Raw genomic sequence first — 445606 nt, 5'->3', positions numbered from 1 at the left:
AGGAGGAAGATCGTTTTATACTGCTTTAGGTCATAAACCTGAATCTTATAAAGACAAAAACTTTTTGAATCACATTTTTGGTGCAATATATTGGGCAGCTCAATAGAATTTAATTTTACTTTTTATAGTATTAAAGTAAAAATTACATCAACAATTTATAAACAAAATTATTAAATTTTAACCGATAAATAAAATTAGCTATTTGCAGAAATGAAACAATATTCTTTCAAACACGCACTTCGCTTATAATAACGTTATGAGAAATGCTATTGACGCTATAGTTGAGAGGAATATGGTGATAAAAACGAAACTTTAGTACTTTTAAAATAGGGATATTTTTCATAAAAATTGGTCGAATTGGTTTTCATGTGAAAATTGAAATTATATGATTTGAAGTTTACGATAAAAACACAAAAGTCGTTTACATCGGTTTTTAGCTGTTAAATTGCGTTATCTGAATAATCTTTTTTTAATACGAAAAAAATAAAATAAACTATTAATAATGTGTCACTAAAAATAAATATATGAAATGTAAAATAATATTATTAGCTATAAGTTTAATTTGTTTTGTTTCGGTAGATGCGCAAAACATTGTTTATGTATATGGAGATGTTGCTGCTGATGGTACAATACCATCCGGAAGTAAAAAACCATTTCACCAAATGCGTTTGAATGATGAAGGTGATTTAGGGATGAGTGGTTTTAAAAAAGCATTGGAAGCTGTTGGGTTTACTGTAAGCGAAGTTTACGATCAAGAAATTGTAATTAATGCCGAATTTCTAAAGTCGATTGATGTTTTAATTTTAGGCTCAAATCAGCGAGTTTTTATCGAAGCAGAAGCTAAATCCTTAAAGCGTTGGGTGAAAAAAGGTGGCGGAGTAATTGCTTGGTCGGATAGTGGATTTGGTGGAGAGTATAGCATTGTAGGTGTGGATAATGAAGTGGGGAGAATTTCTGATAATGTTTTAATGGAGCAATTCGGTATGTATTTTTTGACTGACAATGGTGCTGGAAACTATTTGGTGAATGAGTATACACAAGATCATTTTATTAATAAAAACAATAAACATAAAGGCGTTGCTTTTAGGGGAGAAGGAGTAAGTTTTGTTCGTGTTTCTAAACCGGCAGTAATTTTAGCTAAAGCGCAAGAAGGCGGATTAGTTGGTAGGTTAGTTGTAAATTCAAATGATGGTAAATTTAATGAAAATACCGATGTATCTTTAGCAATAGCTGAAATAGGTAAAGGTAGAGTAGTAGGTGTTTTTGATCGTAATTTGTTTTGGAATGCCGGGGCAGGTACCCGTTTAAGTCATTCCGATAATAGGGTATTTGCACAACGTATTGCACTTTGGGCAGCAGGTGTTGAGGATGAGCAACGCTTTGCAAATGACACCAATGCTTTAGTTTCTGCAATAAATACACCTCCAACTATTACTATTGATTATACGTACTCAAAAACTGATAACAGTCTTGCAATTACGGCTGTGATTACTGACGAGGATAAAGATGCCATTAGCCCGGAAATAGTATGGAAGCAAGTAGAAGGTCCTGCCGATTGTGAATTCGAAAATAATAATCCAAATACTACAACACCACGTATTTTTATTCCCAAAGCAGGTAAATATGTTTTTAAAGCAAGTGTTTTAGATGGTGAGTTTGAAATTAATAAATTATTAAACTATGTAATGGAGTAAATTTATTAAAAACATCATTTTGTTTATAGTATCATAAACCTCATGTAATGCTCAAAACAAAAAGAGTAATCAAATTTGTTTTATACTGCTTTAGGTCATAAACTAGAATCGTTTAAAGACAAAAATTTTTTGAATCACATTTTTGGTGCAATATATTGGACGCTTAACAAATAAACCACTGATGATTTCTAATATTCAAATAAAAAAGAAACTATGCTAGTAAAGAGAACATTAAGAGGAATGCTAATTTATATTTCGCTTTCCGTACTACTCATTTTAGGGGTAGGTTGTAAGGCTAAAGCTGAGATTAAATTTCCTGTAAAAGTGGGGGTGAAGCCAGAAAGCATTACAAAAGGATTTAAAGGCAATTATTTTGTTACCGTAATGAACGGTAAAGAAAATGAAGATGGTGAATTGGTTGAAATATCAACGAAGGGTGTAAACGTTTTTTCAAAAGGTTTTAATGAACCTAAAGGAATTGTTTTTATAAAGGAACATTTATATTTTTCAGACATTAATTGTATTTGGAAAGTTGATAAGGATGGAAATAAAAGTGTATTCGTTAAAAAAGAGGATTTTCCGAAAGAAGTGTTGTATTTAAATGATGTTACAGTGGATGGTGAGGGAATTGGATTCTATGTTGCAGATATGGGAGCAACAAATTATATGCGCGATGAAAATAATAATCTTTGGCCTTTAGAAAGTGATGAAGCTAAGTTAGTCCCACAATTGGGACGTATTTATCATGTTAATTTAAAAGGTGAAGTAAGTATCGTTCAAGATGATTCCCCACTCATGTTAAACCCAAATGGTGTGGGTGTAGATAATAACAATAATATTATGGTAAGTGCCTTTTTTCTAGGTAATTTTTTAGTGACTAAAGAAGGTGAATTAACGCCATTAAAAGGACAATATAGGGGAGGTGATGGTGTTGAACAAGATAGTAAGGGAAATTATTATATTAGTAGTTGGACTCAAGGTAAAGTATGGAAAATTGATGGAAAGACCGAAGAACCAACTGTATTAATAGAAGGTTTGAAATCTGCTGCGGATTTTTATTTGGAAGAAAAGAAGCATAGATTATTAGTTCCAGATATGTTAGCGGGTATGATTTATGCCGTGGATATTAAAAAGTATTTAATTAATTTTTTAATTACAAAAAAAAGGAGTCAATAACAAGTGTTATAACTCCTTTTTTCAAAACTAAACTCAAACTTAATTAATCCAAATAAGGTTTTAGAGGAACAATAGTTCCATCTTCATTATATGTTATTTCCGCTAATTTAACAGATCGTAAATGGGTGACTCCTTTAGATAAGGAAGAGTCATGATAAAATAAATACCATTTATTATCCACTTCACAAATAGAGTGGTGGCTTGTCCATCCAATTACAGGTTCTAATATTTGTCCTTTGTAAGTAAAAGGTCCGTATGGGTTATCGCCAATAGCATAGCATATAAAATGTGTATCACCAGTAGAATAAGAGAAATAATATTTTCCATTATATTTATGTAACCAAGCTGCCTCAAAGAAACGACGTTCATTGTCTCCAGCTAATAATAAATTACCGTTTTCATCTAGAATTTCAATTGTTCTTGGTTTTTCCGCAAACTCAAATAAATCATCTGTCATTTTAGCTACAAATGGTAATAAAGCAGGTTCATTATTTTCTGGTAAAAATGCTGTTGGACTATCTGGTTGTTCCGCATTAAATTCACCAGTTCTCCAGCGTTGTATTTGGCCACCCCAAAGGCCACCAAAATACAGGTAGTAGCTACCGTCATCATCTTTAAAAACGGCAGGGTCAATAGAAAAGCTGCCTTTTATGGCTTCGGGTTGTGCCTTAAAAGGGCCTATAGGTGAAATGCTTGTAGCTACTCCAATTCTAAAAATTCCATCATGTGCTTTTGCAGGAAAGAATAAATAATAGGTTCCATCTTTTTCATTAGCATCTGGTGCCCACATTTGTTCTTTTGCCCATGGCACATCATCAACATGCAAGGCTACTCCATTATCTACTGCTTCACTATCGATGGAATCCATAGAGATTACATGATAGTCTTCCATTGCAAAATGACTTCCTAAATCGTCAAAAGCTTCTCCAGCATCAACATCATGAGAAGGGTAAATGTATATTTTTCCATTAAAAACATGTGCAGAGGGATCTGCTGTGTAAATGTGTGATATTAATGGTTGTGAAATAGCGCGCTTATTTAGGTCATCAAAATTGATGTTTTCGATACTTTCTTCCGGCATAATTTTATGTTTTTTTAGTTTTAACTTGTTCTTCGTTCTTTTAATTCAGCTTCAATTTGTACTTCCATTTTCTTATTTATTTCATAGAAGAAAAGTAAACCTACTCCTAATAAAAACGGAATTGCTGGAAATATACTTACGAGCATTTTAGTTCCAGCAATAGCACTTGCTGTTTGCTCTGGAAGACTAGCGTTATAGCCGTAACTTGCTAAAATGGAAGCTACTAGTGCTGAGCCTATACTTAAACCACCTTTTAAACCCACCATCATTGCAGAGAAAATAATGGCTGTTGCTCTACGATTAGTTTTCCATTCTGAATAATCTGCAACATCGGCAATCATAGCCCAAAGTAATGGGATTGTGATTCCATAGAAAAAACCATGTAAAATTTGTGATACAAACATTAATTCTACAGATGTTGGAGAGAAGAAATAAAAGAAGATTATAAACAACGTTGAAATAAATAAAAACGTCATAAAAACATCCCTTTTTCCATATTTGTCTGCTAATTTTTTTGATAACCCAATACCAACTATCATAAAAATAATACCACCAGCATTGAATAATCCAAACCCAGCAGATACTGGGTCTTCTCCAAAGAAGTTAATACCAATACTTGATAAAAAGTCTAAAATTGGACTTATAAAACTGGTTAATCTCTCTGCATCTACATAGTTTTTAAAATAATACACATAAGAACCACCCTTCATAGCTAGTGTAACAAAAATTAACATTGTAACAGTTAAAGTAATTACCCAAGGTTTATTCTTAAATAAATCTGATAGATCTTCTTTTATGCTCGATTTTTGTTCTGGTTTAGGAACAATACGTTCACGTGTGGTAAAAAAAGTAATTAGTAACATAATAGTTCCTATTATGGCAAGCCATGTCATTACTATTTCTATTCCAACTGCCTTATCTCCTCCTCCTGCAGATTCAATAATTGGTAGCATAAATACTTGTACAAAGAATTGTGCGAACATTACAGCAACAAAACGGTAAGCAGAAATGCTATTTCGCTCTCCCATATTACCAGTAATTACACCACTTAAAGCCGAATATGGCAAGTTATTTGCTGCATAAAGCAAAAGTAATAATGTGTAAGTGACAACCGCATAAATAACTTTTCCTTTATACTCGAAATCTGGTGTGCTAAAGGCTAAAAGAGCAACGACACCAAGTGGTACTGCTGTCCATAAAATCCATGGTCTAAACTTTCCCCATTTAGAATTTGTTCTATCTGCAATAGCACCAATAATTGGATTAAATCCGAATGCTGCTACCAGTCCAACAGTTAACATAATAGCAGAAGCATGGTTTGCTTCAAGACCGTAAATATCAGTATAGAAAAATGCTAAATAGGTGACTAATGTTTGAAATACTAAATTGGCAGCTAGGTCACCTAAAGCATATCCAACTTTTTCTTTTACCGATAATTTTTGTGTATTAGTACTCATAATTTATTATGATAATTTAAATGAATGGTTAGTGGCTGTTTTTTAATGCTATTACACTATCATATGCAGTTTTAGGTTGAAAGTCGCGGTCGAATAAAAGCGGGTGGTTTGTACGCCCATTAATAGGCCAATAATTTAACCACGACTGTCCGTCATTTACACCCCAAAATGTTACTCTGTCAATTTTGTCCTTATGTTTTAAGAAAAGACTAAATATATCTTTATAGTGGTTTGCTAGTTGTATTTGTGCTGAGTCTGGTAATTTATCGGGGTACGGATTCATTGTTGGATCTCCTTCATATTGCTCATAACTTTGTTCAACGGCAGCACCATTTAAATCCCAAGGGTTTGGAAGAACGGTAACGTCTAATTCGGTAAAACTTACTTTAACTCCAAGATTGGAATAGGCAATAATGCTATTTTCAATATCTTCTATAGATGGTCCTTCTAAACTCCAATGCGCTTGCATGCCTACACCATCTATTTTAATGCCTTTCGCTTGAAGCGATTTTACAAGTTGCACAACCCCCGCTCGTTTTTCCGGTTTCCATAAGTTATAATCATTATATACTAATTTAGCATAAGGATCAGCTTTTGCTGCAAGTTTAAATGCATAAGCAATATATTTTTCTCCCATCACATTTAGGAATATAGACTCTCTTAAGCTACCATCTTCATTTAGTGCTTCATTTACAACATCCCAAGTATGTATTTGTCCTTTGTACCTTCCCACTATGGTATTAATATGGTGCTCGACTTGTTTTGCCATTGTGGTACTATCTGTAATATCTTGCATCCAAGGCGCTAACTGACTGTGCCATACAAGTGTGTGGCCAACTATATGCATGTTGTTTTTTTTACCAAGAGCTACATATTTATCGGCTATATCAAAATAAAATGAATCTTTTGCAGGATGAATTTGCTCCCATTTCATATCATTTTCAGGGGTAATAGTATTAAATTCTTTTACTAGAAGTTTTATACTGGCACTATCAATTTCAAGTATTTGATTTTTATTAATTGCTGCACCAATGTAGAAGTCGTTTAGGAAAGCACCTTTTAATGAGCGTGTTTCTTTTATAATCTGGATTGATTTTTCTGTTTTTTTACAACTTATTATTGTTGAAATAACTATGATTATAAAAAAAAGTATCTGATTTTTTTTTACCATTATTTTGCGTTTTATAGAATGAAAAGTTTTGAATTTGATAATTAATTTTTTTTCAAAAATCATCTTATAAAATTATTTTAAAAGTTATACTATCAATGAAACTAATTAAACCAATATTATAAAATTTGTTGCGTTCATGAGTTATTACGGGTAATAATGGAGGCTATTTCGGCTATTGGAACCATATTGCCATAAATTCGAGTGAATATTGAATCATTAATTTAAAAACTTAAGGTCGTGAATAGTTCCCTTTTAAATTAAAACATAAATGATCCGAAAAGTAAAGAAAGTGTTACCGTTCAGGATGAAAAAATTATTTGAGAGCGAAACGTATGTTGGGACTAGATGGTGAAAAAGTGCATAAAAGCATCATTAAAACCATGTGAGAAACTGAAGCATTGACAATGGTTGGAAAACACAAAAACTGTGATGCGACAGAAAAAATAAGCAGATTGGTATTATGGAATGCACTCAGTTGGCTAAAGAAGGAACACTAAGGTAAGCTTTTGGATATGACAAATATAAAAAAGATGGTACTGCTGGATTCCTAAAACGTCTTATGGAATTGACAAAAGATGACATGGCAATCATCATCAATAATGTAGGATTTGATTCCTTTAAATCATCTTTGACAACATTTAGCGAAGCCATGGCATTAAGAGGTCTAGCTGAAAGTTTCGGTAGCATTCCAATCGAGGATTTCGAAAAGGAACAAAAGGCCATTGCCGATAAAAGAATAAGCCGACGGAAAGAACGGGTTACGAAACTCAAGAATTCTGTTAAATCATAAATCAAAGCCACTAATTATCTCTTAGATGATTAGTGGTTTTTTTTTCTTCCAAAGCCATTGCAGCACATTCCCCTGCATGCCGCGAAAAGCTCTATTTCGGGAAAAGCGCTTCATTAAAAAAGGTCTTGGACATAATCCACACTTTTGACTTTCCATTCCGTTAACCCTTTCCGCTTCTCTGGAAAGGAACACTTCATTTAGAGTAAAAAGTGTAAATCAAGTCCGCTTAATAGGATAAAATGTATTTACATTTTGTTCAACTTCCTATGCTTTTGTATTTCACAAAGAATTTAGATCCACATCCCAAGCCAACACCGCTATACCTTTTTTTGACAGCAAAATAACAACATTCAGCTTTGAACGACAGCATAACCAGGCTCATGCTTCGCACTTTTTATATGTCTTAACAAAGCTGAATATTGAATGGCACAAAGCAACAAAAAGAAGGTAACAGTGACGGCTCTGTGGGAAGTAAATCTAAAACAAATCTTATGAAATCATACAAAATCAATAAAAAGGAAGCGGAACAAAAGTTAAAAAAACAAAAAAAGGAAAACGCTCTGGATATAATAAGTAAATCAATTTTAAAGCCATTCTGAAGGGTTCAGTTTGGTAAATATTAATCTTTAATTTTCTTTAATTATGAGTACTCTAAAAAACAAAGTACAGTTAATTGGCAACGTAGGGAACGAGCCAGAAATCACAAATCTTGAAAGCGGAAAGAAAGCTGCAAAATTTTCAATCGCAACGAATGAGTTTTATAAAAACTCAAATGGAGAGAAAGAACAGAACACCCAATGGCACAATGTCGTGGCATGGGGCAAGATTGCCGAAATCGTTGAAAAATACGTAGGCAAAGGAAAAGAAGTTGCCTTAGAGGGCAAATTGACATCACGCTCTTATGAAACTAAAGAAGGGGAAAAAAGATATGTTACCGAAGTGGTAGCGAATGAAATCCTGCTTTTGGGAATTAAAGGCGATAACGCTACGGAATAACTAAAAATAAAACAGAGCGTTCTAGTGGAAAAGATGCGCTCTCTTTTTCATTATTAACTTCTAAAATGAAAATAACAATGAACACACAAGTTAACAAAATAAAAGCGGAACTGCAACAATTTATAGGTTCAGAAACCTTTTATAAAATTCCTTTAATAGGAACTAAATTTACAGATGGTATTAAATATTTGGCAGATACTGCTGAGTGTTTTTGGTTAGTAACCGATGCTTCAGTAATAGCAAAAAGTTTAATGAATAAAAGCTATTTTGTAACAGTCGATTTTAAACGACTTTCTGAAAAAGAAAGAGCCGAAAAGCAATGTGAAGCCATCATTAATTACAGCGATGGAAATGACAACATTTTTGAAACACATAGATATCATGTAACCGATTTTCCTTTGGATGAATTGCGATTATTTTTTGTAGATAATACGCTGATGCTCCCAAGTGAATACTAATTTTTTTGGTCATGGTATATCTCAATTACACGAACCTCGATGACGAAACCCAAGAACGTTTGGTTTCGGTTTCCAAAAAAGATGTAGAACATAAATTTGGAAATGAATTGAAACGATACGCCAAAGAACATCATTTAGAATATTATACGCTTTTGGAAGAAGAAGCCATAAGAAACCTCTATTCTTACGAATATGTTTTTAATATTTAAAAGCTAATTATTAACCCAGGACCTTTAAGTTTTTAAAGGTCCTTTTTTTTGTTCTGTTATTTTGAATTTTGCAACAAAAAGGGTGGTTTACTAAGGATACTTTTAAACTTTAAATTATACACTCTTAAAAAATCGAATTTCAATTCGTATTACAGAATAAGCCATTACATTTTTGGATGTCATGGTATTTTTTTTGTCCCGATAAATCGGGACGAAAAGGAATAGCATGGACGGGACGGATGATGAGAACCATTAAAAGCGGATAATTTGAACCAGATCATTTACGGCTTTAAACTAATGCAATACAATGAGTTATTGATAATTTATCTATGCTGACTTTTTTCCGCCGAGGGTGATATTGTCTTGCCGTTTTTTGCAATTGGTGAAACTACGAAATTTTAACCTCTCATAAAACCTATAGGTTTTTAAAAAAATAGTATCTTAGCAGAGCCAAAGCGCATAAAAACCGTATACGGTTTGTGTTTTTAAAATTTAAAATAAAATATTAACAATCTGTTTAAAATATTAACAATTTGTTGTTCAGTGTTTTGAAAAACGGTAAATAGATAAAAATCTAATTATTCGGGCTCATAACCCGAAGTTTTTTTTCAACTTTGGGTTTCTTTTCCAATTAATCAAGTTCAATCTTTAAGATTTACCTACTAAATCGAACAAATAACGAACTAATTCAACCTTTTTAAATCATAAATCTTATTTATAAGCTTTTTAATAGTATCAAGATGGCGTATAGAGTGGACATCTCCCATACCGTCCCATACCATTTACTATGATGGAGATTACATTGCACAGTTTGGGCAGCAGTTTCATTTTCTTGGAGGAACCGTTCCCTTACCTTGTAAACTTTGGATACAGTGGGTTCAAATTCGTCTAATATGAGATGATTTATTGATAATAATTTCAATATCTTCCTTCAAAAAGTTCGAATTCTGTCCTCTTGAGGTCACAAAAAATAAATTTTATTTAATGTAAAAAACCATGGTTTTTAAAACTATGGTTTTTTTATTGCTTCTTTCAACCTGATTTAAATTTTATCGTTCAAATTCACTTTACATATCTGGTTTTATAAAAATCAATTTTACTTTTAATATTTTAAACTCAGGTTTCGTATTTTTAAAAGCTAATATGTAATTAATTTTCAAAATAGAAGTTTCTACCCCATGATAAATCTACTAGTTGTTGAAGATTTTACTCTATTCAGTAAAATCATGATTGGAGTTTTACTCGCTATACTAATATGGATCATTTTGAATAATACATTTAGGATGATAGAAATGGGCTATGTTCTAAAACAAAAAAAACCCTTATACAATCATTTTTATTTCCGATTAAAGCGTTTAAATCAAAACCAAAAAAATGTTTTGCAGCAACAGTTTTCATTTTATAAAAAACTTAATAATATAGAAAAAAAACATTTTAATCATCGCGTGGCATCATTCATTACAGATAAAGATTTTATTGGAAGAGATGGGTTAATAGTTAATGATGATATTAAAGTTTTAATTTCCGCTACGGCTGTCATGCTAACGTTTGGGTTTCGTGATTTTTACATAGGGATAATCTCTAAAATAGTTATATATCCTAAGGCGTTTTATTCCAATACAAACCAAACTTATCATAAAGGAGAATTTAATCCAAAACTTGAAACTTTAGTGCTGTCGTGGGAAGATTTCGTAAAAGGATTTAGTAACAATACAGATAATATTAATTTAGGAATACACGAATTTACGCATGCCATACACATTAATAGTATGAAAGAACATGATGTAAGCTCGACTATTTTTAGCGATTCTTTTAAAGAATTATCCGATATGCTTGCTGAAAGTGAAGCATTAAGAAACAAGTTAATGGCATCAAACTATTTTAGAAAGTACGCTTTTACTAATCAGTTTGAATTTTTAGCAGTAATTATTGAGAATTTTATTGAAACTCCTCAAACTTTTAAAACGGAATTTCCTAATGTTTATAGTAAGGTAAAGCAAATGCTGAATTTTAACATAGCAGGTTATTAAATACCTTACATGATTTTTATCATGATTTTTTGTTGTATGATTTTCTAACTTTAGAGGAAGTAAATCTAAATTGAAAAGTATGATACGTAAAGCGCCAATTTCGATGATAATGACAACGCCTGTTATTACATTAAAAAAGAAGGATAGTCTTGAAACAGCTGAAAAACTTTTTAAAAAGTATAACATACGGCATATACCTGTGGTTTCTGAAGATGCCATTGTGGGCATGTTGAGTTATACCGATTTACTTCGCTTAAGTTTTGCAGATGTTACAGATAATATGGAATCTGATGCTGATGCTGATGCCATGGTTTATAATATGTTCACTATTAAGCAAGTAATGAAAAAGAATATTGTTACAGTAGCATCTTCAACTTCAATAAAAAAAGTAGCCGAAATTTTAGCAAGCAAAGAATTTCACGCTTTACCTGTAGTAGATAATAACAAGCTAGTTGGCATTGTAACCACTACCGATTTAATAAAGTATTTACTAAAACAATTTTAAAATCTTAAACCATAAAGACATGATACAAAATGAACCAGTTTCAGAAATAATGGTTAAAAACATTATAGCATTAAATAGAGAAGATGACTTAGAAAGCGCTGAAAAGCTTTTTAATAAGTATAAAATTAAGCACATTCCGGTTGTAAGTGCAGATGTGGTGATTGGCATGTTGAGTTATTCCGATTTTTTAAAAACTAGCATCCCAGAAACCGCAGAAGATCCTCACAATATAAATTCAGTGGTGTATAACGCTTTTTCCATAGAGCAGGTAATGAGCAAAAATATAGTTTGTATAAACAGTAAGACTTCAATAAGAGAAGCTGCAACTATTTTAGCTAAAAGAGAGTTTCATGCACTTCCTGTTGTAGATGATGGTGTTTTAACAGGCATTGTAACTACCAGAGATTTATTAAATTATTATATAAAGCAATACTAAGAATTAGCGACAGCTTTTAATTCTTTAATAGTGTCAATAGGGGTGTCGCTTTTAAAAACGAAACTTCCAGCGACCAATACATCGGCACCTGCATCGGCAAGTGCCTTTGCGTTAGCAGTTGTAACTCCTCCATCAATTTCAATAGTGGTTGAAGCACCTTTACGTGTAATTAATTCTTTAAGTTGTTTTACTTTATCATAAGTATTTTCAATAAAACTTTGGCCGCCAAAACCAGGGTTTACACTCATGATAAGTACTAAATCGATGTCGCAAATGGTGTCTTCCAAAAGGCTTACACTCGTATGCGGATTTAATGAAACTCCTGCTTTCATACCTTCTGCTTTTATAGCTTGAAGCGTTCTATGTAAGTGAGGACAAGCTTCATAATGCACCGTTAAAATATTACTGCCTAAATCGGCAAATGTTTTAATGTATCGGTCGGGGTCCACAATCATTAAATGCACATCAACTATTTTTTTTGTATGCTTGGTAATGGCTTGTAGTACAGGCATTCCAAATGAGATATTCGGTACAAAAACGCCATCCATAATATCTATATGAAACCAATCGGCCTCACTTTGGTTGATCATTTCTATGTCACGTTGTAAGTTTGCGAAATCTGCAGCAAGTAATGAAGGTGCAATTAGCTTAGAGCTCATTTTTAGAGAATTAATTTTGTGCAAAAATAAAGGTTTTGATTCTAGGATTGTTTGTTCTTAACAATAAAATTTTCAACTAGCGATATCACTTTGTTGGCGCATTCACATTCGGCATTTTTTAACCAATTTAAGTACTCAAAAAGATTATTCAGTTCTTTTTTATCGTTAATAGTTGTGAATCCAAAATTGTAATCTTCAAAAATACGTTGTTCAATGGGAGAATCAATGATGTTGAAAATGTTTTTATGTCTAGCATCGATACTAATTTTTTTAAAGGTTTCATCAACAATTTTTTCTTCACCTTCCAGAACTTGTAAAAAACTCCTGTCAATATAAATTAATATACCTGTAATATTGTTTTTTGAATTGTTGGTTCTAGCTTTTAAATATAAATCTTCAAGAATTTTGATGGACTTATCATGTACAGAATCACTGATATAGCAAATAGTTTTAAGCATGTGGTGGTTAATTTGTTTAGGTCAATGCGTACAAGTTATGAAAAAAATGTAAGAAGCACTGTCTTGATAAGTTAATTAAAGGTTTTTGAATAAAAAAGTAAACCCTCGGTAATCAGCCGAGGGTTCTTTCATCAATCAAAAAACGAACAGTTATGTGTAACTGTTTGTTGCTTTAATTTAGTCGTAATTATATGAAATTACTAACCTAAATATGTTTTTAATATTTTACTTCTAGAAGTATGTTTTAATCGTCTAATTGCTTTTTCTTTAATTTGGCGTACACGTTCACGAGTTAAATCAAACGTTTCACCAATTTCTTCTAAAGTCATTGGGTGTTGGTTCCCTAAACCAAAGTATAGACGGATAACATCAGCTTCACGAGGTGTTAACGTTTCTAAAGCACGCTCAATTTCAGTTCTTAAAGATTCGTGTAATAATTCTCTATCTGGATTTGGAGATTCGCCACTATTTAATACATCGTATAAGTTAGAATCTTCACCTTCAACTAAAGGAGCATCCATACTTACGTGGCGACCAGAATTTTTCATTGACTCCTTAACATCGTTAATAGTCATGTCCAATTCTTTTGCAATTTCTTCTGCAGAAGGTGGACGCTCATGACTTTGCTCTAAAAAGGCAAATGTTTTATTAATTTTGTTAATAGAACCAATTTTGTTTAAAGGTAAACGTACAATACGAGATTGTTCAGCCAAAGCTTGAAGAATCGATTGACGAATCCACCAAACGGCGTAAGATATAAATTTAAAACCACGAGTTTCATCAAAACGTTGTGCGGCTTTAATTAAACCTAAATTACCTTCATTAATTAAATCGGGTAATGTTAAGCCTTGATTTTGGTATTGCTTAGCTACCGATACAACGAAACGTAAATTAGCTTTAGTCAACTTTTCTAAAGCGGCTTGATCGCCAGCTTTAATACGTTGTGCTAATTCTACTTCTTCGTCTGCGGTAATTAAGTCAACTTTTCCAATTTCTTGAAGATATTTGTCTAACGAAGCGGTTTCCCTGTTAGTAACCTGCTTCGTGATTTTAAGTTGTCTCATCTATAAGTGCTCCTGTAAGTTTATAATGAATATTATTATTCAGTGGTTATACGTAACTATATCAAAAAATGTTACAAAAAAATGCAATTTATTTTTGCATTCCCTTTTTAAGACCCAAAAATCTTAAAAAGGTCACGCTATCCGTTATATCTTTTTTTTGTGCCTCAAAAAAGGATGCCACTTCTATCGTTAATGCAGTGTAGTACTAAAAAATTAGTTTCAAATTCTAATGGGTGTTTTGTTGGTAAGATTGGTGTCGTTCAACATCTCTTGGGTAAAAGCATAATGTCCGCGAGTGGTTATAAGCTTAAATCTAGATGATTTTAAATTACTTAAAGTATTTAAAAACAGCCATTTAGACTTTAGTAATTTTGGTTTTTCAGATTTTAAACTAATATCGAAATAATGTTTTCTGCCTTCTTTTTCTGCAACAATATCTGGGGTAATAGTAATGTCACTTCCTGCTTTGGAGTATGATTTTGGGGTTTCATAACCTTCCATGTCTGCTTTAATGTTTTCAAAACCTCTATTTTCTAAATAGGTAATGGAGTTCTCTAAAATGTCTGAATATTTTGCTTTGTCTTCGTATATCATAACTCGTAATATAATGAAAATGAGGAGGAAAACAAATTTTTAACAGGATTTAACGTTTTATAAAATATATATAAAGTTGGTTTATTTGAATAAAAGTAGTTGAATTTGATAGTTAATTGGAGACATAATACGTAATTTTCCAATGTAGATTTATTCACAATATATTAGTTCTTCATAATGCTGACCAAAAAAAGTGCTTTTTTTAGCCTATCGTGAGGAACTAAACTGTATTTAAGTTGTTGAAAATAAACAAACAGATTACTTTCTGTGTTAGTACGACCATTTATTTTAAGGATAGAACTGACTTTGGCTATGTGTGCGTTAGCGATAGAAACGGTTAGCTTTTGGCGAGTATGCGCAGCGAGCCAAAACTAGTAGTGTATAGCGCGACCTTTATCCTGAACTTTTTTTCAGGATAAAGGGAACGCCCAAATAATAATCTTGTATTATGAATGATGCGATTACTAAAGGAAGCATCAAAAAAGTAAATCTAGAAATAATGAATTAGTTTATAGCAAAAGGTGCGCTAAGTTTAAATGTGGGTATGGTTACTTTAAAGTTTTTTGTTGTGGTAAAGTTTACCATGCTGTAAAACCCTTGCATAGCACCAAATGGCGAGGTTAACAAACATCCTGATGTGTAGGTGTGCGATTCGCCGGGTTTTAAAACGGGCTTTTTGCCTATAACGCCTTCGCCAGAAACGGTTTCAACATTGTTTAATGCGTCTAAAATTTCCCAATGGCGTGCGTTAAGCTGCACGGAGTCTTTGCTTTGGTTTTCAATCGTTACGGTATAGCCAAAGGCATACTGTATTTTATAGTTTTTATAAAATGAGCCTTCGTAGGTGGTTTCTACGGAAATTTTTATCCCTTGTGTAACTTGTTGAACCATTTTAACTTTGGGGTGTTTTAGGTTTATGATGCTAAAATACTAAATTTTAAGTGTTAATGGTCGCATTTTAACATGTTTGGCTTAAAAATTAGTAAAAAGACGTGTTTAATTTGAGATATTGACCGAACTGCCTTCGCCTAAACCTATAATTTTATCGTAGCGTGCCCCTAAATCTCTGTAATATACTATCACTTTGTAATTATTTTCGGTTTGGTAGAAATTACCACTTATGGCGCCTTCATCCAAACTTCCGTTTTTGTTTACTATCACAAATTTATAGTTGTAAAATCCTTGTTTTAAAAGGATGGCATTTCTTAAAACATTATTACGCTCATCGTACACCAATTTGGTACTTTCGTCAATAACGTAATTGTTAAAGTTTCCGTACACATGTATGTTTTTGTTTATAAGAGCTTCGGTTGGTTGTAGTGAAAAATGTATCCAAACATAATCGGCTTCAATGCTAGGGTCTTCAGCATCTAAAACGGTAATAACATAATTTCCATTAATATCTGGGTTGTAAGTGTAGGGCTTGGTGGCACGTTCTACGTTAGTAAATAAATAGTTATGATATAGTTCTTGTAAATCGATGGCTCGAATACCGGTGTTGGCAGCACGAACATCTTTATTTTCAAAAAATAAATATTCGTTACCGCCCCAGAAACTGGTTTCGTTATCGTATCTATAAATTAATTGATTGCCTAAAGTGTATTGAGGCTTAAGGTTATAAAGTGCAGTATTTAGGTTGTTATTTTGAACAATTACCGTTTTTACCGTTTGTGTTGGGTTATTTATTTGGGTGTTGTTGGATGTGATAATGATTTCAACACGTTGTTTTTCTTCAATAAATTGAATATCGCGTGCTCGTTTTATGCTTACCCCAACAGTGGTTTGATCTTCATAAATCATGAATTTTCTTGAAAAAACAAGTTCGTCATAATTATTGAAAACGCTTAATAAATAATTCCCCGAAACTTTTAAGCGTTTTGTTTGCTCATTAGGAACTGTAAGTTTGTAATGCGAAAATATTTGATGGGTGTTGAATGAATTTTCATAATTTCGGATGCGTTGGTTGTCAAAACCATCCATATATTCCGATTTTACTAAAATGGAAGGTGTCCAATCGTAATTGTAATGGTCTATTTTATAATAGTAATCATCTTCATTTCCGTTAAGAGCATCAAATTCTAAAACCACGTATTCGCCCAATTTTAAAATAGGCAACTGGGTTTCTGCCGTGTTTCCTTTAAAATTGATGGTTTTTATAAAACTTGGAGGATCAACTTCTTTAACTTGACTAAAACACAATAATGGAATAATTAAAAAAAGAAAGGAATATTTATACTTTATTGAAGGCATTTTAGCGATAGTTTTTTGTAAATATAAGCAAATTTTATGCCCAACTAGTATATTCTGATTGTTGAATAAAATTTCTAAGTATTTATTATGAAAACTGTATTTTTAATTTGTATTTTTGCACCTATTTTTAGACAAATAATTTCAATTCAAAAAATATGTCAAACGACATTCGCATTAAAAAAGGTCTAGACATTAAACTTAAAGGTGAAGCTGAAAAAACCTTGGAAAAGGCTGTTTTAAGCAACTTTTATACTTTAAGGCCTCAAGATTTTCACGGCGTTACACCTAAATTAATTTCTAAAGTTGGAGCTAAAGTAAAAGCGGGAACACCTGTTTTTTTCGATAAATCTAACGAAAGCGTTAAGTTCGTTTCTCCAGTTTCTGGTGAAATTGTAGAAATTGCTCGTGGTGAAAAGCGCAAAATTCTATCTATTAATATTCAAGCAGACAAAGAGCAAACATACCAAGATAACGGTGTGTTTAATATAGATGCAGCTAAACCAAACGAGGTAAAATCGCATTTGTTAGCTTCTGGTTGTTGGCCTTTTGTAAAGCAACGACCGTATGATGTGATTGCAAACCCAGATAAATCGCCTAAGGCTATTTTTATTTCTGGTTATGCAAGTGCTCCTTTGGCGGCCGATTTGGATTTTACCCTTAAAGGTAAAGAAGCTGAATTGCAAGCAGCTGTAACGGCACTTGGGAAACTTACCGAAGGGAAAGTACATGTGTCGGTAGGGGCAAGTTCAGCATCGCCATTAGCGGGTTTGTCAGGTATTACGCTTCATAAAGTATCGGGCCCACATCCTTCAGGAAATGTGGGGACTTTAATTAACAGGGTAGATCCTGTAAATAAAGGTGAAGTTGTTTGGACGGTTGCCGCACAAGATTTAGTTATTATTGGCGAATTGCTTTTAACAGGCAAATTTAATGCAGAGCGTATCGTCGCTTTAGCAGGTTCTCAAATAGAAAAACCAAGATATTTTATAACTAAAATAGGTGCAGAGGTTTCAACTATGATAAGTGATAAAGGAGCTTCTAAAAGAATCCATGATCGAATTATTTCTGGAAATGTACTTAGCGGAAAAGAAATTAAACTAGACGGAAATTTAGATTATTACAGTAATGTGATTACGGTAATTCCAGAAGGTGATGATTATGAGTTTTTCGGTTGGACAAAACCTGTGTTTAATAAAATATCGACATCAAGAGCGTTAACATTTTCTTGGTTAACACCTAATAAAAAATACGATTTGAACACCAATACCAATGGTGAGCACCGTGCATTTGTTGTTACCGGTGGTTACGAAGAGGTATTTCCTTTAGATATTTATCCATTGCAAATACTAAAAGCTTGTATGTATCAAGATTTAGATGAAATGGAATCTTTAGGAATGTATGAAGTTGCGCCAGAAGATTTTGCGTTAACAGAATTTGTATGTGTGTCTAAACAACCACATCAAGCGATTATTAGAAAAGGATTAGATGTAATGCTTAAAGAAATAGGGTAATGAATTTAAAAACACGATTACATATTTTAAAAAGAAAGTTAAGGGGGTCTAAAATGGCTCCGGCGTTTGGTGCGCTTCATACTTTCTTATTCTTGCCAGATGAGACCACACATAATGGAACTCATATAAAAGTTGCCGACGATTTAAAACGTACCATGAACACGGTTATTCTGGCCATGATACCATGTTTAATTTTCGGAATGTTTAACGCAGGTTACCAACACAATTTAGCTGTAGGTGATATTCAAGCGGTTACTTCAGGTTTTTTTAGTGCTGAATTTTGGACTTTAGATAACTTCTTTATTGGCTTCTGGAAAATAATTCCATTAGTTATTGTTTCTTATGGTGTTGGTTTAGGAATTGAATTCTTATTCGCTATCATTAAGAAACACGAAGTTGAAGAAGGTTACCTGGTAACTGGTATGTTAGTGCCACTTATTGTGCCTGTTGATATTCCACTTTGGATGTTGGCAGTCGCTGTAATATTTGGTGTGGTTATAGGTAAAGAAGTTTTTGGCGGAACTGGAATGAATATTTTAAATCCGGCACTTACTATTAGAGCCTTTTTATTCTTTGCATATCCAACATGGATGTCTGGAGATAAAGTATGGGTTGAAGGTGCTGTTGAAAGAACAAGGGAAATTGCTGCGGGGGCAAACTTAGATGCTATTTCTGGTGAAACTATCTTAGGTAGTTTGGCGCAAGGGAAAGAGGTTGCTTTTTCAACTTGGGATATGTTCTTAGGCTTTATTCCTGGGTCTGTAGGTGAAACGTCTGCACTTTTAATTTTATTAGGAGGTTTATTTTTAATATTTACAAAAATAGGAAGCTGGAGAATCATGTTATCATCTGCTGTGGGAGCTATAGTCATGGGACTTATCTTCAATCAAATCGTTGATGCAGGTGTTATAACAGAATCAAGCAAGTTTTACGGATTAATGAGCACTCCATTTTGGGAACATCTAATTATTGGTGGTTTTGCTTTTGGTACCGTATTTATGGCTACCGATCCTGTTACAGCGTCTCAAACCAATAAAGGAAAATGGATTTACGGATTTTTAGTTGGATTTATTTCAATCTTAATTCGTGTGTTTAACCCAGCGTATCCAGAAGGAGTGATGTTAGCTATCTTGTTAATGAATGTTTTTGCACCAACAATCGATCATTATGTGGTTCAAGGCAATGTGAAGAAAAGAATGAAACGTTTAAAAGTAAAAACGGCTTAACGATGGAAAATAGAACAGATAAAAATTCATATACAATTCTATTTGCAATAGCAATGGTAGTAATTGTAGGGGCTTTATTAGCATTTACAGCTTCTTCATTGAAACCGAAAATTACAGAAAACCAACGTATAGAAAAACAACAAAATATTCTATATGCTATGGGTGTAAATAATAATGATGAAAGTAGTGCATCGTTTGTATCTACACAAGAGGCTGCAGATTTGTTTTCAAAATACATTAAAAAACAATTAGTTATTGAGGGTGCAAACGTAACCGAAAATAGTGAAGCGTATTTAATAGATGTTAAAAAGGAACAAGCAAAAGTAAAATCTGGTGGCGTTAGAAGGTTACCTTTATTTATTGGTGAAAAAGATGGAAAGACCTTTTATGTAGCACCAATTTATGGTAAAGGACTTTGGGATGCTATATGGGGCTATATCTCTTTAGATGAAAATATGGTAATTCAAGGTGCCTATTTCGATCATAAAGGTGAAACGCCAGGTTTGGGAGCTAATATTAAAGAGCGTTTCTTTATGGACGATTTTATTGGTGAACACGTGTTGAATGAAGCAGGTAATTTTGCAGGTGTAACGGTTGCGAAAGGTAATGCCGATCCAAAAAATGAAAATAAAACAGATAATGAGGTAGATGCAATTGCAGGAGCAACCATTACAGGTGATGGAGTTACAGCAATGATAAAAAGCGACTTAAAGCTTTACAAACCTTATTTTGATAATTTAAAAAATAATTAATTTATGGCACTTTTATCAAAAAAAGACTCGAAATTAATCACCGATCCGTTAGCAGATAACAACCCAATTACTATTCAGGTTTTAGGTATTTGTTCTGCATTGGCTATTACGGCGCAACTAAAAGCATCTATTGTAATGGCAGTTTCAGTAATGGCGGTATTAGCAATAGGAAATGTGGTTATTTCATTATTGAGAAATATCATTCCTTCAAAAATTAGAATTATTGTTCAATTAGTAGTGGTTGCTGCATTAGTAATTATTGTTGACCAAGTACTAAAAGCTTACTCGTATGAGTTAAGTAAAACATTATCGGTTTTCGTAGGTTTAATTATTACCAACTGTATTATCATGGGGCGTTTTGAAGCTTTTGCATTGGCAAATGGGCCTTGGCGTTCATTTTTAGATGGTATTGGTAATGCTGCTGGTTACGGTTTAATTCTTATAATCGTTGGTTTCTTTAGAGAATTATTAGGGTCTGGTACCTTATTAGGTTTTAAAGTTTTAGGCGATCCAATCGAAAAAACAGGCTTGTACGCCATCGGATATGAAAACAATGGATTTATGTTATTGTCACCTATGGCATTAATAGTTGTTGGAATCATTATATGGGTACAACGTTCAAGAAATAAAGCATTAATAGAAGACTAATCAGTATACAGTTAACAGTCGCGGTAAACATTAATCACTGTAAACTGAGACTGAGACTGAAAACTTAAAATAATATGGAACATTTAGAATTATTTTTAAAATCAATTTTTATAGATAACATGGTGTTTGCCACGTTCCTTGGGATGTGTTCTTACCTAGCAGTATCTAAAAAAGTAAATACAGCAGTTGGTCTTGGTGCTGCGGTTATTTTTGTATTGGCAATTACAGTCCCTTTAAACTGGTTATTGGATCAATATTTATTACAACCAGGAGCATTAGCTTGGTTAGGTGCCGATTATGCAGATTACGATTTAAGCTTCCTATCATTCATCATGTTTATTGCTACCATTGCAACTATGGTACAATTGGTAGAGATTGTGGTTGAGAAGTTTTCTCCATCATTATATAACTCACTTGGTATCTTCTTACCACTTATTGCAGTAAACTGTGCTATTTTAGGAGGATCATTATTTATGCAATCGCGTGAAATTCCAACTTTAGGTTTAGCTACCGTATATGGAGTTGGTTCTGGAATTGGATGGTTTTTAGCAATTCTAGCTATTGCAGCCATACGTGAGAAAATTAGATATTCCAACGTGCCACCAGCATTAAGAGGTTTAGGTATTACATTCATCATTACTGGTTTAATGGCTATAGGTTTTATGAGTTTCGGAGGCATGTTAACAGGAGGTGATGAACCCGAAGTTGCAAAAGGAACCGTAGTTCAAGAAGGAGATAAAGAAATTTCTCAATTGGATAAGAAATCTGAAGATACAAAGATGATGGTTGGTAACAATAATCAAAATATTACTAATCTAAATAAATCTAAATAGCAGAACGAGATGATTTTATTAGTCGCAGGTACATTAGGAACAGTAATAGCAACAGTAGCAGCTTTTTTAATTATTACTTTATTGTTGGTAGCATTACTATTGTTTGTAAAACAAAAATTATCACCATCAGGTCCCGTAACAATTACCATTAATGGTGAAAAGAAAATAGAAGTTGCTTCAGGCGGTAGTTTACTATCAACTTTAGGAAATCAAAAAATATTCTTACCATCAGCTTGTGGTGGTGGTGGAACTTGTATTCAATGTGAATGCCATGTGTTATCTGGTGGAGGTGAAGCGTTGCCAACCGAAACACCACATTTTACACGTAAAGAGTTGCAACATGGTGCACGTTTGGCGTGTCAGGTTAAAGTGAAACAAGACATGAACATCACCATTCCAGAAGAAGTTTTTGGTATTAAAAAATGGGAAGCAGTTGTGGTTCGTAACTATAACGTAGCATCGTTTATTAAGGAATTTGTTGTTGAAATTCCAGAAGATATGGGTTACAAAGCTGGTGGATATATTCAAATTGAAATTCCCCCATGTGAAGTGAAATATTCAGATATGGATATTACAGCGCATCCAGAAGAACATGAAACACCCGATAAGTTTAAAGCTGAATGGGATAAGTTTGGTTTGTGGAGCTTAACTATGAAAAATAGTGAAACTGTTGAGCGTGCGTATTCTATGGCTTCGTATCCTGCTGAAGGACGCGAAATTATGTTAAACGTTCGCATTGCAACACCACCATGGGATAGAAATAAAAATGGTTGGATGGATGTAAATCCAGGTGTTGCATCATCATACATTTTCAATCAGAAAAAAGGAGATAAAGTAACTATTTCTGGACCTTACGGTGAATTCTTCATTAATGAATCTGAAGCTGAAATGCTTTATGTTGGTGGTGGAGCAGGTATGGCGCCCATGCGTTCTCACTTATATCACCTTTTCAGAACCTTAAAAACGGGTAGAAAAGTAACTTACTGGTACGGTGGTCGTTCAAAACGTGAGTTATTCTATTTAGATCATTTCCATAAATTAGAGAAAGATTTTCCAAACTTTAAGTTTTATCTAGCATTATCAGAACCTTTACCAGAAGATAACTGGAAAGTTAAAGCTGATATTGATGCACCTGGTGATGGCTTTGTTGGATTTATCCATAATTGTGTGATCGATAATTATTTAAGTAAGCATGAAACCCCAGAAGATATAGAATTGTATTTCTGTGGGCCACCATTAATGAACAAAGCAGTTCAAAAAATGGGTGAAGATTTTGGTTTACCCGATGAGAATATTAGATTTGATGACTTTGGTGGATAGAATCCATGAAAAAAGATTCTGTTAATCAGAAAAATTAAAAGATAAATTTTAAAACCAGTACTAAAAGTGCTGGTTTTTTTATGCAATTTGAAACCTAGGTTTTTCATTTTTAAATTCAAAAAGCTTAGTATAATCCATAAAATTAGGAATGCCATCTAACGAACATAAAAGAGTCACTACGGCGGTAAGTCCCTTAAACAAAACATCTTTGTCGGTTGGGTTTTTAGGTTTTTTGTTTTTATGATGAAACGGTAATTGGTAACCACACGCTCTTAAAAAAGTAGCTTCTATATGTAATAATTCCAAAGGTGTATAGCCATTAAACTTACGACCAAAGGATTGATGCACATTTCCAAGATAATTTAACTCTAAAGCACCGTGTTGGTCTGATAGATGCTTCCAGCTATCAGAATTATCCAGTATGTTCCCAACGGCACATTGCTTACAACATTCTGGGTGCAGTTCGTTGTTATAAAATGCATTATACAGTTTTTGAACTGCTTGTTCTAAACGGATTGAAGTTTTCATTTCTCAGAAATTTTTATTTCTAAGTTATTAAAAATTCTGCAGTTTTCCTATTAATGTTAGAAAACCAATCCGATAACAAACTGAAACATAAGAATTAATAACCCTGCGGAAATTAAATTAATTACAATACCAACACGTGCCATTTGACTCACTTTTACATATCCACTAGCAAAAACAATAGCATTTGGGGGTGTAGCCATGGGTAGCATAAAAGCGCAACTACTCGCAATGGTTACAGGTATTAAAAGATGTAGTATGGGGACGTTTAAACCTAAGGCTATACCAGCAACAACAGGCGCTAATACAGCGGTTAAGGCAACATTGCTCATTAGCTCTGTCATAAAAAGCATGAGTACGATAAGTAAGGCTGCTGTTATTAAAATACTAATGTTACTTTGAGATATTTGTTTTGCGATAATATCAACAATACCACTAGCCGACATGCCATTTGCCAAAGCTAAACCACCACCAAATAGAATTAAAATACCCCAAGCTAGTTTTTGGGTGTCATTCCATTGTAAGATGAAATCTCCCTTTTTTAAGTTAAAAGGAACAGCAAATAAAGTTATTGCCCCAAAAATACTAATCATCGTATCTGATAAATCTAAATTTGGGATTAACGAATTAATAAGACTTCTAAAAATCCAAAGAAAAACAACAACGCTAAACACTATTAAAACTTGCTTCTCTTTGGGTGATATTTTTCCTAATTTTTCAAGTTCAGAATCTATAACTTCTTTTGAAGCATTAAACTTTAAATCACTATTTGGAAAAAACCCTTTTACCAAAATGAAATAAATAATGGTTATTAATAAAATAGAAAATGGTAAACCAATAAGCATCCATTTAAAAAACGAAATTTCAATGTTATATTCGTTTTCTAACAATCCAATTAAAATGGAGTTAGGTGGTGTGCCTATTACGGTGGCAATACCACCAGCATTGGCAGCAAATGCAATGCCAAGCATAACACTTATCGCAAAATTTTGGTCGCTTTTTGTATAGCCATCTGCATCATCAATAAGTAATTGTATAACTGACATCGCAATTGGCAGCATGAAAACAGTACACGCCGTGTTGCTTATCCACATACTCATAAAACCAGTTGCAATCATAAAACCAAGCACGACTTTATTTGGTGTAGTTCCTGTTTTTTTAATAATACTTAATGCTATCCGTTTGTGTAGATTCACTTTTTCTAGCGCTAAAGCCAGAACAAAACCACCAAAAAATAGAAATACGATGGGACTGCCGTAATTAGCACCAACCGCTTCAATGGGCATCACTTTAAATAGAGGAAATAATATTAAAGGAAGTAGTGCTGTAACCGAAATGGAAACAGCTTCGGTAATCCACCAAAAAACCATCCATAATGCGGTAGCAATAACCGTATCGGCATTTTTAGATATAATTTCAAAAGGTAATAATAGGAATATAATGAATAATATAGGGCCCAAAAAAAGCCCTATTATTTTCGAGGTTGGTTGTTTGGTCATTTAAGTCTTATGGTTGTTTAGATTTTTTAAAGTTACACAAATTTAGTTTCAGAAATTAATTCTTTAAAAATTGCTCGCTTTTAATTTTTTTTGATACAATATGACACTCTATGTCAATGTGCCAAATGTTTCAATATCACTGCACTTGTTGCAACAAACGATTTAGAATTTTATAAATTGGTTTTAATAAATTTTATTTTGAAGAAAAACGATTACTACATTAGTATAGTAAAAAGTTTGATTTTAATTGGGCAGTTCTAAAATAATCTCTTTAGAAATGTTGGTGTTGCTTAATGTTAGATATTTTTTAGCAAGATTGATATCGCCCTCTTTTAAGTATGCTAATCCTAGATAATAATAGGCATCGTATATAAACGAAAAACCTGAATGACTGGTTTCAATGGTTTTTTGTAATAAAGGAATGGCTTTATCTACATTTTTGTTTGCCATATATGCTATGCCTAGAAAATAATTCAACGTATCGTTATCAGGTTTTTTATTGCTCAAAACTTGCCATTTTTCTATGGCTAAATCGTATTTTTTCTGTTTGTAATACACCATAGCATCGTAAAAATCAAGGTTTTCTGTGTCACTCATGGTAGCTGTTAAACCTGGGTATGGTTTAAAATAATTGGCATAAATTTTTTGATTTGGCGAACTGCTAAAAAACCATATACTGCCAATAGCTACAATAATAGCTGCCATAGCTGCAATTTTACTAATAAATAAATAACGCGCTTTTTTTAAAGCGGCTTTAGGTATTTCAGACTTGATAATCTCATCATGAAACGTGTTTAATTCTTCTTTTAATGATTGATTTTTAACACCTTGAATTATTATTCTGTAATCTTTAACTTGGGATTTGAATTCGGCATCAATTTTAAGATAATCTTTAAAATCCTTTAATTCACTAGGTTCCATAGTGCCGTTAATATAGCGTTCTATGGCTTCAAATATTTCTTGCGATATGTTGCTATTATCTTTCAATATTTAGGGTTTTTTAATGCTAAAAACGTTATCAACTAATTTTTTCATACAATGGAATTTTTTATTACGAACAGAAGTTTCATCTAAAATTAATTCTGTAGCAATATCTTGCAACAATTTCTTGTCAAAATAAAATGTTGTTAATAGTTGTTTGCATGGTTGTCCTAAATTTTTGAAAGCTTCCATAGCTTTGCTTATTTTTTTATCTTCTAATTCGATAACAGTTTTATCTCCTTCATTTTTAATAGATAGTGTGTGCTCAGATTTAAGTACTTTTGTTTTTTTATACTGATTAGAGCGTACAGTGTCCATCCATTTGTTTTTTGCTATGGTATACAGGTAATCGCTTAAAGTGGAGTTGTTGGCTGGGGTAAAAGCATCATTTCTTATATTATTCCAAACTGTAATAAATGCTTCTTGATATATATGTTTTGCATCGCTTAAATTACCACTGTTTTTTAGAATCAACACTTCAATTTTTTTATAATTGGATATGTAAAACTCTTTTAATGCAATAGTATCATTGCCCTTAAAAGCATCGATCATTTTAATTTGATGTTCAAGTTTGTTTGCTTGTCCCATAACTATGGCAATTAATGGTGAAGATACAATTATTTAAAACGAGTTCAAATACTATGCTATTAAATGATTTATTATTCGTTTATCTACTTTTTTGTTTATTTAACATCGTTATTGTTTTAAAATGTCATCATCAATCAGAACATTTATTTTATTTTTGTAATATGAGTAAAGCACTTACAGAACAAGAATTACACAATTTAGCAATGAACCATGTTGGGAAAGATCTAGAACAGCGTGGTTTTGAGTTTATTGCTGTAAATAGTAAATTGAAAAAACATCCTCAATTTGTGTGTATTGATAAAAACAAGCAATATTATTTTGTAATTGTTAGAGTCGTTATATTACCCGATAACCCTAATAATTATGATGTTATTTGGATGGAATCTTTTAAAAAACATGCTAGGGAAAAGGACGCCAAAGTACTTTATGCAGGTGTTGGTATAGGTAATGTTGTTGGCGAGAAAGAGCCGATTTATTTAAATCAGGATTATTTGTTGGAATACAATGGCATACAAGTTTTAGAAACTAATTTAAATTAGTAACAAAAGCATGAAAATTAAATATACTTTACTCTTGGTTTTTATGGCGTTTTCTTGCAAAGAAGAAACCGTAAACACCAGACTTTCAGGTCCTGTTTTTGGCACCAGTTATTCAATAATTTATAATTCTGAAATTAATTATCAAACTCAAATTGATAGTTTGTTTTATGTTATTAATAATTCGATGTCCACCTATCAAGCTGATTCAGATATTTCTAAGTTAAATAGAAATGAAGATGGTTTAGTTGATGCACATTTTATAAAAGTATTTGAAACTTCAAAAGATATTTATAACCTAACCGAAGGTGTTTTCGACCCCACTATTGGCGCCGTTGTAAATGCATGGGATTTTGGTCCAGAAGAAAAAATAGTGAATCTGGATAGTTTAAAAATTGATAGTTTAATGCTGTCCGTTGGCTTAAATAAAGTAAAACGAATTGATAATAAAATCATAAAACCAAAAGCCACTTTTATAGATTTTAATGCTATTGCAAAAGGCTACGGTGTGGATGTTATTGGCGAGTTTTTAGAAAGCAAAAATATTAAAAACTATTTAGTTGAAATTGGTGGTGAAATAAGAGCAAGAGGAAAAAACACAGAAAAACAATCTCCTTGGAAAATTGGCATTGAGATGCCACATTTTGATGGTGAACAATCCATTTTAGAAGCAATTGAAGTACATGATGAAGCCATGGCAACTTCGGGTACTTACAGAAAGTTTAAAGTAGATACTAACGGAAATCGTTACGCACATATAATAGATACAAAAACGGGCTATCCAAGTAAAACAAATTTATTAAGTATCTCTGTTATCGCTAAAGATTGTATGACAGCTGATGCTTATGCAACTGCATTTAAAGCAATGGGTATTGAAAAAGTGAAAGCTTTTTTAAAAAAACATCCAGAACTTAAAGTTTTTTTTGTTTTTGAGAATGACAATAAGGAATTGGAAACCATGTCGTTAAATAATTTTCCAAAACCAGAATAATTTTTTTTAAAATATACATGTGACTATTTAGAAAATGGTGTGTCCTATAGATGCTATTAATCAATAAAAAAGTTGGGGAGATTTTATATCAACTCAGCTTTTTTTGTTTGCAATTATTTGTAAACCACAGGGATAATTTCGCCTGTAGCTAAACAGAATTTTTTTATCGCTTCCGCGGAAAGAGTAGAGTTGTAATCAACTTCTTCAACTTTAAAACCAATACTTCTTAATTTATCAAAATAATCACGACCATATACACGCACATGATCGTATTGTCCAAATATTTTAGCACGTTCTTTTTTATCCGTTATGGTGTTATCTTCAAAAGTAGTAGCTCTTGTTAGATCTTGCGGAATTTGAAAAACACCCATACCACCAGGTTTCATGACTCTGTATAATTCTTGCATAGCCTTCGTGTCATCAGGAATATGCTCTAAAACATGATTGCAAAGAATAACATCATACGTATTATCTGGAAAAGGAAGGTTGCAAATGTCCGCTTTAACATCAGCAATAGGAGAAAGTAAATCGGTTGTAGTGTAATCTAGGTTTTTTAAGCTTTTAAAACGTTTTAAAAAGCATTGTTCGGGAGCAAAATGTAATACTTTTAAATTTTCAGAAAAAAACTTTGTTTCATTTTTTAAATATAACCAAAGCAATCTGTGGCGTTCTAAACTTAAAGTAGAAGGTGATAACACATTGTTGCGTTGTTTGCCATATCCGTAAGGTAAAAAGGTTTTAAAACTTTTTCCGTCTATAGGGTCCGTAAAAGTATTTCCTCTTAAAATAAAAGCTAAAACAGGACGAATAACATAACTTAACCTAATTAGTAAAGGTCTTGGTATTGTATTTAAAATTATTTTGAAAAGTTTTTTCAAGTTGTTTCACAGAGTTTTACAGAAAATTCGTAGAGATTCACTGAGGATTATTAATAAAACGTTTGATGCCGTTTTTTAAAAGTTTAGTATGAAAATTTAGAAGGAGACCTAAAGGATAATTTCCTAATTTCATATATGTTAATATTTGAGCTGTATGTACGTCTGTAAACTTTTCAACTGTTTTCAATTCAGCAACGATTTTATTCTCAACAAGGCGGTCTATTCTATAGCCATGGTCCAATGTTATATCTTTATAAACTATGGGCTGTGTTGTTTCTTTTATAACAGAATATCCCATCGCTTTTAATTCATAAAACAAACATTCCTGATAGGCAGATTCAAGCAAACCCGGTCCAAGCGCTTTATAAACTTCAATTGCAGCACCAATAATGTTTTCAGTAATTTTGTTGTAAATCATATGGTGTTGAAGCTTAGTTCTCCGTGTGTCTCAGTGCCGTCTTTGTGAATCTTAGTTTAATAACTTTAAAGCACTAAAGCTTTTTGTCTAAATTCATCTTCTTCATTAGAAGTAATTCCCAATGCGTCGTAAATATATGCAAACGTTGAAAGTAACTCAGGTTTACCATCTACTATGGCGACATCGTGTTCAAAATGGGCACTGGGCTTATTATCCAAAGTAGTTATAGTCCAACCATCGTTATGTTGTTTTATGCGGTGTGTTCCCATATTAATCATAGGCTCAATGGCAACAACCATACCTTCTACGAATTTTTTTCCTCTACCTCGTTTACCATAGTTAGGCATTTCTGGGTCTTCGTGCATTTTTTTACCTAAACCATGACCTACTAATTCACGAACTACACCATAGCCATGGTCTTCACAGTATTTTTGAATAGCAAAACCAACATCGCCAACACGATTATTTATTTTAAATTCCCGAATACCAACGTATAATGATTCTTTTGTAACTTGAAGCAGTTTTTCTGTTTCGGCATCAATCGTTCCAACAGCAAAGGTATAGGCATGATCGCCATAAAAACCATTTTTAAAAGCACCACAATCTATAGAAATAATATCGCCTTCTACCAAAGGCGTACTATTTGGAATACCGTGAACTACTTGTGTGTTCGGGCTCATACACAAGGTATTAGGAAAATCATATAATCCTAAAAACCCTGGAATAGCTCCGTGGTCTCTTATACATGTTTCGGCTATTTTATCTAATTCTAAGGTGGTTACACCTGGTTTTAAGGCTTTGGCTATTTCACCTAAAGTTTTAGATACTATCAAAGCACTTTCGCGCATTAATTCAATTTCTTCTTTTGTTTTCACTACAATCATACTTAAAAAATAATGGCAAAGATACTTAAAATGCGAGTAATAGCTTTTTCAAATTAGTTACTTGAAGAAATCAAAAAAGCTTTTCTTTTCTGGTATTGGTGGATTGGTGTTGGTTAACATTTGATAAATTTCGCCCCAACCTATAAAGCCACCAATATTTCTATCATCAATAAACAAATCGGCATGAATTTTTCTGCTCATATCGTTATTGAATTTTTCTTCAGCAAAACTTTTGTTAACAGCATAAAAATGTACGCCGTTTTCTTCACAAAAACGAACGGCATCGTCTAGTTTTGAACCATGTCTATAAGTCCACAAAATGAGACGATGCCCTCTTTCTTGAAGTTTTTTTAAGGTTTCAAAGGCAAATATCATTGGTTTGCCAATTTGAGGATAAGCGTCTTCAACAATAGTACCATCAAAATCGACAGCTATAATTAAGTTTTCGGTAAATTTCATTTAAATTATGATAAATTTGGTTCAATGCAAAAGTACAATAATTTATTTTCTGAAAACTTATTATACTAAAGCATGTCGTGTCATTGCTTTTGGTTGTTCAACACCAATTAGCTTTAAAATAGTAGGTGCAACATCGCCTAAAACGCCATCTTTAATAGATTTTAAATCTTTATCAATTAAAATTACTGGAACGGGGTTTGTAGTATGGGCTGTATTTGGAGATCCATCTGGGTTAATCATGGTTTCGCAATTACCGTGATCTGCAATAAGTATGGTTGTATAGTTGTTTTCAAGAGCCGTTGTTACGACATCTTTTACGCAAACATCTACCGCTTCACATGCTTTAATAGCAGCTGCCATCACGCCTGTATGTCCAACCATATCACCATTGGCAAAATTTAAGCATACAAAATCAACTTCACCTTTTTTCAATTCAGGAATTAAAGCATCACGTAACTCGAAAGCACTCATTTCGGGTTGTAAATCGTAGGTAGCTACTTTGGGGGAGTTGCGCAAAATACGCGTTTCACCTTTAAAAGGTTCCTCACGTCCACCCGAGAAAAAGAACGTAACGTGTGGGTATTTTTCTGTTTCAGCTATACGTATTTGTTTTTTGTTATTTTTTTCTAAAACTTCACCTAAAGTTTCGGTTAAGTTGTCTTTATTAAAAATAACGTTAACGTTTTTATAAGTATCATCGTAGTTTGTAAGTGTTACATAATACAAATTCAATTTGTGCATGTTTTGCTCATGAAAATCGGTTTGAGATAATGCTTCGGTTAATTCACGTCCACGATCTGTTCTAAAATTGAAGAAAATAACCACATCATCTTCTTTTATTTTGGCAACAGGATTACCAGCATTATCGGTCATTATGATAGGTTTGATAAACTCATCTGTAATATCGTTATCATAATTTTGTTGCATTGTTTTCGTAACATTTGTAGATTTTTCGCCTACACTATTTACCATACCATCATAAGCCAATTTAACACGTTCCCAACGTTTATCTCTGTCCATGGCGTAATAACGACCAGTTACGGTGGCTAGTTTGGTATTTGTATTTTCAATGTGCTCTTCTAATGAAGTTAAAAAGCCAAATCCAGCTTTTGGATCTACATCACGTCCATCGGTAAAGGCATGAACAAAGGTGTTTTTTAATCCAAAATCATTGGCAGCATCAATTAAGCCAAATAAATGTTTGATGTGTGAATGCACGCCACCATCACTTAATAATCCTAAAAAATGAACATCTTTGTTGTTGGTTTTTGCATACTTAAAGGCATCAACCAATACTTTTTCGGTATTTAAAGTTTTGTTTTCAACAGCTAAATTAACTTTAACTAAATCTTGGTAAACAATTCTACCAGCACCTAAATTCATGTGGCCAACTTCGCTGTTTCCCATTTGCCCTTCAGGTAAACCTACATGTAAACCATCGGTCCTTAAAGTAGCAAAAGGGTATTTTTTATATAAAGAATCTATGAAAGGTGTGTTTGCATTATCGATTGCGGAAACTTTTGGATCTGGAGAATTTCCCCATCCGTCAAGTATCATTAGGATGACTTTTTTATTCATTATTTTAAACATTTTTGTATACTTCAAAGATACTGAAGTTTGAAAGAATACGATTGAAAAATGGGCTTAAAAACTTATGTATATATCTATTTTTATAAGAAACTTAAAAATCATGGATTCCTTTAAAAATATGTGAATCAAATGTTCGAAATCTTTTATAAAACCTCTTAATGTGTAACAAATTGGGTTTGTTGTCGTCTATATAGTATATCAAAAAACGAATCATTAATCAAATCAAAAATCTTTCATCATGAAAAAAACAATCATTTTTTCTGCAATCGCATTATGTTTCTCAATAGGAACGACTCATGCAAAATCATCTAGTTTTAACGTTGGTAATCACAGCTCCGTAAAAATTTTAAACGTAAATTCATTTTGTGTTTCAATTGCTAAAGGCGATATAGAAACCGTAAAAAAACTAATATCAAGGGGAGAGGATGTCAACAAAAAATCTGACGGGATGACACCCGTTATGTATGCTGCCAAGTATAATAGAACAGAAATTTTAGAACTTTTAATAGAAAAAGGTGCCAATTTAAAAGCCAAATCTGATAAAAAAATGACAGCAGCCGATTATGCCAAATTACATGGCGCTACAGATGCTCATGCTATTATTGAGCAAGCTTTATTAAAAAAATAATTAATATCTATATAATTATTTTGAGCTAGTCACTCCTAAAAACCCTGAATTTCAGGGTTTTTTTTTATAAAATTTTATTCATGATGTAATGCAAACCAATATCTTTTATCAAAAAAGGTTCACCTATAATATGATAACCTGTTTTTTTATAAAATTCTATAGCTTTTTCTCGGGCATTGCACCAAATAGTTTGAATGTTTCGTTTTTTTAGTAGGTTTTCACCATAAGTTAAAATCAATTGACCTAAACCAAGACCTTGGTATTCATTTAAAACCGCCATCCCTCTAAGTTGGTATTGAAATGTTTCTGTAATTAAAGGTTGATTGTTTTTGAAAAAAGAGCAAACGCCTACCAATTTGTTTTCGGAATAAATGCCTAAATGGAACGTCGTGTTTAAATCGTCACCATCAAAAATGCACGATTCTATAGGTTTTCCACTTCTTAAAACGGGCTGCCTTACTAAGTAGGTTTCTGTGGATGTTATTTGGTTTATAGTGTAATTCAAAATCTTGTTTGTTGAAGAATGAATTCAAACTTAAACAAAAATATTTTTTGAGGAATCGAACATGTTAAATTTTTTATCTTCACATAAAAAAAGCAATGGATTTTGTGTTTAAAATAATTGAAAAGGATAAGATACATACTGTCATTCCTTTAGTCGAAAAATTGAATGGTTATAAAATTTCTACAGCTATTTTAGAACAGCGTTTTAAAGAGATGGCAACTCAAAATTATGAATGTGCGGGTGTTTATAACGATGATGCGTTAATTGGTGTTTGCGGTTTATGGTTTTGTACAAGGCATTATTCGGGTAAAAGTGCAGAGGTAGACCATGTTTATATTGATGAAGATTACAGAGGAAAAGGTTTAGGTAAGTCATTTTTTGCCTGGATCTATAATTATGTAAAGCTAAAAGATTGTGAATCAATTGAATTAAATACCTATGTTAGCAACTATGCATCGCACAAGTTTTACTACAATGAAGACTTTAAAATTTTGGGTTATCATTTTTTAAAAAAGTTGTGATTTTTATTGTTGGATAATAAACCATTTTTATATATTTGCCCTCGGTAATGCGAGAGTAGCTCAGTTGGTAGAGCGTCAGCCTTCCAAGCTGAATGTCGCCGGTTCGAACCCGGTCTCTCGCTCTAAAAGCTTCATAGGAATATGAGGCTTTTTTTATTTTAAATGGTTTAGTTCTGTGCCTGTTTCAACTTCGTATGGTGTTTTGTTATATTCAAAAACACGAGCTGTTAAACTTCCTTTTAATACGATGGAATCGCCATTTACTTGCAGCCAACTACCTTCGCGCAAACCAATAACTGGAGGTGTATTGTAATGGTGAAATTCGTTAATTCTGGTTTCTCGGGTTTCGCCCATGTGAGTGCTATTGCTATCGGGGTCCAAATAATGCGGATTTATATTGAAGGGAACAAATGCCAAGGCATTAAAACTTTGCGGATACACAATGGGCATATCGTTAGTGGTTTTTATGGTAAGGCCACAAATGTTGCTACCGGCACTGGTACCAAAATAGGATGTGCCATTTTTTATAGCGGTTTGTAGGGGTTTAATAATGTTGGTTTTATAAAGTTGATAGGTTAAAACAAAGGTGTTGCCACCTCCAACAAAAATCCCTTGCGCATTTTTTATGGCTTCTGCTGGGTTTTCAAATTCATGAATTCCTTTTACTATTTTGTTAATTTTCGCGAAGGCTTCGGCAGCTTTTTTTGTGTAATCATTGTATGAAATGCCACTTGGTCTTGCATAGGGAATGAATAGGATGCTATCTGTATTTTTAAAAAAAATGGCTAATTCATCTAAAATATATTCTAAATAACCACTTCCGTGGATGGTTGAGGTGCTGGCAATAATTAAATTTTTCATGGCGACTTATTTAATAGGTAAAACTAATTAATTATAAGTTCAAATAAAATATTCTATGAATTTTCAATTAAAATTGCTGTTAAAGTGTTATTTTTAAGATATGAGACAGGTATATGTCCATTAAATAAAAATTAACACATGAAAAGAATACTACTACTGGTTTTTTGTTTACTAAGTTTTACGGGTTTTTCCCAAGATTTCAAACGTTTTGAGGTTAACGGCAAAATTATAGTCGAAAGTAATGATGTTTATGGTATAACTATTTTCAATGTGTCTTCCAATAAAGGAACTATAACAGATGAAAATGGTGAGTTTGTTATAGCTGTAAGGTTAAACGATGTTATTGAAGTGAGTGCTTTACAGTTCCAAAACCTGAAATTTGATGTGAATGAAGCTATTGTAGCTTCCAAACAAATGAAGATTTTTTTAATAGAAGAAATTAATAGGTTAGATGAAATTATAATATTGCCAAGTAAACTGTCTGGAAACTTGGATGCCGATTTGATAGCGACCAAGCAATTTACTCCGAAATTAGATGCTTTGTATTTTGGAATTAAACATCAAGATGAATTTGAATTTGAAAAAGATTATAAAACAAAAACAGAAAATATAGCCATAGCAAGACAACATGTTACAATGATAAATGGGCTTAACGTTGTAAATGTAGTCGATCAATTATTGTTGCCATTATTTAGGTCTAAAGCTTCAGACAAAAAAGAAAAAGGCATTCCAGAAGTACCTGTGCAAGCCATTAAATATTATTTTGGCTCGGAATTTCTAGTGGATAATTTTGATATTCCTGAACACCGCGTAGAAGAATTTATTAATTTTGTTCAAGCTGAAGATTTTGATTATTCATTTCTTAACTACGGAAATGAGATGCAATTTTTGGAGTTTCTTCATAACAAAAGTGTCGAATTTTTAAAAAAGAAACCATAATCCATTCTACTTATTGTTTTTTAACAAAAGTTTAAACTCATTTTTAATTTTATTTAAGAATTGATAATCGTTCTTTATAGCGCCAAACCAAAAATATGTCAATTTTTAAAGGAAGTATTGTAGTTGCCTTTATTTGCTTTTGCCAATCGATGCTTTCTCAAACAGTAGAAATTTCAGGAAAAGTAGATAGTAAAGCAGATATAGAGAATATTCATGTTATTAATAAAACCGCTCAAGTTTTTACTATTACAAATAGTAATGGAGAATTTAAAATTAAGGTAAGTTTACATGATTCGCTAAGTTTTTCATCTGTACAGCATCAGCCAAAAACGGTTGTTGTAGATAAAAATATGATATTATTTAAAGCTGTTAGAATTACTTTGAATGAAAAAATAAACGAGTTGGATGAGGTTGTAGTAGGGAAGGTGCTTACGGGAAATTTGCTTTCGGATATTAGAAATATTAAAGGTGATGCCCCCATTAATTTTTACGATGTTGGTATATCAGGTTATACAGGAAAACCCGCAACACAAAGTGAACGCCGCCTAAGTGAAGCATCAAGTTTTAGTCCTCAAACTGGAGGTTCGTTAGGTGGTGTTGGAGGCTCTGTGTCTCCAATTGCCATTATAAATGCTATTTCAGGGCGCACAAAAATGCTAAGAGCTAGAGTGAGATTGGAAGAATCAGAGACACTCATGCAAAGTATTAAAGGCCGTTTGGCAAAAGACTTTTTTGCTTCAAACCCTATGGAAGAAGACTTGAGAATGGATTTCTTTTATTTCTGTGCCGACGATGAAAACTTTATAAAGTACTGTGAAAATCAAACCGATTTTAAAATATTAACTTTTTTAAGAATGAAGTACAAGCAATATTTAGAAAATATTGAAACAGAAAAAAAATAATTTAGTTTTTTTGCTTTTTCGGCTTCATTTAAACTTCAACTAAAGAACCGTTAGTTTTTTAACGAAATGATGCTGAAAATTAAATATTTATTAATGTTTGTATGTATAGCTCTCTATCAATCGGTGAACTCTCAGTCATTCGAAATATTAGGAAAAGTAGAAACCAATACAGATTTAGAAAACATACATGTAATAAATAAAACAGCCCAAATATTTACTATCACAAACAGAAATGGGGAATTTAAAATTGTAGCAAAGTTGAACGATACAATTATGTTTTCATCTCTACAAAACAAACCTAAAACAGTTGTTATCACTAAAAACATATTATTGTTTAAGGCATTAAGAGTTACTTTAGAAGAACAAATTAATGAATTAGATGAAGTGACTATTGGTAAAATATTGACTGGAAATTTGCTTTCAGATATACAGAACGTTGAAGGCGATGTGCCCATTAATTTTTATGATGTTGGTATTCCGGGTTACACAGGAAAGCCCGCAACGCAAAATGAAAGACGTTTTAATGAAGCAATAACAGGACCTGGTGGTCAAAAACTGAAATGGTATTCGCCTTTAACAGGTAGCATACCTTTAAATCCAATAATGAATGCTATTTCAGGTAGAACAAAAGAATTAAAAAATCAAATTAAATTAGAGGAAAAAGAAGAATTAATGCAAAGTATAAAAGGGCGTTTGGCAAAAGACTTTTTTGCTTCAAACCCCATGGAAGAAGACTTAAAAATGGATTTCTTTTATTTCTGTGCCGACGATGAAAACTTTATAAAGTATTGTGAAAATCAAAGCGATTTTAAAATATTAATCTTCTTAAGGCAAAAACACAAACAGTATATGGAGAATTTGAACCCCAATAAACCTTAACTTTTTTGGAATACTTTTTGAACCAACGATTCAAAAATAATTACTTTAGCAAAAATAACTACTTATATGATTTACTTAAAACGTTTATTGATACTCTTGGTATTGCCTCTTTTTGCATTTACAGCTATCCATAAATATTATATAAGTGTTACTCAAATAGACTATGTGCCAAATAAGCAATCGGTACAGATAATTACTAGAATTTTTACTGATGATTTTGAAAAATTACTAAGAGAACGTTATGATGAAACCATAACCTTGGCAGGTAAAAATGAACCAAGTACAATCAATTTATATATAGAACGTTATTTAAGTGAAAAAATAAAGATAAAGATTAATAATAAAGAAATGAATGTCTCTTTTATAGGTAAAGAGTATGATGCAGATTTGGTTAAATGTTATTTGGAAATTGAAGGTGTAAAAAAAATTGAATCCTTCGAAATTAGTAACGAAGTCCTATTCGATTTGTTTAGCGACCAACAAAACATCATAAAAACTAAAATAAATTCACAACAAAAAAGTGTTATTCTTATCCCTCAGAATAGTAGCGCCTTGTTAAAATTCAACTAAAAAAAGTTAATTGTTTTATTATTCTTTGTGTTTTAATGTTTTTAGTAAAAATAAAATAATTATTATTGCAAAAAGCTGTTGTTTTTTTAATATTTAAAAATTTATAATGATAAAATTCAAGTATTATTTTTTGTCAATATTTTTTATATCGACATCGTTATTTTCTCAAAATCAAGAAAAACAAGAACGTAAACCAGGACATACAAATACCAATAAATTTAGGCAGTTGTATGATGAGTTTTCAACACCAAACATGTACAGAGCCGCTTCAGGAGCGCCTGGTTCAGCCTATTATCAGCAGCAAGCAGATTATAAAATGGATATTGTTTTAGATGATAAAAACACAAAATTATCTGGTTTTGAAACGATTACCTATTCCAATAATTCACCTGACGATTTAAAATATTTATGGGTGCAATTAGATCAAAACAGACGTGCCAAAGATTCTAAAAGTCCTTTAATAGAAGTTTCAAATCTGACTCAAGTTCAAAGACCAGATGAATTTGTAAAAGAGTATTTAACCGATCCGTTTGATGGTGGTTTTAATATTGAAGAAGTAAAAGATGCTAGTGGTAATGCGCTTAAGTATATGATTAATAGTACCATGATGCGTGTTGAATTACCAAAAATATTGAAAGCAGGAGAAAAAGTGGTGTTTTCAATTAAATGGTGGTACAATGTTAATGACCATGTTACTGATAGAGCACGTTCTGGATACGAATTTTTTGAAAAAGATGGCAACAGGGCTTATGTAATTGCACAATTTTTTCCAAGAATGGCGGTGTATAATGATGTAGAAGGCTGGCAAAACTCACAATTTTGGGGGCGCGATGAGTTTGCGTTGCCGTTTGGTAATTACGAAGTGAATATTACAGTACCTGCAGACCATATTTTGGATGGAACCGGAGAGTTAATGAATAAGAAAGATGTATTTTCTAAAACCATGATGAACCGTTATGAACAAGCACAAAAATCATACAATAAGCCCATTTTAATTGTAACACAAGCTGAAGCTGAAGCTGCCGAAAAGAGCCTCTCAGATAAAACCAAAACATGGAAACTAAAAGCAGAAAACGTGCGCGATTTTGCGTTTGCAACCTCAAGAAAATTTATTTGGGACATGATGGCTGTTAAAATTGGAGGTAAAGATATCATGGCGGTTTCTATGTATCCAAAAGAAGGAAATCCGCTTTGGGAAGATTGGTCTACTAGAGTTGTCGCCAGTACATTGGAATCGTATTCAAAAATGACTTTCGATTATCCTTACCATAAAGCTATTTCCGTACACGCAAAAAATCAAGGGATGGAATATCCCATGATTTGTTGGAATTATGGTCGCCCAGATGAAACTGGTAAATACAGCGATCGTGTAAAATATGGTATGATGGGTGTTATTATTCACGAAGTAGGGCATAACTTTTTCCCTATGATTGTAAATAGCGATGAACGCCAATGGACATGGATGGACGAAGGTTTAAACACTTTTGTGCAATATGTAGCGGAACAAGATTTCGGAAAAAAGTATCCAAATGCACTTTCACCAGAAGATAAAACATTTCCTTCCGATCGGGGTCCTGCACGCATGATAGTGCCATATATGGGAGGCGACCAAGATTTTATTGCACCTATTATGAGTAAAGGTCTTAATGTGTATCAATTTGGGAACAATGCCTATGGCAAACCAGCCACTGCATTAAATATTCTAAGAGAAACTGTAATGGGGCATGAATTGTTCGACTATGCATTTAAAGAATATTCGCATCGCTGGATGTTTAAACACCCAACACCAGAAGATTTTTTTAGAACCATGGAAGATGCCTCGGCAATAGATTTAGATTGGTTTTGGAGAGGTTGGTTCTATACTACCGATTGGGTGGATATAGGTATTAAAGAAGTCAAAAAATACTATGTATCATCAGAACCTAATAACTACATAAAAGATTATTTGGCAAAGAATAATAGAACTGTAAGGGACTTGGTGCCCTTAGTATATATGGTTGAAGAAGGCAGTGACGAATTTAAAGCAGAACTTAAAAAAGGAACCCTTTTAGATAACTCCAAACCGCTAAAAGAATATTTAATGGATAGTTTTACCGAAACCGAACGTAAAAATATCAAAACACCAAAATATTTTTACAATATCACTTTTAACAAACCAGGTGGTCTTGTAATGCCTATTATAGTGAAGTATATTTATGCCGACGGAACTTCAAAAATGGAAACTTACCCGGCGGAAATATGGCGCTTAAATGACAATGAAGTAACCAAGGCCATCGCTTCAGAGAAAGAAATAACTGGTATTGAAATAGATCCTGATCTTGAAACTGCCGATATTGATATTTCTAATAATTCTTGGCCAAAAACTGAAGTTTCATCTGATTTTGATAAGTTTAAAGAAAAAGTTAAAGGATAAATGATCTTGAAAAAGCCAACTCATTTTAAGTTGGCTTTTTTATTTTTTTTAACGCAACAATTTTAAAAGTAATCAAACAACTTACTATATTTGTATTGTGATACTACAAACTACATTTTTATTCATCAGTGGTGCCGAGATAGCCTTTATACTATTTATCGTGGTCATGGTTTTTGGTGCCGATAAAGTGCCTGAAATTGCTCGTAATTTAGGCAAAGGCATGCGCACGCTTAAAGATGCTACCAATGATATTAAGCACGAAATAACTAAAAGTGCCGATAAAAATGGTATTGATACTAGCATTGTCTCCGATGTTAAAAAACAATTAGACAGCGTAAAAGACGATTTAGGAGATTTCACAGGGTCTGTAAGACGAAAACTTTAATAGATATTTCTGCATTTTTAGTTGGTAGTTTAACCGATTTTTTTACATCTTCATCTTGATTATCGAAAAATAAAAGACTTACAACGTTTTTATTTATTTACATCTTTTCTTTGTTTTAAGTTTGATCTCCCTCCCAAACCTAAATCATTTAAAAGATGAAAAATAACCTACTAGCCGGTTTTTTCTTTATTTTTATTTTTGCTTCATCATATGGACTAAGCGAAAGAAAGTTAATAACTTATATTGACAGTATAAATTCGCTGGCATCAAATCATTTTAAAAATAATGATATTACAAAATCATTTAATTACCTTCTTGAAAATGTAAAGTTATCAGATTCTATTCACGATGACTATGGTAATGCGCAGGCCAATTCGTTGTTAGGTAACATATATAGCCATATGGGGCTTTCTAAGGAAGCGGAAAAGTGCTATTTAATAATGCTGAAAAAAGCAATTAAAATAAGTGACAACTATTTAATAGCCAGTGCGTACTTAAGTTTAGGAGATATTTATAGAGACAAAAAAACGTTCGATCAATTATTATTATACTACAATAACGCCCTAACGTATGCTTTAAATAGTAATGTTACAGATGAGTATAATGTAGACAAAAAACAGAATATTTTGTTTGACGTACGGTTAAAGCTTAGTCAGATTTATATAAATCATAATCAAGCAGATGAAGCGTACATGAATTTGCTGGAAGCTGAAAAAAACTTATTAAACAACTCCTATTCTAAGGCTTGTTTAAGTTATACCTATGGCTTGTATTACAGTAAATATCAATCGTTTAATTTAGCTAACAAAAAATTCACACAAGCTTTAAATCACTTAGATAAGAAAAGCAACGATACCAAAATCCATTTACTGTTTAGTGAAATATATAAAGAATTATCAATTTCTCTTTCCAACTTGGATAAAAATGATGAAGCTTATCAAGCTTTGTTAAAGCATAATAGTTATAAAGAAAAACTTATTAAAGATGAAAAAGCAAAGACGGAAAAAAATGCTAAATCTAAATTTTTTATAGCTGAATATAAAAATATAGCACAAACTGCTAATCAGGAAAGGATTCTTCAACAAAAAGTTTCAAATAAAATTAAAATTGTTAGTATAATTATAAGTGTGGCTACCATTATATTGCTTGTTTTGGTTTTTATATTAGTAAAGAATTACCGGTCTAAACAACGTTTGAGTTTGATTTTAAAAGAGCGCAACGATTTGTTGGAAATCGCAAAAAATCAGGCAGAGAAATCATCGAAATTAAAAACTGATTTCGTCTCAAACGTAACGCATGAGTTAAGAACACCACTTTACGGCGTTGTGGGTTTAACATCCCTTATGCTTGAGAATAATAACCTAGGTGAAAAGGATTTAAAGATGTTAGAGTCTTTAAAATATTCTGGAGATTATTTGTTAAATCTCGTTAATGATATTTTACAAATGGGTAAAATTGAATCACAAAGTGTCGATTTAAAAAATATTTCGGTAAATTTAAAAGAAATGGTAAATGGAATCATTGGTTCTTTTGAATACCGTTTGAAAGAAAGCAATAATGAGGCTCATATACTAATAGATAATGGTATTCCTGAAGTATTATTATTTGATAGTGTTAGGTTATCTCAAATTCTAATGAACCTTGTTGGAAATAGTATAAAATTTACAAACAATGGAAAAATTTGGTTACGTGTTATTCTAAACGATATTAATGATAACAATGTAACTGTACGTTTTGAAGTTGAAGATACTGGTACAGGAATTCCTGATAACCAACAAGAAAGTATATTCGATAATTTCTCTCAAGTTGTTGAAAATCAAAACATGAATTATCAAGGAACAGGTTTAGGACTTTCAATAGTTAAAAGCTTACTGGGGTTATTCAACAGTAAAATTGAGCTAAGAAGTCAAATAGGTAAAGGCTCTACATTTAGCTTTAATGTGACTTTAGATATTGACAAAGACACAGAAGTTAAGCCAGTAACAAAGAAAGTAGGAAAGATTGTTCCTTTAAATACTGGTTACAAAATACTTGTAGTAGAGGATAATAAAATTAATCAAATTGTAACTAAAAGTTTGTTGAAAAAAGCAAATTTTGAATGTGATGTTGTAGAAAATGGTCTTGAATGTATTGAAGCTGTTAGTAAAAATTCTTACGATTTAATATTAATGGACATAAATATGCCTGTAATGGATGGTAATGAAGCGACCAAACAAATTCGAAAAACTAATGTAGAAATTCCAATTATAGCATTAACGGCAGCTGATATAGATGAGGTGAAAAAGAATTTACATGTAATTGGTTATGACGGAATTATTACAAAACCATTTGATAATTTTGAATTTTTTCAGGTTATTAATGCCCACATTCAAGGAAATAAAACCAAGTTTAAACCAAGCGGAAATCTTGTTAGGGTTTCTTAATTAAACAATGTGTTTTCTGCTAATAGTCAATCCGTCTCTAATAGGTAGCAAAACGGTTTCAATTCTCGGGTCCTCTTTTAAAAGCTTGTTATAATCTAAAACCGCTTTGGTAGATGCATCCTTCGGGTCTAAAGGCTCGACGACTTTACCATGCCAAAGCACATTATCCGATAAAATAATACCACCAGGGTTTAGTTTATCTATAATTAAATGAAAGTAATTAACGTAGTTAGGCTTATCGGCATCAATAAAAATTAAATCAAAGGTTTTGTTAAGCTTCGGAATAATTTCTAAAGCATCACCCAAATGCTGAAAAATTTGATGTCCGTATTCCGATTTATCAAAATATTTTCTTTGAAACTCTTCCAATTCTTCATTAATATCAATGGTGTGTATTTCACCATCCTTATGTAAACCTTCTGCTAAACACAAAGTAGCATAACCAGTAAAGGTTCCAAGTTCCAAAATCGTTTTAGGATGCTTTAATTTAGAAATCATACTCAACACACGGCCTTGGTAAGGGCCACTAAGCATAATAGGTTGCAGTATTTTTTGGTAGGTTTCACGTGTTAATTGCTGTAGTAATTCTGGTTCTGCTTCAGAATGTGCTACTACATAATCGTCTAATTCTTCGGGTAAAAAGTGCATTAAGATAAAATTCTATTAATTAATTTTAGCTTCGCTGTTTCATCATCACCACAAAGCCATTGTATCACGTTGTCTTGCCAAATGGCATCACGTTCTACTTCGGTAATAAGGTTTTGTTCCATCGCCAAATCTAGTATTTTTCCGGGATATGACGATTGTTTGGTGCTTTCCATTTCCCCTAAAGGATATGGGTCGTCCAATCCCATCAATACTTGTTTGGAACCGTGATTTTTAATTAATAATTGTAAACCTCCAGTATCGTGTACCAAGGTATCAAAGAAAATGTTTTTATGCCCAACTGCTTTTCTGGGGTGGTGTTTGCCTTCAAATAAATCGGGTCTGCCATCAAACCCTTGTATGCGTCGGCCTAAATTAATCTGCGCCAACTGTCCACCATGAGCAAAACAAGTTCGCATGTTAGGGTACTTTTCTTGATAGCCATTCAAGGTTAAAAAATGATAGGCATCTGCACATTGCGCCAACATCCAAATTAAGTGAAAGCGCCACGATGTGTTTTCTAATTTTATAAATTTTTCGCCATCGTATGGGTGAATTTCAACGGCCAAATTGTATTTGTTTGCCAATTCAAAAATAGGCTCGTTTTCTTCATCAAAAATACAGCGCCACGTTCCAATGGTGTCCATGTAATGTGTTGGTAAACAAAGTAATTGCATGCCATGGGTTTCAACACAGCGCTCCATTTCCCAACAAGCTCCTTTTACAAAACCCGGATGAACCACAAAACCACAGGTAAATTTACTTGGGTTTTCGTGTTGTATACGGGCATTAAAATCATTTTGAAAACGTAATGCCTGCTTCATTTCTTCCACACGCAAGCCATTACCATAAAGTTGCGATAGGTTTAAAACTACAGCATGATCAATATGATAACGCGCCATCCATTCCAGTTTTTCATCTAAAAAAAAACTAGAGTCGGTTACAGGTCTGCTCCAATCTTTTTGAAGCATAAATTTTCGGTCCTTATCAACCCAAAAGATGCCTTTTTCTTGCATAAAATCGGGTATTTCCTCAGGATAAGGAAGCAAGTGGGAATGCCCATTAATACGAAGTTTACGTGTCATAAAGCAGCTTTAAACTTTTTTTGGTGGCTCCATAACGTATGTGCATTTTGTACACGTACGTTTTTCTTCATCACCGTAAAATTTATCAAAAATTTTAGGCATATCCGTTTCAATATTTTCCAATTTAAACTTCTTTCTATATAGTAAATGGTTGCATTTTTCGCAATACCATTCCAGTGCATCTTTCATTTTTTTAGAACGTGGGTATTCAATAACCAAACCAACCGTGTTTGCAACACGTTGAGGAGAATGCGGAACTTTTGCGGGTAATAAATAAATGTCACCTTCTTTTATGTGGATATCTTTAGGCGTATTGCCATCCATAATTTTTAGTGTCATATCGCCTTCAATTTGATAGAAAAATTCTGGAGTTTCATTATAATGATAATCTTTTCTGTTATTAGGGCCACCAACCACCATCACAATAATTTCGGCATCTTCCCAAACCACCTTGTTACCAACGGGTGGCTTTAATAAATGACGATTTTCTTCAATCCAAGCTTTAAAATTTAAAGGCGAAACTAATTTACTCATATAAAAAGCCCCTCTTAATCTCCCCAAAGGGGAGAAACTCAAACGGGGGATTGTGAGTTTTTGTTAAACAGAATTCAAAATAAGTCTAAATTTACTAATATAAAATGAAAATGAACCAATTAAACTTACGGTTCAGTTCCCTCTCCTTTGGAGAGGGTTAGGGAGGGGCTTTACAAACTTTTTGTGCGTCCACCATCAACAGGAAGGTTAATTCCGTTAATATAACCCGCACAATCACTAGCTAAAAATAGTATAGCGTTGGCAGTTTCTTCGGGTTGCGCAAAACGTTTCGCAGGACTGTAGTTTTTCATTATTTCAGTCATCTCTTCAACAGATGTGTTTTCCGCGGAAGCTTTAATTTTAATAATTTCAGTTAAGCGTTCGGTATCTGTAAAACCGGGTAAAACGTTGTTTACGGTAATGCCAAAAGCTCCAACTTCTACAGAGAGTGTTTTACTCCAATTGCCAACCGCACCTCGAATGGTGTTGCTTACACCAAGCCCTGGGATAGGTTCTTTTACCGATGTGGAAATGATATTGATAATTCTGCCAAAACCAGTTTCTTTCATAAAAGGTATAGTCGCTTGTGCTAATATATGGTTACATTTTACATGCATGGTAAAGGCATTTTCAAATTCATCTAAACTAGCGTTTACAATATCGCCACTTCTGGGACCGCCTGTGTTATTTATAAGAATATGAAAACCGTGGTTTTCATCAATAAATTTGATTATTTTTTCTCGTAAATCTCGTGGATTTGTAAAATCGGCAACAATATAACCGTGGTTTTCGCTATTTGTTAATTCAGCTATAACTTGTTTCAGTTTATCTCGGTTTCTGGCAACTAATGTTACGTTTACACCTTCATTAGCTAATGCTATGGCGGTTGCTTTTCCAATGCCTTGTGTACTTCCACACACTAAAGCATTTTTGTTTTTTAAGTTAAGGTTCATACTATATTAATTAATCTTTTATCCATCCTCTATTAAATGTATTTACTCGAATTCTATCCTCTTTTAAAGTAGTAGAATATACAATTCCAGGAATTAGTAAGAGTCCTGCAGCTCCTAAACTTGCATATATGCCACCGTATTTAAGAATGAGAATAGGGAGGTAGTATATTAAAATTGGAGTGCCAATTAAAAATAATAATCCTGCCATCAAAACTGCAAGCTTCGATTCTTTTGCAAATAGGTCATTTACCTTAAAACTATTTTTAATACTACAATTATCGCAAACTAAATTTTTTGTTTTTCCTTCATACATTGCATATTCAACTCTGGTCTTATAATTAGAGCTGAAGCTTGTTTCATGTTTACATTTTGGGCATTTAGCAAAAAGCTTCATAGTTTTATTTCAACATAGAAAGATTATCCTCTTTAAGAATCACTTCTGTTTCATTTTTCACTTTTTCTAAAATTAGTTTTAATTCGTCTTTTTTCATATCTGAAGAAATTGAAATAGTACCATCTGATAGCATATGCAAAATAGCTCTGTCTTGTGCACGTCCGCGTAGCATAGCTTCTCTGTAGCCAATGTGTTCATTAAAAGTTACTAGTGAATATTTAGAGGAATATGCCTCAGGAAAATGTTTTTCTAACTCCATTTCCAAAGTGCGTTTTTCTCTGAAAATAGTTTGATTTACATGCCCTTTCATTTCATAAAAATTATCGATTGCCAAATCTGCAATCGCATCCGTATCTTTTTTTCTAGAAGCTTCATAGGTTTTAAAGACAGTTTCCCAATCGCCATCGAAAGTATCTAAAACTTTGTCAAATTCTACCACATCTTCAAAAGCAGCATTCATACCTTGGCCATAAAACGGCACAATGGCATGGGCGGCATCACCCATTAAAAGGGTGTTTCCTTTGTAATGCCAAGGCGAACATTTTACAGTGCCCAATGATGATGTCGGGTTTTTAAAAAAATCATCTACCAAATTTGGCATTAATTCTAATGCGTCTTTAAAGTAGGTGGTAAAGAACTCTATAACACGTTCTTTTTTAGTTAGGTTATTGAAATTATAGGTGCCTTCATCATAGCTTAAAAATAATGTTACGGTGAAACTGCCATCTAAATTTGGAAGTGCAATTAGCATAAAAGCATCGCGACCCCAAATGTGCAAAGCGTTTTTATAGGCTTTATAATCGCCTGTTTCAGTAGGTAAAATACTTAATTCTTTATAACCATGGTTTAGATACTGTTGTGAAAAATTAAACAAGAATTTTTTGCCCATGTAGTAACTTTGCCTCATTACAGAACCCGCACCATCTGTAGCGATAATAACATTGGCTTCTTTAATAATTTCACTTTTACTTTCAAAATCTTGAAACAGTGCCATTGTTTTTTCAAAATCGACCAATTTGCATTTTCTATTGAAAAAGATGTTGACGTTTTCGTGTTTTTCAGCTTCATCCAATAATAAAGCATTGAGCTTTCCTCGCGAAATGGAGTTGATGTACTCGTGCTCCCTACCGCTGTAAGGCGAAAAAATGGTGTTGCCATCTATATCGTGAAGCATTCTGCCATTCATGGGGATACACAATGCTTTAACTTTATCTTCAATTCCAACCATTTTCATGGCTTTGTTACCACGATTTGAGAATGCCAAATTTATAGAACGCCCGGAGTCTAAATTTTCTTTTCGTAAATCGGGTCTTTGTTCGTAAACCGATACTTTATATCCGCGTTGCGCTAAACGTAAGGCTAAGAGTGAACCGCAAGGTCCAGCGCCTATTATGAGTATGTTTTGTTGTTTAATCATTTTAAAATAGTTTTCAATTGTTCCACTAAGTAATAAACGTCTTGAAATGAATTATATAGAGGGGTAGGTGCACAGCGTATAACATTGGGTTCGCGCCAATCTGAAATTACGCCAGCTTCTGTTAATTTATTATGTAATGATTTATCAGCATTTTTTACTTGTATGGAAAGTTGGCAACCACGCTCATCGGGATTACTAGGTGTTATAATTTTGAAGGTTTCGCTTCCTAATTGTTTTAGCAGAAATTCGAAATAACCTGTTAAACGTTTTGATTTTTTAATAAGTTTATCCATACCAACTTCATTAAAAATTTCTAGCGATGCTTTAATAGCAGCCATTGCTAATATAGGAGGATTGCTTAATTGCCAACCTTCTGCACCTGGGAGTTGGTCGAATTCATCACGCATTTTAAAACGTGTTTCTTTGTTATGGCTCCACCAACCGGCAAACCGGTTTAGGTTTTTGTTATAAGCATGACGCTCGTGTACAAAGCAACCAGCAATACTTCCTGGGCCCGAGTTGAGGTATTTGTATGTACACCATGCAGCAAAATCGGCTCCAGAATCGTGTAAATTGAGTGCGACGTTTCCTGCGCCATGAGCACAATCAAAACCTACCATACAACCATATTTGTGTCCAAGTTCAGTAATGCGTTTTAAGTCGAAAAACTGCCCTGTGTAATAATTTACAGCACCAATTAGTATTAAGGCAATGTCTTCACCTTGTTTTTCTAAAATTGATTCTAAGTCTTCATAATTAAGTAATTCTTCATTTTCACGAGCTTTCCAAAGAACCAATCCATCTTCAGCATTAAAGCTATGGTGTTGCAATTGCGATTCAACTGCATATTTATCAGAAGGAAACGCATCGGCTTCAATTAAAATTTTATATCGTTTTTTAGTTGGTTGATAAAAAGACACCATCATAAAATGAAGGTTGGCCGTTAAGGTGTTCATAACAACCACTTCAATAGGTTTTGCACCTACTAGTTTTGCCATTTGTTCTCCTAAAACTTCATGATAATTTAACCATGGGTTTTTAGCGTGAAAATGCCCTTCTACACCTAAAGTTGCCCAGTCTTCAAGTTCTTGGTTTACATAGGCTTTTGTTTGTTTGGGCTGCAAACCGAGTGAGTTACCCGTCATGTAAATACATTCACTCCCATTGTTGTGTTTTGGGATGTGAAATTGATTTCTGTATAAATATAACTCGTCTTTCTGGTCTTGTTCTAAAGCAAAAGCGAGACTTGATTTATAATTTGACAATGTGAATTCTTTTTTCAGTTTTTGATAAAAATAATAATTCTAAAGTTAAAAATTAATATTGATAAATAACTTAATAAAACTATAAGTTTATGCAGAAAAAAAAGAGCTCCAATTTATAAATTGAAGCTCTTTAAATATATATAGACGCTTAATGCGGAATATTTTACTGTATATTATAAATACGTTTTGTAAATAAATTTAGATTTTTAATTAGTGATTTTTTTTAATTAACTCAGGAAACTTAGCTTTAAAACGATTCAACCGTGGAATGGATACGTTTTGAATATAACTGTTGTTAGGATGAAGACGTTCGTAGTTTTGATGATAATCTTCTGCAATCCAAAATTTTTGAAACGGATATACTTCAGCAGCTATGTTTGTATTTAGTTTTTTTGCAAGTGCTTCTTTCTTTTTAAGAATGATTTGTTTTTGTTCTTGATTTTGATAGAAAATGATAGAACGGTATTGAGAACCTCTGTCGTTCCCTTGTCCGTTTACCTGTGTAGGATCTTGCGAGCCAAAATACACATCAACCAAAGTTTCAAAACTAACAACATTAGGGTCGTAAATAACTTCAACAGCTTCGGCGTGTCCTGTTCTACCTGTATTGCTAGCTTCATACGTTGGGTTTTTAGTGTGCCCACCAGAATATCCACTAATTACTTCATCTACACCGTTTATGCTTTCATAAATGGCTTCTACGCACCAAAAGCAACCGCTAGCAAAATAAGCTTTCGCTTTTCCGTTTTTTAAAGGAACTTCAATGGGTTTTGCATTAATTACGGCTTCTTGATTTTTGTTAGTTTGTGCATTATTTTGGCAACTAAATAATAGGATTGCAAATAAGGTAAAAACGATATTTTTCATAGTGCAAGTTTTTCTTTTTTCTATTAGACGAATTAAAGCTTAAGACCTTAAAATAAAATAAAAAAAGTTTTAAAATAAAAAAAGCCTTCACGTTTGTGAAGGCTTTAAATTATATGATTAGAAATTTCTTAGCTTAATTTAGCAAATAATTTTTCCATTTTTTCTTTTTGTTCTTCAGCTAATTGCGCATCTACTAAAATACGACCACTATGCTCATCTGTAATTACTTTTTTGCGAGCTGCAATTTCAACTTGAATTTGCGGTGGAATAGTAAAGAAAGATCCTCCAGATGCACCTCTTTCAATTGGCACAACAGCTAAACCGTTTTTTACGTTTTTGCGAATTCTGTTATATGCAGAAACCAAACGCTCTTCAATTTGCTCTTGGTAATCTTTGGATTTTTGAATTAAAGCAAGCTCTTCTTTTTCAGTTTCAGCTAAAATAGCATCCAATTCACCTTTTTTGTGCTTTAAATGATTTTCACGCTCTTTTAAACGATCTTTAGTTTCAGAAATAACAACTTTTTTCTGTTCTATTTGAGCTTTGAATTCTTTAATATGTTTTTCGGCTAATTCAATTTCTAATTCTTGAAATTCAACTTCCTTAGTTAACGAATTAAATTCTCTGTTATTTCTAACATTTTTTTGCTGCTCGCTATATTTTTTAATTAAAGATTTAGATTCTTCAATTTGATTCTTTTTAGAAACGATATCATTGTCTACTACTTCCAAACTTGAAACTAATTTTTCTAATCTGATGTTTAGTCCAGCAACTTCATCTTCTAAATCGCGTACTTCTAATGGAAGTTCTCCACGAACATTTCTTATTTCGTCTATACGAGAATCTATAAGTTGTAAATCGTATAACGCTCTTAAACGTTCTTCAACAGTTAATTCTTTAGTTTTAGCCATACTTTAAAAATACTTAACAGGATTTGTATTTGTGTTTGATAAAATGATTGCAAAATTAGTGATTTTTTTTGTAAGATATGCTACTAAAAGATTTTTTGTGTATTGCTCACTTTCATAATGTCCAACATCGGCTAAAAGAATACTGTTTTCTGCCGTAAAAAAGTCGTGATATTTTAAATCGGCAGTTATAAAAGCATCAGCACCAGCACTTTTAGCAGCTTCAATGGCGAAACTTCCTGAACCACCTAAAACGGCAATTTTTTTAATTTTTTTGTTTATTAATGAAGAATGCCTGATGCATTTGGTATTCATTTTGGTTTTTATGTAGTTTAAAAAATCCAATTCGCTCATAGATTCTTCTAGTTCACCAACCATACCCATACCAATTTGTTGGTTTTTATTTTCTAAAGTGGTTATTTCATATGCTACTTCTTCATACGAATGTGATTCGAATAAGGTTTGAATAATTTGAGATTCTAAATGCTTAGGAAATGTGATGCTTATTTTTGTTTCGGCTTCTGTGTGTATCGCGCCTTTTTTGCCTTTGGTAGGGTTGCTTGTTTCGTTTCCGTTATAAGTTCCATAGCCTTCAACATTAAAACTACAATTGGAATAATTGCCAATGGTACCTGCGCCAGAACCAAATAAAGCCGTTCTGAGTTGTTCTGCTTCGTCTTTAGGCACGTACGTAGTTAGTTTTTTTATAGTTTCGCTTTGTGGTATAAGAATATGTTTGTTTTTTAATTCTAAGGTATTGCAAATCATGTCATTTACACCTTGCATGGCATTATCTAATGCGGTGTGCATGCTATAAATGGCAATATCATGTTTTATGGCTTTCATCACCACACGTTCTACATAGTTTTTGCCAGTCAATTTTTTTAAACCTTTAAATATAATAGGGTGGAAGCTTACAATTAAGTTGCATTTTTCCTTAATAGCTTCATCTACAACCGCTTCTAATGTGTCTAAAGTGACTAGAATACCTGTTATTTTTGCTTGTTTGTTTCCAACTAAAAGCCCAACATTATCAAAATCTTCAGCGTAAGCTAGAGGTGCTAATTCTTCTAAATGGTTAATAACGTCTTGAACTATCATGAATAAATTTGTTTGTATCAAAGATAAAATATTATTTTCGCTAAGATGAATCAAGATGACTAAAAAAACAGTCATAAAGAATATCAAATGAAATTACTTAGAAACATATCATTTCCCTTTGTACCTGTGTATTATGCAGTAACTAGCCTGCGAAATAAATTGTACGATTTGGATATAAAAAAATCGACTTCCTATGATTTTCCTGTGATATGTGTTGGAAACTTAAGCGTTGGTGGTACAGGAAAAACACCCATGATTGAGTATTTAATTAATTTGTTAAAGGATGATTATCAAGTAGCTACCTTAAGCAGAGGATACAAACGGAAAACAAAAGGATTTCACTTAGCTGATGAATTTTCTACATCGGAAACTTTAGGAGACGAACCGTTTCAATTTTATAATAAATTTAAAAAGAATGTGCTTGTCGCGGTTGATGCTGATAGAACGAATGGTATTGAACAATTAAGGCAACTTGATAGCGTGCCTAATATTGTTTTATTAGATGATGCCTTTCAACATAGAAAAGTAAAAGCAGGAATGAATATTTTGCTTACTACTTTTAATAATCCGTATTTTTTCGATTATGTATTGCCTACAGGGAATTTGCGAGAACCAAGAAGCGGTGCAAAACGCGCAAACATAATTGTGGTTACCAAATGCCCAAAAAATTTAAGTGATGATGGGAAGAAACGATATATAGAGCAAATTTCACCAAAAAAGTATCAGCACGTTTTTTTTAGTTCTATAAGTTATTCAAATGAAATTTTTTCCGCAGCACATAAAATAAGTTTAGATGCAATAGGAAACTTTACATTGGTAACGGGTATTGCAAATGCAAATCCGTTGGTTGATTTTTTAACTGAAAAAGGTTTGAAATTTGAGCATTTAAATTTTAAAGACCATTACGAGTTTTCTCAAAAAGATATTTCAACTTTTAAAAAAAAGGAACTTATATTAACTACCGAAAAAGATTTTATGCGCCTTAAGCAATACGAATCTTTAAAATCGAAACTGTTTTATATACCAATTACGCTTAAGTTAGATGATAACCTTAGGTTTGATAAATTAATTAAAGACTTTGTAAGTTTTTAAGCTGGTGCTGAGGTGCTGTTTTTTGCCGCCAATGCATTGTAAAGTTTTTTCTCGAATTCTTCTTGTTTAAATGGTTTCGGAATAATATCGGTAAAACCAGCTTCTTCAAACTCATGCATTTTATCTTCAATAGTAACCGCTGTTAGGGCGAAAATAATTTGCTCTTTATCAAACGATCTCACAATTTTAGTGGCTTCAATTCCACTAATTCCTGGCATATGAATATCCATTAGCACAATATCGTACTTATTTGCTTTTATCATATCAACGGCATCTTCACCGTTATCAACAATATCACATTTAAGATCCATTTTAGTTAAAATCTTTTTGGTAATCATCTGGTTGATTTTATTGTCTTCAACAACCAAAATTTTAACATTTTTTAAATCTAAATCGCTAGAGTTGCCACTAAAATATGCGGTTTTAACTTCTTTTGCTTCTTCAATAGGAGTGTATTCTAAAGGGATTTCAAAATAAAATGTGGTGCCTTTATCAAGTACACTTTTTACGTAAATTTTTCCTTTTAAAATATCTATTAAACCTTTTACAATGGAAAGCCCTAAACCGGTACCACCATATTTTCGGTTAATTTGAATAGAACCTTGAGAAAAACTTTCAAACATATTATCTTGTTTTTCTTGGCTTATACCTATACCATTATCTTCAACTTCAAAACGTAAGGTGTAAATTTTGCCTTGTTCTTCAATTTTATAAATTCGAATCCAAATATCCCCATCTTTAGTGAATTTGATGGAGTTACCTATTAAATTGATAAGAATTTGAGAAATTTTTAATTGATCTGCAATAAAGTTTTCTGGTAAATTCTTATCAAAATCTAAATGAAGTTTCACATTATTATCTTGTGCCGAATTATTTAAGGCTAAAATAATATTGCTTATTTTCTTTTTTAAGTTGAATGGTTCAGGTTCTATATCTACTTTATTGGCTTCAATTTTATTAATTTGAAGAATATCGTTAATAAAGGTCAATAAATAATCGCCCGAAAATTTTAAGGATTTTAAATGTTGAACCTGTTCTGGTTTTGGATTTTCTTCCAACAACATATTACTTAATCCTGTTACAGCATACAGCGGTGTTCTTAGCTCGTGTGTAACGGTAGATAGGAAGTTTGCTTTGGTTTTTGAGGCTAATTCTGCTTTTTCTTTTGCTATAATAAGTTCTCCATTTTTTTTATGAAGCATGTTGTTTGTTTTTAGCCTGATGTTATTGTTTTTATAAAGCGATAAGGTTAATAAAGACAAAATAGTGATTAATGCAACGCTTAAAATAGAAATTAAGGTGCTTAAACTATTATCGTCTTCGGCCTTCTCTAATTTCTGAAACATTTCAGTGTTTTTCTGATTTGCTTCATTTAAAAGATACTGTGTTTCTTGATCTTTTGAAGAATTGGTGCGTTTTAAATTTGTTAGAGAATCTGTAAGCTGAACATAGGCGTTTAAATAATCTCTTGAAGATTTATAGTCTTCTATATTATTGTAAATTTCACTTAATGCTAAATAACCATCATTTAGAATGTTTGAGAGCTTATTGTTTTTTGCCAGTTCAACGCCTTCTAAAGCATAGGTTAACGCTTTATCGTTGTTGCTTAATTTTGAGTGTACTAAGCCATGGGCTATTAATGCGTCGCTTTGTGTTTCTAGCAAATCGTCGTTTTTAGCCAATGCTATAGCTTGTTCTATAATATCTCTGGATTTTTTATAGTTTTTTAATTTAAAGTACGTTTTGCCTTCGCATAAAAGTACATCTGCCAATTCTTTATCTAAAGATTCTTCTTCAAATTTTGATTTTGCAGAACGGTAATAATCTAATGCTTGGTTGTAATTTTTTTTAGCAACATATACATCACCAAATATTTTGTATGAAGTTCCTATGTTTTCGTTATCGTTTATAACGCGTTGTATTTCTATGGCATTAGTAAGAGATTTTATAGCCTTATCGGTGTCATCTATTGAAAGTTGAAGTCTGCCTTTAATGGCATATATAATACCGATACTTTTCTTGTTGTTTGATTGTTCGGCTAAACTTAAAGCTTCGTCGAGATTTTTTTGTGCCTTATAATAATTGAAATTATCTAACTCGATTTGTGATTGAGCAATGTGATAATTAATGCTGTTTTGTAGCAATTCCGGATCATTATCAATATTTTTTTGTGATGATGCGGTTATGCTTAAAAGCATCAATGCAATAAATATATACTTTTTTATTAAATACATTTAAATAAATATTACGAGCAAATATAATTATTTTATCGATAAAATACTCTTTTTACCTGATAAATTGCATATTAAATCAATTAATCTTTTAGAATAACCAGTTTCATTATCATACCAACCAATTATTTTTACCATATTTCCTATAACAGAAGTCATATCAGAATCGAAAATACAAGAATGAGTGTTTCCAACGATATCAATAGAAACGATAGGATCTTCGGTATATTCAATAATTTTACTGTAATGATTTTTAGCAGCTTCTTTAAAGGCATTATTTATTTCTTCAATTGAAACAGTTTTTTTTACATTAAAAGTGATATCGGTTAAAGATCCATTTATAACAGGCACTCTTATACCACAACCACCAATTACATTTGAAAGTTCTGGAAAAATTTTTGTTAACGCTTTTGCTGCTCCAGTTGTAGTTGGGACTATCGATTGACTTGCTGCACGCGACCTACGTAAATCTCTATGTGGTTGGTCGTGTAAACTTTGGTCTGTAGTGTAGGAGTGCACGGTTGTAATGTAGGCTTGGTTAATGCCACAAAGCTTATTTATAACATCAATCATGGGTGCTGCATTGTTGGTAGTGCATGATGCGTTGGAAATAATGGTTTCCGTTCCATCTATACTAGCGTCATTAACACCCATTACAATGGTTTTTATGTCGTCTTCAAGTGGAGGAACACTTAAAATAACACATTTAGCACCATTATCTATATGATATTGTAAATCTGATTTGGTTTTGAATTTTCCTGTAGCTTCAATTACAAAATCAACCTGAAAAGGATTCCAGTTTATATCTTTTGGATGTTTATGATTTAGCAGCTCCACTTTTTTGCCATTAACAATAATGGTGTTGGCATCATAAGACACAATTCCATTGAAACCTCCATGAACACTATCGTATTTAAGCAAATGGCTTAGCGTTTTGGCATCGGCTAAATCATTAATGGCAACCACTTGAATGTTTTTGTAGTCTTGAAGCAGTCTAAAAACACGTCTGCCAATTCTACCAAATCCATTGATAGCTATATTAATCATAACTAAGTAATGTGTTTTTGGGCTTTGTAAGAAGAACGTACCAAGGCGCTACTTTCTACATGGCGAAAACCTAATTCTAAACCAATTTCTTCATATTCTTTAAATTGATCTGGAGTAACAAATTGTTTAACAGGTAGATGTTTTTTGCTCGGTTGTAAATACTGCCCAATAGTTACTACGTCTACATCATTAGCTTTTAAATCGTGAAGGGTTTGAATAACTTCTTCTCGAGTTTCACCCAAACCAAGCATAATCCCCGATTTTGTTCGGCGTTGTCCTTGTTGTTTTAAATATTTTAAAACCCCTAAACTACGATCGTATTGTGCTTGAATACGCACTTCACGCGTTAAGCGCCTAACGGTTTCAATATTATGGGATACCACTTCTGGAGCGACACCAATAATTCTATCAATATGTTGCTCTACACCTTGAAAGTCTGGAATTAACGTTTCTAAAGTTGTTTCAGGATTCATGCGTCTTACTGCTTTTACAGTTTCAGCCCACATAATACTTCCCATATCTTTCAAATCATCTCTATCAACACTGGTTAATACGGCATGTTTTATATTCATTAGTTTTATGGAACGGGCTACTTTTTCAGGTTCATCCCAATCTACACTTTCTGGTCTACCGGTCTTTACACCACAAAATCCACAAGAGCGGGTACAAATATTGCCTAAAATCATAAACGTTGCAGTACCTTCACCCCAACATTCTCCCATATTTGGGCAGCTTCCAGAGGTACAAATAGTGTTTAATTTATATTTATCAACTAAGCCTCTTAATTCAGTATAATTTTTTCCTGTTGGAAGTTTAACACGAAGCCATTTTGGTTTTGCAATGTGTTCTTCTGGTAATATATTTGAAACAGTTTCTGAGTCCATCTTTTTAAAATAAAGCACAAAGATACAAAGTATTTTTTTTAAAAGCGTCTTATAAAGAGATGAGATACCATACACTAAACCCTATTAAAAAAACAATGCTTAACAGACTTAAAAGATGTAATTTTTTTGAAGGTTGCCATTCTTTTGGCGTGTGCTTGCTAGAAATTAAAGTGTAATTTATAATGGCGTAAAACGGAGCAGTAATGAATGATAAAATGGTAGCTATTTTGATTAATAAACCCATTTCGGAAGCTAAAAAAAGGAAAATAAATACTGTGCCTAGGGTTAATAAAGAAATCCAAAAGGTATAATTGAATTTTGACGACTTTTTAAACAGCAATGAAGTTGTTTTAGCCATAGCTCTTGGCGAAGCATCTAAAGTTGTTAATGTAGTACTAAACATGGTTGTAAAAGCGGCTACACCAATAATGATATAAGCCCAATTGCCAAGGTTTTTGGTGTACATATTAATTAACTGCCCCGAAAACACACTTGCAGAATTGCTAAATATTTCGCCACTGTTAAACATGACTAAGGTACCTAGTAGCAAAAATCCAATGCCTATGATTATGGTGCTTAAATAGCCAATGTTAAAATCGAATAAAGCAGATTGAGGCGTGTATTCTTTAGTTTCTTTATTTTTTTCAATAGTCCAAAGCGATTGCCAAACGGAAACATCTAAAGGAGCAGGCATCCAACCCATAAAGGCTATTAAAAACCCTATTTCTAAACTGTTGCTTGGTAATATTTGATTGAAATAAAGAGGTTCGCTGCTATTTGTTAATGCAATAATTACCGCCACTACCGTGCTTATGGTTAATGTAATTACTATTATTTTCATCAACCTATCTAAAAGCTTATATTTTCCAAAGATTAATATGAATAAACAAACAATTAGTATCAGGATGGTATAAATTTCTGTACTATTTAAAATTTTATTTCCAAAGTTAAAACTGCCAAAATCGCCAAATAGAGTACAAGCTAAACCTGCCGTTACAATGGTTACTGCGGTTTGAATGGTGAACATGGTAGCTAAATTCAATACATAATAAATTGCTAGCACCCCTTTGCCTAATTTTTTATAACCATCTAATAAGCTTTCGCCTGTTGCGGTTGCGTATCTGGGGCCAAATTGAAAAAATGGATATTTAAACAAATTCACTAAAAGCAATGCCCAGAGTAGACCCAAACCAAAATCGGCACCAGCACGTGTAGATTGTACCAAATGCGAAACGCCAATTGCTGCACCAGCAAACAATAATCCGGGACCTAGGTTTTTTAGTTTAGTAAACATTATTTTTCCTGAATAATTTCGGCAAGTAGTTTTTTTGCTCGCAATAACTTCACTTTTACGTTGTTTATTGGTTCTTTAAGCTGAACAGAGATTTCCTTATAGCTCAATTCTTGAAAATAACGTAGATTGATTATTTCCTGATAGTGCGGTTTTAGTTTTTTTATATCGCGCAGTAATTTTGCTAAATGTTGTTCGGTAATTAGTTCATCTTCAGGTGAAGGAGATTCGTCTAAAATTTGATATACCGATTTATCATCATTTGAAATAACTTGGGAAATGGAGTTTTTTGCCTTCCGAAGTAAATCAATATGGATGTTTTTTGAAATGGTAATCAACCAGGTTTTGAATTTGTAATTCTCATCAAAAGTTTCAATTCTGTCAAAAGCTCTGGAAAATGTTTGGATGGTTATATCTTCAGCATCATTTTCGTTTTCAATACGTTTTAATTGAAAACCATAAACGTCATCCCAATACCTGTCTAATAGAAAATTAAACGCTTTTTGGTCGTTTTCCTTGGCACGTTTAATAGCTTCATTTATTTCCAATGATTGGGTTTTGAGATAAGATTATTTATAAAGATAGTTAATTGTGTAATAATTAAAAAAACTTCAAAGAACGGAAGTGCTAAAACAAGGTCATTTTCGTTCAATTTTTTTGCCGAGGCTCCAAAAACAGTATAATAAAGTATAAGTCTCACAACGAATAATGCAGCAACAATTTGCCATTTAAATGTTGCTATAAGAAGGATTGTGGCAAATATCCAAAATAATAATTGTGTTGAATAAAGTAATGCTAATAAAAATTTATGGCTTGACTTGTAATGTTTTGCTGTTGATATATGGCGTCTTTTTTGTTTTATCCAATCATTAAAAGTGGTTTTTGGTTTAGATTGCGTAAAGCTGTTTTCTGAAACACAAATTGCTGTATTGCTTTTGGATGCGACTTGGTTTACAAATAAATCATCGTCACCAGAACGTACTTTTATATGGTTTATAAACCCATTAGCTTTAAAAAAAGCATCTTTAGTATAGGCCAGATTTCTACCAACACCCATATATGGTATTCCTACTTTTGCAAACGAAAAATATTGAACAGCAGTAACCAAAGTTTCAAAACGGATGAGTTTGTTTAAAAACGATTTTTTGATTTTTGAATAACCTCCATAACCCAAAACGATGCTTTTTTCACTATTGAAGCAGGCACTCATTTCTTGTATCCAGTATTCTGAAAGCGGTTTACAATCGGCATCCGTAAACAACAGATAATCATGTTTTGATGCCTTAATACCAAGCGTTAAAGCATATTTTTTGTTGCCCCAAAAAGCTTCAATATTTTTAACATCAACAATTTTAATGTTGCTATGTTGTGCCGCAAAGATTTCAATTACCTCAAGTGTATCATCGGTTGAAGCGTCGTTAATTAAAACAACTTCAAAATTAGGGTACTTTTGATTTAAAATAGATGGTAAGAAGTTTTTTAGGTTTTCGGCTTCGTTTTTAGCACAAATAATAACTGAAATTTCCAAGTTTTTGGTAACAGTTTTTTGTGGTTTTAAAAACGCAAATTTTCCGAAGAAACCAATAAAATATATAACTTGAATAACCACTACAACTATAAAGCTGTAGAACACAAAATCAAGTAAACTCATAAAAAACTATTTGTGTTGAGGTTCGTTGCAAGTTTCAAATTGGTCTGGAGTTTTTCCACAAAAGCCACAACTTTCCCCCGTTTTGTTAAGAGCTGGATTTTGGCTTGCACAAGTACCAGAAAATTTTCCGTCTTTTTTAGCCCAAATTTTTATGGCAATTCCCGCAAATCCTAATCCTAATAATGCAATTGTTATTATAAGAAGTTTCATGTTCTATTTTAAATTATTTTTTGCAAATATACAGGATTTAACTAATAATTTCTACAAGTTTATTGATGGATATACATGATGTGACCAAATTGTTTTTTTGTGTCTAATTAACTGTAAACATGTATATTTAAATAACTAACCTTTTAAAATTTTAATTTATGAAAAAATTATTTGCAGAATTTTTTGGAACATTTTGGCTTGTTTTTGGTGGTTGCGGAAGTGCCATTTTTGCAGCAGCTTTCCCCGAATTGGGTATTGGTTTTATGGGTGTTGCACTGGCATTCGGTCTTACTGTTTTAACCATGGCTTATGCGGTTGGGCATATTTCGGGAGCGCATTTTAATCCAGCGGTAACTTTAGGGTTATGGGCTGGTGGTAAGTTTGAAGCTAAAAATATACTTGGTTACATTGTAGCTCAAGTTGTAGGAGGCATTGCAGCAGCTGGAGTATTGTACCTTATTGTTACTGGTAAATCGGATTATGTTGATATTGGCGGTTTTGCCGCAAATGGTTATGGCGAGTTATCTCCTGGCGGCTATAGTATGGTGTCCGTTTTAATTACCGAATTTGTACTTACTATGTTTTTTCTATTAATTATTTTAGGTAGCACCTATCCAAAAGCGCCTGCTGGTTTTGCAGGAATAGCAATAGGTTTAGCATTAACTTTAATTCATTTAATAAGTATCCCAATATCTAATACCTCTGTTAATCCTGCGCGCTCTACAAGTCAGGCATTATTTGCTGGTGGCGAATTTACAAGCCAGCTTTGGTTGTTTTGGGCAGCTCCTATTGCAGGTGCCATTGTAGCTGGATTTATTCATAAAGCATTATTTGATAAAGAGTAATTAACTAGTTTATAACCATTAAAAAAGCCTCATTTGTATTTTCAAATGAGGCTTTTTCCTTGAGGGATTTTAGCTATTAATCAGTTTACTGTAAATCAATTTCGGCGACCATGTTATCTAAAGATGCTCTGGTATTTCCGCCTTTTGGTTCAATGGTAATGTTTAGTGCTAATGCGTTTTCTGTATATGGTATGACTCTTAATTGTCTATCGGCTTCATTTAAAATACCTAAGCTTACCATTTTACCTTGTAATTCTGCCCAAATTTGGTAGCATTGTTCCTCGGGTAATTCAGGTAAAGACACTACATCAATCATTGATGTTTTTTCTTTAGGATTAATGTAAGCAACTGTTTTTAAATTTATAGCACGGTTATTACCTTGCATGATGTATTTGTAGGTGTTAGGGTCGTTAAGCTCCATAAATTGGTTCATAACATTATCCAACTTTTTATTATTCGCTTCAATATCACTACGCAAGTCAAAAATTTCATCAACCACTACTTGGTTTTCTTCATTTAATCTTTGGTTTTGTTGATAGAACAAATAAGATGTACCAGCGAACATAAAGGCTACAATACTAGCCGCAATACTAATCTTGTACCAAGATTTGTATTTTTTTGTGGTATTTAATTGTACAACGGGTGCTTCATCAAGTGCATCTAAAATGTTATTTAAGACGCTTGTAGGAGCTTCAACAGCATTGCTTTTAGCAACTATTTCTAAGTTGTATTGTAATGTGTTGTAGAAATTCTGTACTTCTGGATATTTTGAAATATAAGATTCAACCATGTCTGTTTCCGCAGTCGTGGTATCACCTAATAGATATTTTTCTAGTAGGCCAGAATTTAAAAAAGTAGTTATTTTCGCATTCATGACATTTTTAATTAGGGATTATAAATTTTTTTCAATTCACGCAATCCAATTTTTAATCTCGATTTTATAGTGCCCAGCGGTATATCGAGTTCTTCGCTGGCTTCTTGTTGGGTCATGCCTTCAAAAAAGAGTGCATTTATTACTATTTGATATTTTTCGTCCAAACTACTCAGGTGTTTTTGCATGTCCATAACATCCTGATTTAATTCGTCCGCTGATATTTTATATACGGTAGAATTTTCTATTTGGATTTCCTTTCCATCTTTATTTTTTTGAGATCTAACTTTGTCTATGGCAGTATTATAGGCAATTCTGTAAAGCCAAGTAAATAATTTTGCTTTGCTAGAATCGTATTTTTTAGCGTAGCGCCAAATTTTTATAAAGCTTTCTTGAAGCACATCTTGTGCCGTGTCATCGTCTGTTATAATTTTTTTTATAACACCATAAAGGGCATCGGAATAGTTGTCATACAATAAGGTGATGGCTTTTTTATCGCCACGTTCCAATAGGGTAACTATTTCTTTTTCTATGGATGAAATCAAGTTGAATAGGTTTAAAAGTTGAAAAACAAACTATTATAGAACTTCAAAGTTAGAAATTTCTTTGGTATTATAAGATGTTTACTTCGGCTTCTATTGAAATTTCGAATAAACGCTTAATAGTGCTTTGTATTAATTCTGAAAGTTTTAAGATGTCTGAACCCTTGGCATTCCCATAATTTACAAGTACCAAGGCTTGATTTTTATGAATGCCATAATCACCAAAACGTTTCCCTTTAAAACCTGCCTTTTCAATAAGCCAACCAGCAGGAATTTTTACTTCATCATTAGAAACAGGGTAACTTGGCATATCTTCAAAATTTTGAAGTAGTTTGTTATAAAGCTGAGTTGAAACTACAGGGTTTTTAAAAAAACTACCACTATTTCCAATATCTTTTGGGTTTGGTAATTTGCTTTCGCGAATGTAAATAACAGCTTTTGAAATATCTTGAATAGTTGGGTTTTCAATTTGCATAGCTTCAAGTTGTGAAGCAATAGTGCCGTAATTAACGTGCAGTTGGTGGTTGCGTTTTGTGAGTTTGAAAGTAACGCTTGTAACTATAAATTGCCCTTTTATTTCTTGTTTAAAAATGGAGTTTCTATAATCAAAACGGCATTCTTGTTTGTTGAAGGTTTTTATTGAAGATGTTTCAATAGACATAGCTTCACACGAATGAAAAATATCCTTGAGTTCCACGCCATAAGCACCAATATTTTGAATAGGTGCCGTACCAACATTGCCAGGAATTAAGGATAGGTTTTCAATGCCCCCAAAATCATTATTAATACAATAAATAACAAACTCGTGCCAATTTTCACCAGCAGATGCTCTTACGTAAACAAAATCATCATCTTCAGAAACTTTTTCAACACCTTTTAAGTTTATGTGAATTACAAGTCCGTCATAATCTTTAGTAAGCAACATATTGCTACCGCCACCTAAAATAAGTTTGTTAGGGTAGTTTTTTAATGCTAAAACCTCTTTTAATTCATCAATAGATGAAACGCTTATAAAATGGGTTGCTGTAGCATCAATACCAAAAGTATTGAAAGGTTTTAAAGATATGTTTTGTTCAATTTTCACGGTGTTTTTTGTTTTGGAACGTGTTTTTACGTTAGAGATTGAATTGGAAATCTTTTTTTGCTAACTCAAAAAAGGACTGCAACCTTACGACTTCGCTTGAGATAAACTCCAAGTCCGACACTTTAGGGTAACGCCCAAATTTTAATATTATTGAAATGCGATTAACAACTTTTGAATTATCAATTTTTTAGTTTTGTTAATTGTTAATTGTTAATTGTTAATTGTTAATTGTTAATTGTTTAGTCTTTATAAACTTTAAGCGCTTCTTTTAAAATATTTACGGCTTTAATTAAACTTTCTTTTTTAAGTACGTAAGCAATACGGATTTGGTTTAAACCCAAACCTGGCGTGGAATAAAACCCACCTGCAGGAGCAACCATAACGGTTTCGCCATTAACGTCAAATTCTTCCAGAAGCCACTGTGCAAAATGATCGGAATTTTTCACAGGTAATTCTACTACACAATAAAAAGCACCTTTAGGATTGCTTACTTTTATACCTTCAATTTTGTTAAGTTCGCTTATTAAAGTATCTCTTCGTCCAATATATTCCGCAATTACTTCATCAAAATAGCTTCTAGGTGTATCTAGGGCTGCTTCACTTGCAATTTGAGCGTATGTTGGCGGACTTAAGCGCGCTTGTGCAAATTTGATTACGGTTTGTATAACGCTTTTGTTTTTTGAAACCAAACAGCCAACGCGTGCTCCACACATGCTGTATCGTTTGGAAACAGAATCAATCATAATGGCATGATCTTCAATTTCCTTTTCTTGCATGATGGAGTAGTGGGTTTCACCATCGTACACAAACTCGCGGTAAACTTCATCTGCAATTAAAAATAAATCATGCTTTTTAACAATTGCTGTTAATTTTTGAATTTCTTCTTTCGAATATAAATTTCCTGTAGGATTCCCAGGGTTGCAAATTAAAATAGCTTTCGTTTTTGGTGTAATCAATTTTTCAAATGCCTCAATTGAAGGTAAGGCGAAGTTATCTTCAATTTTAGAAACAATTGGTACCACTTTTACACCTGAAGCTGTTGAAAAAGCAATATAATTAGCGTAAAATGGTTCGGAAATAATTACTTCATCATCAGGATCCATGATGCTGCCAAAAACAAAAAGTAAGGCTTCACTAGCCCCTGTAGTTACTACAATATCTTTAGAATCTACGTCAATGTCATGTATCTTAAAATAGTTGGCAAGTTTTTTTCTATAAGCCCCTGAACCTTCAGATTTTGAATATGATAAAATTTCCACATCATTTTCCCTAACGGCTTTTAAAGCAGCTTCAGGTGTTTTAATATCAGGTTGACCTATATTTAAATAGTATATAAATTTTCCATCTTTAGCAGCTTGTTCTGCATAAGGAACTAGTTTTCTAATAGGAGATTCAGGCATTAAAAGCCCTTTTGTAGAGATAGTTGGCATTTATTTAAAATAATTTATAGGGCGCAAAGTTGAGAAAATTATCTTTAAGTTTATTAAAATACATACTAAATTAAGATTGGTGTTATAAAGATTTGTAAATTATATGCATGTAAAGCATAGTTAGTTACCATGAAAACGTTTGTGTTATTTATGATTATGGTTTCTTCATTTTGTAATCTTGGGTTTTCTCAGGACAGTTTTACTATACAAAATAAACACAAATCGGATAAAATTAAGTTTCAGCTTGTAAATAATTTGATTATTATTCCTGTGGAAATTAATGGAGTTACCTTGTCGTTTTTATTGGATACAGGTGTTAGCAAACCTATTATATTCAACTTTTTAAATGTTTCCGATACTTTGAAAATTAAAAACACAGAGTCATTTTTTTTAAGAGGATTGGGAGAAGGCGAATCGATTGAAGCATTAAAATCTAGTAACAATCTACTTAAAATCGGTGATGCTATTAAGCTAAACCAAGAGCTTTATGCCATTTACGAAGCTAATTTAAATTTAGCACCAAAATTAGGGTTTCCAGTTCATGGTATTATTGGAAACGATATTTTTAAGGATTTAGTTGTTGAAATAAATTATGTAAAGAAATATTTAAAATTAACAGAACCTGAGGCATATCGTTATAAAAAGTGTAGAACCTGTGAAATATTTAATCTTGAGTTTCATAGTGGTAAACCATATATTAATGCAGATGTAACTATTAAAGACAAACAAGTACCAGTTAAACTACTTATAGATTCTGGAGGTAGCGATGTGTTGTGGTTGTTTGAAAACGATTCATTGGGTATTACATCAGGCACCAAGTTTTTTAATGATTTTTTAGGGCATGGTTTAAGTGGTAGTATTTATGGTAAACGTTCTAAAATTGAAGCGCTTCATTTAAAAAGTTTTGTTTTGAAAAATGCCAATGTAGCATATCCAGATAGTACTTCTGTTTTGTATGCAAAAATGGTTAAGGACCGAAATGGTAGTTTGGCAGGCAATGTTTTAAAACGATTCAATTGGATTTTCGATTATAAAAATGCCTTAGTAACACTTAAAAAGAATACTTATTTTAAAGAGCCCTTTAGTTATAATAAAAGTGGAATAGAACTAGCTCACTATGGTTTTAGGTTTGTTAAGGAAGTTGATGATAGAATTTTAAAAGAAAAAGCAGGCATATTAAAAAATGATGATGCTATAAATAGCATAAGGGTTGTTACTGATGAGCATTATAAAATATCGTTAAAACCAGCATACATTATTGTAGAATTACGTAAAAATTCACCCGCAGAAAGGGCAGGCTTACTTATTGATGACGTTATCATTAGTATAAATAATAAACCGTCGTATCAATTTTCATTACAACAAATTACACACGAGTTTTATGAAGAAGTTGGTAAGCGAATTCGTTTAAAAGTAGATAGAGATGGAAAAGTGTTGACCTTTAGTTTTAATTTAGAAAACCCATATTAAACAAAAAATCCCTAAGCAAAGGCTTAAGGATTTTGTTGTAATTATATATAGTTCTTATTGTTGAACAATACTTTTATTGGTTTTTTCAAGTACACTAGCACTTTTAGAGTCTACAACATCACCTTTAATTTTTAAGGCAACAGTTGGCGTTTCAGCGTTTGATATAACCGTAATTGTTTTTCTAATTGGGTTTACTCTGTTGGTATCATATTTAACCTCAATTTCGCCAGTTTTTCCAGGTAAAATAGGGCCGTCTGGTTTTTTAGGAATGGTACATCCACAGCTAGAAGTTACATTCGATATAATTAATGGAGCGTTCCCTGTGTTTGTAAATTCAAAAACACGTACACCGTTAGAACCTTTTTCAATAGTTCCATAATCAACGGTATCTGTTTTAAACTCTATTTTAGCTACCTTATCTTGTGCGTTAACGGCTAAACTTACTAATCCGATAAATAAAATTGTAAATAATTTTTTCATTGTTAATGTATTTGTTTTGTTGTTTTTATTTCTTTATGTGTTAATGGTCCAGACATTTAAGTCTTTTTTAATGATTTTCAGCATTAAATCTCGGTTCGAAAATACTTATTTTTCCTTTAAACAGCAAAAATAATAGATGAAATGCATGTTTAAAGTCCTTTTCATAGGCTAAATGTACATATTCCTTTTATATTATAATTCTTAAATTTTGTTAAAATAACTCATAAATGCTTTTATCAATCTGTTATTATACCTTTCACAGAAAAAGAAATATAAGTACTTTTGCCAATTATTATTCAAAAACTATTCCAAAGTATGCAAATGCCTTCAAAATACGATGCTAGTCAGGTAGAAACCAAGTGGTACAATTACTGGATGAAACACAATTATTTTCATTCAACACCAGATGAAAGAGAGCCTTATACCATTGTAATTCCGCCACCAAACGTTACAGGTGTATTACACATGGGGCATATGTTGAATAATACCATTCAAGATGTATTGATACGTCGTGCACGTTTGCAGGGTAAAAATGCCTGTTGGGTACCTGGTACCGACCATGCGTCTATTGCTACTGAAGCTAAAGTGGTTGCAAAACTGAAGGAACAAGGCATTGATAAAAATAATTTAACACGCGAAGAGTTTTTAAAACATGCTTGGGAATGGACCCACGAATACGGTGGCGTTATATTGGAACAACTTAAAAAATTAGGCTGTTCTTGCGATTGGGATAGAACCAAATTCACCATGGATGATGATATGAGTGAAGCAGTGATTAAAGTGTTTGTCGATTTACATAACAAAGGACTTATTTATCGCGGCTACCGAATGGTTAATTGGGATCCAGAAGCTAAAACTACACTGTCTGATGAAGAAGTGATTTATGAAGAAAAACAAGGCAACCTATATTATTTGAAATATAAAATCCTTAATGAGGATGGTTCCCCTCTTTTGGAGGGGCTAGGGGAGGCTTTAACCATCGCCACCACGCGTCCTGAAACCATTTTTGGTGATACCGCTATTTGTATCAACCCAAATGATGAACGTTTTGCAGACTTACGTGGAAAAAAAGCCATTGTACCTATTTGCAACCGTGTGATTCCTATTATCGAAGACGAGTATGTAGATATGGAATTCGGTACAGGTTGCCTGAAGGTAACGCCTGCACACGATGAGAACGATAAGGTTTTAGGTGATAAGCATAAACTTGAAGTGATTGATATTTTTAATGAAGACGCCAGCTTAAACAGCTTCGGGTTGCATTATCAAGGGAAAGACCGATTTGTAGTTCGTAAAGAAATTACTCAAGAATTAGAAGAAAAAGGCTTTTTAGTAAAAACGGAAACACATATTAATAAAGTAGGAACGTCTGAAAGAACCAAAGCGGTTATCGAACCACGACTTTCAGATCAATGGTTCTTAAAAATGCAAGATTTAGTAAAACCAGCTATTGAAGCGGTTTTAGGCGATGACCCTGAGATTAAATTATTTCCTAAAAAGTTTGAAAACACCTATCGCCATTGGATGGAAAACATCCGCGATTGGAATATTTCACGTCAATTATTATGGGGGCAACAAATTCCTGCTTACTATTATGGAGATGGAAAAGAAGATTTTGTTGTTGCTGAAACCGTTGAAGAAGCTCTAGAATTAGCAAAACAAAAAACTAATAACCAACAACTAAAAACCAGTGACTTGCGTCAAGATACTGATGCCTTAGATACCTGGTTCAGCTCTTGGTTATGGCCAATGAGTGTGTTTGATGGCATCAGAAACCCAGAAAATGCCGATATAAAATATTATTACCCAACCAACGATTTAGTGACTGGTCCAGACATTCTATTCTTTTGGGTAGCCCGTATGATCATTGCAGGTTACGAATATAAAGGTGAAAAACCATTCAATAACGTGTATTTAACCGGTTTGGTTCGTGATAAGCAACGCCGAAAAATGAGTAAATCCTTAGGGAATTCACCGGATGCTTTAAAATTAATTGAAGAATACAGTGCCGATGGCGTTCGCGTGGGCTTACTTTTAAGTAGCGCTGCAGGAAACGATTTAATGTTTGATGAAGCCCTTTGCCAACAAGGAAAAGGTTTTGGAAACAAAATTTGGAATGCCTATCGTTTGGTTGATGGTTGGGAAATTAGCGACACTATTCAGCAACCAAATTCTAGTAAAACGGCCATTGCTTGGTACGAATCGAAATTCCAAAAAGCTTTAATCGACATTGAAGATCATTTTAGTAAATACCGCTTAAGCGATGCTTTAATGGCTATTTATAAACTTATTTACGACGATTTTTGTGGTTGGTTACTAGAAATGGTAAAACCTGCTTACCAACAACCTATCGATGCGGTTACCTATAAATCCATCATTGCCATTTTTGAAGAAAATTTAAAAATAGTACATCCGTTTATGCCATTTTTAACGGAGGATATTTGGCATTATATAGCTGAAAGAACTTCAGAAGAAGCGTTAATTGTTTCTAAATGGCCAGAAGCAAAATCTGTAAATGAGACTTTGATTACGGATTTTGAATTTGCTTCGGAAGTTATTTCTGGGATTAGAAATATCAGAAAAGAAAAAAATATGGCGTTTAAAGATGCCATTGGTTTTTCGGTTATTAATAATGAAAAATCAAGCACAGCGTTTGATGATATTATTTCTAAATTAGGAAATCTGGAAGCTGTAAATTATGTAAATGAAACGGTTGAAGGTGCTTTAACTTTTCGAGTAAAATCCAACGAGTATTTTATTCCTATGGAAGGCAGTATTGATGTTGATGCTGAAATTAAAAAACTAACGGAAGAGTTAAATTATACCGAAGGCTTTTTGAAATCGGTGCAAAAGAAACTGTCAAACGAGCGTTTTGTTGCTGGTGCTCCCGAACAAGTTATCACTATCGAACGTAACAAAGAGGCGGATGCTTTAGCTAAAATTGAGACTTTGAAGGCTAGTTTAGCTAGTTTGGGTTAGGAGGTTTTTGGGGTGGTTGGTTTAATGCAAAGGTTTTCGTAAAGTAGGACTAGGACTTTTTTGTTTAGTTTTTATTAAACAAAAGAATATAGTAAATCAATTAGCTGTTTGAAAGTGGGAAGGTGTTCTGTTTCATCTACTCTTTTTTCAAGCTGTTGGAAATAAGATTTTTCCATTACAATTGTTGGTTTAGATTTTCTATAAATTAAATTATGCTCTTTTAAAATTTCTTTAAAGTAAGAATAATGAAAATGAGCTTTGTTTCTGTACATTTCCATTTTATCCATTAGTTCGGGGTCTTCTTCCGTTATATTGTAATGTTCTATAAAATCTCTTAATTTTAAGCCCACAGGTACTTTTTTTACTATTTTTCGGTTTCCTAAAAACCAAGTCTCGATGCATATGTTCTGAACAACAAAATGTATTTCACAGTTGTTATTTAAATGAACTCCAGAATGATTAATATGATTTTTGATTTCATCTATTCTAGCATCAACTCCAATTTCCTCTCCGTCCAGGCAAACTATTAGTTTGTCATAAATAGGATTATCATTAATATTTTTTATTGCATTTATTGTATGATTGTATATAGAAGGAATTCCTCCACCAGAAAAGATATAATAACAATCTTGAGTAGCTTGATTTTCAAAATCTACTTCTGAATAATTAGGAAGTACATAATTAATCCATTTAGGATATAGTAAAACTTCTGTTTTCTCACCTTCTAGTATAAAGTACAAATTCATTTATGAGATGCCTTGCTTGTAAAAAGGGTGGTTTATTAAACTCATAAATCTATCGTGATGAGAATTACCCATATCAAATTCTTTAGCATCAAAAGTTTTAATTGTTCCACCTTTTCTTGTGACAATTTTCCAATAATCAAATGGAATTTTATTAATAATGTATGGGTGATGGCTTGTTGCAATAAATTGAACATTGTTATCATCATAAATTAAATCTTCTGTTAGAACATCAATACAGTTGAGACCAAGACTATTTTCAAATTCATCAATTAAAATAACTGTTCCTTCATTCCAGAGGTACATTTCGGCAATATGAAGAAGAGTTCTCAACATACCTGAAGACATACGATTATGAGGAATCCATTTTTTAACACCAATTTCTTTAATCTGTATAATCGTAGCTTCAAAAATAAAATTAGATAATTCGTTATCTTTTATTGGTTCCACTTTTACGTCTTCTACTTGAGGAAAAACATCAATAAAACGAGATTTGATCTCTTGAAATACTGGTTCTTTCATCTCATATATTAAAGACAATTTGTCAAAAGTTTCTAATTCGCTTTCTTTTATTTGCTGAAAAGTTTTGTATTTGTTTTTTAATTTCTCAATACTTAATCTACTAAACCGAATGCCTTCTTTTTCTGTATGGTCTCTGTATATGATTAATTTAAAACTTTCGTGAAGGTCTGAAATTAGTTCTTCTTCTTTTAAAATGTTTATAGCACTTTCTGTGGAAATCAATTTTGGCATTTCATTGCCACTAAAAATAAATCTATCTAGATTTCTTTCAATTATTTTTTCTGAATTTAATAATATTTCTTCAAATACTATTTTTGGTTTTATTTCATCTTTACTAGAGTCAAAAAAATCTGGTATTAGTTCCTCTTTAGATTTAAGGTTTTCAAATTCTCCTTTCCAATAATAAATGTTACCTTTTAATGTTTCAAACTCAACTTCCCATTTAACACCATTTTCATTGCTTCCTGTAGCAATTTTTTTTAGGGCGTAGATTGAGCGTAATATTTGAGTTTTACCTACTCCAGAGACACCAACAAGAAGAGTTAAGTCGAAAAAGTTAATTTTTTCGAATCCCCATTCTTGTTCATTATTAATATATTTGATTGACTTAAGTTTCATAACTCTAATTCTATTGAGAGAACAAATTTAACATTAATATTTCATTAATTTGTTTATGTGGTTTTCAAATTGTAATAACAAATTGATATAAAATCATTTTGATGCTTTATCTTTAAAAATAATCGAATTTACTTGAAATTTATTACAAAGTCAAGTTTTACAAAACATTAAAAATAACTATATAAAATTCCCATAATAGTTTTATCCAGCTCACTCAATATTTTAAATGTAGATTTAAAGTAATTGAGTAATAAAAAAATAAAACTATTCCTGATTATAAGGTGCTATTGCCGTTATCCAACCTTCTATAGGTGTTGGATGGGTTGAGATAAATAAACCATTTCTTATATTGTTATGGTTAATTTCATTTAAAACAGAGGTTGTAATTATTTCATTGTTATAAATGGTCATACAGTAAGTTCCTGAAGTTTCTATAGCTGGAATAATAGTTTCTTTATTTGTAGATAAATTCAATTTTACAACAGGCCCACTTTCCGAGTAGCGCAAGTAGAATAAATTGTCGTTATATATGGCTAAATCTGGAATATTATACGATGAATTTACAGTTGGTATTTCTTCAAGAAGCGTCCCGTTTTTTTCTATTTTATTTATAATGTTGTAGTTCGAATAATATATATAACCATCTAACAAAGCAATGCCTTCGGTTTCAATATTTTTTATTTCAGAAATAATTGCCCCTGTTTCAGGATTTAGTTGGTAGATAGATTCATTGGCTCCGTTACCACCAACCCATAAAGATTCGCCATCGAAGGCTAGGGCATGGGGAGATCTTAAATTTTCAGGTAAACTTAGTTCTAATTCTATGGTTGAGGTTGTTTCGTTGTATAGATAAATGCCAGGACTTGCATAATTTTTATGTGTTAATATCCACCATTTATATTCAACTTCAATAGGTTCTGTAGCGATAAAATCTTCAGTTAAATCTCTGTTACAAGAAAATACTATAATTGAAACTATGAATAAGGTGAAAATTGTTTTTAATGATTTCATGAAATTATTTATTATCTATTTTCTTTTTAACTGAATTTGTAAACGTTGATTTGAAACCTATATTTTAACCTGTTGGGTGTAATTATTCTAAAAAGTCAATTTTGTATTTTATAAAGTCTTCGACAGGCTCAGACTTACATTTAGGTTTTAATTGGCTTATTAGTTTCAAATAAAAAACTGAATTTCTTCACCCAACGGTTATATTTTAATAACTTTATGTACTTCTTTTTTGCTACCTGCTAGAATTTGAAAAAAGTAAACACCATCACTATAAGGCCCTAAATTAATAGTTGCTTTGCCATTAATTATTTCGTCCGTTCTATCTATTAATAAAATGCCAGAAGCATTATAAAATTTATAAGAAACACTTTCAGCAATGTTTATTCCAGATATGTAAACGGTATCATGACACGGGTTTGGATATACTAACCAATTTTTGTTATCACTTGAAACGTTGTTAGTTAAGGCTGTACAACCTGTTGATACATCGTAAGATCCTTTTATAAGATTCTCAACCTTTAAATTGTTAAAGCTTTCATTTAAGGTATGATTAAAAAACGTGGAATCAATAATAGCATTATCGGCGCCAAGAAAATTTTGCAATAAGGTTGCAAATGTTTGTCTGTAATCGTACTGAACGGTTTTTAACTGGTAATTATTGGTACTAACAGCTTCTTTTAAATCTGGATTTGTACCCGAAACACCACCAGAAACGGGCTTACCAAATACAAACATAGGTGCTATTTCACCATGATCTGTACCTAAATTACCGTTTTCGGCTGCTTTTCTTCCAAATTCTGAAAAAGTAACCCCCACCACATCATCGGACAAATTTTGATTATTTAAGTCATTAATAAAAGCTTCGATACTTCCAGACAAATTTGATAATAACGTATGATGTGTTCCTAAAATATCGCCAGCAGTTTCCACTTGTTTGTTATGTGTATCAAAACCAGAAATACGTACCATGTAAACTTTGGTGCCTAAATCGCCGCTTATTAATCGCGCGACTGTTTTTAACTGATTTGATAAATCGCTGTCTGGGTAAGTTATACTGTTTTTCCCTGAGTTAAAGGCGTTAGAAATAGATTGTGCATAGGTATTTGTTATGGCATCTGTATTAGTTAAAAATCGTAACTGATCACCATAATCGGAGTCTGGAATGTTTAATGGAGGCAAACCTCCCAATCCATTTATAACCGAATAATATCCAGCAGGGTCTTGTCCTGAAATATTTATAGCTAACCCATGTGCTTCTTCGGCATGAAAGCCTAATGATGTGTTATTGGAACCAATTTCAACTGCTAATGGGTAGGTTTCAACAATTAAATCTTCATAAAACAATTCCATAAAACGTCCCATCCAGCCGGTATCGTCGCCATTTAAAAGGCTATTTCCGTCATTTCCTGTTAAATATATATCGGCCGATTTAAAATGACTTTTATTTTGTGAAGGATACCCAACCGATTGAAGAATGCGTAGCCAACCTTTATCATATAAAGATTTTAAACCAGTAAGCGCTGGGTTTAAACCAATTTGTTGGTTGTCTGGCAATGTAGTATCTAAATTTATATATTTATTAGCTCCAGAAATAGGCACTTTTATTGTAGGTCTTAAATTACTGTACATATCGTATTGATCCAATGGAATGATGGTGTTTAAGCCATCATTAGCCCCCGATAAATTGATAATAACTAGTTTTCTGTTTGAAATATCTGGACATTCCACAAAAGTCATAAACGATTTTAGTGCCGCTTGCAGCTGAAAAGGAGTTAATCCAATAGCGGTAGCTGATGCTGAAAGTTTTATAAAATTTCTTCTTTTCATAAATTACATTAATTGAAATTCCGGTGCATTAATCATGGCAGTAATTAAGGCGTCTAAACGTGTTTTTACAGTAATAGCATCATTGGAGCTTATGTATTGATTCCATGCATTGGTCCAATAATAATCAGGGAAACCTTCATCAACTATAATGGTTTTAAAGTAATTTGTCCTATCAGAATCTATAGCTTCAGGATATAATAAATCTGCAATTTCAGAAATGAGCAAATTGGGGTCTGATGCATTCGGAATTTTGTTTTTCACAAATAAAACGGTATCCAATGAGGTGTAGATACTACCAGAACCTATGGTGTTTTTACCTTCAATGAGGCTTTCGATAAGTCTATATCTGCCAATAATAGTATTTGAAGAAAACCAATGCCTATCATAATCGGGCACTTGGTAATAAGCGGGGTAGCCAGCTACGAGGTCTGGGTTGAAAAAATCCATGCCAGCAGCATTTAAATAACTATTATGAATAAATTTATAGAAAAAATTATTGTAATAATTTAAAGGATCTGTAGTTGGGTTTGGTATGGTTACGCTGAACATGGAGCATAACTCGGATATTAACTGTAGCGGACTTTTAATAATACTGCCTATTATTTCATCGGTAGCATCCGTATCATCGGCATCATAAAAATGTTCGCTAGAAAGAAGCTTTGTCACTACGGGTAAAATTTCATAATCGCTATCAATTAATAATTGTGCTAATGGTGTAATAATATCGGTTTCCACTTCTTCGGTCCAATGGCTTTTTACAAAATAGCGGTAAAGTTTTCTACAATAAGCTTTAGCGGTTTCTGGTTGTGCAAATACCATTTCAACAAAATCGCTTAATTCGTCAAATATTCCAGATTCTGTACTTCTTCCAGTTATTGTTTGATTATTAAAAGCGGCAGTAAATGTTTTGTCTTTAGTGTCGTGCTGATCGATATTTATATAACCCATTGGCAAATTAGTGTCTGGATCTATATCGCTTCTGTCTGCTCTACTTTTAAATCCTGAAAGCACTTTTGCAGCTTGTTGAATATCTATTTCGGTATAATTTGTGTAGTTACCTTCGCCTATTTGTGCGCCTGCTAAAATGGTAAAAAGCTCTAAATATTCTCTGGCATAATTTTCATTCGGATTGTTTTTGTTGTTTTGTGAATTGTCTAAATAATTCAGCATACCATTATCTAAAGTTATTTTTTTTGCAAAGGTTTTAATGTTTCCTAAAGCATAAAATTCCAATAAACGGATGTGGTCATAAATATAGGTAGCGCTTCCAACTCCCGTATCTTTCCCAACAACAAAACAGGTATGTAAAAAAAATGATAATTTGTGTTTTAAGCCTACATCATTCATGGCATTATACCACCACCAACCCGTAGCAATGGCTCTTTTTCTGCCTTGTCCTTCAAATGAATTTGGAAGCTGTAATGAGGATGTCCAAAAACCATCTGGAGCACCTACGGGTAGTGGATCATAAGGCTCTGATAACGTGTTCGATGAAACCGTTGTTAAACTAGAAACAGCATTGGTAGCAGACATCCCTACAAAACTATCCAGTTGCTCTTTGGTATAATTAAAAGTAGCACGTCTAAGAAGGTGTTTTGCTTTTCTTAAATCTAGATTAGTACCAAGCGGATTAAGTGATGCCATATATTAATTTTTTTTTGAAATTAGAAAAAAAACTAATTAGTACTATAAAAAGCGGATTTTTTCGTTGAAAGTTGCTTTCTTTATAAGAATCATCTTATTTTTAGAATGAATGTGTAGTCTAAAAAAACAAGTTTAAATTTGGTAATTGGTTGATTGTTAACTTTTAAAGGCTGGTTTTGTTGCTGTTACACAGGAATAAATTTTAACTAATGAACCAAACAAAGTAGCAGTTACTTTGGTTAAAATTGAAATTTTGAAGGTTAATTGGGGTAGGAGGTTTATTGGGAATTTAGTTTATGTAAAGTTGCGTGTTTATGTGCAAAGATTTTCTGAAGAAAAATCTGAAGCTAATAAACACGCAACTAACCATAATTAAGCACAAAATAGCCATTTTTTATATACTTTATTTTGCGTTCGTGCTTATTTAAAATCCTTCTTTTTGTAATTCGGATATTTCTTTTTTATTAAAATGCTCCAAAATTAAGCTCATTTTTTGTTTATCTCTTTTTCTTACATAAACCCAACCGTATAATTTACCCATATTTTTCCTAGTGTCAATCCACTTTCCCTCCGGATTTATTTTTTCATTATACCGGAATTCTTTCCATTGATGAATTTTATCAAGTACAGTCTCAGGTTTTGTCCATTTCCTAATTTCTCCAAATTTCTTTTTCCAAACCTTGTTTAGTTTATTGATTGTTTGTTCTTTTAGGTCTTCTTTTTTTGGTAAAACATAATGATTAAACCTGGTAATGTAGCGTTGCTTATTGGGCTTTTTGTCGGTTGAAAGTTGCAAGATGTATCTTTCCAAATAATGTTCAGGCTCATTGCTGTGCATTTTAAAATTGACTCCTAAGCTTTCAATTTTTTTTATTAATTCAGTATTTTTTCTTGATTTAGCAGATACTAAAAAAGTTCCTAAACTTCTATTTTTATATTTAAATCGATGGTTTACTTGAATTTTAACACCTTCTTTTATGGCACTTTCTAATAAGGCCAACCATGCATTCTCTCTTTGTTTTAGTTTAGTTTCCATTTTTTAAAGATAAAATTTTTTTTTAAAATCAAAAATCGATTTTTAAAGCGTTTTCGTTTTGATACACAATAAATTGACTTGAAATTGTTTAAATTTTTTGAATCTAATTTTAAGCGAAGTTAGTTTAAGTTTTCAATAAAGTCAAATTCCCATCAGAAATCTATTTCTTCTTAAGAATAACAGCAATAGTTTTACCCAATTCATCCAATTTTTTTAAAGGCTCTAATAAAGAAGATTATTAAATTCAACCATATTTTTAGTGTTTGTTTCCATAAATGGGCAAACCAAAATAAAGCTGTTAGAGGTTAAATAGCGGCTTAATAAATGGAAATGTTTCTTATTTTTTTTTGGTAAATAGGTTTATCTTTCCTAGTTAAAATAAAAGTATTGTATATTTTACAATTGTCTCTTTAGTTAATCAATATGTTTGTAGTTTCTAAACCTTAAGGAATATATTCACCAACCAATCTTACCATTAAATCATTCAATTTTTCAACTTCAAAATTTCCAATAGTTGCTTCCAGATGGTCGTTTCCAATTCCGCTATCATCGGTTATAAAAACATAGGTTCCATTGGTTAATATGGCAAAAGAACGCATTAAATATTCCGTTGCTTTATCTATACCAGAAGCAGTAATTGGTATTATCTTAATCCCTTTTTCAGCAGCTTTAATTAAATTTAATTCCAAACTTGAAATAACTTCTTGTGTGTAGTGTGGAGGGGCATCTAATAATAGAAACATGATGCGAGCAGAAGCATTATCGTTCCACGAATTTTGCGAAATGGCAACATCTAGTGCAGAATGTACAGCCTCAGGGAAATCGCCACCACCATTGGCAGACTGGTTTGATATAAATGAAATTAGACTTGTTTCATCTGTTGAGAAATTTAAATCACGTGTTACATAATCATCTCCCTTATCTCTATAAAATACCGATCCAAAACGCATTTCCAATAAAGGATTGTTTTGTTTTATCCGTTTAATGACATTGTTTAATTCAACTTTTAAATAATTAATTTCATCACCCATGGAACCAGTTGCGTCAACTGCGAAATAGATATCCATTATTTTTTTATTGTCAATAGTTTTGTTTATGGTCACATTGTTGATGCCCTCTGCATACGCTTTTACATCTGCAACTATCACTATGGTATCTTCAAATTTAATGAGGGCAGTTAATCCGTCCAAATCTAAATCAGACCATAAAGTGGCTCTCCCTTTACTATCAGTTTTGGTTTTCCAAACTTCTACTTTTTTCGAAATAAGAGTGATTTCAGCATTTGCAACAAATGATTGATTTTTATCTGAAACTACAAAACTATATCTTTTTATTTCTTTAAGGTTCCATTTATTTACATCCTCATAATACTCCTGATTGCTTAATAAGTTATTCCAGAAATCCCAGTTATTAAGGTCGCTCCATTCGCCGGCAGTTAAAACTCCTGGTTCCAATTGTCCATTTGGATTTCCATCTCCCCAATCACCGGTTGTTGGATCTCCACTGGCTAAACCTGAAAATGAAGCTTCAGAAAACATTGCATCTAAACTTCTGTTCATTTCATCTGACTCAGGTTCTGTTACCTTCTCAAACAAACTTGTTTTACCAGTTGCTGTTTTATTTTCAATTGTATAATCATCTTTTGAACAACTCCATATAAATACTACAATTGATATTAAAGCGAGTCTTATTGATCCGTTTATTGGTATCATAATAACGTGTTTTTATTCTAGATGGATTAAAAGTAAAAAGGTTGCGTGCAAAAATATTTTTTTGCTTCTCTAGCAAGATTAATGTTATAACTCAAAAAATTAGTTTAGAACTAATAGTTTGAAAATCTAACTGTAACCTTGAACGAATTTAGTTGAAATCTATAACAAAGTCAAATTTCACCAAGAATAAAAATTTTATTTCTTTCTAAAAACCCCTGCAATAGTTTTACCCAATTCATCCAATTTTTCTAAAGGCTCTAATAGAGATGGGTTATTAAATTCTAACATACTTTTAGTATTGGTTTCCATAAATGGGCAAACTAAAATAAAGCTGTTGGATGTTAAATAGCGGTTTAAATAAATGGAGATGTTCTTTATGTTTTTTTGGTAAGAAGGTTCGTCTTTTCGGGTTAAAATGAATATTAAATTATCATCAATCCTAATGTTGCTAGATAAAGCTTTAGTGTTTTTCCAGCTATTAAAGGTTATAAAATCGGCATCAATAGGATGTTCCGCATGAACATTCTCAATCACCTTTATTGTTTGCTCTGTGCCATAAAAAAGGAGTTTTGCGCCGGTATTGTAGGCAATGTTCCAAACTTTTAAAAGCCAAAACGGAAATCCTATTTCATTTTCAACATTATTTGGCATAATGATAATATGTCTTTTTATAGTTGAAATTGGTTGTAAAGATTTGTAAATAAAACTGGTGGCGTTACATTTTGATAAGATCCCATCGGTTAAATTTCCCAAAAAAGATTCAGAAATTTGTGATTTAATGTGCAATCCTAAAATTAAATCGGTAGCTTTTTGCTCTTTAGCTACGTTTAAAATACCATTCATAATATTTAAATCGTAACGTAATAACTTGTTCAAATGGTTGTCGGTTGCCGATGCTATGTGTAGGGCTTTGTCCAATATTTTAATAGCACGTGTTTCAATATTTGCATCCATGCTGTTGTTTTTAAGAACATGTAAAGCAAAAAGGGAATTTTTATTTTCTTTAGACTTTAAAATGGTGCTTAAATTAATTAATTCTTCAACCGTTTCCACATTATTAACGGCAATTACTATTTTTTCTTCATGAACATAATCATCTTTATCTTTGGCAGTCGATTGAAATAAAGATAAATTTCTCGCGCCTTTTTGAACCACAAAGGTTGAAATGGTGCAGGTTATTAAAATCATGATAATCGTACCATTTAAAATACTTTCGCCTAAAAGTCTAATAGGTTCTCCTGTAGCCGTTTCACCAATAATAATATTATAACCAACTGTTACGGTGGCCAATGTTACAGCCGCATGCGCAATACTTAAACCGAAAATAAGATGGCGTTCATCGGCTGAAAATTTAAAGGTTTTTTGGGTGCTCCAAGCGGCAATAAATTTTGCCAAGGTAACTGCAACAGACATGGCAACCGCTACTAAAATAGTTTCCATATCGGTAAAAAAAGCTCTAAAATCAAGCAGCATACCAACACCAATAAGGAAAAACGGAATAAAAATAGCATTTCCAACAAACTCAATACGGTTCATTAATGGTGACGACGAAGGAATTAATCTATTAAGGGCAAATCCCGAAAGTAAAGCGCCAATAATGGCTTCAATACCTGCAATTTCAGCTAAAAAAGCACCTAAAAACAGCATCACTAAAACAAAAATATATTGTGAAATAGCGTCTTGATAGCGTTTTAAAAACCATCGGCCTACAATGGGAAAAACATGTAATACAATAAACCCAAAAACAATCACTGAAATAAAAAGCTGCATCCAAAATTCAAAATTCGTGGTGCCTTTTGTCATGCCAACAATAATGGCTAGTACTAGAAGTGCCAGCGTATCGGTTATCATGGTGCCCCCAACCACAATATTTACAGCTCGGTTTTTAGCAACCCCAAATTTGCCTAAAATAGGATAGGCAATAAGGGTGTGCGATGCAAACATACTAGCAAGAAGTACCGATGTGAGTATTGAAAATTTTAAAACATACACCCCAACCAAAATTCCAAAAACCATGGGAATTGAAAAGGTATACAATCCAAACAACAAACTTTTAAATCTGTTTTTTTTGAAATCGTTTAGGTCTATTTCTAAACCAGCAAGAAACATAATATATAGCAAACCTGCCGTACCAGATAAAATAATACTACTATCGCGCAGCAGTAAATTAAATCCGTTAGGGCCAATAACAGCACCCGCAAGAATAAGTCCTAGAATATGAGGAATTCTTAATTTATTTAGAAGAATAGGAGCTAAAAGAATAATAATTAAAATAATTAGAAACTTTAATACCGGATTGGTAAACGGTAAGGAGGTGTCTAAAACGTTTATTAGTAACATAGCCCATATATTTTCTTAGCCAAATATATGAAATGGTTTGTTCCGTTTGTTAGAATTAAAATTTTGTATCTTTTGTTTTTAGGGCGCTACCCAAGGGTCGGGCTATACACTGCAAGTCCTCGCGAATCCCGATAGCTATCGGGATCGCTGTGGGCTTTCCGTTACTATCCCTAGCGCAAAACCACAACAAGCAATAAAGTGTATTAACATTAAAAAGAGATGTCTTTTTTATAAAAATCAAGGTTAATAATACGCTCCAAATCATTAACTTTGCACTTTTAAAACCAAAACTGAACTATGTTCAATAATTTAAGCGATAAATTAGATAAGGCGTTACACGTACTAAAAGGTCATGGAAGCATCACTGAAGTAAACGTAGCCGAAACTTTAAAAGAAGTACGTCGCGCATTACTCGATGCCGATGTTAACTTTAAAATAGCAAAAGACTTTACCGTAAGAGTAAAAGATAAAGCCATTGGTCAAAACGTATTAACAACGTTACAACCAGGGCAATTAATGGTTAAAATCGTAAAAGACGAGTTAACCGAACTTATGGGTGGTGATGCCGCAGGTATCAACCTATCTGGTGCACCTAGCGTTATTTTAATGTCTGGTTTACAAGGGTCTGGTAAAACAACCTTTTCTGGTAAACTGGCTAATTATCTTAAAACAAAAAAATCTAAAAAACCTTTATTAGTTGCCTGCGATGTTTACAGACCAGCAGCGATAGACCAACTTCATATTGTGGGCGGCCAAATAGGAGTAGAGGTTTTTAGTGATAGAGGAAACACCGATCCCGTAGCTATTTCAAAAGCAGGTATTGCACATGCAAAAGCAAACGGATATAACGTAGTTATCATAGATACCGCAGGTCGTTTAGCTGTCGATGAGGTGATGATGACCGAAATATCGAACATCCATAAAGCCATTCAACCACAAGAAACCTTGTTTGTGGTCGATTCTATGACGGGGCAAGATGCGGTAAACACAGCAAAAGCGTTTAACGATGTCTTAAATTTTGATGGGGTTATCCTTACCAAATTAGATGGTGATACACGCGGTGGAGCAGCAATTTCTATTAAATCGGTAGTCAATAAACCAATTAAATTTATTGGTACTGGCGAGAAAATGGAAGCGATTGATGTGTTCTATCCAGCACGTATGGCAGACCGTATTTTGGGAATGGGCGACGTGGTTTCGTTAGTAGAACGTGCCCAAGAACAATTTGATGAAGAGGAAGCACGTAAACTTCAAAAGAAAATTGCCAAAAACCAATTTGGGTTCGACGATTTCTTAAAACAGATTCAGCAGATTAAAAAAATGGGAAACATGAAAGACCTTATGGGTATGATTCCTGGCGCTGGAAAAATGTTAAAAGATGTTGATATTGATGACGATGCTTTTAAAGGTATTGAAGCCATTATTCATTCTATGACACCAAAAGAAAGAACAAATCCAAGCATTATAAACGCAAGTAGAAAACAACGTATAGGGAATGGTTCTGGAACATCTGTACAACAAGTAAATCAGCTTTTAAAGCAATTCGACCAAATGAGCAAAATGATGAAAATGATGCAAGGTGGCGGCGGTAAAAAGATGATGCAGATGATGAAAGGGATGAAATAATTTAGTTTTCAGTCTCAGTATTCAGTCACAGTTTTCAGTGGTAAATATTAAATTTTATGGATTTCAAAAAACTATTAGCTTATCAAAAATCTTTTGAACTGGCTATGATGATTTTTGAAATTTCTAAATCCTTCCCAAAGGAAGAATTATATTCTTTAACAGATCAAATAAGAAGAAGTTCTAGATCGGTTTCCGCAAATATAGCCGAAGCATATAGGAAAAGAATATACCCAAAACATTATGTGAGTAAGCTAACAGATGCTGATGGCGAAAATTCAGAAACAAGTACATGGTTAGATTTTGCCTTAGCATGTAATTATTTAGATAAAGAAAAACATTTGGAGTTAACCGAACTAGGTATTGAAGTTGGTAAACTTGTATATTATATGATTAATAATCCAAACAAATTCGGAGTTAACACAGGAAATGAGTAAGTAAACTGTGACTTCGACGGGAAACTAATATAGTCAAAAGTAAGCATCTCGAGTAAAAAACTGTGACTGCGACTGTGACTGAAAACTTAAGATTATGGTAATTTTAGACGGTAAAAAAGTTAGTAACGATATTAAAGACGAAATAGCTGAACATGTAAAAGCTATGGTTTCTAGCGGAGAAAAAGTGCCACATTTGGCGGCAATTCTTGTTGGAACCGATGGTGCAAGTATGACTTATGTAAACGCAAAAGTAAAAGCTTGTGAAAAGATAGGTTTTAACTCGACTTTAATAGATTTACCCGATTATACATCAGAAGAAGAATTATTAGCTAAAATTAATGAACTAAACACTAACGATGATATTGACGGATTTATAGTTCAGTTACCATTACCAAAACATATAGACGAACAAAAGGTTTTAATGGCGGTGCATCCTGATAAAGATGTAGATGGATTTCATCCTGTAAATGTGGGTAAAATGGCTTTAGATTTGCCAACTTTTTTACCAGCAACACCTTACGGAATTTTAGAATTGTTAGAGCGCTACCAAGTGGAAACTTCGGGTAAAAATGTGGTGGTTATGGGTAGAAGCCATATTGTTGGTCGCCCCATGAGTATTTTAATGAGTCAGAAACGTAAAGCTGGTGATGCCACAGTAACTGTTGTTCACAGTCGTTCTAAAAATTTAGCTGAAATTACTAAAGCTGCAGATATTATTGTGGCTGCCATTGGTATTTCGGAGTTTTTAACAGGCGATATGGTTAAAGAAGATGTTGTTATTATTGATGTTGGAATTACCCGTGTTCCCGATGCAACCAAAGCAAGTGGCTACCGACTTGCCGGTGATGTCGATTTTGAAAGCGTTAGTAAAAAAGCGAGTTATATAACCCCAGTTCCTGGTGGTGTGGGCCCCATGACGATTGCCATGTTGCTTAAAAACACGTTGCTGGCTAGAGAACGACGTAGTAATTAAGTTTACTTGCGTCTGTTGGTTCTTGGCGCCTTTGCTTTATACTCTTTAGTAGAATTATCAAGAAGTTTATTTAATTCCTTAAATTCTTCTTTGGTAAGTTCTCGATATTCCCCAAGTGGCATATCCAGTTTTATATTCATAATCCGAACACGTTGTAGCGTTTGTACCTCATAATTTAGGTATTCGCACATACGGCGTATTTGTCTGTTTAACCCTTGGGTTAAAATGATTTTGAATTCAAAGGTGCCTAGTTTTTCAACTTCACATTTTTTTGTGGTTTTTTTTAATTCTTCTAAAGGAATACCACTGCGCATGCGTTCAATAAAAGTTTGGGAAATAGGTTTATCAACCGTAACAATATATTCTTTTTCGTGATTATTACTAGCACGAAGAATTTTGTTTACAATATCACCATCATCGGTTAAAAGAATTAAACCTTCACTGGGTTTATCCAATCTTCCAATAGGAAAAATGCGTTTTGGGTAATTAATAAAATCAATGATATTGTCTTTTTCAACACTCGTATCTGTTGTACAAACGATACCAATTGGTTTGTTAAACGCCAAATAAACAAAAGCTTCATTGGTATTGATAATATCTTTTCCATCAACCTGAACCACATCAGTTGGTGCTATTTTAGTACCCATTTCTGGGATAACGCCGTTAATGGTTACTCTACCAGCTTCAATAAGCTTATCGGCTTCTCTACGCGAGCAGTAACCAACTTCACTTAAAAATTTATTGATGCGTTTTAATTCTACTTCCATTTGAATAAAAAATCAAAAACCATTTATAATCCATCAAGAATTATATTAATAATGGTTTAGTTGTTAAAAACCCATTTTGGACTTCATGGTTCAAAAGTACAACAAATTAAGCGTTTAAAAACTCTAAAATATGATTGTAAACTTGTTCGTTTTTTAATCCATGTCCAAAGCCAACCGTTCTAATAAGTTTAGAATCCTTATAGTGTTTAGAAATATCTAAAGCATCTCTATACGATATAATTCTATCTTTTTTGTCATGAATGATAAGCCCTTTTGCTTGAATACCTTTTAGAAAATTTTTAGCAGAAAAATAATCGGGTTCATGGTCAAAATGGTTTAAATAGTATGTATTCATGGCATCTGTAACTCTTTTGTTGTAACCCATCATCAAAATATAATTATTAATGATGCCCGTAAAGTTTGAAGGCGCACCCAATGACACCAATTTTTTAATAGATGAATGATACTTATGTAATGAAATAGCTGAAGCTGTAGCACCAACCGAGTGCCCTACAATACTATCAATTTTATAATGAGATGTCACAGCATTTATACATTCAGAATATAAAAAAACATTAAATATTTTATTGCCAGATTTCCCATGTGCAGGTGCATCTATGGCAATGATGTTGTAATTTTGAGCTTGCAATAATTCGATGAGGTCTTTCCATCTAAACGCGTTACTTTCCCAACCATGTATTAATAAAACAGTTTCTTTAGAGCCTTTCCAATGATAAGTTGCAATGGGAATATTTTTATAAAAAACACTTTCTTGAGTAGCTGTATTTAAAAAGGGAGATTCTACTTCTGTGATTTTTCCTTTTTTTGGTTTTGAAAATAAATAGACGGCTATCTGCGCTGAATAAGTAGGAGAAACGTAGCTAATGAGGTTAATAAAACCTCCAATTGTTTTAATAAGGTATTTGTTCATTTATTCTTCACGGTTAACTGAATCCATAGAAAAAGCAGGTTTGCAAATAGCAATGTATTCGCAAACTTCAGTAAACGGATTGGAGTATTGAACGCGTGTGTTTTTGTTAATTTTAATGGATTGACCAGCTTCTAAAACTATGATTTCCCCTTCAATAATAAATTGTTTTTTACCACTAATTATAAATGTGTACTCATCAAATTCTGGGGTTTGAAAAGGTTCGCTCCAACCGGCAGGCGCTTTCATGTGGGCAATACTAATATCTGAATTGTTATTGGTGGGAATTCCAAAATGCTCTTTTATTACCTTTCCATCAGTTGTTGGAACTACAAACGGGTTGTTTTGAATAATATAATTTTTCATTATTTATTTTAAATTCTTCATTATTAATGATCCTTCATAGGTTTCTTCTTGATCATACCTCCTTTTAAATCTTTAACAATACCCATAATGATGAAGGCATTTTTGTCAATTTTATCAATTTCGGTTTGCAGTTTGGCAAGTTCTAAACGGGTTACAATGGTGTAAATAATATCTTTATCGTAGCTTTCTCCACTTTTTCCATAACCACCTTTTCCTGCATAAATGGTGCATGCTCTACGTAATTCTTTAGTCAACATGAGTCTTAATGCTTCATGCTTTGTGGAAATTATGGTAACACCTACGTATTCTTCAACACCATCCACCACAAAATCGACCGTTTTTGCAGCGGCTAAATAAGTTAAAATGGCATAAAGTGCTGTTTCAATAGAAAGAATATAAGCACCAACCGAAAATATTAAAATATTTATTAATAAAAGGACATCGCCAATGGTAAGTGATAATTTTCTGCTTAAAAATATAGCCAAAACTTCGGTACCATCAATAACGCTGCCACCTCGCATGGACATACCAATACCTAAACCTAAAAAGAAACCACCAAAAACAGAAATGAGTAATTTGTCTTCGGTAATGGTTGGGTACTCTACAAAATGCACTACAAAAGCTAAAAACGCAATGGCAGCCATACTTCGTAAAGCGAACTTCAAGCTGAAGGTTCTAGATGCTAAAATTAAAAAAGGTAGGTTTACAAGAATTAAAAAGTAACTTAAGTCCCAGGAGGTTACGTTTTGAAGTAGTAGTGATATACCTGTAGCACCACCATCAATAAAACGGTTGGGTAGTAAAAAGCCTTTTAAGCCAAATCCAGCTGAAAATACGCCTATTATTATTAGCGTATATTCCTTGATAGCATGCGAAATCTCAACCTGAAATTTCCTAACTAATGGAACGATTTGCTTTTTGCTTACAGGTTTGTTTCTTTGTTTCGATTGAAGTCGCTTTCTAGCAATATCAACTAACAATTTAGATATGATTGGGTTCATTGATTACTTCAGCTTTTTTTAAATAATTCCCCCAAGACTTATTTGGTTATCCTTTTTTTTTGGATTTTGGAATTTTGTTTTTGTAATTTCAAACTTCGTGGGCTTTCCGCGAGTTTGTTTTATTTCTTCATAACTTTAGTTAAAATACCAAAAACACTCCTTATAAAAGTAGCGCTTGTAAGTACTTTTACTATCGGGTTCATAGCGGTGCTTTTTCTGCTAGAAGAAGTTGAGGAACGTTGTTTTGATTCTGCTTTTTTAAGCGCTTCTTGTTCTTGTTTTGCTTTTTCTTTAGCTTCGTCTGCTTCCGCTTGTTCTATTTTTTTGTTTAGAAGTTCATAAGCACTTTCTCTATCAATCGTTTCATTATATTTCTTAACTAATTTCGATTTTGAGTTCAACGTTTTCAATTCTTCATCAGTTAAAATATCCATCCGGCTCATGGGTGCACGCATCATGGTGGCGGCAAGTGGGGTAGGACGCCCTTTTTCGTCAAGAGCCGATACCAAAGCTTCACCGGTACCTAACGATGTTAATACTTCGGTGGTATCGTAATACTCAGAGTCTGGATAATTTTGTGCGGTTAATTTAATCGCTTTTCTATCTTTAGCTGTAAAAGCACGTAAGGCATGCTGAATTTTTAAACCTAACTGACTTAAAACGGCTTCAGGCACATCGGTTGGGTTTTGAGTAACGAAATACAAACCAACACCTTTACTTCGTATTAATTTAACGATGCTTTCAATTTGATTAAGTAATGCTTTTGAGGCTTCATCAAAAATTAAATGCGCTTCATCAATAAAAATAACCAATTCTGGTCTGTCGCTATCGCCTTGTTCAGGGAATGTGGAGTATATTTCTGCCAATAAACTCAACATGAAGGTTGAGAATAATTTGGGTCTGTCTTGAATATCGGTAAGCCTAAGGATGTTTATATAACCTTTTCCGCTATTATCAACACGTAACAAATCATCAACATCAAAAGAGGTTTCGCCAAAAAATAAGTCGGCACCTTGTTGTTCCAATTCTACTACTTTTCTTAAAATAGCACCTGTTGATGCGGTTGAAATACGTCCGTATGCATCATCAAATTCTTCTTTGCCTTCTTGGGTGGCGTACTGAAGTATTTTTTTAAAATCTTTTAAATCGAGAATTGGAAGTTTATTATCATCACAATATTGAAAAATAACAGCTACAACACCCGATTGCGCATCCGATAAATCTAAAATACGAGATAATAAAACGGGACCAAATTCGCTAACGGTGGCTCTTAGCCGAACACCATCTTGTTCAGAAAGTGTTAGTACTTCTACAGGGAAACTTTTAGCTTCAAAAGGAATACCAATTTGCGCATGGCGTTCATCAATTTTTGGATGCCCAGGGCTTGGTTGTGCAATGCCACTTAAATCGCCTTTTATATCCATAAGCAATACAGGGATGCCTTTATCGCTTAAATTTTCGGCTAAAACTTGTAGTGATTTTGTTTTTCCTGTACCCGTAGCACCTGCTATTAAACCATGACGATTCATCGTTTTTAAAGGGATGTTTACTAATGCATTGGTTATTGTTTCACCATTTAACATAGCAGCACCCACCGAGATAAAGTCGCCTTTACAAACATTACCTTCTGTGATGTAATTAAAAAAAGTTTCCTTAGTATTCATTTACTGTAATTTTGCATAAAAATAGGTATTTATATATAAAATTAAATAAACATGTCTTATAAAACTTCTAACAAATACCAAGCAAACTGCTATCTTTGCAAACGATTATGAATAAAGACATACAAAGTTTAGTAGATAAAGGAGACATGTTACCTTTAATGGAAGAGTTTTATACCATTCAAGGAGAAGGTTTCCATAAGGGAACAGCAGCTTATTTTGTTAGAATTGGCGGTTGTGATGTGGGTTGCCACTGGTGCGATGTGAAGGAAAGTTGGAACGCCAATTTACATCCACCAACAGATATTTCAAAAATTGTTGAAAACGCTAAAAAGTATAGTAAAACCATAGTAATTACGGGTGGCGAACCATTAACATGGAATATGACGCCTTTAACAACTAAGCTTAAAGCGGAAGGTTTGCAAATTCATATTGAAACTTCAGGCGCTTATAAGTTAACAGGTATCTGGGATTGGATTTGCCTATCGCCTAAAAAAATGAAACTGCCTACTAAGGAAGTTTATGAAAAAGCACACGAACTAAAAGTGATTGTTTACAATAAAGACGATTTTCGCTTTGCGGAAGAACAATCTGCCAAAGTAAATAAAGATTGTATTTTGTATTTACAACCCGAATGGAGCAAGCGTGATAAAGTAATTCCTGAAATTGTGGACTATGTGATGGCAAACCCGCAATGGAAAGTATCTCTACAAACCCATAAATATTTAAATATTCCTTAAATTAGTGCGTTATTAAAAACGTATTATGGAAAAGTTATTACGAATTATAGGAGCTGCTTGGGGTGCAAAAAAAATAGGTGGCGGTAAATGCGGTTGTTTTGGAACCATCTTTGTTTTCCTAATTTTATATTGGCTTCTGGGTTACGTATTTAAAGTTTTATAGAATAAAAAAAGGAGCCTGTCTGAAAAGTGTAATTCTGTGTCATATTGAGCCTGTCGAAATATTTTAACTTACAGATAATCAATATCAGTTTCGACAAGCTCAACCTGACAAAGTAAATACAATACTCTTTTCAGACAGCCTCCTTTATATTTTGCCTAAAACTTAAAGCTTTAAATAGTAAAAGGAACAGCAACTCTTACGGTGTCCCATCCTAAATACATGGTGCCATCATCTGCAAAAGCAATAGAGAAAGCTTCTAAAGAATCACCTGAACTTACTGGAGCTGAAATTCTAATAACATCGTTAGTTTCTTTATAAGAATAAGCACCCCAAACATTAATATCTTTGTTCAAAATAATAGTCCATTCTTTTTCACCAGGAATTGTAAACAACGAATATTCACCAGCTTTAACTGCTTTTTCACCAATTTTCATGTCTTTATATAAAGTAATATTGGCGGCTTCATTAGCTCCCGTACGCCATACTTTACCATTGGGCACTAAAGTGCTTAGCTCTCTTTCTTTAAGTTGAGGTCTGCTGTAAACTACTTTTACTAATTTACTAGTTTCTTTGCTGCTACTTGGGTAAGCGGTTACATCCAACGGACTTTTGTCTAAAGAACTAAATTTTTGCGCTTCCATGTTAACAGATAAAAGCATCATAAAAAGGCAAGCAATGCTTGTAATTAAAGTTGATTTTTTCATATTTATTTTTTGAGATTAGTAAAGTTTTAAAGATAGCCCTTAATAATCTTAAATTTTTTATAAAAGTCTGTGGCAGATGTTAAAGTTTGAAAACGTATTTTTAAATATTGATTTCGCCTTTTAAGCACAGCGCATCAAGAATGTCATTTTTCTCATGTGTCGATTTTTCTTTTTTAAGAAGTATGTCAATCGTTTTTGATAGTAATTTTGAATACGTTTTTGATTTTGAATGTTTAGACATTCGAGACAAGGTTGAAACCAAACGCGATAAATCGGTACCATAAATATCTGTATATGGCCATTCTTTTCCATCAATTATAGGAGTGATATAGCTTATTGCAAGTGCTAAACTCTTTTTGTTTTTTGATTTAAAATTCCACATATCCATATCTATTTTATCGCCTACCATAGCAATACTACTTAAAGCCTCTAAATTATAGCAGCTATAAAAAAAAGATCTGGTACGTTCTAATTCATGAGTTTGTTTCCCTTCAAAATCTAATTGTTGGTCTAAACTTTCTTGAGCTAAACTCACTGTTTCTTTGGCTAAAGTTTCATTGCCTAAATAGTAAGCTAAAGAAGCGACTTGAAATTTATACCATGATGCATGGTTGTTTTTTTGATTGTTTTCAGTATTACCTAATTCACTTTCGGTTAGCCAAGTTAAATATTCAGAAAGCCATTGGTTTATGTTTTCAGTATCGTTTTTGGTCCAATATGAAGAATTTGAAATTATAATTAAAGCATCTGGTACTACGGAAGCTATGGATTTTCCATCTAAAATACCAGATGATCTGCCTTTTGAATTACCAGGAACACTTTGTGCATATTCCAAATGCGGATTCATACGTGTTTCCTCATCTAAAAACCATGTTTTTAGCATGCTTGCAGCTTTTTCGGCATAACGCGTATCGTTTGAAAAATAATAGGCAAGGCATAAGTTTTCAACACCACTAGTTAAGGTTCCTAAGCGTTTTCTGTCAACGGCATTTGTTTGCGTATCAGGGTTGGTTTCTCCATCTTTTCGACTCCAAGGCAATCCGTTAGGCGATTCTGGATCTGGCCACCAATAGCGACTGATACTTAAATAATCGTGTTTATTTCCTGTAGGTGGCATGATGGTTTTATCCATAACGGTCGGGTTTTCTATGGAAAGTAATTTGTTTGCTTTTGAGATAAGCGCTTTATACGCTGAAAGTGTTCGTTCTGAAGCCGTACCATCTTGAATTTTTTGTTTTACTTGGTATAATACAAGCGTATCCATTTGCAATAAAGAAACCGAAAATCCTTTGAAGCTTAACAAAATAAAAAATATGAAAATGTATGGAATTTGTTTATTGGTCACCATGTTTTGTTTTTTAATGAATGCGTATTAAAAAGGTGTTTTAAAATCTAAATTAATCGATTTTGAACTGTTATGTTCAAATAAGTGTCTCATTCGTTTTCCATATAATTTTTTACCCACTCTATTAAAGTTGTTCCGTGAATGTTTTTAGCTAAAACCATTCCATTAGCATCCAAAATAAAGTTGGCGGGTATGGTTTGCACACGAATTTGTTTCATTATAGGGGTGTCGTCTCCCAATAAATCGGATGCTTGAAACCAAAGTCCTGCGCCGTCTTTTTCCACGGCGGTTTTCCAAGCAGTTTCATCACTTTCTAAACCATAAGCCATTATTTGCAAACCTTGGTTATGGTATGCATTCCAAATAGGTACTAAAACATCACGGTTTTCCTTTCTGCAAGGTGCGCACCACGATGCCCACAAGTCTATAATGGTAAGTTTTTTACCTAATGCATTGTTAATAAAAATGGTGTCTTTTGTAATTAAAGGTAACTCCAAATTAGGAAATGTGTCACCGACTAAAACTGGTAAATTTGAAGGTTCACTTTGTTTGCAAAGCTGTTGTACCCATAGGTGTTCTGGTTGGGCTTCGGTCCATTTTGTACATTGTCTCACTAAAAATTCTGGCACACGCTCGTAATAATTTGAAGGACTTACCCATCGTAATGCTACTAAAGCAGGGTGGAAGTGTTGCGCGTTATCTGCAAAGTTTATTAACGCTGTTTGGTATTGTAAAATAGCATGTTCCTTTGCCATCAATTGTTCGCCAATTTCTACGTGCCATTCTTTGCCTTCCAGATAAGTTTGGTAGGCATTCTGGTTGATATCTCTCAAATTTAATAAAGATTTGTTTTCTTCGGAAGGGTTTTTAATTGAGAAAGTTTTTTGAAAGGCATTCGAATTACCAGTAATTTCAATGGATTCACCAAATTGCCATACTATTGGCATATAATTAGACTTGGAGGTATCATCATTTTCTAAGAAATTAGGAAATTTCCCTGATTCTTGAATGGCTAATTCAAACAAAACAGGTTCTTTAGTTATTGGTAAATTTTGAAACTTAAAGCTACCATCTGGTTTTATTTCGGCAGAATCTATAACCGTTCCTAAATACGATGCAGCCACTTCACTTAAGTTTTCAGGTTGAATAAGATACATTTTAAAACCTCCCTTTTCTACACCTTCCAGTTTACCAAAAATATCTGCTGAAGGTTGGCAGGCCATTAAATTTAAAACTAATAAGAAAAGACTCGTAATTTTTATAAGGATGGTTTTCATTTTTGGTAACGTATTAAATAGCTAATTTAATAAATACAATTTTAAAAATGAAGGTCTATTACCTGAGTTCGATTAATAATAATAGAGTTTTTGTGAAAAGTGTTTTTGAATTTGCTTTGTCTGGTTGAGCTTGTCGAAATTGATATTGATTGTCAGTGAGTTAAGATATTTCGATAAGCTCAATATGATACAAAATCACACTTTTAAGATAGCCTCACTTTTTTTTTCTGCGTAAATCTGTGAAATCAGTGGGAAATTAACATTGCTTGTTTAAAAAGTATATCCCGCAAATTTCACAGATATACGCAGATTTTTTAATGTCCCATACGGTATGGAATATTGGCTTTAAAGTTCTTATTCATTTTTTCGCTTCAAAACGCGACCTCTTGGTTCATCACCTTCATGAAGTACAATATCGGAATGTAAAAACTGCGCAGCATCTGCCGAATCTTTCACTTTGGTGGCACTGCGGTTTATCATTTCTGTTTCAAACTTGGTTAATACTGTGTTTCTTATACCAGTTTCTTTCCATTTTGAAAAAGAACCACAACTTTTTGATAGCATGCGCGCCAAAGTTAAGGCATCCAACAAAGCTTGGTTGGCTCCTTGACCTTTAAACGGACTCATAGGATGTGCCGCATCGCCAATTAAAGTCATGGGCCCTGCATTTTCTAATAATTCTGGTTTGAGTAATTCACGGTCGTACACCGGATAACCAGAAATTTGCGCTTCCAAAGTTGCTTCTAAAATTTGCGGAATGGGAGCATGCCATGGTGTTCTTTTAATAGCTTCCTCTTTTAATGCTTTAGCACCTAACAAACTCAGCGCTTTAGCATCCTCTTCTGGCATAGGGAAACTCAATTGCCACATCACAGAATCATTAGTAAAAGGCATGATGTAAATACGTTCATTACCGTTGGCGGTTTGAAATACGGTTGCCGAATCCAGTAAATCACTATCAATACCTTCAAGGTTTTTCAACGGACAAATACCTAAAATTACGATACAATCTAAGTAACGCAAAGGTGTTTTTTGTTCTCCAATTAAAAATTTACGCACCGAACTTCTAATGCCATCTGCACCAATCACCAAATCTGCTTGGGTGGTTTTTATGGTACCGTCAACTTCAAAACGGAGTTCAACGCTTTTGTCTTCACACACTTTAAAATCCATCAATTGATGATTCCATTGTACTGCAGCATCGCCACCAAGTTTCTCAAGTAGTGCTGATCGTAACGATTGCCTTGCGATATGGATATTAGTACGTTTTGCTGAAGTTTTCTCCTCCTTCTGCATCCATTTTCGCATGCCCCATTCACCAATCACATTGCCGTCGGTGGTATATACCACATGTCGTGTTGAAACCACACCTTCTTCCAACGAGAAAATGCCAAAACCTTCAATGGCTTTACTGGCCTGCTGTAATGTGAGTCCGTAACCCTGAGATCGCGCATCAAAACCACTATCACGCTCATAAAGTGTAAATGGAATACCGCGGTGCAAACACGCCACAGCCAAAGCAACGCCACCAATACCGCCACCAACAATAGCTACATTTGGATAGTTTTCGGTGTCGGGAATTGGAGAAGATACAGCAGAAACCAAGCCAGAACCCGAACAGTTTGAGCAGGTGTCCAAGTGCCCTTTTGGTTTAATTGGTGCTATGCCTTTTCCATTTGTACTTTCAAAATGCACCAATGCTTTTTGGTAGTTAAGGCGCACTTTTTTGCGAAGTCGTCGCCTTGTTTTGCCTCGTCCATGGCATTCCTTGCAAATTGTCCAGTTCGTTTTTTCGTTATGTAACATTTACAATTATTTATTATTCTGTAAAATTTTTAAAAGTGCATTAGGGTCTTGTCTGTTGTCCCAAAACGAAGTAATTATTATTTGATCATCTGTAACTTTGTAATACATGCTGAAGTGACCCATTGAAGCAACTCTTGTGTTTTTAAAATCAGACAATTTGTAAATAAATGGTTTATCAGCTATTTGTTTGGTTTTATTAGAAACCAATTGTACTAGTTTTTTTGAATAAGAATTAGATTTATTTCTTTTTACCCAAAATTCTAATATTCCAACGAATTGAATATCCGCCGTTTTGTCCATATTACACTGCGTTTAGCCATTCTAGATTTCGCTTATCCATGGCTTCTTGAGAAATAAGTTTTCCGTTTTTTATGTCGGCATCACTCATTTTTAGCATTGTTTTCTGGTCTTCTGTTAACTTGATGGTTTCCAATTCAGAAGTTTTTGATGCAATTAAAGTATCTAGTGCCATCAAGATATCTTTGTTTTTAATAGATTGTATTTTATCTATCAATCCATTCCTTATTTTGTCAACTGTTGCCATTTATTTTTTTTTACTAAATTAAATATCCAATATTTTATTGAGTTTTCCTAATGTTGTTAGTTGTTTTAAATAGATGGTTTTTTATAATTTTCATAACTCAAAGTTTGTAAGGATATGAAGTATAAAGTTTTTGTATTTATAAAATCACATCTTGTTTTATTTAGCTAATGCTTTTATTATGCGTTCTTCATTTATTACTATATCTCTGAAAAGAACATGTGGGAATTCTTTATATTTAGATGTTTTAAATGCTTCGAAAATTTTAGTTAAAGTTGAAGCTGTTATAAGTGATAGATTCATTTCAGTGTCCATTTCACAATCATAAACAAAATCATCACTAAATTCAGGAGCAATAAGTAATATTTTAACGATTCTCAAATTATTTTTAATAGCTAAATTTTGATATGATTTTAATTGCCTTGAAACAGTGCTAAATTTATTATAACCTTTTTCTTTAATTGTTTTACATTCTACAATAATAATTTCCTCATTACCTAGGTTAAGTAGAATATCCATCATATCCTTTTGAGTGTTAAGTTGGTTTTTGAATTTGTCATCAACATTAAAACCTAAAGATTTAAAAATTATTTTAGTTAATTCTTCAAACTTTAACCCAAGTTCACTTTCTTTAACTGAGATACCATTTTCTTTTAATAAGTTTAAATTACGGTATCCCACATTTGCATAGTTTTCTAGATACAAATTTTCGACATCTTTGAAATGTTCAAGAATATTCAATATATCATCTCCTCTTTGTTTAATTCCATTATCTTTTATGAATTTTGATAAATCAGGTTTAATAATTAAATCTAATATGTCTCTAGGTTTTATATTATAATCGAGCAGAAAATCTGCATTTAAGACATATTCTTCTTGTAATTCAAATTGTTCCTTCAATTCTTTGTTTAGCTTAGGTAAAGATTTATTTAATTCAGTAAGCATTTTGTCAAAACCATCAATAGATATTCCAACTTTTTCATCTTTCTCAACACTATCAAAATGATCAATTAGGCTGTTAATTTTATCTTCTAATGTGTTACCTTTTAAATTGGTTAAATTAAGTCCCTTTTCACAAAGTTCATTAAGTGTTTTTTTCTTTTCGGTTAGGGTAAGATCTTGCTTATGGATTTCAGTTGTAAGTAAATCTGTAAATGAAATACCATCTTTAATTATTTCTTCTATCTTTTGTGATACTGTCAATTTTCGGTCAATATTATGATCTTTAGCGATTTGATTAATTACAGGCTCTCTTAATAATTTTAATGTTCTTCTGTAAAATTTTTCAGCAACTTCTTTTTTTCTAACTTTTCTTAGCAAACTTACCATTTCATCTGCTATAAAAATCGTATTTTCTTTCTTTGAAAAGAAAACAACTCCAAGATTTTTCAAATTATTGATTACATCTTGAATGTCTGCTTTTTTAATTGGCAATATTGAATAATTAATTAGCTTAACATCTTCTTGTGATAATCCAAGTTGTTTTGATAAAGTTAATATAATTGAAAGTTCATCTGAAGTAATTTTTGTTTCTCTGTTATTCGCAACATCATTATTATAAGCGGTCGAAAGACAAGCTTTGTATATACGATAATCTCTTTTTCTTGATTCACTTAATTCTGATTTTTCATTTTCTAACTCAGCGTTAAGAATTTTAATTTTAACTTTTAAATTTTTGATTTCAGTTTCATACAATCTTGAAAACCAATCTTGTTTCATTATACAATTTCCGTCCCTAATAATTATATCAATAAGAATGTCCAATTGAGAATTAGCCTCTTGAAACTCACAAAGTAGATGTTCGGTAAATTCATTAGAAATTAAACTAAAAATGTTCGATACGTTAAGATTATCAACAGATTTAAGTCCTTTATCCGAAGAACTTAAAATTTTCTCAATTTCCTTTGCGTTTTTAGGGTTTTTAGAAATAATATTATCAATAATTTTTATGAAAGAGTTTTTCTCTAATGAACCAAGTTTATCTAATATCTTTTCTAGTTTCATGTTTTTTTCTTTTAAGTTAGTTTTTGATTCAGCTTGTTGAAAATTTATTATATAGTAATTTATTTAATCGAACTTCGTAAATGTAATCAATTTCTCCTACAGTAAACAAAAAAATCCCGATAGAAAAACTATCAGGATTTTTAAAATTTATTTTATGATTTGAGTGATTATTCTGGTTTATCCATCGAGGCTTCACGTGGTAATGGTGCATCATCTGGGGCTTCTCCTAAATATTTGTCAAGGTTGAATAGCGATTCATCACTTGCTTTAGGTCCACCAGCAATTTTTAATTTATCCAATAAATCCATCACCAATTTTTCTTCTTCAATTTGTTCTTTAACAAACCACTGAGCGAAATTATAGGTTGCCCAATCTTTTTCATCATGTGCCAAATTTACAATATCGTAAATAGCCGTGGTATTATCCACTTCATGCTTGAACGTGTTTTCAAAACAAGTTTGCAGGTCGGCTGGGTTTTTTGGTGGGGCTTTAATGGCCGTTACTTTTACCTCGCCACCACGACCCATAATATATTGCATGATTTTCATCATATGGTTCCGTTCTTCTCCAGAATGTCTGAAAAAATAATTTGCAATACCTCCGTACCCTTGGCTATCTGCCCAACACCCATAAGATAAATATATTTGTGCTGCTTCTGCTTCTTTAGTAACTTGAGAATTTAAAATATCTTCTATTTTTTTTGATAATCTGTTCGTGTCCATGTCTAATATATTTTCAATAAAATTAAATATTATTAATGTGGACAATTGCTTTAAAAGCATAAAAGATTAACTCAAATACGTTTCATATGTTGTTTTGTTGATTATATCAGTATTCAACAGTATGAGAGTATTTAGAGCTTTTAATATTTTTAAATTTTAATTCTATCTGGCCATATATTTGGCAACTCACCACTAAACCCCATTTCAGGAAGTTTATTTATCTGTTCCATTTCTGCAATATTCAATTCAAAATCGAATAGTTGGATGTTTTCTGCCATGCGTTCGGGTGACGTCGATTTTGGAATTATCACCACATCGTGTTGTATTATCCATCTCAAGCAAATTTGAGAAACTGATTTATTATGTTTTTTTGCAATAGCCTCTAGTACGCCATTTCCAAATACTTTACCTCGTGCTAAGGGCGACCAAGACTCCACTACAATGTTTTGTTTTTTGCAGTAGGCTACTAAATCTTTTTGCCAATAGCCTGGGTGAAATTCTATTTGATTAATTGCAGGAAGTACTTGAGCGGTTTCAAATAATGCTTCTAAATGTTCTTGAAAAAAATTACTAACACCAATCGATTTTATTTTACCCTCAGCTTGTAATTGTTCCATGGCACGCCACGAATCTGCATTTGTTTGTTGCCAATTATCGTAATTTTTAGCATTCGCTGGCCAATGTATTAAGTATAAATCAATGTAATCCAGATTCAGTCTTTTCAATGATTTTTCAAATTCTTTCTTGGTAGATTCATAACCTAAACTCTCACGCCATAATTTAGTAGTAACATATACATCTTCTCTGGAAACACCACTCGCTTTAATACCTTTTCCAACCGCGTCTTCGTTTCCATAAGCAGCAGCTGTATCTATTAATGAATAGCCTTGGGCAATGGCACTTTTTACTGATTCTATACCTTCTTGTTCGGTAGATTTGTAAGTTCCAAAACCAACAATTGGGATCTTTTGTCCATCATTTAAGATTAATTTTTTCATGTTTTTGTTCAATTATTTTTTAATCAAATGCTTAAAGAAGTTTGGTCTTTTAAATGGTTAGTAGCCGTTATAAAACTTAAAGTTAACTATTTTTTATTAATCTATAATTAGCTTGAATAAGCTTTGAGTTAGTATGTGATTTGTTTTTAAGGAGCTTAAATAATCATGCTATTAAGATGTATGAAAAGAAATCTGTAATACATTAAAAAATCCCGATTGAAAACTATCAGGATTTTAATTTATATAGGCATGTTGTTTAATCTAAAATTATTTTTATTTCCTCATAACCCGCACATTCATTTCTTCCACTTTTTTATCGGAAAGTAGGGAAGGAGCTCCAAATAGTAGATCTTCACTAGTTCCTGTTTTTGGGAATGCCATCACTTCACGTATGGATGCTTTTTTCTCTAAAATCATCATCAAACGGTCTACACCCCAAGCAATACCACCGTGTGGCGGCGCGCCATAATGGAACGCTTTGTACATGGTGCCAACGCTTTTAAGCATTTCTTCTTTGTTGTAACCCATGTTTTTGTAGGTTGCTTCCAAAATTTCTGGCTTGTGTGCACGTACAGAACCACCACCAATTTCGTAACCGTTCAAAATTAAATCGTATTGTTGCGCAATGATGCTGCCAATTTCTTCTTCCTTGCCATTCATATGTTTGTCTAAATCGACAACCGCAGGCATTGAGAATGGGTTGTGGGTAAACGTCCAGCGACCTTCATCTGTTTTTTCAAACATTGGGAAATCAACCACCCATGCAGGGCGTAATTCCTTCGCATTAATTAAATGCAACATTTTACCTAATTCTTGACGTACGGCATCCAAGGCTTTGTTGGCAGTGGCATAATCGGCAGCCGAGAAAAACACGATATCACCCACTTGCGCGTTGGTTGTTTCAATAATTCCTGCAGCAATATCTTCACCTAAAAATTTAATGATAGGCGATTGTAAATCGTTCTCGTTTACAATAATATAAGCCAAACCACCCAAACCATGCTGTTGTGCAATGCTGGTTAGTTTTTCAATTTGCCCTTTCGAGATACGTTTATTACCTTGTTCTTCCGCAGACACTTTAATACATTTTACAATACCACCATCTTCAATAGGTTTACTAAAAACTTGGAATGTGGTATCTTTTACAATGTGGGTGATGTCTTGAAGTTTTAAACCGAAACGTAAATCGGGTCTATCACAACCATAAAACTCCATGGCTTCTTGGTAGGTAATGACCTCAAAAGGGCGTAAAATCCATTTATTACCATATATTTTGTTCACCACCTCGTTAAACATGTTGGTGTTTAAATCGATGATTTGTTGCATACTCGCATAGGCAACCTCAATATCTAATTGTGTAAATTCTGGTTGACGGTCGCCACGAGAATCTTCGTCTCTAAAACAACGTGCAATTTGGAAATACTTTTCGTAACCACTTACCATCAACATTTGTTTGAATTGCTGAGGTGCTTGTGGTAAGGTATAAAACGCACCAGGTTGTTTGCGTGTTGGTACAATGAATTCGCGTGCGCCTTCATCGGTACCTGCGCTTAAAATAGGTGTTTCAATTTCTAGGAAATTTTGGTCGTCTAAAATATCACGTAATAACTTGATAACCTTGTGGCGATTCACAATCACACGGCGCACATCGTCATTTCTGTGGTCTAAATATTTATATTGAAAACGGATGTTTTCATTCGTTTTTGTAGCACGTTTTATTTCAAAAGGCAGCGTTCTTGATAGGTTTAAAATATCTAAATCGGTTGCCTCTAATTCAATTTTTCCAGTTCGTAAAGCGGTGTTGTAATCGTCTTCTTTACGTTGTACAATAGTTCCCGTAACGGTAATAACCGACTCTGGTTTTAGTTTTACCAGTTCGTCTAAATTAGGGAAGGATTCTCTACTTAAACGCACTTGGAATACTTCGGCACTGGAATCGCGTAAATCGATAAATATCAATTCCCCATGGTCACGCACACTCGAAACCCAACCTGCAAAGGTTACTTTTTCTGAAATACTTACATCGGAAATATCCGTTATTAAATGGGTTCTGTATTCCTCTTTGATGATGATGGGAATTTGAGGTAGAGCTTCTTCCTCCTTGGTTTCTGGTTTTTGGTTTTTAGTTTTTGGTGATTCATTAGAGGTTAAAGCACTTTCAACTGTTGAATTTGAACTTTGCAACTGATTTAAAATTCCTTCACGAATCACTTTTCCTGAAGCACCTTTTCCAATAATGGCAATAATTTTTCCGACTAAAATACCTGCTTTTCCTTGGTTTCCAGCTTTAATTTCATTGGCAATAGCTTCATTTTCTGCAATCACTTTTGAAATCGCTTCTTGTATTTTTTCTTCGGAAATGGTATTCTCTTCAAAATAGGTAATGTAATCAAAAGTTCGGTCTTTTAAATACCTTGTAATGGCATTTTGAACCAATACCGATGTGATTTTTTCATCTTTAAAAAGTTGAAAAATTTCAATCAGGTGTTCAATTCTGTGAATGTCTCCATACTCATCGGCACCGATATTATTTACTAATGTTTTCGCAACGAATGATGGATCTTTAAGTACATTATTAATGGCAACAAAAGTTTCAGAACGTAACGAATCTGCCGTAAAAAACTTAGCATCTTGCGGCAATACACCACCATTAATTAAAATAGATTCTACAGCAAAAGGCAATGAACTTACATCTACTTTAATAGATTCCACCACATTTTTAATATTTACAAAAGGTAAATCGGGCTCTGAAATAAAACGATAATCGGCTTCAAATTCCTTTTTACGCATGGTTTTGGTTTGCTTTAAATCGGCATCCCATAAAACCGTGGTTTGGTCGGGTCTAAACTCTTTATGTTCTATATAATAGTTGAGTTGTTTTTCAACTTCTTCCTTTAACGCATCGACCATAAACTTAAACGAATTCAAGTTTTTAATCTCGGTACGTGGGTTTAAATCGTAACTTCTTTTTTTACGAAGCGATACCGAAACATCGGATTTAAACTCACCTTTTTCAAGATTTGCTTCAGATATTTTTAAATTCTGAACAATACGCTGAATGTATTGCGCATACGTGGAAGCATCTTCAATATGGCGAATACAAGGTTCGGTAACAATTTCAATTAACGGCACACCCGCTTTATTGAAATCGACTAACGAAACTGTTTTTTCGTGCATTAATTTAGCCGCATCTTCCTCAATGTGAACTTGCGTTAAATTAACCGTAAATTGCGATCCATCATTACGGAAACAAGATACTTGTCCATCTGGAATTACGGGGTTATGAAACTGCGTAATTTGGATGTTCTTTGGATTGTCAGGATATTCGTAATGCTTTCTGTCCCAGGAAATGACTTCATTTTGAAATGATGAATTTACCGCTTTTCCAAAATAAATAGCCTTGGTAATTGCTTCTTTGTTAATAGCAGGAAGTACGCCCATTTGACCTGTACAAACCGAACAGATGTTTTGGTTTGGCGTGTCTATTTCCTGGTTTGGGCACGAACAAAATAACTTGGTTTTTGTGTTTAATCGAACATGCGTTTCAAGTCCGATAACTAACTCTAAATCGTGCGTTTTTAACGCTGCATCTAATTGTTCTAAATCCATTATAATGTGTCTTTTAAGAAGTTAGCAAACTTCAAAACAAGTTCGTCGTTATTTTTTGCGGCTGTAATTTGTAAGCCAGTTTCTGTGCCTTGTGGTACGGTTAACGTTGGTAGCTGCCCTAAGCTAAAACCAACGGTGTATGCATCGCTTAAATACATGGCGTGCGGATCTTTTAAACTATCGCCAATTTTTGGAGGGGAATTCGGTGTTACGGGTGATAAAATGATATCGACTTCATTAAAATCGTTTTCAAAATTTACTGAAATAGCATCACGAAGTGCTAAACCTTTTAAATATATTTCATCTGAAAACCCTTGAGATAATACTTGGTTTCCACCCACAATACGTCGTTTTGTTTCTTCGGAAAAATTCTCAGAACGTGTCACAGCGTATGATTCTTTTAGGTTTTTATCGTCTATTCTGTTACCGTAGTTACTACCATCTAAACGTGATAGGTTAGAGGCAGTTTCTGCCATTGCTAAGGTATAATAGGTTGAAACTAGGATATCAGACTTAAAGAAATCCAATTCTTTTACTTCAATGCCTTTTGCTTTTATTTTTTCAATGGATGCTAAAAAATCAGATTTTATTTTAGGATCAATCGCATCACTTTCAATGAAATTTTTAAAATATCCAATGGTTTTAATGCCTTCTGAATTCGTAATAGAAGTTTCGTCAATTTCCGCGGAAGCGTACGTGGTTTGGTCTTTAGAATCCTTGCCACTCATTATATTCAACACGATACGAATATCTTCCACCGATTTGGCGATAGGACCCACACAGTCAGTTGATGAAGCATACGCCATCAATCCGTAGCGTGAAATACGCCCGTAAGTTGGTTTTAAACCATAGACATGGTTGTAGCCAGCAGGTTGACGGACAGATCCTCCTGTATCACCACCAATAGAAAATACGGTGTAATCTTTCGCCACATTTACGGCAGAACCACCACTTGAACCACCACTTACTAAATGGGGGTTAATCGCGTTTTTTACAGCGCCAAAAATGGTATTTTCACTAGAAGACCCATGACCAAAACTATCGCAATTTTCTTTTACTAATGGAATAGCACCCGCATCCAATAATTTTTGAATAGCTGTTGCGGTGTATGCCGATTTGTAATTTTTAAGTAAATCGGAGCTGGCTGTTGTGTAAGTGCCTTGAACCATGTACACATCTTTAATACCAAATGGAATACCTTCCAACAAACCAATACTTTCGCCGTTTGCGATTTTTGCATCAACTTTTGAGGCTAGTTCAAGTGCCAAAGTATCTAATAAAGAATTTACAGTGTTGTTGGTATTGGCTTTTAAAGCATCTAATTTTTCTTGAACTAAAGCTGTGCAAGAAATTTCTTTATTCACCAGTTGTTGGTGAAGTTGTTTTATTTGAGAGTCCATAATTATTCTTCTATAACTTTAGAAACTACCAAATACCCATTCTTTGATTTTGGAAAATTTTCGATAATGATTTGTTTTTCCATAGCAGAACTTTCAATCACTACATCGTCTCTTAAATCGTTTAGCGACACGCCATTATTATGATTATTATTAAAAGAGTTATTATTTGTAGGTTGTGCATTTTTGATCACATCAAATAATTTGTTCACCGCCTCACTGGGTTGTGCTCCTTTAATACTCGACAAGATGTCGACTGTCATAATTTTACTCATCTCTTACATTTTAAATTAAAAAAAGCCTTCCCGTTTTAGGAAGGCTTTATATATTTTTAAACAACAACCTTCCTGTCCTAAAAATTAGGATTATTGAAATTATTATTGTTATTATTTATCATTGCTAAATATTCTGCCTCAAATATATGTAGAATATATGTGCAAATCACTATTTTATGTAAGATGCTTTTTTATTTTATCAAATTGTTAAAAAACTTAAAGTTTAATTAGCGGTTTTTTAAATTATCTGTTTAATCGATGCTGTAACCTTTACCAAACTGGCAACTTAAAATAAAACCATGTGTATTTCCTAAAGGCGAATTATTCATTGCTACATTATAGTTGTATATAAATCGAAGGTTATTTAATAGGTAAATACCTGCTAATAGATTCACCGAAGAACTTGTTCTGTAGCCTGCGCCAACTTCAAATTTATTTCTGAAACTTACGGCAATATTCATATCGACTTGCAGAGGTGCACCATTTTCATGTTTAATAAGGACGTTAGGTTTAATCGTTAAATTTTCAAATCTGTTATTGAAAAAACGATAGCCAAAATAGCCATAAACGGGGTTTTCTAAATGTAAATTATCGTCGGTTGCCAACGCATCTCCTAATACATTGGGAGCCGAAACACCTGCGTAGAAGGATGCATGATTGAATAAGAAACCAAGCCCAATAGTTGGAATGGTGGCATTAATGTTTTCGGCAAATTTAGGGTCATCAACAATACCTAATTCTAATAAATTATCTTGAAATTGTTGAATGCCAGCGGTAATTCCGAAGGAAATAACGCCTGGGCTATATATCTGCCAATTTGGTCTGTGGTTTTCAAAATCAAAAAATATTTTATAGGAATAAGCTGCAAATGCAGATGTTGAAGTTGTGACACCAATTTCATCTCGGATGATACCGGCTCCAACACCCATTTTTCCTCGGTTTAATTGCCCATGCCCACTAAAGGAGAAGCTTTTTGGGCTGCCTTCAAAAGAGTTAAAATGACCCGAATTTGCTATGGATATTTCGGTATTTTCGGTTAAGCCAGCATATGCCGCATTTAGGATGAACGGATTGTAATTATACTCTGAAAATGCAGGTGTTTGTTGTGCTTGTGTTTTAATTACAATTAGAACAAAAATGAGCGTTAAACAAACTAATATGGTACGTGAATTATTTTCTTTCATCATTTTAACGCTTTATGACTACGAAGCCTTTTGTTTTTTTAAGAATTGTTTCTCCTTCTATCTGAATATCGAAAAAGTAAGTACCGCTAGGCAATGTGCCTGCACCCAATTTGGTCATTTGGTTTGCTTCCCCGCGGAACACATTGTCATTGTTATTATAGTCGGCAATTTTGAATACCATATCGCCCCATCTGTTGTAAATGATTACCGTGTTTTTAGGATAATATTGGATGTTGTCTATGTGCCAATATTCATTAATGCCGTCGCCGTTAGGAGAGAAACCGTATTTGGTATCGTCTTCTGGGACCAAGGTTGTAAACGATTGTTGCTCACACTGTACCGCATTTCCTTTGCTGTTGTAAGGCGTGATTAACACGAAAATTTCCGTTCCAAAAGGGAATTCTATATCATGGTTGTAGTTTGAGTCTGATCCCATATTCTGATTGTCCAAAATATCAGTTCCGCCCAGAGTGGTTCCAATGGATAAGAGATAGCCATCTGTTTTTTCTACCGCTTCCCAAGAGATGCTACTATCTAAAGATACCTCTGTTTCACCGTTGGTTGGATTTATTAGTATGGTGCAATCGGGAATAACGACCTCGGTCTCAAAACTTTCTGAAGCACATCCAATCGCATCACCAGAGGTGTTGTAAGGTGTGATGCTTACATAAATTAAGGTTTCCGAAGGAAGGTTTCCGGTAAATGTGAAATTGGTTGCCGATAGCATGTCTTGGTTATTCACAATGTCTGTTCCACTAGGAGATGTTCCAACGGCAATACGATACCCATCGGCATCTGCTGAAGGATTCCATGTAATACTACTGGTTACGGGCACGTTGGTTGTCCCGTTTGAAGGTGTTAACAAGGAAGTACAAGATGGTAGTGTACGTATGGTGAAGTTCTCTGGAGTACACCCAATAGCATCTCCTACTTCATTGTACGGCACAATAGTAATAGTAACGACATCGCCTTGGTCAAAATTGTTTGGGAAGGTGTAGGTAGTACCGGTTACTTGTAAATCTGTTACATCGTTCGTGGTAGTGTTGCTTCCTCTTATGGTTAGTTTGTAGCCGTTAGTGTCAGGAGTTTCATTCCATGTTATTTGGTTTGCAGCTACAATAACATCTCCATTTACTGGTGAAGTTAAATTTGTACATACTGGCACCGATTTTATTGTAAAACTTTCTGAAGTACACCCTATGGCATTGCCTACTTCATTATATGGTACGATAGTAATGTTTACGGTCTCTCCTTGTTCAAAATTACTTGGAAAGCTGTAGGTGTTTCCAGAAGTCACGTTGAAATTGGTCAGGTTATTGGCTGTACTATTACTTGCAGATACGCTCAATCTGTATCCGTTGGCATTTAAAATGGATGTCCATTCAATATTCGTATTAATGGCGACACCAACAGAGCCATTTGTTGGCAACGTTAAGTTTGTACAGGTAGGAATTGATTTGATGGTGAAACTTTCAGAAGTACAGCCAACCGCATCACCTACCGAATTATACGGAACGATGGTTATGGTTACGGTTTCTCCTTGTTCAAAGTTGTTCGGAAAATTATAAGTATTTCCAGAAGTTACATTGAAATTGGTTAAGTTATTGGACGTACTGTTGCTTGCTAAAACGGTTAGTCTGTACCCTGTGGTATTGGCAGTAGCCGTCCATTCAATATCCGTTGTTGTGGTAACATCAATAGAGCCATTAACAGGAGTTACTAAATTTGTGCAATTTGGAAGCGGTTGTATGGTAAAACTTTCCGAAGTACAACCAACCGCATCACCTATGGCGTTGTATGGAGTTATGGTAACGGTTACTGTTTCTCCTGGTTCAAAATTATTCGTAAAATTATAAGTTGTTCCTGAGGTAACGTTGAAATTGGTTAAATTATTGGCGGTACTACTACTAGCATTAACCGTTAGTTTATATCCATTGGCACCAGTGCTAGCTGTCCATTCCAAATTGGTGTTTAGCGGAAGGTTTGCAGCGCCGTTTAAAGGGCTGATAAGCGACGTGCAGATTGGTACTGGTGGTGGTGTTATGGTAAATTGCTCTGTTGGGCATCCTGTTGCGCTTCCAAACGCATTAAAAGGAACAATGGAAACAAAAATAGTTGCGCCTTCTGGTAAATTTGTTGGTGGGTTATAAGTCGTTAAATTTCCAACATTGGTGGTAGGTAAAATATCAGATGCACCTGCACTTGTTCCAATAGTTAAGTTATATCCTGTAGTATTACTGGCGGCATTCCAACTAATGTTAGTGTCTGCGGCAACACCTATGGCATTGTTTAAAGGAGCGCTTAAATTTGTACACGCTGGTGGATCGCTTAGTGTACCAGCTCCTGTTCTAAAACTTTCTTCAGTACAACCTACAGCATCACCAACTTCATTATAAGGGATTATGGTTACGTAGTAAGTGCGATTAGGGAATAAATCATCAGGGATATTATAGGTTAAGGTATTTAAAACATCTATATTATTAACGGTTTCAATACCACCTTGAGTTGTACCTACAACCACAATATAGCCAGTTGCCCCAGAAACGGCATTCCAACTTAAATCGGTATCGACAACAACATTTGTTGAACCATTTACAGGGCTTGTAAGACTGGTGCAATTTGGGGCAACGGGAATGATTTCAGTAGTAAAACGTTCTTCGGGACATCCTGTTGCATTACCTTCATCGTTATAAGGAATGACGGTGATAAATAATTCGGTATTCTCAGGTAAATCTGATGTTAAATCGTAAGTTGTAACATTTCCTACGTTTTCGCTATCTAGTATTTGATTGCCTCCTGTTGAGGTGCCTATAGTTAAACGATAACCATCTGCATTTGAAATGGGTTGCCATGATAAATCAGTATTTATTGGTACGTTAATGGTGCCATTTAAGGGGTCTGTTAATGTTGTACAATCAGGTACTGTTGCTGGACTTGACGATATTGTAAAGCTTTCTTGTGTACATGGGCCAACCGCGTCTCCTTCATCATTAAAAGGGATGATGGTAACAAGTACTGTTTCACCACCCGCAAAATTTGATGCAAACTCATAAGAAGTATCGGTTACGGTAATATTATTTACAATCACTACATTTCCTGGATTTGAAATTACTGTAAGTTTATAGCCTCTAGCAAATAAGGCAGGTTCCCAGTTTAAATTGGTGTTTACAGGAACGTTTGTTGCGTTGTTTAAAGGTGAAGTTAATTGAGTGCATTCAGGTTTTGGGCAATTCAAAACATCATCAGAAATGGTCCAGCCAAAGTTTGTAATCATCGATTGGCGTTCTTCTAAAGCATCGCAATAAGGTAAACCTTGAGCACCAAGTGTTACGCCTGGTGTAAGTGTTTGTTCGGACCATGCGATAAGTGTGTTGTCATAATTTTCTCGGGTTAGTGCCGTTTTATCTAGCATATCACGCATATCGGTAACACCACTAATATCCCAATCGCCAAGGTATTGGTTATATGCTGTAGCCCCATCAAACATTAAGCGCATGGTAACTGCACCTATGTCCCAACGGTCTAAAGTTTGATTAAAAGAGGTTGCGTTTCTAAGCATACTATTCATGTTTGTAACACCGCTAACACGCCAGTTATTTACTGTTTGGTTAAAATTGGTAGCGCCAGAAAACATGTTTTCCATAGTAAGAATCTTTCTTACGTTCCAGCTATCGATAGCGCTATTAAATGCTATAGCACCTTGAAACATACCTTTAGTGGTAGTAACTGAAGCAACATTCCAAGAATTCATGGTTTCATTATAAGCACGAGCATCTTTAAACATCTCTTCCATGGTAGTAACAAAAGATGTATTCCAAGAATCAATATTTTGATTAAATACATATGCACCGCTGAACATTTCCTTCATGGTTAATACTTCACCTGTATTCCAATTATTTAAGGGTTCATTAAAAAGCACCGCTTCTTTAAACATTTCCTCCACAGTCGTTACAACACCAACATTCCAATCATTAATATTTTGATTGAAAACCGCTGCTCCTTCAAATAAAGACCTCATTAAAGTTACCGAACTCACATCCCAATTGCTTAAAGGTTGATTAAAAACAATGGCATCCTCAAACATGGAAGTCATATTTGCCACAGCACTTACATTCCAAGTATTTAAAGGCTGATTAAAGACTGAGGCTCTTTGAAACATACTGGTCATATTTACAACCGAGTCTACATTCCAATTATCTAGCGGTTGATTATAAGCCGTAGCATAATAAAACATTCTTTGCATGTCAATAACGTTGGTAACACTCCAAGTATTGATATTTTGGTTAAAGGAAGTTGCAGCAGAAAACATGCTTGCCATGGTAGCTACTGAAGTGACATTCCAGTTATTTAAAGGTTGATTAAAAGCAGTTGCAGAAGAAAACATCGAAGCCATGGTAGTTACTTTGCCAACATTCCATGAATTTAAGGGTTGGTTAAAAACAGTGGCACCATTAAACATGCCTGACATATTTAATACGTTGAGCACATTCCAACTATTTATGTTTTGATTAAAAGCCTTTGCGTAATTGAACATCTCTTCCATATCTAGTACATTTTGCACCTGCCAGTTATTCAATGGTTGGTTAAAAGCATCAGTATATGAAAACATCTCCGACATATCGGTAGCACTAGTAACATTCCAACTGTTTAAGGGTTGGTTAAATACGGTTGCTTGTCTGAACATTCTAGCCAAATCGATAACGCTAGAAACATCCCAAGTGTTTATATTTTGATTGAATTCACTTGCGCCAGAAAACATGAAATTCATATTCGTTACATTGCTAACATCCCAGTTATTAAGCGGTTGGTTGAATATAGATGCCACTCCAAACATTCCATACATGTTGGTTATATTGCTAACATTCCAGTTGTTGATATTTCCATTGAATTTTTTGCAAACAATGAACATGCTGCTCATATCTGTAACGTTGGTTAAATTAGGAATATCGGTTGCATTGTATTCCATGTTTTCACAACCAGCAAAGGCGTTATTCATGCTTTTCCAATCGTGTGTTCCCCATTGGTCTATGCTTAATAATTTATAAGCATCACCACTAGATTGGTTGTGCCTTGGGCTGGGAAATGTTCCAATAATACTAACAGTATAGGTGCCTGGTGTTAAATAAGTGTGCGTAATATTACTTGTTACGTTATTATCATATTGTCCATCTCCCCAATCAATATTATAATTATAAGTTAAGCCAGATTGTGTTTGAATTAAAAGTTGATTTATAGGGGTTGTGGTAGTTCCTTCTTGTAAAGTAGTGTCGTAAGTAAGTTTAAAGGCATCAGGACTGTTTACCCAACTCTCTACAACTGTAAAGCTAATTTCTTGACATCCTGTAGCAGGACCATCGTTATTATAAGGTACTATTGTAACATAAACGGTGTCTCCAGGTGTAAATTCGTTAGTAAAATTGACGCCCACTACGTTTCCAACATCTTCATTGTCATATATTAACTGGTTGGTTGCGCCATTTTCCCTTCTTATAGTAATTCTATACCCAGTAGCATTAGGAGCAGGATCCCATCGAATATCGCTATTTGCAGGGGTAGCGGTATCACTGGCGTGGGGCATGGTTATTTCTGTACATAACACATAAGTACAGTTTACGCTATCTCCTGTAATAGTCCAACCATCATCTGTAATTAAACTTTGTCTTTGGTTAAGGGCATCGCAATATTGCAAATTTGCTGCGCCTAAAGTAACATTTGCTTTTACGGTTTGAGCAGACCAAGCAATTAAAGTGGCGTCATAGTTTGCTTGCGACATACCACTGTTGGATAGCATATTAGTCATACCAGTAACTGCAGAAATATTCCAACTCCCTAAACTTTGATCAAAAGATGTGGAGCCACTAAATGCACTAGACATATTAGTTACTTTGCTCACTATCCAATTATCTAACGGTTGATTAAAATTTGTTGCGCTAGCAAACATGGAGGAAATATTGGTTGCGTTGGCTAAATTCCAAGTGTTTAAAGGTTGATTAAAAATATCATTAAGTTGAAACATGCCTTGAAAGTTGGTAACATTACCAACGCTCCAAGTGCCCAAAGGTTGGTTAAAAACATCTGCATTTTTGAACATCAAGGACATGTTTGTAACTTTGCTTACATCCCAATTATTAAGTGGTTGGCTGAATGATGTTGCACTTTGGAACATTTCACTCATATTAGTTACATTGCTTACTATCCAATTGTTTAAAGGCTGATTGAAAGCCATGTTTTGGCTTTCGCCATTGAACATGGCGGCCATATTTTCAACACTGCTAACATTCCAAATTTCTATCGGTTGGTTAAAGGTGTGTGCTCCTTCAAACATGTGGCTCATATCAGTAACATTACTAACGTTCCAGTTATTTAGCGGTTGGTTAAAAGAAGCACAACGTCTGAACATATATGCCATGTCTGTTACGTTGCTTACATCCCAATTATTTATGTTTTGATTAAATGGCATATCTAAAAAGCCATAAAACATTTCCCTCATGGTTGTTACTTTACTAACATTCCAGTTGTTTAAAGGGTGGTTAAATTCCCTGCATCTATAAAACATTTTAGACATATCAGTAACGTTATCTACTTTCCAATTATTCAGCGGAAAAGTAAAACTTAAAGCTGTTTCAAAAGTGCCTGCCATATTTGTAACTTGGCTCACATCCCAATTGTCAATATTTTGATCAAATTGTGTTGCACCGCTAAATAGTTGATTCATGTTTTCAACAGAAGATGTATTCCAATTATCTAACGGTTCGTTATAATAATAACAATTTCTAAAGGTTCTGGCCATAGATGTTACAGAAATGGTATTCCAATTATCTAACGGTCTATTAAATATGCTACACCCATCAAATGTTCCTGCTAAATTATTGATGCCACTTACATCCCAATTATTAACAATACCATTAAAACTGGTACAGCTTTTAAACATATTTTCAAGACTTGTAACTTGTGAAAGATCTGGAGCAGCAATGGCATCAAAATTTAAATTTTCGCAGCCATAAAACGCATTTTCCATGCTTTGCCATGTAATGGTTCCCCAACTTGAAATTTCAATAATTTTATTTCTATCCCCAGTATTATTAAAATAAATGGCAGGGAATGCTCCGGTGAGACTAATTGTGTAAGTACCAGGAGAAGCATATGTATGGGTAATGTTTCCTGTAACATTGCTGTCGGTATTCGTATCTCCCCAATCAACAGAATAGTTATAAGTATAAGCTGAGTTGGTTGGAATCGTAATTTCATTAGCTGCTGAAGACCCTGTGGATATATTCGTAGTATTCCAGGTTGCCGTAAATGCTTGTCCAAAAAATGTATAGCTAAAGCATATAAAAATAAGAGTAAGTGTATTTTTTATCATGGAATTTAGGGTAAGTTTTAATTAAATTTTCAATAAACGGTGTTAAATTTCATTCATTCACTAAATTCGTTTTGGGCGAATATAGGTTGTAAAAATATAAATATTTCGATGAAATACATTAATATTCGATGAAATACATTAAATTTAATTTGTAAACATACAAAAGTTAAAGTTTAAAAAAAAGGTTGACCTATATTTTACTATTGGAATTTACAGCAAGGTTAATAAATTTCATTGATGCTTTTGAATATTCAACAGGATAGACATTGAAACATTATTAGTTTGGGTCTATAAAAAAAAACTATGGACTTATTCAAGTCCATAGTTTTTTTTCGTCTTAACTACCTTATTTTTTATGGAAATAGGGTTTTAAGGTTATGTAATATTCCGTGTTCAGTAAAATTACCTTACAATAATAGCCATATCTACTCGACGTGCATGTGCTTCAGATGAGGAGCTGTCTTCCCCCTTAAAAGAAGTGATTACACGATCTGGATCAATACCGTTATTAATGAATGCTTGAGCCACAGATTCTGATCTACGCATTGAAAGTTGTTTATTATGTGTAGAATTGCCTAATGGACTTGCCCAACCTTCCAGCAAAATTTTTGCTTCAGGATATTTTACCAAAATTTGGGTTAAATCTTGTATGTGTTTAAAATAGGTTGCATTTAATGTTGAGGAATTGTTTCCGAAATAAACTTGTTGTTTAAAATAGGATCTGTTTTCTGGCGAAACTTCCTTTTTAGCTACGCTATCTGTTTTCATCATTTTAGACTCTAAACTATCTAAATGTTTCCTTAGTCCATTAAGCCTCAGGTTTACATTATTTAAGCTATCGGCCAACGAAGTATCATTTTTAATGGGTTTTCTGGCATCTAAACTTTTTAACGAATCAATTTTACGCTGTAACTCTTGTATTTTATTTTTATTTGAAGGAATAATGGTTGTAGTACTTCTGTCTTTATTAGGATAAATACTGGAAGGACTTGAGTTACTACTTGGCATAATTATAGTTGAATTGTCTCTAGTTCCCATAGAGGGCGCTTGGTTATTTGAACTTAAATTGTCAATCCTTTGGTTCAAGTAACGCAATTCTCTTAAAATTTGATCATTTGACATATTGCCATAGCCCATTTCTGTTTTAGGCTGTTGGTTGTACTTCAACCTCAGTTCAGCCAAATCTTGTTTCTTCATCCTCTGTTCTCTTTCATTTAGCTGTGAACGTCTAGCATCGGCTACCGTTTTCAAAAAAGAGTTTAGTTCTGATTTTGTCATTACAATAGTACTTTTTTCAGAAGTTTTTTCACTTTGAGCAAAAAGACCAACGGGCAATAATGCACATAAAGAAAATACTATTGTAAATTTATATATTCTATTTAGGTATAACATCTTATTAAAATTGAAATTTGTAACCCACTGAAATTCTGTGAATATCTACAAAGTTGTGGGCAGTGTAATCTGCAAATATTTTGCCTCCTAATAGGTTAAAAGAAGTACCTAGCACCAAATTGGGGCTAAAAGTGCTTTCTCCAACGGCGTCATTATATCCAACACCTAACCCTGCATAAGGTTGTAAAATAATGCCTGCATCAACATCAAAAGGTATTACTACGTTTGCATTGATTCCAAATCCGGAATTTTTTCCTGTTGCAACATACAAATCGGGCATGAATTTAAACGGTGAATTGGTGAATGCATAATTACCTCTTATTCCCAAAATCATAGACGTATCATCAGCTATCACCGCTCCTGTAAAAATCGACATCCCTTCATTTATCACCCAACCAGTGGCTACGCCTGTGTTTTCTGGTTCCGATTGTATCGTGGTATTTCCATCTGCATCGGTCATTACTTTTGTATTGGATGACTGACCCATCTGAGGTGCTGGTGCCACATTGTTTTGTTGGCCTCCTGGAGTAATTACCACTGTTTTATCTTGATTGTTTTTAACAGTACCTAAAGTGTTAATTCTTTCTGTATTGTTATCAATTTTCATTTCCAACTGGTTTAATTTATTTAAAATTTGTTGGGAAGCATCTTCTTGACGCGCAGGGGAAAGATTTTCTCTATATGTTCCAGTATTTATTTCTAACAACAATCTTTCCAAGCGATCAATTCTATCTTCAGTTGTTTGTGGTTTTTTAGCTTCTTCATCCACACCTTGAATAACTTTTTCAATCAGCTCTTCAAGTTCCTGAGGTGTCATTTCAACTCTAGATTCTTTAACGTTTTCCTTAGTATTTGCTTTTGTTTCTTGACTAGAATCGTTTATATCACGTTCTATATTTTTTTTCTCTTCTATAATTTCAACTGCTTTTTTGGTGTCGTTATTTTTATAGGCATCAGCTAATTCAGACTCCAAGCTATCAATTCTATTTTCATAAATTTGAGTTCTTTCGTCTACTCTTCTGTCAATTCTTCGTTGTAGAATTTCATCTGTATTGTCAGCTTTTTTACCTAATTGCAAACGAACACCCACTGTGAACATGGTGTGTTGCCTAAGTTCGTCTGGATCAATGGTGTTTTCTAAATCTTCACTGGCTCTTTCTGAAGTAAACATCATATTAGCATCACCAAAAATTTCTAAATTTCTACTAATAGGTACGTTTAAACCTAATCCGCCTTTAGCAAAATAACCTGAGTTTCCACCTGTTAGTCCATCTTTACCAACATAAGAGTCTTGTACATTTAAATAACCACCACCTAAGGTAATGTAGGGAACTAAACCGCGCGAAACGTTTAGGTTGGCAATAAAATCACCTCCATACATAGCCATATCTTCCCAGTCGGTCGATATTTTTTCGTTTTTGGTTGCTTGATAGTAATAACCTCGCACCCCAACATATTGATTTAAATCAAAACCAATTCTACCACCAAGAAAATAAGCGTCTGCTAAATTGGTATCATTATCAAAATTAATGAAAGACCCTGCTGGTTCTATAATTAACTTTAAGCCACTTGAACCGCCTGAGAACTTGTTGTAATAAGCTCTATCCAAGTCACTGAAACTTTCAGGTTCACGACCACCTAAATAAAACTGTAAACCTGCCAATACGGACCAGTTGTACATACGGGAGTTATTGCTGTCTCCAATAAAATCCTCAATTTCACTTTGATCTTGACCATCTTGATATAATACAGACGCAGGATTCATATTAAAAACAGTGTTTTTAGCTTCTAAATTTAGAAACAATCTTTTACCGAGTTTAACCTGAGTACCAAGACCTAAATTGGCATAAATTTGTTTTGATTCCTGTTCATTTTGAGGAGCATCTATTGCTGCAATATCAACAGTTAAAGTTTGCACACCTGCTCCTAAAGTTAAGTAAGGAACAAAAGTACCGCGTGTTGGTATATTGGCTTTAAACTCACCACCAATACGTTCAATATCTACATTTCTATTATTAAAATTATCAATAAAATCGTCTGAAAAAGCACCTATGTCACTCACCGTATTTTTGAGGTCGTTAGATTTTTCATAAATTCCTCTAAGTTCAATGGCTTCACCAAAACCAAAACCAACTCTACCACCTAGCATTACACCATCTTCAATGGCAGTATTATCGTCAAACCAAGTATAGGTAGCTGTAGGTTGTAATGTTACCGTTATGTCTTTCATTTGCGCATTCATATTGACCCCGACAAAAACCAAAGCGCACATAGTAAATAATTTTTTCATGTTATTCTTTTTTTTTAATTCTAAACAATGATAGCCATAGTATACACATTGGGTTGACTATAATGATTAAAATATTAGCTTTAAAAAAAATATTATAAACGTTATAAGCCTGTTTTTTTTACTATGGACGATTATATTTTAAGAGTGAAAAAGGGTTTCACAGCGTAAGAAAATGTTGTAAAATTAATTTTAATTAAAAATTGACGACCCTTAAATGTGCGATTTAAGCACTTTAAGTTTAAATGGATTTATCAAAACAATAAAAAAGTCGAGAAATTAATTTTAAGACTATTTTAAAGCGATTTAAGCCACTTTTGAGTAATTAACAAATGTTGATAATTATGCATTTCAATCGATAAAAAGCTTTTTAAAGCTATCATTATTTCGTATATTTGTTTGTATTCAGAAGGATGCGTAAAGGCATCTTTTTTTATGCGGTAAACAATAGAAATAAATAATATTAAATTATAATATGAGCGAACCAAAAGAAGAATTTAATAAGCATAATTATTCAGCAGATAGCATCCAAGCTTTAGAAGGCATGGAGCATGTGCGCATGCGTCCATCGATGTATATTGGAGATGTTGGCACACGAGGGTTGCACCATTTAGTATATGAAGTTGTAGATAACTCGATTGATGAGGCTTTGGCTGGGCATTGTAATAATATTACTGTAATTATCAATGAGGATAATTCCATTACCACCGAAGATGATGGTCGTGGTATTCCAGTAGATTTGCATAAAAAAGAAGGCGTTTCTGCACTTGAAGTTGTCATGACTAAAATTGGAGCAGGAGGTAAGTTCGATAAAGATTCTTATAAGGTATCTGGTGGTTTGCACGGTGTGGGTGTAAGTTGTGTGAATGCTTTATCAGAACATTTGCGTGCTACCGTTTATAGAGATGGTAAAGTTTACGAACAAGAATACGAGCGTGGTAAAGCCATGTATCCAGTTAAACAAATTGGCGAAACCGATAAGCGAGGTACCACGGTTACATTTAAACCGGATGCTACTATCTTTACTCAAACGCTTGAATATAGCTACGATACTCTGGCAAGCAGATTACGTGAGTTGGCCTATTTAAATAAAGGAATTACCATTCATTTAGTTGATAAAAGAGCTAAAAAAGAGGATGGTAGTTTTGAAGGTGAAACATTTCATTCTGAAGAAGGTTTAAAAGAATTTATCAAGTTTTTAGATGGAAACCGCGAGCCTTTAATGAAGGATGTTATTGCGTTTGAAGGTGAAAAAAACGGCGTGCCTGTTGAGGTTGCTATGGTTTATAATACCTCGTATGCTGAAAACTTACATTCCTATGTAAATAACATCAATACACACGAAGGTGGTACACATTTATCAGGTTTCCGTAGAGGATTAACAATGACTTTAAAAAAGTATGCCGATGAATCTGGTTTACTAAAAAATTTAAAATTCGAAATTGCTGGTGATGATTTCCGCGAAGGATTAACAGCCATCATTTCGGTGAAAGTTCAAGAACCACAGTTTGAAGGACAAACCAAAACAAAATTAGGTAATAGAGAAGTTTCAGCTTCTGTAAGTCAAGCAGTTTCTGAAATGTTAACTGATTATTTAGAAGAACACCCAGATGATGCTAAAATTATTGTTCAAAAAGTAATACTAGCAGCTCAAGCAAGACACGCAGCTCAAAAAGCACGTGACATGGTACAGCGTAAAAGTGTGATGAGTCTTGGTGGTTTGCCAGGGAAATTAAGTGATTGTTCAGAGCAAGATCCTACAAAATGTGAAGTGTTTCTTGTAGAGGGAGATTCGGCAGGTGGAACAGCAAAACAAGGTCGCGACAGAAATTTTCAAGCCATTTTACCATTAAGAGGTAAAATTTTGAATGTTGAAAAAGCAATGACCCATAAGGTTTTTGAAAACGAAGAGATAAAAAATATTTTTACTGCTTTAGGGGTTACTATTGGAACTGAAGAAGATAGTAAAGCCTTAAACCTATCAAAATTACGTTACCATAAAGTGGTGATTATGTGTGATGCCGATATTGATGGTAGTCATATCGCTACTTTAATATTAACTTTCTTCTTTAGATATATGAAGGAACTAATAGAAAACGGACATATTTATATTGCAACACCACCATTATACCTTGTTAAAAAGGGACAAAAGAAAGAATATGCTTGGAGTGATGCCGAGCGTGATAGACTTGCCGAAGAGTTTGGAGGCAGTGTAAGTATTCAACGTTATAAAGGTCTTGGAGAAATGAACGCAGAACAACTTTGGGACACGACTATGAATCCTGAGTTTAGAACCATGCGTTTAGTTCAAATTGATAATGGTATAGAAGCCGATAGAATTTTCTCGATGTTAATGGGTGATGAAGTGCCACCTCGTAGAGAGTTTATTGAGAAAAATGCTGTTTATGCTAAAATTGATGCATAATTAAAATCATAATTTTTATTTAAAATAACCTTGATATTCTGTATCAAGGTTATTTTTTTGGGCTAAAACACCGATTAAGTGTTAAAAAATATCGACAAAATTATTTATCGTATGATTTTTTGTATATATTTGCTAAGCCAAATCTAAAAAAAATGAAAAAGATATACCTATTCGTATTACTGTGTATGGCAACAATGATCTCAAAATCTCAAAATGATTTAGATGCTTTACTTGCCGCAGGTGTAGATGATGCGCAGCGTTTTGCCAATGATTATTTAGCACCAGGAACTAACGGCCTCATGTATAGTATGAATGCCAATTGGTTTAATACCGCAGATGCAAAACCTTTAGGAGGGTTTGAAATTTCAATTATAGCAAATGCCGCAGTAATTAAAGATGATAATAAAATGTTCTTAATTAATACTGCCGATTATCAAAATGTAAAATTTGAAAACGAAACAGGTACTAGTGCTAAAATGGTGGCAAGTGTTCTTGGTGATAACGATCCGTCAATTTTTGTAGATGTTGAGTATGAAGATCCGTTAGGCATTACTAGAACCACAACCATTGAGTTGCCTACGGGTATAGGCTCAGAAAACATAAATCTTTTGCCAACGGCATATATTCAAGGCGCATTAGGTTTTAGCAAAGGAATTGAGTTAAAAGCGCGTTTTGTGCCAAAAGTCTCAACAGATGATGGTGATTTAAGTATGTATGGTGCAGGATTACAGTTTGAAATGACGAAATGGTTGCCTGCGGATAAAGTATTGCCAGTAGCAATTTCAGGTTTGGTAGCGTATACACATTTAAGTGGGAATTACGATTTATCTACGGCTTCTATTTTGGATGGAGAAAATCAGCGCTTAGAGAATAATACTAATACATGGTTGTTTCAATTGATAGCTTCTACCAAGCTTCCTGTTATAAATTTTTATGGCGGAGTTGGATATATTAAAGGAAAATCAGAATCCGATTTATTAGGAACTTATAGAGGAACAAGCGGTATTTTTTATGAAGAAGTTACCGATCCGTTTTCAGTATCAAGTGAAGTTTCTGGTGTTAGAGGAACCATCGGAACAAAATTAAAGTTAGGATTTTTTAGATTAAATGCTGAATATCATGTAGCTGAATTTGATGCCTTCTCAGTCGGTTTGAATTTCGGATTTAGGTAAGCGAGTTCATTTTAAAAAGAAATAAAAATTTTCATATATAAAAATTGTTTTAGTTTTAGTTAGTCTAGTTAAAAAAGTGTGAGATTTAATCTTGCACTTTTTTTATTTACTGTATTTTAATTCGTAATTTAGCGTAATCAAAATATACTAAAAAGAGAACTTTTTTTATGATGGTATTATTTAACCGTTATAATACAAAGCATTCGCTAAATAAAGAATATTATTCAACCAAAAAATTATTAAAAAACTAAAAAATGAAAGTAACAGTAGTAGGTGCAGGAGCAGTAGGCGCAAGTTGTGCAGAATATATTGCCATTAAAGATTTCGCTTCAGAAGTTGTATTATTAGACATTAAAGAAGGCTATGCAGAAGGTAAAGCTATGGATTTAATGCAAACAGCTTCATTAAATGGTTTTGATACTAAAATAACAGGTATCACAAACGATTACAGCAAAACAGCGAATAGCGATGTTTGTGTAATAACTTCAGGAATTCCACGTAAACCAGGAATGACACGCGAAGAATTAATTGGTATTAATGCAGGAATTGTGAAAACTGTTTCTTCAAACTTAATTGAATTTTCTCCAGAAACAATCATCATTGTAGTAAGTAACCCAATGGATACGATGGCTTATTTAGTGCATAAATCAACATCATTACCTAAAAACAAAATTATAGGTATGGGTGGTGCTTTAGATTCTGCTCGTTTTAAATACAGATTAGCAGAAGCTTTACAAGGCCCAATTAGCGATGTAGACGGGATGGTAATTGGTGGTCATAGCGATACAGGAATGATTCCTTTAACACGTTTAGCAACAAGAAACGGCGTGCCAGTTTCAGAATTTTTAAGTGCAGAAAGATTAAATGAAGTTTTAGAAGCAACTAAAGTTGGTGGAGCTACACTTACTAAATTATTAGGTACTTCTGCTTGGTATGCGCCAGGAGCTGCAGTGTCGGCTATGGTTCAAGCGATTGCTTGCGATACTAAAAAAGTATTCCCTTGTTCAGCTTTATTAGAAGGTGAATATGGTTTTAATGATATCTGCCTTGGTGTACCGGTTGTTTTAGGTAAAAACGGTATTGAAGAAATTGTAAAAATCACTTTAAATGATGCTGAAAAAGCAACCATGCAAGAAAGCGCTAAAGGTGTTAAAGCCGTTAACGATTTATTGTAATATATAAAGTACCAAAGGTGTACTAAAGTTATGAGTGCCTAAAGTTGTATGAAAAGTACAATTTTAGGCACTTTTTAACTTTAAATACTTTAGGTATTTATCACTTTAAAATCATATATTTGGCGCATGAAAGCAAAATGGTACATTAGTACATTCATTTTTATTTTCACCTTACTAGGTGTTGTTAACCACAATCAAATTCCAGAGCCGAATCAGGAAATTGTATTGCAGTTTACGCATCTTAAAGTGTCTGCCAACGAAGCTGAAAACGCCATTGCAATAGTAAAAAAACAATTGCAAGCTATTGGTGTTGATAATATTCAAGTTGAAGAACAAGCAACAGGTGGTTTAAAAATCACTTATTATAGTGATAAAGACGCAGCAAGTGTAAAAAAAATACTTTCAGATGCTCATGTTTTAGCTTTAGATAATGCATCTTCAAGTTCAAATGAAAAACCTTCAAAATCACCTTCAAATAAAAAAACATCTACTTATAACTTAGATGTTTTTGAAATTAATAAGCAAGATGCAGGAACCGGTTTTGGTGGTACTTGTGCTTTAGAACTAAAATCTGACTATAACCGATTTTTTATTCCTATTGCATCAGTTCCAAACAATGAACTGGTTGTAAAAGATATTGAACAACTTGAAAAAGAAGCGTATAAATTCCATAAAAACAGTGCGCTTGCTATAGATAATACATCTCATAAAATACCCGAAGTTAGGGCAGGACCTAACTGTTAAGGAGTTTTCTTTCCAAAAAAACAAGGTCTCACAGGTTTTGAAAGCTTTGAGGTCTCAAAAAAATATAGTTTTAAAGCTATAACCATTCATATTTATAATCATAAAAAATAATTGTCAAATCGTCGGTAAATTCTATATTTGCCCGTTTAAAAAATTTGACTAAAATAATTTAATAATGCAAAACAAAGGACTTGTAAAGATATTTGCTATTTTGTTTGGTTTGGTAAGTATATACCAATTATCATTCACATTTAAAGCAAATCAAATAGAAAAAGCTGCCGAAGAAGTAGCTATTAACAAAATTCCAGAATCAGATCCAGATTATCGTGCAAAACGTAGCGCTGAAGAAGCAAACTACTTGCAATCTGTAGCTACCGATACGGTTTTTAACATTGGTATTGCAAAATTCACATATAATGATGTGAAAGAAAAAGCAATGAATTTAGGTCTTGACTTAAAAGGTGGTATCAACGTTATTCTTCAGGTTTCTGTAAAAGACATCTTAAAAGGATTGGCTAATAATACTAAAAACCCGGTGTTTAATAAAGCATTGAATGATGCTGAAACCCTTCAAAAAAATAGTCAAAACACGTATTTAGAAGATTTTTTCATCGCCTTTGATAAAATTAAAGGTGACACAAAATTAGCCTCTCCAGATATATTCTACACCAAAGCTTTAGATGGTGAAATTGAAGGTAATATGACTGATGATGAGGTTAAATCAATCATCAGAACTAAAATTGATGAGTCAATCGTTTCGGCTTTCGAAGTATTACGTAAACGTATTGATGAGTTTGGTGTAACATCTCCAAACATTCAGCGTTTAGGAACTTCTGGTCGTATTTTAGTAGAATTACCAGGTGTTAAAGATGTAGAGCGTGCTACAAGTTTATTACAAAGTACAGCGCAGTTAGAATTTTGGGATGCTTATAAAGGCGAACAATTTTTTAATTTTTTAGCACAAGCTAACGAGGTTTTAAAAGAAACTGCTGAAGTTAAAAAAGATACACTTCAAGCTGAAAATCAAGATGAAGAAAACGCAACCGATTCAACTATTGATGATTTGTTAGGTGAAGCTGCAACCGATTCTACTGCTGTTCAAACGGTAAACCCAATTTTCGATTTAATTCGCGGACAAGGTTACCAAGGAGGTCCAGTAATCGCACAATTCGAAATTAAAGATAAAGCAAAAGTACTTGAATATTTAAATGCACCAAAAGTAAGAGCATTGCTTCCTGCTGAGATGCGTTATGCGAAATTTGCCTTTGGTAAACCAGAAAAAGACAGTGAAATAGTAGATTTATATGCTTTAGTTGGAAACAGAGATAATATTCCACAATTAAGTGGTGCTGTTGTAACCGATGCTCGTAATGATTTTGGACAAACCAACAAACCAACCGTTTCTATGCAAATGAATGCAAAAGGTGCTAAGATTTGGGAGGAAATGACTGGAAAAGCATATACCCAAGGAAGCCAAATTGCTATTGTTTTAGATAACGTTGTATATTCTGCTCCAGGTGTAACTACAGGTGCTATTTCAGGTGGAAATTCTGAAATTTCTGGAAATTTCACATTAAACGAAGCAGTCGATTTAGCTAACGTTCTACGTGCAGGTAAATTACCAGCTTCTGCAGATATTATTCAAAGTGAAGTTGTTGGGCCATCATTAGGTCAAGAAGCTATTGATAGTGGTACCATGTCTTTCATGATTGCTTTAGCATTAGTTTTAGTATGGATGGTTCTTTACTACGGTAAAGCTGGGGGATTTGCAGATGTTGCCATGGCATTGAACATCTTATTAATTTTTGGTATTTTATCGGGCTTAGGCGCTGTATTAACATTACCTGGTATTGCGGGTATCGTATTAACAATAGGTATGTCGGTTGATGCGAACGTAATTATTTTCGAACGTATTCGTGAAGAAATAGCAAAAGGTAAGGGACAAAAAGAAGCCATTCAAGATGGTTTTAGTAACGCCTTATCATCTATTTTAGATGCCAATATTACTACAGGTTTAACCGCTTTAATATTATTTGTTTTCGGTACAGGACCTATTAAAGGATTTGCAACTACCTTATTAATTGGTATTGGTACATCTTTATTTACGGCTATTTTTATCACTAGATTGTTAGTAGATTGGTATGTAAACAGAGGTGGGAAATTAGAGTTCTCTACAGCACTTACTAAAAACTTGTTCAGAAATTTAAGTATTGAATTCTTAAAGAAACGCAAAGTTGCTTATATAGTTTCTGGTGCCTTTATTTTGGTAAGTTTAGGGTCTTTATTTACGAATAGTTTAGATCAAGGTGTTGATTTTGTTGGAGGTAGAACCTACCAAGTGCGTTTTCCGCAAGATGTTAGTGCTTCAGAAATCACCGCTACTTTAGTAGGTGCTTTTGGTAGTGCAGATGCTAAAACGTTCGGTGATGCTAATCAGTTAAAAATCACCACTAAATACAAAGTAAACGAATCTGGTACTGAAGTTGATGAAGCTATTAGAGAAACACTTTATAAAACATTACAACCACATTTAGGAAATATTTCTTATTATGATTTTGTTCAAGAATCAGATGGAAAATCTGTTGGTTTAATGAAATATTATAAAGTAAGTCCAACCATTGCCGATGATATTAAACAAGCATCATTCTGGTCTATTTTAGGGTCGTTAATTGTCGTGTTCCTTTATATCTTATTCCGTTTCAAAAAATGGCAATACTCTTTGGGTGCTGTTGGAGCAGTATTCCACGATGTATTAATCGTATTGGGTGTATTCTCATTAACATATAAGTTTATGCCATTTAGCATGGAAATAGATCAAGCCTTTATTGCAGCTATTTTAACGGTAATAGGTTACTCGTTAAACGATACCGTAATTGTTTTCGATAGAATTAGAGAGTATGTAAACGAGCACACAACTTGGAGTTTTGATAAAGTGGTCGATGTATCTCTAAGCAGCACCTTAGGTAGAACCTTAAATACATCCTCAACCACATTGGTAGTATTACTAGCAATTTTCATTTTTGGAGGCGAATCTATTAGAGGTTTCATGTTTGCATTAATAGTTGGTATCGTAGTGGGTACTTACTCATCATTATTTATTGCAACACCTTTAATGTACGATAGCATTAAAAAAGGTGAAGACAAAAAGAAATTACAAGAATAACTAAATAATTTTTTTCTAAAAAAGCCTATTAGCAGTTTGTTAATAGGCTTTTTTGTTTTCAAAACAATCCATAAAAATTTTTTGGGCGTTACCTTTATCCTGAAACAAGTTCAGGAACCAGGTCGGGCTTTTCGCTATATCTTTTGTTTTTTGTCATTCCTGCGAAAGCAGGAATCCACTATCAAAGCAAGAGTTTATTTCAAAGGTAATTTCACCTCATTAAAAACAAAAGGATGCCGCTGCAATCCCTAACGCAAATCACAATTAACAATTAACAATTGATAATTAACAATTAAAAATCCAATATTGTCATAATGAAAGGTATCTTTCATGTAAATGATGACCCACTTAATTCCAAAATGTCAGTCTGAACTTGTCCAAGACCCAAAAAACATCTCGACAAGCTCAATGTGACACAGAACAAGGATTTAACTTTAGATTTAACAAGTTAAAAAATAAAATAACCACCAAATTACTTTTAAACGTATATACAACAAACAACTAATTTATATACATTTGATATAGATTTTAATGTTTCAAATCAATCATATAAACCCTATTTATTATCTGTGAAAACACAACAACCCAATTGCAAAAAATTTCTTTTTGTATCGCGCTGGGGCGAAACTTTAGATGTTATAAACACCATCAAACAAGAAGGTCACGACGTTAAAATGTTTATAGAAGACAAAGCCTCCAAAGAAATTGGTTATGGTTTTGTTAGCAAAGTAACCCAATGGGAAAAGCATATAGATTGGGCAGATATTATTGTTTTCGACTATACCGGTTATGGCAAAATAGCAAGCGAATTAAGAGCTGCCGGAAAATTAGTGATTGGTGGTACCGAATACACCGATAATTTAGAATTAGATAGAAATTTTGGACAAGCAGAATTGCAAAAGCATAAAATTAAAGTCATTCCCTCTAAAGAATTTACATCGTTTGGCGATGCTATAAAGTATATTGAAACGTATCCAAATACCTATGTGGTGAAACCATGTGGTGAAACCCAAGAACTTAAACAACTCTTATTTGTAGGGAGCGATGATGAAGGTTTAGATGCCATTCGAGTTTTAAAAGCCTATGAAAAATCTTGGGGAAATGACTTTGGAAATTTTCAATTACAACGAAAAGTAAAAGGTGTTGAAGTATCTATTGCTGCTTTTTTTAATGGCAACGAATTTATTTATCCCATCAACATCACCTTCGAACATAAAAAATTATTCCCAAAGGAATTAGGTGTTTCAACTGGTGAAATGGGTACCAGCATGTTCTGGACCAAAGATTCACCCATTTTTGAAGCGACCTTACTAAAATTTCAAAACACACTGGCAAAACACAATTTTATAGGACACATCGATATTAATTGTATCGTAAATGGTCATGGTATTTATCCCTTGGAGTTTACTTCACGATTTGGGTATCCTCAAATTCACATTCAACGGGCGGGCATTAATGAACCTATGGGCGAATTCTTCCTAAAATTAGCACAGAAAAAGCAATTCAAAATCAATGTAAAAAAAGGGTTTCAAGTAGGTGCTTTTATAGTCGTGCCACCATTTCCTTATGAAGACAAAAAAACATTCAACCTCTTTTCAAAAGATGCTGTGGTGGTATTCAAAAAGAACGGAAAAGAAGGGGTTCATCCTATGCATTTAAAAAAGGTGAATGATGAATGGTTAATTACGGGTAATACGGGTATTGCTGTTTTGGTTACAGGTATTGGAAATACCATGAAAGATGCCCAAAAAATGATGTATAATAGAATCAGCAATGTCATCATTAATAACGGCTATTATAGAACTGATATTGGTGACCGCTGGACGGAAGATTCCGATAAACTTTGGTCATGGGGCTTGCTATAACCTAAGTTTTAAACCAAAATTTTAGCCTATTTATAGTACAAATGTCAGTCTGAGACTGTCGAAGACTTTTTTTATAAACACTTCCATAGCCTCAATTTAGTATCAAATACCGATTTTGTTAAATGGAATGTATAATTTTATTAATTCTAAATGAATTTCGAACGCTTTACAGAAGTTTCAGGATTTTTTAAAATTTTGCCCGAAGATTGGCAAGAAGGCATTATACCTTTCTGGGAAACCTACAAAGCATCAACTAATTGCTATGTACTATCAGAAAATAATCAAATAATTGCTGGTGGTTTGGTATTCTCAATAGTTCCTCCTGATATGATTTATGCTAAAGATGAAGCAAATTCATGGCTTGAAAAAGGATATCTTTATGTAGGTTTTATATATGTTTTAGAAGAAAAAAGAGGCCATAATTTAGGCTCTATGTGGCTAAATGAACTAAAAAAAATGCATCCTGCACAAAACTATTGGCTAACTATTGAAGATTTAGAATTAGATAAGTTTTATGTTAAAAATGACTTTAAAATGGTGGAATCTTTATATAATAATGGGGTGGAAGAAGGGCTTTATGTTTATATGTGCAGTAGGTGTTAGAGTAGATATTTATTCTTTGTTTATTTCAACATATAAATCCCTAAAGAAATCTATAGGGATTTTCTTTTTTAATTTTATGTAGGAAAAATTAAGTATATTTACTTAATAATGGCAATAAGTAAGTTTGACGTTTCAACTTATTTAAAGGTATGGGTAATAAGAATTATTATAGAACACGTTAGAAAAAATAAAACGCTATGAATTCAAAACTGTTAGTTAAAATCAGCAACGCTATTGGGATTATTTCAATAATACTTCTGATTTATTGGGTGTTTATTTTCATCTCAATTCAGGTTTTTGGCTTGAAAGTTTTTAAAGAGAATTTAACGGAGACTTTTTATTTCAGTATTTTAGGAATCTTAGCATTAATGACTGGTGCTTTGATCATTAATATAATGTTCAATCTTACCAGAATAGCCCAAAAACATAATAACGACATCCCAAATGAAAAGAAAACATCGAAAAAAATTGTTTTGAGTTTTATTTTGAGCTTTCCAATAATTTTTGGGCTTTTATTTGGCGGAGACTTTTTAACTTCAAAGAAAAAGGAAACGCTTTTAATTAATTCTGCAAAATCAATCGTTCAAGACAATTATGAAAAAGCTAATAAAATTGTAAATTACTCATTTGATAAAAAATGGATTGCTGAAACCCAAGATATTTTAGATATTTTAACAAAAACTGATGAAAATTTCCCAGAAATTCAAGTCATAGAACAAGATACAATTGATAAAACCCCCATATTATTAGGGTTTAGAAATTATTATAGCCATGTTAATGACACCATTCTTCCATCTAAAAAAGATTATATTTTAAAAACAACTCATGAAGAAAGAGACTATTTAAATAAGGTGTTCAAAGAATTAAAAACCGAAATTAAATTTAGTGCCAATGATGGGAATTATGATCTTTACTATCCGTATAAAAAAAATGGTAGAATTGTTGTTTTCTACTTCTCAGATTATCAAAGATATGGGAAGTTTGGAAGTTAGTTCCTTTTGTTAATCCGCCATAATTAATGTTTACATTTTGAACTAAACACAATATAAAAACAATCAAAACACTATTTTTCTATTTTTACAAATCATATTTAAATTGTCTTAATGAATTTGAAAAAGATGAAAACTAATTTTCCAATTTTAGAATCAGAAAGAACCATTTTAAGACAATTTGTCGCATCCGATTTACAAAATGTTTTTCAAGGACTTTCTCATCCTGAGGTTATTAAATATTATGGTGTTAGTTTCAAAAGTTTAGAAGAAACCAAAGAACAAATGACATGGTTTTCTAATCTTGAAAAAAATGAAAATGGAATTTGGTGGGCTGTGTGCTCTAAAACTAGCAGAAAGTTTCTTGGTGCCGCAGGTTTAAACGATGTAAGTAAAGAAGATAAAAAGGCCGAAATAGGTTTTTGGTTATTACCAGAGTATTGGGGAAACGGCTTTATAACAGAAATAGTGCCACTTCTATTTAACTACGCATTTAATTGTATTGGTTTGAATAGAATTGAGGCGTTTGTAGAAACTGAAAACACAAATTGTAAAAAGGTGCTAGAGAAATTAAATTTCAATTTAGAAAGCTCATTGAAAGATTGTGAAATTAAAAATGATAAACTTATCAATTTGGATATTTATTCAAAATTGAATACTCAATAATAAAAACATAATTAATTTATCTTATTCCCATATTAACAAATACTTGCTATGATAGTTTCAAATAATACTTAGTAGTTGTAAATTTGAAATTATAAAAAATGAGATAATGAAATTACTATTGTCACCTGCAAAGTCGCTAGATTTTGAAACGAAGCTACCAACCACACAACATACAGAACCTCGGTTTTTAATCGAATCTGAAAGACTAAATAAATTACTTAAAAAAAAATCGGCAAAGGGTTTATCCCAACTCATGAGTATTTCTGATGCCTTGGGACGATTAAATTACGAACGCAATCAAGAATGGCACTTACCTTTTTCAGTTGATAATGCAAGACCTGCCATGTATGCGTTTAGTGGCGACGTTTACCGTGGTTTTGATGCGTACAGCCTTCCAACAGAAAAAATAGAAACTGCTCAAAACACCGTACGTATTCTTTCTGGGTTATACGGATTGTTGAAACCATTAGATTTAATTCAACCGTATCGTTTAGAAATGGGGACAAAATTTCCTGTTGGAAAAAACAAAAATCTGTATGCATTCTGGCAAAAAACCATTACTAAAGCGTTAAATAACGAGTTAGAAGATGGTGAGTTGTTACTTAACTTAGCCAGTAACGAATACTTTAAAGCTGTAGATGTTAAAGCTTTAAAAACGCCCATAATCACGGCTAATTTCAAAGATTTTAAAAATGGCGAATATAAAATTATTTCGTTTTACGCCAAGGAAGCTAGGGGTTTGATGGCTCGCTACATTGTAGATACCAATGCAAAAACGGCAGATGATATTAAGGGTTTTAATTATGAAGGTTATAATTTTAGTGAGCCTATGTCTACCGAAACCGAATTGATTTTTATCAGGTAACTTATGCCATACTATTTAATTCTTATTCTTCAAGCTTACTGTATTTACCATGCTTATAAACACGGAAACGCTTATTATTGGTATTTCTTAATCCTATTTATACCTGTTTTAGGCTGTATTATTTACTTAATAACGCAGGTTTACAATAAACGTGATGCAGAAAAAATTCAGGAGGATATTGTATCTGTTATCAATCCTACTAAAAAGATTAAGGATTTAGAGAAACGACTTCAATTTTCTGAAACCTATCAGAATAGAGTTAATTTAGCCGATGCTTTATTGGATTTAAAAGATTACAAAAATGCTATTCCGCATTATTTGGAAGCCCTTAAAGATGGATCTCAAAGCGATTTTTATGTTACTGAAAAACTGGTAGCAGCAAATTATGGAATGGAAGATTATAATAAGGTGATTTTTTATGCTGAAAAAATTCAAGATCAAGATGAGTTTAAAAAATCGAGAGCACAGTTTTTATACGGATTGGCTTTAGAAAAGTTAGGTGATTTTGAAGCTGCTGAACTAAATTTGAGAAAAATAGATATCCGTTATTCTTTTTATAATGAGCGTTTAGTTCTCGCTAAATTTTTAATTAGCAGAGATAAAACAGCAGACGCAAAAGAAATATTAGAGGAAATTAAAATTGAGTCCCAGAATATGACGAGCCCAAATAAACGCCTATATAGAACCACCATTCATGAGGTTGAAAAACTTATAGTGGAACTTAAATAAAAGCTATTGTTTTACAATAGCTTTTTTGTCAACACTAATTTTGGTTTCAATAGAAGGTTTCTTTTTTATTCTAGGGCGTCTAGCACCAAAAGTCCCTCTATTTATTTTACCTCGTTTTGTTTTTTTATCTCCTTTTCCCATAATTTCAACTATTTTTTAATAAGTTTAAATTACAAAATTTCATTTTAAAAACAAAGAAAAGCTGTTTAAACATAGTCATCCATATCAACCGTTCATTCATCCAGATACTACTAAATTAATTGTGGGTACACTGCCACCTCCACGTTTTTCAACAGGTGAACTTTTGGAAAAGGACGTCGATTTTTGCTACGGAAGTTATTACAATTCATTATGGTTGTATATTGATAAAATTCATAATCTTAATTTGAAATATGATAATTCCCAAGAAGCGATTGATGAACGCAAAACCTTTTTAATAGCTCATAAAATTGGTGTTTGCGATATTGTTGAAAGTTGCGAGCGTGATAAAATTGATGCTTCCGATTTGGGTATGAAAAACATAGAACTTAGAGATTTAATAGGTTATTTAAAAACGTTTCCAAATATAAACACCTTGTTGTTTACTGGTGGAAATAGTAAAAATGGTCCTGAATATTTCTTTAGAAAACATCTTAAAGATTTTGGCTTAACATTAGAAGTGGTTTCATCGGAAGTACCTAGAATACATCAATTTCAATTACCTGCTATTGCGAGTGTAACGAAGCAATCTGCTCAATCAACCCGAATCATAAAAACCGTTTCGTTAACTTCGGGTTCTGGTGCAGCAAATATTTCAATAAGTAAATTGCCTTTATATAAACATTTAAAAGCTAAAAACCCTGAATTTAATACCTTCGATTTTCGGGTGATGCAGTATAAAGAATTTTTTTAATTCAATGTTTAATGAGGGTTATATATCAAAAATGAAATTTTTTAAGCACTCATAGTTTGAAAATTGGTTTTATATTTGAAATTAGAAAAATAGTCAACTCATGAATATATTTAAAATTACGTGCTTTGTTTTTAGTTTAGCCACACTAATTAGTAGCTGTAAATCGGGTGTTAAGACTGAAAATGAACAAAACGTTGATGTACTTTTGAAACAGCGTTACAAGAAACTGTTAGAATACCCCATTGATTCTTTATCGTTTCCTCGCAGTATGACGCCGTCATCAGGTCATATCAATAAAGTACCTTCAAAAGATTGGACCAGTGGTTTTTTTGTTGGAAACCTTTGGCAGTTGTACCAACTTACAGGGGAAGTAGCCTATAAAGAACGTGCTGGAAAGTGGAACCCTTTTATAGAAAAAGAAAAATTCAATAACCGCACGCACGATATGGGTTTTAAAGTATTTTGTAGTTATGGAAAAGGTTTGGAAGTTGAAGATAATGAGGACTATAAAAATATTATTGTTGAAAGTGCACAAACATTAAGCACCCGATTCAATAAAAATGTAGGAGCCATACGTTCGTGGGATTTTAATAGCGATGTATGGGAGTTTCCAGTAATTATAGACAATATGTTAAATCTGGAATTATTGTTCGAGGCAACAAAATATTCAAAGGATAGTACGTATCATAACATAGCGATACAACATGCCAACACAACTTTAAAAAATCATTTTAGGGATGATAATAGCACCTTTCACGTTGTTGTTTACGATACGATTACAGGGTTCGTGAAAGATAAAGTAACGCATCAGGGTTTTAATGATGCTTCTTCATGGGCAAGAGGCCAGGGATGGGCCATTTATGGTTACACCATGGCTTACCGTTATGCAAAAGACAAAGCCTATTTGAATCAAGCTGAAGCTACAGCAAATTTCTTTATCAATAATAAAAATTTACCCGAAGATGGCATTCCGTATTGGGATTTTAACGACCCGAGTATTCCAAATGCTCCACGCGATGTGTCTGCAGCAACGGTTGTGGCTTCCGCATTAATAGAATTGTATGGTTATACTAAAAATGAAAGCTATTTAAATTATTCTAAAAAGGTGTTGAACTCATTAAATTCAACAGCATATATTTTAAATTCAGAAATAAACGGACCTTTTATTTTAAATCATAGTACAGGAAACTGGCCTAAGAATGATGAAATTGATGAACCCATTGTATATGCAGATTATTATTATTTAGAAGCTACTTTACGAATGAAAGCTCTTTAAATAGGGGGTAGGTTTAGCTTATAATATAAAATTTTAATATTTATGGAGTGTAATTTATGCTATCGCCAACAGCAAGCGACCATGCATCAGCTAAACCCGCATTTACTTCCAATACATATTTTGCAGGTACGTTTGAAGGTAAGGACGTTTCATCCATAGGTTTTGCATTTTTTTGAAAGCTCACTATCTTTTTTCCTTCATTTAAATAAATGATATCTAATGGTATTTTGGTGTTTTTCATATAAAAATAACGCTCGGTAACATCGTCAAAAACAAACAACATACCTTGATTTTCTTTCATAGAATCTCGATACATCAAACCCGTTTGTATATCAAAATCGGTATCTGCTATTTCAATATCTAAATTTATTTCAGTAGAATCTGCCAATTTAAAAATAGTGAGCGCACCTTCTTTTTTAAATGAAATGTCGGTTTGCGAGATTGTTTTTTTGTCCTCTTTACAAGCAAAAACACTTAAAACTAGAATAGATATTAATATGATGTGCTTTAAAAACATGTTATTTAGTGGCGGTTTTCGGTTTATAAATAAACATAAAATACAAACCAATGAATATAAAAGGAATACTTAACCATTGCCCTGTGTTTAAACCAAACCAATTAATGTATTCTTCACCTTGCGGTTCTTTTACAAATTCTACAAAGAAACGCACCGTCCATAATAGAATTAAAAACAAGCCAAAAAGAAATCCGTCTTGGTCTCTTTTAGTTGTTTTAGAATAAAAATACCATAAAATTAAAAATACAAAAATATAACAGAACGATTCGTATAATTGTGCTGGGTGGCGGTAAGGAACGGCATTTAATAATTCTGCAAATTGCGGATTATCTGTGACTGCGTTATATGCTTTTTGAACATCATTAATACCCGTTAATTGCATAATTTGATGCTTGTAATATTCATCTTGAATAAAACGGACACCAAAAGATGAATCGGTAATTTTTCCTATAATTTCAGAATTAATAAAGTTTCCAATTCTAATAAAAACAGCACCCGAAGCTACTGAAATAACTACACGATCTAAAATCCAAAGTAAAGATTTGTAATTGTATTTTTTTCTATATAAATACATGCCAATAATAATACCTATAGCGGCACCATGACTTGCAAGACCTTGAAAACCAGTAAATTCAAATCCGCCTTTAAATTTAAATGGCAGAAAAATGCTGAAAAAATCTTCAGAAATTAATTCCGATTGATAAAATAAAACATGCCCCAAACGCGCACCAATCATAGTTGCTAGAACGGTGTATATAAATAAAGGGTCTAAATACTCTAATGATACTTTTTCCTTAGTAAAAATACGCTTCATGATGTACCATCCTAAAACAAAGGCAACGACCCACATAAGGCTGTAGAAGTGTAATTTAAAATTTCCAATAATGTCGATACCTGTTAGGGGGTTCCAATCAAATTTTAATAGGTACATAGGGTTAAGTTTTCAGTATTTTAATGATTTACTTTCAGTTTTTTTAAAATTATTTTTGAAGTTCTAAAACTTCGACTTCAAAAATTAAATTCGTTTTTGGTGGTATTCCTCTATTTCCTGTTTCACCATAGCCTAAATGATAGGGGATGAATAAGGTTGCTTTATCGCCAATACGTAGTTGTTGCAAGCCTTCTTTAAACCCAGCAATCATTTGAGCGTTTGGGCTTAAATCGGCAACAATGGGTTGGTATTGGTTTGCTTCTTTTCTGTATTCATTAACGATGCCATAGGTTTCAGCGACATCTAATTTGTTTGAATCTAGAATTTTTCCGTCTTCAAAAAACAGACTGTAGTTGGTTAAAACTTTGCTGCTTTCTTTTAAATTTTCACCTGTGCCTTTTTCTGTTATGGTGTACTCTAAACCAGAAGCTAACTTGGTAGCTTGTTCTTTTTGTTTAATGAATTTATCTTTGGTGGCTTTTAAAAGTGCTTCGGCTTTAGCTATTTTTTCTTTTTCAAGTTTTTCAGCTTTGGCAAAATGGTCAATAAAAATTTTAGGAGCATCAAAATCTTTAGCGGCTTTTCCTTTTCTAATAATATTCAATTCTTTAATAACCACATCTTCAAGTGGTTTATTACCCGAGTCGGTTTTTACATTCGAAATACTATCTTGGATATCCAACCCTAAAACCAGTTCACCAAAAACGGAATGTTTATTATCTAAATTTGGTTTAGGAACTTCGGTGATAAAAAATTGACTACCATTTGTTTTCGGACCCGAATTTGCCATGGATAAAATACCGGGTTTATCGTGTTTTAAATCGGGGCTAAATTCATCTAAAAACTTATAACCAGGGTTGCCAGTGCCATTACCTAATGGATCGCCACCTTGAATCATGAATTTATCAATCACGCGATGAAAAATGGTGCCATTATAGAATTTTTTTCCTTTATAAACACTATCTACCATGGTGTTGGTGCCTTCTGCAAGCGACACAAAATTGGCGACGGTAATGGGTGTTTTATCGAACGTTAATTTGGCTAACATGGTACCTTCCGTGGTTACAAATTCTGCATACATGCCATCTTCTAGGTCTGGATATTGTGCTTTGCAAGATGTAACTACTATTAATATGACAATTAATAATGTTTTGATAGGGTGTTTGAATGAAGCCATTACTACTTTGTTTGATTTTGGGTAATTGAGTTTACGGTAACTTCACAAATTAAAGGCGTGTTACTACCTATTTTATGCTCATCACCATAATAGCCGTATGCTTTTTGGGAAGGGAACAAAAAAGTGGCCGTTTCGCCTGTTTTTAAAAGCTTTAAACCTTCACGAAGTCCGGTGAATAACTCTTCTCTATCCATGGCGTAATTTTGGGTTTTAAGCGTTTCTTTGGAATAGATTAATTTACCATTCAATGCTTTTACATTATAATTGAAGTTTACAATGTCTCCAAATTTAGGGGTGTCTAAAGAATCAACTTCAATTTTTGTATTGTAGTAATACCAAAAACCACTTTCAGATGCTATAAAATTGGTAGAATCCTTGTCTTGCTTCATGATTTTCTCGATTTGATATTGTTCATGAGCATATAATTTTTTATTTCGCTCAACAGAAGCGTTAATAAAAGAACCAGAACTCACTGAAACCGGACGTCTGGCTTCAGGTTGTTTGCAGCTTATTACAGCTAGAAAAATTAAGATAAGTAGAACTAATTTATTCATTGTTTAGGGCTTTATTATAACTAGGCAATATACTAATAAATTTTTCAACCGTATCTTTTAGTGATAAATAGCTTTTTCCACCTGCCGCATTTATGTGTCCGCCACCTTCGAAATGAGATCGAGACATGTCGTTTACAGAAAAATTGCCTTTAGATCGCAATGAAATTTTTATAATTCCTTCCTGTTTATCTTCAATAAAAATGGCTGCTAAAACAATGTTTTCTAATGATAAACCATAATTTACAATACCTTCCGTGTCGCCTTTTTTGTAATCGTATCGGTTTAATTCCTCTTGCGAAAGAGTTATATATGCGGTTCTAGATTCAGGAATCACTTTTAAATTGGTTAAAGCACAGCCCAATAATTGTAAACTTTTGTAACTATTGGCATCGTAAATATTGTTGTGGATATGCGAATTATCAGCCCCATTTTCTATAAGATGCGCAATAATTTGATGTGTTTTACTACTGGTTGAAGAAAACCTGAACGAACCAGTATCGGTCATAATACCTACATATAAGCAGGTCGCTATGTTCGTATCTATAATGTCCAAATCTCCCATCATGTTAATAAAATGATATACCATTTCGCAAGTAGAACTCATGCTTACATCACTAAATACATATTCAGCATAATCGTCTGGAGCTTGGTGATGGTCAATCATTATTTTAATGGCTTTACTGGTGGCAAGAACAGTTTCCATGTTTCCTGCTCTGTGCAACGCATTAAAATCGAGTGTAAAAATAACATCAGCATCATTAATTAGGTTATCGCAAATTTTTGTTTGAGAATCGTGTTTTAAAATGCTTTTTTCACCTGGAATCCATTTTAAAAAATTAGGATAATCGTTAGGTGTAATAACTTGTACCTGATGATTGTTTTTAATAAGATAATGATACAACCCTAAAGTAGAACCAATTGCGTCACCATCGGGATTTTTATGAGGTACAATTACTATCTTTTTTGGGGTGGATAATAACAGTTTTATATTCGATATATCTTGAGTATTCATAGGGGGCTAAGATACAATTTAATAATATAAGCTTTAATAACCGTCGTATTACTTTTGCATAATATTAACCAAAAACTTAAAAATGAGTAGCTAAAAAATGATTACAGCAATAGAATTTTATAAGCTTTGTGTTTATTTACTTTCTGTCTTATTTATAATAAACCTTCCAAAATAAATATAAAATTGTACTTTTGATCAAAATTTAATAAAACAAAATGGCCACAAACAGAACATTTACAATGCTTAAGCCAGATGCAGTAGAAAAAGGGCATATTGGCGCAATACTAGAAAAAATTTCAGCTTCAGGATTCAGAATTGTTGCAATGAAATTAACACAAATGACAACTAAAGATGCTCAAGCTTTTTATGCAATACATAGTGAACGTCCATTTTTTGCAGACTTAGTTGAATACATGACACGTGGCCCCATAGTAGCTGCCGTTTTAGAAAAAGATAATGCCGTTGAAGATTTTAGAACTTTAATTGGCGCTACAAATCCTGCAGATGCAGCTGAAGGCACCATTAGAAAGATGTTTGCGGAATCTATAAGCGAAAATGCAGTACACGGAAGTGATAGTGATGAGAATGCCGCTATTGAAAGTGCTTTTCATTTTTCAGGTAGAGAGATGTTTTAAATAAAAAAAATATATTATAAATGAAAAATCCCGCAATTGCGGGATTTTTTGTGTCTTAAAAAAATTAAAAAGTATGTATTAAATTACTTTTACATTAACTGCGTTTAATCCTTTTTTACCTTCTTTTAGTTCAAATTCAACTTCGTCGCCCTCACGAACTTCGTCAATTAAACCTGAAATGTGAACAAAATGTTCTTTTTTTGAACCTTCTTCAACTATAAAACCAAATCCTTTGGCATCATTGAAAAATTTCACTGTTCCTTTACTCATACTTTAAATTATTAAATTAATACTATAAATGTAATACAAAAAAATATGAAAAAAAAAATGTTTTTTTCAGAAAGTATATAAAAACAAGAAAGTCTATCAAATTGATTGATAGACTTTTAATTGTAATTGTTAAAGTATGTGTATTAGATTACTTTTACGTTTACGGCGTTTAAACCTTTTTTACCTTCTTGTAAATCGAATTCAACGGCATCACCTTCACGAATTTCATCGATAAGTCCTGAAATGTGTACGAAATGTTCTTTGTTGTTGTCATCTTCAGTGATGAATCCAAAACCTTTAGAATCATTGAAGAATTTTACGGTACCTTTACTCATGTTATAAATATTAAATATTAATTATTGTTTCAAAAGTACCGCTAAATATCTTAGCATATCATGTATTTTGCAGTTAATTTGATTTTTAAGATTAAATTCAACAAAAAAGCCTATCAAAATGATTGATAGGCTTTTAATGTAATTGTTAAAGTATATGTATTAGATTACTTTTACGTTTACGGCGTTTAATCCTTTTCTACCTTCTTGTAGATCGAATTCAACTGCATCACCTTCACGAATTTCATCGATAAGTCCTGAAATGTGTACGAAATGTTCTTTGTTGTTGTCATCTTCAGTGATGAATCCAAAACCTTTAGAATCATTGAAGAATTTTACGGTACCTTTACTCATTGTAATTTATTTATAAAAATTTAAGAAACAAAGGTAGTATAATTTTTCACACATCAATGCTTTTTGTTGTTTTTTTTATTTTAAATGGGTTTGTGTAATTATCTTAGAATCAATTTTTTAATAATTTCTTTGCCTAATTCTTCATTAAGCATCTTAATTATTTTTTCTTTTCCGTAACTTAATTCTTCTCTCAAAACACTCGAATTAAGTTGAATATAAAGCGTGTCGCGTTCTAAATTTACAGCGGTGGTGTAGTTGTTAACACCGTTACCCATTAGGTTTGCCCAAGCATCGGCAACATTTACCTTGTTTAAGCCTTTTTCTAATTTGTTGGTCTCTACAAATTCTTTAAGAGCGTCCGATATACTTATGTTTTCGTTATTGCGTTTTGCCATTTTTCAGGTTTTAGGTGTTAGGTGTTTGTCTCGCCGTCATAACTTAAAAATCTCATAACTTTGATGAACCTGTTTTACTGCGTTTTCAGTACGTTCTGCATGGGTGTCGCTTATAAAAAGTTGCCCAAAATCTTCATTATCGACTAATTTAATTATTTGTGCGACTCTGTTTTCATCTAATTTATCAAAAATATCGTCCAGTAATAGAATGGGATTTACATGGCTTTGCGCTTTAATAAAATCGAATTGAGCCAATTTTAAAGCGATTAAAAACGATTTTTGTTGCCCTTGACTTCCAAATTTTTTAATAGGATGATTTTCAATATTAAAATGCAAATCATCTTTATGAATGCCAACGCTTGTGTATTGCAGCGCTTTGTCTTTATTAATGTTTTTTTGAAGTAGGGTATTTAAGTTGTCTTCAAATAAATCGCTGTGGTAATTTAATTCAACTGCTTCATTCCCATTGCTTATGGCTTGATAACGCGCTTTAAAAATAGGGATGAATGTTTGTAGAAAAGCGTCACGTTTTTCAAAAATAACAGCTCCAAAATCGTTTAGTTGGGTGTTGTAAACATCTAAAGTGTCTTTATTAAACGTGTGGTTTAATGCAAAATATTTTAACAGTGCGTTACGCTGTGCTAAAATTTTATTATAACTGATAAGGTTTGTTAAATAGCTTTTATCACTCTGTGAAATAACACTATCAATGAATTTTCGGCGGGTATCGCTGCCTTCAATAATTAAATCCCTATCGGCAGGAGAGATAATAACTAAAGGTAAAAAGCCGATGTGCTCGCTAAACTTTTCATAAGCTTTACCGTTGCGTTTAATCACTTTTGTTTGTCCGCGTTTTAAACTTACAACTACTTTTTCGGTTTTATTTTCTTTTTCATAATCGCCATTAATCACAAAAAAGTCTTCATCATGCTTAATATTTTGAGAAGCAACGGGGTTAAAATAGCTTTTTCCAAAAGATAAATGATAAATAGCATCCAATACATTTGTTTTTCCAATACCGTTATTGCCAACAATACAATTTATTTTATCGTTGAAAGTGAACGTTTTACTATCGAAATTCTTATAATTAAGTAATGAAAGTGATTTTAAAATCATAAAAAAGCGTACTTAAAAGCTATAAAGAATGGTAACTCTTTAAAAGGATGTGCAAATTATTGAAAAATATCAAATAAATACCCTTTTAGTTATGAAGAAAAATTATATTTTTGCGGCGCATTAATTTTAGACCACATACATGGCAACTTATAATAAAAGAGGATACAAACCAAAAACAAAAGAAGAGAAGGTAGAAGAAGTAGAACAACATTCTACTACGGCGGAAGTTTTTAACTCACTTGATGAAACTGCATCAAAAACTGAAGACTTCGTAGCTAAGAACCAAAAATACATTTTTATTATTATTGGTGTTGTGGCTGCTGTTGTTTTAGGGTATTTAGGTTACAACGAGTTTGTAGCGAAGCCAAAACAAGTAAACGCTATGAACGATATGTTTCAAGCTCAAAAATATTTTAACGATGCCGTAAACGGTACTGCTAAAGATTCACTTTATACGTTAGCTTTAAAAGGTGGCGAAGGTAAATTTGGTATGTTGGATATTATTAAGGAGCACAGTGGAACACCATCTGCGAACCTAGCTAATTACTATGCAGGTACCGCTTACTTACATTTAAAAGATTACAAAAAAGCGATTGAGCATTTAAGTGATTTTAAAAGTGATGATGAAATATTAGCACCCATAGCTAAAGGTAATATTGGTGATGCGTTTGCACAATTAAATCAATCTGAAGACGCTTTAGATTATTATGAGCAAGCAGCAGAATTGCGCAACAACGAATATACTACGCCTATGTATTTATATAAAGCGGGTATTACGGCGTTAGATTTAGGTAAAGCCGATAAAGCACTTACTTATTTTAATAGAATTAAAGAAGAATATCCAAACGCATCTGAAGCTGGAACCATAGACGTATTTATTGGTAAAGCTCAGGTATTGGCAAACAAATAGTATGGCTACGGCAAACAAAAATTTATCCGATTACGCTAAGGCAACAATCCCAAATGCGAGCAAGTTTCGGTTTGGGATTGTTGTTTCAGAATGGAACGATACCATTACTGAAGGCTTATATAAAGGTGCCTATGATGCACTTATAGAAAATGGTGTGTTGCCAAGTAATATCATCCGTTGGGATGTTCCAGGTAGCTTTGAGCTTATATACGGAAGTAAAAAAATGCAAGAGCAGATGGTAAATGCTGTTATTGCTATTGGTTGCGTTATTCAAGGAGAAACCAAACATTTCGATTTTGTATGTGAAGGCGTTACACAAGGTATTAAAGACTTGAATGTGCTACATGAAACACCTGTAATTTTCTGTTTGCTTACCGATAATACCATGCAACAATCTATAGATCGCTCTGGTGGTAAACACGGTAATAAAGGAACAGAAGCTGCCATTGCCGCTATTAAAATGGCGGAACTACGAAAAAATAGTTAGTTAAATTACTAAGTAAATCCAGTTTTTAATTATCAATTGCCAATTATCAATTGTCAATTCGTTTTGTTAACATTTTTTAGCAATTCAATTTCCCGTTTCTGCCTATTTTTAAGTATTTTTGATGGGTAAGAACGTATGCATTTTGTTGAAACAACGCAAAAATAAATCCTTTAATTATCAATCCGGTTCTTTAAAAGAAAAGGAATTAGATAATACCTTAGAAAATTCTAAGAATAAAGACTTTGTTTCTCAATGGAAACGTAATAGCGAAAGAAGCCGAAAAGTAAAAGGTGCTATGCCAATACGAACACTCATTATAGTTTTGGTATTATTATTGATTTGCATGTATTTATTAGAAAAGAAATTCATGTAACCAAAAACTTAGAAATTATGGCCATTTTAAAGCAACGCAAAAACAAAAAATTTAGTTATACACCACGTTATTTTGACGATAAAGGTGAAGGTAACCCCTTTGAAATTAAACATAAATTTGACGAATATAGAAAAACCGTTGGAGGCAATACGGGCTTAAAAACTAAGATTGTAAATGCCTTAGGTGAGTTAAAAAGTAACCCAGATAAAAAAGCTGATAGACGTATTTTAATCATTATTGCAATATTAGTTTTTATATTTTTAGCAATTATCGAATTCGATTTATCTATATTCTTTTCTAAATAATTTATGGCAGACATTATACAGCTATTACCAGATCATGTAGCAAACCAAATTGCCGCTGGAGAAGTTGTACAACGTCCTGCCTCCGTGGTTAAGGAATTATTAGAAAATGCGATTGATGCCAATGCATCTGTTATAAAACTCATTATAAAAGACGCGGGTAAAACACTCGTTCAAGTGATTGATAACGGAAAAGGCATGAGTACCACCGATGCTCGATTGAGTTTCGAGCGTCATGCCACTTCTAAAATTCGGACTGCAGACGATTTATTTCATTTAAACACTAAAGGATTTCGTGGTGAAGCCTTAGCTAGTATCGCGGCCATTGCGCATGTGGAGTTAAAAACAAAGCAAGAAAACGATGAAGTTGGCAATAGTATTGTAATAGAAGGCAGTACCATCGTATCTCAAGAGGTTGTGGTAACACCAAAAGGGACGTCAATTTCAGTAAAAAACTTATTTTTTAATATTCCTGCGCGTCGTAATTTTTTAAAATCCAATACCGTAGAACTGCGTCATGTTTTTGATGAATTTCATCGCGTAGCGTTGGCGCATCCTTCTATAAGTTTTGCTATGTATAATAATGGAAGTGAAGCATTTAATCTTCCTATTAGTAATTATAGACAGCGTATTGTTAATATCTTCGGAAACAAAACAAACGAAAAATTAGTACCTGTTGAAGAAGATACTGAAGTTTTGAAAATTTCAGGATTTGTTGGGAAACCAGAGTACGCTAAAAAAACCAGAGGCGAACAATATTTTTTTGTGAACGATCGGTTTATAAAAAGTCCGTATTTAAATCATGCCATTTCTTCAGCGTTTGAAGGTTTGCTTAAAAGCGGAAATCACCCTAGTTATTTTTTAAATTTAACGGTAAATCCAGAAACGATAGACATCAACATTCATCCTACAAAAACGGAAATTAAGTTTGATGATGAACATACGCTTTATGCGTTATTACGTTCGGCAGTAAAGCATAGTTTAGGGCAGTTTAATATTGCTCCCGTACTTGATTTTGAGCGTGATGCTAATTTAGATACACCATATCATTTCAATAATAAAGAAACAAGTACACCGGTTATAGAAGTAGATAGAAGTTTTAATCCGTTTAAAGAAAGTTATGCTTCAGGAAAGCAAACAACGTCTGTTAAAAAGCAAACATCCAATAATTGGGATAGTTTATATGTAGGTTTAGAATCGAAAGGAACTAAAACCGAAAACGATTTCAGTGAAGTTCATTTTGAAAGTGAAGAAACTACGATATCTGCTTTTGCTGATGTTAATAAAATTGAACAAACAAAAACAACGTATCAACTTCATAATAAGTATATTGTAAGTACCATAAAATCGGGTATGTTGGTTATCGATCAGCATCGGGCGCATCAACGTATTTTGTATGAAGATTTTCTTAAGAATTTAACCATTAAGGAAGGGGTGAGTCAACAATTGTTATTTCCTTTGGAACTCCATTTTTCTTCACAGGAAATTCAAATCATTAGTCAATTGCAAGAAGATTTAGAGCATACAGGTTTTGTGTTTTCAAACGTTAGTGATGAAACTATTGAAATTACAGGTGTACCTGTTTCAGTTCCAGAAAGTGAAGTATCTATTATTTTAGAACAATTAATTAGTGATGTTGAAAATGAAGTACCAGACACTCATTTTAGTGCTACCGATTTACTGGCAAAGTCGATGGCAAAAAGTTTAGCCATTAAAAAAGGGCAATCACTCTTAAAAGATGAGCAAGAGCATTTAGTAAATAAGCTATTTGCATGTAAAGAGCCTAATGTGTCACCAACCAATCGAACTACATTCATTATTATGAGTGTTGACGAATTAGATAAAAAATTTATATAACAAAGACAAGAAAATAATTACTGTCACCTTGAGCGCAGTCGAAAGGTTTTATAATTACTTTTTTTATTTTATAAGAACTATTAAAACTATGATGCGAATTTCTGAAACCGTAAAGCATTTAATAATCATTAATGTGATTATGTTTATTGGAACCTTGTTTGTCGCCAATGGTGCTTTTTATGAGTGGTTTGCTATGTATTTTCCAAAAAACGACTTGTTTAAGCCATGGCAAATTATTACACATATGTTCATGCATGGGGGAGGCGATTTAAATAATTTAAGCATTACGCATTTGCTGTTTAACATGTTTGCGTTGTGGATGTTTGGCTCACCAGTAGAGCAGGTTTTAGGTTCAAAACGATTTTTGTTTATTTATTTTTCAGCAGGGTTGGGAGCTGTTGCATTGCAATTAGGGTATTATTATTTTCAGTATTTGCCAAATTATAATTCTTTAATAGCTTCGGGTTTAAGCTCAGACCAAATTCATTATATGCTTACTTCTACTAAAGTTTTAGAAGGTGTAACGCAAGCACAATTTTTAGAATTGCAAGATATATTTCAAGTTTACAATGCTTCTATGGTAGGAGCTTCAGGCTGTATTATGGGTATTTTGGCTGCATTTGGTATGATGAATCCCAATGCAGAATTGATGCTTATATTTTTACCTATTCCTATAAAAGCTAAATATTTTATTCCAGGAATCATTATTTTAGATTTAATTTCGGGTGTTACCGGTCAATCCTTTTTTAGCCCGAGTAATACCGCTTACATGGCGCACGTTGGTGGAGCACTTACAGGCTTTTTCATCATGTGGTATTGGAAAAAAAATCAGTTTAACAATAAGCGTTGGTATTAATGAGCTTAACAAACGACATAAAATATAAACTAGCACATCTTAATGTTTTAGAAAAAATAATAGCTGTTAATTTAGTTATATATATTCTAACCTTGTTTTTAAGTTTAAATTGGTTTGAGTTACCTAGTAATTTAAGTCGTTTTATAACAAAACCCTGGGCAATAATTACCTATGCTTTTGTGCATTATGACTTTTTGCATATACTTTTTAATATGCTTTGGTTGTATGTTATTGGGCGTATGTTTTTAAATTTATTTAGTGCTAAAATGGCTTTGAATATATACTTTCTTGGGGCGATGTCTGGCGGATTGTTGTTTATGTTGTGCTACACCTTATTCCCAAGTGTATTTGGATTAAATTCTAATTTAGTTGGAGCATCAGCAGCCGTAAGAGCTTTGTTAATTTTTCTTTGTGCTTATATGCCCAACCAAGAGGTCCGGTTTTTTATGTTTAATATAAAACTTTGGTATATTGGTTTAGCCATTGTTGTTATGGATACTTTTGGTGTTTTTGCAGGTATTAGTAATCCTGAATTAGGAAATGCAGGCGGAAATTTAGCACACTTAGGTGGCGCATTATTAGGCTATTTTTACGCAAAACAACTATTAAAAGGTGATGATATTGGCAAAGGCTTTGAACGTTTTATGGATTTATTTGCCAATATGTTTAAGTCATCAAAAAAAGGACCATTAAAAACCGTTCATAAAAATAAAAATAAAGTTGGTGGCTATACTAAAGCCGATTTCAACGAGTTTAATAATCAAAAGAAAATTGATGTTATTTTAGATAAAATAAGTAAAAGTGGTTATGATAGTTTAACGGCCGAAGAAAAGGAGTTTTTATTTAGGGCAGGGAAGTAGTATGGTATGTGCATGTTGAAAATTATATTACTTTAAAGAATGAATAATAGCGAACTGCATGTGTCCATTAAAAATAATAAGTATTAACTCATGAAAAATTTAGGCACTATAAATAAGCTTATTTACAGCATCAATATGTTGTTTGCTTTTGTTTTATTATTGGCTTTCGTGTTGCCTTTTTTGCCGCCTAAAACATTTTCTGTGTTATCAGTGCTTAATTTAGGCGTGCCTTTTTTAATTTTAAGTAACGTATTGTTTTTTTTATATTGGTTGTTTAGAGTAAAAAAACAACTATTGCTTTCTTTGGTAGTGTTGGTAATTGGCCAATTGGCATTTGGTTCATTATATAAGTTTTCATCTTCTAAAAAAATTGAAGACCCCAACAATTTTAAGGTGATGAACTATAATGTTAGGCTGTTTAATTTGTTTGAATGGATTCCAGAAAAAGATATTGATACCCAAATTATCGAATTTGTAAAAAAAGAAGCTCCAGCTATTTTATGTATTCAAGATTATCATCCTCGAAAAAATAACGATTTAGCTTTTTTTAAATATAAATACGAATATCTTTCAGGAAAAAAAATAAAACACGGTCAAGCCATTTTTTCTCAGTTTCCTATTATAAATTCGGGTTCTGTGGAATTTCCAAATACTTCTAACAATGCTATTTTTGCTGATGTAGTTAACGGAAAAGATACTATTAGAATTTACAATGTACATTTACAATCACTACGCATTAATACACAAATTGATAGCTTAAAAAAAGAAAATTCCGAGCGACTTTTTAATCGCATTGGCTCTACTTTTAAAATGCAACAATCGCAAACCGAATTACTTTTAAATCACAAAAATCAATCTCAATATAAAGCCATTATTTGTGGTGATTTTAATAACACTGCTTTTTCATATGTATATAGAAAAATTAAAGGCGACTTAAACGATACCTTTTTAAAAGCAGGTAACGGGTTTGGGCGCACCTATGATTTTAAATTCTTTCCCGTTCGTATTGATTATATTTTTGCCGATAAAGCTTTTTCTGTAAATGGTTTTAAAGCGTATAATCAGCATTATTCCGATCATTATCCTATTTCAACTACTTTAAGTTTGGATAAGGAATAAGTTTTCAGTCACAGTCGCAGTCTCAGTTTTTATTCAGAATTCAAAAATCGTTGCTCGTTAACCTATTTAATTCAAAACTTTGCAACTTTGAAGCTTTGAAGCTTTGAAACTCAGAAACTTTAAAACTACATCAACGAGCAATCAACAACATCTGAAAAAATATGTATTACCAAGCCTAGACCTATTAACCTGGTTGTCTTCGGAATTAAAAGTAACACATAAACTCCCATAGCATAGTATGTATGAAGTGGATGGAAATTGATGCTGCATCTGTTCGGATCGAAAATAGGAGTTGCTAACAAGTGGTCTAAATCAATCAACATACCTAAAATCATGATGAAGTAGGCATATTTCCAATTCGATTTATAAAAAACCAATGCCACCGCTAGCGGAAGTAAAAAATGGCAACCATAATGTGCAATAGTTTGTAGCATTATTGAGGCGTTAAAGTTTGATTTTCTAAATAATTTAAGGCATTAGGACCTTCATTAAATAATAAATCCAATATACTCAAATTTGGTATAAAACCATGTTTGTCACTAAACACCTGTGTATAACTATCAAATGGTTGTATTTGTTCTTTTTTTGCTTGTACCAAATATCTGTAATCAGAAATATTTTCTACATTTTTCTCATACACTTCGGTTTTTGAAGTCTTTAAATCTAACTGTAAGCAATCAAAAATGACCTCAAAACATTTCAAATTATAATCTAAAATATAATCTGCTTTTATTTTGAATAGAGGTTGTAATTCATCTTCATAAAATTCAAAAAAAGGTGATGTACTATAAGCTGAAAGCAGTGACTTCCAATGATTACTTTGCCAGTTTTCTTCATTAAAAATTTTAACATCCCGATATTTTTGTCTGTTTTTTTGAGTATGAACAACAGGTATATTTAAAGCAAGTTTACCGTTTGCTCCATAAATATAGGTACGGTTCCTGTAGGTTTGTTTTAGAAAATTATCATCTACTTCAAACATCACTTTTTCTGCATTTGCTATCGCAACAAAATGCGCAATGTTTGGGAAGTATGTGGGGTGTAATAAAATGTTCATTTGTTGATGCGTTTATTTGTTTATTTGATAGTTTCTTAACGCATTCAACTTATTAGTTATACTTTCAATTTGTTCTCTTAAAGCAGTATATTCCTTTAAATCAATAAAATCTAGTTCATAAGAAATTATAATTTGATTTAAAACTTCAACAGCAGAACTGAAAGCCATTATTGTGAAATGAGCTTTGTCTTTATTGGTTTTTCTGGCAGATCCTTCAACTATATTTGAACAAATAGAAATAACAGCTTTTCTTAATTGGGAAGTTAATCCAAATTTTTCGTCAGGTGAAAATTTACTAGTAAGAGTGTAAATATCTTTTGAAAGCTTCTTTGCTTCAATCCAAACTTCTAATTTTTCAAAACTATAAGTGTACATTTTCAATCGTCATTTTAACAAATCACCAAATCACCAAAAAACAAATCAACTATTTTTCTTTCTTGCTCTCCATTTGTTAAAACCAATCCATCCAAATAATATCACAAGAAAAGGAATAAGATATGATGTTGCTTTGCCTTCACCACTAACCGTTGTAAAGAAACGATCCCATCGTGGTTTTTTGCCATCCCAACTCATCCAAATGAATACAGGTTTTCCAACAACGTGGTCGAAAGGTACAAAGCCCCAAGAACGAGCATCTATGGAATTGTGACGGTTATCGCCCATCATCCAATAATAATTTTGTTTAAAAGTATAGGTGGTTGCTACTTTTCCATTAATCAAAATTTGGTTACCATTTACTTGTAGCGTGTTGCCTTCATATTCGGTAATAACACGTTTGTAAAGAGGTAAAACTTTTAAATTAATATCGATAGTCTTGCCTTTTTCAGGAATATATAACGGACCGAAAAAGTCTATATTCCAATCATAATTAGGGTCGTGAGGGAAAATATTAGCATCTCTTACACCTTTTTCTTGGATGTTTGGAGTAATGCTTAAAACGTTAGGGTTATCTTTAAAATTAGCCAAAGCTTCATCTGAAATCGCTGAAAAATAATAAGTGTTTTGGTCGTTTATAATACCAAAACCATCAGTAATGTCATAACGTTCCTTTAAGAAAAGCGGATTAAATTGTGAGGTTTTAGGCTGCACAAAGTAACTAAATTGTAAATGCGCTCTATCGGGTAATTCGTTTTTCTTTCCGTTGATGTAAACAAAACCATTACGAACTTCTAAAGAATCGCCTGCAATTCCAACACAACGTTTTACTAAATTGGTTTTTTTATCAATGGGCTTGTAATAGTTTCTATCGGGATGAAAATCGTTCATATCCAACAACGTATCTGCTGGTTGATTGAAAACTACAATATCGTTTCTTTCAATTTTTTCAAACCCAGGAATTCTAAGGTATGGTAGCTGTAGTTTGTTTTTCCATGAGTTGCTTCCTTTATGGTCATCAAATAAGTATGATTTTTTATGCAATAAAGGAATGGTATCGTGTACCATAGGTGCTCCAACAGTCGTCATAGGAACTCTGGCTCCATAATGAAATTTACTTACGAATAGAAAGTCGCCTACTAATAATGATTTTTCTAAAGAAGATGACGGAATAGTAAACGGTTGAATAAAATACGTATGAACAATAGTAGCCGCAACTATAGCAAATAAAATGGAGCTTGTCCAATCGCCGCTGGCCGATTTAGGATGTAAACTTCTGTTTTCAATGTATTTAACGTCAGTAATATAATTTAAATAGAAGTTGTAAAATCCTAAAGTTACAACGGCTAAAAACGTGTCTAAACTTGAATTTTTACCAAAACTTCTAGCGGTTTCTACCCAAACAACAGCTAACATTATTAGATTAACAATAGGTAAAAACAAAAGAATTATCCACCACCAAGGGCGATTAATTATTTTCATTAAAACAACGCCGTTATACACAGGCACAAAAGCTTCCCAAGCTTGTCTTCCTGCTTTAATGTATAATTTCCAAGTACCTAAACCGTGTATTACTTGAATAATCAAGATGAAAACAAACCATTGCATCAATGTCATAATCGTATTTTTTTATTTTTAGTAGCTAAACTTACTTAAGTTGTTACTTGTTTTATTAGTATTAACCAATATTTAACACATCGTTCATGGTAAAAACGCCTGTTTTTCCTGCAATCCATTCGGCAGCAATAACAGCGCCTAAAGCGAAACCTTGTCTGGTGTGTGCAACATGTTCTATGGTAATCGTATCCACTTCACTTTCATAATTTACGGTGTGCGTACCCGGAACATCTTCAATACGTTTTGCTATAATAGGAATTGTTTTTTCGGCAGATTCATCCAATTTCCAAGCTTCAAAATTGGCATTGTTTGCAATAATATCATTCGCTAAGGAAATAGCAGTTCCGCTAGGGGCATCTAATTTTTGAGTATGATGGATTTCTTCCATAGACACGTTGTACTGATTAAGAGTACTCATCATTTTAGCCAATGTTTTATTCAGCTCAAAAAAGATGTTAACGCCTAAACTATAGTTTGAAGCATAAATAAAAGCGCCTTTCTTTTCTTTACATAAAGCTACTGCCTCATCATACCTGTCTAACCAACCGGTAGTGCCCGAAATAACAGGAACACTGTTGTTTATACAGTTTGAAATATTATTAAATGCCACAGTTGGAATGCTAAAATCGATGGCAACATCGGCTTTTTTAATATCGTAATCTTTATCATCTTTATCTACGGTTAAAACCACAGTATGCCCGCGTTTAATAGCAATTTGTTCAATGGTTTTTCCCATTTTTCCGTATCCAAGTAAAGCGATGTTCATTTATATATAGTTTTAATTTGCCAAATGCCCATTAAGGGCTAAAATTTAAAATTTAAAGTTAATCCAAGATTGCTTGTAGCATCCATTTCATTGATTCTAAAATGTGGTGCCAAAGATAAGTTTTCATCTACATTAAATTGCATCAAATGTGCGTCAACATTGGCGTCAATAATATTTAAGGCGTAAATACCAATAGTTACTAAAAGTGAGATTTCTTTGTTTTTTCGGTAGAATTCTTGTCCGCGTTCTAAACCATCTGTGGAAACTCGTGGTGTATCTAATAGTTCACCATTAGTATCATAGTAAAATTCATCTGTTGTTAAGCCAGCCAATCTACTTTTATAGGCGTCTCGGTAACGGTTATATTCTTTATTGTTTGTTGTGTAGAAATAAATACCAGTTGCGAGTCCACCATAAACAATGGGGATTTTCCAGTATTTTTTATTGTAAGCTTGTCCCAAACCTGGTAAAACCGCCGAATAAAAAGCAGCTTTTGCAGGAGCTAGTGGGTTATATGAGCTTTTTATTTCTATAATGGAATCGACAGAAATAGCCTCAGGTATCTCTTTTTTTTTATTGTTTTTTTCTTGTGCTGTTACAAAGCAGCAAAATAATAGTGAAAATAGAGTAGCTATAAAAAGTTTATTTGGCACCTTCAACTAATTTTTTAATACGGTTAAAATCTTCTTCAGAATGAAATGGAATCGTGATTTTTCCTTTTCCATTCTTAGAAACCTTAACGTCTATTTTATGTCCAAAGTATTCCGAAAAAGCTTTAATGCCCTCTTTTATGTGGTTTGGAGCTGTTCCAACCTCTTCTTTTTTAGGTGCTACTTTTACTTCTTGTGTAGTATTGTAATTACGAACCAAGTTTTCTGTGTCTCTAACCGATAGTTCGTTTGAAAGTACTTTTTCGTAAATATCTAATTGTATAGTTGAGTCTTCAACTGTAATTAGTGCACGACCATGTCCCATAGAAATAAAACCATCACGCATGCCGGTTTGAATAATAGGGTCTAGTTTCAATAAACGCAAATAGTTGGTGATGGTTGAGCGCTTTTTACCAACACGCTCGCTCATTTGTTCTTGAGTTAGGTTGATTTCGTCAATTAAACGTTGGTAGGATAAAGCAATTTCAATAGGATCTAAATCTTGACGTTGAATATTTTCAACCAAGGCCATTTCCAACGATTCTTGGTCGTTAGCAATACGAATGTATGCAGGAATGGTTTCTAGCCCAATTAATTTTGAAGCTCTAAAACGACGCTCACCAGAAACTAATTGGTATTGGTTAAAGCCTAATTTTCTAACGGTTATAGGCTGAATAATGCCTAATTCTTTTATAGATGATGCTAATTCCCGTAGTGACTCTTCGCTAAAATTAGTACGCGGTTGAAACGGGTTTACTTCAATAAAATCAATATCTAATTCAATAATATTCCCAACAACTTTGTCGGCATTTTTATCTTGTACCGACTGAATATCGTTACTTGGATCCTTTAAAAGTGCCGATAAACCTCTTCCTAAAGCTTGTTTCTTTATTGCCTTAGCCATAATTAAGCGTTTTTATTGATAATTTCTTTTGCTAAACTTAAGTAATTGCTAGCGCCTTTACTAGCTGCATCGTAATTGATGATGCTTTCTCCAAAACTTGGAGCTTCACTTAATTTTACATTACGTTGTATAATAGTTTGAAAAACCATGTCGTTAAAGTGTTTTTGAACTTCTTCAACTACCTGATTTGACAGTCTTAAACGTGAATCGTACATAGTTAGCAATAAACCTTCTATGTCCAACTCCGGATTGTGTATTTTTTGAACACTTTTTATGGTGTTTAAAAGTTTTCCTAAACCTTCAAGTGCAAAATATTCACACTGAATGGGGATTATTACAGCATCTGCAGCTGTTAAAGCATTAAGGGTTAACAATCCTAAAGACGGTGCACAATCAATTAAAATATAATCGTAATCGCCCTTTATTTCTTGTAGTGCTTTTTTCAGCATATACTCTCTAGCCTCTTTATCGACAAGTTCTATTTCGATAGCAACTAGGTCTATATGAGCAGGAATAAGATCTAAATTGGGCGTTTCTGTCTTTATAATAGCATCTTTTGCAGAACTGGAATGTTCTAAAAGTTGGTAGGTGCCAATTTCTATAGAGTCTACGTCAATTCCTATTCCGGAAGTTGCATTTGCTTGAGGGTCAGCATCGATAAGTAATACTTTTTTTTCTAGAACACCTAATGAAGCGGCTAGATTTATGGATGTAGTTGTTTTTCCAACGCCTCCCTTTTGATTTGCAATTGCAATGATTTTACCCATTAAATGATTTGGTTTTGTGAACGGTAAAAATACAATTATTTACGAGGAATAAAAACCATAAATGCAAACAGTCGATTAAAAGAATAATAGAAAAATAAATTATGTAATAATTGTAATAAATTTAACATGATTTTAGCTTCAAAAAAATTACATTTACAAAACTCAAAACAATATTTATGAAAAAAATCAATCAAAAAATTAAACCACTCATGTTTTTTGTACTGTTTGTGGCATCATTATTTTTAGAAGCGCAAATTAAAAAAACAGCAAGTGTTGAAGGTATTACAGAGTATATGCTTGAAAATGGCATGAAAGTTTTATTGTTTCCAGATAATTCATCGCAAACAATAACGGTAAACATTACCTATTTAGTAGGTTCCAGACACGAAGGTTATGGCGAAAAAGGAATGGCACATTTATTAGAACACATGGTGTTTAAAGGCACTCCAAACCATCCAGACATCCCTAAAGAATTAACAGCAAGAGGAGCAAGACCTAATGGAACTACTTGGTATGATAGAACCAATTATTTTGAAACTTTTAACGCTAACGATGAAAATTTAGATTGGGCTTTAGATTTGGAAGCCGATAGAATGGTGAATTCATTTATTGCAAAAAAGGACTTAGATTCTGAATTCTCCGTAGTTAGAAATGAGTTTGAAAGTGGCGAGAATTCTCCATCAAGGGTTTTAATGCAAAAAGTAATTAGTGGTGCTTATTTATGGCATAATTATGGGCAATCGACCATAGGGAATCGCTCGGATATTGAGCGGGTACCTATTGACAATTTGAAAGCATTTTATAAAAAATATTACCGACCAGATAATGCCGTATTAATGGTGACGGGTAAGTTTGAAAATGATAAAACTCTGGCTTTAATTGAAAAGAAATTTTCAGGAATAAAAAATCCAGATATACCATTATTAGACGTACCAACTATAGAACCAGCACAAGATGGTGAAAACCGAGTAACAGTAAGTCGGGTAGGCGATTTGCAAATAGTATCTGCTCTTTACCATATAGCAGCGGGATCTCATGAGGATTATGCAGCTATGGCTGTTGCCGAAGATATTTTAACCGATCAACCTTCAGGTAGACTTTATAAAGCTTTAATTGATGGTAAAAAAGCATCATCCATTTGGTCTTTCTCACCATTTACTAAAGAACCTTCATTTTTATATATCAATGTTGATGTGCCTTCAGATAAATCATTAACCGAAGCGGAAACAACGTTAACCTCCTTATTGGATGGTTTAAAAGATAATCCTGTAACAGAAGAAGAAGTAAATAGAGCGAAAGCTAATTTGTTAAAACAATACGACCAAATAAGTAGAAATTCAGCTTATTTAGGTACTTATATGAGTGAATTTATAGGTGCTGGCGATTGGAGATTATCGTTCATTCAGCGCGATAGAGTTGAAAATATGACTGCTGAAAAAGTAAATGCAGCCATTCAGCGTTATTTGATAAGTACTAACAGAACCATTGGTAATTTTGTTCCAACCAAACAACCAGTTCGGGTAGAAATTGAACATACCGAAGGTATTGAAACTCTGGTAGCTAGTTATAAAGGAAAAGAAGGGTTGGGTGAAGGAGAAGCGTTCGATGTATCTTATGATAATATTCAAAACCGATTAGATTCTGGTACCTTGCCAAAAACACCTATTGAATACGGTTTTATTAAAAAAGATAACCGTGGTAAAACCGTAACGCTATCATTCACATTTAGAACCGGAAATGTAAACGATTTTATGAACAAAGGTAAAATTGCAAGTTACACCTCAAGAATGTTAAATAAGGGTACAAAAAACAATTCCAGACAAGATATTGAAGATAAGTTGAGTGCCATAAAATCGTCTGTTTATTTTAGTGGTTCAAACGGTCGTGTTACGGCAAATATTAATACCACAGAAGAGCACCTTATGGAAACTCTCGCTTTAATGACCGATATGTTGAAAAACCCAAAATTTAATACCGATGAACTTGAAAAACTTAAAACTCAAGAATTGGCAGGTATTGAACAAAACAAAACGGAGCCACAGTTTTTAGCCAGTAAAAAATTATCATTGTTAAATCAGAAATATAAAAAAGGGCATCCGCTTTATGCTACAACAATTGAAGAAGATATTGAAGAGATTAAAGCAATTTCGGTTGAAGCTTTGCAAGATTACTATAATACGTTTTACGGCCTTTCAAATAGTGCCACTTTAGTTGCCATTGGAAATGTTAATGAGCAAACTTTGAAAGATTACTTCGAAACCGAATATGCTAATTTTAAATCGAAAAAAGCATACGCTCCTATTGCGGATAAGTTTTCTCAAAATACTGCAGCAAACGAAAACATAAAAACACCAGATAAGAAAAATGCTATTAGCATAGGTGTTTTGCCATTTGAAAGTAGTCAAGCAGAAGAAGATTATGCAGCTTTACAAATAGCAGGCGAAATTTTTGGAGGTGGTGTTTTAAACTCTAGAATTACGACACGTTTACGTCAACAAGACGGTGTAAGTTATGGTGCTGGTGGTCGAGTGAGTGTTGATGCTAATACTAATGATAAAAACTCATCCATGTTAGTTTACGCTATTTATGCTCCTGAAAATGCAGCAAAGGTACAAACAGGTTTTAAGGAAGAAATTGAGCGTTTTATTAAAGATGGTATTACTGAAGAAGAATTGAAAGTAGCCGTAACTAGTTGGGTGCAAGGTGAAAATGTATCTAGAGCAAAAGATAATGAACTGTCGTCTATGATAAACAATAATTTGTATTATGATAGAGATATGACATTTTATAAAGATATTGAAGATAAAATTACATCATTAACAGTGGCCGATGTAAATAAAGTAATTAAAAAATATTTTAAGACTTTTGATAAATGGACCGTTGTGAATGCAGGCGATTTTGTTGAACATCCTATTACAAATGAAGAAAAGAAGGTAGACTAATTTTCTTAATAGTAATTGTTAAAAACGCCAATTTGTTAAAATACAAATTGGCGTTTCAATTTTATTCTATTAAAATTTCTAAAATCTCAATAGCAGTATCACTAATTTTAGTGTCTGGGTCAAAGATACAAGTAGTTCCAACGTTTAGTAAAAAAGGATAATCTTGCTTTGGTATGACGCCACAAACAATAACCATAATATAATCGCAACCATACTTTTTAAGTTCTTCAATAATTTGTGGTACAAGGGTTTTATAATCAATAATTTGAACTGAAATTCCTAAAACATGTACATCATTTTCAATAGCTTGTTTTGCTACTTCTTTTGCTGTTTGAAAAAGTGAACCAATATCAACATCAAACCCCACATCGGCAAAACCTGTAGCTAAAATTTTAGTTCCATGATCATGACTAGCTTTTCCCATTTCAGCAATCATAATACGAGGCCTTCTACCTTCTTGTTCAGCAAAAATATCTGCTAATTCTTGAGCCTTCTTAAGTGAGGCATCATCTTTTATTTCTTTATTATACACCTAAAAATTATTTTATTTCAGCTTTATAACTTCCAAAAACAGTCTCAAGGGTATCACTAATTTCTTCAAGTGTTGCACGTTGGCGAGCTGCTTCCATAGCAAAAACTAGTAAATTTTTACTCCCATCTTGTTGAGAACCACTTAATTCCTTTGCTTTATGCTTATCGGAGCCAGAATTATTCAAATTTAAAGAAAATTTTGCTGCTTCTTTTAATTTTAATAACGCATCTTTTACTTTTTCAGAATTTCTTTCAGCTTTAATTTTATTTAAACGCTCCATTTGTTGTTTCCGAACCGTTTCATTATCAACCCCAAGGGTTGTAATAGTGTCTTCTTTTTTAAGATTGAATTTATTAACACCTACAATAATATCTTGATAGGAGTCGATGCGTGCTTGTTTTTTTGTAGCGGCTTGTTCAATATGCTTTTGTGGAATGCCAGCTTCAATAGCTTTGGTCATGCCTCCAAAAGTTTCAATTTCTTCAATTAATATCCATGCTTTTTGGGCAATGTCATGGGTTAGTTTTTCTACATAAAAGCTTCCCGCCCAAGGATCTACTGTTTTTGTTATTTGTGTTTCTTCTTGTAAAAAAAGCTGTGTATTTAGAGCCATTCGAGTAGAAAAATCGGTTGGTAAGGCCATGGCTTCATCTAAGGTATTGGTGTGTAAACTTTGCGTTCCACCAAAAACTGCAGATGAAGCTTCAACAGTAGTTCGTGCCATATTGTTGAAAGGATCTTGCTTTTTTAAACTCGATCCAGAGGTTTGACAATGTGTTCTTAAAATAAGAGATTTTTCATTTTTAGGATGGAACTGTTTAACTAATTTTGCCCATAACATACGTGCTGCTCGCATTTTGGCAATTTCCATAAAATGATTCATACCAATAGCCCAAAAGAATGAAAGGCGAGGAGCCAAGGAGTCAATATCCATACCTGCTTTCAAACCTTTTCTTATGCATTCCAATCCATGAGCCAAGGTGTAAGCCAGTTCCATATCGCATGTAGCACCAGCCTCTTGCATATGATATCCTGAAATACTGATGCTGCTAAATTTTGGCATGTGTTTACTTGTATACTCAAAAATTTCCGTAATAATTTTCATTGATGCTTTTGGAGGGTAGATGTAGTTATTTTTAACCATAAATTCCTTTAAAACATCATTTTGAATAGTGCCCGAAAGCTGTTCTAATTTTACATCTTGCTCTTCTGCTGCAACCATATAAAATGCCATAATTGGTAAAATGTTATCATTCAAGGTTATAGAGATACTCATTTTATCCATTGGAATTTGATCGAAAAGTAATTTCATGTCCTCTACCGAATCCATGGAGCCATGAACTTTTTCAATATCTCCTATATCAACTTTATGGTCACTATCATAACTTCGGTATGTGGCTACATCGAAGGCAACGAAAAGTTCTTTTTGTCCAACTTCTAAATGACGTTTGTAAGAAGCATTGCTTTCATCTACTGTATAAAAACCTTCATATTGTTTGATGTTCCAAGGTTTTTGAACATACATGGTGCTGTAAGATCCGCGAAGGTTTGGCGCGATACCGGCTGCAAAATGGAGGTGTTCTAAGTGTTCAATATCTTCTTTTGAATAGGTTGATTTTATAGCAATACCTTCTGAAGTTGTAAACGTTTCGGATAACTCTGTTTTCTGGCTTTCGACTTCCGTCTTTAAAACAATATGTTGAAGATTTTTTCTACTCATTTCAATCTTCATTTTTTAATCTGGTTTGTTCTATAGTTTCTGCTAAGCGTTTTTCAATAATGGGTTCAATTAACGTTTTTCTTTGATGTGTTTTCACGAACGGATAAAGTTCCAGTTCGTTTTTCATAACATCTTTAGAGTTTGTGTGTTTATTAGTGCCTACTAAAACAATTTCAGCATCATTAAATTGTTGCTGTTCTTTTGCGGCACTTTCTTTAATTTTTCGTTGAATAGTGCCTTCTTTGAGTTGTGCTAAAAAACCACCATTTTTTTCTATGTCTTTGAAAAGAATTAAGGATTTTTCAGCAAGTTGATGGGTTAATGATTCTATATAATAAGCACCGTCTGATGGGTTATTTACCTTGTCAAAATAGCTTTCATGTTTCAAAATTAAAAGCTGATTTCTAGCCATTCGTTCACTAAACGCATTGATTTTTTTGTAAAAGGCATCAAAAGGTAAATTGCAAATAGTGTTGGCGCCACCAAGTATAGCACTCATACATTCGGTGGTGGTTCGTAACAAATTAGTATTGTAATCGTATAGCGTTTTATTGCGTTTTGTTGGTGTTACACTAATGTGGCATTGCGTGTTTATTTGGTATTCTGAAGCTAAAGTGTTCCAGAGTATTCTTAGTGCACGTAGTTTTGCTATTTCAAAAAAATAATTGGAACCCACAGCTATTTCAAAATTTATTTGAAAGGTTTGTTTAGTTTCTGAATTAAAATCGCCATCAATAGCATTTAAATATTCGTTGGCATGGGCTAGGGTATAAGCCAATTGTTGTACCATAGTTGCCCCAGCATTTTGGTATAATACACCATTAATATTAAAAGAATTTGTTTGTTTAATGATGGTTTTAAATTTGGAAAAATCATCATTCATATTAAGAAACCAATTTCCAGAATATGCTAAATTTCCAATAATATCTGTTTGAACATAAATTTGCGCTTTCGCGGAAATACTAAGTGCTTTTTCAATAAAAGATTCTGAAAGAAATTGGAGTTCTAATAAAATAGGAATATAGAAAAGATCTTCTAATAAATTTTGAATAGAAATATCTTCGTTTGGAATAATGAATTTAATGCTTTCTGCACCGCGTTCAATAGCTTTTAATGCTTTTTTGCTTGATTTTTCAACGTCAGCAACGAAAATAGTTTGACAAATTCGCCATTGGGTTGCTTTGGTGTTTGAAACTTCAGGTAGCGTTTTTATATCTTCAGCATTATAAAATGGTTTTACCGAAATATCTTCGTTGCTTTTCCAAATAAGTGTTTCATTATAATCTGCACCTTGTAAATCAAATTGGATTTTTTGTTTCCATTGTCTTGCTGAAACTGCATTGAATTCATCAAATAAACCATCACTCATCTTTTTTGGTTTTTAGGCTATCTTCATATTCAATAATATAAATTTCTTCATTGTCACGCTTCATATAGTATTCTTCACGAGCAAATTTTTCTAAACCATCTTTAGTATTTAAGGCTTTAATGGCTTTGTTATCTTTTTCTATTTCTTTTTTATAGTATTCTTTTTCACTTTCCAAAGCATCAATATCTGTATTTAATTCATGATGGATTAACCATGAATTGGCATCAAAAAAGAGCATCCAAACTAAAAATACCGCCAAAATAAGTATGAATATATTTTTAAACGGTTTAAATATTTTATGTTTAAAAAAGGTCATGGTTTTAGCTTGTTATTAATAATGGTACGAACAATATCTACCGCTACGATGTTGTGTTTGTTGTTTGGTATTATGATGTCTGCGTACTCTTTCATAGGTTCTATAAACTGAATATGCATGGGTTTTAGTGTGTTTTGGTAACGCGATAATACTTCATCTAAATCTCTGCCACGTTCGGAGATATCGCGTTTCAGTCGGCGTATCAATCGTTCGTCAGTATCGGCATGTACAAAAATTTTAATGTCGAACATGTCCCGCAATTCAGGATGTGTTAAAATTAAAATACCTTCCACAATCATCACCTTTCTGGGGTGTGTTAAAATAGTGTCGCCTGTTCTATTATGTTTAACGAACGAATAGACTGGTTGGTGTATGGGAATTCCTTTTTTTAATTCTTTAAGATGATTTTCTAAAAGTTCAAAATCGATGGATCTTGGATGGTCGAAATTGATGTTGATGCGTTCATCGTAGCTTAAATGTGAGGTGTCGTTATAATAAGAATCTTGAGAAATTACACCAACTTCACCTTCTGGAAGTTCGTTAAGTATTTGATTTACAACGGTTGTTTTGCCGCAACCCGTTCCGCCAGCAATTCCTATAATAAGCATGTGTAATGTTGTTTAATTAACCCGTTACAAAGTTAGTTAAATGAAAATCAATTACTGTGTCTTATTTTATTTTTTGATTTTTGAAACCTCTGCTTCAGTAACTATTTTGTCGTTTTTATTGCCCCAACTGTTAGTAATATAGTTCATGACGTCAGCAATTTCATCGTCGCTTAAACCCAAAGGCGCCATAACGTTGTTATACTTTATGCCATTTACTGTGATTTCACCTTGCAAACCAAACTTAATGGCTCTAATGCTAGCCTCTCTGTTTTTAAGTAGGTAATCTGATTTTGCTAAAGGAGGAAATACATTTTTAACACCTTCACCCAAAGGTAAATGGCAAGTCATACAAAAATCGGTATAAATATCTTTACCACGGTCCATACTTTCCTTTAAGGCACTGGTTTGAGAATTGCTTGTAAATATGAATGAAAGTGAAATGAGAATACCTAATAAATATGATTTCATGTTGTAATAATTTCTATTTTTTTGGAACGATTTTAACAATGCCTTTACCTTCTATAGCTACATAAATAAACCCATCTGGAGCTTCAATTACATCTCTAACACGACCCATTTTATCCAATAATTTTTCACGTTTAACTACTTTTCCGTTGTTTAAAACTAGGCGTTCCAAATATTCAAACTTGAGCGACCCCACTAGTAAATTACCTTTCCAATCGGGGTATTTGTTTGATGTTACAAAAGCCATTCCGCTAGGTGCAATAGAGGGTACCCAATAAAAAATGGGTTGTTCCATACCATCTTTTTCGGTAATATCTGTAAACGGTGTGCCACTATAATTGATGCCATACGATATCACTGGCCATCCATAGTTTTTCCCTTTTTGTATGATGTTTATTTCGTCACCTCCTTTTGGTCCATGTTCGTGTTCCCAAATGTCGCCTGTCTCTGGATTTTTTATTAAGCCTTGCGGATTTCTATTGCCATAACAATAAATGGCTTTTTTTGCATTAGGCACATCCACAAATGGGTTGTCTGAAGGAATGCGTCCATCGTCATGAAGTCTGTAAATTTTACCACAATCTAGAGTGATATCTTGCGGATTTACATCACGTTCACCACGTTCGCCAATAGAGAAATACAAATACCCATCGTAATCAAAAGCTATTCTAGATCCAAAATGTTGCCCTTTTTTAGTGTTTGGTTCAGCTTTGTAAAGTACTTCTTTCTCAACTAACGTATTGTTGTTTAATTTGGCTCGCATAATGGCTGTATTGCCACCATCACCTTCACCTTCCGCGGAAGCGTAAGAGAGATAAATCCAGCCGTTTGTTTCGTATTTTGGGTGTAATTTAATGTCCATAAAACCACCTTGACCACGCACATAAATTTCAGGAACACCTTCAATTAAAGTTTTTTCGTCATTTTTAAAATGAATGAGTTCTCCTGATTTTTCTGTGATTAGCATGCTGCCATCTGGTAAAAAAGCAATGCCCCAAGGGATATTTATGTCTGAAACCACTAATTCGGTAGTATAGTTTACAGTTTTTGGATCTTCAGCTTTTACCGAAGATTCAGTTTGTTGTGCACACGAGTAAAATGAGACTAGAAGTATTGCCAGTAAAAGATGTATCTGTTTCATGTTTTATTGTTTTTTTGTTATAAATTTAGCTAAAATAGGTAACTTATGTTTATTCCGGTATAATAATTAACAGGATTTCCTGGATAATAATATCTGGGGGCGCTACCACCAAAACCTATTGCATTAATTAGTATTTGCGATGCATAATGTTTATCTAACATATTATTTATACCAAAGTAAGCGTTCAATTTAAGGTTTTTATTGATGTGGTGTTTGTAGCCTAATTTGAAGTTTGTTAAACTGTAGCTGTCAGTAAAAAGTGTATTGCTATCTGTCATAGGTATACGTCCAAGGTATTGGTAATTAATGGTTACAAAAAAACCTAATTCAGTATCAAAGTCTATACCAGTATTAAGTAAGTTTGATGGTACGCCCGTTAATTTGTTTCCTGAGAAATTGTTGCCATCATCAATAAATTCTTTAAATTTAAAATCGTTAAGCGTATATGAAACATAATGGTTTATAGAGGTGTTTTTCGATTGCAGCCATTGATATTTCAATACCATTTCCAATCCATTATGCAGGGTTCTACCGGCATTTACGCCAATAAATTGGTCGTTGCCTGTACGTCTAGGTACTAAAAGATCTCGAACATCTAATCTATATAAAGCTAAATTACATTGTAAGCGGTTGTTAAAGAATGCCGAGCGTGTTCCTACTTCAAAATTCCATGCTGTTTCAGGTTTTATGTTAGTATTAATCAAACCCTCGGGCAACAAAGTTTCAGCAGTTGTTGGCGGTGAAAATCCATGACTTACATTGGAATAAATATTTATGTTTTGAGAGAAAACATGTGAAATTCCAAACTTAGGCGACAGCATACCTTTAAAATTATAAGAACCTGATTGGTCTGGATTTTCATCTATTACAAATCGATCTATTAAATTATAAGATGTTTTGTTGAAATTCAATCCAACGGAAAATGTGGTTTTTTCTGAAAGATTATAATTGGTTTCAAAAAAGAGGTTGTAATAGGTGCGTTTTTCTTTGAAATCTGAAAACTTATCACCTTCCACACTACCAGTTCCTTCGGGATGATTTTGGTATAGATTTTCATAATTTCTTGATTTATAAATGTCTTTAAACAACTCACCACCAAGGGTCCAATTTAATTTTTTTGAAGTGCCTAAAACACGACTTCGAATACCAATGGCCGATGTGTTTTCAGTTAAAATATCAAAAGGTCTAGGTTCATAAGCTTCTTTAAATGAAGAAAAAACACTGGTTATTTGTTTTGTGTTGCTGTTGTATTGATGGTTCCAAGAAAGCCCAAGAATACCACGTTTCGAATCTTCATACCCTTTAGATTGTGCCCAAGTAAATGCTGCTGTTTTAGGATTGTTTAAATAATCATTCTCATTAATAGAGCTTGGAATAAACCCTTTTAAATCTGTATAGCTGCCTAAAAGCGTAATATCATCTTTATTACTTAAAAAATGGTTGGTGTTTATGGTAAATGTTTGCCTGTCGTAGTTGTTGTTGTCTCTATATCCGTCGCTGTGCGTATTACTGTAAACAGCACGAAAACTGTGTTTTTTATTACCATGATTTACGTTTAAAATGCTTTTCATGAGTCCGAATGATCCAAAAGATATATCACTTTGCGCCGTCGTTTGGTTTAGATAAGCATTTTGGGGAATTAAATGAATGGTGCCACCAAGTCCTGCACCATAAATACTAGAGCCAGCACCTTTTATAATTTCGAAACGCGAAATAGAACCTAATTCAAAATCTTCAATAGTTGTTTCTCCGTTTCCAGACGTCAAAGGTATATCTTGAAAATAGGCTCTAATTTTTGAAGTTCCGTAAAGATTTCTCGATCCAATACCTCGAATAGAAATTTTATTGGTGTTTAAAGAACCCGATTGCATAAAAACACCTGGAACTCTATTTAAAACATCAAGAACGTTTGTAGTGTTGCCGCGTTGAATGTCTTTAGAAGTTATAATGTTTATGGTTGTGTTTGCTTTTTGTAGCTTTTGAGGAATATGATTGGCATTTACTATAACTTCATTTAAGTTTGAGGGGTTTAGTTCTAATTGGATAATAATATATTCAGGTTTTGAAATCTCAATTTGTTTTTCGTGATATCCAGCTTTTGAAAAATTGTACATTCCTTTACTTGGTAATTCAAATTGACCCAGATTGTTTGAATTATATACACTATTATTTTGAGCGTTTTTAATTGTTACATTGGTTAATGGTGTCCCATTTTCACTATCAATAATTTTACCTTTAAAAACTTGTTGTGAGTGAGCGAAGTATAAACTGAAAAAAAAGACACTTGCGAAAAATAAGTTTTTCAAAATGAAAAATTGTTTTGATTAATAAATGGTTCTTATAAGATGTTTTCGTGTTTGAAAAGCTTAAATATATATTTTTTAAAATTAAATTAAATATTTGGTTCCTATATTATATAAAAAAGTATATTTGCATCCCGTTAGAGAAAATCTAATTCGGGGTGTAGCCTCTCGACAAGATCAAGATAAACTACACTACGAATTTTAAATTTTTCGGGGTGTAGCGTAGCCCGGTTATCGCGCCTGCTTTGGGAGCAGGAGGTCGGAGGTTCGAATCCTCTCACCCCGACGAAATAGGGTATCAATCTATAGCAAAAACCTGTTAATCATTTGATTTACAGGTTTTTATTTTTTTTTTTTTATGAATATCATAGAAAGTGATATGTTTAGATTAAAAAATGCAATAAATTGAAATTCAATTAAAACAATTAGGGAGCTATGTAATTCCTAGATTTCTTATTATTCAAAATTGTAGGGCTCAAAAATTATATCTTGTATTTATTTTAAGAATATACAGCTTATTGTGAACATATTATGATGGGTTTAAAGGCGAAAACTAAAAATCATGTCTTAGTTTTTATTTACTCAGCATTTAAATTTTCCAAAAATAGCGTTAGGCTTTCAGAAGCTTTTAGATTAAGTTTTTTTCGAATTCTATATCTTGCCGTTTCAACTCCTCTTGATGAAATATTTAGTATATGTGAAATTTCCTTGTTTGATAAATTCGTTTTAATTAATGCGCACAGTCTTAATTCGCGTTGTGAGAACGAGGGGTCAATACGTTTTAAATCCCTAAAAAAATTGGTGTTTACTCTTTCAAAATTTACATCAAATATTTCTAAGTACTTTTCTCCTATTTTATTTTGGTTCAGTTTTTTAAAAATCTGTACTATTTTGTTTTTCGATTCGCTGCTCTTAACAAGTTCTTTTAATTGTTTTAAATCGTTGTTTAATTCTTGAAAGGCTTCTTTTCTCTTGCTTAACAAAAGTGTGTAATTAGCGAGTTCTTTGCTTTTATCAATTAAATCCATTTCTAAATGGGTGTTGTCCTCTTTTATTTTTTCTTGCTCGATTGATAGTTTAAGTTGCTCTAATTCCAGTCTAACAAGTTTTTGGTCCTTTAAAGTTTCTAATTTAGTTTTCCTTTTTTCAGTTTGAATTTTTTTCAAAAGGAGCCTGTAAGCCAAATATGTTAAAATTAAAAAAGCGATGCTATATAAAAAATAGGCAATACTTGTTTGGTACCATAAAGGAAGTATTGTAAAGGCATATGTAGCTTCATTCCCTTCAACTCCAGTATGGCTCTTGCTTTTTACTTTGAAGGTGTAGTTTCCGTATGGTAATTTTGCATACTCTTTAAATGGAAGTGAGGACCATTCGGACCATTCAAAGTCTGACCCTTCAAGAAAATAACTATACTCTAAATCGGCATATGGTGCAATTTCAGGAGCGCTGAATTCAAATCTCAATATATCAGAAGCATTCGGAAATTCAATGGTTTTCTTATTAATAATTGGGGCATAATTTTTAGCTTGATTTTTTACATAGCTTATGTTAGTAAATACCGTATGCGCTTTTTTGGTATTATTGGTATTAATATTATATAAAAAAAGTCCTTTATTGGAACCTAAAAAAACATAATCTTCATAAGGTAAAACACTTTCCATGCCTTTGTTAAACATGCCTTTAAGGTTTAAAAAAGGTGCTTTAATTAATTGTTTTTTTGGATCACTATTTAAAAAATAGCCTGCTTCGTCATCTTGCACAAACCATGTTTTGTCTTTGGTATATAAAAGCTTGCGTGTGTTTTTTGACGTATCTAAAATTTTGTTTAATAAAGGATAAGGTACAAAGGTTTTTGTTTTCTTATTATAGGTGAAAATGCCATTATTTGTAGTGAAAACAATTTGCCCATTATAATTAACCACATTAATGCTAAAGGGTGATTTAAAGCCGTTTGAAGTGGTAAATTGCTCAACAGATTCTACTCTTGTATAATCTGGATTGACTACTATTTTATAAACGCCTTTATAGCCATGGCATACCCAAAAGGTATTGGGGTCTTCGGCCGGAAGAATATCTCGGGTAGATTCATCAAATCCCTTTAATTGATGCTTTAAAACCCATTTAGATTGTACTTTTTCCAACAAAAACAAGCCGTTGTAATTAGATGCTAAAAACAGGTTTTTTTTGTCTTTTAAGGGTGTTATTTTCCAAAACCCGGTTGTGTTCCCTATTTGCTCGGGAATATTGTTGTTTAAAACAAACAGCCCATCATTATGGCCAATTAAAATATCGCCATTCAGCTTTGTTAAAGTCCATGCTTGCCCTGGCAAATCTTCTATTTTATTAACTTTGAAATCTAAATCGTCAAAATTATTTATATAATAAACACCTTCGTTGGTTGCTAAATAAATGGTTTTGTTTTCAATTAAGATATCATAAACAGAAGCATGGTCAAAAATGTTGGCATATTGTGAGTTAAAATCCAGACAAGCAATACCGTTGTTGTGAAGTACCCAAATATTATTCGATTTTAATTTATAAAAATTAAGAATTGCCGTATTTTTAACTTTAGAAAAAGTGATGTTTGTTCTATTAATACTACCGTCCTTTTTTAATTCAATTATTTTCGAACTTAAGGTGCCTAAAAGGAATGTGGAATCGTTTTTTTGGACACCACAATTAATGGGGTCAATATGTCCTTTCTCAAAAAGCTTGATTTTTTTAACAATCGTTTTTGAAGTTAAGTTGGCCAAAAAAATATTTCCTTCTTGGGTAACAAAAAATGCCTCCTGATTGTTTACAGGAAAAGAAGCCGTTATGACGCCATTTTCAATACTATTTGAATTAAAAAGATATGTTAACTTATCGGCTTCCTCATTTAATGCGTAAATTCCGTTTGTTGCATCTTGAACAATTAAAATGTCATTAACAATTCCAGAATATACAAATGCTTGGTTTGCTTTAATATGGGTTGCAGATTTCCCCATAATAACAATTAATTCTTTAAACGACCTATAAACCACTTTACCGTGAAAATCGTGTATTTTCCAATTGTTTTCTAGGTTGGAATTATTTAAAAGCAGTTCATCAATCAACGAATGGTAATAATAGTTTCCAAAATCATCTTTTTTTAAATTTCCAATTTCGTTGTAACCGCCAACCCAAATAACACCTCCATCATCAATCATCAAACTTCTAACCGATGAATGATTAGGAAGTGGAATGGTTTTCCAGTATTCGCCATCATAGGTTAAAATGCCATCATTGTTTCCAAAAATCAAAATACCATCTCTGTCTTCGCACATAGCCCAGAACTGGGAATCGGATTTAAAATCATTCTTATCAAAGCTAATAGATTCTGTAACAGATGATTTTACTTGTTTTAAAAAAGAAGATGAAACTTGAGCCTGAAAATAAAAAGGGACTAAAAACCATAAAATTAAACGCCATTTATAAGCCATAAAAAACCGAATGCTATTTATTGAAAATAATTTTAAAGTTAATATATTTTTTTTATTTAAAGCACTATTAATTAAGCAATAAAAGCTAAATGAAGTATTGTTGAAGTAATGATTGTTTTTTTAGATGTAATTAAAGCGTATGCATCATTTAAAGCTTATAAATGATAAAAATATAAATTTGCTCTAATCATTTTACAAATTAAACAATTAAACTACTAATTATTATGAAATTTAAATTATTCACTAAGAATTTAAGATTGGTTTACTTTCTTTTATTGTTCTTTAGTTTTTTAACAGTTTCTGCGCAGAACAAAAAAACCGTGTCGGGTACTGTTATATCTTCTGAAGATAATTTTGCATTACCAGGAGCTTCCATAATTGAAAAAGGGACAAATAATGGAACATCTACAGATTTTGATGGAAATTTTTCATTAAATGTATCTGGAAACGCTACCACATTAATTGTTTCTTATATTGGGTTTGTTTCTCAAGAAGTCACTATCACAAACAGTTCTCTCTCCATTATAATGCAGGCAGATAATGCTAAGTTAGATGAAATTGTGGTAGTTGGGTATGGTACTCAAAAAAAGAGTGTTGTAACAGGCGCCATTTCTAGTGTGAAAGCTAAAGATATTGAGAACATTCCCAATGGAAGAATTGAACAGGCTTTACAAGGTAAGGTTTCTGGTTTAACAATTGCAGCAAATGCAGGACAACCTGGTTCTGCTTCCACCATTAGAATACGTGGTATAACTACTTTTACCGAAGCTGGAAATGATCCACTTTGGGTAGTTGATGGTGTTATTGTGGATAATGGCGGTATTGGTTATGTTAATCAATCGGATATAGAATCGATGGAGGTTTTAAAAGATGCGGCATCGCTTGCTATTTATGGGGCTAGAGCTGCTGGTGGTGTAATTTTAGTAACTACCAAAAAAGGGAAATCTGGAAAAATTAGCGTAAATTATAATGGTTTTGCTGGTGTATCGAGTCCTGCCAGAAAATTAAATTTGTTAAACGCAACACAATATGCTGTATTAATGAACGAACAGTCTGTAAACGGTGGCGGTGAAGTTTTATATGCTAATCCAACTTCTTATGGAAAAGGAACAGATTGGCAAGATGCTATTTTCACAAATAGTGCACAACGTTATTCACATGAATTAAGTTTAGCTGGAGGAAACGATGTTTCTAGTTTTTATGCATCGGTTGGTATACAGGATCAAGAAGGTATTGTAACACCAGAAATTTCTAGTTTCAATAAAAAAAGCATGCGTTTAAATTCAACCCACAAACTTTCTCAGTTTATCACTGTGGGGCAAACATTGGGATACTCGCATCAAAAAACATTGGATATTGGAAACACCAACGCAGAACAAGGAGGTCCGTTAAGTTCAGCTTTACATTTAGATCCCATAACACCGTTAGTAGAAACAGATGCAGCAAGGGCAAGTGGAATACCATATGCAGGGAATGATGTTATTACTGATGCTAATGGAAATCCTTATGGAATTTCAACTTTAGTGCAAAACAACATGACTAATCCTTTAGCTTACGTTAAAACAAGATTAGGAAATCACAATTGGTCTGATGATTTTGTGGGGAATGCCAATATAGAAATTACACCTATTGAAGGGTTAACTATAAAATCAACCTTGGGCGCAAAATTAGCCTATTGGGGTTTTGAAGGTTTTACGCCTGTTTATTATCTTAATGGTGATAACGTAAATGATGAAAATACACTTACCAGAACTACAAATAAAAGTTTTGGTTGGAACCTTGAAAACACTGTTTCTTACACCACACAAATTAAAGACCATAATCTTACTGTTTTAATAGGGCAAGGTTCATATGTTGATAATGATGCAAGTGGCTCAACCGTTACTTACAGAGGTCTTCCAACATCGGATTATAGATTGGCTTCATTCGGGTATGAGGTTGCAGAAAGTGATAAATTTGGTTCTGCATATACTAGTGATTTGCATAAATTAACATCCTTGTTTTCAAGATTGAACTATAACTATAAAGAAAAATATTTAGTTACTGGTGTTATTAGACGAGATGGTTCTTCAAGATTTGGAACAAATCATAAATTTGGTGTTTTCCCATCTTTTTCAGCTGGTTGGGTACTTTCTAAAGAAGATTTTTGGAAAGATGATTCTTTTGTAAACACTATAAAAATTAGAGGCGGTTATGGTGTTACAGGAAATGATGCTATAGGTGATTTTGGTTATTTGGCATTAGTTTCTGGAGGCAGAAATTATCCTTTGGGTACAGATGGAACAGTTCAAATTGGTACAAGTCCTGATGCGCCTTCAAATCCAGATTTAAAATGGGAAGAGACCATACAAACAAATATAGGTATAGATGCAAGGTTTTTTAACACTTTAAATGTGACAGCCGAGGTTTACAAAAAGAAAACCACAGGAATTTTGCAGAATGTTGAAATATCAGGTTTTGTTGGGGCATCGGGCTCTCCACTTGGCAACATAGCCGATATGGAAAACCGAGGAATTGAACTAGAGTTAGGTTATACCGAATCATTTAATAAACTTAATGTAAGCATTAGTGGAAACATTTCGTATTTAGAAAACGAAGTTACTTATTTAGGACAAGGAAAAACCTATATAACTGGAGGCGTAGGGTTCCAATCTATGGGAACATTAACTAGAACTGAAGTTGGAATGGCCAGAAACACATTTTATGGGTTTAAAACAGCCGGTATATTCCAAAATCAATCTGAAATAGAATCATATACAAACAGTACAGGGATTATCATTCAGCCAAATGCTAAACCAGGTGATTTTAGATGGGTTGATACAGATGGTAACGGAACCATTAACGATCTTGATAAACAATATTTGGGAAGCCCTATTCCAAAATATACATTCGGATTTAATTTTAATCTTGATTATGAAGGATTTGATTTAGGTATGTCTTTTCAAGGATCTGCAGGAAATAAAATTTTTCAAGGTTTAAGAAGAATAGACCTAGGTGCTAATCCTAATTACCAAACAAAAGCCTTAGCACGTTGGACAGGAGAGGGTACTTCAAACAGCTATCCTAGATTAACCACTGCCGATACTAATCTAAACTTTACCAGATTTTCAGATTTTTACTTAGAAGATGGTGACTATTTACGTCTTAAACTAGTTCAATTTGGATATACTTTACCAAAAGATGTTGTAAACAAAATTGGCGCTCAAAAATTGAGACTTTATGTAACAGGCGAAAATTTGTTAACCTTTACTAAATATACTGGTTTCGATCCAGAAATTGGTGGTAGTACTTTTGGTATAGATAGAGGTTATTACCCACAAGCCCAATCTGTTATGTTGGGAGCTAATATTCAATTTTAATAATAAATAATTATGAAAACAAAAAATATAAAGTATTTATCTATTGCTGTAGCAATACTAATTACAACGGCATCTTGTTCCGAAGATTTTGTAGAAGTTACACCGAAGGGTACCGATTTAGAATCTACATACTATCAAAATGCAGAAGAAGCATATTCAGCGCTTATAGCTGTTTACGACATTATGAGTTTCAATTCATCTAGTTGGGATAATATGATATCCTTCATGAATGCAGGTTCTGATGATAACTATGGTGCTTCTGTTCCTGGCGATGCGATTTCTCTTTTTTCGTTTAACCAATTAACGCCTACAAATATGCCGGAAGGTTTTTGGAGCAATCATTATCAAGGTATTTTTAGAGCCAATACCTTGTTGGAAAAGCTACCAAACATCTCTATGGATGAAGATTTGAAATTAAGATTTGCTGCAGAATGTAAAGCAATGAGAGCCTATTATCATTTTAATTTGGTAAGAATGTTTGGAAACATTCCGCTTATGAATCATACAATTACAGCTATTGATGCACAAACGTATCCGCAATCTACATCACAAGAAGTATATGCTCAAATAGAGCAAGATTTACTGGATGCCATTACAGATTTACCAGCATCAATTAATGTTACTACAGAAGGAGGACGCTGGACAAAAGGAGCAGCCCAAGCTATGCTAGGAAAAGTTTATCTTTATGATAATAAAAACACTGAAGCAGCAGCACAATTAGCCGAAGTTAACGGTACTCCAGGAGGCACCAGTCAATATGGTTATAAATTATTAGATAACTTCAAAGATCTTTGGGTACATGCAAACAAATTCAATTCTGAATCTATTCTTGAAGATGTACACACCGATACAGGTAGAGCAGATTGGTCTGGACTTGGTTTTGGGACCGAAGGGAATATTTTAAACATTATGGTAGGTATAAGAGATTATACTAGAACAGCGGGTTCTACAGCACCCGATTATTTCCCAGGTTGGGGAGTTAATACCGTTACTCAAAATTTGTATGATGTCATGAAAGGTGATCCCCGTTTTGATGCTACAATTATTGATGTAAAAGCTTTAATTGCTGATGGTCAAGTAGTAGGCTACTCATCTGTTAACGAAGCATCAACAAATACAGGATATTTTATGGCGAAATTTGTTCCTTTAAAATCGGATGCAACGACACTTGGAGGTGACCAAACGTTAAATTTTTATCAAGATACTTACATTATAAGATTAGCCGATACTTATTTGTTAGAAGCAGAAGCTTTAGGAGGCACTGGTGCCAGAGCACAAGCACTACTTGATGCCGTAAGAGCTAGAGTAGGATTACCTTCAACTCCTGTTTCTTTAGACGCTATTGCTTTAGAAAGAAGAAAAGAATTAGCATGCGAAGGGCATCGTTGGTTCGATCTTGTAAGAACAGGTAAAGCAGCTACCGCATTAGCATCTAGAGGGTTTGTTGCTGGAAAAAATGAAGTATTGCCAATTCCAGTAAAAGAATTAGAAAATACCATACTTGTTCAAAACCCTGGTTATTAATATTAAAGATATATAAAATGAAAAATTTAAAATTAACAACTGCAATAATTTTTTCTGTTGCACTCGCATTAAGTGTATTTACTTCGTGCCAACCCGATGATGTTAATACTGGAAACGGAATTGTAGGTACAGATTTAGATCCTAGTTTTACAATTACTCCTGTTGAAAACGTAACAAATAGATATACATTAGAAGCTAAAACAATAACCGATGTAACCTCAGATTGGTGGGATATTGGCGATGGGTCGGATGTCTATCATGGTTATACTAAAGAACAAATCTTTTTACCAGATGCAGGTACTTACACCATTACCCATTTTACAGTTAGTAAAGGTGGTATTAAGACTTCTTCTTCTCAAGATTTAATAGTTGAAGTGTCAGATCCCGTGGCGGGTAATCTTGTAAAAGGTGGTAAGTTTTCAAATAGCGATGATTATTCTCAATGGACAAAACTAGAACTTAGCGCTGATGCTGATTGGGTGTTTAATATAGGTAGTGCAACAGTTCATTCCAATGGAGGATGGGCACAAGAAGGCATCTATCAAGCTATGGAAGTAGTAGCTAATAAAACATATTCATTAGATATGTTAGTTAAATCTACAGGGTCATTCACAGACACATGGTTTGAGGTGTATGTAGGTACAACCGTGCCTGTTATTGGTAAAGATTATGGCGATAACAGAATTATGGGTTTAAGTACTTGGGACGGATGTGGAACAGCTCCATTTTCAGGAAAATTATCGCAAGTAGGATGTATAAAGAATTCAAAAACAAATACAATAAACAATACGGTTACGTTTGATACTTCTGGAACCGTTTACTTGGTTATTAGAAGTGGTGGTAATGGGTTTGATCCAGCAGGTATTACTATAAGTAACGTAGAACTGAGAGGAACAAATTAAAATAAATTTGTTTTATTAATTTAACCCGTTGGGGTATTTTTTTTAAATCCAATTTTATACTTAATTGTCACATTGAGCTTGTCGAAATGTAAATTTTATAAAGTCTTCGACAAGCTCAGACTGACACTTAGAGTTTAATTGGCTGTAAAATTGGAAGTAGAAAAAATATTCCAATTAATTTTCATTAATTACATACAACGGGTTAACTTAATTATTAAGTAGCTAAATAGAATTATATGTTATGCTACAGTATAAAATTGTTTCACAAACATGGTTGACTTTAATAAATTTAAAATAATGAAATCCTTATTAATTATAGCGTTTATAATATCTCTAGCTAATTGTAGTCAAACATCTAGTGATGACAAAGAGGAGGTCGTTGTTATCCCTCCAACAATAGAAAATGAGGTAGATTTTTGGCTAACTAAAGGCGATCAATCCATCAAAATACAAAAACAAAACAGCATTCTTAGTTTCAATAGTGCTTATAATAGTTATGCAAATATTGAGGTTTATGATTCACAAACTTATCAAACCATTGATGGTTTTGGCTTTACGCTTACAGGCGGAAGCGCACAGGTAATCAACTCTCTAAATGCCACTAAAAAACAAGAATTATTACAAATTCTTTTTGGTTCAAATAGCAATTCCATTTCCATAAGTTATTTAAGAGTTAGCATTGGCGCATCAGATTTAGATGAAGCACCATTTTCTTATAACGATTTACCTGTTGGTGATACCGATTTAAGCTTAACAAAATTCAGTTTAGAGCCAGATAAACAGCATCTTATTCCGCTTTTAAAAGACATATTAAGCATAAATCCAAACATTAAAATTTTAGGAAGTCCATGGTCGCCTCCTGTTTGGATGAAAGATAACAATAGTACCATTGGTGGCAGTTTACAACCAAAATATTATTCGGTATATGCTAATTATTTGGTGAAATATATTCAAAAAATGAAAGAAGAAGGCATCACCATTGATGCCATAACACCTCAAAACGAACCTTTACATCCAGAAAATAATCCTAGTTTATTGATGACTGCCTTAGAACAAGCTGATTTCATTAAGAATCATCTTGGACCTGCTTTCCAAACGGCTAAAATCACTACAAAAATCATTATTTACGACCATAATTGTGATAAGCCAGAATACCCAATTTCTATTTTAAATGATGCCGATGCAAAACCATTTATCTCAGGTTCTGCATTTCATTTATACAACGGAAGCATTACGGCCTTGTCAACAGTTCACAACGCACATCCAGATAAAGACGTGTATTTTACAGAACAATACACCCCAATTGATGGCGATTTTTATGGCGATTTAAACTGGCATTTAAAAAATGTTATAATTGGCTCTATGAGAAACTGGAGCAAAACGGCTCTTGAATGGAATTTAGCTAATGATGCTACTTTTGGTCCACATACAGATGGCGGATGCACAACTTGTAAAGGTGCGCTTACCGTAAATAGCAACGGCACTTACACTTTTAATGTCTCTTATTATATAATTGGTCATGCTTCCAAATTTATACCAACAGGTTCCACAAGAATTGCTAGTAATATAAGCGGAAATTTAAATAATGTGGCATTTAAAACCCCTGAAGGAAAAAAAGTTCTAATTGTTCAAAATGACGGAAGCACTTCCGAAATTTTCAATATTAAATACAACGGCAAATGGATTACAACTTCATTAAACCCTGGTTCTGTTGGAACATACATTTGGTAAAATTTTAAAAATGAAAAAAATGAAAAAACTTTTTGCATTAGTATTAATTGTAACCGTGTTTGCTTGTGAACAAAAAAAACAAGACAAACATGAAAATCAAGAAAAACCAATCGAAATAACAGAGACACCGTTTAGTCTAAAAGATAAAAAAATTAGTATTTACACCACTGCTCACAATAATGATTTAAAACTATCCTTAAATACAGAAACAATAATTTTTGAAGATTTTAAGCAACCCTTGGAAACTGATGTAGCCATTAATGTTGATGCCAGTAAACATTATCAAACTTTTTTAGGGATTGGTGCAGCATTAACAGATGCTTCAGCAGAAACCTTTTACAAGCTACCAAAAGATAAGCAAGACCAATTTATGGAAGCTTATTTTAATGTTGAAAAAGGCATTGGATATTCTTTAGGTAGAACACATATTCACAGCTGCGATTTTTCTAGCGGAAGTTATACTTATATTGAAGAAGGCGATGCCGAATTAAAAACATTCAGTATTGAACACGATAAAACCTTCCGTATTCCTTTTACAAAAAAAGCGATTGAGGCAGCAGGAGGGAAACTAACCATGTATGCAAGTCCTTGGAGTCCACCAGCTTTCATGAAAACCAATAATAATATGCTTCAAGGCGGAAAACTAAAAACAGGGTTCTACCAACCATGGGCAAATTACTATTCAAAATTTATAAAAGCTTATGAAAAAGAAGGTATTCCTATTTGGGGGTTAACCATACAAAATGAACCGATGGCAGTACAACGTTGGGAATCGTGTATTTATTCTGCTGAAGACGAACGCGATTTTTTAAAAAACAATTTAGGGCCAACGTTAGAAAAAGATGGATTAGGAGATAAAAAAATTATTGTTTGGGACCATAATCGGGATTTGCTTTTTCAAAGAGCTGATGTTATTTTAAACGACCCTGAAGCGACAAAATATGTTTGGGGAACAGGATTTCATTGGTATGAAGATTGGAAAGACGGCACACCCATGTTTGATGCCGTAAAACGTGTACATGAAGCGTTTCCAGATAAAAATTTGATTTTTACTGAAGGTTGTAATGAAAAATATGACCTTGCACGCATAGTAAACGAAGATCCAAAATTAGCAGAACGCTACGGAAAATCGATGATAAACGATTTTAACAATGGCACCGTTGCCTGGACAGATTGGAACATTCTTTTAGATGAAACAGGGGGCCCAAACCACGTTGGTAACTTTTGTTTTTCTCCAGTTCATGGCAATACGCAAACGGGGGAACTAACATTTACTAATTCCTATTATTATATTGGTCATTTTTCAAAATTTATTCGTCCAGAAGCCAAAAGAGTAAGCAGTGCATCAAGTTCAAATAACCTATTAACTACGGCGTTCCAAAATCAAGATGGAAGCCTTGTTATCATTGTTATGAATGTAAGCAACGAGCCGGTTGGTTATAGTTTGAATATGGAATTAAAAAAGGCTCAATTAAACATATTACCACATGCTATACAAAGCATCGTTTTAAAATAACCTGGAATAAAAAATAAAAGTTTAGTTTGTTTTAGTTTTTTAGCAAGGTGCATGCTGCTGTTTTCTATTGCATAAAGAAAGCAGCAGTATCATCTTTTATTTCCAACCAAACTTATAATATCTACAAAAAATCATTTAAAATTCTCTTAAAAAAATGAAAGTTTTTCCAATATTCATGCTGTTAATTATCGGCAGCATTGCTAATTCTCAAGTTTCCTTGGCTAAAGTTTTTGGAGACAATATGGTATTACAACGCCACAAAGATATTCCTGTTTGGGGTTCTGCTTCTGCTAATGAGTTAATTGAAGTTCAATTCAATCAACAAAAACTGCAAACCAAAACCGATACAAACGGCAAATGGATGGTTTATTTAAAACCAGAAAATGCAGGAGGTCCATTTGAATTGGTTGTTAAAGGAGAAAACACATTAATTGTAAAAAATATTTTAGTTGGTGAGGTTTGGTTGTGTAGCGGTCAATCTAATATGGAATGGACGGTTGGTCAATCTGATAATGCTAAAAATGAAATTGAAAAAGCTTCAAATTACCCAAATATTAGGCATATTAAAATTCCGAAAGAAATAAGTCCGCTACCAAATGCAGACATTAAAAGTGCTAATTGGGATGTTTGTAATACTTCAACAGCAGGAAATTTTACAGGTGTTGGTTACTTTTTTGCAAAACAGTTAAGCGACTCTTTACAAATTCCAATTGGGCTTATTAATGCCTCATGGGGAGGTTCTGTAGCAGAAACTTGGATAAGTCGTGAAGGTTTTGAAAACAGTGAAGACTTTAAAGATTTAATTGCAACCATGCCAGTAACGAATATAGATTCTCTACTGAATTTAAAAAATGAAACTTCGCGAAAACGGATTGAAGCTTTACAAAATTCAAAATTATCAGAAGCAAATATTGAAACTTATAAAGATTTGAATCTGGACGATAGTAATTGGTTAAACATGAATGAACCCGAAGCATGGGAAACACAAGAATTAGGCGAGTTTGATGGCGTTGTTTGGTTAAGAAAGCATGTTACTTTGTTGGAAGAGGATATTAAAACCGACATTATTTTAGAAATTCCTGCCATTGACGATGAAGATATTACTTATGTAAACGGCGTAAAAGTTGGTGAAACCACAGGTTGGGACTTAAGCAGAACCTATAAAATTAATGCAGATATACTAAAAGTTGGAGATAACGTTATTTCCGTTAGGGTTGTTGATACTGGCGGCGGCGGTGGAATTTGTGGTGACGCATCAAAACTAAAATTAATAATTGGCGAAAAAACGATACCTTTAAGTGGCCATTGGAAATACCAAGTAGAATCTATATACGATGGTGTTAATTTTAATGATTATCCATCGTTATGCTACAATGCCATGATACATCCATTAATTCCGTTCGCTTTTAAAGGTGTTATTTGGTATCAAGGAGAATCGAACATTGATAGAGCATTTCAATACAGAAAAACATTTCCTATACTAATAAACGATTGGCGTGAAAAATGGAATATGGGAACGTTCCCGTTTTATTTTGTGCAATTGGCAACTTTTAATTCGGAAGGAAACAGTAATAATGGTTGCACTTGGGCAGAACTTCGTGAAGCGCAAACCTTAACTTTAAAATTACCCAATACGGGTATGGTTGTGACAACCGATGTTGGTGCTCCAAACGATATTCATCCCACAAACAAAAAAACAGTAGGGAAACGTTTGGCGGCCATAGCATTGAACAACGATTACGGAATACCAATGATTAAAAGTGGTCCTAAATATAAATCGATGGAAATTGATAAAAATAAAATTAGTATCTCGTTTGAAGATATAGGTAGCGGATTATATGTTTCAACCACTAATGACAATGTCATTGGATTCGAAATAGCAGGAACAGATCAAATATTTCAACCCGCAAAAGTATATATAAAAGATAATCATGTTGTTGTTTTTAGTAAAAAAGTAAAAAAACCAATAGCTGTTCGGTATAATTGGGTAGGCGATGCTTCAAAAAGCAATTTATTTAATAAGGAAGGTTTCCCAGCAGTTCCGTTTAGAACCGATAGTTGGAAAACCATTACAGTAGATTCAACTTATAAATTTTAGCTAAAAATTATGCTGTAGTATGTTTTATGGCAACTGAATATGTAATAGGATTTAACAAAATAGAGTTCAAAATATTAAAAAATTAAAAGATGGTTCAACAGCTTATAAAATATACATTCGCAGTATTTTTATTAACCATATCGAATGTATTGATAGCACAGGATGGCGTATTGTATTCAAAAGAATATTTTATTCAACAATCGGATACATTGCCATATCGTTTAATGATGCCTAAGAATTTCGATAAAACAAAGCAATATCCAGTGGTGTTATTTCTTCATGGATCTGGCCAAAGAGGAAATGATAACGAGGTGCAATTATTAAACGGCGGTAACTTATTTACTTCAGAAAAAAATAGAGATGATTTTCAGGCTATCGTTATTTTTCCACAATGTTCAGAAGATAGTTATTGGTCCAATGCTATAATAGATCGGTCAACTTTGCCTTTAAAAATGGAGTTTCCTTTAGATGCTAAACCAACTAAAGCACTAAGCTTATTGATGCAATTAATGGACGATGTAAGCACCAAAACCTATGTAGATAAACATAGAATTTATGTAGGCGGTCTATCTATGGGAGGTATGGGGACTTTTGAAATTGTTTACAGAAACCCTGAATTATTTGCTGCGGCATTTTCTATTTGTGGTGCTGGAAACCCTGAGACCGCAAAAGTATATGCTAAAACGACTCCTTTTTGGGTTTTTCATGGGGCTAATGACGATGTTGTAAATCCTTTGGAATCAATCAAAATGGTGAGTGGTATTTTAGAATACGGTGGCAAACCTAATTTCACATTATATGCCAAAGACAATCATAATAGTTGGGATTCCGCTTTTTCTGAAACGGAACTATTGCCTTGGTTGTTTTCTAATGTAAAAGATTGAAATCAAGAAATAAAATTGATTTCAAATTAAAACTTATTTACACTTTTTTTGATGGAAATTACCTATTTACACCAAACAGTTGTAAACCCTAATCAATTTTACGTTTTTGAAACCAAATACCTTCTAAGCTTAAGTTTATGGATAGTAAATGATAATTTTCCTTTATCAATCCGTTGGTAATTTGTCCTTTACTTCCGTAGGTGTACCCAATATTTATCATGGAATTTGTGTAAGGATCTAAAGGGATTCCAATTCCTAAATTCAAGGTACTATTTTTTATACGTTGATTGTTTACTTCTAAATTACCATCATTAATACTAAAACCAGCACGGTATTCTAGATTGTTAAAAAATTTAGATACTTTCTTTTCGGCGGCATATTGTAAACCCATAGCAAATAAATTTTGGTTTACATACGTACCTAATTGGTCTGTTTGGTTGGTGTCGTCCCAAAAGCTTTTTTTGTAATCTACATTTAATGAAAAATCTTTTTTAAAGGTGGTGCTTAATCCAAATCCTAGTTCTAAGGGTAAATTAAAATCATCAATAGAACTTTCCGAGTTTTCGGTTAAATCGGTTGTAGAATCTGTGGTATTTAATGTTATGGTACTCGATTTAGTTCCGTTTAAACTTGTTGGTAATTCTACGGTACCTCCAATGGATAAATTTTTAAGGGCATCATATTGAAAACCAGCACCTACACGAACTCCAGAATAGTAATTCTCATCTTCAATAATAAAGGTGTTACTTGGTAAATAATCGGTTTCGGTTTGGGTTATTTTACCAAATAGAGCAGAACCCGTAATACCCAATCTAAATTTATTGGTTAAGGCATAGCCGTAATTAAGTTTTAAATTGTTGATGCCGCCATTTCCTTCTATATCGGTAACAAAAATACTGCTGCTAGTACCTTCAATGTTGGTTTCAATATCCGAAATACTGTAACCCACACTTGTTAATGGGATAAGCGTAATACCAAATCCAGACCGTTTTGTTAAAGGAAATGCGAGTGCAATGTTAGAAAAATTGGCTGTTATGTTCGAGTTTTGTCTGCTACCATCTTCCAAAAAATTTGTTTGTGCTTTAAATCCGAAATCATATAGAAACGAGTTTAATAATACATTTCCAAATGATGCAGGATTTGAATTATTAATAAAAGAGTTTGATGGCATAGCAATTCCTAATCCACCTAAACCATTTACTTTTCCAGTAGATGTTTCATTAGTTAAACCCAAACCGTATAATGAATATGGAGAGCTAGATAAAGCATTGGATTGTGCTCTAGTAAGCGTCGTAAATACTAACAGAAATAAGCTTAGTATTATATATTTATTTATCATAAATAGCGTAAATTAATTCGATTTTGGTTTTTAAATTGTTTGAAGTAGCTTCATTATTAAATATATATCGGTTTACAGATTGATTAAAATCTTTAGGATATATGGCTAAATAATACTTCTCTCCATTTAAATCATTTAGTTTCAGATTTAGAAAATATTTAATAGGAATGGTGTAGGTTGTAACGTTAAATTCGGCGTCTTCATTTGTAATGGAAGCTAATACGGTATTCCCTTGTGTATCTGTTAAAGCACTTACTATATCTGAGTTTTTATCTATAATATAGACGTTCATAGAGTCTTCTGTATAGAGGTTGTCTGTATTAGAATTTTGTTTTAGTGATATTGATAAGCTGGCATCAATTATAATTCCTGTTCCAGCGATATCATATAACGATTCTACATTAGGAATGTCTATTCTAGTAGCGATTCCTGTTCCAGATTGCATAAAACTATTGTTACCTGTTTCCGTGCTTGATATAGAGGTTTCTTGTTCTGTTAGAGTTTCAAAAACAGTACCTTGTACATCGCTTGAAATGTTATGAAAGCTATTGGTTTCACTAAAAGGCATATCCAAAGTAAGCGAAGTTTCGGTTGATAGTTCTTCATCAATAGTATAATAAACTCTAATAAAGCTGCTTTTTAAAAACCCTAATATAGCGGTGTTATTGGCATCGGGTTCTATAAGTAAACCTCTATATGTTTTTAAGAATTCATCTGTATTATTAATTTTATTATCTCTTATATTTTCAAAAAGCGTTTTTCCGAAGGTATTATTCAGTGTAACGTGTAACGAATCGTCTTTAATAGGTTTTGCGTAAAAACTTTTAGTGGCAATGGGAGCACTATTTGCTGAAATTTCAGTCGTATTGTAGTAGCTATCTGCATCTTCATCGGGCTCAACATCGTTTAATAATTCATATACATTTATTTTTTGAACCGGAATGGTGTCATTATAAAAATAAGTATCGTAATTTAAAATTAGAGCAACCGAATCATAAACGGCACTACTGCTTAAAGTGTAGGTAGAGTTTGTAATTTGTGCGTAGGTTTTGCTAGTAGTTAAACCAAAAACAGGATCGGTATAGGCACCAACTAACAATCTGCTAGTTGATGAAACCGCAATAGAATCAAACTTAAAGGTACTCGTGTTAACGGTTAGTGTATCAATATAAAAAACTTGGGTATCTAGGTTTATCCAATCTTCTCCTACTGGGAAACTGTCCTCATCTTTTGTACAAGATGTTAATAATGCACCAATAAGTATAATGGTATATAATGGCGCCAAAATGGCTTGCTTCAGGGTCATAAATTAAATAATTTCGGCGAACTTAATTAAACGGCCTTTTCAATTAAAATTAGTTATACCAATACAGGGTTTTAATATGCCAATAGGCTAATAATTACTACCAAATTTATTTAGAGGCGTTGGTCTTTAAAAAAGCAGTGTTTGTATAGACTAATAGCCAGAACAGCTATAATCTTTTGGTTTGTTGAATGTAAAAAATAGATTTGCCAAAAATTTGAGAAGAATAAAACAAATAAAAGATGAAAAATAGTAAAACACTTTTAATATTAATAATTTCCATGGCGTCCCTTACTTTTACAGGATGTTCAAGTGATGATGATACAGACAGAGGTAACTGGCAAGAACGCTCGGTTTTTGATGGTACTCCAAGAAGTAACTCCATTAGTTTTACTATTGGAAATTTTGGTTATATGGGAACCGGTTATGATGGCGATGATTATTTAAATGATTTTTGGCAATATAACATAGAAGGAAATTATTGGGTTCAAAAAGCAGATTTTGAGGGAGTTGCTAGAAGTTCAGCATCTGGTTTTGCTATAGATGAAAAAGGCTATGTTGGTGTAGGTTTTGATGGGGATGATGAGTTGGGCGATTTTTGGGAATATAACCCAACTACAAACGAATGGACTCAAAAAGCTGATTTTGGCGGTGGAGTAAGACGTGCTGCAGTAGAATTTGGAATAAATGGTAAAGGTTATATTGGAACTGGAAATGATGGGGATAATGATAAAAAAGATTTTTGGAAATACGATCCAATTGCCGATTCATGGTCGGAGCTTGTAGGTTTTGGAGGTGAAAAAAGAATAGATGCAACTACCTTCACTATTAACGATAAAGTGTACTTAGGAACAGGAGTAAACAACGGATTGTACAAAGTTGATTTTTGGGAATTCGACCCTACTACCGAAGTTTGGACTCGTAAAAACGATTTAGATGAAGATGATGATTATTCGGTTGTACGATCTAATGCAGTAGGATTAACTATAGGTGGTTTAGGTTACATCGCAACAGGTTATTATGGAGGTGCCGTAGGTTCCATTTGGGAATACGATCCAACGCTTGATGAATGGGAGGAAATATCTGATTTAGAGGCTACTGTGCGTCAGGATGCTGTTGCTTTTTCTAATGGCAGTAGAGGTTTTGTGTTAATGGGTAGAACAGGAAGTTTGTATTTAGATGATATTTATGAGTTATTCCCGTTAGATGATTATGATGACGAAGATTAATTTTATTGAATTAACCAATAGGGTCTAATTCAATAATTTTAAAAATGAAATTAAGATGTCATCCAATTAATTCCAAAATATTACGAGCTTGTCGAAGATCTAACAATGTTGTACTTTAACAAGCTCAGTATAATATAAAATTTGGATTTGTCAATTTAATACATTCATTGCACCCATCGGGTTAAATTATTTGATTAGTAGTAATTTTTTAAATCCAAAGCACAAGCTCTTAAGAAATTTGAAAGGAGTGCTTTGGATTTTTTTTATTTTTAATTATGGATAAGAAGTCAAAATTTGTGATAGCGCTATTATTAATTTTAAGCGCCATTTTAGTTTTTGTAATTATAAGCAAAACAAAAACAGATACTTTTGAAACAGAGGTTTATAAAACAGAAACAGGCTATGGTTATAGTATTAGTTTCCGCAATACATTGTTAATTAAACAAGATTATATACCAGCCATACAAAATAATGTGTCTTTTTACACCGAGGAAGATGCTCAAAAGGTCGCCAATTTGGTTAAGGAAAAATTGGGTAAGAAAATGAATCCGAAAATTTCACTTTTAGAGTTAAAACAGCTTGGTATTACATTAAATGGTATAAATTAGTAGTATGGAAAATGTAGGTGTTCAAAATAACCGTAAACGGAAACAAATACTTTTACACGTTTCAATTTGGGCTGTATTTATCTGTTTTAATTTATTGCAACCTAGGATGCAAACAGAAGCAATGCTAAGTCGCATTGCACTAATTTTTGTAGGGAACATGGCACTTTTCTATATTAATTATTCATACTTAGTTACTCATTTTCTACTTAAAAACAAAACAAGCCTTTATGCCATATTGGTATTTGTGTTACTGGTATTATCAACGTTAATTTTTAATGAATTTACACCAGAATTCAAACCGGGACCAGAATTTAAACCGCCTTTCCCAGACAATAAACCTAACTCTTTTTTTCATTTAAAGTTAATTGGCCCATTTATATTTAACGTGTTATTAGTGGCTACAGGAACTGCTTTTAGAGTTTATACAGAGTGGAACAGAAATGAACGCAAGAAAAAAGAAATTGAAGTACAAAAATCATCTACCGAACTTCACTTTTTAAAACATCAATTAAGTCCGCATTTTTTATTTAATTCATTAAACAGTATTTATTCGCTTACTACAAAAAAATCCAACGATGCTCCAGAGGCCGTTATAACCTTATCGGAATTAATGCGTTACATGTTGTATGAAACAAATAGTGAATTTGTGCCATTAGCCAAGGAACTGGATTATATTCAAAATTATTTGAAGTTACAGCGGTTGCGAATTGCCAATAATACAGATGTTACATTAAACATACATGGTAGCATTTCAAATCAAAAAATAAGACCTTTATTGTTCATTTCCTTTATTGAAAATGCGTTTAAGTACGGAACAGATTTTAAAGGACATACCGAAGTTAAAATTGAAATTAATGTTAATGGAGATGATTTGCACTTTAAATGCATTAACATTATAGGTAATAGAAAAACCGATAAAGATAGTTCGGGCATTGGTTTACAAAACACTAAAGAACGTTTGGAACTTTTGTATTCTAATAAACATATTCTTACCGTAGAGGAAAAAGAAGGTAGATTTATTGTAAATTTAGAGCTTAAATTAAGTTGATGCCTTATTTTATTTAACAATAAAATCAATAAAAGCAACCAGATGAAATGTGTAATAATTGATGATGAACCATTAGCGATAGATGTTATCGAGTCTTATATAAATCAAATTGGTGGACTTGAAATTGTTGTGAAATGCACTAACCCTTTAGAAGCTATTACGTTATTAAATAAGCACAAAGTAGATCTTATTTTTTTAGATATTGAAATGCCAAACCTTACCGGAATTGATTTGGTAAAAGCATTGGATAACATGCCGCAATTCATTTTTACAACGGCCTATCCGCAATACGCTTTGGATGGTTTCAACCTAAATGCCACCGATTATTTAGTAAAACCCATACCGTTTCATAGGTTTTTAAAAGCCGTAACGCGTGCCAAGGAAAAGTATGAGTTGGAAAACAAAAACGGATTAAAAACGGAAACAACTATAGAAATCCCTCAAACAAATACACAGGACAATTTTATTTTTGTAAAATCGGAATACGAAAACATTAAAATAAACATTGATACTATAAAATACATTCAAGGTTTAAAAGATTATATAAAGATTTATACTTCCGAAGCTGATAAAGCCGTTTTAACCCTTTCAAGTTTTAAGGATATATTAGTCAAACTACCAGCAACTCGTTTTATACGAGTTCATAGATCGTTCGTCGTCAATACAGATTTTATCAAAGCCTTACAAAAAACCAAAATTATTGTTGATGGTATTCAAATACCCATTGGCGATACGTACAAAGATGATGTTATAAAACGTTTTGGGGTTTAATTTGTATCTTCTACATAATAATCAATAATACTTAAGTTTATCAAAAATTCTCATCGATAAAACAACGCTTTCTGTATAGCCAATACCCCCGATTATCTATTACATTTTAATAAGCTAGTATATAGTTTCATATTTGAAGTATAAATTAAAAAACCTCAAAAATGATATTGTATGTCTTTATAGTAAGTTTATTATTAGTACTCTTTTCTTTTGAGCAAGTTGCTTCAATAAATCCAAAATTAAAAATACAGTATTTAGATGACCACTTCGAATGTACACTGAAAATTAAATCTAATAACTAAAAAATCAACAAAATGCCAATAAAAAGTATAAACGGTTGTATAGGTTGCGAAGAGTGCATAAAAAGCTGTCCAACCGATGTTATCAGGTTAAATCCTGATTCAAAAAAAGCAGAGATCTTATATCCTGAAGACTGCCAAATATGCCATTTGTGCAGAATGTATTGTCCTGTTGATGCCATTGTAATTACTCCAGATAAATCGATTCCTGTAATTGTTTCCTGGGGTTAAAAAAAAGTATTATGAAGACACAAAGCTATATACTAAGATTCTCTGTTCTTATAATCACATTTATAGGAATGCCTTTATTTTTATACTTCTCAGGAAATTTTCAGAAGCGAACTACCTTGATGGAAACCATTTCGATTGTAACTATTTTAGGATTTTCTTTACTGCTATCGCAATTTTTCACATCACGATTGAATTATAAATTGATGAAGAAAATACGAATGGTTAATGTGGTAGCTATTCATAGATTTATTGGATACTTATTCATTTCAATTTTAATATTCCATCCATTTTTTATAATTATTCCGAAGTTTTTTGATAATGGTGTAACACCTTCTGATGCTTTTTTAAGATTAATAACAACGTTTAGCAGCACAGGAATCATTCTCGGTTTAATTGCCTATGCAAGTATGCTTATTTTAATGATTACAGCTTTTTTTAGATTTAAACTTCATTTACATTATAAAACCTGGAGAAATCTTCATGGTTATTTAACACTCTTTTTTGTAATCGCGGCTACATGGCATGTGGTAGACATGGGCAGACATAGTAATATGTCATTTTCAATTTACTACATATTAATGGTTGCCATCGGGATGTTCTATTTAATAAGAACTAATTTATTTAAAACTGCAAAAAAATGAAAACAGAAACTAATAATTTGTCAAGACGAAAATTCATAGCCTTAGCGGGTGGCGGTGTAGGTTTTGCGGCCATTGCTGGGTTGGGAATGAATATAGATTGGGCTTTAAATAACCCTGAAATTGATGCAGACACCATTCTTAAAAACACTATAAACACAGATGTTTTAGTTGTTGGCGGTGGAATGGCAGGTTTATTTGCTGCAGTAAAAGCGCATGATGCCGGGGCTAAAGTGATGTTGGTTTCTAAAGGCCGATTGGGAGCTTCGGGGCAAACGCCATTTGCGAAAGGAATTTTTGCTTATGATAAAGAAAAGGAAAAATTAAGTATTGATGAATTTGTGGCAAAGGTATCACGTTCTGCACTTGGCACTAATAATCAGACTTACACCAGACAATTGGCAGAACATTCTTTGGCACGTGTAAACGAATTGAAAGAGTGGGGCTTTTTTGAGTCTTCCTTGTATAATAAAAGTTTTAGTAAACCGATAGAAGAACGAAATATTCCTATGCACGAACGCGTAACCATAACCCATTTAATAAAAGAAGATGACCGAGTGGTAGGTGCGGCTGGTTTTAGTATCGACGAACAAAAAGTACTGTTTTACCAAGCTAAAAGTGTTATTTTATGCACAGGAGCAGGTGGTTTTAAACCCAATGGATTCCCTATCTGCGATCTAACCCATGATGGTACTGTAATGGCTTATAATATTGGCGCTAAAGTAACAGGGAAGGAATGGAATGATGGGCATCCAGCAAGAGGTGAAAACCCTGCAGCTTGCTACGATGGTTGGGGAGATATGTTCGAGCAAAAACCAAGTACAACAAGCATTGAAGTTCGCCACGATTTAGGTGTAGACATGAATTACATGGCATATATGAGTGGAGGTGTTGCTCAAATGGGTCGACCAGGCATGGGTAAACAAGAAAACAGTGTTAGCGGTGGACCCTATAGACCAGAAGAATTTTCTAGTGAAAAAGGACAGGGTGGACCATCTAAAGACGGAGAAAAGGACGGTAAAAGGCCTCCAAGAAAAGATGGAGAAGATAGACCGCCAAGAAAAGAAGGTGAAGATGGGCCTCCAGGAAAAGAAGGTAAAGGTGGACCTCCGGGAATGGGTGGAGGTGTAGTTGGGGGTTCTTCGGCTGGAATGTCTATTCACAAAGCTGAAGGTCTGGTTCCTATAAACGACACATGCGAATCTACTATTCCGGGATTATATGCCGCTGGTGATGCCTTGGGATCTTATATGGCGGGAGGTATTTACACACAAATTGGTTCGTCTTTGTCGGGTTCTGCGGTACAAGGTGCTATTGCTGGCGAAACGGCGGCCAAATACAGTAAAAATATAAAAGCACATAGCATTTCTGCATCAAAATTAAACGCTATTGAAGAAGACATATTAGCACCTTTAAAAAAGGAAGCAGGATACAGTCCTGCCTGGGTTACACAAACCTTGCAAAGCATCATGATTCCTAATTTCATTATTTACATTAAAAAGGAAAACTTAATGAAAGCTGCTTTGGCTTATGTTGAAGAATTAAGAGACCATCATGTGCCACATTTAAGAGCTTCTAATTTGCACGAATTACGTTTGGCACACGAAACCAAAAACATGGTAATAAGTGCCGAAATGAAATTAAGGGCCTCATTAATGCGAAAGGAAAGCAGATGTAGCCATTACAGATTGGATTACCCAGAATTGGATAACGAAAACTGGCAAGCATGGATTAATATTTTTAAAGCTGAAGATGGCACGATGCAATTAGAAAAACAACCTTTTAATACATGGGCAACTGTTGAAACAAATTCGAAAGTTGAATTTAACAGCTAGTTTAAAGCGTACCAAAATTTAATGTTAAAACACAAAAGATATTTAAATCATAAAAAAACAAAAGCTATGAATAAAAACAAATTAAAATTAGGAATTGCAATGTTAGGCATTGTCTTATTGGCATCTTGTAAATCTTCTGAAGGAGAAAACAAAAAAGGAGGACAACCAAGTATTGAAAAATTATTATCAGAAATGGATGCTAATAAAGATGGAAAATTATCAAAAACTGAAGTCAGTGGGCCGTTGAAAACCGATTTTTCTAAAATAGATACTGATAAAGACGGGTTTTTATCGGAAGCTGAATTAAAAAACGCTCCAAAACCAGAAAGACAAGGTGGCCAAGGTGGACCACCAGACAGAAATTAAGAATCGAAAAAAGTTTAATATTAATTTTAAGGAACATAACATCAGCAAAGCGATAAGCCTTTTGGTGTTATTCTTTAGCAAAAACCAATAAATACATGAAATAAAATCATTTTAGAATTATTTGAGATGTGAAATTAAATATTAATTCACATCATCGTTTGGTTAGTTAGTTTAAAAAGCTTTGCAAGAAATTGCGAAGCTTTTTTATTCCATATTCAATTAGAAGAACTTAGAGTGCGGAGAAAGAAAGCAGAAAACTTTAAGTCATTATTGGTAATATTTTAAAAAAACTCATCGATAAAACAACGCTTTCTGTATAGCCAATGCCCTCAAACATATATTACAGTTTTATTAAATAGTATATAGTGTCACCTTTGAAGTGTTAAATTAAAACACTCAAAAAATGAAATTATATATTATTATAGCAAGCTTAATATTTGTGCAATTTACATTTGCGCAAGAAGCTTCAAATAATTCAAAACCAAAAATATGGTCTTTAGATGATTGTATTGCATATGCCTTAGAAAACAATATTACGGTTAAAGATGCTTCTTTAAATACAAGCATTTCAGAAGTAGATTATAGCAAAGCAAAATCATCTCGACTACCAGATTTGTTTGGTTCTGCATCCCAAAATTTTTCTAGCGGAAATACCATAGATCCTATTACGAGCGATTATGTAACCGACCAAATCAATAGTACCAATGTAGGTATTAATAGTAGCATGACGTTGTTCCAAGGAAATCAAATAAACAATCAAATCAAACAGAATAAATTACTATTAGAGCAAAGTGTTTTTCAAGAAGAAGTTGAAAAAAATAGCATTGTTTTAAGCCTACTTGAAACCTATTTACAAACCCTATACAGTAAAGAAAGTATCAGTATTGCCGAAAACAATTTAGCGGCTTCAGAAAAGGAAGTTTTACGTGCCAAAGCCCGTTTAGATGCGGGATCAATCGCCTTAAATGATTATACCGAAGCACAAAGTCAGGCAGCAACCAACAAATACAATGTTATTGCCGCAAAAAACGACTATCAACAATACATAATTGAGCTTAAACAATTATTAGAATTATCACCTTTAGAAGATTTAGAAATTGAAACCATAAATGAAAATAGGGATTTAATTAATCTGGAACTTGATAAAATAGCGATTTACAGCAAAGCCCTAAACTTTATGCCAGAAATGAGTGTGAGTATGCTAAACATTGCTGCCAACGAAAAACAGCTGGATATTGCCAAAGGCGGCTATTTACCAACACTTTCGTTAACAGGAAGTGTGGGATCTGGTTATACAAGCATTAATGATAATACGTTTTCAGACCAGTTTGATGTTAATTTTAATCAGAGAATAGGTTTATCATTAAGCATTCCCATTTTCAACAGAAATCAAACAAAAGCAGCCGTAAAAACAGCCACTATTAATATTGAAAAAGCGCAAATTCAAAAGCAAAGCACAGAAAAAGAATTGTATAAAAAAGTAGAAACTGCGTATCAAAATGCGCTATCGGCTCAAGAACAAGTTATTGCTTCCGAAGCCTCAAAAAATGCGGCAGAACAATCTTATAAACTTGCGCAAAAGAAGTATGAATTGGGTGATTTAAGTACCACCGATTTAGTAATTAGTCAAAACACATTTACAAATGCGCAACAAAATTATTTACAAGCAAAATACTTAAATATTTTATACCATCAATTATTACAATTTTACCAAGGAAACGATATCAAACTTTAATCAAACAATAACATGAAAAATAAAAAAACAATCATTATAAGTAGCGTTGTAGTAGTGCTACTTGCTATTATAGCTTTCACGTTTATGAAAGGAGACGATGCTATTATTATAGAAGCAAAAACTGTTTCAGCTAAAAAAGCAAATGTAACCACTATGGTTACAGCCACAGGAACTATTGAACCCATAAACCAAGTAGATGTTGGTACGCAAGTATCTGGCGTGGTTGAAAAAATTTACGTGGATTATAACAGTGTTGTAAAAGCAGGACAGCTTATTGCGGAATTAGATAAAACAAATTTAAAAGCATCTTTAACACAAGCTCAGGCTTCTTATGAAAATGCTGTGAGTCAAAGAAATTACACAAAAATTATTTACGACAGACAAAAAACACTATTTGATAATCAAGTAATTAGTAAGTCTGATTTTGATGAAGCCGTATACAATTATGAAACTGCAAAAGGTACTGTAACACAACGTTTATCAGATTTACAATCAGCCAAAACCAATTTAGGGTATGCAAATATTTATTCACCTATAGATGGTGTTGTATTATCAAGAGATATAGATGAAGGACAAACTGTTGCAGCAAGTTATAGCACGCCAACCTTATTTACAATTGCTCAAGATTTAAAAGAAATGCAGGTAGAAGCAGATGTAGATGAAGCTGATATAGGGCAGGTTAAAGAAGGACAACGCGTAGAATTTACCGTAGATGCTTATCTTGGTGAAACCTTTAAAGGTGTTGTTACCCAAGTGCGTTTAGATCCAACAGTAACATCAAATGTTGTTACTTATACGGTAGTAATTAAAGCTGAAAATGAAGATTTAAAACTAAAACCAGGTTTAACGGCCACCATTTCCATTTATACTTTAGAATTAAAAGATGTTTTAACTGCGGAAGCTAAAGCTATCAATTTTAAACCTGAAGCAGAAACATTAGCGACTTATAACACACATCATAATTTAACTCAAAATACGAGCAGCCAATCCACTACCGAAACAACGCTTTGGATACTTGGAAACGATAAAAGCATTACTCCAAAAACAGTCACCTTAGGTGCAAGTGATGGTGTTAATGTTCAATTATTGAGTGGTGTATCCGCGGGCGAAAAACTAGTATATAGTTTAAAAGGTGTTTCTAGATCTGAAGCAACTCCAGGAGGCACAAACGAAAGTCCTTTTATGCCAAAACCACCAGGATCAGACAAAAAAAAGTAAAAAGTTATGAGTAAAGAAATTATTAAAATAGAAGACTTAAAACGTGATTTTATTATGGGAACCGAAACGGTTCATGCGTTAAGAGGCATTTCGTTTTCTATTAAAGAAGGTGAATTTGTTACCATAATGGGTTCTAGTGGGTCTGGTAAAAGTACGTTGTTAAATATTTTGGGTTGTTTAGATCAACCAACTGATGGTACGTACGAAATTGACAGCCTTAAAGTAAAAGACTTGAGCAGAAATGAATTGGCAACCATAAGAAACGAAAAAATTGGGTTCATTTTTCAATCGTATAATTTATTGGCTAGAACTTCGGCTTTGGAAAACGTAGAATTACCCTTGTTATATAACAGCAAAGTTTCAACGGAAGAACGTAAAGAACGCGCCATTAAAGCATTAGAAATGGTTGGTTTAGCCGATAGAATGGACCACACACCATCACAATTATCTGGAGGGCAACAACAGCGTGTCGCCATTGCAAGATCGTTGGTTAACAACCCGGTTATGATACTTGCTGATGAAGCTACTGGAAATTTAGACACCAGAACATCGTACGAAATCATGTCTTTGTTTCAAGACCTAAACAAAAAAGGTATTACCATCACTTTTGTAACGCACGAGCCAGATATTGCGGCATTTAGTAATCGAACGATTGTTTTAAAAGATGGAAATATTATGCAAGATTATAAAAATAATAAGATACTATCTGCAGCAGATGAATTAGCCAAATTACCTAAACAAGACGATTAATTATGAGACTACTAAATTTATTAAAAATCGCATTTAAAGCAATCATTCTTAATAAAACAAGAACATTGCTTACCATGTTGGGAATAATTATTGGAGTAGCTTCAGTAATAGCAATGTTAGCAATTGGTGAAGGTTCAAAAGAAAGTATACGAACAACTATTTCTGCAATGGGTTCAAACATGATTACTATTAGACCTGGTGCTGATGATAGAGGTCCAGCTAGGGGAAGTGGAGGTGATGTGCAAACATTGACGCTTAATGATTATTATGTTATAAAAGAAAAATCTGAATTATTGAGCTACATAACACCTGTTGTAAACGGTGGCGGACAAGTTATCAATGGTTCCAACAACTGGCCAAGTACTATTTATGGCGTAAATCCAGACTACCTTAATATTAAAGTTGTTGGCTTACAAAGTGGAAGTATGTTTACAGATGCCGAAGTACACTCAGCTTCAAAAGTGGTGTTAATTGGTCAAACAGTTGTAGACAATGTGTTTCCTGATGGTCAGGATCCTGTAGGACAAATGATTCGATTTAATAATATTCCGTTTAAAGTAATTGGAGTTTTAGAAGAAAAAGGTGAAAATACTTTTGGTCAAGATCAGGATGATGTGGTTATTGCACCTTTTACAACAGTTCAAAAACGTATTTTAGCTATCGATTATTTAAATCAAATAATGGCTTCTGCTGTGAGTGAAGATGATGCCCCAGAAGCAGTAACACAAGTAACTGAAATTTTACGCGCACAGCACAAATTATTGGATAATGTGGATGATGATTTTACGGTGCGTTCTATGGAAGAATTAATTTCAACCTTTAGTTCTACCAGCGAAATGTTAACCATTCTATTAGTTGCTGTAGCCAGTATTTCCCTATTAATTGGTGGAATTGGTATTATGAATATTATGTATGTTTCAGTAAAAGAACGTACTAAAGAAATTGGTTTAAGAATGGCTGTAGGAGGAAAGGGTTCGGATATTTTAATGCAGTTTTTAATAGAAGCTATTTTAATAAGCATCACAGGTGGACTCTTAGGTGTAATACTAGGACTTGCATCAACAGTTTTTATTGAAAAATTCTTAAATTGGCCAACAAGTGTTGCGTTGTATTCTATATTAATTTCTTTTGCGGTTTGTGCAATTACAGGTATCTTTTTTGGATGGTATCCTGCAAAAAAAGCAGCTGCCTTAGATCCTATTACAGCATTGCGTTACGAATAATAAATTGATGAATAAAAACAAAAACATAACAGGACTTTCGCATTTACTCGTATGGTTTGTGCTTTTTAGTATGCCATTCGTTTTGTCTTACGGGCAGGAAGATATTAATAGGATATTTGCTCATTTCTGGATTCCCGTAGTGTTTTATGCCATCATATTTTATCTTAATTATTTCAAGTTTATAGATAGGTTTCTATTCACTAAAAAAACACTGCTGTTTATAGTAATTAATTTGGGCTTGATAGCATTCTTTCTAATTTTAAAGGAATATATTGAAAACACCTTTTTTCAAGAATTAGTAAGAAAGCGTCCTGTTACTGGTACTAACGCAGGACCTCCGGTTCAATTGTTTGTTTATGTACAAGCGCTATCGTATATAGCTCCCGTGCTTTTTGCAATAGCCATAAAATCAACACAACGTTGGGTGCAAACTGAGGCAGAACGTAAAGAAGCTGCTAATTTTAAATTACAATCAGAGCTGCAACATTTACATTACCAATTGCAACCGCACTTCTTTTTTAATTCGCTTAATAATATTTATTCGTTGGTCGATATTTCACCAGAACAAGCAAAAACATCCATACACAGCTTAAGCAAATTAATGCGTTATATGCTTTATGAAACCAATTTGGAGTTGGTGCTGCTTTCTAAAGAAATCGATTTTATGAAAAAATACATCGATTTAATGAAGTTGCGTGTTTCAGACAAAACAACCGTTACTTACAACTTCCCTTCAAATGAAACAGGAATTAAAATAGCACCTTTACTTTTTATTTCATTAATTGAAAATGCCTTTAAACATGGTGTTTCTGCAATTAAGGAAAGCCATATTAATATTACCATGGTATGCAATGAAAAAACCGTATTGTTCACTATTGAAAATGATAATTTCCCTAAACAGTCGGATGATAAAAGCGGATCTGGTATTGGCTTACAAAATTTAGAAAAACGTTTACAATTGCTTTATCCAAATAAGCACGATTTTAAATCAATTGTAAAAGACGATCGGTTTTTAGTACATTTAGAAATAGAAACAGCATAAATTATGAGTAATTTAAAAATAAACTGTGTTATTGTAGACGATGAGCCCATGGCGCTTAATTTAGTAGAAAGTTATGTTGAAAAAACACCTTTTTTAGTACTGAAAAAGAAATGCCATAGTGCCATTGAAGCGATGGAATTTATAAAAAATGAACCTGTAGATTTACTGTTTCTAGATATACAAATGCCCGATTTAACAGGTATCGAATTTTCTAAAATGCTACCAAAAGAAACTCGCGTAATTTTCACTACGGCATTCGATCAATATGCTTTAGAAGGCTTTAAAGTTGAAGCGCTAGATTATTTGTTGAAACCTTTTGATTATGCTGAATTTTTAGCGGCTGCCAACAAAGCCAGAACTTGGTTTGAGTTGTTAAAAGGAAACAAGCCAACCATCATTTCAGAGGAAAAAGAATTTCTTTTTGTAAAATCCGAATACAAGCAACTACGTATTAAACTAGAAGATGTGCTTTATTTTGAAGGCCTTAAAGATTATATTAAAATATGGTTGAAAGACAATCCAAAACCTATATTAACTCTCATGAGTTTAAAATCTTTAGAAGAAGAATTGCCGGAAACAAAATTTATGCGTGTGCATCGTTCTTTTATTGTCGCGCTTAAAAATGTTGAAGTTGTTGAGCGTAGTCAAATTATTATCAACAAGCAGCGTATCACGGTTTCAGAACAATATAAAAGCAAATTTTTAGAGTATATAAATTCCAATTCTTTAAACCTGTAATTCCTAAACATTTTCATTTAGCATATTAATCTACAGCCTGTCTGTATAGGGTTGTTACACATTAAATTTATCCTCCACTTTAAAATTTATTTATGAGATTGTTCCGTAGAATGAGACAAAATTTGATAGTCTCGCACAAATTCAAAACCTATATAATATATGCTTTAGGTGAAATAGTGCTGATTGTAATTAGTATTTCCATTGCATATAAATTAAATAATTTGAATGATATTCGCAAAAACAATCTGATAGAGCAAAAAATATATAATAATTTAAACGAAGAGTTAAATACGAATTTAACTTTATTATGTTCTTTAATTGACGATTATCCACGAACCATAACTTATCTGGAAAACACCTTGAATTATGTTGGCAAAAATCCGCGTGAAATAACCCAAGGAGCAAGGGACACAATTATTAAGATAAATAACAAAGAGATGAGTTTATTAGATGGCTCTATAAATTCGATTGTTAATACCACAAAATTCGAATTTATTGAAAGTACAGAATTAAAAGATTTGATAATTATGTATCCCAACAGGATTCAGGAATTTAGAGACCAAGACCAAAAAATCAGAACTATAATTACCAATCGGTTAAAACCTGTTTTAGAAAGTTATATTTCCTTAGCAGACATGCTTCCTGATAAAGATTTAAAATATAAACGCATTAAAGCATTTGGAAATAAATCGGACTATGCCGGTTTGCTCGCTAATAAGGAATATCAAAATATTATTGTAGATCGATTATTGCAAACTCAATTACAGCTAGATAATGCCAAAAAGTTACGTGGTAAAACAAAAATATTAATCACTAAGCTAAAACAAGAATTAAATTAGTGTTTTGAAGTATTTAGGTTTCTATTTAGTACCCTTATGCTATTGCCTTAAAAGTATAGGAAAGGAAACTGGTTTTTTTAGTAAAACATCATTTTTTGACCAATAAGAACCTTGTTTTTACTACTATTTATTCATCTAAAACGTGTATTTTTGATGGTAATACATACAAATTAAATTATGAGCATTTTAGTAGCCACAAATTTTTCAAATCTATCATACAACGCCGTATTATATTCTGCATCATTAGCCAAAGAACTTAAAACAAAGCTAATTCTTTTTAATGCCTTTCAAGTACCCGATCATGCTTCAACCGCAAGGTTATCAGGAACATTTGTAGAAGGTTTAATAAAAAAAAATAGAAGTCGATTAAAAGAAATGGCTTTAGATTTAATAAAGAAGTTTGATATTCAAGTGGAGTACAAATGTAAATATGTGAGTTTAGATCAGGAAGTAGACCGTTTAATGAAAGCATTTAATTGTCGTTTTTTAGTTATAGGAATGTCATCAAAATCCATAGAACAAAATTTATTAGGGAATCCTGCTACAACCCTAATAAGTATGAAGCGTTTTCCTGTTTTGGCGGTTCCTATAGAGGCTAAATTTACTGGAATTAAAAATATTCTATTTGCTTGCGACTTGTTACAAGACATCCCATTAAAAACATTGGCGAAATTGCGAGACCTAGCAATTCGGCTAAAATCTGAAGTTACCGTTTTTTATGTTGAACAAAAAATAACTGAGTTGAAAACCTTAACGCAAGATGAGATTAACAATGAATTGGAAGATGTTACCATTTTATATAAAAATGTAAAATCAAATACGGTAATTGAAGCCATTGAAAAAGAAATTACAAAATCCAATTCTGATTTATTAGTAATGATTCCAAAAAAATATGGTTTTTGGGAGTCTATAATCCATAAAAGCAAAACTAGGGTTATGGCTTCCGGTTTAAACATTCCATTATTTTCAATTCCTATTGAATAGTATTTAAGGGCTAATATTAATCTTTTAATAGTTTATTAGAAATCCTTTTTTTTTGTTTTTGACCAATTGAACATCTCTTGGTCAATAAACCTATTTTAGTTATTGGTGTCTAAGCGATCTATAAACTAAGCTTAAACATAAAAAACCAATAGCATTTATTTATTCACTTTTTGTATATACACTGTTGTCTGTAAAAGGTTTGGAATATTTAAAAAATATGTTTGACACTACTTATTAGGTATTATTACCGAATTGTTTGTTATTCCTCTTTTATTCAATTTATAAGTATTCTGGTCTTCTTGTATCTATAAATTCATTCTATCCATAGATACATTATAGGCACTGGTCTATTCTTCTTTTTTTATACATACAATAGAAATATCTTTAAACTATTCAAATAAAATCAAGTCAAAGTATTGAAAAAGTTGAATATAAAATCTTATTAATCATGAAAACATTTATTAAATTATACGCAGTACCAGTGCTATTTCTAATAGCTTGTGTTACACAAATTTCGGCACAAACACGTCGTAGTACAACTAGTACCCCAAGAACAACAACGGTTACAAAAACTACTACTATCAGGCGAGTGCCCAGTACAAAGGTTACTTATAAAACACCTCAAAAAAAGGTGGTTGCAGTAAGAGCATTACCCAACAGAACGGTTGTAAAGCAAAATGGACAAGATTATTACTATGCCAATAATAAGTTTTACACACAATCTAGAGGTCGATATATTGTTATTGCTCCAAAAGTTGGATTTAGAATAAACACTTTACCTCCTAATTTTGTAAGAGTTAGACATAATAATTACAATTATTTTAATGCTCAAGGCATCTTTTATGTTCAAATTAATAATGCTTATGAAGTTGTAGATCCAGAAATGGGAACCATCGTATACGAACTTCCAGCAGATTATGAAAAAGTAGTTATTGATGGGCAAACATATTACGAATATGCAAACGTATTATATGAAAAAATACAAGTAAATGGTACCAGGGCTTACGAGGTGGTTGGTATAATAGATATGGAATAAAAATAGTTTGATTAGTTTATTGTTTAGTTAAGGAAAAGGAGGTTTTAAAAAAAAACCTCCTTTTCTATTTGGTATTAAAGATGAGATAGATGGAAAATGGTCTTAGGAAATATAATATATAAACTTAATCTCAATAAAAATGCAAGACAGCAATACCATTTAGCAAAAGAAAAACTTGAAAAATTAGAAGCATTAATTAAGGTTTAGATGGTCTAAAATGTTAAATTTGGAAACCGCAAATTAAAGTGTTTTATAAAAACCTGATTCTAATAAATAAAAATTTAAATTAACCACATAACTAAACTAACTACGAATATGACAACACATTTTGAATTCTGGGATTATTTTATTTTCATCGCTTACGCCGTTTTAATATTAGGGGTCGGGTTATGGGTTTCCAGAGATAAAGACGGACATCAAAAAAACGCTGAGGATTATTTTTTGGCGAGTAAATCATTGCCATGGTGGGCCATTGGGGCATCGTTAATTGCAGCGAACATTTCTGCAGAACAATTCATTGGTATGTCCGGTTCAGGATTTGCATTAGGGCTTGCTATAGCATCCTATGAATGGATGGCTGCCATCACTTTAATTATAGTAGGTAAATACTTTTTGCCCATTTTCATTGAAAAAGGACTTTACACTATACCGGAGTTTGTTGAAAAGCGGTTTTCTACCAATCTAAAAACAATATTGGCAGTATTCTGGATTGCCTTATATGTGTTTGTAAACCTCGCATCGGTACTTTACTTAGGTAGTTTGGCTTTGGAGACCATTATGGGGATTCCTATGATTTATGGTGTTATAGGGTTGGCATTATTTGCCGCGGCCTATTCGTTATATGGCGGACTTTCGGCAGTAGCCTGGACCGATGTCATACAGGTTATATTTTTGGTGTTAGGAGGATTGGTAACAACCTACATCGCATTAAACACCGTTTCAGGTGGTGAAGGCGTTATCTCAGGTATTAAAACGGTTTATGAAGCTACCCCAGAACGCTTTGCTATGATTTTTGATGAAACCAACGCATACTATGATAAGTTGCCCGGTATCGGTGTTTTAGTTGGCGGTATGTGGGTTGCCAATTTATATTATTGGGGTTTCAATCAATACATCATTCAAAGAACCTTAGCTGCAAAATCATTAAAGGAATCACAAAAAGGGATTTTACTTGCGGCATTTTTAAAGTTAATTATCCCAGTAATTGTAGTAGTGCCTGGAATTGCTGCCTATGTTATGATCAATGATCCAGAGATTATGGCACGGTTAGGAGATTCAGCATTACATAATTTACCTTCATTGGAACAGGCCGATAAAGCCTACCCATGGTTATTACAATTTTTGCCAACGGGCATGAAAGGGGTCGCATTTGCAGCCTTGGCAGCAGCCATCGTTTCTTCACTGGCATCTATGTTAAATTCAACATCCACTATTTTTACCATGGATATTTACAAACAATATATAAACCCAAACGCCAGTGATAAGGCAACCGTTAATGTAGGTAGGTTATCTGCAGCAGTGGCATTAGTAATTGGAGGTATCATGGCACCTTTATTAGGAGGCATTGACCAAGCGTTTCAGTTTATACAAGAGTACACGGGTATTGTGAGTCCAGGTATATTAGCCGTGTTTATATTAGGATTGTTCTGGAAGAAAACAACCAACAAAGCCGCTATTGTAGGAGCTTTGGTGTCCATTCCAATAGCCTTGTATTTTAAAGTAGCACCAAACGGATGGTCTACAGCATCCATATTTGTAGATGTCCCGTTTATGGACCAAATGGGTTATACATTATTATTAACAATGGGTGTAATTGCACTTGTTAGTTATATGCAACATAAAGGTGCAGATGATGAAAAAGGGATTATAATAACTAAAGAATCGTTTAAAACGAGTCCATTGTTCAATATTGGTGCATTTGCTGTGTTGCTTATAGTAGCTGCTCTTTATGCTTCTTTTTGGAATTAAATCGAAAAAAATATCTTGTATATTATTTTGAGATTGGTACTATAATATCTTCTTTTAAACCATAACGACACAAGAACCTGTCAATTCATTTTGAAAACCTGTTAATTGTTTGATTAACAGGTTTTTTTGGTTTTTAAAAGTTTTAAACAGGTAAAAATATTTTCAAAAGAGCTTAACTTATCCGATAGCTTAACTTGTAATAGGTCGTAATTCATCTGTTTTTTATCAAATCGTCAAATTTTTAGGGTTGTATTTAATTTTTTTGCTTTTTATACGGGATTTAACATAAAAATAACATATATTTGGCAGACCAGTTTGGTAAACCAGTTTAGGAAACCAGATTGGTTTACCACAAGTAATAATTAAAAAGTACATTAATTAACTAAAATGAATGACAAATGAATTTAAAAACTAAACTAATTTTAATTGGAATATTGTTTTACAATATTTCATTATTTGCACAGGATAAGTACTTGTTGTCAGGTATTGTATCGGACCAAAATAATGTTCCTATTCCGGGTGTGAATGTAATTGTAGCAAATACTTCTAGAGGAGCTGCTACAGATTTTGATGGAAACTATGAGTTAGAAGTCAAAGCTGGTGAAAAAATTAAATTTTCTTTCTTGGGATATATTTCCCAAACAGTCACTGTTACAGGTCAAAAGAAAATAAATATTTCGTTAGCTGAAGATGCAAGTCAACTTGACGAGGTTGTTGTGGTAGGTTATGGAGCTCGTAAAAAGAGTGATATTACAGGAGCTGTATCTTCGGTAAAATCTGAAGAGTTAGCTGCTTTTCCATTGGGAGATGCAACTCAAGCACTTCAAGGACGTGCAGCTGGTGTGGTGGTACAATCTAATAATGGTGGTGAGCCTGGAGCTCCTATTAGTATAAAAATTAGAGGTAATACATCTATTAATGCAAGTAGTGATCCACTTATTGTAGTAGATGGTTTTGTGGGTGCAAGTATGCCACAAGCAAATGATATCGAATCTATGGAGGTGTTAAAAGATGCATCTGCAACTGCTATATATGGTTCTAGAGGTTCAAATGGTGTTGTTATGGTAACTACCAAAAAAGGTAAAAGTGGTAAATTATCTGTTGAGTTAAATACTAGTTATTCTGTTCAAAATACTGCAAATAAATTAGATTTATTAAATGCAGATGAATTTGCAAATTATCAACAAACTATAGCAGGAAATCCTGGTTATGTTCAAGGCTCAGGAGATACAGATTGGCAAGACTTATTGTATAGAACAGGAAGTACTGCAAATCATCAATTTTCTTTTTCTGGAGGAAGTGATAACATAAATTTTTATGCTTCTGCTAATTATTTTAAACAAGATGGTATCATTATAAATTCTGATTTTGAAAAACTAACGTTCTTGTCAAATATTGATGCGCAAGTAACAGATAAGTTAAAATTAGGGATGAATCTTTTTGGAAGTATAGGTGCAAAAAATGGAGTGTCTACACAATCAAGTGGAGATTCAGCAAATGGTGGTGGTGATGATGTAATTTCATTAATGTTTAGGTTTACGCCTGATAGAGGAATAAAAGATCCATTAACTGGAAAAAATACAACAAATTCAATAGGAGAAAATGTTGATAATCCATATGCTGTTGCTACTGAACGTGTAAATGAAACTAAAACAGACAATTATAGAACAAACTTGTATGCAAATTATGATATTTTAGAAAATCTTGCTTTTAAAACTACATTTGGTTTTAGTTCTGTTAATGAAACAATTGGTACTTATGTTCCATCAACATTACTTGCTAATGATGGAGGTAAAGGAGGAACTGCTGAAATTAATAATAGAAGATCTACAACGTTATTAAGTGAAAATTACTTGACGTATAATGCAGAAATTGGAAAAGGTGCTTTAACATTGTTAGCAGGGTATTCATACCAAAAAAATAAAACATTTAGATTTGGAGCAGGAGCTCAAGACTTTATTGATGATGATTTTTCTTTCTATAACTTATCGGGTAGTAATGTTACTTTAATTCCTACTTCATCTTTAACAGAACAAGAGATTCAATCTCAATTCGGAAGAATGAATTACGATTATGATGATAAATATTTATTAACAGCTACCGTAAGAAGAGATGGGTCATCTAACTTTGCTAAAAATGAAAAATACGCTATTTTTCCTTCTGGTGCTATAGGTTGGAAAATATCAAATGAAAACTTTTTAAAAGGTAATGACAAAATTTCAAATTTGAAATTAAGAGCCAGTTATGGTCTAACAGGAAACCAAGCAATTTCAGCTTATCAGTCATTAGCTAGTTTTGATAATATTAGTGGTATGTACGGAGGCGATATAGTAAGTGCTGTTGTGCCAAATCAAGCTGCTAATGCAGATTTAAAATGGGAAACCTCTTATCAAACTAATATAGGTTTAGATTTAGGTATGTTGAATAATAAAATTTCTCTTTCTTTAGATTATTATAATATTGATACGAAAGACCTTATAATAGCAGATACAAGCCAACCAGTATATTTAGGTTTTCTTACAGCAGCTAGTTTAAGAAATGTTGGTGAGGTTAATAATAAAGGATTTGAAATTAATTTAAATACTAAAAATATATATAATGAAAATTTCAGTTGGACAACAGATTTTAACTGGGCTACCAATAAAAATGAAATAATTACCTTACTTAACGGTAAAGATATATTATTAGATGCATCCCCTAGTTATTTTAGTAGACAGGATACACATATTTTAAGAGAAGGAGAAGCTGCAGGTGTCTTTTATGGTTTTGAGTCTCGTGGCGTTTGGCAAGGCAGTACTTTACCAGTAGGTACAGCTACTTTAGCAGGAGCTGTAGCTGGAGATCCATTGTATACAGATGTAGATGAAAGTGGTGTAATTACTTCAGATGATAGAAAAATACTAGGAGATCCTAATCCAGATTATACTTTTGGTATAACTAATAGTTTTACATACAAAAACTTTGATTTGAGTATCTTTTTTCAAGGTTCTCAAGGTGGTGAGATTTTTAATCTAACAAATGTACAGTTGTATAATGGTGATTCAAACGCTTCTAAAGATGTTTTAAACGCATGGACACCAACAAATACAAGCTCAAACATTCCTCGTATTGCAAATAGAAGAGATTTGTCGTCTCGTTTTATCGAAGATGGTAGTTATATTAGATTAAAAAATATAGCGTTAGGGTATAATTTACCTGAAGCTATTACAGAAAAGTTCGGTATGAGCAGCGTTAGAATAACAGTTAGTGCACAGAATTTATTAACGTTTACAAATTACTCTGGTTTAGATCCTGAAGTTAATTACTTTGCAGATAGTTCGAGTAGTTCAACGGGTAATACAACTCAAGGCTTCGATTTTGGAAATTATCCAACAATTAGAGCGGTTAATTTTAGCCTTAATTTAAAATTTTAAAAAAAAACAGATTATGAAAAAATATAAATATTTATTTTTATTGATAGGAGGATTATCAATATTTGGATGTTCAGATTTAGAAGAAGAACCCGTAGGGATATTGGCTCCTGAATCTTATTTCACTTCTTTAGATAAAGTACAGATAGCAGTACAGGGTGCGTTTGCTTATATGCATAACAGATATTTTTTAACAAGAGAAACGGGTATGACACTTATGTTACGTAGTGACATGGTAGAAATTTCAGACCCCAATACTTCGCTTGATAGAAGAGATCATAACTCACTAACTGATGCAGCAACTAATGACCAAACATACCAAGGTTGGAAAATAATGTATCAAATTATAGCCTCTGCAAATCAGGCTATTGCTGGAGCAGATCAGTTAAATGAGGAAGCTGCTGTTAAAAACCCAATTATAGCACAAGCGTATTTTGCAAGAGCATTTACATATTTTCATTTGGTTCAACAATTTGGAGCTATTCCTTATTTTGATGCACCAATAGATAATGTACAAGAAGCAAGTAACGTTAGCAAGACTCCAGTTGCCGATGTATATGCAAACATTATTGCAGATTTAAAATTTGCCAAAGAGTGGTTGCCAAATACACAAACAAATAAGTCTATTCCTGCTAAGTCAGCGGCGAGTGCTTTTTTAGCATCAACATATTTAACAATGGGAGATTATCCAAATGCGTATGCAGAAGCTAAAGACTTTATTGGTAAAAAAGGAGATTATGACATTGATTTAGAACCAGATTTTCAAAATTTATTTAATGCTGATATAGTAACTAAGGAACCCATATTTATATTAGATTATACTGGGGATAGTTCTCTAGGAAATTATAGTACTGATTATCTAGTGCCACTTACAGGTATAAGAAAAGACCTTCAATTTGGTAGTACTCAAGAAGGTTGGGCTGTAATGGTGCCAGCGCTTAAAGTATATACGGATTGGGATCCTTTAGATTATAGAAGAGCAGTTAGTTTTAATGCTACCGCAAAGTTTGGCTCTGTTACAGCTCCTGATACACCTTATACTGGTTTTTTTGCTGCTGATAGTAGAAATAAAAATCAACCATATATTGCAAAATACACACGTTTCAGGGGAGCAACACCAGGTGCAGAAGGTAGAGCATCTAGTACTAAATACGCAATGATACGTTATGCTGAGGTATTATTAATTGCTGCAGAAGCATTGAATGAAGTAACTCCTGGAACTACAGAAGCAGATGGTTATGTAAATCAAGTAAGAAAAAGAGCTAGAGATGGAGCAGTTGGAAGTGTGCCAAGTCTTGTACCTGCAAACGTTTCTGGCTTAAGCCAGACAGATTTTAGAACCATGATTTTAGAAGAACGTAGATTGGAACTCGCTTTTGAGCAAAAAAGATGGTACGATATTGTTAGAAGAAAATTGGGGACAACAGTATTTAGTGCTTCTGGATTAGAAGGAGCTAAAACTTTTACCGATGCAAACTACTTAATCGCAATACCTGCAAATGAGGTAATTAACAATCCTAAATTAGGGTTGTAAAAGTCTAATTATTAATTTTTAAAGTGTTTTAAAAATATAGTTTTCTTCGGGTTTACTTAATTCTCTTATCTAGTAAACCCGAAGCTAAAACTACTAAGTATCCAATATAGTATATAAAAATTATATTCACATTATTTCGATATGTAGATATCAAACGTTTGAGTTAGTTTAGTTTGTTTAAAAATTACTGGTCTAAATCTTTAGGTCAGTAATTTTTTTTGTTTTAAATCAATCATAATATTTTTACTTAATAAAAATATTATGATTGATTTTTTTTTATACTTAGTATGCTTGCAGGCTATACGCTTCACTTAGCACATATGTTGTTTATTGGTACATAATAACAAGCATGTAACAATAATGCTATAAACTAGTAATATTAGCACTAGTTTATTGGGTTATTGTCTTGTAAATTTGAAATACAATTAAATTTATATTCAAAATGATTAGAAAAAAGCATTTTTTGATTGTTATGGTATGTTGTCTTTTGAGTTTTTTAAACGAGGCACAAGAAAACCATAACGCTACTTTGCAGAACATCCATTCGCAACAAAAACAAAGTTTAGATGGTGTTTGGCAAATTATTATAGATCCCTTAGAAAATGGCTACTACAACCACCGATGGATGCCAAGAGACGATGGCTTTTTCTCTAACAAGAAAATGGAAAAACCATCCGATTTGATAGAATATGATTTCGATACAGATTACCAATTAACAGTTCCTGGCGATTGGAATTCGCAAATGGAAAAATTATATTATTACGAGGGCACCATATGGTACAAACGTTCTTTTGATTTTGTGCCAGAAACCAACAAAAACACATTTCTTTATTTCGAAGCGGTAAATTATGAAGCCATAGTATATTTAAATGGTGAAAAATTGGGCGAACATATTGGTGGTTTTACACCTTTTCAGTTTGATGTTACCGGTAAGTTAAAAGAAAAAGATAATTTTTTAATAGTTAAAGTCGATAACAAAAGAAAAAGAGAAGCTATACCAACTATAAATACCGATTGGTGGAACTATGGCGGAATTACCCGTTCAGTTCATTTGGTTTCAACGCCAAAAGAGTACATTCAAGATTATGCCATTGGTTTATCTAAAGATGATGCCAAGTATATTGAAGGTTGGGTAAAAGTAGCTAACGCAAAGCAAGAGGCTATTGTTAATATAAATATCGATGCGCTAAAGGTTAAAGTAAAAGCTAAAATAAATAACGGTCTTGCAGTTTTTAAAACAAAAGCAAATCCAGAACTTTGGGAGCCTAAAAACCCAAAATTATATCCTGTAAATATTGTTTTTGATAAGCATGTTGTTAAAGATGATATAGGGTTTAGAACCATTAAAACTAATGGTAGTAAAATACTTTTAAATGATAAACCTATATTTTTAAAAGGGATTAGCATTCATGAAGAAGCACCGTTCAATTCGGGGCGTGTTACTACAAAAGAAGAATGTTTGGTTTTACTTAATTGGGCAAAGGAATTAGGTTGTAATTTCATTCGTTTAGCACATTATCCACATAGCGAAATTATGGTGAAAGAAGCTGAAAAAATGGGATTTTTAATCTGGTCTGAAATACCTGTGTATTGGACGGTCTTGTTTGAGAACCCAGATACTTATGCCAATGCAGAAAACCAATTAACAGAAATGATATCACGCGATAAAAATCGTGCAGGAATCATCCTTTGGTCTGTTGCAAATGAAACACCAGAAAGCGCCTCTAGAAATGAGTTTTTAAGTAAATTGACTAAAAAAGTAAGAGCTTTAGATAATACACGCTTAGTAACAGCAGCTTTAGATACCCAAAAAGGAAAAGCAAACCAACGTGTTATTGAAGATGGTTTAGCTGAAAATGTGGATGTTATTGGTGTGAATAGCTATTGCGGATGGTATGGTGGTTCGCCAGAATCTTGTGCAGGTTGGGAATGGGCTAGTAAATATAATAAACCTATGATTATGAGTGAAGTAGGCGCTGGGGCATTACAGGGTTTACACGGCGACGAGAATGAAAGATGGACCGAAGAATACCAAGATGATGTTTATAAGAACAACATTGAAATGATGAAAAATATAGAGTTTCTTGCAGGATTGTCACCATGGATTTTGATTGATTTTAAATCGCATAGAAGACATTTAAGACGTATTCAAAATGATTTTAATAGAAAAGGACTTATCTCAGAGAAAGGCATTCCTAAAAAAGCATTTTACACCTTACAAAAGTATTACCATGAGAACTAATTAAGTTTCTTTTAAAAGAGGCTGTATGAAAAGTGCTTTTTTACGTCATTGCGAGGAACGAAGCAATCTTTAAGTTGTTGAAAACCGACAAACAGATTACTTCACTACGTTCGTAATGACGACTTATTTTGAGTTTTCATACAGCTTCTTTCTGTTTTTTGGAAATTAATTGCTTTCAGTTTGATTCTTCTTTTTCTGAATCGCTAAAATTATCTTTAATAAATTCTGAAGGTGTTTTTCCATATTGTTTTTTAAACGATTTTGAAAAATAATTATGGGAGTTGAAACCAACGGCGTAACCAATTTCATTAACCATGTAATTACCTTGTTTCATGAGTTCTACAGCATGTTTTAAACGAATGCTTCTTATGAATTCTGTGGCAGATTGATCGGTTAACGATGTTAGTTTTCTATGTAAATGTGTCCTACTTAAATGCAGTTTTTCGGCTAAATCTTCAACTGAAAAGTCTGCATTGCTCATGTTTTTTTCAACAGCATTAATGGCATTCACAAGGAATTTTTTATCTAAATCCAATACGTCAATATTACTTTCCCAAACCTCTTGTTTTAAAGAAAATAAGGAGCGAAGTGCTTTGCGAGAGTTTAATAAATTATGAATTTGAGCCACTAAAACGGCTTCGTCAAAAGGTTTTGATACATAGGCATCTGCACCAGAATTTATGCCTGTTATTCTATCTTTAACCGTGTCTAGGGCTGTTAGTAAAATAACGGGTGTATGGCTAATTCTTATATCGTTTTTAATTTTAGCACACAATTCTATACCATCCATTTCAGGCATCATAATATCCGATATTATTAAATCTGGATACAACGAGTTCGTTTGTTGGTAAGCTTCTTTACCATTTTTTGCTGTTGCTATTCTAAAATGGTTTTGTAAGTTGCTCGATAAAAACTCCAACAATTCAGGGTTGTCTTCAACAACAAGTACCAATGCTTCTTGGTTTTTTGAAGCTTCTTCAGAAGAAGTATTCGTTTTAATATTATTGGACGTTTCAAAAGAAACAGTTCCAGCTTCTATATCCTGAAAACTATTAGAACTTTCGCTTAATGTACCCGTTTGATGCTTTGGTATGCATATACAAAAAACAGAGCCTTTTCCTTCTAAAGAGCTCACAATTAATTGCCCATGATGCATGGCTATATAATTTGTAGATAGTGAAAGCCCAATACCTGTACCTCGGTTATAATTGTTTTCAATTTGAAAAAACCGCTCAAATATTTGAGGAAGTACCTTCTCAGAAATTCCATACCCAGAATCGTTAATGCTTATGGAAACAAAATTTTCATCAATAGGTTCTCCAACGGTGTAAACATTGCAATTAGGGTTAAAATTGGGTTTTTCGTTGTTTTTTATGGTTAGAGTTATAGTACCATTATCTGCCGAATATTTAAAAGCGTTTGAAAGCATGTTTACCAAAACTTTATCTAATTTATCGGTGTCAAAATCCATTTTTAAAACGGGAAGGTCTGATGTAAATTGAAAGTGAAAACCTCGTTGGTTAGCGTGCTCTTCAAAACAATTAAATACATTTTTACAGAAAGAAATAACATCTGCTTTTATAGGAACTAGTTTTAATTTACCAGAATCGGCTCTTCTAAAATCTAGAAATTGATTAATAAGTCGTAACAGCCTATCTGTATTGTTTTTAATTAGTAGTAGTTGTTTGCTAGTAGCTTCGGTATCTAAAGGTGTTTTTAATAAACGGTTTACGGGGCCCTGAATTAAGGTTAAAGGCGTTCTAAACTCATGGGAAATATTGGTGAAAAATTGAAGCTTCATTTGGTGTAATTGTTCTTCGTTTTCTCGATGGATTTTTTCCATCTTAATTTCAGATTTAAGTTTTTGACGGTTTATAACCTGTTTTCTGAAAAAATATACAGATGCAATAAAAATTAGGGCATAAGCTAGGTAGGCATACCACCTTTGCCAAACAGGAGGAATTATATCTATAATTATTTTTGTAGAGGTTTCGTTCCATACGCCATCGTTATTTGCTGTTTTAACTTCAAATATGTAGTTGTTAGGAGGGATATTTGTAAAATTTGCTTTCCCATTAAAATCGGTGTCAATCCATTGGTCGCTAAAACCCAAAAGCCTGTATTTAAATACGTTTTTTTTAGGATTTATATAATTGTTAGATGTAAACTGAAACCCTATAAAGTTTTGGGTATGGTGCAACTTTATTGGCTCGTTTTTATTAAAACTAAGTTCTTTATTGTTTACGTAAATTTTAGTTATTGTTGCTTTTGGAGGGATGGGGTTTTTTATAATTCTTGAAGGAGAAAAACGAATTAGCCCGTTAGAGCCTCCAAAAAATAAATCACCATTAGTAGATTTTAATGCAGATATGGGGTAAAACAGGTCGTTTTGTAAACTGTTGTTTGTAATATACGATTGTGCAACATTGGTTTGTTTATTGAATTTACATAAACCGTTTTCGGTTGTTAGCCATAGGTTTTTATTGCTGTCTTCCAATATTGAAAATACTTCGTTGCCCGATAAACCATCTTTTATGGTGAAATTTTCAAAAACCTCAGTCTTAGGATTAAATTTATATAAACCCGTACCATTGGTACCTAGCCATAAAAAGCCTGCGTTATCTTCATGAATGCAATAAATATTATTATTAGAAATCCCTTCGGAATTGTTTTTATTATGGAAATAATGAATAAATTCTGAAGTGTCTTTTTTTAATTGATTAAGCCCATTTTCAGTAGCAAACCAAATATTTTCGTGCTTATCTTCAATAATATGGTGTACGTAATTGTTAGATAAAGAGTTAATATTTAAAGGGGTATTTTGGAAACGGGTTGTTTTTTTAGATTTAAAATGATAAAAGAAAACACCCAAAGGATAATCGCTAACCCAAATACCTGCGTCTGTTGGTAAAATATCCAAGGCTTGAAAACCCGTTTCAAAAGGAACATTTAAACGATCAAAACCAGTTTCACCTTTTTTTTGAAATAATATACCGTAGCCATAGGTACCAACCCACAATGTTTCGTTTTTATCGTAGGCCAACGATTTTACACTCTCAATGAGTTTCCCATTGTAGTTAATTGGTTTTGTAGTAAATATGTTGGTTTTAGGATTAAAACTATTCAACCCGCCATCATCAAGTCCTATTAAAATAGAGTCACTATGGGGTATTTTGGTAAAACTACTAACAATATTTGCGTTTAGGGTTCTTTTGGTTGTGGATTGATTATAGCGGATGAATGAATTATTGTAGTCACTATGAAAAGCTAAACCGCCCATCCATGAACCTATCCATATGTTTTTATGGGAATCTTTGTATAATGACCAAATAGAATGGTTGGGTAATTCGGAATATTTTTGTTGATCAATAATGTGGCTTACCTTAAAATTATCAATTAAAGCGATGCCTTTATAAGTGGCTGCCCAAATTCTACCTTTTTCATCTTTTAAAAGACTTCTAACTTGGTTGCTGGGTATTTTTAAATGTTCAGCTGTGTTTTCAGAATTAAAATGATGTAATATTTCGCCATTTAGCATGTTTATACATAGTAAACCTCTTGTTTCGTAACCAATCCAAATAAGGTTTTTATCAATCAAAACAGATCTAGCAAGATTTCTAAGTCCTTTTGTTAAAAACTGAAAAGTGTTAGAGCCTTTTGGTAAATAGTAAATATCGCCATCATTATAAAACACCCAAATGGTACCTTTATCGTCTATGGTAAGACAGCTAACTCTTGCTGTTTTATTATCAATAACTTTATAAAAAGCTCTGTTTTTTTCAGGACTTAAAATGCCAAAACCATTTTCATCTGAAAACCAAAAAGCATTTTTTTGATCTTGGAATAGTGATGTAATGTTCTTACCAATAAAATTATCAAATTGGTCTTTAATGGTATATCTTTTAAAATTATCAGAGTCTGAATTATAACTACAAAGTCCGTTTTCTGTGGCTACCCACATACGTCCCTTATTATCTTTATAAAGCTTGTTTATTCTATTGGTTGAAAGAGTAGAAGCATTATTTTGTAAATGGCTATACCTTTTAATTTTAATGGAATTATAAGAAAAAATGCCGTTGTTGGTACTAAACCAAATAAACCCCCGGTCGTCTTCCATTATAGAGGTTACCTGCGAATAGGCCACACCACCATCTGGCGTTACTTTATTTATAGATATATAAGGGTCGTTACTGCCATTTGTTAGAAATGATAATAAATTGAATTGTATGGCGTAAAAATAACACTTAGTCATCCGGCTTTTTTTGTCGAACTAAAAATACAAATAATATAAAACAGACTCGTATAAGTTTTTAGCAATAATTAGCACACATGTTGTTTTTTGGAACATACGTTTTAAAATGAAACATGATTGGTAGTAATTGGGAACAATGGATGGAAAAATAACAAAAACCATCTATTAAATTTGTTTAACGAAATTTTAACAAAGTGAGATAACCATCACTCCTTTTTCTTTTTTGTATGGATGTCTTAATCAAAAAAAATAAATTGAACAGATGAAGCAAATTACTATTTTAATACTATTTGTTGTTTTAGCGGTTGGTTGTAAAACACCTCAAAATAAAAGTGAGAAAGACGCTAATTTACTTAAGAATATATCCCAACAACTGGCGTATTTTCCTGTTTTAAAGGATACCGCCAATATAAAATCAAATGCTTCTGTATTTCCTAGAACATTAACACCTTCAGGTGAGTTGGAACTCGTTAGCAAAAGAGATTGGACTAGTGGTTTTTATCCTGGAGTTTTGTGGTATATGTATAGTTTAACAGGTGAAAAACAATGGAAAGATAAAGCTGAAATCTATACCGATTTATTGAAAAGCGAACAGTTTAACGATTCAAATCACGATTTAGGTTTTAAAATGATGCCCAGTTTTGGTTTGGGTTATGAATTGACCAAAAATGAATCTTATAAAAAAGTATTGATTCAATCTGCAAGAACGCTTATTACAAGATTTAACGAAAAAGTCGGCTGTATTAGATCTTGGGACCACAATAGAGATAAATGGGAATTTCCTGTTATTATTGATAATTTGATGAATCTGGAATTACTATTCTGGGCATCAAAAGAAACAGGGGACCCTGTATTTTATAATATTGCCGTTACCCATGCAAAAACAACCATGAAAAATCATTTCAGAAGTGATTATAGTTCGTACCATGTGGTTGGTTACAATGCAGAAACCGGTGAGGTCATTTCAAAAAACACACATCAAGGGTATGCTGATGAATCTTCATGGGCACGTGGACAAGCTTGGGCGCTTTATGGTTATACCATGATATATAGAGAAACTAAAGACCCTATATTTTTAAAGCAAGCAGAAAATGTTGCCAATTATATTTTAAATATTGCAAAATTTCCTGAAGATCATGTGCCTGTATGGGATTTCGATTTAACAGATGTAAAAACAGAACCTCGTGATGCTTCCGCGGCAGCCGTCATGGCATCGGCTTTTTTAGAGTTAAGTACGTTTACTGAACAACATAAAAGCACATATGTAGAAGAAGCAAATAAGATGATTACTTCACTTTCTACAAATAAATATTTTAGTGAATTAGGTGCCAATAAAGGATTTCTTTTAATGCATTCAACTGGTTCAAAACCTAAGGATTCTGAAATAGATGTGCCATTAATTTATGCCGATTATTATTATTTGGAAGCATTATCAAGAGAAATTAACAATCAAAAACAACCAAACTAAATTTAAATTTTATGATGAAAAAACAATTATTTTTTAAACTAACATGTTTGTTCTTTATTTTGCTATCCTTCAGTGGGTATGCTCAAAATAAAAACATTACAGGAAATGTTAAAGGAGAAGATGGTATGCCACTTCCAGGTGTTTCCATACTAGTTAAAGGAACAACTACGGGAACTATGACCGATTTTGACGGTAATTTCGCCTTAAAAGCAAGTCCGCAATCGGTACTTGTAATTAGTTATGTAGGGATGGAAACGCAAGAAGTTTTAGTAGGTGCTAAAACGAATCTAAACTTAGTTATGAAATCTTCACAAATTGGATTAGATGAGGTTATTGTAGTTGGTTATGGTACACAAAAAAAGAGTGACGTAACAGGTTCTGTAGTATCTGTAAGTCCAGAAACTTTAGAAGCCAGACCACGCGTTAGTGTTGAGCAAATGCTGCAAGGTACTATGGCAGGTATGAATATTACCGTGAATGCTTCAAACGCAGAAGGTTCGTCCAATACCATGCTTATTCGTGGACAAAATTCAATTACTGCTAAAAACTCCCCTTTAATTATATTAGATGGTATCCCTTATGCAGGAAATTTATCAGAAATAAACCCAAAAGATATTGGTTCTATTGAAGTTTTAAAGGATGCTTCAGCAGCGGCTATTTATGGCTCAAGAGGTTCCAACGGGGTTATTCTTATCACATCAAAAAAGGGTAAAGATGGTAGTATGACTGTCAATTATTCTGCAACTTCGGCATTCAATGCCCCTATTAATATACCAAGTTTAATGAGTGGTAAAACATTTTATGACACCAAAATAGAAAGAGGGTTATCAACTTCACAGGTTGAAGATGAAGGATATGATTCAGGAAGAAATACAAATTGGGTTGACTTAGCTACCAGAACAGGGGTTACTTTACAACATGATTTATCTTTCTCTGGAGGTTCAGAAAAAACCAGATATTATGTATCTTTAGGTTATTTGAATTCTGAAGGAACTGCCATTGGAAACGATTTTAAACGATATACTTTAAGAATAAATTTAGATCATAAACTATTACCTTGGATGACATTTAACACGAGCACACAATATGGATATTATGACAGAAGTGGTGTAGGATCCAGCTTCTCGGATGCTTTTTCTATGACGCCATTAGGTGTGCCATTTAACGAAGATGGAAGTCAAACTTTAGAAACTTGGGATGATGGGGTTTATGTAACCAATCCGTTAGCGCCACTTTTATATGATAATTGCGATAAAACAAGACGTTTCACATCTAATAACAGTATGTTGATTGATGTTCCTTTTATAAAAGGTTTATCATATAAGTTAAATACAGGCTACGATTACCGCTCTAGATTAGCGCAAACCTATAGAGGTAGAAATACTAGAACAGGTTTAGGTGTTGGAGGATCCTCAGACTCAGATAATAGATATAATGAAGATTGGCTAGTTGAGAATATTATCAGTTACAAAAACACCTTTGGTAAGCATTCCATCTTTTTAACAGGATTGTATAGTGCACAGAGTGAATGGGCAGAAAATCATGATGTCCATGCAGAGGGGTTTCCGAACGATGTGATGTCGTTTTACCAAGCAAATAAAGCGAGCCTTATAGAACCTGATGACACCTTTATTAAGTCTACGCATCTTTCTCAAATGCTTAGAGCCAACTATGCGTTCGATTCTAGATATTTATTAACATTAACAGCACGTCGCGATGGGTATTCAGCATTTGGAACGGATAGCAAATTTGGTGTTTTTCCGTCAGCAGCAGTAGGTTGGAATATTTCCAATGAGAAATTTTTAGAAAATTCTAATACCATAAATAACTTAAAGTTAAGATTGTCTTATGGTGAGGTTGGTAATGAATCAGTTGATCCATATTCTACACTCCCAACACTAGCTTCTGCTGATTATGTAGATGCAAACGATGGTACTTTGTTTGGTTTCTATCCAAGCAAGCTGGGAGACCCTACTTTGGGTTGGGAAACTACAACATCTTTTAATGCAGGTCTTGATTTTGGACTTTTTAAAAACCGTATAAAAGGATTGATAGACGTATATAAATCAAAAACTACCGATCTTTTATTAAATAAAACCATAACTCCCATAAACGGAGTGCCCAATATCACCCAAAATATAGGCGAAACATCCAATTCAGGTATTGAGTTTCAAATATCTAGTGTAAATATCAACAAAAACGATTTTAAATGGTCAACCGATTTTAATATCGCACATTATAATACCAAAATTGTAAATGTAGGATTAACAGATGCTGATGGAAACTATATAGATGATGTTGGTAGTAAATGGTTTATAGGCCAACCAATAAGCGTTAATTTTGATTATGTGTTTGATGGTATTTATCAACAAGATGAGACAGGTACGCCACAAGGTGATGTAGATGCAGGAGATATTCGTTATTTAGATGCAGATGAAAGCGGAACTATTGATCCAGGTGACAAACAAATTATTGGACGTAAAATTCCTGATTTTGTTGCTGGATTAACCAACACATTTGAATACAAAAACTGGTCACTTAGTTTCTTTTTGAATATGGTTTCAGGTATTACCCAATCCAATGCATTATTAGCGACACAAGATATAGATATGAGACAGAACAGATACAATGTTACGTTCTGGACACCAGATAACCAAAGCAACTCGTATCCTAGAAATGATAGAACGGCAAGTGTAAATCCACGTGCTATGCAGTTTTACAGAAGCACAGATTTTATAAGATTACAAGATGTAACACTTAACTATAGATTTCCTTCAGAAGCGTTAAAGAAACTAAAAATAAATAGTTTGGAGCTTTTTACGAACATAAAAAACTTATATACAAGTACAGACTGGATAGGCTTAGACCCAGAGTTTTCAAATACGGATGGTCAGCAAACGGCGGCTCCACAAACAACTACTATATTACTGGGTTTAAAAATTAGAATATAATTTAAATTTTAAAAAATAACAATATGAAAAAAATACTGATATTATTATTGACTATTGGTTTCGTTTTTATGAGTTCTTGTAATGAAGATACTTTTTTAAAGGAAGAACCTAAGGATAATATTTTTGCCGAAAACCTTTTCCTTAACTATGATGGTTTTGTAAACGGTTTAAATGCCATGTATGCATTAGTACGTGAGGATAGGGAAGGACAGAGTAATACAACGCGTGCTTCATTATGGCAAATGGGTACAGATAATGTGTTTGTAAATGGTGGTGCAGCTGCATTCGATCCTTTTAATGATTATAATGATTTGAATTCTGAAAACGCTTTGGTTTCGGCAAACTTTAACTGGTTGTACCGAATCGTTAACTCGGCAAATTTAATTATTAATCGTGCTGAAAACACACCTGTTGATTGGATGGGTACAAATGATGCTGCCGATTTAGTAAACCAAAACAAAGTAATTGCACAAGCAAGGTTGTTTCGTGCCTGGGCTTACAGACATTTACGTTATGGATGGGGAGCGGTTCCTTTAAGTCTTCAAGAAATTGAAGGAAGTACTTATCGTAGTGATTGGGAACGAAACTCTATTGCAGAAATTAATGCTCAAATGGTGATAGATTTGAAATTTGCAACAGAAAATCTAGAAATGAGAGAAGATGTAGGTTTAGTTAATGCCGCTGTAGCAGGTACTATGTTAGCTGAAGTGTATTTAGATATGGGTGAAAATGAAAAAGCAGAAATTGAAGCGCTTAAAGTAATTAATAGTCCAGAATACCAATTAATGACAACTAGATTTGGTGTTGATGCTTCAGAACCAGGAACGGCTTTCACAGACTTATTTATTAACCCAATGCCTAAAAATGATAATAGAGAAGTATTATGGGTGTTAAACAATGCTTATTCCGATGTGGTTGGAAATTCTTATCTAAATATGAAAAGTATTTGGAATAGTTATTATTCAAAAGACTCTAAACTTAAAAAGTACGATTTAAATACGCTTTATACCTATAATGGCGGAAAAGGAACTGGCAGACTTTCTGTAACAGATTCAGCTTTTGGCTGGTATGGTTCTACTGATGACAGATATTCTGAATATGCCGTTAAAAAGTATTATATTTTTCCAACTGATGATTCAGCAACCTCTTTTAATATTATAGGAACTACTAAAATGGTTTATAGTAAACCAGATGATTTAGAAGATAATTTTCTTTGGCCATGGGTAAGAAAATGGGAATACAACGATCCTTTGTTTGAAAACGCTTCTAAGAATGGTCAATACGATGATCAAATGTTTATGCGTTTAGCTGAAACTTATTTACTTGCAGCCGAAGCTTTAATGAAAAACAACAAGCCAGATTTAGCAGCAAGCTATTTAACAACTTTAAGAGCTAGGTCAAATGCATCAGCAGTAACAGCATCAGAGGTAACTATGGATTTTATTCTTGAAGAACGTTCTAGAGAGTTGGTTACAGAAGAATATAGAAAACACACACTAGTTCGTACAGGTACATTTTATGAAAGAACGGTTCAATACAACCCTCGCTTAGATGAAACTAAGGTTTTCGAATACAACGAATATTTCCCCATTCCTCAAGACATCATAGATGCTAATACAGGGGCGGTTATGCCACAAAATGATGGCTATAACTAAAATTTTCAATTTTAATATACCTACTTCTTGTTTTATGGAAGTAGGTATATTTTTGATTATAAACATCTCTACTCAAATAAAAAATATAATATGAGAAATCATTCTTTTTATCAATTAATAATAGTAACCAGTTTTAGTTTGATGGGGTTAGTGGCTATTGCTCAAAAAACAGCTTCTAAAAATACAAACCCTAATATTATACTCATTATGGCCGATGATCTTGGGTATGGAGATGTGGGTTTCAATGGTAATAAAAAAGTAATAACACCAAATTTAGATTTAATGGCAAAATCTGGTGTCAAGTTTAATAATTTTTATGCTGCGGCACCACTTTGTTCGCCAACGCGCGCTAGTGTTTTAACTGGTAGAAGTCCGTTTCGTCAAGGTATTTTTGCAGCACATACAGGAGCTATGCGTCCTGCTGAAAAAACAATTGCTGAGGTTTTAAAAAAAGAAGGTTACAAAACAGGTTTTTTTGGAAAATGGCATTTAGGTTGGGTGGAGCCTGATGAGGTAGAATCTAGAGGCATGTACTCACCACCATGGCACCATGGTTATGATGAAACTTTTGCAACAAAAAGTGCGGTGCCAACATGGAACCCAACAAAAACACCAGAAGGATGGACCAGTTGGGGAGCGGAAGAAGATGGCTCTTGGGGTGGTTCTATTTATGTGCAAAATGGACAACCTGTTACCGAAAATTTAGAAGGTGATGACAGCCGTATTATCATAGATAGAGCCATTCCTTTTATAGAACAATCAATTTCAAAAGATAAACCATTTTTTGCAACAATTTGGTTTCATACACCACACGAACCCGTAGTTGCTGGTCCAGAATATTTAGCTAAGTATCCAGATTTGCCATTGGCACAACAGCACTATTATGGTGCTATTACTGCTATGGACGATCAAATAGGACGTTTAAGAGCGTTCTTAAAAGATAAAAATATTGAAGATAATACCATTATTTTCTTTTGTAGTGATAATGGTCCGGCAGATCCTCTTGCCAAAAAAGGTATTGCTTCGGCAGGTCCTTTCTCAGGTCATAAACACCAAATGTGGGAAGGTGGTTTGCGCGTGCCTGCTCTAGCTCTATGGCCTAAGCATATAAAAGAAGGAATTGTTTCAGATTATCAAGCCAATACAAGTGATTATTTTCCAACCATACTTGAAATTTTAAATGTTCAAAAAGATAAAAAAATCCCTTTAGATGGTGTTAGTTTTAATCCCATTTTAAATGGTGAATCTAATGTTAGGGAAATACCTTTTGCAGCGGGATATCAAAGGTTATTTAATGATATTGAACTTTATGCTTATATAGATGGTGCCTATAAAATTTGTATTCCAGACAAAGGTGATGAGATGATGCTTTTCGATATAAAAAACGATCCTGCCGAAAAAAATAATTTAGCATTGGAAAAACCAGAATTATTAAAGAAAATGATGCTAGAACTTGAAAAAGTTAAAGAATCATGGAAGCAGAGCAGAGAAGGAAAAGACTATCAATGGTAAACCTATCACGTTATAAATAATCTTTTTTGATAATAATTTAAACGAATGAAAAGTAACATACTTTTATCCTTCTTCATTGTAACTCTTTGTCATTTTTGTTATGCACAAGAGAAACCGAATGTATTATTCATATCGGTTGATGACCTGAATGATTTTCCATCCTATGCAAATCGATATGAAGGAGCAATTACTCCAAATCTTGACAAGTTAGCCAATCAAGGTACGGTGTTTAATAATGCTTATTGTCAATATTCGGTATGCGGTCCCTCGAGAGCAAGTGTGATGTCTGGATTTTATCCTCATAATTTATCAGGAAGTTTAAACGAAGATGATGTTGTTCAAGAATCAACAAAAGCACTCGGCTCTGAACTTATGCATACTTGGTTTCGCAATAACGGATACGAAACGCTAGCAGTAGGCAAAATTTTGCATGGTCATTTACCTGAAGGGACGTTGGACGAAACTGGTGGGCGAGGATCTTTCAGTTCTGGACTTGGAAAGTTGCAGAGAAATTGGCACCAAAACGGAACTATGACGGATTGGGCTAAAGACCCTGAAACGGATGAACAAATGCCCGATCACCAGGCAGCTAATTGGGCTGCTGATCAGCTTAGTAAAAAACATGATAAGCCATTTTTTCTAATGGTTGGCTTTTTGCGTCCTCACAACCCTTGGTATGTTCCTAAAAAATGGTGGGATATGTACGACCGAGAAAAGATAAAACTACCTGAGTATAAAAAAGATGATCTTGAAGACATCCCAAAGCTAGGTCTTAAAAATATCAAGAATCAAATGCCAAGAACAGAATGGGCCATTGAAACAGACCAGTGGAGAGATATTGTTCATTCCTATTTGGCCTCAATCACTTTTGTGGATCACCAAATCGGAAAAGTTATTAAGGCTCTTGAAGAAAGCGAATACAGCAAAAACACAATAATTGTTTTATGGTCAGACCATGGCTACCAAATGGGTGAAAAAAACACCTTTCAAAAAGCAACGTTATGGGAGCGATCTACGCACGTGCCACTATTGTTTGCTGGTCCTGAAGTGCCTAAGGGCAAAAGTAGTGACCGGGTTGTGAGTTTACTTGATATTTATCCAACATTATTGGAAATGAGTGGGTTACCTAAAAATTCAAAAAATGAGGGTAGAAGTCTCGTTCCGTTAATAAAGAATCCATCAACAGCATGGTCATATCCATCTGTTACTGGTTACAATAAAGATTGCTATGCCATTCAAAATGAGCGCTATCGCTATATACGGTATGCTGATGGGGGCGAAGAATTGTATGACCATCAGAACGACCCAAATGAATGGACAAACCTAGCAGGAAACCTTAATATGAACAAAATAAAAGCCGATTTAGCCAAGTATATACCGAACAAATCTCAAGATAATTAGATTTAAGCTGAATTTCCTTTGTGAAATAATATAATTAAAATTGAAAACACAATAATACAAAAGACACTATGATTTTTTTTAAAACTAAAAACCTTATTATATTTTTCTTTTTGATTTTTGCTGTGAATTCAAGTAATGCAACTACAAAACCACCGGCACCCGACCTTGTCGTCTTATTTATTATTGAAGGCTTATCAACCGAGGCTCCGGTAAAAATTGATATGCCAAATTTCAATGCTCTGAAAGCAGAGGGAAGTTATTATAAAGAAATGCACTTAACTTTAGCGGGTCACCCTGAAAAGAGCAGTACCTACCCTTGGTCTTGTTCCATGCCCAATCCTATGTTGATGACAGGGACCCCTTTCACTGGAAAGGATGGTGTTCGAAAATCAATGATACAGCATTCCTTTAAAGATAATGAGACCGCTTTTATTGTTAATGCCCGTGCCTATGAAGACGTGAGCGAAGATTTTGGGACCTATATGGCAAGTTCCTTCAATCCCGACTCTTTGGTTATAAATTTAAGCATGGAGTTTATGAAAGTGTCCGAGCCTAAGTTTATGCGTGTTCATCTCCAACGTCCTGGAATCGAAGGGCTTAAAATATCAAAAAACTGGACTGAGAATGAACCTTATCATCGTAATATTTGGCATAAGCAGTCCCCTTATCGAACAGCCATTACAGAGGCAGATCGTCAATTGGGCCGATTCGTAGAATATCTTAAGGAGAATAACAAATGGGAAAATACGGTGCTTATAATTTGTAGTGACAACGGGCAAGCCAATGAAGGTTGGCACGAACCTTACAGTCCGCCCTCGAATGTAACGCCGCTTTTGATAGTGGGGCCTGATGTTAGAAAGGGTGCGACTTTTGAGTATTGTGAGATTATTGATATCGCTCCAACCATTACCTACCTAAGTAAAAAAAAGACGCCGGCACTATCTATCGGCCGTGTTTTGTCGGAGGCGTTTGTGAGCAATCCTGCAACGCCTCCAACGGTTCCTCAAAATATTAAACGACTCAACAAAGTATTGATTGAAGCTCATAACTGGCCTCAGGATAAGAAAAAAAAGCTAACCAAAAAAGGATTTAAAACAATTGATGATTTGGGGTTATGGCATACCACTTCGTCTGGAGATAACTTTGGTAGTTTCGTTGTTCAACAGGAAAAAATCCTTGAGAGTGTTCGCTGAAAAAAAACCGTAAGCAACTCTAGGGGCAATTAAACATTGGTTAAAAGACATCGGAGCGCTATGGATTACGAAATACGTTATCTCTGCCAATTGCATGGGTAAATAAAAAAAATGACAATTATAGCAATGCGAATTTCAAACTCTGAGACAAACAATGTGCAAAAAATAAGCATATCTGATATTAATTTGAAATGAATCACGATTCAATTAACCTTTTATCAGAATAAGAAATTAAATATTAGTAAATAATTTATGAAAAATACAATATACATTTTTTTGATAATGATTCTATTTGAATGGAATTATGCGACTGTATTTGCTCAAAACAACACAAAACCAGACCATATTTTAGTAGATGCTAGAGTAAAGGTGTATAATGAGGATGGCACGAGAAGCTATAAAGACTATAAGCCTTTTAAAACGCGTACTTTAGCGTTATTACCAGATTTTGAAAGTAAAAACACGCAATTAAGTAAGTATGGTGGCGATATAAACCAACCAACTAATTTTGCTACGGGCTTTTATCATGTGAAAAAAATTGGTGATCGTTGGTGGGGCATAGACCCATTAGGCTACAAATATTTCAACATCGCTTTAAATGGTGTTACCGAAGGAAAATCAAAAAGAACGAAGGAGGCATTCATTCAAAAATTTGGAAATAAAACAAATTGGATTAATGAAACTGTTGAAATGTTACAGGAAAATGGGTTTAATTGTACAGGTTCGTGGAGTGACGTAGAGGCGATTGTAGAAGCCAATAAAACACTGGAAAAACCAATAGCGTACACCATTATTTGGAATTTTATGAGCAGTTATGGTAGAAAACGTGGAGGTACCTATCAACAATCTGGACATATTGGATATCCAAATGATGCTATTTTTGTTTTTGATCCAGATTTTGAAACTTTTTGCGATGAACACGCTAAACAACTAGTCACCTATAAAGATGATCCTAATTTATTCGGGCATTTTTCAGATAACGAAATGCCTTTTAAATTTGAAGCTTTAGATAATTATTTAAGTTTGAAAAAAGCTGATTACGGATATATTGCTGCCAACAAATGGTTGTTAGATAACGGAATAACTAAAGAACAAATAACCGATAAACACCGCGAATTATTTATGGCGTTTGCTGCCGAGAAATATTTTTCCATTGTTTCTAAAGCTATAAAGAAATACGACCCCAACCACATGTATATTGGATCTCGTTTTTATGCAGCTGAAAAAAATTATGAACAGTTTATGAAAGCAGCTGGAAAGCATCTGGATGTTATTTCTAATAATTATTACAATTATTGGACACCCGATGCAGAACAAATGGCAAATTGGTCAAAATGGTCGGGCAAACCTTTTATTGTAACGGAGTACTACGTTAAAGGCGAAGATTCCGGAATGGGTAATACTAGTGGTGCGGGTTGGATAGTTAGAACACAAAAAGACCGTGGTTTGTTTTATCAAAACTACAATCTCGCTTTGTTAGAATCTAAAAACTGCGTAGGTTGGCATTATTTTAAATACCAAGACAACGACCCTACCGCAAAAGGTGTGGATCCTTCAAACATTGATGCTAATAAAGGTATAGTTAGTAACCAATATAAGGTTTGGAAACCCTTGATGGAAAAAATGAATGAAATAAACACAAATATATATAACCTAATAGCATATTTTGATACTCATGAAAATTAGAACCACATATTTAAAATCACTTTACAAATTCAGTTGTTTCTTTATCTTAATTGCTGCTACGGCATGTGTGTCTACTTCCAAAATGTTGGTGGACGATAATTATTCTTTTGAACGTTCAGAAAACAACCCTATGATTTATCCAGATATGGAAGGTTTAGAGGGTGTTTTAGGAAAAAACATAAATGGGCCTTCTGTAATTAAAGTCCCAAATTGGGTTGAAAATCCGTTAGGGAAATACTATATGTATTTTGCAGATCATCATGGTAAATATCTTCGATTGGCTTATGCAAATGCGCCTATGGGGCCGTGGACAGTTTACAAACCAGGCGTACTTCATATAGATAATACAGCAGCCAAAGGACATATTGCATCACCAGACGTAATTATTGATGAAGCATCCAAAACCATAAGAATGTATTTTCATGGTTATAATCAAGACAAATCAGGACAAAAAACCTTTGTAAGTACCTCTAAAGATGGGGTGAATTTCACAGCTTCCGAAACCATATTAGGACCTTCCTATTTTCGTGTTTTTAAATACAAAGGAGATTATTATGCCCTAGTTACAGGAACATTTTACCGTTCTAAAGATGGTTTAACTCCATTTGAAAAGGGCGTTAATATATTGCCAAAAGCAAGACATACGGCAGTCACTTTAAGTGGTGATAAACTTATTGTGTTTTATTCCCAAAAAGGCGATGCTCCCGAACGGATTCTTAAGTGTGAAGTCAATCTTTCAGATGGGATTTGGAAAAACTGGAAAGCAAGTGCGCAAGAGGAAGTTTTAAAACCCGAAATGGATTATGAAGGTGTAAAATTGCCTATTCAAGAATCCGTAAGCGGATTTTCAAAAGTACCCGTACACGAATTAAGAGATCCCGCTATTTTTATTGATAAAAATGATGTATATCTCTACTATTCCATATCTGGTGAGTTTGGAATTGCAGTGGCAAAACTCAAAAAATCAATCTAAATAAAAATCATAGTTAATAACTAGATTATGAAACAAATTATCATAGTTTTTATAAGTATATTTTTTTTAACAAATTGTTCATCATCTAAAAAAAATAAAACTATTGAAAAACCAAATGTCCTTTTCATTTCAGTAGATGATTTAAACGATTGGGAAGGCGCTTTGTTGGCAAATCCGCAGGTTAAAACACCTAATATGGATAAGCTTTTTGGTCAAGGTGTTTTGTTTACCAATGCACATTGTTCGCAAGCTGTTTGTACGGCTTCCAGAAATTCACTGCTTAGTGGTATGCATCCAACAACATCTGGTTGGTACAGTTCTACTCAAAACATGCGAAAAAATTATGACACGGTAATGGCGAATCATAAAATGCTTCCGGAACACTTTAAGAACAATGGCTATAATACTTATGCTGCTGGAAAAGTATTTCATGATGGAGAATCTGATTATCCTGATAAAACCGATAATTTTTGGACAGCATATGCACCACATTTTTGGAATGGTATGGAAAAGCATATTAAAGAAAACGGATTTGGTTATAGAGGCAATATGTTTTATCCATTTCCTAAAGGTGGTGGACAATTAGTTCAGCTTTACGGTGAAGATAATATCAATGAAAACTATAAAGACACCAACCGATTTTACTCTTTATGTGGTGGTCCTTTAGAAAAAGAAGATATTCCAAAAGAAGGTATGTACGATGAGCAAATTGCTAATTGGGCTATTAATAAATTAAATGAATCTCAAGAAAAACCGTTCTTTTTGGCGGTTGGATTTATTCGTCCTCATGTACCTTATACAGCGCCTAAAAAGTATTTCGATTTATATCCTATTGAAGATATAATCGTACCAGAAGTGCCTGAAAACGAAATGGAAGATATTCCTATGATGGGAAAAGCCATCGCTTACGGCTACACACCTAAAGGTGGTTGGGGCGATGTATCTGCTAAAAAAGAAATCTTGCCAGAACTGGTGCAATCATATTTAGCGTGTGTCTCTTTTGTAGATGACCAAATAGGAAAGGTTATTGATGCTTTAGAAAAAAGTCCGCATGCCAAAAACACCATTATTGTTTTATGGTCAGACCATGGGCAACATTTAGGAGAAAAACGTCATTTTAGGAAACAAGCGCTTTGGGAAGAAGCAACTAGAGTTCCTTTATTTTTTAAGGTACCAAACAATAAAAGTAACGGACAAAAAAGTAGCCAAGTAGTTAGTTTGTTAGATATTTACCCAACGTTAACCGAACTTTGTAACCTTCCTAAATTACCAAAACTAGAAGGCGTGAGTTTGGTACCACTTATTAATTCACCAGAAAAAAAGGAAGATAGAGCTGTTTTAACCACTTGGTATTATAAGAACCATGCGGTTAGAAGTAACGATTGGAGGTATATTCATTATCGAGATGGTGGTGAAGAGCTTTATAATCATAAAACAGATCCAGGCGAACATATAAACTTAGCCAATAATCCTGATTATGCAGAAATTATTGAAGTACATAAAAAATGGTTACCAAAATACGATGCCATACCAGCGGGTTCAAAAACATGGAAAGGCGATAGTTTAGATAAATTAATCCAGGAATGGGTTGAAAAGGATTCAATTCCTTTATGGTTAAAATAAAATATTAAAAAAAGACTTCATAAATAGTAATAAAAACATGAAAATAACCAGTGGTCATTCCAAATTAGTTTTAGTAATAATATTTTGTATTGCATTAATGCCACTACAAGGTTTATCTGGAAATATTATAGATACTACAGATTACTCATACTGGCGAAAACTAGCAAATACATCAAAGATGTTTGGAGCTATGAAAACTAGTGCCATGACTGTTGCAAATCAAGGCGATGGTGAAACCAGAGATGTTATGGGATCCAATGCACTTGCCTATATTCTCGACCCTTCAAATAAAAGCAAATACATCAACGCTATTAAAAATAAATTCGAGACTAGAATCCGAACTATGAAGATAGGAAATGGTGCTGCAACTTCATCTGTACCTTCCCATGAGTTATTTTATGCGATTTTGGCACTTGATGTAATTAGGTATGATTTGGATGCTGCTGCCCTTTCAAAATATGAAGGTTGGCTCGAAGAAAAAATCATGACATTAGTAATCGGTAAGTGGGATCCCCACGCTTGGGCCATGAGAATGTTGTATTACAAATATCTTGGAGATGATGCCAAATTTAAAGAAGCAAAGAAAGAGTTTGATATAGGATTATCAGAGCATTATATGCCTAATGATGGGGTTTCCCCCGCTGGAAACGGATACTGTGTGCAACGGTGGAATTCCATTGAACGTGCAGCCAAAAACACCACGATAAACATCATGGAATATATGGGTTACAACGATTATTACAGTAACCCGGGAATCGTTGGACTTAAAGAGTTCATGTATGGATATGCCACAGCGCCCTTCGGTAGAATTTTGTTGTATGGAGATTCACGAAATACGGACGATCAAAAGGCATGGGATATTGAAGATGGGCATATTATTTTGTCTCCTCACATTGTCTCGGCTGCTCGTTTTTCACCAGAAGCTTACAAATACGCTATGTGGACATTACGTGAAGGCGCAGGTGTTTCTGAAGGCATAGTGAAAGGACATTTATCCAATTACATCATTATGGCTGGATCAGCTAAAAAAAATAATCCCATAGATTTTAATACGGACGATGCTGTTTTGGCTCCAAGCCGTTTATTTGAAAATTATGCGGCTTTAAAATCTAGAGAACAGTCTACCAATGCGCTTTATATGAGTATGCTCAACCTGAAAGGAAATACAGAATACCATACACATTATGAAGCGAATGCTTTAGCTATGGCTGGTTACGGTGAAATTTTACTGCGTAATGCTGGTTACGATGGACCCAATGCAGATGCGACTATTAACGGAGTCACTGCCACTTTTGATTTTATGCATTCAAATTCAGAATCTGCTAATACTTTGATGATAGGTGGAAAAAGACATACATCAAAAGAAGCTGAAGGTATTGTTGAAGGACTTCTAGGTGAACATGTTGAATATTTTAGAGGTTCCAGTTCTAAAGCCATTGCGGGAACCCATTTCAGAGATGTTGTTTTTATGCAACCATCAAACGGCGTTAACGGCTATTATGTGGTCATGGATCATGTAACTACCAATAATGCTGGCGATAATGTAAATGTCGTATGGCACCCAAATGCATCAATTTTAAACACCATTAAGAACGAAACACAATACTTTTCTGAAATAAAAATAGAAAAAGGAAACACAGGGCCTCGTGTGTATTCTGAAAACAAAGCCACATTAACTACTTTTTTAGGTACGCCTCCAGCTTCCGTAGAAATAAAGAAAACCGCAAATCAATCCAGAGCAGGATATGGGTATGCTGCCGATTATATGTATGCTAACTATAATACAACCAATCAGCAAGCTAATATTCTTACCGTTTTGTTTCCCGGAGATAATAACCATAAAACAGGAAATTTAACCAGAATTGAAGCGGGCGATTATACAGGGAGTGAAATTACTCAAGGTGAAATAGTAGATGTTGCGTTTATCTCAAATGGAAATTCTATTGGTGAATACGGTTTAGAGACTTTTCAAGGAGAAAATATCCTATATAGAAAATCTTCTGATAAATTTATATCCTATTTTGTAAAAGGTACATCATTTAAAACAAGCAAGGACTTTCAAACAGGTTTTAAATCGGATACTCCTGTTGCACTTTATATGAATATTAATAAAACTAAAGGGCAGATTGTTTCTCCTGGCACAGAAGTGACCTTTTACGCTCCTAGTATTTCTTCAGTAAAAATAGAAGGAAGCAATCTTCCCATTATTGATTCAGGAACAAATTGGGTGAGCGTTAACATTCCAGAAGGGACGTATGAAATTGAACTGATGAATAATTGAAAAGAGAGAGAAGTTATAACTAGAATTCGATAATTAATATGAATGAGTTACAAGAATTTCAGAAGTTAGTCATAGCCAATGCTAGTCATATAAAAGGGTTGAAGGTTGGGGATAAAGCACCAGATTTTGTTTTACTCAATGCTTTTGAAAAGCCAATTTCTCTTGCCGAGTGTTTGAAATCTGGTCCTGTTATTTTGAAATTTTACAGAGGTGAATGGTGTCCTATTTGTAATCTAGACCTAAAAGAGATTCAAAAGTATCTGAGTCAATTTGAAAAATTTAATGCCAAAGTACTGGCAATAAGCCCTCAGAAACCCAATGATTCACTCACCCTTATCCAAAAAAACGAGCTTGGATTTGAAGTGCTAAGTGATGAAAATCAGAACGTTATTTGTAGTTATAATCTCCAATTTGATCCCGGTGAAGATTATCACCAGAGAAGAGATCTTTCGGTTTTAAATGGTGATGGTTCTATAACACTTCCTGTGCCTGCAACCTTTATTATAAATACTGATTTTAGCATAATTGGGAGTCATATTGATTCAAATTATACAGAGCGAATGGATCCAAAAGAAATTTTAAAAATTTTAGAAAGTAATACTTAAATGAAGTTGTAATCATAGGTTATACGAATAGAATTCAATAATTATTTAATAATGATAAAAAAAATATTAATAGTATTTTGTGTTGTCCTTTTTTATCAATGCAAATCAAGTCATATTGCTGAGGTTAAATCAGAACCCATGGATCTCTATTTATGCATTGGTCAGTCCAATATGGCTGGACGTGCGGCTATTGAACCCATAGACCAGGATACGCTAAGCAATGTTTATCTGTTTACAGGTAATGAAAACATGCCATGGGAAAAGGCAGCTAACCCGTTCAATAAGTATTCTACAGTTAGAAAAGAAATGCGCATGCAACGATTGAGCCCTAGTTATGGTTTTGCAAAAGCAATGCATGAAGCTATGCCCAATAAGAGAATCGGTTTAATAATAAATGCAAAAGGAGGTACCTCTATAGAAGAATGGAAACCGGGCGATACGTTGTATAATGAAGCTATAAGTCAAACTAAAAAAGCATTAAAAACAGGCGGGACTTTAAAAGGCATAATTTGGCATCAAGGAGAATCCAACACCTCTAGGTATAAAAAATACATGGGTCAATTAACAGACTTGATTGAAGCATTAAGAACAGATTTAAACATGCCTAATATACCATTTGTTGCAGGTCAATTATCAACAGATAAACCACAAAGAAATAATTTCAACCAAATGATTTTAGAGTTGCCAGCCAAAGTAGAAAACACAGGAGTTGTTACTACCGAAAACACATCGACAATAGACAGCACACATTTTGATAGCGCCAGTCAACGCCTTTTAGGAAAACGCTATGCCGAAGCCATGATAAAGCTCTTAAAAAATTAATTATAAATAACCAATAAAATGAAACATTTACTTACCTGTTTTTTATTCCTTTTGTGCATGATTACTTATGCGCAAACTACTTATTTTGTTGATGATGTAACAGGTAAGGACAGCAATAATGGCAAAGCCAAAACAACGCCATTTAAAAGTTTATCAAGCGTTAACCAGTTGCACCTCAAACCAGGAGATTCCGTGCTTTTCAAAAGAAACGGAAATTGGCAAGGAAATTTAATACCACAAGGTTCAGGAAAAAAAGGACAACGTATTGTTATTGGCGCTTATGGAAAAGGGGATGCTCCTAAAATAGATGCACAGGGTAGAAAACAGGAATTGGATAGTTTGTCGGCAACCATTAGATTATATAATCAAGAATTTTGGGAAATTCGTGATATTGAAGTCCAAAATTTTGAAAAAGGAAATCCACAAAGACCAGTAAAAAAAGCAGGAATTTTGGTTTTAGCAAAGGATATTGGAACACTTAATGACTTTAAATTCGAAAACCTAAAAATAAGTAACGTAAACGGTTCTTTAAGAACAAGGGAAAACGGAGGGCTGTTTTTAAATATTATTGCAGATACCATTCCAGAAAAAAGAGTACCAACAAACTTTGACGGTGTCTACATAAATAACTGTTATTTTCTTAATGTAGACAGAGGTGGTTTTTTAAATCAATCGGTTTGGAAAACCCGCGATTTAATATCAAAATTTGGCGAGATATCTAAGGATGGAAAAGTAAACAATTGGTTTCCTAGCAAAAATATCCTTATTCAGAATTGTAAGTTTGAAGAAATTGGCGGAAACGGATTGGTGACTCGTGTTTGCGACGTTCCTATAGTGCAAAACAACCTGTTTGTACGATGCAGTACCAAAACAACTGGAAATGCTTCATACCCTTATAATTGCGACAATGCGCTTTGGCAATATAACGAAGCGTGCTATACGGTGTATAATGAAGGCGATATAGATGCCAGTGGTTTTGATAGTGATTATTTATGCAAAAACACCATAATTCAATATAACTACAGCCATCATAACGATTGGGGCGGATTATTGGTTTGCTCGTGGGGAAAACTTAAAAATGCCTTTAATGATGGTACCGTCATTAGAAACAATATTTTTCAAGATGAAAAGCACCATATGATTCGTTTTTCGGGTAATATTACAAATACTGAAATTTCAAACAACCTATTTGTTACAACTGCCGAAGTTACAGATGTGATGCTTTGGTATAAACATTGGGGCGGTATTTGGCCTACCACCACCACGTTAAAAAACAATATTTTTTATAATTCAGGAACTCAGAAATTTTTGAATTTAGGGGAAACGGCTTCTAATTCAATTTTAGATAACACATTGGAAGGGACTCCTTTCTCAGACTTTTCAAATTTTAAATCTTCTGAAAATAAGAAAGCATTAGATGTGAAAATTCAAAATATAAGAAGTATAGGTAATCGACAAGATTTTTCTGTTTCAAAAGCCAAAGAAGTAACTGATATGATGTGGGATTCTAAATAAGAATTATACAAATCAAAAAATTTAAAAAATAATCCTGAAGAATTACAAACTTAATCCATTAAAACCACACCTTAATAATTATTAAAATGAAACGTTTTACAGTTTGTTTTTTGTTGATTTTTGGCATCATATTAAATGCCCAAACCACCTACTATGTTGATGATTTAATTGGAAATGACATTAATAACGGAACAAAGAAAGAAACCCCGTTTAGAAGCATAGATAAAATAAATCAATTAGCTCTAAAACCAACTGATTCTGTGCTTTTTAGAAGAGGTGGTCAATGGATGGGGAACCTCATTCTAAACGGAAGTGGTTTTAAAAATAAACGCATTGTAATAGCTGCTTATGGAAGTGGAACAGCGCCCGTTTTGGATGCCAAAGGGCAAATTGCAAAAGGAGAAAATGCGTCGTATACAATTCGTCTTTTTAATCAAGAAAATATTGAAATACGAGATTTAAAAATTAAAAATTGCAATCCTTTTGAAGAACCTCGGAAATTAGATTTAAAAGAGAATACAGCCTATGTGAATTCACCTAAAATGGGTATTTATATTGAAGGGAAAGATTGTGGCACACTTCACGATATTCACTTAATCAATTTAGAGATTTGCGATATTAGTGGCGATATGAGTACTAAAAATAACGGCGGTGTTTTTGCGGAAATTTCATGGAGTGAAGACGAAGCAAAACGTGTAAAGTCCAATTTTGATGGTTTTTATACCGAAGGTTGTTACATTCATGATATCGATAGAACAGGTTGGTCCAATATATCGGTTTGGGACAGAAGGTCGTTAAAAAGCAAGTGGGGCGATACTTTGGCAAATGGAAAAATCCATAATTGGTACCCAAGTGAGCATGTTATTCAAAGAAATAATAAATATGAAAGAGCAGGGGCAAACGCGCTTATTGTGCGTGTCGCCAAAGCACCTTTGGTGGAACATTGTGTATTTAAATATAATGGATTAAAAGGCAGTGGTAATGCGTCATTTCCTTTTAGTTGCGACGATGCCCTTTTTCAATATAACGAAGCTTCGTATACATTTTATAACACAGAAGCTACGAGTTGGGATGGAAAAAAAGATGTAGATGCTGGCGGTTTTGATAGCGATTGGAATTGTAAAAACACCATCATTCAGTACAATTATAGTCATCACAATGGGCACGGTGGTATTCTTATTTGTTGCGATGGCGCGAGTAAAACCAGTTTTAACGATGGTACGATAGTGCGTTATAATATTTTTGAAGATAATGCGCATCATATTATTAGAAACTCAGGAAATGTGACCAACACAAAAATCTATAATAATGTGTTTTATTCAGGTATTGAAAACGATTTGGTTCAGCTTCTTTATCATAAAAGTTGGAATGGATATCCAGATAAAACCACGTATTCAAACAATATATTTTATTCCTTAGGAAAAGGAAATGAGTTTGAATTCACTAAAAGCACCAATAACAAATTTGAAGCTAATACATTTTATGGAAACATAAAAAACGAACCTGAAGATTTATCTAAAAGTAAAACCAATCCATTATTTAAAAGCGCATCGAGTTCACAAACAAATTGGAAGTCGTATTTGCGATTTATGCTTCAAAATAATTCTCCAGAAATAGATAAAGGCATCCAGATAGAAGGACATCCTATGAAAGATTTCTCAGGAAACCCTATACAAGGAAATCCAGATAGAGGGGCTTTTGAATATAGTAAGTATTAAATTTATTAAAATATATCGTTAGAAAAGGATAATTAATATACTACAACTTTTTCACATTTGAAGAATCCCTAACGATTAATTCGGCATCAAGAATTTTTTTATTTAATGTTTGCTTTATTTCGGGGTTATTTACACGTTCTAAAAAAGTTAATGCTGCCAATTTTCCAATTTCTGTACTGTGTTGGCTAATACTTGTAATAGTAGGGGTTACCATGGCCGTAAATGGTTCATTGCCAAACCCAATTAAGGCAATATCATTAGGGATATTTATGTTATTTTCATTAAGTATCTGTAAGGCACCTAATGCGGCATAATCTCCAGCAACATAAACCGCATCGGGTCTGTTTTTTAAGTTGAGTAGTTGCATCATTTTATCTCTACCATCTTCTAAGGTAAGACTGCTTTCAATTAGTAACGATTCATCTAGAGGTAAATCATATTTTTTTAAAGCATCAACATATCCTTTAATACGGTTATTAAAAATTCGTGTCCGTCTATAACCTCCAATATGAGCAATGCGTTTACAGCCTTGTTCTACTAAATGTTCAACAATCATCTGGCTACTTTCGTAATCGTTTATACCAATATAATCCACATTTAAATCATTCTCACCACGGTCAAATAAAATTAAAGGAATACCTTTCGATTTTACTTTTTCATAATAATCTAAGCTTATGGTTTCGTTTGCCATAGAAGCAATAATGCCATCAACCTGTGTAAATAATAAGGTGTCAATATTGCTACATTCTTTTTTATACGACTCGTTGGATTGGGTAATAATAATATTGTATCCTTCCTTATTTAAAACTTCTTCTATATTTTGAATCACAGAAGAGAAGAAGTTACTATTTGTTCTAGGAACAATAACGCCAACCAAGTTGCTTTTTCCTCTACGAAGCGCACTTGCTAAGTGGTTGGGTTGATAATTTAACTCTTTGGCCACTTTTTTTACAGCTTCTTTTGTTTTTGTACTTATTCTAGAATCATCGTGAAGCGCCTTGGAAACAGCTGCTGGAGAGATATTTAAAACGCTAGCAATGTCTTTTATCGTAGTTTTTTTTTTGTTTATCATTTTTTTATATACTTTTGCTTAAACGTTTAAGCAAATATAGTATTTCAGTTTTTATAATCAAAGCAGATCTATTTTTATATGTTTTTCTTATATTTACTTGAAAGCGATTGCTTAAACGTTTAAGCAGAAAATAATTTAACTAAATCAATAAAATTTAACAAAATGAGTAGAGTAGTAACATTTGGTGAGATCATGCTAAGATTAGCACCACAAGGATTTTTAAGATTTTCTCAAGCAGACAATTTTGATGTTGTTTATGGTGGTGGAGAGTCTAACGTAGCAGTATCGTTAGCAAATTATGGTATTTCTGTAGATTTTGTAACACGTTTACCTAAAAATGATATAGGTGAATGTGCTATGATGGAAATGCGTAAACGTGGCGTTAATGTAGATAAAATTGTTTGGGGTGGAGAGCGTTTAGGTATCTACTTTTTAGAAACAGGAGCTGTATCTAGAGGAAGTAAAGTAGTTTATGATAGAGCTCATTCTTCTATGTCTACTATCCAATCGGGTATGATTAACTGGGAAGAAGTATTTAAAGGCGTAGAATGGTTCCATTGGACTGGTATTACTCCTGCAATCTCTCAAAGTTCTGCCGATGTTTGTTTAGAAGCTGTAAAAGCTGCTAGCAAATTAGGTGTTACTATTTCAACCGATTTAAATTACCGAGCTAAGCTTTGGAAATATTGCGACGCTGCAAAAAGAGAAGAAATCATGACTGAATTAACATCTTATTGTGATGTTGTTTTAGGAAATGAGGAAGATGCTGAAATGCATTTTGGTATTAAACCAGCAGGTGCAGCTGTACAAACTCATGGTCATGATGTGAAAGCTGAAGCATTCTTATCTGTTTGCCAACAAATGATGAAAAAATTCCCAAAAGCTAAAAAAGTAATTACGACGTTAAGAGGTTCTATTTCTGCATCTCATAACACATGGGCAGGTGTTTTATATGATGGTAAGAAAATGTTGGAAACACGTCAATACCAAATTACAGATATCGTTGATAGAGTAGGTGGTGGTGATTCTTTTATGGGAGGTTTAATTTACGGTTTATTAACTTACCCAGATAACGACCAAAACGCATTAGATTTCGCCGTTGCAGCATCTTGTTTAAAACATACTATTAAAGGTGATGCTAACTTAGTAACTGTTGATGAAGTTACCAAACTTATGGGTGGTGATGCTTCTGGTAGAGTAGCTAGATAATTATATATATTAATTTAACCTACAAGGTTTTTTGAAAATCTTGTAGGTTAAATATTAAACTATGTTTAACATCAAAACATAGTTTAAATGGCATTTAAAAGTTTCAACTAAACTAAAAATCTTCAATATTAAACATGGAAAAATCGATTGCAATTATTTGTGGTGGTGGTCCAGCTCCAGGAATAAATACCGTTATTAGCACTCTAGCAAAAACTTTTTTAAAAGATGGCTACAACGTTATAGGTGTTCATCATGGTTATAAAGGATTACTTTCTGATGACCCTTCGTTAGTAATGTTTGATTTTCATCACGCAGATCGCATATTTAGTCGTGGAGGCTCTACATTAATAATGAGTAGGTTTAAACCAAAAGATAGCGATTTTAAAGCAGATTTTTTTAAGAAACATAATGTTAAACTTTTGGTAACTATTGGTGGCGATGATACCGCTTCAACCGCAAATAGATTAACCAAATTCGTTAACAGTCAGAATTTAGATGTCGCCCACGTTCATGTTCCTAAAACCATAGATAACGATTTACCATTACCAGATAGAAACCCTACCTTTGGTTTTCATACAGCAAAAGATGAAGGAGTTCGTATTGGAAATACGGTGTATGAAGATGCTAGAACAAGTGAGAACTGGTTTGTAGTGGCTGCTATGGGGCGCTCTGCAGGGCATTTAGCGTTTGGAATTGCATCGGCTTGTCATTATCAAATGATGATTATTCCAGAAATGTTCAATAAAACAAAGATTACTTTCGAGAAAATCATTAATATGATTATATCATCCATTGTAAAATGTAAAATTCAAGGGATTGATTATGGCGTTGCTCTGGTAAGTGAAGGCGTTTTTCATTTTATGGAACAAGATGAAATTATTAATTCTGGCATCAACTTTACCTATGATGATCATGGACATCCAGAATTGGGCAATGTAAGTAAATCACATATATTCAACTATTTATTACAAGTTAAGTTGAAAGAACTAGGTCTAGATATTAAATCAAGACCCGTTGAACTTGGTTACGAACTTAGGTGTTGTAACCCTATTGCATTCGATTTAACCTTGTGTACTCTGCTTGGTATTGGCGTTAAAAAACTTTTTGATGAAGGCATCTCTGGTTGCATTGTAAGTGCAAATTCTAAAGGAGATATTACACCTTTATATTTAAAGGATTTTGAAGATAATAACGGTAAAATTCCACCTAGATTAGTAGATATAAATTCAGATATGGCACAATTGTTCATAAATAACCTGTTCTATATAAAAGAAAAGGATTATGAAGAAGCAAAACAATATTTACCAAATCCAGAGGCATACGATTTCAAAAAAATATTAAACTGGAACTGAAATAAATTCCAAAAAATAAAATTTCAAAGTCCAAATGCCGTTGTGTTTGGAGAGTAAAAATAAATAATAAAAATAATAAAATGGCACAATTTTCAAGATTAGAAGTAGCTCAAGCCATGAAAGATACAGGGATGATTCCTTTATTTTTTCACAGTGATATTGAGTTAAGTAAAAAAGTATTAAAAGCTTGCTACGATGGTGGCGCACGCTTAATGGAGTTTACAGCTCGTGGCGATTTCGCTCACGAAGTTTTTGGCGAATTAACTAAATACGCTGTTAAAGAATTACCAGGAATGATAATGGGTGTTGGTTCTGTTACTGATGGTGCAGCAGCATCATTGTATATGGCTTTAGGAGCTAACTTTATTGTAACGCCTGTATTAAGAGAAGATATCGCTATTGCATGTAACCGTAAAAAAGTATTATGGTCTCCAGGCTGTGGAACCTTAACTGAAATAGCTAGAGCTGAAGAATTAGGCTGTGAAATCGTGAAATTATTCCCTGGTGATATTTACGGACCTCAATTTGTTAAAGGAATTAAAGGTCCACAACCATGGACAAGCATTATGCCAACAGGTGGTGTGGCTCCAACTGAAGAAAACCTAAAAGGATGGTTTGATGCAGGTGTAACTTGCGTTGGTATGGGATCGCAATTAATTTCTAAAGACATTATTGCTAATAAGGATTATGCAAAACTAGAACAAGACGTTAAAAACGCCATGGCTCTTGTAAAAGCTGTTAGAAAATAATTTTAATTTTTATCTATAAAAGATGCCGAACCATTTTGTTTGGCATCTTTTTTTTATTTCCTATGTAGTTTTCTTATTTCTAGTAATTCTAATGTTACTAGGTATAATCTATCTAAAATCATCTTCACTTTTACTACATACGTCATTATGTGCTTTTAAAATTTGTAATAGCAATTAAAAGCTATAAATCTCTTAATGATTTTAATAGGGTTTCTGTAACAAAAAATATATTATAAATTCCTTTTCAGAATTTTTTGGAGGCATGTTTTATTATTTTTAGTTGAAAAATCTTATTTTTTATAAAAAAAATGATTTTTTTTAATTAAAAATTTAATTTTTTATAAATTTTTTTTCACCTCTATTTTTGCATTTTTCGAAAACGTTGTAGAGAGCATTTTTATGCTCGAAAATTCATTTTAATAATCTTCAGATTTGATTTCCATAAGGCTTGTGCCTATACTTTTTCAAAAAAAACAATTAATTGAAGAAAACTTAAATAAATCAATAAAAAACATACGTATATTGACTATAATGAATAAAAATATATGTATAAATGATTAAAATGTAATAATAATGCAAAAATAAAATTATTCATCATATAAAGCTTCAGTAAGAGATATGACATTTGTCATATTTATTAGTACCTTATTGAAATAAATTTGAATAGTTATTTAGTGCTGAAAAAGCTAAATATTCTTACAAAAAAATAACACTTATTTAATATGAAAGTAAAAGATAAAATTGCCTTGTTAAAATCCAAAAGAGAACAAGTTGCCAAAATGGGTGGAGATGCTAGAATTGAAAAGCAACATGAAAAAGGAAAATTGACCGCAAGAGAACGTATAAACCTTTTATTTGACGAAGGTTCTTTTTATGAAATCGATTCTTTAGTAAAACATAGATCAACAAATTTCGGAATGGAACAGGTTGAAATTCAATCTGATGGAGTAATTGTTGGACATGGAATGATAAATGGAAGAGTTGTTTTCGCTTTTTCTCAAGATTTTACTTCAGGTGGTGGTGCTTTAGGAGAAATGCACGCTACTAAAATTTGTAAAGTGATGGATTTGGCAATGAAAGCAGGAGCTCCAATTGTTGGATTAAATGATTCTGGTGGAGCAAGAGTTGAAGAAGGTGTAGATGCTTTAAAAGGATATGGAGATGTTTTCTTTAGAAACTCTAGAGCTTCGGGGGTTATTCCTCAAATTTCAGCTATCATGGGACCTTGTGCTGGTGGAGCTGTTTATTCACCTGCCATGACCGATTTTATCTTTATGGTGAAAAAAACTAGTAATATGTTTATTACTAGCCCTTATGTAATTAAAACAGTTACAGGTGAAGAAACCACTTTTGAAGAATTAGGAGGTGCTATGGTTCACAACACAAAAAGTGGAAATGCTCATTTTGCTTGTGAAAACGATACCGATTGTATTGAACAAATAAGAGAGTTAATAGATTTTCTACCTAATAATAATATGGAATTAACACCAGCATTAGATATGGAAGATGATCCTTTAAGATCTTGCGACATATTAGATACTATTATTCCAGACGATTCAAAAGAAGCTTATGATATGAAAAATATCATAGAAGAAGTTCTTGATGGTGGGTATTTTTATGAAGTTCATGAACATTTCGCTGAAAACTGTATTGTAGGTTTTGGTAGATTAAATAACCGTTCAGTAGGTATCATCGCAAATCAACCTATGTTTTTAGCAGGTTGTTTGGATATCGATGCATCAGATAAAATTAGTAGATTTATTCGTACCTGTGATGCTTTTAATATACCTATTATAACATTTGTAGATGTACCAGGATATTTACCAGGGGTTCAACAAGAATGGAATGGTATTATTAGACATGGTGCTAAATTACTTTGGAGTTATTCTGAAGCTACTGTGCCTAAATTTACAGTAGTTGTACGTAAAGATTATGGTGGTGCTTATGTAGCAATGAGTTCAAAACATTTAGGAGCAGATATGGTATTTGCATGGCCAACTGCAGAAATTGCGGTTATGGGAGCAAAAGGAGCTGTAGAAGTAATTTCAACATACAAAAAAGAAATTGCAACAGCAGAAGATAAAGCAGCTAAAAGAGAAGAGAAAATTAATGAATATGAAACTGCTTTTGGAGTGCCTTATTTAGCAGCTGAAAGAGGTTACATTGATGAAGTTATTTTACCAAGTGAAACTAGAGAACGATTAATAATGGCTTTAGATGCTTTAAGGTCTAAAGTAGAGTTAGTACCAGCAAAAAAACACGGAAATATCCCTCAATAAAAATATATTATTATGACATTACACGAAAAAAAGAGAAAAGCAGCAGTAATAGCAGCAACAATTTATCTTAACATGGAAGAAAAAAAAGATAAAATAGTATCTCAATATGGTTGGAGCAAAATGGGAATGATAAGAAGAATGAACGACAGAAAATTGCTATTTAGCAATGGTAGAACGATAGGCGGTAGAATTATCTAATTTTAAAATTACAACACAATGATATTTGATAAACACGGGGCATTACAAATGACCAAAATGGATTACAGCGCCGACAGGCCAAAAGCAGAAAATCCAATAAAAATACAAGATTTAAGTTTTAGAGACGGGCATCAGTCTTTATTTGCAACCAGAGGAAGAACTGAAGATATGATTCCTTTTGCAGAACAAATGGACGAAGTTGGTTTTCACGCCATAGAAACGTGGGGTGGAGCAACGTTTGATACCATGCACAGATATTTAGGTGAAGATCCATGGGAACGTTTAAGAACACTTAAAAAATACATGCCTAAAACACCATTTTTCATGTTGTTAAGAGGTCAAAATGTGGTTGGATATAGAAACTATGCCGATGATGTTGTTGATAGCTTTGTGCAACGTGCTTGCGATAACGGGATGGATATTTTCAGATGTTTTGATGCATTAAATGATTATAGAAATTTTGAAACTGCAGCTAAAGTTGTAAAACGTAACGGTAAACATTTCCAAGGAACTATTTGTTATACACTTACAGAACCAAGATTAGGTGGTGACGTTTATAACATCGATTATTACTTAAACAAAGCGAAAGAATTAATGCAATTTGGAGTCGATTCAATCTGTATTAAAGATATGGCTGGTTTAATTGCTCCTTATGATATTTATAACTTAGTAGTTGAACTAAAAAAAATAACTGATATTCCAATAAACTTGCATACGCATTTCACATCAGGAATGGGTGATTTAGCCATTTTTAAAGCTATTGAAGCAGGCGTTGATATTGTTGATACATGTATGGCTCCATACGCTTACAGAACGTCTCATGCAGCGATAGAGCCTTTAGTGATTTCATTGTTAGGAACCAATAGAGATACTGGTCTAGATATTAAAAAACTGACTGATATTAGTGCTCAAATGGAAAAAGTGATTCCTAAATACAAGCACCTAGATAATAGTCCTAAATATTCTATAATTGATACGAATGTAATTTTACACCAAACACCAGGAGGTATGTTATCTAACTTGGTGAATCAATTAAAATCAATGGATGCGTTAGATAGATTAGACGATGTATTTAGAATGCTACCTAAAGTTAGAAAAGATTTAGGTCAAATTCCATTGGTAACACCTACAAGTCAAATTGTTGGAGTTCAAACAGTAAATAATGTATTGTTTGATTCTTATGAAGGCGAGTATTCTCGTATTACACAAGAAGTAAAAGATTTATGTTATGGTTTATATGGTAAAACAACATTACCAATTAACCCAGAACTTAGAAAGAAAGCTTTAAAAGATTACCCAAGAGGCGAGCAACATATTGAAGTAAGACCAGGAAGTATTTTAGAACCAGAAATGGCAGAAGTAAAAGAAACTTTTAAAGACTTAGCGAAAGATATTGATGATGAAGTATTATTAGCTTTATACCCAGTAACTGGTAAAAAATTCTTGAAAATCAAATATGGTATTGACGAGATGCCAGAGGATATGAAAGCTAAAACATTGGAAGATGTTAAGAAAGAAGAAGAATTAATAGCAAAAGCTTTATCTGGCGAATTGAAAGCAGGTGGTGGCAATTCTAGCGACATTATGTGCGATATGGAAGTACTTGTTGATGGAGAGTCTTTTACGGTTTCAATTCCAAAAACAAAATCTACAACAAGATCTGTATGGAAAAAGAAAGAAGCAAAAGAAGAAGTTGTTACCGAAGGAGCTATTATCGCACCAATACCAGGTATGATTGTAGAGTTCAATAAAAAGAATGGTGATGTTGTAAAAGCAGGTGAAATAGTAGTTGTTTTAGAAGCAATGAAAATGATGAACAATTTTAGTGCTAATAAAGATGGTGTAATCTCAGGAATTAAATTCGAATCTGGAGATACAGTAGCTAAAGGAGATATCCTATTTACAATAGATTAAAAAATTAAATAAAATAATATAATTAATAGCCTAAGAATTTTTCTTGGGCTATTTTTTTTAAGGGTTTTAATTAATTCTTAAATAATTAGTATTTCAAATTTTTTGTGTAAAAGAAGGATTTCATTTCAAATTAATCACAATCGAGTATTTTATTTCTGATAATAAATAATTATAAAATTATAATATCTTTTGATGATTTTAAGGTTAGTTTTGATACAAAAATTCTACTTTTGTTAGTATTAAAATAAGTTAAGTTATGTCTGAAACTATTGAAAAAATAAAATGTTTAATTATTGGCTCTGGACCTGCGGGTTACACAGCGGCAATTTATGCAGCTAGAGCTAATATGAAACCCGTATTATATCAAGGAGCACAACCAGGAGGTCAATTAACAACCACAAACGAGGTTGAAAATTTTCCAGGGTATCCAGAGGGTGTAACAGGGCCACAAATGATGATGGAATTGCAAAAGCAAGCAGAGCGTTTTGAAACCGATGTGCGCGATGGCTGGATAACTAAAGTAGATTTTTCAGGCGCTATACATAAGGTATGGGTTAACGATGTAAAAGAAATTCATTGTGATACCGTTATTATTTCAACAGGAGCATCTGCTAAATATTTAGGTTTAGATTCTGAACAAAAATATCTGAAATTAGGTGGTGGTGTTTCTGCTTGTGCTGTTTGTGATGGCTTCTTTTATAGAAACCAAGAAGTTGTTATAGTAGGTGCTGGAGATTCTGCTTGTGAAGAAGCTCATTATCTTTCTAAATTATGTAAAAAAGTAACCATGTTAGTAAGACGTGATGAGTTTAGAGCGTCTAAAATTATGGCTGATAGAGTTAAAAACACACCAAATATCGAAATATTATTCAATACAGAAACCGATGAGGTTTTAGGAGACGGACAAGTAGTTACTGGAGTTCGGGTATTTAATAATCAAACTGATGAAAAACATGAGATTCCAGTAACAGGATTTTTTGTAGCTATTGGCCATAAACCAAATACAGATGTTTTTAAAGGTTTTTTAAATTTAGATGAAACAGGTTACATCATAAATATACCAGGAACTTCGAAAACGAATATAGAAGGTGTATTTGTTTCTGGTGATGCGGCAGATCATGTTTACAGACAAGCTATTACTGCAGCAGGAACAGGATGTATGGCAGCCTTAGATGCAGAACGTTATTTAGCAGCTAATGATGCTACTTTTGAAGTATCTACATCTACTTATAATTAGTAATCTTTAAATTAAAATATTAGCCGAAGTAATTTCTTCGGCTTTTTTTATGAATTGATTTTTTAAATTTGGCAAAATGTGTTTTCTTTGAAAACTATTTTAAACGGGATGTGGCGCAGTCCGGTAGCGTACACGGCTGGGGGCCGTGTGGTCGCAGGTTCAAATCCTGTCATCCCGACAAAATAGTATATCAAATCATATCAAAAACCTGTTAATCGTATGATTTACAGGTTTTTGCATTTTTAACGATTTCAAAATAAAACAAAAAATTATGTTAAAAAAGTCAACAATTCGGATAACAAAATTAATTCTCGAAATGTGTTGACCGAATTGTTAAAATCCATCGGTTGTTCGGAATAATAAATGTATCTTTAAAGTGATTTGGCTTTCGTCTGGTAATAAAAAGTATTAACTAAAAGACGAAATCATGAAAACAACAAGTACTTTAGGTATTCTGTTCTGGGCAGATTTAGCAAGAGTAAAAGACAGTCAAGCTTCCATTTATGCAAGGATAACAGTAAAGGGCAAGCGAGCAACACTGAGTTTAAAACGTAAAGTTCGCGTATCGGATTGGGATACTCATAGGGGTAGGGCACGTGGAACAAACCAAAGCATCCGGACACTTAACAATTATCTAGAACAAGTTAACAGTGACCTTTTCCAATGCTACCAAGACTTGAAGACAGAGCGTAAGCTAATAACCTCAAATGCCATCAAGGCAAGATACCTAGGAGATGATGAGCAGAATCATTCCATTAAAGATATCATCAACTACCATTATGAGGACATGGAGGGCAAACTTAAGTGGGGCACTCAAAAAAACTATTATACTACTGAAAAGTATATATCAAAGTTTCTATTGAAGCGTTACAAGACAGCTGATATGTATTTGAGGGAACTCGATTATAATTTTATACTCAAGTTCGAAAAATATCTAAGGGGATATGTTCCAACGGATCACCAAAGGAAAATGGGTAACAATACGGTGATGAAACATATAGAGCGCTTTCGGAAACTTATAAATCTAGCGCTTAAATTGGGGTGGATGGAAAAAGACCCATTTATAAACTTTAAGTCCCATATTATAAAAAACGAAAGAGGATTTTTGAGTTCAGATGAATTAAATGCGATAGAGGAGAAACAGTTTACGATAGAGCGGTTGCAACTGGTAAGGGATCTGTTTGTATTCAGTTGTTATACTAGTTTAAGCTATATCGATGTAATAAACTTAACAGAAGACAATATCAATATTGGGATTGACGGCGAATTGTGGATTCACTATAGAAGAGAAAAAACGACCAAGCTCATTAGAATCCCTTTATTGCCGAAAGCTTTACAAATTATGGAGATATATAAAAATAACCATAAATCCAAATCTAGAGGAAGTTTGTTCCCTAAAATATCAAATCAGAAATTGAATTCTTATTTAAAGGAAATTGCAGATGTATGCGGCATCAAAAAAAATCTGACCTTTCACATAGCCAGACATACATTTGCCACTACGGTCACACTGAGTAATGGTATTCCCATAGAAACGGTTTCAAAATTGTTGGGTCACTCTAAAATATCCACAACCCAAATCTATGCTAAGGTCCTAGAGCGAAAGGTCAGTGATGATATGAAAAAGCTAAGAGATCAATTTTTGAGCATGAAAAAGGTGTCGGAGAGAACGACCAGAAAATGAACTTTCTAGTGTTTATAAGCCATCCGAAAGGCACCATTTTTAATGGTCACCGAATTTGTCCCGATTTAACAAACTTTAACATTTTGTTTTTATTATTAAGGCCAAAGGCAAACAAAACTATTCAAAGTTAATTTTGCAATTCGCGATTTACAAATTGTAAATAAAATTGGAATTGTATATGTTCATATTTTAATTGTGTTCAAGAATAATGAACTTATATAAATCAATGAACATTATTATTGTTTAATTTTGGTCTTATTGTGGTATTGATAAAAAACTGACGTTTCATGTTGCCCGCCATACTTTTGCCACCACGATTACTCTTTTAAACAATGTGCCACTGGTAACGGTATCGAATCTTTTGAGCCATAAAAAGATTTCACAACCCAGAAGTATGCCCGGGTTATTGAAACAAAGGTAAGTAGGGATATGTCGAAAATCGCCCAAGCTTTAAGGATAATAAAGCGCTCTTCTTTAGTCTTAATAGTTTTTTGTATTAGATTTTTTTTGTGTGTGAGGCAATATGAAAATGAATTACTAAAATAAAGACCCCTTCTTCATGAAAAAGAGATAAGAAAGCACGAACTCACCATGTCCAGTAGTGAGATAATGAAGTTGTATATTTGCACATGCATAAGTTATGGTTCCAGCTGGAGGCGCTATGTTAAATGAAGCATTTATTGAACCTATTACGAATTTTGAATAGAGAAATTTCGGATAGATTATATATGATTACAAATCATCTTATTTTAACTTGAATGTTTCAATTCTGTTATCTTCCATTCAAGGTAAAATGGCTTAACTTAATCTACAATTACTCAATTAAAAACCATAATCAGTATATTTTTTGATTATAATGGTAAAATTTAATTAGCAAGGGGTAAATATTGGTATTTTCATTTCCTCTATAACAATTAATTTTACCAAATACTATAAATGTGTTTAATTAAATCCAAAGTCAATAAGGAAATTAAATCATTATATATCTGATTTTTTAACTAAACTAAAATAAATCAAATGAAATTGAGAAAAGAATTGATAGCTAGAAACTTTTTGAGTAAATGGTTGCTCATCTTGATTTTAGTTTTACATGGAGGCATGTTTGCCCAAACTAAAAACGTAATAGTACAAGGAACAATTGTTGGACAAGATGGAATGCCTATTCCTGGTGTGACAGTTTTGGTGCTAGGAACTTCAAAAGGAGCTGTGAGTGATTTTGATGGAAATTATTCCATTGAGACTAAAGTTAACAGTGAATTAGCTTTTAGTTATGTTGGTTTTCAAAAACAAGTTATAAAGGTAACTGGACCTAAATTAAATGTTTTGATGAAAGAGGATATTTCAGAGCTAGACGAAGTGGTAGTTATTGGTTATGGTACGCAAAAGAAAAAAGAAATTACAGGCTCGGTAGGCCAAGTAAAAGCAGAAGAACTTGAGAATGTAATAACAAGTGATATTGGTGCTGCATTACAGGGTCAAATAGCTGGTGTGAGCGTAACAGCTAATAGTGGTGAGCCAGGAGAAGGTTCTGCAATTACTATTAGAGGGATATCATCGCTAACAGGTTCAAATTCACCTTTATGGGTTGTAGATGGCGTTCCGCAATCTGGAGATCCTGGATTGAATCCTAATGAAATTGAAACCATGGATATTTTAAAAGATGCTGCTTCAGCTTCTATATATGGTACAAGAGCTGCAGGTGGTGTTATTTTAGTAACAACGAAAAGAGGAAAAGTTGGAAATACTAAAGTAGGGTTAGAGGTTACTAATGGTTTGCAAATAATTACACGCCAAACACCTCTCATGAATACCAATCAGCAAATATTTTTTGATTTGAATGATCCAACGAGAACAACTTCTGCTGCAAGTTCAGACAGATATAGTTTGCTTAATGATAATGATTTAAGAGATTTTACTGAAAATGATTTTTCTACTATAAATAGATACAATTTTGATATTTCCGGTGGTAGTGAAGATATAAAATATAGTGTTGTAATGGGACTTTTTAATCAAGAGGGTACCGTTATAAATTCTAAATTAAAGCGATACAACCTAAGAGCCAACGTTAATTTAACTAAAGGGAAATTTACTATAGATAATGGATTTGGTTTTACTGTTGATGAAAGAGAACGTCCAAATTTCAACTTACTTATTTTTGGACAACGTGCGTTACCTTACCTAGATCAAGTAGATGGCAACACAACATCTTTCACTAGTGAAAATGATGATACTGGAGCAAGTTCTGCTTATGGGCAAATATTAGAAGCAATAACTAGAGATAGACAAGTTGGTCGTGATAGATTTGAAGCAAGTACTAATATTAAATATCAATTAAATGATCATTTTCAATTAACAACGTTAATTAGTGGTGTTATAGAGAATGAACAAGAAAAACAAGTACAACCGCCTTTCGCGTTATTTGATAATAACGGTAATAATTTACGTACAGCTTCTGATAGTTTTATATATGAAGGAAGATCTCGTAATGTATTAATCAATTGGAATGGTGGTATAAATTACGATCAACAATTTAACAAACATAAAATAAATGCATTAGCAATTATTAATGTTGAACAAGATTTTTTCTCATCTATTGGGGCTGTAAAAAGAGGATTGTTATTTTCTGATCCTTATGTTAACTTATCTACTGCAACTATTGGAGAAGAATTAGGGTCCGATGTCACTTTAAATTTTACAGGGCCGTCTACAGTAGAGCCAGATTATAAAACGAAACGAGTAGGTACCGTAGGTCGTGTTCTTTATGATTATGATGGAAAATATCAATTAAGCGCAAGCGCAAGGATGGATGCTTCCAATCAATTTTCAAAAGATAATTTATATGCATTTTTCCCTTCTGCATCACTAGGTTGGACAATTTCTGATGAAAATTTCTGGAAAGGCTTTAAAAAAACGGTAAATAATTTAAAATTTAGAGCTAGTTATGGTACTACAGGTAACGACCGTTTTACCCCTAACTCCATATATAGTCCTGTAGCGGTAGGCTACAATGCAAACTTTCAAAGTGAGAGTGGTACGGATCAAGAAAATTCTGGAATTATTCAACAACAGTTCGGTAATCCTGATTTAAAATGGGAGGTTACTAAACAGGCTAATTTTGGTATTGATGTAAGTTTTATGAAAAGTATGTTAGTTTTCACTGCGGATTATTATACTACTAAAAAAGAGGATCTATTAACTCAAGTTCAAATAAACTCGAGTTTTGGTGCTTCGGTACAAGCAGACCGTGATTTAACAGGTAGCCGATTTGCCGTTTTCAATGTTGGAGACATGACCAATAAAGGTTTTGAAGCTACATTAAGATATAGACCAAAAGTAGGTAATGTTAGATTTAACATTTTAGGGACATTCACTACAAACAAAAACGTAGTGACGAACCTTCAATCTGAAAGCGGATTACAAATGTTTACTACCACACCAGTATTTGGCGACAATTTAGCAAGAGCAATTGGTTTACAGGAAGGAAGAGAAGCAGGTTCTTTCCTAGTATTCAAAACTGATGGTATTTTTAAAGATGCTACAGAATTAGCAGCATACAATGCTAAATATGGTGAAACCAGACAACTTGGTGATTTAAAATATGTTGACTCTAACAATAATGGTACCTTAAGAGATGAAGGAGATAGAGTTTACAGCGGTAGCGGACTTGCAGATTATGAAATGGGTCTTAATATTCAAGCCACTTATAAAAATTGGTTTTTCCTTACTAATTGGTTTGCTTCTGTAGGTAATGAAGTATATAATGCTACAAGAGCTAGTGCCATGAAAGCGGGTCGTCATAGAGATCTAATTTATCAATACATTCCAGGAGTCAATGAAGATACAGATATTCCAACTTTTAGAAGCACATCTAGGGCATCTGGAGATAACAATTATAATGGAAGCTCCGATTTCTTCATTGAAGATGGATCGTTTGTTCGCTTAAGAAATGTAGTTGTGGGTTACACCTTACCTAAAGAGGTTTCAGATAAATTAGGACTTACAAGGTTTAATATTTATGCCAATGCACAAAACGTTCTTACAATTACAAATTATACAGGTCTAGATCCAGAAGTTGGTGGTAATAATATCCAATTTAAAGGAATAGATAATGGCATCATTCCAACTACAGCAAGTTATAATTTAGGTTTAAGATTAAATTTTTAAGAAAATGAAAAATATAAAATTAGTTTACGTAATACTTTTAGTTCTTTTAGGCTTTTCATGTGAAACTTACCTAGAAGAACCGAACCCCAACGCTCCAGAACTTCTCGAGTCTGTAAATAATTTAGATGATACAAATAGAGTTCTTAATGGTGTTTATAACTCATTATTCAACCACTACGTGTTGAGTATTGAAGAAGATAACTTTAGAACCGATATTGGTGCTGCCAAAAACAGATTAACGCCAAGTATTGGTCAAGCAGAACATTTAGATTATTACTATCAAACTGTTACGCCATCCACTAGACGAATAGAGCAACGTTGGGGCGCATTATATCGTGGGATTTTCACAGCAAATCAAGCTTTGGCAGCCTTAGATAAAATTGAGCTTACATTATCCACAGCCAATCAAGTAAAAGCTTGGAATGAACAACGTGCACAAGCACTTTTCTTCAGGGGGTTGTATCACTTTTATGCACATTCAGTTTTTAACAAAGGAGCTGTAATCATAAGAGACAAATATGAATCTAATTTAGAGTTTAGACATAAAGATGTTTCAACTTCAGCTGAAGTTATCGCATTTTTCAGAAAAGATTTGGAAGACGCTTTACCTTACTTACCAATGCCTTCTGAAGTTACCGAGTTAGGTAGAGTAACCAAAGGAGCTGCTAAAATGATTTTGGCTAATTCATATTTATATGAAGCCACTGAAGGCGGACAAAGAGATATGGTTCTTATAGATAAAGCTATTACGCTATATGAAGAATTAAGAGACAATTACGGTTATAACCTTGAAACTCAAATAGACAATAAAACTTTAGGTGTTTCAAAAATGTTTACAACATTAGGAGATTTTAATAAGGAATCTATTTTCGAAATTCCTTACACAAATACATTTGGTGAGGAACTTGATGTTTTTAACGAAGCAAGCCCAAGTAATCGATTGGCTTGGAGAGCTTCTCATTTTAAGTTTGGCGGACAAAGTTTTATGCAACCAGCAGCTTGGTTAATTATGGCTTATGAAAAGGATCCACTGGATACTAGTAAATCTGTAAATACTATTACTACTGGAGACGGAAATTTAAATACACGCCGTGAATCGTTAAGATCATCAAATATGTTGTTTTTAAATAATGATTTAGACACGCCAATATATTCATTTCCTAATGTTTTAAACTCCCTTCCAGCTGCTGCGGGATCATGGGCAGGTTTACGTAATAATACCGGTGATTTTGTAGCCTTTAAAAAATATACAAATCATGATTTAGGTTTGGCAAGTGAAATAGCTACTCCAGGCGGCGTACAGCAATCGGGTAAAAATGTAGTAATTAATCGCTTATCGGAGGTATTATTAAATTTAGCTGAGTGCTATATCTATAAAGGAAAACTTCAGGAGTCAATAAATGAAATTAATAAAATTCGAGATAGATGGGCTTTAATGCCATTAGATTTAAGCAGTCAAATGGATAATACAGGAGTGGCTTATGATGAAACTACCCTAATGAAAAGACTTATGTATTTTGAAAAACCTTTAGAACTTTCTTTAGAAGGTCATGCCATACGTGTTATAGATTTAAGAAGATGGAACATAGCTCCACAACGCTTTACAGACCTAAGCGCTACATATTATAAAGGTGTAGATTTTCCAAGAACTGGCAGACGACCTATTACACAAGCATTAGCAAGAGGAACAAACACCAATGTAAGTGGGGGATTTATTAGTGATATAATGACAGTAGATGCATCAACCGTTCCAGCGGATGCTAGTACCCAACAAGCTCAAAAAATATTTCAAGAATTTGTAGGAGTTTCTGGGAATTATAACAAAAATGCTGGGTATTTACCAATACCAAACGAAGAAGATATTAATAATAACGGATACGAAAATTAAGAAATTATGAAAAAATATAATCTAATTTTATTATTATTTGTAGCGCTAGTAGGTTGTACTATTGACGACTATAACCAGCCTTCAGATTTTAGTAAGCCGCAAGTTTTTACAACAGGTATTTATAACATTAGTGCAAGTACTATAGCGAATAGCATTCCTATTTCTATTGATGATTTTAGTTCACTAACGGATGTTTCACAAGGTGTTGTTTCAAGATATTGGGTCATTGAAAATGGTACTCGTTTTTTAAACTCAGAATTTACAAGAAAAGATAGTCTTGATTTAGCACGATTTATTGATCCTGAATTAGGTAATATCCATTGGAAAGATGTTGTACATGTATTATTTCAAGAAGAAGGAGAAACAACGGTAACTTTAAAAAACAAGTTTAATAAAGCCGTAAGTTTATATGGGAATGATGCTGTACAAACTACCGATGGCTTATGGGAATTAACTACGGTTTTTAAATATGATGTATATGCCAAATTAAATGCAGAAGCTTCTGTTAAAAATTTGGAAGATGGTAAAGAGGTGATTCTTGCAGCTAATCAAAACCCAAGTATAGATAATACTAGTGGTTTTACTACTATTACTATCGAAGCTGGTTCAAAATTAACCTTTAAAGATTTAACAACAATAGGAAGACCAAGTGATAGAATTTGGGATTTTAAAGGAGGTCAGCCAGCAACCAGTACAGAAATTGAACAAGTAGTAACTTATAATAGAGTTGGGGAATATACGGCGATTTTAACTGTTTCCAGAGCTAAAAAAGGAAACAAAACGCTTAGATATTCTGAACAAACCAAAGCGATTCCAGTAATTGTTAAAGTTATTCCATCTACAAAACCGTTTACGATAAACGGTAATGCATTTGCAGTTGCAGACACAGACAATATCCCTGGTACTAAAAATATCGCGTTTAGGGTTAATGGAATATTAGAGTCGTTTACAGGATTGACAAATAATTTTTCAGTTAATGTTGTAAATGGATCTTTCAATCAAAATTTTACTGTGACTTCAGCTAAAGTAAGCAGTACAGATGAAACAATGATTGAATTAGAGCTAGCGCAACCTATATTAAATTCAGACACCGTTAAGCTTTCTTACAATGGCACAGCTATTAAAGCTATTGATGATAGGCAGTTATTGCCATTCACCAACGCAACAGTTTCTCCTTTGCTTATTAATTATTTAGCAAATGCTTTTAACCCTAGTTTTGAAGAGGCTTCTCAATCAAGTACAACAGGAGCTCAAAGTTATACACATTTTGTGGTAGGTAATAATTTAAGTCAAATCACCAATGCCGATGGATCTTTATATGCAGCAAGAAGTACTGAAAAGGCTAGCGACGGTAGTGCTTCAATGAAATACAATCTTGTTTTACCTTTAATAACTACGCAAGGATATTTCGGATTAATAAATAATACAGTATCAAATTCTAACATACCTACAGGAGATTATAAACTTACATTTGATGTGTTTATAGAAAGTGGAAATTTTATGGGCATATTTAATGCAATTCAAGGTGCGTCGTCATCACCATCTGGGGTGGGTATTCCATTTAATACACCAGCTACGGGCGAATGGTTTACTCTAGAGCGTACTTTTTCTGTAAATGGAACGCTAGGGGGGAATGTCGTTTTTAATGTGAGAAATGCCGACAATAGTGGTGTTACAGGAACACAAGTGTTTTATATTGATAATTTAAAAGTATTAAAAGTAGAAACTAGATAAAAAATTTCATTACAGGAATTTATAATTTAGTATTGATTTAAGGAACTTATTTGATACTTTAGGTTAAAATCTAATGAGTCAGATAATTATTAAATTAAAGAGTTAAGAAAAAGGTAATTTACATAATAATGTGATTATCTTTTTTTTGTATTAACCGAGAGTTTTTGTTTTTTACTCTGTTTAAGTTATAGAAGTGTTTAAATTATATTGATACTATTGAGGGAAATATTTAATGTAAATACGATGCACTCGATTGGAATCAAGTAGTTAATAATCAAAAGTGTAAAGTACAAATCAAAGTTAGAAATCAGAATTTATAACTTTCATTTAAGAATTATTTATAATGTATCCTTTAATTTCTTTGGCAATAAAATACGCAGAGTCATTTAATTTAGGTTTAAAACAATTTGAAATCAATCTCATAATTTTAAGTGATATCCAGGTAAACCCGAAAATTACTATTGGGATGAAATAAGTAATGATATCAGTTGATTTATTGACTGCGATAATTATGAGTATAACACACAAAAAAATAAGTAATAATTCATTAAAAATAGTAGGATAATACGTATGACTATCAGATATAGTTAACTTTACAATAGTAGTATTAGAGTCTGTTATAATGTTTCCTTTGACGGTTATATTTTTTTACATTGTAATTTGTAGATCCTTGAAAATTGTCATTAATTATGGAGCCTACAAATTTCCCTTTTAAAAGATGATTTTTTTATCAAAAAAGGGTATCTATTATTTTTAGAACGATTACTATATCAGTATGAGTTTCTCTGTAATAGTGTTCCGTTTTTTCAATCATTTTATATTCGGTCGGTGTTTGTACCAATGTTGAGTAACTTCAAAATTAAAAAAATAAAACAAAGTGTTGCCATATATTTAAATGCTTTTCAAAAGATTAATGGCAAAAAAAACTTCCAAAGTGTAAACTAAGGAAGCTTTTAAATAAACAATTTTAAGATTTTAATTACTCTTTTATGAATTTTTTGGTTGAAACTCCACTAGCAGAAGTTAATTTTAAAATATAAAGTGATTTGCTTAATGACGATACATTAATTTGCTCACTAACAATTTTAAAAGAAAGCACATTTTTACCTAATAAATCGTACACTTCCACTTTTTGTAAAGGTTCTTTGGTATTAATGTGTAGTACATCTTGTACTGGATTTGGATATGTTGAAAACTCAAAAGCTGTTTTGCTATTGGAAGATAATGTTGTTGAAGTTGAAAGAAGTATATTGTCCACTTTAATAGTTCCCTGATCAGTTAAAGCAGTACCATCCGCTTTTCTGAATACAATTTGCCAATTAGTTAAATTACCTGTCCAAGAAGCATTAGTTATCTCAAAATTATATACACTATATACGCCATCTGCATCAGTTGATATAGCTTCATCTATCGCATTAAACCAAGCGCCGTCGTTACCTCTAATTCTAAACAAACCAATTTGACTTGAATTATTACTTATTCTTAATTGAATAAACTTGTACGCTGAACTAATACCTCCCGGTGGAGCATACATTACCACGTTTGCTGTTGAACCAGTGTTATTAGACCAAGTTACTGTTAATTCTCCATTAGGTGAATTGCCAAATACAGAAGCAAATGCTCCAGTACCTCCTTGTGAAGTCCAGCCTTCCCAAGTTGTACCATCAAAGGCATAAACGATATCAGCTTGAGCATTCATTTGATAAATTCCTAAGGCACTTATAAAAGTGATTAGAAATAAATTGTTAAGTAATTTTTTTTTCATAATTTTTAAAAGTTTAGATTAATTGTTTGTTGCAATTTACGGGTTATTAGGCGTTTAGAATTAGTAGATATTACCCCGCTCTTAATAAAAATTACCTCGTTTTCAAATTATTTACTTATTTACGCTTCATGAGTTCTAATTTTACGGTTTACTTATGTGTAATACAAGGGGGTAATTTTGATTAGATAGTTGCAGTTGTTTGCTAATAATAGTAATAAAACAGGATAATTAGTTAAAATACAGTTATTAAATTGTTGTGTCTCTGTTTTTTTTTATCTTAGTCTTTCCTAAGAATATATGGGCGAACAGCTATATTTTTAAATTCCAACATACCAGACGATGAAACTAGTTTTAAAAGATTCAAATACATATATTAATAAACGTTTAACTGCAGATGAACGTGACGAACCTTGTTTGGATGTAGCATGGCATTATCACCCACAATTTGAGTTATTATATATATCTAAAAGTACAGGTATACGTTTTGTAGGTGATAGTGTAGCGCCTTTTTACCCAGGTGAGTTAGTCTTGGTTGGTGGTTATTTACCACATCTTTGGAGAAACGACCCAGAATATTATGAAGACAACAAAGGCTTAAGGGTTAAAACGATTGTTATAAAGTTTTTAAAAAACTTTATAGGTGAAGATACTTTTAAAAATCCTGAATTTTCAGAAATTAATGAGCTTCTGGATATATCAAAATTTGGTGTATCGTTTGGAAGAAGTGTTAGCAAAAAACTTCATAATGAATTAATGGAAATTCCATATTTATCATCTACTCAGCAGTCAATAAAAGTTTTGGATATATTATATAGATTGTCAAAAGTCGAAGATAAAACCCTATTGTCATCTTCTGATATGCGTCAATATTCTTTAGAAAATCCAGATCGCTTGGACAGTGTAATTCGATATATTTCTGATAATTATTCACAAGATATTTCTTTAACTGAAATTGCAGATATTGCTTGCATGACCACTAATTCCTTTTGTCGATTTTTTAAGAAAATGACAAATAAATCCTTTACTGAATTCTTAAATGAAGTACGTATTAGAAATGCCTCTCGTTTACTTGTTCAAGAAGATTTACCAATTTCAGAAATCTGTTATTCAGTAGGCTATAAGTCGATACCTAATTTCAATAAGCAGTTTAAAGAAATTATGTCTAGTACGCCTAAGGAATATAGATATTCCCTGTAATTTTTTTGTAAACCACTTTTTTGGGGTAAAAATGTGTACTTAATGGGTAACTTTTAATACACCTATTATATTGTTTTCTCATTCCTTTGTATGAATAAAAACGATTTACTTTATTTTAAGTAAGTAAATCATATATCATATAATTTCTTATTTATCATGAAAACAATAAAATTTATAATTCTGCTTGTTTTAATAGTTCAATTCAATGTCAACGCACAAAAAAAACCAAATATCATTTTATTATTTTCGGATGATGCTGGTTACGCCGATTTTGGTTTTCAAGGGAGCAAAGATTTAAAAACGCCTAATCTTGATAAGCTTGCAAAAAGCGGTATGATATTTAGGCAAGGTTATGTTACAGATGCCGTTTGCGGTCCTTCACGAGCAGGTCTTTTAACCGGTAAGTACCAACAAAGGTTTGGTTATGAAGAAATAAATGTGGTTGGTTTTATGAGCAAAAATTCTGGCTTAAAAGGTGAAGACATGGGGTTGCCATTAGACCAAGTTACCATGGCAGATTATTTAAAAAAACAGGGCTATAAAACAGCTTTATATGGGAAATGGCATCAAGGTGATGCCGATCGTTATCACCCAATGAAACGTGGATTTGATGAGTTTTATGGATTTAGAGGAGGAGACCGCAGTTATTATGCCTATAAAGATCAATTAGCTGAAGACCATAAAGATAAGCGAATGGAAAATGGGTTCGGAAATTTCGAAGAACCAGACGGATATGCAACGGATATTTTTGCAGACAAAGCAATCGATTTTATCGAAAGAAATAAAGATAATCCTTTTTTTATCATGCTATCCTTTAATGCGGTGCACACGCCATTAGAATCAAAACAAGACGATTTAGATAAATTTCCTAATCTTATAGGAAACAGAAAAGAATTAGCAGCTATGACTTTGGCATTAGACAGAGCTTGTGGGAATGTTATTAAAAAACTAAAAGATTTAGGTTTAGATGAAAACACCATCATTGTTTTTACCAATGATAATGGAGGACCTTCCGATAAAAATGGGTCAATCAATACACCGCTTAGTGGAACAAAATCAAACTATTTAGAAGGTGGAATTCGGGTGCCTTTTGTAATGAGTTGGCCGAAACATATCAAGAAAAATTCAACCTATAATTACCCAATTAGCACCTTCGATTTATTACCTACTTTTTATGCTGCTGCAGGTGGTAATACCAAAGAATTAAAGGATATTGATGGTGTGAATTTAATACCTTTTATTCAAGGTAAAAATACAGAAAGACCACATCAAACCTTATTTTGGAAAAAGGAAACCAGAGTAGCTTATAGAGATGGCGATTTAAAGTTAATTCGTTTTCCAGACAGACCCGCCATGCTTTTTGATATTTCTAAAGATATTGCTGAAGAACATAATCTTGCCAATAAATACCCAGACATCGTAAAAAAAATGTACAAAGAAATTTTTGCTTGGGAACTTACTTTAGAAAGACCGCTTTGGTTGCTAAAGCGAGAGTATGAAAAATACGATATAGACCGTATGGATCATTATTGGAAATTGAAATCTGAGTAATTATTCCAGTTTTTAAAAAACTAAGTATGGTCATACATTACCTTAAAAAGGTAAAATAATGTATGAAGTGGGTAAGTTTTGCTTAATTACAACAGTGAATGTGCTGTTATTTTGTAAAGAGAAATATCTCAAAAATCTTGAGAATAGTATTTATAAAATTTTAAATATTCAAAATGTATCCAATAGCACAACAGGCGATGTCGCCAGAAATTATCAAAAAAATAGACGAAGTAGGCATAATTGCTGTACTTGTTATTGATGAATTAAAACATGCAGTTCCTTTAGCAAAAGCTCTTTTAGAAGGAGGTATTGATGCTATTGAATTAACCCTGCGTACACCGGTAGCACTAGATGCTGCGCGTTTAATTAAGAAGGAAGTGCCCGAAATTTGTCTAGGTTTTGGAACCGTATTAACTATAGAACAAGTAAAAGCGGTTGTAGATGCCGGGGCAGATTTTGCCGTAGCACCAGGATGCAATCCTAAAATTATAGCAGAGGCAAGAAAACAAGGTTTGTCTTTTGCCCCCGGAATAATGACGCCAACAGATATTGAAATGGCACTTGAAGAGGGTTGTAGAGTTCTTAAATATTTTCCTGCTGAGTCTTCAGGAGGAATGGATCACTTAACAAATATGGTGGCACCTTATCAATATTTAAATCCGAAGTTTATTCCTCTTGGTGGGTGTAATTTAGAAAATGCAGGTTCGTATTTAGAATCGTCATTAATCACAGCAATCGGTGGATCTTGGGTTGCAAAGCGTCCGTTAATACAATCAGAAAATTGGGCTGAAATCACTAAAAATGCCACCGAAATCAGAACATTAATTAAAAAAATTAAAGCTAACAAATAGTTTAGAATATTATGAATATAGTTGTAACATTTGGAGAAATAATGGGCAGAATAGCTGCTCCTGAAAATTTAAGATTAAGACAAACTCGTCAATTTGATATGACGTATGCTGGTGCAGAAGCTAGTGTTGCCGCATCAATTTGTAATTTTGGTGGTGTAGCACGTTATGTTACAGCGCTTCCAAAACACGCTTTGGCTGATGCTACCGTTGATTCTGTACGTGCAGTGGGTGTAGATACTCAGTATGTTTTACGCACAAACAAAGGACGTTTAGGATTATACTTTTTAGAAACAGGGGCTAATCAACGCCCTAGTAATGTAATTTATGATAGAGCAGATTCTGCAATCGCTATTACACCTCCGGATGCTTATGATTGGAAGGCTATTTTTAAAGGCGCCAGTTGGTTGCATTTAAGTGGCATTACACCTGCACTTTCAAAAAATGCGGCAGAAGCAACTTTAGTAGCTGCAAAAAACGCAAAAGCTGCGGGCGCTTCGGTGTCAATAGATTTAAATTTTAGAGGTAAACTTTGGGATTGGGATGCTTCAAAATCTGCTCGTGAATTAGCGCAAGAAACCATGCGTAAAATTTTACCTTTCGTAGACGTTGTGATTGGAAATGAGGAGGACTGTCATGATGTTTTAGGTATTAAAGCGGGTGATACCGATGTACATGCAGGAAAACTAGATACGTCTCGTTATCCGGATGTAGCGCGTCAGGTTTCAAAACAATTTCCAAATGTTAGTAAAGTGGCTATCACATTGCGTGAAAGCTATTCGGCTTCACATAATAATTGGGGTGCCATGTTATATGATGTCGCTTCAGATAAGGCCTTTTTTGCACCGCTAGATGCAGAAGGAAATTACCAGTCATATGAAATTAAAAATATAGTGGATAGAGTAGGTGGCGGAGATTCCTTTGCAGGGGGTTTAATATTTGCGTTGACAACTGCAGATTTAAAAGAACCTCAAACAGCAGTTAAATATGCGGTGGCAGCATCGTGTTTAAAACATTCCATAAAAGGAGATTTTAACTTTTCTACACGTTCAGAAGTTGAAGCCCTTATGGGTGGTTCTGGTTCTGGTAGAGTTGTGAGATAATTCGATTATTTTTAAATAATTTATATGAAAAATATATCTGCATTATTAATGATGATGGTTATTTGCTTTTTGACTCTAAATTGTAAAAGTCAATCAGTTTCTGTGAAATCAGAAGTAAATCCTTCAGTAGTTTATCCGTTTTCAGATCCAAGTAATTCAGGTAATTGGGCTCTAAATGAAGTGGTGAGCGATGAATTTGAAGCAGCTACCATAGATGAAGACAAATGGTATATCGTTGGAAAATTTGAAAATGGGAAACCAGTTTATAAAGATCCAGATTACCCAAATAAAAACGTTTGGAAAGGACGTGCACCATCGCAATTTTCTGGAAGAAATTACAGATTAGAAGGTGGAAAGTTAATTCTTGAAACCCGTTGGGAACCCAATTTTCCATTTGCAGATGATAATAAACAAGCCTGGGGAAAGGATAATAAAATTGAAAAATTCGAAAATCTTACCACAGCATGTTTTATTGGTCGTAGAGAATTCAAGTACGGCTATATGGAAATAAAAAGTAAAGCTGCTGATGCCGAAATTACTAGTGCGTTTTGGGCAACAGGTAGTCAAACTGAGTTAGATATTTTTGAACAATTTGGTGATCACCGTCAAAAAGGAAAAGAATGGATGGATAGAGAACTTTGGTGGTCTATTCACGATTGGAGTAAAGAAGGCAAAGGTAAATCTGTTTATACCGAACATTTAGATTATGGCTTTAGAGTAGCCGATGATTTTCATGTGTATGGCATAGAATGGGATGAAAACGGTTTGAAGCAGTATGTAGATGGTAAATTATTTACTCAAGTAACTAAAGAACAAGTGGATGCTTATGCTAAAGAACATGAATTACCTAATGGATGGGTAATGACGGGGCCTATTCATTTGTGGTTAGATCAGGAAACGTTTCCTTGGCATGGCGTTCCAGATAGTAAAGAAGATTTAGAATTAAATAGTCCAGAAGGAAAAAAAGATGACGGCGTAGTCGATTTTGAAATTGAATATGTACGTGTTTGGCAAAAAAAAATAAAATAACTTTAACTAAATAAAACAATTATTATGAAACAAATTATTTTAGTATTAATATTAACAATGGCAGTTAGCACAACATTTGGACAAGACAAATGGCAACAAAAGAAGATAGATTATTTTGTTGAAGCTGCGACAAAAGAATTTAAATTAGACAATAAACAAAAAAAAGAACTTTTAGTGTTGCGTACAGATTATTTTAACGACTACATGGTTATCATAAAAAATGGTAAAGAAGGAGAAATAACTGAAGAAGAGCAAAAGACTCAACTTAATGAACATAACCAAAATTTTAATATTAAGTTAAAAGAAATTACGGGTTCAAATAATATTCAACCATTTTTAGTTAGAATGCGAGATGAATTGAAAAATGTAAAATAAAAGTAGAGTTGTATATTTTATACTTTAAAAAATCTTCAAGGGTAATCTCTTGAAGATTTTTTTTTAAAATAGAATCACATATTATTTATCATAAAACCAAAAATAAGGTAATTTCTTTATGATGTTGGGTAATTTCAGATAGGTTTTTAGCGAATTTTTGAATTAATTTTGAACCAAACTACTTCCAGTATCTTAAAATTTTAAGAAGCTATACTTAATAAAACAAATAAAATATGATATAAAATCAAACGTAAAATCAACTAAACAAAATTCATTTTATAAAAAAAATCGGCAAATGCTAGAACATTCACCGATTAGATAAAATGATTCAAACTTTATTAAACCATTAAACTCAAAACAAAAATATGAAAAATCACCTTAATTTAGAGGGAAACACCCTTTATTCATTAAAGTTTGATTTAAAGTTGAGACTTACAATTTGTTTAATTGTATGTTCACTTTTTCAAATGCAAGCAAATACCTTTTCTAAAACAGAAAAAAAAGAAATAGAATCGACACAAAAAATCACAATTTCAGGAACAGTTTCAGATGCTGGTGGACCTTTACCAGGAGTAAATATTGTAGTAAAAGGCACTACTAATGGAACACAAACCGACTTTGATGGAGCCTATAGTATAACAGTTGATAATAATCAAGCTATATTGGTGTTTTCGTACATTGGTTATAGCACCAAAGAAGTAGTTATAGGTAATAACAAAAGTATTAATGTAGTTTTAGATCAGGATACAGCAAAACTCGATGAAGTAGTGGTTGTTGGATATACCACCAGAAAACGAGGGGATATCACTGGTTCTATTAGTACCATAAATGCTGAGGAGATCCAAAATACAGGTAATAAGGATGTTGCCAAGTCTTTATCAGGTAAAGTTTCTGGTTTAATTGTTGTAGATAGAGGAGGATATCCTGGTTCTACGGATTCTAATGATTTAACACTTTTAATCAGAGGTAAATCTACTTTAAATAACAATTCACCTTTAATATTAATTGATGGAGTTCCTAATGGTTCATTTTCACAATTGGCACCACAAGATATTGAATCTTTATCTGTTTTGAAAGATGGTGCTGCTGCTATTTACGGGACTAGAGCTGCAAATGGAGTGATTTTGATAACCACAAAAAGAGGTAAGTCTGGTAAACCAAAATTTAATTTTTCCACGTCTTATACGGTTTCTAAGTTCTCTGCTTTTCCAGATCAAATGAACTCGGAACAGTTTGCGATTTATGAAAATGAAATAGCGGCAAGAAAAAATGTTGCGTTACCGTTTTCACAAGCTGATATAACACAATATGCGGATGGCAGCGACCCACTTAATTTTCCTAATACGAATTGGGCAGATTTAACATTTGCTAAATCTTCACCAGAAACAAGACATTCCTTATCTATTTTAGGAGGTAATGAAAATGTGAATTATTTTGTTAGTGGTGATGCTCTTAAGCAACAGGGTATTTATAAATCAGGTGATTTAAATTTTGACCAATATCAACTGCGTTCAAATATAGATATTAAACTTTTTGAAGATTTTAAATTGGGAGTGGATGTATCTGGTAGAGTAGGAGAATCCAATGAGCCTGGTGTTGATAGAGCAAACATTTACAAACATATTTATACAAACCGACCTACTGATATTGGGGTTTATCCTAATGGCTTACCAGGTTTTGGAGGTGAAAACGGACAGAATCCTGTAATCATGACGAGTAACGCGTCTGGTTTTGTAAATAGAATAACTAACAACCTGAACTCTAGAATTTCTTATGAATGGAAAATGGATAAATTTGTTGAAGGTTTAAGTTTAAGAGGCTTTGCCAGTTTAGGTCAAACTAGTTATGAGCAAAAGGATTGGGATAAACCTTGGACGTATTACCAACTTGTTAATGGTGAATATGTACCATCTCAAGGGTTTCAAGTTAGTTCAAATAGAGTATTAAATGAAACGTTCAATAGAAGCAATACATCATTATTAAACTCAACGCTTCATTATTCAACATTGATTGGAGATGACCATAGTTTAAGTGCTTTTGTAGGGTATGAACAATCTGAAACAAAGAACCGTTCATTTTTTGCGCAAAGAACTGGCTTTACCTTTGATACAATTACGGAGCTAGATCTTGGTAGTAGCACGCTTCAAACCAACGGAGGTACTTCACAAATCTTTGCATTTGTAAGTTATTTCGGATCTATGTCATATGACTTTCAGAAAAAATATTTTATTGATTTAACATTACGTCGTGATGGTTCAAGTAGGTTTGCTCCAGGCTATAAATTTGGAACATTTCCAGGTGTAGCTGTATCATGGGCAATTGATAAAGAATCTTTTATGGAAAATGTTAATTGGGTCAATTCCTTAAAGATTAGAGCGTCTTGGTCTATAATGGGTAATGATAGAGTAGATCAATTTCAATATTTAAATAGATATGACTTTGGATATCCTTCAAATAACCAAGGTAATGGGTGGTATCAACCAAATGGCTATGTATTTGGAACGCCTGGAGTACAAGTAGGTGGTTTTGGAAGAGCCAACGTGCCCAATGGAGATATTACTTGGGAAACAGCTGATATAAAGAATTTAGGGTTGAGTTATTCGTTTTTTGATAGCAGATTATCTGGAGATTTTAATTATTTCTATCAAAAAAGAACAGATATCTTGGTTCAAGACAGTTCAATTCCAGATATTACAGGTTTAACATTGCCGAACCTACCAGATGAAAATTTAGGAGAGGTTAACAATTCTGGTTGGGAACTAGAATTGGCTTGGAAAGACGAAATAGGAAAAGTTGGCTATAATGTTGGTTTTAATTTTACTAAAACGAAAAACGAAGTAGTGAATTTAGGTGAATCTGCCAATGTACCTGATTATAGAAAGAGAGAAGGAAGATCTATTGATTCGTATATTGTTTATCCTACAGCGGGGATTTTTAGAGACCAGGCTCAGGTGGATGCTACTGCTGTTAAAAAACCTGGTACGGTAGAAGGAGAACCTATTTACCTTGATACAAATGGTGATAATAAAATTGACGCTGAAGATAGAATACGAGTAAATTCTTCTGCCATCCCAGAAATTCAATATGGTATTTATGGAGGTTTAACCTTTAGTAATTGGAATTTTAATTTTCTGTTACAAGGACAGGCAGAAGCAGAAGTGTTAGTTTTCTTTGATCAATCAGGAGCAAAACCAGATTTTGTATTTAATGATAGATGGACACCAAATAACCGTGATGCATCATATCCACGTGCTTTTGGACAAGGAGATTCTTATAGTGCTTTGCAAAGTACGGGTCCTAATCAAGTTAATAGTGGTTTTGAAGGTGCTGATTTTTACTTAAAGGATGCCTCTTTTTTAAGACTGAAAGAAATTGAATTAGGCTACACGCTTAAAAAAGACATAACAAAATTTGCCGATATGAAAATTTTTGTACGAGGGTTTAATCTTCTAACAATGTTTTCTGATATATATGATTTGGGTCTAGATCCAGAAGCAACGGGTTACAATAACTTTAGAAACAGTACGTATCCATCTTTAAAGAGTGTTACGGTAGGTCTAAACATAAATTTCTAATGGGTTATGAAAAAGTATAATTTAATAAGAAAAAAAATGAAGAATATAAAAATAATATCAATCGGTTTTCTAACGGCTTTTTTTATAATGTTTAGTTGTGAGGAAATATTAGATGTTGAACCAAAAGATTCGGTTACTCCTGTTGCTATATACCAGGATATTGATCAAGTAGAGAAATTGATAGTAACCATGTACAATAGTACAGAAGGTTGGGCAATTAGAAGAAATGAATTTTGGGGTCAAAGAATTAACCTTGAAGGAGCTTCATTCGAAGCTAAATTTAATTTTCAGGACAGAAATGATATTTATAATTTAAGATCTGGTGGTTGGTCAACCTCAAACGTTGGGTTGGCTTTTGAAGTGAAATGGCAAAATTACTGGTCTTATGTGCAATCAAGCAATGAATTCTTGAGTAACATTGAAGGAAGTCCTGCCAAAGCAGCAAATCCAGCGAAAGCAGATCTTTTAATTGCTGAAGCAAGGTTTTTGAGAGCCAATTTATATGCTAAATTGATTAAATATTTCGGGGGAGTACCAATAATTACAGAACCAAATCAACTAACTGGTGATTTTAGTTTTACTAGAAACAGTTATGAAGATTGTGTTAAGTTTATTGTAGCTGAATTAGACGCTGTGGCTCCTATTTTGCCACCAACGCGTCCAGCAGCAGAATTTGGAAGAGCCACAAAATTAGCAGCAATGGCTGTTAAATCACGAACACTGTTATATGCTGCTAGTAAAGTACATGATCCTGCTTCATTGCCGCAAACTCAGAATACTGAATTGTATTCATATCCAGTTGCTACCAAATGGGCAGATGCTGAGAAAGCAGCAAAAGATATTATAGACATTGTTGGTGATAATGCATTACCTCAAGTAGCTGATGCAACAGCGTATCAAAAATTGTTTTTGTCGCCAAACAGCGAAATACTTTTTGCAAGACCGTATGCTGATGGATTGTATGAAGTTGGTACAGGTGGGTTTAATGCAGCAAACTCTTTGCCTGATTTAGCACAATCACCTAGTGGTTATGGTGGATGGGGTTTATGTTCGCCTACCCATAATTTTGCTTTAGAGTTTAATTTTGCCGACGGAACAGCAACTGGGGGTGTAACTCCAGCAAGTCCAAATACAAATAGAGAAATGAGGTATTATGCAAACCTTAATTATCAAGGGGCGATGTTTAGAGGTCGACCTGTTGATTATGCACTGGCCGAAACTCCAAGTGTAACAACACCAGACGGTTTAGATTCTCCTAAAGGTTTAGGGAATGTACAGCATTCATCTAAAACAGGCTATAATATTAGAAAGTTTCAAGATGAAACATTAGCAAAAACAAACGGAATTTCTCCTAATCGTCCTTATATTCTATATCGAATAGCTGAAGTCTATTTAAATTATGCTGAAGCTTTGGCTGAACAAAACAAAGATGCATTAGCATTAACATATCTTAATATTGTATCTACAAGAGCAAAACAACCAACTATTATTGGGCTTACCGGACCAGCTCTAAAGGCAGCTATAAAAAGAGAAAGACGTGTTGAGCTTTGTTTTGAAGGACATAGTTTCTTTGATGAACGACGTTGGATGAATGAAGACAAGCTTGGTTTTGATATTAAAGGGTTAACTTGGACTAAATCAACAGCAGGACCTGTTACTTTTGTAGAATATACAGTTGTTAATAGACCTTGGGATAAAAAGATGTACTATTTACCAATTCCTGCATCAGAGGTTGAGATATCTCCTACATTAAAACAAAACGATTTCTATTAAATAGTTTAGATTTTTTTACTGGTTTAGCTGAGTATTTATAAAAAAACCGAGAATATAATTCTCGGTTTTTTTAGTTATTTCGATGAAATGTTATTTTATGCAATTAGGTAATATTGATTATTTCAAGGGTAATATAACGCGGTGTTAAATTATAGATATCGTTTATTTTAGTACATTGAAAATAGTAAGATAATTTCAATTTATAAATTCATGTTTTTATTGTTTAACAAACATTAAAAAATATTTTTCTTTAATAATAAAACATATTATATGGTAATTGAAAAAATAGAGGCATTTGTATTAAAAGATAAGCTATCTAATAGCTTTTTCTTTTCGCAATGGGAGTATGCAGAAAGATGCATTTGTGTGGTAAAAGTAACGGCTTCAGACGGAACTTATGGATGGGGAGAAGGTTATGGGCCAGCAACATTAGTAGAAGCGGGAATTAAATTGCTAGAACCTATTGTTATAGGTGAAGACCCGTTACAAAACGAGGTTATCTGGAATAAAATGTATCGCAAAACTTTAGATTTTGCACGAAGAGGCGTGTTAATGGCTTCTATTAGTGCTATTGATATTGCTATCTGGGATTTAAAAGGTAAAATACTTGGATTGCCAATTTCAATTTTGTTGGGAGGAGCTCACAGAACAAAAATAAGACCTTATGCAACAGGTATGTATTTTACAGACCCTAAAAATCCTACGAGAGATTTTGAAAAGGAAGCAAAACTTTATATCTCGCAAGGTTTTAAAGCTATGAAAATGAAAGTTGGTTTAGGTATTAAAGCCGATGTGGAGAACGTAAAAATGATGCGAGAAATAATTGGTCCAGATATTCAGTTAATGGTAGATTCTAATCATGCGTATACGTTAAGAGAAGCAACTGAACTCGCCAGAAAAATTGAAAAATACGATATTGGTTGGTTTGAAGAGCCTTTATCTCCAGAGTTTTACGATCAGCACTATGAATTAAGACAAAAAACATCCATTCCAATTGCTGGTGGTGAATGCGAATATTTACGATTTGGTTTTCAACAATTAATCAAAAGTAAATCAGTAGATATTATTCAACCAGATATATGCGCAGCTGGAGGTTTAACAGAAGCAAAAAGAATTGCTGCTTTAGCAAGTACAAACGGTATTGATATAATACCACATACTTGGGGAACTTCAATAGGGCTTCATGTGGCACTTCATTTTATTTCAAATATTGAGTCTATACCAGGAAGAATGCACCAACCAGAATTTTTAATCGAATTTGATCAAACCGAAAATGGTTTAAGAGATAATTTATCTTTTCCTAAAATAGAGATGAAAGATGGGATGATTGAAGTTCCAAAAAGACCAGGTCTTGGAATTGATATCGATGAAGACGTATTAGAAAGATATGCAGTATGTAAAACAACATTTAAAAAATAGTAAAGTATAATAAAAGAATTGTAATTATGAAGACAGAAAAATTTGGATATAAAAAATTATATATCAATGGTGAACTGATTGATTCAGTAAGTGGAGAAAAAGATGATGTAATCTGTCCAGCGACTGGTGAGGTAATTGCTCAAGTAGCTAAAGCCGGAAAAGCAGATGCTTTAAAGGCCCTAGATGCGGCCCAAAAAGGATTTAAATATTGGTCAAAATTATCTTTAGCAGAACGAACCGAATGGATGCTTAAATTACGCACTGCGGTTTTAAACAAAGAGCACGAACTAAAAACAGCGATGGTTCATGAAATGGGAAAAACTTATGCAGGTGCTAGTGAGGATATTGAAGCGGTTGTGAATGCTTTAGAGTGGTATCCTGGTGCTATGAAAAACATGCGAGAAGAGCAAATTCCGGATTATGAAAATACGCACACACATAGAATGATTTCTAAACCTGCAGGGGTCGTAGTGGCGTATTTGGCTTGGAATTTCCCATTACTAAACGTAGGATTTAAATTAGGTCCCGCATTAGCCTCTGGATGTTCAATTATTATAAAACCTTCTGGATATTCACCCTTATCAACTTACATGATGGGTGAAATTTTAAATGATATTAATTTTCCAGCAGGTGTTATAAATATTTTAGCGGGACCTAGTGATGAGGTAGCCACAACGCTTACTACTAGTCAAATACCAGCAGTTTTAACTATGATAGGTTCAACTACAACAGGAAAAAAAGTAATTGCTGATAGTACAACTTCTATTAAAAAATTAGGCATGGAGTTAGGCGGAAATGCTCCGTTTATTGTGTTTGAAGATGCCGATTTTGATACCGCATTAAACTTAGCAGTTGGTTTAAAATTTGGTAATTCTGGTCAGATATGTGTAGCAGCCAACAGAATTTTTGTTCATAAAAATATTTACGATAAGTTCTTAAAGGCTTATGTAAAAAAAGTATCGGAATTGAAGATTGGATTTGGAACAAAAGAAAACCCAGATGTATTTATGGGGCCAGTGGTAAGTCGTAAAGACAGAGACCGCATGTTCGATTTAGTTAAAGATGCTGTTAGCAAAGGAGCTAAATTGGAATATGGTGGAAAAATCCCTGAAGGTTTTCCAGAAAACGGATTTTGGATAGAGCCAACAATTGTATCTGGAATAACACCTGAAATGGATTTGTTTAAAAAAGAAACCTTTGGACCAGTAGCAGGCATTATGAGTTTTGAAACTGATGATGAGGTTTTAGAGTTAGCGAATGATACTGAGTTTGGTTTAGCATCCTATATCTTCACGAATAACCATAAAAGAATTGAAAGATTTACAGAAGAGTTAGAGTTTGGAGAAATTCAAATAAATGGGGTTAAATATTCTATTTATTTACCGCATGGTGGCATCAAAAATAGTGGTATAGGGCATGATTGTTCTCATTTAGCCTTACACGATTATTTAGTTAAAAAACGAGTTTCAACAGCTATTTAATCAGGGTGAAATCATTTACAATGAAAAAGCAATTTTTATTTATTTCGTTAGCACTAATATGTAATTTATACATTCAAGGTCAAGAATTTATTTCTTTACCAAAAAACATTATGCCCGAAAATAGAATAGCTTTTTCGCTTTATACTGTTCATGAAAATATATTAAAACTTAACGTTCAGTTTTATCCAATAATCAATTTCGAACCGTTTGAAGCAACATTAGAAATTGAAGAAAATGGCAAATGGGTTAAAAGAGCTGATGCACCTATTATATATCCTGGCTATACATCACTTTTTAGAATTGAAAATTGGGATGATACCGAAGAAGCAAAATATCGAGTAGTTCATAATGACAAAGCTTTTTATGAGGGAATAATTCGTAAAAATCCTATTAAGAATGACACTTTTACTTTAGCAGCATTAACCTGTAATTCTGTTTATCCGCAACATGGCGGCGATATATCTAGAGATGATATTGTAAATAATTTAAAAAAATTACAACCTGATTTAATTTTCTTCTCAGGCGATCAAGTTTATGACCATAGTCAACATTACTTATATTGGTTAAAGTTCGGAACAGACTTTGGAGAATTATTAAGAAATACACCAACCATTTGTATTGTTGATGATCATGATGTTGGACAAGGAAATATTTGGGGTGATGGAGGTACAATATCTCCAACTTTAAGTGGTATATCAGGTGGGTATTATAGACCTGCTGAATATGTAAAAGAAGTAGAAAGAGCACAAACTAGTCATTTGCCAGATGCGTATGATCCAACTCCAATTGAACAAGGCATTGGGGTTTATTATACTGATTTAAAATGGGGAGGATTAAGTTTTGCTATTTTAGAAGACAGAAAATTTAAGTCGGGGTTATTAGATTTACCTAAATACGCCCCAGACATTTTTCCTGATGGCACAAGAGACGCCATTTTTGACCCTAATATCGACACCAGAAAATTAGATATTCCGGGAACGAAATTATTAGGTGATCGTCAATTAAAGTTTTTAGAAGATTGGACAACCGATTGGGAAAATGCTGAAATGAAAACAGTATTAACTCAAACGGTTTTCGCTATGGTGAATAACTATACTGGTAAACACGATCGTGAAATTATTGCAGATTTTGACACGAATGGTTGGCCACAAACAGGAAGAAATAAAGCACTGGCGGTAATAAGAAAAAGTTTTTCACCAATGATTGGGGGAGACCAACATTTAGCCACTTTTGTGAAGCATGGTATTGACGATTGGGGAGATGCAGGTTATTCTTTTGTTACGCCTGCGATTGCAAATTATTGGATGCGTTGGTGGGACCCTAAAGTTCCTGGAAAAAATAAAGCTAAAAATGCACCCTATTATACAGGTGACTTTTTAGATGGATTTCAAAATAAAATAACTGTAGAAGCTGTAGGGAATCCATCGGAAGAACAAAAACAAGAAGGTGGCAAATTATCTACGAGAGTAGCAGGATTTGGCGTTATAAAATATAATAAACCCAACAGAACCATCACTTTTGAATGTTGGCCAAGAAATGTTGATATTATGGATCCTAACCAAAAACAATATGTTGGTTGGCCAATAATAATTTCACAAATGGATAATTTTAATCCTAAAATTTCTTTTGAATTACCAACCTTGAAATTGTCTAAAGAAAATCAAGTAGTTACAGTAAAAAAGAATTCTACTAAAGAAGTCGTATCTTCTATTAGAACAATAGGAAAAACCTATCAACCAAAAGTATTAGAATTAGGCTCTTATGTAATAGAAATTGGTGAAGGCAATACGCCTGTAACCTTTTTTGAAGTTCCTTCGGCAAAAAAGAACCCCAAAGTTTTAAATGTTACGTTATAACTCTCCCTGTTTAATTAAATAATAGAAGTAAAAATGAATAATAATAAACAAATACAAATCTCAATATTGATAACAGTTGTTCTGATTTGTTTTACCATATCTTTTGGGAATGCACAGACAACAAAGACTAACAATTCCAAAGATTATTTTACCGAGGTTACTAAGGAGTTTCCAAGACAAGAGGTGAATTTAAGAAAATGGGATGCTCCTGTAGTTGCTGATTTAGATAAAGATGGCTATCAAGATTTATTGATAAACGACCACGGTTTTGGTATTCAAGTGTGTTGGAATAACAATGGTAAATTCGAAAAGCCTTATGATCTTGTCATGGGAGATTTACATGGTATTTCTATTGGTGATATTGATTTTGATGGAAATTTGGAGGTCATAATGTCTCGTGGTGGAGGTTCGGGTAGCAATGCCAGAAACTCAAAAACCTTTAGAGTTACTAAAAGTAGAGAGTTCATTGCTTTACCTGATTTTAATGTGCCATTAGAGTTAATGAGAGGCAGAACATTGCAGTTTTTTGATGGCGATAACGATGGCGATTTAGATTTGTTGAATTTTGCTTTTCCAGGGGCCGAAAAGAATGGCGAAAGTGAAAATTATGTGTATACAAACAATGGCAATGGAGAGCTTGTCCTTCATTCTACACTACCTGCAGTAAAGGCTGATGGTCAAAAAACATTGGTTACTGATTTTAATAACGACGCTGTTTTCGATTTGGTAATGTACGGAAATGGAAATGTTAAAGCATATAAAGGCAATGGCGATTTAACCTTTACCGACGTTTCAAAAGAAGTACTTCCTTATGACATTAAAGATGTAACAGGAATCGCGGAAATTGATTTTGATAACGATGGCGATTTAGACTTATATTTTACAAGAGGCAATGGTTTTGAAATTGGAGAAACCTTTTTTGATAACGAAACAAAGACTTTTGGATTTTTTACAAAACGTGGCGAATTTAATTTTGAAATACCCGTTGGAGATATTTTAAAATTAGAAAATATGCAATCGCAATGGCCAAATGCTGATACTTATTATATAGGTGAAGCATCCTATGATTATACTTTTGAAGGCGAAACACATACCGGGAAAGATATTAAATTGGTGAATAGTAATGCTCTTGGATTTCCTGATAAAACTAATTTTAAAGATAAAACAGGTTGGTACATTGGTTATGTAGGTAATAAAAACTGGAGAATCGCTGGTTATCTTTGGGCACCAGCAACAGGTATTGTTCATGGTGTAGAAGCGTATCCAAAACAGAATTATCCAGAAGAATTAAGCGATATTTTATTAGAAAATAAAGGGCAAAAATTCGTTGATGTCACTAAAGAACAACATGTTTTTGAAACATCAAATAATGAAGGGGTAACGATTGCAGATTTTGACAACAATGGTTTTCAAGATATTCTCATTGTAAAAAGAGGTGATTTAATTCATACTAATGAATCCATAATTTTTCTAAATAAAGGAAAATCAGGATTCGAAAAACTAATCAATCATCAAATTATTTCTAAAGAATTAGGCGCCATAGGAATGGCTGTAGAAACCATCGATTATAATCAAGATGGAAAAATGGATGTGGTTGTAGGTAATGAAAGAGGGCTGTGGCACTTGTTTAAAAATGAATTGGTAGAAGTTGGAAATAGTAATTTTATAACGATAGAAGTTGGAAATTCTATTTCAGGAAAAGCAACCGCTTTAGGAGCTATAGTTGAAGTAAAATCGTGTAATAACAAGCAAATTCAAAGAGTAGGTTCAACAGGGGCACAATATTCTCAAGGGCTTAACAATTTTATGAATTTCGGATTAGGAAGATGTAAGGAAGCTGTAAAAGTAAAAGTAACCTATACTAATGGTGAAACCCTAGAAAAAAATATCACCACTTTGAACACTAAAATTTTAATAGGAAATAAGAACTAATTTTTATCAACTAACAAACCAACTAAATAATTCAATTAATATGAGCAATTTTAAAAAAAACGCCTATAAATACTCTACCATTGTAGCAATGGGTGGTTTTGTCTTTGGGCTTGATGCTGCTTTAATTTCTGGAGCATTCAAATTCATTACAGCAGAGTTCAATTTAAATGAGTGGCAAGTTGGTGCTCTAGGCTTTGGACCAGGAATAGGTGTTTTGATTGCTTTACCATTAGCAGCTTGGTCGAGTAACAAATACGGACGAAAAGCAACTTTGAAAGTAATTGCTGCTTTGTACTTAATATCCGCGTTGGGCTCTGCTTTTGCACCTTCTTTTGTTACATTATTTGCAGCACGTCTTCTTGGAGGTTTAGCATTTAGTTCGATTACTTTAGCAGCTATGTATATTGGAGAAATAGCACCTGCTGAGTATCGAGGAAAGTTAGTGTCAATGACACAAATTAACATAGTTATTGGTCTTACAGCAGCATATTTTATTAATTATTGGATACTTCAAAATGCTAATTCTGATGAGGAATGGGTAACTGCTATTGGATTAAAGCAATATACTTGGAGGTGGATGTTAGGTATTGAAATTGTGCCAGCTTTAATTTGGTTTGGATTACTCTATCTTGTGCCTCGTAGTCCAGCTTGGTTAATATATAAAGGTAAATATGAAGATGCTAAACGTACATTGTCAAAAGTTGTTCCTGAAAATGAAATTGATGCACATGTTGCAGAAATGAAACTAAGTGTTGAAGAAAGTAATCAAGATAGATCGGTAGGAAGTCAGATGAAAGAAATCTTTAGTAAAAAGATGACTATCGTTACAATCGTAGCATTTACAATGGCTATAGTGCAACAATCTACAGGTATCAACGCTGTTTTAACCTATGCACCAACAGTAATGGAGCAGTTAGGTTTAGGAGAGCAAGCAGCATTTCAACAAGCCATCTGGATAGGATTAACAAGTATCCTTTTTACTGTATTATCATTAGTGTTAATAGACAAGTTAGGAAGACGCCCCATGATGATTTCTGGATTAATTTGGGTGATTTTAAGTCTTGGTATTTGTGCCTACGGATTTGGTTCTGCAAAATATGAAGTAACTGAAGAAGCTATTGCGGAAATGCAAGACATCCCAGATGTAAATAAATTATCTGCATTAGTTGGTGTGTCATTCGCTACTGATATAGAGTTTAAAGAAGCCGTAAAAGGAGTTATGGGAGATATTTCTGCCAGAGACAATTCTAGTGTTTTTCTTCAAAAATCGGCTGTACTTAATGCCACTTTAATTCTTATTGGTATTTTAAGCTTTATCGCAGCATTTCATTTTTCGGTTGGACCAATTATGTGGGTATTACTTTCGGAAATTTTCCCTATTTCAGTTAGAGGGATTGCCATTCCATTTTTTGCATTGCTTTCTAGTACTATAAGTGCTTTAACACAGTTCTTATTTCCTTGGCAACTGGCAACCATGGGTGCAAGTACTATATTTTTATTTTATGGTGGAATCGTTTTTATAGGTTTAATAATTCTTTTTAAATACCTACCGGAAACTAAAAATTTAACGATAGAAGAGATTCAATTAAAATTAAAAACAAAATAACTGATTATAATGACAAATCTATTAAAACACGTTCCAAATTTCATTCTCCTATTAGCATTAATAGTAGTTTTTGGTTGTAATGCCCAAAAAAAAATTAAGACTGATAAATCGGTTCAAACTATTAAAAGCACTTTAAATCCGTTTTCAGACCAAGAAAACAAAGAAGGCTGGGTTTTAAATGACGAAATTAGTGATGAATTTGAAGGTACTTCAATAGATACCACAAAATGGTTTGTTGAAGGTCAAAATGGCGATTATTACATTTGGAAAGGGCGTGCACCTTCACAATTCGTGCCGCATAATGTACGTGTTGAAGATGGGAAATTAAAATTGAGAACGGCATGGGAGCCTGATTATCCATTTTTTCAAGAAACATATACCGATGGAAACATGGGAACTGCCAAATATGGTGAATATGAAGGAAAACCGATTCCTGTAACAACCGCTGGTGTTATTTCTAAAAAACGTTTTTTAAACGGGTATATGGAAGTAAAATCTAAAGTAGGAAATGCTGCTATTACAGGTGCATTTTGGGCTATTGGTTATGAACAAGAATTGGATGTGTATGAATTAATGGGTAACCCCAAAAAACCGGGAAACATTAAGGCAAATTCTTATTTAGCTACGGCTCACGATTGGAGTCCACCAGCTAAAAGACCAACAAATGTATTTCAACATACTGAAGATTTACCTTATAGAACTGCTGATGAATTTCATGTTTATGGTGCAGAATGGGGCGAAGATTTCTTAAAATTATTTATCGATGATAAATTAGTTCACCACTTTACTCAAAACGATGTGGGATTAGACTGGGTACTTAATAACCCCATGGAGGTTTGGTTGGATTCTGAAATTTTCTTTTGGTTAGGGCTGCCTCATAAAGAAGAATTACCAGTCGACTTTGAAATTGAATACATGAGAGTTTGGCAAAAACCTTCAGATAATTTACTAGCAAAAGACCGTGCTTTTTACGGTTTTGAAGGTCCAATCTTATTTGAAGATGTCCCAAGACCATTAACCATGGTTCCTGAAGATTCTAATGCTAATGCGTATCAAAAATTTTGGTTAATTGATGAAGGGTCTTCTAAATATTTTTCAATAGTAGAAGGTCAATATGCAAGTGGCGTGGAGAGTCTTCAATTTGCAGGATACGGTAAAGGCGAAAATTTTGAAGTTGAAAAAGCTTCTGTTTTAACACCTGAAGGTGCCATAAATATAGGAACTGGTGATTACACTTTTTCTATGAAAGTATGGTTGGATCAAGGTAGGATTTCGGAAAAAATATATGTTTCCTTTGAAAATCCTAAGCTAGAAATTGTTTTTAAAGATTTATCTAAATTAGCTAGACGTCAATGGGTAACTCTTGAGGCCAACATTTCAAAAACTGCAGCTTCAGCAAAAAACGATCAACTTAAAATAGAAATTAGAAAAGAAGATTTACCGAAAGATAAAGCTCCGAAAATTTTTATTGATGATATCGCAATAAAAAAAGCAAAAAAATAAATTAAAATAAGATTACACTATAACCATACTATTATGAGCACAAGTTCAAACAAACATAGCAACGCCATAACAAACAATTTTGAGAGTCCGTTTGTAAAGTTAAAAAGCATCAATTTTGGAGACTGTAAATGGAATTCAGGATTTTGGGCTGAAAAAGTAAAAATTGCAGAAGATAAAATGCTTCCTTATATGGGCGATTTATTATGTGGAGACATCGGTCATGGCTTAAACAACTTTAAAATTGCGGCGGGAGAAAAGAAAGGTGTTCATAAAGGATTTTATTGGCATGATGGCGATTTCTATAAATTTATGGAAGCCAAAATGTACGTGTACGGTCTTACTAAAAACGAATCTATATTAAAAGAATTAGATGAATATATTGGTGTTATTGGACGCGCTCAAGAAGAAGATGGTTACATTCATACACATGTTCAAATTACAGAAGGTGTAGACCGTTTTGAAAATAGAAAATACCATGAAATGTACAATTTTGGGCATTTATTTATCGCAGGATCTGTTCATTATAGAATTACTGGTCAACGTAATTTTTTAGACATTGCTGTAAAAATGGCCGATTTGTTATGTGCTTATTTTATGCCTGACACAAAACATTATCAGCGCTTTGGATTTAACCAAACTCAAATTATGGGATTGGTAGAATTGTATAGAACTACAAAAGATAAAAAATATTTAAAACTTGCGGAAAAGTTCATCAACAGAAGAGGAACTTATGAAATTAAGCATGATTCTACAACACTTGGTTATCCAATTGGTGATATGGTTCAAGAAAGAACACCTTTTAGAGAATCTAAAGAAGCCGTTGGTCATGCCGTTTTAGCTTTGTATTATTATGCAGGAGCTGCCGATGTGTATGCCGAAACTGGTGAAAAAGCATTACTTGATGCTTTAGACGCCTTATGGGAAAATGTTACAGGTAAGAAAATGTATGTAACTGGTGCGGTAGGTCAAGCCCATTACGGCGCTTCTACCAATTTAGATATGATTGAAGAAGGTTTTATAGACGCCTATATGATGCCAAATATGACTGCTTATAACGAAACCTGCGCAAACTTATGTAACGCCATGTTTAGCAGTAGAATGATGGCTATTAAAGACGAATCCAGATATGCAGATATTATTGAATTGGTGTTGTATAACAGTGGTTTATCAGGTATAAGTATTGAAGGGAAAGACTATTTCTATTCAAATCCATTAAGAATGGTAAATAATTCTAGAAATTATGATTCACATGCCGATGTTACTGAAAGTCCAGTAAGACAACCTTATTTAGAGTGTTTTTGCTGTCCGCCAAACTTAGTTAGAACTGTTTGTAAAAGCTCAGGATGGGCTTATAATCTATCTGAAAACGGAGTTGCCGTCGTATTATTTGGCTCAAATAATTTAGATACCACCATGTTGGATGGTTCTGTGTTGAAATTATCACAAGACACCGAATATCCTTGGAAAGGCTTGGTTAAAATAACGGTGGATGCATGTAAAAATTCTGCATTTGACATTAAAGTTAGAATTCCAAAATGGGCAGTAGGAAGTACGTTAAAGGTAAATGGCGAAGCTACCGGAGTTGAAGTGATACCAGGGACTTTTGCACATATCAATAGAATTTGGAAAGCCGGTGATACGATTGTTTTAGATATGCCTATGGAAGCCACATTAATTGAAGGTCATAACAGAATTGAAGAAGTACGCAATCAAGTAGCGGTTAAAAGAGGCCCTATTGTATATTGTATTGAAACACCAGATTTACCAAAAGATACAGGGATTTTAGATATTTATTTAAATGGAAACGTACTATTAGAAGCTGTACATAAACCAGATTTTTTAGGTGGTGTTACCGTCGTAAATGCAGAGCTTTTACTAAGGCAAGGTAAAACAGATGAGATGTATCAAGCGGTTTCAAAACCAATTTTTAAATCTCATAAAACACAGTTAGTTCCTTATTTCGCGTGGAGTAATAGAGGCCAAGCTGAAATGACGGTTTTTATGCCGGTAGTTTGGAATATTTAGAACATAAAAAGACTGTACATTTTAAAACCAAAAATATGCTGCCTTTAAAAGCTTTCAAATGTGATTTTTCAATATGTCTATAATGCTGAATAGATTTATAATGTTAATAATAAACAAAAGGAGATGGGTTTATTTGATAATAAAAAATATGTTGTAGGACCGTTTATGAAAGTAAGCGATCCTGCTTTAGTGGAAGTAGCTGCATTTGCGGGCTTCGATTTTGTAATTATTGATTTAGAGCATGGTCCAAATTCTATCCAAACTATTCAAAACCATGTTAGGGCAGCACAAGCCAAAAATATTGTTCCGGTAGTTAGAGTCCCGGAAATCAATGAAAACATGATTTCAAAAGCATTGGATATTGGAGCTGCGTATGTTCAAGTGCCTCAAATAGAAACTGCTTCAGACGCAAAACGTGTGGTTAAAGCTGCAAAGTTCTTTCCAGAAGGTTCTAGGGGTGTTTGTAGATATGTTAGAGCCGCAGATTATGCTTCCATGCCTAAGGAGAATTATTTCGGTGACGCAAACAAAAACACGGGCGTTATTATCCACATTGAGGGAAATATAGCCTTTAATAACATCGATGAAATCCTAAAAGTGGAAGGTGTCGATGTTATTTTCATTGGCCCATACGATATGTCTCAGTCTTGCGGTGTACCCGGGCAAGTAAATCATCCAATCGTAATTTCGCAAATGAAAGAGATTGTAGAAAAGGCATCTCGGTTAGGAAAAGTAGTAGGTACATTTGTAGAAAGTCCAGAATCTGCCAAACAGTGGATAGATCTTGGTGTTAAATATATTTCTTACGCGGTGGATGTCGGTATTTTTTATGATGCCTGTAAAGGTATTGTAGAAAAGGTGAACGCACAATCTCTAGACTGTTTAGCGGTTTAAATTTATTTTTTTATAATTCAAGTATTAAGCATGTGAAATCAATTAGAATTGTAATTAGATAAATTTTAATTGGTATTTGGTAAGTTTTGTTCATATTTAAATTCATAATAATGGTATGACCAATAATTTTGATATTATAATAACGAACTTAAACGGTCAAGTATTTTAAAATCAGAGCGATGTATAGCAAATTAATCCAAAATTGTTTGCTTTAGATTTAAGTCCAGATTTATCCAACAGAATTTACACCGTTACCATTCAAGATGGAAATAAATTATTCAGCAGAAAATTTTTAGTAAATAAATAGAGAATATGCTTGTTCGTTTAAAATATAAAGTGTTATTAATAATAATCACAGTTTTATTTGTGGGTTTTGGCAATGCACAAACACAAGAAAAATTGGCGCAAGCTAAAATCAAAACCTTAAATACACTAATTTCAAAAGTAGAGAAACAAGGTAAAGATGTTTTAAAAGAGAAAATGACGGTTCGCACAGCCGAAGTTTTTTTAGAGTTCGCAAATTGGGATGAGAAAAACGTTTCAATGAATACCGAGTTATTTAAACTAGTTAGTAATTATAAAGATAAAGCTACTGAAACGGCAACCGAACTCCCGAATTTTGAGCGGACTGATGTCATTAAAATGTTAGATGAAGCCATTGAATACATCACACTTTTAAAAGACGGAAAAGTAAATAGAAAAGAAATTCCGAATGTTGATTGGAAAAAAGTGAATGTAGAGAAAGCACAAATTACATTTAACAACCGTCCTGTATTTTTAGCAGATTATACTTGGAAACCTGAAACAAAAAAATTAGAAGAGTTTTATGGAAGTTTAGACGGTTTTTATATTTCTCCCGCACAAATAATAAATGCATCAGGAGAAGTAAACGAAAATATTCTGAGTAATTTAAATAGCAAACCAAGTGTAACCCCTGGTTTTGTTTTTATCAATAATAAAGGGGTTCCAAAATGGGCAACAACCAAATATGGCGACGGTTTTACCAAGTTTCAAGGGCCTCCTTTTTTTGATTATGATATTGATAATCCGGGAGCCAAAGAAATGATGTCTTTTTTAATAAAAGAAACCGTTCCGAAAATGGCCGGAAATAAATACACGGATTTGGGTTATATGCTTTGTAATGAACCGCGTTGGATTAATTATAAAAATGGCAATAAAAAAGTTTGGTATAATAGTGAAGTGAGTAGTTATACTATAGAAAAATTTAAAGCTTGGTTAAAAGAAAAACACAGTTCCATAGCCAATTTAAATAAAATTTGGAAAACAAATTATACATCGTTTAATGAAGTAACTATTGAAAATCCAATAGATGTAGCTCTTCAAGGAACGCCGCAATGGTATGATTGGAGTACGTTTAACGACGCGCGTGTATTGGAATGGTTTACTTGGATGAAAAGTGAAATTAGAAAATATGATCCGAGTGCAAAATCGCAATTAAAAATTATGCCTTCCTTTTTTACCGACAACGACCCATGCACTGGAATTGATTTAGAAGCGCTCGCAGAGTTAAGTGAAATAAATGGAAACGACATTGCTGCACATTATAATTACACACGTAACGGAAAAATGGGGTGGGAAGATGACTATATTTTTGGTTGGAGAGAATTGTTTTTGGGCTACGATTTCTTGAAATCTGTACAGCCAAATCAAATAAATTTTAATTCAGAAAGCCATTTATTAAGTACTAGTCATACACGAGACTTGTATATGAATCCAAAATATGCTCGCGCCGTTTATTGGGCAGCAACTATTTTGGGTATGAATGCTTCACAAACTTGGTATTGGCCACGAAAAGCTGATGGCTCCTTAAAAGAAAACTTTAGTGATAATGCTTACGGTGGGTCAAACAATCAGCAACCCCGTGTTACGAATGAACTGCACGCTACTATCATGGATTTAAATTCATATAGCGAAGAAATAGCAGCGATGCAAAATCAACGCAAACCGATTCGAATTTTTTATTCAAAAACGTCTGCATATAATAAAGGCGAGTACATGGACGATTTATTTGAGCTCTATGAGTCATTAAATTTTGAAGGCATTCCGTTGGGCTTTGCAACAAAAAATATTATAGCTAAGCAAGACCCATCAAACTGGGATGTTGTGCTGGTTCAAAAAACAGAACAGGTAACACAGGACGAATTAGAACAACTTCAAAGTTATTTAGATAAAGGCGGAATAGTAATAGTTGATAAAGTGAGTTTGAAATTTAATGAATACGGTATTGCTTTACCAGATTTAACTCAAAGTAAAGGGACTTTAATTATCGTCGATTTATTAGAAGACATGAAATTGAAAGCATTACAAATTGTGGAACAAAAAAATAATGTCCCTGAAATTACAATTATAGAAGAAAACGAAACCGATATAAATGGTTGTACATGGAAATGTGTAAAGAATGAAAAAGGAAACAACGTGCTTTCCATTATTAATTTGGGAAAAACAAATGCGACTTTGAATATTCAATTTAGAAACTCAAAAAATGAGACAACTTGTTTCGATTTGTTGAACGGTATTTCAATAAGTTCTCAACCAACATTAAAACCATACGAAGTATTATTTGTTGAAGTAAAAAACGAAAAATAAATAGTATCAATTACTATTAAATTTTAAAGTCATGAAAAAAACTACAATCACAGCATTATTTTTATTTTTGATAAACTTGGGGTTTGCCCAACCTGATGCACCTTCAATGTTTCCAGTCGATAGAGTAGAAAGTGATTTTTTTACTGATGATTCGGCTAGTTTTCCTCCAGCACAAAGAATAACCTTGGTTAATAATGTGGGAGACGATTCTACTACATTACAAACTGCTATAGATTACCTAACTGGTCTTGGAGGTGGTGTTATTACGATTTCTGCTGGAACTTGGGAATTTAATGAAATCCGATTGCGCTCTAATGTGCATTTAATGTTTGATGCTTTAGCAGTAGTTAAACCATATGAAACGGCGGACGTTAATAGTCTTCCTAATTTATCTGTTTTTCGTATTGGATATACCTCGGTAAAATCAAGTAACGTGAGCATTAGAGCCTTAAGCGGTCAATTTAAAATAGATTTAACCCATTTAGCGAAAGAAACCAGGATTACACCCTTCAACGTAAAAGAAGCTGAAAATTTTATGGTGGCCGATTGTTATATAGATGATAACGGCACCATTCATGCGGCTCTAAATTGTTCTGCTAGTAAGAGAAACGACATTTGGACAGGACCAGTTAAAGGTTTAATAAAAAATTTAACCAGTATAAATGCCCATGGCGGTTATGGTGTTGTTCAGGTACGAACCGGAGAACGGTTGCTGTTTAAAGATTTAACATCCTTACGTGGTGGTGTAACACTTCGTCTTGAAAGCGATGACGTTAGTGCCTCTGGAGGAGCTATTCCACTAAGTGTTGCAAAAATGTCTGAGATTTCAGGATATAATATTAAATGTACCGAAGGAAATGCAGCAGTGATGCTGCAACCGTGGGATGCCACAAATGGATGGGTTGATGTACAAAAAATTCAAGCGACTGGTTGTATGGCGGCGGTACGTATTGATAAGGCTTATTTAAGCACCATTGGAACCTTCGATCCAGATTCAAGAATAACAGATGTTACCACCAGTTATGGTACAGATGCGCAGGTAAAACAAGGAGTACATCCATGGGTGCCATGTGTATTAAGAATGAATCCAGCTATTTTAAGACCTAATCCTATTCCCGATATGGAAACATATCATCTTGGACCCTCAATTGCCCCATTACTTTATCGTGCAAGTACCACTGGAGGTGCTACAGGTAACGGATATTATAGCGTAAATGTCCCAACTTCAACTGAGCTTATGAATAAAGCAACAGGTTTTAATTGGTCTGTTTCATTAGTTATATCAAGAGATGATAATCAGGTAAACACAAATAATTGTCCACCATTATCAGTTGATTCTTATGATAGTGTTAACAATTTGAAAATGTATCCGAATCCAATTAGTAATGAAGACGGAATTTTAACAATTGATATTCCAGAAGTATCAAACGTAGCCGTAGACATTTATAATGTATTGGGCAAAAACGTGTTATCAAATAAATATATTCAGAAATCAGAAATTCATATAAATCCATCTCAATTGAAATTAGTAAAGGGTATTTACCTCGTAAAAATTCAAATTGATTATAAGGTTGTAAGTAGAAAATTAATTGTTAACTAACGCTTTCATAAAAAAAGGCTGAGTTGAAAAGTACTACTTTATTAAGTATTAGATTGCAATCAAACAATACATTTTAATGACTATAAGATGAAAACACTAACACAAAAACGTATTTCGAAATACACGAAATTAATCTACTTTTCTATATTTTACATCTCAATATTCGGGTTTGTATATGGACAAAATCCAACGAAAACAACTAATTCCTCGGATAAGTGGACCATCAAATGGAATGCTTCTGATGAATTTAATGATTCAAAGCCTGATTGGAAGAAATGGATTAAAACAGGAAATCTTCCAAACACCACAGCTTGGAAATGGGACAATTCAGAAAATGTAAAAATTAATAATGGCATTGCCGAATTAACCATGCGGCAAAACCCCAACAATGCTCCGGATGGAGAAACCTATTTTAAATCTGGGATATTAAAATCGTATCATACGTTTACTTACGGTTATTTTGAAGCTAAAATTAAAGGCACCGATATTCGAGAAGGGGTTTGTCCTTCATTTTGGTTATATAGTAATTTTGATTATTCTGTTGGAGAGGGTGAAACGGTTTACGGTGAAATTGATATAGTAGAATTACAACAATTTGACTGGTATGAAGGGCATCAAGACGACATTCAAGATTTGGATTTAAATCTACATGCCGTAGTAAAGCAAAACGGAAAGGGGGATTGGAGGCGACCTAAAAAATATCCAAATGAACAATTGAATAAATGGCGAGCGCCATGGGACCCTACAAAAGATTTTCATATCTATGGATGTGAAGTTAACGAGCAGGAAATTATCTGGTATGTTGATGGAGTAGAAGTTGGAAGAAAACCAAATATTTACTGGAAACGCCCTATGAATGTGACGCTTTCATTGGGATTAAGAAAGCCTTTTGTTGAATTTTTCAACAACAGAAACAATGCTATAAACCCTGAAACAAGCCCTAAAGCTTCAGCTAAATTACCTGGGATGCCTACTACCATGTATGTGGATTATGTGCGGGTTTGGGAGAAAATCTAGTTATCCGGAACCACCACCAAATTTAGAAGGAGGTGTGATTTCTTTCTAAAATCTTGTTTCTATTTGTTTTAAAGGCGTGTTAGTTGGCGTTTTTATTTGTATTCAATCTCAAGTGAATTTTCAATTAAACTATCAATTGTTAAATATCTAAAGTCATTTGGCATAAAACTTTCTCTATATTTTTTAACTAATACAATTTCAGTTTTATTAACTGTTTTAAGAAAGGAGGGATATGCTGGGTCATCAGCAATTAGTACTACTTGTTTTAAGTTTTCGGCTTTAATTTTTTCAAAAATTTCAAAACAAATGATTTCATTTGTTCTTACAAAATAAATGTTTATGATATAATTTTCCATCTCAATGAAATCTGTATCAAAGGAAAAATTGTAAAAACTGTGATGATTTGAAATGTAGATTGTAAATTCAATGTAAATTTTATTATCGAAGGTTTCATTATTTTTAAAGTATCCAGCAAATTTCTGAACTAATAACTTTGAAAAAATTGATGTTTTTGCCGATTGATTAAATTCTTGAATACTGCTTTCAGATTCTAAAATTTGTTTAGTTTCTTGTATTTCTTTATTTAAAAAAATTCCGTCTGCGATAATATTTATACTTGCTTTCTTTTCTTTAATCTCCTTTAAAAATTTTAAATACGTTTGTCGATAAGAATTTGTAGCCATTTTATTTGCTTCTAGAAAATTCCAGGCTTTAATTATGTTAAGGTTATCCAATTCGTGAAAGCCTTCAATCCAAATATTTTCGCCTGTTAAATTTCGAATATGTTCTGATATGACTTTACAGCAAAGTTCTGGGTATTTTGTTATTTGCAATTCTGAAAAACGTATTATACTCCAACCTTTTTGAAGGAAGTATTCATTTCTTTTATTGTCGTTTATATGGATTGGTTTTTTGCTGTAATATGAGTATGGTTCATCAATTTCGATATCAATATATAAATTCTTTTCAGGATAATGAAACACATAATCTGGTTGATATGGATATTTTTTTCCATCATTTATCACAACATTTTTTAGTATATGTGATTTGAAATACTTTGCCAATTTTTGTTCAAAATAACTTTCAGTAAATCCAGTTTTACTGTTTGTGAAATCGATTAAATTTTTCTCAACAATTTCGATTTGAGGGTAAAGTATATGTGGATATTCTTTCAAATTACGATTTTTATTTAAATGACACTTAACTTTGATTTATAAGGAAAGTTGCGTGTTTGTGTGCGAGGATTTTCCCAAGGAATATCAGAAGCTAGTAAACAAAGCAACGACCTACGGTTGAACTAAAATAAGCAATGTTTTTTACACGGCCACTGGCTTTATTCCTCATCAACTATAGTTCCCATAGTCTGTTGAGAATATTTAGAAAATTCAGGGTAAAATATGGAAGCGTCTTGTGTTGCCATAAATAAATGACTGCTGAATATTCCGAAATGATTTTGTCCTCCATCTCCAGGATTGACAAATCTATTTTTTAAATCTAATCCTTGAGAGTTTGGATAATGCCAAGTCAATAATTTTTCATTAACCGTATGTTTATATAGAAAAATCCCATCATCAATACTCAAAATTATATTATGTCTATCTCTATATTTTAAGTCTTTGTCATAATAATTATCAAAGTCTAAATCTTTTAAATTAAAATCTAACTTTTTGCATATTAGAAAAGTAAATATTTGGTCTGATGGATGTTCGTAGTTTTTAAATTGATTATCAGTTCTTCTATAGATAACTGAAGGGTTTTCGATTTCTGTTCTTAGAGTTTTTATTTTAGAAAGTTTGTTTATAGCATTTTTGAAATCCTGTTTGGACAAAGTCGATTTGACTTCTCCGATTGCGATTACGGTTTCCATTGGAAAAAAACGCTGTTTTTTACCACTTTCAAAAAGGGGGGTGTGATTTGAATCATAAATCACAATATCGCATTGGGTACTAACTCTGTCATTAGTGTTTATTAAAAATCCGTCGTCAATGCTAAATTTTGAAGGGATTATAAATTTGATAAAATCTTTGCAAGCATTTTCACGATAAATTCCATATTCTAAAGAATGTATCAACTTATTGTCTTCGTTGAAATAAATTTCCGTAGCTGTATTACTTAATGAATTCTTAAAGATTTCAATTTTTTCGTTTAATAATGCTTGAAATATTCTATTTGCCATTTTTATATTTTCAGCTTGTGGCTAACATTTTATATAGTTGCTTTTATCGTTCATATTCCTTAAATATGTCTGGATATGACACCTTTTTTGTTGTCCTTATCCCGTAAAGATAATTATTTTTTCTTACAGAGTATTTTAAAAAACAAAGGTTTCCAAATAGGTATTTTTACTTTACGGGATAATGTTTTTAATCAAACGCAACCTTTTCTAAAGTCCAGTTTTCCGCATTTCTATCTTTCCAATCTTGATTAATAACGTAGTAAACATTGGGTTTTATTTGAGTAATAGTAGTGCTCTTTTTGGTTTTTTTGGAGTTTGAAATACTGGCAGTTTTCCAATTGTCATCGCTTTTTAATTCTATTACGGCATGATTCCCATCGGCATCAGGCGAAAATGTAACACCAACCAAACGACCTTTTTCATTTAAAAGTATGCCATCAAAACCTTTAAAATCAAAATTATTAATAAGCACTATTTCTGCAGCTTCAGGGTTATTAATGGGGATTTTTACTAAACTAGAATTTTGATGGCTGTACGATACTAATAAAAACCCGTCAGGATGATAAACAATACCATTTGGTTTCGTGTATTCATCCTTTTGAAAAAATACGCTAGGATTCAAATCTTTGTCAATTTTATAAATAGCATCTTCCAATCTACCGGTAACATAAATACTATTGTTATTATCCACAATCAAATCATTTATTTGATAATTTTCTTTTTCAGGAAGTAAGGATGAAAGATTGATAATGTGTTCCAACTCGCCACTATTAAGATTGTAAATATTTAGGTTTCCAATTTTCGGCCCATTAAGGCAAGCCAACAGTCGGTTGTTTTTTATATCGGTCTTTAAACCGAAACTAGCTCTTGAAGTTTCATCTTTGTCGTTTGAAAATGTATTGACATTACCATTAAAATCTACAGTTATGATAGAAGGATTTTGGTTGATGGCACTTAAATAGAAAACATTTGTTTTAGCATTAAATGTAATGCCTTCGGGGTTTTGCCCTGGTGCATTAAAGATAATATTATCGGGATAAATTATTTGTTTCAAGCTAATTGAATCTTTATTTTGGAATGAAAAACATGATGTCTGAATGACGATTGTTAACAATAAAATTTTGGATGTTCTTTTTGTAAATATCATGTGTTAGTTATTTGTATGAAGTTGTTTGTTATTACTTCTTAATATAAAATATAATATACCTGAAATTAAAAACAGAATCAATGAAAAACTAATTAAAGTTGTCATTTCTTCTTGATCAATTAATGCTAATACGAGCATCATCAGTCCAATTATGGCTAAGGTTACCATTACCATTTTAGCGGGCATTGTTGATGATTCCAATATTTCGGTCTCTTGAAAATTTGCTTTTGAATCCTTTATGTATTGCCACCTTGGGTGTTCGCCTTTTTCGATCAATTCAAGAATGACTAGAACAATAAAAGGCACTAAAATTCCAGACGATAAATCTGCTATTCTCATATTCGTTATTACCCATTCGGAAAGTGGTTGTAAAAACGCAATTTCTGTTAAGAAACCATCAGCGGTTAATCCGAATTTAACAATTGCCGCTGCGGCAAATCCTAAAAGCGTAGTTCCCCAAACGGCTTTAATGCCAATTTTTTTAGAAAATAAACCCCAAATTGTTGGTAATACTAAAGGTCCAGTTAATAAGGTTGTTAGGTCAATTATAAATTTGGTGTAACCATATCGAGGAATTAATAACGACCCAGCGATTACAATACAGCCTAATATAACAGTAAAAACACGACCTGCTGCTACGAGTTGTTTATCTGAGGCTTCTTTATTAAATATACGCTGATACACTTCTGTTGTAAACGCCCCTGCAAATACATTCAGTTGTGAAGTTGCTGCACTAGCAGTAGCAGAAGCCATAGCCGCAACCATTAGCCCCATCATACCGGCAGGAAGCACTAAATTACATGCTAAAATATAAGCTTGTTCCATATCTTGACCCGGATTAATGGTGCGGTATACTAAAGCTGGTAGCATCCAAAAAACAGGACTAATAAGATACATAGTTCCAAAAATGAACGCTGCTTTCTTAGCATCCTTTGCTTTTGGAACACAGGTGTAGCGTTGAACAAAGGCCCATTCACCACCTATTTTAAAAAAGTGAATTATTACCCAACCTGCCAGAAACCACCACGTGAAATCGGACGACGTAGGTGACATAAATCCCTCTGGCACCTTATCTATAAAATTAGTAAAACCTCCCGCCACACTTAAAATTAATGGCACTACGAAGACCACTGAAACAACGAGAATTACAAACTGTAATACGTCGGTCATTAAAACCGCCCATAATCCACCAGAAAAAGCTATTAAGATAACAACTAAACATAATGTAACTGACGTAAAGGGTACAGAAAGCAAGCCCGTTTCTGGATCTACCAATAAATGTGCTTCCGGCAATGGTATAAGAGCACAAACTATTTTTGAAAGGGCGTAAATAGCACCACCAACAGCAAATATACCTACAGTACCTTGAAACCATGTATAGAATTGAACTATCGAACCGCCGAAGCGCAATTGCAAAAATTCAGATGCAGAATTAACTCCTAGTTTACGCCAATAGCCAGCTAAAAACCAACCTACTAACAGGGCGGAAACACCGTAACACATATTGATAACTACTGCCACAAAACCATATTGATATGCGATACCTCCCCAGACAACAAAGGTGCCAGCTGAAAAAATAGTCATAAAACCGGATAATCCTGAAACCCACCAAGGAGATTGTCCACCAGCAGCGAACATGTCTTTGGAACTCTTCATTTTACCGGCAAATAGCATGCCTGCTCCAACTACACCTAATATGTAGAGTATTATTACTATGTAATCTGCTGTTTGCATTTTGAATCTTATTAGTTAAAATTGTTTATTCATAACATCGCACTTCAAATAATTTAACATCGTCTGCACCATAAGTTTCTTTAAAAGTTAATTTGAAAGCACTGATAAGAGTTTTGTCAAAATGAAATTTTATTAATCGTTTTTGATTGTCCTGAAGATTTCCTTTGTTTATCCATTCACCTTCAACCATTATATTAAGTTCTAAAGATTTAAGTAATTCTGGTGGGATAACAGTAGTGTAAGCTTCGTTTTCACGTGTGTTTTTCAACATCATAATGTTTTTCTTAACATTAGTGTCACATTTTATTTCAATCTTTGAAAGCGAAATGGGTTGACTCCATTCAAAAGTTAAATCTGCCGAAAGCCCCTTAGATTGCCAATGATGAACCTCACCATTTTCATCTCTTGAAACACCATCGGTTAGATATTTTACATCACCAGATTTTGTGGATGAAGCATAAATTTTATCTGCATTTTTAGCTAAATTAAAAGAATCGTTTGCTGGTCTTTGTGGAATAAACGCATCATCTCTTAGTAACTGTTCTTGTAATTCTTTGATGTAATTATTTCTTAGTTCCCTAGGCGTTATTTTCTTTTTTATGCACAGTGCCGCGGCAGTTCCTACGGCTTGCCCCATAGTAGCGCAAGTTCCCATAACACGAGAGGAGGATAAGGCAACATGAGTTTGACTCACATTCCGTCCTGCAAAAAGTAAGTTTGATACATTTTTAGAATAAAGTGACCCAAAAGGAATTTGATAAACTTTATCAAAATGCTCGTGCCAGAAACTAGGTGGTTCTGCTAAATTTTCAATACCTCCTGGGTTGTGTTCGTCTAAAGGCCATCCACCAAAAGCAACGGCATCTTCAAAATCCTTAAATCCTAATTGGTCTGGTTCGGACAGAATATAATCGCCAATAAATCTTCGGGATTCTCTTCTTCCGGGTAATGAACCCACCCAGTCCAACGAAAAACTATCAGCTTCAGGGTATAATCCAGAATTTTTAACGTGGTCCCAAACACCGTATGCATAACCCATAAGTCGGTGTCTGTCCGTTTCGGAAGTTCCAATGATGTCGTTTTGACTTCCGACTTCAACCCACCAAAATCCTTCAACAAAAGGTAAAATCCGTCTGTCTGGATGTGTGTTTTCTGCGTCAAATTTAATAGCAAAAGGAGGTGCTTTATAAGTTGTAGGTTTCCCCATGTTTTTAGAAGATAATAGGATTGTGGCACCCATTTGCCAACCATCGGCTTCTTTAGGAGCATATTTTTCTCCAAATTCGGATGATGCTTCTCTTCCAGTTCTGTATAAAGCTCCTGAAGTAGCAGCTAAAAGGCCATCTCCAGAACAATCAATAAATAATTCCGCATTAATTGTAATCACAGATTCCGTAGATAATTGCCAACAAATGGCAGATATTATCTTCGAGTCTGATGTTACTCCTTTAACTGCTTGGGTGTTCATCATCAAAGTAATATTCGGTTCACGAGTAACCAAATCATATAGTACATGATCCCAAACCGTAAAGGAATGTTGTTCGTTATAAAATCTGTTTAGCAACAGGATTTCTTCAATAATGCCAGTTTCACGTTCCGGTAAACCGCTTTTTAGTTTAGTTACTCCATGAACAATAACTCTAATTTCACTCGAAGCATTGCCACCAAGTACAGGACGGTCTTGTACTAAAACGACTTTTGATCCGTTTCGAGCTGCAGCTACTGCGGCACAAATACCTGCCATTCCACCACCTAATACGGCCACATCAAAATCTAGTGTTTTTTCGCGAATAGGTGTACCCATTTTTCCAGTTCCTAATTGAAACCATTGATCTGATGATCTATCTGTTAAGTCTATTATTTTATTCAATTTAATCTATTTTAATTTTAGGAATGTCTTGTATATTTTTTAAATGGATAATATAAAAAGTGGTCTATATCTCAGGTGTCAGTTCGAATCCAATGATTTGCCACTTTGAAGACGAAGTGGTTAAATCAGGTTCATCAATAACGTATTGTTTGCCTCGAACTCTAGAGGGTTTGTCATTTGAAATAACTTTATCATGTGTAAGTGTGAGTGATTTCCATGAAGGAACATTATCATAAACTTCCATAAAATCTACTTCCATCCATTCATAGGGTTCTTGATCTTTAGTCCCACGAGGTAATTTCCCGTTTTCATCTCGATTAATTGATCTATATTCTAAGTCAGAAAAATTTTTCCATCCCGACCAAACCGCTGGATTATGTGTAGTCCTGTCAGCAACTCCAGTAACAAGACCAGATAATTTAAATTTAAGAATATAAAAACCATATTTGGTAGAAAATTTAGATGCTAATCCATCGCTATCGTGATCTGGTTTTTCTAAAACTGCTGATTTTATTGAAACATATGTAGCACCTGTTTGGGTATCTATATTTCCGAATGTAATATTTTTTCCCTTATGCCAATTTACTTCATCAATCGTATTAAATCTTGCTCCGCCTTGAGTTCTAAATGTCCATTTTATAGTATCTATTACTCCACTATTAAAATCATCAGATTTATTTGAATCATAGTTTAATGAGAAATTAGACTGAACACTTTCTGGTGGTTTTTCAGACTCATTTGTTTGTGCAAAAAAAAAAGAAGGAAGTATAAGAAGTGATAAAACAGCTTTAAAAGTTTTTAATGATTTATTTCTTACCATTTATTTTAAATATCAATAAGTTACAATTGAATTATTAATCCTTGATATACAAATGAAGTAAAATCAAAGAAGTAAAATACTAAGGAAATTACCCATTACTTATTATAATTTACCATTTTTAAAGCAGACATTTTTTGGCTAAAATTCAGTTATACTTTTAGAGCAAACAAAGGATATATATGTGATTAAGTTGAGCGTTAATAATAGCTTATAACCAAAAAGTTAGTAATAAAATATACGTAAACAAAATAATTTTATTTCTGTTTTTTCTCTTGACACAGTTATTTTAAAGTTATAGGGATTTCAATAATTATAAATGCACTAATTATTTAGTAATATGTTTTGTTAAACAAAGTAGTAAGTTCTTTTACAATTTTTGGGTTTTCAGCAGCAATATTAACGGTTTCTTCGGGGTCATTCTCATTGTCAAAAAGCTCCACAAAAAGAGGTGTGTCATCAGGAAATCGTCGATCTTTCCAAATAATAATACGGTATTTATCGGTACGCATGGCATAACCCATCACAAACTTTTCGAAGGTTTTTCGATTCCATTTATCGCCCATTTGAGTTTTAATTTTGGTTTCAATTTTTTCTATTAAAGGCATAAAAAAAGCTGTTCTAAATGGCGGTGTAAAAGGTCTAGCAGCCCATTCACGCAAAGCAGGGGTAGGAAACAAACTGAAAGCGGGTTTACTTGACTTTAAACTTGGTTTTTTAAGTATTGGCACAAGACTATTCCCTTCTAAATGCTTTGGTTGTTGTAACCCCGTTAAATCGCACAAGGTTGGAAATACATCAACTAATTCTACTAAAGCTTCAGATTGTTGTCCTTTAACTTTATCGGTAACTCCAGGTGCTACTATTATAAAAGGAACTCGTGTAGCCATTTCATAATTAGTTGCCTTTCCCCAATAACCCATTTCGCCTAAGTTAAATCCGTGGTCAGACCATAATACAATAATGGTATTATCATATTGACCAGAATCCTTCAAAGCTTGAACCATTTTACCAATTTGTGCATCAATATAACTTACACACGCATAATAACCATGGCGTAGTTTTTTTTGCAATTCTGGAGAGAATTCAGCTGTTTTTGGCATATCAGCACCCACACGAACTTCTAAAGATTCTGATAAACCCATGGATGCTCCGTCTTTTGGAGGATTTACTTGTGTAGCAATAGGAATACTCGACTCATCGTACATATCCCAATATTTTTTAGGAGCAATCCAATCTAAATGAGGTTTTAATAACCCCAGTCCAAGAAACCAAGGTTTGTCGCTCTTAGTCATCTCATTAAGTGTAGCTATTGCAGATAACGTATTGTATCCGTCTTCATAAGTTTCATCAGGGACATCGGCACATTCAGTTTCAGGACCTTTGGCTAGCCAATTTTCACGTATTACTTTTTCTCCATATTTTTCTTCTAAGGCAATTTTATTTTTTAAATACATCAATTGGTTTTCTGCAAGGGCATAACCACCTTCTGTTTCTGGAACATTTGGACCGACTTTTACTTTTACAGCTTTCCTGCTCCAAGACATTTCTTCGTCTGTGTATTGGCCATGAAATATTTTTCCAGTATAAACTGTTTCATAACCATTGTTTTTTAAATATTGAGGAATGGTTATAATACTAGGTCGGTTGTCTCTAAAATCCTGGAATAAATCGATAACATTAATGGTTTCTGGTCGAGCTCCCGTCATAATGCTGGCTCTAGATGGTCCGCAAATGGCTTGTTGGCAATAGGCACGATTGAATTGTACACCCGAGTTTGAAAGCTTATCAATATTAGGCGATTTTACAATGTCTGAACCATAAGTCCCTAATTCAGCTCTTAAATCATCAACTGCAATAAACAATATATTAGGTTGCTTTTTATTTTGTGAAAAACCATTGAATGAAATTGCAAATGTAAAAGCGAATAGAAATATAAAATTTATGTTTTTCATTATATAAAGGTTTGAATAATTCTTTGATCGTAATTTATTTAAGATTACAATATTCAAATTACCAATTTTTAATTAAAAAGAACTTCTTTAATATTATCTTTTGTTAAAAGTATATTACCCATAAATGACGAAGTAATTAGTTTTTGATATGAAGATAAGTCTAAAGGGTAAATTTGAATTAATAATGGGTAATTTTCATTTAATAAAAGCAAGTATTAAGTTATTATTTAGCTATTTGGTATAATTCCGTATAAAATCCGAATGAAAATTATCTATTCATACATATTTTTTATCATAAATATCTGTGTTTTTGCACAGTCAAATCCTGTTATAACTATGGTTGATAATTATAAAGAATGGGGCTGGGATAATGTGTATGTTATTAAAAATGAATTTATAAATGTTGCTGTCGTTCCAGATGCCGCAGGAAGGGTTTTAGAATTTAATTTAGGGGATGTTAAATCGTTATGGATAAATCCGAAGCTCCTTGGAAAATTTTTTATCTCAAATGATAATGTTAAGCAAGATGAATGGCGAAATTTTGGAGGATATCGCTTGGTGCCAATTCCAGTAGATAATGTTGCTATTAATAGTAATGGTGAAAAAACAAGACGCTGGCCACCACCTGCAATTATGGGTGATAGCCCCTATGTAGCAGATATATCAACGAACGCAGAAGGTTACCAATCAATTAATGTGAGTTCGGGTATTCAAAATTTACCAGTTCCTGTTTATGATTATCAAACAAAATCATTTAGCACGCCACAAAAAATAGAAGAGCAATTGCAATATAAACGCAGTCTTTATATTGAAGATGGTAAAAGTTTAGTTTTTATAAAACATTCCTTAATAAATAAAGGGAAAAATGCTATTGAAAGAGGCCTTAAAATCACGAGTCAGCATCCTTCAAGAAGTAATCCTAATTTGGAAGATGGTGAAAACTTTTTAGCTTATATTCCGTTTGACGAAAACCATAAACTTTCAAATGGCAAACCATTTGAAATAACAGCAACGCCACAATCTCGATGGAATTTTATTGATAGAAATAGGTTTCCGATAGACAAAAACAATCCCAGTCATATAGAGAAATATTACAATCATGGCACCAATTGGAAAGGCGAAGTAGTGCCTGGAATATATGAACTTCACTACGATTATAATTTAATGGGTGGACTGAGAATCATCGCAGCAAAACCTTGGATGTGCTTTGTAGATAAATTAAATAAAACCGCATTTGTAAAAATATTTGAACCCTATGATAAAAATCTGAATTACGAGTATGGTGTTAATGCTGAAATTTATAATAGCGGTTTAGAAACAGGGTATTTAGAAACAGAAATTAAAACACCTATTTATAATTTAATGCCTAATAATAGTTTTGAATATATAGAAATTCAAGGCGCAGCCAAAATAGAATCTACACCAGTTTTAGATGTAAATAAAACAGGAGTAATAACAAAAAAGTTGAATTTCAATAATTCTATAAATGAGGTAAGTGGCTCTTATGGTGTTTTTATTGAAGGCAAGGCAATCCTTCATGTGAAAAATGAATCTGGAGAAGTTATCCAAGGCATTGATTTGGGTAAAGTAAATCCGTTAGAAGCTTTTTCTTTTAAAATGAACATAAAAATAGATTTAAGCTTCCAAACATTGGAGCTATATATTAAGGACACAGGTAATAATATATATGTATTAGATAGTTACAATTCAAATAAAATATAAATTTTTATAAATGAGATATATCTTCCTTACCATCGTTTTGTTTTCAAGTTTAATAAACGCCCAAGAAAACCATATCATTGAGCTTCTAAATCAAATTAAATTTAGTGAAGCAAATTCAAAAATAATACCTCTAGAAGACCGTTCACGCAGAAAATTTGACAACGCAGTAATTGCAGATTTGGACCAAGATGGTTATTTAGATTTACTTCTTACCGATCATGCTCGAAGAGTCGAAATATTTTGGAATAACAAAGGCACTTATATTAAGGGTAAGCCATTTATTTTTGGAGATACGCATGGTTTAGCTGTTGGAGATTATAATCAAGATGGACTTATTGATATTTTGGTGCAACCAGGAGGTGGAAATGGCGCGAAGCCAAGTAAAACGCTGTCGTTTCAGGTTAATTTAGATAGAACGATACAAGGCGGTGAAGCTTTTTCACATTTTGAAGGCAGCAGAGGTAGAGCCGTTAAATTTGTTGACATGAATAAAGATGGCGTGACGGATTTAGTGACGTCCTCATTTCCAGGCGGTACCAAGCTAAATCATGCCCACTTTTTGTATGAAGCAAATAAAGAATTGCAATTTGAGTTTAACAAATACCTACCAACTGCTGATGCTTTTAATATGCGTACTTTATTAACGGATTTTAATAATGACGCTATTACAGATATCTTGTTTTATGGTGGCAAAAAAATATTAGCTCTTAAAGGAAATGGTGTGAACGATTATGAAGATGTATCTGAACAAGTTTTAGGTGACATCTCAAATACTGAAAATGTAAATAGTATTTCTGAAATTGATTTTGACAACGATGGTGATTTAGACTTGTTTTTAACGCGGTCTAAAGAACCCTTTGATTCAGAAAGTGATTACGATGAAAACACTAAAACCTTCTACTTTTTCGAAAGAAACAAACCTTTTCTGTATGACAATCTAAAAATAAAAGGCGATTTCAAATTAGAAAACCTTCAAATGGCATTTCCTCATTTTGATGTTTTCATTGGTGCTAATAAAAAAATGTTCGAACGTAAAGAAGATAAGCACGGACAGCATGATTTTTCCCTAACTCAAGAAGAAGCAAAAGGGTGGCCAACAGACACATCAAAAAAAGGAATATACATAGGGTATTTAGGTGATGGTAATTGGCGTATTGAAGGCGATACAGATGCTGCAAACTCTGCAGTAATACATAATGTTATGGAAAAACCAAAGGTTGTTATACTTGAGGATATGCCTGCAAAATTGTTAGAAAACAGAAATGGTATTTTCGTAGATGTTAGTATTAAATATGGGATCAATATTTCTGAGCAAACCACAAGTTCCGCAATTGGTGATTTTAATAATGATGGATGGGACGATATTTTTGTGGTACGTTATGGACATTCTGCAAGTGAAATAGAACAATTTTTATATCTTAATGAAAAAGGAAAGAAATTTCTAAATTCAAAAAATCATGGAATCATTAGAAATGAATTAGGTGCGACAGGAATGGGCGCTGATGGTTTTGATTATGATAAAGATGGCGACCTAGATATAATTTATGCCAACGAAAGAGGTAGATGGCATTTGTTCACAAATAACACGATCTCTAAAAATAATTACTTACAAGTAAATATAGGTAATTCGCCATCAGGAAAAGCGACCGCTGTGGGAGCATCACTATTAATTAGAGCTTGTAATGGTACATACAAACGTATTGTAGGCGCTTCGTCTTCGCCATATTCACATAGTTTTAATACGTATATACACGTTGGACTGGGTGAATGTGACCAGGTCGAAGAAGCTGTAGTCACTTGGAGTAATGGAGAAAATCAAAGTTTAACATTAACAGGAATTAACAAAATATATCAAGCAGGTAAATTTTTGATATTTCAATAAAAAACTAAATAATAAAGATGAAAACTAAAAAAAGTAATCAAAAATCATTAGTATCGAAATTCTTTTTAGGGCTCCTATTAATTGCGGCATTCTCATTTATAGGTTGTAAAAAAGAACCTGTAACTCTGGAAGAAGAGGCGTTGCGAAAAATAAGCAATCTTGAGTCTTTAATGGAAGAGGCTCGGTCAAAATCTATTGATGTCACTAGAGAAGAGACGGTACTATGGTTTTCAAAGGAATTTTTAAAATTTGCCAATTGGGATGAGTCCAATAAAGATGCTGTTGCAAAGTTGTTTGGATATGAGCGCTATTATGCTGATAAAAAAGATCAAATGGCCGAAGAATTGCCTGATTTTGAACGTAAAAAAGTAATTCAAATATTGGATAAAGGTATAGAAGCATTAAATAAGGAGCTTAGTGGCGAAACTACACGTCGTCCTGTGAACAAAGTAGATTGGCAAAATACTAAAGCTGGAGATAACATGTTTGTAAGCAATGGTAAACCTTCTTTTCCATATGATTACTTTTCAAAAACGGTAGGACAACCTTTAACTAATAAATCTGTATATAATGATCACTTAGGGGCCATTTATCATGGTGGTGAGAACCTATATCCAGTGGACCATGACCGTGCCATTAACTCATTTTTATTAAAAGAAGATGGAACCTTTGATGAGGAACTTATAAAGGAACTTACGGGTATTCCAGATACCAACATAGGGTTCCTGATTTATTGGTCTATGGGTATTCCAGAGTGGGTTGAAGCCAAAGAGCCAGAAATAAGAAAAGGACGTTCCTTATTTACTGGGTTTGATATTGATAACCCTGTAGCTCGAGATTTATGGGGAAAAATTATCCGTCGCACAGGAGAATTGACAAAAGGTAAAAAAGTGACGGAACTAGGATATATTTTTGCTAACGAGCCACACTGGTTTTCAGAAAAAGATCACTGGACTTACAAGTATAAAGAGATGAATGGGATATCATCATACACTCTTAATAATTTCAAGTCATGGTTGAAAAATAAATACAACGGTAATATTAAAACGCTAAATTCAAATTGGAACACTTCATTTACTAGTTTCAATAATGTGAATATAGAAATCCCAATAGATACGGCATTACAAGGTAAACCTATCTGGTTTGATTGGAACCGTTATAATATGGATAGAGTTACAAATTGGTTCAAATTTAATCAAGATGAATTACATGCCGTAAACCCTGAAGCAGATACTCATATTAAATTATTCCCACGTACATTTTATGAGGATTCACGTTCTCATGGGATGGACTTTGAAGCGCTTACTGAATTAACTACAATGATTGGTCATGATGCCAAAGCTTTAGGTGGCCCAAGTATTAGACCGCAGATAAAGTCTGATTGGGTTGAGCAATACGCCTACAAGTGGGATGGGATGGCTATTTTACAAGATTTTTTAGAGTCTGTTGGTCCAAATAAAATCAATGTAAATTCTGAATCTCACTTTCTTTCATCAGGTATGTGGAGAGATATGCACGCACGCACTAGTTACGTTCGTAATGTTTATTGGTTATCAACCTTAATGGGTATGGATGCCAATATGGGATGGTTTTGGGCAAGAGATCCCGATGGTTCTCCAGAAGATAGATTGGAAGGTGAACTTAATTTCTTTGATCCAGGTTTAGGTGGTGCTTATGCTGGTTCAAACAACATGCAACCTCATATAGCTAACGAAGTGACTCAGGTTATGTATGATTTAAATACCTTTTCTGAAGAAATAGTAAAGCTTCGCGAACAACCTCGTCCGTTACGATTATTTTATTCTGAAACCTCTGCCATTAATACATCCAATTATATGACGAAAACCGGAAAGCTATATGAATCCTTGTTTTTTGAAGGCTTGCCGTTAGGTTTCGTCACTAAAAATATCATTGAAAAACAAGATAATAGTATTTGGAATACTGTAGTTGTTTATAATACAAAATATGTAACCAATGCTGAATTTAATGCGTTGCAGTCTTATTTGAATAATGGAGGTAAAGTAATTCTTGATTCTTCTAAAAGCTTATCAATGAACGAATATGGGCAAAAAAGAAATAAGAAATTAACCTCAGGTAAAGGCAAGCTTATAGTTTTAGAAGATGCAGATATTTCAAAAATAAAAAAGATAGCACTAGCTGAAGTAGCAGGTCAGATGCCTGAAGTGATTATTGAATCTGATAACGGCAAGGACTTCAAAACAACAATTTCGAGAGTTGTTAAGCAAGAAAATGGTACTTACTTGCTTAATTTACTTAATGTAGGCAACGATGCCACTAAGATTAAATTGTCTTTAAAATCAGGAGCACCATTAACTATTAAAAATTTAATAACATCTAATTCTGTTGATTCTGATTTTAACTTAGCATCAGAAGAAGTGTTGTTACTAGAAATAAAATAAGTATGAATCGAGTTATTTGCTTACTAATAATCATCGCTCTTTTTTCTTGTAAAGAACAGCAAGTTTTGCAAAGGAAAAAACCAAACATCCTTTTTATATCTATTGACGATTTACGTCCGGAATTAGGGTGTTATGGGTCTGATATTGCAATAAGTCCGAATCTAGACAAGTTAGCTAGTGAAGGTTTATTATTTAATAAAGCTTATTGTCAACAAGCTATTTGTGGTCCTTCAAGGTCAAGTTTGTTAACAGGAATTCGTCCTGAAACCAGCGGCGTTTTCCATAATTACATCAAATTTAGGGAAGCCAATCCCGATGTGGTAACCTTGCCTCAAATATTTAAACAAAACGGTTATGAAACTGTCTATACAGGTAAAATATTCCATCATGGCGATTTAGATGATGAATTGTCTTGGAGCAGAAAACCTGCTGTAGATAGCATGACAGTAAAAGGCATAAAAGAACCCGGTGGATTTGCGTTACAAGAAAATATTGAAGCCACGGAGAGACAACGAAAGTTAATGCTTGAAAAATATGGTGATGTCGCAAAATTTGGTTTAGCCAGTGGTCCTGCATACGAATGTGCCGATGTACCGGATAATAGTTATATTGATGGATACAATACAGATTTAGCGATAGCAACCATGAAAGAAATGGTGGCGAAAGACGATAAACCATTTTTTTTAGGTCTTGGATTTAATAAACCACATTTAAACTGGACATCTCCAAAAAAGTATTGGGATTTATATGACCGAGATAAAATTACTATAACTTCACAAGATACTATCCCATATCACGGTGCTCAAATGGGATTGCATCCATCATTTGAGCTACGTGTACGAGACGGCATTCCTAAAGAAGGATCCATTGATTTGGAACTTGCCAAAACGTTAAAACATGCCTATTTAGCTTGTGTGAGTTATGTAGATGCACAACTTGGTAAAATGATTGAAGCCTTAGAAGAGGCTGGTATTAGAGAAAATACCATTATAGTGGTTTGGAGTGACCATGGTTGGCATTTAGGCGATATGGGTATTTGGGGAAAAGCAACTAATTATGAAATTGCAACACGCGTACCAATGATGATTTGGACACCCAATATGCCAAAAGAAACTCGTGGAAAAAAAACAGATGCTTTAGTGGAATTGGTAGATATTTATCCTACTTTATGTGATTTAGTAGGTCTGCAAACGCCAGAAACTGTTGAAGGATATAGCTTTAAAGAATTAATTGAAAATCCTAATAAAACATGGAAAACGGCTGCATTTAGTCAATTTCCAACACCGGCTCTGCGTGAATGGGGTGGTTATCCTTTGCGACCTGCCATGAGAGAAACCTATTTCGGACCTCTTATTGAAGAAGTTGAAGGTCGAGTTATTGAACAGCAAAAAGAAAAATGGAATCGCGACATGTTCGAAAATACGTTGATGGGTTATGCCATGCGTACCGAACAATATCGTTTTATAGTTTGGAAAGACAGAGCACATCTTGAAAAGGAACCGATTTTCATCGAACTGTATGACCATAGAAAGGATCCATTGGAAACGGTAAATATTGCAGATAAAAACCCAGATTTGGTTACCAAATTAATGATTCAGTTTGATAAAGGATGGAAAGGTAATCTGCCAAAAAGCTAACACGAAATAACCTACTAAGTAATAAAACACTATTAAACTTTTTAAGACATGCAAAGAAGAGATTTTTTTAAAAAAGGAACAAAAGCGGCCATAGCTGCTGGTGTCATTCCATTAGTTGCCAGTTCTTGTGCAAGTACTCAGGATGTCGTTTACGATAGGAAATTAGATAAATGGTACCATCTTGGTACAGGAAAGACGGGTATGCCTTCTAGAAAAAAAACAATTGGTTATGATGTTGCTGTTATAGGTGGTGGTGCAGCTGGAATTTGTGCAGCCGTTGCCGCAGCTCGTAATGGTTCTAAAACCGTTTTAGTGCAAGACAGACCAGTGTTAGGAGGTAACGCATCAAGTGAAATGCGTGTACATTTAAATGGTGTAAATCAACTTAATAATGGCGAAGCAGAACGTGAAACTGGCATTATAGAAGAAATGCTTTTGCATAATCGTTTTGAAAATGAACAAGAATCTTTTCCTATTTTCGACCATGTTTTGTATGATTTTGTAGTAAGAGAACCCAATTTAACCTTGATGTTAAATACACAGGCAGTAGAGGCTGTAATGAAAGATGATATTATAAAATCTGCCTTGTGTTGGCAAGCTACAACTGAAATTCTTTATACTATTAATGCGCATATATTTATTGATTGCTCAGGTGATGGATTATTAGCAGCAACTTCAGGAGCTGAATATAGAACGGGAAGAGAAGGAAAAGCAGAGTTTAATGAAACCTACGCCCCAGATGAGCCAGATGGGTGGCAAATGGGAGCTACACTTCTGATGTCTTCAAAAGATATGGGTCGGCCTATAAAATATAGTCCGCCATCTTATGTTATAAAATACACTCACGAAGGCGCAAGTCCAAAACGAAAATTTGCAGGTTATCATGAAGGTATTTGGTGGATTGAAGTAGGTAGTGAAGGTGATATTATTGCTGATTTTGAGGTGAATAGGCATAAATTAATGGGTTATTTACATGGAGTTTGGGATTATATTAAAAACTCAGGAAAGTTCCCTGAAGCTGAAAATTTAGCACTAGATTGGGTAGGCTCATTACCTGGAAGAAGAGAATCCCGAAGATTTATTGGCGATTATATTGTTTCTGAAAAAGACATGACTGAATATAAGCAGTTTGAAGATACCATCGCTTTTGGTGGTTGGTCGTTAGACGAACATAATCCGGGAGGAATCGAAAATATTTCAGAGCCACCAAGTTATTTTCATCATCATTTTGATGAAGTATATCAGTTTCCTTTTAGAGCTTTGTATTCTAAAAATGTATCTAATTTAATGTTTGCTGGTCGAAATGTAAGTCAAACACATATTGCACTCTCATCTTCAAGAATTATGGCAACTTGTGCCTTAATGGGGCAGGCTGTAGGAACAGCGGCAACTATTTGTAATAAGAAAAATATATTGCCTAGAGAAGTAGCTCAAAAACATATTAATGAACTTCAAGAACAAATAATGAGAGATGACGTTTTTATCCCAAAACGTCCTGCTAATGACCCAAATGATTTAGCAAGAAAAGCTAATTTAATTTTTGGTTCAACAACACTATCTGGTGATGCTAAAAATTTAACTAATGGTATATCAAGAGATATAGATGGTGCAATTAACCATTGGCAATCTGATGGATTATCTGCCGAACTTCAATTGGAATGGGAATTGCCAACAGTACTTTCATCAGTAGAGATAAAGTGCGATACCAATGTAAAGCGGAACATCATGATGCGTAAAGATAGTAGAAATGACGATCTTTATGGAAATGCTATTCCGCCTGAAATGTTGAAATCTTTAAGTTTGGAAGGGCGTGTAAATGGTGTTTGGCAAAATATTGGAGATATTAAAGAAAACCGTACACGTTTGATAAAATTTAAATTTGATAGCATGAATGTTACGGCTATAAGGGTGAAAATGACAGAAACTTATGGTGCCGAACATGTGAAATTATTCGAGATTCGTTGTTATGCTTAGTAAACTGAATATTGTCATTATTTTAATATTTCCTTTTTGGATATTTTTCCAAAGTGGCACTGATGTTTCCAATAATTACGAAATTAAAATTCAGCACACATTTTATGTTAAACATCCAGGGGAAAAAGAACCTTTGGAAGTCGTTCTCATAGAAATTCAAAATAAAGACGGCCTGCCTATTCAATATTATATGGATGTGAAATCTGTGATTTGTTTAGAGCAGGTTTGCAAGGTTATTCCTGTTCGAATTTTTTGGAATAACATTGGTGAATATCAAAACTATAAGCTAAAAGAAGGAGCCACCCTCGAAAAATATGAAGCCGATTTGTTTGAGTCCGAAGATTATGTGAAACTTCAATCTATTCTTTCCAATAAAAATTCGCCATTTAAAGAGGTAAGATTGGATGAGGTTTTAACCGTTGTTGATGAAACAGATTTTGAAGACGTTGATGCGGTTTCTGGAGCTACGGCCTTGGAACTTGATGAAAAAGACACGGTAGCCGGAGCAGCATTAACCTGTTATACCTTGTGGCATTGGGTAAATGGAAACATGGTTGCACTTATAAAAAAGAATACAACAGAAACTGTATCTAATGAACAACTTTTAGATTTTCTGAATGAAAAAAATAAGGATTATTATTTATTAGCACTAAATGAATTAACCAAACGAAAAGTTTATGGAGAAGACTTTACAAATGCTGTTTTAAATCGTGTTTTTAAGGATGCGAATTTATTAAGAGCCTCTTTTAAATATATTGAAACAGCTCCCAAAAGTATATACTTTTCAGTAGTGAAAAATATTTTCGACAGAGGAGGGCAGGAACAAAAAATTGCAGCTATAAAATCGCTTCATGCTAGTCCGTTTGAAATATCAAAAGCGTATTTAGATTTATTTTGTGTTGAGATACCTAATTTAAAATCATTTCAAGAAGTGATGGTGTTTTTAGAATTGATGCAAAGTAGAAATGCAAATTCATCTAAAGTAATTGATTGTACAATTCCATTATTGGAGACGAATTTTTTAATAGCACGTCGAACTTATTGGTTTCTAATTAATGAAAATTTAGATACACAGCAACAGCAAAAAGTAGAGGTGTTTTATATAAAAAATAAAGACAAACTGTAACCTTAGCGTTTAATAATATGATAAGTTTTTTAGTAAGTATTTTAATTTTAGTTTTAGGTTATTTTGTTTATGGTAACTATATTGAAAAAAAGTTTGGGATGGATCCCAATCGTGAAACGCCTGCTATAACAAAACAAGACGGTATTGATTTTGTACCTTTGGGGTTAGGAAAAATATTTCTTATTCAATTTTTAAATATAGCTGGTTTGGGGCCTATTTTTGGAGCTATTGCTGGAGCATTATGGGGGCCAGTGGCGTTTTTATGGATCGTTTTTGGGTCTATATTTGCTGGTGCTGTGCATGACTATTTTTCAGGTATGCTTTCTATTAGACATGGTGGCGACAGTATTCCAGAGATTGTTGGGAAATATCTTGGTAATAGTGTAAAACAATTTATGCGGGTATTTTCTGTAGTGCTATTAATACTAGTAGGCGTGGTATTTGTAAAGGGACCTGCTACCATATTGCAAGAATTAACAGGAGTAGATGTATCGCTTTTAGTTGCTGTAATTTTTGTTTACTATTTATTAGCGACTCTGATTCCTATCGATAAATTAATAGGTAAGATATATCCTGTTTTTGGTCTTTCTCTTTTAGTAATGGCGGTAGGTTTGTTTCTCGCTTTAATGTTTCAAGATTATACTATTCCAGAACTAACCATGCATACTTTTACAAATATGCATTCTAATCCTGAAAATTATCCCGTTTTTCCTTTATTATTTATAACCATTGCATGTGGTGCTATATCAGGTTTTCATTCAACACAATCACCATTAATGGCTCGTTGTATTTCAAATGAAGCACAAGGTAAAAAAGTGTTTTTTGGGGCTATGATAACAGAAGGTATTGTTGCCTTAATCTGGGCAGCCATGGCTATGGCATTTTTTGGAGGTGTAAAAGAATTAGGTGAAACAATGGCTCGAGAAGGACACAACGCAGCATGGGTGGTTAATGTTATTTGTAACACCACACTCGGTAAAATAGGTGGTATTTTGGCTATTTTTGGTGTGGTTGCAGCGCCCATAACTTCGGGAGATACTGCTTTTAGAAGTGCCCGATTAATTATAGCTGATTCTTTTAATTATAATCAAACCAAGTTGCTTAAACGTCTCATTGTTACCATTCCAATTTTTTTAGCGGCTTTGGCTTTAACTAAAATTGATTTTGATATTATATGGCGATATTTTGGATGGTCTAATCAAATGTTAGCTACCATTGTGCTTTGGGCGATTGCCATTTATATGAAAAAGGGGAATAAAAGCACATGGTTTATATTAATTCCGGCGGCTTTTATGACTGCTGTGGTAATAACTTATATTCTAGTAGCACCCGAAGGTTTTCAAATTGATTATACAATAGCGTATGTTGTTGGAATTTTGGTTTCGTTAAGTCTTTCATGTTGGTTTTTATTGTCAAATCGATATGAAAATTAAAATTTATTTAGTTTTTAGAATATAGAAAAGAATGCTTTTTACTAAATAAAAGAGGTAATTCAGATTCGGTTTATGATAAAATTGAAATCAAAAAGGAAGGGTTTAATATGTAATTTCGTTTCCGTGTTAATTTTTGAAAATATTCCAATTCAAATATAATTTAAGAATCATGATTAATAAAAGTATAAATAATAGTTTGATTTTGTCAATAGTATTGCTGTTTGCATCTTGTTCAGGTTTAAACAGTCAATCTGTTAAAACAGTCGAAACCTCTAATTCTAGACCAAATATTCTCTTTATTTTATGTGACGACCTTGGTTATGCTGATGTTGGGTTTAATGGCTCAACAGATATCATTACACCAGAAATGGATAAGTTAGCTAAGAATGGGACTGTTTTCTCCTCAGCTTATGTATCGCATCCGTTTTGCGGACCAAGTAGAGCAGGTATAATGACAGGGAGGTACCCACATGAATTTGGTTCACAATTTAACATTCCTGCGAATAGTGAAGCTAGTGCCAGTGAAGGTATTCCTGTAAATGAAATTTTTATTAGTAATGTATTGCAAAAATCAGGATATTATACTGGTGCCTTAGGGAAATGGCATTTAGGTGAAGCAACAGAATTTCACCCTAACAATAGGGGTTTTGATGATTTTTATGGTTTTTTAGGTGGAGGACATGAATATTTTCCAAGTGTGTATGGACCAAAATATAAACAGCAAGTAGCGGCAGGTAACCAAAACATATGGGATTACTTAACTCCATTAGATCATAATGGAAAATCCGTAGAAGAAACTGAATATATAACAGATGCTTTATCTCGAGAAGCCGTTCGCTTTGTTAAAGATGCTGCAAAAAAGAAACAACCATTTTTCTTGTATTTGGCTTATAATGCACCACATACGCCATTAGAAGCTAAAGAAGAAGATATGAAATTGTTTAGTAATATTAAGGACGAAAAACGACGTACCTACGCAGGTATGGTTTATGCTGTAGATAGAGGTGTAGGCGATTTGGTAAAAGCACTTAAAGAAACCAATCAGTTTGATAATACAATTATTATTTTTTTAAGTGATAATGGAGGTAGAACAGATCAAGGTGCTAATAATACACCACTTAAAGGTGTGAAAGGCGATGTTTACGAAGGTGGCTTTAGAGTTCCAATGTTTTTTCATTGGCCAAATCATATAGCAGCAGGTAAACGATTTGACTATCCTGTTTCTGCGCTCGATTTTTATCCAACATTTGCTGGTTTAGCAAAAGCAGAAATACCAAAAGATAAGATTCTTGATGGTAAAAATATTTGGGATGCGGTAATTAATAATAAAAATCCACGTGCGGGTGAAATGATATTTGCGATGCGTCATCGTTCAGGTTTTTCGGATGTTGGCGTTCGACAAGATGAATGGAAAGCAACGAAGGCATACAACAGCCCATGGAAATTATACAATATAAATAATGATATTAGTGAAAAACAAGATATTAGTAATAAATATCCTGAACAATTAAAATCGATGGTTTTAGGAGCTCAAAAGTGGAGTATTGGTCATACGGAACCTCGTTGGTTCGATCCAGAAAGTTTGAAAGAAGTTTGGAAAGAAAAGAAAATGGGTGAGTTTATAAATACATTCAAAATTTCAAATTAGTTCATTTAAAGTAAAAACGGATTAATTGTAATAATATAAACACCAGTAGCGAACAGCTTTGTTTGCTACTGGTGTTTTTTGTTTTGTACTAAATTTATTTATAATTATTTGGGGAGGTTTAAGGGACATTTCGTTTTAAAAGGGTAAAAATCAATAATTCATGGGTAAATCTACAAGGTAATTTTAGAAGTATGCATTTTATCTTTACAAAAAAAAGTGTATGCATAAAATTACCCTACAATTTACAAAATTTAATTCTGCAAGAAATCTCTATTTCGCTGTAGGGTTTTTAGCGTTATTCATCCAAGTTTCCAACGCGCAAGTATATCCGTTGTCCGACCCAACAAATAGTGGGAATTGGACAATAAACTCTAATATAAGTGATGAGTTTGATGCTTCGGTTTTAAATGAAAACAAATGGCTTATTCAAGGAAGAAACGGTGTTTTTCAATCCAATTTTAAAGGACGAGCACCTTCTCAGTTTTCAACAAACAATGTTCGATTAGAAGATGGAAAATTAAAATTAGAAACCCGATGGGAGCCTGGTTACGCATTTTCGCCTTCTGTTGACGCTGTTGGCGATCCTTACGAAAATATTACAACTGCCGCTGTCATTGCTAAAAATGAATTCGTTTATGGTTATTTGGAAGTTAAATGTAAAGCTGCTGATGCCGAAGTAACCAGTTCCTTTTGGGCCACAGGCAATAATACAGAATTTGATTTTTTCGAATTTTTTGGCGACCATAGACAAACGAATAAGTTATGGAAGGATAAAGAACTTTGGTGGTCTATACACGATTGGAGTTCTGCAGGTAATGGTAGAACCACATACACTGAAAGCCATGATTTAGGGTTTCGCGTAGCCGATGCGTTTCATACTTATGGTTTTGATTGGAGTGTTGATGGTGTTAAAATTTATATTGATGGTATTTTATTTAGAGATGTACCCAGAACCATTATTAATGCCTATAACGATGTTGCAAATAATAATGGTGGTAATGGTGCGAATGAAAATTATGTAGTGACCAAGCCAATAAAACTATGGTTCGATCAAGAAACTTTTCCATGGCATGGTGTGCCAACAAGTTTAGCCGATTTAGAATTAAACAGTCCAGCAGAAAAAAAAGATGATGGGGTTGTGGATTTTGAAATTGAATACTTAAGAGTGTGGCAAAAGGGAACATTAAGTTTAGATGATAAATATTCAAGTTTAAATAACACTAAAATCTTTCCGAATCCTTTTGACAGCAACAAATTTGAAGATTTGTATATATCCACGCCACGTGATTGTCAAATTTTAATATATAATGTTGCTGGTGTAGAATTAATTAATGTTGTTAAAACAATGGAGCCTTTTAAAGTATCTGTTTCCAATTTACTATCAGGATTTTACGTCGTTGTAATAAAATCTGGAGACACCATAGAAACAAAAAAACTTATTATCAACTAAAACTTATAACTACTAAACAATTTTAAATGAAATATATGATATCTAAAAAACTACAAGCGTATTTATTAGTGGCGCTTTGCATGGTTCCAGTAACCCAAGTTATTGGTCAAACCCAAGGAACAAGACCTAATATTATTGTTATTTTAGCCGACGATTTAGGTTATGGCGATGTAGGTTTTAATAGAAGTGCCAGTTTTCCAACAGATTTGGGAGTAATACCTACGCCAAATATTGATCAATTAGCTAACAACAGTATTATTCTTGGAAATGCCCATGTTGCACATCCCTTTTGTGGCCCTAGTAGAGCCGCTTTGTTAACAGGCATGTATCCTCATAGAATAGGAGCACAATATAATTTACCTAACGATATTACCTCTACCTTAGGAATTCCAACCAATGAAACTTTTTTTTCAAATTTACTTCAAGATAGTGGTTATAATACGGCAGCATTCGGTAAATGGCATTTAGGATTTGCTGAAGGTTCTTATCAACCCTTAGATAGAGGTTTCGATTATTTCTTTGGATTTTTAGGAGGAGGAAAGGGCTATTTTGAAAACGGTTATGAAGATGCGTTTTACAGAAGACTTGGTAGTGCCAACCCTGTAACCAACGAATATCAAGATCCATTACAAAGAAATAGAAATTATGTAGCTGAATCTGAATTTAGCGATGCAGAGAATGAAGATTATTTAACAGATATTCTCACAGATGATGCGATCAATTATTTCAACAATAATAAAAATCAAACAGATCCATTTTTTATGTATTTGGCTTATAATGCACCGCATACACCATTGGAAGCCATAGCATCTGAAATTGCTCAGTTTAAAATTGATAATCCAAATTTTGAGGACTTAGTTCGTAATAGTACCTACATTACAGAATCGAATCAAGTAACTAAATGGCCTTTGGAAGAGCAACCACAAAAAATTGAAGAGTTTGTTCAAGATCGTATTACGTATGCAACAATGGTGTCTAATTTAGATAAAAACATTGGCAGACTGGTTACAGAAATGAAAAAGGATATCAATGTGTATAATAACACGGTTATTATATTTTTAAGTGATAATGGCGGTTATACATACAGTAAAGGTGCGGTAAATTATCCGCTTGATGCTTTAAAAGGAAGCGTTTTAGAAGGCGGTCACAAAGTACCAATGTTTGTGCATTGGCCAGATAAAATTTCAACCAAAACCAATTACGATTACCAAATTAGCGCATTAGATTTATACCCAACATTGGTTAATTTAGCTGGAGCCACTGTTCCTCCTAATAAAATTATTGATGGAAAAGACTTTATGGATAAGCTTATTGCTGGTGAAGAATTAAGACCTAATGGAGAACCTATTTATATTGTGAGACCACAAAATGGGTTTCAAAATGGTGCGATTATGTCCTATCCATGGAAAATTGTTAAAACTGGTGGTAGCGGTAATTGGAAACTATATAATATAATTAACGATCCTGGGGAAACCTCAGATGTTAGAGCTTCAGAACCTAATGCCGAAACAATTATTCAAAACCTTTTAGATTATGCAGTTGCTTGGGCAAAAGATTTTAAGGATGTAAAACCAGCTTGGTATGATAATGATGATGGTGGAAATGGGCATCCACATTCAGCACTGTGGGATGATGGAACATTACCAGCTTATGATCTACTTTTCGAAAGTTCAGAATTGTTATTAGAAAGTGAATTAAACAAAATAAGCATCACAGGAATTACAGATGCTGTTGAAGGAATAACAGATGGTAAATTCAAAGTAAGTTTACCAGATGGCGTTTTAGCATCTCAAGATATTACAATTAATTATTCAGTAAGTGGTGATGCTACAAATGGCACAGACTATACCGCTTTGTCTGGTTCAATTACTATTTTAAATGGTACAAATTATTCTGAAATAAACATACAAGCCACAACAGATGGTATAAATGAAATTAGTGAAGCAGTAACCATTACTTTACAATCAACAAACTTTGGATCGGTGAACGTAACTCCTGCAAATATCAATGTTTTTGATGTAATTGTTCCAACACCTTTAACAGCGGGAGATATTGCTATTGTTGGTTTTAAAGCAGAATCAGGAAATAAAGGTGCTGTTGCTTTTATGTTGTTAAAAGACATAAGTGCCACTACAAAAATGTCTTTTTCGAACAGATCTTGGAAGGGTTCTCAAGATGGTTGGACGGGAAGTTACAGTATAGATGATGTTTGGACTTGGACAGCGGGAGAGCCATTTTTAAGTGGAACTATCTTAAAATTAGATTCAGATGGTTTAGTAAAACAAATAAAAAATGATGTAGAGATTACTGTTGGATCTACAGTTCATAATATTTTGGGCAAAGACGATGGTGGTACAGATGATGATTCCGATTTCGATCTTTCACCTGCTGGAGATACTGTATTAATATATCAAACTCCTGAACCTTTTGCAGAACTTACTTCGGGAACAGATTTAGGTTGGATAACGGGGTTAAATACTAATTCTACGCTTTGGGGCGATGGAGGCGGGAATTCCTTTTCTGCTATTCCAACGGCATTAATAGGTTTTACTATTGATGCCACAAATGGTGTGAATGCAGACATGGATAATGGTATTTATAATGCTGCTTTATCGGGCTCTCCCTCTCAATTAAGAGGAAGCATTAATAATGGTGCTAATTGGACAACTTCAGAAGATGATAATTATAATTTATGGAGTTTTAATGAAACATCAAGTGGTATTTCAGGTGATATAGGTTCTGTAGGAACTTTAGCTATTGCAGATATATTAAAAGCAGAATTAAGTATTTTTCCAAACCCAACTTCAGATTATTTTAATATAAATTTTGATAAACCCGTAAATAAATTGGAGATAGAAATCCTGTCAATGTCTGGTAAAACCATCAAAAAAGTAAAAGGAACAAATACAGAAAAACCAAGAATACAAGTATCCGATTTAGCTCAAGGTATGTATCTTATAAAGGTGAAAGCAGATAATCATGTATGTATAGAAAAAGTTTTAAAAATTTAAAAAATAACTAAAGAAGTTTATTATTTGCAAATTGAGAATCTTGTTTTAATGAAATTTTATAAACTTCATTAAAACATTTAAATACCTCGCATGACATGAATACAACACTAGCAAACAAAATAAGAACAAGTTTTAAAGAACGCTTTAAAAGCGACCCATTACTTATTTTTTCCCCAGGGAGAATTAACATTATAGGTGAGCATACCGATTATAATGACGGATTTGTGTTTCCAGCGGCCGTTAATAAAGGCATTGTTGCCGGAATACAAAAAAGTGAAGCTTCGGAATCGAAAGTTTATGCGGTAGATAAAAATGAAGAGATTTCTTTTTCATTATATACATTAAAACCATCGACAGAGGGTAGTTGGGCTAATTATGTATTAGGAGTTGTTTCAGAACTCCAAAATAGAAGTAAAACCATCGGCAATTTCAACATCGCTTTTGGTGGCGATATACCAGGAGGCGCAGGTATGTCATCTTCGGCAGCTTTGGAAAATAGTGTGGTGTTCGGACTTAACGAACTTTTTAATTTAGGACTTTCAAAAGAAGAAATGATTCTAATTTCACAAAAAGCAGAGCATAATTATGTGGGTGTAAAATGCGGAATTATGGACCAATATGCTAGCATGTTTGGCATTGAAAACCATGCGCTATTATTGGATTGCAGAACTGTAAAATCGAAACCCTATAAAATTGATTTTAAAGATCAAGAACTCATTTTAATAAACACCAATATAAAACATAGTTTATCCGATAGTGCTTATAACGACAGACGTTCGGTTTGCGAATCCATTTCAGAATTACTAAAAGTGAAGGCCCTCCGTGATGCTACGGAATTTGATTTAGAAACTATTAAAGACCAAGTATCACCTGAAAACTATCAAAAAGCCTTGTATGTTATTCAGGAAAATGAACGCGCAGTAAAAGCATCGAAAGCTATGGAAGTAGGCGATTTAGAAACACTTGGAAAATTAATTTATGCATCACACGAAGGTTTGCAAAATCAATATAAAGTAAGTTGTGATGAATTGGATTTTTTAGTCGCCCAGGCCAAATTAAATGGATACGTTTTAGGCGCAAGAATGATGGGTGGTGGTTTTGGTGGTTGCACCATAAATTTAATTGCAAAAAACGAATCTGAAAACTTCAAAACCCATATTTCAAAGGTGTATAATGAAAAATTCGGTAAAGAATGTTCTATTTATTCCGTAAAACTTTCCGAAGGTACCCATTTAATAAAATAAACTAACGAAAAAAATGAATACGGATTTACAAGATTTTTCACATAAACGATTCAATATATTAACAGGAGAATGGGTTTTAGTATCGCCGCATCGCGCCAAACGACCTTGGCAGGGACAAAATGAAGCCACTTCAAATGAAATTAGACCTGCACACGACCCAACTTGTTATTTATGTGCAGGAAACACGAGAATTAACGGTGAAATAAACCCCGATTATAAAAATGCGTTCGTATTTACTAACGATTTTGCAGCACTTCAGAAAGATTCCAAAACTTTTAAAATAAACGATGGTTTATTACAAGCGCAAAGCGAAACAGGTATCTGTAAAGTGATATGTTTCAGTCCAGACCACTCCAAAAGTTTGGCAGATATGGCTATTGAAAGCATTCAAAAAGTGGTTGAAACTTGGCAATACGAATATGAAAACATAGGTAAAAACGAAGGCATCAATTACGTTCAAATATTTGAAAACAAAGGAGCTGTGATGGGTTGTAGCAACCCGCATCCACATGGTCAAATTTGGAGTCAGTCTACACTACCAAACGAAGTAGATAAAAAAGATAAGCACCAGCAAGTTTATTTTAACAAAAACAAAACGAGTTTATTAGGAGATTACCTTCAACAGGAATTAGAAAAACAAGAACGTATTATTTTCGAAAATGACAGTTTTGTAGTTTTAATTCCTTTTTGGGCTGTTTGGCCATTTGAAGCGATGATTGTCCCAAAAAAGCATCAAAAAGATATTCTTTGTATGAATGGGGAAGAAGCAAGTCTATTTGCCGAAGCTATTTCCGTATTAACCAAAGCATATGATGCTTTATTTAATACCTCATTTCCATATTCAAGTGGTATTCATCAAGCACCAACTAATAATGAAGATAATTCTCATTGGCATTGGCATATGAGTTTTTATCCACCGCTTTTACGAAGCGCAACGGTTAAAAAATTCATGGTTGGTTACGAAATGTTTGGTTCGCCACAACGAGATATTACGGCTGAAATTGCAACACAAAGATTGAAGGAATTAATTTAAAATGAAGTACAAAAATGTCAAATAAAATATTAGTAACAGGAGGTTTAGGGTTTATAGGATCGCACGTAGTTGTAGAACTCCAAAATGAAGGTTTTGAAGTAGTTATTATCGATAACCTTTCAAATTCATCAATAGATGTATTAAAGGGCATTACAGCTATAACCAAAAAGCAACCTATTTTTGAAAAGCTAGATTTAAGAGATAAAACTGCAGTAATAGATTTCTTTAAAAAAGATCAAGATATAATTGGTGTGATTCATTTTGCAGCATCAAAAGCGGTGGGTGAAAGTGTAAACCTTCCTTTGTTATATTATGAAAATAATTTGAACACATTAATCTATATTTTACAGGAATTACAGAACAAAGAAACTTCTAATTTTATTTTCAGTTCGTCCTGTACGGTTTATGGTCAGGCAGATTCATTGCCAATAACAGAGTCTGCACCAATAAAAGCCGCGGAATCTCCTTATGGAAATACGAAGCAAATTGGTGAAGAAATTATTAGGGATACTTGTAAAGTTTCAGAGAATTTAAAAGCAATAGCACTTAGATATTTTAATCCAATTGGATCACATGAATCAGCAAAAATAGGAGAATTATCTATAGGAACACCTCAAAACCTAGTGCCATTTATTACACAAACAGGCATAGGTAAAAGAGAACAGTTGTCTGTTTTTGGAGATGATTATCCTACTAAAGATGGTACTTGTATAAGAGATTATATTCATGTAGTCGATTTAGCAAAGGCACATGTCGCCGCATTAAAACGACTTATTGATGGTGATAACACTGATAATTACGAAGTATTTAATATAGGAACAGGGAAAGGCTCATCTGTGCTGGAGGTTATTAAAACCTTTGAGGAGGTTTCGAACCAAAAACTTAATTATAAAATTGTAGATAGAAGGGCGGGTGATGTGATTGCCGCGTATGCTGATACTACAAAAGCTAATAAGGTATTAGGTTGGAAAGCAAAATTAAGTCTAAAGGATGCATTAATATCTGCTTGGAAATGGGAGAAAGGACTTAATTAGTTTTTTCTACTTAAAAAAGGAATCATTATTTAGAAGCCATTAATTCATTTTTTAAAAGGTGATCAGTGGCTTTTTTATATTTTTCTTTCAAAAGTCATTCAGCACATTCCCCTGCATTCCGCGAAAAGCTCCATTTCGGGAAAAGCGCTTCATTAAAAATCTTGGACACAATCCCAAAGTTTTAGGTTTATACTTCACTTTTTCCTGTTTAGTCCCGAAACTTCGGGAGCAGGAACACTCCATTCCCAATATTAAACTTTGAAATAGCGTCCGCTTAAAAGGAGAGTATATCTATAACAATATAGGTACAAAGGTAAACTCGCAAAATATTTCTCGGAAAAGGGACGGCATAAAGCCGTTCGTACCTCACTTTTTATACGTTTCCTTTCCGCTCCAAAATTTTGTCTTCCGTTTGGGTTCCGTAAACATATTGTTTAATCTAAAACTATAAAATTATGGAAACAATTTTCGAACATTTAAAAGAGGTGGCATTGGTTGACATTACAACCAGTAATACCAATCCGAGAAGTGATTTCGATGAGCAATCCATTCAGGAACTTGCTGAAAGTATCAAAGAACATGGACTGCTTCAACCGTTACTGGTCAGACCAAAAGACAAAGGGTATGAACTCGTCTGCGGAGAAAGACGATTAAGAGCCTGTAAGCTCATAGATTTGAAATTGGTGCCAGTTCAAATTAAGGACTTGAATGACCAAGAAGCCTTGGAAGCACAGATCATCGAAAACCTGGAAAGGGAAGACGTGCATCCCTTGCGAGAAGCTGAAACGTTTAGACTGATGATTGATAAGGGTGAATACACAATTGAAGATATAGCTGCCAAAATCGCCAAGTCCGAAAAATTCATCCTGCAAAGACTGAGCTTGAATAATCTAAATGCCGAATGGAAAAAACTGTTTTTCAGAAATGACATCAATCTTTCAAAAGCATTGATAATAGCGCGCCTTGATAAGAAATACCAAAAAGAAGTGGCTCAAAATGCAAGTGATTGGAGTGGCGGCATTAAATCTGCCCAACAGTTACAAAGCTACATTGACTCCAACATCACCGCGCTCATATCAAAAGCGATTTTTAACCCACTGGATGAAAACCTAGTTAAAAAGGCAGGAGCCTGTATCAATTGTCCGAAGCGCTCAGGAGCAAATTGTTCCCTGTTTCCTGATGTAAAGGAAGAAGACCGATGTTTTGATAAGGTGTGTTTCGGTGAGAAAACGGAAAAACACATTGAAAACGAAATTGAGAGCATCATCAACAATGCCGAAAATGTCCATTTAATCAAATCCAAGCATCAAGCTATCGATGAGGATCTGTCTGAAAAACTGAAAAAGTTAGATATAAATGTTCTGGTAGAATATGATGATTTTGAAACGATTCATGGAAAAGATGAACGGAAAAACAAAATCAGGGGATTCTGGGTTAATGGTTATGACCATGGAAAATACGTTTCTATTCGATTGACCAAAAAGCAAGAAGTAAAAGCTTTGGATCCGAAAAGCAAGGAAAGTGTGGATGCGCAAATTGAAAAGATCAATACGAGAGCAAAACGTATGTTGGAACTGGATGGTGAAAAGGTGCATAAACGTATCATTGAAGCCATGTGTGAAACTGAAGAATTAACTGTGTTAGGAAAACACAAATATTGTGATGCCACAGAAAAAGTAAACAGATTGATAGTATGGAATGCACTGAGTTGGCCAAAAAAGGAACATTATGGTAAGCTTTTGGATATGGACAAATATAAAAAAGAGGGTACTGCGGGATTCCTGAAACGTCTTATGGAACTGACAAAAGATGACATGGCCATCATCATCAATAATGTAGGATATGATTCCTTTAAATCATCCTTACCAACATACAGCGAAGCCATGGCATTAAGAAGTCTAGCTGAAAGTTTCGGTAGTATTCCAATCGAGGATTTCGAAAAGGAACAAAAAGCCATTGCCGATAAAAGAATAAGCCGACGGAAAGAACGGGTTACGAAACTCAAGAATTCGGTTAAATCATAAATCAAAGCCACTAATTATCACTTAGATGATTAGTGGTTTTTTTATTGTTCTACTAAAGCCATTGCAGCACATTCCCCTGCATGCCGCGAAAAGCTCCATTTCGGGAAAAGCGCTTCATTGAAAAGTCTTGGACACCATCCACCTGTTTTACTTTCCACTGCGTTGAACCTTTCCGCTTCGCTGGAAAGGACACTTCTTTACAGGCAAAACAGGTGAATGGAGTCCGCCAGGACAGAACAACCATCAAACTTATCGGTTCTTATAACTAGACATCGGAAATCCCGACCCCATATTTTCTTAACGGCAGTATCGGCAAAGCCTTCCCGGGACTTTGCTGGATACTGCCTAAAAACACGGGGTCGGTCCTAGAACATTTTAAGGGGTTTTATAATGGATGGCGCCTTTGTTTGTTTTTCGGGGCATCGAAAAACAGGCAGCGCAAAAGCACTACTAATAAAACCTTATTTGCTTATGGCGCTTAACTGCCTGTACGCCCCAATGCAAACAGGTTTTAAAGTATTGCTAATGCCCTCGTGGAACTTGTCAAGCCCATGCAAAGTTTTAAAAAAAAATAAGGTTTCCACATCCTTGAAAATCCAAGGATTTTGCTACGTCGCAGACCCTCCTGATTTGTTCCTTAAAAGCCTTGACAAAACCCACGCCATCCATTGGTTCGTTTCACGAGGGAAATTGAACAAAACGCCCCTTAAAATGGCATCCGTTTGCCACCCAATAGGGGAAATATAAACCATTTAATAATTAATATCATGAGTACATTAAGAAACAAAGTACAGTTGATTGGACATGTAGGGGCAGACCCCGTAATGACCAATTTGGAGAGCGGTAAGAACCTTGTTCGTTTTTCATTGGCAACCAATGAGAGCTACAAAAATGCCAAGGGCGAAAAACAGACCAATACCGATTGGCATAGTATCGTGGCATGGGGCAAGACCGCAGACATTATTGACAAGTACGTAACCAAGGGCAAGGAAATTGCCATTGAGGGCAAATTGACCTCAAGAAGTTACGAGGACAGGGACGGCACAAAACGCTATGTGACCGAGGTGGTAGTGGGTGAAATCCTATTGTTGGGAGGAAATCAATAGACATCAACCATGGAAAATTAAGAGGGCAATTGCAGTGACGAAACCATTGCCCTCTTTTAACTCCATACATCTTTAACCCATAAAACAAGAAAACAATGAACAGCAAAATTATAACATTACAGGAAAGCCTGCAACAATTTCATGGCACCGAGCAATTTTTTCAATTGCCTTTGATACAGACCCGATTTACGGACGGCATCCACTATTTAGCGGAAAAAGCAGGCTGCTTTTGGCTGGTAACCGATGCTTCCGTGATAGCCAAGAGCCTTAAGGACAAGAGCCACTTCATAACCATCGATTTTAAACGCCTTTCAGAACCCGAGAGCAAAGAGAAAGGCTGTGAAGCCATCATAACCTATGGCGACGGCAACGACACCATATTACAAACACACCGCTATAACGTGACCGATTTTCCATTGGATGAACTGCGGTTGTTCTTTGTGAACAATACGCTGATGCTACCGAGCGAATATTGAATTTAAAAAACCATGTATCATGATTTATTTGAATTACAACAATCTGGACGAAGAGACCCAAGACCGTTTGCTCCAAAATTCCAAAATCGATGTGGAACAAAAATTTGGGAATGACCTTAAATCCTATGCTGAAAAACAGCATTTGGATTATAACACCATACTGGAAGAGGAAGCCATTAAAAACCTTTATTCCTACCAATACGTTTTTAATATTTAATCTACCAATAGTTTAAAATTATTAATAAAGACTTCATGTAATATGGGGTCTTTTTTTTTGCAGATTATTTTCAGCCCTTTTCGAAAATCTGACGCCCAAATCCAAACATTCATTGGAAATCATATTTTTTGGTATCAAAACGAACCATTTGCAACCAATCTGAGTTTGAATATTACATCCTAATCTAATAACTTTAAAAGAACAGCCACAAAGGAAAAAGCAACTGACATTTTTTAGTCAGGTTGTATAAAAATTTTGTCCCGCTAGCGGGACGAAAAGGTATAGCAAGAGGGCAATGCGCTAAAGCGGCATTGCGTTATTTTATGTTTTTATAAATAACTGATTTACAGCTATTTAAAGCATATTAAATCATGTTTGTACCAAAGGACAAACACCAAAATTATGTTAATGCCCTTGGAAACCCCCGTAAACACTGGGTCGCATTAACATAATCAAGGAAAAGACTATAATATAAAGAAATGAAACGCCGATTTTTAAGTATCAATTTCCATAAGGACACCGTAGAACGGTTCAAGGGTTTTTGTGCCAAAGTCGGTGGCTCCTATACCGAGACCCTGAACCATATGATGGACTTTTTTGATACCTACCAACTGTCGCCCATGACCGATCTGGGACCGAACATGCGGGGCATGGAAGCCAATATTAAAAAGCGCATCAATGCCTTGGTTGCCATTGTGAAGGATATCGAAAAGCACCAGACACAACCGACCACGGCGATGCTCCAATTACTGTTTGAACAAACGCCACCAAAACAAAAGCAGCCCCGTTTAGTGGAGGTCAAACAAAGGGGCAAGACCACCAAAGATCCTTTTTTTGCCACGTCATTGGAGGCCATCGAACTGAGAAAGGAAAAGAACACCCTCCAAAGGGATTTAAAAGAAACCAAACAACAATTTGAGGATCTCCTGTTTTCTAAGGTACATATTGTAAAAAGCAGTTTTGGCAAGCCCAAACTTCAATTGGACATGACCTTGGAAGACTATGAGGCTCTTAAAGAGAAAATCAAAAACAGTTAATTATGTACATCTCAATCACCAAACAACACATGGACACCACCTTTTCACAGAGCTCCGGCGATTTTGTGGATTATCTGGAAAAGGAAAACAGGGACAAGGTTCCAGAGCAGCAAGAGCACTTTTTTGACCAGCACAATGACCAAGTATCCGCCAAGCACATCGTCAAGGACATCGACGGTAATACCGCCAAGCTCAGAAAAAACGAGCCTAAGTTCTATTCCTTGACCATCAGTCCAAGCCAAAGGGAACTCAAGCACATCGGTAATGACCCAGCAAAACTTCGGCAGTATGTCAGGGAAACTATGAAGGACTATGCCAGTTCCTTTTATAGGGACAAGCCCGTATCGGTGGACAGCATAAAATACTATGCCAAGATAGAGTACGAACGTACCTATAAAGGCTTTGATAGGGAAATAAAGGAGAACCAACCCTTTAGGTCACAAATTGTAAAATTGGAACATGACCTGGCGAAAATCAGAAGCGGGGAGTTGGAGGGCAACAGCCAAGCCATACAAAAAACCATCGAACAGCTCAAGGCAGAAGCCCCACACCATGTGGACGGCCAGATGGTCGTGCAGGGAATGAAAAAGCAGGGACTCCAGACCCACGTCCATATCATTGTGAGCCGCAAGGATGTGACCAACACGCTCAGTCTTTCCCCAGGGAGTTCCCACAAAGCCTCCGAGGTCATTTTGAATGGCAGCTTAGTAAAGCGAGGCTTTGAACGCGACCAGTTTTTTGAAAAGGCAGAAAAGACCTTTGACAAGCTCTTCAAATATGAGCGGAACTTTGTGGAAAGTTATACGGCACATAAAATGTACAACAAAGAACCATACAAGTTCTTTGCACACCTGATGGCACTCCCAACCAATGAAAAGAGTGCCGCCTTTAAGATGATGGGCAAATCGGGCATGCACGTCCCCAACCTGAACATCCCCACCAACCAGGTGCAATTGGCACTGAAAGCCTTCAAACAATTAAAAAGAACCATCGATGTGGCAAAGAACGCAAGCTCCATCGGCATTTAAAAAACAATCCTATGACAACACCCGTTTTGATAATATGTATCTATGTTGCCCTGACCACTTTGATAGCAATGGGTTTTCGATATTTGCGCTTCGCCTATGGACTAAGTGCCGTATTGTTGCTGATGATGGGGGCTTTGCTCTATCTCATGCATCCCGATAAGCTCATGGCCCTATTGGGACAATGGCTATTGCCTCTCGTATTCATCCAGAACGCCCTATATGTTTTGATAGTCCCCGTTTGGGAACAACCGAAAAAGGAACGTAAGTATGCAATAAAGCTCCAGGTAAAACAGGGCAGCATAAAACTCCAGAACATCCGTAGGGGCATCTCCATTATAGGATCCGCTGGCAGTGGCAAGACCGAATCGGTGGTCTACAATATGTTAAGGCATTTCCAGCGGTACCAATTTTGCGGTCTTATCCATGATTACAAACATTTTGAGATCACGGAAATGGCGTACCCACTGTATAAGGAATCCAACCGTCCTTTCCATATCATTTCCTTTGATGACATCTATGCCAAGGTGAACCCCATTGCCCCAAGGTATATGGAAGACGAGGAAAGCGTCAATGAAGTATCTCGGGTACTTTTGGAAAACCTGTTGGAACAACGGGAGTCCAACGCAGCTGGTTCTTCCAAATTCTTTAATGATGCCGTGGAAGGTCTTTTGGGTGGGCTTATCTGGAAACTCAAAACCACCCATCCTAATTATTGTACGCTTCCCCATTTGATTGCTACCTATCAATATTTGGATACCGATAGCCTCATTGATTTTTTGAGTTCCGATTACACCTCTAAAGCCATGGCTAATGCCTTTATCTCAGGAAGGGATTCTGAACGCCAAACGGCAGGGGTGATGAGCACATTGGCGAATGCCCTCAAGAAAATCAGCACCCAACGCATCTTTATGGCGCTCTCAGCAGATGAAGTACCCTTGGATATCAATAACCCCAAAAATCCAGCAGTGGTGTCCATAGTCAACAATCCCAAATTTGAAACGGCCTACTCCCCAGTGATTGCCACTATTATCCATACCATGACCAAACAGATGAGCGTAAGACATCGAGAATCGGCCTTTATCCTTATCGAGGAAGCGCCTACCATTAGGCTTCTCAATATGCACCGCATTCCTGCAACCTTACGGAGCTATGATATTTCAACGGTGTATGTGATGCAGGACAAGACCCAAAATGACATGATGTATGGCGATAAGGCAAGCCGTGCCATCTTGAGCAATCTGTCCTACCAGTTCTTTGGCAAGGCGAACGACCCCGACACCGCCAAATATTATGAACGTTTCTTTGAGATCGTCAAGAAACCGACAACCACCATCAGCAAGAGCCAAAATAGCCTAGACTTTGATTCCAGGATCAGTACAGGGGAGAAAGAAGTGAGTAAAATACGTTCCGATGTGTTCTTTAGGTTGAAGGAAGGAGAATTTATATCTTTTGCGGATGGCAAGGATCGAAAGGTTCAGTTTAAAATGCCGAATATTAACAGGACATTACCATCACCAATCCATCGCTATAATGATGCAGAAATACAGGCGAACTTTGAAAGGATCCATCTTGAGGTCAGACAACTGTTCCAGTTGAAGTCTTAAATCATGATCTACCAAAGTTAAAAGCATAAAAAAGAGAACCATTTCAAAACGATTCCCTTTTTAAAAGTATATTATTAAGTAATTTTATTTTTCTTTCAATAGCTTTTCTAAATAGGTGATTTTGTCTCGTTCAGCTTGCAATAAGCGTTCGTAAAGTTTTTCTTTTTCATCATAAAGTTCTAGAACTTTATCTAAGGGATTAAAATTAGGTTGAAAATTTATGCCATTTAAAATAGAACTATCATTAAAAGTATTTGATATAATATTCAATACTGCTTCGTCAGAAAATTTTTCAATTGATTCTTTGGTTACGCCAAGAACGTTTGCAATCTGTTCTAGTTTTTCATCTTCAATCTTTTCAGATTGCTCAATTTTGGAAACAGCTTGTTGGCTAATGCCCAATTCTTCCGCAAGGGTTTCCTGTTTCATGCCTCTAAGCTCTCTAATACGGCTAATCTTTCTGCCGATATGATTTGGTTTTGTTGCTGTTTCCATAATCCAAATATAAGATTTTTTCTAAAAATTACCATGCTTGTAAAAAACAAATTCAAGATGGTATTATACAACCTGTTTTGGTTCTGTACGTAAAAATATGATGGTTACTTTATAATAAATCAAAAGAATAAAAATTTATACAGATGGAATTATCAGAGCAACAAATCATCAATAAAATAACGAGCTTATTGGAAGTACAGTACATCTATTTATCTACGGTCACGGAAAACGATTTTCTAAAAACGATGAGGATCGTAATCCTCAAAGGAAACTGTTCTTCGCTAACCCAAGAATTATCATCTATGGTTGCCAAAATATTTCAGGAGCAGACGGACTTTTTATACCGAATATTTTCTTTTGATTATGCCCAGCAACAGCTTAAGGAAGAAAACCTATTTTTTGTCCATGGATGCACTTGGGATAAATTAATCTTTAAAGCTTCCGAAGCAGTATGGGATAGCTTTCATGAATACTATATATCTACAAGCATATTAAGCAAAGTACGATCAACTTTCGAAAAAGAGCGTAATAAAATAGCAACTTTTTTAGACGGAGCAAATTTCTTTATCCAAAAAAACAATCCTTCTCAAACGGCTTTTATGCTGCACCAATATATAGAACTTTGGTTTCGTTATGTTGCCCTTTTTACAATGGGTAAGGAACGCAAAAGCCATAGTATAAAAGAACTTCAAACCTATATAAAAACATTTGTTCCAGAACTAGGCAACCTTTTCAAAACAGAAATAGAGGAGGAGCAACACCTTTTAAAATTATTGGATGATGCTTATATAGCGACACGCTATGAAAACAATTACCATATCAACTTGGAACAAATACATAGAATATTGGAGAAAGCCAATAAAATGGAATCACTGGCGACGTCATTGTTTAAAATCAAATTGGATGCTTGTACAAAACATAAGTCAAATCAAAAAGAAGTTAATGTCCCTAAAAACCAATGCCTTCAACCAAATGACACAGAACTATCCAATTTTATTAAATCACTCTCCGCAAAAGACTTTTCAGCTTTAAAACCATATCCCTATAAAAAAGGGTTATACACCATTGGTATTGTAACGGAAGGGTATTTGGAGACATCGTTTATGATTTCAAATCTGTTAAAGGTATGCATCATAGCGATGGAGGCAGAAAGCTGCTCCACACGTTCCATTCCCGAACCAGAACATAACGTTAAAGAAGTTTTGGGATATGTTTTGGATATGATACCCCATAATGAAATGGAACTATTGGACACCCTCAGGTATTTAGCATTAGAAACAAAAATAAACAGCTGATGAAAGCAAAAAAGAAACATAAAAACAAACTAAAGGCAATAAAGAAGCACATTGAAAACTTTCCTGGGGTAGGCACGGAATCATATGGAAACAGGATAAGAAAGACCATCGGTTTTGAGGTGTTTGACCATGAGGATATCACAAGCAGTATTTCGGCACTCTTGGAAGTGTGCTATTACGCCCTTGATGGCAATGGCACTTTTGTTTATCCCAAACATAGTAACAAGACACCGATAAGCAGTGTGACCAAGGTACTGGAAATGGTAATAGATCTTTTGCCACATGACCAGATGTTTTGTTTGGATAAGATTAGCGAGATACTTTCTGAACAAGGAATCAAAAAGAAATAACCTAAAATATCGAATATGAAAACAAAACGGAAAGAACTTGAAAGGTTGATAAAATCAGCTAAGTACAAATTAGATACCTTACAACCATCGGATATTCAAAAGGGCAAATTTAAGGCCAAATATTTGCAATTTGAAGGATACTTGGATTTGTTTACTACTATTGAAGCTTTAATGAATGTCAGTATTTTGGCAACTCAAGGAGATACCTATTGCCCTCCCCATATAAAGGATCATGGTAGGGACATCAGGAAAACCCTAGAATTAGCAAACCGACTTTTACCATTTGATGAAGGTGAGTTTCTAGATAATGTATATGTTATGTTGAGACAACTTGAATCAGAGAGATAAGGTTTATGGATAAAAGAAACAGTTTTATTGTCGTGATTTATTACAGAAAATTGTTTTTAATTACACTAAACATTTGACCGTTTTTAGAACTAAGAGAGTTGATGGTTTTTTATAAAATAGGAAATATACTGGGGAATTAGGGATCCCAAATAGTAAGGTAGGTTCATTAAAAGATAAGGTACCCCGCTTGGGGTCCTTGTTTCTTGTATTGAGAATTCACCTGCATATATCCTGACGGCATATGGATGATTGGTGCGTTCAATGAATTGGTGCAGGGACTTTAATGAACCTGTACTTCCCGACTTGATTTCAATCGGGATCACTTTTCCTTCCATGGCATATACTAGATCGACTTCGGATGATGCCTGTTTCTTCTCCCTAACCCAAAAATTGGGAAGTTCAAATGTATTGACCTGAATTGAAATCAGTTCTTGTGTGACGATATGGGGTATAATGGCCCCTTTATAGCTATGACTTAAATCTTCCATAACCAACATTTCAGCACTTATGCTCAAAATGTGGTTAAGGATGCCTGTATCCAAAAATTGTAGTCTGGGCGATTTTTTCAAATCAGGGACTATAGGCACTTCTGTAGCTGTAGTGGGATAAATAAGTTGGATAACTTTTGCCTGGTGCAAATTTCGCATGGCTTCCCCCACTTCCCTCGACCTGTAATTGGAGTTGCCAAAATTTTGGAACTTTATCCGCTCATCTATCGTGTAAGCAGCTGTTGACATAATATGCTTGATTACATTTTTTTCCGTATTATTAGAAGCATATTTTTCCGAATCACTGATATAGGAGCTCCAAATACTCCCATATATGGACGATAGGTCTGCCACACTTTGGTTTTTAATGAACTGGTTTACTACTTCCGGCATACCACCTATGATGGTGTAGTTATTGAACAACGAAAGCAATGTGCTATGGGCAACAGGTTTTACTGGAATATTCTTAAGTTCATTCAAACCTGTTTGATGCTCGATGGCTTCCAGATATTCAATAAAGTTGAAAGGATAGAGGTATAAAAATTCAACCCTCCCAACAGGAAAGCTTTTGACATCCTTAAGGGCAAACTCAAGCAGTGAACCAGCTGCTATAACGTGCAGCTCTGGAATGTCTTCAAAGAAATAGCGTAGAAGCTGTATGGCTTTTGGCTGTTCCTGAATCTCATCTATGAACAGTAACGTTTCACTGATATCATTTGAAACAATATTGTTTGAAATCAATAAGGATTCAATGATGGTATTTACATCATCGGTTTGGTCAAAATACTGGCTATCCGCTTTCTTTTCTAGGTTAAGATATAACCGATGTTTGTAGGTTTTTGCAAATTCATTGACCAAAGTGGTTTTGCCTACCTGTCTGGCACCTCTAAGTATCAAAGGTTTTCTATTGGGTTTGCTTTTCCATTTGTGCAATTGGTCAATAAGATGTCTTTTTAAGGCCAAAATAGTTTTTTTATGTTATAAAGTAAGTGCAAATATATAAGATTTATGTAACAAAGTAAAGGTTGATTTTGATTTTTTATGTAACAAAGTAAATGATAATTTTGAGATGCCCTTGAATGAGCATGATTAGAAAGAAGTAGGTGGCGATATGGAAAAAAAGATTGTCCAAGGCCATGCTTTAAGCGTTTAAAAAGAAATTGTTGAAAGAGGAAAAACGAGAGTTAAATTTCTGACCAGCTTGTTTTAAGTGTTTCTTATAAAAAGCAATATAAAGCCAAACCAACCATATCACAAATAAGAACCAGGATTTCTAAATTCTATAAATTAGATAGTTTTCATAAAATTCATTTACATTTAGCTTGCTTTGGTACTGAATATTCTCTATTTTTATAGAACCAGTAAATAAAGCAATTTATTTTAAGTTCATTTATATTACCGTCAACAAATCGGCTAACAGTTTGTTTTTGAAGTTTATAAATGATTGATATATAGTTCTTTATGGGGTTGGGTGGTCTACCTGTCATCCCGACAATTAGGATGTCAAATGATATCAAAATAATGGTAAAAAAATGAAATTCAGTCTTTTAATTTTTTGATTGAATTCATTTGTACCCATTTGAGTACAAATTTAAAGGTGTCCTATTAGGTGTCCTTTTTTTAAGGAAATATTTGCCTTAATTTGTACCATAAGTATTTTATTTCTTCTTTATAGCTATTTGGCTTTCGTAGAACTGATTTATTCATCAAAAACGAAAGTAATGACATTCCTAAAAACCTTCAATGTCCATTTTTGGCTAAAAAAGACGGTCTTAAGATAAGACGTAATGTTCCCTGTTTAAGAGGTGATTATTAGCCTCATTTGATTTGTTTATTATGCTTGCAAATCACTATTTTAGTATCCTAAAAACAATTTGACCTTTGTTTGCTATTATCTAAAATTTAGATTCATGATAAAAAATAGATTAGTAATTATTATTCTACTTATAGAAATAACTTTGTTTTCTTTAAGTAATTCATTAATAATTTCTTCTCAAAACTTCGAAAGATTTTCCAATAAAGAAGGTTTTAATCAAAATACTATAACAGGTATTACTCAAGATAAGTACGGCTTTTTATGGTTTGGGACTCCCAACGGCCTTATTAAATACGATAGTTACGACTTTGAAATTTATACAACACAATCTAAAACCAATGGTACGCTTTCAAGCAATAATTTAACTAGTTTATACAACGATTCCGATGGTGTTTTATGGATTGGAACCAATGTTGGCATAAATATATATGTGCCTTGGCTTGAAAGGTTTTACAGCGTTCCACTTATATCCAAATTAGAAATAAGTCATGTTACTTCAGGTCCAAACGGTGCTATTTGGTTTTCGGGTGAAAATAAATTATACTATTGTAAATTATTGAATGCTGAAAAAGGTGAGATGCATGTTTCTAATAATCTTTTGGAAAACTATCCCAACATATCTTCCATAAACGATTTTAGTTTTATTGATGATAATCAGTTAGTATTAGCAACCAATTCTGGTCTTAAAAAAATAGAATTAGAAAAGGATTTTGAAAACCAAAACTTAAAAATTAAAACACTTTTAAATTTTGAGAATTTTGAAAACACAAACATCACTGTCATAAAAAGTATAAAGAATATATTTTGGGTTGGAACTGAAAATGGACTTTTTAAAACCACCCTTGAAGAAAATAGAATACACATCATTAAAAATATTGACCAAATTGACTCGCCAAAATCTCCTATAATTTCTTTATCGGTTAATACCATATTTGAAGATAAAAATGGCGATGTATGGATTGGCACGGTAAACAATGGCCTATTAAAATATTTAGAAAAAGAAGACCGTTTTTTGAACTATAAGTACAATCCTAAAAATGATCTTGGATTAAGTAGCAATTATATAAACGCTATTTTTCAAGATAATTATGGGGTTTTATGGATTGGAACTGCCCAAGGAGGTATCAATAAACTAGATATTTCACAAAAACAATTTATAAACTACTCCAAAAACCCATATGATAACTTCGCAATAACCGATAATTTAATAACCTCCATATTAGAAGATAACAAAGGCACGCTTTGGATATCGGTTTACAATAATAATGGTTTGCTTCGAAGCACTTCTAAAATTAGCGAAAAGTCGGTTTATAATCTCAAGTTTGAAAATTTAAAAGACAAAATTCCATTTCCAATAAACAATACCATCAGATGTATTTATGAAGATGAAAAAGGCTTCATTTGGTTTGGGACAGAATCCAATATATTTGTTTACAGCCCATTACTTGAAAGTTATAAACAAGTAAGTTTATTGAAAGATGGAAAAATACTTCCAGATCAAGTGTACCGAGATATACTTCAAGTAGATAAAACTACCATTGTTTTGGTTGGAAGCGAAATTACCGTAATTCAAAATCCATGGTCTGATATAGATAAACAGCAAAAACCAATAATAAATGTAAAATCGTTTATTAACCTACACGAAAGAGATATTTGCCATACGGTATTAAAAAGTATTAAAAACACACTTTGGTTTGGTACCAATAAAGGGTTGTTGTACGGTAATTTTAATGATGGCAAAATAACTATAAAAGGGAAGTTATCTGATGATAAAAATGGTGATTTAATGTTAAGTTATTCCAATGTTTTTTCCTTGCATGAAGATAGTGACGGACATATTTGGGCAGGAACATTTGGTGGTGGTTTAAATAAAATCACGTTGAATACAGATGGAAATCCCGTAAAAATAGAGTATCATAGAAAAAATGATGTACTTCCAGATGATGCTATTTACGGTATTTTACAAGAAAACGACACGTATCTTTGGATGAGTACAGACATGGGATTGGTTAAATTAAACATGAAAACCAATAAAATTGATGTGTTTGATGTTAGAGACGGTTTAGCACAAAACAACTTTAGGCAAGGCGCTTACTTTAAAGGAAAATCGGGATATTATTTTTTTGGAGGACTTAATGGTTTAACCATATTTAAACCAGAAAATATAAAGAAGAATTTTACACCGCCAAAAATACAAATCACTTCATTATTAATTAATAACAAAGAGGTTAAAATAGGTGAAAAACTAAACAATAAAGCAATACTCGAAAAATCAATTTCAGAAACCGAAAGCATATCGGTAAGCCAAAACGAACAATCTATTGCATTCCAATTAATTGTTGAGCATACATCCACACCATCAAAAAACAAATTAGCTTATAAATTAGAAGGGTTTAATGACGATTGGATAGAATCTGAAAGAGGAAAAAACACCATAACCTACACTAACTTATCTGCCGGAGATTACATATTTAAGGTAAAAGCAGCAAACGGAGATGGCGTTTGGAGTTCAGAAATTAAAAATTTAAAGGTTAAAATATTACCACCTTGGTATCAAACTTGGTGGAGCTATTTAGTTTTTATAATTCTTACCATCATAATTTGTGCTGGTGTTATGATTTATTTTATCCTTCATGAAAAGTTAAAACAAAAATTAAACTACGAACAATTAGATAAAGAACGAATAGATACCATCAACCAAGGAAAATTTCGTTATTTTACTAATATTTCACACGAATTCAGAACTCCATTAACACTTATAGCGGGTCCTTTAGAACAAGTTATTAATATAAATAAAGACGAAACACAGTCTAAATACCTAGCTATCATTCAGAAAAACACAAAAAGGCTTTTAAGTTTGGTAGATCAATTAATTACGTTTCGTCAAGCAGAACAAGGTTTTATTAGTTTAAACCTTAATAAAATAACCCTAGGCGAGTTTATATATCCAGCAACCGAAGCCTTTGAAAATTATGCCATCGAAAAAGACATCAACTTCTTTTATAAAGTGAATTCACCTAACGAAGAGATTGTTATCGATGTGGAAAAAGTAGAACGTATACTCTTTAATCTTTTATCAAATTCTTTTAAAAATACGCCTGCACATGGCAATATTAGTATAGAAGCCGACATCATACATACTGAAAATGAAAATCTTATAAAAATAGATGTTATTGATACAGGTAAAGGTATACCAGAAAAAGACTTGAATAACATTTTTGAACGCTTTTATCAATTAGGAAATAAAAAAGAAAACTTAAGCGGTGGCGGTATTGGTTTAGCGTTTTGTAAATCGCTTGTCGAACTGTTTAAAGGAGAAATTACCGTAAAAAGCGAACCAAATGTGGAGACAAGATTTTCCATTTTGATACCATCAACCCCTAATGAAGAGTATGATACCTCTGAAATTGATTCCACAAACAAGTCATATATTAAAGATTGGGTGCCTTTGCCAAGTGAATACAGAACTGAAAATATAGACCAAGAACAAGAAAGTGAAGACCTAAAACGTACCGTTCTTATTGTTGAAGATGAAGAAGATCTACAAATATTCTTAAGAAATTTTCTATCGAACCATTATAATATATTGATGGCAAAAAACGGACTTGAAGCTTTACAAAAAATGAAGTTGCAAGAGCCAGATCTTATAATCAGTGATATTATGATGCCCATAATGGATGGCTTTCATTTATGTGAAAAAATCAAATCAGATCCACAAACCTGCCATATCCCCATATTACTTTTAACAGCGTTGGGCGACGAAGAAAATTTAATAAAAGGCTTAGAATTTGGGGCAGACGAATATATAAGCAAACCTTTCTCGTTAAAACATTTAGCTATTCGGGCAGAGAGGCTCATACAAAATAACATTAAGTTAAAAGATCATTTTACTAAAAACAGTTCTATTCCAAAAGAAGATATTGAAATGTCTACAAGAGACAAAGAATTTTTAAAGGATATTATTGATGTTATTGAAAAAAACATAGCCAATTCAAGTTTTGGAGTTGAAGAATTATCGACAGAACTTGGCTTAAGTACTTCTTATTTCTACAAGCGATTAAAACAGCTTACTGGCCAGATACCAAATGTATATTTAAGGAATTTTAGGCTACAACGTGCTGCCCATTTATTGAAAAGCAACCAAGGGTTTAATGTTACCGAGGTTATGTACCAAATAGGTATTGAATCTCCTGCTTATTTTTCAACTTCATTTAAAAAATTACATGGTGTATTACCTTCCGAATTTCTGAAAAATTAAAAAAAACCTTAATAAACTAACTTTTATTAATTCATTTTTAGTTTTAAAAACACTAATTTCTATTCAAATAAATAATCATTTTTCAAATGAAAGTTTTCTTTCTGTTATTGGTTAATTAAATGATAATCAATATTTTATAAAATTTTTTATTAGATTCATTACTGAAATAAGAAAGAATTATACCGATTACAGTAAGTGTTTTTATTAGTTTTTTGGTTCTTTTGTTAACACAATTAAACTAAAAACCAATTAAACTATTATGAAAAATTTTAAACTAAACAAGTTTTTGTTTTTGCTAATTATTTTACAAGGAGTTTTTGCTTTTTCTCAAGAAAAACAAATTACAGGAAAAATAATAGATGAAGCAAGTATGCCTATTCCCGGAGCTACGGTTCTTGTAAAAGGAACTTCCGTTGGGACAACCACCGATTTTGATGGAAAATACCAGCTTAAAGTTCCAAGTAATTCCAATATTCTAAAATTTTCTTACATTGGATATGAAACTATTGAAGTAGCCATTGGAAACCAAACAACCATTAATATTACTTTAAAAGAAAGCGCAGCACAACTTGATGAAATTCTAATTACCGGTTTTAGAGGTGCTGAGCAAAGGGCCATTGCTTTTAAAAGAGAGGCAATGAGTGTTGTAGAAGCTATAACCCCGGAAGATATTGGTAACTATTCCGATGAAAATATAGCCGATGCGTTGCAACGGGTTCCTGGGCTTCAGGTTGAGCGCGACGATTCTGGTAATGGTGGTGGAGATCGCGTTTCTGTTAGGGGTGTTGGTCCGCAGTTCGTTAATATATCAGTTAATGGAAGAACACCACTTTCGGCAGGTTCTGAAGGTATAGACCAATTAAGACAATTTAATTTAGATGTACTGCCAACCGAAGTTGTACAAGGTGCGGTTGTTTACAAATCATCTGAGGCACACCTTATCGAACCTGGTTTAGGTGGAGCAGTAGATTTTCAAACTATAAAACCACTTTCATTGCGCTATAAAGATGGTAGTAATTCTTTTGCTGTTGTGAATATTCGTGGAGATTATAACGATTTTGGCGATAATCAAGCGTTAAAACCACGTCTAAGCGGATTACTTGGTTTAAGATCAGACGATAATAAATTTGGTATTGTACTTTCGGCCATAACCAGTAGTGCAAATCGTGCTTTCGACTCTTATAATATGGGGTATATTTCAAGAAATATAAGAGAAAATACGGCTGATGGTATAGTTACACATACAGGGGTTTTATCACCAAATTTAACCAGATTTAATCCCGTTCGTAATTCAGTGGATAGAGTTGGTATTTCAACAGCTATGCAATTTAAAATGGGAGAGCACTGGGAAGCTAATGCAGATTTTTTATTTACTGAGTTTAACAACTATTCTACTCGTAATCAATTCAGATTGTTTCCACAATTAGAAACCAATAATACCTTATTCCCAAGTGCCGATTTAAATATTGATGAAGATAATGTATTAAGAGGTTTTAATACTACGAGCTCTAATAATCCAATATCTAGAACAGCCATTGTGCCAACTCAATATGATAATCTTCAGTCTAGTTACATGGCAGGGTTTAATTTAAAATGGGAGAATAATGGATGGAAAATAGCCACTGATTACTCGCTTTCAAATATCGATTTTGACCAAAGATTAACGTTCTCACAAACTTTTATAAACGTCCCTTGGATGAGTTTTGATTTAACAGGTGATTATGGTGTTTTTGGATTCGACCAAGCTGAAGTGACAAATTTTGATAATGCTGTTGTACAAGATTATGCTTTCCTAAGAGACATCATGTTTAAAGGGGAGAATCATGCCATTCGTCTTGATATTGAAAAAGAATTAAGCGCGAACGCAAAAGTAAAATTAGGAGGTCGTTACAGCTCTACTGAATTAGATAGTAGACAAGCTCAATTAGCTGGTGCTGGGCAACCTTGGAGTGCTGATTATTTAGATGAAGAATCATATTTTAATACGTATGTTACAGGTACTCTTGATCCAGCTTTTGCTGAAGGTAGAAATATTGGTGGCAATCGTTGGTTAACGGTTGATCAAGCCTTAATACGTGCTAACAATCCAGCCGTATTTAATAGAACTGCTGGTTCTTCGTTTGAAGGTGATTTATTTAACGTTACCGATGGAGAACTTCCGTTACTTACAGCTAATTCTTGGACTTTAGAGGAAAACACCACAGCGCTTTATGGCCAGTTAGATTTCAAATCGGAATTTATGGGCGTGCCTGTTTCAGGTAATATAGGAGTAAGAGGTGTAAAATGGGAAGTTGAGGGTCGAGCATTCTCTACTATTACTATAGCTGCCAACGTAGATGACGACACAGGCGCAACATCATACGCAGGTGTGCCAACTACAGCAGCTTCAAGTAGATGGGATGTGATGCCTTCGTTAAATTTAACGCTTGCATTGAAAGATAATTTCAACCTACGTTTGTCTGCTGTTAATACGGTTTCTAGACCTGATTATTTAGATTTACGACCAACCAATACCGTTCGTTTTATCGATCCAAATTCTGAAAATGCTGGTATAAATGGTACAGCAACCTTATCAAACCCTAACTTGCAACCATTTAGTAGCTGGCAATTTGATGCTACTGGAGAGTGGTATAACAAAGCAGGTGGTGCTTTTGTTTTAAGTGGTTTTTATAAACTTATTGATGACTTTATTATTAGTGAAACGACATTCGATTCTAAATTATCGGATTATGGTGATATTAATTTTGACACTACAGGAGTAACCGATGAAGTTCTTGATGGACAAATATTAAATGTTACTAGTCCTGTGAATTTTACAGGTGTTAATTTATACGGATTTGAAGTTGGTTTTAGACAGCCTTTAGGTTTTATTAGCGATACTTTCAAAAGCTTTGGTGTACAGGCAAATTACACCTATGTTGATAGTAAATTTGATGAAGAAATCAACTCGGTTGACAATAGTTTCCCTGGTTCTTCAAAACATAATTTTAATTCTGTTTTATATTACGATGGTAAACTTTTCGGGGTTCGTGTAGCATACAATACCCGTAGTAGCTTCCTTAGAAACATAGGTGGCGGAAGCGATATCAGATCAAATATTACTTATACTGATGGTTTTGATAGACTTGATGTACGTGCAAACCTGGAAGTTACTAAAGATTTGCAATTATCAGTAAGTGCTCAGAATCTTACAGCTAGCGATAGACGTGATTATATAAATAACGATCCAACATTGTTTACACAATTAACAAGACAAGGTGCGGTTTACACCGTTGGAGCTAGATATAAATTTTAATTTATAAATAAGAGATTGTCTAAAAAGTCTAAAGTATTCTTTTGTCAGGTTGAGCTTGTCGAAACCTATGGTTGATTATCATTAAGTTGACATATTTCGACAGGCTCAATATGACTCAGGAATTTACTTTTTAGACAGCATCTTTTATTGTTTATCAACGGCATTATCAATAAAAAATTAATATCGACAGATGAAATATTTCACAATCAGTTGTTTAATGATGCTTTTAAGCTCATCATTTGTGTATTCCCAAGAAAAAGACACTGGAACAAAAAAAGAGCAAAATATGGATGACATGTGGGGAGCTAAAGATGTTTCTCTACAAACTCTTAAAGAAGGAAAAGCTAAATTGTTCGATGAGGGTAATTTTGGAATGTTCATTCATTGGGGCTTATACTCAAAATTGGCTGGTGTATGGAATGGTAAAACATATTATGGCATTGGAGAATGGATTATGAATCCTAGAGTTGCCGATATTCCACCAAAAGAATACATGAAAATTGCCAACGATTTTAACCCACAAAATTTCGATGCAAAAAAAATAGCGCAATTAGCTAAAGATGCGGGAATGAAATACATCATCATAACCAGTAAACATCACGAAGGTTTTGCCATGTTTGATTCTAAAGTAAGTGATTTCAATATTGTAGATGCGACACCTTTTGGTAGAGATCCTATGAAAGAATTATCTGCCGCATGTCATGAATTAGGTTTAGGTTTTGGTTTTTATTATTCTCACAATCAAGATTGGACCTATCCAGGAGCAACAGGTGGACCATTGACGGATGATAAAGGAAAAGAAGCAAGTTTTAAAGATTATTTCTACAAAAAATGTAAACCACAAGTTAAAGAAATATGCACTAATTATGGTGATTTAGATTTCGTATGGTTTGATACGCCTGGAGACATGAAAAAAGAATACGTTGTAGAACTAGCCAATATGGTTAGAAAGCTACAACCAAATGCCATGATGAGTAGTAGAGTAGGTCATGGCATGGGCGATTATTCTAGTAATGGCGATATGGAAGTGCCTACTAAAAATATTGAAGGTCTTTGGGAAACTTGCGATACGAATAACGATTCTTGGTCGTATGCATGGTACGATAACAATTTTAAAAGTCCGAAAGAAATATTAAATCGGCTTATCTCAACAGTTGGCAGGGGCGGCACTTATTTATTTAATGTTGGGCCTAATTCTGATGGCGCTATACCTGAAATTGGCGTAAAATTTTTAAAAGAAGTAGGAGATTGGATTAAAAAATATCCACAAGTAATTTATGATGCGGGAAGTTCACCTTGGCAACATGCTTTGCCTTGGGGCGATGTAACTACAAAAGAAAATTCATTGTTTTTTTCTGTTTTCGATTGGCCATTAGATGGGAAATTATATTTACCTGGTTTAGAAATAAAAATACTATCAGCTTCATTGTTAAGTGAAAACGGTTCCAAAGAAATTGCTTTTTCAAAGAAGAATGATTGGACCATTTTTGAATTACCCTTCAGACCTTCAGAATCACCTGTATCGGTTATAGAAGTGAAATTAGAAACTAAAGTTGAAAATGTAAAAGTAGATACCACTTTAGGCGTTTATCCTAACATAGAAAGTCTTTTACGAGTTGAATTTTCAGAAGTTAGTGATGCGGTTGAAAGTGAAGTGAAATGGATGGAAAAATTTGGTGAGTGGAAGCACGTTAACCAAGTGAGCGAATGGAATGATAACAGTAAAGTCACTTGGACCGTAAATGTACAAGAAGCAGGATATTACTATTTAGATTTAAATTATAAAGGTGAAGGTCGTTTGGTCTGGAAAACGGTAACAGATGAAGGCATCATCGTGCAAAACCAGCAAGCAGCTACCGAAAAATATCAATATTATAATATGGGTATTTTGGAATTTAAAACTCCAGGTAAACACACAATCACAGTTTCTTTAGTAGAAGGCGATACTAAAACTTCTAGTTTAAAAGCTGTTTTAATTAAACCTATTAATTAATTTTTTAAAGGCAAATTAAATTAAGATGACTTAAAATAACCTCAAAAAAAGTTAAATTATAACAAAAGTTGGGCTATTAGAGCAAAATAAAAGAAAATGATTTGGATACTTTAGTCCAGATTTTTATAACACATATACATCATGAAAATTATTAAATTAATTACAATCTGTTTAATTGTAATGGCATCTTTTCAAAGTTGCAAAAACGAATCCAAAATAGCGAAAGAAAGCACTAATACCGTTTCAAAAAAACAACCCAACATCATTTTTATTTTTGCCGATGATTGGGGCTATGGCGATTTGGGAATCCACGGCAGTACTTTCTGTAAAACCCCCAATTTAGATACCATGGCTGCTGAAGGTATCGATTTTCAAAATTTTTCTGTGGTTAATCCCGTTTGTTCTCCAAGTAGGGTTGGGGTAGAAACTGGGCAATTTCCGGCGAGACAAAGTGTACACGGACATTTTGCGTCTGTAGAATCTCATTCAAAAAGAAACATGCCAGATTGGTTAGATCCAAAGGCACCTATGTTGCCTCGTATGTTAAAAAATGCTGGTTATGCAACAGCCCATTTTGGAAAATGGCATCTTACAAACACGCATGTGGAAGATGCACCTTCTCCTCTGGAATATGGCTATGATGAATATGGCGCATTTAATATCGCAGGTAGACTGCATCAAATGCAAGCAGATTCTACGCTTTATAAAACGATAGATTTTGTAAAAAGACATAAGGATAAGCCATTTTTCATTAATGCTTGGATCCATGCTACACATACCCCGTTTTATCCGAAGGATGAATACATGAAAAAATATGACCATTTAGATGAGCAACAACAAGTGTATGCCGCTGTGGTAGATGAATACGATGCACGCATTGGTGAATTATTCGCTACTTTAAAAGAACTCGGTATAGACGACAATACGTTGGTGGTATTTTCTTCTGATAATGGACCTGAAATTACAGGAAACAAGAAAGAAATTGACGATAATTCCACGGGTCCAGGCTTGGGCGAATATTACTCTGTAGGTGAAGCGAGTGTACTTAATGGGCGTAAACGCTCCTTGTTCGCAGGTGGGGTACGCATTCCTTTCATTGTGCGTTGGCCAGGTAATGTGCCTAAAGGGTTAGTAGATAAAACAACCGAAATGGCGGCTGTAGATTTATTACCAACATTTTTAGAATTAGCAGGTGCCACATACCCTGAAGGTTACGAGTCCGATGGCGAAAGTATTGTAGCGGCTTTAAAAGGAAAAGCCTATAAAAGAGAAAAACCTATTTATTGGGATTGGCGTTTTTCCAGCGATCGCCCTTATTTCTGGCCAAGTGCTGGAATACAGGAAAATAACTGGAAACTGCTAACCAATAAAAAAATGAATCGTACAGAATTGTATGATATTAGTACGGATTGGGCGGAACAAAAAGATGTATCCTCAGAAAACCCTGAAAAAGTAAAGGCTTTAATGGAGAAACTTGAGGTGTTTCAAAAGTCATTACCCGAAGCGCCACCAGCTAACACGTTTTCAAAAGAAAGAGAAACTTTTTAGTTAGAAATTACTCAATATATAGAACTGGTTTAAACTATTTTGATTGAAGCGAAAAATATCATTTTGCAGCCAATTGGAAAAAGTTTAAATCAGTTTATTGAAATTAGTTTAGGTAAACTAAATTATCATTTTTAAATTTAAGCAATAAAAAATAAATGAAATCTGAGTTAATTTCGGCCATTTTTCAGGAAAATGAAACGCTTAAAATAGATAATAATAAACCAATTAAAACCTAACCTAATTACATACAATATGATGTGTAAATACTTAATGTCAATACTAGTTTCCTTAATTTGCACAATAAATATAATAGCTCAAGAATGGAACAAAAACTGGCCCATTTTAAAAACTTTTGAAGGAAAGTATCTGGATGAGGTAGCTATGCCTTTAGGAGGTATTGGCACGGGAACGGTCTCTATAGGAGGTAAAGGAGATTTACGGGATTGGGAAATAATGAATCGTGGTGCTATCGGGTACCTACCCGCGTTTCGATTGGTTAAACCCACTATTGCCAACGGCCCTTTTTTTGCGCTTTACTATAAAGAACAAAACAAAGATGCGCAAATAAAAGTGCTTGAAGGCCCAGTGGCCGTTAAGGATTATTATGGCGATTGGGGTTCCGAAGCTATTAATTCCGGTTTTCCACGTTTTGAAGAAACTACATTTGCCGCAGCATATCCACTGGCTCAAATCAACTTTAAACATACAGACGTGCCTGTGGATGTTCGTTTAGAATCTTTCAATCCGTTAATTGTTGGTGATGAAGATAAAAGTGGCATCCCTGTTGCAATTCTTCGATATGTGATAACAAATAATACCGATAAACCTATAGAAACGTCTGTAGTAGGTATGGTGCCAAATTATATTGGAGTAGATGGTTGGACAGGTGAACCTAAAGACAATTTTAATGAGTATAGGGAAAACGACAACATCAAAGGTGTCTACATGTACACCAATGGCGTTGATAAAGATGATGTGAATTGGGGAACCATGGCGTTAACAACCACTTCGACTGAAGAAGTAAGTTATCGCACCTCTTGGGCTAAATTAGCTTGGAATTGGACGTTTAGAGAGTTTTATGATGATTTTTTAGCGGATGGAATGTTAACAGATCATCCAGAGTTAGAAAAGAATGATAATGAAATAAAAAGAGGCGAACATGTCGGGGAAGTGTTTGAGGTGAGAAAAGATAAAATAAAGACACCTCCAGCAACATTGGCTGTAAAACAAGTACTCGCTCCTGGCGAATCAAAAGAGGTTACGTTTATGCTGACTTGGCATTTTCCTAATCGAAAAGCTTGGGACATAGGTAAACCGAAAGCTGGTGTAGAACAAGAAAATGTAGGCAACTACTACACAACATTATACGATGATGCTTGGGAGGTGGCTACAGTTACAGCCCGTGACTTTGATGTTTTGGAGAATGAAACGGTTCAGTTCGTTAGTAGTCTGGTTAATAGTGATATACCAACCGTTTTAAAAGAAGCAGGGTTATCTAATTTGAACAATCTAAGAAGTCAAACTGTATTTAGAACGGAAGATGGTTTGCCATTTGGTTGGGAAGGTACAGGAAGCATCCATGGAACAAAAATAGGTACATTGAAAGCTTCCGGTTGGGGTATGGGCACCTGTTCCCATGTTTGGAATTATGAATCTACCACGCCTTTTTTGTTTGGTAATCTTTCCACAAAATTTAGAGAAACAGAATTTTTATATGCGGTTAACGAGGATGGTGCTCAAAGTCATCGTATCGGTCTGCCTCTCAAAGAAAAAGGAACATCTTTTAAACACTGGGCCGCTGATGGGCAAATGGGAACCATCATTAAAGCGTATCGAGATTGGCAGTTATCAGGAGACGATGCAAAGCTTAAAGAACTATGGCCTAACATTAAAAAAGCCATGGAATTTGCTTGGACAGGTATTTGGGATACTAATAAGGATGGTGTGATGGAAGGTCCGCAACATAATACCATGGATATAAGTTATGTGGGTCCTAATCCTCAAATGGCAGCGTGGTATTTAGCAGCATTGAAAGCATCTTCAAAAATGGCTGGACATCTCAATGACAAAAAATTCGAAAAAGAATGTAATACCCTTTATACTAAGGGAAGCGCTTGGATTGACGCCAATATTTTTAACGGCGAGTATTACGAACAACAAATTCCCGAAGGCGCTAATAAAACAGCACAATTGGGCAAGGGGTGTTTGGTAGATCAATTGGTGGGTCAGTATTTAGCACATACCGCAGATTTAGGATATGTTTTAGATAAGAATAATGTACAGACCACGTTAAAAAGTGTTATGAAATATAATTTGGTAACTGATTTCAATGAGCATCTCAATACGTTTAGAAGTTTTGCGCTAGGTAATGAAAAAGGACTTATAATGTCTTCTTACCCAAAAGGGGAATTACTGGATGAACCATTTCCGTATTACACAGAAGTTATGACAGGATTTGAATATAGCACAGGAGCGCATATGATTTATGAAGGACAGGTTGAAAATGGACTAGAAGTTTTCAAAAACGTCCGTGATAGATATGATGGATTTAAAAGAAACCCCTTTAACGAAGGAGAATTTGGTCATAGATATGCCAGAGCCATGGCTGCATGGGCGGGCATACCTGCTTACACCGGGTTTCACTATTCCGCCGTTGATAAAACCATGAAATTCAATGCAAAAGATGGTAAGTATTTTTGGTCTAATGGATATCAATATGGAACAGTAGAGATAAGTGGTTCAAATGATGAAAAAACGATCATCTTAACAAGTAAAAATGGTGCGTTAAATTTGAAATCTTTCACCCTAAATGACTATGGCATAATTAATTTTAAAAAAGTTAAAACATTCAACAAAGGAGAAAAAGTGAAATTTATTATTGTTAAGAGTTGAAAATCGGAAAAAGAATGGATTTAGATTCAATAATTAAAAAAACTGAAACACTTGTGAATAATTCAAGCTATTTAACTTTTTTGATTATATGTTTTTGCTTCTTTTCAGGATATTCACAAAAACCAAAACAAACAGATAGACCACCTAATTTCATCATCATTTTTACAGACGATCAAGGCTATGCCGATTTAAGTTGTTTTGGAGGTACGCATGTAAAAACACCAAGAATTGATCAAATGGCTGCCGAAGGAGCTAAGTTAACCAGTTTTTATGTGGCAGCACCACTTTGCACGCCTTCTCGTGCGGCGTTAATGACCGGAAGTTATCCAAAAAGAGTAGGTTTAGCTACAGGAACTAATTTTCCAGTTTTGCTGGCTGCAGATCCTAAAGGACTTAATCCTGAGGAAATCACGATAGCAGAAGTTTTAAAAAGTGTAGGATATAAAACCGGCATGTTCGGGAAATGGCATTTGGGTGACCAACTTGAATTTCTACCTACCCGACAAGGATTTGATGAGTTTTTCGGAATTCCATACAGTCATGATATTCATCCATTTCATCAACAACAAAAAAAATACAATTTTCCATCGTTACCATTACTTGATGGCGAAATGGTTGTAGAAATGGATCCCAATGCAGATTTTTTAAACAAACGCATCACCGAACGTGCTGTTAGTTTTATTGAAAAAAATAAAGATGAACCGTTCTTTGTTTACCTGCCTCATACAAGTCCGCACAGACCGTTATTGGCTTCTCCAGAGTTTATGAAAAATGCTCCAAAAGAAGTAAAAGAGTCATTGAAAAATGAAGTAGGTGTTGATTACAAAACCAGAGATAAAATTTACCCGCAAACTATTAGTGAAATAGACTGGTCGGTTGGCCAAATATTAGATGCGTTAAAAGCAAATGGATTAGATGAAAATACATGTGTCATTTTCACTTCAGATAATGGACCAACAATAGGAAGTGCAGCCCCATTAAAAGGGAAAAAGGGGAGTACGTTTGAAGGAGGTATGCGTATGCCAACTGTAGTGCGATGGCCAAATAAAATTCTTGCGGGCTCAGTAAACAATGAACTTTTAACAACCATGGATTTATTACCAACTTTTGCAAAATTGGCTAAGGCGGAAGTTCCAATAGATCGAATTATAGATGGAAAAGATATTTTTTCGGTTTTACAAGGTAAAAGCATAAGTCCTCACGACAAGTTTTTTTATTATAGTGGAGAAACTTTAGAGGCTGTTAGATCCGGAAAATGGAAACTGCGGATTGCAGGTAAATCTTCACCAGAACTTTATAATTTAGAAAATGATATGAGTGAAAGTAACAACGTTTTAGAGCAATATCCTGATATGGTCTCTAAGCTTAGAATGTATGCTTCAAAATTTGAAAAAGAATTAGAAAAAAATAGCCGTCCGGCAGCATTTATTGAAAACCCAAAACCCTTAGTTAAGTAAAAACATACCAGACCCTACTAGTTTATTTTTTTGCTTTATATTTACTGTTTTAATATTATAATTATTTTTAAACCATCATGAAAAATCAAAAATTCTTAAAAATAACAAAAAATCTACTTGCTGTATTTTTTGCCATTTCACTCTGTAGTTGTTCGCAATTAAATCAATTAGAGCTTAAGTCTCCGAATGGTGAAGTTAGAATTACATTGGAAAGCAAAGAAAAGAATTTGAAATACAACCTTTTTGGAAACAATGCAGATATTATTTCAAATTCAGAAATTTCGATTCTGCAAGGTCTAGAAGTTGAGGTTTTAGAAACTAAAGTAAATAAAGTAAATGAAACATGGCATCCAGTTTGGGGACAGTTTAGTGAAATTAAAGATAATTATAATGAACTGGAAGTATCCTTAAATTACGAAGGCATACCTGCAAAACTTTATGTAAGAACTTATAATGAAGGTGTTGCTTTTCGCTTTAAAGTAGATGAAACCCCGGCAGATATGAAGCCTTCTTTTTTTATGGAGTACGGATTGCCTAATACAAGTAATTTATATTCACCAGCAGGAGAAGGAGAGCCTTTTGGTCCTGTAGCCGTTGCAGATCTAGGCGATTTGGATACCCAAAAGAAAAAATTAAAAATGCCTTTAGTTGTTGAAAACGGAGAAAACCAATTCTTATCACTTTTAGAATCCGATTTAATCAGTGCTTCAGGATTTGATGTTATCAATTTTAAATTTGATACGAATAGCAATAAATTAGTCTCTAAAAATGATTTTGTTTCAGATGAAAAAAGTTTGATAACCCCATGGCGCATCATTCTTATAGAAAATAATATAGGCGATTTATTGACGAATACAGTTCCATTAAATGTAGCAGCTCCTAACCAGATTGAAGATTCATCATGGATTAAACCGGGTAAAACTTTATGGGATTGGAGAGTGCATGGGTATCAAGCAGAAGATGGATTTACCTATGGAATTGATAACGAAAGCTATTACCGTTTTATAGATTTTGCTGCTGAAAATGATATTGAGTATTTCTTAATTGATGACGCTTGGTACACCGCTGTAAAACCGGGATATATAGAAATGTCCGATAAATTAGATTTAGATAAAGTTACCAAATATGCTAAAGAAAAAGGTGTGTCGCTACTTTTATATTACGACAGAAGACAAGGTAATTATGGAGACGAAGCCTTATTTCCATATTACAAATCTCTAGGAATGAAAGGCATTAAATATGGTTTTATGGGCTCCGATGTACCCTTTACAAGAGATGCCATCCGAATGAGTGCAGAAAGTAATTTGTTGATAGATTTCCATGATGGTCCTGTACCATTTACAGGGGTGTCTAGAACATATCCCAATGCTATTGCAAAAGAATTTTGCCATGCACAACAAGATTCAAGACGTGCATTTACCCCAAAAACCTTTATAAGAATGGCACTTATAAACGCTATTCAAGGACCTTTGGATATGAACAACGGTATTTTTGATATCACAGGAGTCAATGCTGGTAAACGAGAAAAAGGCCCCAGAAAATTAAATTCTTTACAAACGACATCCGTTGCAGAGGCAGCAAGAACTTTAATAATATTTAGTGGTTTGGTTTGTATTCCAGATGCGCCAGAAGCCTATGCGGCCAAACAAGATTTATTTGAGTTTATTCAAGAAATGCCCGTTGGTAAATGGGATGAAAGCAACGTGTTGCATTCTAAAATGGATACATACCTTTCCACAGCAAGAAGGCATGGGGACGCGTGGTTTATTGGCTCTGTTCATGTTGAAGGTGGAACTTTAGATATTTCTTTAGACTTTCTAAAAGAGAATCAAAACTACATCATCACGTATTATGAAGACACGGAAGAAACAGACAGTAAAACAAATCCTGAAGCTTACCAAGTACGAATAGCCACCGTGAAAAAGGGTGATATAGTAAAAGCTAAAATGGTAGCAGGTGGAGGCCATTGTATGTGGATTAGACCTGAATAAAATTGAAAATAGTCATATGAAAAAAACAGCATTTATTTTTGCATTTATAGCCCTCTTATTGGTATCATGCAAAACCAAAAATCAAATTTCTGAAGTAACCAAGCCTAACATTCTTTTTATTGTGGTTGATGATTTAGGCTATGAAGATTTAAGCGTCATGGGAAGCAAATATTATGAAACACCCAACATTGATGCTTTGGCGAAATCAAGTAATATTTTTACCAATGGTTATGCTACGTGTGCAGTTTGCAGTCCTTCGAGAGCCAGTTTGCTGAATGGTCAATTTACCGCCAGACATGGTATTACCCAATTTGAAGGGGCACCCACAGGTCTGGAGTGGAAAAAAAAGAACCGATATACCAAATTACTACCGCCAGATTATAAACATCATTTAGACCAAAACGATGTGACTTTGCCAGAAGTGCTAAAGGAGAATGGTTACGCTACTTTTTTTGCTGGAAAATGGCATTTAGGAAGTGCGGCAGAAAACTCTTTACCAACCGATCATGGTTTTGATATCAACCAAGGCGGTTACGAAAAAGGAGGCCCTTATAGCGGCGGTTATTTTTCACCTTTCAATAATCCAAATATGAAAGATTATCCAGAAGAAAGAGGCATGTCACTTTCAATGAAATTAGCCAAAGAAACTTCAAAATTCATTGAAAAAAATAAAGACACCACATTTTTGGCGTATTTATCTTTTTACGCAGTGCATGCACCCATTCAAACTACTAAAGAAAAATGGAAAAAGTATAGAGACAAAGCAAAAAAAATGGGCATTGCTGAAAAAGGTTTTGAAATGGAACACGAATTACCAGTTAGAAAACACCAAGATAACCCTGTTTATGCTGGTTTAATTGAGCAAGTGGATGAAGCCATAGGAAGCGTAATGCAAACGCTGAAAAAAAACGGGTTGGATAAAAATACGATTATCATTTTTACTTCAGATAATGGAGGCGTAACCTCTGGCGATGATTTCTCTACCAATCAGCTTTCACTTAGAGGTGGAAAAGGCTATCAATGGGAGGGCGGACTGCGTGTGCCATATTTTATTTATGTACCATGGATGCATCAAGAAGGTGCTAAAATAAATGAAATGGTATCTGGTGCCGATTTATTTCCTACGCTTTTGGATTTAGCCAATATTCCTTTAAGACCTCAAAATCACGCAGACGGAGTCAGTTTAAAACCGCTTTTAAACGGCGATAAAATTGCAGACAGACCTCTATTTTGGCACTATCCGCATTATGGAAATCAAGGAGGAGAACCTGTGTCTATTATGAGAAAGGATGATTGGAAATTGATTCATTATTGGGAAGATAGTCATATAGAATTGTATGATTTGAGTACAGATTTAGGTGAGGTCAACGATCTATCAGAACAAAATAAAGAGAAAGCTCAAGAATTGAAAGAACAATTAATGGATTGGTTAGAATCCATGCAGACTCAATATGCTGAAGTTGATCCAGATTGGGATGAGGAAGCTTGGAATAAACGTTTGGAAAATAATAAAAACAAACTCATGCCAAGGTTAGAAAACCAAAGAAAACAAATGCTTAGTCCAGATTGGAAACCTAATGAGGATTGGTGGGGAAGTGAAGTTAATTAAACAAACTAAATAAAAATCGAATGAAGATTAAATATAAAGCAACCTATACCTATTTACCAGTTACCATAATGGCAATATTGTTATTGTATGCTTGTGGAAACAAAATCTCTAAAAAAACAGAAAATAAGGAAGAAATTGTAAATGAAACAAAAAAAACAGAACCCGTAAATTTTTCATATTCAGAGGTGACTGGAATAGGAATGGATCCTAAGTACAATAGAAGAGATCCAAGTGATATTATTAAGGTTGGAAACAAGTATTATATCTGGTATACGCGTATGGATAAACCTATAAGATCGGGGTATTGGGGAACTATTTGGTATGCTACATCTGAAGATGAGGGACACACATGGAAAGAACAAGGTATGGCTCTGGGTTTAGGTGCTGAGGGCGCATTTGATAACCACTCTGTTTTTACGCCAAACATCTTAGTTTACAAGGGTAAATATTATATGTATTACACAGGGGTTCAACCTACGCCTGGGAATCCTGATAAGAAATTTGAAGGCAACAGCACAACCGATTTTACAGGCATTGGTGTTGCGGTGGCAGATAGTCCTGATGGTCTGTTTAAAAGATTACCAAACAATCTTGTTATTCCTCATAGCGAAGTTCCTTCAGATTTTGATAGTTACCGAGTAGATGATGCTAGTTTACTCGTTCGTGATGGCAAAATATGGTTATACTACAAAGGAAGATGCATAGAACATGGAAAAGAAGGTCCAAAACGTACACAAATGGGAGTCGCTATGGCGAGTCAACCAGAAGGCCCTTTTCAAAAATATTCAAAACCTTTAATAGAAAAAGGACACGAAGTGCTGATTTGGAATCAAAACGGAGGCGTTGCATCGCTTGCATCTTTAAGTAAATCCATTCATTGGGCTAAAGATGGCTTGGATTTTACACCTCTTGAAGAAAACTTAACCACCATTCCTATGGCTCCAGGTTTGTACAGACCACATTTAGAAAATGGAAATAAAGCCAGTAAAATTCCTGGTTGGGGTATTTCTATGATGCAAAGTGATGGAGAGGCGCATTTGCTTCGGTATGAAATAAATAACATCGCATTTTAACATGAAGAGTTTAACAAAGTTTTACGCATTAGTAATATTAATATGCGCATTTGTTCACACAGGTGCGCAGCAAAAAAACACATGGCCAATACTTAAAACATACGACCAAAATCACATAGACCGAATTGCTATGCCTGTTGGAGGTATAGGAACGGGAACTATATCATTAAGTGGGTATGGTGCATTAATAGATTGGGAAATTATGAGTCGCCCAGCCAAAGGATACAATCCAATATATACAGGAGTAGAAGTCATAAATCGTGCGCCATTTTTTTCCATTTATTTAAAAGAAGAAGGCAAAGAGGCACAAGCACTAATTTTGGAAGGACCGGTACCGACTCGATTTGACGAAGGTTATTATGGATCGAAAGCTCCAAACCATGGTCTTCCACGTTTTGAAGAGGCCACTTTTCAAACGGCTTATCCTTTTGGACAGGTTTTATTAAGCGATAAAAATTTACCAGTTGAAGTAACCATGGGGGCATTTAATCCTTTGATACCAGGGAATACAGAAGATAGTAGTCTTCCACTGGCGGTAGTGAGTTATAAAGTAAAAAATACAACCAACAAGCCTATTAACATTTCTTTAGCGGGTAATATTCCTAATTTTATTGGGTTTGATGGTAAAGAAGGAAAAGCCTATGAAAGCACAAATATTTATAAGGAAGAAAACGGCTTAAAGGGAATTCATTTCACTCCTAACAAGGAAATTGAGACAGAAAGTGCACAATGGGGTACGTTTAGTTTATTGACCAATAGTGATGCTGAAGTATCATATAGAACCGCATGGGAGCCTGGAGAATGGGGAAATAGTACACTAGAGTTTTGGGATGATTATACCGATGATGGACTGTTAGAAGAAAGAACCTCTAAACAAAAAAACAATATGGGATCTTTAGCAGTTAAAACAACTTTGGCTCCAAATGAAGAAAAAGAGATTCGCTTTTTTATTACTTGGAGTTTCCCAAATCGTCCAGCATGGGGTAATAATGAATATAATGTTGGTAATTACTATGCTACGCAGTATAAAGATTCATGGGAAGTAGCGCAGAAAAATGTAGCTAGAATTCCTGAATTGGAAAAACAAACCAAAACCTTTGTCGATGCTTTTATTAATAGTGATTTTCCTGATGTAGTAAAGGAAGCGGCATTATTTAATTTAGCTCATTTTAGAACACAATTGGCTTTTAAAACCAAATCAGGTTATTATTTAGGTTGGGAAGGCATTAAAGATAATGAGGGAAGTGGTGATGGAAGCTGCACCCATGTATGGAATTACGAACAAACAATTCCTTTCTTATTTGGCGATGTTGCACAAAATATGCGTGAAGTGGAGTTTGGTTTTGCCACGAATAATGAAGGTTTAATGTCGTATCGTATTCATTTACCATTAGAAACAAAAGCAACTAATTTTGGTTTGGCTGCAGCAGACGGACAAATGGGTAGTATAATGAAATACTATAGAGAATGGCAACTTTCGGGCGATGAAGCCTTTCTGAAGAAAAATTGGTCACACGTAAAAAAAGCGATGGAATTCTGCTGGATTCCAAACGGATGGGATGCCAATAAAGATGGGGTTATGGAAGGAAGTCAGCATAATACCATGGATGTAGAATATTATGGGCCTAATCCGCAAATGAGCTTTTGGTATCTTGGAGCATTACGAGCAACAGAAGAAATGGCTAATTATTTAGGCGATAAAAAGTTTGCGAACACTTGTTCTTCGTTATACGAAAACGGTTCAAAATGGATAGATGAAAATCTTTTTAATGGCGAATATTATATACAGAAAATAGTACCTCCTATGTCCATAGATAATATTGCAACAGGTCTTATCCGCGTAAAAAGACGATTGGTTGCAGACGATCCTCAATATCAGTTAGGTGAAGGAGTTCTTGTCGATCAGTTGGTAGGGCAGGTGATGGCGCATATTCTAGATTTGGGTTATCTTGCCAATAAAGAAAATATCAAGAAAACAAACGAGGCCATTCTAAAATATAATTACCGTGAAAATTTAGTAAAACATCCTAACTTTATGCGTTCGTACGCTTATAAGGACGAATCTGCCTTATTGATGGCAGCTTATCCTGGTACAAGACCTAAACAGCCATTCCCATATTTTACAGAGGTGATGACGGGTTTTGAGCATACAGCAGCCGTGAGCATGTTGTATGAAGGTCAGGAAAAAGAAGGCTTAAAAACCATTCAAGATATCCGTGATCGCTACGATGGTAAAAAAAGAAATCCTTTCGATGAAGCAGAATTTGGGCATCATTACGCCCGAAGTATGATGGCATGGGCAGGGGTTTTAGCAAGCTCAGGTTTTCATTATTCAGGTGTAGAAAAATCGATGGCATTTACCTCTAATCCAGGAACATATTTTTGGAGCAATGGTTATAGTTGGGGAACTTGCGAAGTGAAGAATAAAGAAGCAGTTTTAACGGTGCTTTTTGGTGAATTGAAATTGGATAGTTTTTCTTTAGAAGGTGTAGGAACAAAAAAATTAAAAGGAAAATTAATAGATAGTTCTAAAACATTGAATATTAAATTATGAAAACAAAATTGTATTTTTTAATATCACTATGTTTAATAGGTTCTCAATCTTTTAGCCAAAAAAAGACCAATAGTAAACCCAATTTCGTTATCATTTTTACGGACGATCAAGGTTACGGAGATTTGAGTTGTTTTGGTGGTGAGCACGTCTATACGCCAAATATTGATAAAATGGCAAAAGAAGGTGCCAAACTTACAAGTTTTTATGTGGCTGCACCGTTATGTACACCATCACGAGCAGCATTGATGACAGGCTGTTATCCAAGACGTGTAAGTATGGAGCCTCCTTCGAGTTTAGCAGTTGAATTACCAAATATAACCAATGGAAGAAGATTTCCTGTTTGCTTAGCAGCTGATGGTAATGGTTTGAACCCTGATGAAATAACCATTGCCGAAATTGCTCAATCTATGGGTTACAGAACAGGGATATTTGGAAAGTGGCATTTGGGAGATCAGCCAGAATTTTTACCTACCAAACAAGGTTTTGAAGCGTTTTTTGGTTTGCCTTACAGTCACGATATCGCTCCTAGCCATCCTAGACAAGATCTTTTTAAATTTCCGCCACTTCCGCTTTTAGAAGGAGAAAAGGTGATAGAAATGAATCCAGATCCTAATTATTTAACAAGAAGGATTACCGAAAAAGCTGTAAAGTTTATCAAAGATCACAAGGATGAAAACTTTTTTCTATACGTGCCACATCCAATTCCTCATGGACCATTGGCTGCATCTTCAGAGATTAAAGAGAAATATGCCCAAGAATTAGCAAAAGGAAAAAAAGGGTCGCCAGAACTATATTCAACCGCTATTTATGAGATTGATTGGTCGGTAGGAGAAATTCTTTCAGCTTTAAAGGAACAAGATATTGATGAAAATACGATTGTTTTATTTACAAGCGATAATGGACCTGCTGGAAGAAATGGTTCTGCAAAACCATTATCAGGACATAAAGGACAGACTTTAGAAGGAGGCATGCGCATGCCAACAGTAATTCGCTGGACAAGGAAAATTAAGGCAGGCATTGAAATTGACCAATTGCTTACGACTATGGATTTGCTACCTACCATAGCCAATTTAATTGGAGCAAAAATACCAAAAGATCGCATCATCGATGGAAAGAATATATTACCTGTACTTTTGGAAGGAGCTAAAAGTCCGCACGAATACTTTTTTTATTCCCATTGGGGAACTTTAGAAGCGGTTAGATGGAAATATTGGAAATTGAGAATCATAGACGGAAATGAATCGCTTTATAATTTAAAGATAGACATTGCAGAGAAAAAAAATCTCAAAAACCAATATCCTGATATTGTTGTCCAACTGAAAAATGCGATGCAAAAGTTTGATTCAGAAGTCACAAAAAACGCGCGTCCAGTAGGACATGTTGAAAACCCTATTGCACTTACTCTAAAATAAGATTAAAATGAAACAGTTATTATTTATTTTTTTGTCATTTTCAATAATGACGGCACAATCTCAAAAAACAAATCAAAGTCAAAACCCAAATATTATCTATATTCTGGCAGACGATTTGGGTTATGGTGATGTAAAATGTTTTAATCCAAATGGGAAAATACCAACACCCAATATGGATAATATGGCCGAAAATGGCATCAAATTTACCGATGCCCATACATCCTCAGCCGTATGTACTCCAACGCGTTATGGTATATTAACAGGAAGGTATAATTGGAGAACACCTTTAAAAAGTGGCGTGCTAAGTGGTTATTCAAAATCACTCATAACTCAAGAGTGTACTACTGTCGCTGAAATATTGAAAAGCCAAGGATATAGTACGGCATATATTGGTAAATGGCATTTGGGATGGGATTGGGAAATTCAGAAAGAAGATACAAAACTAGAACGTGATAATCTGAATGCAAAACCCACAGTAGATTTTACTTTACCTATAAAAAACGGACCCTCAACTCATGGTTTCGATTATTCTTTCGGTTTTTGTGGTTCGCTTGATATGGCGCCCTATGTGTATGTAGAGAATGATAAATCTACTATGGTGCCAACCAAAACAACCGTTTCAGTTGATGAGAAAGGCATTTGGAGACCAGGACTTACTTCGGATGATTTTAGTCATGCAAACGTATTACAGGATTTAACAGATAAGGCTGTTGATTATATAGGTAAAAAAGCGCATGGAAGATCGCCTTTCTTTTTATATTTTCCTTTGCCAGCTCCTCATACACCTATTTTGCCAACAACCGAGTTTTTAGGTAAAAGTAATACCAACATGTATGGCGATTTTGTAATGCAGGTTGACGATGTAGTGCGCCAAATTAGGGAAGCGCTTAGAAAACAAGGTATTTCAGAAAACACATTATTGGTTTTTACTAGTGATAATGGGTGCTCACCAAAAGCTGATTTTGAAGAACTCGCCAAAGTAGAGCATAATCCGAGTTATACTTTTAGAGGAACAAAAGCCGATATTTTTGAAGGAGGACATCGCGTTCCTTTTATTGTAGAATGGCCAAAAATGGGATTGAAAAATACCAGTTCAGATAAAATTATTTGTACAACAGATTTTTTTGCTACATGTGCCGATTTAGCAGGGCATAGTATGGATGATGCAGAAGGAGTAGATAGTTACAGCATGTTACCATTAATAACAGGAAAGAGTGATTTCGAAATCCGTGAATATACCATTCATCATTCCATAAATGGATCTTTTGCTATAAGAAAAGGGGATTGGAAATTAATTCTTTGTCCAGATTCTGGTGGGTGGAGTTACCCAAAACCAGAGGATATTAAAAAAGAAAAGCTAAAGTTGCCCACTATGCAATTATACAATTTGAAAGCAGATATTGGCGAAACCAATAATTTAGTAGCGGTCTTTCCGGAGAAAGCTGCAGACTTAAAAGCAGCTCTTAAAAAAATCATTTTAGACGGAAGAAGCACACCTGGAAAGATTCAAGAAAATGAAGGTATGGAAGGTTGGAAACAAATTGAATCGATTGTAAAATAACACCTAATGAAATTTTTTCATCAAAATAGAATGAATAATTTACAACATAATATTTCGTTTTTTCTTGTGTTATTTTCACTAATTGTTTGTGGTCAAAACACGTCTAAAAAGGAAGTTCAAGTATTTGATAACATTCCTAAATCTATTGTTTTAGAGGGTTTAACTACCAAAGGAATTTTAAGTTTAAACAAACAGCAACTCATTCCTAATCAAGATGGGATTATCGCCGAAATCAAACTTGAGCTACTTAAATTTAAAAAAGGAATTTATTATCGTCCGTTTTCTTCAAAATTAGCGGCAGGAAATCGCGTTGAGCCTCTTTGGTTCAATACTATTTCAGATTTAGATTCATATAAATTACAACCACCTAGAATGGATGATTTTATGAATCTAGGCGCATTTATGATGCTTCAAAAAGTAAATGGAGATTATTTGGCATTACTTCCCTTGGTTTCAAATCGCATTGGAAACACGTTCAGTATTAGCGAAAACAATATGTATTTAACTATGGCGACTTATGGTACTCAAACAGAAAATGTTTCTGTTCCATTCTTAAGTTATGCGCAATCTAAAGATCCATATGAAGCAGCAAGACAGGTTTGGGAACTTGCTATGGAAATGGATGAAATAAAAGAGAACATTAATTGGAGAGAACAAAAGGAATATCCAGAAGCCTACAAATATTTAGGATGGTGTTCTTGGGAACATTACAAACAAAATATTAATGAAAAAATTATAGTTGATGCCATTCAAGAAATTAAAGAAAGCCCGATTCCTTTTAGATGGGTTTTGGTGGATGATGGGTATTTAGATCATAAAAACGGACAATTATTATCTTTTGGAGTTGATAAAAAGAAGTTCCCAAATGGTTGGAACCCTATCACGAGTCAAAAAGATGATAAAATTAAGTGGATGGGAATTTGGAGAAATTTTAATGGATATATGCAAGGTGTTTCTCCCGAACATACCATGTCGAATTTAGAAGAATATTTAGAGATACAAACTAAATATGATGGAAAAAAACGATTGATGCCTCAAATTTCAGAAGAAGCAGCCAATGCCTTTTACAATGAAATGACCACCAATACTAAAGAGAACGGTTTTAATATGATTAAAGTCGATTTCCAATCAGATAATTTTCGTTATAATACGGGTGCTAGCAATGCCATTTTAGGAGTGCATTATAATAATACTGCTTTAGAAGAAAATTGCAAGGATAAAGATTTACAATTATTGAATTGTATTGCCCAACAAAACTTTAATGTATTTAACCATAAATACAGTGCTTTAATTCGTGGAAGTGTAGATTACAAAACCACCAAAGACCGTTTAGATATTACATTGGTACAAAATTTCGCCAATGCATTTTGGTTAGGACATACACATTGGTTAGATCAAGATATGTTTTACTCAAATTATAAAGAAACAGCACAATTAATGGCTGTAGCTAGAGCCATGTCTGGAGGACCAATTTATTTATCAGATGAACCTAAAAATATTGATAATACCGTTCTAAAACCATTGATTTATGCTGACGGACGAATTTTAGGGACTTTAGCACCAGCAGTTCCTTTACCAGAAAGTTTAATGCAAGATCCTTATTTTGAGGGTAAAGCGTTTAGAGTTATTGCGCCTTTAGAAAATAATACAGCGGCGATTATGGCTGTTAATTTAAAGCAGAATGATGAGGTTGTAACTACTCATATTTCTTTAAAAGATTATCCTTTTGCTGGAGGTATGATTCAACCTTATAAAGGACTTTGGGAGCTTCCTAAACAAGGCGTTTTATTATACGATCATTATGCAGGTTCTGCACAAGTTTTAAAAGAGGATTATCAATTTACACTTGCTTCCAGAAAGGAGCGTCTTTTTCTGTTAAGTCCAATAAAAGAAGGTTGGTCTGTTATAGGAAGACCCGATAAATACATGTCAGCTTCAGCATATAAATTGTTAGAGTTCAATTCAAAAATGGTAAAAATTAAGATGGTGGAAGATGGTCCAATACTGTTGTGGTCTGACGGTAAAATCCCGACTTCGGAAAATATTAAATTTAAAAAACTAGAAAATGGTCTTTGGCACGGCAAATTGATAAAATCAAACACGAATAAAGAATATATAATTACTGGAAAGCGTGATTAAAAATTAAACAAAATTTCAAAACAACTAAACACAAAATTTGTGAAAAACATTTTATACACCACATTCATTTTTCTTATTTACATGCAAACGCATGCCCAATTTTTGTTGCATTATGGTAAACCGGCCAGTAAATTTACTTTAGAACAAAGAAATAATTACAACAAATTAGGCTACATGCAAGAAGCGTTGCCATTGGGTAATGGACGTTTAGGAGTCATGTTTTCTGGAAGGATTGATGAGGAACACATCATGCTGAACGATATTACCTTGTGGATGAATAGCAAGCGAGGACTTGATACCATTGCGCAATCCGGGGTAAGAATAGGTGCTTATAAAAATTTTGATAAAGTAAGGGAAGCATACGAACAAGAGCAATATGGCACTTCCGAAAACAGTATGGAATCCATGTCTACCAAATACTTAAGCAGCAACCAACCTTTAGGTAATTATGCACCTTTTACAGATTTATACATTTCTACAGGTCATGATAGTGCAGCAGTTAGTAATTACAAACGTACTTTAGATGCTCATTCCGGAATTGGTCAAGTAAGTTATCAAATAGGAAAGGCTCAATTTACTAGGGAATATTTTTGTAGCCATCCCAATGATGTTGTTGCCGTAAGATATACTGCTGATAAAGCTAAAATGAATATTAAGATTCATGTGAATACATTGCATAACATTAAAAAGATTAATGCTGTAGATAATAGGATAGTGCTTATTGGAGAAGTTTCAATGGTACAAGACAATATTGAGTTTCTACAATTGGTTTATATTGATGCGAAAGATGGAAAGTCGATACCCCAAACTGATGGCTCCTTTCTCATAGAAAATACTTCAGATGTTAAGATATATGTAACTGCATATTCCGATTATTTACCAATTTATCCATCTTTTAAAGGACGAGATTACAAAACCGACACTCAAAAAATGATGGATGCTGCTGTTAAAATCGGTTATGAACAGCTGAAGCAAACACATATAAAAGATGTTTCAGCATTGATGGATCTTTGTCAATTGGCATTAGATTATAAACCATCAGGATTGGCAACAGATAAGCTGATCAAACAAGGAGCAAGTATAGAATTAGAAAATTTATATTTTAATTATGCTCGTTATTTACAGTTAAGTTCTTCAAGAACTGCTCCCGTTCCTTCTAATTTACAAGGACTTTGGAACGGACATTTAAAACCTGCTTGGAATGCAGATTACCACAACGATATCAATGTAGCCATGAATTATTGGATGGTGGAAACAGCAAATCTTCCAGATTCTTTTACGCCTTATGTAGAGTGGTTGAAAATAATAGCAGAATCGGGTAAACACACCGCAAAAGAAGGGTTTGGTATAGAAAAAGGGTGGAGCGCTGGCCTCAACGGAAACGTATTTGGATTTACGGCACCAAATGAACATGGTCGGCGTATGCAACAATCAGGCGCTTGGTTGTGCCAGAATTTGTTTGAACATTATGCTTTTAATAAAGATGTAAATTATCTAAAAGAAATCTACCCGATTCTAAAAGGAGCAGCCGAATTTTATGTTGAATTTTTAGCACCATGGAAAGACGGTTCGCTTGTGGTATATCCAACATGGTCGCCCGAAAATGTCTATTTAACCGAACAATTTAGCAATTTAAACAAACAAGCATACGGTGCGTCTTGGGACCAGCAACTGGTTTTAAATTTATTTACAGATTGTATAGAAGCTTCAACAGTTTTAGGGCTTGATAAAGATTTTCGGAAAAAATTACAAGAAATCATTCCTAAATTATGTCCGCAAAAAATTGGACAATACGGTCAAGTTCAGGAATGGCCAGAAGATTGGGACAGTCCCACAGACCAACACCGTCATATTTCACATTTAATAGCCTTACATCCCGGACGTGATTTTTCACCATTAACCACACCAAAATTAGCTGATGCGGCTTTAGTTACCATGAAACACCGCGGCGATATTTCAACCGGCTGGAGCACCGCATGGAAAACCAACTTTTGGGCCCGATTGCACAATGGCGATAAAGCATATCAATTTTATCAGTTTTTAACTTCTAAACGGGCGTATTCAAATTTGTTCGATTTTCATCCGCCATTTCAAATAGATGGAAATTTTGGAGGAACGGCAGGCGTGTGCGAAATGTTGTTACAAAGTCATTTGAGAAGTATTGACAACAAAGCTAATAAGATAGAGAAAGCCACCTTTGTGGCTTACCAAAAAAGTTCAGAAGAAAACAATCATTTTGTTCTTGTTTCTCCCAGTGAATCATTTGCAGAAGCTCCTTATATTTTACACTTATTGCCAGCATTACCTTCAGCATGGCCTGATGGAAGCATAAAAGGATTACGTGCTCGAGGTGGTTTTGAAGTGGACATTGAGTGGAAAAATGGTAAATTGATAGGGGCAAAGATACATGCCACCACAAATGGAAAATTTAGAATTTATTCTAATGGATTATTAAGTGAAGTCATGGCATTGGAAAAAGGAGAAACTAAAATTTGGACGAACTAATTTAATAAGAAAATTATAAAAATGAAAAACATAAAGTTAGCGGTAATCATTCAGTTTATAAGTGTTATAGCTTTTGCTCAAACAATAAGCAATGATTGGCCCGTACTAAAAACTTACGACCAAAATCACATCCAAAAAATAAAGATGCCCGTTGGTGGTATTGGTACTGGGACCATTTCCTTGACGGGAAGGGGTTCTTTAGAGGATTGGGAAATTATGAACCGTCCTGCCAAAGGCTTTAATCCCACTTTGGAAAATTGGGGTCCAGTAAAAGTAAAAGGACCTTTTTTCGCCATTTATATGGAAGATGAAAATGGTAAAAAACAAACTCGTTTACTCGAGGGACCACCCGATGAATCGTATTACGAAGGCGATTGGGGAGCCACTTCAAACAATCATGGTTTGCCTCGTTTTGGCTCTGCGTCTTTTAAAACCGCTTATCCCTTTGGTCAAGTGTATTTAAGTGATGAAAACCTTCCGGTGGAGGTTGTACTTGGGGCATACAACCCGCTTATTCCAGGAAACATTGACGATAGTAGCATTCCCACGGCAATCCTAAATTATACAGTGAAAAATACCAGTAAAAAGGATATTACTATTTCATTGGCGGGAACCATTCAAAACTTTATTGGTTTTGATGGCACACGAGGAAAAACCATAAATAATGTCAATACGATTCGAGAAGAAAATGGCGTAAAAGGCATCCATTATACAACCAATGGCGTAGACCCCGAAAGTGAGCAATGGGGAACCATGAGCTTCGTATCGTTGAATGAAGGCCATACAAGCTATCGTACCGATTGGCAACCTAAAACCAGCCGATGGGATAAAAAACGACTCGATTTCTGGGACGATTTTAGTGCAGATGGTGTGTTAGAAAAAAGAGTAAATGAGGAGGCAAATGCACCAATGGGTTCTTTAGCTGTAAAAACAACTTTAAAAGCTGGTGAAGAAAAGAATTTTAAATTTTTAATTAGTTGGCATTTTCCAAACAGACAAACTTGGGATAAACCAGGATTTCAAAAGTTAATTACTGCCACTGTTGGAAATTATTATACCACTAAATACACCGATTCATGGGATGTGATTTCAAAAACATTGCCACGTCTTGAAGAATTGGAAAAAAACACAAAAACATTCGTAAATGCACTTATTAAAAGTGATATGCCTGAGGAAATTAAAGAATCGGCGCTTTTTAATTTGGCACACTTAAGAACCCAACTGGCATTTCGTATTAAAACAGGTCAATTATTAGGTTGGGAAGGCGTTTTTGATACACATGGGTCGTGTTTTGGTTCTTGCACTCACGTTTGGAATTATGAGCAAACCACGGCTTTTTTGTTCGGGGAATTAGCTAAAACCATGCGAGATGTCGAGTATGGTTATGCCACCGATGACCAAGGTTTGATGAGCTTTAGAGTGTATTTGCCTTTGGAAGAAGGACAAAAATGGGGGAAAGCAGCCGCCGACGGACAAATGGGAAGTATCATGAAATTTTATCGCGAATGGCAATTATCTGGAGATGATGCCTTTCTGAAAAAACACTGGCCTAAAGTGAAAAAATCATTGGAATTTTGCTGGATACCCGGAGGATGGGATGCCGATAAAAATGGCGTCATGGAAGGTTCGCAACACAATACCATGGATGTAGAATATTTCGGCCCTAATCCTCAAATGGGATTCTGGTATGTTGGAGCCCTTAAAGCATCGGAAGAAATGGCTAATTATTTAGGCGACAAAAAATTCGCTAAAACCTGCCAAAGTTTGTTCGATCAAGGCTCTGAATGGATGGACAAAAATCTATTCAACGGTGAATACTACGAGCAACACATTCAACCACCCATGTCGAAAGATAATGTAGCAGAATCACTTATGGGAGCAGCAGATGATGCCAATGCGATAGACCTCACATCACCTGATTTTCAATTGGGAAAAGGCGTATTGGTCGATCAGTTGGTAGGCCAAGTTTTCTCCCATATTGTAGGCTTAGGCTATTTAGCAAAAGAAGAAAACATCAAGAAAACCTTGGAATCAATCATGAAATACAATTATGTTGAAAACATGACCTCTCATGCCAATTTTCATCGTTCGTATGCTTTAGGCGACGAGTCTGCTTTATTGATGGCTGCCTATCCAAATGAAAGACCTGAAAAACCATTCCCATATTATACCGAAGTGATGACTGGTTTTGAATATACTGCGGCCATAGGGATGTTACAAGAAGGTTTAACGGAAGATGGTTTATTATGTATCCGCAACATCAGAGACCGTTATGACGGGAAGAAAAGAAGTCCGTTTGACGAAGCCGAGGCAGGTCATCATTACGCCAGAAGCATGATGGCTTGGGCAGGCATTTTGGCTACCACAGAGTTTCATTATTCAGCCGTTGAAAAATCGATGAGGTTTACCTCAAAACCTGGAACTTATTTTTGGAGCAATGGTTATAGCTACGGAACTTGTGAAGTAAAAAATAAGAAAGCGGAAATTACCGTACTTTCAGGAAAATTGGAATTGGATAGTTTTTCTTTAGAAGGAATTGGAACGAAAAAGTTTCAAACAAAAATCATTGACACTATGGAGAATTTCAATGTAAAACTATAAAAAATGGTAAAACAAATAATCATATTAGGATGCCTTCTATTATGGATGAATTCATGCATTTTCCAAAAAAAAGTGCATGCCAACAAACCCAATTTCATCATCATTTTTACCGATGATCAAGGCTATCAGGATTTAGGATGTTTTGGATCTCCAAATATAAAAACACCAAACTTGGATAAAATGGCTTCCGAGGGAATGAAATTTACCAGTTTTTATGCCCAAACCGTTTGTGGACCATCAAGAGCCGCTTTGATGACTGGCTGTTATCCTTTAAGAAATGCCCGAAATGATGATGGCGAATCTCCACACCCAAAACTTTCTTTAAGTGAAGTTACCATCGCAGAAGTATTAAAACCATTAGGATATAAAACAGGGATGATTGGCAAATGGGATTTGGCGGGACATAATCCTGAACAATTCAATCCAGATTTATTGCCCATGTATCAGGGATTTGACGAGTCGTTTTTCACACCAACAAGTAATGATAATCGTGTTCATTTACTTCGGAATAAGGAAGTCGTTGAATTGCATGCCGATATGTCAACCCTCACGCGTAGATATACCGATGAGGCCATTAATTTTATTGAAAAATCTAAAGAACAGCCATTCTTCCTCTATTTAGCGCATACAATGCCACATACCAAATTGGCGGTTTCTGATGCATTTAAAGGAAAATCTGAAGGTGGTTTTTACGGCGATGTGATTGAAGAAATTGATTTTAATGTGGGAAGAATTATGGCTAAGTTAAAAGAAACTGGTTTAGATGAAAATACCTATGTTATTTTCACCAGTGATAACGGTCCGTGGTGGCTAAGAAAAGACCATGCAGGTCATGCCGAACCATTAAGAGGCGCAAAAACTTCTGCTTGGGAAGGTGGACTAAGAGTGCCTTTTATTATTAGGGCACCTGGTAAAGTACCAGCAGGAACAAATTCCGATTTGGTAACCGCTACCATCGATTTACTTCCAACTTTAGCTGAAATAGTAGGAGCACAGCTTCCTGATGATAGAGTAATTGATGGTTTGGATATTTCAGATATTATTCATGGAAAATCAACAAAATTAGAACGCCCTTATTTTTATTATCAACACCAAGAATTACGGGCGGTGCGTCAAGGAAAATGGAAATTACATTTGCCACATCAGCCAGATTCCACATCAATAGTATATAACAAATGGCCCATCCATAGTGCACCAAAAGACCGCATTTTATTCACAAAACCAATATTGTACGATTTGGAAAATGATATTGGAGAAACTGTTGATGTTTCAGAAGCAAATCCTAAATTAGTTGCTGAATTGACGAAACTTTTAGATTGGGCAAGGGAAGATATTGGTACTTATAATCACAGAGGCAAAAATGCGCGTACACTTGGAGAAGAGCCATATTTTACATCAAATTCACTCTTCCCTGAAAACGAAAAAAACTAAAAACATGAACTCTAAATTTAAAAATATCAGATTTACAAGATTCAGATTAGCTGTTTGTTTGGTTATATTTTACAGTCTTAGTACTTACCAAATATTTGCTCAAAATAAACCAAATATTCTTTTTATCTGTACGGATGAGCAACATCCTGCAATTTCAGGTTTTCGAGGAAATCCTGTGGTTAAAACACCAAATTTGGATGCCCTTGCAGCAGACGGTATGTACTTTACAAGAGCCTATGTAGCAAGTCCAGTTTGTGCGCCCAGTAGGGCTGCCTATATGTTTGGAAAGCACATTCATCAACTAAATTATTGGTATAACGGTCAAGCATGGCCTAAAGACGAAGTGACTTGGGCAACAAGAGTTACTCAAAGTGGCTATTATACAGCGCATTATGGTAAAATGGATTCGCCAGGGTTATATGGAAAGCTGGGTTTTAATGAGGAGTGGAATTCTGCCGAAAGACCCGAAAGAATATCTCCTGGTCCTGATATGCGTTTCGATCCTGAGCATCCTCGCTTAGCAAAAGGTCATTTGGAGGTAAAGACCTTTGATATTAATGAGTATACAATAGATGCTTATACCGCAGGACCTAAAAAATATGGACAATATGCTGTAGATCGCCCATCAATAAATCATGCATTACGGTTTTTGGAAAACAGAAATAGCGATAAGAAACCTTGGATGCTCCATGTTGGTCTCCTTATGCCGCATTGGCCTATTACGCTTCCGCAAAAATATTACGATATGTATGCCAATGTAGATATTCCTATGCCACATGATGCAAAATTCCCTAACAAAAATATACATCCCGCTCTGCAACATTTTCAAAAATGGGACGGATTGGATGAACAACCAAGCGAAGAAAAGTTGAAAAATGCATTACGTGGGTATTATGGGATGATTAGCTGTGTGGATGATATGCTTGGAGAACTGATTACAGAACTTAAGAAAAATGGTATGTATGAGAATACTTATATCATTTTTACCTCAGATCACGGCGATAATTTGGGAGAACATGGATTGATGGGAAATAAGCATACGCCTATGGAAGCTTCTGTAGCAGTTCCATTAGTAATCACTGGTCCCAGAGTAAAACAGGGAGTAAAAATTGAAACGCCTGTTTCTTTGGTAGATATGTATCCCACAATTATGAATATGGCAGGGATTAACTATACAGATCCAGAGATGCCAGGAAAAAATTTATTACCAATTTTGGAGGGGAAAGAAGCAGCAAACGATCGCACCGTATTTTCAGAATGGCATGGACTTGGGTTTCCTGCGTCATGGTACATGCTGGTAAATGAAAAATATAAATACATCTATTATGAGCGGGACAGACCTAGTTTGTTCGACATGGAAAACGACCCTAAAGAACTGAATGACCTTGCTCTTAACGATGATTATTCATATAAATTAAAGGAATTTGAAACAGAGCTTAAAAATAGGATTGACCCTGTAAAAGTAGCTCAAATGGCAAGAAAATATCATAAATTAATTACCGATGATGGAAAAGAGCTTATTTTTGGTGAAGCACCTTTTCCAAAATCAAAGTAAAAGCATTTAATAATGAAAACTAAAAGAAAGATGAAACTAAAATCTAAACTATCAAAAACGGTTAAAATACTGGTCTTTATATTGTCTTGTTGTGGGAGTAACCTAACACTTTCTTCCCAAGATAAACCCAACGTCGTTTACATTTTAGTCGATGATTTGGGCTACGGTGACATTGGCTGCTACGGAGCAACAAAAGTAAAAACTCCCAATATTGACAAATTAGCAACTGAAGGAAAAATATTTACCGATGCGCATTCGGCTTCGGCGGTTTGTACGCCCTCACGTTATGCTACCATGACCGGGCAATATCCATTTCGCGGAAACAACGGAAAAGGAATTTGGGGACCTGCACCCGTAGAATCGGAATTGCTTTTAAAAACAGACCAACTCACCATTGCCGATGTGTTAAAAAATAGCGGTTATGCAACAGCAGCTTTAGGCAAATGGCATCTTGGTTTTAAAACAGGAAGAAATGATTGGAAACAGCCATTGAGTCCCGGTCCCAACGATTTAGGTTTTGATTACTACTTCGGAGTCCCTGTCGTTAATAGTGCACCGCCTTACGTATATGTAGAAAACACACATGTAGTTGGAGGTGATCCAAACGATCCTTTGGTGTACGTAGGAAAAGGAAAGCCCGAAGTAGTGACTCCTATAACTCCAATTCCGCCAGAAGCTTCACAAAGAACAGTTAATATGTTTAAAGGAGCTGTTGCTGCTCATAAAATTTACAACGATTATACCGTAGGAACCGTATTGGCAGGAAAGGCAGTAGATTGGATTACGGCAAAAACGGCTAAAAAATCAAAGAAAGAAAAACAAAACCCTTTCTTTTTATATTTGGCAACCACACATATACATCATCCCTTTACACCAGGAAGCAATTTTCAAGGGAAAAGTGATGCGGAATTGTATGGCGATTTTATTCAAGAATTAGACTGGATGGTAGGACAGGTTACTTCCACATTAGAAAAACAAGGCGTAGCAGAAAATACTTTAATTATTTTTACCAGTGATAATGGCGCGATGTTGAATCTTGGTGGTCGTAACGCCGTAAAAGCGGGACACAAAATTAATGGCGATTTATTAGGCTTTAAGTTCGGTGTTTGGGAAGGCGGTCACCGCGTGCCTTTTATAGCAAAATGGCCCGGTAAAATTGAAGCGGGAACAGTATCCAATCAATTGATTTGCAATGTGGATATGTTAGCTACATTTATGGCGCTTACAGGACAAAACACAAACAATTTGGAACATACTGATAGTGTTAATATATTGCCAGCATTGACGGGTAATCCCGAAAAACCTATTCGGAATGAGGTAGTATTGGCAGCCTATAGAGAGTCGCATTTATCACTTCGTAAAGGAAAATGGATGTATATTCCAGCTCAAGGCAGCGGCGGATTTACAGGTTCAAAACCTGAACAACATGCATGGGGTGGTGCGCCTGCTGTAGCATTTATTGGAGGTGTTAATAGCGATATTGAAAACGGTAAAATAAAGAAAGATGCCCCAAAAGCACAACTTTACAATTTGGAAGAAGATAAATATCAAATAACAAACGTTTATACGAAATATCCAGAAGTAGTAAAAGAAATGGAAACCATTTTAGAAAGTTATAGACCAAAAACAGAAAAAACACCTAAAAAATAATTTAAGTTATGAAAAATCAGCAATCATTTACCATATACAAACTAGGAGTTCTTATTTGCTCCATTTTATTAACTTTATCATGTAATTCTAAAAAGAAATCTCAAATGAAAAACGAAAACAACTCCATAGATTCACTAAGTAATACCCATGAAAAGGGAAACGTCAAAACCTATGCAGATGATGTTAGTTTTATGCAAAATTATATCGATTTGATTCAACTTACTGATGCATCAAACAATTCAAAAGTAGCTGTTTCTGCAGCTTTGCAGGGTAGGGTCATGACCAGTAGTGCTTATGGTGCAAATGGAAGAAGTTACGGTTGGATAAATAGAGAATTATTCAAATTAAAAGAAGTTCAAGAGCATATAAATGTGTTTGGAGGTGAAGAACGATTTTGGCTAGGACCAGAAGGCGGACAATACTCAATCTTCTTCAAAAAAGGAGCAGAATTTACTTTAGATGATTGGTATACTCCTAATCTTATCGATTTAGAACCTTTCGAGGTGAAAAGTGTTTCTTCAAATAAAGCAGTATTCACAAAACAAGCATCATTAGCTAATTATTCTGGTTTTCAGTTTGATATGGGACTTGAGCGTGAAGTTTCTATACTTTCAAAAGAGGAAATTAAAAAAGAGTTAGGGTTGAGTTCACTTTCCGATGAAATAAAAACAGTCGCTTACCAAACCAAAAACACCATTACCAATGCTGGAAAAACGGACTGGAAAAAAGAAACAGGATTGTTGTCCATTTGGATGTTAGGTATGTTTAATCATTCGCCTCATACCACTATTTTAGTCCCTTATATTCAAGGTGATGAAGCTGAGTTAGGTGCTGTTGTGAATGATGCATATTTTGGAAAAGTGCCATCCGATCGTTTGGTAGTGACCGATAAGGTAATCTATTTTAAGGGTGATGGTGAATACCGAAGTAAAATAGGATTGTCACCTATGCGTGCTAAAAATATTGCTGGTTCTTATGATTCTGAAAATGGCGTTTTAACCATTGTAAAATACAACAAACCAGAAAATGTAACCGATTATGTGAATTCTATGTGGGAAATCCAGAAAAACCCTTTTGAAGGCGATGTGATAAATGCCTATAATGATGGTGCGCCGAAGCCAGGAGAAAAACCACTTGGGCCATTTTACGAACTAGAAACATCATCGCCAGCCATGGCCTTAAAACCTGGGCAAAGTGGAACACATATTCAATTAACCTGTCATATTGAAGGAGATGCTACTAGTTTAAACCCTATTATAATGGAATTATTTGGAGTAACGGCTGAAGACATAAAAAACGCATTTAATTAAAACGAGAATAATACCATGCCAAGTCTTATTAAAACCATAGGTTTATTTGGTTTTAGTCTTTTTTCAGTTTTTGGCTGTAAATCCCAACAAATCAAGGAAAACAGGCCTAATATCGTTTTCATTATGGCTGATGATCTGGGTTGGCAAGATGTTGGGTTTATGGGCAGCAACTGGTTTGAAACGAAAAACTTAGATAAGTTAGCGGAAGAAAGTTTAGTATTTACCAATGCCTATATGTATCCAACTTGTTCACCGTCTAGGGCTGCTTTAATGACTGGAAAACAATCCTTTAGAACAGACGTTTATACGGTGCCAGTTTTAGAAAAAGGAGATAGTAAACATAATATTTTTTCACGCTGGAGTGTTGGTTTGGAACATACTATGTATGCTGAACCTTTAAAAAAAGCAGGCTATAAATCAATACATATTGGAAAATGGCATCTGGTGGGACCCCATCCAAAACAAGAAGTAAATTATCCGTTTGAAAAGCCTTTGAAACAACCTGCTAACGGAAACTTGGATTGGTTGGAGCATCATTTGACTCCAGAGATCCAAAAATATTACCCAATAGCCAAAGGATTTGATGAAAATGTAGGAGGGACTTGGTGGGGCGATCCTGCGAGAGGATATAAAGAAGGTTATAATTCGGAAAGTGGTGGATACAAAGCGCCATTTAAAAATCCATTTATTGAAGATAAAGAAGGGGATGAATGGCTTACCGACAGATTAACCGATGAGGCGATAGATTTTATAAATCGAAATAAAAACGACCCCTTTTTTGTAAACCTTCATTATTATGCACCACATCGCCCAACCGTTCCAAGGAACGAGGAATGGTTTCAAAAATTCATGAAGAAAACTCCAGATTCCGTAACAGGTCAAGGAGCGGATAATCTGGAAGAAATTGCAGGTTACGCTACCATGATTGCCTCCATAGATGAAAATGTGAAGCGTATTTTCGATTACCTGGATAAGGAAGGATTACGTGAAAATACGATTATCATATTCACATCAGATAACGGATTTAATGGGTTAACAAGTAATACCAATACGCTTCGAGGAGAGAAAGGAACCGTTTACGAAGGCGGTATTCGTGTGCCTGCTTTTGTAAATTGGAAAGGGAAAATTACAGCTGGAAATTCAGAAACCCCTATTTGCGGCATGGATTATTTTCCAACATTTTTGGAGTTAGCCCAAATAAATGATTATAAAGGGAAATTGGATGGTGAAAGTTTAGTACCTCTATTAGAAAACAAAACGTTTAAAGAGCGGGCGCTTTTTTGGCATGTTGCCAGTACCTATAAAAATCCGCCATGTTCTATCATCAGAAAAGGTGAATGGAAACTAATTCAGTTTTTAAATGATGGAAAAATAGAACTGTATAATCTAGAAAAAGATTTAAAAGAAGCGTACAATGTTGCAGATGAAAATTCAGAGATAACTTCTAAATTATTAGATGAACTTGTTACATGGCGAAAAAACAATAAGGTACCACTTCCAAAGGCATCTGTATTGTCATTTTAACAAAAAAATTAATTTGAAATTATCAAGAAAATCTATTAATGGGTTTTACCAAAAGAAGCTATATGTTTTAAATGTCTAGTTAGTAATTTTACTATTGTTTATGTTTTGCTTTCAATATTAAACTGGACAAAAAGTTTCGAGATTTAAAGTTGCATAAATTAACTTTTATCATGAAATAAAGAAACAATTAAGGGATCTGTCATATCGTATAAATACTTTTAGATTTAATAAAAAACACTGTTAATCTCACAATTATCAGTGTTTTTTTATTTTTATATGGTGTTTGAAATAATAAAATATCAATTAGAATCACTTAGAGGTCAACAGATTGTACATTATACCGAATGTTATTGTAAATCTTCTTAAATTGTCATAATCTTAAAAGTTTATATAAAAGGCGTAATTTTTATGAAAAGTAATGCTCACATAGCTTTATGTTATCTTCTTTTGTTATTCATATTTAATAATTTATTAGCACAAGAATTACCTCCAATACAGAAGTTTTCTCCAACAGATTATGATGGAGAAAATCAAAATTGGATGATTTCCCAAGCACCCAATAAATTTATTTATGTGGCTAATAATGAGGGTCTTTTAGAATATAACGGTGCGAAGTGGACCATGTATCCTTCTCCAAACAATACAATTATCAGGGCTGTTAACGCTATTGAAAACCGAATATACACTGGTTGTTACATGGAATTTGGCTTTTGGGAACGCGATGTGTTTGGGAAGCTACATTACAAATCTTTGGTTCCTAAATTTGAGGAATCGATGGTTGAAGATGAACATATCTGGAATATCATTACTTATGATGACTGGATTTTATTTCAATCGTTCAATAGAATTTATTTCTACAACCCAGTGAGTGGAGCTAGTAAAATTATAAACTCTAAAAATGGTATTTCAAGAGTTTTTAATATTAAAGACGTTATTTATTACCATGTGAACCATGAAGGAATTTATAAAGTTGAAGCTGGAAAACCAAAATTAATAGTTGATAATGTCATTTTTGAGAACGATAAGGTAGTTAACATGTTTCAAATGAATGATGGGTTATTAATTCAAACACGCGGATTGGGTTTTTATACCTTCATCAATAATAAATTATCCGAATGGAATATTCCAGCAAATGAAGCTTTAAAAAAAATGAATATTTTTAACAGTATTCAACTTAAAGATAAAAGTTTCGTTATCGGAACCATAAAAAATGGGATTATTTATTTAAGTGAAACCGGTAATATTGAGTTTGAACTAGATAGGAGTAACGGGCTTGACAATAACACCGTATTATCTGTTTTTGAAGATATCGACGCCAATGTATGGGCTGGGTTAGATAATGGTATTAACTGCATTAATATAAAGTCGCCCATTAGGGTTTTTAATGATGATGAAGGAAAAATAGGTACCGTATATGCGTCTATTGTTTTTAATGATATTTTGTATTTGGGTACCAATCAAGGGTTGTTTTATAAAAAAGCATTTTCACAAGAAGCATTTAAATTTATTAATGGTACATCTGGACAGGTTTGGACTTTATTTCAGTTTAATAACGAATTGTTTTGCGGGCACCATTCCGGAACATTTGTAATTAATAATGATAATGCCGTTTTGGTTACCAACACGCCGGGAACTTGGAGTTTTAAACCCATTCCTAATAAAGAAAACATGCTTTTAGAAGGAAACTATAATGGACTGAATGTTTTAGTTAAAAATCAAGGACATTGGGAACTTAAAAATAAAATTAAAGGATTCGACAATTCCGCACGTTATTTTGAAATTGTAAATAATAATGAGGTGTGGGTAAGTCATGGTTATAAAGGTCTTTTAAAACTTAAAATAGATGAAGATTTCAAAGTCGTAAAAAATATTTATACAGATACTACAGTTTCGGTTGGTAAAAATTCAAGTTTAATAAAATACAAAAATAGAGTTTTATATGCTTATAAAGAAGGTGTATTTGGCTATGATAGTAAAAAAAATGGTTTTGTTAAAGATACTCTTATTAGCTCTATAGTAACAAAATCGGAATATGCATCAGGCAAACTAGTTGTAGATGATACTCAAAAACTATGGGCATTTTCTAACGACAATATATCTTATGTTGACATAAACCATTTAACAAATCAATTAAAAATAAATAGGGTAGCCATTCCTTATTACTTAAGGAAAGGGCAAGTTGGGTATGAGAATATTTCGCGTCTACAAAATGACAAATACCTTATAGGGGTTACAGATGGTTATCTTACGTTGGATATTTCCGAATTAAATAAAACCAATAACCATAATTTAGTTTTAAACTCTATCGAGTTGAATACAGTTGGCAAGGGTAATTTGGCTATCGATGCTCAAAAACCTGGCGAATTTGAATATAAAAATAACTCCATAATTTTTAATTACAGTGTACCTGTTTATAATAAATATGACATAGTGCAGTATCAATATAAGCTTAATGGATGGTATAATGAATGGAGTGAATGGCATAGTAAATCTGAACTTATATTTGAAAATTTACCTTTTGGAGATTATACCCTGAATATTCGAGCAAAAATAGGAAATCAATTATCAAGTAATATGATAAGTTACGATTTTAAAATAAATAGACCTTGGTTACTATCAAATGTTGCCATATCACTGTATTTGTTTTTGTTATTTGCTTTTTCATTTATGATGCATAAAATTTATAAAAAGCACTATAAAAAATTGCACGCGCACAAACAATTAGAACATGAACAATTAATTACTAACATAAAAAATGAAAAGCTAAATCAGGATATTGAAAGTAAAAATAGAGAGCTTGCCATTTCAACCATGAGTATCATAAAAAAGAACGAAGTATTACACAGTATAAAAAAAGAGTTAAAGAAAACAAAGCAAACCAATAATAATACAGCTTTAAAGCTTATAGATAGTAACCTAAACGACGCAAAAGACTGGTCGTTTTTTGAACAAGCTTTTAATAATGCAGACAAAGACTTCTTAGACAAAATAAAACACGCTCACCCAGATTTAACGCCCAACGACTTACGTTTTTGTGCATATTTAAGGTTAAACCTTTCCTCAAAAGAAATGGCACCTCTGCTTAATATCTCTGTAAAAAGCGTGGAGACCAAACGCTACAGATTAAGAAAGAAATTAGACTTAGAACACGATAGTGGGCTAGTTAACTATATCTTAAACTTCTAGTAACACTACAAAGTCTTAATTTACCACGACATTACCACGACAAGAGTTAAAATACAATATATTTTAGGTAATTTTAAACAGATTGTTGAAACTTAAACTTTACAGTGTTGACAAGGCTTATAACTTAATAATCAAGAGTTTTTGCTCAATAAATTATGATGTTCGTTTTTTATCGAGGTTATTTTTAAGGAATTCTCATTTTTAGAGGTTAAGTTTACAAATACTTAATTTTAAAGTAAATCGTAAAATCAAGTGTAAGTATACTTTTGAAACTAAACTTAAATTAACTAAAAATGAAACTAAAACTATTTAATCAAAAAATTAAAATCCTAATTCCTTTATTGTTTTTGCTAGTCTCGGCTGTAGCGATGGCACAATCAAAAACTATTACAGGAACGGTGTTATCTGCAGAAGATAATATGCCCTTACCTGGAGCATCAGTAATAGTTAAAGGAACAACTAATGGTGCATCAACAGATTTTGATGGAAAATTTTCATTGTCTGTAAACAGCAATCAAACAACATTAACGGTTTCCTATTTAGGCTACAAAACTAAAGATGTAGCAATAACTTCTAACACAATAACTGTTTCATTAACGGCCGATGCAAGCACGCTTGATGAGATTGTGGTTGTAGGTTATGGTTCTGTTAAAAAGAGTGATGTTGTAGGAGCTGTTACAAGTGTTGATATTGAAGAGGCTACAGCTATACCAACAACTAATGTATCTGAAATGCTAAGAGGTAGAGCTGCGGGGGTACAAGTAAACCTTTCGGATGCGAGACCGGGTGGAGATTCTAACATTGTGATTAGAGGTAAAACGTCTTTAGATGCGGGTAATGATCCTTTAATTATTGTAGATGGTATTCCTTATGATAGCATTAACGATGTTGCTCCAGAAGATATTACATCTATAGAGATATTAAAAGATGCTTCATCTCAAGCTATTTATGGTTCTAGAGCATCCAATGGTGTTATCTTAATTACAACTAAACGTGGTAAAGAGGGTAAAATTAACGTAAACTATCATGGCTACACCACTATACAAACTTTAACAAGAAATTTTGATGTGTATGATGGAGAAGAATTTGCCCAATTGCGTAGAGAAGCTAATAGAACAGCTAATGGTGGTGTTTACTTAACCGACCCTGAAATTTTTGAATCTCTTGAGTTAGAAACTATACAAAATGGAAATTATACAGATTGGGAAGATGTAATGTTAAGAGATGCCTTGCTTACAAGTCATTCCTTAAATGTATCTGGAGGTAGTGAACAAACAAAAGTTTTCTCTAGTTTAACATATTTTAAGCAAGATGGGTTAATTCCTTCTTCTGGTTTCGATCGTGGAACCTTTAGAACGAATATTGATCAAAAAATCACTGATAAATTGAGTATGCAAGCCAATGTTAATTTCCAAACGAGTAATCAAGATAGGGAAAGTAATTCTATAGATTTTATTAATATATCACCCCTGGCACAAGCTTATGACGCGAATGGAGATTTACTTAAATTACCATTTGGACCTACTACAACACGTTTTAATCCTTTATGGAATATTAGAGAATCTGTAGATGAGATTAAAACACGATTAACAGATATTAATCTTGTAGCCAATTATCAAATTACACCTTCACTTTCTTATAAATTAAATACATTTTTAAGAAATAGAAATGCAGATAGAGGCGTGTATAGAACAAGTTTACACAGTTCTGGAGATGGTGATGTGAATGGATTGGCAACTTTACGATCTGAAAATTATAAAGAGCAGCTTATAGAAAATATTGTCGATTACAAACCTAAAATAAATCAAAACCATGTATTGGATTTTACTTTTGTACATGCAATAAATGAACGAAGTACAGAAGCAACACAAATAGTTAAGTCTGGATTTGCTAACGATGCATTGGGGTATAATGGAGATGCTACCGCCGTAGTTGGTGAGCCAGTTAGAGATGTAGAAGAAAGAAAGCTAGTTTCATTTTTGGGAAGGGTTAGATATAATTTGTTCGACAAATATTTGTTTACATTCACAGCTAGAGCAGATGGATCAACAGTATTTGCTGAAAACAATAAATGGGGTTATTTTCCAGCAGCAGCATTTGCTTGGAAAATGCACGAAGAATCTTTTTTGAAAAATTCTCAAGTAGTCAACCAAATGAAATTTAGAGTGAGTTATGGTGATACAGGTAATGAAGGTATTGAGCCTTTTCAATCTTTAGGTGTTGCAGGAGCTTTACCTTATGTTTTTGGAGGTACTACAGTTGGTGGCTTTTCTGGTATTGATAGGTTGCCAAACCCTAATCTTAAATGGGAAACCACCACATCATTAAATCTAGGTTTAGACTTTGGTTTAATTAAAAATAGATTAACAGGTACAGTTGAATACTACAAAGCGAATACAACGGATTTATTGTTTGATAGAGATCTATCAGGAACTTCAGGTTATACAGTAACACGATTTAATATTGGTGAAGTTGAAAATAAAGGAGTTGAAGTTTCTTTAAATGCTAAAATCATAAGAAATCAAGACTTAAATTGGTCTGTAGGTGTAAATTGGTCTACCAATAGTAACAAAATTCTATCTTTAGATGGTAGTGTGGATGAAAATGGTGTACCATTGGATTTTGTTAATGATAAATTATTTATTGGAGAGTCCATAGATATAATTAGAACTGAAATTTTTGATGGTATTTGGCAAGAAGGGGATGATATTGCAAATTCTGCGCAACCAACAGCGCAACCAGGTTTTATTAAAGTAGTAAATATTACAGATACAGATCCTGATGTGCTTAATATTGGACAAGAGGATTTGGTAATAATCGACGAAAATCCAGATTGGTATGGTTCTGTAAACACAACCTTAGAGTATAAAGGTTTTGAACTTTATGCAGATTTATATATAGATCACGGTTCTACAAGGTTTAATCCATATCAAGGCGAGTCAAATAGTGGTGCAGGATTACAAGGCATATCTAATGGTATAAAAGTGGATTATTATACACCTGAAAATCCATCAAATAAATATCCTAGACCAAACGTAGCAGCAGATCCATTTCTTGATGTGTTAGGGGTTGCAGATGCCTCTTATGTAAGGTTGCGAACCTTGTCCCTAGGCTATAATTTTCCTTCGGACCTTTTAACTAAATTAGGCATAAGAAGTTTAAATGTGTATGCAACTGGCACAAACCTGTTTACATTAACAGATTATAAGTCATACAGTCCAGAGATTAACCCTGGGTCTTTTCCAGACACAAAAGGCTTAACGGTAGGAGTAAAAGTAGGTATTTAATAAAAATAAAATAAATTATGAAAAATATAAAAAAGTATTTTAAAATAAGATATGCTATATTGCTTATGCTGGCATTATTCTTAGTTATTTCGTCTTGTGAAGAATATCTTGAAGATGAATTAAAATCTGATATTTCTGTAGATTTTCTATATAACTCCCAAGAAGGCTTGGAAAATGCTGTGGTAGGATTGTATACTATTAATAGAGATATTTATACAAAAGGAGCAATGGAAAATGATGCAGAAGCATTAGTACCTCAATCTAGATCAGATTTAGTTTTGGGTTACACTAGTGGTCATCTTTCATTTTTTGCCCGTTTGGGTTGGGGAGTACTACAAACTAGTTATGGAACTGTAAAAACAGATCATTATTGGAAATATTATTATAGAATTATAGATCGCAGTAATGCAATTATTGAAGCTGCAGATAATGTTGAATTTACTGACGAAGCTACTAAAAACAGAATATTAGGAGAAGCTAAGTGTTGGAGAGCGCATTCTTATTTTACCTTGTATAGAATGTTTAATAATATTTTTATAACAACGACTCCTACTACTCCAGAAAATGCCTTCGACAAACCAGATAACAAAGCATCTGAAACGGAAATTTTTAATCTTTTAAACAACGATTTGGATGATGCTATTGCAAATTTAGATTGGACTACAACTCAATTTGGACGCTGGACAAAAGCTTCGGCGCATCATTTAAAAGCTAAAGTGGCTATGTGGGAGGAAAAACCAGATGTTGCAGCTTTTCATTGTGATGAGGTAATTAATAACCCTAATTATGGATTATTAACTTCAACAGGTGCTGTTTTTGATGGAGATTTAAATCATAAAGAAAGTCTATTTGTTGTGCAATTTAAAGATGAAGCAATTGGTGGTGGATCAAAGAATTTAATGAACTTTCATTTATTACCTAGATATAATGATTTGCCAGGACTTAAATTATCCATTGAAAATGGAGGAAGAGGTTTAGGAACTTTAACGATGAATCAATACTTACGTAATTTATTGAAAGAAGATCCAAATGATGATAGAGACGATGGAAATTACTACATCACAACATATCGATATAACGATGTTGATAATTTACCCGCAGGAAAAAATGTTGGAGATCCAGTAACATATCCTAGCGAATTTCCAACTACAGGTACTGCCGCCCAAAAAACAGCAGAAAGAAATCTGTTTTATAGAAATTTAAATCCAGGTTGTATTAAATTTCGTCAAGAAGATGGGGACCCATCTGAGGCAAGTATGATTTCTAATGTTATGGTTTATAGATTAGCAGAAACTTATTTAATTGCTGCGGAAGCTTATATGGCGACTAATCCTACGAAATCATTAGGCTATTTAAATGCCATAAGAACAAGAGCTAAAGCAGCTCCAAGAACTGCAGCTGTAGATATGCAGGCAATTATGGATGAAAGAGCTAGAGAATTAGCGTTTGAAGGTCAACGTTTTTACTTCATAAAGCGTATTGGTAAATATTATGACCAAATTAAAAATTATGCGGGTAATGATCTTTCAAATAGTCAAGCACGTGATAGGGTTGAACCACATCTTGAAAATTGGCCTATACCAATTGCAGAGTTAAACTTATTAGGTCCAAACTATCCTCAAAATGATGGATATCCAGAATAGTCACCAATAAAATAATTTTAAAAAATTAGTTTAGTTGTTTAGTGGTTTTAAATCTAAGGGCAATTTATTTGCCCCTAGATTTAAATATTTTTAAAAAGTTGTCAATTTAATACCCAATATAATGCCTAGTAAATTCACATTTAAAAACATGTATTTTTTGTTAATAGTATGTCTATTATTTTGCTTCAGTGCTTGCAAAACAGCCGATGTAAGCAAAAAAATAACGTTTGCAGATAATGTTGTAGTAGCACATCGTGGTGCGTGGAAAGCGAATGTTTTACCACAAAATTCTATTGCATCTTTAAAACATGCTATTGAATTGAAATGCGTAGGCTCTGAATTTGATGTTAGAATGACATCAGATAACATACTTATTGTAACCCACGATGCCGATTTTAAAGGTGTTGATATTGAAACAAACACCTATGCAGAGTTATCTAAACAAAAACTTGATAATGGAGAAACCTTGCCTACATTTAAACAATATCTACTTGCAGGCATGGAAAATAATACCAGTACAGGATTGGTTTGCGAAATAAAGCCTTCAAAAATAGAAGGGCGTGGTATTATTATAGCAGAAAACATTGTCAAATTAGTTAAAGAATTAAAGGCCGAACCTTATATTTTAACATATATAAGTTTTGGTTACGATATTCTAAAAAAAGTAAAAGAAATAGATCCTTATGCTAAAACACAATATTTAGATGGTTCTAAAACGCCAGATCAATTAAAACAAGATGGTATTTCGGGTTTAGATTATTTAGTGTATAAATTAAAAATAAATCCGCAATGGATAGAAAGCGCTAAAAGACAAGGGTTATTACTAAATGCATGGACAGCTAATACCACCGAGGATATGGATTGGTTACTTGCCAATGACTTCGATTTCATTACAACAGATCATCCAGAACTTTTATTTGAAAGAATAAAAAAAAAGCAGAATAATTAATGATTACAAATTGGTGTGGAGTGATGAATTTAATTATAAAGGATCTCCAGACAGCAGCAAATGGACTTACGATTATGGTTTTATAGCCAATAACGAAAAACAATATTATACCAATAATTTAAATAATGCCAGAGTAGAAAACGGACATTTAATTATTGAAGCGCACAAAGAAAAAATAGCAAATAAAGATTTTAAAAGCGAGGCTTTAAAAAACAAAAGCGGGATAAAATATAGCGCTGAAATTGATACGGCTCAATATACGTCAGCAAGAATAAAAACAGAAGGGTTAGCTTCATGGAAATACGGTCGTATAGAAGTAAAAGCGAAACTACCAAAAGGGGTTGGTTTATGGCCCGCCATTTGGATGTTGGGTGAAAACAGAAAGCAAGTAGGATGGCCAGAAAGTGGCGAAATTGATATTATGGAGCACGTAGGTTTTAATCCGGATTCTATATTTGGAACCATTCACACCAAAGCTTACAATCATACCATAAATACTGAAAGAGGTAAAAAGGTTTTTATTGAAAAACCTTATCATAGTTTTCATGTATTTGCTTTGGAATGGACGCCTGAAAAAATGGATTTTATATTAGACGATGTAGTTTACAATCATATAGAAAACGAACATAAAACAACTGCAGAATGGCCTTTCGACCAAAAATTCCATTTAATACTAAATGTGGCAGTTGGTGGTATGTTGGGAGGAAAGAAGGGTATTGATAATAGCGTTTTTCCGCAACAAATGGTTGTCGATTATGTTCGGGTTTTTCAAAAAATATAAAATAAGAATATGCTATGATCAACTTAAATGAAGGAAAATAAAAACATATATATGAAACATTATACCCTACTATTACTAATGGTACTGCTCAATTTCACGAGTTGTAAAAGTCAAAATTTTAGTGCTATGACTTATAACATCCGGTTGGATGTTGAATCTGATGGCGAAAATGCGTGGACTCACAGAAAAGGTTTTTTAACTTCTCAAGTGTTGTTTTTTAGCCCAGATATTTTAGGGGTACAAGAAGCAAAACCTAACCAAATGGCAGATTTAAAAACATTGCTAAAAACGTATCAAGTTATTGGTTTAGGTAGAGATGGTGGTAGCGAAGGTGAGCACTCATCAATTTTTTATAACACCAAAAAGTTTAAAGTAGAAAAAGAAAATACGTTTTGGCTTTCGGAAACTCCTGAAAAAGTATCAACCGGTTGGGATGCTGCCTTGCCCAGAATTTGTACCTACGGCTTATTTACAGATTTAAAAACTTCAAAAAAAGTATGGGTATTTAATACACATTTAGACCATGTTGGTGAACAATCAAAACTAAACGCCATAAAACTAATTCAGAAAAAAATGGCGGAAGTGAATACTAAAAATTACCCTGTGATTTTAATGGGCGATTTTAATGTGGAGCCGAATAGTTTATTGATTAAAAATTTATCTGAAAGTATGTTGAATACCGAAACGGTGGCAGAATTAACTTTTGGACCTAACGGAACGTTTAACGGTTTTAAATTTAATGAGCCCGTAACTAGAAAGATAGATTATATTTTTATTTCGAAAACGGATAATCTTAAGGTAAATAAACAGGCGGTTTTAAGCGATTCCGATGATTTGAAATACCCATCGGACCATTTTCCTGTGTATGTTGAATTTACTTGGAAGTAGAATTGTTTAACTATGAAAAATAGTTTTCATTTAATAAAACACACATGAAGAACTATATGTCACACAGAGCTTGTCGAAGTGATTCTTAAAAAGACATTTTATAATGTATCCATATGGTACAAAACAGACTTGGTTTTAGTCTAAATAACAGCTGGTAACCCGCGTTAGGGATTGCAGCGAAAAGCCCACAGCGACCCCGACGTTTCGGGGGAGCGAGAACTTGTAGCGTAAAGCCCGACCCGAAGGGTAACGCCAAAAAAATTATTGATTTAAAAATATTTAAACATGAAAAACACTATTATTTTAATCCTGTTTTTTGGTTTGTTTTCTTGTAAAAACAATGTGCCAACTGTTAAAAAAGAGCAATCACCTAATATTCTTTTAATTGTTGTGGACGACCAAGGGTACGCCGATTTTGAACCGTTTAAAAACCACGATGTAACAGCAGAAACCCCCAATATGGGCACTTTAGCAAAAACGGGCACTATTTTTACACAAGCTTATACTACGGCGCCTGTTTGTAGCCCTTCGCGTGTGGCTATGCTTACGGGAAAAAACCAAATTAGATGGGATAAACAGGCTAGTTGGGGTCCTGGATTGCCAGATTCGGTTAAAACCATTGCCGAATATTTAAAAGCAGCTGGTTATGCAACCGCAAGAATTGGGAAGAATGATTTAGGGAAAAATTTTCATAAATATGATGTTCGGGAATATCCTTTAAAACATGGTTACGACGAGTTTTTAGGTTTTAGCGCCCATGCGCATGATTATTGGTTGCTTTCGCAGGAAATAAAAGATAAAACGCCAGATCCTGAAGGAACAAGTGCCGTTTTAGGACCATTAATGCATAATAATGGCGTGAAAAGTTATAATGAGGGCTACTTAACCGATATTTTAACGGATGAAGCGATTCAATACATCCAAAAACCGAAGGGCAAACCTTTTTTCTTAACCTTGGCTTATAATTCGGTGCACCATTTAATACATGAAGTTCCTCAGAAATATTTAGACAAATATGATGTGAAACCTATTAATAATTACCATCCGGATAGTTTAGAGACTTTTGGAAAACATCCTGCGGGGTCATATTCGGCTTATTATGATAAATATTCACGTTTAGGAGCTATTCAAGATGAAGATTTAAGAAAATACTATTTAGCAAATTTAAATTGCTTAGATGATAATATTGGAAAAGTTTTAGCTTCTATTAAAAAGGAAGGAATAGAAAAAGAAACGCTAATTATATTCATGTCTGATAATGGTGGAACGCCTTTAAATGGGGCGAATAATAGTCCGCTTACTGCTGGCAAATATTCGATTTGGGAAGGCGGAATTCGCGTACCCATGGCTATAAGTTGGCCTGGTAAAATTGCAGCGGGTCAAGTGCAAAATTCTTATGTTTCTGCCATGGATATTTTGCCAACCATCGCATCATTCGTAGGCATAGAATTAACAGATAAAACCATTGATGGCATCAATTTGTTTCAACCCGAAAAAGAAAGAGTTTTAGTTTGGAAATGGCAAAAAACATGGGCGGTTAGAAAAGGCGATTGGAAATTAACAAACACCAATGAAGAACATTGGAAAAGCAGACCGAGTAACTTATACATTAAACCAATAAGAGATGATTTTTCATTGAAATTATTCAATTTAGAAGACGATCCTGGTGAAAGAATTGATTTGTCAACCCAAAATCCAGAAAAAGTAAAAGAATTGGAAGCTGCATACCAAAATTGGTGTACTTCTAATATTGGCAACTATTAAATATCTATAACTAAAACCCGATGCCCAACGAAATGATTATATGGATATACCAAATAATCGTCGAAAAAATAGATATCAAAACATGAAAAAACAAACCTTATCAATCATTCCAATTCTACTAATTGCTGTTTTTTTATATAGCTTTAAAAAGTTTATAATTGATGAAAAACATGCGAATCCAATCAATGAATTAGATGCAAGAATAGAACGAAAAGTAGATTCTGTTTTAGCACTCATGGATGTAAATGAAAAAGTTGGACAATTGGTACAATACAGTGGCAAGTGGAATGCAACAGGGCCTTCATCATCTAAAGGGGATCAATATAAGTTAGACAAATTAAAAAAAGGGGAAGTAGGCTCCATGTTAAATATCACTTCGGTAGCAACGATTCGGGAAACTCAAAAAATAGTTATGGACCATTCTCGATTAAAAATTCCATTAGTTTTTGCTTATGATGTGATTCACGGTTATAAAACCATTTTTCCAATTCCATTGGGAGAAAGTGCGAGTTGGGATTTAGATCTTATAAAAAAAACGGCATCTATAGCGGCAAAGGAAACAGCGGCTTCTGGAATTAATTGGACGTTTGCTCCTATGATAGATGTTTCTAGAGATGCACGTTGGGGGCGAATTATGGAAGGTGCAGGCGAAGATCCTTATCTGAATTCCGTTATAGGTGTTGCGCGTATACAAGGTTTTCAAGGCGATGATTTGGCACAATTAAATACCATTGCTGCATGTGCTAAACATTTTGCAGGTTATGGTTTTGCGGAAGCAGGAAGAGATTACAACACCGTAAATATTGGAGAATACGAATTGCACAACACCATTTTACCACCTTTTAAAGCGGCGGCTAAAGCGGGTGTAGCAACGTTTATGAATTCATTTAACGAAATTGACGGGATTCCTTCAACAGGAAATAAAATGTTGCAAAGAGATGTTTTAAAAGGCGATTGGGGTTGGAATGGTCTGGTGGTGTCCGACTGGGGTTCCATTGGTGAAATGGAGGCACATGGTTATGCCATAGATAAAAAACATGCCAGTGAAATAGCATTGAATGCAGGGAGCGATATGGATATGGAATCGTATGCCTATGAAGCACATTTGGAAACCTTATTAACCGAGAATAAAATAACCATGGCACAGTTGGACGATGCCGTTAAACGTGTTTTGAGATTGAAATTTGAATTGGGTCTGTTTGATGATCCATATAAATATTGTGATGAAGAAAGAGAAAAAAACGACGTTTACACTAAAGAACATTTAGCCATTGCTCGTGATGGGGCAAAAAAATCCATTGTTTTACTTAAGAATGAAACCGAGTTATTGCCACTTTCTAAAAACATAAAAAGTATTGCCGTTATTGGGCCTCTTGCCGATAACAAAGATGCACCTCTTGGAAATTGGAGAGCCAAAGGTACCTATAACTCCGCAGTATCACTTTTGGAAGGTGTAAAAAGTACAGTTGGTAAAAACACTAAAATTTATTATGAAAAGGGAGCCGACTTAACCATCCCAACTGTAAAACCTGGAGATAATCAATTTTCACATCCTTTAAAATTTAATGATAGGGATACTTCTGGAATTTCTGCGGCTGTTGAAGCTGCTAAAAAAGCTGAGGTTGTTTTGTTGGCTATTGGAGAAGATGCTTACCAAACAGGCGAAGGGCGAAGTCAAACTAATATCGGGTTTTTGGGTGTTCAACAACAATTATTAGAAGCTATTTACAAAGTGAATAAAAATATCGTAATTGTTTTAATGAACGGAAGACCTATGGATATTTCGTGGGCATCCAACCATGTACCTTCCATTTTAGAATGTTGGTTTTTAGGCTCAGAATCTGGTAATGCCATGGCCGATGTGTTATTTGGTGACTACAATCCATCTGGAAAATTGCCAGTTTCCTTCCCTCATAACGTGGGACAAGAACCGTTGTATTACAACCAAAAAAATACGGGAAGGCCATATAACTTAAAACATGTGACATATTCAGGGTATATAGACACTCCAAAAACCGCATTATATCCTTTTGGTTTCGGATTGAGTTATACTACTTTCGAATATAAAAATTTGAAATTAGATAAAAATGATATGCCAAAAAATGGCAACATAAAAGTATCTGTTGAAGTTTCAAATATAGGAACTAGAGACGGCGAAGAAGTTATTCAGCTTTATATTAGAGATTTAGTTGGTAGTTTAACCCGTCCCGTTAAAGAGTTGAAAGGTTTCAAAAAAACAATGATAAAAGCAGGTGAAACCAAAACGATTCACTTTATTATAAATGCTGAAATGCTTCAGTTTTATACCGTTAATAAAAAATGGGAAGTGGAACCGGGCGATTTTAATTTATGGGTTGGAGGCGATTCCAATGCCACTTTAAAAGCATCGTTCATGGTAACCGAATAAAAATATTTAATAGTTAATCAACTTGTAACTAAAGAAAATAAATCATATTAAAAAAAGACTCCATTGAAACAGAACGACATTTTTAAAAGAGCCACACTAATAAGGCAAATAGAGCAAACTCCCAGTTGGGATGTGATTATTATTGGTGGAGGCGCCACGGGATTGGGTATTGCTTTGGATAGTGCCACCCGAGGGTTTAAAACACTATTATTGGAGCAAGTGGATTTTGCAAAAGGAACATCTAGCAGAAGTACCAAACTGGTTCATGGAGGCGTTCGTTACTTGGCACAAGGTAACATCGATTTGGTTAAGGAAGCTTTATACGAACGCGGGTTACTGCTTAAAAATGCCTCACATTTAGTAAATAATCAGTCTTTTATAATTCCAAATTATAATTGGTTTGATACGATTAAATATACCATTGGACTTAAAATTTATGATGCTTTGGCTGGTAAACTAAGTTTTGGAACATCGATTCGAATCAATAAAAAAGAAACACTTTCAAGATTAAGTACCATTAAAAACGAAAAACTTAAAGGGGGTGTGGTATATCATGATGGGCAATTTGATGACTCCCGTTTAGCAGTAAATATTGCGCAAACGGCTATAGAACAGGGAGCAACTGTTTTAAACCATTTTAAAGTAAATCAGTTATTAAAAGATAACAACAGTATAGTAAATGGTGTGGTGGCAGAAGATACCGAAACTAAGGTTTCTTATACTTTAAACGCTAAAGTAGTAATAAATGCGACTGGTGTTTTTACCGATGAAATTTTGAAAATGGATAATTCAGAATCTAAGAATATTGTACGTCCTAGTCAAGGAATTCATTTGGTTTTAGATAAATCTTTTTTGCCAGGAAACGATGCCATTATGATTCCTAAAACTACTGATGGTAGGGTGTTGTTTTTAGTGCCATGGCATAACAAAGTGGTGGTTGGTACTACAGATACCTTGCTTGATAGCCATAGTCTAGAGCCCAAAGCGTTAGATAAAGAAGTGGATTTTATTTTGAATACGGCAAATTATTATCTCACTAAAACAGTCAGTAAAGACGATGTTTTAAGCATTTTTGCTGGGTTAAGACCATTGGCTGCCCCAAAAGATAAATCTGAAAAAACAAAGGAAATTTCAAGAAGCCATAAAATTATTATTTCAAATTCTGAATTAATAACCATAACCGGAGGTAAATGGACAACCTACAGAAGAATGGCCCAAGACACCATGAATAAAGCCATTTCAATAGGAAAATTAGAACATGTTTCTTGTAAAACTAAAGATGTGAAAATTCATGGCGCCACAGAATCTATTGATAAAACACAACATCTATATATTTATGGAAGTGATCAAGAGGGAATTCAAAATCTAATTAGGGAAACTCCAGAATTAGGCGATACTTTGCATGCACGACTGCCATATACCAAAGCAGAAATTATTTGGGCCATTCAATTTGAAATGGCAAGAACCGTAGAAGACATTTTAGCCAGACGCGTGCGCACCTTGTTTTTAGATGCACGAGCCACTTTAGAAATAATTCCTATGGTAGCAAAAATATTGGCTAAGGAATTAGATAAAGATGATGTATGGGAACTACATCAAATTAATGAATTTACAAAAATTGCCAATCAATATGTTTTATAATCAACATATAAAGTTAAGTGGTATGTCGTGGACTTATAAAGCCGACTGTGTATCGATTTAACAAGCAACCAAAAACAAAAAACCAGCAACCAACAACCAACGACCAACAACCAAAAACCAAAAACCAAAAACCAGCAACCAACAACTAAAAACTAATTACTATGGAAAAATATATATTAGCCTTAGATCAAGGAACAACCAGTTCACGCGCCATTGTTTTTGATAAAAAAGGAAACATTGTATCTGTCGCCCAAAAAGAGTTTACACAATATTTTCCTAAACCAGGTTGGGTAGAGCACGACCCTAATGAAATTTGGTCTACACAAGCAGGTGTTGCAGCCGAAGCCATTGCAAAAAAAGGTTTAAGTGTTGAAAATATGGCAGCTATTGGAATCACGAATCAACGTGAAACGGTGGTGGTTTGGGATAGAAATACAGGTAAGCCCGTTTATAATGCAATAGTTTGGCAAGATAAAAGAACCGCCGACTATTGTGATGAACTCAAAAAACAAGGTAAAAGCGATATTATAAGAACGAAAACAGGTCTGGTAATCGACGCCTATTTTTCTGGAACTAAAGTAAAATGGATTTTAGACCATGTGGAAGGTGCTAGAGAGAAAGCAGAAGCGGGCGATTTAATTCTAGGAACTATTGACACCTGGTTAATTTGGAATTTCACAAAAGGCGACCAACACGTAACCGATGTCTCAAATGCATCAAGAACCTTGCTGTTCAACATCAACACAATGGATTGGGATGATGAATTGTTAGAATTGTTCACTATACCCAAAAGTATGTTACCAGAAGTGAAGCAGTCTAGTGAAGTGTATGGTCATACAAAATCAACTTTTTATGATGCTAAAATTCCTATTTCTGGAATAGCAGGCGATCAACAAGCTGCTTTATTTGGGCAGATGTGTACAAAACCAGGTATGGTAAAAAACACTTATGGCACCGGGTGTTTCATGTTAATGAATATTGGTGAAAAGCCCATAGTGTCAAAAAATAATTTATTAACCACAGTTGCATGGAAAATAAACGGCAAAACACAATATGCATTAGAAGGAAGTATTTTTATTGCTGGTGCTGTTGTACAATGGTTGCGAGATAGTTTGAAAATTATAAGAACCTCTGATGATGTTGAAAAACTAGCGGGTTCTGTTAAAAGTTCTGATGGTGTTTATTTTGTTCCGGCCTTTGCAGGTTTAGGTGCTCCCCATTGGAACCAACATGCCCAAGGAACCATATTTGGACTTACCCGTGGTAGTACAGATGCCCATATTGCACGTGCAGCCATAGAATCTATTGCCTATCAAACCATGGATGTTCTAAAAGCCATGGAAGCCGATTCTGGAATTTCTATAAAAGAATTACGGGTAGATGGCGGTGCCACTGTTAATAATACGCTCATGCAATTCCAGGCAGATGTGTTAAATACGGTAACAGTACGTCCTAAAGTTGTAGAAACCACCGCTATGGGAGCAGCCTTTTTAGCAGGATTAGCCGTTGGATATTGGAAAAACCCAGAAGAAATTCAAGAAATATGGCAAACAGATATGAGTTATCATCCTACAACAGAAAGAACCACCATTGAAAAAGAAATTAAAGGTTGGTATAAAGCTATTGATGCTTTAGAATATTGGACCAAGTTGTAATTAACAATTGACAATTAACAATTAATAATTAAAAAATCGTAAATCAACCCACGTAAATCGTAAATATTATGACACCATTTATAGCAGAAATTATTGGTACAGCCTTACTTATTTTATTGGGAGGTGGCGTAGTTGCCAATGTAGTTTTAAATAAAACAATAGGTAATAATAGTGGGTGGATTGTTATTACTGCAGGTTGGGCATTGGCTGTTTATGTGGCGGTGGTGGTAACCGGTCCTTATAGCGGTGCACATATAAACCCTGCCGTTAGTATTGGGTTAGCTATAGCCGGTAAATTCCCCTGGGAATCGGTACCTGCTTATATCTTAGCGCAAATGCTGGGTGCTATGTTAGGTGCTTCAACCGTTTGGTTGGTTTATAAAAATCATTTTGATGCAACCGAAGATGGGGCTTCAAAAAAAGCCGTTTTTTGTACCGCACCGGCAATTCGGAATACGTTTTCAAATTTAATTAGTGAAATAGTGGGCACGTTTGTATTGATTTTCACCATTTTATATTTTACAAATGCCACTATTAATGATACACAAACTATTATTGGTTTAGGCTCTTTAGGGGCAGTACCGGTTGCTTTTTTAGTTTGGGCCATCGGGTTATCGCTAGGTGGTACCACAGGTTATGCTATCAATCCAGCAAGAGATTTAGGTCCTCGAATTATGCATGCACTTTTACCAATAAAAGATAAAGCTCCAAGTGATTGGAGTTATTCATGGATTCCTATTTTGGGACCCATCATTGGAGCTTCCATAGCAGCTTTGTTAATGTTGGTGTTGTCGTAGTAATTTTATATATCATTTTAACAGAAAAAAGAGGAACAATCTGTTTTTTTAAAGTACTTTTTTTAGAGTTTTTATTAAAAATAGCATCTATTTATACAATTTCATATAAATAAATATAAGTAAGTGGTATATTTATTATTTGTATAACAGTTTTAAAGCTGTTTATTTATATAGAATTTAGCTCTTAAATATACTACAATAGTGAAACATAATGATATTGAACGTATTGAACCTTCAAATTGGTGGGTAGGTTTTAAAAATTCAGAACTCCAATTGTTGGTAAAACATCCAATGATAGGAACTGCCGTACCAGAAATAAATTATTTAGGTGTTACTATAAAAAAAGTACATAAGGGAGATAGCGATAATTACTTATTCATAGATTTATATATTGATAAAACCACAAGAGTAGGAGAATTCAATATCGTATTTAAGTTTGATAATGGCGATGTAATCGAACAAACCTATGAGCTGAAATCTAGAATAAAACCGGCTGAAGATTATATAGGTTTTGATAGTTCGGATGTTATTTATCTCATCACGCCCGATCGGTTTTCAAACGGAAACCCTTTCAACGATATTCATGAAAATTTATTAGAAAAAACGATTGATAGAGCCGACAATTACGCGCGTCACGGTGGCGATATTCAAGGTATTATAAATCATTTAGATTATATAGAAAGTATGGGGTTCACCGCTATTTGGTCGTGCCCTGTATTAACCAACAACATGCCCAGTGGATCGTATCACGGCTATGCTATGACCGATTTTTATGAAATGGATCCACGATTTGGAACTTTAAATGACTATTTGGAATTAGCACAAAAAACCAAAGAAAAAGGTATAAAACTTATTATGGACCAAGTGGCAAACCATTGCGGATTGGAACATTGGTGGATGAAGGAATTACCTTTTCATGATTGGGTGAATTACCAAGAAGACTACGAAGAAAACAGGGATTCTTGGGATAAAAAAGCAATTATTACATCCAACCATAGGCGAACAAGTAATCAAGATATCTATTCATCTAAAAAAGACAAGGAAGAAATGAACGATGGTTGGTTTATGTCTGGAATGCCCGATTTAAATCAACGCAATCCATTTATGGCAAAGTATCTTATTCAAAATAGTATTTGGTGGATTGAAACAGCAGGTTTGGGCGGGATTCGTCAAGATACCTACCCGTATTCTGATAAAGAATTTATGAGCGAGTGGGCTGGAGCCATTATGGAACAATATCCAAATTTTAGCATTGTTGGAGAAGAATGGAGCTATAATCCCTTAATTATTGGTTATTGGCAACAGGGTGCTATAAATAGAGATGGGTATAAATCGAACTTAAAATCGCCCATGGATTTTCCTATGCAACGTCAAATTGTAAATGCTTTGAATGAACCTGAAGGTTGGGATACGGGTTTGGTTAAAATGTATGAAGGTTTGGCAAACGATTTTCACTATGCCACACCCAAGGACATTATGATATTTCCAGATAACCATGATATGAGTCGTATTTACACTCAATTAAAGGAAGATTTGGTTAATACCAAAACCGCAGTAGGCTATATTTTGGCACTACCTCGAATTCCTCAAATATATTACGGAACAGAAATTTTGATGAATGACTCGGCTAGCCCAGGCGACCACGGATTAATTCGTACCGATTTTCCTGGTGGTTGGGAAGGCGATCCCGTTAATGCTTTTACGGGTGAAGGTTTAAACGATGCACAAATAGATATGCAAGGTTTTGTAAAACAGATATTATTGTACCGTAAAAACAGTAAAGCCATCCATAAAGGAAAAACCATTCATTTTGCACCATTTAATAGTACTTATTTGCTGTTTAGAATTTTTGAAGATGAAACGGTTGTTGTAATTATTAATAAGAATGTAGAACCAATTACTATCAATTTAAAACATTTTGATGAAATAGGTTTACACGGAAAAAGTCTAAAAAACATTGTAACCAGTGATATTTTTCTTTGGGAAGAAGATATGTTACTTAATTCAAGAGGCATTATAATGCTTACAACTTGTTTATGATTTAGAATTTTATCTTTTTTGGAATTTTATAAACTCGATAGCAGTTTTTTATTTTTCTTTCTTTTGAATTTTAGAAGTATTACCAAGTTTGTTTATAATAATTTTCGGGTCGCCATATAGGTAAATACCACTACTGCCAGAAGCATCAATAGTTATCGTATCTACCACTTCTAAATACGCATCACTAGACATTTCGTTTAAAGTATTACAGGTTGTAGCTGTAAAATTTTTACCATTAAATTGTGAGTAATTATCGGTTCTTAATTTAAATTCATTGGTTTCCCCTTCAAGGGTAGCATTTGCGCGTTGATATAAGTCTGCCTGGGTTACAGGAGAATACACTAAGGCATCTAATTTACCATGATCTGTTAAATTAAGTTTAGCATTATCGCAGGTTAAATTAAGTTTCACTTTTGATTTTCCGTTGCTTTGAAACTCAAAATTCGTTGTTTTTATAGTTAAACCGGCTTTTGATGAGCCCTCGGCTATAAGTAAGGTATTTTCCAAATTCATGGTGGTTAACGATAGTATTTCACCCGAATCGGTAGTTTTTATGGTGTTTAGAGTATCATCGTAATTAACCGTAATATTCAATCTTTTTTTGGAGGTGATTCTAGTGGTTTTATCAAAGCTTAAAACTCCATTATTAACGTAAAATTTTATAAATTCATGTAGGTTTTCATCAGTTTCAATAGTAACGGAAGGGACACTGTTGTAAATGATTTCAATATCAAAATCTTCATCAACAATAATAGTATCAAACGGATCGATTTCAGTTTGTATAATGGTCACATTTTTATTTCCTTTAACTTTTTCAATAGTTTGTGAAGCCATTGAAAAACATAAAATTAAAGACAGTATAGTGGTGAGAATTTGTTTGTGCATGGGTTGCAAAATATGACGTTATAAACAAATATAAACAAAAAACCACCTCAAACTTAAATTAAGTAAGCGATGGTTTTAAAATACTTGTTTTTAAATACTTATTGTTTTTTAATACTGCCTGAAGAACTATCGCTTTTATTCACTACTTCAGGGTTTCCTAAATATTTAATATCGGCACCGCTAGTAGCATTTGCCGTTAATTCTTTAGAGGTATTTACCGTAATATCGGCACCACTTGTTGCTGTAACTTGGCTAGATTCCGCTATTAAATCGGCTGCTTCTATAGCACTGCCACTGGTGGCTTCTGCAATAAGCTTGATGGTTTTTCCAGAAAGTATTAAATCGCTGCCGCTGGTAGATTTACAGTTTAGAGAAACAGTATTAACATCTAAATTCATGTCGCTACCACTTGTAGTTTCTAAATTCAAATCCTTAATAATAAAGGTATTTGTAGATTTTACGTCGCTGCCACTGGTAGCTGTAATGCTGGTAACGTCTTTAAAGCTTACTATAATTTTTTTAGAGGTGCAACTTCCAATATTTTCTTTAGTATGAATTTTTAAAACGTTATCTATAACTTCGGTTATAATAAGTTCTTGTAAATTGTCATCGGCTTCAACGCTTATACTTGCGTCATCGCTTTGGGTTAAATACACATCTAAACCTTCCGATGCATTTATTGCTGTAAATGGTTTATTTATTGGGCGGTTTTCTACAGTAACATGTCCATTGCCTTTTACGCCATAATTAAAATTGCAAGAAAATAAACTTAAACTTACTATGGTTGCTACTATAATTTTTACTAAAGTTGTCATAACTGTTCGTTTTTTTTATGTTGTCTGAAAAGTGTTTTTGTATTTGCTTTGTCAGGTTGAGCTTGTCGAAATTGATATTGATTATCAATAATTTAAAAATATTTCGACAAGTTCAATATGACACAGAATTACACTTTTCAGACAACCTCGGTTGATGATTATTTTGTTATTCAAATATCTTATTTCTTGTTATTGATTAGTAACTTAAATATCTGAACTGTTGTTTTTTAATGCTGAATTGTTTATTTATCAGATTTAATATTTACACCGTCGCCATCAATTTTTACTTTCACTTCTTCCGATTCGGCATTAATGCCTTCATCGTTAATTTTTAAATGGCTTTTATCACCTTTAATTTCAATACCATTTTCGTCAATCTTTATATTGGGCATATCAATATTTACTTCAAATTCGTTTTCATCTTCTTCGCATGAATCGCATGTTACACCTTCTTCAGTAACTTTTAAATAATGGTTGGCGTAGTTTGATGGCATGCCATAACTTAAATAATTATTTGTGTTATTGTTGAATTTTACATGGCTCCCCACAGGTAAATAAAGAACGATTTCAACTTCTTGATCACTAAATTTATTTTTCGAGAGTGTTGATAAATAAGTGTCTAAATACAATTGATTACCTTTAAAGGTATAGATGTAATTTATATTTTTAGCACGCGCCATTGCTTTTTCATAGTCTCTGCCATCGGCACTTTTTTCAATACTTATGGATGCTAAAGAGTCGGTTGTCGATTTCACCGTAATACTAATATCTGAACTGTAAATAGTCTTATCACCATTTTCATTGTTTGCTATTTTAAACGAATCATGTCTTGAATACCGGTTTCTTACTAAATTGTTTTCAGCCATTCTAATATTTAAGGTATCGTTGGTGGTAATGTAAAGTTCTTGTTTTTCTATAACATGTTCGTTAAAAGCATGTTCGCTTGCTTCCCTTAAGCCTATAACTATTAAGGCAATTATAGAAAACAACCATAAGCCTAAAAGTGTAAATTTTGCAATGTTACCAATAGATTTTAAATTGGTAATCAAGATTTTCAATCCTAAATAGAAAAGGAAAAAGAAAGGAATTCCAATAGCAAAAAACACCAATAAAGACGCCAACCACATGGGGGCATTGTCTGTAATGGCTATTTGCACAAAATCCATTCCAGGTATGTGAACAATATCTGCAATACCTACCGAAAACCAGCTTATAATTAATGAAATTAAGGCAATGGCACCCACCATTATTAAAATGATCCCTATAAATTTAGCTATTACTTTAAAGAAAAACATGATAATATCTGCAATGGTATCAAAAAAGGTTTTTGAACTCGATTTTATTTTATTTCCTTGCTTTTGGAAATCGGCTCTCTTTGCCGCATCCTGTACATTTTTTGCAGCTCCAGAAACGGAATCACTTACATTTTTAGCAACACCCGATACAGTTTCAGAAACCGTATCGAACCCATCTTTTATTTTTTTTTCAATGTTGCTAATGTTCACAGGTTCGCCTGTCATTATTATTTTTTCGGCTGTTGTTTTGGCTTCAGGCACTAAAATCCAAAGTAAAATATACAGAAGGATGCCTGTTCCCATTCCAAAAATTAATAACACCCATAGTAAACGTATCCAAATAGTGTCAATACCCAAATAATGCCCCAGACCAGAGGCTACACCACCAATATACGAGTTGTCGGTATCTCGAAATAGTTTTTTTGAAACTGACGATTTTCGTTCGTAAGCCATTTGTGGTTCGTCTTCAAATATCTCGTCGTCCACTAAATAATCTTCTGGTTGCCCCATGATGGAAATGACTTCGTCAACCTCCTTAATTCTGATGACTTGTCGGTCATTTTGCACACGCTCATTAAAAAGTTCTGCAATGCGCGCCTCAATATCTGCAATAATCTCGTTACGACCTTGAGAGTCTGTAAATGAACGTTTTATAGCTTCAAGATAACGTTGCAGTTTTAAGTAAGCATCTTCATCAATATGGAAGAAGGTCCCTGCTAAATTTATATTGACTGTTTTATTCATTTTCTTGTTGTTTTTTGGTGTTGGTTACTAAGTTCACAGCGTTTTGCAATTCGCTCCACGTGGTGTTTAATTCGGTTAAAAATAACTTGCCTGTTTCGGTTAAGCCGTAGTATTTTCTAGGTGGTCCAGAGGTGCTTTCTTCCCAGCGGTAATTTAAAAGTCCAGCGTTTTTCAATCTGGTAAGTAGTGGGTAAATAGTCCCTTCAACCACGAGCAATTTTGCGTCTTTTAAGGTGCCTAAAATTTCTGCAACATAGGCATCGTCATCCTTTAAGACCGATAGTATGCAGAATTCCAAAACCCCTTTTCGCATCTGTGCTTTTGTGTTCTCTATCTTCATTGTGTCATTCGTTTAATTTTGTGAAACTGTTCATTTTTTGATTGATTTTTGATGATTTATTGATGAAATTTTATTTATGTTTTTTTGGCGTTACCCTATCGGGTCGGGCTTTCCGCTATATCTTTTTTACGTCATTGCGAAGAAAAATTTCTAATTTTCTGTGGCAATCTCTTAATCTAAAATCACTACTATTTACTATGGTAAAAAAGGATGCCGCTTCAATCCCTAACGCGGGCATATTTGCCATTTATTTTAAAAAATTTATAGTAAACGGGTATTTGTAATATTCACCATCTCTAGCTTTTAAACTCGCATTGATAATTAAAACGAGTTCAATTATAAAAGCAATAACCGCCAATACACCCATTGCTCCACCTATATATAAAAGTGCCAATGGTTTGCCCATATCAATATGGAAATTGTTGAACCCGTTAAAATCTATAAAGTCGAAATCGCTAAATAGGTTAAAAATAAAAAAAGGAATAGAAAGCGTTCCAATAACAATGGCATACAATAACATGCTTATTTGAAAATTAATGGCTTGTTTCCCGTGTTCATCCACAAACTCCGATTTTTCCTTGTTTGCAACCCACAAAACAATAGGCCCAATAAAATTCCCAAACGGAATAATAAACCTACTAAAGGTTGATAAGTGAATGAAAGTGGCGATGTTTTTTTGATGATTATCTAACATGATTTTAAACATATAATAGTTTCCTATACAAATATATGTCTTTAGAAAGGTATTATGTTACGCATAGTACCATATTTTAACATAAAATTAACATTTATAGGTACAGATTATTTTCCTAACTTAGTAAAAAAATAAATAATCCTGAATGAACATAACTCCCAGAAAACTAAACACTTTCACGCTTTTTAAGTTGCCTTCAGCATACTTTTGTGGTGTAAGAACACAATTTATAGATACTAAAAAATGTGTAGTATCCGTAAAACATCGTTGGATAAACCAAAACCCATTTAATTCCATGTTTTGGGCAGTTCAAGGTATGGCAGCAGAATTTGCAACAGGTGCTTTAATGATGACAAAAATTAAAGAGTCAGGAAAAAAAGTATCTATGTTAGTCACATCAAATTCTGCAACATTTACCAAAAAAGCTACCGGTAAAATCACCTTCACTTGTAACGACGGACCATTAATAGGTGAAGCACTTAAAAAAGCCATTGAAACAGGAGAGGGGCAAACCGTTAGCATGAAATCTATAGGAGTAAACGAAGAAGGCATAGAAGTTTCAACCTTTGTTTTTGAGTGGAGCATTAAAGCTAAAAGTTAAGTTGAAAGTTAGATAGTAAAAAGTTCTAATGATTCCACAATTTAACATCCAAAACCCAAAACCTCAAAAAAAATGTAACAATTCCTTAAACATATAAACATATAAACTAATAAACATATAAACTTTTTAAACACAAAAAAATGACAGCACACGAAATAGACTATAGAATTTACGGCGAAGAAATGCAATACGTAGAAATAGAACTCGACCCACAAGAAGGCGTTGTTGCCGAAGCAGCGAGTTTTATGATGATGGACGATGGTATTAAAATGGAAACCATTTTTGGAGATGGTTCAACTAAAAACGAAGGTTTTTTAGGCTCTATTCTTGGGGCTGGAAAAAGGATTCTTACAGGCGAAAGTTTATTTATGACGGCTTTTTACAATAACCTAACAGGTAAGCGAAATGTAAGTTTTGCATCACCATACCCTGGAAAAATAATCCCGATTGATTTAACCGAGTTTAACGGTAAATTCATTTGTCAAAAAGATGCTTTTCTATGTGCAGCTAAAGGCGTGAGCGTTGGTATTGAGTTTTCAAAAAAATTAGGTCGCGGACTTTTTGGAGGTGAAGGCTTCATTATGCAAAAACTTGAAGGTGATGGTATGGCATTTGTGCATGCTGGTGGCACCATGGCAAAAAAAATATTGCAGCGAGGTGAAACCTTGCGTGTAGATACGGGCTGTATTGTTGGGTTTACTCAAGATATCGATTATGATATTGAATTTGTAGGCGGTATAAAAAACACCATTTTTGGTGGTGAAGGTCTGTTTTTTGCAAAACTGCAAGGTCCAGGAACGGTTTATATACAATCGTTGCCTTTTAGCAGATTAGCGGGTCGTGTATTGGCGTCTGCACCCCAAGGTGGTGGAAAAGATAAAGGAGAGGGCAGTATTTTAGGAGGTTTAGGGAACCTTTTGGATGGTGATAACAGGTTTTAATTTAGGTAAAGCTTTTTCTTAGCGTAAAGTTTTTTTATTGTTATATTTTTGTTGAATCAAATTTATAATTATCTCTAAGCTAAATTTCATTTGAACCTTAACCTTAAATATATTAAAACACTTGTTTTTTTATGGTGCCTTTCTGCGTTCTCTCAAAATGGCCATGAAGAAGGTTATTTAAAATATATTGATTTAGCAGTTAATAAAGTGGATGATTCGCCTAAAATCGCAGATTTATACCTAGATTCTATACCTAAGCCACTTAAAGAAAGCATTCCTGGTCATATCGCATGTTATTACGATATTAGAGCACTTATAAACGATAGAAATAACGAAACTTCCAAACGTTACCAAAACTATGTTTTAGCTTTAAAATATGCCAAATCAGAAAAAAATTATGATATTGCAGGTAAGGCTTCTTTGGAAATTTTCTATAATACCTATTTAGTAAAGAAAGATACTACGGCTTATAAATACCTGGAAAGCGCTAAAAAGTATTACACCCTAAGTGATAATAAAAATGGTTTGTTAGAGGTTGAGCAAATGCCTGCTTATGTTGAATTTTATAATGGTAATTATAGAAAAAGTAATGATCTTATTCTACAACATTTAGAAGCTTATAAAGCAGTAGAAGATGATGCTTATTATTATATGTATGCATTATTTATGTTAACATCTAATTATATTGGTTTAGAGGATATAAATAAAGGCCATAAATATTTTAATAAGTTAAAATCATTAAATAAAAACCCCTCTATTTCAAAACCTTTATATAATTCGCATGTAGTGACCATTTATGGCCGCTTATCAAGTTATTATTTTAAAAATAAAAATATAGATTCTACCGCATATTATATTTCTAGTTCTGGCAAACTAAGACATGCTATGAACGATTATGATGAGAGAAATTATTACAAACTTAATATAGACTATCATGATTATTTAAAGGATTATAATAAAAAAAATAGTTTTATAGATTCTTTAAAGTTATTTGAAGAAGAAACGTTAACAAACATAATGGATGCCAGTTTTCAAATTGGAGATTCACTTTTAAACTCTGAATCTGAATTAGAAACAGTGCAAAAGAAAAGAAATAATTATATATTTTGGACTATTGCTATATTATCTGCCTTACTATTAATACTATTGTTTTTTGTAATAAAAGTCAAAAAGTCAAAAAAAATAATAACTGAGTTTGAGAAAAGTAATGATGAATTCACTTATTTTAAAAATAACCATGAAAAACTAAAAGTGAAAGTAAATGGCATAGAAAGCTATATTGTTGAAATAAAGAAAGAATTAAAAAGCATCTCCAACATAAAGAATACGCAAAAGCAACAGGAACAAATTATAGCGTTGTATAAAAATATTCATCATAATGCTTCTACTTTATTATCTAAAAGTGAAAATCATTTAGAAATTATAAATGAGTTTAATGTTGATTTTTTTAATCAATTATCCCTAAAACATCCTGAACTTAATGCTTCTGAAACCATAGTTTGCTATTATTTATATAAAGGTTTTAAAAGTAAAGAAATAGCTGCTTTTTTAAATACATCAGAAAGAGCAATAGAGGGTAAAAGGTATCGAATTAGTAATAAGTTAAACATCACAGAGAAAGGCTATAACTTAGTGGAATACTTAACAAATAGCCTTTTAGTTTTAAAGCAATAATTTTAATTATATTTCTTGAAAATGGCTTAATATATTAGTACCGTGTGGTCATTGTGTGGTTAATTTTAGTTAGCATTAATCAGTTGTTTTTCATATTTGCATTGGTTATACAAAACACATACTTCAAATCCATTTTTTATGAAAAAAACAATTACTCTTTTATTTTTTACTTTATCGGTTTTAGGCTACTCGCAAATCGTAGATTATAGAAATGCTCCCTCTACGCCTAATAGCAATTATTATGACATAGTTAATAAGGCAAAACAAAAAACAGCTTCAAAAAAAGTTACAGGTAAAGCAACACGTACCGATATAAAAGCTGAAAAACAATTTGAACGTTGGGCATACTTTTGGAAAGACCGCGTAAATGCTGATGGTTCATTTCCTAAAGCGCTACAAGGATGGGAAAATGCTGGTTTGTTAGAGAATAATACAGAAACAACCAAAAAGCAAAATACTCAAAGCAAAACAAATGTACTTAATTGGAGCAATATTGGTCCACAAACAAATCCAAATCCAAATGGATATGCTGCACCACCACAATTAGGTCGTGTTAATACATTTTGGAGGTTTGCAGTTACACCTAATTCAAGTTCTACGGGTGACATACTTATTGTTGGAACTCCAACTGGAGGTATTTGGAAATCTACAGACAATGGTGCTAATTGGTCACCTAAGTTCGATACTTTTGCAGGTATTGGTATCACAGATATAAAGGGTTCATCATCCGTTTCGGGAACTCCTGGAGCTCTATATGCAACAACAGGAGATTATGATAGCTCAGGCACACTTAATGCCATTGGGGTGTACAAATCTGTCGATTATGGCGAAACATGGACAGCAACTCCAGGGCTTTCCGGAAATTTATCTGATACAGGAAACTCTAGTTTGTTAGGGCATTTAGTTGTAATTGATGCCAATACAGTTGTTGTTGCTGCTAAAAATGATATTCTTAAAACGACTGATGGTGGTACCACTTGGACTTCAAAATTTAATGAATTTGATGGTAAATTTGGACGTATGGCGAGTCATGGAACAAACATAGTTTGTACAAATTATTGGGGAGGTATATTTTATTCATTAAACAGTGGTGATACTTGGTCTGTTTTATTAGCATCTGGAGGTTCTAAAGACCAAAAAGTTGTAGCTGTTGATCATGAGGGTACTAATGCAGGAACATTTTATGTTCAAGGTAATGATGGTCGATTACAAGTGCTAGATTTAGTTAATGAAACCATTTCTAGTATAGGTACTCCTAGACCGGCTACCGCAGAAGATACAGATTCTTTTGGAACATATTCTTCTCAAGATGGTTACAACCAAGCGTTAACCGTACGTAACGGTTTCTTTATGGAAGGGGCAGTTGCAGGACAAACTTCAATTGATAATGGAGACACTTGGTATATGTCTTTAAATGGCTATTGGAAAAATAGTTCAACACCTGGTGTATTTGTTCATTGTGACCATCACCAAATGGGGTATTTAAATAATGGGAATTCTTTTTGGGATGCGCACGATGGAGGACTTGATTTTATTGAATTTAATAGTACACCAGATTTAACGACTCCAAATACAACCTACAAAACTAATGGCGTTATTAACACTCAAATATATGCCATCTCTATTAATCCAACGGTTGCTAATAGTGACGATTTTTTAATGGCAAATCAAGATAACGATGGGTTTAGTAAAGAAGGAGGTACTTGGTATGGTGTAGGTGCGGGAGATGGCGTGTGTTCTGCTATCGATTATAACAATACTTCTATACGTTATATGGGAGGTACTAATGGTACTTTGTTTAGATCTTATGGAACAACAGGTTTTAAAGATGAATTTTTTGGAGATGAAGTTCCAAAACCAGGTACAGGAGAATTTGTTTGGCCTTTTAGTTTAGATACCAATACTTCAACAATTGCTTATGGTGGTTTTGATGATTTTTATAAATCAACGAATATTTCTACTATATCATTATATCCAACTCCAGCTGCTAGTACGATATGGACAGACCTAAATGCCGGTGCGGGAATACCATTAAGTTTTGATAATCAGGGGGATAATGTTGCCATTGTAGGCGAAACTGCTTTACGCAGAAGTACAGACGGAGGTGCAACTTGGAGCACTATAAATCAACCTTCTGGTGTAGAAATAAATTCTTTTTCTATTGATGGAGCAAGCACAAATGGTACTACTATATATGCTACAGCAAAAGCTTATTTAGCAGGTAGTAAAGTGTATAAATCTACAGATGGCGGTAGTACTTGGACAAATATTTCAGGTAATATGCCTAATGTTATAATGAAGAAAATTTTATTTAGACAAGGCTATACTTCTGAACAATTGTTTGTTGGTACAGAACTTGGTGTGTACTTTACAACTGATGGCGGAACCAATTGGGATAAATTAGGAGATAATTTACCAAATGTAATTGTAAACGATTTAAAGATTAATTATTTAGGTGAAAAATTATTTATTGGCACATATGGAAGAGGTATGTGGGAAATAAATATTTCAAACTTAACATTAGGTCTTGAAAATTTAGAAGCAAATGATGTACTTGCACCAAAATTATACCCTAACCCTGTTAGTAATGGTGACTTAAACATAAAATTACCTAATAATAGCGAAGCATTTGACTATGTGATTTATAATATAGTTGGTGGTTTTGTTAAAAAAGGAAAAATAAATCAAGGAAATAATATTATTAATGTAGGGCAAGTATCTGCTGGAATATATATTGTAAGAATGACAAATAGTAAGTACGTGTCTTTACAAAAAATCATAATTAAATAGTAAATTACATAACTTAATTACTTTTATAAACCCTGAAATTTTATTTCAGGGTTTATAATTTTGTTAAAGTTTGGAAACTTATTAGTTTTTTTATTAAATTTAATTCGGAAATAAACGATTAAGCCTATTAAAAAATCTACTTTTACTAACCTAAACCTTACAAAATTATGGCAAGAGCAATGCTTGATTATACTAAAACTGTGCTTAACAAAGTTAGTTTTGATGCATCATTGTTTTGCAAAGAAGTACAAAAGGCAGCACAAAGATTGCTTCCTCATGAGTTAGAAGATCTCAAACAGTTCATTCTTTCTCTTATACTGCAAAACCCAGAATTAAATCAATGTTTAATTTATTTAAAACCATAAAAAAAGCGACCGAACGGTCGCTTTTTTTTTAAAATTATTTTTTTGAATTTAATGGACTTATAATTTTTACATCTTGAAATTTAATAGCACCGCGAATAATGCCAGAAATAACATCTTGTAATGCTACAATAATTTGCATTTTTAATTCACTTTTATGGTAAATTAAGCTAACTTCTCTAGCAGGAACGGGTTCGTTAAAATAACGCAAATTTTTTGTCTCTTTTTCACTCATATCCAGCGTATGTAAATAGGGTAGAAGCGTCATTCCTAAACCTTCATTCGACAACTTTATTAAGGTCTCAATACTTCCACTCTCTAATTGAAATTGCTCCTCAGATTGGTCTTTAAATGCTTTGCATAAATTAATAACACCATCCCTAAAACAATGTCCATCTTCAAGTAGTAACATATCGCTTATATCCAAATCGTCCACATTAATTTTTTCATTACTATGTAATCGGTGGTTTTTAGGAATATAACTAACAAAAGGTTCAAAATATAAAACGCGTTCTTTAATATTGTCATCTTCTAGAGGTGTGGCGGCTATAGCAGCATCTAAATGCCCGTCTTTAAGCCGTAGCATAATTTCTTCAGTAGTTAATTCTTCTATTTTAAGTTTTATTTTAGGGTATTTTTTAATGAAATTTTTCAAAAACATAGGCAAAAGCGTTGGCATAACCGTGGGAATAACACCCAATTTGAATTCGCCACCAATAAAGCCTTTTTGTTGGTCTACAATATCTTGTATTCTGTACGATTCGTTTACAATATTTCTCGCTTGATTAACTATTTTTTTACCAACATCGGTCAATTCAATAGGTTTTTTGCTTCTATCAAAAATAAGAATATCTAATTCGTCTTCAAGTTTTTGTATTTGCATACTAAGCGTAGGCTGGGTAACAAAACATTTCTCTGCTGCTTTAGTAAAATTTTGGTTTTCAGCAACTGCCAAAACATAAGATAATTGTGTAATTGTCATTTATATCAATTTAGACTATAAAAGTATAAAAACTATCAATAAAATCTATTATAATTAACGTAAATTATAAATTATATTTGTAGTATAATATTTAAATAAATAGAACTTATGGCAATTAATAGTATCGGATTAGACACAAAAAAAACAAAAGATGTAGCAAATGATTTGAATAATTTGTTAGCAAACTTTCAAATATATTATCAAAATTTAAGAGGTATTCATTGGAACATTAAAGGAAAGCGTTTTTTTGATTTACATGTAAAATTTGAAGAATTATACACCGATGCCAATGTTAAGGTTGATGAAATAGCGGAACGTGTATTAACATTGGGAGAAACACCGCTTCATACATTTGAAGAATATGTTGCAAATGCACAAGTACCAATTGGTAAAAATATATCGCAAGATGAAAAAGCAGTAACATTAATTGTTGATTCTTTATCAGAATTATTAAAAATTGAACGTGCTATTTTAGACAAAGCGGGTGAAGCGAATGATGAAGGAACCAACTCTATGATGAGTGATTTTATTTCAGAACAAGAAAAAACAGTTTGGATGATGAAAGCTTGGTTAAGCTAAACTGTTTAACATACTACAAATTATTATAAAAAAGACGTTCCATTGGAAGGTCTTTTTTTATAATAAACCACGAGCTTTTATCTCTAAATACTTATTAATAGTATTAATGGTTAAATGTTCAGGTGCCGTTAAAATACTTTGAATACCATGTTTTTGAAGTTCGTTTACAATTAATTTTTTTTCGTAAATAAACTTTTCGGCGATGGTTTTTTCAAAAATATCGTAAGTGTTTATAGCTGTTGTTTTGGTGAGTTTTTGCAGCTCGGTATTTTCAAAAAAGATAACCACGAGCAAATGGTTTTTTGCAATAGCTTTTAAATAGGGTAGCTGCCTGTACAATGCATCTAACGTTTCAAAATTGGTGTATAGCAACAATAAACTGCGCTGGTTCAAATTACGTTTAACATCAACATACAATCTTGAAAAATCAGATTCTACAAAATCGGTATCTAAATTGTAAAGTGTTTCAAGAATAGTGTTCATTTGCGATGGTCTGCGTTCTGCAACCACACGATTTTCCACCTTCCTCGAAAATGAAAAGAGGCCTGCTTTATCTTGTTTTTTTAATGCAACGTTGCTAATAACTAACGATGCATTGATGGCATAATCCAATAAACTCAAACCTTCAAAAGGCATTTTCATAACGCGGCCTTTATCAATCACACTGTAAACGGGTTGCGAGCGTTCATCTTGGTATTGATTTACCATGAGGCGATTACTTTTTGCCGTTGCTTTCCAGTTGATGTTTCGTAAATCGTCCCCTTGCACGTAATCTTTAATTTGTTCAAACTCCATAGTATGACCAATACGACGGATTTTTTTCAAACCATATTCAAAAATTTTATTTGAAAACGCTAAAAGCATGTATTTTTTCAACTGTAAAAAAGAAGGGTAGTTGGGCACCATGGCATCTTTTCCAAATTGAAAACGTCTGGAAATTAAATTAATCGGGCTACTCGCATAAAGGTTTAAATTACCAAAAAAATACTCACCCCGTTCTAGTGGACGTAAGGTGTATGTTATTTTTTTACTGGCTTGTTTTTTTAATGTGGTATCTATTTCAAAATCACGTTTTTGATATTGAAAGGGTAATTCATCAATGAGTTTTAATGTGCTTGTGAAATTGTAATTATTTTGTAATGAAATTTCAATAGGATTATCATCGCCATTACTTAGTTTTTCGGGTAAAAGTCGAGAAGCCGTCATGCCTTTTTGTTTGAATAAGAGAATAAAATCGACCACTACTAAACACATAAAAACAAAAAACAGCATTTGAGCAATCACTACTAACCCTGGAAATATATACGCAAGGATAAATAAGAAAACAAGAACACTCACACTTATAAAAAAGCGTGTATTTAAGTAGATATTTTTGAAAAACTTTTTCAACTACCTAGGGATCTCAATAGTTTCTAAAATTTGCTCAATCACTTTTTCAACAGTAAAACCTTCCATTTCGCGTTCTGGTGTTAAAACCAAACGGTGTTTTAAAACCGCTTTAGTGCAGCGTTTAATGTCTTCGGGCGTTACAAAATCGCGACCTTGAATGGCTGCGTTGGATTTGGCAGCATTCAAAATCGCAATAGAAGCTCTTGGCGATGCACCTAAATATAAATTTGCATTGGTTCTTGTGTTGTTAATAATAGATGCTATATAGGTAATAAGATGATTCTCAACAACTATTTGCTTAATTAGGTTTTGATAATAGGCAATTTGTTGCCCATTTAAAACAGGAATTACGGCGTTAAAATCCAGACTATCTTGTCGTTGATGATTGTCCATTAAAATCTGAATTTCATTTTCAATTGTTGGGTAATCCACATCTATTTTAAACAGGAAACGATCCAATTGTGCTTCTGGTAATCGGTATGTTCCTTCTTGTTCAATAGGGTTTTGAGTGGCAAATACTAAAAATGGCGCATCCATAATGTATTTGGTGCCATCCATCGTTATTTGGCGTTCTGCCATCACTTCAAATAAAGCCGCTTGTGTTTTTGCTGGTGCACGGTTTATCTCATCAATTAAAATAATGTTCGAAAAAATAGGCCCTTTTTTATATTCAAACTCGTTGGTTTTTACATTGAATATCGAAGTTCCTAAAATATCACTCGGCATTAAATCGGGTGTGAATTGAATTCGGCTAAAATTTACAGCCAATGTTTTAGCTAATAATTTTGCGGTAATGGTTTTTGCAACTCCGGGAACACCTTCAATAAGAGCATGCCCGTTTGAAAGTAACGAAATGATAAGTAATTCAATCATTTCATTTTGACCGACAATAATTTTACCTATTTCTTTTTTTATAGCTTCAACGTGTTCTTGAAGCGGTTTTAAATCGAGTCTACTTTCAAAATTTATATCTTGATTTTCGATGGGTTGTTCTTCCATTATATATTGTTTTTTGTGAAGGTTTCTATAAGTTTGTTTAGCTGAATTAAATCAGGTTCTGTATGTGTGTTTTTTGATTTTAAATACACAATATAATCTATTAACGCTTTGGTATCTTCCTTTTTATTAGACGATTTTATGGCTAATTTAGAAATGAAGTTTTCGCTTAATTCATTGGTGTTTAGGTAGTATTTAGAGCGAATCTGTTCCAGAAAATATTGAATTTTGTTGTTGATGATATTAGTATAATCACCATGTTGATAATACAAATCTCCAATAGTTTTGGTAAAATCTAAGGAAGCATTTTTTAAGGGTTCAACCACCGGTATAATGCGTTGGGTGCGTTTTCCTTTAAAAATTACAAATAGTAGTAATGAAATTAAAGTGATGTAAAACGCCCATTTTAACGCTGGGTTTTGAAGCACAAAACGCAACGGACTCGTAATTACTTTTCGTCCGCTTTTATAATAATTATCCCAAATAATTTGATTTTTTGGTAAAAAAGAAAGTACGGTTGCTGCATAAACATCATTGCCATTTAGCATGTGGTAATTGCTAAACGCAAAGGGGTTGGTATGAATATAAAATGCGCCGTTGTTCTTGCCAAAAGGAACTTTTATGAAGTTTATATTGGTTTCTGGTATGCTGTCGTTTGGATCTTTTTCAGTTTTATTAACATGGGTCGTACCTAATGCAATAGCATTTAAAGTATCGAGACTTGTGAAAAAACTATTCTCAATGACGTCTTTAAAGCGGCGTTCATTATGTTTTAAACTCGTACTTGTAAAACTATTTAAAGATGGTTTTTTAAAGAAGTTGTAAATATCAGAGCCTATGTTAATATTCAAAGTATCACTTAAAACACCATATATATAATTGGTACTTATAAAAACGGAGTTGCCATCTTCAACATATTTAATGAGAGATTCTGAGTCTTGTTTATCGAAATGTATGCCGTTATTTATAAAAAGACTAACCGTTTTTTCATTAGTTTCAACATCTTTTAAATTTTCAAAAGCGGTTTTAGTAGATGTTTTAATAGTTTTATTTGACACCTCTTTTAATTCATTAAAAAGCACATAACAACCCAAAGGAATTTTATCTGCCGCTGCATAAGAATCTCGCCAGTTTAATGCTTTTGGTTTGGTTATTTCGGCAATCATCATCAACACGATAACTGCTCCAATGGCATACAATGCTATTTTAGACGGTTTATCCATGTTGAAGTGTGTTTAGTTTATCGAAATCATATTTATTTTTTGTGTAAATAGCTTCATCTATAGGGAATTCGCCATACCAAACATAGTCATAGATATATGAAATACGCTTGAAAGCAGACTTGGTGTTTTCATCTTTAATTTCATTAATGTAATCGCTATTCGTTTTATCGTAATGCCATTCAATACTGTTTTTATTGGTAAGCAGTTTTAATGATTTTAAATACAAATAGCGAGTTGCTAAACGGAAGTTGTTTTCCTTTAAAGCATCAGAAATTAGAGTGTCAAAATTAACGTCTTTTATGTTTTCTTCCACATATTTAAAGGTGTCAATATCTTTTGTTTCAGTTTTAAATACAGAGTTTACAGGCGATTGCATTAAAAACTTGATGACTAAATACAAACAAGCCACACCCATAAAGCCATATACAATATATTCTAAGGTTTGATAATTTATGAAATCGATATCAAACCCAAAAATATCACCTAACCATCCAAAAAACTTCTGTAAGATGCGTTGCAATAAGTTGATGCCGCCGGTATCGTTGATGTTGTAGTTAAAATCGTCGCCGTTGTAACGTTGTTTAATGGCTTTTTTAAAATAAGTAACTTGAATTTTTGAAGAATCCTTCTGAATGCTATCTTGTGCAAAAGCATAGCCATAACTCATTAAAAAGCTTACAGAAAGGAACGTATTATGGTATTTAAATTTAGTCATTAACACCAATTTGTTCAATTTTGTTCCTTAAGAAAATATTGTTTTTCTCTTCAAAAATATTGTAATATAACACGCTGTATGCTACTTGAGATAACGCTTGCGAGTAAATAAACGCCAATAAAAACATGGCAAAACCCAAGGTAAAAACCATACTTGCAAAAACATTGGTAGCTAAATCTACATTGCTTTCTATTGAAAAATAAACGTAAATACCAATAATAAAACCAGGAATGGAAACTATGAGCATGGTAATCATTAAGTTTAAAATACCTATCACCAAACCAAACAAAATCACTTTGCCGAAACTTGAAAAGGTAAACGACCAACCTTCGGAAAGGGCATGGCTTAATCCTTCGTTTTTAGAAAAAATAGCCATAAAGGTCAATCCAAAAAAAGCAGTTAATAGGAAACTAAGTCCGTATTGTACAAACATGCCAATTAAGGGAATGAAAGCAAAAATAAGGGACACTATAATATACCCAATGTAAAGTCCAATCCCTAAAAATATAAATAGGATGATGGCGCCTAAGTTACTTTTAATATTTTGCCATACATTTCTAGATTCCACTTCTCCTTCGCTATTCACATATTCTGCCATATAAGAGCTTGAAAAGCTATAGTTTATAAGTGCTGTAATGAACAAAATTAGCACCAAAACAACAGCGCCAGCAATTAAATAAATGGTATTGTCGCCATCGTTATTCATGCCGAATCTAAAATCTCTACTGGCTAAACCCATAAAACCAGTGACTAATAAATAAGACGCAACAATTAAAAGAATGATACTTACGGCATTGTAACGCAAGTACAAACTGGTGTATTTTTTAAAGTTGTATTTAAGAAACAGGAAATAGGTATTTATGGTTTCGCCAAAATCATTTCTGTTACGTAATTCTATGTAGGGTTTGTTCATTTTTTTTATTCAGATTGAAAAGTGTTGTTCAGCTTAATGGGGTAAATAACGTAATAAAATACGATTAAAAATAACGAGCAAGCAATAATACCGTATGATAAAATCCAAGGCATTTGTTCGCCATAACGGGTTATAAAACCTTCAATGAAACCTGCAATAATAAAAAACGGAATGGTGCTTACTACAATTTTTAATCCGTCTTTGGCGCCTTTAGTAAAAGCGACTCGTCTGGAATAGGTTTTCGGAAACAAAAAACTATTTCCCATTACCAAACCGGCACAACCAGCAATTACAATCACCGAAATTTCAATAGTACCATGCAGCCAAATGGTTGATGTTTTTTCTAAAATGCCATAGTTGTAAAAAAACGTGATAAAAGCACCTAGCATGATGCCATTGCTAAACAGGATATAAATAGTGCCCACACTAAAAAACACACCAAATGCAAATGCAATAATAGCGACTCGAATATTATTAATGGTAATCCCTAAAAAAGACCCGATACTACTGCCACTTTTGTAAACCGCCATAGGTTCACCTTTTTCAATATTTTCAATGGTCATGTTTACATAGCCATCACCTAAAATTAAACGCACAAACGAATCGTCGTTCAACGTTGAGATGGCACCAATACAAACCGCTACCATAAATATTAAAAAGGTGTAAAGTAGGGTTTTTTGATAGCTTCGGAAAAATAACGGAAATTCATATTTCCAAAAAGAAATAATTTTGTTTTTTGATTCTCGTTTGGTGATATATATTTTTTGATGCGCCTCTGATGCCAACGAGTTTAAGTACAGCAAAGTCTTACTTTCGGGGTAATACGTTTGCGCATATGCCAAGTCGTTTGTCAAATGAATGTAGTAGGAAGCTAAGTCGTCTGGATTTATTTTTGCATTATTATGTAACGCACTTTCAAAAACCAGCCATTTTTCTTTATTTTGCTTCACGAAAGATGCTTCGCGCATAAAACTATTTTAATTAGAAACGAATATACATTTCAATGAGCAATTTAGCAATTAACACGGCACAAAATGTTAATTTAGATTACAAATTAATTGGTTTGGGCGAACGTTTTGTCGCATTCTTAATTGATGGTCTTATTTTATTGACCTATATCACCATCATGGAGAATGTTGTTGCCCTATCTGATATTTTCGAAACGGACGATTGGACACGTCGTGGTATTTTAGGCTTACTCACCTTGCCAGCCCTTTTTTATTCTGTGTTATGTCATATTATTTTTGGCGGACAAACCATTGGTAAAATGATATTGAAAATAAAAGTGGTGCGTTTAGATGGCGCTCCAACCCAATGGTATAATTTGCTTGTTAGATGGATGTTGCGCATTGTAGATATATGGTTGTTTTTTGCTTCTATTGGCGTGTTAAGTATTTTACTATCGGATAAAAAACAACGTATTGGTGATGCCGCCGCAGGAACTGTTGTTATAAGTGTGAAGAAAAAACATAAAATAACCAGTACCATTTTAGAAGATTTGGAAGTAGATTATCAACCTGTTTTTAATAATGTGACGCTATTAACCGATAAAGATGTACGCATTATAAAGGAAGCTTTCCTTATTTCAAAAAAGAATAACGACTTTAAAACACTTACCTTATTAAGAAATAAAGTATGTAATGTGTTAAATATAGAATCTAATTTATATGATGTCGATTTTATAAACACCATTTTAAAAGATTATAATTATTATACTCAGAATATGTAGGTTGAAGTAGAAAGTTAAAAGTATTTTCACCCAAAACCCAAAACCCAAAACCCAAAACCCAAAACCCAAAACCCAAAACCCAACACCCAAATCATGATGTTTTTTCAAATTATAGAGATACTCGGAACTTTTGCTTTTGCTATTTCTGGAGTATTGGTTGCTTTAGAAAAAAGAATGGATCCTTTCGGCGTACTTATTATTGCTTTTGTAACCTCGGTAGGTGGCGGTACACTCAGGGATATTCTTATAGGTATAACACCAGTAACGTGGATGGTGAACATGATTTATGTGTACGCCATTATAGGCGCTACTGTTTTTTCCATCATATTTAGAAAGCGTCTTGATTTTTTACGAATATCTTTATTCTTATTTGATACCATAGGTATTGGTCTATACACTGTTGTGGGTATACAAAAAGGTCTAGCCATTGGTTTGCACCCCATTATTTGTATTGCATTAGGTACTATAACCGCTTGTTTTGGAGGTGTTATTAGGGATATTTTATGTAATGAAATCCCTGTAATTTTCAGGAAAGAGGTTTATGCCACAGCTTGTATTTTAGGCGGTTTTACTTATTTTCTACTTCGTAAATTACCAATTGACAATAATATTGTATTCGTAATTTCTGGTTCGGTAGTCATTGCGGTACGCTTAATTGCTGTTAAGTTTAAAATAAGCTTACCCAGTTTGTACAAGGATGACACTGAGGTGTTTGAAGATTTAGATAGGTAGGTTTCCCAACACCCAACACCTAATTTATTATTTCCGCTTTTCTAATATAAATATTTTTAAGGGGCCAATCGGCTTCATCGTTTTCAACAGCGGCAATTTTATCAACTACATCCATGCCGCTGGTTACTTTTCCAAAAATAGTATAATCACCATCTAGAAAGTGCGAACCTCCTTGTTGTTGTACTATAAAAAACTCGTATGGCGAAGCTAATTTATGGGGGTTTTCAATATCGCTACTGGGCATGGAAACCATGCCTCGGTCGTGTTTAAATCCACGCTTGGTATCTGGTGGTAATAAGTATTTGCCAATATAATTGCGTTTGTTGGCTGTTTTTCTATCGTCGCTATTTCCGGCCTGTACCATAAAATTATCAATCACTCTATAAAATTGGGTGCCGTTAAAATATTTCTGCTTGGTTAAAAATATAAAGTTGGAACGGTGAAATTTGGTTTCATTAAACAATAAAATATCAATAGTTCCAAAATCGGTGGTTAAACGCACTTTGTTTTCTTTATGCATTTTGTCGTACTGTAGAAAAAATTCCATGGCATTTTTAGAGTTTAGCTTGGGGAAAGGTCTATTCACAACATCGGTGGTGTCTTCGTCTCCCGTCAAGCCTTCTTCTTTTACAATAGTTGTTATTTCTTTTTTAGGATTTATTTTCTTTTTACTTTGCTTATCTTCACAGTTTAGAAATAGAAAGAAAACCGATAACAGTAATACAAGTCTCATAGAATGAATTTTGATGATTTTTCACTAGCAATCTCAAAAATAGAAAATATACCGCTACCAGCACAAGCATCTCAGTTAAAAATGGTGCCTCCATTTAGGCAAGAACTGTTAAAACAGCAAGCAGATACCATTAAATACGCTAAAAGTGCAGGCGTATTAGCGTTGTTTTATCCTAATAAAAACCAAGAAACACACCTTGTTTTAACATTGCGTAAAACCTATAAAGGCGTGCATTCTGCACAAGTTGGGTTTCCAGGAGGGAAGCTGGAAATATACGATACCTCTATTGAAGCTGCAGCCATTAGAGAAACTTTTGAGGAAGTTGGGGTGCCTTCAGATAATATAAAAGTACTTCGGGCATTAAGTGAAGTTTACATACCTCCAAGTAATTTTTATGTGCATCCTTTTATTGGCATTTCTAAGGAAACGCCTCGATTTATAAAACAAGATAAGGAGGTTGAAGCCATTATTGAAGTAAAATTGAGTCATTTTTTAGATGATGCCAATATTATTACTGAAAAAGTAAGCACGTCGTATAGTGTTGAAGTTGAGGTGCCTGCGTTTAAACTTAACAATTATGTGGTTTGGGGTGCTACGGCTATGATGCTAAGCGAGATTAAAGACGTATTAAAACAACTCATGTAGTTTATAGATTTACTACATTTGTACTAACTAATTAATTTGACGCGCGATTTATGGGATTGTTTAAAAGAAATCCATTTGGCCATATCCTTTTTGTAAAAAAATGGCTTATCAGAATTTTTGGGGCTTTAACACACAGACGCTTCCGTGGTTTTAACGAGTTGCAAATAGAAGGCTCTGAGGTTCTAAAAAACCTGCCTGATAACAATGTGTTGTTCATATCAAACCATCAAACCTATTTTGCCGATGTGGTGGCGATGTTCCATGTATTTAATGCAAGTTTAAGTGGACGAACAGATTCCATTAAAAACATTGGGTATATATGGAATCCTAAATTAAACATCTATTATGTTGCAGCCAAAGAAACTATGAAAGCTGGTTTACTGCCAAAAATTTTGGCATATATGGGGTCTATTAGTATTGAACGTACGTGGAGAGCCGAGGGGCAGGACGTAAACCGCCAGGTGAAAATGAGTGATATTTCCAATATAGGTAAAGCGTTGGATGATGGTTGGGTTATTACTTTTCCGCAAGGGACAACAACACCTTTTAAACCTATTAGAAAAGGAACAGCATTCATTATAAAAAAATATCAACCAGTGGTAGTACCTATAGTTATTGATGGTTTTAGACGATCGTTCGATAAAAAAGGTTTGCGTATTAAAAAGAAAAACATACTGCAATCCATTGAAATAAAAGAACCTTTGGTAATAGATTATGAAAATGAATCTACCGATGATATTGTAAAACGCATTGAATATGCCATAGAGCAGCATCCATCGTTTTTAAAAGTGATTTCTCAAAAAGAATTGGAAGCCCAAGAAGCGTTGAATAAGCTTCGCGAGTGGTAAATTATATTCTTTTTAATAACGGTCTGTGTTTTCTTAAAGTGAGAGTTCGTTAATTTATCAGCTATTTTTTTTGCGAGATATTAAAAGAAACCTAACAAAAATAGCAATTAGGCAATACTTTTAATAGGTGCAAAAAAACCTCAAAAAAAAGTCTTATTTTTAATTTAAAGCCTAGTAAAGCAATCAATTTTAACGTTATTAATATGTTGAAAATTGAAGTTTTTTAAGGGTTTTATTCTTATTACAAAAACTCTTATAACTAAAGCATATGATTCAAAAAGGTTCTGAAGCAGAAAGATTAAAAGTACCCAACAATTATAAAAATTGGAAAAAATGGGGACCTTATTTAGCCGAAAGACAATGGGGAACCGTTAGGGAAGATTATAGCAATCATGGAGAGGCATGGGAGTTTATAGATCATGAAAAAGCACGAAGTAATGCTTACCGTTGGGGGGAAGAAGGGATAGGTGGCTTTTGCGATTCTCGAGAAATATTGTGTTTAGCACCTACATTTTGGAATGGGAAAGATCCTATCTTAAAAGAACGCCTGTTTGGGCTTACCAACAACCAAGGCAACCATGGGGAAGATGTGAAGGAACTTTATTTCCATCAAGTATCATCGCCCACACATTCCTATTCAAAATATCTTTATAAATACCCGCAGAACGAATTTCCATATGGCGATTTGGTTAACGGCAACAAGCGTGGTCGTCATGAATTTGAATACGAGTTGTTAGATACCGATGCTTTTAAAAACAGTGCCTATTTTGATTGTTACATAGAATATGCTAAGGCCAATATAGAAGATATTCTAATGAAAGTCACTGTGGTGAATAGAGGCAAAAAAGCAGCTGCCATTCACGTATTGCCACATTTATGGTTTCGTAATTTTTGGAAACACAACAAACGTTATGAACGCCCCGTTATGAGATCGGTTTCAAACAACAGCGTACAATCTAGAAGCGTTAGAAATGGTAGTTATTATTTATATCACGAAGCTGGTGAACAGTTATTTTGTGATAACGAAACCAATAACAAACGTATTTATAACTTCGAAAACGATGTTGAATATGTAAAAGATGGTATTAACGATTATGTGGTAGATGGTGAAGCCACTGTAAATCCAAAAAAAGTAGGAACTAAATTTGCAGTATGGCATCAGTTAAAATTAAAAGCAGGTGAGGAGAAAACCATAAAAATACGCTTAAGTAAAAATAAAGTGAAAGACCCTTGGGGTGATTTTGATGCTATTTTCCAACAGCGCATTTTGGAATGTGAAGAATTTTATTCCGAAACCATAAAGACCGACATTCCAGAAACCCACCAAGCCATTGCCAGAAGTGCTTTTTCTGGCTTGTTATGGACAAAACAATTCTATTATAACGATGTGTTTAAATGGCTGTTTGGTGGTCCCGGTGAAGGAAAACCCGAAAGAGCAAACATGCGAAATTACAGTTGGCAACATCTTACCAATAGGCATGTTATTTCCATGCCCGATAAATGGGAGTACCCATGGTATGCCGCTTGGGATCTAGCATTTCACATGGCATCGTTTGTAGAAATAGATCCGTTTTTCGCCAAAGAACAGTTGTTGTTGGTTTTAAAAGAAAACTACATGCATCCTAACGGCCAAATTCCTGCTTACGAGTGGAACTTTAGCGATGTAAACCCACCCGTACATTCGTATGCCGTTTGGAATGTGTACGATAAAGACAAAAATTATACAGGTAAAGGTGATACGGAGTTTTTAGAAAAAGCCTTTCAAAAACTGCTTATTAATTTCACATGGTGGGTAAACCAAAAAGATAAAAGTGGTACCGATTTGTTTGAAGGAGGCTTTTTAGGTTTGGATAATATAGGGGTGTTCGACAGAAACCACATGCCGCCCGGTATTACCAGAATGCAACAAGCCGATGCCACCAGTTGGATGGCTATGTTTACGCTTAATATGTTGCGCATGTCGCTAGAGCTTTCAAAAACCAATAAAATCTACGAAGAATCGGCGGCTAAGTTTTTTAGGCATTTCCTGAATATTGCTTGGGCCATGCATCATATTGGTCAAAAAGATATTTCACTTTGGGATGATGAAGATAATTTCTATTACGATGTGGTAGAAATGGCTAATGGCAGTACCAATCGACTAAAAGTACGTTCGTTGGTAGGTGTGATACCTATGTTTGCAGTAGAGATTATGCATAAGGACCTGTTCGAAGAATTGAAAGATTTCAGGTTTAGAGCAAATGAAATTATGCGAACCCGCCCAGATTTAGCTTCCTTAATTACTAATTTAGATGAAACCAATTCCGAAGGTAATTACCTATTCGCCATCATGCGTGGGTTTAGGTTAGAGCATTTGTTGATTCGTTTGTTGGATGAAAACGAGTTCCTGTCCGATTACGGCGTTCGTTCGCTATCCAAGTACCATGAAGCGCATCCTTTTGTGTTTCAGCATTATGGGCACCATCAAATTCAATATGAACCAGGAGAGAGTCGTTCCAATATGTTTGGCGGGAATTCCAATTGGCGAGGTCCTATTTGGATGCCTTTAAATTATATGATTATACAGTCGTTGCGTAAGTATTACACTTTTTATGGGCCAACATATCAATATGAATTTCCAACGGGTTCTGGTAACAAGCTCAACCTTAAACAAATTGCTAACGAGCTTACAAAGCGTTTGATAAAACTATTTGAGGCCAATGGCGAAGGCAAGTTTCAATATCATGCCGATAGTGAAGGTAAGCAGTTTTCAAACGATGCTCATTTTAAAGATTTACACCTATTTTACGAGTTTTTTGATGGTGATAATGGTAAAGGTTTAGGCGCATCTCACCAAACCGGTTGGACGGCATTAATAGCCAATTTAATTATGGATATGGATGCCGATTAAACAGTTCGAACTCTAGTAATGGTTATTTTGAATGCGATTGATGCGTTTTATTAGCTAATCATTTCAAGTTTTTCCTTATTTTTTTCAGTAATCATTCTATATTGATAAATGTCTTCAATTGAAACAACCGTCATATTTTGTTTATTTGCAAAATCACAAATTTCGGGAAGTCTAGACATGGTTCCGTCAACATTTGTCAATTCGCATAAAACAGCATATTCCCCTAAGCCTGCTATTTTCATTAAATCAACACTTCCTTCGGTATGTCCTCGTCTATCGAATACGCCATTTTCTTTTGCCAATAAAGGAAATACGTGTCCTGGATGCGATAAGTCTTCAGGTATTGCCTTGTGAGAAATTGCGGTTTTTATTGTTGTTATTCTATCCTTTGCAGAAACACCTGTTGTTACTCCTTTTTTTGCCTCAATTGAAATAGTAAATGCGGTTTGGTTCTTACTTGTATTATCATTAACCATAGGTTTTAAATCAAGGCTTTTACATTTTTTATCTTTCAAACATAGACACACTATTCCGCTACATTCTCTAATCATTAAAGCCATGTCTTTTTCTGTCATTTTCTCTGCAGAAAAAATAATATCACCTTCATTTTCTCGATTTTCATCATCTACGAGTAAAATTCCATAACCATCTTGTAATTTTTTAACAGCATTCTTTACTCTTTCTACGCTGTCTTTTCCAAATTCATTTAATATATTCATCTTTGCTACTTTTTAAATTATTAAGATTAATTCTTCTGAGCAAAGTATACAACAGCATAATACGCAACTGATTTATATCAATCGCATAATTTGGGTGATAACTTTTTTCTTCTCTCATCCAGACTTTAACTGTCGGTTTTGGAGTTTCACCAAATCAGTCCTTTTTCAAGGAGTCGCGGACTTTTACCGCCGGTAGGGAATTACGCCCTGCCCTGAAGAAAATATTTTTCAAAATTACAGAATATTTTTTTAGAATCCATTCATTTGGTATGTTAAGAATGTGATTTTTCTATAACAATCCATTCATAATTTATAATAAAAATGATGCGATGCCAAATAGGAGATGCCTACATCTATATTTAAAGGAGGAAAGTATAACTAGTGAATTTTAATAGTGGTCTTAGTAATATGAATTCGTTCAAATATCTATCTTTGATGTAGTAAAAGAATCAGGATATATTAAAAAAAATGAAACATAGAAAAATAAAACGGATAGTCGTAGTAGCTCTCACATTATTAGTAGTCGTTATTTTTTGTAATTCGCAAAATGGCAAGAAGAAACTACTAAATCATGGAAATATTGCTGTTCCCCACGAACGCCGTATTGTTTGGAATACAGAATCACAGTTCTATGACTCTATGGTGGCATTATGGTCTAAAAAATCGGTGCAATATGGTCCAAAAAAGGGCAAGGTAGATAATCCTCGTATTTTATTAGCACAGCTTCATTCAAAAACAAACGTCAAAGAAATTAACCAAGTGATTATGGGTATGGAACCATGGGGCGTTTCTGGCTCATCGTGGACGCTTAATAAACTTGGAGATTACGATTTCACAGCTACTGTACTTACTTCTATTTTATGGCAGTTTGGAGATAAGCCTGAATTATTGTACAAAGAAACGGTAGCGCATTTATTAAACGTCTTGTTAGTTGAAGAAGGTTATAAATTCAGGAATACGGCCCCAAAAACGTTAGGGTTATTTCCTGAAACTGAAAATCATATATTGATGACCGAGGGCTCTCGTTACCTTAAAAATAGATGGTTGGCACTTCATGGTAACAAAGATCCTAAATATGACAACATCAATAACGAGATGGAATCGAAATTAATAGAGTTTTTACAAGAGATAAAAACAAATGGGCTTCATGAATTTAATTCCATGCCTTATGTGGGGTACACCATTACCGCTTTATTGAATCTAGAGGCTTATGCTTCAGAACCTATTAGAAAAGATGCTCGAGATATATTAGATTATATGAACTTTTGTTATGCTATTGGAAGTTATAATTATAAATATTTCCCTCCCATGAGAAGGCGGTATGATAGGGCTAATTGGCATAAATTAACGACGGGCTACCATACTGTTTTTATGAAGGCGTGGATGAGTTTTTTACCAGGAACCAAATCAAATTTCGATATATCACATGGAGAGCCTCATGCCCTAATAGGGGCTTGTATGCCATACCGTCCAGCAGATGAAATTACCCAGCTTTTATTTAAAAAAGGCAACGGCTATTTTGTAAAATTAGGACATGGTAAAAAGGCTTGCCCAGAAATATATGCAGCTGGTAAAAATTATTTGCTTTCTGCAGGTGGTGCAAACCGTGGAAAAAAATCGGAAATAGTAGCTAGACCCATTACGCTTTTTATTAATGACGATGCTAAAAACCTAGAGGAAACCTTCCATCTGTCGGGTCCAGGAACAGATTTTATGGCGTGGAATAATACAGGGGTTTATAGGAACTTTGCTTGTGCTGCGGGTGCCGTTTCCATTCCAAAAGGGCAACAGCCTGTTATTAAAAGTAATACTTGGTCTATTTTTAAGGGTGGCAACAATGTGTACATGGCCGTTTTTTCTACTCATAATCTAGGGATACTTGCTATGTTCGAGAATGAAAATCCGGAGCAACTATTGCAAAATTTGGAGAAGGCAAATCCTTCTACGGAAAGGTTAAAAACACATTTCCAATTTCCTGGAGGGGCATTAATTAATTACGACGTGCTTGCACCAGAAGATACATGGGTTATTAAACAGGTAGATAAAACAGTACTTGATAGGAAATATGACCAATGGCCTTTAATACAAGGCGAATTTTAAGTTTGAATAATTCTGAATATATTATATGAAGTAGTACGTGTTCTTATCATTAAAGTACATGTTTGTTTTTGGATTTCTATTTACTTCGGAAAAACACGTCACACAAAAAATGTTACTTATAAAAGTACATAGTATATCAGTCGAAAAATTGAATAATAAATGTTTAGACATCAAGGTAGAAGTAGAACATTAAAGCACAATTTACGTATTGCCACTATTTTGTCCTTTGTAGCAGGAATTGTAAATGTAACAGGATTTTTGGCTTTTCAACAATTAACAACCAATGTAACGGGTCATTTTGCTTTATTTATTAGTGATGTTGCTAATTTCGAATTTTGGAAAGGAACCGTCTATTTTCTCTATATATTTTCATTTCTCTTTGGTTCTTTTTTGTCAAGCTTTCTAATTGAGAGGTATAGAGAAAGCAAAAAGCTTAATGTATTTGTAATTCCAACACTTATGGAATGTTTTATTTTGATAACCATAGCTGTTTTTAGTGATGTATTGGAAATAAAATATCCAGACTTTATTGTGTGTGCCCTTCTTTTTGCCATGGGACTTCAAAACTCGCTTGTTACAAAAATTTCGAATGCTGTTGTAAGAACTACACACCTTACGGGCTTGTTTACCGATTTAGGTATTGAACTATCACAACTGTTTTTTCCTAAAACGCACCCCCATGTCGAAAAAATTAAATCCACTATAAAACTACGCGTCTTTATTATTTGCTTCTTTTTTATGGGAGGTATTGTTGGAGGATTTATTTACTCAAGAATGAACTTCAAATTGAATACCCTTGTTTTTGCATCCCTAATTTTATTAGCAAGTTTGTTCTTTGACGATTTTAGATTCAAACTCATCTTAGCAAAAAGAAAATATAAACACAAAAGGAAACATAAACATAGAAAAAATAGCTTAAGTCATATTTAAAGTAAAACAGCCATCGCTAACAATGAAAGTTAAATCGTAAAAATTTCTATATTATTCTTTTATCATCAGTATTTTAACTTTAAAAGATCCTGCTTTTATTTGATTTTTTAGGGATCATTGCCCCGAGGCTTGCCTCGTCTTTTGAGTTATGGAATTTGGAATTTCCTTTTTTTGTGGAATTTAATACCTCATGGGCTTGCCCTGAGGTAGTTTATTTATGTTCAAAACGAGTTTTTTTAGGCTAAACTCATATTACTTCGTTTAGCTTCTTTTATAAGGGCAGCAAAGCAAAACCAAATGAGCAACAAGCTATACGCTATTAAAACCTTAACACCTTCTTAATACTTTAGTAACCTGCTATTGAAGCTAATACTACAACTTTGTATTTTTAAAATACCATATGCTTATAATCTTAAACGATTTAGCTACACTAGCAATAAAAACCATATCTACTTGGTGTGTAAGTAGGTTTACTTCCTCTCTAAAACTTAATATTAAAAAACAAATTTCAATAGCAAGCACATGAAAAAACGCGCTGTAGATATTGTTGTGATTTCTGATGTGCATTTGGGAACCTATGGTTGTCGTGCTAAAGAACTTCATAAATACTTAAAATCGATAAAACCCGAACGGGTTATTTTAAATGGCGATATCATCGATGTTTGGCAATTTAGTAAACGCTACTGGCCCAAGTCGCACATGAAAATAATTAAACTCATCACCACTTGGATATCAAATGGAGTACAAGTAAACTATGTAACAGGGAACCACGACGAGATGCTCCGCAAATTTGTAGGCTTTCAAATGGGAAGTTTCAGTATTTCAAATAAAGAACTATTAACGGTTGATGGCAAAAAAACATGGATATTTCATGGCGATGTGTTCGATGTGACCATGCAACACTCCAAATGGATTGCAAAACTGGGTGCCGTGGGTTATGATTCGCTCATTCTACTAAACAGTGCCATAAACTTCTTTGCTTCCAAATTTGGTAAAGGGCCTATTTCGATGTCCAAAAAGATAAAGAACAGCGTCAAGTCTGCCGTAAAGTTTATCAATAACTTCGAAAAAATAGCCTCAGATATTGCTATTGAAAACGAATACGATTATGTGATTTGCGGACACATTCACCAACCAGAAATAAAACGTATTGAAACCGAAAAAGGGGAGGTGATATATTTGAATTCGGGCGATTGGGTAGAAAACTTAACCGCTTTAGAGTATTATGAAGGCACTTGGCACCTATTTAGTTATAGGGACAACTTTTTGGTTGAAACCAATAATGACGTAGATACGGAGGATGAAGACGTGCTAGAAACCAAAGTACTTTTCCAAAACATGATGAAAGAGTTTCAGCCAGTTATGAAACACCCCAAAGTAAATCAAATTAAGTAGTATGAAGAAAGTACTTTATGCGATTCAAGGCACGGGCAACGGACACTTAAGTCGTGCCCGCGATATTATTCCCATCCTTCAAAAAAAAGATATAGAACTAGATATTTTAGTTAGTGGCACCGAAGCCGATATTAACATACCATACCCCATAACCTACCAATTAAAAGGGTTGAGTTTTGTATTTGGAAAAAAAGGCGGTGTCGATTTTTGGAAAACCTATTTCAAGGCAAAAAGCATGCGTCTCCATAAAGAAATTAACACGCTTCCTGTTGAAAAATACGATTTGGTAATCAACGATTTCGAGCCCGTTTCAGCTTGGGCGTGCAAACTAAAAAAGAAACCCTGCATCAGTTTAAGTCATCAATCGGCTGTTCTAGCTTCAAATGCACCAAAGCCTAAAAAGAAAGACGCTTTAGGAAAACTGATTCTTAAAAAATACGCACCCACAACCAAGCACTATGGGTTTCATTTTAAAGCCTATCAAGAGGATGTATTTACACCCGTTATAAGGCAAGACATTCGAAATGCCGTATGCGAAGATGGTGACCATTATACGGTGTATTTGCCATCATATGATGATGAAAAAATACTAAGCATACTTTCTAAAATAAAAGAAGTAACATGGGAAGTGTTTTCTAAGCATAACAAAAAAGTAGTTACTCATAAAAACATAACCGTGCAACCCATAACCAACGATGCTTTTGTAAAAAGTATGGCAACCAGTAAAGGTATTTTGTGTGGTGGTGGTTTTGAAACCCCTGCCGAAGCCTTATTTATGAAAAAAAAGCTGATGGTAATCCCCATGAAAGGGCAGTATGAGCAGCAATGTAATGTGGAGGCATTAAAAGAAATGGGTGTGCCTGTAATAAAGTCACTGAAAAAAAAATATATAAAAGATATCATGAATTGGGTAGAAACCGATACCCTTGTAGAAGTAAATTACCCCGATATCACCGAACACATTATAGACACTTTATTACAAGAAAATCTATAATACAAAATCAATCTATGGATTTTAACAATCCCCAAAAACCTTTCCATTTAAAACCTCAAGATTTCGGAAAAGACTTTGTATTTGGAGTCTCTACGGCTGCTTATCAAATAGAAGGTGCCCACAGCGTACACGATAAAGGCGTTTCCATTTGGGACCATTTCACATCCAAAAAAGGGAATACCTTTAACAACCAACATGGGCAAATAGCCTGCGATTTCTATAATAAGTTTGAAGACGATATTCTACTTATGAAATCCATGAACATCAAACACTTTAGGTTTTCATTGGCATGGTCGCGCATCCTTCCAAATGGCACGGGAACTGTGAGTACCGAAGGCATTAATTTTTACAATCGGGTGATTAACTTCTGTTTACAATGTGGTATCACACCTTGGGTAACGCTCTATCATTGGGATTTACCTCAAAACTTACAAAACCAAGGCGGTTGGGTAAACAGAAAGGTACTAGACTGGTTTGAAAACTACGCCCACGTATGCGCCACCCATTTTGGCGACCGTGTAAAAAACTGGATGGTGCTAAACGAACCCATGGTATTTACCGGTGCAGGCTACTTTTTAGGCGTGCATGCCCCAGGCAACAAAGGCTTAAAAAACTTTTTACCCGCCGTACACCATGCCGTTTTATGTCAAGCCATGGGCGGTAAGGTGTTACGGGAGCTTGTACCAAATGCCCATATAGGCAGCACCTTTTCCTGTTCGCAAATAACACCTAATAGCAATTCGGCTAAAGATGTGTTGGCTGCCAAAAAAGCCAATGCCTTATTAAATAGACTATTTATTGAACCCTTATTAGGTTTAGGCTACCCCACCAAAAATGTACCCGTTTTAAAACGCATAGAAGCCTATATAAAACCACACGATTTAGAGAATGCCCAATTTGATTTCGATTTTATTGGCGTGCAAAACTATACCCGCGAAGTGGTAAAACATAGCTATTTTGTGCCTTATTTAAGAGCTAAAATTGTGAAAGCTTCCAAACGGCGTGTAAAAACAACACTCATGGACTGGGAAGTGTACCCACCTAGCATTTACAACATGATCAAGCATTTTAACCAGTACCAAGGCATTAAAAAAATAATCGTCACCGAAAATGGCGCTGCCTTCACCGATGTGCTTTTAGATGGCAACGTGCATGATGAAGACCGTTTACAGTATCTACAAAACCACATAGAGCAAGTGCATAAAGCCAAAAAAGACGGACTCAACGTAGCAGGTTATTTTGTGTGGACCTTTACCGATAATTTTGAATGGGCAGAAGGCTACCACCCCCGTTTTGGTTTAGTGTACACCGATTTTTCAACCCAAAAACGTATTGTAAAAGCATCGGGCAAGTGGTATAAAGATTTTTTGGGAAGCTAACCGTCATTCGCTTTTAACCGTCATTGCTATAAAGTCTAATATTTACGCATCACGCGAGGTACGAAGCAATCTCACGATGATTAGTCCCAACTCTTAATAAACAGATTGCTTCAGTCGTGCCTCCTTCGCAATGACGTAAAGTTTTATGTGTATCGTCATGGCGAGGAACGAAGCCATCTCATGATGCAAACTCTAAAACTAAAACAACCTACAAACCTAATAATCAAATACCTAATCACCAAACCCGTGACACACATTGAGACGATTTGAGACGATTTGGGACAATTTGAGACGATTTGACACAGATTGAGACAACACCCCAAAAAAGTAGGGGTTTTGTTCGGGTTTTGTTCGAGTCTTGTTCGTCCACGGTTCGGGTGTATTTTGTTTAGATGGGGGTTTGGCTGAACAATGCCCGAACGAGTGTAAAATGAAACGGCTTTAATAACTTTATTTTTAAAGACTTCTTACTTTTTGTAAGTGGATTTTTATTATATTCGTCAGTATATAATCTGAATTTAAATAATAGATTAGATAGAACTCTCATGGGGCATCAAAACTACATACTTGCAACTAAAAATATAAAATATGGGAAATATTGACAATGAACTTCAACAGAAAATTTTTGAAGATGAAATTTATCAATTTCAAAGGGTTTTTCAACCTTCTCCTCAAGATATACCAATAATTGATTTATTTGACAATTACGCTTCTGGTAAAATTGATCATGAACCTGAATATCAAAGAAAATTTGTTTGGACTTTAGCTAAACAATCATATTTTGTAGAAAGTCTATTATTTGGTATTGACACTCCGATAATATACTTCGTTGAAGTTGAAAAAGAGGTCAACGGATATAAACGTATTGTAAAAGAAGCCATAGATGGCAGACAGCGATAAAGCACAATATTTAAATTCTACGACAATCAACTTAAAATTCAAGAATTAAAAAAAAATTCGCCTTTATATGATGATTTAAATGGAAATACGTATAAGGATTTAAGTGAAAGGCTTCAAAATTTATTTAAGCAATATAATGTCAGAACTGTAACATTTAAATTGGTTGACAGAAATACAGATATTGACACTCAATTAAAATTCAAATATCAGCTATTTCATAGATATAATTCAGGACTTACAGCTTTAAACCAACAAGAGGTTAGAAATTGCCAATATTCTCAAGATGATTTCCATAAAATGTTTAGAGAGATTTCTAAAAGTGAAATTTTCCTTAAGGTTTGCCCGTTTTTTCAAGAAGAACAACGAATGGCAGATGACGAGTTTGTTACATTATTATATTTATTAACCCTTTTTGATGACTCTTTAGATAGCTATTCTAAAAAAAGTAAAAACCCTTTTATAAATAGTTATTTTGAAAGAATTCATTCAAATATTTACAACCTAGAATCAAACGGTGATGAAATAGAGTTATCTGAGAAAGATGAGGAAAATGAAGAAGATATTGAATTAAATGCAAAACAATTGAGTCATGATTTTATTATTAAAACCAAGAAATCAATATTTGAAAACATTGAAAGTGTAAATTTAGTATACGGTCAATACCTTAAAGGTAACAGGCAAGAAAGATATTTAATTGAAACAATTTACTATCATTTAGCTAAAGACAAAAGGATAACAAAGCAGTTTCTAAAAAATAAAAGTACTGAACTTGGTGATTTTATTGCAAATTATCTAAAGGAAGTAAACGAAAAACCATATCCTGAAAATCAAGATTTTAACTTATTGGATTGTTATAAAGAAAAAGTTGCTCACACTGGCAGAGTTAAATATCGTTTTAACGAAATGCGAAAAATAATTAACTCATTTTTTACCCAATCAAATTAAAATGGAAGATACAACTGCACTAGATATTTCATTGTTTCAATTAAAACAAGGAACATCATCAGATACAAGTGTTAAGACTTTAACGCGATTCTATCAAGATGGAATTATTAATTTAAGACCCAGCTATCAAAGGAACGAGGTAATAAATAGAAAGAAAGCAAGTGGTATTATTGAAAGCGCAATATTGGGAATTCCACTACCTCCTCTTTATTTGTTTAAAGATAAAGAAGGCAAATTAGAAGTAATTGATGGACAACAAAGGTTGATAACCTTTTTAGGTTTTCTTGGTCGGCTAAATGACATTAAAACAAAACTTAATGGTTTCAGCTTAATTGGATTGTCAATTTTAAACAATCTAAATGGTAAAAACTTCGAAAATGAGCATTTCAAATTTACACTTAATGAGAAAATCCTAGATTTTACAATTAAAACATTCACATTCGAAGAGGAAAAAGGATTTGAACCAACTTTAAAGTATGAAATTTTTGAAAGGCTAAACAAAAATCCTTTTCCAATTAAACCAAATAGCTTTGAACTTTGGAATTGTATATATTTAAGTAACTTCACTAGAATGATAAAAGAAATTGCCACAACTGATGATTATAACTATGGCATTTCAAGAAGGGCACCAGACAGTCTTGACCTTAGAATGGATAGTGAAAATGACATTCTAAGATACATTACTCTATTGCGTAATTATGAGGTTCTTAAAGAAAGAAATGATTTACCAAAATCAATGATGCTTCAAGAGGTAGAACGTCACTTTTCAGATAAAACTCCAAAATTTGAAATTGAATTAATAAAAAAGGAATTCTTAAAAATACTTAGAAAATCAAGAATTCTTTTTGGTACAAGTAATGTAATTGGACAATTAGTAAATGATAACGAACGTAGAAAAACAGTATATCCAAATTTAACATTAATGGATGTGATTATAGTTACATTGAGTGATGAAAGCGAGAAATTCATAATGAAATACAGAGATGAACTTCTAGAAATTATTGAGTCATTCTTTAAGGATGAAGATAATCGTTCAATAATTCAGAACTCAAAAAGGGGCAGTGCAAGAATTACTAATCCTTATTCTGACAGAGTTGATTATTTAAAGTCAAAAACATTTGATGTAATCAGACAAAAATATGGTATAGAAAAATCAAAGAGAATTAACATCAGAGATTTATCGCTAGTTGATAAATTAATGGAGAAACAAAATGGTCTATGTCCGTACTGTAAAAATCAGATTAAAATAACAGACAAATATGAAATTGACCATTTGCAATCAGTAGACGATTTTGGTTCAAATGAGGAAATAAATCTTGCAGTATTACATGAGATTTGCAATAGAGAAAAATCAAATAAAAAAATACTAATGGAATAACGCCCCCCGCTAGCGCTCGTTTGTAACGAGTGCCGTACCGAGTAAGTAAACAAATTTACCATAGTAAAAAGAGAAGGTTTTTTAGTAAAAATTGATTATATGAGCAGAAAATACAAGTTTCAAAATAAAGCGGGGTTATATTTTGTGTCTTTTGCGAATGTAAAATGGATAGATGTTTTTACAAGGCAAATATATTTTAATATTTTAGTAGACAGTGTAAATTATTGCAGATTTGAGATTAAGAGGAGAAAGCATCGCTTTCGGGTTTATATTGTTTTATGCCAAGCCATATACATTTCATATTTCGTTCTTCAAACCAACAACCCATGGAACTGTTAAGAGATTTTAAGAAACATACATCAAAAAAAATAATTGAAGCCATAGAAAACAACCCACAAGAGAGTAAAAGAGAATTATTTCTATGGTTATTTGAACGTGCAGGAAAAAAACAAGGTAATGTTTCAAAATATCAATTTTGGCAACATCATAATAAACCAATAGAATTATGGAGTGATAAAGTAATTAAACAAAAAATAGATTATGTACATAACAATCCTGTTGAGAGTGGTTTTGTTACAAACCCAATTGACTGGAAATATTCAAGTGCCAGAAACTTTCAAGATGATCATATAGTATTGAAAATTGATGATGCAGGGTTTATTGCATAGCATTATGGGCACTCGTTACAAACGAGCGCTAGCTGGGGGATAATTTAAGTTGGGAATGGAAATAAATAGCTCTAGAAATACCGTAAATAAATCATCCAACACATAAAAACCAAAAAATATTTCCCCAACTTTGCCTCAAAATAAAAAAAGACTATGAGCAAAACAAAACTTACCATTAACAGTAATGGATCGGTAAAAGTAGAAGGTGATTTCGAAATAGTAGATGCACAAGGGAATGTGTATGGTTTACAAGGTAGAGACGTATTGGGTATTTGCCGTTGTGGGCTTTCTGCCAACAAACCTTTTTGCGATGGGTCGCACCGTAACCATTTTGAGCACGATGCCAAAGCCTTCGATTTACCACCTATGAAAACCCGTTAATATTTAAAGGCTTACAACCCGCATTTAAATGACCATAAAAAGTAACTAGCAACAGCTATAAAAAAGCGTCTGTCTAAAAAGTGTTTTTGTATTTGCTTTGTCAGGTTGAGCTTGTCGAAACCAAAATTGATTATAAGTAAGTTAAAAATATTTCGACAAGCTCAATATGACACAGGATTACACTTTTTAGATAGCCTCTTTTTTAATTAAACGAATTGTAGTTTTAAGAGTCTAAATACTAGAATTCATTTTTCAAAATACATATACATAATGAAACCAAAACAATTGAGCACCACGGTGCGTGTTATCCATCGCTATTTAGGGTTTTTCTTAGCCGGAATTATGGCTATTTACGCCATTAGCGGTATTTTATTAATTTTTAGAGATACCGATTTTTTAAAATCGCAACACGTTGTAGAAAAGAAAATACCGGGAAAAGTCAATTTAAACAAATTAGGGAATCAATTAAAAATTAAAAATTTAAGCATTGATAAAGTAGAAAATGATATCGCTTATTTTAAAGAAGGCACGTTTAATACCAAAACCGGTGTTGCGAACTATACAACTAAAAGTTTGCCTTTTGTACTGGATAAAATGACGAAACTTCATAAATCTAATTCTAGTCAGCCCCTGTTTTTTCTTAATGTATTCTTTGGTGTATCACTACTGTTTTTTGTATTATCTTCCTTCTGGATGTATTTACCAAAAACCACTATTTTTAAAAAAGGTATGTATTTTACCCTTGGTGGCGTTGTATTAGCGCTTATCTTAATTTTCGTTTAATACAGAAAACCCATTCATTACGCTTCCTACTTCTGTTTATAATTCTTAATTTGCGAGTTCTCGTTATAAGACACCCATGAATAAATTCAGACATTATTTAGAAGCCATTGTAGATGTTGAGGATGCCGACTGGAATTATTTCTCCTCCCGACTCATTAAACGGGAATTTCCTAAGAAAAGCATCTTTCTGAATATGGGTGACGTAGAAAATTACATTTCTTTTATAGAACACGGCGGCGTGCGTTTATTTATCCCCAAGGAAGATGAAGAAAAAGACATCACCTTTGGTTTTTGCTTGCAAAACGAATTTATAAGTGCTTACGATTCTTTTTTAACACAAGAACCTTCTTTATATCAATTAGAAACTTTAATGGATACCACCCTGTGGAGCATCAGTTATGCCGACTTACAAGAGGTGTATAAAAACACCAAAATAGGGAATACCATGGGGCGTTTCGCTTCAGAAAGACTATTCCTTATTAAATCGAAGCGCGAACAATCGCTATTAAACGACACGGCAGAACAGCGCTACATAAACCTATTTGAAGAGCGCCCAGAAATTATTAAACAAATCCCCTTAAAATATATCGCTTCCTATATTGGGGTCACCCCACAAGCATTAAGTAGAATTCGCAGGCGCATTTCTTAACTTAGGTTCATTGTATTTAAAAGGTACGACTCCTATTTTTGCTTTTTAAATTAAATTTACATGGCAGTTCTATTTTTATTGATAATCTTGTGGTATGGAGGCTTGTTTTTTCAAACATTTTTCCTTCATCGCTATGCGGCGCACCAAACATTTACCATGTCTAAGACCGCAGAAAAGATGACATATGTACTAACTTGGTTATTTCAAGGTTCTAATTATTTAAGCGCTTATGGTTATGGGGTGATGCACAGAATGCACCATGCATATGCCGATACCGAAAAAGACCCACACTCACCAAAGTTTGACGAGAATGTGTTAAAAATGATGTGGCGTACTAAAAACGTGTATCAAGATATTAACAGGCAACGTATTGCTGTAGAAGAAAAATTCACTAAAAACGTACCGCAATGGTTAGCTTTCGATAGAATGGCAAGTTCTAGAGTTTCAAGAATTATTTGGACCGCACTTTATATCACTTTCTTCATACTATTTGCAACTGCTTGGTGGCAATGGTTGTTTTTACCTGTTATTGTATTAATGGCGCCTATACACGGGGTTATCATCAATTGGTACGCTCATATTTATGGGTATGTAAATTTTAAAGTAAAAGACACTTCTAAAAACCTATTACCTTTCGATTTTTTAATGATGGGCGAAGCTTACCACAACAACCACCACAAACACGGTGGTCGTGCAAACTTTGGAGTAAGATGGCATGAGTTTGACCCTACGTATTTTATCATGCGTATTCTTAATAAAGTAGGTATTATCAAGTTTGTGAAAAACTAAAGTTTTATTGGAGCGTTCCCTTTTATCCTGAGTGCAGTCGAAGGTAATATCTTTTTAAAACGTCATGGCAGGGAGCGAGCAACTGATTTTTATAGTTCAAACAAAAACGTGTTGCATTTAAGTTTTAAAAAAGGATGCCACAGCAACCCTAAGGCAGTTCCTATGGAGCTAATAAAAACAGTTTAGCACATTACTTTATCTGAAAAAAAAGCGATATCTTCGTTTATCTTCGAATATAATGTATTACAGCAGAACCATGTCCGCGATGTATACCATTAAAACCGCATATAAATGAACGATCTTTCTGAAGAAGTAGATGATTATTTAAACAATCACTACATACACCGCAGTAATTGGTTAAGAGCCGCAGTCCTTGGTGCAAATGACGGTATTTTATCAACTTCCAGTCTAGCCATTGGTGTTGCCGCTGCAAGCGATTTAAGAGAACCCATAATTTTAGCCACTTTAGCAGGATTGGTTGCTGGTGCTTTATCGATGGCTGCTGGCGAATATGTTTCAGTAAGTTCTCAAACCGATGTGGAAAATGCAGATATTGAAAGGGAAAGAATAGAATTAAAGGAAATGCCAGAGTTGGAATTACAACGATTGGCCGAAATTTATGAAAAAAGGGGACTTAAAAAAGAAACTGCTTTAGTCGTTGCTAAAGAGTTTACGGAACACGATGTGCTAGCGGCTCACGTAAGAGATGAGTTGGGAATTAATGAAATAAGTCAAGCCAAACCCATTCAGGCGGCTTTAACTTCTGGTGCTTCATTTACAGTAGGTGGTATACTACCACTCCTTGTTGCTTTATTTCTACCGCTTCAAAATATGGAATATTATTTATACGGTTTTTCCATTGTATTTTTAATTATTTTAGGTGCATTAACGGCTAAAACAGGGGGTTCCAGTATTAGTAAAGCTATTATTAGAATTACATTTTGGGGAACCGTTGCCATGGGGTTAACGGCTTTAGTGGGGTATATGTTTGATATCAACGTAATATAAAAAACCTGACCGTGCTTCCGAAATATTGGAAATGAAATGAGTGTCGAATACGGCTTTCAAAAGCCATTTAAAAGTGTATTTGATAATGTACTAGTTATGATAAACTGAGGCACAAAAAATAGAACTCATAAAAAAAGACCGCCAGTTTTACTGGCGGTCCTTTCTTGTAATGGTAATTTTTATTTTTATTTTATTTCTTTTACTACAATCTTACCAATTAAGTTTACATCTGTTCCTTGAGTTTTCTCTAGTTCCAAATTGATGTCTGTTGTTGGCTTGATCAAACAGCTTGTAGTTGAAATGTTATAAGAAACATCCGAACCACCTTGTCCAAAGTAAAGCTCAGTTGCAAGGTAAGTGCTGTTTGTGGCATCTTTCAATCTGTATGTATGTCCTCCTGTTGCATTATAAATATAGAAAGCAACAGATACTTCATACATTTTATTTGCATGTAGCGTAATAGATGAACTGTTCATAACAACACCGTTTACATAAGTTGCAGATGGCCACATCGGCGACAATGTTTGTGCACCTAAGGTACTTGAATTTCCAATGTTAGCATAAGCATATTCAGGAGCTGTTGAACTACCACCAGTAGCGCTAATTACTCCACTTGCAATGCTAATCCCTGTACCTGCTGTATAAGTACCTGCTGGTCCTGTTGCTCCTGTAGCACCCGTTGGTCCTGTTGCACCGTCTAATCCATCAACACCATCTAATCCTGCTGCTCCTTGAGGACCCATTGGCCCTGTTGCACCATCAACACCGTCAGCACCATCTAATCCTGCTGGTCCTTGTGGACCCATTGGTCCTGTTGCACCATCAACACCGTCGGCACCATCTAATCCTGCTGGTCCTTGTGGACCCATTGGCCCTGTTGCACCATCAACACCGTCAGCACCATCTAATCCTGCTGGTCCTTGTGGACCCATTGGCCCTGTTGCACCATCAACACCGTCAGCACCATCTAATCCTGCTGCTCCTTGAGGACCCATTGGTCCTGTTGCGCCGTCTAATCCATCAACACCATCTAATCCTACTGCTCCTTGAGGACCCATTGGTCCTGTTGCACCATCAACACCGTCAGCACCATCTAATCCTGCTGCTCCTTGAGGTCCCATTGGCCCTGTTGCACCATCAACACCATCTAATCCTGCTGGTCCTGGTGTTGAACTACCTGATGTTTTTGCATATAATGCATAAGGTACACTTAACATTTGACTTGTACCTGTAATAGTATAGTTACTTCCTCCAGTGGGATCAGTTTCTGTTTTAATGAAAAAGGTATCTGCTCCCCAATCTATAGTAGAGAAATCACCTGAAATAACATTTCCTGTTCCGATCTCTAGAGTCACTAATCCATTCATGTTAGTATTTATGTTTTGAGTTTCTACATACATAGCTGTTCCTGTCGCTGAACCTTGTAATATGCTTATTTGCATACCTACGGCTTGGTTTGATACTAAATTATTGTTAATATCTCTAACCATAGCTTGGTAACTCATTTTACTTGGGCTTTGAGCAAGACTTATCGCGGTAATAAATAATGCTGCTATTAGTGTGTATAGTTTTTTCATATTCTTAGTTTTTAATAATTTTAAATGATTTTAATTCTTTATTGCTTTGGTTTACTTTTAGGATGTAAGTGCCCATATCTAAATGTTGCATTCTTATTTGCGTAGTTTTTTGTAACGCTTGTCCTTTTGTAATTGTTTTACCTTGTATATCGTACATGATATAAGTAAGGTTCTCTAAGTCAGAGTCTTCTACCTTAAGTACAATATAATCTGTGGTTGGGTTTGGGTAAGTAGCTAGCTTTAGTATTAGCCCTGTGAATTCTGCGTTGCTCAAACTGAATAATTCAATACCTTGTTGAACACCTTGTGTCAATGTCCCATTATTGCCAGAATTGGTAGTATATACCAATTGCCCAACTGAATAGCTAGATGTTCCACCACTACCGGTGGCTTCACCTCCTGATACAGAAAGATTTTCTTGTGAATAAATGGAATGCGTAGCACAGAGTAATAGTGCTACAAATGTAGTTTTTATCATATAAGTAGGTTTTGTAGGATATTCTTTTCTATTTTAAAAACAAAAAAGAAAGAATACACTTATTCATTTTCAAGTATATGTATTTAATCTTATATAAAGGTCGTTTAATCTGTATTTTTTTGTAAAAAAATTTTTATTAAGTGTAAGTGTATTTGTTTTGTAATTCAAAAAGATATGTTTTATTCTACAAGATAATTCATGGCTTAATATGTGAATATTTATTGGTGTTCCTTATGTAATTATTAGGTTCTTGGAGTATTTTTTTTATTGAAGAATTTCTTAGAAACCAATTTCAAAATCGCTAATTTGCAGCCCTCATAAAAACAAAAACAAGTGAAAGTCTGTATAGCCGAAAAACCAAGTGTTGCCCGTGAAATTGCCTCGGTATTAGGAGCCAATACCAAACGCGATGGCTATTACGAAGGCAATGGCTATCAGGTAACTTACACGTTTGGACATTTATGTACCTTAAAAGAACCGAACGATTATAAACCCTATTGGAAAAGCTGGGATTTAAACAACCTACCCATGCTTCCTGAAAAATTTGAAACCAAAGTAGTATCGAATTCAGGCATTATGAAGCAATTTAAAATCGTAAAAAGTTTATTTGATAAAGCGGAAGTCGTCATCAACTGTGGGGATGCGGGTCAAGAAGGAGAACTCATTCAACGTTGGGTGATGAACGAGGCAAAATATAAAGGTGAAGTAAAACGTTTGTGGATTTCCTCCTTAACCACCGAAGCCATCAAAGAAGGTTTTGATAATTTAAAACCCTCAGCCAACTACGATAATTTATACTATGCAGGTTTTTCCAGAGCTATTGGCGACTGGCTATTAGGCATGAACGCTACCCGCTTGTACACCGTAAAACATGGTGGTTACAAGCAAGTATTATCGGTTGGTCGTGTACAAACACCCACACTTGCGATGGTTGTAAACCGATTTAAAGACATTGAAAACTTTAAACCTCAACCTTATTGGGAGTTACAAACCATGTACCGTGAAACTCTTTTTAGTTATGAAGAAGGACGTTTTTTAAATAAAGAAGATGGTGAAGTTTTAGCGAATAAAGTAAAGGAAAGCGAGTTTGAAATTGTTTCTATCGAAAAAAAGAAAGGAAACGAATATGCACCTAAACTTTTCGATTTAACAGGCTTGCAGGTGTATTGCAATACCCGATTTGGCTTTTCAGCAGATGAAACTTTAAAAATAGCGCAAACCCTATACGAACAAAAAGTAGTAACCTACCCCAGAGTAGATACTACCTTTTTACCAAATGATGTGTACCCAAAAGTAACGGGTATTTTACAAAAGCTTACCAATTACGCTGCATTAACACAGCCGCTTTTAGGTAAAAAAATAAAAAAATCGACCAAGGTTTTCAACGATAAAAAAGTAACCGATCACCATGCCATCATACCAACGGGGATGCAAAGTAATTTGCAATACAACCAACAGCAGGTGTACGATATTATTGTAAAGCGTTTTATTGCCGTGTTTTATGATGATTGTTCGGTATCAAATACGACGGTTATTGGTAAAGCTGCTGATGTTTCTTTTAAAACAACAGGGAAAGAAATATTAAAAAAGGGCTGGCGTGTGGTTTTTGAAGACCCCAACGCTAAAGAAAAAGAACCCGATTTATTACCAACATTTGTAAAAGGTGAAAAAGGGCCGCATGAACCGTCATTTTTAGAAAAAGAAACCAAACCACCCAATCAGTTTACTGAAGCAACCTTATTGCGTGCTATGGAAACTGCAGGGAAAGAGGTAGATGATGAGGAGTTGCGTGATTTAATGAAGGAAAACGGTATTGGACGACCATCAACCCGAGCCAATATTATTGAAACCCTTTTTAAACGTAAATATATAGTTAGAAATAAAAAACAAGTATTGCCAACCCAAACAGGCATTCAATTGATTGATACCATTCAGAATGATTTATTAAAATCGGCAGAATTAACAGGCACTTGGGAAAAGCAATTAAAAGATATAGAAAAAGGCGAATTTACTGCTGGTGCCTTTATAAATAATATGAAGCGTATGGTTGATGCGCTGGTTTATGAGGTACGTAGTGAAGCCGTTCGCGCTAACATTTCGCATGCGGCAACGGTTCAAAAACGAGAAGCCAAAGCAGAAAAAAAGAAAGCTGCAGGTATTTTGGCAGAAGTTTGTCCAAAATGTAAAAAGGGAAACATCATAAAAGGGAAATCGGCTTATGGTTGTGCTAACTATAAAGCAGGTTGTGATTTAGTTTTACCGTTTACGTATGCTGATAAAAAAATATCAGAGAAGCAATATATAAGATTACTACAGAAAGGTTCTACAGTGAATTTAAAAGACTTTAAAATAAGTACAGGTACTGTGGAGGGCTTGTTACGTTTTGACGACAACTTCAAACTTAAATTTGAACCTAAGAGAACTGCGAAAAAAGCAGAAACCACTCCTGATGTATTAACCTGCCCCAAATGTAAAAAAGGCACGGTAATAAAAGGAAATACCGCGTATGGGTGTAGTGACTATAAAAATGGATGCGATTTTAAAGTGACTTTTGAAACTGTTAAGGCTAAAATTAACGGGCAAAAACCCACCAAAGAATTGGTTTTTAATATTTTGAATGGAAGCATCTAAGAATTTACACCGCCACTTCATAATTTACAAACCCTACGGCGTTTTAAGTCAGTTTGGAAGTAACGATAGTAAGCAACAATCTAAAAAATTTTTAGGAATACTTCAAGATTTCCCTGAAGGCATCATGCCTATTGGCAGGTTGGATGAAAAATCGGAAGGCTTGTTGTTACTCACCACCGATGGTAAAATGAGCGATTTTGTAAACAGCCAAAAAGTAGAAAAGGAATATTATACCTTGGTAAATGGTGCGATTACAGAGTTTGAAATTGAACAGTTGAAAGCAGGGGTGGAGATTGGTTTTGATGGTAGAAAATACCAAACCAAACCATGTAAAGTTTTTAAGTTAAATGAAGACCCCAAATTACCAGAACGTTCCAAAAAAATACGAGATGCTAGACACGGTCCTACATCGTGGATTTCAATTACTTTAAATGAAGGTAAGTTTAGGCAGGTGCGAAAAATGACATCGGCAGTTGGGTTTCCAACGTTGCGTTTGGTGCGTGTTCGTGTTGGGAATATTCATTTAAATGAGATGCAGGTTGGTGAGGTGGTTGCTGTGGATCATTTTTTTTCGTTTTGCTAATTGCTAATTGCTAATTGCTAATTGGTTAGGGATAGCAGTGGAAAGCCCACAGCGACGCAGGAGCGAGGACTTGTAACGTATAGCCCGACCCTTGAGGTAACGCCCAAATAACTAAACTTCCAGTTTTTTTAATTCTTTGTAATTTCTGTTTAAACGCTTTAATAATAATCCGTAAAGAAGTTTGTAAAAAAGCCAGATAACAAATACAAATACGGCGGTGAAACCTGTAACAATGGCAAATGCGATTAGTTTTTGTTTATCGCTGAAATGAGCGATAGTATTAGATAGTTCTGGATTGTGTACAATGGCAAAATAAGTACCTAAAACCATAGAGATAAACGCCATTGCTAAGTTATAAATAACATAATATTTTATCACTTTTCGGGTTTTTATAATGCTTTCCATTAGTTTTTTAGCATTATCTGTTACCGAAATAGCCTTATGTGATTTAAAAAGTAAGTATATGAATAACAGTATGATAGCATAGCTAAATGCGGTTAGAGCCCCAAATACGTAATCGTTTGTGTAAACGGAGTCTAATTGTTTTTTATAACTATTAGATGTGAAATAAGGGATGATACTTATTATTATCCAAAACACAAGTTCGGCAATGCTAATGTAAAAAAGCGTCTTCACAATGGACGACGATTTTTTGTGCAGCATGGGGTATATATCTTGGGTAGATAATTTTTTATGTTCTGGCTTTTCTTTGTGCCAGTCTTTTTTTAAGATGTCTAATTCGTCCATAGCTTTTAGGGATTTAGTATGGTTTTTAGTTTCGTTTTTATTCGGTTCATTTTCACTCTGGCATTCACTTCACTAATACCCATGGTCTCACTTATTTCACTATAGTTTTTGTCTTCCAGATACAAAAACACAAGGGCTTTTTCAATATCGTTTAATTGATGTACTGCTTTATATAATATTTTAAGTTGTTGTTCTTCGGTATCGTCATATGCTTCTGCCGATATTTTAAATGCTACTCCTTCAAAATCTTGAGTATCTATGGTACGTTTCGATTTTCGGTAAAGTGTTATAGCGGTGTTTAATCCAACCCGATACATCCAAGTACTAAACTTAGCATCACCCCGAAACTTAGGGTATGCTTTCCAAAGTTGAATGGTTATTTCTTGAAACAAATCGTTATGGGCATCATAATTATTAGTGTACAAACGGCACACCTTGTGTATGATGTTTTGATGCGTTTCGAGCAATTCAACAAAATTATGTTTTAGTTCTTTATTCAAATCTGTGGGTTAGTTATTATGTAAGTAGCTTAATGTTTTGAATTGTTACAATTTTGTAAAAATAAAATTTATAAATAGTAAATAGTTGTTTGGCGTTATATCTTTGTACAAACTTTTATCTTTAAAAAAATGAATATTCCCCAAGTAAGTATTCCTAGAGTTGTGATAATTGGTGGTGGTTTTGCAGGTATAAACTTAGCAAAGGCCTTAGGCAATAAAAAGGTGCAGGTGGTGTTGATTGATAAGAGGAATTACCACACTTTTCAACCACTATTATATCAGGTGTCATCGGCAGGTTTAGAACCAGATTCTATTGCATATCCACTCAGGAAAATAATTAAACGTTATAAAAATATGTATTTCCGTATGACGAAAGTACGGAATATTGATGCTGATGCTAAAGAAATCCATACAGATATTGGTATAATTGGTTACGATTATTTAGTGATTGCAACGGGTACTAAAACCAATTATTTTGGAAATAATGCCATTGAAACGTATAGCATGCCCATGAAAAAAGTGCCTCAAGCCTTGAATATAAGAAGCTTGATTTTACAGAATTTTGAACAGGCAGCCATTAGCAACGATAAAGCAACACGTAAAGCTTTATTAAACTTTGTAATTGTAGGTGGTGGACCAACAGGTGTAGAACTTGCAGGCGCAATTGCCGAACTAAAAAACCATATTTTACCAAAAGATTACAGAGATTTAATTCCTGCCGATATGCAAATTTATTTATTGGAAGGAAGTGCAAGAGTGTTGCCCACCATGAGCGAAGAGGCCTCAAAAAAAGCCGCAAAGTTTTTAACGAAGTTAGGGGTGCTGGTGCATTGTAATACTTTTGTAAAAGATTATGATGGCAAAAAAGTAAGCACAAATTTAAGCTTGGAATTGGAGTCTGAAACCTTAATTTGGGCAGCCGGCGTTACCGGTGATTTGGTTAAAGGACTAAAAGCTGAAGCCTTAATGGAACGTGCCAATAGGTACAAAGTAAATGTCTATAACCAAGTGGAAGGATATACCAATATTTTCGCTCTAGGGGATATTGCTTTAATGGCTTCAGAGGAGTTCCCAAATGGGCATCCACAAGTGGCGCAACCAGCCATTCAACAGGGGCAGCTTTTGGGTAAAAATATCATTAAATTAATTGAGGGAAAACCACTAAAAAAATTCAAGTATATTGATAAAGGATCGATGGCAACCGTGGGAAGAAATAAGGCGGTTGTAGATTTAAAACATTATAAATTTGGAGGTTTTTTTGCATGGTTTATTTGGATGTTTGTACACCTTATGGCATTGGTAGGTTTCCGAAATAGGGTGATCGTTTTCTTTAATTGGTGTTACAATTATATCAATTTTGATAAAGCAGCACGACTTATCATTCGTCCGTTTAATAAATTAAAGTAGGAGTTTATTTTGATTTATTTAAGTATCTGATTAATAATTTAATAAATACATCTTATAGATTTTGTCTATTATGTGTTTTTAAGCTTTAAAATGCTTGAAAAATGTATGATTTGATGTTTAGGAAGAACTACCAATACTGGCTAGTTGAAAACACTTGTAAAAGTTATTTAATGTCAATAAACTATCCGAAGTTATAAAAAAAATTAACAACTAAAAAACAAAATGGTGACTCATTTTTAAAACGTTTCTTTGGTGTGAAAATATAAAAATGGACCTCCTTAAAAATTACGGGAATCCACACAATTTACGGAGTTGAAAAATCACTCCAACGATCTATCAGATATTAAAAAAGTTTATTCAAAAAAACCGATAAAAAGGATGTTCGAAAACGTCGCTTTTTTGTCGGTTTTTCTCTTTTTAAAAAGACTAAAAAGTCATCATTTTAATAGTTGAAAATCATCTTAAATAAGATTTTCATGTTGCATGTTTTTTGTGAATATTCAATTCATCCTTTAAATTTTACAGTTCGGTTCATTAAAGTTTTTAAATTGTTAAATAGGGTTCAATTTTGCATCATCATCAAAAACGAACCAATCAATTTTATTATGAAACAACTTGTCTTTATTTTTTGTTTAATTATTTCAAATATACTACCCGCCCAAACGAACATCAACGGAAAAGTGACCGACACGAAAGGCATGCCAATACCCGGTGCCAATATTTATTTGGAAGGCACTTATGATGGCAGCACGAGCGATGAAAACGGAAGCTTTTCATTTAAAACAACACAAACAGGAACACTAAATTTAAAAGTTTCTTATATGTCTTTTGAAACCTTTACCATGGTGGGCGATGTGGTTTATATGAAAAATTTGCAGGTAAAACTTCGTGAAGATGTAAACACTTTGGATGCCGTGGTGCTTTCCGCAGGCACCTTTCAAGCAGGCGATAATAGTAAAGTGAATGTTTTAAAACCATTGGATATCGTTACCACAGCAAGTGCTATGGGCGATATTATAGGAGCGTTCCAAACCTTACCTGGTACCTCTACCGTGGCAGAAGACGGCAGGCTGTTTGTGCGTGGTGGTGATGCGGAAGAAACGCAGATTTTTATTGATGGTATTCGGGTGTTTTCGCCTTATACGCCTACCACCAATAATGCACCCACCCGAGGTCGCTATTCACCATTTTTGTTTGATGGGATTACGTTTTCTACAGGTGGATATTCTGTGGAATTTGGGCAAGCTTTATCAAGTGTGTTATTATTGAATACCATTGATGAACCCGACCAAGAGAAAACCGATGTTGGTATCATGAGTTTAGGTGCGACTTTAGGTAATACTCAAAAATGGGAAAAAAGCTCGTTAAGTTTTAATGCATCCTATATTAATTTGGCACCTTATAACGCTATTTTTCCTAATAGAAATAATTGGATAAAACCTTATGAAACTGTTTCGGGTGAAACCGTATTCAGAAAAAAAACAAATAAAGGTTTGTTTAAATTATATGGTGCTTTTGATGTTACTAATTTTGAATTAACCCAAGACGACATCAATAATCCTGATGGTGTTTATTTCAAAATGAAGAATAAGAATTTTTACTTAAATAGTTCGTATGAAGCAGAATTGAATGCTACTTGGTCGTATTTTGGAGGGTTGAGCTATACACATGGCATTAACGATTTGAATATTATAGATAGTGCTGTTGATGCTGCTGAAAACTCACTACATGCCAAACTGAAATTCAAAAACCGAATAAGCAACCGTTTTAAGCTTTATTTTGGCACGGAGTACTTTGCTACTAATTTTAAAGAAAATTACAGTGATGCGTCTATAAACAACGCAAAATATGGTTATGACAACAATCTGGTAGCCGCTTTTGCTGAAGCCGATATCTTTATTTCAAAAAATTTGGCTTTTAAAACAGGTCTGCGTGCTGAATATAGCCAGTTGTTCAAGGAAACTACTGTGGCGCCCAGGTTGTCTTTGGCTTATAAAACGTCTCGGAAAAGTCAGTTATCGTTGGCTTATGGTAATTTTTATCAAAACCCATCGAGCACTGTTTTAAAATTCAATCAAAATTTAAAAGCACAAAACACGTCGCATTTTATTGCAAACTATCAATATAACGGTGATAGAAAACTATTTAGAGCTGAAGCGTATTACAAAAATTACGATGATTTGGTGAAGTATGATACCGATTTTGCAGCTTTCGACAGTAATTATAACAACAACGGCTCGGGGTTCGCAAAAGGTATCGATTTATTTTGGCGCGATAGTAAAAGCATTAAAAACGTTGACTATTGGGTAAGTTATTCGTTACTGGATACCAAACGAGATTATAAAAATTTCACGATGGAGGCACAACCCAATTTTGCGAATACACATAATCTATCGGTAGTTGGGAAATACTGGATTAACGATTGGCGCAGTCAAGTTGGTTTTAGTTATGCTTTCGCATCGGGTAGAACCTATACCAACCCAAACGAAACAGGTTTTTTAAATGAAAAAACAAAAGCCTACAACAGCTTGAGTGTAAATTGGGCCTATTTAATTAGTCCGCAAAAAATTCTATACGCTTCGGTAACTAATGCATTGGGTTTTAAAAATATTAATGGCTATCAATATGCTAACACGCCCGATGTAAACGGAAATTTTAACCGACGTGCTTTACAGCCTGCTGCCGACCAATTCTTTTTTGTAGGCTTCTTTTGGACAATTAGTGAGGATAAAAAGAGCAACCAATTGGATAATTTATAATGGTTATGTGTTTATTTTCAGAAAGTTATCAAGATGTAAATACCCTTAATTTTATGTTTTATTAACCAATAGTTAATAAAAAAGACCCGAGTTTTATATGTTTAATGTGTAAGTTTGTTAAGACTAATTCAATTAAAATAATATGAAACAACTTTATTCAAAAAAGAATCTGTATTTAAGGATTCTAGCGTTGCTATTTTTAACTTATAGCTATGGTCAAGTTCCTAGTTATTATAATGGAGCTGATATTTCTACTACAGGAGAAACTTTAAAAACAACTCTTAGTACGTTGGTAACTAATACTCAAACCACTATTTTGAGTTACACACCGGGTGTCTGGGATGCCTTAAAGCAAACAGATTTAGATCCTGCCAATCCAAACAATGTTTTGTTGATTTATGGGTATGATGATTCAGATGCCGATACAACGAATGATAGAACACGTTCTAAAGATTTAAATGGTGGTGATGTTGGCGATTGGAACAGAGAGCATACCTATGCTAAATCTTTAGGGACACCTAATTTAGGGGAAATAGGTCCCGGCTCAGACGCACACCATTTGCGCGCTTCCGATGTTACTTTAAACAGTATTAGAAGCAATCGTCTGTACATTGATGGCGATGGAAATGCTGCAGCGATCAATTTAGGGTTTTATCCAGGTGATGAATGGAAAGGGGATGTGGCTCGTATGATGATGTATATGTACCTACGTTATGGTGATCGTTGCTTGCCAAATAATGTAGGTTTAGGTAACTCTACCTACAGTGCGGATATGCGTGATATATTTTTAGAATGGAATGCAGAAGATCCTGTATCTCAAGTAGAAATAAACAGGAATGTAATTTTAGAAGGCATTCAAGGTAATAGAAACCCTTTTATCGATAATCCTGCGTTTGCAACTACTATTTGGGGAGGGCCACAAGCAGAAAACAGATTTGAAACTAGTACGGCAGATATTGAAGCACCAAGTGCGCCTACAAATTTAGTGGCAACAAATACTACGGCAAACGAGATTGTTTTATCTTGGAGTGCTTCTACAGACAATGTAGGTGTTTTAGCGTATCAAATTTTTGAAGGAACGACTCAAATAGCTTCATCAACTAATACAACATATAGTCTTACAGGTTTAACGCCTAATACGTCATATACATTTACTATAAAAGCAGTAGATGCCTCAAGTAATATTTCTTCTGAAAGTAATTCTTTATTAGTAACGACATTAGAAGGTACTACAAGTACAACATCAGTCGTTTTTATTAATGAAATACATTATGATAATGCGGGAGCAGATGTCGATGAAGCTGTAGAAGTAGCCGGTACAGCAGGAACAGACGTTACGGGTTGGAGTATAATTCCTTATAATGGCAATGGGGGTGCAACGTATTCGCCAATAGGTACTTTTTCGGGCATTATTCCAGATCAGTCAAATGGTTTCGGAACCATGTATGTCACTATAAGTGGTTTACAGAATGGCGCTCCAGATGGACTTGCGTTGGTTGATAATCAAGGTAATGTGGTTCAGTTTTTAAGTTATGAAGGCAGTTTGGTTGCTACAAATGGTCCAGCTATGGGAATGACAAGTACCGATATTGGTGTGTCTCAATCTGGAAGTGATGCAATAGGATTCTCTTTGCAATTAACGGGTACGGGAACAGATTATAACAGTTTTACTTGGCAAGCACCTTCAGCGAATACTTTTGGAAGTATAAATTCTGGACAAATATTTTCAGTGTCTTCAGTTGTAATTGCAGCACCTACAAATTTAACGACTTCTAATATAACAAAATCATCAATTGATTTATCTTGGGAAGCATCCACATCTGTTGGAGTCGTTTTATATGAAATCTTTAATGGAACTTCACAAATTGCTTCAACAACAGAAACAACTTTTTCATTAACAGGATTAACTTCAAATACAACCTATGCACTTTCGGTTAAGGCATCAGATGTTGACGGTAATCTTTCAAATAGCAGTAATGAAGTTATAGTTGCTACTTTAGAAGACTCTACAACACCTGTAGCTTCTGAATTCGTATTTATTAATGAAATACACTATGATAATACAGGTGCAGATAGTGAAGAAGGTGTTGAGATCGTTGGACCTGCAGGAACAAATTTATCAGGCTGGAGTATTGTACCTTATAACGGTAATGGTGGCACTACGTATAGTATAACAAGCTTAACAGGAACTATTCCAGATCAAATGAATGGGTATGGAACCATTGCTGTAACCATAAGCGGATTACAGAACGGATCGCCAGACGGGATCGCTTTGGTTGATAATAACGGTACTGTTATTCAGTTTTTAAGTTATGAAGGTAGTTTTACAGCTACTAATGGTCCTGCAGCTAATATGGTTAGTACCGATATTGGAATTACGGAGGAAAGCAGTGCCGCTTTAGGTACTTCTTTACAGCTCATCGGTAAAGGATCGGTATATACAGATTTTACTTGGGCCGCTTTAGATAATACTTTTGGGGACATCAACACCGATCAAAAATTTGGAGATTTGGTGTTTGTTAATGAAATTCATTACGACAATGCTGGAGCTGATGTTGGAGAAGCCATTGAAATAGCTGGCTGGTCTGGAACCGATTTAACAGATTGGAGTATTGAATTATACAATGGTAGCGGAGGTGCTTTATATGGTACTATTCCATTGACAGGAACCATTCCAGATCAAATGAATGGCTATGGAACCATGTTTTTCTCATATAATGGTATACAAAATGGGTCGCCAGATGGTTTAGCTTTAGTCGATGCTACAGGCAAAGTCATTCAATTTTTAAGTTATGAAGGTGCTTTTACTGCTACAAGTGGTTCTGCCAGTGGCATGTTAAGTACAGATATTGGTATTTCAGAATCAAGTAGTGCTCTTGAAGGCTCTTCACTTCAATTGATTGGTACAGGAACAGTATATGACGATTTTACTTGGGACACTGCAACGAATACGTTTGGGGCTATTAATGTTGGACAGGTGTTTGGAGATGTTGAAATAGCTATGGAAGTTATTTCAATTGCTGATGCGCGTGCTTCTGTTGAAGGAACACTGGTAAAAATAACAGGTGTGCTAACGGTTTCAGACCAATTTGCGGGTTCTGCCTA

The 445606-nt window shown here is 33.8% G+C and carries 347 protein-coding genes, 3 tRNA genes, 1 pseudogene and 1 riboswitch (1 of these 352 cut by a window edge); of the genes and pseudogenes, 220 read left to right on the top strand and 131 right to left on the bottom strand.

Translation table 11 applies throughout. The features are described from left to right. From EV196_RS09215 to EV196_RS09200, 3 genes are all read left to right on the top strand, one after another. A partial coding sequence (locus EV196_RS09215) for a ThuA domain-containing protein (protein ID WP_165876129.1) occupies positions 1–106 on the top strand: 106 nt, incomplete at its 5' end. Positions 107–524: 418 nt separating this feature from the next. After that, entirely contained in the window at positions 525–1694 is a 1170-nt protein-coding gene (locus EV196_RS09210; protein ID WP_132217439.1) for a hypothetical protein, read from the top strand. 213 nt (positions 1695–1907) lie between these two features. Beyond that, positions 1908–2870 carry an SMP-30/gluconolactonase/LRE family protein gene (locus EV196_RS09200; protein WP_207902839.1) on the top strand — a complete coding sequence of 321 codons (963 nt, stop codon included), beginning with the start codon at positions 1908–1910 and terminating at the stop codon, positions 2868–2870. Between the two features lie 43 nt (positions 2871–2913). Here the strand turns inward: EV196_RS09200 and EV196_RS09195 are convergent, their stop codons facing one another. The 3 genes from EV196_RS09195 to EV196_RS09185 are packed head-to-tail and all read right to left on the bottom strand — an operon-like array spanning position 2914 to position 6579. After that, on the bottom strand, positions 2914–3951 hold the full coding sequence (locus EV196_RS09195; protein ID WP_132217438.1) for a glycoside hydrolase family 43 protein: 1038 nt from the start codon (positions 3949–3951) through the stop codon (positions 2914–2916). Between the two features lie 20 nt (positions 3952–3971). Continuing rightward, positions 3972–5408, bottom strand: coding sequence for an MFS transporter (locus EV196_RS09190; RefSeq protein ID WP_132217437.1), 1437 nt, complete (start codon positions 5406–5408; stop codon positions 3972–3974). A 28-nt stretch (positions 5409–5436) separates the two neighbouring features. Then, positions 5437–6579, bottom strand: coding sequence for an endo-1,4-beta-xylanase (locus tag EV196_RS09185; protein WP_132217436.1), 1143 nt, complete (start codon positions 6577–6579; stop codon positions 5437–5439). A 559-nt stretch (positions 6580–7138) separates the two neighbouring features. Between EV196_RS09185 and EV196_RS09180 the strand changes: the two genes are divergently transcribed. From EV196_RS09180 to EV196_RS09145, 8 genes are all read left to right on the top strand, one after another. Beyond that, entirely contained in the window at positions 7139–7369 is a 231-nt protein-coding gene (locus EV196_RS09180; protein WP_132217435.1) for a hypothetical protein, read from the top strand. Positions 7370–7788: 419 nt separating this feature from the next. Beyond that, a complete protein-coding gene (locus EV196_RS09175; RefSeq protein ID WP_132217434.1) occupies positions 7789–7968 on the top strand; it encodes a hypothetical protein in 180 nt (59 codons plus the stop codon). Positions 7969–8011: 43 nt separating this feature from the next. Beyond that, positions 8012–8365, top strand: a complete 354-nt coding sequence (locus EV196_RS09170; protein ID WP_132217433.1) for a single-stranded DNA-binding protein — start codon at positions 8012–8014, stop codon at positions 8363–8365. 77 nt (positions 8366–8442) lie between these two features. Next, a complete protein-coding gene (locus EV196_RS09165; protein WP_132217432.1) occupies positions 8443–8823 on the top strand; it encodes a DUF6876 family protein in 381 nt (126 codons plus the stop codon). A gap of 11 nt (positions 8824–8834) precedes the next feature. Continuing rightward, complete coding sequence (locus EV196_RS09160; RefSeq protein WP_132217431.1) at positions 8835–9032, top strand: hypothetical protein; 198 nt, start codon at positions 8835–8837, stop codon at positions 9030–9032. A gap of 1178 nt (positions 9033–10210) precedes the next feature. Continuing rightward, positions 10211–11062: a zinc-dependent peptidase gene (locus tag EV196_RS09155; RefSeq protein ID WP_243652216.1), complete on the top strand. Its 852-nt coding sequence runs from the start codon at positions 10211–10213 to the stop codon at positions 11060–11062. Between the two features lie 79 nt (positions 11063–11141). Further along, positions 11142–11567, top strand: a complete 426-nt coding sequence (locus EV196_RS09150) for a CBS domain-containing protein (RefSeq protein ID WP_132217430.1) — start codon at positions 11142–11144, stop codon at positions 11565–11567. A 19-nt stretch (positions 11568–11586) separates the two neighbouring features. Next, positions 11587–12003, top strand: a complete 417-nt coding sequence (locus EV196_RS09145) for a CBS domain-containing protein (RefSeq protein WP_132217429.1) — start codon at positions 11587–11589, stop codon at positions 12001–12003. Here EV196_RS09145 and rpe read toward each other — a convergent pair. The 6 genes from rpe to EV196_RS09115 form a co-directional block, all read right to left on the bottom strand. Next, a complete protein-coding gene (rpe, locus tag EV196_RS09140) occupies positions 12000–12662 on the bottom strand; it encodes a ribulose-phosphate 3-epimerase (RefSeq protein WP_132217428.1) in 663 nt (220 codons plus the stop codon). The two genes, EV196_RS09145 and rpe, sit on opposite strands and share 4 nt — an antisense overlap. 41 nt (positions 12663–12703) lie before the next feature. Continuing rightward, complete coding sequence (locus tag EV196_RS09135) at positions 12704–13120, bottom strand: BLUF domain-containing protein (RefSeq protein WP_132217427.1); 417 nt, start codon at positions 13118–13120, stop codon at positions 12704–12706. 200 nt (positions 13121–13320) lie between these two features. Then, entirely contained in the window at positions 13321–14184 is an 864-nt protein-coding gene (locus EV196_RS09130; RefSeq protein ID WP_100610046.1) for a sigma-70 family RNA polymerase sigma factor, read from the bottom strand. 219 nt (positions 14185–14403) lie between these two features. Next, complete coding sequence (locus EV196_RS09125) at positions 14404–14778, bottom strand: hypothetical protein (RefSeq protein WP_132217426.1); 375 nt, start codon at positions 14776–14778, stop codon at positions 14404–14406. 504 nt (positions 14779–15282) lie between these two features. Next, positions 15283–15669 carry a Co2+/Mg2+ efflux protein ApaG gene (gene apaG / locus EV196_RS09120; protein WP_132217425.1) on the bottom strand — a complete coding sequence of 129 codons (387 nt, stop codon included), beginning with the start codon at positions 15667–15669 and terminating at the stop codon, positions 15283–15285. Between the two features lie 105 nt (positions 15670–15774). Further along, a complete protein-coding gene (locus EV196_RS09115; protein ID WP_132217424.1) occupies positions 15775–17028 on the bottom strand; it encodes a type IX secretion system plug protein in 1254 nt (417 codons plus the stop codon). 155 nt (positions 17029–17183) lie between these two features. On the opposite strand from EV196_RS09115, the gene EV196_RS09110 reads away from it, so the two are divergent. From EV196_RS09110 to nqrF, 6 genes are all read left to right on the top strand, one after another. Further along, a complete protein-coding gene (locus EV196_RS09110; protein ID WP_132217423.1) occupies positions 17184–18539 on the top strand; it encodes a Na(+)-translocating NADH-quinone reductase subunit A in 1356 nt (451 codons plus the stop codon). Next, the gene (locus EV196_RS09105) at positions 18539–19765 is read left to right on the top strand and encodes an NADH:ubiquinone reductase (Na(+)-transporting) subunit B (protein WP_132217422.1); all 1227 of its coding nucleotides are present in this window, start codon (positions 18539–18541) and stop codon (positions 19763–19765) included. The genes EV196_RS09110 and EV196_RS09105 overlap by 1 nt, the downstream gene beginning before the upstream one ends. Positions 19766–19767: 2 nt before the next feature. Next, complete coding sequence (locus EV196_RS09100) at positions 19768–20517, top strand: Na(+)-translocating NADH-quinone reductase subunit C (RefSeq protein WP_132217421.1); 750 nt, start codon at positions 19768–19770, stop codon at positions 20515–20517. A gap of 3 nt (positions 20518–20520) precedes the next feature. Beyond that, entirely contained in the window at positions 20521–21165 is a 645-nt protein-coding gene (locus tag EV196_RS09095; RefSeq protein WP_132217420.1) for an NADH:ubiquinone reductase (Na(+)-transporting) subunit D, read from the top strand. Between the two features lie 74 nt (positions 21166–21239). Next, on the top strand, positions 21240–21998 hold the full coding sequence (gene nqrE / locus EV196_RS09090; protein ID WP_132217419.1) for an NADH:ubiquinone reductase (Na(+)-transporting) subunit E: 759 nt from the start codon (positions 21240–21242) through the stop codon (positions 21996–21998). Between the two features lie 12 nt (positions 21999–22010). After that, the gene (gene nqrF, locus EV196_RS09085) at positions 22011–23318 is read left to right on the top strand and encodes an NADH:ubiquinone reductase (Na(+)-transporting) subunit F (protein WP_132217468.1); all 1308 of its coding nucleotides are present in this window, start codon (positions 22011–22013) and stop codon (positions 23316–23318) included. 78 nt (positions 23319–23396) lie between these two features. Here nqrF and EV196_RS09080 read toward each other — a convergent pair whose 3' ends face one another. The 4 genes from EV196_RS09080 to EV196_RS09065 form a co-directional block, all read right to left on the bottom strand. Next, on the bottom strand, positions 23397–23846 hold the full coding sequence (locus tag EV196_RS09080; RefSeq protein WP_132217418.1) for a Na(+)-translocating NADH-quinone reductase subunit F: 450 nt from the start codon (positions 23844–23846) through the stop codon (positions 23397–23399). Positions 23847–23902: 56 nt separating this feature from the next. Then, positions 23903–25342, bottom strand: coding sequence for an SLC13 family permease (locus EV196_RS09075; protein ID WP_132217417.1), 1440 nt, complete (start codon positions 25340–25342; stop codon positions 23903–23905). Positions 25343–25585: 243 nt separating this feature from the next. Beyond that, the gene (locus EV196_RS09070; protein ID WP_132217416.1) at positions 25586–26329 is read right to left on the bottom strand and encodes a tetratricopeptide repeat protein; all 744 of its coding nucleotides are present in this window, start codon (positions 26327–26329) and stop codon (positions 25586–25588) included. Positions 26330–26332: 3 nt separating this feature from the next. Then, positions 26333–26911 (bottom strand): RNA polymerase sigma factor, encoded by a 579-nt coding sequence (locus EV196_RS09065; RefSeq protein ID WP_132217415.1) that lies wholly within the window; start codon positions 26909–26911, stop codon positions 26333–26335. 161 nt (positions 26912–27072) lie between these two features. Between EV196_RS09065 and EV196_RS09060 the strand changes: the two genes are divergently transcribed. Next, positions 27073–27450, top strand: a complete 378-nt coding sequence (locus tag EV196_RS09060) for a Na(+)-translocating NADH-quinone reductase subunit F (RefSeq protein ID WP_132217414.1) — start codon at positions 27073–27075, stop codon at positions 27448–27450. Positions 27451–27460: 10 nt separating this feature from the next. Beyond that, positions 27461–28438, top strand: a complete 978-nt coding sequence (locus tag EV196_RS09055; protein ID WP_132217413.1) for an FAD:protein FMN transferase — start codon at positions 27461–27463, stop codon at positions 28436–28438. Positions 28439–28551: 113 nt separating this feature from the next. Here EV196_RS09055 and EV196_RS09050 read toward each other — a convergent pair whose 3' ends face one another. From EV196_RS09050 to gpmI, 5 genes are all read right to left on the bottom strand, one after another. Continuing rightward, positions 28552–29316: a class I SAM-dependent methyltransferase gene (locus EV196_RS09050; RefSeq protein WP_132217412.1), complete on the bottom strand. Its 765-nt coding sequence runs from the start codon at positions 29314–29316 to the stop codon at positions 28552–28554. A 37-nt stretch (positions 29317–29353) separates the two neighbouring features. Continuing rightward, a complete protein-coding gene (locus tag EV196_RS09045; RefSeq protein WP_132217411.1) occupies positions 29354–29734 on the bottom strand; it encodes a GxxExxY protein in 381 nt (126 codons plus the stop codon). Between the two features lie 65 nt (positions 29735–29799). Then, positions 29800–30618 carry a type I methionyl aminopeptidase gene (gene map / locus EV196_RS09040; protein ID WP_132217410.1) on the bottom strand — a complete coding sequence of 273 codons (819 nt, stop codon included), beginning with the start codon at positions 30616–30618 and terminating at the stop codon, positions 29800–29802. A gap of 57 nt (positions 30619–30675) precedes the next feature. Beyond that, a complete protein-coding gene (locus EV196_RS09035) occupies positions 30676–31077 on the bottom strand; it encodes a BT0820 family HAD-type phosphatase (RefSeq protein ID WP_132217409.1) in 402 nt (133 codons plus the stop codon). A gap of 60 nt (positions 31078–31137) precedes the next feature. Next, positions 31138–32655 carry a 2,3-bisphosphoglycerate-independent phosphoglycerate mutase gene (gene gpmI, locus EV196_RS09030; protein ID WP_132217408.1) on the bottom strand — a complete coding sequence of 506 codons (1518 nt, stop codon included), beginning with the start codon at positions 32653–32655 and terminating at the stop codon, positions 31138–31140. 250 nt (positions 32656–32905) lie between these two features. Here gpmI and EV196_RS09025 point away from each other — a divergent pair, with 250 nt between their 5' ends. Further along, positions 32906–33295, top strand: coding sequence for an ankyrin repeat domain-containing protein (locus tag EV196_RS09025; protein ID WP_132217407.1), 390 nt, complete (start codon positions 32906–32908; stop codon positions 33293–33295). Between the two features lie 64 nt (positions 33296–33359). Here EV196_RS09025 and EV196_RS09020 read toward each other — a convergent pair whose 3' ends face one another. Continuing rightward, positions 33360–33800: a GNAT family N-acetyltransferase gene (locus EV196_RS09020; RefSeq protein WP_243652215.1), complete on the bottom strand. Its 441-nt coding sequence runs from the start codon at positions 33798–33800 to the stop codon at positions 33360–33362. A gap of 95 nt (positions 33801–33895) precedes the next feature. Between EV196_RS09020 and EV196_RS09015 the strand changes: the two genes are divergently transcribed. Together EV196_RS09015 and EV196_RS09010 are read left to right on the top strand one after the other, a co-directional pair. Further along, the gene (locus EV196_RS09015; protein ID WP_132217405.1) at positions 33896–34321 is read left to right on the top strand and encodes a GNAT family N-acetyltransferase; all 426 of its coding nucleotides are present in this window, start codon (positions 33896–33898) and stop codon (positions 34319–34321) included. Between the two features lie 49 nt (positions 34322–34370). Further along, positions 34371–34443: transfer RNA gene (locus EV196_RS09010), tRNA-Gly, on the top strand. Positions 34444–34474: 31 nt separating this feature from the next. Here the strand turns inward: EV196_RS09010 and pepE are convergent. Continuing rightward, positions 34475–35182 (bottom strand): dipeptidase PepE, encoded by a 708-nt coding sequence (gene pepE / locus EV196_RS09005; protein ID WP_132217404.1) that lies wholly within the window; start codon positions 35180–35182, stop codon positions 34475–34477. Positions 35183–35320: 138 nt separating this feature from the next. Between pepE and EV196_RS09000 the strand changes: the two genes are divergently transcribed. From EV196_RS09000 to EV196_RS08970, 7 genes are all read left to right on the top strand, one after another. After that, positions 35321–36121 (top strand): peptidase associated/transthyretin-like domain-containing protein, encoded by an 801-nt coding sequence (locus EV196_RS09000; RefSeq protein ID WP_132217403.1) that lies wholly within the window; start codon positions 35321–35323, stop codon positions 36119–36121. Positions 36122–36216: 95 nt separating this feature from the next. Next, positions 36217–37023 carry a carboxypeptidase-like regulatory domain-containing protein gene (locus tag EV196_RS08995; RefSeq protein ID WP_132217402.1) on the top strand — a complete coding sequence of 269 codons (807 nt, stop codon included), beginning with the start codon at positions 36217–36219 and terminating at the stop codon, positions 37021–37023. A 93-nt stretch (positions 37024–37116) separates the two neighbouring features. After that, a complete protein-coding gene (locus EV196_RS08990; protein ID WP_243652214.1) occupies positions 37117–37902 on the top strand; it encodes a carboxypeptidase-like regulatory domain-containing protein in 786 nt (261 codons plus the stop codon). Positions 37903–37968: 66 nt separating this feature from the next. After that, positions 37969–38472, top strand: coding sequence for a DUF6702 family protein (locus tag EV196_RS08985; RefSeq protein ID WP_132217401.1), 504 nt, complete (start codon positions 37969–37971; stop codon positions 38470–38472). A 106-nt stretch (positions 38473–38578) separates the two neighbouring features. Beyond that, a complete protein-coding gene (locus EV196_RS08980) occupies positions 38579–40885 on the top strand; it encodes a M1 family metallopeptidase (protein WP_132217400.1) in 2307 nt (768 codons plus the stop codon). 97 nt (positions 40886–40982) lie between these two features. Beyond that, the gene (locus EV196_RS08975) at positions 40983–41270 is read left to right on the top strand and encodes a Sec-independent protein translocase subunit TatA/TatB (protein ID WP_132217399.1); all 288 of its coding nucleotides are present in this window, start codon (positions 40983–40985) and stop codon (positions 41268–41270) included. A gap of 155 nt (positions 41271–41425) precedes the next feature. Further along, complete coding sequence (locus EV196_RS08970; protein WP_132217398.1) at positions 41426–43693, top strand: response regulator; 2268 nt, start codon at positions 41426–41428, stop codon at positions 43691–43693. Here the strand turns inward: EV196_RS08970 and EV196_RS08965 are convergent, their stop codons facing one another. The 10 genes from EV196_RS08965 to EV196_RS08920 all read right to left on the bottom strand — a co-directional run bounded on the left by EV196_RS08965 (position 43694) and on the right by EV196_RS08920 (position 52862). Beyond that, on the bottom strand, positions 43694–44341 hold the full coding sequence (locus EV196_RS08965; protein ID WP_132217397.1) for an O-methyltransferase: 648 nt from the start codon (positions 44339–44341) through the stop codon (positions 43694–43696). Further along, positions 44341–45423 (bottom strand): amidohydrolase family protein, encoded by a 1083-nt coding sequence (locus tag EV196_RS08960; RefSeq protein ID WP_132217396.1) that lies wholly within the window; start codon positions 45421–45423, stop codon positions 44341–44343. The genes EV196_RS08965 and EV196_RS08960 overlap by 1 nt, the downstream gene beginning before the upstream one ends. Positions 45424–45432: 9 nt before the next feature. Continuing rightward, a complete protein-coding gene (locus EV196_RS08955; protein ID WP_132217395.1) occupies positions 45433–45957 on the bottom strand; it encodes a 3-hydroxyanthranilate 3,4-dioxygenase in 525 nt (174 codons plus the stop codon). Between the two features lie 170 nt (positions 45958–46127). Next, positions 46128–46910: an SDR family oxidoreductase gene (locus EV196_RS08950; protein ID WP_132217394.1), complete on the bottom strand. Its 783-nt coding sequence runs from the start codon at positions 46908–46910 to the stop codon at positions 46128–46130. A 10-nt stretch (positions 46911–46920) separates the two neighbouring features. Beyond that, positions 46921–47304 (bottom strand): hypothetical protein, encoded by a 384-nt coding sequence (locus EV196_RS08945; protein ID WP_132217393.1) that lies wholly within the window; start codon positions 47302–47304, stop codon positions 46921–46923. Between the two features lie 4 nt (positions 47305–47308). Next, positions 47309–48721 (bottom strand): FAD-dependent oxidoreductase, encoded by a 1413-nt coding sequence (locus EV196_RS08940; protein WP_132217392.1) that lies wholly within the window; start codon positions 48719–48721, stop codon positions 47309–47311. Beyond that, positions 48718–49986, bottom strand: a complete 1269-nt coding sequence (gene kynU / locus EV196_RS08935; RefSeq protein WP_132217391.1) for a kynureninase — start codon at positions 49984–49986, stop codon at positions 48718–48720. The genes EV196_RS08940 and kynU overlap by 4 nt, the downstream gene beginning before the upstream one ends. A gap of 210 nt (positions 49987–50196) precedes the next feature. Then, entirely contained in the window at positions 50197–50853 is a 657-nt protein-coding gene (msrA, locus tag EV196_RS08930) for a peptide-methionine (S)-S-oxide reductase MsrA (protein ID WP_132217390.1), read from the bottom strand. 128 nt (positions 50854–50981) lie between these two features. Further along, entirely contained in the window at positions 50982–51764 is a 783-nt protein-coding gene (locus tag EV196_RS08925) for a zinc ribbon domain-containing protein (RefSeq protein WP_132217389.1), read from the bottom strand. A gap of 3 nt (positions 51765–51767) precedes the next feature. Beyond that, the gene (locus tag EV196_RS08920) at positions 51768–52862 is read right to left on the bottom strand and encodes a Nif3-like dinuclear metal center hexameric protein (protein WP_132217388.1); all 1095 of its coding nucleotides are present in this window, start codon (positions 52860–52862) and stop codon (positions 51768–51770) included. A gap of 87 nt (positions 52863–52949) precedes the next feature. Here EV196_RS08920 and lpxK point away from each other — a divergent pair, with 87 nt between their 5' ends. Next, entirely contained in the window at positions 52950–53954 is a 1005-nt protein-coding gene (gene lpxK, locus EV196_RS08915; protein WP_132217387.1) for a tetraacyldisaccharide 4'-kinase, read from the top strand. Here lpxK and EV196_RS08910 read toward each other — a convergent pair. Genes EV196_RS08910 through EV196_RS08880 form a run of 7 tightly spaced genes read right to left on the bottom strand, consistent with a single transcriptional unit; the run spans position 53951 to position 61268 of the window. Further along, positions 53951–56188 carry an ATP-binding protein gene (locus EV196_RS08910; RefSeq protein ID WP_132217386.1) on the bottom strand — a complete coding sequence of 746 codons (2238 nt, stop codon included), beginning with the start codon at positions 56186–56188 and terminating at the stop codon, positions 53951–53953. The genes lpxK and EV196_RS08910 overlap by 4 nt on opposite strands. A gap of 27 nt (positions 56189–56215) precedes the next feature. Further along, positions 56216–57232 (bottom strand): type I glyceraldehyde-3-phosphate dehydrogenase, encoded by a 1017-nt coding sequence (gene gap, locus EV196_RS08905; protein ID WP_132217385.1) that lies wholly within the window; start codon positions 57230–57232, stop codon positions 56216–56218. A 2-nt stretch (positions 57233–57234) separates the two neighbouring features. Next, on the bottom strand, positions 57235–58116 hold the full coding sequence (gene lipA, locus EV196_RS08900; protein ID WP_132217384.1) for a lipoyl synthase: 882 nt from the start codon (positions 58114–58116) through the stop codon (positions 57235–57237). Between the two features lie 49 nt (positions 58117–58165). Then, positions 58166–59410 (bottom strand): Nramp family divalent metal transporter, encoded by a 1245-nt coding sequence (locus tag EV196_RS08895; RefSeq protein ID WP_207902838.1) that lies wholly within the window; start codon positions 59408–59410, stop codon positions 58166–58168. Further along, positions 59410–59955, bottom strand: coding sequence for an RNA polymerase sigma factor (locus tag EV196_RS08890; RefSeq protein ID WP_132217382.1), 546 nt, complete (start codon positions 59953–59955; stop codon positions 59410–59412). Before EV196_RS08890 ends, EV196_RS08895 begins: the two co-directional genes overlap by 1 nt. Then, entirely contained in the window at positions 59946–61058 is a 1113-nt protein-coding gene (locus EV196_RS08885; protein WP_132217381.1) for a glycosyltransferase, read from the bottom strand. Before EV196_RS08885 ends, EV196_RS08890 begins: the two co-directional genes overlap by 10 nt. A 6-nt stretch (positions 61059–61064) precedes the next feature. Further along, on the bottom strand, positions 61065–61268 hold the full coding sequence (locus EV196_RS08880; RefSeq protein WP_132217380.1) for a membrane or secreted protein: 204 nt from the start codon (positions 61266–61268) through the stop codon (positions 61065–61067). 158 nt (positions 61269–61426) lie between these two features. On the opposite strand from EV196_RS08880, the gene aqpZ reads away from it, so the two are divergent. After that, entirely contained in the window at positions 61427–62113 is a 687-nt protein-coding gene (gene aqpZ, locus EV196_RS08875; RefSeq protein WP_132217379.1) for an aquaporin Z, read from the top strand. Between the two features lie 85 nt (positions 62114–62198). Here aqpZ and EV196_RS08870 read toward each other — a convergent pair whose 3' ends face one another. From EV196_RS08870 to EV196_RS08855, 4 genes are all read right to left on the bottom strand, one after another. Continuing rightward, a complete protein-coding gene (locus tag EV196_RS08870) occupies positions 62199–62987 on the bottom strand; it encodes an anti-sigma factor (RefSeq protein ID WP_132217378.1) in 789 nt (262 codons plus the stop codon). A gap of 11 nt (positions 62988–62998) precedes the next feature. Further along, the gene (locus EV196_RS08865) at positions 62999–63529 is read right to left on the bottom strand and encodes an RNA polymerase sigma factor (protein WP_132217377.1); all 531 of its coding nucleotides are present in this window, start codon (positions 63527–63529) and stop codon (positions 62999–63001) included. Between the two features lie 67 nt (positions 63530–63596). Next, positions 63597–64649 (bottom strand): UDP-N-acetylmuramate dehydrogenase, encoded by a 1053-nt coding sequence (gene murB / locus EV196_RS08860; protein WP_132217376.1) that lies wholly within the window; start codon positions 64647–64649, stop codon positions 63597–63599. A 200-nt stretch (positions 64650–64849) separates the two neighbouring features. Then, positions 64850–66040 carry a pyridoxal phosphate-dependent aminotransferase gene (locus EV196_RS08855; RefSeq protein ID WP_132217375.1) on the bottom strand — a complete coding sequence of 397 codons (1191 nt, stop codon included), beginning with the start codon at positions 66038–66040 and terminating at the stop codon, positions 64850–64852. Positions 66041–66169: 129 nt separating this feature from the next. Between EV196_RS08855 and EV196_RS08850 the strand changes: the two genes are divergently transcribed. After that, complete coding sequence (locus tag EV196_RS08850; RefSeq protein WP_132217374.1) at positions 66170–67510, top strand: aspartyl protease family protein; 1341 nt, start codon at positions 66170–66172, stop codon at positions 67508–67510. A 54-nt stretch (positions 67511–67564) separates the two neighbouring features. Here the strand turns inward: EV196_RS08850 and EV196_RS08845 are convergent, their stop codons facing one another. Next, positions 67565–67990: a DUF1573 domain-containing protein gene (locus EV196_RS08845; protein ID WP_132217373.1), complete on the bottom strand. Its 426-nt coding sequence runs from the start codon at positions 67988–67990 to the stop codon at positions 67565–67567. A gap of 315 nt (positions 67991–68305) precedes the next feature. Here EV196_RS08845 and EV196_RS08840 point away from each other — a divergent pair, with 315 nt between their 5' ends. Continuing rightward, complete coding sequence (locus EV196_RS08840; protein ID WP_132217466.1) at positions 68306–70969, top strand: valine--tRNA ligase; 2664 nt, start codon at positions 68306–68308, stop codon at positions 70967–70969. 74 nt (positions 70970–71043) lie between these two features. Here the strand turns inward: EV196_RS08840 and EV196_RS08835 are convergent, their stop codons facing one another. From EV196_RS08835 to EV196_RS08800, 8 genes are all read right to left on the bottom strand, one after another. Further along, the gene (locus EV196_RS08835; protein WP_132217372.1) at positions 71044–71715 is read right to left on the bottom strand and encodes a hypothetical protein; all 672 of its coding nucleotides are present in this window, start codon (positions 71713–71715) and stop codon (positions 71044–71046) included. Next, positions 71716–72852 carry an AAA family ATPase gene (locus EV196_RS08830; protein WP_132217371.1) on the bottom strand — a complete coding sequence of 379 codons (1137 nt, stop codon included), beginning with the start codon at positions 72850–72852 and terminating at the stop codon, positions 71716–71718. It abuts the gene before it with no gap. Between the two features lie 264 nt (positions 72853–73116). After that, the gene (locus EV196_RS08825) at positions 73117–73863 is read right to left on the bottom strand and encodes an NHL repeat-containing protein (RefSeq protein ID WP_132217370.1); all 747 of its coding nucleotides are present in this window, start codon (positions 73861–73863) and stop codon (positions 73117–73119) included. A 198-nt stretch (positions 73864–74061) separates the two neighbouring features. Further along, a complete protein-coding gene (locus EV196_RS08820) occupies positions 74062–75690 on the bottom strand; it encodes a DUF1501 domain-containing protein (RefSeq protein ID WP_132217369.1) in 1629 nt (542 codons plus the stop codon). 3 nt (positions 75691–75693) lie between these two features. Further along, a complete protein-coding gene (locus tag EV196_RS08815) occupies positions 75694–77334 on the bottom strand; it encodes a DUF1800 domain-containing protein (protein WP_132217368.1) in 1641 nt (546 codons plus the stop codon). 424 nt (positions 77335–77758) lie between these two features. Continuing rightward, positions 77759–78370: a hypothetical protein gene (locus tag EV196_RS08810; protein WP_132217367.1), complete on the bottom strand. Its 612-nt coding sequence runs from the start codon at positions 78368–78370 to the stop codon at positions 77759–77761. 443 nt (positions 78371–78813) lie between these two features. Continuing rightward, entirely contained in the window at positions 78814–80082 is a 1269-nt protein-coding gene (locus tag EV196_RS08805) for a vWA domain-containing protein (RefSeq protein WP_132217366.1), read from the bottom strand. 195 nt (positions 80083–80277) lie between these two features. Beyond that, complete coding sequence (locus EV196_RS08800; RefSeq protein WP_132217365.1) at positions 80278–82422, bottom strand: cation:proton antiporter; 2145 nt, start codon at positions 82420–82422, stop codon at positions 80278–80280. 297 nt (positions 82423–82719) lie between these two features. Here EV196_RS08800 and ffh point away from each other — a divergent pair, with 297 nt between their 5' ends. The 3 genes from ffh to EV196_RS08785 all read left to right on the top strand — a co-directional run bounded on the left by ffh (position 82720) and on the right by EV196_RS08785 (position 85455). Further along, positions 82720–84048 (top strand): signal recognition particle protein, encoded by a 1329-nt coding sequence (gene ffh, locus EV196_RS08795; protein ID WP_132217364.1) that lies wholly within the window; start codon positions 82720–82722, stop codon positions 84046–84048. 56 nt (positions 84049–84104) lie between these two features. Further along, the gene (locus EV196_RS08790) at positions 84105–84482 is read left to right on the top strand and encodes a four helix bundle protein (protein WP_132217363.1); all 378 of its coding nucleotides are present in this window, start codon (positions 84105–84107) and stop codon (positions 84480–84482) included. Positions 84483–84576: 94 nt separating this feature from the next. Next, complete coding sequence (locus EV196_RS08785; protein ID WP_132217362.1) at positions 84577–85455, top strand: bifunctional 5,10-methylenetetrahydrofolate dehydrogenase/5,10-methenyltetrahydrofolate cyclohydrolase; 879 nt, start codon at positions 84577–84579, stop codon at positions 85453–85455. 2 nt (positions 85456–85457) lie between these two features. On the opposite strand, the gene rluF is transcribed toward EV196_RS08785, so the two are convergent. From rluF to EV196_RS08760, 5 genes are all read right to left on the bottom strand, one after another. Then, the gene (rluF, locus tag EV196_RS08780) at positions 85458–86222 is read right to left on the bottom strand and encodes a 23S rRNA pseudouridine(2604) synthase RluF (protein ID WP_132217361.1); all 765 of its coding nucleotides are present in this window, start codon (positions 86220–86222) and stop codon (positions 85458–85460) included. Between the two features lie 106 nt (positions 86223–86328). Continuing rightward, positions 86329–87153 carry an alpha/beta fold hydrolase gene (locus tag EV196_RS08775; RefSeq protein ID WP_132217360.1) on the bottom strand — a complete coding sequence of 275 codons (825 nt, stop codon included), beginning with the start codon at positions 87151–87153 and terminating at the stop codon, positions 86329–86331. Beyond that, positions 87154–87516 (bottom strand): cupin domain-containing protein, encoded by a 363-nt coding sequence (locus tag EV196_RS08770; protein ID WP_132217359.1) that lies wholly within the window; start codon positions 87514–87516, stop codon positions 87154–87156. A 23-nt stretch (positions 87517–87539) separates the two neighbouring features. Further along, positions 87540–88517, bottom strand: a complete 978-nt coding sequence (locus EV196_RS08765; RefSeq protein ID WP_132217358.1) for a YitT family protein — start codon at positions 88515–88517, stop codon at positions 87540–87542. A gap of 119 nt (positions 88518–88636) precedes the next feature. After that, complete coding sequence (locus EV196_RS08760; protein WP_132217357.1) at positions 88637–90181, bottom strand: helicase HerA-like domain-containing protein; 1545 nt, start codon at positions 90179–90181, stop codon at positions 88637–88639. Between the two features lie 107 nt (positions 90182–90288). On the opposite strand from EV196_RS08760, the gene EV196_RS08755 reads away from it, so the two are divergent. Then, a complete protein-coding gene (locus EV196_RS08755; RefSeq protein WP_207902837.1) occupies positions 90289–90918 on the top strand; it encodes a 7-carboxy-7-deazaguanine synthase QueE in 630 nt (209 codons plus the stop codon). A gap of 25 nt (positions 90919–90943) precedes the next feature. Next, entirely contained in the window at positions 90944–91081 is a 138-nt protein-coding gene (locus EV196_RS19875; RefSeq protein WP_162880120.1) for a hypothetical protein, read from the top strand. A gap of 170 nt (positions 91082–91251) precedes the next feature. On the opposite strand, the gene EV196_RS08750 is transcribed toward EV196_RS19875, so the two are convergent. From EV196_RS08750 to EV196_RS08675, 16 genes are all read right to left on the bottom strand, one after another. Beyond that, a complete protein-coding gene (locus tag EV196_RS08750; RefSeq protein WP_132217356.1) occupies positions 91252–91785 on the bottom strand; it encodes a DUF2911 domain-containing protein in 534 nt (177 codons plus the stop codon). 100 nt (positions 91786–91885) lie between these two features. Continuing rightward, the gene (locus EV196_RS08745) at positions 91886–93133 is read right to left on the bottom strand and encodes an alginate lyase family protein (RefSeq protein WP_132217355.1); all 1248 of its coding nucleotides are present in this window, start codon (positions 93131–93133) and stop codon (positions 91886–91888) included. Positions 93134–93219: 86 nt separating this feature from the next. Continuing rightward, complete coding sequence (locus tag EV196_RS08740; protein WP_132217354.1) at positions 93220–94407, bottom strand: TlpA family protein disulfide reductase; 1188 nt, start codon at positions 94405–94407, stop codon at positions 93220–93222. A 354-nt stretch (positions 94408–94761) separates the two neighbouring features. Further along, positions 94762–96213, bottom strand: a complete 1452-nt coding sequence (locus EV196_RS08735; protein ID WP_132217353.1) for an FAD-dependent oxidoreductase — start codon at positions 96211–96213, stop codon at positions 94762–94764. 6 nt (positions 96214–96219) lie between these two features. Further along, on the bottom strand, positions 96220–96513 hold the full coding sequence (locus EV196_RS08730; RefSeq protein ID WP_243652212.1) for a type II toxin-antitoxin system RelE/ParE family toxin: 294 nt from the start codon (positions 96511–96513) through the stop codon (positions 96220–96222). Between the two features lies 1 nt (position 96514). After that, a complete protein-coding gene (locus tag EV196_RS08725) occupies positions 96515–96757 on the bottom strand; it encodes a hypothetical protein (RefSeq protein ID WP_132217352.1) in 243 nt (80 codons plus the stop codon). Positions 96758–96913: 156 nt separating this feature from the next. Further along, the gene (locus EV196_RS08720) at positions 96914–98758 is read right to left on the bottom strand and encodes a hypothetical protein (RefSeq protein WP_132217351.1); all 1845 of its coding nucleotides are present in this window, start codon (positions 98756–98758) and stop codon (positions 96914–96916) included. 167 nt (positions 98759–98925) lie between these two features. After that, a complete protein-coding gene (locus EV196_RS08715) occupies positions 98926–99480 on the bottom strand; it encodes a ferritin (protein ID WP_132217350.1) in 555 nt (184 codons plus the stop codon). Between the two features lie 149 nt (positions 99481–99629). Beyond that, complete coding sequence (locus tag EV196_RS08710) at positions 99630–100478, bottom strand: aldo/keto reductase (protein WP_132217349.1); 849 nt, start codon at positions 100476–100478, stop codon at positions 99630–99632. Between the two features lie 273 nt (positions 100479–100751). Beyond that, positions 100752–104087 (bottom strand): bifunctional amidotransferase subunit GatB/aspartate--tRNA ligase AspS, encoded by a 3336-nt coding sequence (gatB/aspS, locus tag EV196_RS08705; protein WP_132217348.1) that lies wholly within the window; start codon positions 104085–104087, stop codon positions 100752–100754. After that, positions 104087–105487, bottom strand: coding sequence for an amidase family protein (locus EV196_RS08700; RefSeq protein ID WP_132217347.1), 1401 nt, complete (start codon positions 105485–105487; stop codon positions 104087–104089). The genes gatB/aspS and EV196_RS08700 overlap by 1 nt, the downstream gene beginning before the upstream one ends. 2 nt (positions 105488–105489) lie before the next feature. Beyond that, entirely contained in the window at positions 105490–105759 is a 270-nt protein-coding gene (locus EV196_RS08695) for an Asp-tRNA(Asn)/Glu-tRNA(Gln) amidotransferase subunit GatC (RefSeq protein WP_207902835.1), read from the bottom strand. A 251-nt stretch (positions 105760–106010) separates the two neighbouring features. After that, positions 106011–106946, bottom strand: coding sequence for a PorP/SprF family type IX secretion system membrane protein (locus tag EV196_RS08690; protein ID WP_132217346.1), 936 nt, complete (start codon positions 106944–106946; stop codon positions 106011–106013). A 1-nt stretch (position 106947) separates the two neighbouring features. Then, positions 106948–114306, bottom strand: coding sequence for a BspA family leucine-rich repeat surface protein (locus EV196_RS08685; protein ID WP_132217345.1), 7359 nt, complete (start codon positions 114304–114306; stop codon positions 106948–106950). A 402-nt stretch (positions 114307–114708) separates the two neighbouring features. Continuing rightward, a complete protein-coding gene (locus EV196_RS08680) occupies positions 114709–115584 on the bottom strand; it encodes an OmpA family protein (protein WP_165876128.1) in 876 nt (291 codons plus the stop codon). A gap of 118 nt (positions 115585–115702) precedes the next feature. Beyond that, positions 115703–117988, bottom strand: a complete 2286-nt coding sequence (locus tag EV196_RS08675; RefSeq protein ID WP_132217343.1) for an outer membrane beta-barrel protein — start codon at positions 117986–117988, stop codon at positions 115703–115705. Positions 117989–118460: 472 nt separating this feature from the next. Here EV196_RS08675 and gyrB point away from each other — a divergent pair, with 472 nt between their 5' ends. From gyrB to EV196_RS08620, 11 genes are all read left to right on the top strand, one after another. Further along, positions 118461–120410: a DNA topoisomerase (ATP-hydrolyzing) subunit B gene (gyrB, locus tag EV196_RS08670; protein WP_132217342.1), complete on the top strand. Its 1950-nt coding sequence runs from the start codon at positions 118461–118463 to the stop codon at positions 120408–120410. Between the two features lie 152 nt (positions 120411–120562). Then, the gene (locus EV196_RS08665; RefSeq protein WP_132217341.1) at positions 120563–121582 is read left to right on the top strand and encodes a DUF6588 family protein; all 1020 of its coding nucleotides are present in this window, start codon (positions 120563–120565) and stop codon (positions 121580–121582) included. Positions 121583–121836: 254 nt separating this feature from the next. Next, the gene (gene mdh, locus EV196_RS08660; protein WP_132217340.1) at positions 121837–122757 is read left to right on the top strand and encodes a malate dehydrogenase; all 921 of its coding nucleotides are present in this window, start codon (positions 121837–121839) and stop codon (positions 122755–122757) included. Positions 122758–122883: 126 nt separating this feature from the next. Beyond that, positions 122884–123501 (top strand): hypothetical protein, encoded by a 618-nt coding sequence (locus EV196_RS08655; protein WP_132217339.1) that lies wholly within the window; start codon positions 122884–122886, stop codon positions 123499–123501. A gap of 175 nt (positions 123502–123676) precedes the next feature. Further along, entirely contained in the window at positions 123677–126664 is a 2988-nt protein-coding gene (secDF, locus tag EV196_RS08650; RefSeq protein WP_132217338.1) for a protein translocase subunit SecDF, read from the top strand. A 569-nt stretch (positions 126665–127233) separates the two neighbouring features. Further along, a complete protein-coding gene (locus EV196_RS08645) occupies positions 127234–128529 on the top strand; it encodes a phosphoribosylamine--glycine ligase (RefSeq protein WP_243652211.1) in 1296 nt (431 codons plus the stop codon). 150 nt (positions 128530–128679) lie between these two features. Next, the gene (locus tag EV196_RS08640) at positions 128680–129132 is read left to right on the top strand and encodes a GNAT family N-acetyltransferase (protein ID WP_132217337.1); all 453 of its coding nucleotides are present in this window, start codon (positions 128680–128682) and stop codon (positions 129130–129132) included. Between the two features lie 197 nt (positions 129133–129329). Continuing rightward, the gene (locus tag EV196_RS08635) at positions 129330–130124 is read left to right on the top strand and encodes a peptidase (protein WP_132217336.1); all 795 of its coding nucleotides are present in this window, start codon (positions 129330–129332) and stop codon (positions 130122–130124) included. 126 nt (positions 130125–130250) lie between these two features. Then, entirely contained in the window at positions 130251–130787 is a 537-nt protein-coding gene (locus EV196_RS08630; protein ID WP_132217335.1) for a GNAT family N-acetyltransferase, read from the top strand. Between the two features lie 106 nt (positions 130788–130893). Continuing rightward, a complete protein-coding gene (gene yaaA, locus EV196_RS08625; protein ID WP_132217334.1) occupies positions 130894–131652 on the top strand; it encodes a peroxide stress protein YaaA in 759 nt (252 codons plus the stop codon). 3 nt (positions 131653–131655) lie between these two features. Further along, positions 131656–132381 (top strand): hypothetical protein, encoded by a 726-nt coding sequence (locus tag EV196_RS08620; RefSeq protein ID WP_132217333.1) that lies wholly within the window; start codon positions 131656–131658, stop codon positions 132379–132381. 3 nt (positions 132382–132384) lie between these two features. On the opposite strand, the gene EV196_RS08615 is transcribed toward EV196_RS08620, so the two are convergent. Then, on the bottom strand, positions 132385–132522 hold the full coding sequence (locus EV196_RS08615) for a 30S ribosomal protein THX (protein WP_132217332.1): 138 nt from the start codon (positions 132520–132522) through the stop codon (positions 132385–132387). Between the two features lie 61 nt (positions 132523–132583). Between EV196_RS08615 and EV196_RS08610 the strand changes: the two genes are divergently transcribed. Beyond that, the gene (locus EV196_RS08610) at positions 132584–133273 is read left to right on the top strand and encodes a uracil-DNA glycosylase family protein (protein ID WP_132217331.1); all 690 of its coding nucleotides are present in this window, start codon (positions 132584–132586) and stop codon (positions 133271–133273) included. Between the two features lie 100 nt (positions 133274–133373). Beyond that, a complete protein-coding gene (locus EV196_RS08605; protein ID WP_132217330.1) occupies positions 133374–134549 on the top strand; it encodes a glycoside hydrolase family 88 protein in 1176 nt (391 codons plus the stop codon). Between the two features lie 40 nt (positions 134550–134589). On the opposite strand, the gene EV196_RS08600 is transcribed toward EV196_RS08605, so the two are convergent. The 5 genes from EV196_RS08600 to EV196_RS08580 are packed head-to-tail and all read right to left on the bottom strand — an operon-like array spanning position 134590 to position 138740. Beyond that, complete coding sequence (locus EV196_RS08600; protein ID WP_132217329.1) at positions 134590–135066, bottom strand: DUF192 domain-containing protein; 477 nt, start codon at positions 135064–135066, stop codon at positions 134590–134592. A 1-nt stretch (position 135067) separates the two neighbouring features. Continuing rightward, positions 135068–135997, bottom strand: coding sequence for a prolipoprotein diacylglyceryl transferase (gene lgt, locus EV196_RS08595; RefSeq protein ID WP_132217328.1), 930 nt, complete (start codon positions 135995–135997; stop codon positions 135068–135070). 49 nt (positions 135998–136046) lie between these two features. Next, complete coding sequence (locus tag EV196_RS08590; RefSeq protein ID WP_132217327.1) at positions 136047–137174, bottom strand: peptidylprolyl isomerase; 1128 nt, start codon at positions 137172–137174, stop codon at positions 136047–136049. A 2-nt stretch (positions 137175–137176) separates the two neighbouring features. Then, positions 137177–137728 (bottom strand): gliding motility-associated peptidyl-prolyl isomerase GldI, encoded by a 552-nt coding sequence (gene gldI / locus EV196_RS08585; RefSeq protein WP_132217326.1) that lies wholly within the window; start codon positions 137726–137728, stop codon positions 137177–137179. Further along, positions 137721–138740 (bottom strand): DHH family phosphoesterase, encoded by a 1020-nt coding sequence (locus EV196_RS08580; protein ID WP_132217325.1) that lies wholly within the window; start codon positions 138738–138740, stop codon positions 137721–137723. Before EV196_RS08580 ends, gldI begins: the two co-directional genes overlap by 8 nt. A 215-nt stretch (positions 138741–138955) precedes the next feature. Between EV196_RS08580 and EV196_RS08575 the strand changes: the two genes are divergently transcribed. After that, complete coding sequence (locus EV196_RS08575) at positions 138956–139375, top strand: nucleoside-diphosphate kinase (protein WP_132217324.1); 420 nt, start codon at positions 138956–138958, stop codon at positions 139373–139375. 78 nt (positions 139376–139453) lie between these two features. Here EV196_RS08575 and EV196_RS08570 read toward each other — a convergent pair whose 3' ends face one another. From EV196_RS08570 to recF, 5 genes are all read right to left on the bottom strand, one after another. Beyond that, the gene (locus tag EV196_RS08570) at positions 139454–139645 is read right to left on the bottom strand and encodes a cold-shock protein (RefSeq protein ID WP_132217323.1); all 192 of its coding nucleotides are present in this window, start codon (positions 139643–139645) and stop codon (positions 139454–139456) included. A gap of 143 nt (positions 139646–139788) precedes the next feature. Further along, on the bottom strand, positions 139789–139980 hold the full coding sequence (locus tag EV196_RS08565; RefSeq protein ID WP_072402704.1) for a cold-shock protein: 192 nt from the start codon (positions 139978–139980) through the stop codon (positions 139789–139791). Between the two features lie 159 nt (positions 139981–140139). Then, positions 140140–140331 carry a cold-shock protein gene (locus EV196_RS08560; protein WP_034044451.1) on the bottom strand — a complete coding sequence of 64 codons (192 nt, stop codon included), beginning with the start codon at positions 140329–140331 and terminating at the stop codon, positions 140140–140142. A 98-nt stretch (positions 140332–140429) separates the two neighbouring features. Continuing rightward, entirely contained in the window at positions 140430–140726 is a 297-nt protein-coding gene (locus tag EV196_RS08555; protein ID WP_132217322.1) for a DUF721 domain-containing protein, read from the bottom strand. A gap of 36 nt (positions 140727–140762) precedes the next feature. Further along, entirely contained in the window at positions 140763–141842 is a 1080-nt protein-coding gene (gene recF / locus EV196_RS08550; RefSeq protein ID WP_132217321.1) for a DNA replication/repair protein RecF, read from the bottom strand. 139 nt (positions 141843–141981) lie between these two features. Between recF and EV196_RS08545 the strand changes: the two genes are divergently transcribed. From EV196_RS08545 to EV196_RS08510, 8 genes are all read left to right on the top strand, one after another. Continuing rightward, the gene (locus EV196_RS08545; protein ID WP_132217320.1) at positions 141982–142752 is read left to right on the top strand and encodes a tetratricopeptide repeat protein; all 771 of its coding nucleotides are present in this window, start codon (positions 141982–141984) and stop codon (positions 142750–142752) included. Position 142753: 1 nt separating this feature from the next. Then, positions 142754–143239: a 6,7-dimethyl-8-ribityllumazine synthase gene (gene ribH / locus EV196_RS08540; protein ID WP_132217319.1), complete on the top strand. Its 486-nt coding sequence runs from the start codon at positions 142754–142756 to the stop codon at positions 143237–143239. 121 nt (positions 143240–143360) lie between these two features. Then, positions 143361–143612 carry a hypothetical protein gene (locus tag EV196_RS08535; protein WP_132217318.1) on the top strand — a complete coding sequence of 84 codons (252 nt, stop codon included), beginning with the start codon at positions 143361–143363 and terminating at the stop codon, positions 143610–143612. A gap of 17 nt (positions 143613–143629) precedes the next feature. After that, complete coding sequence (locus EV196_RS08530; protein WP_132217317.1) at positions 143630–143917, top strand: riboflavin synthase subunit beta; 288 nt, start codon at positions 143630–143632, stop codon at positions 143915–143917. 3 nt (positions 143918–143920) lie between these two features. Continuing rightward, entirely contained in the window at positions 143921–145771 is a 1851-nt protein-coding gene (gene mutL / locus EV196_RS08525; RefSeq protein WP_132217316.1) for a DNA mismatch repair endonuclease MutL, read from the top strand. 88 nt (positions 145772–145859) lie between these two features. Continuing rightward, a complete protein-coding gene (locus tag EV196_RS08520) occupies positions 145860–146627 on the top strand; it encodes a rhomboid family intramembrane serine protease (RefSeq protein WP_132217315.1) in 768 nt (255 codons plus the stop codon). Then, a complete protein-coding gene (locus tag EV196_RS08515; RefSeq protein ID WP_132217314.1) occupies positions 146627–147487 on the top strand; it encodes a rhomboid family intramembrane serine protease in 861 nt (286 codons plus the stop codon). The genes EV196_RS08520 and EV196_RS08515 overlap by 1 nt, the downstream gene beginning before the upstream one ends. A gap of 90 nt (positions 147488–147577) precedes the next feature. Then, the gene (locus tag EV196_RS08510) at positions 147578–148606 is read left to right on the top strand and encodes an endonuclease/exonuclease/phosphatase family protein (RefSeq protein ID WP_132217313.1); all 1029 of its coding nucleotides are present in this window, start codon (positions 147578–147580) and stop codon (positions 148604–148606) included. 125 nt (positions 148607–148731) lie between these two features. Here EV196_RS08510 and EV196_RS08505 read toward each other — a convergent pair whose 3' ends face one another. From EV196_RS08505 to EV196_RS08470, 8 genes are all read right to left on the bottom strand, one after another. After that, entirely contained in the window at positions 148732–149040 is a 309-nt protein-coding gene (locus EV196_RS08505; RefSeq protein WP_132217312.1) for a DUF6122 family protein, read from the bottom strand. Next, complete coding sequence (locus tag EV196_RS08500) at positions 149040–149663, bottom strand: WbqC family protein (protein WP_132217311.1); 624 nt, start codon at positions 149661–149663, stop codon at positions 149040–149042. Before EV196_RS08500 ends, EV196_RS08505 begins: the two co-directional genes overlap by 1 nt. 12 nt (positions 149664–149675) lie before the next feature. Further along, positions 149676–150038: a four helix bundle protein gene (locus tag EV196_RS08495; protein ID WP_132217310.1), complete on the bottom strand. Its 363-nt coding sequence runs from the start codon at positions 150036–150038 to the stop codon at positions 149676–149678. A 45-nt stretch (positions 150039–150083) separates the two neighbouring features. Then, positions 150084–151655 carry a signal peptidase I gene (gene lepB, locus EV196_RS08490; protein WP_132217309.1) on the bottom strand — a complete coding sequence of 524 codons (1572 nt, stop codon included), beginning with the start codon at positions 151653–151655 and terminating at the stop codon, positions 150084–150086. Between the two features lie 61 nt (positions 151656–151716). Then, entirely contained in the window at positions 151717–152421 is a 705-nt protein-coding gene (dapB, locus tag EV196_RS08485) for a 4-hydroxy-tetrahydrodipicolinate reductase (protein ID WP_132217308.1), read from the bottom strand. Between the two features lie 38 nt (positions 152422–152459). Further along, positions 152460–153074 (bottom strand): DUF5683 domain-containing protein, encoded by a 615-nt coding sequence (locus EV196_RS08480; RefSeq protein ID WP_132217307.1) that lies wholly within the window; start codon positions 153072–153074, stop codon positions 152460–152462. Beyond that, positions 153064–153975, bottom strand: a complete 912-nt coding sequence (locus EV196_RS08475; protein ID WP_132217306.1) for a ParB/RepB/Spo0J family partition protein — start codon at positions 153973–153975, stop codon at positions 153064–153066. Before EV196_RS08475 ends, EV196_RS08480 begins: the two co-directional genes overlap by 11 nt. Before the next feature lie 2 nt (positions 153976–153977). Beyond that, on the bottom strand, positions 153978–154742 hold the full coding sequence (locus tag EV196_RS08470) for a ParA family protein (protein ID WP_132217305.1): 765 nt from the start codon (positions 154740–154742) through the stop codon (positions 153978–153980). Between the two features lie 176 nt (positions 154743–154918). Between EV196_RS08470 and EV196_RS08465 the strand changes: the two genes are divergently transcribed. After that, positions 154919–157684: a M16 family metallopeptidase gene (locus tag EV196_RS08465; RefSeq protein WP_132217304.1), complete on the top strand. Its 2766-nt coding sequence runs from the start codon at positions 154919–154921 to the stop codon at positions 157682–157684. A gap of 61 nt (positions 157685–157745) precedes the next feature. Here EV196_RS08465 and scpA read toward each other — a convergent pair. The 7 genes and pseudogenes from scpA to EV196_RS08430 form a co-directional block, all read right to left on the bottom strand. Beyond that, positions 157746–159936 (bottom strand): annotated as a pseudogene (scpA, locus tag EV196_RS08460) (methylmalonyl-CoA mutase). Between the two features lies 1 nt (position 159937). Beyond that, positions 159938–161305, bottom strand: a complete 1368-nt coding sequence (locus EV196_RS08455; RefSeq protein WP_132217302.1) for a methylmalonyl-CoA mutase subunit beta — start codon at positions 161303–161305, stop codon at positions 159938–159940. Further along, entirely contained in the window at positions 161298–161621 is a 324-nt protein-coding gene (locus EV196_RS08450) for an FtsB family cell division protein (RefSeq protein WP_132217300.1), read from the bottom strand. Before EV196_RS08450 ends, EV196_RS08455 begins: the two co-directional genes overlap by 8 nt. Beyond that, on the bottom strand, positions 161618–162229 hold the full coding sequence (gene udk / locus EV196_RS08445; RefSeq protein ID WP_132217298.1) for a uridine kinase: 612 nt from the start codon (positions 162227–162229) through the stop codon (positions 161618–161620). The genes EV196_RS08450 and udk overlap by 4 nt, the downstream gene beginning before the upstream one ends. A 66-nt stretch (positions 162230–162295) precedes the next feature. Beyond that, positions 162296–162697, bottom strand: coding sequence for a c-type cytochrome (locus tag EV196_RS08440; protein ID WP_243652210.1), 402 nt, complete (start codon positions 162695–162697; stop codon positions 162296–162298). A 13-nt stretch (positions 162698–162710) separates the two neighbouring features. Then, positions 162711–163835: a PQQ-dependent sugar dehydrogenase gene (locus tag EV196_RS08435; RefSeq protein ID WP_132217296.1), complete on the bottom strand. Its 1125-nt coding sequence runs from the start codon at positions 163833–163835 to the stop codon at positions 162711–162713. Positions 163836–163864: 29 nt separating this feature from the next. Further along, positions 163865–166141, bottom strand: coding sequence for a TonB-dependent receptor (locus tag EV196_RS08430; protein ID WP_243652209.1), 2277 nt, complete (start codon positions 166139–166141; stop codon positions 163865–163867). A 208-nt stretch (positions 166142–166349) separates the two neighbouring features. On the opposite strand from EV196_RS08430, the gene EV196_RS08425 reads away from it, so the two are divergent. Further along, a tRNA-Pro gene (locus tag EV196_RS08425) sits at positions 166350–166424 on the top strand. A gap of 292 nt (positions 166425–166716) precedes the next feature. Here EV196_RS08425 and EV196_RS08420 read toward each other — a convergent pair. Continuing rightward, entirely contained in the window at positions 166717–169602 is a 2886-nt protein-coding gene (locus EV196_RS08420) for a triple tyrosine motif-containing protein (RefSeq protein WP_132217292.1), read from the bottom strand. 224 nt (positions 169603–169826) lie between these two features. Between EV196_RS08420 and EV196_RS08415 the strand changes: the two genes are divergently transcribed. The 7 genes from EV196_RS08415 (at position 169827) to EV196_RS08385 (ending at position 181616) form a co-directional block, all read left to right on the top strand. Next, complete coding sequence (locus tag EV196_RS08415) at positions 169827–172961, top strand: SusC/RagA family TonB-linked outer membrane protein (protein ID WP_132217290.1); 3135 nt, start codon at positions 169827–169829, stop codon at positions 172959–172961. A 12-nt stretch (positions 172962–172973) separates the two neighbouring features. Beyond that, complete coding sequence (locus EV196_RS08410) at positions 172974–174485, top strand: RagB/SusD family nutrient uptake outer membrane protein (protein ID WP_132217288.1); 1512 nt, start codon at positions 172974–172976, stop codon at positions 174483–174485. A 17-nt stretch (positions 174486–174502) separates the two neighbouring features. Beyond that, complete coding sequence (locus tag EV196_RS08405) at positions 174503–175387, top strand: hypothetical protein (protein WP_132217286.1); 885 nt, start codon at positions 174503–174505, stop codon at positions 175385–175387. Between the two features lie 297 nt (positions 175388–175684). Further along, positions 175685–177118, top strand: coding sequence for a glycoside hydrolase family 30 protein (locus EV196_RS08400; RefSeq protein ID WP_132217284.1), 1434 nt, complete (start codon positions 175685–175687; stop codon positions 177116–177118). A gap of 10 nt (positions 177119–177128) precedes the next feature. After that, the gene (locus tag EV196_RS08395; RefSeq protein WP_132217282.1) at positions 177129–178634 is read left to right on the top strand and encodes a glycoside hydrolase family 30 protein; all 1506 of its coding nucleotides are present in this window, start codon (positions 177129–177131) and stop codon (positions 178632–178634) included. A 154-nt stretch (positions 178635–178788) separates the two neighbouring features. Beyond that, a complete protein-coding gene (locus tag EV196_RS08390; protein ID WP_132217280.1) occupies positions 178789–180732 on the top strand; it encodes a sialate O-acetylesterase in 1944 nt (647 codons plus the stop codon). Between the two features lie 89 nt (positions 180733–180821). Then, positions 180822–181616 (top strand): carboxylesterase family protein, encoded by a 795-nt coding sequence (locus EV196_RS08385; protein ID WP_132217278.1) that lies wholly within the window; start codon positions 180822–180824, stop codon positions 181614–181616. An 88-nt stretch (positions 181617–181704) separates the two neighbouring features. Here EV196_RS08385 and EV196_RS08380 read toward each other — a convergent pair whose 3' ends face one another. Both EV196_RS08380 and EV196_RS08375 read right to left on the bottom strand, forming a co-directional pair. After that, positions 181705–182955 (bottom strand): hypothetical protein, encoded by a 1251-nt coding sequence (locus EV196_RS08380; RefSeq protein ID WP_132217276.1) that lies wholly within the window; start codon positions 182953–182955, stop codon positions 181705–181707. After that, the gene (locus EV196_RS08375) at positions 182945–184261 is read right to left on the bottom strand and encodes a DUF4270 family protein (RefSeq protein WP_132217274.1); all 1317 of its coding nucleotides are present in this window, start codon (positions 184259–184261) and stop codon (positions 182945–182947) included. The genes EV196_RS08380 and EV196_RS08375 overlap by 11 nt, the downstream gene beginning before the upstream one ends. A 239-nt stretch (positions 184262–184500) precedes the next feature. On the opposite strand from EV196_RS08375, the gene EV196_RS08370 reads away from it, so the two are divergent. From EV196_RS08370 to EV196_RS08270, 21 genes are all read left to right on the top strand, one after another. Beyond that, positions 184501–185487 (top strand): Kelch repeat-containing protein, encoded by a 987-nt coding sequence (locus EV196_RS08370; RefSeq protein ID WP_132217272.1) that lies wholly within the window; start codon positions 184501–184503, stop codon positions 185485–185487. A gap of 275 nt (positions 185488–185762) precedes the next feature. Further along, the gene (locus EV196_RS08365) at positions 185763–186095 is read left to right on the top strand and encodes a DUF4907 domain-containing protein (RefSeq protein WP_132217270.1); all 333 of its coding nucleotides are present in this window, start codon (positions 185763–185765) and stop codon (positions 186093–186095) included. A 4-nt stretch (positions 186096–186099) separates the two neighbouring features. After that, positions 186100–187143, top strand: coding sequence for a sensor histidine kinase (locus EV196_RS08360; protein WP_132217268.1), 1044 nt, complete (start codon positions 186100–186102; stop codon positions 187141–187143). A 42-nt stretch (positions 187144–187185) separates the two neighbouring features. Continuing rightward, positions 187186–187914, top strand: coding sequence for a LytR/AlgR family response regulator transcription factor (locus EV196_RS08355; protein WP_132217266.1), 729 nt, complete (start codon positions 187186–187188; stop codon positions 187912–187914). A 314-nt stretch (positions 187915–188228) separates the two neighbouring features. Next, the gene (locus tag EV196_RS08350; RefSeq protein WP_132217264.1) at positions 188229–188444 is read left to right on the top strand and encodes a 4Fe-4S dicluster domain-containing protein; all 216 of its coding nucleotides are present in this window, start codon (positions 188229–188231) and stop codon (positions 188442–188444) included. A gap of 11 nt (positions 188445–188455) precedes the next feature. After that, the gene (locus tag EV196_RS08345; protein WP_132217262.1) at positions 188456–189085 is read left to right on the top strand and encodes a ferric reductase-like transmembrane domain-containing protein; all 630 of its coding nucleotides are present in this window, start codon (positions 188456–188458) and stop codon (positions 189083–189085) included. Further along, the gene (locus EV196_RS08340) at positions 189082–190917 is read left to right on the top strand and encodes an FAD-dependent oxidoreductase (protein WP_132217260.1); all 1836 of its coding nucleotides are present in this window, start codon (positions 189082–189084) and stop codon (positions 190915–190917) included. The genes EV196_RS08345 and EV196_RS08340 overlap by 4 nt, the downstream gene beginning before the upstream one ends. A 66-nt stretch (positions 190918–190983) precedes the next feature. After that, a complete protein-coding gene (locus EV196_RS08335; RefSeq protein ID WP_132217258.1) occupies positions 190984–191283 on the top strand; it encodes an EF-hand domain-containing protein in 300 nt (99 codons plus the stop codon). 403 nt (positions 191284–191686) lie between these two features. Further along, positions 191687–193018, top strand: coding sequence for a TolC family protein (locus tag EV196_RS08330; protein WP_132217256.1), 1332 nt, complete (start codon positions 191687–191689; stop codon positions 193016–193018). A gap of 12 nt (positions 193019–193030) precedes the next feature. Next, positions 193031–194236: an efflux RND transporter periplasmic adaptor subunit gene (locus tag EV196_RS08325; protein ID WP_132217254.1), complete on the top strand. Its 1206-nt coding sequence runs from the start codon at positions 193031–193033 to the stop codon at positions 194234–194236. Positions 194237–194242: 6 nt separating this feature from the next. Beyond that, positions 194243–194986, top strand: a complete 744-nt coding sequence (locus tag EV196_RS08320) for an ABC transporter ATP-binding protein (protein WP_132217252.1) — start codon at positions 194243–194245, stop codon at positions 194984–194986. 2 nt (positions 194987–194988) lie between these two features. Continuing rightward, positions 194989–196209 carry an ABC transporter permease gene (locus tag EV196_RS08315; protein WP_132217250.1) on the top strand — a complete coding sequence of 407 codons (1221 nt, stop codon included), beginning with the start codon at positions 194989–194991 and terminating at the stop codon, positions 196207–196209. A gap of 7 nt (positions 196210–196216) precedes the next feature. Next, positions 196217–197251, top strand: a complete 1035-nt coding sequence (locus tag EV196_RS08310) for a sensor histidine kinase (RefSeq protein ID WP_132217248.1) — start codon at positions 196217–196219, stop codon at positions 197249–197251. Between the two features lie 3 nt (positions 197252–197254). Continuing rightward, positions 197255–197989 (top strand): LytR/AlgR family response regulator transcription factor, encoded by a 735-nt coding sequence (locus EV196_RS08305; RefSeq protein WP_132217246.1) that lies wholly within the window; start codon positions 197255–197257, stop codon positions 197987–197989. 110 nt (positions 197990–198099) lie between these two features. Beyond that, positions 198100–198828, top strand: a complete 729-nt coding sequence (locus EV196_RS08300; protein ID WP_243652208.1) for a hypothetical protein — start codon at positions 198100–198102, stop codon at positions 198826–198828. A 177-nt stretch (positions 198829–199005) separates the two neighbouring features. Then, positions 199006–199812: a universal stress protein gene (locus EV196_RS08295; protein ID WP_132217242.1), complete on the top strand. Its 807-nt coding sequence runs from the start codon at positions 199006–199008 to the stop codon at positions 199810–199812. A 448-nt stretch (positions 199813–200260) separates the two neighbouring features. Next, complete coding sequence (locus tag EV196_RS08290; protein ID WP_132217240.1) at positions 200261–200848, top strand: DUF6515 family protein; 588 nt, start codon at positions 200261–200263, stop codon at positions 200846–200848. A 315-nt stretch (positions 200849–201163) separates the two neighbouring features. Beyond that, entirely contained in the window at positions 201164–202816 is a 1653-nt protein-coding gene (locus EV196_RS08285; protein WP_132217238.1) for a sodium/sugar symporter, read from the top strand. A gap of 398 nt (positions 202817–203214) precedes the next feature. Continuing rightward, positions 203215–206229, top strand: a complete 3015-nt coding sequence (locus EV196_RS08280; protein WP_132217236.1) for a SusC/RagA family TonB-linked outer membrane protein — start codon at positions 203215–203217, stop codon at positions 206227–206229. 13 nt (positions 206230–206242) lie between these two features. Next, positions 206243–207760 carry a RagB/SusD family nutrient uptake outer membrane protein gene (locus tag EV196_RS08275; protein WP_132217234.1) on the top strand — a complete coding sequence of 506 codons (1518 nt, stop codon included), beginning with the start codon at positions 206243–206245 and terminating at the stop codon, positions 207758–207760. A 442-nt stretch (positions 207761–208202) separates the two neighbouring features. Next, the gene (locus EV196_RS08270) at positions 208203–210002 is read left to right on the top strand and encodes a glycoside hydrolase family 2 protein (RefSeq protein ID WP_132217232.1); all 1800 of its coding nucleotides are present in this window, start codon (positions 208203–208205) and stop codon (positions 210000–210002) included. 175 nt (positions 210003–210177) lie between these two features. On the opposite strand, the gene EV196_RS08265 is transcribed toward EV196_RS08270, so the two are convergent. Continuing rightward, positions 210178–214254, bottom strand: coding sequence for a hybrid sensor histidine kinase/response regulator transcription factor (locus EV196_RS08265; RefSeq protein ID WP_132217230.1), 4077 nt, complete (start codon positions 214252–214254; stop codon positions 210178–210180). 262 nt (positions 214255–214516) lie between these two features. Between EV196_RS08265 and EV196_RS08260 the strand changes: the two genes are divergently transcribed. The 14 genes from EV196_RS08260 to EV196_RS08195 all read left to right on the top strand — a co-directional run bounded on the left by EV196_RS08260 (position 214517) and on the right by EV196_RS08195 (position 235657). Further along, complete coding sequence (locus tag EV196_RS08260) at positions 214517–215722, top strand: glycoside hydrolase family 88 protein (protein ID WP_132217228.1); 1206 nt, start codon at positions 214517–214519, stop codon at positions 215720–215722. Between the two features lie 11 nt (positions 215723–215733). Further along, complete coding sequence (locus tag EV196_RS08255; RefSeq protein ID WP_132217226.1) at positions 215734–218673, top strand: SusC/RagA family TonB-linked outer membrane protein; 2940 nt, start codon at positions 215734–215736, stop codon at positions 218671–218673. Between the two features lie 23 nt (positions 218674–218696). Continuing rightward, the gene (locus EV196_RS08250) at positions 218697–220328 is read left to right on the top strand and encodes a RagB/SusD family nutrient uptake outer membrane protein (protein WP_132217224.1); all 1632 of its coding nucleotides are present in this window, start codon (positions 218697–218699) and stop codon (positions 220326–220328) included. Between the two features lie 90 nt (positions 220329–220418). Next, positions 220419–221840, top strand: a complete 1422-nt coding sequence (locus EV196_RS08245; protein ID WP_207902834.1) for a sulfatase family protein — start codon at positions 220419–220421, stop codon at positions 221838–221840. Positions 221841–221885: 45 nt separating this feature from the next. Next, positions 221886–223241: a sulfatase gene (locus EV196_RS08240; protein ID WP_132217222.1), complete on the top strand. Its 1356-nt coding sequence runs from the start codon at positions 221886–221888 to the stop codon at positions 223239–223241. Positions 223242–223309: 68 nt separating this feature from the next. Next, positions 223310–224434 (top strand): sulfatase-like hydrolase/transferase, encoded by a 1125-nt coding sequence (locus EV196_RS08235; protein WP_132217220.1) that lies wholly within the window; start codon positions 223310–223312, stop codon positions 224432–224434. 282 nt (positions 224435–224716) lie between these two features. After that, entirely contained in the window at positions 224717–226120 is a 1404-nt protein-coding gene (locus EV196_RS08230; RefSeq protein WP_207902833.1) for a hypothetical protein, read from the top strand. Then, entirely contained in the window at positions 226110–227093 is a 984-nt protein-coding gene (locus EV196_RS08225) for a glycoside hydrolase family protein (protein ID WP_207902832.1), read from the top strand. Before EV196_RS08230 ends, EV196_RS08225 begins: the two co-directional genes overlap by 11 nt. 27 nt (positions 227094–227120) lie before the next feature. After that, the gene (locus EV196_RS08220) at positions 227121–228716 is read left to right on the top strand and encodes a sulfatase (RefSeq protein ID WP_132217216.1); all 1596 of its coding nucleotides are present in this window, start codon (positions 227121–227123) and stop codon (positions 228714–228716) included. A 37-nt stretch (positions 228717–228753) separates the two neighbouring features. Further along, positions 228754–230997, top strand: coding sequence for a hypothetical protein (locus tag EV196_RS08215; protein ID WP_132217214.1), 2244 nt, complete (start codon positions 228754–228756; stop codon positions 230995–230997). A gap of 38 nt (positions 230998–231035) precedes the next feature. Then, positions 231036–231602, top strand: a complete 567-nt coding sequence (locus EV196_RS08210) for a peroxiredoxin family protein (RefSeq protein WP_132217212.1) — start codon at positions 231036–231038, stop codon at positions 231600–231602. 138 nt (positions 231603–231740) lie between these two features. Then, on the top strand, positions 231741–232424 hold the full coding sequence (locus tag EV196_RS08205; protein WP_165876127.1) for a sialate O-acetylesterase: 684 nt from the start codon (positions 231741–231743) through the stop codon (positions 232422–232424). A gap of 18 nt (positions 232425–232442) precedes the next feature. Next, entirely contained in the window at positions 232443–233939 is a 1497-nt protein-coding gene (locus EV196_RS08200; RefSeq protein ID WP_132217208.1) for an SH3 domain-containing protein, read from the top strand. An 86-nt stretch (positions 233940–234025) separates the two neighbouring features. Further along, positions 234026–235657 (top strand): hypothetical protein, encoded by a 1632-nt coding sequence (locus EV196_RS08195; RefSeq protein WP_132217206.1) that lies wholly within the window; start codon positions 234026–234028, stop codon positions 235655–235657. A gap of 40 nt (positions 235658–235697) precedes the next feature. On the opposite strand, the gene EV196_RS08190 is transcribed toward EV196_RS08195, so the two are convergent. Continuing rightward, on the bottom strand, positions 235698–236729 hold the full coding sequence (locus tag EV196_RS08190) for a LacI family DNA-binding transcriptional regulator (RefSeq protein ID WP_132217204.1): 1032 nt from the start codon (positions 236727–236729) through the stop codon (positions 235698–235700). Positions 236730–236891: 162 nt separating this feature from the next. Between EV196_RS08190 and EV196_RS08185 the strand changes: the two genes are divergently transcribed. The 12 genes from EV196_RS08185 (at position 236892) to EV196_RS08125 (ending at position 255137) form a co-directional block, all read left to right on the top strand. Further along, positions 236892–237938 (top strand): sugar kinase, encoded by a 1047-nt coding sequence (locus EV196_RS08185; RefSeq protein ID WP_132217202.1) that lies wholly within the window; start codon positions 236892–236894, stop codon positions 237936–237938. A gap of 134 nt (positions 237939–238072) precedes the next feature. Further along, entirely contained in the window at positions 238073–239290 is a 1218-nt protein-coding gene (locus tag EV196_RS08180; protein WP_132217200.1) for a 6-phosphofructokinase, read from the top strand. Between the two features lie 80 nt (positions 239291–239370). Beyond that, positions 239371–240039 (top strand): bifunctional 4-hydroxy-2-oxoglutarate aldolase/2-dehydro-3-deoxy-phosphogluconate aldolase, encoded by a 669-nt coding sequence (locus EV196_RS08175; protein ID WP_132217198.1) that lies wholly within the window; start codon positions 239371–239373, stop codon positions 240037–240039. Between the two features lie 722 nt (positions 240040–240761). Beyond that, positions 240762–242318 (top strand): acyl-CoA carboxylase subunit beta, encoded by a 1557-nt coding sequence (locus EV196_RS08170; protein ID WP_132217196.1) that lies wholly within the window; start codon positions 240762–240764, stop codon positions 242316–242318. Positions 242319–242330: 12 nt separating this feature from the next. Continuing rightward, positions 242331–242516 (top strand): hypothetical protein, encoded by a 186-nt coding sequence (locus EV196_RS08165; RefSeq protein WP_132217194.1) that lies wholly within the window; start codon positions 242331–242333, stop codon positions 242514–242516. Positions 242517–242534: 18 nt separating this feature from the next. Continuing rightward, positions 242535–244430: a pyruvate carboxylase subunit B gene (locus EV196_RS08160; protein ID WP_132217192.1), complete on the top strand. Its 1896-nt coding sequence runs from the start codon at positions 242535–242537 to the stop codon at positions 244428–244430. Between the two features lie 256 nt (positions 244431–244686). Beyond that, entirely contained in the window at positions 244687–245667 is a 981-nt protein-coding gene (gene trxB, locus EV196_RS08155; protein ID WP_132217190.1) for a thioredoxin-disulfide reductase, read from the top strand. A gap of 104 nt (positions 245668–245771) precedes the next feature. Further along, positions 245772–245845: transfer RNA gene (locus tag EV196_RS08150), tRNA-Pro, on the top strand. 249 nt (positions 245846–246094) lie between these two features. Continuing rightward, positions 246095–247351 carry a site-specific integrase gene (locus tag EV196_RS08145; protein ID WP_132217188.1) on the top strand — a complete coding sequence of 419 codons (1257 nt, stop codon included), beginning with the start codon at positions 246095–246097 and terminating at the stop codon, positions 247349–247351. Positions 247352–248368: 1017 nt separating this feature from the next. Beyond that, complete coding sequence (locus tag EV196_RS08135; protein WP_132217186.1) at positions 248369–251515, top strand: SusC/RagA family TonB-linked outer membrane protein; 3147 nt, start codon at positions 248369–248371, stop codon at positions 251513–251515. Between the two features lie 4 nt (positions 251516–251519). Continuing rightward, positions 251520–253403: a RagB/SusD family nutrient uptake outer membrane protein gene (locus EV196_RS08130; protein ID WP_132217184.1), complete on the top strand. Its 1884-nt coding sequence runs from the start codon at positions 251520–251522 to the stop codon at positions 253401–253403. Positions 253404–253409: 6 nt separating this feature from the next. After that, complete coding sequence (locus tag EV196_RS08125) at positions 253410–255137, top strand: PKD domain-containing protein (RefSeq protein ID WP_132217182.1); 1728 nt, start codon at positions 253410–253412, stop codon at positions 255135–255137. A 979-nt stretch (positions 255138–256116) separates the two neighbouring features. Here EV196_RS08125 and EV196_RS08120 read toward each other — a convergent pair. Beyond that, positions 256117–256902: a T9SS type A sorting domain-containing protein gene (locus EV196_RS08120; RefSeq protein ID WP_132217180.1), complete on the bottom strand. Its 786-nt coding sequence runs from the start codon at positions 256900–256902 to the stop codon at positions 256117–256119. Positions 256903–257241: 339 nt separating this feature from the next. Between EV196_RS08120 and EV196_RS08115 the strand changes: the two genes are divergently transcribed. The 19 genes from EV196_RS08115 to EV196_RS08025 all read left to right on the top strand — a co-directional run bounded on the left by EV196_RS08115 (position 257242) and on the right by EV196_RS08025 (position 286293). Then, entirely contained in the window at positions 257242–258099 is an 858-nt protein-coding gene (locus tag EV196_RS08115; RefSeq protein WP_132217178.1) for an AraC family transcriptional regulator, read from the top strand. 156 nt (positions 258100–258255) lie between these two features. Next, positions 258256–259650: a sulfatase-like hydrolase/transferase gene (locus tag EV196_RS08110; RefSeq protein ID WP_132217176.1), complete on the top strand. Its 1395-nt coding sequence runs from the start codon at positions 258256–258258 to the stop codon at positions 259648–259650. Between the two features lie 173 nt (positions 259651–259823). Beyond that, complete coding sequence (locus EV196_RS08105) at positions 259824–260501, top strand: bifunctional 4-hydroxy-2-oxoglutarate aldolase/2-dehydro-3-deoxy-phosphogluconate aldolase (RefSeq protein ID WP_207902831.1); 678 nt, start codon at positions 259824–259826, stop codon at positions 260499–260501. An 11-nt stretch (positions 260502–260512) separates the two neighbouring features. After that, entirely contained in the window at positions 260513–261601 is a 1089-nt protein-coding gene (locus tag EV196_RS08100) for a sugar kinase (RefSeq protein ID WP_132217174.1), read from the top strand. Positions 261602–261625: 24 nt separating this feature from the next. Further along, entirely contained in the window at positions 261626–262630 is a 1005-nt protein-coding gene (locus tag EV196_RS08095; RefSeq protein ID WP_132217172.1) for a family 16 glycosylhydrolase, read from the top strand. Between the two features lie 24 nt (positions 262631–262654). Beyond that, a complete protein-coding gene (locus tag EV196_RS08090; RefSeq protein ID WP_132217170.1) occupies positions 262655–263005 on the top strand; it encodes a hypothetical protein in 351 nt (116 codons plus the stop codon). A 365-nt stretch (positions 263006–263370) separates the two neighbouring features. Next, positions 263371–266580 carry a SusC/RagA family TonB-linked outer membrane protein gene (locus EV196_RS08085; protein WP_132217168.1) on the top strand — a complete coding sequence of 1070 codons (3210 nt, stop codon included), beginning with the start codon at positions 263371–263373 and terminating at the stop codon, positions 266578–266580. A 36-nt stretch (positions 266581–266616) separates the two neighbouring features. Further along, positions 266617–268353 carry a RagB/SusD family nutrient uptake outer membrane protein gene (locus tag EV196_RS08080; protein ID WP_132217166.1) on the top strand — a complete coding sequence of 579 codons (1737 nt, stop codon included), beginning with the start codon at positions 266617–266619 and terminating at the stop codon, positions 268351–268353. Positions 268354–268623: 270 nt separating this feature from the next. After that, entirely contained in the window at positions 268624–269772 is a 1149-nt protein-coding gene (locus tag EV196_RS08075; protein WP_132217164.1) for a mandelate racemase/muconate lactonizing enzyme family protein, read from the top strand. A gap of 26 nt (positions 269773–269798) precedes the next feature. Next, positions 269799–271253 carry an aldehyde dehydrogenase family protein gene (locus EV196_RS08070; protein ID WP_132217162.1) on the top strand — a complete coding sequence of 485 codons (1455 nt, stop codon included), beginning with the start codon at positions 269799–269801 and terminating at the stop codon, positions 271251–271253. Positions 271254–271273: 20 nt separating this feature from the next. Next, positions 271274–273109 carry a metallophosphoesterase family protein gene (locus tag EV196_RS08065; protein ID WP_132217160.1) on the top strand — a complete coding sequence of 612 codons (1836 nt, stop codon included), beginning with the start codon at positions 271274–271276 and terminating at the stop codon, positions 273107–273109. A gap of 33 nt (positions 273110–273142) precedes the next feature. Further along, the gene (locus EV196_RS08060; protein ID WP_132217158.1) at positions 273143–275041 is read left to right on the top strand and encodes an FG-GAP repeat domain-containing protein; all 1899 of its coding nucleotides are present in this window, start codon (positions 273143–273145) and stop codon (positions 275039–275041) included. A gap of 40 nt (positions 275042–275081) precedes the next feature. Beyond that, a complete protein-coding gene (locus tag EV196_RS08055; RefSeq protein ID WP_132217156.1) occupies positions 275082–276647 on the top strand; it encodes an MFS transporter in 1566 nt (521 codons plus the stop codon). A 9-nt stretch (positions 276648–276656) separates the two neighbouring features. Then, positions 276657–278150 (top strand): family 16 glycosylhydrolase, encoded by a 1494-nt coding sequence (locus EV196_RS08050; RefSeq protein WP_132217154.1) that lies wholly within the window; start codon positions 276657–276659, stop codon positions 278148–278150. Between the two features lie 33 nt (positions 278151–278183). Beyond that, entirely contained in the window at positions 278184–280175 is a 1992-nt protein-coding gene (locus EV196_RS08045) for a glycoside hydrolase family 127 protein (RefSeq protein WP_132217152.1), read from the top strand. Positions 280176–280298: 123 nt separating this feature from the next. Beyond that, positions 280299–281069 (top strand): HpcH/HpaI aldolase family protein, encoded by a 771-nt coding sequence (locus EV196_RS08040; protein WP_132217150.1) that lies wholly within the window; start codon positions 280299–280301, stop codon positions 281067–281069. A gap of 336 nt (positions 281070–281405) precedes the next feature. Beyond that, complete coding sequence (locus EV196_RS08035) at positions 281406–283676, top strand: beta-galactosidase (protein WP_165876126.1); 2271 nt, start codon at positions 281406–281408, stop codon at positions 283674–283676. A gap of 31 nt (positions 283677–283707) precedes the next feature. Continuing rightward, positions 283708–285276 (top strand): T9SS type A sorting domain-containing protein, encoded by a 1569-nt coding sequence (locus EV196_RS08030; RefSeq protein WP_132217146.1) that lies wholly within the window; start codon positions 283708–283710, stop codon positions 285274–285276. Between the two features lie 87 nt (positions 285277–285363). Continuing rightward, a complete protein-coding gene (locus tag EV196_RS08025; protein WP_132217144.1) occupies positions 285364–286293 on the top strand; it encodes a family 16 glycosylhydrolase in 930 nt (309 codons plus the stop codon). A 92-nt stretch (positions 286294–286385) separates the two neighbouring features. On the opposite strand, the gene EV196_RS08020 is transcribed toward EV196_RS08025, so the two are convergent. From EV196_RS08020 to EV196_RS07990, 7 genes are all read right to left on the bottom strand, one after another. Continuing rightward, a complete protein-coding gene (locus EV196_RS08020) occupies positions 286386–287468 on the bottom strand; it encodes a PDDEXK family nuclease (RefSeq protein WP_132217142.1) in 1083 nt (360 codons plus the stop codon). Between the two features lie 158 nt (positions 287469–287626). Next, positions 287627–288469 carry a DUF6602 domain-containing protein gene (locus EV196_RS08015; protein ID WP_132217140.1) on the bottom strand — a complete coding sequence of 281 codons (843 nt, stop codon included), beginning with the start codon at positions 288467–288469 and terminating at the stop codon, positions 287627–287629. A 187-nt stretch (positions 288470–288656) separates the two neighbouring features. Next, entirely contained in the window at positions 288657–289523 is an 867-nt protein-coding gene (locus tag EV196_RS08010; protein ID WP_165876125.1) for an SMP-30/gluconolactonase/LRE family protein, read from the bottom strand. Between the two features lie 96 nt (positions 289524–289619). After that, positions 289620–291350: a sodium:solute symporter family transporter gene (locus EV196_RS08005; protein ID WP_132217136.1), complete on the bottom strand. Its 1731-nt coding sequence runs from the start codon at positions 291348–291350 to the stop codon at positions 289620–289622. Positions 291351–291375: 25 nt separating this feature from the next. Beyond that, on the bottom strand, positions 291376–293220 hold the full coding sequence (locus EV196_RS08000; RefSeq protein WP_243652207.1) for an FAD-dependent oxidoreductase: 1845 nt from the start codon (positions 293218–293220) through the stop codon (positions 291376–291378). Positions 293221–293284: 64 nt separating this feature from the next. Continuing rightward, positions 293285–294040: a hypothetical protein gene (locus EV196_RS07995; protein ID WP_132217134.1), complete on the bottom strand. Its 756-nt coding sequence runs from the start codon at positions 294038–294040 to the stop codon at positions 293285–293287. A 329-nt stretch (positions 294041–294369) separates the two neighbouring features. After that, positions 294370–295992: a sulfatase gene (locus EV196_RS07990; RefSeq protein ID WP_132217132.1), complete on the bottom strand. Its 1623-nt coding sequence runs from the start codon at positions 295990–295992 to the stop codon at positions 294370–294372. 261 nt (positions 295993–296253) lie between these two features. Between EV196_RS07990 and EV196_RS07985 the strand changes: the two genes are divergently transcribed. The 20 genes from EV196_RS07985 to EV196_RS07890 all read left to right on the top strand — a co-directional run bounded on the left by EV196_RS07985 (position 296254) and on the right by EV196_RS07890 (position 325098). Next, positions 296254–297714: a hypothetical protein gene (locus EV196_RS07985; protein ID WP_132217130.1), complete on the top strand. Its 1461-nt coding sequence runs from the start codon at positions 296254–296256 to the stop codon at positions 297712–297714. Between the two features lie 10 nt (positions 297715–297724). Beyond that, positions 297725–299596 (top strand): CRTAC1 family protein, encoded by a 1872-nt coding sequence (locus EV196_RS07980; protein ID WP_132217128.1) that lies wholly within the window; start codon positions 297725–297727, stop codon positions 299594–299596. A 17-nt stretch (positions 299597–299613) separates the two neighbouring features. Next, the gene (locus EV196_RS07975) at positions 299614–302016 is read left to right on the top strand and encodes an alpha-amylase family protein (RefSeq protein ID WP_132217126.1); all 2403 of its coding nucleotides are present in this window, start codon (positions 299614–299616) and stop codon (positions 302014–302016) included. A 65-nt stretch (positions 302017–302081) separates the two neighbouring features. Next, complete coding sequence (locus tag EV196_RS07970) at positions 302082–303653, top strand: sulfatase (RefSeq protein ID WP_317128014.1); 1572 nt, start codon at positions 302082–302084, stop codon at positions 303651–303653. Between the two features lie 48 nt (positions 303654–303701). Then, entirely contained in the window at positions 303702–305627 is a 1926-nt protein-coding gene (locus tag EV196_RS07965; protein WP_132217122.1) for an FAD-dependent oxidoreductase, read from the top strand. After that, positions 305620–306753, top strand: coding sequence for a hypothetical protein (locus tag EV196_RS07960; RefSeq protein ID WP_132217120.1), 1134 nt, complete (start codon positions 305620–305622; stop codon positions 306751–306753). Before EV196_RS07965 ends, EV196_RS07960 begins: the two co-directional genes overlap by 8 nt. 17 nt (positions 306754–306770) lie before the next feature. Continuing rightward, a complete protein-coding gene (locus EV196_RS07955; protein WP_132217118.1) occupies positions 306771–308186 on the top strand; it encodes a carbon starvation CstA family protein in 1416 nt (471 codons plus the stop codon). A gap of 169 nt (positions 308187–308355) precedes the next feature. Beyond that, the gene (locus EV196_RS07950; protein ID WP_132217116.1) at positions 308356–309834 is read left to right on the top strand and encodes a sulfatase family protein; all 1479 of its coding nucleotides are present in this window, start codon (positions 308356–308358) and stop codon (positions 309832–309834) included. A gap of 220 nt (positions 309835–310054) precedes the next feature. Next, positions 310055–311284, top strand: coding sequence for a family 16 glycosylhydrolase (locus EV196_RS07945; RefSeq protein ID WP_132217114.1), 1230 nt, complete (start codon positions 310055–310057; stop codon positions 311282–311284). A 26-nt stretch (positions 311285–311310) separates the two neighbouring features. Next, entirely contained in the window at positions 311311–314295 is a 2985-nt protein-coding gene (locus EV196_RS07940; protein WP_132217112.1) for a sulfatase-like hydrolase/transferase, read from the top strand. Positions 314296–314390: 95 nt separating this feature from the next. Continuing rightward, entirely contained in the window at positions 314391–315539 is a 1149-nt protein-coding gene (gene galK, locus EV196_RS07935; protein WP_132217110.1) for a galactokinase, read from the top strand. A gap of 13 nt (positions 315540–315552) precedes the next feature. Continuing rightward, positions 315553–316572, top strand: a complete 1020-nt coding sequence (locus EV196_RS07930; protein ID WP_132217108.1) for a UDP-glucose--hexose-1-phosphate uridylyltransferase — start codon at positions 315553–315555, stop codon at positions 316570–316572. A gap of 14 nt (positions 316573–316586) precedes the next feature. Next, positions 316587–317606: a UDP-glucose 4-epimerase GalE gene (gene galE, locus EV196_RS07925; RefSeq protein ID WP_132217106.1), complete on the top strand. Its 1020-nt coding sequence runs from the start codon at positions 316587–316589 to the stop codon at positions 317604–317606. 455 nt (positions 317607–318061) lie between these two features. Further along, positions 318062–319630: a ParB/RepB/Spo0J family partition protein gene (locus EV196_RS07920; RefSeq protein WP_132217104.1), complete on the top strand. Its 1569-nt coding sequence runs from the start codon at positions 318062–318064 to the stop codon at positions 319628–319630. Positions 319631–320397: 767 nt separating this feature from the next. Further along, on the top strand, positions 320398–320736 hold the full coding sequence (locus EV196_RS07915) for a single-stranded DNA-binding protein (protein WP_132217457.1): 339 nt from the start codon (positions 320398–320400) through the stop codon (positions 320734–320736). Positions 320737–320831: 95 nt separating this feature from the next. Then, on the top strand, positions 320832–321212 hold the full coding sequence (locus tag EV196_RS07910; protein ID WP_132217102.1) for a DUF6876 family protein: 381 nt from the start codon (positions 320832–320834) through the stop codon (positions 321210–321212). A gap of 19 nt (positions 321213–321231) precedes the next feature. Then, the gene (locus EV196_RS07905; protein WP_132217100.1) at positions 321232–321429 is read left to right on the top strand and encodes a hypothetical protein; all 198 of its coding nucleotides are present in this window, start codon (positions 321232–321234) and stop codon (positions 321427–321429) included. A 479-nt stretch (positions 321430–321908) separates the two neighbouring features. Next, positions 321909–322466, top strand: a complete 558-nt coding sequence (locus tag EV196_RS07900; protein WP_132217098.1) for a BfmA/BtgA family mobilization protein — start codon at positions 321909–321911, stop codon at positions 322464–322466. A gap of 2 nt (positions 322467–322468) precedes the next feature. Then, on the top strand, positions 322469–323494 hold the full coding sequence (gene mobB / locus EV196_RS07895; protein ID WP_132217096.1) for a MobB family relaxase: 1026 nt from the start codon (positions 322469–322471) through the stop codon (positions 323492–323494). Positions 323495–323505: 11 nt separating this feature from the next. After that, on the top strand, positions 323506–325098 hold the full coding sequence (locus EV196_RS07890) for a type IV secretory system conjugative DNA transfer family protein (RefSeq protein ID WP_243652206.1): 1593 nt from the start codon (positions 323506–323508) through the stop codon (positions 325096–325098). 84 nt (positions 325099–325182) lie between these two features. On the opposite strand, the gene EV196_RS07885 is transcribed toward EV196_RS07890, so the two are convergent. After that, entirely contained in the window at positions 325183–325593 is a 411-nt protein-coding gene (locus EV196_RS07885) for a helix-turn-helix domain-containing protein (protein WP_132217094.1), read from the bottom strand. A gap of 143 nt (positions 325594–325736) precedes the next feature. Between EV196_RS07885 and EV196_RS07880 the strand changes: the two genes are divergently transcribed. Genes EV196_RS07880 through EV196_RS07870 form a run of 3 tightly spaced genes read left to right on the top strand, consistent with a single transcriptional unit; the run spans position 325737 to position 327586 of the window. Continuing rightward, positions 325737–326888, top strand: coding sequence for a HEPN domain-containing protein (locus EV196_RS07880; protein WP_132217092.1), 1152 nt, complete (start codon positions 325737–325739; stop codon positions 326886–326888). Further along, positions 326888–327238, top strand: a complete 351-nt coding sequence (locus EV196_RS07875; protein WP_132217090.1) for a hypothetical protein — start codon at positions 326888–326890, stop codon at positions 327236–327238. Before EV196_RS07880 ends, EV196_RS07875 begins: the two co-directional genes overlap by 1 nt. A 15-nt stretch (positions 327239–327253) precedes the next feature. Continuing rightward, positions 327254–327586: a hypothetical protein gene (locus EV196_RS07870; RefSeq protein WP_132217088.1), complete on the top strand. Its 333-nt coding sequence runs from the start codon at positions 327254–327256 to the stop codon at positions 327584–327586. Between the two features lie 89 nt (positions 327587–327675). Here EV196_RS07870 and EV196_RS07865 read toward each other — a convergent pair whose 3' ends face one another. Then, the gene (locus tag EV196_RS07865) at positions 327676–329037 is read right to left on the bottom strand and encodes an ATP-binding protein (RefSeq protein ID WP_132217086.1); all 1362 of its coding nucleotides are present in this window, start codon (positions 329035–329037) and stop codon (positions 327676–327678) included. 947 nt (positions 329038–329984) lie between these two features. On the opposite strand from EV196_RS07865, the gene EV196_RS07860 reads away from it, so the two are divergent. The 32 genes from EV196_RS07860 (at position 329985) to EV196_RS07710 (ending at position 391286) form a co-directional block, all read left to right on the top strand. Then, on the top strand, positions 329985–334148 hold the full coding sequence (locus tag EV196_RS07860) for a hybrid sensor histidine kinase/response regulator transcription factor (protein WP_132217084.1): 4164 nt from the start codon (positions 329985–329987) through the stop codon (positions 334146–334148). A gap of 259 nt (positions 334149–334407) precedes the next feature. After that, positions 334408–337443 (top strand): TonB-dependent receptor, encoded by a 3036-nt coding sequence (locus tag EV196_RS07855; protein ID WP_132217082.1) that lies wholly within the window; start codon positions 334408–334410, stop codon positions 337441–337443. A gap of 190 nt (positions 337444–337633) precedes the next feature. After that, a complete protein-coding gene (locus EV196_RS07850) occupies positions 337634–339436 on the top strand; it encodes an alpha-L-fucosidase (RefSeq protein ID WP_132217080.1) in 1803 nt (600 codons plus the stop codon). Positions 339437–339577: 141 nt separating this feature from the next. Continuing rightward, positions 339578–340984 (top strand): sulfatase family protein, encoded by a 1407-nt coding sequence (locus EV196_RS07845; RefSeq protein WP_207902830.1) that lies wholly within the window; start codon positions 339578–339580, stop codon positions 340982–340984. Positions 340985–341254: 270 nt separating this feature from the next. Beyond that, the gene (locus EV196_RS07840; protein ID WP_165876124.1) at positions 341255–343876 is read left to right on the top strand and encodes a GH116 family glycosyl-hydrolase; all 2622 of its coding nucleotides are present in this window, start codon (positions 341255–341257) and stop codon (positions 343874–343876) included. Between the two features lie 14 nt (positions 343877–343890). Beyond that, positions 343891–345333: a sulfatase family protein gene (locus tag EV196_RS07835; RefSeq protein ID WP_132217076.1), complete on the top strand. Its 1443-nt coding sequence runs from the start codon at positions 343891–343893 to the stop codon at positions 345331–345333. Positions 345334–345410: 77 nt separating this feature from the next. Beyond that, positions 345411–347324 (top strand): glycoside hydrolase family 97 protein, encoded by a 1914-nt coding sequence (locus EV196_RS07830; RefSeq protein ID WP_132217074.1) that lies wholly within the window; start codon positions 345411–345413, stop codon positions 347322–347324. Positions 347325–347340: 16 nt separating this feature from the next. Then, on the top strand, positions 347341–348933 hold the full coding sequence (locus EV196_RS07825; RefSeq protein ID WP_132217072.1) for a sulfatase: 1593 nt from the start codon (positions 347341–347343) through the stop codon (positions 348931–348933). A 20-nt stretch (positions 348934–348953) separates the two neighbouring features. Continuing rightward, complete coding sequence (locus EV196_RS07820; protein ID WP_132217070.1) at positions 348954–350006, top strand: family 43 glycosylhydrolase; 1053 nt, start codon at positions 348954–348956, stop codon at positions 350004–350006. A 1-nt stretch (position 350007) separates the two neighbouring features. Next, a complete protein-coding gene (locus EV196_RS07815) occupies positions 350008–352560 on the top strand; it encodes a GH116 family glycosyl-hydrolase (RefSeq protein ID WP_132217068.1) in 2553 nt (850 codons plus the stop codon). Further along, the gene (locus EV196_RS07810; RefSeq protein ID WP_132217066.1) at positions 352557–353972 is read left to right on the top strand and encodes a sulfatase family protein; all 1416 of its coding nucleotides are present in this window, start codon (positions 352557–352559) and stop codon (positions 353970–353972) included. The genes EV196_RS07815 and EV196_RS07810 overlap by 4 nt, the downstream gene beginning before the upstream one ends. Before the next feature lie 7 nt (positions 353973–353979). Continuing rightward, positions 353980–355533, top strand: a complete 1554-nt coding sequence (locus EV196_RS07805; protein ID WP_132217064.1) for a sulfatase family protein — start codon at positions 353980–353982, stop codon at positions 355531–355533. A gap of 6 nt (positions 355534–355539) precedes the next feature. After that, positions 355540–357672 carry a Sip1-related alpha-galactosidase gene (locus tag EV196_RS07800; RefSeq protein ID WP_132217062.1) on the top strand — a complete coding sequence of 711 codons (2133 nt, stop codon included), beginning with the start codon at positions 355540–355542 and terminating at the stop codon, positions 357670–357672. Positions 357673–357711: 39 nt separating this feature from the next. Further along, positions 357712–360177, top strand: a complete 2466-nt coding sequence (locus EV196_RS07795; protein WP_207902829.1) for a glycoside hydrolase family 95 protein — start codon at positions 357712–357714, stop codon at positions 360175–360177. A gap of 21 nt (positions 360178–360198) precedes the next feature. After that, positions 360199–362778, top strand: a complete 2580-nt coding sequence (locus EV196_RS07790; RefSeq protein WP_132217060.1) for a GH116 family glycosyl-hydrolase — start codon at positions 360199–360201, stop codon at positions 362776–362778. 3 nt (positions 362779–362781) lie between these two features. Continuing rightward, positions 362782–364209, top strand: a complete 1428-nt coding sequence (locus EV196_RS07785; protein WP_207902828.1) for a sulfatase family protein — start codon at positions 362782–362784, stop codon at positions 364207–364209. 4 nt (positions 364210–364213) lie between these two features. Further along, positions 364214–365764 carry a sulfatase family protein gene (locus EV196_RS07780; RefSeq protein ID WP_165876123.1) on the top strand — a complete coding sequence of 517 codons (1551 nt, stop codon included), beginning with the start codon at positions 364214–364216 and terminating at the stop codon, positions 365762–365764. Positions 365765–365776: 12 nt separating this feature from the next. Further along, positions 365777–367414, top strand: coding sequence for a sulfatase family protein (locus EV196_RS07775; RefSeq protein WP_207902827.1), 1638 nt, complete (start codon positions 365777–365779; stop codon positions 367412–367414). A gap of 8 nt (positions 367415–367422) precedes the next feature. Continuing rightward, positions 367423–368724 carry a DUF6786 family protein gene (locus tag EV196_RS07770; protein ID WP_207902826.1) on the top strand — a complete coding sequence of 434 codons (1302 nt, stop codon included), beginning with the start codon at positions 367423–367425 and terminating at the stop codon, positions 368722–368724. Between the two features lie 15 nt (positions 368725–368739). Continuing rightward, complete coding sequence (locus tag EV196_RS07765) at positions 368740–370248, top strand: sulfatase (RefSeq protein WP_132217056.1); 1509 nt, start codon at positions 368740–368742, stop codon at positions 370246–370248. A 408-nt stretch (positions 370249–370656) separates the two neighbouring features. Continuing rightward, a complete protein-coding gene (locus EV196_RS07760; RefSeq protein ID WP_132217054.1) occupies positions 370657–373434 on the top strand; it encodes a triple tyrosine motif-containing protein in 2778 nt (925 codons plus the stop codon). 293 nt (positions 373435–373727) lie between these two features. Then, positions 373728–376721 carry a SusC/RagA family TonB-linked outer membrane protein gene (locus EV196_RS07755; protein WP_243652205.1) on the top strand — a complete coding sequence of 998 codons (2994 nt, stop codon included), beginning with the start codon at positions 373728–373730 and terminating at the stop codon, positions 376719–376721. 17 nt (positions 376722–376738) lie between these two features. Then, complete coding sequence (locus tag EV196_RS07750) at positions 376739–378364, top strand: RagB/SusD family nutrient uptake outer membrane protein (protein ID WP_132217052.1); 1626 nt, start codon at positions 376739–376741, stop codon at positions 378362–378364. Between the two features lie 121 nt (positions 378365–378485). Continuing rightward, on the top strand, positions 378486–379313 hold the full coding sequence (locus EV196_RS20040; RefSeq protein WP_243652204.1) for a glycerophosphodiester phosphodiesterase family protein: 828 nt from the start codon (positions 378486–378488) through the stop codon (positions 379311–379313). Positions 379314–379326: 13 nt separating this feature from the next. Continuing rightward, entirely contained in the window at positions 379327–380094 is a 768-nt protein-coding gene (locus EV196_RS20035; RefSeq protein ID WP_243652217.1) for a glycoside hydrolase family 16 protein, read from the top strand. 126 nt (positions 380095–380220) lie between these two features. Then, complete coding sequence (locus tag EV196_RS07740) at positions 380221–380982, top strand: endonuclease/exonuclease/phosphatase family protein (protein WP_243652203.1); 762 nt, start codon at positions 380221–380223, stop codon at positions 380980–380982. A gap of 285 nt (positions 380983–381267) precedes the next feature. After that, a complete protein-coding gene (locus EV196_RS07735) occupies positions 381268–382746 on the top strand; it encodes a sulfatase family protein (RefSeq protein WP_132217048.1) in 1479 nt (492 codons plus the stop codon). Between the two features lie 82 nt (positions 382747–382828). Then, positions 382829–385153, top strand: a complete 2325-nt coding sequence (bglX, locus tag EV196_RS07730; protein WP_132217046.1) for a beta-glucosidase BglX — start codon at positions 382829–382831, stop codon at positions 385151–385153. 63 nt (positions 385154–385216) lie between these two features. Next, a complete protein-coding gene (locus tag EV196_RS07725) occupies positions 385217–386794 on the top strand; it encodes a glycerol-3-phosphate dehydrogenase/oxidase (RefSeq protein WP_132217044.1) in 1578 nt (525 codons plus the stop codon). Between the two features lie 161 nt (positions 386795–386955). After that, positions 386956–388449, top strand: coding sequence for a glycerol kinase GlpK (glpK, locus tag EV196_RS07720; RefSeq protein WP_132217042.1), 1494 nt, complete (start codon positions 386956–386958; stop codon positions 388447–388449). Positions 388450–388517: 68 nt separating this feature from the next. Further along, a complete protein-coding gene (locus EV196_RS07715; protein WP_132217040.1) occupies positions 388518–389246 on the top strand; it encodes an MIP/aquaporin family protein in 729 nt (242 codons plus the stop codon). A 201-nt stretch (positions 389247–389447) separates the two neighbouring features. Further along, a complete protein-coding gene (locus EV196_RS07710; protein WP_243652202.1) occupies positions 389448–391286 on the top strand; it encodes a glycoside hydrolase family 13 protein in 1839 nt (612 codons plus the stop codon). 48 nt (positions 391287–391334) lie between these two features. On the opposite strand, the gene EV196_RS07705 is transcribed toward EV196_RS07710, so the two are convergent. The 6 genes from EV196_RS07705 to EV196_RS07685 all read right to left on the bottom strand — a co-directional run bounded on the left by EV196_RS07705 (position 391335) and on the right by EV196_RS07685 (position 396059). Then, positions 391335–392120 carry a GIN domain-containing protein gene (locus EV196_RS07705; protein WP_132217036.1) on the bottom strand — a complete coding sequence of 262 codons (786 nt, stop codon included), beginning with the start codon at positions 392118–392120 and terminating at the stop codon, positions 391335–391337. 149 nt (positions 392121–392269) lie between these two features. Beyond that, on the bottom strand, positions 392270–392986 hold the full coding sequence (locus EV196_RS07700; RefSeq protein ID WP_132217034.1) for a head GIN domain-containing protein: 717 nt from the start codon (positions 392984–392986) through the stop codon (positions 392270–392272). A 242-nt stretch (positions 392987–393228) separates the two neighbouring features. Beyond that, entirely contained in the window at positions 393229–395025 is a 1797-nt protein-coding gene (locus EV196_RS07695; protein WP_132217032.1) for a PspC domain-containing protein, read from the bottom strand. Further along, positions 395018–395365: a PadR family transcriptional regulator gene (locus EV196_RS07690; protein ID WP_132217030.1), complete on the bottom strand. Its 348-nt coding sequence runs from the start codon at positions 395363–395365 to the stop codon at positions 395018–395020. The genes EV196_RS07695 and EV196_RS07690 overlap by 8 nt, the downstream gene beginning before the upstream one ends. 115 nt (positions 395366–395480) lie before the next feature. Further along, positions 395481–395612, bottom strand: coding sequence for a hypothetical protein (locus EV196_RS20220; protein ID WP_262711331.1), 132 nt, complete (start codon positions 395610–395612; stop codon positions 395481–395483). Further along, positions 395613–396059, bottom strand: coding sequence for a DUF4870 domain-containing protein (locus EV196_RS07685; RefSeq protein WP_132217028.1), 447 nt, complete (start codon positions 396057–396059; stop codon positions 395613–395615). It lies immediately after the preceding gene. A gap of 145 nt (positions 396060–396204) precedes the next feature. Between EV196_RS07685 and EV196_RS07680 the strand changes: the two genes are divergently transcribed. From EV196_RS07680 to EV196_RS07660, 5 genes are all read left to right on the top strand, one after another. Continuing rightward, on the top strand, positions 396205–396660 hold the full coding sequence (locus EV196_RS07680; protein WP_132217026.1) for a DUF4442 domain-containing protein: 456 nt from the start codon (positions 396205–396207) through the stop codon (positions 396658–396660). A 140-nt stretch (positions 396661–396800) separates the two neighbouring features. Continuing rightward, a complete protein-coding gene (locus EV196_RS07675) occupies positions 396801–397601 on the top strand; it encodes a TIGR00266 family protein (protein ID WP_132217024.1) in 801 nt (266 codons plus the stop codon). 90 nt (positions 397602–397691) lie between these two features. After that, positions 397692–399275 (top strand): helix-turn-helix transcriptional regulator, encoded by a 1584-nt coding sequence (locus EV196_RS07670; RefSeq protein WP_132217022.1) that lies wholly within the window; start codon positions 397692–397694, stop codon positions 399273–399275. Positions 399276–399413: 138 nt separating this feature from the next. After that, positions 399414–402065: a T9SS type A sorting domain-containing protein gene (locus tag EV196_RS07665; RefSeq protein WP_132217020.1), complete on the top strand. Its 2652-nt coding sequence runs from the start codon at positions 399414–399416 to the stop codon at positions 402063–402065. Between the two features lie 167 nt (positions 402066–402232). After that, positions 402233–402430 carry a hypothetical protein gene (locus tag EV196_RS07660; RefSeq protein WP_132217018.1) on the top strand — a complete coding sequence of 66 codons (198 nt, stop codon included), beginning with the start codon at positions 402233–402235 and terminating at the stop codon, positions 402428–402430. A gap of 34 nt (positions 402431–402464) precedes the next feature. On the opposite strand, the gene EV196_RS07655 is transcribed toward EV196_RS07660, so the two are convergent. Then, entirely contained in the window at positions 402465–403409 is a 945-nt protein-coding gene (locus tag EV196_RS07655; protein WP_132217016.1) for a hydrogen peroxide-inducible genes activator, read from the bottom strand. Positions 403410–403517: 108 nt separating this feature from the next. Here EV196_RS07655 and EV196_RS07650 point away from each other — a divergent pair, with 108 nt between their 5' ends. Then, a complete protein-coding gene (locus tag EV196_RS07650) occupies positions 403518–403988 on the top strand; it encodes a Dps family protein (protein ID WP_132217014.1) in 471 nt (156 codons plus the stop codon). 57 nt (positions 403989–404045) lie between these two features. Here EV196_RS07650 and EV196_RS07645 read toward each other — a convergent pair whose 3' ends face one another. The 6 genes from EV196_RS07645 to EV196_RS07620 are packed head-to-tail and all read right to left on the bottom strand — an operon-like array spanning position 404046 to position 410192. Continuing rightward, positions 404046–405377, bottom strand: coding sequence for a DUF58 domain-containing protein (locus tag EV196_RS07645; protein WP_132217012.1), 1332 nt, complete (start codon positions 405375–405377; stop codon positions 404046–404048). Continuing rightward, positions 405378–406376, bottom strand: coding sequence for an AAA family ATPase (locus tag EV196_RS07640; RefSeq protein ID WP_132217010.1), 999 nt, complete (start codon positions 406374–406376; stop codon positions 405378–405380). It lies immediately after the preceding gene. After that, complete coding sequence (locus EV196_RS07635; protein ID WP_132217008.1) at positions 406376–407596, bottom strand: DUF4350 domain-containing protein; 1221 nt, start codon at positions 407594–407596, stop codon at positions 406376–406378. The genes EV196_RS07640 and EV196_RS07635 overlap by 1 nt, the downstream gene beginning before the upstream one ends. Next, a complete protein-coding gene (locus EV196_RS07630) occupies positions 407589–408311 on the bottom strand; it encodes a DUF4129 domain-containing protein (RefSeq protein WP_132217006.1) in 723 nt (240 codons plus the stop codon). Before EV196_RS07630 ends, EV196_RS07635 begins: the two co-directional genes overlap by 8 nt. Continuing rightward, complete coding sequence (locus EV196_RS07625) at positions 408304–409224, bottom strand: hypothetical protein (RefSeq protein ID WP_132217004.1); 921 nt, start codon at positions 409222–409224, stop codon at positions 408304–408306. The genes EV196_RS07630 and EV196_RS07625 overlap by 8 nt, the downstream gene beginning before the upstream one ends. A gap of 5 nt (positions 409225–409229) precedes the next feature. Continuing rightward, positions 409230–410192 carry a stage II sporulation protein M gene (locus EV196_RS07620; RefSeq protein ID WP_132217002.1) on the bottom strand — a complete coding sequence of 321 codons (963 nt, stop codon included), beginning with the start codon at positions 410190–410192 and terminating at the stop codon, positions 409230–409232. Positions 410193–410227: 35 nt separating this feature from the next. Here EV196_RS07620 and EV196_RS07615 point away from each other — a divergent pair, with 35 nt between their 5' ends. Then, on the top strand, positions 410228–410953 hold the full coding sequence (locus tag EV196_RS07615) for an RDD family protein (RefSeq protein ID WP_132217000.1): 726 nt from the start codon (positions 410228–410230) through the stop codon (positions 410951–410953). 96 nt (positions 410954–411049) lie between these two features. Then, the gene (locus EV196_RS07605; RefSeq protein ID WP_132217449.1) at positions 411050–411685 is read left to right on the top strand and encodes a trimeric intracellular cation channel family protein; all 636 of its coding nucleotides are present in this window, start codon (positions 411050–411052) and stop codon (positions 411683–411685) included. Positions 411686–411704: 19 nt separating this feature from the next. On the opposite strand, the gene EV196_RS07600 is transcribed toward EV196_RS07605, so the two are convergent. Further along, positions 411705–412418, bottom strand: coding sequence for a peptidylprolyl isomerase (locus EV196_RS07600; protein WP_132216998.1), 714 nt, complete (start codon positions 412416–412418; stop codon positions 411705–411707). A gap of 3 nt (positions 412419–412421) precedes the next feature. On the opposite strand from EV196_RS07600, the gene EV196_RS07595 reads away from it, so the two are divergent. The 3 genes from EV196_RS07595 to EV196_RS07585 all read left to right on the top strand — a co-directional run bounded on the left by EV196_RS07595 (position 412422) and on the right by EV196_RS07585 (position 416801). Beyond that, positions 412422–413063, top strand: a complete 642-nt coding sequence (locus EV196_RS07595) for an NUDIX hydrolase (RefSeq protein ID WP_132216996.1) — start codon at positions 412422–412424, stop codon at positions 413061–413063. A 50-nt stretch (positions 413064–413113) separates the two neighbouring features. Beyond that, a complete protein-coding gene (locus EV196_RS07590; protein WP_132216994.1) occupies positions 413114–413911 on the top strand; it encodes a lysophospholipid acyltransferase family protein in 798 nt (265 codons plus the stop codon). A gap of 268 nt (positions 413912–414179) precedes the next feature. Beyond that, complete coding sequence (locus EV196_RS07585; RefSeq protein ID WP_132216992.1) at positions 414180–416801, top strand: MGH1-like glycoside hydrolase domain-containing protein; 2622 nt, start codon at positions 414180–414182, stop codon at positions 416799–416801. Between the two features lie 50 nt (positions 416802–416851). Here EV196_RS07585 and ribB read toward each other — a convergent pair whose 3' ends face one another. Then, a complete protein-coding gene (gene ribB / locus EV196_RS07580) occupies positions 416852–417520 on the bottom strand; it encodes a 3,4-dihydroxy-2-butanone-4-phosphate synthase (protein ID WP_132216990.1) in 669 nt (222 codons plus the stop codon). Between the two features lie 102 nt (positions 417521–417622). Continuing rightward, a riboswitch (FMN riboswitch) is annotated at positions 417623–417744 on the bottom strand. Between the two features lie 244 nt (positions 417745–417988). Between ribB and EV196_RS07575 the strand changes: the two genes are divergently transcribed. From EV196_RS07575 to EV196_RS07510, 14 genes are all read left to right on the top strand, one after another. Continuing rightward, the gene (locus EV196_RS07575) at positions 417989–419620 is read left to right on the top strand and encodes a hypothetical protein (RefSeq protein ID WP_132216988.1); all 1632 of its coding nucleotides are present in this window, start codon (positions 417989–417991) and stop codon (positions 419618–419620) included. A gap of 159 nt (positions 419621–419779) precedes the next feature. After that, positions 419780–420550: a YoaK family protein gene (locus EV196_RS07570; protein WP_132216986.1), complete on the top strand. Its 771-nt coding sequence runs from the start codon at positions 419780–419782 to the stop codon at positions 420548–420550. 522 nt (positions 420551–421072) lie between these two features. Next, positions 421073–421945: a UDP-2,3-diacylglucosamine diphosphatase gene (locus EV196_RS07565; RefSeq protein WP_132216984.1), complete on the top strand. Its 873-nt coding sequence runs from the start codon at positions 421073–421075 to the stop codon at positions 421943–421945. A 1-nt stretch (position 421946) separates the two neighbouring features. Then, the gene (locus EV196_RS07560; protein ID WP_132216982.1) at positions 421947–422939 is read left to right on the top strand and encodes a glycosyltransferase family protein; all 993 of its coding nucleotides are present in this window, start codon (positions 421947–421949) and stop codon (positions 422937–422939) included. Positions 422940–422953: 14 nt separating this feature from the next. Continuing rightward, positions 422954–424318 (top strand): GH1 family beta-glucosidase, encoded by a 1365-nt coding sequence (locus tag EV196_RS07555; RefSeq protein ID WP_132216980.1) that lies wholly within the window; start codon positions 422954–422956, stop codon positions 424316–424318. Positions 424319–424906: 588 nt separating this feature from the next. Continuing rightward, positions 424907–425218, top strand: coding sequence for a DUF262 domain-containing protein (locus EV196_RS07550; RefSeq protein WP_132216978.1), 312 nt, complete (start codon positions 424907–424909; stop codon positions 425216–425218). A gap of 297 nt (positions 425219–425515) precedes the next feature. After that, complete coding sequence (locus tag EV196_RS07545; protein ID WP_132216976.1) at positions 425516–426163, top strand: hypothetical protein; 648 nt, start codon at positions 425516–425518, stop codon at positions 426161–426163. A 1-nt stretch (position 426164) separates the two neighbouring features. Beyond that, positions 426165–427541: an HNH endonuclease family protein gene (locus EV196_RS07540; protein WP_132216974.1), complete on the top strand. Its 1377-nt coding sequence runs from the start codon at positions 426165–426167 to the stop codon at positions 427539–427541. A gap of 326 nt (positions 427542–427867) precedes the next feature. Continuing rightward, entirely contained in the window at positions 427868–428209 is a 342-nt protein-coding gene (locus EV196_RS20320; protein WP_394343242.1) for a hypothetical protein, read from the top strand. Between the two features lie 153 nt (positions 428210–428362). Further along, complete coding sequence (locus tag EV196_RS07530) at positions 428363–428590, top strand: CDGSH iron-sulfur domain-containing protein (protein ID WP_132216972.1); 228 nt, start codon at positions 428363–428365, stop codon at positions 428588–428590. 270 nt (positions 428591–428860) lie between these two features. Beyond that, complete coding sequence (locus tag EV196_RS07525) at positions 428861–429373, top strand: hypothetical protein (RefSeq protein WP_132216970.1); 513 nt, start codon at positions 428861–428863, stop codon at positions 429371–429373. Positions 429374–429449: 76 nt separating this feature from the next. Further along, entirely contained in the window at positions 429450–430022 is a 573-nt protein-coding gene (locus EV196_RS07520) for a Crp/Fnr family transcriptional regulator (protein ID WP_132216968.1), read from the top strand. A gap of 60 nt (positions 430023–430082) precedes the next feature. Continuing rightward, entirely contained in the window at positions 430083–430811 is a 729-nt protein-coding gene (locus tag EV196_RS07515) for an acyl-CoA desaturase (protein WP_132216966.1), read from the top strand. A gap of 291 nt (positions 430812–431102) precedes the next feature. Next, complete coding sequence (locus tag EV196_RS07510; protein ID WP_132216964.1) at positions 431103–431819, top strand: VIT1/CCC1 transporter family protein; 717 nt, start codon at positions 431103–431105, stop codon at positions 431817–431819. Between the two features lie 185 nt (positions 431820–432004). Here the strand turns inward: EV196_RS07510 and EV196_RS07505 are convergent, their stop codons facing one another. Then, complete coding sequence (locus EV196_RS07505) at positions 432005–433396, bottom strand: collagen-like domain-containing protein (RefSeq protein ID WP_132216962.1); 1392 nt, start codon at positions 433394–433396, stop codon at positions 432005–432007. Positions 433397–433400: 4 nt separating this feature from the next. Next, a complete protein-coding gene (locus tag EV196_RS07500) occupies positions 433401–433874 on the bottom strand; it encodes a T9SS type A sorting domain-containing protein (protein WP_132216960.1) in 474 nt (157 codons plus the stop codon). 333 nt (positions 433875–434207) lie between these two features. On the opposite strand from EV196_RS07500, the gene EV196_RS07495 reads away from it, so the two are divergent. Continuing rightward, positions 434208–436505: a type IA DNA topoisomerase gene (locus EV196_RS07495; protein ID WP_132216958.1), complete on the top strand. Its 2298-nt coding sequence runs from the start codon at positions 434208–434210 to the stop codon at positions 436503–436505. After that, complete coding sequence (locus EV196_RS07490) at positions 436492–437088, top strand: pseudouridine synthase (RefSeq protein ID WP_132216956.1); 597 nt, start codon at positions 436492–436494, stop codon at positions 437086–437088. The genes EV196_RS07495 and EV196_RS07490 overlap by 14 nt, the downstream gene beginning before the upstream one ends. A 111-nt stretch (positions 437089–437199) precedes the next feature. On the opposite strand, the gene EV196_RS07485 is transcribed toward EV196_RS07490, so the two are convergent. Further along, positions 437200–437835, bottom strand: a complete 636-nt coding sequence (locus EV196_RS07485) for a hypothetical protein (RefSeq protein ID WP_132216954.1) — start codon at positions 437833–437835, stop codon at positions 437200–437202. 5 nt (positions 437836–437840) lie between these two features. Continuing rightward, entirely contained in the window at positions 437841–438335 is a 495-nt protein-coding gene (locus EV196_RS07480) for an RNA polymerase sigma factor (RefSeq protein ID WP_132216952.1), read from the bottom strand. A 129-nt stretch (positions 438336–438464) separates the two neighbouring features. On the opposite strand from EV196_RS07480, the gene EV196_RS07475 reads away from it, so the two are divergent. From EV196_RS07475 to EV196_RS07465, 3 genes are all read left to right on the top strand, one after another. Further along, positions 438465–439742, top strand: a complete 1278-nt coding sequence (locus EV196_RS07475; protein WP_132216950.1) for an NAD(P)/FAD-dependent oxidoreductase — start codon at positions 438465–438467, stop codon at positions 439740–439742. 605 nt (positions 439743–440347) lie between these two features. Beyond that, a complete protein-coding gene (locus tag EV196_RS07470; RefSeq protein WP_132216948.1) occupies positions 440348–442501 on the top strand; it encodes a TonB-dependent receptor in 2154 nt (717 codons plus the stop codon). Positions 442502–442643: 142 nt separating this feature from the next. Beyond that, positions 442644–445606, top strand: partial view of an endonuclease gene (locus EV196_RS07465; RefSeq protein ID WP_132216946.1) — the 5' portion only. 2275 nt of this gene lie beyond the right edge of the window; only the first 2963 of its 5238 coding nucleotides appear in the window; the start codon lies at positions 442644–442646; the stop codon falls past the right edge of the window.

Source organism: Mariniflexile fucanivorans, from assembly GCF_004341235.1.
In the GTDB taxonomy this organism is placed as follows: domain Bacteria; phylum Bacteroidota; class Bacteroidia; order Flavobacteriales; family Flavobacteriaceae; genus Mariniflexile; species Mariniflexile fucanivorans.
This window is presented reverse-complemented; position numbering and strand designations above follow the sequence as displayed.

What these genes read in the sequence shown, in the direction of transcription:
- EV196_RS07950 (WP_132217116.1), top strand. Translation starts at nt 308,356, where the DNA reads ATGATTAATAAAAGTATAAATAATAGTTTGATTTTGTCAATAGTATTG.
- EV196_RS07650 (WP_132217014.1), top strand. Translation starts at nt 403,518, where the DNA reads ATGGCAATTAATAGTATCGGATTAGACACAAAAAAAACAAAAGATGTA.
- gldI (WP_132217326.1), bottom strand. Translation starts at nt 137,728, where the DNA reads ATGAATAAATTAGTTCTACTTATCTTAATTTTTCTAGCTGTAATAAGC.
- EV196_RS08405 (WP_132217286.1), top strand. Translation starts at nt 174,503, where the DNA reads ATGAAAAATTTAAAATTAACAACTGCAATAATTTTTTCTGTTGCACTC.
- EV196_RS08075 (WP_132217164.1), top strand. Translation starts at nt 268,624, where the DNA reads ATGGTAATTGAAAAAATAGAGGCATTTGTATTAAAAGATAAGCTATCT.
- EV196_RS07845 (WP_207902830.1), top strand. Translation starts at nt 339,578, where the DNA reads ATGAAAATTATTAAATTAATTACAATCTGTTTAATTGTAATGGCATCT.
- EV196_RS07800 (WP_132217062.1), top strand. Translation starts at nt 355,540, where the DNA reads ATGAAATTTTTTCATCAAAATAGAATGAATAATTTACAACATAATATT.
- EV196_RS08310 (WP_132217248.1), top strand. Translation starts at nt 196,217, where the DNA reads ATGAATAAAAACAAAAACATAACAGGACTTTCGCATTTACTCGTATGG.
- EV196_RS08615 (WP_132217332.1), bottom strand. Translation starts at nt 132,522, where the DNA reads ATGGGAAAAGGAGATAAAAAAACAAAACGAGGTAAAATAAATAGAGGG.
- EV196_RS07615 (WP_132217000.1), top strand. Translation starts at nt 410,228, where the DNA reads ATGAGCAATTTAGCAATTAACACGGCACAAAATGTTAATTTAGATTAC.
- EV196_RS08820 (WP_132217369.1), bottom strand. Translation starts at nt 75,690, where the DNA reads ATGAAAAGAAGAAATTTTATAAAACTTTCAGCATCAGCTACCGCTATT.
- EV196_RS08350 (WP_132217264.1), top strand. Translation starts at nt 188,229, where the DNA reads ATGCCAATAAAAAGTATAAACGGTTGTATAGGTTGCGAAGAGTGCATA.
- EV196_RS08580 (WP_132217325.1), bottom strand. Translation starts at nt 138,740, where the DNA reads ATGAATACTCAAGATATATCGAATATAAAACTGTTATTATCCACCCCA.
- EV196_RS07775 (WP_207902827.1), top strand. Translation starts at nt 365,777, where the DNA reads ATGAAAACTAAAAGAAAGATGAAACTAAAATCTAAACTATCAAAAACG.
- EV196_RS08095 (WP_132217172.1), top strand. Translation starts at nt 261,626, where the DNA reads ATGAAAAATATATCTGCATTATTAATGATGATGGTTATTTGCTTTTTG.
- EV196_RS08665 (WP_132217341.1), top strand. Translation starts at nt 120,563, where the DNA reads ATGAAAAAGATATACCTATTCGTATTACTGTGTATGGCAACAATGATC.
- EV196_RS08275 (WP_132217234.1), top strand. Translation starts at nt 206,243, where the DNA reads ATGAAAAAATATAAATATTTATTTTTATTGATAGGAGGATTATCAATA.
- glpK (WP_132217042.1), top strand. Translation starts at nt 386,956, where the DNA reads ATGGAAAAATATATATTAGCCTTAGATCAAGGAACAACCAGTTCACGC.
- EV196_RS08005 (WP_132217136.1), bottom strand. Translation starts at nt 291,350, where the DNA reads ATGCAAACAGCAGATTACATAGTAATAATACTCTACATATTAGGTGTA.
- EV196_RS08055 (WP_132217156.1), top strand. Translation starts at nt 275,082, where the DNA reads ATGAGCAATTTTAAAAAAAACGCCTATAAATACTCTACCATTGTAGCA.
- EV196_RS08985 (WP_132217401.1), top strand. Translation starts at nt 37,969, where the DNA reads ATGATTTACTTAAAACGTTTATTGATACTCTTGGTATTGCCTCTTTTT.
- EV196_RS09145 (WP_132217429.1), top strand. Translation starts at nt 11,587, where the DNA reads ATGATACAAAATGAACCAGTTTCAGAAATAATGGTTAAAAACATTATA.
- yaaA (WP_132217334.1), top strand. Translation starts at nt 130,894, where the DNA reads ATGAAATTACTATTGTCACCTGCAAAGTCGCTAGATTTTGAAACGAAG.
- EV196_RS08355 (WP_132217266.1), top strand. Translation starts at nt 187,186, where the DNA reads ATGAAATGTGTAATAATTGATGATGAACCATTAGCGATAGATGTTATC.
- EV196_RS08475 (WP_132217306.1), bottom strand. Translation starts at nt 153,975, where the DNA reads ATGGCTAAGGCAATAAAGAAACAAGCTTTAGGAAGAGGTTTATCGGCA.
- EV196_RS07855 (WP_132217082.1), top strand. Translation starts at nt 334,408, where the DNA reads ATGAAAAATTTTAAACTAAACAAGTTTTTGTTTTTGCTAATTATTTTA.
- EV196_RS08130 (WP_132217184.1), top strand. Translation starts at nt 251,520, where the DNA reads ATGAAAAATATAAAATTAGTTTACGTAATACTTTTAGTTCTTTTAGGC.
- EV196_RS08520 (WP_132217315.1), top strand. Translation starts at nt 145,860, where the DNA reads ATGATGCGAATTTCTGAAACCGTAAAGCATTTAATAATCATTAATGTG.
- EV196_RS07760 (WP_132217054.1), top strand. Translation starts at nt 370,657, where the DNA reads ATGAAAAGTAATGCTCACATAGCTTTATGTTATCTTCTTTTGTTATTC.
- EV196_RS08245 (WP_207902834.1), top strand. Translation starts at nt 220,419, where the DNA reads ATGAGAAATCATTCTTTTTATCAATTAATAATAGTAACCAGTTTTAGT.
- EV196_RS07680 (WP_132217026.1), top strand. Translation starts at nt 396,205, where the DNA reads ATGAACATAACTCCCAGAAAACTAAACACTTTCACGCTTTTTAAGTTG.
- EV196_RS07805 (WP_132217064.1), top strand. Translation starts at nt 353,980, where the DNA reads ATGAAACAGTTATTATTTATTTTTTTGTCATTTTCAATAATGACGGCA.
- EV196_RS07790 (WP_132217060.1), top strand. Translation starts at nt 360,199, where the DNA reads ATGAAAAACATAAAGTTAGCGGTAATCATTCAGTTTATAAGTGTTATA.
- EV196_RS09110 (WP_132217423.1), top strand. Translation starts at nt 17,184, where the DNA reads ATGTCAAACGACATTCGCATTAAAAAAGGTCTAGACATTAAACTTAAA.
- EV196_RS09170 (WP_132217433.1), top strand. Translation starts at nt 8,012, where the DNA reads ATGAGTACTCTAAAAAACAAAGTACAGTTAATTGGCAACGTAGGGAAC.
- EV196_RS07575 (WP_132216988.1), top strand. Translation starts at nt 417,989, where the DNA reads ATGAAACATAGAAAAATAAAACGGATAGTCGTAGTAGCTCTCACATTA.
- EV196_RS08360 (WP_132217268.1), top strand. Translation starts at nt 186,100, where the DNA reads ATGGAAAATGTAGGTGTTCAAAATAACCGTAAACGGAAACAAATACTT.
- EV196_RS07850 (WP_132217080.1), top strand. Translation starts at nt 337,634, where the DNA reads ATGAAATATTTCACAATCAGTTGTTTAATGATGCTTTTAAGCTCATCA.
- EV196_RS07600 (WP_132216998.1), bottom strand. Translation starts at nt 412,418, where the DNA reads ATGAGACTTGTATTACTGTTATCGGTTTTCTTTCTATTTCTAAACTGT.
- EV196_RS09045 (WP_132217411.1), bottom strand. Translation starts at nt 29,734, where the DNA reads ATGATTTACAACAAAATTACTGAAAACATTATTGGTGCTGCAATTGAA.
- EV196_RS08560 (WP_034044451.1), bottom strand. Translation starts at nt 140,331, where the DNA reads ATGAGTAAAGGTACCGTAAAATTCTTCAATGATTCTAAAGGTTTTGGA.
- EV196_RS08080 (WP_132217166.1), top strand. Translation starts at nt 266,617, where the DNA reads ATGAAGAATATAAAAATAATATCAATCGGTTTTCTAACGGCTTTTTTT.
- EV196_RS08825 (WP_132217370.1), bottom strand. Translation starts at nt 73,863, where the DNA reads ATGAAATCATTAAAAACAATTTTCACCTTATTCATAGTTTCAATTATA.
- EV196_RS08290 (WP_132217240.1), top strand. Translation starts at nt 200,261, where the DNA reads ATGAAAACATTTATTAAATTATACGCAGTACCAGTGCTATTTCTAATA.
- EV196_RS08600 (WP_132217329.1), bottom strand. Translation starts at nt 135,066, where the DNA reads ATGTTTTTAAAGCACATCATATTAATATCTATTCTAGTTTTAAGTGTT.
- EV196_RS07965 (WP_132217122.1), top strand. Translation starts at nt 303,702, where the DNA reads ATGCAAAGAAGAGATTTTTTTAAAAAAGGAACAAAAGCGGCCATAGCT.
- EV196_RS07475 (WP_132216950.1), top strand. Translation starts at nt 438,465, where the DNA reads ATGAATATTCCCCAAGTAAGTATTCCTAGAGTTGTGATAATTGGTGGT.
- EV196_RS08605 (WP_132217330.1), top strand. Translation starts at nt 133,374, where the DNA reads ATGAATATATTTAAAATTACGTGCTTTGTTTTTAGTTTAGCCACACTA.
- EV196_RS08125 (WP_132217182.1), top strand. Translation starts at nt 253,410, where the DNA reads ATGAAAAAATATAATCTAATTTTATTATTATTTGTAGCGCTAGTAGGT.
- EV196_RS08570 (WP_132217323.1), bottom strand. Translation starts at nt 139,645, where the DNA reads ATGAGTAAAGGAACAGTGAAATTTTTCAATGATGCCAAAGGATTTGGT.
- EV196_RS09075 (WP_132217417.1), bottom strand. Translation starts at nt 25,342, where the DNA reads ATGACCAAACAACCAACCTCGAAAATAATAGGGCTTTTTTTGGGCCCT.
- secDF (WP_132217338.1), top strand. Translation starts at nt 123,677, where the DNA reads ATGCAAAACAAAGGACTTGTAAAGATATTTGCTATTTTGTTTGGTTTG.
- EV196_RS08695 (WP_207902835.1), bottom strand. Translation starts at nt 105,759, where the DNA reads ATGAGTAAAATTATGACAGTCGACATCTTGTCGAGTATTAAAGGAGCA.
- EV196_RS08255 (WP_132217226.1), top strand. Translation starts at nt 215,734, where the DNA reads ATGATGAAAAAACAATTATTTTTTAAACTAACATGTTTGTTCTTTATT.
- EV196_RS08805 (WP_132217366.1), bottom strand. Translation starts at nt 80,082, where the DNA reads ATGATACCAATAAACGGATCAATAAGACTCGCTTTAATATCAATTGTA.
- EV196_RS08470 (WP_132217305.1), bottom strand. Translation starts at nt 154,742, where the DNA reads ATGGGTAAAATCATTGCAATTGCAAATCAAAAGGGAGGCGTTGGAAAA.
- trxB (WP_132217190.1), top strand. Translation starts at nt 244,687, where the DNA reads ATGTCTGAAACTATTGAAAAAATAAAATGTTTAATTATTGGCTCTGGA.
- galK (WP_132217110.1), top strand. Translation starts at nt 314,391, where the DNA reads ATGAATACAACACTAGCAAACAAAATAAGAACAAGTTTTAAAGAACGC.
- EV196_RS08420 (WP_132217292.1), bottom strand. Translation starts at nt 169,602, where the DNA reads ATGGCTTATAAATGGCGTTTAATTTTATGGTTTTTAGTCCCTTTTTAT.
- EV196_RS08920 (WP_132217388.1), bottom strand. Translation starts at nt 52,862, where the DNA reads ATGATAGTTCAAGACGTTATTAACCATTTAGAAGAATTAGCACCTCTA.
- EV196_RS08685 (WP_132217345.1), bottom strand. Translation starts at nt 114,306, where the DNA reads ATGATAAAAAATACACTTACTCTTATTTTTATATGCTTTAGCTATACA.
- EV196_RS08215 (WP_132217214.1), top strand. Translation starts at nt 228,754, where the DNA reads ATGAAAATAACCAGTGGTCATTCCAAATTAGTTTTAGTAATAATATTT.
- EV196_RS07810 (WP_132217066.1), top strand. Translation starts at nt 352,557, where the DNA reads ATGAAAACAAAATTGTATTTTTTAATATCACTATGTTTAATAGGTTCT.
- EV196_RS09095 (WP_132217420.1), top strand. Translation starts at nt 20,521, where the DNA reads ATGGCACTTTTATCAAAAAAAGACTCGAAATTAATCACCGATCCGTTA.
- EV196_RS07930 (WP_132217108.1), top strand. Translation starts at nt 315,553, where the DNA reads ATGAATACGGATTTACAAGATTTTTCACATAAACGATTCAATATATTA.
- EV196_RS09105 (WP_132217422.1), top strand. Translation starts at nt 18,539, where the DNA reads ATGAATTTAAAAACACGATTACATATTTTAAAAAGAAAGTTAAGGGGG.
- EV196_RS08390 (WP_132217280.1), top strand. Translation starts at nt 178,789, where the DNA reads ATGAAAGTTTTTCCAATATTCATGCTGTTAATTATCGGCAGCATTGCT.
- map (WP_132217410.1), bottom strand. Translation starts at nt 30,618, where the DNA reads ATGATTGTAGTGAAAACAAAAGAAGAAATTGAATTAATGCGCGAAAGT.
- EV196_RS08040 (WP_132217150.1), top strand. Translation starts at nt 280,299, where the DNA reads ATGGGTTTATTTGATAATAAAAAATATGTTGTAGGACCGTTTATGAAA.
- EV196_RS08415 (WP_132217290.1), top strand. Translation starts at nt 169,827, where the DNA reads ATGAAATTTAAATTATTCACTAAGAATTTAAGATTGGTTTACTTTCTT.
- EV196_RS07525 (WP_132216970.1), top strand. Translation starts at nt 428,861, where the DNA reads ATGAAACCAAAACAATTGAGCACCACGGTGCGTGTTATCCATCGCTAT.
- EV196_RS08325 (WP_132217254.1), top strand. Translation starts at nt 193,031, where the DNA reads ATGAAAAATAAAAAAACAATCATTATAAGTAGCGTTGTAGTAGTGCTA.
- EV196_RS08545 (WP_132217320.1), top strand. Translation starts at nt 141,982, where the DNA reads ATGGCAACTTATAATAAAAGAGGATACAAACCAAAAACAAAAGAAGAG.
- gatB/aspS (WP_132217348.1), bottom strand. Translation starts at nt 104,087, where the DNA reads ATGGATTTAGAACAATTAGATGCAGCGTTAAAAACGCACGATTTAGAG.
- EV196_RS07750 (WP_132217052.1), top strand. Translation starts at nt 376,739, where the DNA reads ATGAAAAATATAAAAAAGTATTTTAAAATAAGATATGCTATATTGCTT.
- EV196_RS08450 (WP_132217300.1), bottom strand. Translation starts at nt 161,621, where the DNA reads ATGACCTTTTTTAAACATAAAATATTTAAACCGTTTAAAAATATATTC.
- EV196_RS08835 (WP_132217372.1), bottom strand. Translation starts at nt 71,715, where the DNA reads ATGAATTTGTACTTTATACTAGAAGGTGAGAAAACAGAAGTTTTACTA.
- EV196_RS09065 (WP_132217415.1), bottom strand. Translation starts at nt 26,911, where the DNA reads ATGGGACAAGCAAACAAACTTGAACATCAAATTAAAATGATCGATGCT.
- EV196_RS08495 (WP_132217310.1), bottom strand. Translation starts at nt 150,038, where the DNA reads ATGTACACTTATAGTTTTGAAAAATTAGAAGTTTGGATTGAAGCAAAG.
- aqpZ (WP_132217379.1), top strand. Translation starts at nt 61,427, where the DNA reads ATGAAAAAATTATTTGCAGAATTTTTTGGAACATTTTGGCTTGTTTTT.
- EV196_RS08210 (WP_132217212.1), top strand. Translation starts at nt 231,036, where the DNA reads ATGAATGAGTTACAAGAATTTCAGAAGTTAGTCATAGCCAATGCTAGT.
- EV196_RS08675 (WP_132217343.1), bottom strand. Translation starts at nt 117,988, where the DNA reads ATGAAAAAATTATTTACTATGTGCGCTTTGGTTTTTGTCGGGGTCAAT.
- EV196_RS08400 (WP_132217284.1), top strand. Translation starts at nt 175,685, where the DNA reads ATGAAATCCTTATTAATTATAGCGTTTATAATATCTCTAGCTAATTGT.
- EV196_RS09185 (WP_132217436.1), bottom strand. Translation starts at nt 6,579, where the DNA reads ATGGTAAAAAAAAATCAGATACTTTTTTTTATAATCATAGTTATTTCA.
- EV196_RS08730 (WP_243652212.1), bottom strand. Translation starts at nt 96,513, where the DNA reads ATGGACAAAACGGCGGATATTCAATTCGTTGGAATATTAGAATTTTGG.
- EV196_RS07500 (WP_132216960.1), bottom strand. Translation starts at nt 433,874, where the DNA reads ATGATAAAAACTACATTTGTAGCACTATTACTCTGTGCTACGCATTCC.
- EV196_RS07700 (WP_132217034.1), bottom strand. Translation starts at nt 392,986, where the DNA reads ATGACAACTTTAGTAAAAATTATAGTAGCAACCATAGTAAGTTTAAGT.
- EV196_RS08110 (WP_132217176.1), top strand. Translation starts at nt 258,256, where the DNA reads ATGAAAACAATAAAATTTATAATTCTGCTTGTTTTAATAGTTCAATTC.
- EV196_RS08565 (WP_072402704.1), bottom strand. Translation starts at nt 139,980, where the DNA reads ATGAGTAAAGGTACCGTAAAATTCTTCAATGATTCTAAAGGTTTTGGA.
- EV196_RS08635 (WP_132217336.1), top strand. Translation starts at nt 129,330, where the DNA reads ATGAATTCAAAACTGTTAGTTAAAATCAGCAACGCTATTGGGATTATT.
- EV196_RS07780 (WP_165876123.1), top strand. Translation starts at nt 364,214, where the DNA reads ATGAACTCTAAATTTAAAAATATCAGATTTACAAGATTCAGATTAGCT.
- EV196_RS08340 (WP_132217260.1), top strand. Translation starts at nt 189,082, where the DNA reads ATGAAAACAGAAACTAATAATTTGTCAAGACGAAAATTCATAGCCTTA.
- EV196_RS20040 (WP_243652204.1), top strand. Translation starts at nt 378,486, where the DNA reads ATGCCTAGTAAATTCACATTTAAAAACATGTATTTTTTGTTAATAGTA.
- EV196_RS08025 (WP_132217144.1), top strand. Translation starts at nt 285,364, where the DNA reads ATGAAAACACTAACACAAAAACGTATTTCGAAATACACGAAATTAATC.
- EV196_RS08970 (WP_132217398.1), top strand. Translation starts at nt 41,426, where the DNA reads ATGAAAAATAACCTACTAGCCGGTTTTTTCTTTATTTTTATTTTTGCT.
- EV196_RS08815 (WP_132217368.1), bottom strand. Translation starts at nt 77,334, where the DNA reads ATGGCATCACTTAATCCGCTTGGTACTAATCTAGATTTAAGAAAAGCA.
- EV196_RS08115 (WP_132217178.1), top strand. Translation starts at nt 257,242, where the DNA reads ATGAAACTAGTTTTAAAAGATTCAAATACATATATTAATAAACGTTTA.
- lepB (WP_132217309.1), bottom strand. Translation starts at nt 151,655, where the DNA reads ATGACATTGATGCAATGGTTTGTTTTCATCTTGATTATTCAAGTAATA.
- EV196_RS08745 (WP_132217355.1), bottom strand. Translation starts at nt 93,133, where the DNA reads ATGGTGACCAATAAACAAATTCCATACATTTTCATATTTTTTATTTTG.
- EV196_RS08065 (WP_132217160.1), top strand. Translation starts at nt 271,274, where the DNA reads ATGAAAAAGCAATTTTTATTTATTTCGTTAGCACTAATATGTAATTTA.
- dapB (WP_132217308.1), bottom strand. Translation starts at nt 152,421, where the DNA reads ATGAACATCGCTTTACTTGGATACGGAAAAATGGGAAAAACCATTGAA.
- recF (WP_132217321.1), bottom strand. Translation starts at nt 141,842, where the DNA reads ATGATTTTAAAATCACTTTCATTACTTAATTATAAGAATTTCGATAGT.
- EV196_RS07840 (WP_165876124.1), top strand. Translation starts at nt 341,255, where the DNA reads ATGTCAATACTAGTTTCCTTAATTTGCACAATAAATATAATAGCTCAA.
- EV196_RS07915 (WP_132217457.1), top strand. Translation starts at nt 320,398, where the DNA reads ATGAGTACATTAAGAAACAAAGTACAGTTGATTGGACATGTAGGGGCA.
- EV196_RS08100 (WP_132217174.1), top strand. Translation starts at nt 260,513, where the DNA reads ATGAATATAGTTGTAACATTTGGAGAAATAATGGGCAGAATAGCTGCT.
- mutL (WP_132217316.1), top strand. Translation starts at nt 143,921, where the DNA reads ATGGCAGACATTATACAGCTATTACCAGATCATGTAGCAAACCAAATT.
- EV196_RS08030 (WP_132217146.1), top strand. Translation starts at nt 283,708, where the DNA reads ATGAAAAAAACTACAATCACAGCATTATTTTTATTTTTGATAAACTTG.
- EV196_RS08720 (WP_132217351.1), bottom strand. Translation starts at nt 98,758, where the DNA reads ATGAAACTAGAAAAGATATTAGATAAACTTGGTTCATTAGAGAAAAAC.
- EV196_RS09125 (WP_132217426.1), bottom strand. Translation starts at nt 14,778, where the DNA reads ATGATATACGAAGACAAAGCAAAATATTCAGACATTTTAGAGAACTCC.
- EV196_RS07945 (WP_132217114.1), top strand. Translation starts at nt 310,055, where the DNA reads ATGCATAAAATTACCCTACAATTTACAAAATTTAATTCTGCAAGAAAT.
- EV196_RS08740 (WP_132217354.1), bottom strand. Translation starts at nt 94,407, where the DNA reads ATGAAAACCATCCTTATAAAAATTACGAGTCTTTTCTTATTAGTTTTA.
- EV196_RS08945 (WP_132217393.1), bottom strand. Translation starts at nt 47,304, where the DNA reads ATGAAGCTTTTTGCTAAATGCCCAAAATGTAAACATGAAACAAGCTTC.
- pepE (WP_132217404.1), bottom strand. Translation starts at nt 35,182, where the DNA reads ATGAAAAATTTAATTATTGCCAGCACCTCAACCATCCACGGAAGTGGT.
- EV196_RS07870 (WP_132217088.1), top strand. Translation starts at nt 327,254, where the DNA reads ATGAAAACAAAACGGAAAGAACTTGAAAGGTTGATAAAATCAGCTAAG.
- EV196_RS08295 (WP_132217242.1), top strand. Translation starts at nt 199,006, where the DNA reads ATGAGCATTTTAGTAGCCACAAATTTTTCAAATCTATCATACAACGCC.
- EV196_RS08990 (WP_243652214.1), top strand. Translation starts at nt 37,117, where the DNA reads ATGTTTGTATGTATAGCTCTCTATCAATCGGTGAACTCTCAGTCATTC.
- EV196_RS08980 (WP_132217400.1), top strand. Translation starts at nt 38,579, where the DNA reads ATGATAAAATTCAAGTATTATTTTTTGTCAATATTTTTTATATCGACA.
- EV196_RS07510 (WP_132216964.1), top strand. Translation starts at nt 431,103, where the DNA reads ATGAACGATCTTTCTGAAGAAGTAGATGATTATTTAAACAATCACTAC.
- EV196_RS08385 (WP_132217278.1), top strand. Translation starts at nt 180,822, where the DNA reads ATGGTTCAACAGCTTATAAAATATACATTCGCAGTATTTTTATTAACC.
- EV196_RS08230 (WP_207902833.1), top strand. Translation starts at nt 224,717, where the DNA reads ATGATTCTATTTGAATGGAATTATGCGACTGTATTTGCTCAAAACAAC.
- EV196_RS08715 (WP_132217350.1), bottom strand. Translation starts at nt 99,480, where the DNA reads ATGGACACGAACAGATTATCAAAAAAAATAGAAGATATTTTAAATTCT.
- EV196_RS08345 (WP_132217262.1), top strand. Translation starts at nt 188,456, where the DNA reads ATGAAGACACAAAGCTATATACTAAGATTCTCTGTTCTTATAATCACA.
- ffh (WP_132217364.1), top strand. Translation starts at nt 82,720, where the DNA reads ATGTTCAATAATTTAAGCGATAAATTAGATAAGGCGTTACACGTACTA.
- EV196_RS07570 (WP_132216986.1), top strand. Translation starts at nt 419,780, where the DNA reads ATGTTTAGACATCAAGGTAGAAGTAGAACATTAAAGCACAATTTACGT.
- EV196_RS07740 (WP_243652203.1), top strand. Translation starts at nt 380,221, where the DNA reads ATGACTTATAACATCCGGTTGGATGTTGAATCTGATGGCGAAAATGCG.
- EV196_RS08370 (WP_132217272.1), top strand. Translation starts at nt 184,501, where the DNA reads ATGAAAAATAGTAAAACACTTTTAATATTAATAATTTCCATGGCGTCC.
- EV196_RS07785 (WP_207902828.1), top strand. Translation starts at nt 362,782, where the DNA reads ATGGTAAAACAAATAATCATATTAGGATGCCTTCTATTATGGATGAAT.
- EV196_RS20320 (WP_394343242.1), top strand. Translation starts at nt 427,868, where the DNA reads ATGGAACTGTTAAGAGATTTTAAGAAACATACATCAAAAAAAATAATT.
- EV196_RS07690 (WP_132217030.1), bottom strand. Translation starts at nt 395,365, where the DNA reads ATGAAGATAGAGAACACAAAAGCACAGATGCGAAAAGGGGTTTTGGAA.
- EV196_RS07890 (WP_243652206.1), top strand. Translation starts at nt 323,506, where the DNA reads ATGACAACACCCGTTTTGATAATATGTATCTATGTTGCCCTGACCACT.
- EV196_RS07685 (WP_132217028.1), bottom strand. Translation starts at nt 396,059, where the DNA reads ATGTTAGATAATCATCAAAAAAACATCGCCACTTTCATTCACTTATCA.
- EV196_RS08530 (WP_132217317.1), top strand. Translation starts at nt 143,630, where the DNA reads ATGGCCATTTTAAAGCAACGCAAAAACAAAAAATTTAGTTATACACCA.
- nqrE (WP_132217419.1), top strand. Translation starts at nt 21,240, where the DNA reads ATGGAACATTTAGAATTATTTTTAAAATCAATTTTTATAGATAACATG.
- ribB (WP_132216990.1), bottom strand. Translation starts at nt 417,520, where the DNA reads ATGAATATATTAAATGAATTTGGAAAAGACAGCGTAGAAAGAGTAAAG.
- EV196_RS07910 (WP_132217102.1), top strand. Translation starts at nt 320,832, where the DNA reads ATGAACAGCAAAATTATAACATTACAGGAAAGCCTGCAACAATTTCAT.
- EV196_RS08785 (WP_132217362.1), top strand. Translation starts at nt 84,577, where the DNA reads ATGGTAATTTTAGACGGTAAAAAAGTTAGTAACGATATTAAAGACGAA.
- EV196_RS08315 (WP_132217250.1), top strand. Translation starts at nt 194,989, where the DNA reads ATGAGACTACTAAATTTATTAAAAATCGCATTTAAAGCAATCATTCTT.
- EV196_RS08850 (WP_132217374.1), top strand. Translation starts at nt 66,170, where the DNA reads ATGAAAACGTTTGTGTTATTTATGATTATGGTTTCTTCATTTTGTAAT.
- EV196_RS08535 (WP_132217318.1), top strand. Translation starts at nt 143,361, where the DNA reads ATGGGTAAGAACGTATGCATTTTGTTGAAACAACGCAAAAATAAATCC.
- gap (WP_132217385.1), bottom strand. Translation starts at nt 57,232, where the DNA reads ATGATTAATATAGCTATCAATGGATTTGGTAGAATTGGCAGACGTGTT.
- EV196_RS08505 (WP_132217312.1), bottom strand. Translation starts at nt 149,040, where the DNA reads ATGCTACAAACTATTGCACATTATGGTTGCCATTTTTTACTTCCGCTA.
- EV196_RS07605 (WP_132217449.1), top strand. Translation starts at nt 411,050, where the DNA reads ATGTTTTTTCAAATTATAGAGATACTCGGAACTTTTGCTTTTGCTATT.
- EV196_RS08135 (WP_132217186.1), top strand. Translation starts at nt 248,369, where the DNA reads ATGAAATTGAGAAAAGAATTGATAGCTAGAAACTTTTTGAGTAAATGG.
- EV196_RS09035 (WP_132217409.1), bottom strand. Translation starts at nt 31,077, where the DNA reads ATGAAATTTACCGAAAACTTAATTATAGCTGTCGATTTTGATGGTACT.
- mdh (WP_132217340.1), top strand. Translation starts at nt 121,837, where the DNA reads ATGAAAGTAACAGTAGTAGGTGCAGGAGCAGTAGGCGCAAGTTGTGCA.
- EV196_RS07880 (WP_132217092.1), top strand. Translation starts at nt 325,737, where the DNA reads ATGGAATTATCAGAGCAACAAATCATCAATAAAATAACGAGCTTATTG.
- EV196_RS09165 (WP_132217432.1), top strand. Translation starts at nt 8,443, where the DNA reads ATGAACACACAAGTTAACAAAATAAAAGCGGAACTGCAACAATTTATA.
- EV196_RS09190 (WP_132217437.1), bottom strand. Translation starts at nt 5,408, where the DNA reads ATGAGTACTAATACACAAAAATTATCGGTAAAAGAAAAAGTTGGATAT.
- EV196_RS08995 (WP_132217402.1), top strand. Translation starts at nt 36,217, where the DNA reads ATGTCAATTTTTAAAGGAAGTATTGTAGTTGCCTTTATTTGCTTTTGC.
- EV196_RS07660 (WP_132217018.1), top strand. Translation starts at nt 402,233, where the DNA reads ATGGCAAGAGCAATGCTTGATTATACTAAAACTGTGCTTAACAAAGTT.
- bglX (WP_132217046.1), top strand. Translation starts at nt 382,829, where the DNA reads ATGAAAAAACAAACCTTATCAATCATTCCAATTCTACTAATTGCTGTT.
- EV196_RS07815 (WP_132217068.1), top strand. Translation starts at nt 350,008, where the DNA reads ATGAAGAGTTTAACAAAGTTTTACGCATTAGTAATATTAATATGCGCA.
- EV196_RS08240 (WP_132217222.1), top strand. Translation starts at nt 221,886, where the DNA reads ATGAAAAGTAACATACTTTTATCCTTCTTCATTGTAACTCTTTGTCAT.
- EV196_RS07635 (WP_132217008.1), bottom strand. Translation starts at nt 407,596, where the DNA reads ATGGATAAACCGTCTAAAATAGCATTGTATGCCATTGGAGCAGTTATC.
- EV196_RS08765 (WP_132217358.1), bottom strand. Translation starts at nt 88,517, where the DNA reads ATGAACCCAATCATATCTAAATTGTTAGTTGATATTGCTAGAAAGCGA.
- EV196_RS07860 (WP_132217084.1), top strand. Translation starts at nt 329,985, where the DNA reads ATGATAAAAAATAGATTAGTAATTATTATTCTACTTATAGAAATAACT.
- EV196_RS07980 (WP_132217128.1), top strand. Translation starts at nt 297,725, where the DNA reads ATGAGATATATCTTCCTTACCATCGTTTTGTTTTCAAGTTTAATAAAC.
- EV196_RS08120 (WP_132217180.1), bottom strand. Translation starts at nt 256,902, where the DNA reads ATGAAAAAAAAATTACTTAACAATTTATTTCTAATCACTTTTATAAGT.
- EV196_RS09155 (WP_243652216.1), top strand. Translation starts at nt 10,211, where the DNA reads ATGATAAATCTACTAGTTGTTGAAGATTTTACTCTATTCAGTAAAATC.
- EV196_RS08200 (WP_132217208.1), top strand. Translation starts at nt 232,443, where the DNA reads ATGAAACATTTACTTACCTGTTTTTTATTCCTTTTGTGCATGATTACT.
- EV196_RS09135 (WP_132217427.1), bottom strand. Translation starts at nt 13,120, where the DNA reads ATGCTTAAAACTATTTGCTATATCAGTGATTCTGTACATGATAAGTCC.
- EV196_RS08770 (WP_132217359.1), bottom strand. Translation starts at nt 87,516, where the DNA reads ATGAAAAATTATATTATTCAAAACAACCCGTTTGTAGTTCCAACAACT.
- EV196_RS08845 (WP_132217373.1), bottom strand. Translation starts at nt 67,990, where the DNA reads ATGAAAAAATTATTTACAATTTTATTTATCGGATTAGTAAGTTTAGCC.
- EV196_RS09015 (WP_132217405.1), top strand. Translation starts at nt 33,896, where the DNA reads ATGGATTTTGTGTTTAAAATAATTGAAAAGGATAAGATACATACTGTC.
- EV196_RS07975 (WP_132217126.1), top strand. Translation starts at nt 299,614, where the DNA reads ATGAAAACTAAAAAAAGTAATCAAAAATCATTAGTATCGAAATTCTTT.
- EV196_RS07875 (WP_132217090.1), top strand. Translation starts at nt 326,888, where the DNA reads ATGAAAGCAAAAAAGAAACATAAAAACAAACTAAAGGCAATAAAGAAG.
- lpxK (WP_132217387.1), top strand. Translation starts at nt 52,950, where the DNA reads ATGAAATTACTTAGAAACATATCATTTCCCTTTGTACCTGTGTATTAT.
- EV196_RS08205 (WP_165876127.1), top strand. Translation starts at nt 231,741, where the DNA reads ATGGATCTCTATTTATGCATTGGTCAGTCCAATATGGCTGGACGTGCG.
- EV196_RS07625 (WP_132217004.1), bottom strand. Translation starts at nt 409,224, where the DNA reads ATGAACAAACCCTACATAGAATTACGTAACAGAAATGATTTTGGCGAA.
- EV196_RS08830 (WP_132217371.1), bottom strand. Translation starts at nt 72,852, where the DNA reads ATGAAACTTAAGTCAATCAAATATATTAATAATGAACAAGAATGGGGA.
- EV196_RS08620 (WP_132217333.1), top strand. Translation starts at nt 131,656, where the DNA reads ATGCCATACTATTTAATTCTTATTCTTCAAGCTTACTGTATTTACCAT.
- msrA (WP_132217390.1), bottom strand. Translation starts at nt 50,853, where the DNA reads ATGAAAAATATCGTTTTTACCTTATTTGCAATCCTATTATTTAGTTGC.
- EV196_RS07550 (WP_132216978.1), top strand. Translation starts at nt 424,907, where the DNA reads ATGGGAAATATTGACAATGAACTTCAACAGAAAATTTTTGAAGATGAA.
- EV196_RS09130 (WP_100610046.1), bottom strand. Translation starts at nt 14,184, where the DNA reads ATGAGACAACTTAAAATCACGAAGCAGGTTACTAACAGGGAAACCGCT.
- EV196_RS08270 (WP_132217232.1), top strand. Translation starts at nt 208,203, where the DNA reads ATGATTAGAAAAAAGCATTTTTTGATTGTTATGGTATGTTGTCTTTTG.
- lipA (WP_132217384.1), bottom strand. Translation starts at nt 58,116, where the DNA reads ATGGACTCAGAAACTGTTTCAAATATATTACCAGAAGAACACATTGCA.
- EV196_RS08895 (WP_207902838.1), bottom strand. Translation starts at nt 59,410, where the DNA reads ATGTTTACTAAACTAAAAAACCTAGGTCCCGGATTATTGTTTGCTGGT.
- EV196_RS07620 (WP_132217002.1), bottom strand. Translation starts at nt 410,192, where the DNA reads ATGCGCGAAGCATCTTTCGTGAAGCAAAATAAAGAAAAATGGCTGGTT.
- EV196_RS07990 (WP_132217132.1), bottom strand. Translation starts at nt 295,992, where the DNA reads ATGAAAAACATAAATTTTATATTTCTATTCGCTTTTACATTTGCAATT.
- EV196_RS08195 (WP_132217206.1), top strand. Translation starts at nt 234,026, where the DNA reads ATGAAACGTTTTACAGTTTGTTTTTTGTTGATTTTTGGCATCATATTA.
- EV196_RS08395 (WP_132217282.1), top strand. Translation starts at nt 177,129, where the DNA reads ATGAAAAAAATGAAAAAACTTTTTGCATTAGTATTAATTGTAACCGTG.
- EV196_RS09150 (WP_132217430.1), top strand. Translation starts at nt 11,142, where the DNA reads ATGATACGTAAAGCGCCAATTTCGATGATAATGACAACGCCTGTTATT.
- EV196_RS07830 (WP_132217074.1), top strand. Translation starts at nt 345,411, where the DNA reads ATGAAAAATCAAAAATTCTTAAAAATAACAAAAAATCTACTTGCTGTA.
- EV196_RS08185 (WP_132217202.1), top strand. Translation starts at nt 236,892, where the DNA reads ATGAGTAGAGTAGTAACATTTGGTGAGATCATGCTAAGATTAGCACCA.
- rpe (WP_132217428.1), bottom strand. Translation starts at nt 12,662, where the DNA reads ATGAGCTCTAAGCTAATTGCACCTTCATTACTTGCTGCAGATTTCGCA.
- EV196_RS07695 (WP_132217032.1), bottom strand. Translation starts at nt 395,025, where the DNA reads ATGAATAAAACAGTCAATATAAATTTAGCAGGGACCTTCTTCCATATT.
- EV196_RS08170 (WP_132217196.1), top strand. Translation starts at nt 240,762, where the DNA reads ATGAAAGTAAAAGATAAAATTGCCTTGTTAAAATCCAAAAGAGAACAA.
- apaG (WP_132217425.1), bottom strand. Translation starts at nt 15,669, where the DNA reads ATGGTTCAACAAGTTACACAAGGGATAAAAATTTCCGTAGAAACCACC.
- EV196_RS08775 (WP_132217360.1), bottom strand. Translation starts at nt 87,153, where the DNA reads ATGAACAAATACCTTATTAAAACAATTGGAGGTTTTATTAACCTCATT.
- EV196_RS08700 (WP_132217347.1), bottom strand. Translation starts at nt 105,487, where the DNA reads ATGGACTCTCAAATAAAACAACTTCACCAACAACTGGTGAATAAAGAA.
- EV196_RS08960 (WP_132217396.1), bottom strand. Translation starts at nt 45,423, where the DNA reads ATGACACGTAAACTTCGTATTAATGGGCATTCCCACTTGCTTCCTTAT.
- EV196_RS07540 (WP_132216974.1), top strand. Translation starts at nt 426,165, where the DNA reads ATGGAAGATACAACTGCACTAGATATTTCATTGTTTCAATTAAAACAA.
- EV196_RS08955 (WP_132217395.1), bottom strand. Translation starts at nt 45,957, where the DNA reads ATGAGTAAATTAGTTTCGCCTTTAAATTTTAAAGCTTGGATTGAAGAA.
- EV196_RS08800 (WP_132217365.1), bottom strand. Translation starts at nt 82,422, where the DNA reads ATGTTACTAATAAACGTTTTAGACACCTCCTTACCGTTTACCAATCCG.
- EV196_RS08575 (WP_132217324.1), top strand. Translation starts at nt 138,956, where the DNA reads ATGGCCACAAACAGAACATTTACAATGCTTAAGCCAGATGCAGTAGAA.
- EV196_RS08500 (WP_132217311.1), bottom strand. Translation starts at nt 149,663, where the DNA reads ATGAACATTTTATTACACCCCACATACTTCCCAAACATTGCGCATTTT.
- EV196_RS08880 (WP_132217380.1), bottom strand. Translation starts at nt 61,268, where the DNA reads ATGAAACTTCTTATAATAACAATTGCATTATTAGGATTAGGATTTGCG.
- EV196_RS07640 (WP_132217010.1), bottom strand. Translation starts at nt 406,376, where the DNA reads ATGGAAGAACAACCCATCGAAAATCAAGATATAAATTTTGAAAGTAGA.
- EV196_RS08680 (WP_165876128.1), bottom strand. Translation starts at nt 115,584, where the DNA reads ATGACAAAATCAGAACTAAACTCTTTTTTGAAAACGGTAGCCGATGCT.
- EV196_RS08050 (WP_132217154.1), top strand. Translation starts at nt 276,657, where the DNA reads ATGACAAATCTATTAAAACACGTTCCAAATTTCATTCTCCTATTAGCA.
- EV196_RS08015 (WP_132217140.1), bottom strand. Translation starts at nt 288,469, where the DNA reads ATGGCAAATAGAATATTTCAAGCATTATTAAACGAAAAAATTGAAATC.
- EV196_RS08465 (WP_132217304.1), top strand. Translation starts at nt 154,919, where the DNA reads ATGAAAAAAATCAATCAAAAAATTAAACCACTCATGTTTTTTGTACTG.
- EV196_RS09055 (WP_132217413.1), top strand. Translation starts at nt 27,461, where the DNA reads ATGAAAATTAAATATACTTTACTCTTGGTTTTTATGGCGTTTTCTTGC.
- EV196_RS08180 (WP_132217200.1), top strand. Translation starts at nt 238,073, where the DNA reads ATGGAAAAATCGATTGCAATTATTTGTGGTGGTGGTCCAGCTCCAGGA.
- EV196_RS08320 (WP_132217252.1), top strand. Translation starts at nt 194,243, where the DNA reads ATGAGTAAAGAAATTATTAAAATAGAAGACTTAAAACGTGATTTTATT.
- EV196_RS08555 (WP_132217322.1), bottom strand. Translation starts at nt 140,726, where the DNA reads ATGGCAAAACGCAATAACGAAAACATAAGTATATCGGACGCTCTTAAA.
- EV196_RS09060 (WP_132217414.1), top strand. Translation starts at nt 27,073, where the DNA reads ATGAGTAAAGCACTTACAGAACAAGAATTACACAATTTAGCAATGAAC.
- EV196_RS08440 (WP_243652210.1), bottom strand. Translation starts at nt 162,697, where the DNA reads ATGAAATCATATTTATTAGGTATTCTCATTTCACTTTCATTCATATTT.
- gpmI (WP_132217408.1), bottom strand. Translation starts at nt 32,655, where the DNA reads ATGAATAAAAAAGTCATCCTAATGATACTTGACGGATGGGGAAATTCT.
- EV196_RS08165 (WP_132217194.1), top strand. Translation starts at nt 242,331, where the DNA reads ATGACATTACACGAAAAAAAGAGAAAAGCAGCAGTAATAGCAGCAACA.
- EV196_RS07985 (WP_132217130.1), top strand. Translation starts at nt 296,254, where the DNA reads ATGAAAATTATCTATTCATACATATTTTTTATCATAAATATCTGTGTT.
- EV196_RS07900 (WP_132217098.1), top strand. Translation starts at nt 321,909, where the DNA reads ATGAAACGCCGATTTTTAAGTATCAATTTCCATAAGGACACCGTAGAA.
- EV196_RS08090 (WP_132217170.1), top strand. Translation starts at nt 262,655, where the DNA reads ATGAAACAAATTATTTTAGTATTAATATTAACAATGGCAGTTAGCACA.
- EV196_RS07755 (WP_243652205.1), top strand. Translation starts at nt 373,728, where the DNA reads ATGAAACTAAAACTATTTAATCAAAAAATTAAAATCCTAATTCCTTTA.
- EV196_RS08515 (WP_132217314.1), top strand. Translation starts at nt 146,627, where the DNA reads ATGAGCTTAACAAACGACATAAAATATAAACTAGCACATCTTAATGTT.
- EV196_RS09115 (WP_132217424.1), bottom strand. Translation starts at nt 17,028, where the DNA reads ATGCCTTCAATAAAGTATAAATATTCCTTTCTTTTTTTAATTATTCCA.
- EV196_RS08190 (WP_132217204.1), bottom strand. Translation starts at nt 236,729, where the DNA reads ATGATAAACAAAAAAAAAACTACGATAAAAGACATTGCTAGCGTTTTA.
- EV196_RS07655 (WP_132217016.1), bottom strand. Translation starts at nt 403,409, where the DNA reads ATGACAATTACACAATTATCTTATGTTTTGGCAGTTGCTGAAAACCAA.
- EV196_RS08300 (WP_243652208.1), top strand. Translation starts at nt 198,100, where the DNA reads ATGAGACAAAATTTGATAGTCTCGCACAAATTCAAAACCTATATAATA.
- lgt (WP_132217328.1), bottom strand. Translation starts at nt 135,997, where the DNA reads ATGTACCTATTAAAATTTGATTGGAACCCCCTAACAGGTATCGACATT.
- EV196_RS09200 (WP_207902839.1), top strand. Translation starts at nt 1,908, where the DNA reads ATGCTAGTAAAGAGAACATTAAGAGGAATGCTAATTTATATTTCGCTT.
- EV196_RS08380 (WP_132217276.1), bottom strand. Translation starts at nt 182,955, where the DNA reads ATGATAAATAAATATATAATACTAAGCTTATTTCTGTTAGTATTTACG.
- EV196_RS08840 (WP_132217466.1), top strand. Translation starts at nt 68,306, where the DNA reads ATGCAAATGCCTTCAAAATACGATGCTAGTCAGGTAGAAACCAAGTGG.
- EV196_RS07485 (WP_132216954.1), bottom strand. Translation starts at nt 437,835, where the DNA reads ATGGACGAATTAGACATCTTAAAAAAAGACTGGCACAAAGAAAAGCCA.
- EV196_RS08070 (WP_132217162.1), top strand. Translation starts at nt 269,799, where the DNA reads ATGAAGACAGAAAAATTTGGATATAAAAAATTATATATCAATGGTGAA.
- EV196_RS07835 (WP_132217076.1), top strand. Translation starts at nt 343,891, where the DNA reads ATGGATTTAGATTCAATAATTAAAAAAACTGAAACACTTGTGAATAAT.
- EV196_RS08755 (WP_207902837.1), top strand. Translation starts at nt 90,289, where the DNA reads ATGAATAAAGACATACAAAGTTTAGTAGATAAAGGAGACATGTTACCT.
- EV196_RS07920 (WP_132217104.1), top strand. Translation starts at nt 318,062, where the DNA reads ATGGAAACAATTTTCGAACATTTAAAAGAGGTGGCATTGGTTGACATT.
- EV196_RS08640 (WP_132217337.1), top strand. Translation starts at nt 128,680, where the DNA reads ATGAATTTCGAACGCTTTACAGAAGTTTCAGGATTTTTTAAAATTTTG.
- EV196_RS08260 (WP_132217228.1), top strand. Translation starts at nt 214,517, where the DNA reads ATGAAGCAAATTACTATTTTAATACTATTTGTTGTTTTAGCGGTTGGT.
- EV196_RS07505 (WP_132216962.1), bottom strand. Translation starts at nt 433,396, where the DNA reads ATGAAAAAACTATACACACTAATAGCAGCATTATTTATTACCGCGATA.
- EV196_RS20220 (WP_262711331.1), bottom strand. Translation starts at nt 395,612, where the DNA reads ATGGCAAATATGCCCGCGTTAGGGATTGAAGCGGCATCCTTTTTTACC.
- EV196_RS08105 (WP_207902831.1), top strand. Translation starts at nt 259,824, where the DNA reads ATGTATCCAATAGCACAACAGGCGATGTCGCCAGAAATTATCAAAAAA.
- EV196_RS08160 (WP_132217192.1), top strand. Translation starts at nt 242,535, where the DNA reads ATGATATTTGATAAACACGGGGCATTACAAATGACCAAAATGGATTAC.
- EV196_RS19875 (WP_162880120.1), top strand. Translation starts at nt 90,944, where the DNA reads ATGGAAAAGTTATTACGAATTATAGGAGCTGCTTGGGGTGCAAAAAAA.
- EV196_RS08145 (WP_132217188.1), top strand. Translation starts at nt 246,095, where the DNA reads ATGAAAACAACAAGTACTTTAGGTATTCTGTTCTGGGCAGATTTAGCA.
- EV196_RS08455 (WP_132217302.1), bottom strand. Translation starts at nt 161,305, where the DNA reads ATGAGTGATGGTTTATTTGATGAATTCAATGCAGTTTCAGCAAGACAA.
- EV196_RS08710 (WP_132217349.1), bottom strand. Translation starts at nt 100,478, where the DNA reads ATGAAAAAATTAATCTTAAATGATGGACAAAAGATCCCAATTGTTGGT.
- EV196_RS08280 (WP_132217236.1), top strand. Translation starts at nt 203,215, where the DNA reads ATGAATTTAAAAACTAAACTAATTTTAATTGGAATATTGTTTTACAAT.
- mobB (WP_132217096.1), top strand. Translation starts at nt 322,469, where the DNA reads ATGTACATCTCAATCACCAAACAACACATGGACACCACCTTTTCACAG.
- ribH (WP_132217319.1), top strand. Translation starts at nt 142,754, where the DNA reads ATGGCTACGGCAAACAAAAATTTATCCGATTACGCTAAGGCAACAATC.
- EV196_RS09080 (WP_132217418.1), bottom strand. Translation starts at nt 23,846, where the DNA reads ATGAAAACTTCAATCCGTTTAGAACAAGCAGTTCAAAAACTGTATAAT.
- EV196_RS08790 (WP_132217363.1), top strand. Translation starts at nt 84,105, where the DNA reads ATGGATTTCAAAAAACTATTAGCTTATCAAAAATCTTTTGAACTGGCT.
- EV196_RS08725 (WP_132217352.1), bottom strand. Translation starts at nt 96,757, where the DNA reads ATGGCAACAGTTGACAAAATAAGGAATGGATTGATAGATAAAATACAA.
- EV196_RS08330 (WP_132217256.1), top strand. Translation starts at nt 191,687, where the DNA reads ATGAAATTATATATTATTATAGCAAGCTTAATATTTGTGCAATTTACA.
- EV196_RS07940 (WP_132217112.1), top strand. Translation starts at nt 311,311, where the DNA reads ATGAAATATATGATATCTAAAAAACTACAAGCGTATTTATTAGTGGCG.
- EV196_RS07545 (WP_132216976.1), top strand. Translation starts at nt 425,516, where the DNA reads ATGTTTAGAGAGATTTCTAAAAGTGAAATTTTCCTTAAGGTTTGCCCG.
- EV196_RS08220 (WP_132217216.1), top strand. Translation starts at nt 227,121, where the DNA reads ATGAAACAAATTATCATAGTTTTTATAAGTATATTTTTTTTAACAAAT.
- rluF (WP_132217361.1), bottom strand. Translation starts at nt 86,222, where the DNA reads ATGGAAGTAGAATTAAAACGCATCAATAAATTTTTAAGTGAAGTTGGT.
- EV196_RS07565 (WP_132216984.1), top strand. Translation starts at nt 421,073, where the DNA reads ATGAAAAAACGCGCTGTAGATATTGTTGTGATTTCTGATGTGCATTTG.
- EV196_RS07960 (WP_132217120.1), top strand. Translation starts at nt 305,620, where the DNA reads ATGCTTAGTAAACTGAATATTGTCATTATTTTAATATTTCCTTTTTGG.
- EV196_RS08060 (WP_132217158.1), top strand. Translation starts at nt 273,143, where the DNA reads ATGAATAATAATAAACAAATACAAATCTCAATATTGATAACAGTTGTT.
- EV196_RS08410 (WP_132217288.1), top strand. Translation starts at nt 172,974, where the DNA reads ATGAAAACAAAAAATATAAAGTATTTATCTATTGCTGTAGCAATACTA.
- EV196_RS07820 (WP_132217070.1), top strand. Translation starts at nt 348,954, where the DNA reads ATGAAGATTAAATATAAAGCAACCTATACCTATTTACCAGTTACCATA.
- EV196_RS08750 (WP_132217356.1), bottom strand. Translation starts at nt 91,785, where the DNA reads ATGAAAAAATCAACTTTAATTACAAGCATTGCTTGCCTTTTTATGATG.
- EV196_RS07905 (WP_132217100.1), top strand. Translation starts at nt 321,232, where the DNA reads ATGATTTATTTGAATTACAACAATCTGGACGAAGAGACCCAAGACCGT.
- EV196_RS07825 (WP_132217072.1), top strand. Translation starts at nt 347,341, where the DNA reads ATGAAAAAAACAGCATTTATTTTTGCATTTATAGCCCTCTTATTGGTA.
- EV196_RS08235 (WP_132217220.1), top strand. Translation starts at nt 223,310, where the DNA reads ATGATTTTTTTTAAAACTAAAAACCTTATTATATTTTTCTTTTTGATT.
- EV196_RS08940 (WP_132217392.1), bottom strand. Translation starts at nt 48,721, where the DNA reads ATGATTAAACAACAAAACATACTCATAATAGGCGCTGGACCTTGCGGT.
- EV196_RS08265 (WP_132217230.1), bottom strand. Translation starts at nt 214,254, where the DNA reads ATGACTAAGTGTTATTTTTACGCCATACAATTCAATTTATTATCATTT.
- EV196_RS07520 (WP_132216968.1), top strand. Translation starts at nt 429,450, where the DNA reads ATGAATAAATTCAGACATTATTTAGAAGCCATTGTAGATGTTGAGGAT.
- EV196_RS08590 (WP_132217327.1), bottom strand. Translation starts at nt 137,174, where the DNA reads ATGGCTTCATTCAAACACCCTATCAAAACATTATTAATTGTCATATTA.
- EV196_RS08655 (WP_132217339.1), top strand. Translation starts at nt 122,884, where the DNA reads ATGAAAGCAAAATGGTACATTAGTACATTCATTTTTATTTTCACCTTA.
- EV196_RS08965 (WP_132217397.1), bottom strand. Translation starts at nt 44,341, where the DNA reads ATGCACTTTTTACCCGAAGAATTAGACGATTATGTAGTAGCACATTCT.
- EV196_RS08335 (WP_132217258.1), top strand. Translation starts at nt 190,984, where the DNA reads ATGAATAAAAACAAATTAAAATTAGGAATTGCAATGTTAGGCATTGTC.
- EV196_RS08375 (WP_132217274.1), bottom strand. Translation starts at nt 184,261, where the DNA reads ATGACCCTGAAGCAAGCCATTTTGGCGCCATTATATACCATTATACTT.
- EV196_RS09000 (WP_132217403.1), top strand. Translation starts at nt 35,321, where the DNA reads ATGAAAAGAATACTACTACTGGTTTTTTGTTTACTAAGTTTTACGGGT.
- EV196_RS09210 (WP_132217439.1), top strand. Translation starts at nt 525, where the DNA reads ATGAAATGTAAAATAATATTATTAGCTATAAGTTTAATTTGTTTTGTT.
- EV196_RS07675 (WP_132217024.1), top strand. Translation starts at nt 396,801, where the DNA reads ATGACAGCACACGAAATAGACTATAGAATTTACGGCGAAGAAATGCAA.
- EV196_RS07530 (WP_132216972.1), top strand. Translation starts at nt 428,363, where the DNA reads ATGAGCAAAACAAAACTTACCATTAACAGTAATGGATCGGTAAAAGTA.
- EV196_RS08285 (WP_132217238.1), top strand. Translation starts at nt 201,164, where the DNA reads ATGACAACACATTTTGAATTCTGGGATTATTTTATTTTCATCGCTTAC.
- EV196_RS08510 (WP_132217313.1), top strand. Translation starts at nt 147,578, where the DNA reads ATGAAAAATTTAGGCACTATAAATAAGCTTATTTACAGCATCAATATG.
- EV196_RS08810 (WP_132217367.1), bottom strand. Translation starts at nt 78,370, where the DNA reads ATGGAAACTAAACTAAAACAAAGAGAGAATGCATGGTTGGCCTTATTA.
- EV196_RS09100 (WP_132217421.1), top strand. Translation starts at nt 19,768, where the DNA reads ATGGAAAATAGAACAGATAAAAATTCATATACAATTCTATTTGCAATA.
- EV196_RS08760 (WP_132217357.1), bottom strand. Translation starts at nt 90,181, where the DNA reads ATGAATACTAAGGAAACTTTTTTTAATTACATCACAGAAGGTAATGTT.
- EV196_RS08435 (WP_132217296.1), bottom strand. Translation starts at nt 163,835, where the DNA reads ATGAAACAGATACATCTTTTACTGGCAATACTTCTAGTCTCATTTTAC.
- EV196_RS08305 (WP_132217246.1), top strand. Translation starts at nt 197,255, where the DNA reads ATGAGTAATTTAAAAATAAACTGTGTTATTGTAGACGATGAGCCCATG.
- EV196_RS07590 (WP_132216994.1), top strand. Translation starts at nt 413,114, where the DNA reads ATGGGATTGTTTAAAAGAAATCCATTTGGCCATATCCTTTTTGTAAAA.
- EV196_RS08735 (WP_132217353.1), bottom strand. Translation starts at nt 96,213, where the DNA reads ATGTTACATAACGAAAAAACGAACTGGACAATTTGCAAGGAATGCCAT.
- EV196_RS07630 (WP_132217006.1), bottom strand. Translation starts at nt 408,311, where the DNA reads ATGACTAAATTTAAATACCATAATACGTTCCTTTCTGTAAGCTTTTTA.
- gyrB (WP_132217342.1), top strand. Translation starts at nt 118,461, where the DNA reads ATGAGCGAACCAAAAGAAGAATTTAATAAGCATAATTATTCAGCAGAT.
- EV196_RS07555 (WP_132216980.1), top strand. Translation starts at nt 422,954, where the DNA reads ATGGATTTTAACAATCCCCAAAAACCTTTCCATTTAAAACCTCAAGAT.
- EV196_RS08950 (WP_132217394.1), bottom strand. Translation starts at nt 46,910, where the DNA reads ATGAACCTTAACTTAAAAAACAAAAATGCTTTAGTGTGTGGAAGTACA.
- EV196_RS07560 (WP_132216982.1), top strand. Translation starts at nt 421,947, where the DNA reads ATGAAGAAAGTACTTTATGCGATTCAAGGCACGGGCAACGGACACTTA.
- EV196_RS07995 (WP_132217134.1), bottom strand. Translation starts at nt 294,040, where the DNA reads ATGGTAAGAAATAAATCATTAAAAACTTTTAAAGCTGTTTTATCACTT.
- udk (WP_132217298.1), bottom strand. Translation starts at nt 162,229, where the DNA reads ATGCTTATTATAGGAATTGCTGGCGGAACGGGTTGCGGCAAAACAACC.
- EV196_RS08925 (WP_132217389.1), bottom strand. Translation starts at nt 51,764, where the DNA reads ATGGCTAAAACTAAAGAATTAACTGTTGAAGAACGTTTAAGAGCGTTA.
- EV196_RS09180 (WP_132217435.1), top strand. Translation starts at nt 7,139, where the DNA reads ATGGAATTGACAAAAGATGACATGGCAATCATCATCAATAATGTAGGA.
- EV196_RS07765 (WP_132217056.1), top strand. Translation starts at nt 368,740, where the DNA reads ATGCCAAGTCTTATTAAAACCATAGGTTTATTTGGTTTTAGTCTTTTT.
- EV196_RS07470 (WP_132216948.1), top strand. Translation starts at nt 440,348, where the DNA reads ATGAAACAACTTGTCTTTATTTTTTGTTTAATTATTTCAAATATACTA.
- EV196_RS07735 (WP_132217048.1), top strand. Translation starts at nt 381,268, where the DNA reads ATGAAAAACACTATTATTTTAATCCTGTTTTTTGGTTTGTTTTCTTGT.
- EV196_RS07715 (WP_132217040.1), top strand. Translation starts at nt 388,518, where the DNA reads ATGACACCATTTATAGCAGAAATTATTGGTACAGCCTTACTTATTTTA.
- EV196_RS07490 (WP_132216956.1), top strand. Translation starts at nt 436,492, where the DNA reads ATGGAAGCATCTAAGAATTTACACCGCCACTTCATAATTTACAAACCC.
- EV196_RS09160 (WP_132217431.1), top strand. Translation starts at nt 8,835, where the DNA reads ATGGTATATCTCAATTACACGAACCTCGATGACGAAACCCAAGAACGT.
- EV196_RS08885 (WP_132217381.1), bottom strand. Translation starts at nt 61,058, where the DNA reads ATGAGTTTACTTGATTTTGTGTTCTACAGCTTTATAGTTGTAGTGGTT.
- EV196_RS07705 (WP_132217036.1), bottom strand. Translation starts at nt 392,120, where the DNA reads ATGGCTTCACAAACTATTGAAAAAGTTAAAGGAAATAAAAATGTGACC.
- EV196_RS08855 (WP_132217375.1), bottom strand. Translation starts at nt 66,040, where the DNA reads ATGCCAACTATCTCTACAAAAGGGCTTTTAATGCCTGAATCTCCTATT.
- EV196_RS07585 (WP_132216992.1), top strand. Translation starts at nt 414,180, where the DNA reads ATGATTCAAAAAGGTTCTGAAGCAGAAAGATTAAAAGTACCCAACAAT.
- EV196_RS08630 (WP_132217335.1), top strand. Translation starts at nt 130,251, where the DNA reads ATGAAAACTAATTTTCCAATTTTAGAATCAGAAAGAACCATTTTAAGA.
- EV196_RS08910 (WP_132217386.1), bottom strand. Translation starts at nt 56,188, where the DNA reads ATGTATTTAATAAAAAAGTATATATTTATTGCATTGATGCTTTTAAGC.
- EV196_RS07665 (WP_132217020.1), top strand. Translation starts at nt 399,414, where the DNA reads ATGAAAAAAACAATTACTCTTTTATTTTTTACTTTATCGGTTTTAGGC.
- EV196_RS09025 (WP_132217407.1), top strand. Translation starts at nt 32,906, where the DNA reads ATGAAAAAAACAATCATTTTTTCTGCAATCGCATTATGTTTCTCAATA.
- EV196_RS08365 (WP_132217270.1), top strand. Translation starts at nt 185,763, where the DNA reads ATGGATAAGAAGTCAAAATTTGTGATAGCGCTATTATTAATTTTAAGC.
- EV196_RS08085 (WP_132217168.1), top strand. Translation starts at nt 263,371, where the DNA reads ATGAAAAATCACCTTAATTTAGAGGGAAACACCCTTTATTCATTAAAG.
- EV196_RS08045 (WP_132217152.1), top strand. Translation starts at nt 278,184, where the DNA reads ATGAGCACAAGTTCAAACAAACATAGCAACGCCATAACAAACAATTTT.
- EV196_RS08690 (WP_132217346.1), bottom strand. Translation starts at nt 106,946, where the DNA reads ATGATGAAAGAAAATAATTCACGTACCATATTAGTTTGTTTAACGCTC.
- EV196_RS07770 (WP_207902826.1), top strand. Translation starts at nt 367,423, where the DNA reads ATGAAAAATCAGCAATCATTTACCATATACAAACTAGGAGTTCTTATT.
- EV196_RS07595 (WP_132216996.1), top strand. Translation starts at nt 412,422, where the DNA reads ATGAATTTTGATGATTTTTCACTAGCAATCTCAAAAATAGAAAATATA.
- EV196_RS08870 (WP_132217378.1), bottom strand. Translation starts at nt 62,987, where the DNA reads ATGAATGCGAAAATAACTACTTTTTTAAATTCTGGCCTACTAGAAAAA.
- EV196_RS07515 (WP_132216966.1), top strand. Translation starts at nt 430,083, where the DNA reads ATGGCAGTTCTATTTTTATTGATAATCTTGTGGTATGGAGGCTTGTTT.
- EV196_RS08225 (WP_207902832.1), top strand. Translation starts at nt 226,110, where the DNA reads ATGAAAATTAGAACCACATATTTAAAATCACTTTACAAATTCAGTTGT.
- EV196_RS07955 (WP_132217118.1), top strand. Translation starts at nt 306,771, where the DNA reads ATGATAAGTTTTTTAGTAAGTATTTTAATTTTAGTTTTAGGTTATTTT.
- EV196_RS09195 (WP_132217438.1), bottom strand. Translation starts at nt 3,951, where the DNA reads ATGCCGGAAGAAAGTATCGAAAACATCAATTTTGATGACCTAAATAAG.
- EV196_RS08250 (WP_132217224.1), top strand. Translation starts at nt 218,697, where the DNA reads ATGAAAAAAATACTGATATTATTATTGACTATTGGTTTCGTTTTTATG.
- galE (WP_132217106.1), top strand. Translation starts at nt 316,587, where the DNA reads ATGTCAAATAAAATATTAGTAACAGGAGGTTTAGGGTTTATAGGATCG.
- EV196_RS08175 (WP_132217198.1), top strand. Translation starts at nt 239,371, where the DNA reads ATGGCACAATTTTCAAGATTAGAAGTAGCTCAAGCCATGAAAGATACA.
- EV196_RS07885 (WP_132217094.1), bottom strand. Translation starts at nt 325,593, where the DNA reads ATGGAAACAGCAACAAAACCAAATCATATCGGCAGAAAGATTAGCCGT.